The 461373-nt window shown below is 58.5% G+C and carries 418 protein-coding genes, 13 tRNA genes, 3 rRNA genes and 1 riboswitch (2 of these 435 cut by a window edge); of the genes, 170 read left to right on the top strand and 264 right to left on the bottom strand.

What is annotated here, in order from left to right; all coding sequences use genetic code 11:
- From dnaJ (CKALI_RS03510) to CKALI_RS03490, 5 genes are all read right to left on the bottom strand, one after another.
- Positions 1–650, bottom strand: partial view of a molecular chaperone DnaJ gene (gene dnaJ, locus CKALI_RS03510; RefSeq protein WP_156191982.1) — the 5' portion only. The gene continues 466 nt to the left of window position 1, outside the view; only the first 650 of its 1116 coding nucleotides appear in the window; its start codon is at positions 648–650; the stop codon falls past the left edge of the window.
- Positions 651–667: 17 nt separating this feature from the next.
- Complete coding sequence (gene hrcA / locus CKALI_RS03505) at positions 668–1672, bottom strand: heat-inducible transcriptional repressor HrcA (RefSeq protein ID WP_156191981.1); 1005 nt, start codon at positions 1670–1672, stop codon at positions 668–670.
- A 10-nt stretch (positions 1673–1682) separates the two neighbouring features.
- The gene (gene hemW / locus CKALI_RS03500) at positions 1683–2786 is read right to left on the bottom strand and encodes a radical SAM family heme chaperone HemW (RefSeq protein WP_156191980.1); all 1104 of its coding nucleotides are present in this window, start codon (positions 2784–2786) and stop codon (positions 1683–1685) included.
- Positions 2783–3454, bottom strand: a complete 672-nt coding sequence (locus CKALI_RS03495; protein WP_156191979.1) for a hypothetical protein — start codon at positions 3452–3454, stop codon at positions 2783–2785. Before CKALI_RS03495 ends, hemW begins: the two co-directional genes overlap by 4 nt.
- 91 nt (positions 3455–3545) lie before the next feature.
- Positions 3546–5372, bottom strand: a complete 1827-nt coding sequence (locus CKALI_RS03490) for an AMP-dependent synthetase/ligase (protein WP_156193644.1) — start codon at positions 5370–5372, stop codon at positions 3546–3548.
- 95 nt (positions 5373–5467) lie between these two features.
- Here CKALI_RS03490 and malQ point away from each other — a divergent pair, with 95 nt between their 5' ends.
- Positions 5468–7561, top strand: a complete 2094-nt coding sequence (gene malQ, locus CKALI_RS03485; protein WP_156191978.1) for a 4-alpha-glucanotransferase — start codon at positions 5468–5470, stop codon at positions 7559–7561.
- Here the strand turns inward: malQ and CKALI_RS03480 are convergent.
- The 4 genes from CKALI_RS03480 to CKALI_RS03470 all read right to left on the bottom strand — a co-directional run bounded on the left by CKALI_RS03480 (position 7512) and on the right by CKALI_RS03470 (position 12492).
- Positions 7512–8585 carry an HNH endonuclease signature motif containing protein gene (locus CKALI_RS03480; RefSeq protein ID WP_156191977.1) on the bottom strand — a complete coding sequence of 358 codons (1074 nt, stop codon included), beginning with the start codon at positions 8583–8585 and terminating at the stop codon, positions 7512–7514. The genes malQ and CKALI_RS03480 overlap by 50 nt on opposite strands.
- 199 nt (positions 8586–8784) lie before the next feature.
- Positions 8785–8943 carry a hypothetical protein gene (locus CKALI_RS12195; RefSeq protein WP_197079753.1) on the bottom strand — a complete coding sequence of 53 codons (159 nt, stop codon included), beginning with the start codon at positions 8941–8943 and terminating at the stop codon, positions 8785–8787.
- Positions 8944–8955: 12 nt separating this feature from the next.
- Complete coding sequence (locus tag CKALI_RS03475; protein ID WP_197079752.1) at positions 8956–10932, bottom strand: M3 family metallopeptidase; 1977 nt, start codon at positions 10930–10932, stop codon at positions 8956–8958.
- Positions 10933–12492 carry an FMN-binding glutamate synthase family protein gene (locus tag CKALI_RS03470; RefSeq protein ID WP_197079751.1) on the bottom strand — a complete coding sequence of 520 codons (1560 nt, stop codon included), beginning with the start codon at positions 12490–12492 and terminating at the stop codon, positions 10933–10935.
- A gap of 89 nt (positions 12493–12581) precedes the next feature.
- Between CKALI_RS03470 and treS the strand changes: the two genes are divergently transcribed.
- Positions 12582–14333, top strand: coding sequence for a maltose alpha-D-glucosyltransferase (treS, locus tag CKALI_RS03465; protein ID WP_156191976.1), 1752 nt, complete (start codon positions 12582–12584; stop codon positions 14331–14333).
- Between the two features lie 6 nt (positions 14334–14339).
- On the top strand, positions 14340–15479 hold the full coding sequence (locus CKALI_RS03460; RefSeq protein ID WP_156191975.1) for a trehalose synthase: 1140 nt from the start codon (positions 14340–14342) through the stop codon (positions 15477–15479).
- Here the strand turns inward: CKALI_RS03460 and idi are convergent.
- The gene (idi, locus tag CKALI_RS03455) at positions 15476–16030 is read right to left on the bottom strand and encodes an isopentenyl-diphosphate Delta-isomerase (RefSeq protein ID WP_156191974.1); all 555 of its coding nucleotides are present in this window, start codon (positions 16028–16030) and stop codon (positions 15476–15478) included. The genes CKALI_RS03460 and idi overlap by 4 nt on opposite strands.
- Before the next feature lie 62 nt (positions 16031–16092).
- On the opposite strand from idi, the gene CKALI_RS03450 reads away from it, so the two are divergent.
- Both CKALI_RS03450 and crtI read left to right on the top strand, forming a co-directional pair.
- The gene (locus tag CKALI_RS03450; RefSeq protein ID WP_231580522.1) at positions 16093–16959 is read left to right on the top strand and encodes a phytoene/squalene synthase family protein; all 867 of its coding nucleotides are present in this window, start codon (positions 16093–16095) and stop codon (positions 16957–16959) included.
- On the top strand, positions 16959–18440 hold the full coding sequence (crtI, locus tag CKALI_RS03445) for a phytoene desaturase family protein (protein WP_156191973.1): 1482 nt from the start codon (positions 16959–16961) through the stop codon (positions 18438–18440). Before CKALI_RS03450 ends, crtI begins: the two co-directional genes overlap by 1 nt.
- Here crtI and CKALI_RS03440 read toward each other — a convergent pair.
- Positions 18430–18957, bottom strand: a complete 528-nt coding sequence (locus tag CKALI_RS03440; RefSeq protein ID WP_156191972.1) for a hypothetical protein — start codon at positions 18955–18957, stop codon at positions 18430–18432. The genes crtI and CKALI_RS03440 overlap by 11 nt on opposite strands.
- Positions 18958–19043: 86 nt before the next feature.
- Between CKALI_RS03440 and CKALI_RS03435 the strand changes: the two genes are divergently transcribed.
- Together CKALI_RS03435 and brnQ are read left to right on the top strand one after the other, a co-directional pair.
- The gene (locus tag CKALI_RS03435; RefSeq protein WP_156191971.1) at positions 19044–20888 is read left to right on the top strand and encodes an ABC transporter ATP-binding protein; all 1845 of its coding nucleotides are present in this window, start codon (positions 19044–19046) and stop codon (positions 20886–20888) included.
- Positions 20889–21023: 135 nt separating this feature from the next.
- Entirely contained in the window at positions 21024–22409 is a 1386-nt protein-coding gene (gene brnQ / locus CKALI_RS03430) for a branched-chain amino acid transport system II carrier protein (protein ID WP_156191970.1), read from the top strand.
- 40 nt (positions 22410–22449) lie between these two features.
- Here brnQ and CKALI_RS03425 read toward each other — a convergent pair whose 3' ends face one another.
- Positions 22450–24303 (bottom strand): BCCT family transporter, encoded by a 1854-nt coding sequence (locus CKALI_RS03425; protein ID WP_156191969.1) that lies wholly within the window; start codon positions 24301–24303, stop codon positions 22450–22452.
- A 125-nt stretch (positions 24304–24428) separates the two neighbouring features.
- Positions 24429–24959 carry a hypothetical protein gene (locus CKALI_RS03420; RefSeq protein WP_156191968.1) on the bottom strand — a complete coding sequence of 177 codons (531 nt, stop codon included), beginning with the start codon at positions 24957–24959 and terminating at the stop codon, positions 24429–24431.
- 98 nt (positions 24960–25057) lie between these two features.
- On the opposite strand from CKALI_RS03420, the gene CKALI_RS03415 reads away from it, so the two are divergent.
- From CKALI_RS03415 to CKALI_RS03400, 4 genes are read left to right on the top strand one after another with little or no spacing between them, the layout of a single operon-like run.
- Positions 25058–26578, top strand: a complete 1521-nt coding sequence (locus tag CKALI_RS03415) for an ABC transporter substrate-binding protein (RefSeq protein ID WP_156191967.1) — start codon at positions 25058–25060, stop codon at positions 26576–26578.
- Entirely contained in the window at positions 26575–27519 is a 945-nt protein-coding gene (locus CKALI_RS03410) for an ABC transporter permease (protein ID WP_156191966.1), read from the top strand. The genes CKALI_RS03415 and CKALI_RS03410 overlap by 4 nt, the downstream gene beginning before the upstream one ends.
- Positions 27516–28346, top strand: coding sequence for an ABC transporter permease (locus tag CKALI_RS03405; RefSeq protein ID WP_156191965.1), 831 nt, complete (start codon positions 27516–27518; stop codon positions 28344–28346). The genes CKALI_RS03410 and CKALI_RS03405 overlap by 4 nt, the downstream gene beginning before the upstream one ends.
- On the top strand, positions 28343–29935 hold the full coding sequence (locus CKALI_RS03400) for a dipeptide ABC transporter ATP-binding protein (protein WP_156191964.1): 1593 nt from the start codon (positions 28343–28345) through the stop codon (positions 29933–29935). Before CKALI_RS03405 ends, CKALI_RS03400 begins: the two co-directional genes overlap by 4 nt.
- On the opposite strand, the gene CKALI_RS12290 is transcribed toward CKALI_RS03400, so the two are convergent.
- The 3 genes from CKALI_RS12290 to CKALI_RS03390 form a co-directional block, all read right to left on the bottom strand.
- Positions 29912–30037, bottom strand: a complete 126-nt coding sequence (locus tag CKALI_RS12290; RefSeq protein ID WP_269076361.1) for a hypothetical protein — start codon at positions 30035–30037, stop codon at positions 29912–29914. The two genes, CKALI_RS03400 and CKALI_RS12290, sit on opposite strands and share 24 nt — an antisense overlap.
- Positions 30038–30096: 59 nt before the next feature.
- A complete protein-coding gene (locus CKALI_RS03395) occupies positions 30097–31092 on the bottom strand; it encodes a bile acid:sodium symporter family protein (protein WP_156191963.1) in 996 nt (331 codons plus the stop codon).
- Between the two features lie 80 nt (positions 31093–31172).
- Positions 31173–32438 (bottom strand): alpha/beta fold hydrolase, encoded by a 1266-nt coding sequence (locus tag CKALI_RS03390; RefSeq protein ID WP_156191962.1) that lies wholly within the window; start codon positions 32436–32438, stop codon positions 31173–31175.
- Positions 32439–32468: 30 nt separating this feature from the next.
- Between CKALI_RS03390 and CKALI_RS03385 the strand changes: the two genes are divergently transcribed.
- The 3 genes from CKALI_RS03385 to CKALI_RS03375 are packed head-to-tail and all read left to right on the top strand — an operon-like array spanning position 32469 to position 35307.
- Positions 32469–33440 (top strand): YeiH family protein, encoded by a 972-nt coding sequence (locus tag CKALI_RS03385; protein ID WP_156191961.1) that lies wholly within the window; start codon positions 32469–32471, stop codon positions 33438–33440.
- Positions 33441–33460: 20 nt separating this feature from the next.
- Entirely contained in the window at positions 33461–34159 is a 699-nt protein-coding gene (locus CKALI_RS03380; RefSeq protein WP_156191960.1) for a 6-carboxyhexanoate--CoA ligase, read from the top strand.
- The gene (locus CKALI_RS03375) at positions 34156–35307 is read left to right on the top strand and encodes an aminotransferase class I/II-fold pyridoxal phosphate-dependent enzyme (protein ID WP_156191959.1); all 1152 of its coding nucleotides are present in this window, start codon (positions 34156–34158) and stop codon (positions 35305–35307) included. The genes CKALI_RS03380 and CKALI_RS03375 overlap by 4 nt, the downstream gene beginning before the upstream one ends.
- Here CKALI_RS03375 and CKALI_RS03370 read toward each other — a convergent pair.
- A complete protein-coding gene (locus tag CKALI_RS03370) occupies positions 35260–35805 on the bottom strand; it encodes a dihydrofolate reductase family protein (protein ID WP_156191958.1) in 546 nt (181 codons plus the stop codon). The genes CKALI_RS03375 and CKALI_RS03370 overlap by 48 nt on opposite strands.
- 2 nt (positions 35806–35807) lie before the next feature.
- The gene (locus CKALI_RS03365) at positions 35808–37148 is read right to left on the bottom strand and encodes a YeeE/YedE thiosulfate transporter family protein (protein WP_156191957.1); all 1341 of its coding nucleotides are present in this window, start codon (positions 37146–37148) and stop codon (positions 35808–35810) included.
- 179 nt (positions 37149–37327) lie between these two features.
- Here CKALI_RS03365 and CKALI_RS03360 point away from each other — a divergent pair, with 179 nt between their 5' ends.
- Positions 37328–39046, top strand: a complete 1719-nt coding sequence (locus tag CKALI_RS03360) for an FUSC family protein (protein WP_231580521.1) — start codon at positions 37328–37330, stop codon at positions 39044–39046.
- Here CKALI_RS03360 and CKALI_RS03355 read toward each other — a convergent pair.
- From CKALI_RS03355 to CKALI_RS03340, 4 genes are all read right to left on the bottom strand, one after another.
- Positions 39027–39806, bottom strand: a complete 780-nt coding sequence (locus CKALI_RS03355) for an alpha/beta fold hydrolase (RefSeq protein ID WP_197079750.1) — start codon at positions 39804–39806, stop codon at positions 39027–39029. The two genes, CKALI_RS03360 and CKALI_RS03355, sit on opposite strands and share 20 nt — an antisense overlap.
- A 10-nt stretch (positions 39807–39816) precedes the next feature.
- On the bottom strand, positions 39817–41163 hold the full coding sequence (locus CKALI_RS03350; protein WP_156191954.1) for a M20 family metallopeptidase: 1347 nt from the start codon (positions 41161–41163) through the stop codon (positions 39817–39819).
- A gap of 7 nt (positions 41164–41170) precedes the next feature.
- Positions 41171–42769 carry an AbgT family transporter gene (locus CKALI_RS03345; protein ID WP_156191953.1) on the bottom strand — a complete coding sequence of 533 codons (1599 nt, stop codon included), beginning with the start codon at positions 42767–42769 and terminating at the stop codon, positions 41171–41173.
- Positions 42770–42989: 220 nt separating this feature from the next.
- Entirely contained in the window at positions 42990–43343 is a 354-nt protein-coding gene (locus tag CKALI_RS03340; protein ID WP_156191952.1) for a DUF2200 domain-containing protein, read from the bottom strand.
- Between the two features lie 209 nt (positions 43344–43552).
- On the opposite strand from CKALI_RS03340, the gene CKALI_RS03335 reads away from it, so the two are divergent.
- Positions 43553–44800 carry a flavin-containing monooxygenase gene (locus CKALI_RS03335; protein WP_156191951.1) on the top strand — a complete coding sequence of 416 codons (1248 nt, stop codon included), beginning with the start codon at positions 43553–43555 and terminating at the stop codon, positions 44798–44800.
- A 13-nt stretch (positions 44801–44813) separates the two neighbouring features.
- Positions 44814–45515 (top strand): hypothetical protein, encoded by a 702-nt coding sequence (locus CKALI_RS03330; protein ID WP_156191950.1) that lies wholly within the window; start codon positions 44814–44816, stop codon positions 45513–45515.
- Here CKALI_RS03330 and CKALI_RS03325 read toward each other — a convergent pair.
- From CKALI_RS03325 to CKALI_RS03270, 12 genes are all read right to left on the bottom strand, one after another.
- The gene (locus tag CKALI_RS03325; protein WP_156191949.1) at positions 45512–46003 is read right to left on the bottom strand and encodes a hypothetical protein; all 492 of its coding nucleotides are present in this window, start codon (positions 46001–46003) and stop codon (positions 45512–45514) included. The two genes, CKALI_RS03330 and CKALI_RS03325, sit on opposite strands and share 4 nt — an antisense overlap.
- 55 nt (positions 46004–46058) lie before the next feature.
- Positions 46059–46670: an ABC transporter ATP-binding protein gene (locus CKALI_RS03320; protein ID WP_156191948.1), complete on the bottom strand. Its 612-nt coding sequence runs from the start codon at positions 46668–46670 to the stop codon at positions 46059–46061.
- Positions 46663–48033: an ABC transporter permease subunit gene (locus tag CKALI_RS03315; RefSeq protein ID WP_156191947.1), complete on the bottom strand. Its 1371-nt coding sequence runs from the start codon at positions 48031–48033 to the stop codon at positions 46663–46665. Before CKALI_RS03315 ends, CKALI_RS03320 begins: the two co-directional genes overlap by 8 nt.
- Positions 48026–48976 (bottom strand): ABC transporter permease, encoded by a 951-nt coding sequence (locus CKALI_RS03310; RefSeq protein ID WP_156191946.1) that lies wholly within the window; start codon positions 48974–48976, stop codon positions 48026–48028. The genes CKALI_RS03315 and CKALI_RS03310 overlap by 8 nt, the downstream gene beginning before the upstream one ends.
- 32 nt (positions 48977–49008) lie before the next feature.
- On the bottom strand, positions 49009–50574 hold the full coding sequence (locus CKALI_RS03305; protein WP_156191945.1) for an ABC transporter substrate-binding protein: 1566 nt from the start codon (positions 50572–50574) through the stop codon (positions 49009–49011).
- Positions 50575–50684: 110 nt separating this feature from the next.
- Positions 50685–51053: a PH domain-containing protein gene (locus CKALI_RS03300; protein WP_156191944.1), complete on the bottom strand. Its 369-nt coding sequence runs from the start codon at positions 51051–51053 to the stop codon at positions 50685–50687.
- Positions 51054–51085: 32 nt separating this feature from the next.
- Positions 51086–52318, bottom strand: a complete 1233-nt coding sequence (locus CKALI_RS03295; RefSeq protein WP_156191943.1) for a glycosyltransferase — start codon at positions 52316–52318, stop codon at positions 51086–51088.
- A 90-nt stretch (positions 52319–52408) separates the two neighbouring features.
- Positions 52409–54037, bottom strand: coding sequence for a phospho-sugar mutase (locus CKALI_RS03290; RefSeq protein ID WP_156191942.1), 1629 nt, complete (start codon positions 54035–54037; stop codon positions 52409–52411).
- Positions 54034–54681: a deoxyribose-phosphate aldolase gene (deoC, locus tag CKALI_RS03285; protein ID WP_156191941.1), complete on the bottom strand. Its 648-nt coding sequence runs from the start codon at positions 54679–54681 to the stop codon at positions 54034–54036. Before deoC ends, CKALI_RS03290 begins: the two co-directional genes overlap by 4 nt.
- On the bottom strand, positions 54671–56044 hold the full coding sequence (locus tag CKALI_RS03280) for an MFS transporter (RefSeq protein ID WP_156191940.1): 1374 nt from the start codon (positions 56042–56044) through the stop codon (positions 54671–54673). Before CKALI_RS03280 ends, deoC begins: the two co-directional genes overlap by 11 nt.
- Entirely contained in the window at positions 56041–56760 is a 720-nt protein-coding gene (deoD, locus tag CKALI_RS03275) for a purine-nucleoside phosphorylase (RefSeq protein ID WP_156191939.1), read from the bottom strand. The genes CKALI_RS03280 and deoD overlap by 4 nt, the downstream gene beginning before the upstream one ends.
- A 99-nt stretch (positions 56761–56859) precedes the next feature.
- Positions 56860–57795, bottom strand: coding sequence for a sugar-binding transcriptional regulator (locus tag CKALI_RS03270; RefSeq protein ID WP_156191938.1), 936 nt, complete (start codon positions 57793–57795; stop codon positions 56860–56862).
- Between the two features lie 83 nt (positions 57796–57878).
- Here CKALI_RS03270 and CKALI_RS03265 point away from each other — a divergent pair, with 83 nt between their 5' ends.
- Positions 57879–58637: a TetR/AcrR family transcriptional regulator gene (locus CKALI_RS03265; protein WP_156191937.1), complete on the top strand. Its 759-nt coding sequence runs from the start codon at positions 57879–57881 to the stop codon at positions 58635–58637.
- Between the two features lie 44 nt (positions 58638–58681).
- A complete protein-coding gene (locus CKALI_RS03260; RefSeq protein ID WP_156191936.1) occupies positions 58682–59221 on the top strand; it encodes a hypothetical protein in 540 nt (179 codons plus the stop codon).
- Here the strand turns inward: CKALI_RS03260 and CKALI_RS03255 are convergent.
- Positions 59202–60791: a cation:proton antiporter family protein gene (locus CKALI_RS03255; protein WP_156191935.1), complete on the bottom strand. Its 1590-nt coding sequence runs from the start codon at positions 60789–60791 to the stop codon at positions 59202–59204. The genes CKALI_RS03260 and CKALI_RS03255 overlap by 20 nt on opposite strands.
- A gap of 151 nt (positions 60792–60942) precedes the next feature.
- Here CKALI_RS03255 and CKALI_RS03250 point away from each other — a divergent pair, with 151 nt between their 5' ends.
- The 3 genes from CKALI_RS03250 (at position 60943) to CKALI_RS03240 (ending at position 64167) form a co-directional block, all read left to right on the top strand.
- Positions 60943–62253 carry a hypothetical protein gene (locus tag CKALI_RS03250; protein ID WP_156191934.1) on the top strand — a complete coding sequence of 437 codons (1311 nt, stop codon included), beginning with the start codon at positions 60943–60945 and terminating at the stop codon, positions 62251–62253.
- Positions 62254–62425: 172 nt separating this feature from the next.
- Positions 62426–63622: an alpha/beta hydrolase gene (locus CKALI_RS03245; RefSeq protein ID WP_156191933.1), complete on the top strand. Its 1197-nt coding sequence runs from the start codon at positions 62426–62428 to the stop codon at positions 63620–63622.
- Positions 63623–63678: 56 nt separating this feature from the next.
- A riboswitch (SAM riboswitch) is annotated at positions 63679–63801 on the top strand.
- 15 nt (positions 63802–63816) lie between these two features.
- Positions 63817–64167, top strand: coding sequence for a hypothetical protein (locus CKALI_RS03240; RefSeq protein WP_156191932.1), 351 nt, complete (start codon positions 63817–63819; stop codon positions 64165–64167).
- On the opposite strand, the gene CKALI_RS03235 is transcribed toward CKALI_RS03240, so the two are convergent.
- The 4 genes from CKALI_RS03235 to CKALI_RS03220 form a co-directional block, all read right to left on the bottom strand.
- Positions 64164–65714: a helix-turn-helix transcriptional regulator gene (locus CKALI_RS03235; RefSeq protein ID WP_156191931.1), complete on the bottom strand. Its 1551-nt coding sequence runs from the start codon at positions 65712–65714 to the stop codon at positions 64164–64166. The genes CKALI_RS03240 and CKALI_RS03235 overlap by 4 nt on opposite strands.
- 258 nt (positions 65715–65972) lie before the next feature.
- A complete protein-coding gene (locus CKALI_RS03230) occupies positions 65973–67832 on the bottom strand; it encodes a DUF262 domain-containing protein (protein ID WP_156191930.1) in 1860 nt (619 codons plus the stop codon).
- Between the two features lie 318 nt (positions 67833–68150).
- Entirely contained in the window at positions 68151–68618 is a 468-nt protein-coding gene (locus tag CKALI_RS03225) for a hypothetical protein (RefSeq protein WP_156191929.1), read from the bottom strand.
- Positions 68615–70165, bottom strand: coding sequence for a sodium/proline symporter (locus CKALI_RS03220; protein WP_156191928.1), 1551 nt, complete (start codon positions 70163–70165; stop codon positions 68615–68617). Before CKALI_RS03220 ends, CKALI_RS03225 begins: the two co-directional genes overlap by 4 nt.
- Positions 70166–70631: 466 nt before the next feature.
- On the opposite strand from CKALI_RS03220, the gene CKALI_RS03215 reads away from it, so the two are divergent.
- The 3 genes from CKALI_RS03215 (at position 70632) to CKALI_RS03205 (ending at position 74996) form a co-directional block, all read left to right on the top strand.
- Positions 70632–71888: a M20 family metallo-hydrolase gene (locus CKALI_RS03215; RefSeq protein ID WP_156191927.1), complete on the top strand. Its 1257-nt coding sequence runs from the start codon at positions 70632–70634 to the stop codon at positions 71886–71888.
- A 224-nt stretch (positions 71889–72112) separates the two neighbouring features.
- Positions 72113–73603, top strand: a complete 1491-nt coding sequence (locus CKALI_RS03210; RefSeq protein WP_156191926.1) for a sodium:solute symporter family protein — start codon at positions 72113–72115, stop codon at positions 73601–73603.
- Between the two features lie 10 nt (positions 73604–73613).
- Positions 73614–74996 carry an amidase gene (locus CKALI_RS03205; RefSeq protein ID WP_231580547.1) on the top strand — a complete coding sequence of 461 codons (1383 nt, stop codon included), beginning with the start codon at positions 73614–73616 and terminating at the stop codon, positions 74994–74996.
- On the opposite strand, the gene CKALI_RS03200 is transcribed toward CKALI_RS03205, so the two are convergent.
- Positions 74986–76647 carry a PucR family transcriptional regulator gene (locus tag CKALI_RS03200; RefSeq protein WP_197079749.1) on the bottom strand — a complete coding sequence of 554 codons (1662 nt, stop codon included), beginning with the start codon at positions 76645–76647 and terminating at the stop codon, positions 74986–74988. The two genes, CKALI_RS03205 and CKALI_RS03200, sit on opposite strands and share 11 nt — an antisense overlap.
- 137 nt (positions 76648–76784) lie before the next feature.
- On the opposite strand from CKALI_RS03200, the gene CKALI_RS03195 reads away from it, so the two are divergent.
- Both CKALI_RS03195 and CKALI_RS03190 read left to right on the top strand, forming a co-directional pair.
- Positions 76785–78269 (top strand): CoA-acylating methylmalonate-semialdehyde dehydrogenase, encoded by a 1485-nt coding sequence (locus CKALI_RS03195; protein ID WP_156191923.1) that lies wholly within the window; start codon positions 76785–76787, stop codon positions 78267–78269.
- A 9-nt stretch (positions 78270–78278) separates the two neighbouring features.
- Positions 78279–79616: an aspartate aminotransferase family protein gene (locus tag CKALI_RS03190; RefSeq protein ID WP_156191922.1), complete on the top strand. Its 1338-nt coding sequence runs from the start codon at positions 78279–78281 to the stop codon at positions 79614–79616.
- 85 nt (positions 79617–79701) lie between these two features.
- On the opposite strand, the gene CKALI_RS03185 is transcribed toward CKALI_RS03190, so the two are convergent.
- The 5 genes from CKALI_RS03185 to CKALI_RS03165 all read right to left on the bottom strand — a co-directional run bounded on the left by CKALI_RS03185 (position 79702) and on the right by CKALI_RS03165 (position 85428).
- Positions 79702–80616: an ABC transporter ATP-binding protein gene (locus CKALI_RS03185; protein WP_156191921.1), complete on the bottom strand. Its 915-nt coding sequence runs from the start codon at positions 80614–80616 to the stop codon at positions 79702–79704.
- A complete protein-coding gene (locus CKALI_RS03180) occupies positions 80613–82184 on the bottom strand; it encodes an ABC transporter permease (RefSeq protein WP_156193642.1) in 1572 nt (523 codons plus the stop codon). The genes CKALI_RS03185 and CKALI_RS03180 overlap by 4 nt, the downstream gene beginning before the upstream one ends.
- Positions 82185–82198: 14 nt before the next feature.
- Positions 82199–83218 carry an ABC transporter substrate-binding protein gene (locus CKALI_RS03175; protein WP_156191920.1) on the bottom strand — a complete coding sequence of 340 codons (1020 nt, stop codon included), beginning with the start codon at positions 83216–83218 and terminating at the stop codon, positions 82199–82201.
- Positions 83219–83324: 106 nt separating this feature from the next.
- The gene (locus tag CKALI_RS03170) at positions 83325–85100 is read right to left on the bottom strand and encodes a DUF2075 domain-containing protein (protein ID WP_156191919.1); all 1776 of its coding nucleotides are present in this window, start codon (positions 85098–85100) and stop codon (positions 83325–83327) included.
- Between the two features lie 4 nt (positions 85101–85104).
- Positions 85105–85428, bottom strand: a complete 324-nt coding sequence (locus tag CKALI_RS03165) for a nucleotide pyrophosphohydrolase (protein WP_156191918.1) — start codon at positions 85426–85428, stop codon at positions 85105–85107.
- Between the two features lie 86 nt (positions 85429–85514).
- Between CKALI_RS03165 and CKALI_RS03160 the strand changes: the two genes are divergently transcribed.
- Entirely contained in the window at positions 85515–86000 is a 486-nt protein-coding gene (locus CKALI_RS03160; RefSeq protein WP_156191917.1) for a hypothetical protein, read from the top strand.
- A gap of 66 nt (positions 86001–86066) precedes the next feature.
- Here CKALI_RS03160 and CKALI_RS03155 read toward each other — a convergent pair whose 3' ends face one another.
- The 9 genes from CKALI_RS03155 to CKALI_RS03120 form a co-directional block, all read right to left on the bottom strand.
- Positions 86067–86660, bottom strand: a complete 594-nt coding sequence (locus CKALI_RS03155; RefSeq protein WP_156191916.1) for a Type 1 glutamine amidotransferase-like domain-containing protein — start codon at positions 86658–86660, stop codon at positions 86067–86069.
- Positions 86661–86874: 214 nt separating this feature from the next.
- A complete protein-coding gene (locus CKALI_RS12285; protein WP_269076360.1) occupies positions 86875–87000 on the bottom strand; it encodes a hypothetical protein in 126 nt (41 codons plus the stop codon).
- A gap of 93 nt (positions 87001–87093) precedes the next feature.
- Positions 87094–87300 carry a hypothetical protein gene (locus tag CKALI_RS03150; protein WP_156191915.1) on the bottom strand — a complete coding sequence of 69 codons (207 nt, stop codon included), beginning with the start codon at positions 87298–87300 and terminating at the stop codon, positions 87094–87096.
- Positions 87301–87822: 522 nt separating this feature from the next.
- Positions 87823–89586 carry a DUF262 domain-containing protein gene (locus CKALI_RS03145; RefSeq protein WP_156191914.1) on the bottom strand — a complete coding sequence of 588 codons (1764 nt, stop codon included), beginning with the start codon at positions 89584–89586 and terminating at the stop codon, positions 87823–87825.
- Positions 89587–90285: 699 nt separating this feature from the next.
- Entirely contained in the window at positions 90286–92136 is a 1851-nt protein-coding gene (gene lepA, locus CKALI_RS03140) for a translation elongation factor 4 (RefSeq protein WP_407643758.1), read from the bottom strand.
- Between the two features lie 103 nt (positions 92137–92239).
- Complete coding sequence (locus CKALI_RS03135) at positions 92240–93019, bottom strand: ABC transporter ATP-binding protein (protein WP_231580520.1); 780 nt, start codon at positions 93017–93019, stop codon at positions 92240–92242.
- Positions 93007–93939, bottom strand: a complete 933-nt coding sequence (locus CKALI_RS03130) for a FecCD family ABC transporter permease (protein ID WP_156191912.1) — start codon at positions 93937–93939, stop codon at positions 93007–93009. The genes CKALI_RS03135 and CKALI_RS03130 overlap by 13 nt, the downstream gene beginning before the upstream one ends.
- Positions 93936–94853, bottom strand: a complete 918-nt coding sequence (locus CKALI_RS03125) for a FecCD family ABC transporter permease (protein WP_156191911.1) — start codon at positions 94851–94853, stop codon at positions 93936–93938. Before CKALI_RS03125 ends, CKALI_RS03130 begins: the two co-directional genes overlap by 4 nt.
- Complete coding sequence (locus CKALI_RS03120; RefSeq protein ID WP_156191910.1) at positions 94837–95733, bottom strand: ABC transporter substrate-binding protein; 897 nt, start codon at positions 95731–95733, stop codon at positions 94837–94839. The genes CKALI_RS03125 and CKALI_RS03120 overlap by 17 nt, the downstream gene beginning before the upstream one ends.
- Before the next feature lie 89 nt (positions 95734–95822).
- On the opposite strand from CKALI_RS03120, the gene CKALI_RS03115 reads away from it, so the two are divergent.
- From CKALI_RS03115 to rpsT, 3 genes are all read left to right on the top strand, one after another.
- Entirely contained in the window at positions 95823–96596 is a 774-nt protein-coding gene (locus CKALI_RS03115) for a siderophore-interacting protein (protein WP_156191909.1), read from the top strand.
- A gap of 76 nt (positions 96597–96672) precedes the next feature.
- Complete coding sequence (locus CKALI_RS03110; protein ID WP_156191908.1) at positions 96673–97194, top strand: type II toxin-antitoxin system PemK/MazF family toxin; 522 nt, start codon at positions 96673–96675, stop codon at positions 97192–97194.
- A 156-nt stretch (positions 97195–97350) separates the two neighbouring features.
- Positions 97351–97614 (top strand): 30S ribosomal protein S20, encoded by a 264-nt coding sequence (rpsT, locus tag CKALI_RS03105; protein WP_156191907.1) that lies wholly within the window; start codon positions 97351–97353, stop codon positions 97612–97614.
- A gap of 81 nt (positions 97615–97695) precedes the next feature.
- On the opposite strand, the gene CKALI_RS03100 is transcribed toward rpsT, so the two are convergent.
- Positions 97696–99036, bottom strand: coding sequence for an FAD-dependent oxidoreductase (locus CKALI_RS03100; protein ID WP_156191906.1), 1341 nt, complete (start codon positions 99034–99036; stop codon positions 97696–97698).
- A gap of 181 nt (positions 99037–99217) precedes the next feature.
- Here CKALI_RS03100 and CKALI_RS03095 point away from each other — a divergent pair, with 181 nt between their 5' ends.
- From CKALI_RS03095 to CKALI_RS03065, 7 genes are read left to right on the top strand one after another with little or no spacing between them, the layout of a single operon-like run.
- The gene (locus CKALI_RS03095; RefSeq protein ID WP_156191905.1) at positions 99218–100858 is read left to right on the top strand and encodes a nitrite/sulfite reductase; all 1641 of its coding nucleotides are present in this window, start codon (positions 99218–99220) and stop codon (positions 100856–100858) included.
- The gene (locus CKALI_RS03090) at positions 100855–101094 is read left to right on the top strand and encodes a hypothetical protein (protein WP_156191904.1); all 240 of its coding nucleotides are present in this window, start codon (positions 100855–100857) and stop codon (positions 101092–101094) included. The genes CKALI_RS03095 and CKALI_RS03090 overlap by 4 nt, the downstream gene beginning before the upstream one ends.
- Positions 101081–101842, top strand: coding sequence for a phosphoadenylyl-sulfate reductase (locus tag CKALI_RS03085; protein ID WP_156191903.1), 762 nt, complete (start codon positions 101081–101083; stop codon positions 101840–101842). Before CKALI_RS03090 ends, CKALI_RS03085 begins: the two co-directional genes overlap by 14 nt.
- A complete protein-coding gene (gene cysD, locus CKALI_RS03080; protein WP_156191902.1) occupies positions 101839–102729 on the top strand; it encodes a sulfate adenylyltransferase subunit CysD in 891 nt (296 codons plus the stop codon). The genes CKALI_RS03085 and cysD overlap by 4 nt, the downstream gene beginning before the upstream one ends.
- On the top strand, positions 102729–103949 hold the full coding sequence (locus CKALI_RS03075) for a sulfate adenylyltransferase subunit 1 (protein WP_156191901.1): 1221 nt from the start codon (positions 102729–102731) through the stop codon (positions 103947–103949). Before cysD ends, CKALI_RS03075 begins: the two co-directional genes overlap by 1 nt.
- Positions 103946–104494, top strand: a complete 549-nt coding sequence (locus CKALI_RS03070; RefSeq protein ID WP_156191900.1) for a sirohydrochlorin chelatase — start codon at positions 103946–103948, stop codon at positions 104492–104494. The genes CKALI_RS03075 and CKALI_RS03070 overlap by 4 nt, the downstream gene beginning before the upstream one ends.
- 11 nt (positions 104495–104505) lie before the next feature.
- Positions 104506–105387, top strand: coding sequence for a sulfite exporter TauE/SafE family protein (locus CKALI_RS03065; protein WP_156191899.1), 882 nt, complete (start codon positions 104506–104508; stop codon positions 105385–105387).
- Between the two features lie 29 nt (positions 105388–105416).
- Here the strand turns inward: CKALI_RS03065 and CKALI_RS03060 are convergent, their stop codons facing one another.
- The 14 genes from CKALI_RS03060 to obgE form a co-directional block, all read right to left on the bottom strand.
- Positions 105417–106061 carry a LysE family translocator gene (locus tag CKALI_RS03060; protein ID WP_156191898.1) on the bottom strand — a complete coding sequence of 215 codons (645 nt, stop codon included), beginning with the start codon at positions 106059–106061 and terminating at the stop codon, positions 105417–105419.
- A 36-nt stretch (positions 106062–106097) separates the two neighbouring features.
- Entirely contained in the window at positions 106098–107063 is a 966-nt protein-coding gene (holA, locus tag CKALI_RS03055) for a DNA polymerase III subunit delta (protein WP_156191897.1), read from the bottom strand.
- 5 nt (positions 107064–107068) lie between these two features.
- Positions 107069–108640 carry a ComEC/Rec2 family competence protein gene (locus CKALI_RS03050; RefSeq protein ID WP_156191896.1) on the bottom strand — a complete coding sequence of 524 codons (1572 nt, stop codon included), beginning with the start codon at positions 108638–108640 and terminating at the stop codon, positions 107069–107071.
- Positions 108637–109257: a ComEA family DNA-binding protein gene (locus CKALI_RS03045; protein WP_156191895.1), complete on the bottom strand. Its 621-nt coding sequence runs from the start codon at positions 109255–109257 to the stop codon at positions 108637–108639. The genes CKALI_RS03050 and CKALI_RS03045 overlap by 4 nt, the downstream gene beginning before the upstream one ends.
- A 48-nt stretch (positions 109258–109305) precedes the next feature.
- On the bottom strand, positions 109306–110109 hold the full coding sequence (locus tag CKALI_RS03040; RefSeq protein ID WP_156191894.1) for a DegV family protein: 804 nt from the start codon (positions 110107–110109) through the stop codon (positions 109306–109308).
- Position 110110: 1 nt separating this feature from the next.
- Positions 110111–110809 (bottom strand): histidine phosphatase family protein, encoded by a 699-nt coding sequence (locus CKALI_RS03035; protein ID WP_156191893.1) that lies wholly within the window; start codon positions 110807–110809, stop codon positions 110111–110113.
- Positions 110806–111273, bottom strand: a complete 468-nt coding sequence (gene rsfS, locus CKALI_RS03030) for a ribosome silencing factor (protein ID WP_156191892.1) — start codon at positions 111271–111273, stop codon at positions 110806–110808. The genes CKALI_RS03035 and rsfS overlap by 4 nt, the downstream gene beginning before the upstream one ends.
- A gap of 358 nt (positions 111274–111631) precedes the next feature.
- On the bottom strand, positions 111632–112459 hold the full coding sequence (locus CKALI_RS03025; protein ID WP_156191891.1) for a hypothetical protein: 828 nt from the start codon (positions 112457–112459) through the stop codon (positions 111632–111634).
- A gap of 66 nt (positions 112460–112525) precedes the next feature.
- Positions 112526–113149 carry a nicotinate-nucleotide adenylyltransferase gene (nadD, locus tag CKALI_RS03020; RefSeq protein WP_156191890.1) on the bottom strand — a complete coding sequence of 208 codons (624 nt, stop codon included), beginning with the start codon at positions 113147–113149 and terminating at the stop codon, positions 112526–112528.
- A gap of 21 nt (positions 113150–113170) precedes the next feature.
- On the bottom strand, positions 113171–114055 hold the full coding sequence (locus tag CKALI_RS03015; RefSeq protein WP_156191889.1) for a cutinase family protein: 885 nt from the start codon (positions 114053–114055) through the stop codon (positions 113171–113173).
- Positions 114056–114166: 111 nt separating this feature from the next.
- Entirely contained in the window at positions 114167–115408 is a 1242-nt protein-coding gene (locus CKALI_RS03010) for a glutamate-5-semialdehyde dehydrogenase (protein WP_156191888.1), read from the bottom strand.
- 11 nt (positions 115409–115419) lie between these two features.
- Positions 115420–115731 (bottom strand): hypothetical protein, encoded by a 312-nt coding sequence (locus tag CKALI_RS03005; RefSeq protein WP_156191887.1) that lies wholly within the window; start codon positions 115729–115731, stop codon positions 115420–115422.
- Between the two features lie 39 nt (positions 115732–115770).
- Positions 115771–116976, bottom strand: a complete 1206-nt coding sequence (gene proB, locus CKALI_RS03000; RefSeq protein WP_156191886.1) for a glutamate 5-kinase — start codon at positions 116974–116976, stop codon at positions 115771–115773.
- A 61-nt stretch (positions 116977–117037) separates the two neighbouring features.
- The gene (gene obgE / locus CKALI_RS02995) at positions 117038–118549 is read right to left on the bottom strand and encodes a GTPase ObgE (RefSeq protein ID WP_156191885.1); all 1512 of its coding nucleotides are present in this window, start codon (positions 118547–118549) and stop codon (positions 117038–117040) included.
- Positions 118550–118780: 231 nt separating this feature from the next.
- Between obgE and CKALI_RS02990 the strand changes: the two genes are divergently transcribed.
- On the top strand, positions 118781–119698 hold the full coding sequence (locus tag CKALI_RS02990; protein ID WP_156191884.1) for a hypothetical protein: 918 nt from the start codon (positions 118781–118783) through the stop codon (positions 119696–119698).
- A gap of 59 nt (positions 119699–119757) precedes the next feature.
- Here the strand turns inward: CKALI_RS02990 and rpmA are convergent, their stop codons facing one another.
- From rpmA to CKALI_RS02930, 12 genes are all read right to left on the bottom strand, one after another.
- Positions 119758–120024: a 50S ribosomal protein L27 gene (rpmA, locus tag CKALI_RS02985; RefSeq protein WP_156191883.1), complete on the bottom strand. Its 267-nt coding sequence runs from the start codon at positions 120022–120024 to the stop codon at positions 119758–119760.
- A 39-nt stretch (positions 120025–120063) separates the two neighbouring features.
- On the bottom strand, positions 120064–120369 hold the full coding sequence (gene rplU / locus CKALI_RS02980) for a 50S ribosomal protein L21 (RefSeq protein ID WP_047240748.1): 306 nt from the start codon (positions 120367–120369) through the stop codon (positions 120064–120066).
- A gap of 157 nt (positions 120370–120526) precedes the next feature.
- Positions 120527–123163, bottom strand: a complete 2637-nt coding sequence (locus CKALI_RS02975; RefSeq protein ID WP_156191882.1) for a translation initiation factor IF-2 N-terminal domain-containing protein — start codon at positions 123161–123163, stop codon at positions 120527–120529.
- Positions 123164–123753: 590 nt separating this feature from the next.
- Positions 123754–124164 carry a nucleoside-diphosphate kinase gene (gene ndk / locus CKALI_RS02970; RefSeq protein ID WP_156191881.1) on the bottom strand — a complete coding sequence of 137 codons (411 nt, stop codon included), beginning with the start codon at positions 124162–124164 and terminating at the stop codon, positions 123754–123756.
- A gap of 5 nt (positions 124165–124169) precedes the next feature.
- A complete protein-coding gene (locus tag CKALI_RS02965) occupies positions 124170–124490 on the bottom strand; it encodes a hypothetical protein (protein ID WP_156191880.1) in 321 nt (106 codons plus the stop codon).
- Positions 124491–124497: 7 nt separating this feature from the next.
- Complete coding sequence (locus CKALI_RS02960; RefSeq protein ID WP_156191879.1) at positions 124498–124911, bottom strand: DUF4233 domain-containing protein; 414 nt, start codon at positions 124909–124911, stop codon at positions 124498–124500.
- Complete coding sequence (gene folC / locus CKALI_RS02955) at positions 124908–126368, bottom strand: bifunctional tetrahydrofolate synthase/dihydrofolate synthase (RefSeq protein ID WP_156191878.1); 1461 nt, start codon at positions 126366–126368, stop codon at positions 124908–124910. Before folC ends, CKALI_RS02960 begins: the two co-directional genes overlap by 4 nt.
- 5 nt (positions 126369–126373) lie before the next feature.
- Positions 126374–127810, bottom strand: coding sequence for an Hsp70 family protein (locus CKALI_RS02950; RefSeq protein ID WP_156191877.1), 1437 nt, complete (start codon positions 127808–127810; stop codon positions 126374–126376).
- A gap of 11 nt (positions 127811–127821) precedes the next feature.
- The gene (locus CKALI_RS02945; protein ID WP_156191876.1) at positions 127822–130434 is read right to left on the bottom strand and encodes a valine--tRNA ligase; all 2613 of its coding nucleotides are present in this window, start codon (positions 130432–130434) and stop codon (positions 127822–127824) included.
- Positions 130435–130813: 379 nt separating this feature from the next.
- A complete protein-coding gene (locus CKALI_RS02940) occupies positions 130814–131347 on the bottom strand; it encodes a DUF726 domain-containing protein (protein WP_231580546.1) in 534 nt (177 codons plus the stop codon).
- Positions 131344–132453 (bottom strand): MFS transporter, encoded by a 1110-nt coding sequence (locus CKALI_RS02935; RefSeq protein WP_156191874.1) that lies wholly within the window; start codon positions 132451–132453, stop codon positions 131344–131346. Before CKALI_RS02935 ends, CKALI_RS02940 begins: the two co-directional genes overlap by 4 nt.
- Before the next feature lie 147 nt (positions 132454–132600).
- Positions 132601–133575, bottom strand: a complete 975-nt coding sequence (locus CKALI_RS02930; protein ID WP_156191873.1) for a malate dehydrogenase — start codon at positions 133573–133575, stop codon at positions 132601–132603.
- Between the two features lie 281 nt (positions 133576–133856).
- On the opposite strand from CKALI_RS02930, the gene CKALI_RS02925 reads away from it, so the two are divergent.
- The gene (locus CKALI_RS02925; protein ID WP_231580519.1) at positions 133857–134567 is read left to right on the top strand and encodes a TetR/AcrR family transcriptional regulator; all 711 of its coding nucleotides are present in this window, start codon (positions 133857–133859) and stop codon (positions 134565–134567) included.
- On the opposite strand, the gene clpX is transcribed toward CKALI_RS02925, so the two are convergent.
- Positions 134564–135841 (bottom strand): ATP-dependent Clp protease ATP-binding subunit ClpX, encoded by a 1278-nt coding sequence (clpX, locus tag CKALI_RS02920; protein ID WP_156191871.1) that lies wholly within the window; start codon positions 135839–135841, stop codon positions 134564–134566. The genes CKALI_RS02925 and clpX overlap by 4 nt on opposite strands.
- Positions 135842–135950: 109 nt before the next feature.
- Here clpX and pcaD point away from each other — a divergent pair, with 109 nt between their 5' ends.
- On the top strand, positions 135951–136700 hold the full coding sequence (gene pcaD, locus CKALI_RS02915) for a 3-oxoadipate enol-lactonase (RefSeq protein ID WP_156191870.1): 750 nt from the start codon (positions 135951–135953) through the stop codon (positions 136698–136700).
- Here pcaD and CKALI_RS02910 read toward each other — a convergent pair.
- The 3 genes from CKALI_RS02910 to CKALI_RS02900 form a co-directional block, all read right to left on the bottom strand.
- A complete protein-coding gene (locus CKALI_RS02910; protein WP_156191869.1) occupies positions 136697–137131 on the bottom strand; it encodes a hypothetical protein in 435 nt (144 codons plus the stop codon). The two genes, pcaD and CKALI_RS02910, sit on opposite strands and share 4 nt — an antisense overlap.
- A 71-nt stretch (positions 137132–137202) precedes the next feature.
- A complete protein-coding gene (locus CKALI_RS02905; RefSeq protein WP_156191868.1) occupies positions 137203–137817 on the bottom strand; it encodes an ATP-dependent Clp protease proteolytic subunit in 615 nt (204 codons plus the stop codon).
- An 18-nt stretch (positions 137818–137835) separates the two neighbouring features.
- Positions 137836–138417, bottom strand: a complete 582-nt coding sequence (locus CKALI_RS02900) for an ATP-dependent Clp protease proteolytic subunit (RefSeq protein ID WP_156191867.1) — start codon at positions 138415–138417, stop codon at positions 137836–137838.
- Between the two features lie 145 nt (positions 138418–138562).
- On the opposite strand from CKALI_RS02900, the gene CKALI_RS02895 reads away from it, so the two are divergent.
- Positions 138563–139948, top strand: a complete 1386-nt coding sequence (locus tag CKALI_RS02895) for a hypothetical protein (protein ID WP_156191866.1) — start codon at positions 138563–138565, stop codon at positions 139946–139948.
- Between the two features lie 53 nt (positions 139949–140001).
- On the opposite strand, the gene tig is transcribed toward CKALI_RS02895, so the two are convergent.
- From tig to CKALI_RS02880, 3 genes are all read right to left on the bottom strand, one after another.
- On the bottom strand, positions 140002–141351 hold the full coding sequence (gene tig / locus CKALI_RS02890) for a trigger factor (RefSeq protein ID WP_156191865.1): 1350 nt from the start codon (positions 141349–141351) through the stop codon (positions 140002–140004).
- A 143-nt stretch (positions 141352–141494) separates the two neighbouring features.
- Positions 141495–141568: transfer RNA gene (locus CKALI_RS02885), tRNA-Pro, on the bottom strand.
- 278 nt (positions 141569–141846) lie between these two features.
- Positions 141847–141921, bottom strand: a tRNA-Gly gene (locus CKALI_RS02880).
- A gap of 122 nt (positions 141922–142043) precedes the next feature.
- On the opposite strand from CKALI_RS02880, the gene CKALI_RS02875 reads away from it, so the two are divergent.
- A complete protein-coding gene (locus tag CKALI_RS02875; RefSeq protein ID WP_156191864.1) occupies positions 142044–142268 on the top strand; it encodes a helix-turn-helix transcriptional regulator in 225 nt (74 codons plus the stop codon).
- A 73-nt stretch (positions 142269–142341) separates the two neighbouring features.
- Complete coding sequence (locus tag CKALI_RS02870; RefSeq protein ID WP_156191863.1) at positions 142342–143115, top strand: DUF1542 domain-containing protein; 774 nt, start codon at positions 142342–142344, stop codon at positions 143113–143115.
- Positions 143116–143169: 54 nt separating this feature from the next.
- Here CKALI_RS02870 and CKALI_RS02865 read toward each other — a convergent pair whose 3' ends face one another.
- The gene (locus CKALI_RS02865; RefSeq protein ID WP_156191862.1) at positions 143170–143643 is read right to left on the bottom strand and encodes a ribose-5-phosphate isomerase; all 474 of its coding nucleotides are present in this window, start codon (positions 143641–143643) and stop codon (positions 143170–143172) included.
- A gap of 95 nt (positions 143644–143738) precedes the next feature.
- Here CKALI_RS02865 and CKALI_RS02860 point away from each other — a divergent pair, with 95 nt between their 5' ends.
- Both CKALI_RS02860 and CKALI_RS02855 read left to right on the top strand, forming a co-directional pair.
- The gene (locus tag CKALI_RS02860) at positions 143739–144959 is read left to right on the top strand and encodes a TIGR04053 family radical SAM/SPASM domain-containing protein (RefSeq protein WP_156191861.1); all 1221 of its coding nucleotides are present in this window, start codon (positions 143739–143741) and stop codon (positions 144957–144959) included.
- Positions 144960–145002: 43 nt separating this feature from the next.
- On the top strand, positions 145003–145695 hold the full coding sequence (locus tag CKALI_RS02855; protein ID WP_231580518.1) for an HNH endonuclease family protein: 693 nt from the start codon (positions 145003–145005) through the stop codon (positions 145693–145695).
- A gap of 21 nt (positions 145696–145716) precedes the next feature.
- On the opposite strand, the gene CKALI_RS02850 is transcribed toward CKALI_RS02855, so the two are convergent.
- A complete protein-coding gene (locus CKALI_RS02850) occupies positions 145717–146334 on the bottom strand; it encodes a mycothiol-dependent nitroreductase Rv2466c family protein (protein WP_156191859.1) in 618 nt (205 codons plus the stop codon).
- Positions 146335–146392: 58 nt separating this feature from the next.
- Between CKALI_RS02850 and pepN the strand changes: the two genes are divergently transcribed.
- From pepN to CKALI_RS02825, 5 genes are all read left to right on the top strand, one after another.
- The gene (pepN, locus tag CKALI_RS02845) at positions 146393–148969 is read left to right on the top strand and encodes an aminopeptidase N (RefSeq protein WP_156191858.1); all 2577 of its coding nucleotides are present in this window, start codon (positions 146393–146395) and stop codon (positions 148967–148969) included.
- Positions 148970–149050: 81 nt separating this feature from the next.
- A complete protein-coding gene (locus CKALI_RS02840) occupies positions 149051–149686 on the top strand; it encodes a lipoprotein LpqH (RefSeq protein ID WP_197079748.1) in 636 nt (211 codons plus the stop codon).
- A gap of 26 nt (positions 149687–149712) precedes the next feature.
- Entirely contained in the window at positions 149713–150201 is a 489-nt protein-coding gene (locus tag CKALI_RS02835) for a lipoprotein LpqH (RefSeq protein ID WP_156191856.1), read from the top strand.
- Between the two features lie 19 nt (positions 150202–150220).
- Positions 150221–151138 (top strand): mechanosensitive ion channel family protein, encoded by a 918-nt coding sequence (locus CKALI_RS02830; protein ID WP_156191855.1) that lies wholly within the window; start codon positions 150221–150223, stop codon positions 151136–151138.
- Positions 151138–151527, top strand: coding sequence for a globin (locus CKALI_RS02825; protein WP_156191854.1), 390 nt, complete (start codon positions 151138–151140; stop codon positions 151525–151527). The genes CKALI_RS02830 and CKALI_RS02825 overlap by 1 nt, the downstream gene beginning before the upstream one ends.
- Here the strand turns inward: CKALI_RS02825 and CKALI_RS02820 are convergent.
- The 5 genes from CKALI_RS02820 to CKALI_RS02800 form a co-directional block, all read right to left on the bottom strand.
- Positions 151510–152109 carry a hypothetical protein gene (locus tag CKALI_RS02820; RefSeq protein ID WP_156191853.1) on the bottom strand — a complete coding sequence of 200 codons (600 nt, stop codon included), beginning with the start codon at positions 152107–152109 and terminating at the stop codon, positions 151510–151512. The genes CKALI_RS02825 and CKALI_RS02820 overlap by 18 nt on opposite strands.
- Positions 152106–152576, bottom strand: a complete 471-nt coding sequence (locus tag CKALI_RS02815) for an acyl-CoA thioesterase (RefSeq protein ID WP_156193640.1) — start codon at positions 152574–152576, stop codon at positions 152106–152108. Before CKALI_RS02815 ends, CKALI_RS02820 begins: the two co-directional genes overlap by 4 nt.
- A 161-nt stretch (positions 152577–152737) precedes the next feature.
- A complete protein-coding gene (ettA, locus tag CKALI_RS02810) occupies positions 152738–154408 on the bottom strand; it encodes an energy-dependent translational throttle protein EttA (protein ID WP_156191852.1) in 1671 nt (556 codons plus the stop codon).
- Between the two features lie 79 nt (positions 154409–154487).
- Complete coding sequence (locus CKALI_RS02805; protein WP_156191851.1) at positions 154488–155105, bottom strand: single-stranded DNA-binding protein; 618 nt, start codon at positions 155103–155105, stop codon at positions 154488–154490.
- Between the two features lie 31 nt (positions 155106–155136).
- On the bottom strand, positions 155137–157149 hold the full coding sequence (locus CKALI_RS02800) for a cytochrome c oxidase assembly protein (RefSeq protein WP_156191850.1): 2013 nt from the start codon (positions 157147–157149) through the stop codon (positions 155137–155139).
- Positions 157150–157244: 95 nt separating this feature from the next.
- Here CKALI_RS02800 and CKALI_RS02795 point away from each other — a divergent pair.
- A tRNA-Arg gene (locus CKALI_RS02795) sits at positions 157245–157318 on the top strand.
- A 9-nt stretch (positions 157319–157327) separates the two neighbouring features.
- Here CKALI_RS02795 and CKALI_RS02790 read toward each other — a convergent pair.
- Entirely contained in the window at positions 157328–158092 is a 765-nt protein-coding gene (locus CKALI_RS02790) for a DUF6882 domain-containing protein (protein WP_156191849.1), read from the bottom strand.
- A 107-nt stretch (positions 158093–158199) separates the two neighbouring features.
- On the opposite strand from CKALI_RS02790, the gene cmrA reads away from it, so the two are divergent.
- From cmrA to CKALI_RS02770, 4 genes are all read left to right on the top strand, one after another.
- The gene (gene cmrA, locus CKALI_RS02785) at positions 158200–159003 is read left to right on the top strand and encodes a mycolate reductase (RefSeq protein WP_156191848.1); all 804 of its coding nucleotides are present in this window, start codon (positions 158200–158202) and stop codon (positions 159001–159003) included.
- Positions 159003–159635 (top strand): oligoribonuclease, encoded by a 633-nt coding sequence (gene orn, locus CKALI_RS02780; RefSeq protein ID WP_156191847.1) that lies wholly within the window; start codon positions 159003–159005, stop codon positions 159633–159635. Before cmrA ends, orn begins: the two co-directional genes overlap by 1 nt.
- Before the next feature lie 52 nt (positions 159636–159687).
- Positions 159688–159760: transfer RNA gene (locus CKALI_RS02775), tRNA-His, on the top strand.
- Between the two features lie 268 nt (positions 159761–160028).
- Complete coding sequence (locus CKALI_RS02770) at positions 160029–160703, top strand: DUF305 domain-containing protein (RefSeq protein ID WP_156191846.1); 675 nt, start codon at positions 160029–160031, stop codon at positions 160701–160703.
- Positions 160704–160709: 6 nt separating this feature from the next.
- Here CKALI_RS02770 and CKALI_RS02765 read toward each other — a convergent pair whose 3' ends face one another.
- A complete protein-coding gene (locus CKALI_RS02765) occupies positions 160710–161852 on the bottom strand; it encodes a L,D-transpeptidase (RefSeq protein WP_156193639.1) in 1143 nt (380 codons plus the stop codon).
- Between the two features lie 248 nt (positions 161853–162100).
- Here CKALI_RS02765 and CKALI_RS02760 point away from each other — a divergent pair.
- From CKALI_RS02760 to CKALI_RS02750, 3 genes are all read left to right on the top strand, one after another.
- A tRNA-Lys gene (locus tag CKALI_RS02760) sits at positions 162101–162173 on the top strand.
- A gap of 596 nt (positions 162174–162769) precedes the next feature.
- Positions 162770–163456: a DUF4839 domain-containing protein gene (locus CKALI_RS12280; RefSeq protein WP_156191845.1), complete on the top strand. Its 687-nt coding sequence runs from the start codon at positions 162770–162772 to the stop codon at positions 163454–163456.
- 224 nt (positions 163457–163680) lie between these two features.
- Complete coding sequence (locus CKALI_RS02750) at positions 163681–164247, top strand: isochorismatase family protein (protein WP_156191844.1); 567 nt, start codon at positions 163681–163683, stop codon at positions 164245–164247.
- Here the strand turns inward: CKALI_RS02750 and CKALI_RS02745 are convergent, their stop codons facing one another.
- On the bottom strand, positions 164248–164526 hold the full coding sequence (locus CKALI_RS02745) for a DUF3618 domain-containing protein (RefSeq protein WP_156191843.1): 279 nt from the start codon (positions 164524–164526) through the stop codon (positions 164248–164250).
- Positions 164527–164615: 89 nt separating this feature from the next.
- Here CKALI_RS02745 and bcp point away from each other — a divergent pair, with 89 nt between their 5' ends.
- Both bcp and CKALI_RS02735 read left to right on the top strand, forming a co-directional pair.
- Positions 164616–165095, top strand: coding sequence for a thioredoxin-dependent thiol peroxidase (bcp, locus tag CKALI_RS02740; protein WP_156191842.1), 480 nt, complete (start codon positions 164616–164618; stop codon positions 165093–165095).
- Positions 165096–165098: 3 nt separating this feature from the next.
- A complete protein-coding gene (locus CKALI_RS02735) occupies positions 165099–165716 on the top strand; it encodes a TetR/AcrR family transcriptional regulator (RefSeq protein ID WP_156191841.1) in 618 nt (205 codons plus the stop codon).
- Here the strand turns inward: CKALI_RS02735 and acpS are convergent.
- Genes acpS through CKALI_RS02710 form a run of 5 tightly spaced genes read right to left on the bottom strand, consistent with a single transcriptional unit; the run spans position 165713 to position 170308 of the window.
- Complete coding sequence (gene acpS, locus CKALI_RS02730; RefSeq protein WP_156191840.1) at positions 165713–166084, bottom strand: holo-ACP synthase AcpS; 372 nt, start codon at positions 166082–166084, stop codon at positions 165713–165715. The genes CKALI_RS02735 and acpS overlap by 4 nt on opposite strands.
- 11 nt (positions 166085–166095) lie before the next feature.
- Positions 166096–167181, bottom strand: coding sequence for an ABC transporter ATP-binding protein (locus CKALI_RS02725; RefSeq protein WP_156191839.1), 1086 nt, complete (start codon positions 167179–167181; stop codon positions 166096–166098).
- Between the two features lie 12 nt (positions 167182–167193).
- Positions 167194–168513: an ABC transporter substrate-binding protein gene (locus CKALI_RS02720; protein ID WP_156191838.1), complete on the bottom strand. Its 1320-nt coding sequence runs from the start codon at positions 168511–168513 to the stop codon at positions 167194–167196.
- 29 nt (positions 168514–168542) lie between these two features.
- Complete coding sequence (locus CKALI_RS02715; protein WP_156191837.1) at positions 168543–169394, bottom strand: carbohydrate ABC transporter permease; 852 nt, start codon at positions 169392–169394, stop codon at positions 168543–168545.
- Positions 169391–170308, bottom strand: coding sequence for a carbohydrate ABC transporter permease (locus CKALI_RS02710; RefSeq protein WP_407643761.1), 918 nt, complete (start codon positions 170306–170308; stop codon positions 169391–169393). The genes CKALI_RS02715 and CKALI_RS02710 overlap by 4 nt, the downstream gene beginning before the upstream one ends.
- Before the next feature lie 167 nt (positions 170309–170475).
- Between CKALI_RS02710 and CKALI_RS02705 the strand changes: the two genes are divergently transcribed.
- Positions 170476–170877, top strand: a complete 402-nt coding sequence (locus tag CKALI_RS02705) for a hypothetical protein (RefSeq protein WP_156191836.1) — start codon at positions 170476–170478, stop codon at positions 170875–170877.
- The gene (locus CKALI_RS02700) at positions 170874–171167 is read left to right on the top strand and encodes a winged helix-turn-helix domain-containing protein (RefSeq protein WP_156191835.1); all 294 of its coding nucleotides are present in this window, start codon (positions 170874–170876) and stop codon (positions 171165–171167) included. Before CKALI_RS02705 ends, CKALI_RS02700 begins: the two co-directional genes overlap by 4 nt.
- Positions 171168–171198: 31 nt before the next feature.
- On the opposite strand, the gene CKALI_RS02695 is transcribed toward CKALI_RS02700, so the two are convergent.
- Complete coding sequence (locus CKALI_RS02695; protein WP_407643757.1) at positions 171199–172512, bottom strand: YkvI family membrane protein; 1314 nt, start codon at positions 172510–172512, stop codon at positions 171199–171201.
- Positions 172513–172803: 291 nt separating this feature from the next.
- On the opposite strand from CKALI_RS02695, the gene CKALI_RS02690 reads away from it, so the two are divergent.
- Positions 172804–173178 (top strand): hypothetical protein, encoded by a 375-nt coding sequence (locus CKALI_RS02690; RefSeq protein ID WP_156191834.1) that lies wholly within the window; start codon positions 172804–172806, stop codon positions 173176–173178.
- A gap of 75 nt (positions 173179–173253) precedes the next feature.
- Here the strand turns inward: CKALI_RS02690 and CKALI_RS02685 are convergent, their stop codons facing one another.
- Both CKALI_RS02685 and CKALI_RS02680 read right to left on the bottom strand, forming a co-directional pair.
- Complete coding sequence (locus CKALI_RS02685; RefSeq protein ID WP_156191833.1) at positions 173254–182193, bottom strand: type I polyketide synthase; 8940 nt, start codon at positions 182191–182193, stop codon at positions 173254–173256.
- 186 nt (positions 182194–182379) lie between these two features.
- Positions 182380–182568: a hypothetical protein gene (locus CKALI_RS02680; RefSeq protein ID WP_156191832.1), complete on the bottom strand. Its 189-nt coding sequence runs from the start codon at positions 182566–182568 to the stop codon at positions 182380–182382.
- A 95-nt stretch (positions 182569–182663) separates the two neighbouring features.
- Between CKALI_RS02680 and CKALI_RS02675 the strand changes: the two genes are divergently transcribed.
- Positions 182664–183287: an RraA family protein gene (locus CKALI_RS02675; protein ID WP_156191831.1), complete on the top strand. Its 624-nt coding sequence runs from the start codon at positions 182664–182666 to the stop codon at positions 183285–183287.
- Between the two features lie 42 nt (positions 183288–183329).
- On the opposite strand, the gene CKALI_RS02670 is transcribed toward CKALI_RS02675, so the two are convergent.
- Complete coding sequence (locus CKALI_RS02670) at positions 183330–184901, bottom strand: hypothetical protein (protein ID WP_156191830.1); 1572 nt, start codon at positions 184899–184901, stop codon at positions 183330–183332.
- Positions 184898–185761: an ABC transporter ATP-binding protein gene (locus CKALI_RS02665; protein ID WP_156191829.1), complete on the bottom strand. Its 864-nt coding sequence runs from the start codon at positions 185759–185761 to the stop codon at positions 184898–184900. Before CKALI_RS02665 ends, CKALI_RS02670 begins: the two co-directional genes overlap by 4 nt.
- A 79-nt stretch (positions 185762–185840) precedes the next feature.
- Between CKALI_RS02665 and CKALI_RS02660 the strand changes: the two genes are divergently transcribed.
- Positions 185841–186416 (top strand): TetR/AcrR family transcriptional regulator, encoded by a 576-nt coding sequence (locus tag CKALI_RS02660; protein ID WP_156191828.1) that lies wholly within the window; start codon positions 185841–185843, stop codon positions 186414–186416.
- On the opposite strand, the gene CKALI_RS02655 is transcribed toward CKALI_RS02660, so the two are convergent.
- Positions 186408–187055, bottom strand: a complete 648-nt coding sequence (locus CKALI_RS02655; RefSeq protein ID WP_156191827.1) for a response regulator transcription factor — start codon at positions 187053–187055, stop codon at positions 186408–186410. The two genes, CKALI_RS02660 and CKALI_RS02655, sit on opposite strands and share 9 nt — an antisense overlap.
- A complete protein-coding gene (locus CKALI_RS02650; protein ID WP_156191826.1) occupies positions 187052–188008 on the bottom strand; it encodes a sensor histidine kinase in 957 nt (318 codons plus the stop codon). The genes CKALI_RS02655 and CKALI_RS02650 overlap by 4 nt, the downstream gene beginning before the upstream one ends.
- Positions 188009–188136: 128 nt before the next feature.
- Between CKALI_RS02650 and CKALI_RS02645 the strand changes: the two genes are divergently transcribed.
- Positions 188137–189519 carry a serine hydrolase domain-containing protein gene (locus CKALI_RS02645; RefSeq protein ID WP_156191825.1) on the top strand — a complete coding sequence of 461 codons (1383 nt, stop codon included), beginning with the start codon at positions 188137–188139 and terminating at the stop codon, positions 189517–189519.
- A 323-nt stretch (positions 189520–189842) separates the two neighbouring features.
- Here the strand turns inward: CKALI_RS02645 and CKALI_RS02640 are convergent.
- Positions 189843–189924: transfer RNA gene (locus tag CKALI_RS02640), tRNA-Leu, on the bottom strand.
- Between the two features lie 64 nt (positions 189925–189988).
- Here CKALI_RS02640 and CKALI_RS02635 point away from each other — a divergent pair.
- Both CKALI_RS02635 and CKALI_RS02630 read left to right on the top strand, forming a co-directional pair.
- Complete coding sequence (locus tag CKALI_RS02635; RefSeq protein ID WP_197079745.1) at positions 189989–190372, top strand: hypothetical protein; 384 nt, start codon at positions 189989–189991, stop codon at positions 190370–190372.
- Positions 190369–190725, top strand: coding sequence for a DUF3817 domain-containing protein (locus tag CKALI_RS02630; RefSeq protein WP_156191824.1), 357 nt, complete (start codon positions 190369–190371; stop codon positions 190723–190725). The genes CKALI_RS02635 and CKALI_RS02630 overlap by 4 nt, the downstream gene beginning before the upstream one ends.
- 80 nt (positions 190726–190805) lie before the next feature.
- Here CKALI_RS02630 and nagB read toward each other — a convergent pair whose 3' ends face one another.
- The 5 genes from nagB to CKALI_RS02605 are packed head-to-tail and all read right to left on the bottom strand — an operon-like array spanning position 190806 to position 195009.
- Positions 190806–191576 carry a glucosamine-6-phosphate deaminase gene (nagB, locus tag CKALI_RS02625; RefSeq protein ID WP_156191823.1) on the bottom strand — a complete coding sequence of 257 codons (771 nt, stop codon included), beginning with the start codon at positions 191574–191576 and terminating at the stop codon, positions 190806–190808.
- Between the two features lie 2 nt (positions 191577–191578).
- Positions 191579–192715, bottom strand: a complete 1137-nt coding sequence (locus CKALI_RS02620; RefSeq protein ID WP_156191822.1) for an N-acetylglucosamine-6-phosphate deacetylase — start codon at positions 192713–192715, stop codon at positions 191579–191581.
- Positions 192708–193400, bottom strand: coding sequence for a putative N-acetylmannosamine-6-phosphate 2-epimerase (locus CKALI_RS02615; RefSeq protein WP_156191821.1), 693 nt, complete (start codon positions 193398–193400; stop codon positions 192708–192710). Before CKALI_RS02615 ends, CKALI_RS02620 begins: the two co-directional genes overlap by 8 nt.
- Before the next feature lie 3 nt (positions 193401–193403).
- Positions 193404–194309, bottom strand: coding sequence for an ROK family protein (locus tag CKALI_RS02610; protein WP_156191820.1), 906 nt, complete (start codon positions 194307–194309; stop codon positions 193404–193406).
- The gene (locus CKALI_RS02605; protein WP_156191819.1) at positions 194302–195009 is read right to left on the bottom strand and encodes a FadR/GntR family transcriptional regulator; all 708 of its coding nucleotides are present in this window, start codon (positions 195007–195009) and stop codon (positions 194302–194304) included. Before CKALI_RS02605 ends, CKALI_RS02610 begins: the two co-directional genes overlap by 8 nt.
- A gap of 273 nt (positions 195010–195282) precedes the next feature.
- Between CKALI_RS02605 and CKALI_RS02600 the strand changes: the two genes are divergently transcribed.
- The 5 genes from CKALI_RS02600 (at position 195283) to CKALI_RS02580 (ending at position 201774) form a co-directional block, all read left to right on the top strand.
- Positions 195283–196893: an ABC transporter substrate-binding protein gene (locus CKALI_RS02600; RefSeq protein ID WP_156191818.1), complete on the top strand. Its 1611-nt coding sequence runs from the start codon at positions 195283–195285 to the stop codon at positions 196891–196893.
- Between the two features lie 163 nt (positions 196894–197056).
- Positions 197057–198022, top strand: a complete 966-nt coding sequence (locus CKALI_RS02595) for an ABC transporter permease (protein WP_156191817.1) — start codon at positions 197057–197059, stop codon at positions 198020–198022.
- Entirely contained in the window at positions 198022–200034 is a 2013-nt protein-coding gene (locus CKALI_RS02590; protein ID WP_156191816.1) for a dipeptide/oligopeptide/nickel ABC transporter permease/ATP-binding protein, read from the top strand. The genes CKALI_RS02595 and CKALI_RS02590 overlap by 1 nt, the downstream gene beginning before the upstream one ends.
- Before the next feature lie 2 nt (positions 200035–200036).
- The gene (locus CKALI_RS02585) at positions 200037–200834 is read left to right on the top strand and encodes an ABC transporter ATP-binding protein (protein ID WP_156191815.1); all 798 of its coding nucleotides are present in this window, start codon (positions 200037–200039) and stop codon (positions 200832–200834) included.
- Between the two features lie 16 nt (positions 200835–200850).
- Positions 200851–201774: a dihydrodipicolinate synthase family protein gene (locus CKALI_RS02580; protein WP_156191814.1), complete on the top strand. Its 924-nt coding sequence runs from the start codon at positions 200851–200853 to the stop codon at positions 201772–201774.
- Positions 201775–201832: 58 nt separating this feature from the next.
- On the opposite strand, the gene rdgB is transcribed toward CKALI_RS02580, so the two are convergent.
- Genes rdgB through clpS form a run of 8 tightly spaced genes read right to left on the bottom strand, consistent with a single transcriptional unit; the run spans position 201833 to position 207333 of the window.
- Positions 201833–202435, bottom strand: a complete 603-nt coding sequence (gene rdgB, locus CKALI_RS02575) for an RdgB/HAM1 family non-canonical purine NTP pyrophosphatase (RefSeq protein ID WP_156191813.1) — start codon at positions 202433–202435, stop codon at positions 201833–201835.
- Complete coding sequence (rph, locus tag CKALI_RS02570; RefSeq protein ID WP_156191812.1) at positions 202435–203169, bottom strand: ribonuclease PH; 735 nt, start codon at positions 203167–203169, stop codon at positions 202435–202437. The genes rdgB and rph overlap by 1 nt, the downstream gene beginning before the upstream one ends.
- 45 nt (positions 203170–203214) lie before the next feature.
- Positions 203215–203982, bottom strand: coding sequence for an MBL fold metallo-hydrolase (locus CKALI_RS02565; protein WP_156191811.1), 768 nt, complete (start codon positions 203980–203982; stop codon positions 203215–203217).
- Between the two features lie 43 nt (positions 203983–204025).
- On the bottom strand, positions 204026–204832 hold the full coding sequence (gene murI, locus CKALI_RS02560; RefSeq protein WP_156191810.1) for a glutamate racemase: 807 nt from the start codon (positions 204830–204832) through the stop codon (positions 204026–204028).
- 21 nt (positions 204833–204853) lie between these two features.
- Positions 204854–205510 (bottom strand): rhomboid family intramembrane serine protease, encoded by a 657-nt coding sequence (locus CKALI_RS02555; RefSeq protein WP_156191809.1) that lies wholly within the window; start codon positions 205508–205510, stop codon positions 204854–204856.
- A 39-nt stretch (positions 205511–205549) separates the two neighbouring features.
- The gene (locus CKALI_RS02550) at positions 205550–206473 is read right to left on the bottom strand and encodes a P1 family peptidase (protein ID WP_156191808.1); all 924 of its coding nucleotides are present in this window, start codon (positions 206471–206473) and stop codon (positions 205550–205552) included.
- Between the two features lies 1 nt (position 206474).
- Positions 206475–207020, bottom strand: coding sequence for a DUF2017 domain-containing protein (locus tag CKALI_RS02545; RefSeq protein WP_156191807.1), 546 nt, complete (start codon positions 207018–207020; stop codon positions 206475–206477).
- Between the two features lie 4 nt (positions 207021–207024).
- Complete coding sequence (gene clpS, locus CKALI_RS02540) at positions 207025–207333, bottom strand: ATP-dependent Clp protease adapter ClpS (protein WP_197079785.1); 309 nt, start codon at positions 207331–207333, stop codon at positions 207025–207027.
- A gap of 136 nt (positions 207334–207469) precedes the next feature.
- Between clpS and CKALI_RS02535 the strand changes: the two genes are divergently transcribed.
- The 3 genes from CKALI_RS02535 to CKALI_RS02525 all read left to right on the top strand — a co-directional run bounded on the left by CKALI_RS02535 (position 207470) and on the right by CKALI_RS02525 (position 209938).
- Positions 207470–208837 carry a nicotinate phosphoribosyltransferase gene (locus tag CKALI_RS02535; protein WP_269076358.1) on the top strand — a complete coding sequence of 456 codons (1368 nt, stop codon included), beginning with the start codon at positions 207470–207472 and terminating at the stop codon, positions 208835–208837.
- Between the two features lie 147 nt (positions 208838–208984).
- The gene (locus CKALI_RS02530; RefSeq protein ID WP_156191805.1) at positions 208985–209356 is read left to right on the top strand and encodes a hypothetical protein; all 372 of its coding nucleotides are present in this window, start codon (positions 208985–208987) and stop codon (positions 209354–209356) included.
- Between the two features lie 6 nt (positions 209357–209362).
- Positions 209363–209938: an RNA polymerase sigma factor gene (locus CKALI_RS02525; RefSeq protein ID WP_156191804.1), complete on the top strand. Its 576-nt coding sequence runs from the start codon at positions 209363–209365 to the stop codon at positions 209936–209938.
- Between the two features lie 3 nt (positions 209939–209941).
- Here CKALI_RS02525 and CKALI_RS02520 read toward each other — a convergent pair whose 3' ends face one another.
- The 5 genes from CKALI_RS02520 to CKALI_RS02500 form a co-directional block, all read right to left on the bottom strand.
- Complete coding sequence (locus CKALI_RS02520; protein WP_156191803.1) at positions 209942–211798, bottom strand: Hsp70 family protein; 1857 nt, start codon at positions 211796–211798, stop codon at positions 209942–209944.
- A 54-nt stretch (positions 211799–211852) separates the two neighbouring features.
- Positions 211853–212113 (bottom strand): hypothetical protein, encoded by a 261-nt coding sequence (locus tag CKALI_RS02515; protein ID WP_156191802.1) that lies wholly within the window; start codon positions 212111–212113, stop codon positions 211853–211855.
- 8 nt (positions 212114–212121) lie between these two features.
- Positions 212122–214143 (bottom strand): Hsp70 family protein, encoded by a 2022-nt coding sequence (locus tag CKALI_RS02510; protein WP_156191801.1) that lies wholly within the window; start codon positions 214141–214143, stop codon positions 212122–212124.
- A 91-nt stretch (positions 214144–214234) separates the two neighbouring features.
- Positions 214235–215698 (bottom strand): GTPase, encoded by a 1464-nt coding sequence (locus CKALI_RS02505; RefSeq protein WP_156191800.1) that lies wholly within the window; start codon positions 215696–215698, stop codon positions 214235–214237.
- Positions 215699–215701: 3 nt separating this feature from the next.
- Positions 215702–217525, bottom strand: a complete 1824-nt coding sequence (locus tag CKALI_RS02500; RefSeq protein ID WP_231580517.1) for a dynamin family protein — start codon at positions 217523–217525, stop codon at positions 215702–215704.
- Positions 217526–217836: 311 nt separating this feature from the next.
- On the opposite strand from CKALI_RS02500, the gene CKALI_RS02495 reads away from it, so the two are divergent.
- From CKALI_RS02495 to CKALI_RS02485, 3 genes are all read left to right on the top strand, one after another.
- Positions 217837–219354, top strand: coding sequence for a hypothetical protein (locus CKALI_RS02495; RefSeq protein WP_156191799.1), 1518 nt, complete (start codon positions 217837–217839; stop codon positions 219352–219354).
- A 167-nt stretch (positions 219355–219521) separates the two neighbouring features.
- On the top strand, positions 219522–221486 hold the full coding sequence (locus CKALI_RS02490; protein WP_156191798.1) for an ATP-dependent DNA helicase: 1965 nt from the start codon (positions 219522–219524) through the stop codon (positions 221484–221486).
- On the top strand, positions 221483–222874 hold the full coding sequence (locus CKALI_RS02485; protein WP_231580516.1) for a class I adenylate-forming enzyme family protein: 1392 nt from the start codon (positions 221483–221485) through the stop codon (positions 222872–222874). Before CKALI_RS02490 ends, CKALI_RS02485 begins: the two co-directional genes overlap by 4 nt.
- On the opposite strand, the gene CKALI_RS02480 is transcribed toward CKALI_RS02485, so the two are convergent.
- From CKALI_RS02480 to nrdF, 8 genes are all read right to left on the bottom strand, one after another.
- Positions 222809–223633, bottom strand: coding sequence for a hypothetical protein (locus tag CKALI_RS02480; protein WP_156191797.1), 825 nt, complete (start codon positions 223631–223633; stop codon positions 222809–222811). The two genes, CKALI_RS02485 and CKALI_RS02480, sit on opposite strands and share 66 nt — an antisense overlap.
- A 90-nt stretch (positions 223634–223723) precedes the next feature.
- The gene (locus tag CKALI_RS02475; protein ID WP_156191796.1) at positions 223724–224749 is read right to left on the bottom strand and encodes a DUF2189 domain-containing protein; all 1026 of its coding nucleotides are present in this window, start codon (positions 224747–224749) and stop codon (positions 223724–223726) included.
- 190 nt (positions 224750–224939) lie between these two features.
- Positions 224940–225755, bottom strand: coding sequence for a glycerophosphoryl diester phosphodiesterase membrane domain-containing protein (locus CKALI_RS02470; RefSeq protein ID WP_156191795.1), 816 nt, complete (start codon positions 225753–225755; stop codon positions 224940–224942).
- 71 nt (positions 225756–225826) lie between these two features.
- Positions 225827–226582: a YwiC-like family protein gene (locus tag CKALI_RS02465; protein ID WP_156191794.1), complete on the bottom strand. Its 756-nt coding sequence runs from the start codon at positions 226580–226582 to the stop codon at positions 225827–225829.
- 10 nt (positions 226583–226592) lie between these two features.
- Positions 226593–227345, bottom strand: a complete 753-nt coding sequence (locus CKALI_RS02460) for an aminoacyl-tRNA hydrolase (protein WP_156191793.1) — start codon at positions 227343–227345, stop codon at positions 226593–226595.
- The gene (serB, locus tag CKALI_RS02455) at positions 227323–228543 is read right to left on the bottom strand and encodes a phosphoserine phosphatase SerB (protein WP_156191792.1); all 1221 of its coding nucleotides are present in this window, start codon (positions 228541–228543) and stop codon (positions 227323–227325) included. Before serB ends, CKALI_RS02460 begins: the two co-directional genes overlap by 23 nt.
- A 117-nt stretch (positions 228544–228660) precedes the next feature.
- On the bottom strand, positions 228661–230355 hold the full coding sequence (ctaD, locus tag CKALI_RS02450) for an aa3-type cytochrome oxidase subunit I (RefSeq protein ID WP_156191791.1): 1695 nt from the start codon (positions 230353–230355) through the stop codon (positions 228661–228663).
- A 287-nt stretch (positions 230356–230642) separates the two neighbouring features.
- The gene (gene nrdF, locus CKALI_RS02445; protein ID WP_156191790.1) at positions 230643–231653 is read right to left on the bottom strand and encodes a class 1b ribonucleoside-diphosphate reductase subunit beta; all 1011 of its coding nucleotides are present in this window, start codon (positions 231651–231653) and stop codon (positions 230643–230645) included.
- Between the two features lie 695 nt (positions 231654–232348).
- On the opposite strand from nrdF, the gene CKALI_RS02440 reads away from it, so the two are divergent.
- On the top strand, positions 232349–233062 hold the full coding sequence (locus CKALI_RS02440; protein ID WP_156191789.1) for a FadR/GntR family transcriptional regulator: 714 nt from the start codon (positions 232349–232351) through the stop codon (positions 233060–233062).
- A 29-nt stretch (positions 233063–233091) separates the two neighbouring features.
- A complete protein-coding gene (locus tag CKALI_RS02435; RefSeq protein ID WP_156191788.1) occupies positions 233092–233496 on the top strand; it encodes a DUF1801 domain-containing protein in 405 nt (134 codons plus the stop codon).
- A gap of 48 nt (positions 233497–233544) precedes the next feature.
- Here the strand turns inward: CKALI_RS02435 and nrdE are convergent, their stop codons facing one another.
- From nrdE to CKALI_RS02410, 5 genes are all read right to left on the bottom strand, one after another.
- Positions 233545–235668: a class 1b ribonucleoside-diphosphate reductase subunit alpha gene (nrdE, locus tag CKALI_RS02430; protein WP_156193632.1), complete on the bottom strand. Its 2124-nt coding sequence runs from the start codon at positions 235666–235668 to the stop codon at positions 233545–233547.
- Positions 235669–235737: 69 nt separating this feature from the next.
- Complete coding sequence (nrdI, locus tag CKALI_RS02425) at positions 235738–236196, bottom strand: class Ib ribonucleoside-diphosphate reductase assembly flavoprotein NrdI (protein ID WP_156191787.1); 459 nt, start codon at positions 236194–236196, stop codon at positions 235738–235740.
- A gap of 169 nt (positions 236197–236365) precedes the next feature.
- The gene (nrdH, locus tag CKALI_RS02420; protein WP_156191786.1) at positions 236366–236599 is read right to left on the bottom strand and encodes a glutaredoxin-like protein NrdH; all 234 of its coding nucleotides are present in this window, start codon (positions 236597–236599) and stop codon (positions 236366–236368) included.
- 423 nt (positions 236600–237022) lie between these two features.
- Complete coding sequence (ykgO, locus tag CKALI_RS02415; RefSeq protein WP_012732041.1) at positions 237023–237145, bottom strand: type B 50S ribosomal protein L36; 123 nt, start codon at positions 237143–237145, stop codon at positions 237023–237025.
- Positions 237146–237280: 135 nt separating this feature from the next.
- Entirely contained in the window at positions 237281–238648 is a 1368-nt protein-coding gene (locus CKALI_RS02410; RefSeq protein WP_156191785.1) for a sugar porter family MFS transporter, read from the bottom strand.
- Positions 238649–238674: 26 nt separating this feature from the next.
- Between CKALI_RS02410 and nadE the strand changes: the two genes are divergently transcribed.
- Positions 238675–239517, top strand: a complete 843-nt coding sequence (gene nadE / locus CKALI_RS02405; RefSeq protein WP_156191784.1) for an ammonia-dependent NAD(+) synthetase — start codon at positions 238675–238677, stop codon at positions 239515–239517.
- Positions 239505–240122, top strand: a complete 618-nt coding sequence (locus tag CKALI_RS02400; protein ID WP_156191783.1) for a 4'-phosphopantetheinyl transferase family protein — start codon at positions 239505–239507, stop codon at positions 240120–240122. The genes nadE and CKALI_RS02400 overlap by 13 nt, the downstream gene beginning before the upstream one ends.
- Here CKALI_RS02400 and CKALI_RS02395 read toward each other — a convergent pair whose 3' ends face one another.
- The 5 genes from CKALI_RS02395 to CKALI_RS02375 form a co-directional block, all read right to left on the bottom strand.
- Positions 240123–241523 (bottom strand): DUF418 domain-containing protein, encoded by a 1401-nt coding sequence (locus CKALI_RS02395; protein ID WP_156191782.1) that lies wholly within the window; start codon positions 241521–241523, stop codon positions 240123–240125.
- Between the two features lie 48 nt (positions 241524–241571).
- The gene (locus tag CKALI_RS02390) at positions 241572–245597 is read right to left on the bottom strand and encodes a Pls/PosA family non-ribosomal peptide synthetase (RefSeq protein ID WP_156193631.1); all 4026 of its coding nucleotides are present in this window, start codon (positions 245595–245597) and stop codon (positions 241572–241574) included.
- Positions 245598–246170: 573 nt separating this feature from the next.
- Positions 246171–247055, bottom strand: a complete 885-nt coding sequence (locus CKALI_RS02385) for a hypothetical protein (RefSeq protein WP_197079743.1) — start codon at positions 247053–247055, stop codon at positions 246171–246173.
- Between the two features lie 98 nt (positions 247056–247153).
- Positions 247154–247573, bottom strand: a complete 420-nt coding sequence (locus CKALI_RS02380) for a pyridoxamine 5'-phosphate oxidase family protein (RefSeq protein WP_156191780.1) — start codon at positions 247571–247573, stop codon at positions 247154–247156.
- 137 nt (positions 247574–247710) lie between these two features.
- A tRNA-Ala gene (locus CKALI_RS02375) sits at positions 247711–247783 on the bottom strand.
- Between the two features lie 117 nt (positions 247784–247900).
- Between CKALI_RS02375 and moaA the strand changes: the two genes are divergently transcribed.
- Positions 247901–248926: a GTP 3',8-cyclase MoaA gene (gene moaA, locus CKALI_RS02370; RefSeq protein ID WP_231580515.1), complete on the top strand. Its 1026-nt coding sequence runs from the start codon at positions 247901–247903 to the stop codon at positions 248924–248926.
- Positions 248927–248950: 24 nt separating this feature from the next.
- Positions 248951–249196: a MoaD/ThiS family protein gene (locus tag CKALI_RS02365; protein WP_156191778.1), complete on the top strand. Its 246-nt coding sequence runs from the start codon at positions 248951–248953 to the stop codon at positions 249194–249196.
- 3 nt (positions 249197–249199) lie between these two features.
- On the opposite strand, the gene CKALI_RS02360 is transcribed toward CKALI_RS02365, so the two are convergent.
- Positions 249200–249622 carry a molybdenum cofactor biosynthesis protein MoaE gene (locus CKALI_RS02360; protein WP_156191777.1) on the bottom strand — a complete coding sequence of 141 codons (423 nt, stop codon included), beginning with the start codon at positions 249620–249622 and terminating at the stop codon, positions 249200–249202.
- A 33-nt stretch (positions 249623–249655) separates the two neighbouring features.
- Between CKALI_RS02360 and CKALI_RS02355 the strand changes: the two genes are divergently transcribed.
- From CKALI_RS02355 to mobA, 3 genes are read left to right on the top strand one after another with little or no spacing between them, the layout of a single operon-like run.
- Complete coding sequence (locus tag CKALI_RS02355) at positions 249656–250879, top strand: molybdopterin molybdotransferase MoeA (RefSeq protein ID WP_156191776.1); 1224 nt, start codon at positions 249656–249658, stop codon at positions 250877–250879.
- A 12-nt stretch (positions 250880–250891) separates the two neighbouring features.
- Positions 250892–251365, top strand: coding sequence for a cyclic pyranopterin monophosphate synthase MoaC (gene moaC, locus CKALI_RS02350; RefSeq protein ID WP_156191775.1), 474 nt, complete (start codon positions 250892–250894; stop codon positions 251363–251365).
- Positions 251362–251952, top strand: coding sequence for a molybdenum cofactor guanylyltransferase (mobA, locus tag CKALI_RS02345; protein ID WP_156191774.1), 591 nt, complete (start codon positions 251362–251364; stop codon positions 251950–251952). The genes moaC and mobA overlap by 4 nt, the downstream gene beginning before the upstream one ends.
- Here mobA and CKALI_RS02340 read toward each other — a convergent pair.
- On the bottom strand, positions 251917–252417 hold the full coding sequence (locus CKALI_RS02340; protein ID WP_231580514.1) for a MogA/MoaB family molybdenum cofactor biosynthesis protein: 501 nt from the start codon (positions 252415–252417) through the stop codon (positions 251917–251919). The two genes, mobA and CKALI_RS02340, sit on opposite strands and share 36 nt — an antisense overlap.
- A gap of 253 nt (positions 252418–252670) precedes the next feature.
- On the opposite strand from CKALI_RS02340, the gene CKALI_RS02335 reads away from it, so the two are divergent.
- The 7 genes from CKALI_RS02335 to CKALI_RS02305 all read left to right on the top strand — a co-directional run bounded on the left by CKALI_RS02335 (position 252671) and on the right by CKALI_RS02305 (position 263380).
- Positions 252671–254005: a nitrate/nitrite transporter gene (locus tag CKALI_RS02335; protein WP_156191772.1), complete on the top strand. Its 1335-nt coding sequence runs from the start codon at positions 252671–252673 to the stop codon at positions 254003–254005.
- An 18-nt stretch (positions 254006–254023) separates the two neighbouring features.
- On the top strand, positions 254024–257704 hold the full coding sequence (locus CKALI_RS02330; RefSeq protein WP_156191771.1) for a nitrate reductase subunit alpha: 3681 nt from the start codon (positions 254024–254026) through the stop codon (positions 257702–257704).
- Positions 257704–259284, top strand: coding sequence for a nitrate reductase subunit beta (gene narH / locus CKALI_RS02325; RefSeq protein ID WP_156191770.1), 1581 nt, complete (start codon positions 257704–257706; stop codon positions 259282–259284). Before CKALI_RS02330 ends, narH begins: the two co-directional genes overlap by 1 nt.
- Before the next feature lie 2 nt (positions 259285–259286).
- Complete coding sequence (narJ, locus tag CKALI_RS02320) at positions 259287–259973, top strand: nitrate reductase molybdenum cofactor assembly chaperone (protein WP_156191769.1); 687 nt, start codon at positions 259287–259289, stop codon at positions 259971–259973.
- On the top strand, positions 259970–260746 hold the full coding sequence (gene narI, locus CKALI_RS02315; protein ID WP_156191768.1) for a respiratory nitrate reductase subunit gamma: 777 nt from the start codon (positions 259970–259972) through the stop codon (positions 260744–260746). Before narJ ends, narI begins: the two co-directional genes overlap by 4 nt.
- Positions 260747–260891: 145 nt before the next feature.
- Positions 260892–261593 (top strand): molybdate ABC transporter substrate-binding protein, encoded by a 702-nt coding sequence (modA, locus tag CKALI_RS02310; RefSeq protein ID WP_197079742.1) that lies wholly within the window; start codon positions 260892–260894, stop codon positions 261591–261593.
- Positions 261590–263380 carry an ATP-binding cassette domain-containing protein gene (locus CKALI_RS02305; protein WP_156191767.1) on the top strand — a complete coding sequence of 597 codons (1791 nt, stop codon included), beginning with the start codon at positions 261590–261592 and terminating at the stop codon, positions 263378–263380. The genes modA and CKALI_RS02305 overlap by 4 nt, the downstream gene beginning before the upstream one ends.
- A gap of 78 nt (positions 263381–263458) precedes the next feature.
- Here the strand turns inward: CKALI_RS02305 and CKALI_RS02300 are convergent, their stop codons facing one another.
- From CKALI_RS02300 to pgm, 3 genes are read right to left on the bottom strand one after another with little or no spacing between them, the layout of a single operon-like run.
- Positions 263459–264181 carry a DsbA family protein gene (locus CKALI_RS02300; protein ID WP_156191766.1) on the bottom strand — a complete coding sequence of 241 codons (723 nt, stop codon included), beginning with the start codon at positions 264179–264181 and terminating at the stop codon, positions 263459–263461.
- A gap of 34 nt (positions 264182–264215) precedes the next feature.
- The gene (locus CKALI_RS02295) at positions 264216–264680 is read right to left on the bottom strand and encodes a DoxX family protein (RefSeq protein ID WP_156191765.1); all 465 of its coding nucleotides are present in this window, start codon (positions 264678–264680) and stop codon (positions 264216–264218) included.
- Between the two features lie 35 nt (positions 264681–264715).
- Positions 264716–266377 (bottom strand): phosphoglucomutase (alpha-D-glucose-1,6-bisphosphate-dependent), encoded by a 1662-nt coding sequence (gene pgm, locus CKALI_RS02290; RefSeq protein WP_156191764.1) that lies wholly within the window; start codon positions 266375–266377, stop codon positions 264716–264718.
- A gap of 240 nt (positions 266378–266617) precedes the next feature.
- Here pgm and CKALI_RS02285 point away from each other — a divergent pair, with 240 nt between their 5' ends.
- The 3 genes from CKALI_RS02285 to CKALI_RS02275 are packed head-to-tail and all read left to right on the top strand — an operon-like array spanning position 266618 to position 268700.
- Positions 266618–268036: an alanine/glycine:cation symporter family protein gene (locus CKALI_RS02285; RefSeq protein WP_156191763.1), complete on the top strand. Its 1419-nt coding sequence runs from the start codon at positions 266618–266620 to the stop codon at positions 268034–268036.
- An 11-nt stretch (positions 268037–268047) separates the two neighbouring features.
- Positions 268048–268377 (top strand): fluoride efflux transporter family protein, encoded by a 330-nt coding sequence (locus CKALI_RS02280; protein WP_156191762.1) that lies wholly within the window; start codon positions 268048–268050, stop codon positions 268375–268377.
- A complete protein-coding gene (locus CKALI_RS02275; protein ID WP_156191761.1) occupies positions 268374–268700 on the top strand; it encodes a FluC/FEX family fluoride channel in 327 nt (108 codons plus the stop codon). The genes CKALI_RS02280 and CKALI_RS02275 overlap by 4 nt, the downstream gene beginning before the upstream one ends.
- Before the next feature lie 487 nt (positions 268701–269187).
- Here CKALI_RS02275 and rrf read toward each other — a convergent pair.
- From rrf to murA, 4 genes are all read right to left on the bottom strand, one after another.
- Positions 269188–269305: ribosomal RNA gene (rrf, locus tag CKALI_RS02270) — 5S ribosomal RNA — on the bottom strand.
- Positions 269306–269436: 131 nt separating this feature from the next.
- Positions 269437–272511 (bottom strand): 23S ribosomal RNA (locus CKALI_RS02265).
- 371 nt (positions 272512–272882) lie between these two features.
- Positions 272883–274399, bottom strand: a 16S ribosomal RNA gene (locus CKALI_RS02260).
- The 16S, 23S and 5S rRNA genes sit together here, the layout of an rRNA operon.
- Before the next feature lie 447 nt (positions 274400–274846).
- Positions 274847–276103, bottom strand: a complete 1257-nt coding sequence (murA, locus tag CKALI_RS02255) for a UDP-N-acetylglucosamine 1-carboxyvinyltransferase (RefSeq protein ID WP_156191760.1) — start codon at positions 276101–276103, stop codon at positions 274847–274849.
- 63 nt (positions 276104–276166) lie between these two features.
- On the opposite strand from murA, the gene CKALI_RS02250 reads away from it, so the two are divergent.
- Complete coding sequence (locus tag CKALI_RS02250; RefSeq protein WP_156191759.1) at positions 276167–276739, top strand: cob(I)yrinic acid a,c-diamide adenosyltransferase; 573 nt, start codon at positions 276167–276169, stop codon at positions 276737–276739.
- 87 nt (positions 276740–276826) lie between these two features.
- Here CKALI_RS02250 and ramA read toward each other — a convergent pair whose 3' ends face one another.
- Entirely contained in the window at positions 276827–277672 is an 846-nt protein-coding gene (gene ramA / locus CKALI_RS02245) for an acetate metabolism transcriptional regulator RamA (protein WP_197079741.1), read from the bottom strand.
- 467 nt (positions 277673–278139) lie between these two features.
- Here ramA and cysK point away from each other — a divergent pair, with 467 nt between their 5' ends.
- Positions 278140–279075 (top strand): cysteine synthase A, encoded by a 936-nt coding sequence (gene cysK / locus CKALI_RS02240; RefSeq protein ID WP_156191758.1) that lies wholly within the window; start codon positions 278140–278142, stop codon positions 279073–279075.
- A gap of 19 nt (positions 279076–279094) precedes the next feature.
- Complete coding sequence (epsC, locus tag CKALI_RS02235) at positions 279095–279691, top strand: serine O-acetyltransferase EpsC (RefSeq protein ID WP_156191757.1); 597 nt, start codon at positions 279095–279097, stop codon at positions 279689–279691.
- 33 nt (positions 279692–279724) lie between these two features.
- Here the strand turns inward: epsC and CKALI_RS02230 are convergent, their stop codons facing one another.
- The 9 genes from CKALI_RS02230 to CKALI_RS02190 form a co-directional block, all read right to left on the bottom strand.
- Positions 279725–279991, bottom strand: a complete 267-nt coding sequence (locus CKALI_RS02230) for a GNAT family N-acetyltransferase (RefSeq protein WP_156191756.1) — start codon at positions 279989–279991, stop codon at positions 279725–279727.
- Positions 279992–280391: 400 nt separating this feature from the next.
- Positions 280392–280464: transfer RNA gene (locus CKALI_RS02225), tRNA-Phe, on the bottom strand.
- Between the two features lie 24 nt (positions 280465–280488).
- Positions 280489–280562: transfer RNA gene (locus CKALI_RS02220), tRNA-Asp, on the bottom strand.
- A gap of 201 nt (positions 280563–280763) precedes the next feature.
- Positions 280764–280837 (bottom strand) — tRNA-Asp (locus CKALI_RS02215).
- Between the two features lie 49 nt (positions 280838–280886).
- Positions 280887–280959: transfer RNA gene (locus CKALI_RS02210), tRNA-Glu, on the bottom strand.
- A gap of 81 nt (positions 280960–281040) precedes the next feature.
- Positions 281041–281505, bottom strand: coding sequence for an SRPBCC family protein (locus tag CKALI_RS02205; RefSeq protein ID WP_156191755.1), 465 nt, complete (start codon positions 281503–281505; stop codon positions 281041–281043).
- On the bottom strand, positions 281492–281911 hold the full coding sequence (locus CKALI_RS02200) for a VOC family protein (protein WP_156191754.1): 420 nt from the start codon (positions 281909–281911) through the stop codon (positions 281492–281494). The genes CKALI_RS02205 and CKALI_RS02200 overlap by 14 nt, the downstream gene beginning before the upstream one ends.
- A gap of 39 nt (positions 281912–281950) precedes the next feature.
- Positions 281951–282604: a response regulator transcription factor gene (locus CKALI_RS02195; RefSeq protein ID WP_156191753.1), complete on the bottom strand. Its 654-nt coding sequence runs from the start codon at positions 282602–282604 to the stop codon at positions 281951–281953.
- Positions 282589–283776 (bottom strand): sensor histidine kinase, encoded by a 1188-nt coding sequence (locus CKALI_RS02190; protein WP_197079740.1) that lies wholly within the window; start codon positions 283774–283776, stop codon positions 282589–282591. Before CKALI_RS02190 ends, CKALI_RS02195 begins: the two co-directional genes overlap by 16 nt.
- Positions 283777–283992: 216 nt before the next feature.
- Between CKALI_RS02190 and CKALI_RS02185 the strand changes: the two genes are divergently transcribed.
- From CKALI_RS02185 to CKALI_RS02175, 3 genes are read left to right on the top strand one after another with little or no spacing between them, the layout of a single operon-like run.
- Positions 283993–284220, top strand: coding sequence for a hypothetical protein (locus tag CKALI_RS02185; RefSeq protein WP_156191751.1), 228 nt, complete (start codon positions 283993–283995; stop codon positions 284218–284220).
- On the top strand, positions 284217–284966 hold the full coding sequence (locus CKALI_RS02180) for an ABC transporter ATP-binding protein (RefSeq protein ID WP_156191750.1): 750 nt from the start codon (positions 284217–284219) through the stop codon (positions 284964–284966). Before CKALI_RS02185 ends, CKALI_RS02180 begins: the two co-directional genes overlap by 4 nt.
- On the top strand, positions 284954–287416 hold the full coding sequence (locus CKALI_RS02175; RefSeq protein WP_156191749.1) for an FtsX-like permease family protein: 2463 nt from the start codon (positions 284954–284956) through the stop codon (positions 287414–287416). The genes CKALI_RS02180 and CKALI_RS02175 overlap by 13 nt, the downstream gene beginning before the upstream one ends.
- 37 nt (positions 287417–287453) lie before the next feature.
- On the opposite strand, the gene CKALI_RS02170 is transcribed toward CKALI_RS02175, so the two are convergent.
- Positions 287454–287526: transfer RNA gene (locus tag CKALI_RS02170), tRNA-Lys, on the bottom strand.
- Between the two features lie 260 nt (positions 287527–287786).
- On the opposite strand from CKALI_RS02170, the gene CKALI_RS02165 reads away from it, so the two are divergent.
- Genes CKALI_RS02165 through cydC form a run of 4 tightly spaced genes read left to right on the top strand, consistent with a single transcriptional unit; the run spans position 287787 to position 293397 of the window.
- Positions 287787–289292, top strand: coding sequence for a cytochrome ubiquinol oxidase subunit I (locus CKALI_RS02165; protein ID WP_156191748.1), 1506 nt, complete (start codon positions 287787–287789; stop codon positions 289290–289292).
- A gap of 2 nt (positions 289293–289294) precedes the next feature.
- On the top strand, positions 289295–290278 hold the full coding sequence (cydB, locus tag CKALI_RS02160) for a cytochrome d ubiquinol oxidase subunit II (protein ID WP_156191747.1): 984 nt from the start codon (positions 289295–289297) through the stop codon (positions 290276–290278).
- Positions 290279–291838: an ABC transporter ATP-binding protein/permease gene (locus CKALI_RS12325; protein WP_156191746.1), complete on the top strand. Its 1560-nt coding sequence runs from the start codon at positions 290279–290281 to the stop codon at positions 291836–291838. It begins immediately after the preceding gene.
- Positions 291835–293397 (top strand): thiol reductant ABC exporter subunit CydC, encoded by a 1563-nt coding sequence (gene cydC / locus CKALI_RS02150; protein ID WP_156191745.1) that lies wholly within the window; start codon positions 291835–291837, stop codon positions 293395–293397. The genes CKALI_RS12325 and cydC overlap by 4 nt, the downstream gene beginning before the upstream one ends.
- Positions 293398–293465: 68 nt before the next feature.
- On the opposite strand, the gene CKALI_RS02145 is transcribed toward cydC, so the two are convergent.
- Entirely contained in the window at positions 293466–294977 is a 1512-nt protein-coding gene (locus CKALI_RS02145; RefSeq protein ID WP_156191744.1) for an acetyl-CoA hydrolase/transferase family protein, read from the bottom strand.
- Positions 294978–295220: 243 nt separating this feature from the next.
- Between CKALI_RS02145 and dusB the strand changes: the two genes are divergently transcribed.
- Together dusB and phoU are read left to right on the top strand one after the other, a co-directional pair.
- Positions 295221–296366, top strand: a complete 1146-nt coding sequence (dusB, locus tag CKALI_RS02140; RefSeq protein WP_156193628.1) for a tRNA dihydrouridine synthase DusB — start codon at positions 295221–295223, stop codon at positions 296364–296366.
- A gap of 47 nt (positions 296367–296413) precedes the next feature.
- A complete protein-coding gene (gene phoU / locus CKALI_RS02135; RefSeq protein WP_156191743.1) occupies positions 296414–297142 on the top strand; it encodes a phosphate signaling complex protein PhoU in 729 nt (242 codons plus the stop codon).
- Between the two features lie 204 nt (positions 297143–297346).
- Here phoU and pstB read toward each other — a convergent pair whose 3' ends face one another.
- The 5 genes from pstB to mshD all read right to left on the bottom strand — a co-directional run bounded on the left by pstB (position 297347) and on the right by mshD (position 302655).
- The gene (pstB, locus tag CKALI_RS02130; RefSeq protein ID WP_156191742.1) at positions 297347–298123 is read right to left on the bottom strand and encodes a phosphate ABC transporter ATP-binding protein PstB; all 777 of its coding nucleotides are present in this window, start codon (positions 298121–298123) and stop codon (positions 297347–297349) included.
- A 51-nt stretch (positions 298124–298174) separates the two neighbouring features.
- A complete protein-coding gene (pstA, locus tag CKALI_RS02125) occupies positions 298175–299098 on the bottom strand; it encodes a phosphate ABC transporter permease PstA (RefSeq protein WP_156191741.1) in 924 nt (307 codons plus the stop codon).
- A 10-nt stretch (positions 299099–299108) separates the two neighbouring features.
- The gene (pstC, locus tag CKALI_RS02120) at positions 299109–300170 is read right to left on the bottom strand and encodes a phosphate ABC transporter permease subunit PstC (protein ID WP_156191740.1); all 1062 of its coding nucleotides are present in this window, start codon (positions 300168–300170) and stop codon (positions 299109–299111) included.
- Between the two features lie 242 nt (positions 300171–300412).
- The gene (gene pstS, locus CKALI_RS02115) at positions 300413–301516 is read right to left on the bottom strand and encodes a phosphate ABC transporter substrate-binding protein PstS (RefSeq protein ID WP_156191739.1); all 1104 of its coding nucleotides are present in this window, start codon (positions 301514–301516) and stop codon (positions 300413–300415) included.
- A gap of 200 nt (positions 301517–301716) precedes the next feature.
- Positions 301717–302655, bottom strand: coding sequence for a mycothiol synthase (mshD, locus tag CKALI_RS02110; protein WP_156191738.1), 939 nt, complete (start codon positions 302653–302655; stop codon positions 301717–301719).
- A gap of 37 nt (positions 302656–302692) precedes the next feature.
- On the opposite strand from mshD, the gene CKALI_RS02105 reads away from it, so the two are divergent.
- Positions 302693–303451, top strand: a complete 759-nt coding sequence (locus CKALI_RS02105) for an LmeA family phospholipid-binding protein (RefSeq protein ID WP_156191737.1) — start codon at positions 302693–302695, stop codon at positions 303449–303451.
- A gap of 17 nt (positions 303452–303468) precedes the next feature.
- The gene (locus tag CKALI_RS02100) at positions 303469–304092 is read left to right on the top strand and encodes an FABP family protein (protein ID WP_156191736.1); all 624 of its coding nucleotides are present in this window, start codon (positions 303469–303471) and stop codon (positions 304090–304092) included.
- A 2-nt stretch (positions 304093–304094) separates the two neighbouring features.
- On the opposite strand, the gene CKALI_RS02095 is transcribed toward CKALI_RS02100, so the two are convergent.
- Positions 304095–304949: an aminodeoxychorismate lyase gene (locus CKALI_RS02095; protein ID WP_156191735.1), complete on the bottom strand. Its 855-nt coding sequence runs from the start codon at positions 304947–304949 to the stop codon at positions 304095–304097.
- A gap of 31 nt (positions 304950–304980) precedes the next feature.
- Here CKALI_RS02095 and ygfZ point away from each other — a divergent pair, with 31 nt between their 5' ends.
- Together ygfZ and CKALI_RS02085 are read left to right on the top strand one after the other, a co-directional pair.
- On the top strand, positions 304981–306021 hold the full coding sequence (gene ygfZ / locus CKALI_RS02090) for a CAF17-like 4Fe-4S cluster assembly/insertion protein YgfZ (RefSeq protein ID WP_407643756.1): 1041 nt from the start codon (positions 304981–304983) through the stop codon (positions 306019–306021).
- 201 nt (positions 306022–306222) lie between these two features.
- Complete coding sequence (locus tag CKALI_RS02085) at positions 306223–306432, top strand: DUF3073 domain-containing protein (RefSeq protein ID WP_156191733.1); 210 nt, start codon at positions 306223–306225, stop codon at positions 306430–306432.
- Between the two features lie 163 nt (positions 306433–306595).
- Here the strand turns inward: CKALI_RS02085 and purM are convergent, their stop codons facing one another.
- From purM to CKALI_RS02065, 4 genes are all read right to left on the bottom strand, one after another.
- Positions 306596–307666: a phosphoribosylformylglycinamidine cyclo-ligase gene (purM, locus tag CKALI_RS02080; RefSeq protein ID WP_156191732.1), complete on the bottom strand. Its 1071-nt coding sequence runs from the start codon at positions 307664–307666 to the stop codon at positions 306596–306598.
- Positions 307667–307680: 14 nt separating this feature from the next.
- Positions 307681–309171 (bottom strand): amidophosphoribosyltransferase, encoded by a 1491-nt coding sequence (purF, locus tag CKALI_RS02075; protein WP_231580513.1) that lies wholly within the window; start codon positions 309169–309171, stop codon positions 307681–307683.
- 44 nt (positions 309172–309215) lie between these two features.
- Positions 309216–309932, bottom strand: a complete 717-nt coding sequence (locus tag CKALI_RS02070) for a VIT1/CCC1 transporter family protein (RefSeq protein ID WP_156191730.1) — start codon at positions 309930–309932, stop codon at positions 309216–309218.
- Positions 309933–310016: 84 nt separating this feature from the next.
- Complete coding sequence (locus tag CKALI_RS02065; RefSeq protein WP_156191729.1) at positions 310017–310400, bottom strand: sterol carrier family protein; 384 nt, start codon at positions 310398–310400, stop codon at positions 310017–310019.
- Positions 310401–310468: 68 nt separating this feature from the next.
- On the opposite strand from CKALI_RS02065, the gene CKALI_RS02060 reads away from it, so the two are divergent.
- Positions 310469–311455 (top strand): acyl-CoA thioesterase, encoded by a 987-nt coding sequence (locus CKALI_RS02060; protein WP_156191728.1) that lies wholly within the window; start codon positions 310469–310471, stop codon positions 311453–311455.
- On the opposite strand, the gene trhA is transcribed toward CKALI_RS02060, so the two are convergent.
- A complete protein-coding gene (trhA, locus tag CKALI_RS02055) occupies positions 311452–312141 on the bottom strand; it encodes a PAQR family membrane homeostasis protein TrhA (RefSeq protein WP_156191727.1) in 690 nt (229 codons plus the stop codon). The two genes, CKALI_RS02060 and trhA, sit on opposite strands and share 4 nt — an antisense overlap.
- A gap of 362 nt (positions 312142–312503) precedes the next feature.
- Here trhA and CKALI_RS02050 point away from each other — a divergent pair, with 362 nt between their 5' ends.
- Positions 312504–315119 carry an ExeM/NucH family extracellular endonuclease gene (locus CKALI_RS02050; protein WP_231580511.1) on the top strand — a complete coding sequence of 872 codons (2616 nt, stop codon included), beginning with the start codon at positions 312504–312506 and terminating at the stop codon, positions 315117–315119.
- Positions 315120–315203: 84 nt separating this feature from the next.
- Here CKALI_RS02050 and CKALI_RS02045 read toward each other — a convergent pair whose 3' ends face one another.
- The 9 genes from CKALI_RS02045 to purD form a co-directional block, all read right to left on the bottom strand.
- Positions 315204–315692, bottom strand: coding sequence for a glutathione peroxidase (locus tag CKALI_RS02045; protein ID WP_156191726.1), 489 nt, complete (start codon positions 315690–315692; stop codon positions 315204–315206).
- A 10-nt stretch (positions 315693–315702) separates the two neighbouring features.
- A complete protein-coding gene (locus CKALI_RS02040; RefSeq protein ID WP_156191725.1) occupies positions 315703–316380 on the bottom strand; it encodes a DUF2334 domain-containing protein in 678 nt (225 codons plus the stop codon).
- Between the two features lie 84 nt (positions 316381–316464).
- A complete protein-coding gene (locus CKALI_RS02035; protein WP_156191724.1) occupies positions 316465–317916 on the bottom strand; it encodes a cation:dicarboxylate symporter family transporter in 1452 nt (483 codons plus the stop codon).
- 382 nt (positions 317917–318298) lie between these two features.
- The gene (locus CKALI_RS02030; RefSeq protein ID WP_156191723.1) at positions 318299–320395 is read right to left on the bottom strand and encodes a S9 family peptidase; all 2097 of its coding nucleotides are present in this window, start codon (positions 320393–320395) and stop codon (positions 318299–318301) included.
- A 133-nt stretch (positions 320396–320528) separates the two neighbouring features.
- The gene (locus CKALI_RS02025; RefSeq protein ID WP_156191722.1) at positions 320529–321422 is read right to left on the bottom strand and encodes a phosphoribosylaminoimidazolesuccinocarboxamide synthase; all 894 of its coding nucleotides are present in this window, start codon (positions 321420–321422) and stop codon (positions 320529–320531) included.
- A 70-nt stretch (positions 321423–321492) separates the two neighbouring features.
- Positions 321493–322923 (bottom strand): adenylosuccinate lyase, encoded by a 1431-nt coding sequence (purB, locus tag CKALI_RS02020; RefSeq protein ID WP_156191721.1) that lies wholly within the window; start codon positions 322921–322923, stop codon positions 321493–321495.
- Positions 322924–322935: 12 nt separating this feature from the next.
- On the bottom strand, positions 322936–323598 hold the full coding sequence (locus CKALI_RS02015) for a potassium channel family protein (protein WP_156191720.1): 663 nt from the start codon (positions 323596–323598) through the stop codon (positions 322936–322938).
- On the bottom strand, positions 323591–324910 hold the full coding sequence (locus CKALI_RS02010; protein ID WP_156193626.1) for a TrkH family potassium uptake protein: 1320 nt from the start codon (positions 324908–324910) through the stop codon (positions 323591–323593). The genes CKALI_RS02015 and CKALI_RS02010 overlap by 8 nt, the downstream gene beginning before the upstream one ends.
- A gap of 44 nt (positions 324911–324954) precedes the next feature.
- Positions 324955–326214 (bottom strand): phosphoribosylamine--glycine ligase, encoded by a 1260-nt coding sequence (gene purD, locus CKALI_RS02005; protein ID WP_156191719.1) that lies wholly within the window; start codon positions 326212–326214, stop codon positions 324955–324957.
- A 32-nt stretch (positions 326215–326246) separates the two neighbouring features.
- Between purD and CKALI_RS02000 the strand changes: the two genes are divergently transcribed.
- Positions 326247–326654, top strand: coding sequence for an HIT family protein (locus CKALI_RS02000; RefSeq protein ID WP_156191718.1), 408 nt, complete (start codon positions 326247–326249; stop codon positions 326652–326654).
- A 40-nt stretch (positions 326655–326694) separates the two neighbouring features.
- The gene (locus tag CKALI_RS01995) at positions 326695–327237 is read left to right on the top strand and encodes an esterase/lipase family protein (protein WP_197079739.1); all 543 of its coding nucleotides are present in this window, start codon (positions 326695–326697) and stop codon (positions 327235–327237) included.
- Here CKALI_RS01995 and CKALI_RS01990 read toward each other — a convergent pair.
- The 3 genes from CKALI_RS01990 to CKALI_RS01980 form a co-directional block, all read right to left on the bottom strand.
- A complete protein-coding gene (locus tag CKALI_RS01990; RefSeq protein ID WP_156191716.1) occupies positions 327197–328576 on the bottom strand; it encodes a sensor histidine kinase in 1380 nt (459 codons plus the stop codon). The two genes, CKALI_RS01995 and CKALI_RS01990, sit on opposite strands and share 41 nt — an antisense overlap.
- A gap of 16 nt (positions 328577–328592) precedes the next feature.
- Positions 328593–329297, bottom strand: coding sequence for a response regulator transcription factor (locus CKALI_RS01985; protein ID WP_156191715.1), 705 nt, complete (start codon positions 329295–329297; stop codon positions 328593–328595).
- Positions 329298–329403: 106 nt separating this feature from the next.
- Complete coding sequence (locus tag CKALI_RS01980) at positions 329404–330147, bottom strand: MerR family transcriptional regulator (RefSeq protein WP_156191714.1); 744 nt, start codon at positions 330145–330147, stop codon at positions 329404–329406.
- A gap of 88 nt (positions 330148–330235) precedes the next feature.
- On the opposite strand from CKALI_RS01980, the gene CKALI_RS01975 reads away from it, so the two are divergent.
- The gene (locus tag CKALI_RS01975) at positions 330236–331540 is read left to right on the top strand and encodes an MFS transporter (RefSeq protein ID WP_156191713.1); all 1305 of its coding nucleotides are present in this window, start codon (positions 330236–330238) and stop codon (positions 331538–331540) included.
- 140 nt (positions 331541–331680) lie between these two features.
- Here CKALI_RS01975 and CKALI_RS01970 read toward each other — a convergent pair whose 3' ends face one another.
- The 4 genes from CKALI_RS01970 to CKALI_RS01955 form a co-directional block, all read right to left on the bottom strand.
- The gene (locus tag CKALI_RS01970) at positions 331681–332646 is read right to left on the bottom strand and encodes a diaminopimelate dehydrogenase (protein ID WP_156191712.1); all 966 of its coding nucleotides are present in this window, start codon (positions 332644–332646) and stop codon (positions 331681–331683) included.
- A 148-nt stretch (positions 332647–332794) separates the two neighbouring features.
- Positions 332795–334534: a pyruvate dehydrogenase gene (locus CKALI_RS01965; RefSeq protein WP_156191711.1), complete on the bottom strand. Its 1740-nt coding sequence runs from the start codon at positions 334532–334534 to the stop codon at positions 332795–332797.
- Between the two features lie 126 nt (positions 334535–334660).
- Complete coding sequence (locus tag CKALI_RS01960; RefSeq protein ID WP_156191710.1) at positions 334661–335143, bottom strand: GNAT family N-acetyltransferase; 483 nt, start codon at positions 335141–335143, stop codon at positions 334661–334663.
- 1 nt (position 335144) lies between these two features.
- Positions 335145–335217, bottom strand: a tRNA-Thr gene (locus CKALI_RS01955).
- A gap of 110 nt (positions 335218–335327) precedes the next feature.
- Between CKALI_RS01955 and thrE the strand changes: the two genes are divergently transcribed.
- The 5 genes from thrE to otsB are packed head-to-tail and all read left to right on the top strand — an operon-like array spanning position 335328 to position 339794.
- Complete coding sequence (gene thrE / locus CKALI_RS01950) at positions 335328–336752, top strand: threonine/serine exporter ThrE (RefSeq protein ID WP_231580510.1); 1425 nt, start codon at positions 335328–335330, stop codon at positions 336750–336752.
- A gap of 53 nt (positions 336753–336805) precedes the next feature.
- A complete protein-coding gene (locus CKALI_RS01945; RefSeq protein ID WP_156191709.1) occupies positions 336806–337165 on the top strand; it encodes a hypothetical protein in 360 nt (119 codons plus the stop codon).
- Positions 337166–337174: 9 nt separating this feature from the next.
- Positions 337175–338599 (top strand): alpha,alpha-trehalose-phosphate synthase (UDP-forming), encoded by a 1425-nt coding sequence (locus tag CKALI_RS01940; RefSeq protein ID WP_156191708.1) that lies wholly within the window; start codon positions 337175–337177, stop codon positions 338597–338599.
- On the top strand, positions 338596–339015 hold the full coding sequence (locus CKALI_RS01935) for an META domain-containing protein (RefSeq protein ID WP_156191707.1): 420 nt from the start codon (positions 338596–338598) through the stop codon (positions 339013–339015). The genes CKALI_RS01940 and CKALI_RS01935 overlap by 4 nt, the downstream gene beginning before the upstream one ends.
- Before the next feature lie 23 nt (positions 339016–339038).
- On the top strand, positions 339039–339794 hold the full coding sequence (gene otsB, locus CKALI_RS01930) for a trehalose-phosphatase (RefSeq protein ID WP_231580509.1): 756 nt from the start codon (positions 339039–339041) through the stop codon (positions 339792–339794).
- Here otsB and CKALI_RS01925 read toward each other — a convergent pair.
- The gene (locus CKALI_RS01925) at positions 339764–340828 is read right to left on the bottom strand and encodes a LacI family DNA-binding transcriptional regulator (RefSeq protein ID WP_156191706.1); all 1065 of its coding nucleotides are present in this window, start codon (positions 340826–340828) and stop codon (positions 339764–339766) included. The two genes, otsB and CKALI_RS01925, sit on opposite strands and share 31 nt — an antisense overlap.
- A gap of 143 nt (positions 340829–340971) precedes the next feature.
- Here CKALI_RS01925 and CKALI_RS01920 point away from each other — a divergent pair, with 143 nt between their 5' ends.
- The 3 genes from CKALI_RS01920 to CKALI_RS01910 are packed head-to-tail and all read left to right on the top strand — an operon-like array spanning position 340972 to position 343487.
- Positions 340972–341916 (top strand): metal ABC transporter solute-binding protein, Zn/Mn family, encoded by a 945-nt coding sequence (locus CKALI_RS01920; RefSeq protein ID WP_197079738.1) that lies wholly within the window; start codon positions 340972–340974, stop codon positions 341914–341916.
- A gap of 18 nt (positions 341917–341934) precedes the next feature.
- Positions 341935–342636, top strand: a complete 702-nt coding sequence (locus CKALI_RS01915) for a metal ABC transporter ATP-binding protein (RefSeq protein WP_156191704.1) — start codon at positions 341935–341937, stop codon at positions 342634–342636.
- Positions 342637–342638: 2 nt separating this feature from the next.
- The gene (locus tag CKALI_RS01910) at positions 342639–343487 is read left to right on the top strand and encodes a metal ABC transporter permease (RefSeq protein WP_156191703.1); all 849 of its coding nucleotides are present in this window, start codon (positions 342639–342641) and stop codon (positions 343485–343487) included.
- 52 nt (positions 343488–343539) lie between these two features.
- On the opposite strand, the gene rlmB is transcribed toward CKALI_RS01910, so the two are convergent.
- Together rlmB and cysS are read right to left on the bottom strand one after the other, a co-directional pair.
- Positions 343540–344481: a 23S rRNA (guanosine(2251)-2'-O)-methyltransferase RlmB gene (rlmB, locus tag CKALI_RS01905; RefSeq protein ID WP_156191702.1), complete on the bottom strand. Its 942-nt coding sequence runs from the start codon at positions 344479–344481 to the stop codon at positions 343540–343542.
- Between the two features lie 9 nt (positions 344482–344490).
- Entirely contained in the window at positions 344491–345852 is a 1362-nt protein-coding gene (cysS, locus tag CKALI_RS01900) for a cysteine--tRNA ligase (RefSeq protein ID WP_156191701.1), read from the bottom strand.
- 120 nt (positions 345853–345972) lie between these two features.
- On the opposite strand from cysS, the gene CKALI_RS01895 reads away from it, so the two are divergent.
- Complete coding sequence (locus CKALI_RS01895) at positions 345973–346509, top strand: DUF305 domain-containing protein (protein WP_156191700.1); 537 nt, start codon at positions 345973–345975, stop codon at positions 346507–346509.
- Here CKALI_RS01895 and ispF read toward each other — a convergent pair.
- From ispF to CKALI_RS01880, 3 genes are read right to left on the bottom strand one after another with little or no spacing between them, the layout of a single operon-like run.
- Complete coding sequence (gene ispF / locus CKALI_RS01890) at positions 346506–346985, bottom strand: 2-C-methyl-D-erythritol 2,4-cyclodiphosphate synthase (RefSeq protein WP_231580508.1); 480 nt, start codon at positions 346983–346985, stop codon at positions 346506–346508. The genes CKALI_RS01895 and ispF overlap by 4 nt on opposite strands.
- The gene (gene ispD, locus CKALI_RS01885) at positions 346978–347718 is read right to left on the bottom strand and encodes a 2-C-methyl-D-erythritol 4-phosphate cytidylyltransferase (protein ID WP_156191699.1); all 741 of its coding nucleotides are present in this window, start codon (positions 347716–347718) and stop codon (positions 346978–346980) included. The genes ispF and ispD overlap by 8 nt, the downstream gene beginning before the upstream one ends.
- Positions 347705–348283 carry a CarD family transcriptional regulator gene (locus CKALI_RS01880; RefSeq protein ID WP_156191698.1) on the bottom strand — a complete coding sequence of 193 codons (579 nt, stop codon included), beginning with the start codon at positions 348281–348283 and terminating at the stop codon, positions 347705–347707. Before CKALI_RS01880 ends, ispD begins: the two co-directional genes overlap by 14 nt.
- Positions 348284–348510: 227 nt before the next feature.
- Here CKALI_RS01880 and CKALI_RS01875 point away from each other — a divergent pair, with 227 nt between their 5' ends.
- From CKALI_RS01875 to disA, 3 genes are all read left to right on the top strand, one after another.
- Complete coding sequence (locus CKALI_RS01875) at positions 348511–349059, top strand: hypothetical protein (protein WP_156193622.1); 549 nt, start codon at positions 348511–348513, stop codon at positions 349057–349059.
- A 152-nt stretch (positions 349060–349211) separates the two neighbouring features.
- Positions 349212–350570 carry a DNA repair protein RadA gene (gene radA, locus CKALI_RS01870; protein ID WP_156191697.1) on the top strand — a complete coding sequence of 453 codons (1359 nt, stop codon included), beginning with the start codon at positions 349212–349214 and terminating at the stop codon, positions 350568–350570.
- On the top strand, positions 350570–351637 hold the full coding sequence (gene disA, locus CKALI_RS01865) for a DNA integrity scanning diadenylate cyclase DisA (RefSeq protein ID WP_156191696.1): 1068 nt from the start codon (positions 350570–350572) through the stop codon (positions 351635–351637). The genes radA and disA overlap by 1 nt, the downstream gene beginning before the upstream one ends.
- Here the strand turns inward: disA and CKALI_RS01860 are convergent.
- Together CKALI_RS01860 and CKALI_RS01855 are read right to left on the bottom strand one after the other, a co-directional pair.
- Positions 351634–352281: a hypothetical protein gene (locus CKALI_RS01860; protein WP_156191695.1), complete on the bottom strand. Its 648-nt coding sequence runs from the start codon at positions 352279–352281 to the stop codon at positions 351634–351636. The two genes, disA and CKALI_RS01860, sit on opposite strands and share 4 nt — an antisense overlap.
- A gap of 55 nt (positions 352282–352336) precedes the next feature.
- A complete protein-coding gene (locus CKALI_RS01855; protein ID WP_156191694.1) occupies positions 352337–352954 on the bottom strand; it encodes a carbonic anhydrase in 618 nt (205 codons plus the stop codon).
- 55 nt (positions 352955–353009) lie between these two features.
- Here CKALI_RS01855 and CKALI_RS01850 point away from each other — a divergent pair, with 55 nt between their 5' ends.
- Entirely contained in the window at positions 353010–353876 is an 867-nt protein-coding gene (locus CKALI_RS01850) for an HhH-GPD family protein (RefSeq protein WP_156191693.1), read from the top strand.
- On the opposite strand, the gene CKALI_RS01845 is transcribed toward CKALI_RS01850, so the two are convergent.
- The 3 genes from CKALI_RS01845 to CKALI_RS01835 all read right to left on the bottom strand — a co-directional run bounded on the left by CKALI_RS01845 (position 353855) and on the right by CKALI_RS01835 (position 357254).
- The gene (locus CKALI_RS01845) at positions 353855–354025 is read right to left on the bottom strand and encodes a DUF4236 domain-containing protein (RefSeq protein ID WP_156191692.1); all 171 of its coding nucleotides are present in this window, start codon (positions 354023–354025) and stop codon (positions 353855–353857) included. The genes CKALI_RS01850 and CKALI_RS01845 overlap by 22 nt on opposite strands.
- A gap of 93 nt (positions 354026–354118) precedes the next feature.
- Positions 354119–356716: an ATP-dependent Clp protease ATP-binding subunit gene (locus CKALI_RS01840; RefSeq protein ID WP_156191691.1), complete on the bottom strand. Its 2598-nt coding sequence runs from the start codon at positions 356714–356716 to the stop codon at positions 354119–354121.
- A 169-nt stretch (positions 356717–356885) separates the two neighbouring features.
- Positions 356886–357254, bottom strand: coding sequence for a hypothetical protein (locus CKALI_RS01835; protein WP_156191690.1), 369 nt, complete (start codon positions 357252–357254; stop codon positions 356886–356888).
- A 62-nt stretch (positions 357255–357316) separates the two neighbouring features.
- Here CKALI_RS01835 and CKALI_RS01830 point away from each other — a divergent pair, with 62 nt between their 5' ends.
- Positions 357317–357961, top strand: a complete 645-nt coding sequence (locus tag CKALI_RS01830) for a Pr6Pr family membrane protein (protein WP_156191689.1) — start codon at positions 357317–357319, stop codon at positions 357959–357961.
- Between the two features lie 319 nt (positions 357962–358280).
- On the opposite strand, the gene CKALI_RS01825 is transcribed toward CKALI_RS01830, so the two are convergent.
- The gene (locus tag CKALI_RS01825) at positions 358281–359975 is read right to left on the bottom strand and encodes an alkaline phosphatase D family protein (protein ID WP_156191688.1); all 1695 of its coding nucleotides are present in this window, start codon (positions 359973–359975) and stop codon (positions 358281–358283) included.
- A gap of 266 nt (positions 359976–360241) precedes the next feature.
- Between CKALI_RS01825 and CKALI_RS01820 the strand changes: the two genes are divergently transcribed.
- The gene (locus CKALI_RS01820) at positions 360242–361513 is read left to right on the top strand and encodes an FN3 domain-containing metallophosphoesterase family protein (protein ID WP_156191687.1); all 1272 of its coding nucleotides are present in this window, start codon (positions 360242–360244) and stop codon (positions 361511–361513) included.
- A 31-nt stretch (positions 361514–361544) separates the two neighbouring features.
- Here CKALI_RS01820 and CKALI_RS01815 read toward each other — a convergent pair whose 3' ends face one another.
- The 5 genes from CKALI_RS01815 to CKALI_RS01795 form a co-directional block, all read right to left on the bottom strand.
- Positions 361545–362372: a PRD domain-containing protein gene (locus tag CKALI_RS01815; protein ID WP_156191686.1), complete on the bottom strand. Its 828-nt coding sequence runs from the start codon at positions 362370–362372 to the stop codon at positions 361545–361547.
- Between the two features lie 13 nt (positions 362373–362385).
- Entirely contained in the window at positions 362386–364383 is a 1998-nt protein-coding gene (locus CKALI_RS01810; RefSeq protein ID WP_156193621.1) for a glucose PTS transporter subunit IIA, read from the bottom strand.
- Positions 364384–364694: 311 nt separating this feature from the next.
- A complete protein-coding gene (lysS, locus tag CKALI_RS01805; protein ID WP_156191685.1) occupies positions 364695–366266 on the bottom strand; it encodes a lysine--tRNA ligase in 1572 nt (523 codons plus the stop codon).
- A gap of 35 nt (positions 366267–366301) precedes the next feature.
- Positions 366302–367450, bottom strand: a complete 1149-nt coding sequence (locus CKALI_RS01800; RefSeq protein WP_156191684.1) for a globin domain-containing protein — start codon at positions 367448–367450, stop codon at positions 366302–366304.
- A 19-nt stretch (positions 367451–367469) separates the two neighbouring features.
- A complete protein-coding gene (locus CKALI_RS01795) occupies positions 367470–367925 on the bottom strand; it encodes an RrF2 family transcriptional regulator (RefSeq protein WP_156193620.1) in 456 nt (151 codons plus the stop codon).
- A gap of 200 nt (positions 367926–368125) precedes the next feature.
- On the opposite strand from CKALI_RS01795, the gene CKALI_RS01790 reads away from it, so the two are divergent.
- A complete protein-coding gene (locus CKALI_RS01790) occupies positions 368126–370195 on the top strand; it encodes a PhoX family protein (protein ID WP_156191683.1) in 2070 nt (689 codons plus the stop codon).
- 90 nt (positions 370196–370285) lie between these two features.
- Here the strand turns inward: CKALI_RS01790 and CKALI_RS01785 are convergent, their stop codons facing one another.
- The 11 genes from CKALI_RS01785 to dacB form a co-directional block, all read right to left on the bottom strand.
- A complete protein-coding gene (locus CKALI_RS01785) occupies positions 370286–370798 on the bottom strand; it encodes a hypothetical protein (protein WP_156191682.1) in 513 nt (170 codons plus the stop codon).
- A complete protein-coding gene (locus CKALI_RS01780; protein ID WP_156191681.1) occupies positions 370798–371520 on the bottom strand; it encodes a DUF6779 domain-containing protein in 723 nt (240 codons plus the stop codon). Before CKALI_RS01780 ends, CKALI_RS01785 begins: the two co-directional genes overlap by 1 nt.
- Before the next feature lie 33 nt (positions 371521–371553).
- Positions 371554–372018: a DUF3180 domain-containing protein gene (locus tag CKALI_RS01775; RefSeq protein WP_156191680.1), complete on the bottom strand. Its 465-nt coding sequence runs from the start codon at positions 372016–372018 to the stop codon at positions 371554–371556.
- Positions 372018–372497 carry a 2-amino-4-hydroxy-6-hydroxymethyldihydropteridine diphosphokinase gene (folK, locus tag CKALI_RS01770; RefSeq protein WP_156191679.1) on the bottom strand — a complete coding sequence of 160 codons (480 nt, stop codon included), beginning with the start codon at positions 372495–372497 and terminating at the stop codon, positions 372018–372020. The genes CKALI_RS01775 and folK overlap by 1 nt, the downstream gene beginning before the upstream one ends.
- A gap of 5 nt (positions 372498–372502) precedes the next feature.
- Positions 372503–372877, bottom strand: coding sequence for a dihydroneopterin aldolase (folB, locus tag CKALI_RS01765; protein WP_156191678.1), 375 nt, complete (start codon positions 372875–372877; stop codon positions 372503–372505).
- Positions 372878–372879: 2 nt separating this feature from the next.
- Entirely contained in the window at positions 372880–373725 is an 846-nt protein-coding gene (gene folP, locus CKALI_RS01760; protein WP_156193619.1) for a dihydropteroate synthase, read from the bottom strand.
- Positions 373725–374303: a GTP cyclohydrolase I FolE gene (gene folE / locus CKALI_RS01755; protein WP_156191677.1), complete on the bottom strand. Its 579-nt coding sequence runs from the start codon at positions 374301–374303 to the stop codon at positions 373725–373727. Before folE ends, folP begins: the two co-directional genes overlap by 1 nt.
- Entirely contained in the window at positions 374296–376794 is a 2499-nt protein-coding gene (gene ftsH, locus CKALI_RS01750) for an ATP-dependent zinc metalloprotease FtsH (RefSeq protein ID WP_156191676.1), read from the bottom strand. The genes folE and ftsH overlap by 8 nt, the downstream gene beginning before the upstream one ends.
- A 98-nt stretch (positions 376795–376892) precedes the next feature.
- Positions 376893–377477, bottom strand: a complete 585-nt coding sequence (gene hpt, locus CKALI_RS01745; RefSeq protein WP_156191675.1) for a hypoxanthine phosphoribosyltransferase — start codon at positions 377475–377477, stop codon at positions 376893–376895.
- 92 nt (positions 377478–377569) lie between these two features.
- Complete coding sequence (tilS, locus tag CKALI_RS01740) at positions 377570–378469, bottom strand: tRNA lysidine(34) synthetase TilS (RefSeq protein WP_231580507.1); 900 nt, start codon at positions 378467–378469, stop codon at positions 377570–377572.
- Positions 378469–379725 (bottom strand): D-alanyl-D-alanine carboxypeptidase/D-alanyl-D-alanine endopeptidase, encoded by a 1257-nt coding sequence (gene dacB / locus CKALI_RS01735; protein WP_231580506.1) that lies wholly within the window; start codon positions 379723–379725, stop codon positions 378469–378471. The genes tilS and dacB overlap by 1 nt, the downstream gene beginning before the upstream one ends.
- A 55-nt stretch (positions 379726–379780) precedes the next feature.
- Here dacB and CKALI_RS01730 point away from each other — a divergent pair, with 55 nt between their 5' ends.
- A complete protein-coding gene (locus CKALI_RS01730; protein WP_156191674.1) occupies positions 379781–380254 on the top strand; it encodes an inorganic diphosphatase in 474 nt (157 codons plus the stop codon).
- A 201-nt stretch (positions 380255–380455) separates the two neighbouring features.
- The gene (locus tag CKALI_RS01725; protein ID WP_156191673.1) at positions 380456–381673 is read left to right on the top strand and encodes a TsoY family (seleno)protein; all 1218 of its coding nucleotides are present in this window, start codon (positions 380456–380458) and stop codon (positions 381671–381673) included.
- A 141-nt stretch (positions 381674–381814) separates the two neighbouring features.
- On the opposite strand, the gene CKALI_RS01720 is transcribed toward CKALI_RS01725, so the two are convergent.
- Genes CKALI_RS01720 through CKALI_RS01700 form a run of 5 tightly spaced genes read right to left on the bottom strand, consistent with a single transcriptional unit; the run spans position 381815 to position 385291 of the window.
- Positions 381815–383341 (bottom strand): polyamine aminopropyltransferase, encoded by a 1527-nt coding sequence (locus tag CKALI_RS01720; protein ID WP_156191672.1) that lies wholly within the window; start codon positions 383339–383341, stop codon positions 381815–381817.
- A complete protein-coding gene (locus tag CKALI_RS01715; protein WP_156191671.1) occupies positions 383329–383754 on the bottom strand; it encodes a DUF350 domain-containing protein in 426 nt (141 codons plus the stop codon). Before CKALI_RS01715 ends, CKALI_RS01720 begins: the two co-directional genes overlap by 13 nt.
- Before the next feature lie 20 nt (positions 383755–383774).
- Positions 383775–384194: a DUF4247 domain-containing protein gene (locus CKALI_RS01710; protein ID WP_156191670.1), complete on the bottom strand. Its 420-nt coding sequence runs from the start codon at positions 384192–384194 to the stop codon at positions 383775–383777.
- Entirely contained in the window at positions 384191–384670 is a 480-nt protein-coding gene (locus CKALI_RS01705) for a DUF2617 family protein (RefSeq protein WP_156191669.1), read from the bottom strand. The genes CKALI_RS01710 and CKALI_RS01705 overlap by 4 nt, the downstream gene beginning before the upstream one ends.
- A gap of 3 nt (positions 384671–384673) precedes the next feature.
- Positions 384674–385291: a DUF4178 domain-containing protein gene (locus CKALI_RS01700; RefSeq protein ID WP_156191668.1), complete on the bottom strand. Its 618-nt coding sequence runs from the start codon at positions 385289–385291 to the stop codon at positions 384674–384676.
- 110 nt (positions 385292–385401) lie between these two features.
- On the opposite strand from CKALI_RS01700, the gene CKALI_RS01695 reads away from it, so the two are divergent.
- From CKALI_RS01695 to CKALI_RS01685, 3 genes are all read left to right on the top strand, one after another.
- Positions 385402–385689, top strand: a complete 288-nt coding sequence (locus CKALI_RS01695; protein ID WP_156191667.1) for a rhodanese-like domain-containing protein — start codon at positions 385402–385404, stop codon at positions 385687–385689.
- A gap of 93 nt (positions 385690–385782) precedes the next feature.
- The gene (locus tag CKALI_RS01690) at positions 385783–386235 is read left to right on the top strand and encodes a MarR family winged helix-turn-helix transcriptional regulator (RefSeq protein ID WP_156191666.1); all 453 of its coding nucleotides are present in this window, start codon (positions 385783–385785) and stop codon (positions 386233–386235) included.
- Between the two features lie 2 nt (positions 386236–386237).
- Positions 386238–390110 (top strand): Pls/PosA family non-ribosomal peptide synthetase, encoded by a 3873-nt coding sequence (locus tag CKALI_RS01685; protein WP_156191665.1) that lies wholly within the window; start codon positions 386238–386240, stop codon positions 390108–390110.
- A gap of 191 nt (positions 390111–390301) precedes the next feature.
- Here the strand turns inward: CKALI_RS01685 and ppk2 are convergent, their stop codons facing one another.
- The 4 genes from ppk2 to groL form a co-directional block, all read right to left on the bottom strand.
- The gene (ppk2, locus tag CKALI_RS01680; protein ID WP_156191664.1) at positions 390302–391201 is read right to left on the bottom strand and encodes a polyphosphate kinase 2; all 900 of its coding nucleotides are present in this window, start codon (positions 391199–391201) and stop codon (positions 390302–390304) included.
- Positions 391202–391303: 102 nt separating this feature from the next.
- Complete coding sequence (locus tag CKALI_RS01675) at positions 391304–391441, bottom strand: hypothetical protein (RefSeq protein WP_156191663.1); 138 nt, start codon at positions 391439–391441, stop codon at positions 391304–391306.
- Between the two features lie 31 nt (positions 391442–391472).
- Positions 391473–391685 (bottom strand): hypothetical protein, encoded by a 213-nt coding sequence (locus CKALI_RS01670; RefSeq protein ID WP_156191662.1) that lies wholly within the window; start codon positions 391683–391685, stop codon positions 391473–391475.
- A 479-nt stretch (positions 391686–392164) separates the two neighbouring features.
- Positions 392165–393808, bottom strand: coding sequence for a chaperonin GroEL (groL, locus tag CKALI_RS01665; RefSeq protein ID WP_156191661.1), 1644 nt, complete (start codon positions 393806–393808; stop codon positions 392165–392167).
- Positions 393809–394032: 224 nt separating this feature from the next.
- Between groL and CKALI_RS01660 the strand changes: the two genes are divergently transcribed.
- The 8 genes from CKALI_RS01660 (at position 394033) to CKALI_RS01625 (ending at position 402841) form a co-directional block, all read left to right on the top strand.
- The gene (locus CKALI_RS01660; RefSeq protein WP_156191660.1) at positions 394033–395391 is read left to right on the top strand and encodes a dipeptidase; all 1359 of its coding nucleotides are present in this window, start codon (positions 394033–394035) and stop codon (positions 395389–395391) included.
- A 593-nt stretch (positions 395392–395984) separates the two neighbouring features.
- Positions 395985–396512, top strand: coding sequence for an acetyl-CoA acetyltransferase (locus CKALI_RS01655; RefSeq protein ID WP_156191659.1), 528 nt, complete (start codon positions 395985–395987; stop codon positions 396510–396512).
- A 204-nt stretch (positions 396513–396716) separates the two neighbouring features.
- A complete protein-coding gene (locus tag CKALI_RS01650; RefSeq protein ID WP_156191658.1) occupies positions 396717–399605 on the top strand; it encodes a Na+/H+ antiporter subunit A in 2889 nt (962 codons plus the stop codon).
- A 6-nt stretch (positions 399606–399611) separates the two neighbouring features.
- Positions 399612–400100: a Na(+)/H(+) antiporter subunit C gene (locus CKALI_RS01645; protein ID WP_156191657.1), complete on the top strand. Its 489-nt coding sequence runs from the start codon at positions 399612–399614 to the stop codon at positions 400098–400100.
- Positions 400093–401700: a Na+/H+ antiporter subunit D gene (locus CKALI_RS01640; protein WP_156191656.1), complete on the top strand. Its 1608-nt coding sequence runs from the start codon at positions 400093–400095 to the stop codon at positions 401698–401700. Before CKALI_RS01645 ends, CKALI_RS01640 begins: the two co-directional genes overlap by 8 nt.
- Entirely contained in the window at positions 401697–402209 is a 513-nt protein-coding gene (locus CKALI_RS01635; RefSeq protein ID WP_156191655.1) for a Na+/H+ antiporter subunit E, read from the top strand. Before CKALI_RS01640 ends, CKALI_RS01635 begins: the two co-directional genes overlap by 4 nt.
- On the top strand, positions 402210–402485 hold the full coding sequence (locus tag CKALI_RS01630) for a monovalent cation/H+ antiporter complex subunit F (RefSeq protein WP_156191654.1): 276 nt from the start codon (positions 402210–402212) through the stop codon (positions 402483–402485).
- Positions 402482–402841, top strand: a complete 360-nt coding sequence (locus tag CKALI_RS01625) for a monovalent cation/H(+) antiporter subunit G (RefSeq protein WP_156191653.1) — start codon at positions 402482–402484, stop codon at positions 402839–402841. Before CKALI_RS01630 ends, CKALI_RS01625 begins: the two co-directional genes overlap by 4 nt.
- Here CKALI_RS01625 and CKALI_RS01620 read toward each other — a convergent pair.
- From CKALI_RS01620 to CKALI_RS01610, 3 genes are read right to left on the bottom strand one after another with little or no spacing between them, the layout of a single operon-like run.
- Positions 402838–403962, bottom strand: a complete 1125-nt coding sequence (locus tag CKALI_RS01620) for a glutamate--cysteine ligase (RefSeq protein ID WP_156191652.1) — start codon at positions 403960–403962, stop codon at positions 402838–402840. The two genes, CKALI_RS01625 and CKALI_RS01620, sit on opposite strands and share 4 nt — an antisense overlap.
- A gap of 9 nt (positions 403963–403971) precedes the next feature.
- Positions 403972–404559: a LytR C-terminal domain-containing protein gene (locus CKALI_RS01615; RefSeq protein WP_231580505.1), complete on the bottom strand. Its 588-nt coding sequence runs from the start codon at positions 404557–404559 to the stop codon at positions 403972–403974.
- A 26-nt stretch (positions 404560–404585) separates the two neighbouring features.
- Positions 404586–404813, bottom strand: coding sequence for a DUF3263 domain-containing protein (locus tag CKALI_RS01610; RefSeq protein ID WP_156191651.1), 228 nt, complete (start codon positions 404811–404813; stop codon positions 404586–404588).
- Positions 404814–404840: 27 nt separating this feature from the next.
- On the opposite strand from CKALI_RS01610, the gene CKALI_RS01605 reads away from it, so the two are divergent.
- Together CKALI_RS01605 and CKALI_RS01600 are read left to right on the top strand one after the other, a co-directional pair.
- Positions 404841–405470 carry a peptide deformylase gene (locus CKALI_RS01605; protein WP_156191650.1) on the top strand — a complete coding sequence of 210 codons (630 nt, stop codon included), beginning with the start codon at positions 404841–404843 and terminating at the stop codon, positions 405468–405470.
- Complete coding sequence (locus CKALI_RS01600; RefSeq protein WP_156191649.1) at positions 405442–406431, top strand: N-acetylglutamate synthase, CG3035 family; 990 nt, start codon at positions 405442–405444, stop codon at positions 406429–406431. Before CKALI_RS01605 ends, CKALI_RS01600 begins: the two co-directional genes overlap by 29 nt.
- Here the strand turns inward: CKALI_RS01600 and CKALI_RS01595 are convergent.
- Positions 406412–406972 carry an RDD family protein gene (locus CKALI_RS01595; RefSeq protein WP_156191648.1) on the bottom strand — a complete coding sequence of 187 codons (561 nt, stop codon included), beginning with the start codon at positions 406970–406972 and terminating at the stop codon, positions 406412–406414. The genes CKALI_RS01600 and CKALI_RS01595 overlap by 20 nt on opposite strands.
- A gap of 175 nt (positions 406973–407147) precedes the next feature.
- Between CKALI_RS01595 and CKALI_RS01590 the strand changes: the two genes are divergently transcribed.
- From CKALI_RS01590 to CKALI_RS01575, 4 genes are all read left to right on the top strand, one after another.
- On the top strand, positions 407148–408323 hold the full coding sequence (locus CKALI_RS01590) for an HNH endonuclease signature motif containing protein (protein WP_156191647.1): 1176 nt from the start codon (positions 407148–407150) through the stop codon (positions 408321–408323).
- A 10-nt stretch (positions 408324–408333) separates the two neighbouring features.
- Positions 408334–409146, top strand: a complete 813-nt coding sequence (locus CKALI_RS01585) for an exodeoxyribonuclease III (RefSeq protein WP_156191646.1) — start codon at positions 408334–408336, stop codon at positions 409144–409146.
- The gene (gene cls / locus CKALI_RS01580) at positions 409147–410631 is read left to right on the top strand and encodes a cardiolipin synthase (RefSeq protein ID WP_156191645.1); all 1485 of its coding nucleotides are present in this window, start codon (positions 409147–409149) and stop codon (positions 410629–410631) included.
- Positions 410632–410697: 66 nt separating this feature from the next.
- Complete coding sequence (locus CKALI_RS01575) at positions 410698–411942, top strand: Na/Pi symporter (protein ID WP_156191644.1); 1245 nt, start codon at positions 410698–410700, stop codon at positions 411940–411942.
- Here CKALI_RS01575 and CKALI_RS01570 read toward each other — a convergent pair whose 3' ends face one another.
- Genes CKALI_RS01570 through CKALI_RS01560 form a run of 3 tightly spaced genes read right to left on the bottom strand, consistent with a single transcriptional unit; the run spans position 411943 to position 414193 of the window.
- Positions 411943–412710, bottom strand: coding sequence for an ABC transporter permease subunit (locus CKALI_RS01570; RefSeq protein ID WP_156191643.1), 768 nt, complete (start codon positions 412708–412710; stop codon positions 411943–411945).
- A gap of 6 nt (positions 412711–412716) precedes the next feature.
- On the bottom strand, positions 412717–413643 hold the full coding sequence (locus CKALI_RS01565) for an ABC transporter ATP-binding protein (protein WP_156191642.1): 927 nt from the start codon (positions 413641–413643) through the stop codon (positions 412717–412719).
- Positions 413644–413698: 55 nt separating this feature from the next.
- A complete protein-coding gene (locus CKALI_RS01560) occupies positions 413699–414193 on the bottom strand; it encodes an NUDIX domain-containing protein (RefSeq protein ID WP_156191641.1) in 495 nt (164 codons plus the stop codon).
- A 106-nt stretch (positions 414194–414299) separates the two neighbouring features.
- On the opposite strand from CKALI_RS01560, the gene CKALI_RS01555 reads away from it, so the two are divergent.
- From CKALI_RS01555 to CKALI_RS01545, 3 genes are read left to right on the top strand one after another with little or no spacing between them, the layout of a single operon-like run.
- Positions 414300–415769: a hypothetical protein gene (locus tag CKALI_RS01555; RefSeq protein WP_156191640.1), complete on the top strand. Its 1470-nt coding sequence runs from the start codon at positions 414300–414302 to the stop codon at positions 415767–415769.
- Positions 415769–416767, top strand: coding sequence for a glutamate ABC transporter substrate-binding protein (locus CKALI_RS01550; RefSeq protein ID WP_156191639.1), 999 nt, complete (start codon positions 415769–415771; stop codon positions 416765–416767). The genes CKALI_RS01555 and CKALI_RS01550 overlap by 1 nt, the downstream gene beginning before the upstream one ends.
- Positions 416764–419145, top strand: a complete 2382-nt coding sequence (locus CKALI_RS01545; RefSeq protein WP_156191638.1) for a serine/threonine protein kinase — start codon at positions 416764–416766, stop codon at positions 419143–419145. Before CKALI_RS01550 ends, CKALI_RS01545 begins: the two co-directional genes overlap by 4 nt.
- On the opposite strand, the gene CKALI_RS01540 is transcribed toward CKALI_RS01545, so the two are convergent.
- Both CKALI_RS01540 and pta read right to left on the bottom strand, forming a co-directional pair.
- Entirely contained in the window at positions 419142–420335 is a 1194-nt protein-coding gene (locus CKALI_RS01540) for an acetate kinase (RefSeq protein ID WP_156191637.1), read from the bottom strand. The two genes, CKALI_RS01545 and CKALI_RS01540, sit on opposite strands and share 4 nt — an antisense overlap.
- Positions 420336–421685 (bottom strand): phosphate acetyltransferase, encoded by a 1350-nt coding sequence (gene pta / locus CKALI_RS01535; protein ID WP_156191636.1) that lies wholly within the window; start codon positions 421683–421685, stop codon positions 420336–420338.
- Positions 421686–421881: 196 nt separating this feature from the next.
- On the opposite strand from pta, the gene CKALI_RS01530 reads away from it, so the two are divergent.
- From CKALI_RS01530 to CKALI_RS01510, 5 genes are all read left to right on the top strand, one after another.
- Positions 421882–423249 (top strand): FAD-dependent oxidoreductase, encoded by a 1368-nt coding sequence (locus tag CKALI_RS01530; protein WP_156191635.1) that lies wholly within the window; start codon positions 421882–421884, stop codon positions 423247–423249.
- Between the two features lie 194 nt (positions 423250–423443).
- Positions 423444–423911 carry a GNAT family N-acetyltransferase gene (locus CKALI_RS01525; RefSeq protein ID WP_197079736.1) on the top strand — a complete coding sequence of 156 codons (468 nt, stop codon included), beginning with the start codon at positions 423444–423446 and terminating at the stop codon, positions 423909–423911.
- Entirely contained in the window at positions 423912–424322 is a 411-nt protein-coding gene (locus CKALI_RS01520) for a GNAT family N-acetyltransferase (protein WP_156191633.1), read from the top strand.
- A 44-nt stretch (positions 424323–424366) separates the two neighbouring features.
- Positions 424367–426106 (top strand): ribonucleoside triphosphate reductase, encoded by a 1740-nt coding sequence (locus CKALI_RS01515; protein ID WP_156191632.1) that lies wholly within the window; start codon positions 424367–424369, stop codon positions 426104–426106.
- The gene (locus tag CKALI_RS01510) at positions 426081–426710 is read left to right on the top strand and encodes an anaerobic ribonucleoside-triphosphate reductase activating protein (protein WP_156191631.1); all 630 of its coding nucleotides are present in this window, start codon (positions 426081–426083) and stop codon (positions 426708–426710) included. The genes CKALI_RS01515 and CKALI_RS01510 overlap by 26 nt, the downstream gene beginning before the upstream one ends.
- Here the strand turns inward: CKALI_RS01510 and purT are convergent, their stop codons facing one another.
- The 7 genes from purT to CKALI_RS12275 form a co-directional block, all read right to left on the bottom strand.
- Entirely contained in the window at positions 426711–427913 is a 1203-nt protein-coding gene (purT, locus tag CKALI_RS01505) for a formate-dependent phosphoribosylglycinamide formyltransferase (RefSeq protein ID WP_156191630.1), read from the bottom strand.
- Positions 427914–427950: 37 nt separating this feature from the next.
- Positions 427951–428649: a hypothetical protein gene (locus CKALI_RS01500; RefSeq protein ID WP_156191629.1), complete on the bottom strand. Its 699-nt coding sequence runs from the start codon at positions 428647–428649 to the stop codon at positions 427951–427953.
- A 410-nt stretch (positions 428650–429059) separates the two neighbouring features.
- Positions 429060–430346 (bottom strand): adenylosuccinate synthase, encoded by a 1287-nt coding sequence (locus CKALI_RS01495; protein WP_156191628.1) that lies wholly within the window; start codon positions 430344–430346, stop codon positions 429060–429062.
- 92 nt (positions 430347–430438) lie between these two features.
- Positions 430439–431200 carry a hypothetical protein gene (locus CKALI_RS01490; protein ID WP_156191627.1) on the bottom strand — a complete coding sequence of 254 codons (762 nt, stop codon included), beginning with the start codon at positions 431198–431200 and terminating at the stop codon, positions 430439–430441.
- Between the two features lie 32 nt (positions 431201–431232).
- Positions 431233–432351 carry an FUSC family protein gene (locus CKALI_RS01485; protein WP_156193615.1) on the bottom strand — a complete coding sequence of 373 codons (1119 nt, stop codon included), beginning with the start codon at positions 432349–432351 and terminating at the stop codon, positions 431233–431235.
- A 49-nt stretch (positions 432352–432400) separates the two neighbouring features.
- Entirely contained in the window at positions 432401–432871 is a 471-nt protein-coding gene (locus tag CKALI_RS01480) for a hypothetical protein (protein WP_156191626.1), read from the bottom strand.
- Positions 432872–432877: 6 nt separating this feature from the next.
- Positions 432878–433000: a hypothetical protein gene (locus CKALI_RS12275; protein ID WP_269076357.1), complete on the bottom strand. Its 123-nt coding sequence runs from the start codon at positions 432998–433000 to the stop codon at positions 432878–432880.
- Between the two features lie 95 nt (positions 433001–433095).
- On the opposite strand from CKALI_RS12275, the gene CKALI_RS01475 reads away from it, so the two are divergent.
- Together CKALI_RS01475 and CKALI_RS01470 are read left to right on the top strand one after the other, a co-directional pair.
- Positions 433096–433872, top strand: coding sequence for a hypothetical protein (locus tag CKALI_RS01475; protein ID WP_156191625.1), 777 nt, complete (start codon positions 433096–433098; stop codon positions 433870–433872).
- 113 nt (positions 433873–433985) lie between these two features.
- Entirely contained in the window at positions 433986–435131 is a 1146-nt protein-coding gene (locus CKALI_RS01470; RefSeq protein WP_156191624.1) for a hypothetical protein, read from the top strand.
- Positions 435132–435212: 81 nt separating this feature from the next.
- Here the strand turns inward: CKALI_RS01470 and fbaA are convergent, their stop codons facing one another.
- The 10 genes from fbaA to clpB all read right to left on the bottom strand — a co-directional run bounded on the left by fbaA (position 435213) and on the right by clpB (position 451050).
- Positions 435213–436247, bottom strand: a complete 1035-nt coding sequence (gene fbaA / locus CKALI_RS01465) for a class II fructose-bisphosphate aldolase (protein WP_156191623.1) — start codon at positions 436245–436247, stop codon at positions 435213–435215.
- Between the two features lie 154 nt (positions 436248–436401).
- On the bottom strand, positions 436402–442536 hold the full coding sequence (locus tag CKALI_RS01460) for a VaFE repeat-containing surface-anchored protein (protein WP_156191622.1): 6135 nt from the start codon (positions 442534–442536) through the stop codon (positions 436402–436404).
- Between the two features lie 605 nt (positions 442537–443141).
- Positions 443142–444269 (bottom strand): glycoside hydrolase family 76 protein, encoded by a 1128-nt coding sequence (locus CKALI_RS01455; protein ID WP_156191621.1) that lies wholly within the window; start codon positions 444267–444269, stop codon positions 443142–443144.
- An 11-nt stretch (positions 444270–444280) separates the two neighbouring features.
- Positions 444281–444934, bottom strand: a complete 654-nt coding sequence (locus CKALI_RS01450; protein ID WP_156191620.1) for a TrmH family RNA methyltransferase — start codon at positions 444932–444934, stop codon at positions 444281–444283.
- The gene (pyrE, locus tag CKALI_RS01445; RefSeq protein ID WP_156191619.1) at positions 444915–445448 is read right to left on the bottom strand and encodes an orotate phosphoribosyltransferase; all 534 of its coding nucleotides are present in this window, start codon (positions 445446–445448) and stop codon (positions 444915–444917) included. Before pyrE ends, CKALI_RS01450 begins: the two co-directional genes overlap by 20 nt.
- A gap of 10 nt (positions 445449–445458) precedes the next feature.
- Positions 445459–446583 carry a type III secretion system chaperone family protein gene (locus CKALI_RS01440; RefSeq protein ID WP_156191618.1) on the bottom strand — a complete coding sequence of 375 codons (1125 nt, stop codon included), beginning with the start codon at positions 446581–446583 and terminating at the stop codon, positions 445459–445461.
- An 11-nt stretch (positions 446584–446594) separates the two neighbouring features.
- On the bottom strand, positions 446595–447422 hold the full coding sequence (locus tag CKALI_RS01435) for a sulfurtransferase (RefSeq protein WP_156191617.1): 828 nt from the start codon (positions 447420–447422) through the stop codon (positions 446595–446597).
- A 10-nt stretch (positions 447423–447432) separates the two neighbouring features.
- The gene (locus CKALI_RS01430) at positions 447433–447753 is read right to left on the bottom strand and encodes a branched-chain amino acid transporter permease (RefSeq protein WP_231580503.1); all 321 of its coding nucleotides are present in this window, start codon (positions 447751–447753) and stop codon (positions 447433–447435) included.
- A complete protein-coding gene (locus CKALI_RS01425) occupies positions 447746–448384 on the bottom strand; it encodes an AzlC family ABC transporter permease (RefSeq protein ID WP_231580502.1) in 639 nt (212 codons plus the stop codon). The genes CKALI_RS01430 and CKALI_RS01425 overlap by 8 nt, the downstream gene beginning before the upstream one ends.
- A 128-nt stretch (positions 448385–448512) precedes the next feature.
- Positions 448513–451050: an ATP-dependent chaperone ClpB gene (clpB, locus tag CKALI_RS01420; RefSeq protein ID WP_156191614.1), complete on the bottom strand. Its 2538-nt coding sequence runs from the start codon at positions 451048–451050 to the stop codon at positions 448513–448515.
- A gap of 142 nt (positions 451051–451192) precedes the next feature.
- On the opposite strand from clpB, the gene CKALI_RS01415 reads away from it, so the two are divergent.
- Together CKALI_RS01415 and CKALI_RS01410 are read left to right on the top strand one after the other, a co-directional pair.
- Positions 451193–452293, top strand: coding sequence for an NAD(P)-binding domain-containing protein (locus tag CKALI_RS01415; protein ID WP_156191613.1), 1101 nt, complete (start codon positions 451193–451195; stop codon positions 452291–452293).
- A 10-nt stretch (positions 452294–452303) separates the two neighbouring features.
- A complete protein-coding gene (locus CKALI_RS01410) occupies positions 452304–453350 on the top strand; it encodes an LLM class flavin-dependent oxidoreductase (RefSeq protein ID WP_156191612.1) in 1047 nt (348 codons plus the stop codon).
- Here CKALI_RS01410 and CKALI_RS01405 read toward each other — a convergent pair.
- A complete protein-coding gene (locus CKALI_RS01405; protein ID WP_156191611.1) occupies positions 453347–454669 on the bottom strand; it encodes an MFS transporter in 1323 nt (440 codons plus the stop codon). The two genes, CKALI_RS01410 and CKALI_RS01405, sit on opposite strands and share 4 nt — an antisense overlap.
- A gap of 28 nt (positions 454670–454697) precedes the next feature.
- On the opposite strand from CKALI_RS01405, the gene CKALI_RS01400 reads away from it, so the two are divergent.
- The gene (locus tag CKALI_RS01400; protein WP_156191610.1) at positions 454698–455801 is read left to right on the top strand and encodes a monooxygenase; all 1104 of its coding nucleotides are present in this window, start codon (positions 454698–454700) and stop codon (positions 455799–455801) included.
- On the opposite strand, the gene CKALI_RS01395 is transcribed toward CKALI_RS01400, so the two are convergent.
- Positions 455790–456563 carry a carbon-nitrogen hydrolase family protein gene (locus CKALI_RS01395; RefSeq protein WP_156191609.1) on the bottom strand — a complete coding sequence of 258 codons (774 nt, stop codon included), beginning with the start codon at positions 456561–456563 and terminating at the stop codon, positions 455790–455792. The two genes, CKALI_RS01400 and CKALI_RS01395, sit on opposite strands and share 12 nt — an antisense overlap.
- Before the next feature lie 92 nt (positions 456564–456655).
- Here CKALI_RS01395 and CKALI_RS01390 point away from each other — a divergent pair, with 92 nt between their 5' ends.
- Positions 456656–456898 (top strand): hypothetical protein, encoded by a 243-nt coding sequence (locus tag CKALI_RS01390; RefSeq protein ID WP_156191608.1) that lies wholly within the window; start codon positions 456656–456658, stop codon positions 456896–456898.
- Positions 456876–458045, top strand: a complete 1170-nt coding sequence (locus CKALI_RS01385) for an alpha/beta hydrolase (RefSeq protein WP_156191607.1) — start codon at positions 456876–456878, stop codon at positions 458043–458045. The genes CKALI_RS01390 and CKALI_RS01385 overlap by 23 nt, the downstream gene beginning before the upstream one ends.
- Here the strand turns inward: CKALI_RS01385 and adhP are convergent.
- From adhP to dnaJ (CKALI_RS01365), 4 genes are all read right to left on the bottom strand, one after another.
- Positions 458032–459063: an alcohol dehydrogenase AdhP gene (gene adhP, locus CKALI_RS01380; protein ID WP_156191606.1), complete on the bottom strand. Its 1032-nt coding sequence runs from the start codon at positions 459061–459063 to the stop codon at positions 458032–458034. The genes CKALI_RS01385 and adhP overlap by 14 nt on opposite strands.
- Positions 459064–459072: 9 nt before the next feature.
- Positions 459073–460593 carry an acetaldehyde dehydrogenase ExaC gene (gene exaC / locus CKALI_RS01375; protein WP_156191605.1) on the bottom strand — a complete coding sequence of 507 codons (1521 nt, stop codon included), beginning with the start codon at positions 460591–460593 and terminating at the stop codon, positions 459073–459075.
- Positions 460594–460828: 235 nt separating this feature from the next.
- The gene (locus tag CKALI_RS01370) at positions 460829–461224 is read right to left on the bottom strand and encodes a heat shock protein transcriptional repressor HspR (protein WP_156191604.1); all 396 of its coding nucleotides are present in this window, start codon (positions 461222–461224) and stop codon (positions 460829–460831) included.
- Positions 461225–461236: 12 nt separating this feature from the next.
- Positions 461237–461373, bottom strand: partial view of a molecular chaperone DnaJ gene (gene dnaJ / locus CKALI_RS01365; protein ID WP_156191603.1) — the end only. Its footprint extends 1030 nt past the window's final position; 137 of the gene's 1167 nt are visible here — the last part of the coding sequence; the start codon falls outside the window, past its right edge; its stop codon occupies positions 461237–461239.

The raw sequence follows: 461373 nt of genomic DNA, 5'->3' as shown, positions 1-461373 counted from the left end.
GCAATACCCGCAGGGATGTTGACCGTGAGGTCCTTGCGTGCCTTGACGCGACCGTCGCCGGAGCACTTTTCACATGGATCGGTGATAACTTCACCGGTGCCGTGGCACACGTGGCACGGGCGGGTGGTCATGACGTTGCCGAGGAAGGAACGCTGCACTTCCTGGACCGAGCCCTGACCGTGGCAGTAGCCACAGGTGACGGGCTTGTCCTTGGACTTGCTGCCGGTACCGGTACACGAGTCGCACACGATGGCGGTGTCCACCGTGATTTCTTTCTTCGCGCCCAAGTAGGCCTCTTCGAGAGAAATGCGGGTGCGGAGGAGTGCGTCGGCGCCTGGCTGCACGCGGGAACGTGGTCCGCGCTGGCCGCCGCCTCCGAAGAAGGCCTCGAAGATGTCGCCGAAGCCGCCGGCAGGTCCAGCAGAAGTTGGGCCTTCCATAGGGTCGCCGCCCATGTCCACGATCCGGCGCTTCTCCGGGTCGGTCAGGACTTCATTAGCAAGGGAAATCTCGCGGAACTTCTCGGCAGCCTCTTCGGTGTCGTTGACATCCGGGTGGTACTTGCGAGCGAGCCGACGGTAGGCCTTCTTGATTTCCTGGTCAGTTGCCCCTTTTTCGACTCCAAGAATGCCGTAATAGTCGCGCGCCATTCACAAAACCCTTTCCATTAACTCTTAAGCACTCTGCTGACATACTGTGCAACGGCTGACACCTTCGAAATAGTTCCGGTGTAGTCCATATAGGTCGGCCCCACCACACCCAAGGCTCCGAACGTGGCATCCTCGTCACCGTATCCGGTGGACACAATCGACGCGGAGTGCAGCCCGTGATCCTGGTGCTCGGCACCGATACTGACGTTCACTTCGCCTTCTTGCACATGCGATAGCAGTTTCAAAACTACTACCTGTTCCTCTAGCGCTTCCAATACGGAGGTGCTAAGTGGAGAAATCCGCGACAAGTTGGAGGTACCTGCGAGGATCAAGCGATCGGACGGCGCCTCCACTAGGGTCTCGATCAGCACCGTGGCGCAGCGCAGCATCTCATCCTTCAGCTCGCCCGGGGTGTGCTCCACGAGGTCTGCCAGCGCCACGCTCGCATCAGCCATTGTCTTATCCGCCAGCGCGGTGTTGAGCAGGGCACGCAACGTGGAAACGTCCTCAATGGGGCGCATGAGCTCGACATTGCGTTGCTCGACTCGGCCGAGGTCCGTGATCATCACGAGCAGCAACCGCGTAGGAGACAAAGCCACGACCTCGCAGTGTTTCACCTTCGAGGTCTGCAGGCTCGGCAGCTGGATCACCGCAGCTTGGCGCGTCAGCTGCGCCAACAGCTGCACGGAACGTCGCAGCACGTCTTCCAGGTCCACGCCACCTTCCAGGAAGCTCAAAATCGCCTTACGCTCGGGGCTCGACAGCGGCTTGATGTCGTGAATCGAGTCCACGAACATCCGGTAGCCCTTCTCCGTCGGGATGCGCCCGGAGCTGGCGTGTTGTTGCGCAATGAGCCCTTCGGATTCCAAGGCGGCCATGTCGTTACGAATCGTCGCCGACGAGACCTGCAGGCGATGCCGCTCGACGAGGGCCTTAGACCCGACAGGCTCTTGAGATGCGATGTAATCCGCAACGATGGCATTGAGAACTTGTTGCCTTCGTGCTTTCGTTGAGGGAGCCATGCCGACTAGTTTAGCCTTCCTCAACCAGGAGGTCGGCGATGATGCCGTCGGCAAGCAGGCGCCCCTTGTCGGTCACCGCGAGCCGCTCCCCCGCGGTGAGCAGACCCGCGCGCACGTGCTTCTCGACGGCCATCGGCGCGTTCACCCACTCTGCCGGGATCCCCTCCTTGAGCCGGAGTCCCAGCATGACGCGCTCGGTGTGCTTGTCCGCTTCGGTAAGCACTTCGCGTTCCTGGATAGGCAGCTCGCCCTTGCTCAGGAGTTCGTTATAGCGCCGCGGGTGCTTAACGTTGAAGAATCGGGTGCCGCTGATGTGGGAATGCGCCCCGGGGCCAGCGCCCCACCAGTCGCCGTCGCGCCAGTACCCCAGGTTGTGCTGGCATTCGCCGCCAGGCTTTGCCCAGTTGGATACCTCGTACCAGTCGAATCCGTCGAGCATGCCATCGATGATGGCATAGCGGTCGGCGAGCACGTCTTCGTCTGGTGCGGGCAGCTCACCCTTGCGTACTTTGCGAGCCATCGCGGTGCCGTCTTCCACGATGAGCGAGTAGGCAGAGACGTGGTCGACATCCGCCGAGAGAATGGCTTCCACAGTGCGGCGCACGTCATCGTCGGTTTCGGTCGGGGTGCCGTAGATCATGTCGAGGTTCACGTGCTCGAAGCCAGCAGCGCGAGCCTCCCGTGCCGCCGCCACAGCGCGCCCCGGGGTGTGCTTACGCTCCAGGATCTGCAGCACGTGTGGCGCTGCGCTCTGCATGCCTAAGGAAATGCGGGTGAACCCGGCCTCTTTTAGTTCCGCAAAGAACTGTGCGCTCGTGCTTTCGGGATTGGATTCGGTGGTGATTTCCGCATGTGGGCTGAGCTCGAAGTTATCCCGGACTGCTTTGAGCAGGCGTGCGAGTCCCGCACTGCCCAGCATGGACGGGGTGCCGCCACCGACGAAAATGCTGTCCACTGTCCTGCCGTGCTCGGCGGCCAGGGCAAGTTCTACTTCAATGGCGTCCTGGTATGCCTCCGGCCCCATGCCGAGTTCGCCGGGAGTGTAGGTGTTGAAGTCGCAATAACCGCAGCGAGAGGCGCAAAACGGGACATGCAGATAGAGCCCGAAGGTCACGAAGCTCGACCCTTAGCTCGCTTTGCTGCGACTTTGGCGACGATGGCGTCGATACGCGCGCGCTCGAGCAGGAACTTCGGTGGGTTCGACCCCCACATGGTGCGGGTGTACTCCGGGTGCTGCGCAGCGACGGCATCCTGCCATGCCTCGATGGTGGTGTCGACGATGCGCTGGGTGCGAGAGAACACCACGGGCAGGCTGAGGGAATCGAGATCATCAGCGACGACGGCGGTCTGGTTCAGGATCCACTCATTGACCTGCTCAAGCCGGGCGAGGACTGCCTGGCTGCGCGCGTTCATCGCTGTTGTCATATCACGAATGAGCGCCGGAGCTTCCAACGGGAAAGCTGCGATGAGCTCGGACACAGACAATGCTTCCGGTGCCTGGGCATCGGACTCGCGCTTCGCGCGAACACTCACGGTACCGGAGCGCAGCCCCGAAGTGAGGGCCTGGCGCAGGCCGGCGAGTTCGGCAACGACGCGACGAGAGTCATTGCGAGCGTCCTCAACGATTTCCGTGAATTCGGCAAAGCAGTCTTCGACGAGTTCAACGTCCCAATCTGCGATTGCTTCCATGAGATGCTCGATGTATTCGACTACCTCATCGCCGATATCGTAGACTTCCTGGGTCAATTCACGATGGCGCAACTTAGCGTCAACTACGTGCACGTTCTAAGCTCCTTTTGATCATCGTGAATATGTCGAAGCCAACGATAGACACTCTCGCGAGCAAAAACGGTGTGCCCCGCCGAAGATTCGCTTAACGCGTATAAATGTGTGCGATTTCCTTGGCAAATCGCCGGGTGACCACGTTGCGCTTGACCTTCATCGTCGGCGTCAGCTCGTCCGCTTCCTCGCTCAGGTCGCGGTCGAGGATGTAGAACTTCTTGATAGCCTCCGTGTGAGACACGGTGTCATTGGCATGGTTAACCGCGTCCTGAATATCGGCCCGCAGCTGTGGGTTCAAGGCAAGCTCCGTGATCGTGGCCTTTTCCGGCAGGTTGTGCACGAGCTTCCAGCGCCGGAATGCATCCTCGTCCAGAGTGATCAACGCGCCGATGAACGGTTTACCGTCACCCACAACTAGCGCCTGGCTGATCATTGGGTGGGAACGCAGCAAGTCTTCCATTGGGCCAGGAGAGACATTCTTGCCACCGGCGGTGACGATGAGGTCCTTCTTGCGGCCCGAAATGATGAGGTATCCATCTTCGGTAATCTCGCCGAGGTCGCCGGTGTTAAACCAGCCGTCCTGAATGGCATCTGCAGTAGCTTCTGGGTTATTCCAGTACCCCTTGCAGAGCATGTTGCCCTTCAGCAGAATCTCACCGTCGTCGTTAATGCGTGCGGCCATGCCGCCGACCGGGCGGCCAACAGTACCGATGCGCTGCGGCTCGAAGTCTACGGCCGCTGCGGCACTGGTTTCGGTCAGGCCATAGCCTTCGTAGATCGGCACGCCGATACCACGGAAGAAGTGGAGGAGGTCATGGCTAATCGCCGAACCGCCAGAGATGCAGTACTTGACTTCTCCACCCATGGCCTCGCGAATCTTGGAGTACACCAACCTGTCAAACATCTTGTGCTTGAGCCGCAGGGAACGCGAAGGTCCGTCGGCATCCAGGGAACGCGAATACTCCATGGCAACCTTTTCGGCTTCCAAGAAAACCGCTGCGGCCACCGGACTCTTGTCTGCGGCGTTCGCCGCCGCAGCATTGCGAACCTTTTCAAAGACGCGTGGCACGCCGAGCAGCAAATTAGGACGAGAACGCTGCAGTTCCACAGTCAGCGAGCGGAAATCCGACCAGTGGGATTGCGTGGCGCCACCGACGACGCAGGCCAAGTACACCGCACGAGCCAAAACGTGCGCCAACGGCAGGAACGTCAGTACTCGCGTGCCAGGCACCGCGATACCGCCGATTGGGTGGGCCAGCAGCCCGCGCACTTCAGAGACCCAGTTGGCGTGGGTAAGGTAGCAGCCCTTCGGGCGACCGGTGGTGCCAGAGGTGTACACCAGAGAGGCGAGTTCGTCTGCCTTGGCGTTGTTGATCCGGGCGTCCACTTCTTCGTTACTAATGCCGCGGCCTTCGAACTTAAGGGTCGCGATAGCTGAGGCGTTGATTTCCAGCACGCGGCGCAGCTGTGATGGTGAGCCGACTAGTTGTGGGCTGCCATCTGCTTGCAAAACCAGGTGGCTCATTAGTTCAGTGTGTTCGCGCTTTTCCGTGACGGCGAATACTGCACCGGAGTCTTCAATGATCCATTGGACCTGAGACTGGGAAGAGGAACCGTAGATGGGCACCGAGGATGCGCCAGCGGCCCAGATGGCAAAGTCCATCAGCGACCATTCGTATCGCGTTTCCGAGAACAAGATGACACGGTCACCCGCTTGTACCCCATTTGCGATGAGCCCTTTGGCAACTTCATAAACTTCATCGACGAACTCTTTCGCCGTGACGTTGACCCACTCATAGTTCTGCGGGCGGGTAAACATCACGCCATGCGGACGCGCCTTAGCCTGCGCCAATAACAATTTGACGACCGTATCGCTGGGGTCCAATTCGTAGGTGGCGGGGCTTTGGTATTCCTGCATAGTGGTCCTTTTCATGAGGTTTCGTTCATGTTCACGCTACACTTTTCCACTTACTACCGGGCATATGACGCGGTGAGATGGCAAGATGAATTCTTGTGAGCTACTTCGAATCTCTTAAGGAATTGGCGGATCTGCACGGTATCGCCACGAGCTACTGGTCATCCAATGGCGAGTTCATTGAAGTCTCGGAAGACACCTTGCTCAAGACATTGCACGCATTGGACGTCGATGTTGACCCGAATCAGGACAGCATCGGCGCTGCCATCATGGATTTCCACAACGAAGCAGCAACCCGCCCCTTGCCTCCAACGGTGGTCATGACCGCGGGTTCGGACTACATCGTCAACGTCCATGTTCACGATGGCGCACCAGCCCGAGTCACCGTCTACCTCGAAAACGGCACGACCTTTGAGGCGGAGCAGCGCGAAAACTGGACCCCACCGCGCGATGTCGAGGGTGTCATGTGGGGCGAGGCCTCCTTCGCTATTCCGGGCGACACCCCGCTGGGCTGGCATGAAATCACGTTGGTCTCGAACCAAATGAAGGCGACCGCAACGCTCGTCGTCACACCTGCCCGCTTGTCGACGAACACTGGCAAGGTAGCCGGTGTGATGAGCCAGATGTACTCGGTGCGTTCTAAGAGCTCGTGGGGCATGGGCGATTTCAATGACCTTGGAACTACTGCCGAGGTCGTCGCAAAGCATGCTGACGCCGACTTCCTGCTGATTAACCCGCTGCATGCTGCAGAACCATTCCCGCCAGTGGAAGATTCGCCTTACCTGCCGACCACACGCCGGTTCATCAACCCGATTTACATCCGCATTGAGGACATTCCGGAACTTTCCGGTTTGGATAAGGATTTGCTCGAAGATATCCGCGAGATGGCTGTTGAGTTCCAGGAACTCAACACCACCGACACTATGATCGAGCGCAACCCGATCTTCATGGCCAAGCTGCAGGTGCTGCACGAGATTTTCCACGTTGTTCGCTCGCCTGAGCGCCAGAAGGCTTTTGAGGATTACTGCGCCCTGGAAGGCCGTGGACTGGACGATTTCGCCCGCTGGTGCGCTGCCCGCGAACATCGCGAGAAGCCCGAGGAGGCCAATCACAGCGTCACGCCTTCTGTCGAGGAGACCGCGAACTTCTACCGCTGGATGCAGTGGATTTGTGATGAACAACTCGGCAATGCTCAGGCACGCGCCAAGGCTGCCGGCATGAAGATTGGACTGATGGCCGACCTTGCCGTTGGTGTCCACCCTGGTGGCGCCGATGCCGAGAACCTGGCCTCCGTACTTGCCCCGGCAGCCTCCGTTGGTGCGCCTGCCGACGGCTACAACCAGCAGGGCCAGGACTGGTCCCAGCCGCCATGGCACCCAAAGAAGCTGGCCCGCGCGGGTTATAAGCCGTGGCGTGACATGCTCCGCACCGTGCTGCGTCATTCCGGTGGTATCCGCATTGACCACGTGCTCGGCCTGTTCCGCCTGTGGTGGATTCCGCGCATGCAGTCGCCATTGACCGGCACCTACGTGTACTACGATCACGACGCTTTGGTCGGCATCCTCGCCCTGGAAGCCGAGCGTGCCGGCGCCGTAGTTATCGGCGAAGACCTCGGCACCTTTGAGCCTTGGGTGCAGGAAGTCCTGGCTAACCGCGGCATCATGGGCGTGTCCATCCTGTGGTTCGAGAACAATGGCGACACCCCAAAGCCTGCTGCCGAATACCGCGAAATGGCGCTGTCTTCCGTAACCACCCACGACCTGCCACCAACGATGGGTTACATCCAGGGTTCCCACATTGCGCTGCGCGAGCGCCTTGGGGTGCTCACGCGCGATGCTGAGTTAGAAGAAGCAGAAGACGTGGCCTGGCAGAATCGTGTGTTCAGCATGGTGCGCCCAGGCGAGGACTTCGGTGACAAGCGCTTCGATGGGGACTATGTAGAGCTCATGGCGGATATGCACCGCTTCGTGGCATCCACTCCTTCCTTGCTCACCTGTACCTCTTTGGTAGACATGGTCGGCGACATCCGCGCCCAGAACCAGCCGGGCACGACGCGCGACATGTACCCGAACTGGTGCGTTCCGCTGTGCGACTCCGAAGGTACGCCGGTGCTCATCGACGACCTTTCCGAGCATCCAATGTTCAAGAAGATTGCGGAAGCCGGGCGTCGACCCACCACGGAACACCATTAAGAAATTCGACGTGTGCTTTGTCCCAGGTGTCGTCCACCTTTCTATGGTGGTGTCGGCACAGGGGTGCAAGGTTGTCGATACTCGTCTGCCCGCCTTGTGACCACGGAATCACATGGTGGACATCACACCAGGCGATCGGTGCATCACATCCCGGATAGACGCAACACTCATCCCGCGCAAATAGTGCGATGCGTTGGAGAAAATTCGCCGATCTTGCGCCGGTCCCCAGATGTTTGACGGCGCCGTGTTCGTCCACAACTACGATGTAGTCAGTGATTGAGTCGCCACTGAGGTAGCCAACCTCGAAAAGCGTGAGATCAATTCCGACATTCGTGGAGAGCTTGGACTGCCAACTCATTTCATCAGTTTCGGTCACGCGCACGACAAGCGAACAATGCCCGGTGGTGGACTGACGCTTCGCAGAAGCCCATTTGATTACCTCTGCCAGCGCGTCGGCTTGCCGTTGGTCCATGCTGCGCTGATCGCCGTCATGTGCTGTGGAGTTAAAGGCTTCAGCCAAAAGTGCTGCAAAAAGCGCAGCCACAGGACGCGGCAAATAACCATTGAAATAACAACCCCCATCTTCATCCGGGCGCGAGAGCCGGAACCTTCGTTTATGGGCGCCACCGTCATCCCCGGCTCGGGTGGCATTATCTTCGCCCACTAGTTTTCGCACATAGCGCCTGGTAACTTGCGGTGAGGATTTCTTGGCCACTTCTACGCCCTTGGCGTAAATCTCATCTCGCCGACCCGGGTGTGTCAGCTTTTCCAGTGGCGACAGAATCGAATCTTGGTGGGCTACCCCAACGTCTTCATCCCATCGATAAGAAGCACGCCGTTCCAGAATGCGCGCGTAGCTGAGGTCAAGGCCCACGTCTTGTAGCTCGGCTACACTTCGCCCGACCGCAAGCTCAGTTTCGATGCGCGCAACCTTTTCCTTCAAAATTAGCAATTCGCTAAATTTTTCGAATACTCCCGCTGGCCCGAGAAAATAAAGTTCAAGCTGACAAATTAGCTGTTCCATTCCAAACCCCCGCCGTGAACGTTACCCTAATTATATCAACCCAGAATTAGAACACAATAGCTAATAACGCTTCGTTAGCGACGAAAAAAGATCCCCGTCTTGAAGACGGGGAAGAATCTAGAAGTAGCTAACGAGCCAGGCTATAACTACCAGCGCCAGCAACAGATACAGCGCCAGCTTCACACGAGACTGCGGGTATTTATTTTTCATTTTTTCCTTCGAACCATTGGTAGGTCTTCGCCCCAGCAATGTCGATGAGCCGGAGGAAGAAGAACGCGAGGACTCCGCAGAGCACCACAGCGACGGCCACCACTATTGGGGCCTGGATCCAGAGCGGTGCCGAGGTAATGAAGTCCATGATGCGATTAGCTTACACCTTGCTACCGCCAAGCCCACGACGACGCAGCAACGGCGTGATATCGCGTTCGCGGCCCCGCAGCTCGGTGAACGCTGCCGTGTAGTCGCGGGATGCACCTCGGGAGAGCACCAGGTCACGGAACCGCTGCCCCGCCACGCGCAGGTCATCCTGGGTGGAGAACCAGTCGAAGCCGTCGGCATCGAGGACCTCTGCCCACAGATAAGAGTAGTACCCTGCGGAGTAGCCACCACCGAAAATGTGGTTGAAGTAGCTGGTCTGGTAGCGGGCTTTCAGATGTTCCACGTCCAGGCCAGCTGCAACCAACGCAGCCGCCTCGAACGCCTCAATATCAGTGATCTCCGAAACTTCAGCAACGGACAAACTGTGCCACGCCAGATCGATGATCGACGCAGCCAAGTACTCCGCAGTAGCGAATCCCTGACCGAACTGCTTGGCGGCGTCGATGGCGTCGATAAGCTGCTGCGGCAGGTCCGGTGCGTAATTCGCCAAAACTTCAGGGTGGAATGCCCAGTTCTCGTTGATCTGCGAGGGGAATTCGACGTAGTCGCGTGGTACGGAGGTTCCCGAGAAGGATGGGTAGCGGACATCGGAAAGCAGGCCGTGCAGGGCGTGGCCGAACTCGTGGAAGACGGTGGTGAGTTCATCGAGCGTCAGGTAGGCCTCCCCAGACACGGGGCGGGTGATGCCCATAACGTTCACAATCACCGGTTTCGTGCCCAGCAGGTGGCTCTGGTCGACGAAGGAGCTCATCCACGCGCCACCGCGTTTCGACGGCCGTCCAAAGTAATCCGTCAGCAACAAGCCGATCCCGGTGCCGTCTTCCTCCTTAACCTCCCACACATCCACTCCTGGCGCGTACCCTTCCAAGTCTGGGCGCGGTTCCACAGTGATTCCGTACAGCAGGTTGGCGGCGTAGAACACACCATCGCGAACCACGCGGGAGAGCGGGAAGTACTGGCGGAGTTCGTCCTCATTGAGGGAGTAGTCGCGGGCGCGGACCTTGGACTCCCAGTAGGGCCAGTCAGCGCCGGTGATCTCGGTACCAGCAGCCTCGGCGAGCAGCTTGTACTCCCCCATCGCATTCGCCGAAGCCGCAGGAGCAAGACCCGACATCAGGCCCTGAACTGCAGCTACATCGTCGGCAGTCTCTTCCTCGATCACAAACTCGGCGTGGCTCGCGTAGCCCAACAGCGCAGCGCGCTCGGCGCGCAGGCGGGCCATTTCCAGGGCTACCTCTCCATTTAGGCGACCGCGCTGCTGCGAGGCTTCGTACAGTTTCGACCGGGATGCGGGCAGATCTAGAACCGATTGCTCCGACTGCACCGTCGGCAGCTCCAGTGGCACCACATAGCCTTCCCGGCCAATCTCACGCGCGTACGCAGCGGCTGCCTCGATGCGCGCATCGCTGAAGCCTTCCAGCTCAAAGCGCTCGAAAGACACTGCCAGCTCTTTGGTATCTGCGAGGAGGTTGTTGCGGAACTTCTCGGCCAGCGCGGACAATGATGCGTCAATCGAGGTCAGGCGCTGCTTGTCGGAATCAGAGAGCGCTGCACCCCGACGTCGGAAAGCGCGCAGCGTGTGGTCCAGCAAGCGCTGGCTTTCCTCATCCTCGGGGGCCGTCAAGGATTGCAGACGCTGGTACAGCGCTTCGTTCTGGTAGATCGCAGACGAGTGCGCCGACAGTTTTGGCAGGACCTCGGCGGAGATCGCATTGAACTCGTCCGAGGAATCAGTACCGGAAAGGTTGAAGAAGACATTGGCCACACGAGCCAACGCCTGGCCCGACGCCTCAAACGCTTCCATCGTGTTTTCCCAGCTTGAATCTTCCGGGTTCTTCACAATGGCTGCGATTTCCGCATCATGATCATCCAGCGCCGCCAAAAAGGCCGGAACGTAGTGTTCGACCGTTATCGAAGCAAACGGTGGGAGCTGATAGTCGAGCGGTGAGGGGTCGAGCAGCGGGTTCATTTACATTCCATTTCCGGTACGAATCAAGCCAGCGCGGGTCGGCGGAGCGGTGTAAGTCTCCGCAGACGCACGATCAAAGTCACGCTGCCAATCGTAGGGAGCCTCGCCGTTGAGCAATGCACCGGGTGACAACCAGTCGAAAATGTCCTCGTACGGACGCGCCTGGGTTGGGTCAATGCGGCGCACAATGTGGGCCGGGCCGAGGTCACGGAAATCCGTCAAACCCATGGCAGAGAGAATGCGCATCGCAGACTTCAGCGTATTGGCCTGGTAATTCTTCACGCGCTCGGCCTTGTCATCGATGTCCAGACCGCGGTAGAAACGCGGGTTTTGCGTAGCGACGCCCGCAGGACACTCATTCGTGTGGCAGGCCTTTGCCTGGATGCAGCCCACCGCCATCATCATGCCGCGCGCGGAGTTGGTGAAGTCAGCACCGATTGCCAGACGACGGATGATGTCCGCACCACCGACGATCTTGCCGGCTGCGCCGATCGCAATGTGCTGGCGGAGGTTACAACCGACCAAAGCGTTATGCATAATGATCAGGCCTTCGGACAGTGGCGTACCCACGCGGTCCAGGAACTCCAGTGGCGCCGCACCTGTGCCACCTTCGGCACCGTCCACGGTGATGAAGTCCGGCATAATGCCGGTCTCCACCATGGCCTTACACATGCACAGCACCTCGTGTCGGGTACCAACACACAGCTTGAAGCCAATCGGTTTACCACCCGAGAGTTCACGCAGCTGCTGGATGAAGTGCATCATTTCGATCGGGTTGCTAAATGCCGAGTGCGATGCCGGAGACAGGCAGTCCTCGCCCACCGGAATGCCACGGATCTCGGAAAGCTCCTCAGTCACCTTCTCACCGGGCAGCATGCCACCCATACCGGGCTTCGCACCCTGGCTGAGCTTGATCAGGATGGCCTTGACCTGTGGCTTCTTTGCCTTCTCGGCGAACCGCTCCGGGCTGAACGTGCCGTCATCATTGCGACAACCGAAATAGCCGGAGCCGATTTCCCAGACCAGGTCAGCGCCGTATTCGAGGTGGTACGGGGTCAGACCGCCTTCGCCGGTTTCATGAACGAAGCCGCCCATCGCTGCGCCCTTGTTCATCGCCAGAACTGCAGTTTTGGACAAAGACCCGTAGGACATCGAGGAGATATTGAACAGCGGGATGTCAAACGGCTGGGAGCACTGCGGGCCACCGATGCGGACCTTTGGCGCTTCCGTCAGGATTGGGGCAGGATTCGCAGAGTGCAGAATGTGGTCGCGGCCAGGCTTGAGCAAATCCCGCTCGGTGCCAAAGGCCTCTTCTGCGCCAAGATTCTTGGCCTGCTGGTAGACCATCGTGCGGGTTTCGCGGTCGAAAGGTGCACCGTCGGTGTCAGATTCCACGAAGTACTGCTGAACCGGGTCCCGCAAGGATTCAGCGATCCAGCGCGCTCGACCGACAACGGGGAAATTGCGTCGAATAGAGTGCTTGGGCTGGAAAAAGTCGAATACTGCCAACGCCGAAGTGCCAGCAGCTAATGCGATCGCGCCTACTTGAAGTTTCTTCACGAATCATGCTCCCTAAATCTTTTGGATTGTACTCACCATCATAGTGATGTACACGACACCGTTGTTGAGATTTGCCTACGCTGGAAAGTATGACTGAACCGATCTCCACCACCCCACTGATCGACGACCAAGGTTTTGTTGTTGAACCAACTGCCGATAGCTACCGCACCCCGGCACCTGCGCCCGGCGAAGAACCATGGGAGCGCCCGCAACCCGAGTGGTACAAGCAAGCCGTGTTCTACGAGGTGCTGGTGCGCGCTTTCGCCGATGCCAATAACGACGGCGTCGGCGACCTAGCAGGCTTGACGAGCAAGCTGGACTACCTGCAATGGCTTGGTGTTGATTGCCTGTGGATTCCGCCGTTTTATGATTCCCCGTTGAAGGACGGCGGCTACGATATCCGTAACTTCCGCGAGATCTTGCCGGAGTTCGGCACGGTGGATGACTTTGTTGAGCTCATTGACCAAGCTCACCAACGCGGCATCCGTGTCATTACTGACCTCGTAATGAACCACACTTCGGATCAGCACCCGTGGTTCGTAGAGTCACGTCGCGACCCGAACGGCCCCTACGGCGACTTTTATGTCTGGAGCGATACCGACGAGCTCTACCAAGACGCCCGGATCATTTTCATTGACACCGAAGAATCCAACTGGACCTACGATCCGGTGCGCGGACAGTACTACTGGCACCGTTTCTTTAGCCACCAGCCGGACCTTAACTATGACAACCCAGCAGTTCAGGACGCAATGCTCGACGCAATGCGCTTCTGGCTCGACCTTGGTCTAGACGGTTTCCGCCTTGATGCGGTGCCTTACCTGTTTGAACGCGAGGACACGAACGGCGAAAACCTGCCGGAAACCCACGAATTCCTGAAGCTGTGCCGCCAGGTAGTGGAACAGGAATACCCGGGCCGCGTGCTGCTCGCTGAAGCAAACCAGTGGCCACGCGACGTGGTGGAGTACTTCGGCGAACCAGAGCTCGGCGATGAGTGCCACATGGCCTTCCACTTTCCGCTCATGCCGCGCCTATTCATGGCGGTGCGCAAAGAATCTCGTACCCCCATCTCCAATATCATCCGGGACACCCCACCGATTCCGAAGACTGCACAGTGGGGCATCTTCCTGCGTAATCACGACGAGCTCACCCTCGAGATGGTGACCGATGACGAACGCACCTTCATGTACTCGCAGTATGCGAAGGAGCCTCGCATGCGCGCGAACGTCGGCATTCGGCGTCGTCTAGCGACTTTGCTGGAAGGCGACCGCAACCAGCTCGAGCTGTTCCATGCCATGTTGCTGTCTCTCCCGGGTTCACCGGTGCTGTACTACGGCGACGAAATCGGTATGGGCGACAACATCTGGCTGCACGACCGCGACGGCGTGCGCACCCCGATGCAGTGGAGCGATGACCGCAACGGCGGCTTTTCCAAGGCGGACCCGGAGCGCCTGTACTTACCGGCGATCCAGAACGCGCAGTACGGCTACGCAGCGGTGAACGTACAGACCCAGATGAATCAAGAGAATTCGCTCCTCAAGTGGACGCGCTCCTTGATTCACGTGCGCAAGCACTACGAGGCGTTTGGTCTGGGCACCTTTCGCGAGGTGGAGTCCGAGAACAACGCTGTTTTCTGTTATCTGCGCGAATACGACGGCCAGGTTATCTTGTGCGTGAATAACCTTTCTAAGCGCCCGCAAGCCGTTTCACTCGATTTGTCTGAGTTTGTGCGCGTTGTGCCTCGCGAGCTCACCGGCGGCGCAAGCTTCCCAGAGATTGGTGATCGCGAATGGACCGTCACTCTCGCACCGCACGGCTTCTTCTGGTTCGATCTCACCCGTTAGGACACCATGTACGAAAGCATCGCTAACCAGCGGTTCTTCCGCTCCAAGCAAGCTGGAATCACCGAACTGAAACAACTAGCCACCGCCGACGTGGGTAACGCCACCTGGGCGCTTGTCGACGTCGATGGCGACCTCTACCAGCTGATCCTGTCCGGGCAACAGGATGTCTTAGATTCCCCAGAGGTGCTCGCCCACATCCAGGAGTGCTTCGATCGCGAGGAAGCTTTTGGACTGGGCGAGCTCGAAGTTCTGTCGCGACCGGTGATCCCCGCCGAGCCCCAAGTATCGGTGTCGACCGCTGAACAATCCAATTCTTCGTTGATTTTCCGAGGTGAGAAGCCTGCGATCGCGAAGCTGTTTCGCATGCTGGAACCGGGGATCAACCCGGATGTGGAGCTGCTCACGGGACTGGCTGGGCAAAAGTGCTCGTACGTTCCGGCGCTGCGCGCCTACTCCACTGTGGAGTGGGACGGCGAAACCTACGTGACCGCCATGGTCCAAGATTTCGCGGAAGGCTGCGAAGAAGGGTGGGCGCGAGCCACCGCCACCGCTGAGCCGTTTACCGAGGATGCGGCCATGATCGGCGAAGCGCTGCGCCACATCCACCACGATCTGGCGCAAGCCTTCGGCTCGGATGTCGTGCCAGCAGCGCAGGTCATCGATGGTCTCAAACGACGCATGGAATCCCTCATCTGCCAGGCTGAAGTGTTGGAAGAGTTCCGCCCTGCCATCACCGCAGTCTACGAGGAAGCCAGCGCAGGCGAGACAACCATCCAGCGTATTCACGGCGATGCTCACCTGGGACAAATCCTGCGAAGTTCCGACCGCTACTTGTTCATCGATTTCGAGGGCGAACCAGCCCGGCCACTCAGCGAGCGTCGGGGCAAGTTCTCCCCGCTCCAAGACGTGGCTGGTCTGGTGCGCTCCTTCGACTACGCCGCGCACTTCGGTGGCAGGATCGCCGACCCAGAAACGTGGGCGAAAGAATCCACCGACGTCTTTCTCGCAGCATACCGAGCCCAAGACAGCGCCCTGCTCCGCGCTCTCATCCTGGACAAGGCCCTCTATGAAGTGGTGTACGAAGCCAACAATCGCCCCGACTGGCTCCACATCCCGCTGGAGGCAGTCAAGCGCCTAGTGGGCTAACCCAGGAGCGCTGCGCGCAGCTGCTCGTGCGATAGTTGCTCTACCATCCACGGACTGAACGCAAACGGAGCGCTCTGGACTGCCGAAATCAACGCCGCCGGATCTACCCACTCGTAGGAATCCACCTCGCGATCAAACGGAGCCACCTCACTACCCGGCGCGAGTTTCGCCTGGAACACCGGGCAAATTTCCCATTCGACGATGCCGGAGGAATCGGTGGCCCGGTAGGAGAAGTCGGGAAGGACGGGGCGGACGTCGATAAGCGAGCCCGCTGGCAGGCCGAGCTCGGTGGTGGCGCGGCGCTGAATGGCGTCTTCAAAGCTCTCGCCTGGGGCGGGGTGTCCACACATGGAGTTCGTCCAAATGCCCGGCCAGGTGAGCTTGTGGAGTGAGCGCCGGGTGATCAGCAGGTGCCCTTCACTGTTGCGAACGTAGCAAGAAAAGGCCAAGTGAAGTGGGGTGTCGGTCGTGTGCACGGAAGCTTTTGGCGCCGTCCCGGTCGGCGTTCCGTCCTGAGCAACGAGGACAACCAATTCAGGGCTCACAGTCATAGCTATCCACCGTAGCTGGTGACGGCTGGGTTTGTGGCAATCGGCATGAGATTATGGAGGGTATGACACATCGCGCGACTCCACTCGAGAAATTCAACCGGATGGCTGTCCGCTCGGCGAGTACCGTGATCGCTTGCTATTCCACCAGTTTTTCGCTGGCCAGCACGCTGCTCGGCCCTGAAACACGCACCCACATCCGCAATCTGTACGCGGTGGTGCGGATCGCGGATGAAATCGTCGATGGCGTGGCCGCTGAAGCGGGGCTGAGCGGCGAGGACATCGCGGAGGTTTTGAACCGTTTTGAGGCAGACACCTGCACTGCGATAGAAAAGCAGTTCTCGCCGAATCCCGCGCTCCACGCCTTTGCTAAGACAGCACGCACCTGTCGGATTGATCCCGAGCACCTGCGAGCTTTCTTCGCATCGATGCGCGCCGATCTCACCCCTGGTGTGCACACGCCGTCGTCCCGTGAGGAATACGTCTTTGGTTCCGCCGAAGTCATTGGCCTGATGTGCCTGAGCATTTTCACCTTCAAGCAGCCACTAAATGACCGGGCGCAAGGCACGTGCTCGGTCGCGGCGCGGCACCTGGGCAAGGCGTTTCAGCTCATCAATTTCCTGCGCGACTATCACACCGACGATACCGCGCTCGGTCGGCACTACCTTGATCTCACCGAAGCATCCAAGGCGGAGCTCATCGCGGAGATCCGGGAGGATTTGAAGATCGCGCTGCTCGGCATCCCTGTGCTGCCGCTTACCGCCCGCTCTGGCGTTTACGCCTCGTACTTGCTTTTCCAAGACCTCACCGACCGCCTCGAAGCGGCAACGCTTGCCGAGATTCAAGCCGAGCGCGTCCGCGTCCCCGCCGCCCGCAAGTCCTACCTGGCCGCCCGCGCAGTGGCCCTCGCACCTCGAATGAAGGAGAACTGATGCACGCCGTCATCATCGGTGGTGGCATCGCTGGCCTTGCCACCGCGGCATTGCTTGCCGACGCCGGAGCTACCGTCACACTCATCGAAAAGAACTCCCAGCTCGGCGGCCGCGCTGGAAAGCTCGAGGTAGCTGGTTTTACTTTTGACACGGGTCCCAGCTGGTATCTCATGCCGGAGGCCTTCGATCGTTTCTTCGCCAGCCTTGGCACCAGCACTGCGGAGCAGCTTGATCTGGTGGATCTCTCCCCTGCTTACCGGGTTTTCCCCGAAGATCTCCCAGCTTTTGATATCACGACCGGCCAGGTTCCCGAGTTGTTCGAATCCTTCGAACCAGGTGCCGGGGCCAAGACAGTTAAGTACCTGGAAAAGGCATCATTTACGTACCGGGTGGCCGTGGATACATTTTTGTACACCACGTTCAGCTCGCTCGCCCCGTTCTTGACCAAGCCAGTACTAGGTAACATCGCCCTGCTCACCCAGCTTCTGACCCTCAATTTGCACCAGTGGGTCGCACGGGATTTTGCAGATCAGCGGATCCGTCAAGTGCTGGAGTACCCAGCGGTATTCCTCTCCAGCGCGCCGAAGCGCACCCCGGCGATGTATCACTTGTTGTCGCACACGGACCTCGTGGAGGGCGTGCGCTACCCGATGGGTGGCTTCTCCGAACTTATTTCCGCGATCGCTCGACTGGCCCGAGACAAGGGGGCCGAGACTCACACCGACTGCGAGGCGGTCAGCATCACAACCTCGGGTAAGCAGGTCACCGGCGTGCGCGTGCGCGAGGGTGCGCAGCTGCGCCATCTTCCCGCTGATGTCGTCGTTTCCGCGGCAGATCTCGAGCACACTGAATCGCTCTTGCCCTCGGCCCTTCGCACAGTGAAATGGAAGCGCAAAGATCCCGGCATTAGCTGCATCGTCGCGCTGCTCGGTGTGCGGGGAGATTTGCCTGAACTCACCCACCACCAATTGCTCCTCAGCAACGACTGGGATGTTGACTTCGATGCCATCGCATCCGGCGAGCTCGGCTCCTATTCCCGATCCATCTACGTGTGTAAGGCCTCAGCGACCGATCCTGGTTGCGCGCCCGAAGGCCACTCCAATGTGTTCGTGCTCATCCCGGTACCGGCGCGCGAGGACTACGGTTACGGCGGCGATCCCCGCGTCGAGCAGATCATTGATGAGGTCGTTGCGCTTATCGACGACCGCACCGGAACAACCATCGCCGACAACATCGTCGCTCGTCGCAGCATTGGCCCAAGCGACTTCCACGCCGATTTCCACGCCTGGCGCGGCAATGCGATCGGCTTAGCCCACACGTTGCAGCAGTCGGCGTTTCTGCGCGGCAGCAACTCCTCAGCCAAAGTGGACGGATTATTGTTTGCCGGTGCGACCACGGTCCCCGGCGTGGGGTTGCCGATGTGCCTGATCAGCGCGGAGAACGTACTGACTCGGTTAAGGGAGCAAGGCCTTATAGGTTGAGGTAGCCCTTAAAGACGGCATTGCCGATCTTTAGCTCAGCGTTGCTGAGGTTCCACGGCGAGGTGTTGAAGGTGTAAGAGACGATGGTGGTGGCTAGGGCGCCGAGCGGGGCGTCGAGGCCCTGGTCTTCTACTTGCATCAAGTTGACGGGGCCGCCACTTTTGAGTGTGAGCGTTGGTTCGCCCACGGCCGATTGTGGCACGGCAAATTCTTCGTTGAGATTCTTCATTTCGATGAGGAACTGAGCGCCACCGGTAGTGCCTTGCTTCACCGACATGATGCGCCACTGCACCCCTAGGCCTTCGTCTTTCACCGGCTCGGTGGGATCCTTCGCCACGATCGGCTCGACCTGCTTCGGCTGGAATTGAGGCTCCGGGGTCTTGGTCACTTCTACCTTCTCCCCATCGCCGCTCGCAGAGGCTGGCTTACCGTTGATTTTCTCTCCCACTGCGGCACACCCTGAAACAGTGAGCGACAGTGCGACGACGAGCGCGATAGCAGGGGCGTGAAGTTTCATGAATCAACCTAGCGGGTATCAACGGGCAGTTTCCCGGTACTTATGGATATTGTAGCTAGGTCACCATCTACTTTGATTGGAAAGCTGTGCGATCTTTAGCTCGAATTTTGCGAACCACCTCCGCTCTGTGGCCATTTTATGTGGGCGTGATCGTCTCCTCGGTAGTGGTCGCAGCGCTTTCTCTCGTTACTCCATTTGTTCTACGCAGCGCAACGGACACGATCGTCTCCGCAGTCAGCGGTGAGGTCACCGCAGATAGTGTGACCCGGACCATCATCTTCCTTGCGGTTGCCTTGTTCGTCGCCGAGCTTGCCAACACGACGATTCACAACATCGGCGGTTACATCGGCGATGTCATGTCCGCTCGCATGCGACAAATCCTGTCAACGCGCTACTTTGCCAAGCTACTCAGCCTGCCCCAGGGCTATTTCGACAACCAGGTCACCGGCACGATCATTGCTCGCCTCGACCGATCGATCACCTCGATTACGCAGTTCCTGCAGTCGTTCTCGAACAACTTTTTCCCTATGCTCATCACCACAGTTGCGGTGCTGGGAATTACCGGCTGGTACTACTGGCCACTTGCGTTGCTCCTGGCAGTGATCTTCCCGCTGTACATGTGGCTGACCACCCTGACTTCTAAGAAGTGGCAGCGGATTGAGGGCACGAAGAACAAAGATATTGATGCTGCAGGCGGACGCTTCGCAGAGGTGGTGGGCCAGGTCAAGGTGGTCAAGTCCTTCGTTTCGGAGCTGCGCGAGTTGGGCAGCTTTGGACGTCGATACGGCAATACCGTCACCCTCACCCGCGAGCAGTCCCGTTACTGGCACTTCATGGACTTTGCGCGTGGCGGGGCCATGAACTTCATCTTTTTCGGTATTTACCTCTTGCTGTTCTATCGCACCTTGCACGGCTTCTTCTCGCTCGGCGACCTGGTTCTGCTCCTACAGCTGATTAATATGGCCAAGCAGCCAGTGTTCATGATGAGTTTCCTGGTGGATTCGGCGCAGCGCGCGGTGGCCGGTTCCAAGGATTACTTCGAAGTCATGGAGCAGCTGCCGGAACATACCGCGAACCACCAGCTCATTGAGGCTGCCAGCACATCGGATACTCCGGAATTGCATCCGGAGCAGGCGACTCCGCTGCGCCCGGTCCCGGATAAGCCGGTCATCGCTTTCGAGGGCGTGAGCTTCGGATACACCGACGAACAGGTCATTCACGATGTCACCTTCGCCGCGCAGGCGGGCGAGCGCATTGCGCTCGTCGGTGAGTCTGGCGGCGGTAAATCGACCCTGGTCAATTTGCTGCTCGGACTCTATCGGCCGAGCGCCGGCCGAATGCTTGTGTGCGGCCGAGATGTGGACGAGCTGGACAATGCAACGCTCCGATCCTCTGTGGGCGTGGTGTTCCAGGAGGCGGCCTTGTTCTCGGGTACGGTGCGCGAGAACATCGCTTATGGCCGTCCCGGAGCGACGGAAGAAGAGATCATCGCCGCAGCCAAGCGCGCGAATGCCCACGGCTTCATCACCAAGTTCACCGACGGCTATGACACGGTGATCGGCGAGCGTGGCCTGCGTCTGTCCGGTGGACAGAAGCAGCGTGTCGCCGTGGCCCGCGCGATCTTGAAGGACGCCCCGGTGTTGGTACTCGATGAGGCCACCTCGGCCCTGGATACCAAGGCTGAGCAGGCCGTACAGAAGGGTCTGGACGAGCTGATGGTGGGCCGCACCACCATGATCATCGCGCACCGCCTCTCGACCATCGCGACCGTAGACAAGATCATCACGCTTGTCGACGGCCACGTCGACGAAATCGGATCCCCTGCCGAACTCGCGACCACCGGTGGCGTTTATGCGGAGCTTTTGGAACTAACGTCGAACAATTCGGTGGAAAACCGCAGGAAACTCCAAAAGTTCGGTCTCGAATCCTAGATTTTTTCCCATTTAGTGAGACAACGGGTTAGGATTGGGACACCGCATCATTGAACACTTTGCAGATATGGCGCAGCTACCACCCCTTGCTGCAAGATCATCAGCGAAAGAACAGGATTCTTTGAAAGGTTTCTCATGACCACTGCCGACTCTAATGCAGCTCCGTTGAGCTCGAAGTCGCGCACCACTATCGTCATCGCGACCAGCTTGATGCTGTTTTCGATGTTCTTCGGCGCCGGCAACTTGATTTTCCCGCCAATGCTCGGTGTCGAGTCCGGCGACAAGTTCTGGCCAGCCATCATTGGCTTCTGTCTCGCCGGCGTAGCCCTACCCGTTATCGGCGTGGTGGCTATCGCTCTGACGGGTAACAACGTGCAAGACCTGGCTAAGCGAGGCGGCGCGCTGTTCGGAATCCTCTTCCCAGTGCTGGTGTACTTGTCTATTGGCTGCTTCTACGCGCTGCCACGTACCGGCGTCGTGAGCTTCGAAACGGCCATCGTCCCGATCACGGGTGCCGACGGCCTCGCCGCCAACGCCATCTTCTCCATTATCTTCTTCGGTGTCTCTTTGCTGCTCGCCCTTAACCCTGCGGGCCTGGTTGACGCACTCGGCAAAGCACTGACCCCACTGCTGCTCATCCTCCTAGTTCTGCTGGTCGTACTGTCCATGCTGAACCTGAACGGCACCCCAGGCGCTGTGACCGAAGACTACGCTTCCGCTCCGATGGCACATGGCTTGGTCGTTGGCTACCTCACCATGGACTCCCTGGCCGCGCTGGCCTTCGGCATCGTCGTCGTCAACGCGCTGCGCTACAAGGGCTTCCCTGAGGGCAACGTCCTCGTCCGTGGCGTGTCCATGGCTGCCGTCATCGCCGGCGGTCTGCTCGCAGTGATCTACGTCGGCCTGGGTCTGATCGGTCAGGTGATTCCGGAGCCAACGAAGTACGAAAACGGCGCTGCCCTGCTGTCCGACGCTGCGAAGCTCACCATGGGCGAGCCAGGCATGATCGTCTTCGGCGCCATCGTCTTGCTTGCCTGCATCACGACGTCCGTCGGCCTCATCGGCGCAACCTCCGAGTTCTTCAACCACCTCGTGCCATCTATTTCCTACCGCGTATGGGCAGTCATTTTCACCGTCATCGCGACGCTGCTGTCCATTCTGGGTCTGGATGCCGTGCTGGCCATTGCTGGCCCAATCATCGGCTTCCTCTACCCACCAGCAATCGCACTGATCTTCCTGACTCTGGCCGAGCCACTTTTCGGTCGCCGCGTGAACACCGTGTTCAAGCTGGCTCTCCCAGTCGCCATCATCTGGGCCGCACTGATGAGCTTCAACACCCTGGGCTGGGGTTCCGACGTGATCGAACCGATCATCGGCTGGTCCCCAATGCACAAGATTGATCTCGGCTGGGTCGTCCCAGTTCTGATCGCCACCGTCATCGGTGCTGTTATCGACTTCACTCGTCCGAAGGAAGAGATCGTCTTCCGTGAGGACGTCGAGCCTGAGCTCCCTACGCTCTAGTTTGAACCGAAAAACCCTCGCTGCCCAGCGAGGGTTTTTTCTATGTCCAGTTACGTGGTGGAGTGGTTTCGATCACGGTGTGTCCATCACCGACGGCGCTGGGGCCACTATCGTCTGGATCATCGTCAATATCGCCCACCACGCCGAGGTCACCGGCAATAACCACGTCTCCGGCGATGATGATGCGTCCTTCTTCGTCATAGTCGTAGTGGAGCGTAGGCAGCTCGTTGCCTTCCTCGTCATAGCCAGGAGCTGGCAGCGCCTCATGAGCTTCCAGCTTTTCTGGGGTGTCGGTCTTCTCCCACTTGCGGGTGAGAACTCGGCGACGCGCAGCAGCATCATCACCCATTCCCTTAATGAGGGAATACATCATCACGAACTGCATCAAGAAAAACGGCAGTGCGACGATGATCACTACTTCCTGCAATGTGGCGATACCTGTCTCCGGGGAGACGAGCAGCAGTGCAGCCGCTACCGAGCCGATGAGCACGGCCCACAGCACGCGGTACGACGTCGGCGACTGGTTCTCTTCGCCAGTGCACATCATGTCGGTGACCATCGCCGCAGAGTCGATCGAGGTGATGAAGAAGATGATGACGATCAACAAAGCCAACGGGGCGACGATCGACGTCAGCGGGTAGGCCTCCAGGAACTTGAATAGCGCAGCTGGGACGTCGCCTTCCACGACAACAGGGGTTGTCAGGAAGCCAGGATCGGCGAACTCGAGTTCAAGGCCAGCGCGGCCAAAGATAGCAAACCAGATGATGGCGAAGATCGTCGGCAAGGCCAGCACACCGGCAATGAACTCGCGCACCGTGCGGCCACGCGAAATACGCGCCACGAACAGGCCGACGAATGGCGACCAACAAATGGTCCACGCCCAATAGAACACGGTCCACTTGCCCTGCCAACCAGGGTTCTGATCAAAGGAATCCGTCCAGAACATCATTTCCGGAAGCTCTTCGGCGTAAATGCCGAAGGCCTCCACGGAAGCACGCAGCAGCGTCAGCGTCGGCCCCGCGATCAGGACGAATACGAGGAACAGCACTGCCATGCCGATGTTGAGGTTCGACAGAATCTTGATGCCCTTATCCAAGCCAGAGGCCACAGACAAACATGCCGCGATCGTGATCACCAGCAAAATGGACAGCTGTACCCAGCTGATCTCCGGCACACCATACAGCTTGTGCAGACCGGCATTGATCTGGAGTGCGCCGAGGCCAACCGAGACGGCGATGCCGAATACGGTGCCGACGACGGCGAGGGCGTCGATAAGCTTGCCCGGCGTGGAGTAGATGCGCGCGCCGAGCAGTGGCGCGAACACGGAGGATAGGCGCGGCGGCAATTTACGCTTGTAGATGAAGTAGCCGAGGGCGAGGCCTGGCAGCACCATAATCACCCACATGTGAATGCCGAAGTGATAGTAGGTGAAGGCCATCGCCTGGCGGGCCGCCTCCTGCGTTTGAGAATCGACGTTGTTCTGCGGCACGTTGTAATAGTGATTGATCGGCTCGGCCACGCCCCAGAACATCAGGACGGCGCCAGTGCCGCCAGCGAAGAGCATTGCGAACCAAACCGGCAGGGAGTGTTCGGGCTCGTCGTCATCATCGCCGAGCTTGACTCGGCCGAAGCGGGAAACGAACACAGCGATCAGGAACAACAGGGCTAGCGAGACACCACCGATGTACATCCAGCCCAAATTGGTGAGCAAGCTACCGGCGATCGCAGTGAACGCCTCCTGTGCACGCTTTCCAAAAGCGATCGTGGCAACCACGAACACCAGGATGAAACCGGTTGCCGCCAAAAAGATCAGCGGATCTGTCTTGAGCCCCAGAAACGCTCGCTCCCGCGGGTTTTCTGGTGTGGTCTCATTGACCACCTTGATGGAATCCATGAAGAGTCTTCCTATGTGAATTTCGGACTGTATCAAAAATCGAGGTTATTACTCGATCGCTGCACAGTCCGTACTCATCCATAAGAACAACACAAGCCGTGACTCAACGGTTACGCGACAGTTATTTAGACAGAACCTATTTTTTCGACTGTCACCGACGGAAAAACTTGGAGAATTCGGTCCGCTACCTCGTACGTCTGCAAGTTCGGCCATTGAGGAAATTCCACAATATATCCGTCGAGCTTGTGATTCCCGCTCCGCGCGGTGGCAGCTGTGAGTCGCTCCGGGACATGCGCCGGAAACAGCGCCAAATACGACGCGCCATCCTTAGTGAAAACCTGCAGACAATCGAGATCTCGCAGCGCGAAATCAACACCCGTGCGAGGCAAGGTCACCTGCTCCCCCACCTTGAGCACCGTACGCCGCTTGCGTATCAGGTATCCGAGAAAGCTGAACACTGCGACCACGATGCCGCCAGCAGGAGCCGCCACCCCAAGCCCATAAAGCAGGCGAAGGGTTTCATTGGAAGTGGCTTCGAGCGACCGGTACAGGAACCATGTCAGCGGGGCGAGCACCAGGATCAGCAGGCCCAGGGCGCGGGCAGCGGGAGAACGCAGGAGGGCGCCGAAATCTGAAGTCACTCGGATGGGTTCCACGGGTGCCTAGTCTAACTTAAGGCGCAAGTTAGGGATACGGAGGATGCGCCATATAATGTTGCGTGTTAACCAACCCCTTCCTGTGAGATCGGTATAACATGCGCAAGTTACGCACCGTCCTCGCCACAGTCACTCTCAGCGCCGTTTTGGCACTGTGCGGGTGCTCGGCGGGTAGCACCGCCACTCGGGTCGGCAGGATCGCCGATGCGAACGCGGTAGTCGTCGCCACCTTCGGCCCGCCTGCTTCCCTCGACTTCACCCGGACAGCCGGCGCAGCAATCCCCGGCGCGCTCATGAAGAACGTCTACGAGGGCTTGGTGCAGATCGACGAACAAGGCGATGTCCAACCACTACTCGCCACCAGCTGGGAGCGCAGTGCCGACGGCCAGGAGTACGTCTTTCATCTGCGCGAGGGTGTCCACTTCTCCAACGGCGACCTCTTTACCGCCGACACCGCCAAGTTCTCCATCGATCGTGTCAGCTCTGACGCGTGGACCAATGGGCTGAAGTCCCAAATGTCCGTGGTGGAGAGCACTGAAGCAGTGGACCCGCACACTCTGAAAGTGCACCTGAAGCGCCCGAGCAACCAGTGGTTGTGGGCTATGGGCACCTTTGTGGGCGCGATGATGACTCCTGCGGGCGTCGAAAAGCTTGCTGAGGAGCCCATCGGTACCGGCCCTTATGAGCTGGAGCACTGGGCGGTTGGGCAGTCGCTCACTTTTTCTGCTCGTGAAGATTATTGGGGCGAGCGCCCCGCCAATGACACCGCCGCGATCCGCTACTTCTCTGACGCAGTAGGCGCAACCAACGCTTTGCAGTCCGGTGATGTGGATGTGGTCTGGGCCATGCAGAGCCCCGAGCTGTTGGATGTCCTGCGCGCCCGTGGCGACTACCAGGTCCAGGTGGGCACGACGAACGGCGAGGTGTTGCTGTCGATGAACAATCAGCGCGCCCCGTTCAACGATGTGCGAGTGCGCCAGGCCGTAATGCACGCGATTGATCGGCAAGCGGTGATCGATACGGCGTGGGATGGCTACGGCGTGGATACCGGCGGAGTTCCGGTGCCACCAACTGACCCGTGGTTTGAAAAGTCGGAGCAGTATCCGTTCGATCCGGATAAGGCTCGCGAGCTGCTCGCTGAGGCGGGCATCAACGAGGACAACAACGACGTGGTGTTTACCGTGCCATCGCTGCCCTATGCTTCGGCGATTTCTGAGCTGGTGGTGTCCCAATTGAAGGATATCGGTTTGGATGTGACCATCCAGTCGGTGGAATTCCCCGCGGTCTGGCTGTCTCAGGTGCTGAAGGGCAAGGATTACGACATGTCTCTGATCGCCCACGTCGAACCGCGCGATCTGACCACCTTGTTCAGCAAGGGCTATTACTTAGGCTTTGACGATCCGGCCACTGCAGAGCTCTTTGCTCGCGCTGACACAGGTTCCGCCGAAGAGTATCCACAGCTCATGAACCAGGCCGTAGACAACATCATGGCCAACGCCGCAGCCGATACTCTGTTCAACTTCCCGAACATTGTTGTCGCGCGACAGGGCATCACCGGCATAGAACCAGACGTGCGAACTGACGGCATCGCCCTCGCAGGATTGGGGAAGCAACCATGACCTTGAGACTCGCTCGCTTCGCGGTGCGCTACCTCACCACGTTCTTCATCGCTAGCATCATTGTCTTCCTGCTGCTGCGGGTGGTTCCTGGCGATCCTGCCGAGGTTGCGCTCGGTGTGACAGCCACCGCGGAGGCCGTGGCGGCCAAGCGTACCCAGTTGGGACTCGATCAGCCGCTGATCAATCAGTACCTCAGCTGGATGGGCGGGATCTTCCGTGGCGATTTCGGCCGGTCGCTCACCTCCGGTGCAGAGATTTCCCCGTTGGTGTGGGATCGCATGCAGGTCTCGCTCATTCTGGTGCTCACCGCAATGTTGCTTTCCCTCATCATCGCCATCCCGCTCGGCACGTGGGCCGCGCTGCGCGCCCGTTCGTGGGACGGCGTTGTCATTACTGCGGCGTCGCAACTGGGCATCGCCATCCCGTCATTCCTAGCTGCGATTCTCGCGGTATCCATCTTCTCGGTGCGGCTCGGCTGGTTCCCCGCCAATGGGTGGATCCCGCCGGGATATTCCTTCACCGGTTTCCTGTCCCGCCTGATTCTTCCCGCAGGTGCGCTAGCCGCGGTTCAAGGCGCAATCATGACGCGTTACGTGCGCAGCGCCGTGCTGGACATCTTAAAGGACGACTTCCTGCGCACTGCCCGTGCGAAGGGCTTGACCACGCTGCAAGCGCTGCGCCGACACGGGCTCCGCAACGCCGCCCTACCGGTGGCCACTGTCGCGGGCCTGCAGCTGACCTCGCTGGTGGTGGGTGCCGTGGTGATCGAGCGGGTCTTTGCCATCCCGGGGCTGGGCTCCATGCTTCTCGACGCCGTCGTCGGCCGCGATATCACCACAGTCCAAACCATCGTGATGCTGCTCGTGCTGTTTACCCTGCTGGTGAACCTTGCCGTGGACATTGCGCACACGATCATCGATCCGCGAACGAGGGCGCAATGAAACTCAATCTTTCCGGCAAGATCGGCCTGGTCATTGTTTCCTCGGTGGTGCTCGCTGCCTTGGTCTCCTTCTTCTGGACTCCTTACGATCCGATCCACGCCATGCCTGCGGATCGGTTGCAGGGCTCAAGCCTGAAGCACCTGATGGGCACGGATCGCTATGGCCGCGATGTGTTTTCGCAGATGATGGCCGGCTCGCAGATCGCGTTGCTGGTCGGCGTGGTTGCTACGGGTATCGGCGCGGCGATTGGCACCCCGCTCGGCATTATCTCTGGGATGACGCGCGGCTGGGTGGACAGCGTTGTGATGCGCATGTCCGATGTCCTGCTAGCCTTCCCAGCCCTGCTGTTGGCGATCATCACCGGCGCTATTTGGGGTTCGTCTACAGTCACGGCCATGGCCGCCATCGGCGTTGCTTCCATCCCAGCGTTCACCCGCATCACCCGCACGGGCACGATCCAGGTCATGAGCAAAGACTTCATCCTCGCCGCCCGCGACGCGAGCGTGCCGAGCTGGCTCATCGCGTTGCGCCACGTGCTGCCGAATATCGCCGGGATGCTGATCGTGCAGGCCTCCGTTTCGTTTGCCCTCGCCATCCTCGCCGAGGCTGCCCTATCGTTCCTGGGACTAGGCACTCCGCCGCCAGATCCATCATGGGGCAGGCTCTTGCAAAATGCCCAGAGCTCCCTGGCCAGCGCGCCAATGCTTGCGGTGTGGCCGGGCGCAACTATTGCGGTCACCGTGCTGGGCTTTAACTTGTTGGGCGATAGCCTGCGCGACCTCCTCGATCCGAAGTCCCGCCGATCCGTAAAGGTGGAATCCCTATGATCAGCGTGAATAACCTGTGTGTCACCACCGCCTCCGGTGCGCAATTGCTCCACAGTGTGTCCTTCGAAATAGCTGCCGGCGAGCGCGTTGGACTCATCGGCGAGTCCGGTTCCGGAAAATCCCTCACAGCATTGGCCATTATGGGCCTGCTTGACGGCAACCTCACGGCAACGGGCAGCGTCGAGTTCGATGGGCGTGAACTGCTCGGCGCTTCCGAAAAAGAGCTGGCCCGGCTGCGGGGCCACAAGATTTCCATGATCTTCCAGGAGCCGATGACCGCGCTCAATCCCCTGATGACGGTTGGGGCGCAGATCGCCGAGGTCATGACGGTGCACTCGATGGCGTCGAAAAGCGAGGCAAAGGCGGCCACCACTGACCTGCTCGCAGATGTCGGTCTCGCACCGGAGATGGCGCGGCGCTACCCGCACCAGATGTCCGGTGGGCAGCGCCAGCGGGTGCTCATTGCGATGGCGCTGGCGGGCGGCCCGGATCTGCTGCTGTGTGACGAGCCGACCACTGCGCTGGATGTGACGGTGCAGCGTCAGATCGTGGAGCTCATCATTGAGCTGGCCGAAAAACACGGCGCGGCTTTGCTGTTTATCACGCACGACCTCGGGTTGGTGAGCACGGTCAGCGAGCGGGTGTTGGTGATGCGGGATGGGCATATCGTGGAGGACGGCCCCACCGATCTCATGCTTAGCCGTCCGCAGCACGCCTATACCCGCGGGTTGCTGGCGGCCTCGGATCTGGACGCACGCGACGAAAATGGCCACCTGTATACCGTGCGTTCGGCCGCGCAGGAGAGCTACCAGCCGGGCGTTGCCTTAGCGACGCCGCATCGTCCCGAGCCCGGCGAGGAAATCGTGCGCGTCACCGATGTCAGTCGTGTGTACAAGCGCCGCTCACTGTTTGGTTCTTCGGAAACTCTGGCTGCCTCCGAAGTTTCGCTCACGCTGCGCAAGGGGCAGCGGCTGGGGATCGTGGGTGGCTCGGGCTCTGGAAAGTCGACGATTCTGCGGATCATTGCGGGATTGGATAAGCCAACGTCCGGTTCAGTCGAAGTCACGGGTCGGACCCAGATGGTATTTCAGGATCCGTTTTCTTCGTTGGATCCGCGGATGACGATCGCCGATTCGGTGTCCGAGCCGCTGCGTGGTGTGTCTCGGGCGGATCGTCTCGCGCGCGTACGGACAGTGCTGGATGAGGTGGGCATACCGGAATCAGCACTGAGCCGGTATCCGCATGAGTTCTCTGGCGGTCAGCGCCAGCGCATTTCCATCGCCCGGGCCATCACGGTGCGCCCGGATATCTTGCTCGCGGACGAACCGGTCTCCGCCCTGGATGTCTCCGTGCGCGCCATGGTGCTCAACATCCTGGAGGATTTGGTGGGCGCGCACGGAATGTCGCTCATTTTCGTCTCACACGATTTGTCGGTCGTTCGACAGGTGTGTTCCGACGTGGTCGTGATGAATCAGGGACGTGTGATTGAACGTGGCCCAGTCGAGCAGGTCTATGGGAACCCGCAGGAGGAATACACCCGAACGCTGCTGGCGGCTATCCCGCGGCTAGCTTTCGTAGATGGTCGGTAGGAGGAAGTCTGCGTCGAGAAGGTGTTCCTCCTCGACCTCAAAAATGGACGTGAGCCGTTCGAATTCTGCCTGCTGCGCGGCGGGTAATGCGAAAAACTCCATGAAACCTATCTCCTGATGGATACGAGGTGGCGGGCTCTTTCCACCAGGTTAGGCTACTTTTAGACTACAGGTGCTTCGACACGCTCCGCTGCTGCAACGGTCGGGGTCGTAGCGCCCGAACGTCGCATGAAGAAAGCGATGATTGCTCCCATGACGTTGTGGACAACGGTCGCTACAGCGCCCGGGAGAGCTGCTTCCGGCGAGAAGAATTGGCCTGCCATGCCTGTGGCAAGTCCGGAGTTCTGAGTTCCCACTTCGATCGCGGTAGTCCGGCAAGCGGCAACATTTTCCTTGAATAGCTTGGCAGCCAAGTAGCCGAGTGCGTAGCCAAGCAGGTTGTGCAGGAGCACAGCCACAAACAACATCAGGCCTGCAGAAGCAAGCTTTTCAGAGCTCTTGGCCACCGAGGGGCACACCACGGCACCGATTGCGACGATGGACAACCACGGCAGGATCGGGATAACCTTCTCCACCAGTTTTGGTACCAAGAGGTGGATGACCAGGCCGCCGATGACGGGTACGAGCACCGTTTTGACCAGGCCCATGGCCAGCCCACCAGCATTGACGTCGGTGTCTGCGCCCGCGAGCAACAGCATGAGCAGTGGCGTCATGATAGGCGACAGGAGCGTGGAGATAGAGGTCATGGCCACTGACAGCGCCACGTCTCCCTTCGCCAGGTACGCGATGACATTGGACGCGGTACCGCCGGGGACGGAACCGAGCAACAGCAGGCCGATGGCAAGCTCAGGCCCCAAGCCGAGCAGCTTGGCGACGGCCACGGCGCCCAAAGGCATCACTACGAACTGAGCAACCACTCCAATGAAAATTGGGATCGGTCGACGCGCCACCTCCTGAAAGTCAGGAATGGTGAGGGTAAGGCCCATGGAAAACATGATGATCATCAGCATCGTAGTTACATGGGGAGCCAATGGCGTGAACGCACTCGGAAAGAAGAATGCGGCAACGGCGGCGATGAGAATGACCGCGGGGAAAGCCGCGACGGCAAACGCCGCGGATTTGTCTTCTTTCGTGGGCAGGTGGGCGGTCTGGCTCATTACGGGCTCCAAATCTCACTAAGCGGATATTGGGTCCCACTCTATGAAATCTTTTCGGGTGATGCAAGCCACACCCCCACTCAGTGATCGGACACCATGTTGTCGAGCTCCCGCACAATTTTCGCCCCGTCTACGCGCAGCCCATCGTGCTGATATTGATTCGTCACCAGGGTGCGGGCATCGCGATACATGGCTGCGGTGTTCATCGAGTAGGAAAATGGCACGAACACATCGTCCACGTAGACCGCCGCTGCCACGACGGCGGGGACGGCGGACAGCGCCGAAATGTCGTAGAGCGAAGGGAAATCGGTGCGTTCGGCCAGTTCCTGGGCCTGAGTTTTCAAGCCATGTAGGGCCGGGTCCTCGTCAAATTGCCACGGGAAAATGTGCTCGCCGGTGAGATAAAACGGCCCAGTCTCGTTTGGATCTGCGCCCTCTTCAAATCCGGCCATCTCCTCCCGGATCCGGTGGGCAGACCAACGGGTCGCCTCGCCGGGACCTGCATAAATTGCCTCGTGCATAGCCGCATACAAGGGGCCTCCAGCAAAGGAGACCCGCTGCCCCACATCGAGCAAGAAGTCCGAGCGCAGGCGTTTTTCGCCCCACACCGTGTGGAATGGCTCCTCCAACAGATAGCCCAACGTATCGAAGCCACTTCCCCGCCCCAGCTCAATGCCGATGGTGCGGAAGCGCCGGGAACTGAGCCGCTCTCCGGTCAGCAACGTCTCCTCCGATTGGTCCAGGTGATGACAGATCTCCCGAATCCGGGACTCAGCCCACGGAAACTGCTGGTAGAACTGCTCATGACGGCGCCGCAGGGCGGAGTAGGTGGCGCGATAAATGTCGTCGATAGGCGTGCCCACGGCAGGCAGCCCGCCGGTCAGATATGCGCGTTCGATGCGGTCGGGGAACATCGAGCAGTAGGTGGTGATGCAGAAACCGCCAAAGCTCTGGCCGAGCAGCGACCAACGCTCGAGTCCGAGCATTTCCCGGAAGGCTTCCGCATCCCGGCAAATATTGTCAGCACGCAGCTGGGCAAGTTGATCGGCGGACCACCCGGACGAGGCGTCTACGCGGGTCGAGCGGCCGGTACCGCGCTGGTCAAGTAGCAGCAGCCGGTACTTTTCCAGCATCGGCGCCATCCAACCGTCGATACCAGTCGGTCGAGGCGCTGGAAATCCCGGACCGCCCTGGAGGTACACCAGCATAGGCAGGTCGGCGCCACCGTCGGGCTGAATTTCGCGGGCGTACACCGTGATGGTCTCCCCTTCCGGTCGGGAGTAATCCAGGGGAACCTCAAGGGTGTGCTCGATGAAGGTGTGTCCGAAGCGACGGTATGAATTCATATCTCCACCTTATCGGGCACAATACTGAGTATGACTGCAGTGCAGAAGTTCGCGCCGGGGCTCGTCCTCGCGGTGGTGGGGGCGGTGATTGCGTATGTCCTCGATCTGGGGGTCAAGGCGCTCACTGGCGTTTCGACGCTCATCCTGGTCGCCATCATTGTCGGAATGATTCTCGGCAACGCGCGTCCGCTTTCCGACCGCTGGCGCCCGGGACTCACACTCGCTTCCAAGCAGGTTCTGCGTCTCGGCGTAGCTCTACTCGGCTTCTCGATTTCCCTCTCGACGCTCGCCGACCTGGGGCTGGTCTCACTAGCAACTATCGTCGCCATCGTGGTCGGTGGTACTGCGCTGACCTTTGCCCTCACCCGCTGGTCGTCGCTCTCCCGCGAACATGTGTTGATGATCGGCGCCGGGTGCACCATCTGCGGAGCTGCGGCGATCAGCGCGGTGGAAAGCGTGCTTCCCAAACGTAAGGCGGAAGAGTTCGCCTCAGCGATTGCCGTCATCGTCGTGCTCGGCACGGCGATGATCGCCGTTGGCCCGCTGGTAGCTGTGGCGTTTGGGCTCACCCCGGAACAAGCAGGTCTTTTCATCGGCGGTTCCACTCACGAGGTTGGCCAAGTGGTGGCTGCCGGAATGATCTCCGGCGTGGTCGAAATGGCCGTTGCAGTGAAACTGGGCCGGGTACTGCTGCTAGCACCGGTGGTGGCACTGATCGGGATGGGCGGGTCCGCCAAACCCAACGCCAAGACGCTCTTTCCGCTCTTCATCCAAGGTTTTCTACTCGCAGTGTTGCTGCGAACTTTCCTCCCGATTCCCGAGGAGCTGCTGAGCCTGCTCGCTGAACTCAAAACGTGGCTGTTCGCGGCTGCCATGTTTGCGCTCGGCACCACGGTGACCGCGCAGACGCTCGCAAAATCCGGGCTGCGCCCCTTCCTAGTGGGTCTAACGGTCACGGCTGGAGTCATCGGCATAGCAAGCCTGGGCACCCTGCTGATTTGAACACCGTTTAAGATGGGTGCATGAGTCTTTATTCGGTCAAGATGCGGGCCTCGGCCGGTGGCCGACACACTTCCGGCGCGGAGCGCATCGTTACTGTCGCACAGCTCCCGGCTACCACCCAGGCTCTCACCAATCGCGCACTGAGCCACCCCAACGGCGTGCCAGATTTCCTCAACGTCTCGGTCACCGAGATCATCGGTGACATTGTGCAGGTTCCGGCACTGGAGGTCGTGGAAGTAGCGTCGCAAAGCGTGGCAGAAACCCACACCTACCTGCAACAATTCTTCGCCGACCACAAGCTGAACCCCCTCGCGCTGGAGCTGCTATTTTCGGTGACAGGACTGCGAGGAGCCATGCTTATCGACGCCCGCACCGGCGCGAACCTGTCCCCCGACCCGGACCGCGGGGTGCGGGTCAGCGCCATGGATCATGCTGATTCGGCCGCGGCGGAGTCGAAGCAGTACTTTGCGGAAGCGATGGCGCTGGCAGCGAAGGTTGCCGCGCACCCCAATATCCTGGCTGAGCTCTGTATTTCTGACGATCCGGCGTACACCACCGGCTACATCGCCTTCGAGGGCACGTACTACCGGCTGCGCAATTGTAAAGCACCGGGAGAAAAACTCGGCACGCGGGTATTTCTCTACGACGGGCCCGCCGCTGAGGTGGCGGAGACCATCGACTACTTGGAAAACACGCCAGTGCTGGTGATGCCGCGATGAAACTCACTGAACTTGCCCGCACCCGAAACGATGAATGGTCTGCTGCAGGGCTGCTCCGCCAACCGGGAACATTCAGCACAGCGCAGCACCCCGTGGCACGCATTGACGGCCGGGACTTTGTGCTGTTTTCTTCCTCCAACTACTTGAGCCTCGGCACGCACCCGTTAGTGATTGCAGCAGCTCAAGAGGCTCTGGAGACCTTTGGTGCGGGCTCGGGCGGCTCGCGGCTGACCACTGGAACCACCGACCTCCACGTGGCTGCCGAACAGTCTTTTGCGCATTTCGTTGGCAGTGAGGACGCGGTGTTCTTTGCCACCGGCTACCAAGCGAATCTGTCGACGATCGCCACCCTCGGCGGAATGTGCGACTCCTTGACCATCTTCTCCGATTCCCTCAACCACGCCAGCATCATCGATGGCTGCCGCATCTCCCGAGTGCCCCTGGAGGTGTTTCCACACGGGGACACCGTCGCTCTCGAAAGCCTGCTAGAAAGCCGGAAAACAGAGCATGCCCTCGTCATCACCGACGGGCTGTTCTCGATGGACGGCGACATTGCGGCGCTCACCGAGTTACAGGAGGTCTGCGCTCGACACAACGCCTGGCTCATGGTCGACGATGCCCACGCCATCGGCACTCTCGGCGCGCACGGCCGCGGCTCCGCCGAACACCACGGCGCCCCGCTTCCGGACATCCTCATCGGCACCGCCAGCAAAGCCCTCGGTGCGGAGGGCGGCTTTGTGTGCTGCAGCCACGACTTCGCGACGCTGCTGCGCAATCGCGCCCGCTCCTACGTGTTCTCCACCGCGACTCCAGCCAGTGCCCCCGCCGCGATCCTCGCCGCGCTGGGACTTGTCGACGCCCAACTCCCCCGCCTACGCCAGAACATCGCTCACTTGCGCAGCGCCCTCGGGTTGCCCGATTCCCCATCTCCGATCATCCCGATCCTGGTCGGCGACGAAACTGAGGCCGTACGCAGATCGGCCCAGCTCAAAGAGCTGGGCCTGTGGGTTCCGGCGATCCGCTACCCTACTGTGAAACGGGGCGAGGCGATCCTCCGGGTGACCGTGATGGCCGATCACTCGGAGGAGCAGATAGATCTGTTAGTCAGCGCTCTTCAGCGCGTAAGTGGTGAGCAGGTTTCCAACTGAGGACACCTTCGCGTCGAGCAGTTCGAGGCGGGTGGGCTGGTCGATGCCGTCGAAAAGTCGCTTGCCTGGGCCGCCGGAGGCTGGGTGGATGGTCAGGTGCAGCTTGTCGAGGAGCCCGGCGAGCAGGAGCTGACGGATGACAGAGATGCCGAAGACGGTGATGCCGCCGCCCTCCGTGGTCTTGAGTTCGCGGACGAACTCGATGAGTTCGCCCTCGATGAGCTCCGAGTTTTCCCAGCTGAGCGGGGCCTCAAGCGTGGTGGAGGCTACGAACTTGCGCATCGGGTTGATGATCGGCCCGAAGTCATCCGTGACGCCGGGCCAATACTGGGACCATTCGCGGTAGATTTGTGCCCCCATGATGCCGGTGTCGATCCCGGACATCGCGGAGGTCATCATCTCGGCCTCGTCGGGGCCAAAGCAGTCGAATTGGAACAGGTTCGGGCTTTCGACATTGCCGTCGACGGAGCTGAACAGGTGGGCGTTTACGGTGCGCATGCCTACTTTTGTACCGTAATTTGCCAGCCGGCATTGCCTGCACGACGGAACTCGGTGACTTGGTAGCCTTCGTCGGCGGCCCACTGTGGGATGGTTTCGGTGGCCTGCGTGCAGTCGAAATCGATGACTAAGCGGTCACCCGGTTCGAGGTTGGCCATGGCTGCACGGGCATCAACCAGTGGGAATGGGCACACCGCGCCCAGAGTATCGAGTGCGTAGGTCTGCTCTGCGATCTGGCGCAGGCCCTGCTTCGCTTCGGTACGGACCTTGAGGGCGACCGGGGATACTGCGAATGAATGAAAGCTCGTTTCCTCGGCTACCTGCTGTGGCTGGGCAGCAACTTCCTGAGTCGGCTTGAGCCACAGCTTGGCAGCGATGCCCACACCGACTGCGGTGAACAGCAGTGCGACCCAGCCCTGGTAACTGAACAGGCTGGTCTGAACCATGCCGTTGCCCACGGTGCATCCCCCGGCCCACGAGGCGCCAACGCCCATCATTACGCCGCCGATGACTGAGCGCTGCGCTTGAACGGCATCCGGGAGTCGCACGCGGAATTCGCCCGTGGCCTTAGCAGCCAGGTAAGAGCCGAGCAGAATGCCGACGACCAGCAACGTACCCCAGTTGAGGAACTTCAGATTGCCGGTGGCTGCATAGGAAAACACGTCAGCAGTCGGCGTCGTGATGCCCAGACCCGAGTTGCGTCCAGCCGCAGCAGACAGTGGCCACGCAATGACACCAAGGATGCCAATCAGGGCGCCCGCGGTGTAAAGGTGCAGCGGACGCCGCCATACTGGTTCGTTCAGCGTGGCTTTAGGGCCGCGCAGTGCGTCACACTGCAGGAAGAAGTTGACGGCGTATACCGTAAACGCTGCCAGACCCAGGGCAAACCACCAGGAAGAGACACCGAGCGTTTCGGGAATGGTGCGCATGTTTACTGTGCGCTCGCCCAGGAAGTCATTGACAGGCTTCAGAGCACCCCGTTTCATCGCAGCGGCGCTGACGCCATAAAAGATAAGCGCTAGCCATGAGCCAACCAGGCCCTCGCCCGAGCGGTACCAGGTACCAGAGGCGCAACCACCGGCCAGCACGATTCCGAGACCAAAGAGCAGGCTGCCAGCGATGACGGCGAGCGGAGCGAAGTCATCGACCTTTGGTGAGATGACCCCGGCCGTCGTTAAGCCAGCAATACCCACCGCGTGGATCGAGATGACGACGAATAGTGCGACAATGCTACGCCAGGACCTCAGAGTAAAGATGTCTCGCAGCATGCCCGTGACACAGAACCTGCCACGTTGCATCACAGCGCCGAGGACGACGCCCATGAGTAATCCGGTCACGATCATTGAACTTCCTTCCACTAAAACTAAGTTGTCTAACAAACATAGACCCATTAGAACCCTATTGTCTAGTACAGGTAGACATATCTGTCTATTTATTGACATGAGACAACCTCCGAGTCGCAACCAATCTGAGAACAGGGTTAAATGAGGAACGCCGGATTTTCGACTGGGAAGGAATATGTGTGAGCAACAATCAGCCGGATGGGACGGAACAACTTCCACCCGCCCCGAATCCCTGGCAACTGCTCACAGCCTTCAACACCCCCGGTCCGCGCTGGCCCGGCGCGTTACGCGCAGCCCTCGCCATGCTCATCCCAGGTTCCATCGCCTTACTACTCGGCCTGGATCACGAGGTTGTGCTGATCACCGCAGGTTCTTGCACCGTTATTTACGGTGAGGGACATCCGTTCCGCACCCGCATTCGCGTCCTGCTGATAGCGGCGACACTGATCATTTTCGGCACTGGAACCGGCGCGCTGGTCGGCCAAACTGTGTGGGGACACATCAATGCCGGCGATACACACTGGTGGTTGTTACTGACGGTCATCTTCTCCTGCGCCATCGCGGGCGTACTGCTATTCGCTTCAAATGCGCTGCGCCTGCCACCGCCAGGGCCGTTCTTTATTGTGATGGTGAGCTCCGCTTCAACCATGACTCCACGCCTGGGCGTAGAACCATGGGAAGTTTCTATGTGGTCGAGCCTTGGCGCACTGAGCGGTCTACTGATTGGCATGGCGCCAGCCCTATACAACCGCCAAAAGCCGGAGCTGGATGCCGTCAACGTACTGGAAAGTGCGATCGTCGCGCTCAAGGAGCACGGTGGGGTGAGTGTCGGGCGGCGCCACCAGGCAGAGTCCGCTCTGGCCAACGCATGGTTTGCGCTTGCCGACGCCCAAGTAATCCGAGGCGGTCGAATCATCGATCCCTCCCGATCCGAGCTCGTCAATCGCACCCTCGCCGCCCAGCAGGAGTTGGTGAAGGTTTCCCGGGGCCAGCTCACCGGAGCGACCGCGGGCGACAACCCGACCTATGTGGACACCACCCGCCTGACCATCCCGCATACGCGCCCCTCGGTGCGTTTCCGGCTGTACCGTTCGATGTCGTGGCACAGCCACGCTACGGTGACCACCGTCCGGATTCTCACCGCCTCCCTAATCGCATCAGTGGTGGGCATTGCATTGGGCTTCGACCGTCCGGACTGGGCAATCGTGTCCGCCGTCATGATGCTGCAGATGGGCCCGGATGTTGTAGCTGGCACGATTCGCGGCGTGCACCGCCTGATCGGTTCGATCATCGGCATCGGTCTTTTCGCTCTCATTCACTGGCTCGATCCCAACCCCCTCGGCTTGCTGCTCTTCCTGGCAATGACGCAGTTCTTCGCTGAGATCTTTGTGGTTCGCAATTACGCCATCACGGTCATCTTCACCACCCCGCTTGCCCTCCTCATGGGCGGCGCCACCCATGGCGAGCTCGGCCCGGTGGTGGTCTCGCGTATCGCAGAAACCACTATCGCGACCATCTTTGCAGTGCTTGCGTTGTGGTACGTCCTGCGTGGCGCTGATCAAAAGCGCCACAAGGAACTAACCGAGCGTTGCTTCAGCGCAATGGGCAATCTCCTCGGCGCCCTGACCTTTAAAACTCCAGCGCAAGCCTTGGCTTTTCGACGCGACCTGCAACACGAACTCCTCGGCGAACGTGGCACCATCCAGTCCCTCGCAGCTAACCATCGCCCCGTCGCCGCCGAAAGGTGGGACCGCCACTTGAGGATCCAAGTCGCTGGCTACGAACTGCTGGACTACTGCACCCACAGCGCGGACCGACAACTGTCGATGCCTGAAGTTGAAAGCCTGGCGACCCTCGTTCGTGAATGCAACGAGGTTGTTAGTCCAGAAACTCGTTAATCGCAGCGACCACGGCGTCCGGGTTTTCGAAGACAATCCCGTGGCCTCCTGGTAAGAATTCCACGTGCGAGTCCTCGATCAACTGACTCAGTTCGCGCTGATGGTGTGGCGGAACCATGGCGTCTTGCGCGCAGGACAACACGAGGGTCTCCGCGGTGATGGACTGTGCGAGGTCGCGGATATCGATGTCCCGGTTCAATCGCATCTGGGCATCCCCCGCGTCGGTCAGCCGAACACTATTTTTGGTGGTCGCTAGCTGCGCCGGGGTCATCCCAGCCAGAAACTCTGGCCCGAACACGCTGAGCGCAATAAACTCCCGCAATGCCGCTTCATCGCTATCCCGGAGCCGGAACCACAGGTCACTTCGCAACTTTTGGTGCGCATCGGTGCGCGCCCAGCCGCCCAACAGCACCAGCTGTCCGACGGAGTTTGGGTGTTCACCCGCATAGGCGGCTGCCACCACTGCGCCAAGCGAGTACCCGATGATGTGAGGTGTCCGTAGACCCAGCCCACCAATGAGTGCCTCGACTTGGTCGGTAAGACCACTGAGCTGTAGGTCCGTCTCCACCTGCAGATCGAGCCCGATGACCCGCCGATCCCGGGCAAGCTCCGGGAAGATGAGACCGAAGTGGGAGGCCGTGGAACCGAACGTTCCGTGTAGGAGCACAACCACGTCATCGCAGCTGCCCGATGGATCAGAATCGAAATACCGACGCGCGAAAGCAGCATTGAAGAAATCGAGGGCGCGCAGTTTAGGCATGCCCACAAGCTTATTCGCCAAATAGATCCGCGGAACGAACCACTGCACCTCGCGCTTTAAACTCCTGACGCGCTTCCTCGAGCAATTCGGGCTCAGCAAGTGCATCGATAGCAACCTGTCCCAGACCGATCGATGAGTCAAGGATTGCAGTCGCCGCCGCCTCCGACGCTGCTGCCTGCTCCATTCCTGGAGTGTGCAGGGCAACACCTACGGGGGCGATCTTCACCATCGGGTGCATACCTGGCACAACTTGGGACACATTCCCGAAGTCGGTAGATGCGGCCAAAGTATCCGGGATGACTCCGGAGGGCAACGGGGTTCGGCCTCGGCGTGCTTGGGTGCGCTGCCAGCGCCTCACCAGTGTTTCGTTGTTGCGAACGGGCAGCGTCGCAGGGTGCACGTCCCAGTTCTTAGTCACCTTTACACCCGCCATGAGAGCGGCCCCATCAATGATGTCGTCCACGCGTTGCGATAGATCCAACATCGTGTCGGTATGCAACGAGCGAACGTAGATACTCATAGTCGCAGTGTCGGGAATGATCGAAGCCCGCTCCCCGCCCTCGCTGATGATGGCATGCAGACGATCTGAATGTGGCATCTGCTGACGCAACAAACCTAGCCCTTGGTACGCCAGCGTTGCAGCGTCGAGTGCGTTTCTCCCCATAAACGGCTCGGAGGACGCATGCGCAGAAACACCATGGAAAGTGACAGACAGATTACGCCGCCCGACCCAAACGTGGCTTCCGATGTCGTAGGAAAACGGGTGGATCATGATGGCCGCATCTACGCTGTCGAAGACACCGGCGCGGATCAAATACTCCTTGCCGGAGTGACCTTCTTCCGCTGGCGTGCCGATGAAAGCTACTCGACCTGGCAAACCGGATTCTTCGAGCGCCACCGCAGCAGCGAGGAAACCGCCAATACCGCACGCTGCGATGACATTGTGCCCGCAGGCATGACCAATACCTGGCAGCGCATCATATTCGCTGAGGACTGCGATGGTGGGATGCTGCTCAGGGTCAAAATTCTCCGACATCGCCTCCGTGTACAGCGCCGTCTCTACGCCACCGATGCCACGTTGAACGCCGAAATCATGGCGTTCGAGTAGCTTCGCAATTTCTGCTGCCGAACGATGCTCTTCGAAAGCGACTTCTGGATGCGCGTGTAGATCCAGTGACAGGTCGACCAGTTCGTCGTGCACGTCCTCCGCTTGCTGGGCCACTATGGACCACAATCGCTCCTGGTCTGAGTAGTCATCCGCGTGGGTCGGGATCGAAGGGACAGCCGCGATATCCGAAGCTACTTGGTTACTGATGTGGTCAAGGTATGCAGTGGACGGGGTGAGATTACGACACATTACGCACCTACTTCTGCATCATGATGTCGGCACCTGGACCCAGTGGCAGGTCGAGAGCGTACCAACCGAACAAGATCAGAACCCAGGCAATCCAGAAAGGAACCACGAACGGAATCAGTCGAGACATCAGGGTTCCCAGACCCGCCTCCGGCTCATAGCGACGCAATAGGCCGAGCACCACAATCATGTATGGATTCAGCGGGGTCATCACCTGAGTCGCGGAATCTCCAACACGGAAGGCTGCTTGTACAAACGCCGGCTCGTAGCCGAGCAGTGCGAACATCGGCACGAACACCGCAGCCATTAGCGTCCACATTGCGGAACCGGAAATAATAAGCAAGTTGAGACAGGAGGCGAGGACGATGAACGCGAGGATCGCCCCGAAGCCCGTCAAGTGCATCGATTCAAGCAGAGCCGCACCTTTTACTGCCGTGTAAGTGCCGATGCCTGTCCAAGAAAACAGGGCTACGAACTGGCCGAGGATGAACGCAAGCACCAGGAAGTCAACCATATCCTTCATGGCCAGCCCCATCATCTTCACTAAGTCTGGCATTCCCTTAATCGTGCGGAGGACTGCGCCGTACACCACCCCCATCACCATGAAGTAAGCGAAGACAATGAAGACGATTGAATCCAGCAAAGGAGACTTTGGCAGGAAGGAACCGGCGTCGTTACGCCACGGAGACGCAGGAACCAGCACTGAGGCGAGGATCACCACGGACAGCACCACCGCTGCTCCGAGGGATGCCCATAGCGCTTTGAGTTCTTTTGGCGTGAGCTGAGGGGAAAGCTCATTGCCACTTTCGTCACGATCCCCGCGGTCCTGCGCATCGTCTTCACTCACAGCTTCTTCGGTAGGAACGCCGAGGCGCACCATGCGTGGCTCGAGGACCTTATCCGTGATGGCACCAGCCAACACACCCAGGATCAAGGCGGAGAAGAAGTTGAAGTAAAAGTTCGACACCGGGTTCACTTCGGTGGCCGCAGTGCCCGGCAGTGTGGTCATTACAGCGTTGGTAATTCCAGCAAAAAGTGCATCCAGGCTGGTTGGAAAGAAAGAAGTGGAGTAACCCGCGCCTACTGAGGCAAATCCGCCAAGCAGACCGGCCACCGGATGACGCCCAGCCGCCTTGAACACCATAGCAGCCAGTGGAGGCACAACCACCCATGCCGAGTCAGCCATGACAGACGCGGAAACACCTACCACACCTACTGCATAGGGCAGAGTCCATCTTTTTGCGGAGGCAAAGAGCTTACGCACCAACGCGCTAAGCATGCCCGAACGCTCAGCCACGCCCACTGCGAGCAAGATCGGCAGCACGGTAAGCAGCGGAGGAAAACCAATGTAGTTCTGCCCCAGGTTAGTAGTCAGCCAGGTCATGCCTGTAGCGGTAAACAGTCCATTGATCCGCAGCTCGTCTTTGCCTGGCACCAGGACGCTGACACCCATCAAGTGCATGATTGTGGAAGCGACACCGGTGATCAAAAATAGGATGAGGAACAGCGTAAATGGTTCCGGAAGCTTGTTTCCCACTACCTCGATCGTGCCGAGGATTTTATCCCAGCGAGAAGTGGCGGACTTTCTCTGCACAGCCGTGTTCGTCATACTTCTTGCCAGTCCTGTTCCCTAATAGACTTCACATTCCCATATGTGATCCACCACACTATTAAATTTCAGGCGACGATTCCGACAAAAGCACGATTTGAAACCGATTTGAGACCAAGTCCAAAGCGCCAGCCCCAGCAGTTCAGCCCACGATGAACCTCACAAACAGTTGGACCTCAAACCAGGGATCGCCCCTCAACGCAAACCCGGAGCCAGCGGCCTAAATCGAGCGCTTAATACTCTCCATCTTCTTCCCGCGCGCCAGTTCATCCACCACTTTGTCCATGTATCGAATCTTCTGCATCAGTGAATCCTCGATCTCCTCTACCCGATAGCCACAAATAACTCCCGTGATGCGGGACGCGGCTGGGTTGAGGCCGGGGATGGCGTCGAAAAGCTCCTGCAAACTCATCGAACTGGTCGCCGCCGCGTCCAGGCCCGCCTGGTCGTAGCCGGTGAGCCAGCACAGGACTTCATCCAGCTCAGCCTTGGTTTTTCCTTTCCGTTCAACTTTCTTCAGGTAGAGCGGATAGATGTCCGCAAACGGCATGGCGAAGGCTTTTTCATGGTTCATGCGACCCAGCATATCCCGGCCCCAAAAGCAGCCCGGATAGCTTCGCAAACGATATCTTCTCCAGTTTCCGCCCCAGTACAGTTCATGTAAGCTGGCTCACAAATACTGTTTGCAAAATATGCAAACTGGGTAGCGAACTGATAGAAACGGTGAATGCCTGAAAGCGGGTACCCGAAAGGAACACCTCTAAGACCCTTAGAAGGAGCCATATGTCAGTGGAAAAAGTAGACGTCGTCGTTGTTGGTGGCGGACAGTCTGGAATCGCCGCGAGCGAGCACCTCACCGCGAAAAACATCAGCCACGTGGTGTTGGAAAAGAATCGCTTGGCGGAGCAGTGGCGCAGCGGGCGGTGGGATTCATTGGTCACCAATGGCCCAGCATGGCACGACCGTTTTCCACTACAAACTCACGGGGTGGCCGACGACGACTTCGTCCCGAAGGACGGTGTCGCCGATTACCTCGAGACCTACGCCCGCGCGCACGGTGGCGATTTCCGGGAAGGCGTTGAAGTCCTATCCGTCACCCGCAATGCACATCGCCCGGGTTTTTACGTCGCCACCACTGCAGGCGACTTCGAATGTGACTACGTCATCGCTGCCACCGGCGCCTTCCAGGTTCCCGTGATTCCCTCCGTCGTACCGGATGCTTCGGGTATCAACCAGATCCACTCAGACAGCTACCGCAACCCCGCCGACCTGCCCGAGGGTGGCGTGCTGGTGGTCGGTTCCGGCTCATCCGGGGTGCAGATTGCGGACGAGCTTCGCGACGCCGGTCGCAACGTTTACCTAGCTGTCGGAGACCACGACCGCCCGCCACGACGCTACCGAGATCGCGACATCATCTGGTGGATGGGAGCTTTGCATCGCTGGGACGCCCCGGAATTCGAAGAGGGTGGCAAGCCTGTTGCCATGGCCATGTCCGGCGCCAAGGGTGGGCTGACGGTCGATTTCCGCGAATTGTCTCACCGCGGAGTGCACCTGGTGGGTAAGGCCCAGTCTTTCGCCGACGGTGTCATGCACTTTGCGGACGATCTTGCCCGCAACCTGCACGAAGGCGATCGTCGCTACCTGGAGCTGTTGCGCGAGGCCGACCAGTACGCCGCACTGAACAACCTGGATCTCCCCGAGGAGCCAGAGGCACACATCATCGCGGAGGATCCGGAAGCGATCACTAACCCGCCTCGCACCTTGGACTTCGCAGCTGAAGGCGTCACCACCATCATTTGGGCTACGGGCTTCGCACGCAAATACGACTGGCTTCAGGTGGAGGGCGCTGTCTCTCCGGAAGGCAACCCATTGCACCACCGTGGCATCGGCGCAGCGCATGGCATTTACTTCGTCGGACTGCCGTGGCAGAGCCGACGCGCCTCCAGTTTCATCTACGGCTGCTGGCACGACGCCCAGTTCGTGGTGAACTCGATCGCTTCGAAGCAGTTCTACCACTCGTACCGAACATAGGTAGCCTGGTGCCATGATTGAGGAATTCGAGGCGATCGGCCTACACATCCCGGACCAGCACAAGTTAGCTCGGAATATTGCTCGACGCGATGTCCCCGCAGTTCGTACGGCCCCGGGACTCGACACCCTCGGTTGTTTCACCGAATCCAGCGGTGCTCGGGTGCTCGTCGCCGAAAAAGGCGATGCGGTTGAACTGTGGCCGGCGCTGCGTTCGGAGGCGGCTCCCCGGATTGCCAACATCACGCTGGTGACGCCTTTTGTCGCCCTTGTCGACGTATTCGATGACCAACTAGCACTCACCCACCGGTTGGTTGCCGGCGTAGAAGATCCGTTCCGCTTCGAGATCGGAGAAACCGCCGGGGTTAAGGAAGCCCGCTTCTCAGCCATCGCAGTAGATGTCACCAGTTTCTCGTCTGAAGACGGGTACTCCGGCCCGGTGCCATTCGGCGCCTCATTTATCTCTGCGCCCGACCTGTTCGCCTTGGCGGAGGGCAGCGTCGAGCAGCAGGATCTCACCCCATACGTGACCATGGGTGTCACCGCGCCGGAACTTGAAGAACGCACCAACGAATTGAACGGGGCAACCACCTACATTGGCACAGTCTCGGAAAACCTACCAGTCACTTTTGCACTCCCGGCTTCCCTAGAGACGGCCCCGGGTCAGTGGTTGTGGGGCGCGTGGAAACTCATGGTCTCGCTCGGCTCCTGGGACTAGGACAACGTCTCGCCAGTGTTGTCCTCGACCTGATCAAGCAGGTCATTTTCTACGTACAGCGCGTACAGCAGGGTGGCAACGCGCCCACGGACTTCTTCATGCGGGAGATCCCACAGCTCTTGAGCGAACGGCGTTGACAGCCACCGCCCATTGCATCGGTAAATGAGGGCCAGCTCTTCGGCTACCGCGATCATGCCTTCCCGCAGCGCGTGGAGGCGGAGGTGATCGCCCGCCAACGCCTCCGCTTCCTCGGGGCTATAGCCCAGCAACACGCACCGTTCGAATCCTGCCATCGAGATCTCAGAACCGCTAACGAATCCGAATTCGAAGATGACGTACATCAGGAATTCGAGCATATTGTCCGAAAAGGGAAGCTTGCGGATGAACTGCGCCCAATCAGCAGGCAGAAAATTCACTGCCAACTCCCGGTGGATGACGGTGTCTAGGTCGGCGGAGTCGGTGCAATCAATCAAACTAAGCGTGGTCATGTCTGTAAGTTAGCGTCACTACTGGACACGAATCCCGCCACTTCGAACAGGTTCGCTAAAGCGCAACCACCCGGTCAGCTACCGAATCCACTAGAGCATGCTCATGCGAGATGAACAGCACTCCTACCCCACTGTCGGCGATATCCCGCAACACTGCGGCGATCCGCTTCTTCTTCGCCGGATCTAGCGCTGACGTCGGCTCATCACACAGCAAGTAGCGGGGCCGTTGCGCCAGCGCCCGCGCGATACACGCCCGTTGCAATTGCCCGTCGCTCACCTCGTCCGGCTTTCTTCCCAACAGCTCAATCGGGAGCAACGCCCGCTCGGCGCAAGAAACAGCATCCACGTCAGCACCCGCGATCCGCTGCGGCTCTGTAATGATGCGCTCCAGCGACCACCGGGGGTTGCAGGCTGCACGCGGGTCCTGCCCGATGAGCGCGATGTCGGTGCGCCGGTGGCTGCGAGCGTAGGAAAGAGGTTGGCCGTCGATAAGCACGCGTCCCGAATCGGGCCGGATGGCGCCACTGAGCACCCGCGCGAGGGTGGTTTTGCCGACGCCGGAGGGGCCGACGAGGCCTAAAAGCTCCCCCTGCGCGAGCTGCACCGAGACTTCTGAAAGCCGTGCGTGCGGCACGCTGATTGATTCCGCGACGAGCCCCCTAGCCATGTCGCACCTTCTCCAGCACCGTCACTTGGTCTGCGATGGCGGTCGCCGCCGCAACGTCGTGGCTGACGAGGAGGACACCAATCCCGGAATCAGCGAGCTCGCGAAGTGTCGCCAGCAACGCCGAACGCAGCTCAGGATCCAGCGCGCTCGTTGGTTCGTCCGCGATGAGGTAAGCCGGGTTGTTCGCCAGCGCCCCAGCCAGGCCGGCACGCTGCACCATCCCGCCCGAAAGCTGGTGCGGGAACAGCTTTGCGACGCCCGGTTCCAGCCGTACCCGATCCAGCAGCGCTGCAACGTTGTCCTTCCCGCACACTTCAGCCAGTTGCGGCCCAATCCGTCGCACCGGGGTGAACGCTTGGGGCAGAAATCCGACGGCAGCCGGGCGCGATACCCGACCGCTCATCGACGCACCTGCTGGAATGATGCCGAGCAGAGCCTTGGCCAGGGTCGTCTTGCCTGCCCCGGAGTCTCCGATGAGCAAGTGGATGGTGCCAGGCTCGACGCGCAAGGAGACACGGTCGAGCAGTACTTGTTCCCCCACCTTGATGGTGAGATTCTCTGCTTTCAGTGCGCCTGTGCCGGTAGGAATGTGCTCCGGCGGCTCGGCTGCACGCTTTCGTGGGATGAGGCTGACTCCGGCCAAGGTGGTGGCCAGCAGCGCGAGCCCGGGGAACACCAGTGTCCACCAGGCACCCTGGGTGATATCCGCCCGCGCGAGATCAAGTAGGGTGCCCAGCGAGGGGTCATCGGGTTGCATGCCAAGGCCGAGGAAAGACAGCGCCGACTCGTGCCAGATGGCATGCGGAGCGATCATCGCCAGGGCGATAACGATTTGTCCCGCGGCCGCGGGTGCAAGGTGGTGGCGCAGCACCCACCAGTGGCTGGCTCCTGCCCCGTAGGCAGCTTCCACGTAGGCCGAGGTCCGCGCCGCCAGGACGGCCGAGCGCACGACTCGCGCCACGGTGGTCCAGTGCGTTAGAGCAATGGCCAGCACTAATGCCGTCAGCGAACCCTTGAACAACGCCACGATGACCACGGACAGAATCAAGTGTGGGATGGCGCCGACGGCGTCGCTCAGGCGCATGAGGATGCGGTCCATCAGGCCGCCGACAGTGGCAGACACCAGTCCGAGGGCAGCGCCGATGAACGCAGCAATGGCCGCAGAGAACGCGCCCACCAGCAGCGATGCCCGCAGCGACTCGGCGGTGCGGATAAATAGGTCGTAGCCGAAGTGATCGGTGCCGAACACATGCTGAGCGCTCGGTGGTTGTAGCGCGGTGGCGAAGGAGGCTGCGCCGTCGGCGAAGAACAAAGGAACCAATAGCGCATAGCCGATGAGCACCCCGAAGATCCACCTAGACATCGCTCACCCGCGGATCCAGCAAGAGATAGGCGATGTCGGACAACAGTGAACCGAGCATCACCAATACGGTGGTGGCCGCGGTGACAAAGGCCAACAAGGGAAAATCGGTAGCCACGGCCGCTTCCACGGTCGCCTGGGCAAGACCTGGCCAGGAAAATACCGACTCCACAATCACCGCCCCGACCACGAGCTCACCGAGCCGCGCGCCCACCACGGTCACCAGGGGCAGCAACGAAACCGGCAGCACGTGGCGCAACACCACCTGCGATTCGGGCACACCCCGCAAGCGCGCGCTGAGCACCGCCGGAGAACTGGCAGCCTCTCTGGTTGCTTCGACCGTTGCCAACAGTGGCCAGGATGCCAAAGACAGCGCAAGCACCATCCCCGGCGCGACCACGTACGGCCCAACCCCGGCTAGCGTCGGTGCCACACCAGGCGGGGCAGCGCCTCCCAGCGGAATGGCGTGCAGCGCCACTCCGAAGACCGCGATGACGCCAAGCGCGTAGACGAAGGAGGGCGTGGCTGCCAGCAGCACGCCGAATCCATCCATCCCGCGGGCAATTAGTCCACGAGGTTTTCGCGCCGCCCACAGCGCGAGCGCCACCACCGCCACCAGCATCAAAGCGAGCCCGAACCCGGAGAGCAGCGCCGTCCACGGCAACCGTTCCGCGACGACGTCCGCAACCGGTTTGCGATAGATACGGGAATAGCCGAGATCCCCTTGGAACACGGCCGACCACCAGTTCAAAAACTGCTGCCACCACGGCCGATCCAGCCCGAGCGAAACGGCCAGCTCGGCACGTTCGGCTTCGGTGTACTGTCCGTATCGCGCGCCGAGCTGGTACGCCAAGGGATCGAGGGGCGATGCGGCGCTCAGCCCGAAGATGGCAAAGGTCACGCCGAACACGGTTGCGGCAATCGCCAACAGTCGCAGAGCTATCATTCGCCCCAGGCCAGCCAGATTGGGGCGCGATGTCACCGCTTCCACTCCGCGAGGTTCCACCATGGTCCCCACGTCGCGCCATGGATATGCGGCTCGAGCATGAGATCCGGCTTCACCCAGGAATTGGGGCGAGAAAGGTACACGTGATCCACCGTTCCCACCATGATCAGCGATGGGTTAGCGACGTATTTTTCCTGCGCAGCACGCCACAGGCTGTCCCGAGTCGTGACATCGACCTGGCCGCGCGCGCTGTCCACCAGAGCATCGAGTTCCGGCGAACCGTAGTTGCCAGGGTTGTCATAGGGGCTCGTGGTTAAGGTGCGCGTGTGCAGCTGATTGTAGGCAGACATGCTGACGTCGTAAGGCATCTCGCCCCCGCCCAACACGACCGCAATTTCAGTCATCCGCGGAGTGATGTCGTCCCAGGTGCCAGCTTTGGGCTCTACCGAGATGCCGAGTTCTCGCATTTGAGCGGCGAATTGCACGGCCAGATCACGGCGGCCCGAATCCTGCCCCGGGTAGTACAGCTCAAGGGAGAAACGGGTGCCGTCGGCGCCGCGGTGCAGGCCTGCCTCATCGAGCAGCGCGTTTGCCTTGTTGGCGTCGAATTCGAACGTCGCCTCGGGATTGTGCGCCGCCCCATAGAAGTCGGGGATGGGGGTGGCGGCAGCGGATCCGTAGCCGGCGAAGGGGCCGTCGATAAGCGCCTGCCGGTTTGTGCCGATGTTGAGCGCGCAACGCACGCGGGGGTCGCGTAGCTCTTTCGTGGCGGGGAGGGAGATGGCTCGCCAATCTGCGCCCTTTGCGACGTCCACCCGCACCTTCGCATTGTCCAGGTATTTCGTGGCGTGCAACGACGGGATCACCGCGCCGTGAAAGTCACCATTGATGACGCGTTGGGCGCGCGCCGAGTCATCTCCCGTGGCGGTGATGACCAACTCTTTGATCGGTACTTCCCCACCCCAGTACTTCGGGTTCGCGGTAAAGATGGTGTCGTCGCCGCGACGCTCGGAGAACTTGTACGCGCCGGTGCCGACGGGGTCGGCGTTGAGCTCCACCAGGCCTTGCTTTTCTGAAGGGGTGATCGGGTAGGTCAGTCGGTCGGAAAATTCACTCAGTGGGAACGCTAAGCGGAAAACGACGGTGTGCGCGTCTGGTGCCTCGATGCTGGTGATTGCTTCATAAGAACTAGCGACTTCCGAGCCAGCAGAAATATCCTGTGCGGTGCGATAGCTCGCCACCACGTCCGACGAGTCCAGTGCGGTGCCGTCAGTGAACTGAATATCTTTTTTCAGCTGAACGGTCCACTCCGTGGCGTCGGCGTTGTGGGTAGGCAGCTGCGCAGCGAGCGCCGGGGCGAAGTGTGGCAGCCGCCCTTGCTCGCCGGGTTCGGGGCGAAGGAGCCCATCGTAAATCGGGCTGACCCCGGTCTGGCCGTAGCCAGTGGCGGGGTGAAAACCAGAGCCGGGGTGATCATCGGAGAGCACCAGCCTGGTGGGATAGGCATCCTCCGCCGCCAAAGCGCCGGGATCCCCGCACGAGGCGAGTGTCAGACCAACGAGGGCAAGGATGACCAACGAGGCTTTCATATCTTCCATGTGTACCCCAGCTGAACTGCATTTTCAAACACTCAATTGAATATTTGATCATGCATGAATGGGTGACCTGCGCCCCAAGCAAAGCAAAGGCGAGCAGGATCACACGGAGGCTAGCCGTTCAGCACGCAATTAGCGATCAACTGATCCAACGCGCGAACATCCACACCCCGACCAACTTGAATCTTGATGCGTCCAAAACGGGTCCACATCTCGCTCTCGGCGTTGACATCCATCGTCCCCGCCTTCTCGGTCGACCACAGATCAACCGCCTTGAATGGAATCGAGTACGCCTCGGTCTTGCGACCAGTCATGCCCTGCACGTCCCGCAGTATCAGGCGCTTGTTGGTAAACACGGCGGTATCGCGCAGCGTGGCAAAGGCAGCCATCGGCTGCTCCCCTACCGCCATCATGTCTGCGATCTCTTGCGGGATGTCGATCGTACGCTGCAGGGTCAGGTGGGCCAGGTAATGAGGTTCCATGCCTGGAAGATAACCGAAGAAGCTTTGCCTCGCTAGCCTTGTGGTTTGTCCGCGAGGTGCTTATACAGCCCGATCATTTCCTCCGCTTGGGACTGCACTGTCCACTGTCCGGCCAGTTCCCGGGAGCGGGTAGCTGCCCGCTCCCGCCACGCCGGGTTCTCCAGGCTGTCGATCATGCGAAGAATCACCGCTGCGAAGGAGATTGGGCTCGGGTTGGCGAACTCGCCGTTGACTCCCGGCTCAATCACCAGATCAAGTTCGCTGTCGACTGCGACGATGGGAAGCCCCGCCAGCGCCGCTTCGTGGAGCACGAGTGCTTGGGTGTCGGTTTGCGAGGGAAAGGCGAAAAGGTCAGCCATCGCGTAGTAGGAGCCCAGTTCCGCCCGTGGCTTTTCGCCGGGCAGAAGTAGGTTGTGCCGTTCGCGCATGCGGGTGATGCGACGTGCGAGCTTGGGGTTTTGTTCCCAGTTGCCGACGATGAGGAGCTGGGCGTCGGGACGGATTTCGGTGACGAGCTCGAAGGCGTCGAGAAGCAGGACGAAACCCTTTTCGGGGGCGATGCGCCCGGCGTACATGATCAGCGGACCGTCCCCGCATTCGATGGGCTGCTCGCCGACTGGGAGCGGGTCGACGCCATTGGGGAGGCAGCGGACCGTCGCCGTCGGGGCAAGCATGAGGGCGCGATTCACGGTTTTGGGCGATGGCGCGGTAACCAGGTCGGCTTCGGTGAGCATTTTGCGCATGAGGCCGAGCAAGGAGGCGTTTTCGCCGAGTTCGAGACGGGCCTGCCGGATGTCATGGGCTGCGTAGACTTCGGAGTTATTCATGCGCGCAAAGAGGCGGACCACGCCCCTGAGCAGGGGCAACACCGCTGGGTAATGCTCGGCGTAAGCGTCGAAGTCAGTGTGCCACGTGACCAGGAGCGGAATGTCCAGGCGGATGGCTGCCCAGAGCCCAAGCACGCCGATTGGCCCGAAGCCATGCACGTGAATGACATCGGGCCGGTTCTTCGCCAGCTTCTTGATCATCTTCTTAAAACCCCGCCCCGATGCCACCCGGACCGGCATCTTCGGAACGAACACCGACGGCAGCCGGATTTCTTCCCTGCTCGGGTTCTCCTTGTGCGGATTCGGCCCCTTGGACTGGGGCGCAACCACGACCACCTCGTGACCGCGCGCCAGCAAATCTCCTTCGAGCTGCTGCACAGCCACGAGCAGGCCATTACGCGCGGGACCGTAATTGTCAACGAACTGGGCAACCTTCATTGCTTCGAATCTAGTACGCCTTCGGGTTCCCGTCCTGTTGGAGCAGGCGCTTGCCGACGGTCATCGGCCAGTTTTCCTCATTCCCAGGACCTACATCCCCAGCACATCCTTGAGCTCAGCGGCAATGCGATCGAGCCGTGTTCGTGCCTCGGCTCGCGGTACCTCCGCTTCGCCCACTGGCAACACCACTTCCAGGTAGCACTTCAGTTTCGGTTCGGTGCCGGAAGGTCGGACGATCACCCGATCATTTGCTGCGGTGCGGAAGTACAGGCCTTCGGTCACACCGCTTGGGTGCTCCCCCTTGGCCATATCAAGAAACTCAACTACTTCAGAACCTGCCAAAGATGCCGGTGGATGAGCCCTGAGCGCGGCCATTCCCGACGAGATGAGCGATAGGTCGGCCACCCGGAAGGTCAGTGGCGCAGTCATGTACAAGCCATGAACGCGGGCTAGCTCATCAAGCTCGTCCCACAAGGTACGACCGGATGCCTTGAGCGATGCGGCCATGCTGGCCACCAGCACGGAGGCAGTAATGCCGTCCTTGTCGGCAACGAACTCCGGGTCGCAGCAGTAACCGATGGCTTCTTCGTATCCGAAGGCGAGCGCTGGGGTGCGTGCAATCCATTTAAATCCAGTGAGCGTGGCGGAGTGTGCGAGGCCATGAGCAGCAGCAATCTGAGATAGCAGCCGGGAGGACACAATCGAGTTGGCGAAGGAACCCGTCGCGCCACGAGAAGCGATATAAGAGCCGAGCAATGCGCCGAGCTCGTCGCCGGAAAGTTGCTGCCAGCCGCCGTCGATAGGCGCCGCCACCGCGCAGCGGTCGGCATCCGGGTCATAGGCGATGATGATGTCAGCGTTAATCGACGTAGCGTGTGCCTTGGCTAGGTCCAGCGCACCCTTTTCCTCCGGGTTCGGGAAGGAGACGGTGGGAAAGTCTGGGTCGGGTTCGGCCTGCTCGGGGACCATCGACACCGTGAAACCAAGCGAGCTCAATATCGAAGAACCGAGTGCGCCGCCCACGCCGTGCATGGCGGTTAGAGCAACAGTGAGCGATCGATCCGGGCCTGCCAGTTCTGCAGCGCGGGCGTTGTAGTCGGCACGCGGGTCAACCTGTTCAATTCCAGTGGTAGACAGCTCGATTTCATCGGCAAAGGGCGCTTCAGCAAAGCAGGCAGCGATTTCTGCATCTGCCGGAGAGACCAGCTGCACGCCTTCCGCCGCGCCGGTAGCTACCCGGCCACCGAGGTAGACCTTGTAGCCGTTGTCTGCAGGCGGGTTGTGCGATGCGGTGACCATGATGCCGGCGTCGGCACCGTACTTCTTTACCGAAAACGCGGTGAGCGGCGTCGGGTTCTGCGCTGGCAGCACGAGGGCACGACCACCCAGTGCGGAAACGACTCCGGCGGCTGCCTTTTGGAATTCTGCGGAGCCGTGGCGGGCATCGCAGCCGATAACGACCACGGGATCCGCGTCGATCTGTCGGCGCAGCCACGTCACCAATCCCCAGGTCACGCGGGTAATCACAGCAACATTCAGACGGGACTCTCCTGGCCCGACCTCGGCCCGCAAACCAGCGGTGCCAAAGGATAGCGGCCCTTGGAAAAGCGGCTCCAACGCAGCGGTATCGCCAGCTTCCACTAGCCCGAGAACGTACTCCCGGTCGGCAGCACTCGGATCATGCTCTGCCCATTGCCGAGCTACCTCGAGAACAGTCATGAAAGCTCCCCCAAGATCGCTGCCGATGCAGACAGGCCCAACCTGGTGGCACCAGCCTTGATCATCTCCTGCGCTGCTTCGGCAGTGCGGATACCACCAGAAGCCTTGACGCCGAGACGACCGCCGACGGTCTGCGCCATGAGGGACACGGCGTGCACCGATGCCCCACCTGCTGGGTGGAAGCCGGTGGAGGTCTTGACGAAGTCGGCTCCAGACGCTTCGGCGGCGCGACAGGATTCGATGATTTGGTCGTCGTTAAGCGCTGCGGATTCGATGATGACCTTCAGCACCCCGGGGACCGCGGCGCGGACCTCAGCGATCTCGGCCTCCAGCTCAGACCAGCGACCATCCTTGGCCAGGGCGATGTTGATGACCATGTCGATCTCTTCGGCGCCGTCGCGAACCGCTTGAGCAGCTTCGAAAGCCTTTACCGACGGGTGCACAGCGCCGGATGGGAAGCCGACCACGGTGGCTATGTGCAGCCCTTCTGGTACGGATACCGGTAGCTGGGAAGGCGAAATGCAGACAGAATAGGTGCCAAGGCGCGCGGCTTCGGAGACCAGTTCAGCTACATCAGCGGCAGTGGCCTCTGGCTTGAGCAGGGTGTGGTCGATCATGCGGGCAACAGTGGTCTTATCGGACATAGGAGGTCTCCTTGGTGAGCAGGTAGCGGTCGGCGAAGAAGTAGATGATGGCGCCGGCGATGCCGACGAAGGCGAGGAACCACAGGACGGTGGCGTAGAGCTGGCCGTCCGAGGTGGATGCGCCGGACAGGCCCGCGAACCAGGTCACGCCCATGTCCTGCAACTTTGCGGAATAGGCGATGCCCAGCGGGATCGCAATGTTGATGGTCAGGTTGTAGAAGCCAATGGCAATACCGGACTTGGCCGGGGTGATGTTTTGCAGCGCTGTCTTAACCAGCGGGGCGTACATGAGCGCGAAACCGGAGGCGAAGAGGACGATGGCCAGGATCAGAACCCCTACGTGAGACTCGATAAACACGGCAGAAATAATCAGCGCGGAGATGATCATGCCGAGGGCGGTGAAGATGGCGGCGCGGGAGGACAGCACCTTGCCGATCAGACCCGAAAAGATACCCACCAGAACGGCGCAGACATAACCCGGAACCATGAGCAGTGCGGACTTGTCTTGGGACAGGCCGTGCAACGTGGAACCTGCGAACGGCAGGAGGAAAATGAAACCGAGCTGCGTGGAGTAGATGATGAGAACCAGCACCAGTGCCCAGACGTAGCGTCCGTTGCGGAAGAATTCCGGTGCCACGACAGCGCCCCGGTGGGAGGCAACGTGCCAGGCAAACAGTGCCACACCCAACACAGTAGGGATCAGCCACAGCCAGTTGAACGCCTGCATGTACATGGTCAGGCTGGCCGCGAATACGGCGATGAGCAGCAGGCCGAACACATCGAGGTGGCCTTCTACTGCTTCATCTTCCGGCACCATTTTGTGAATTACTGGCGCAGCCAGGAGCAGCACCAGTGGCACGAGGAACATGGCAGTCCAGGAGATATAGGTGGCGATGTAGCCAGAGGTCAGCGCGCCGACCAGCAAGCCCATTTGGAAAGCTGCGGTGGAAAAACCCAAGTAGGTTTTCTGGTCTTTTTCCGACAGATGCTTGGTGACGTAAATAACGTACAGCGTTTCCGCGGCGGCAAGTCCAGCGGTTTGGATGAGTCGACCAGCCAGGACCAAGGCCCACACGCTGGAGCCAAAGAAGCCGATGATGGAACCCACCGTGATCAGGGCGATGCCCGTCAGCATGAGCTTGCGGATGGAAATGGAGTCTGCGAGGGCGGCGTAGAACACGGCGCCGATGCCGATGATCACGCCGGCCAGAGATGCCTGGAGGCTGGCGGTGTTGTCCGAGATGCCCAGGCCCGATGCGATGGGGCCGGTCATCGTCTTAAAGCCGTTGTCAACGATCAGGCAGAAGACGAAGGAGAACAGGAGGACGGGGACAGCCGCCTTGGGGTTGACCTGGGTTTTCATTCGAGGCCTGCCAGTGGAAGAGCGATCTCCATCATGGCGGTGAACGCAGTCTGGCGCTCAGCTGCGGTGGTCTTTTCGCCGGTGATGATGTTGTCGGAGGCGGTGAACAAGCCGAGGGCGTCGATACCGTGGCGGGCAGCGATGGCGTAGAGGGCAGCCGATTCCATTTCGACGCCGAGCACACCCATGCGAGACCAGCGTGCGTTGGCGGTGTCATCGTCGTGGTAGAAGATGTCGGAGGACAAGATGTTGCCCACGTGGTAGCGGGCGCCCTTGGCTTCTGCCTGGTCGATGGCAGCCTTGAGTAGCTTCCACGAAGCTGTCGGGGCCCACGTACCTGGAATGTTGTACTGGTCCATGAAGTTGGAGTCAGTAGAAGCGGCCATCGCGAAGATGATGTCGTACAGGTTCACGTGCTTTTGCAGGGACCCACAAGAACCGATGCGGATGATGCGCTCCACCTCGAAGAACTTCACCAACTCGGAAGCGTAGATGCCGATGGATGGGATGCCCATGCCAGAACCCATGACGGACACTTCGTGCCCTTGATAGGTTCCGGTAAAACCGAGCATGTTGCGGACCTCATTGAACTGGACCACGTTGTCCAGGTAGGTCTCCGCGATGAACTTGGCGCGCAGCGGGTCTCCCGGCATCAGCACGGTCTTAGCGATCGGCGCACCATTGGGATTGATGTGCGGGGTATTGATGGTGGACATTGGATGCCTCCAAATCGATAGGGATCAACTAAGCCCCACCCTACCGCGCCCCAGAACATTTGACAATGACATGTTTTACAAATGTTCAACGAAAGTGGGTTAGCCCACAATCCGCTCCGCCGTGGCGTGATCAATCACCAAATGCGTGGCCATACCCATCTCAAGCGCCACCTTAATAGCAGTCGCCTTTTCCAGCCCGCCGGCCACAAGAACGCGAATCGGCCGGGCGCGGAGGTCCGCCACTGAGATTCCGACGGTTCGGGCGTCGATAAGCGCATCGGCGGTGTTGCCGGACGCATCGTAGAACCGGGAGCACACGTCCCCCACCGCCGAATCCAGCAGCGATTGTGTCTCCGCCCCACTGAGCACCCCGAGGTTGAGCAGCAGGCTTTCCCGATGGACATCGCCCGCCGTGAACACCGCGATGTCGGCGCTCGCCCCGGCGCGCATGATCCCGGCAATGTGACGATCCGCTTCCACCAGCTGCTTCGCCTCCACACTGTCCAAGATCACAGGCAACGGGAGCATGTGCATGTCCGCGTTAAACGCGCGGGCAAACCGGGTGAGAGTCTCCACATCCTTGGTGTTGCGTTCCGAATGCGAGTGCCCGCCCTTGAGCTGAATAACCTGCACCCCACTGAGGTTCCGCGTGCGCAAGTGCTCGGCCACGGAAAACATGGTATTCCCCCAGGAAATACCCACTTTCATATCGTCGCGCACCAGCTCCTCCAGCAACGACGCCCCCGCCGCCCCCAGATCGGCGAGCAATCCCGCCGCATCGCCCGTAACCGGGCGCACCACCCGCGCATCGACCAGACCGAACCTGGCCTTGAGCTTATCGACGACCTCGTCCGCGCCCTCCCTCGGATCATGCAAACTGATCACCACGAAGCCCATGTCGCGCGCATGTTGGAGAAGTTTGGAGACAGTGGGGCGGGAAACACCCAGTTCGGTGGCAACCTCGGCTTGGCTGAGTCCCGACAGATAGTACAGCTTGGCAGCATCGATCGACTGCGCGTCCCGAGAATCCAACATGAGCCCTAGTATAGGCGCGTCACGTACGGCCCCCAGTGCACATAATCCGACCTTTTCTGGGGTTTGCAGATATGGTCATAACTATGGCAAAACAGGCAGAGGATCGGCTGTGCCGGGTGCGGGAGCGCTTGATCAATTCGGCGATCGCCTTAGCTCCGACCCCGAATTTCTCCGAGCTGACGTTGGATGACATTGCCCATGCTTATGGCATTACTTCAGCGGAGGCGAGAAATTGCTTTGCCAATGCTGACGAATTGGTCAATGCCACTCGCGACTATTTGTCTGCCACTTTGCCCCAGAACATCGATTTCCCTACTGCCCCAGATTTTGCGGGTGCAGTCAAGGAATTGGTGATGGACTATGCCAAGTGCGCTCGGTCGAACACGCAGTTTTACCGGGCTATGTACAGCCTGTTACCGGCGGCTCCCATCGCAACCTCGGACAATCCGAACCCGGTGGCGGCCTTAGTCTCCAGAGTTATCGAGCAATTTGCCCCGGACGCTCCAGAATGGCTCCGGATGACCCGCACCTTTGCCATTTTCGCGTGCATGCACGGCTACACCCACCTGTGCACGGTGGGTTCGTTACGCCATCTCAGCACATCAGCCAAAGACTTTTTGGCGGATGCGCTAGGGCAGCATCTAGTTTCGGGGATTCATGATTCCCTGGAAACCTGCCGGTCTCTCAGCGTCGCTCCGTATGAATTTTTCGAACTCGTAGACGCAGTCTCCACTGAGCCCGCCAAGGATCTTCCCCGCGGCACTGATGCCGAGCGCCTCGCCGCATTGTTCCGCAGCTCCGTGGAAGTTATTGCCCACCAAGGCCGTCGGCTTTTACCGTAGAGGTGGCTGCGGCACGATCTGGCATCGAATTACACGATGCCAGGATGATGTTAAATCCCGACATCCCGGAATCAATGCAGCTAGAGCACTACATCGATTCGTGGGCTGTCGAGATCCTGCGCAAGTACCGGGCAACAGTGAGTGACGATGCCCCAAAGCCTCAACGAGCCAAAGCTCATGCTTTTGGCTACGTGGCCTGCGCTTTGTCAGACCCCATGAGCTTTGAAGCGTATATCGAAGTGGCCTCTAGCTCGGTGGTCACGACCTCATTCGAAAATGTCGATAGCTACTTTGAGCAGGGTCAAAGCTTCCAACTCTGGGTGTCAGAGGTACGCGATTGCATAAGAGCAGGCGGCGGCCCACCGTCGCCATGGTTGCTCTTTGAAAACTCCGTCATACTGTGGTGCATGGGACACGGGCTCGCCCACGGCATGTCCAAGGGTCCGCTGCGATTCTTCCCTGAGGATCTGAAACGTGATCTGCTCGGACCAATCATTGATATGTCCTTCAGTAGCCTGTATCGACGCCTAGGTTTGAGCTTCGACGGTTTTGAAGATCGGCCGGTCATAAGACCTCCTGGCTAAGCACAGCCCGCATTGCTTGATCTGCGAGTTCTTCGCCGGCACCGTCGTAGAGGTAGACGGCCACATCGGCGCCATCGTCAAGCAGCTCATGCGTGTGAGCACGAACTTGGCTGGTGCTGGCCACCACGATGGTGGGATTGGTTTCACGGATCGTGCGTAGCACTTGAATCGCATCGAAGTGCGCCGGGATTGCAAGCACGATCAGACGCGGGGTGTACTCGAGTTGGATGCGTTGCCACAGTTCGAAATCGGTGACGTCACCTGAGATTATGTTGTGCCCGGAGCCGCGGAGGCGTTCGATGCGTTCTTCGTCGAAGTCGATGCCGTAGACGCGGAGGCCATACTCGTCGCGGAGGCGGTGGTAAACACCAAGGCCAACACGGCCCATGCCGAATACCAGTGCGTCTGCATTGGCGACGCGCACCGGTCGCTCGTCTGGCGCGAGGCGACTTTCGGGTAGCTCCGAGACCCAGTGCAAGATGAAGTGGAGCAGCTTTTCTTCTTTGTCAGCCACGATGGAACCCACGATGAAACTGCCGGCAACGGCGATCGCCATGATCGATGTCCAGCTCGGCCCCAGCACTCCCCGCTCCACTGCCACCGCGATGACGATGAGTCCGAACTCGGAATAATTGGCCAAGGTCAGACCCGAAAGCACGCTGGTACGCCGGTTCATTCCCACGCGGTGAATGATCACGATGAAGATCGCGGCCTTTGCAATCAACGCGAGGATCAGGATTCCAGCAATGAGGAATCCACCAAAGTTCGGAAGGCCGCCGAGCCCAATTTGCAGGAAGAAACCGACGAGCAGCAGCTCGCGCACGCTTACCAGCGCGCTCGAGAAGCGATCCGCCACCGGGTGCCCTGACAGCAGAATGCCGGCCAGTAGCGAACCTAGAGAGCCGGACAGCCCAGCGAGCTCACAGAAGGAGTACGCACCCACCGCGATACCGATACCCGTGAGCACCAGAAGTTCAGTGCGGAACATGCGATCCGGCATGCGCGTCACCAGTGGTCGCAGCAACAGAACTAGCGGCAGCGCCAACGCCCAAATCTCCGGACGCCTCCCCGACGATGCCACCAGCACCCCGACCGCGATGATGTCCTGCAGCACCAGGACACCAATGGCAATACGCCCCACCGCGGATCCGCTTCGGCTTTGCTCCTCCAGCTGAGACATCACGAAGACGGTGGAAGAAAAAGACGTAGCGATGCCGATGAAGATCAGCGACGTGAGACTAAGTCCCGTCAGCTCCCGTAGCGGCAGCAGACTGGCGATGCCGAAAATAACCGCGAAGATCACGGTGTTCGCCACCGCGTGCCCCGTCGCCGAACCGATGACGCGTGGCCCTGCGATATCGCGGGGGTTGAGCTTGAGACCAATAGTGAACAGCAGCGTGGTCACGCCCAGCTCAGCCATATTGTCCACGAAGGGGATGCTCTCCAGGCCGATGGCGCTGATGGCGAACCCTGCACCCAAAAAGCCGATCAACGGCGGCAGTCGCAGCACGGAGGCAACGAACCCGCCGATGATGGCGAAAAGTAAGGCTGTCAGGTACAGGGAATCCACAGGATAAACATACTCGGTCGGGCTCCGGGTGCGCACGCTTATCGACGCGCATAGGTGGCACGACAACTACACAGCACGGATTGCACGCGCTCAAACCGACAACAAATGATAAGATTCTAGAGATTACCTTATAGGGAAACAAGGTGTGAATATGCGTCGACTTGCTCTGCTATCTCTTGCCGCCGTACTCGCGGGCTGCTCGCCCCAAGAGCCCTTAGTTCCGCCTTCCGAGCCCACAGCCCAGCCCAGCGCCATCACAGAAGCCCCCGCCGCATTGCCGGAAAACAAGTTCAGTACGCTTGCTGACGCATACGGCAAAGTACTCGATAACCCAGGTTCCTTCGAGTTCAACAAGACGGATAGATTTCAGCCCACCGGCACGTTTTCCTATGCACTCGCTGAGGTGACTGGCGACGATTCCCCCGAACTATTGGTGAAAGAAGACGCGAAAGACTACTACGCGCCGGTGACGGTCTTTAGTCAGCCGGAAGGTCAGGCACTGTTCAATACGCGCGAAGTCCTAATCTGGGGCGCAGGATCTGCGGGCGGTGGTCGCGCAGACATCGCCACGTCTGGATCCGGTAACGGCTTGTACCAATACACCGGCCAATCCGTGTCTGACGTATGGGATTCCGAGCACTTCGTGGTAAGCGAAGGCAAGATAGTGCCTGGCAAGGGTAAGTCCAAGGTTCCGTTTTCGTCTCGCTTTGACAGCGAACACCTTCCGGTCACCTGGATCCCCACCACCGATCGCCAACCGCTGGAACAACTGCGTGCCGGTTCCGTAATGCCGCCGCAGCAGCCAGCACCGGGTGCAGCAGCTGCGGCGGTCGTCGAAAAGTGCGGGACTGTGGGCGAAAAGGCAGTTTTCACTGGAACCACTCAAACATCTTGCAAGTTTGCGAAGGCAGTGGCGTTAGCCGCAATGGGCAAGGCAGGTTCGTTCGCCGTGCAAGTGGCCAGCCCAGTCACCGGTCAAAACTATGACATGAGTTGTTCTGAAGTCGGCGGCGACATGGTGTGCACCGGCGGCAACAGTGCAACCGTCATCATTCGCCCCGCCGGTCCTGGCGATGCCCAGGCCAGCGCCTACGAGTATGCGTTTGAAGGAACGGTGGTAGTCAAGGGGCCGAGCGAGGTCGATAACGGCTACGGTGTTCCTAACGGCGAACGATCCGACAGCGAGTACCTCATCCTTGTGCTTGACGCACCTCAGGTGGTGACTGCCCCAAAGGCAGGCAGCACGGCAACGAAATCAATTTCGGCGATTGGGCTCGGCAAGAAAGAATACATATCGAGTTGGCTACCCGACACCTCTGGCCCCTGGCGCCAGTACGTGGGCAAGCGTATCCGCCTGCACGCCAACTCAAACAGTATGTACTTCCAGTCCGACGCATCCTTGCCTATGGGTATGCCACGCATAGGAAGCAAGGACAACTACGAGGTTGAGGTACTCAATTAGACGAACATCGTGGTCTCCAAAATGAAGATCAGCATTGATACTCTTGCCGTTCCATACTCCGGTTTTTATCAACGCTCTTCAATTGTCTGGCCCCAATGGTTAACATTTTCCTCAGCCCACCGATGTTAATATCAGGTAAACACTATGGCCCTAATGATGGAGGACTGCTGGCGTGCGTAAGAAAGTTGTGGGAGTAGCGGTAGTTTCCGCGTTAGCACTTTTGAATTCGGCAACACCGGCATTCGGGCAGTCCTCGTCGAGCTCGGATTTCCAGCCTGGTGGCGTTGTAGGAAGCTCTGCGATCACTGCACTATCCAGCTATCCGCAAGACATTGAGCACGCATTCTACGAGAACCTCTTTTCCTCGCCGATCATTTCCCAGGCCGCGGGAAACGCCATGCTCAGCTCCATTTCCGCGGTGGGATCAGCAGAAAAGACTGACCTCGGAGGCGTGGAAATTCGGCCCACCCCACCGACGGTCGAGGGCATCACTGAGGCTGCGCTGATCAGTAAGACCCCGGAAGAGAAGGCGGAGCGCTGGGTCGTGGCGAGCCCCGCCCTCAAGCGTGAGATTGAAGTCTTGGTGAAGCCGCAGAAGGACGCGTCGACAAGCGCGCCCGTGCTTTACCTGCTGGACGGCGTGAACGCGGATGCCATCGGTGACTTCCTGTACCAGGGCAACCTCTCCCCTATTGATGACAACGTGACCATCGTGATGCCAACTGGCGCGCGCGGATCGCTGTGGGTCGATTGGGAGAAGGAAGATCCCGTGCTGGGGCGGCACATGTGGGAAACGTTCCTAACCAAGGAGCTGCCTGGAGTCATTGAAAATGATGCGTCCGTGAACTTCAACGGCAAGCGCGCCATCGGTGGCATTTCCATGGGAGCAAGTGGCGCGGTGATGATCGCGAATCGCAACCTGGGCATGTACCAGGGAATTCTGGGCATTTCCGGCTGCTATTCCACGATGAGCACCATCGGCCGCCACATCACCTACCTGAACATCCATTCGCGTGGTGGCGAACTAGATAACCTGTGGGGCGCGTTCGGATCGAAGGGCTGGCGCAGCCACGATGTACCTTCTGATCCACGTGGCTTGTCCGGCACCCGGATGTACCTGTCCGCGGGCAGTGGCGTTGTGGATCCCGACCAACGAGATAAGTGGCTGAATCAACCAGCGCCGATGGCATCAAACGTCCTCGAGGCCGGCGTGCGCACCTGCACCCAAGAACTCGATACGGCTTTGACGATTCATGGTGTGACTGGGAATTCCAAGATCGTGTACACCGACTACGGTTCCCACGAGTGGGCCAACTTCAACCAGCACTTCGGCCCGGGCTGGGAGTACATTCGCGGGGCGCTTTACTAAAGATTCTTCAACCCACACCTAGACAGCTTAGTCTAGGTGTGTTAGTTTTTAAACAGGATCACGAAGCCTGGCCCCAAGCCCTATACCTGGCCAGCTGGCAACCGCCGAATCGCTAAGAAGAACGGTGCCCGTAAAGGAAGATCCGCCTCTGCCCAATCCGAGCGGAGGAACTGCGATTTATCTGGAGTCTTTCCATGCACTGCAACATGTTCGCTGCCGGCCATAACGCGTATCTAGGAATGGTGAATGCCAGCCTCAAAAGCGACGACGCGCTGCTTCCGTTCCGCGTGACGCTTATCGACGGCCAATTGTTCCAAGCCACCATCGACGAAGGCGCACCTCTTTGGTTTTGGCTACACCATCCTGAATCAGTTGCCGATCTCTTCGATGGACAGCGAAACTACGACTGGGCCTACGATCCCAGGTACGGCCTGGTCCGGCCCATGCTACGTCGAAAGCGGTTCAAGGTTTTCAACCCGGTCATGGTGCCGGTTGGCAAGATTCGGCGTCTGGCAGAGCTTCGAGCGATAGGTCCGTGTAGTTAGGTAAAGAGTCCGGGTCGTCTCCTCCCCACGAGATTCGGATCGAATTTATCACTTAAGACCCGGCACGCTTGGACTCGGTTAATGAGGAAGGTACGCCAGTCCGCTTTCGCAAGATCCCAAGCGACAAAGTGGCGCTCGGTGTCGAAGCTCGGATTGTCAAAGGGGTAGATGCGTCGCTGAGTACGGTTGAAGTTGGCGTCCTGGTAAACCATCTCCAAGACACGTTGCTCTGCGATCGCCTTGTTCACTGCTTCACGGACCTCTTCTACGCTTTCGGCCCAAGTGCTTTGGGTGAAGAAGTCGGCCGTGAATGGGTCGTCGGGAAGCACGCGCATCACTCTGCCCACGTAGAAGCCACCGGGGAGGAAATCCCGCACTCGGTCGGCAACGTCGCGGGAGACCAGAATTGCGGTGTCCTTCCCATCGATTTCGGTGCAGAGACTGACCACGTTGCTACCCTTGGGCCACACTGATTCCAGTTCGATGCTTTTGATTTGCGCGGCAACGAACCGCTCTTCGCCGTAAGTGGTGGGTTCGATGGGCAGATCGAACTCGACCGCGTCCGGAAGATAGCCGAAGGTGCCTTCGGTGGCAACGAGTAGGCCTCCCCAGAATTCGTCCTCATCGTCCTCGCCATCTTCCCAATATGGGATCAGACCAGGGATTACGCGTAGTTGTTTCGCTGGCACGTTGATGCTCACGGCCTGGTCGCCCGAGAAATTGATGCCAAAAACACCTTGGTCCGGGTCACTTCGGTAGCAACTGAAATCAGGGCCGCCAGGGGCGACGATCAGGTTGTTTTCCATCGCTTCCCAAGCCTCGACGAACGTTGCTGGCTCAAAGCCCACGAGACTTGCCGGGGAGCTTTGGTAATTCAGGGTGGCCACGCCGTTTACGGTCTCTGTCGGTGTTGGCGATGGGAGCGCGAAGTTGCCCGTACGCTCGGCGAAGGACTCATCTTGTTCATTGAAAATGGTGGCCGTGACGACACCGAAGAACGTGCATATATCGCCTACTTCGCCGATGCAGTCATCTTTGGATACGCACACTCGCACTTCAACGTCCTGCGAATCAACCACTCGCAGTTCAAAGAAGCCAAGGTAGTCACATTTCCTGCTGATCTTTCCGGTGAACGTGACGTCGGGGCCACGCTGTTCACCCAAAGAAGTCAGTTCAGTTCCGGGAGTCATGGCAAGCGCAAGGATCGCCATTTCTGCGTCGAAGCAGTCGGAGCTTTCCCGCCACAGTGCTTGACCTGCAGTGTAGGCCCTCAACTTGAGCGGCTGGCGTTGGCTCTTAACAATCGTTAGCCGGTCGGTTGTAACCCCGACATCGAACCGCTCCTCCCCAGCGACGGGACTAGACGCAAGGCCGACTTCAACCTGCCCGTCCCGAAACGTCACCACCGTCCAGTTTTTGCCAATGTGGTACCCCCAATAGGACTCTTCGATCCACTTTTCTGGCTGGGAGTGACGGTAGGCAGCTTCAATCTCTCTTGAGCCTAGGCCCAGCGCTTTGCTCCAGCTTGGAATGTTCAATTTGTTCATACCTGAACGGTAGAACGCGGGGTGGACAGCTGAGGTTGTGGCTAGAACAGGGGTTCGTAATTGACGATTTCAATCATGGTTTGGTTTTCGGTTTTCGAACTATGGAATGCCGAAATCACTTAGCAATGGACTCTTCCAGGCCCAGAGAATTCCTCAATAGAGAAACGAGGGTTCATTTAAAAGACTGAAACAATCAGAAGCTCAAAAGAACATCAAGCTTCTCATCGTCACATTGAAAATAGATTGACCCGTCTCGAATTACATTTCCTCTAGGCGCCCTGTAGCTGGCCGAGGCCATGCTTTGCATACCAATTCAAGAATTCGCTGAGTTCGTTGTCTAATATCGTCAATTGTCCAGGAATCTTGATGACGATCGACAATCTCCTTGTTTAAGGCAAGCAAACTGTATTGGCCGATGAGCGATCGCTTCCCCTGCCCTGGCATTTGACCACCGGGAGAGTTTTCTGCCGTCGCGGCATCTGTCCACGGACGATTAGACAAGGACCCATTGAGCTTTCCGGTAGTCAGGGTGAGATTTCCCAACAGATCCACAACCCTGTCTACATCAGTGTCATCCATCGCCTTAATTGACGGTTCATTCGCCCAGTGCTGATGCCATTTTTGCGGCATGATGTGCTCGATCTGCAGATCCTGAGGCAAACTCACGTTTTCGTGTCGCTCCGATCTCAGCTGTTTTTCTACTCCTTCAAAGATGACGCGCAATCGCGACTGCTTAATTTGGCCATAAACCCGCAAATCTGGAGCATTCCTTAGGAGTTCTTCATCAGTTGGCCAGGACCTCACGTCTGAAGTCTGTTGAGAAAGGTAAGACACGACGGCATCACCCGCTGCATTACCGCTAACAGTGCTTAGCTCTTTCAACAGGGCAATCACCATACGATTAACATCTTTTGTGCTTCCCCTTAATAGCGTACGGCGAATAACCCAGCTTTCAATTGCTTGATACGCAATGACAATTTGAGATTGAGGAACTTTGTAGCTTGGCGAACTCAAGCGCAAAATGATTGGCATGAAGGTAGTCAAATCAAAACTCTCAATTACCAACTGATAAAAGCGCGATTCGAGCGAACTAGATTCTGAATTCACTAACTTTTGATAGAGGATTGCGTCTCCCGTCATTTCGGCTAGCAAGTCCTCTGCACCTTCAATAGTCGACATAGCTTGCTCTGCGTAGTTACGGAAGGCTGAGAATAGGTCGCGTGTAGCAACTTCTGAGCAAGTACGCATCACCAACCAGTAGTTTAAAAATGCATCAATTCTAGGGCGCATAAGGCGACCTTGTCGGATTTCTTCACGCCACCATTCATCTTCAAACAGCATCCAGTAGTTGTCCGCCCATTTTTCAGTGTCTGCTCTTAAAACTTCACCTCTGTAGAAAATATGGTTCTTGACCAGATCTGCCTTGAGCAGTGGCGTACCACGATCGTTCAACGTCTCAAAAATCAGCTGATCGTCATCGCTTCCGTCAAGGTCAATGCTGACAATTATTAAGCGAGTTTCAATGACATCTACTAGCGCTTTTACCTTGGCAGTCACCAGTCCTTCGTCTTCGGAACTAAACAACCAATTTGCAATCTTCTGCTTGAAAAACTGAGCTGCTTGAGAAATCCGGTGGTCCTCAAACTTCGGTTCTTGACCACCTTGAAGCATGTTCTTGAAAGCTTCACGATCTCCCCTCGACGGACTGAGCTTGAACTGCTCATCGGTGCCCTGAAAGCTCCTCCGTTTATTGGTAGTCAACTCTCTGATCGCGTCAGCTTCATCTAAGAACCGATCATCGGCCTCCAAAACCTGGCATGCGGCATTGAGAACCAGCTGGAGTGTCGTGAGGCGCTGTTGTCCGTCGACAACTTCAAATCGGGTGACGTCCCCCGTTCGTGCCGGTTTTGCTTTGAGAACAATGGCCCCTAAGAAATGGCCGACTTCGAGTTCATCTTCTTCGCTTTCGAGAACAATTCCTGCAAGTTGTTCAATGTCGTTCCACAATGGTTCCCATTGGTTCTCTTCATCCCAGACATATGGGCGCTGATAACGCGGAATCTCGAAGTGAACGGTGCCATCAAATAGCGTTCGCGGGAAAAGAGTTTTTGATTTCATACTTCAAGAATAATGACTTTCCCATTATTTAGAAGCACAGATGATGCAAAATGGTTGCTACAAAACCGATGATGAGTTGTTAGCCCCCAGATTGCTTTTTCACCTGCTAGTACAAGGGGTTTCGCATCAACGACCTCAGCAGGAAACCCCGTAGTAGAACCGAATCGAGTTCACTTTCGACGAGCTCCCAGACCGCTTTTGGATTCTAAAGCTCCCACATCACCCCGCCCCCGGAAAACAGATCCGGGGGCGAGGTGTGAAAATGATCAAGCGTTTTCCGTAGTCATCATCCAAGCTCTATGGCCAGGAAGCTACGCACTACGGATGTGACAACGCTCTTACCGCAACCTGACCGGTCAATCCGTCTACCAAGCCTTGCCGTCGCCAATTAGAAACGAGCCAGTTTGGCTTAAGCACGGAGGGTTCGTAACTTTTCACAACCAAGTCAAAGGTCGTCAGCAGCTTTAGCTTGCGCATCACAACTGGGGCGATAATTTGCCTGGCACGATAGACCAGGTCTTCGTTGACCGCTGCACCTGTATCGGTATCGGGCTGATCCCATTGATCACACGTCGTAACATGCTGCGTCACTGGATCTACGAGTACCTGAATAATCCCAATGCTTTCACCATCGTTGGCGCTGGAAAGCGCTCGCCTCTTCACAACTTGGAATGTGATTCCAACATATTCGTGGTGGACGAGCTCCCATTTATCACCCAGCTCTACGCTCTGCCACACGGCTTTCGCTTCATCCAACGACACAGCGGGTTGAATCGTCACAGTCATGATTTCTCCTCCGTGTGCTGTGGGAATTCACGCGCTAATTGCATCGCTTTCGGGTCATCGTTTCGAGCCTTGACGGGAGTTAGGCTAGCAGTTGCCGAGATTGCTTCGAGTACTCGTGGGCTAACAGGATGAGACTTCTGAGTTAGCAACGAACCGACGATCATCGCAGTTGTCGAAGCAATAATTCCGGCGACCATCGGATCAGTAGATAATTGGTCAGCAAGCCCGGAAACATCCCACCCCACTGCGACCGTTGAACCGACGATCATCGATGCCAATGCTCCGACTGCATTCGCTTTCTTCCACCACACCGCGCACACATAGGCTGGCACAAAGGCACTTCCGAGAATGGTCGTCGCAAACAACGCCAGCCCCAGGACGGTAGGTGGCTGCCAAATCGCTAACACGAAGCCTCCGAACGCCAGGAGCAAAACCATGCCACGCGAGATCCACACCATCTGCCGCTCGGTCATGTCTTTAATGACAAAACGTCCAAAGATGTCTTGGGCTGCAATCGTCGAAGCCTGAAGCAGCAGAGCATCGGCGGTAGACATGATTGCTGCCATCACAGCCGCCATAACAATGCCCACGGCGAAGTTGGGCAGCACAAGTTTCGCCACTTCAAAGACTGCTTGCTCAGAATCAGCCAATCCTGGAAGCAGCAGGATCGACATCGTTCCGATGATGTAAGGGGCAGGAATGAACAAAATATTGAACAACATGGAGTACACACCAGCGGCTCGCGCCACAGATGGCTTCTTCATCGCCATGTGCGAAACGACGACGTGCGGCCATCCCAGGTAACCGATTGAAAACACCAAGACAGCACCGAGGATCAGACCCCATTCCCCCCTGTACTGCAGGTCGGCGCCCCACATGGTCAACAGGTTTTGGTTCTGCTCTCCCACCGCAGTATTGCCCTTTGTCAGTCCGCCTACCGCTTGCAATGTCGCAATCAGAATCCAGATCATGCCAATGAGCATCACAATGGCCTGCACAAAGTCTGTGTAGGCCACAGCGAGGTAGCCACCCAAGAAGGTGTACAAGACGATGACGCCAATTGCGATGGCTAACGCGTACTTGAAGTCCAACCCAGTGACGGATGCCAACCCAGATCCGCCGGCAATGAACTGTGACAGGACGTATAGGAAAAGCCCACCCAAGGCAATCGGCGCAGCCACGAGCCGGATCCACTTCGATTCATACCTGTCCTCGAGGTACTCGATTGAGCTTACCGACCCCAGTATCTGGGAGAGTTTACGCATTCGGCGACCGAGCACCGACAAGTTCAAAATGCCTCCACCCAGGTCACCCAGCGCGTACCACATACCGAAGTAGCCTTGGGTATGTCCGAGGGATCCCGCCCCCAAGAACATGTAGCCAGACATTGAAGACGATTGAAGTCGCAACGCGGTAACTGCAGGCCCGAGGGATCGACCACCCAAGAGGTACTCCTCCGTGCCGCCTGATGACTTCTTTACGGTCCACACACCGATAAGAGCCATTGCAACAAAGTAAATCACCAAAAACACAATTGCGATATTCATGATCTCACCTCTTCATCGCCTTTCGCCCAGTCTCTACTGACATACAGAAAACCAAGCGTGTAGACCAGCCAACCAGCCGGAATCACTGTGAGAAAGAAGACTGTTTCACCCGGTAGCCCGAACATCAAACCTCCAAAGAATCGTGATGTGATTCAGTTAACTAAAACACCACTTTGCGACTCTGACCATAATCAAATTGTCCATAGCTGGGGTTTACGGTTGACAGATTGTCCATCTCGACAGCGTCGAAGTGACATTGGGGGGAGTCCAGGAAGCGTAACCAACGCCTAGTCGCTCGTAAACCCCTCGACAAACCGTCTTGCCATCTACAGAGTTCAAGACACATTGACATGGAAAAGCGCTGGCCAAAATGACAGCATCGTCACAAGCGGAAAATTAATGTGAGCCAATTCACTAAAGTCTGCCTGGCTGTTGGAACCGACTCTTCTAGGAAGGATCTCCCGTAATGACGGAAACGACACAAACTAACTTCTTCCGTGATCTTAAAAATTCGTACTCTTTCGGCGCGACTGAAGGAGGTGGAGTTGACCGACAAGCTGGAACTGAAGACCACGCCAGCATTCGACGGTGGTTCATCCAGCGCTGCACTGAAGAAGGAATGCGCATCGATATTGATGCCGTCGGCAATATTTACGCCACGTTTGAATGGGTATCTCCCCATGCAGCTTCCATTTACGTGGGTTCCCACCTCGACAGCCAACCGAGGGGTGGCCGGTTTGACGGCACTTATGGGGTCGTAGCTGGTCTCCATGCCGCAATTGCGCTCAACAGTAAGGTCAGAGCCGGTCAATTGATTCCTCGCTACAACCTGACTGTGACCGATTGGTTCAACGAAGAAGGGGCCCGATTCACGCCTTCCATAATGGGAAGCTCGGTTATGGCAGGGATTTTGCCGTTACAAGATGCTTTGAACTCGACGGATCCCAATGGAGTGTCCGTCCGGGAAGCTTTGGAGGCTACCGGATTTAACGGGACTGCGTCCCCGCCAAAGATCCACGCTTACAGTGAGATCCATATCGAACAAGGACGCAAACTCGACCGAGCTAACACAAAAATCGGTTTGGTTACCGGCAGCTGGTTCACCCAAAAACTTGAGGTACAAATACTGGGAGAACAATCGCATACCGGTGCAACACTGATGGAAGACCGTAGGGACGCACTCCCCGCTGCAGCGGAAGTGATTCTGCTGGCCGAAGAGCTTCCCCGTAAATTCCCTGCCGAGTCAATTGTTACGTCGATCGGAAAGATACACGTCGAGCCGAACTCGCCTATCGTTGTCTCTCGCGAGGTAAACCTCACGATCGATCTACGATCCGCTTCGAAGGAGCAAGTCCTGAAATCGAGAGACTTGTTGCTGCGTAGCTTCGCTGACATCGCGACACGGCGTGGCATTGAGATCATCGCCGCGGACTTTGATGTCCGAGAAACTCAGCTATTCCCTCAGCTAGGCATCGACATCGCCGAATCAACAACAGCAGACCTTCATGTTCCTTCGCTTCGGTTGGAAACAATGGCAGGGCACGACGCGATCGCAATGAATCGCATCGTCCCTGCTCTGTTGCTATTCGTGCCTTCCGAAAACGGTGTGTCCCATTGCGAAAAGGAATTCACGGCGGATGCAGACCTGGAAATCGGTTTGCTCGTTCTTGAAAATACTGTGCAACGGCTCCTCTTGGGAGCCCTCGAAGGAGAAGAAGGCTAAATGCATCTCACACCTCAACACTGGATTCTTGCCTTGCCAACTTTGGCCCTTGTCACTACCCCATTGTTCCCATTCAATAGCGGCCCAAGCAGCCTATTGGGCATTCCGATCATCGTACTATGGGTTGCTTTTTGGGCAGTCTTTACGACGCTCGTCCTCGCTTTCTTATACCGCACGGAACCTGAACTGGGAGATGGCTTATCAACTACGGAAAGGAGCACACCATGATAATCGCGGCAATCATCGGCATCGCCCTTATGGCTGGCCTCGGGCTTCTAGGACGACGGCAATCCATGGATACTCACTCCGGCTGGTCAATTGGAGACCGCGGGATGAGTTCTATTACCACGTTCTTTTTGCAGGCTGGAGCAATTTTCACCAGCTTCACATTTTTGGGGATGTCTGGCCTCACTATCCTGGGCGGTATCTCTGCTACTTACCTCCCTGCATATCTTGTCCTCGGCTACATCGGAATGTTTCTCATCGGTCCAATAGTTTGGAAGTTGGGTAGCGTCTTTGATTACCACACCAATGCGGACATGGTGGGTCATCAATTCAAAAGCAATTTCCTCACGAAGGTAGTTGCGATAATTTCCGTAGTCTTCTTCATGCCAATCGTTCAGGTCCAAATCGTCGGTCTCGGCACTATGGTCTCCTTTGCCACGGGTGATAAATCCGTCGGTATATGGAGCATGATCGGGTCCACTGTTTTGATTCTGTTGTTCGTCGCGTGGGCAGGGTTGAGGGGTGTCTCGATGACGGCATACTTCAAGGACGTGGCGATGGTCGTCGCCCTAGTGGTCATCTTGATCGGCGTCATTGCGCACTACGGCAGCAATGGTGGTATGTCCAGCGCCATTTCCGAGATGGAAAGCCTTTTCATCATCGAGTCTGGTACTAAAACCTATGGCACAGTCTGGTTCATTACGAGTGTCATTGTCAGTGGCATCGGTTTGGGCGCAATGACGTTGCCGGAGAGCTGGCCAGCCGTTCTCGCCGCAGACAGTTCTAAAGCGGTGTCTAAGAACCATGTCATGCTCCCGCTTTACTCATTGTCTACGCTCATCCCAATTCTCATTGGTTTTTACGCTGTCAAGAACCTCAGCATCGAAAAGGGCGAAGAGAACTCCGCGATCCTCTCTATTGCAGCTGAATCTCTTCCTTCTTGGCTCATGGGTTTTGTCCTGATCGCTGGCATTTCCTGTGCCATCGTTCCCGCGGCGCACTGCGTCATCTCCATCGCTACCTTGATCTCGTCGAACCTCGTATCGGACTCCATCACAAGTGACCGGCGGTTGCTCGTCGGCAAGGGCGCATCTGCGGCAATCCTGTTGCTTTCACTCCTCCTCGCTGTTTCCCGCCCTGACCTCATGGCGAACCTATATTTGTTGACTTACGCCGGACTGGTACAGCTCGCCCCAGCAAATATCCTGGCCTGCACCAAAACTGAACGCGTCAACGCCAAAGGAATCATGATGGGAATGTTCACTGGAGTACTCATCGTGTTGGCATTTACGATTACCGGATACACATTATGGGGCATGAACAGCGGAATCGTTGCAATCGTAGTGAATGTGCTGGTCATCTTTGTGGTGTCTGCGATGACAGGCAAAGTGGAGCGACCTCAACTGGTTGAAGCAAAAGTACGGACCCCGATTCGGCCGATTTCGCCGGGTACGCCGGGAACCGCAGTACGAGTTCCAAAACGGTTCTAGGAGATTGAGAATGTCCTACTCACATCTTGATGTTTCTCAATTACTGGATGTTTATCGGTCGGGAGTCGCTAACCCAACTGAAGTCGTCAGTTCGTTGATCGACCGGATTAATCATTTGGATCCCCAGCTCAATGCGATCACGGAGCTGCTGGACGATGCTACTTCCCAAGCCACGGCAGCGACTGAAGCTTGGCAAACCGGCGCCACTGAGGGAAAACCACTGCTTGGTGTCCCTGTCCTTGTCAAAGAAAAACACCGAATTCGCGGCAAAGTAGTTGATCAGGCAGTTCCTGCGACGGGTGTCGAAAGCTCAGAAGATCACCCGATCGTTGCCCGGCTCCGTCAGGCAGGTGCCATAGTTCTTGGCAGGACCACCAATCCAGAATTTTGCGCAGCAACGTTCACTGATTCCATAGCGCATGGGCCGACCAAAAATCCGTGGAATACCACCTGCAGCCCCGGTGGTTCATCCGGCGGTTCCGGCGCTGCCCTCGCGGCTGGGTTCGCTCCCTTAGCTACCGGCTCAGACATTGGTGGTTCTACACGAATTCCCGCAAGCTTGTGCGGAGTAGTGGGATACAAAGCGCCATACGGAGTGGTACCCGGAGATCATCCATCCACAATGGACTGGTATCGGAGTGATTCCGCGATGGCGCGCACCGTCTCAGACACTCTACTCATGCACAACATCATTGCAGGTCAGCATCGCAACGACCCACATAGCCTGCCGCAGCGCCCAATTGTTCCGACGAGGGCAACTGGCAAGAGAATTGGCATTTCATTTGTCCTTGGCGACTACAACGTCTGCGGCGTTCAAATCAATGCCTTGGAAGAACTGCAAAGCCAACTCGAGCAAGACGGATTCCACACCACAGTAGTGAATCCCCATTGGAGTACCGAAGAATTAATCACCACTTCCCTAGCTCACTTTGGACACATACTCGCCCCTACGATGGCGAACGCAATTGAAGAAAGCAACGCAACAGTTTCCGACTATGTTGTTGAGTTCATCTCCGCCGCTATGGAGCACGCACGAAGGATTCCCCTATTCAAAACCTTTGAAATGGAAACCCGGATCCGTCGTGAAATCCTAAACACGATGAACGATGTTGACGTGTTGATTACGCCTACGACGTGTAAGGAGTCCTATCAAGCAGAAGCTATCTCAGATTCTTTCGACCACGACGGAATGTTCTATTGGAAGGACTACCTGACCATAGCATTCAATATCGCGAATCGCCATCCTGTACTGAGTGTCCCCTCGGGTGTCTCGCCGGATGGTTTCCCACTAGGCGTCCAAATCGTTGGACAGCCTTATGACGAGGGATCGGTCTTTGACATAGGAATGCACCTTGAAGGCAACCGCCCGTGGGATCACCCGTTTACTCGATAATCTGCACAACTCGTGTCGCAATGGAGAGAGCGAAGGCTGAATCAGGATCGGAAAGGCTGATCCCCAATTTCTTTTCGATGCTCTCTATTCGGTTGTAGAGCGCAGATCGGGAGATGTGAAGTTGTTCCGCCGCCACTGTCCTGGAAGATGGCTCGGCCAAAACTGCCTTTAACGTGGTGAAGTACTCAGTTCCGTTTTCTCGATCTGCGTCAATGAGTTGTCCGATACGGCTCTGACAGAACTCTTGAACCCTCACGTCGTTTCTCAGCTTCAGCATTAAACCGTCAAGTTGATTCCTCTCGATGCCGAAGACATCAATGCTTTGAGGCCCTTTGCCTGGGATCTTTCTGGACAGCCTCATCTTGGTGATGGCTGCATCGATATTCCACATTTCTCGTGTGAATGAGGCAAGATCCGCGGACGTGACATTGTCTAAGACGACGACAATCTTTCCGGCCACCGACATCGAGAAGGCAAGCCGATCAGCCACCAATTTCCCGAACTCAGCTGGGTTGGTACCGTCGCGACACACGTATACCACCAACCATTCATTCTTCTGGCTAGTAACTTCTGCGACGAGTGGCCGATTTATCGCCGATATTTTCCGAAGTTGCTCCCGAATGACGGGAGTTTCGATCTTCCGTTCAGAGGCCAGTGAAACCCTGCACACCACATAGTTCTCACCTGCCACGGGCAGGCCACGATTTTCAAGCACTTTCTTCGGGTCAGCGTCCTGAGCAAGAAGCGCGTCGAGAATGTTCGCTTCAACCACATCAGACCAGCCATGGGAATCCGTAGAACTCAACCGTTCAACGGTTAGCGCAACCGCAGCTTGACGAAGAATGAAGCGTCCTGTCGCCGGGTTTTGTGTTTTGCCGCAGTAGAGCAAGCGGCCCCAGTGAACTCCTCGCGCCTCAATGTCAATGAAAAACCACACATTCCCGGCGATCTCCCGACTCTTCTCAGGGGTTTGTGTCTGCAGCTGAACCTGCCAATCGTCCAGGAGGCTCTTGTCTTCGAGGCCCAGCGAATAGGAAACAATCCGGTGCATCGGGTCTTCTAGAACGACGGGACATTTGAGGAATTTCGCCGTCTGATCGATGACTTGATTAACGCTCGCCTGCTCCTGGTTGAGGAGCGCAAACTTTCGAGAAACCTCATTCATCGCATTCGACTTTTCAACTGCTCGGTGAAGCAGCTCGTGGTGCACTGCTTCGGTGATTTCGACGAAATGGATCTCATGCTGGGTCGTAATCAGTGGCAATTCGAGTTCGACGCACCGTCTCAAGATTGCGCGCGGTGTTTCAGTCCAGTGCTGGCCAAGCTCTAAAAGCAAGCAAGTTGCGCCCGCCTCCCAGATTGCAGTGACCACCTCATCGAGCGATTCGTTGGTTTCTCCCCAGCCCACTCCAGTAGCGAGCACGAGTTCTCCGCCGCGGAGCAGTTGCGCGGAGCGGAACGATTCCACGATATGGACCCACTTGATCTGTCGCTGGATCAGTCGGGGTTCACCGATAAATCGAGCGCCCGCATCTGCAAGCGTCGGAAGTTTCAGCAGCCAATCGATGCTGAGTCCAACGTTTTCCGTCGGCTTCGGGGACACAGAGGTTGCCGCAAAATTCGACACCGCAATCACCTTCCAATCCCTCATGGACACAATGTCCACCCTGCTGTGACTTAGGCGACATTTTGCCATAGATATTGAGCGTCCGGACTGTGATTATCAAAGTTAATCAGACAGTGCCACTCTGTCCGATCCGCGAAATCTACGTCCCTTTAAGGAGTGCCATGAATTCCCTAGTCCCAAATATCGTTTCGGGCAACAAGGTTGAGCCTCAAGATTCCCTGATTGATGTGTTGAACCCTTCAACTGGCGAAGCATTCGGGCAGTTGTGTCGTGCGGACCGCCAGGCGGTTTCCGATGCGATTTCCGCAGCCGACGATGCGTTTGGCCAGTGGCGCCAGACGTCACTGGCCAAACGCACAGAGGTCATGTTTAACCTGCGACAGATCATTCGCAGTAGGTCTGATGAGCTCGCAGCAGTCATTACACGCGAACACGGCAAGACGCTTGACGACGCCGCAGGTGAGATCGCACGTGGCTTAGAAAATGTGGAGTTCTGTGCTGGCCTGTTGAACCACATGAAGGGCGAATTTCTGGAGCAGGCCGCCACTGGCATCGATGTGAAGCAGATCAAGCAACCAGTAGGTGTCGTTTCGTGTGTGACCCCGTTCAATTTTCCAGCCATGGTGCCCCTGTGGATGATCACTACAGCAATCGCTGCAGGAAATGCAGTAATTCTAAAGCCGAGTGAACACACCCCTTACGCTGCGAACTGGATCGTGGAAGCCTTCCATGAAGCGGGCTTGCCACCTGGAGTATTGAATGTGGTTCATGGTGGTAAAGAAGTCGTGGATCAGCTCATTGAAGATCCTCGTGTGAAGGCGATTTCCTTCGTCGGGTCCACCCCGGTAGCGAAGTCGATTTACGCCAATGCGGCACAGAACGGTAAGCGAGTACAGGCACTCGGCGGCGCTAAGAACCACATGATCGTGATGCCGGATGCTGATCTAGAAGCCGCTGCAGACTGTGCTATTTCTGCTGGTTTTGGATCTGCAGGTGAGCGTTGTATGGCTATCAGTGTCGTGGTAGCAGTGGGCAACATTGCGGACGAGTTGGTGGAGAAGATTGCATCCCGCATCGGGAAGCTGAAGACCGGGGCAGGCGCAGATAGCGCTTCCGATATGGGGCCGGTGATCACCGCAGAGGCGAAGAGCCGTATCACTGGACTCATTCAATCTGCCGATGATGACGGTGCGGCGCTCGTCTGCGATGGCCGACAAGCTGATCTGCCAGATCAGGGCTTCTTCGTTGGACCAACGCTCATCGACAACGTCACTCCGACGATGGAAGTGTACAAACAAGAGATCTTTGGGCCAGTTCTGTGTGTTGTCCGAGTCGATTCCTTTGATGAGGCTGTCGAGTTGATCAACAGCAACCGATTTGCCAACGGCACCGCGGTGTTCACCCGGGATGGGCAGACCGCCCGAGAGTTCGAGTTCCGCATCGAAGTCGGCATGGTTGGCATCAACGTGCCGATCCCAGTCCCGATCGGCGCTTTCTCTTTCGGAGGTTGGAAGGATTCCCTCTTCGGCGACACTCACATGTATGGCCCAGAGTCTTTCAACTTTTACACGCGTCGCAAAGTAGTTACTACCAAGTGGCCAAATGCCAACGAGACGCAAATCAGCCTCGGCTTCCCAACGAATTAGGAGTATCCCGTGTCTACTTTTGAACAAGCAGTACAAGCAGACCGAGCACATGTGTTTCATTCCTGGTCCGCACAGGACCATGTGTCTCCTCTTCCGATCGCCGGTGGATCCGGTGCCCATTTCTGGGATCCCAATGGAAAGAAGTACCTAGATTTTTCCTCTCAGCTGGTCAATCTAAATCTAGGTCACCAGCACCCGCGCCTGATTGAGTCGATCAAGCGCCAAGCAGAAACTGTCGCGACTGTCGCTCCTGCTTTCGCTAACGACACCCGCTCGGAGCTGGCACGGCTCATTTGCGACGCCGCTCCACAAGGGTTCGAGCATGTCTTTTTCACCAACGGTGGCGCGGATGCGAACGAAAATGCTGTGCGAATGGCGAGACTGCACACTGGGCGTCGAAAAGTGCTGTCCGCTTATCGTTCGTATCACGGAGCTACTTCTACTGCGATCAGCTTGACTGGCGACCCCCGCCGTTGGGCGAACGAACCTAGCGACAGTTCTGTCGTCCACTTCATCGGACCGTACCCTTATCGTTCTGCGTTCTACGCCGAGTCCCCGGAACAAGAAACCGAGCGCGCACTTGCCCACCTGCGGGCCACCATTGAGTTGGAGGGGCCGGACACAATCTCTGCAATCATCCTGGAAACGATTGTGGGCACGAACGGTATCCTAATCCCGCCTCCGGGTTTCCTCCCTGGCGTCCGCAAGCTTTGCGACGAATTTGGCATTCTCTACATTGCTGACGAAGTCATGGCTGGTTTCGGAAGAACCGGCAAGATGTTTGCCTTTGAGCACTTCGATGTTGTGCCGGACCTCATCACGTTCGCAAAGGGCGTGAACAGCGGCTATGTTCCACTCGGCGGTGTGGTAATCAGCGACCCGATCTACCAAACCTTCACCAACCGCGTGTTCCCAGGCGGGCTTACCTATTCCGGCCACCCATTGGCGTGCGCCCCTGGCGTAGAAACATTCAAGATTTTCGAAGAAGAACGAGTTTTGGAGCACGTGAACGAACTGGCCGACGCTGTGATTAGGCCACGCCTCGAAGAATTCGCATCAAGGAACCCGCTCGTTGGCGAAGTGAGAGGCTTGGGCTTCTTCTGGGCGATCGAGCTCGTGTCTTCCAAGGAAACCAAAGATCCACTCGTCCCGTTTAACGCTTCAGGACCGGCAGCAAAGCCAATGACAGATTTCACCGTCGCCTGTAAAGAAAAGGGACTGTGGCCGTTCACCCACTTTAACCGTGTTCATATCACTCCTCCTCTGGTCACAACCAAGGAAGAACTGGAACGTGGTTTGGACATCACGTTCGAAGTGTTGGACGACTTGGCATCTAAGTTGTCGTAGGGCGAGGACTTCGGCCGCGGAGGAGCCCATCAATGATGAGGTTCCTCCGCGGTCTTCACACAAAGCGCCCCTCGGAGACCGAACCCTAAAACCCCATCACCCGCTGAAATTCCAACCCGACTTCGTCCCCGATTGACACCCGCTCTGAAGTGAAAGCTCTAAACGTCAGCCCCTCGGAAAGCACGGTTATCGAGTACCCGGTGCGCTCGAAAAGCACGGATTGAACTATGCCCCGACGTGAACCAACAGCAGATAGAACCACATCCGCAGGCATCACTGCTTCCCCAGAGGGAAGTACCGTGGCGTCCCCCATGAACGAAGCTACTAAGGCGGAAGCAGGTCTGGTTAAGATCTCCTGCGGCGATCCGATCTGTTGAACCTCGCCATCGGAAAGCACCACTACCCTATCGGCCAGTGCCAATGCTTCCGAACGGTCGTGGGTGACGTGCACAGTGGTCAGGCCCTGCCGCCGAACCAAAGCCAAGATGTCGCGTCGCAAAGCATCACGCAGCGGCTCGTCCAATGCGGACAGTGCTTCGTCGAGAAGCAGCACGCGCGGGTTGGCCACCACCGCACGGGCCAATGCCACGCGCTGTCGCTGGCCGCCGGACAGGCTCGCCGGCGAGCGCTTTTCGAATCCGTCCAACCCGACCAAGGACAGGGCCTCAGAGACTGCCTCGGCGCTGAATGCTCCGGTGCGACGCAACGGATACGCCACGTTCTCGAACACGTTCATGTGCGGCCACACCGCGTGCTGCTGAAACACCATGCCGAGGCCGCGCTTTTCCGGTGGCACGCCGTCCATCGCAGCACCAGCGATTGATAGCGCCCCGGAGGATGGCGAGATGAAGCCGGCGATGGTGCGCAGGAGCGTCGTTTTGCCGGAACCGGAGGGGCCGACCAGGCAGATGAACTCGCCGGGCGCGACGTCGAGCGAAATATCGGACAGCCCCACCGTGCCATCTGGGAATGTCACGGACACGTCAGTCAATGAGATCAAGAGACCTTCTCCCTCAAAGTTAAGCCCAGGGCAAGCACACCAATGAGCACAAACAGCAACGACAGTGCGCTGGCTTGGTTGTAGTCGCCAGCCATCTGGAGGTTGAACACTTGGACGCCGAGCGTCGTGGTCCCCGGCGCAACCAGCAGAACCGAAATAGTCAGCTCACGCACTGCGGTAACCAGCACCAACACTGCCCCAGAGAGCGCTGCGGGCAGTGCCATCCGGCCGGTGGTGTCCAGCAAAGAACGTAATTGGGAGGCTCCGGAGATCCGGGCAGCCTCCTCCACCGCCAACGGTGTTTGCTGCAATGGAGCGCGCACCGCTTGCAGCACCAGCGCGGTGAACGCGCAGACGTACGCGCCGAGAATTATCCAGCGTGTGTTGTACGTGCCGGTGTATCGGCCCAGGATCAGCCAGCCCACGCCAATGATGAGTCCGGGCAGCGCCGTCGGCAGCAAAATCACCAGGCTCATCGCCGTGTTCGACCAGTGCCTCGTCCGCGTGACCAGAATGCCGGCGAGCCAGCCCAGCACGCCGCACAGCACAGCCGCACCGCAGGCCAGGAGCGCCGAATTGCTAAAGCCTTCGATCACCCGCGGGTTGCCCAGCGCCAGCTCGAAGTTGTCCAAGGAAATCGTTGACCAGGTAAAAGGCACGCCCGGCGCAGGCAGCAGGGATCGGTATCCGAGTCCCACCAGCGGCGCGAGTGTGACCACTAGGCCGAGTAACCAGGCCAGGGCCGTCGTTAAGCCACGTGCTCGCCCGAGTGGGTAGCGCTGGGTTGCGCCGTCCCCAACGCTTGTCGACGCCCACAGCGACACCACATAATCGCAGATCACTGCCGCAATGCCGAGCAACAGCAGTACAACGCCGACCGTGGATACCACCTGGAGCGGGTTAGTCACGGTGCCGGAATCCATGAAGCGGTAGATCATGGTGGCGAGTGTCTCGAAGCGTTCTGGGGAGCCGAGAATCGCGGGGATGCCGAAGTCGGCAAGGTTCGCTACCGCCGTCAGCGTGAAGACACTGAGGATCGCGGAGCGCAGCAGTGGCAGCGTCACGGTGCGCATCGCGGTCCACGTGCTGGCCCCGGAGATGCGGGCGGCGTGTTCCATGTCGCCGGGAATGTGCTTGAGAGCGCTTGCGATCACCATGTACACCACTGGATAGGAGTGCAGGATCATCAGGACCACTACCCCATCGGGCCCGTAGACGTTCCAGATTTCGCGGTCGAACCAGCTGTTCACGCCCTGCCGCGGGCCGAACAGCTGCATCCACGCGATCGCCCCGATGAAGGGCGGCACCAACAGCGGGCTCAGCACCAACAATCGGAGGGCTTTGGCGCCGCGGATGTCGGTGCGTTCCAGCATGAGTGCCGCCAGCGTGCCGACGACCACTGCCCCCACACTCGCTAGGACAGTGGTGTACGCAGAGTTCCACGTGGCCGTGCCGATTCCTTGTTCCAGCAGGACCGGGATTTGATTCCCGCCCATTGCTAGGGAAACCACTAGGCCGAGTGGCGCGAGAAAGAGTCCAATGAGGATGAGCCAGAGGCCCATCCTCATAAGTCGAACGGAAGTCACTTCATTGCGTCCTGGAATGCAGCCGTGGCAGCCTTCTTGTCAGCGGTGATCTTTTCCATGTCCTGCTTCATCAATTTGATGTCCTTCAGGGCTGGGGCGTCCTTCGGGGAACCGGCATCCTCGCGAACCGGCAGGTAGTTCTGCTTCACGGCAAGTTCCTGGCCTTCTTTGGAGATCAGGTATTCGAGGTACTTGGTCGCGGCATCCTGGTTAGCGGAATCCTTGAAGATGCCCGCTGGCTCAGTGATGTACGGTGCGCCCTCAGTTGGGTAAGCCACAGCGATAGGCGAACCCTTCACTGCGAGATCGCGGACCAGGTAGTCCACCACGATGCCAACTGGGCGGGAACCGCTAGCGATCTCCTGGGAAGCCGGACCATTGGACTTTGCGATCATCGGCTTGTTCTCACCAAGCTTCTTGATCCACTCCTCACCCAGAGCAGGATCATTCTTCCAGGCAGCGGCGTTGAACGCAGCGGCACCAGAGACCGCTGGGTCCGGGAGGACCAGCTTGTCCAGGTACTTCGGATCGGTCAGGTCAGCCCACGACTTCGGTGCATCAGTGATGTCCTTGGTGTTGTAGGCGATCACGGTAGGGATGAAACGGGTGCCCACATAGAAGCCGTTGGGATCCTTGGCTTCGCTCTTTACTGACTTGGTGTCCAGCTTCTCAAGCTTGGCGAGGTCGCCTGCCTTCGCATAGGTCTCGAAAGTTGGGGCGTCGGCAGCCCACAGGATGTCGGCTCCAACCTTGCCGGTCTTCTTCTCGGATTCGATGCGCGCATTCAGATCGCCAGTGCCGGCACGGAACACCTCAACCTGGATGTTCGGGTTCTTCGCCATGAATGCCTTGTTGATCTCATCCACCTTGGCCTCTGGCTCGGAGGTGTAGACCGTGATCTTGGCCTTTTCAGTGTTTGCTTTGGTTTCCGTGCTCTTTTCAGCAGCAGGTTCAGCGCAGGCAGTGAGCAAGGCAGCGGAAGCAGTTAGGGCGACGATGGGCTTGATCAAGTTCATTGCGAAGATCTCCGTTTCACATAAGGCTGTTGCAATTGATGCGAATCCTGATCTTTGTATGGGTAGCCTAAGTTCGCAGGCTGAGGGTGAAGGTTGGGGGTAGGGATTAGCGAATCGCTTCCTTCAACCGGCTTTGCAGCTCAGGATCAGTCGCGAAGAGATAGAGTCCGTGAACTCCACGAGTTAACAAGACGTTCAACTGATTCTGGAGGAGTAGCTCCGCAAAAGACTGCTTTGAACCATCAGCCAGTGTGCGCTTATTCCGAACATTTGGATTCTGACTTGAAGCAGGGTCGAAATTCACCTTTCCATCGCGGTATTTCACAGATGGCCCAATGATTACGCCCGCATAGTTCAAATCGAAACCTTGGATAGTAAAGGTCGATCCCACTTCATTGATTGTTTGTGGTTTTTCAGCCCAGCTAGCATCCTTTTCAACCGAACCACGCGGAAATACGAACTTCTGCTGGTTATTCCACGGTAGTACGAAGTCTCCAATTTGAACCATCCAGGGCTCTCCGCTTTCAGGTTTACTGCCACTGGAGAACTTCCAGTCGTACGTGGCCAACAGCCTAGATAAGCCTTGCTCCACACTGGAGGCTTTCTCCGAGATTGCGTTATGGAGGTCGCTCGGATCGTCAAAAACTCGAATCTCATAACCTTCATCGGACGGAATCGGATCAATGGTTCCCTCGTGGACGAATTTCCTGATCCATTCCGTTGTTTCCTCAGATGCCAGCATTCGCATCTGCATCTGCAGTTCAATTCGACTATTTGCACGTTCATGCATCCATGCGAGTTCTTGAGGTTCCCAGATCTGGTTAGCTGCCAATATCTGATCCGGATCAAACACCGCGACAACTACTTTGGCTCTATCAAGAACATCCTTTAGATGATTTTTCCCTCGATATGACTGCTTACCTTGAGTCCATAGCAGATGTGCTTCATCGATAAGAACCACATCGACAGGGTCATTCGGGTCATGATTATTAATGAACGATGTCGGCTTAAAAACTCGCGGAGCTTTCGAGCTTGAAAGGCCTAGTTTCTCAGCTACTTGCTCGTACACCTTGACCTGTTCGTCGTGGTTAACTAACAAATAGGTGTTGAGCTTGGTTCGGCCGAGTTGGGCTTCTACTTCCGGCAAATCTTGGGCTAAATCATAAAATAGGCTGCTTAGCAGCACAGTTTTTCCTGTACCTGCGGCTCCTGAAACCAAGATCAAACGCGGATCTTCAGCCATCTTGAACTGTTCAATTACTGATTCAATGATCTCGTATTTCGCATCAAGCTGTTCCGCGGTCAGCGTGTGGAAAGGCGAAGCTTTGAATAGCGCTGACTCGCGGATGATCTTCTCAGTCGGGAAGAGTTCGCTATCCAGCTTATGAAGCTTGTTCCAAATCTGATGGAATGACTCTTCAAGGTGTTCCTTCGTAAAGTACTCACCTTGTGCGTTGGTACGTGCATTCTCGGCGAACACCGAATTCTCATCCGCTGATTTGACGGCAGCGTTGCTAGGTAAATACTGCATCAGTCTGTTTTCGACGTCCAAAGTAAGTGACTTGTTAAACAGAGAATGCCCAATGATGTAAAGCTCGGTGCCATCTGCTGATTTGAAGGCACGCCAAGCCTCCCTGCGGGAATGGCGTGCGCTGGTATCCCCTTCGAGATGCTGTTTTGTTCTTTGGATGATCGAGTTTGTTTCCCCGACATAAACTCGATATCCGCCATCCTCTCTCATCGAGATCACGTACACGGTCGGATACTCGAGCAAGTATTTGCGGAGATCACCTGTTACTTTCTCAATATCCTTCAAGGCTTCGGCGTCGTAGGAAATCTTTTCGACAAACGCTCTGCGAGCGGGTAGTGGGGTCTTCGCCATCTGTTTAGAGCCTGTCATACTTTGTCGACGTTCCGGTGCTCTTCTCCAACGGATAACGCGACTCATTGAGAGCAACTTTTTCAAGGATGGCTTCAGTTAGGTCGATATTTGTCACCTGCGCGAGCAATATGCAATAGCTAACTACGTCTGCGAGTTCACCTTTGATTTCCTCAAGATCAAACTCATTACTCCATTGGAAGCACTCTAAGAGTTCAGCAGCCTCGATCGCTATAGACTTCGACAAGTTCTCTGGGGTGTGAAATTGTCCCCAGTCCCTTGCCTTCGAGAAACTCAAGAGCGCATCGGTTGCCCGCTGAGCGATTGCCATCTTTAGTCCTTCCTCGCGTTTAAAGGTCATCATAGTTGAAGCTTCATCTGAGATATCTGCCCAACTTAGGGCTAAACTCCACCCTTATGGCAAGCAACCTTCCCAATCAGTGGCTCCAGCAAGCCACCCAAGCGCTCCGCATGTGGGGTCCGCGCGAATGGGCAACAACTGTACTGGCCTCAGTAGGTACCGCAGTTTTGATTGGTCTACCAACGGTCCTTATTCCAAATTCCTGGTTCCACCGCGATGTACCTCCGACCTGGTGGAGCTATCCAGTGTGGATTCTCACTGCGATTGCGTCCGGAATGCTGGTGGCAACCTATCTCAAAGCGCCGGAGACACAGACCAAAGAGGACTCCAGCACGCTGGGATTTCTTGGCACTTTCTTGACATGGTTCGCTGTCGGTTGCCCCGTCTGCAACAAGATCGCCCTAGTATTGCTGGGATACTCGGGGGCTCTCACCTACTTCGCTCCGGTGCAGCCGCTTCTAGGGATTGGGGCGCTGTTGCTTTTGTCCATTGCACTGATCGCGCGTCTAAAGGGACAGATAGCCTGCCCTGTGAAAGTCTGAACCAACTTATCGAAAATGGCCAGCACCGGGCAATCTCAGAACCTGCCGTCGATAAGCCGACCTGTCCTAAATCAGACGAACAGATCCATCCTCAATGACGAGCGCTTGCCCGTCGCGTAGAAGCTGCAATGGATACTGCTCGCCGTATTTGGCAACGATCTCGGCAATGACGGTAATCGGGTAGGAAGCGATTGTTCCGGAAGCGTGTGGAACCACGCAGATGTCCACCAGATTGAGCCCGGTGAAGTCCTTAAGGTCAGGAGCTTTGTCCGGTGAGTCCATAAGCGAGATCGGTTCGATCGAAGGCCCCACAAGGACTGATCCGGCGCTAGTCCCGATGTACGTCAGCCCACTCTTGACCTTTTCTTGGAGGATCTCAAACGCACCCGTGCTTCGCAGAACGTACAGCAGGTCAAAGGTTTCTCCACCTGCTACATAAACTGCGTCAACCTCGGACAAAACCTTGTCGAATTCTTCAAGCGGTGTGCTCGCCACCGGCAGGTCGATCACTTCAAACCCCTGCTCCACAAGGGTATTTCGCTCGGTCATTACCCAAGGCGCATCCCCGTAGCTGCGTGCAGCATCGCCGATGTAGGCCACCTTTCCTGAAACATACTCAGGTAGACGGGAGTGCAGGAAAGAAGTGAGGATGAGTTTCATGATTCCGAGGTTACAGAAAACAATAAACCGGCCCCAGGAATCCCCGGAACCGGACGTCGAACTGCGGCTTCCTGACAAACTAGAATCTCCCAGATATCGCTCACTTACAAAGTGTTCCATCGATCAGGAGTAGTCAAATCTCGCACGACTCACCTCGTGAATCAAGTTTGTATCCAAATTGGTGACGTCCGAAGCCCCCCCTGATGAGTTTTGGCTACCTAGAACGGACTTGCACCAACGGCAACGCGACCACGGTGAACACAACGAGGATTTCAGAAGCCTTGATTGGCTGACGGAAGTTGTTCTGCGAAATACTTGCAGGGTAATCACGCTCGTCCACGCCTAACTCCTCAAACAACCGTGCAAAGCGACTCTCCAGTGTCAAGCTGGTGCACGACCTCAGTGCGCTACAAGAACGAATAAGTATGGAGCCTTAACGGCCGTTAGACACCCAAGACGATGCACCATACTGCGTCGGTGTCCACCCGTAACCGACATTTTGACCCGAGTCGCGCGTCACAACAACGACCACCGCTGGGCACTGATCCTGCGCGCCCGCGACCAGAGCAGCAGTAGCGATGCTAGTCAGCGTACTTGTCGATGCCACCAACACAGCCAACCCTCGTTTCAACATCGTCATAACTCCACGCTCACCTTTGTTGAGGACCTCTAGGGTTGGGCCCCAATAGTTGGGTACCTCCTCAAAAGACTGAGAATATCGCACTTGGTGACACCTTGAAGTACAAATGTTGCCGGTGGGATTCGTAAGTATAAATGTGTCTAGATACCTGAAGCTATTGCACAACAGGCTTATCTTTCAGCAGTTTTGATTATCAGGATTTGCTCGCATGTTCTTGGACCACCCCAAATCCGACCCTGGACAGGTTTTGCAAAAACGATTCCGACAAACGACCAGTTTCTCGAACACAGTCTTTCGATAAAATTCGTGTCGACGATTATTCCTTGAAGCACTCAGAACTTTTGCAGCTACGAACCGCAAAGATTCTTACCGCAATGCTGACCAGATTTAGACTAAGATCTTTGCAATACCTGCAAATCAGGACTTCTGTAGCTTTGAAACCCATTTGACTTATACAGACATTCTTAAGAAAATCTAAAATGATGCATTTAGACAAGGATCACAAATCAAATAAAGACTTTTCTAATTAAATTTCCAAATACTGCGAGAAGCGAGTTCTTTAATTTCCCTTTCCCTTGATCGAGCAGCCCTGTGGTCCCAGACTTTCGCTTCTATTTGCTTGAGGAGTACCGAATCAGCAGGGTTTACAAACCTACACAATTCGTCAGCCTTGTCAACAAAATCCTTAGGCAACGAACTATTGATTCCGGCAGGTAGCAGCATCAGATTACCGATGTTGAATACCCAGCTATTCCGAGGTGTAATTTCAGATCTACCAGCTTGCCCCTCTATATGTTCAATAGAAGGTTGCTGCTTTAGGTCTATCTTAGTTTCTGGCAGAATAGATTCTACGCGAGACAAAATATAGCGGATTTTAGCCGCATCTTTTCGTTTTGTATTTGAATATACTAACCCACTTATTCCAGATTCAAATTGGATATCTGTAGGCAAATACTTCTTCGCTTCCGTCACGAATTGCTCCCTCGCCATCGCCAGTTCGTTTCCGTTCCTCGCGAGATCTACAGCGACTGCAGCACGTCGATACAGCTTTCTTTGTTGCGCGGTAGAAGTTTTCCGAGCTATCGACCATCTAAACTGAAATACCTCAATATCCCTTAAGAACGACTTGACAAGTTTGGCGCTAAATCCATTTCGACCTTCTAGGTAGGCACGAAAAATAGCAAGCAACAGCATGATTGGCTGGCTTGCAGAGGTAACCAGAATTCCATAAAGGGGTTGAGTTATGTCATAGTACTTATCTGCACGCCATTCATTTTGATCTACAATTGACCTCCAAGCTTCTGGACTACCCCCGCTTGCCAGGATCTCACCCAAGATGGATATTATTTTTGCAGATTTTTCTATATCTTCAATTAAGCTAACGGACGTTTCCTCTTTCGAGGATTGAGTTTCGACATAAGTTTGAATAGATCTACGAATATGGTCATTCGCTATAATTTCCAAATTCTGGCTTGAATCTAGCGAATGTGAATTCCAATAGTCGTAGAAGAAGCGTTTTGCATCCATTCCCTCCAACTGAGACTCTTCAATGAAGGAAGAAAAACTGGACCAACGCCGTTCAGACTGTTCGCCAGCATCAATGGGAATGTGTTCAAGTAGCTGATTCTTGACCAGATCTGCGACTGTGAGACTTTGGCCACGGTCATTCAAAGTTTCAAAAATTTTAAAGGCACTCTTTCGATCTTGACCAGAAACATAGACCACTTCCGCACTTAAAAGGGAATCCCGAATCTTGTCAAGCTCAATCAATGAACCGTCCAGACCCGCAGCGTCTAGCCGCTGATCAATTTTGCTCTCAAAAATTTCCAGAGCGGAAGACTCGAGACTTTGCTTTTCTCGCCTCATCCGACCATAATCCCTCTTTTTCCGAAACACTTGATCAATCAAACGTTCTCTGGCATTTGGATCTACATGCTCAATTCTAAAGTGTGGATCTCCGTTTTTATCGTCATATTCGATAAAACTGTTAATTCCAGTAAGTCGGCTTTCGTTGCCGAGCTTTTGATAAGAATTACGCAAAGCACATAATAGAATCAACGAAGTTGTTAACCTCTGCTGTCCGTCAATAACTTCTCGACGACCATTGCCAGGTTCACATACCACCATGCTGCCAAGAAAGTGTCCCTTGACATTCTTCTCTAAATCATTCCAAAATTGAACGACATTTTCTTCATCCCATGCATATTGTCGCTGATAACGCGGAATAGTATGGTGATTTAGGGTTATTATTTCTTCCAGTGATCTCGTATGCGCTTCAAATTGCATAATGTTCCTCTTCTGATTACTACTGGGCCATCAGTTAGCAGCATATCTCAAGTCTTTACTTTTCGGCTTAATATTCAAATATGCATTTACATCATAAGTTCAAACTTCGACGGTCGCGACTTAGCATCTTTGGGTTTGAATGGCATGGACGTCGCTAGGCATGTTTTGTGGGGCTGTCAATCCGTTGATCTCTTGCGGTTGGCCGTCTGACAGCCTGGAAAAGAATGCTGCCATGAGTCGGTACTTGCTAACTACGTCGTTATGAAAGCCGTAGACGGCTGAAATGTTCCCGTTCGGCCGGAAAGGGTATTTCATCGCATTTTCAGGAGATTGATTCCAACCAAGTCAACGAACTATTCGTTTTCCACACGGATGCCGAATGTATGGAACGCTGAATGGCCCAGACCCTGCGTGGCGTCGCCCCCCCCCTGGAGGCCTAGGCATGCGAGCTACGAAATTGAAGTCTTCCGATAAATCTCATCCCTATTAGTAAATTTGGAAAACAAGCAGTCCGTATCAATGTTTGTAAGCCCTTCAGACTTGGCTCAATCAATTCAATTGTGCATCGACTTTCTCAGGCGGTTCACGTCTATCACATTATTGAGATAGATCGTTTTACTCTAAAACTCCGGCCTCAAAGTTAACTAGGTGCTAGTTCCGCTTTTACTGCACTCGTTCTTCTTTGAGCTGGTTAGCAAACTACCCTTCATCCGTACTCAGCGCCGCAACGAACGCTTCCTGTGGCACGGAGACAGAACCGATGTTCTTCATGCGCTTCTTGCCTTCCTTCTGCTTTTCCAGCAGTTTGCGCTTACGGGAGACGTCACCGCCGTAACACTTGGCAAGCACGTCCTTGCGCAGCGCACGGATGTTCTCACGCGCAATGACCTTGGAACCAATTGCAGCCTGCACCGGCACCTCGAACTGCTGGCGCGGGATAAGCTCTTTGAGCTTCACGGTCATCTTGTTGCCGTACCACTGCGCGTTGTCGCGGTGCACGATGGCGGAGAAGGCATCGACAGGCTCGCCCTGCAGCAGAATATCCACCTTGACCAGGTCAGCCTGCTGCTCCCCTGCGTCCTCGTAGTTGAGGGAAGCGTACCCGCGGGTGCGGGACTTGAGCATGTCAAAGAAGTCGAAGATGATTTCGCCGAGCGGCATGGTGTAGCGCAGCTCCACGCGATCCTCGGAAAGGTAGTCCATGCCACCCATTTCGCCACGCTTTTGCTGGCACAGCTCCATCGTGGTGCCCACGAACTCGGCCGGCACGATGACGGTGGTTTTCACGATCGGCTCCCACACCTCGCGGAGCTTGCCACCCGGCCAGTCCGAAGGGTTGTGCACCATCATCTCTTCGCCGTCTTCGGCAACAACACGGTAGGACACGGAAGGAGCCGTGGAGATCAGATCCAGGTCAAACTCGCGCTGCAGGCGGTCGCGGGTGATTTCCATGTGCAGCAGGCCGAGGAAGCCGAGACGGAAACCAAAGCCCAGAGCTACAGAAGTCTCTGGTTCCCAGGTGAGGGCGGCGTCGTTGAGCTGCAGTTTTTCCAGCGCATCGCGCAGGTCCGGGTACTGCGCCTGGGAGATTGGGAACAGGCCCGAGTAGACCATCGGCTTCGGCTCGGCGTAGCCCTGCAGAGCTTCTTCCGCACCGCCGTTAGCCCAGGTCACGGTGTCGCCGACCTTGGACTGGCGCACGTCCTTCACGCCGGTGATCAGGTAACCTACTTCGCCTGGGCCAAGGCCCTTGGTCTTCTTCGGTGTTGGGGAGACAACGCCGATTTCCAGCAGCTCGTGGGTGGCGCCGGTGGACATCATCTTGATCTTCTGGCGTGGCTCGAGCTTGCCGTCGATCATACGAATGTAGGTGACCACGCCGCGGTAGGTGTCGTAGACGGAGTCGAAAATCATGGCGCGCGCAGGAGCGTCTGCGTCGTGCTCGGACTTCGGTGCGGGGATCAGTTCACACACCTTGTCCAGCAGCTCAGGAACGCCAACGCCGGTCTTACCGGAGACGCGCAGCACGTCTTCTGGCTCGCAGCCAACGATGTTGGCGATCTCCAGCGCGTACTTCTCGGGATCAGCGGCTGGGAGGTCGATCTTGTTCAGGACCGGGATGATCTCGAGGTCGTTCTCCATGGCCAAATAGAGATTCGCCAGGGTCTGGGCTTCGATGCCTTGGGCGGCGTCGACAAGCAAAATGGCGCCCTCACAGGCCTCCAGCGCGCGGGAGACTTCGTAGGTGAAGTCGACGTGGCCCGGGGTGTCGATCAGGTGCATGATGATCTGCTCACCGGCGTGCTTACCGGTGGTTGGGCTCCACGGGATGCGGACGTTTTGAGCCTTGATGGTGATGCCACGCTCGCGCTCGATGTCCATGTTGTCCAAGTACTGGTCGCGCATATCGCGCGCCTCAATAACGCCGGACAGGCCGAGGATACGGTCGGCCAGCGTGGACTTGCCATGGTCAATGTGCGCGATGATGCAGAAGTTACGAATCTGCTTCGGATCCGTGAACGTGGTTTCCGCAAAATTCTTAAGACTCAAAGTGGGCCCTTTCCTATATAACGCTAGGAACATTACCAGAGGTGGGGATGCCCCCAAGACAGCCTGGCTGCGGGGCTGTTTTCCTGGCGTTAGACCTTAAAGATCAGCACACTCCCCTAGGCACGATCACCGGAGAATCTGAGGAAGGATCCTCCCAGATCTCCGCCTCCAGACCGTAGACGGCAGCGAGGTTCTTCGACGTCAACACCTCGGCGGGAGTCCCGGACGATACCAGGGCGCCGTCCTTCATCAGCACTAGTCGGTCCGAATAGGCGCCGGCGAGCATGAGGTCATGCAGCACCATGATCACGGTTTTCCCGGCGCGGGCCTGCTCACGAGCCAGGGAAAGCACCGCGATGGCGTGCGCGGGGTCCAAATACGTGGTCGGCTCATCCAGCAAGATCACCGGGGTGTCCTGCGCGAGCACCATCGCGAACCACACGCGCTGGCGCTGGCCGCCGGAAAGATCGGCAACGTACGTCGAGCCCAGCGAGGTCACTCCAGTGACATCCAAAGCCTCTTCGATCGCGTGCTTGTCTGCAGTAGAAAGCCCACCGAACAGCCCGCGGTGCGGATGCCTGCCGCGCTCCACCAGCTCGGACACTGTAATCCCCGGCGGAGCGATCGGCTGCTGCGCCAGCATGCCGACTAATTTCGCGGCCTCCCGGGGCGCCAAAGCGTGCAATTCCGAAGAACCCACCTGCACGGATCCGGAACGTGGGCTCAGCACGCGGGAAAGAGTCTTGAGGAACGTGGACTTGCCACAACCGTTGGGGCCGAGCAGCGTGGTCACGGTGCCGGGCTGAGCCGAGAGCGAAACGCCCCGGACAATGTCCGGCCCCGAGGCATACCCCGCGACGATATCTTGAGCTACGAGCTCCACGACGACCTCCTTGATACAACCAAATACACCAACATCACGCCACCGATCGCCGAGGTCAGCAAACCCACGGGAGCGGACACCGGCAATAGCACAGCCACCACGGCGCACACCAACAACAACGTGGCACCCCAGATGGCAGACAGCAACACCCCGCCACCCATCATGCGGGCCAGCTGCGGCGCGACCAGTGCCACGAAGGCCAGCGGCCCCACCACGGAGACCACCACGGCAACGATGCCGGTCGCAGCGATCACCAGCAGCAGCCGGACACGGGTAACCGGCACGCCGAGGGAAATGGCCGTGGCATCATCGTGGGCGAGGATCGGCAAGGATCGCTGCTGCGAGAGCCCCAACACCAGGAACGGCAACAAGCCAAGCAGCAGTGGCACCACCACCGGCCACCGGGCAAAACTGGTGGACCCGGCCAACCACACCTGCGCCTCGGTGGCGCGCATCAAGTCCGCGCGCAGCAGCAGATAAGACACCGCAGCCTGGGAAAACAGGGCCAGCGCTACGCCGATGAGGATCAGCTGGTGCACCGATCGACGCGCTCCCAACACGAGCAACAACAGCAAACACACGACCGCTCCCACCAGCGCCAACCCGGCGCGCTCCCAGAAGGAGGACACCGGGAATGCCACTACTGCGACGGCGGCGCCGCCGCTGATGCCCAGCATGTCTGGGGAGGCTAAGGGATTGCGGGCAAGCGTAGAGGTCCAGGCACCGGCCGTCGCTAAGCTTGCGCCCACGACGGCGGTGACGATCGCCACCGGCAGGCGCAGATCCCACACCACCTGGACCGCGCGGGCGGAGCCACCACCGGTGAGGGCGGCGAGCACGTCGAGGGGTGCGAGCGGGACGGCGCCGAGGCACAGCAGTGCGAAATAGGCGAGGATGCCAACGAGGCTGACGCGGATCATCGGCGGATCAACCAAATCATCAGGGGCGCGCCGATCACGGCGAGCACGACGGAAAACTCCACTTCACCGGGGTGCATGAGGAGGCGGCCGATGATATCGGCAAGCAGGGCGAGCGTGGCACCTACGAGCATGACGGGCACCAGACGGCGCCGGACAGATGCCCCGGGCACCATGTGCGGAGCTGCGAGCCCCAGGAAAGCAACCGGGCCCACCACTGCCGTGGCGGTACCGGCGGCGATGACCAGAGCCGAGACCACGAGGGACAAGGTCCGCGGCACCGAGATGCCCAACGCAGCTGCGGAATCGGCGCCCATACCTAGGATGTCCAAGTCGCGAGAGACCACAAACGCAATGACGGCAGCAATGAGCAGGCCGATCAGCGCCACCCAGACATGCCCGTAACCGCGCCCGATGGTGGAGCCGACCGACCAGGAGCGCATGTCATTGAACACGTCCTGCGACTGCAGCGCGAGCAGCATTGTCAGCGCCATGAGGGTCGCGTTGACGCCCACGCCCACCAGAATCAGGGTCAGCGGATCGGACACCGTGCGCGCCACCGCCAGGACTAACAGGGTGGCAAGCAATGCCCCTACCAGGGCGAACGCGCCCTGCAGCCACAATGCGGTTACTCCTAATAAGGAGCCCACGGCAACGAGGAAACGCGCGCCAGCGGTAATGCCGACGATGCCAGGGTCGGCAAGCGGGTTGCGGGTCCACGTCTGGGTGAGCAGCCCCGCCAGCGCCAGCGAGGCGCCGACGAACATAGCGACCAGACCGCGGGGCACACGCATGCCAAAGACAATGTGGTGGACGGATGGATCGAGGAGTTCAGGAAGAGGAATGTGGCGCGAGCCCACCGCCAAGGAGACGACGAACAGCGCCAGCAGCCCGAGGAAACTAGCTGAGCTTTTCAAGAGCCCAAGGGATCGACACCGGGTTCGGGGTGCTCATCGCGTTGCCAACGTCCTGAGAGACGAACTTGGTCTTCGGCAGCAGCGCAGCGAAGGCAGGATCGGTCTTCAGCGGCTCGGCAGAACCCTGGTAGTCGAGAACATAAAGGACATCCACCTGCTCAAGGGTACTAAAGTTCTCCGGTGCGACGTCGACGTAGAAGGAGCCCGGATTGCCCTGGATCTCCTTCGGGATGGTCAGGCCCATGGATTCGATGAACTGGCCGCGGCCATCCAGTGAGGTGTAGAGACCCAGCTTGCCGGCGTATGGCATCACGATCGCAGCCTTCTTACCCTGCAGCTCAGGGTGCTTCGCGCGGTAATCCGCAAAAGCCTGCTCGGTGTCCTTGATCAGCTTTTCACCTTCGGCAGACTTGCCCACGGCACCAGCAATCGTGGTCACCTGCTTGTCCCATGGGATCTGCCAGTTTTCAAAACCGGTCGGCTTCAGGGTGACCGGCGCGATCTTCTCCAGGGAAGCCTTCGCCTGGTCATCCACGGCCTGGTTCACCGCGATGATCTGGGACGGGTTCGCGGCGGTCACCTGCTCCAAGATCTGAGAGGTAAAGCCCTGTGCCGTGTTGTAGATCGGGGTGATCTCCTTGCCCTTGGCTAGGTCCTCAGCCCATGGCTCCAAGCCGTTTGCCGCGACAGAACCCTCCGGGGAGAATGGGGCGACTGCAACTGGGGTGACACCCAGAGCCAGCAGGGTGTCGGCGTCGCCGAGACCGAGGGCAGCCACGCGAGTCTCGTTTGCCGGGACGGTATCCACATCAGCGCGGGAGCATCCGGTCAGCAGCAGCGCGGTGAGTGAGGCAACGGCCAAAAATCCACGACGGTTCATAAGTTTTTTCCAATCATTTTAGGCAACCCTAACTTCAATGGGCTAAGGTTAGCCTAACTGAAGTTGACACAGCAAGAAAGGGCCCCGGCATGGCACATTCACTACTGAGCTGCACGGTAGCCTCTGTTGTCGACCCTTGCCCTAACCTGCGCCGCATCACCTTGTACTCCCCTAGCTTCGTCGACTACCAAATCACCGGGCCCGACGAATTCTTCGGCCTAGTAATGCCGCAGCCAGGGCAGCAATTCGTACCCTTCGAGTGCCAGGACGTGAACGTGCGAGCTGCCGTCGCGGCGCTCCCCACTGAGATTCGCCCGAATTTGCGCTGGTACACCGTTCGCCGCGTGGATCCAGCGCGCGGCCTGCTCTCCTTCGACGTCGTACTCCACGCGGCCGGCCCGGGCTCCACCTGGGTCGCCACCGCCCAGCCCGGCGACACCTGCGGCTTCTGGACCGCCCAATCCCTCTGGCAGCCCACCACCGACACCCAGGTCCTGGTCGCCGACGCCACCGGCACACCCGCGCTCTTGTCCATCCTCGACCGCCTGCCGTCCCCGGCGCTCGCGCGCTGCAGCGTCGCAGTCTGCACGCCCTCGCTTCACGACGTCGAACTCCCCGCCCTCACCACGTACGCACCGCGACTCGCCAATTTCGCTGTCACGGAAGCTGCCCCCGGCAACGCGCCACTGGTGATGGAAGAAACACTGTCCTCATGGCCGCTCACAGACACGGCTAAGTTGTGGGCCTCGGGTGAAGACCGCCTCGTCAAAGCCGCTCGGCGCTACGGCATCCACCACCTGGGCATGTCTGCGAAGGACATCACCTTTGTGCCATTTTGGTATGAGGGAAAGCCACGCCCCTGAGCCACGTTTTGCGGTAGTGTAAACAACCATGACCGAGGTTTCACGCGCTGCCCAACTCAGGGATTTTGGTTCTCGAATGAGGACTTTTGCCCAGCGGCGTCGCGAAGCAAAACGCGCTCGGCTTGATGCCGGACTAGCCCGTCTCGGCAGTCGTCTCGGACTCGACGGCAGCTCCTGCGAGGTCGCCAGCGAACGGGTCGAGGCAGTCTGCGATGTGCACCCAACTTCCGAAATGGTCCGCAACATCTACTACGCGCCGGACATGGACGGCCACGCCGAACCGGGCGAAGTGGTCTGGATCCGCCTCGCCACCGAAGAAGGTGAGGAGCCCCGCGACCGCGCCATCCTGGTGGTCGGACACGGCAACGAAACTATCCTCGGCCTCCTGATTTCCCCGAACACCGACCACGAGGACGAAGAAGGCTGGCTCGACATCGGCTCGGGAAGCTGGGACTCCTCCGGCGCGCCGTGCTGGCTGTGCCTGAATAAGCTCATCGAGGTACCAGAGCTGGCCATCCGCCGCGAGGGCGCCATCGTTCCGAGGCGGCGCTTCGAGCGCATCGCCGGAAAGCTGCGCGGCGACTACGGCTGGGGCTAATTTGGTCGGTTACGCACCAAAATGCTAGGGTTTACGCGTTATTCACTTTTCACCAGTGTGAACACACAGGCGGTCAGGACCTTGGGTCCGCTTGCACGCTAGGTATCTAGTGGAAACATCAGTATCAGTTTCCTACATTCAAGAGGTAAATTTCAGATGGCAAACATCAAGTCTCAGATCAAGCGCATCAAGACGAACGAAAAGGCTCGTCAGCGCAACCAGGCAGTCCGCTCCGCAGTCCGCACCGAGATCCGCAAGTTCCGTGCAGCTGTTGAGGCCGGCGACAAGGCAGCAGCCGAGCTTCAGCTCCGCGCAGCTGGCCGCTCCCTGGACAAGGCAGTAACCAAGGGCGTCTTCCACCGCAACAACGCGGCTAACAAGAAGTCTTCCATGGCACAGGCCCTGAACAAGATGGCTTAATAAGCTACGAAATATCGCCCCTGACCTGGACTCTTAGAGTCTGGATCAGGGGCTATTTTTGTTGACCGTGGAAGAGTGCGCCTACCCAATTGAGTGCGCGAGCATCTCCTCCCATTCCACAACCTTCTTGCGTTCACGTCCTTCCTGCGAACCGAGCTCTCGTTCTGCAGCGTCAAGCGCGTGCCAACCGTCCCAGCTGGTGGTCCGGATCCCCTTCCCGCGGAGCATATCAAGGACATCAGCAAAATTGGTTCGCCCCAAAAGTCCAGCCTCGTGATCGGCAAAAAGCATGTCCACCGTTTCCTTCGCGTCGGACTTGGTATTGCCGATGAGCCCGACAGGCCCGCGCTTGATCCAGCCGGTGGCATAGAAGCCCGGGATACTCTCGCCGGATTCAGTCAACACATGGCTGCCGTCGTTGGGAATCACATGATCCGTTTCCGAGAACGGAACGCCCGGGATCCCCACGGAGCGATAGCCGACGGCGCGGTAGACGGCCCCCACCGGCCAATCGGTGAACTTCCCGGTCCCGCGCACTCCCCCGTTCCCGTCCAGCTCTTGGCGTTCGGTGCGCACGCCAACCACATGCCCGTCGTCCGACGACAACACCGAGACGGGCTGCTCAAACAGGTGGATATGCAGGGTGTTTTCGGCTTCTTTGGGCTCGCGAATGGCGTAGTTCTCTAAAATCTGGCAGACCAGATCCACGGACTTTGAAGCCGAGCGAGCTTCGAGGGAAGCCTCGTCGTAGTCAATGTCCTCCGGCGAAACCACCACATTCACGTTCGGGGAATGATCGAGTTCCTTCAGCTCCTGCGGGGTGAACTTGGTTTGAGCTGGCCCGCGTCGACCAAAGACGTGAACTTCGCGGACCTTACTGCCCGAAAGGACGTTGTACACGTTGTCTGGAATCTCGGTAACGCGCAGCTCTTCCCCGGTTTTCGCGAGGATCCGCGCCACGTCGAGTCCCACGTTTCCGACACCGATCACCGCCACCGATTCAGTGGAAAGATCCCAATCCCGAGAGAACAGCGGATTGCCATCGTAGAAGCCGACGAACTCGGCGGCGCCGTAGGACTCCGGAAGGTCGATGCCTGGGATGTCCAGGGGGCGGTCGTCGACGGCACCGGTGGAGAAGACGATGGCGTCGTAAAGCTCCGCTAGTTCAGCAACCGTGATGTCGCGCCCCACGGTGACATTGCCGATCAGGCGAATCTCCGGCTTGTCCAGCACCTTATGGAGCGAGGCGATGATGCCTTTGATGCGCGGATGGTCGGGGGCAACGCCATAGCGGATGAGCCCGAACGGGGCGGGCATGCGCTCAAAAAGGTCAACAATGGCGCCGCCTCGAACAAGGAGATCAGAGGCGTAGATCCCGGCGGGGCCGGCGCCGATGACGGCGATTTTCGGTGGATGAGACAAGACTTTTCCTTTCCAAAATATGAACTGAGCTGTCTACAAGGAAATCAAACTTCCCGCCTTAACGCAAACAACACACCCATTTGCCTGCATTTTCCAGCGGAAACAGAAAAACCTAACCAAACCACTTGCAATAGACTGGACTGTCTGCCATTGTGAATAAATAACAGACAAAGGAGTTCACATGACCCAGGCAAAGCGATCAAACGGCCAATGGTTGATCGACGGCACAGCGCCGCTGAACCATCCCGAAGAAGTCAAACAAGCGGACCCAGGACTTTCCGTCAAGCAGCGCATCATCGATATCTATTCCAAGCAGGGCTACGATTCGATCGACGAGGACGACCTCGCCCCGCGCATGAAATGGGTAGGCATTTACACGCAGCGCCGCCAAGATCTCGGTGGCGAACTCACCGGCCAGCTGAGTGATACCGAGCTTTCCGACAAGTTCTTCATGATGCGCATCCGCTTCGACGGCGGTATCGCCACCCCGGAGCAATTCCGAACCGTGGGAGAAATTAGCCAGGAGTTTGCCCGCTCCACCGCGGACTTCACCGACCGCCAGAACATCCAGCTGCACTGGATCCAAATCGAAAACGTCCCCGAGATCTGGGACCGCTTGGACAGCGTAGGACTATCCACCCTCCTGGGCTGCGGCGACGTTCCCCGCATCATCCTCGGCTCGCCAGTCGCAGGCATCGCTGCTGATGAAATCATCGATGCCACCCCAGCGATTAAGAAGATCCAGGAGGAACTGCTGCCGAACCCGGAGTTCCATAACCTGCCCCGCAAATTCAAGTCCGCGATCAGCGGCAGCCCGCGCCAGGATGTCACCCACGAGATCCAGGACCTCGCGTTCGTCGGCGTCACCCACCCGGAGCACGGTCCCGGTTTCGACGTGTTCGTCGGCGGCGGCCTCTCCACTAACCCGATGATCGCGCAGCGTCTCGGCGTCTGGGTCCCACTCGCCGATGTCCCCGATGTGTGGGCCAGCGTGGTCCGCATCTTCCGCGACTACGGCTACCGTCGGCTGCGCGGTCGCGCGCGCCTAAAGTTCCTGGTAGCGGAGTGGGGCATTGAGAAGTTCCGGTCGGTGCTCGAGGAGTACCTCGGTCATGCGCTTATCGACGGCCCCGCCGCCCCCATCGCCCCGGCCTATCGAGACCACCTCGGTGTGCACCCACAACAAGATGGCAAGTTCTACGTCGGGGTGAAGCCGACGGTCGGCCACACCACGGGCGAACAATTGGTGGCCATCGCCGAGGTCGCTGAACGCCACGGGGTTTCCAGAATCCGCACGACAGTGGACAAGGAGTTGCTGTTCCTGGACGTTACTGACCCGGAGGCGCTCCAACGCGATCTTGACGCCATCGGCTTGTACTCCAATCCCAGCGAGTTCCGCCGCGGCATCGTCTCCTGCACCGGCCTGGAGTTTTGCAAGTTGGCTCATGCCACCACCAAGGCCCGCGCGATCGGGCTGGTCGATGAGTTGGAGGAGCGCATCGGCGACCTCGATGTACCGATCAAGATCTCGCTGAACGGCTGCCCGAATTCCTGCGCCCGTACCCAGGTCGCGGATATCGGATTCAAGGGCCAGACGGTCACCGATGCCGACGGTAACCGCGTCGAAGGTTTCCAAGTCCACCTGGGCGGTGCACTCGGCCTCGACCCCGGTTTTGGTCGAAAGGTGCGCGCCCACAAAGTCCTTGCCACGGAAGTCGGCGACTATGTCTTCCGCCTGGTCAACAACTTCAAGGAACAACGAACCGAAGGCGAACAGTTCCGCGATTGGGTATTGCGCGCAGATGAGGAGGTCTTGCGATGAGCCTGCGCCGAACCCCAAACCCGAATCGCAATCACCCCGTCCACTGCCCGTACTGCGCCGGCACTGCCCTCTTCCCCAACGAGGAAACGGAATTCGCCTGGAAGTGCCACGACTGCCTGCGCATCTTCGAGGCCAAATTCTATGGCCAAGACGATCCTTTCACCCGCCCGTCCCTGGCACCTTCCACGTCAGAGGCCTACCAACTGAGCTTGGAGAAACACCATGTTGTTCTATGAACGCCAGGAATACCGGGACCCCGCTGTGTCCCCGGACGCTGAGCTACCGAGTCCGTTGCCGGAAGCAGACAAAGCTCGCAACCAACAACTAGTAGACAAGTTCCAAAACCAGCTCTACAACGCCACTGCCGAAACAATCCTGGACTGGGCCAACGAGCACACCCCGGAAGCTGCAGTCACGCTGAGCATGGAAAACACCGTGCTCGCGGAGCTCGCCCACCGGCATCTTCCACGGGCCGACCTGCTGTTTCTAGACACCGAGTACCACTTCCCGGAGACGTATGAGGTGGCCGATGGCGTCGATAAGCGCTACCCGGCGCGGCTGGTGCGAGCAACGGCGGTTCTCAACAGAGAAGAGCAGGACAGCACCTACGGCCGGAACCTTTACCTGACGAACCCGGAGGCGTGCTGTCGCATGCGCAAGGTTGAGCCGCTGCAACGGGCACTCGCGAAGTATGGCGCGTGGGTGACCGGCATCCGGCGTATCGACGCGCCGACCCGAGCCACGGCCGAAGCGATTGAGCTGGATAAAGCTGGGCGGCTCAAAATCTCCCCGCTAGTGACCTGGTCGCTGGAGGAGACGCTCGAATACGAAAGACACAACGGTCTGATTAGACACCCCTTGATCGACAAGGGGTACCCCTCCATCGGTTGCGCGACTTGCACCCTGCCCGTCGCCCCGGGCGAAGATCCACGAAGCGGCCGCTGGGCCGGCCAAGCCAAGACAGAATGCGGACTGCACACATGACACTCTCCCCACACCTTAAAGACCTAGAAAACGAATCGATCCACATCCTGCGTGAAGTCGCTGGGCAATTCGACAAAGTTGCGCTGCTGTTCTCTGGCGGCAAAGACTCCGTCGTGGTGTTTGAGCTCGCCCGGCGAGCGTTTGCGCCGGCGGCCGTACCCTTCGAGCTACTGCACGTGGACACCGGCCACAACTTCCCAGAAGTTCTCGAATTCCGCGATGCACTCGTGGAACGCACCGGCGCGCGCCTGCATGTTGCCCACGTCCAAGACTGGATCGACCGCGGCGACCTGGTCGAACGCCCCGACGGCACGCGCAATCCTCTCCAAACCGTGCCATTGGTGGAGACCATCGAAGAGCGCGGTTACGACGCCGTCCTCGGCGGCGCCCGTCGCGATGAGGAACGCGCCCGTGCGAAGGAACGCATCTTTTCCGTGCGTGATTCCTTTGGTGGCTGGGATCCGCGCCGCCAGCGCCCTGAACTGTGGAATCTGTACAACGGCGGCCACCTACCGGGAGAGAATATTCGCGTCTTCCCCATCTCCAACTGGACCGAAGCCGACATTTGGGAGTACATCGGCGCACGTGAGATCGAGTTGCCGCCGATCTACTTCGCACACCAGCGCGAGGTATTCGAGCGCGACGGCATGTGGCTCACCCCAGGTCAATGGGGTGGCCAGGACGCTGACGTGGTGACCAAGCAGGTCCGTTACCGCACCGTCGGCGACATGTCTTGCACCGGTGCCGTGCTCTCCTCCGCGACCACCATCGACGAGGTCATCGAGGAAATCTCGACTTCCCGACTCACTGAGCGTGGTGCCACCCGCGCCGACGACCGAATCTCCGAATCCGCCATGGAAGACCGCAAGAAGGAAGGCTACTTCTGATGACCACCACTACTACCGCGGTTCTCCAGGACCGCGAAACGCTGCGACTATGCACCGCAGGCTCCGTCGATGACGGCAAATCCACCTTCGTCGGTCGCCTCCTGCATGACACCAAGTCTGTCCTCGCCGACCAGTTGGCCTCCGTGGAACGCACGTCCGCCGACCGTGGCTTCGATGGCCTTGATCTTTCCCTCCTGGTGGACGGACTGCGCGCCGAACGGGAACAGGGCATCACCATCGATGTTGCGTACCGCTACTTCGCCACCGATAAGCGCACGTTCATCCTCGCCGACACGCCGGGCCACGTGCAGTACACCCGCAACACCGTCACCGGCGTCTCCACCTCGCAGGTGGTCGTGCTGCTTGTCGACGCCCGAAACGGCATTCTCCCCCAGACCATCAAGCACCTCAAGGTCGCCGCTCTCATGGGCGTTCGGACCGTCATCCTAGCGGTCAACAAGATCGACTTGGTCTCCTTCGACCAGAACGTCTTCGAGGCCATTGCCTCCCAGTTCATCGATCTGGCCGTTGAACTCGGTATCAGCGACCCCAATGTGGTCCCAGTTTCCGCACTGCTCGGTGACAACGTGGTGGAGCCTTCCGACAACACCCCGTGGTACCACGGCCCAACTGTCCTCGAGCTGCTGGAGACAATCCCCGTGGGCGCGGGACGAGCCACCAATTTGGGATTCCGCTTCCCCGTCCAATACGTCATCCGCGAGCACACCAGCGATTATCGGGGCTACGCTGGTCGCATTACGGCGGGACGAGTAAACGTAGGCGACATCGTCTACCTCGGTGGCGGGCTCTCCAGCACCGTCGCCGGAATCGACACCGCGGAGGGACCTGCGTCGTCCGCAGAAACTGGTGATTCCGTCACACTTCTCCTCGCTGATAATATCGATCTCGCACGCGGTGATCTCATCGCTGGAACCGATCGCCCTGCCGAATCCCGCACCTTCGATGTCACACTCGTTGGCCTCCATGAGCAGCCACTGCGCGAAGGCGAGACCATCAAGATCCGCTACGGTTCCGCCCTGGTCCGTGGCCGCATCGCTACCCTGGAAAACCCGCTGGAGCTCAACGACATCTCCGATGCCCGCGTCGAGTTGGCCTCCCCGCTTCCTGTCGAGGCGTATGCCGCTCGGGGAGCCGTGGGCAACCTTTTGGTCGTCGATAAGGCAAGCGGCGATACCCGCGCGGCGGGCTTGGTGCGATGACCGACATCCTCCTCGCCCATGGGTCGCGACACCCGCGCGCGGCCGAGGGCTTGGAGGAACTGCGCGCCGCGGTGACCTTCCGCACCGGCCGCCCTACTCGGGTGGCTTACCTTGACCTGCAGCAACCGCTCCTTGCGGACGTCGCGCGCCCCGGGGATACCGTGGTCCCCCTCCTGTTCACCGATGCCTTCCACACCCGACACGACGTCCCGGCCGCCACCGCGGGCTTGGGTGTCCGGGTCACCGCGCCCCTCGGGCTTGGCGACGACATTGCCGCCGTCCTACGTCCCCGTGTGCAACCAGGAGCAGTTCTGTACGCCGTCGGTTCCTCCATGCCCGGCGCGAATCAGGACGTAGCCCGGCTGGCGGCGCAGTTAGGGACGGACGTGGCGTTTGCGACCTGTTCGCCCCGATATTCTTCCGGATCCGGGCCGGTCATCCCACTTTTTGTCACTTATGGGTTGCTCCTGGACCGCGTACCTGGGGCCCAGCCTTTGGCCGCCGAGCTGGCTCCCGTGGTGGCGCACCGAATTCTTCACCGTTAGGACTACCGCTGATGAACAAGCTCTTGATTGTCGCCGTTGCTGGCGCGCTCGCCCAACTCGTGGACGGCGCCCTCGGTATGGGATTCGGGATTACGGCCACCACCTGCATGATGACCATTGCTGCCCTCGGTCCTGCTCAAGCCTCCGCGATCGTGCACGCCGCGGAACTCGGAACCACTCTCGCCTCTGGGGCTTCGCATTGGAAGTTCGGCAATGTCCAGTGGGGCACGGCTCTCCGCCTAGGCGTTCCCGGAGCGCTTGGCGCCTTTCTCGGCGCTAGCGTCTTGTCACGTATCTCGCTAGCGGCCGCGGCTCCCGTCACCGCCGGGATTTTGACCTTCGTGGGTGCCTTGTTGGTGTGGCGATTTTCCCGGGGCCGAGTGCAGCGGACTATCCGCATGGTCTCCCCACGGTTCTTGGGCACGCTTGGCTTCTTCGCAGGTTTTCTCGATTCCTCTGGTGGCGGTGGCTGGGGTCCACTTACTTCAACCACACTGCTGGGCGCCACGTCCCAAGAGCCACGCAAAATTATTGGAACGGTCAACACCTCTGAGTTCCTGGTCACCGCTGCTGCCAGCATCGGCTTCGCTTTGGGACTGTGGCCGACCATCGTTGCCCATGTCTGGTCGGTACTCGCCCTGCTACTGGGCGGGGTGCTCGCGGCTCCGCTCGGTGCTTACCTGGTCAGTCGGCTCAATCCGTCCTTGCTCGGCGGTTTCGTGGGCACGACCCTGATGACCACCAATGCCCTCAAGGTATTCCCGCATTGGGTAGCGGCCCTCTTGTTTCTGAGTGGCGCTGCGCTGTCAGTCCTTGGCTACCTGCGCGCGCAGGCCACGCTGAAAGCGGCACCAGAGGATGTGCGCCAGAAGTGGCTCAACAGGATGAGCTAGCGGAGAAATGTTGGCGCCTACCTCCGGATCTACACTGCGTGAAGCCCCTCGTAGACCATCCAACCGCCCACGGCGAGGAAGAGGACACCTGCGATGATGTCGATCCACGGACCGGCTGCAACGAGGCGTTTGCGGACCACGGAGGCGGACACGACAAACACCAGCAGTGAGAAGCCGATGAATGTGCACAGCACGAGGGCGACGATGATTTCCAGGGATGTCAGCCACGTGGGGTCCGTAGGCATGAACGGCGCCATGATGGAGGCGAAGAACAGCACGGCCTTGGGATTGGCCAGGTTGGTCATGAGGCCGAGCCGGTAGTTTTTCCCCATGCTGCCGAGGAGCTGATCGGTGGGAATTTCTGCCAAAACAACACGGTTGACGCGTTGCTCCCACCCGGAACGGACCATGGAAAATCCCATGTAGAGCAGCCAGGATCCGCCGAGCAGTTGCACCCAGCCCAGCAAAGCGGGGTTAGTTACAAAGAGCGCAGCTGTACCCAGAACCGTCAGGGTGACCCAGACCAGGATGCCGGTGGCGATTCCGGCCACCGCTGCCAAAGCATGACGGCGCGAGCGAGCCGCCAGCCGCAGCAGCAAGAAGAAGTCAGGGCCGGGCGTATACATCCCGGCGAGGTTCAGGGCAATGATGGTTCCGAGCTGGGCGAGGGTCATGCGCGAGACATTCCAGAAATAGGCACGCCGAACAGTTTAACGACTCGCCAATTCTGACACCTGTCGGACCGCGTTTTCGACGGAAAAGTCGATGTCACCGCCCCGGCCACGCACCTGTGCTTCCAAATCGGCCATGAGGATGACCGCGTCGGAGACTGCGTCCCCATTCCAGCGTCGCGATACCTGCAGGATCGACTTCACCTTGAAGGGCGGCACACCCAGGGTCTTGGCCAGTTCGAACTCGTTCGCGCGGCCACGGATGCCGTAGCTGCGGGCAATCGCCATCACGGAGTTGGACAAAGCCGCGGCGATCAGCACCGGTGGAACGCCGAGTTGCAACGCGCGCCGGGTGGAGGCCACAGCCCGCGCGGTACTTCCGGAGCAGGCCAGATCAGCGATATCGAAACCACTGACTTCTGCCACACCTTCGTGGTAAGCGCGCACAGCCTCGACCGTGACATGTGCGTTCGTGTCGGCGACCAGCTGAGACACAGCCGAGGCGAGTTCGCGCAGGTCGGAGCCGACGCCTTCCAGCAGTGCGTGGACGACGTCGGGTGTGGGGCGCACGCCGAGGTTGCGGAATTCGTTGGTCACAAAGCCCTGGCGATCCCGAGCATTCAGTTTGTTGGCCTCGTGCACGGTGGCCAGCTTCTTCAGCGGTGTCAGCGCAGACTTATTGCGTCCTTTCCCGCTATGCCTGATGATCACGGTGATCCCCGGCGCGACATCCTTGCAAGCATCAACCAGCAGGTCGATCGGTTCTTTGCCCGCCTCCGCGGCATCGGTAAAAATGAGCGCACGAGTGTCGGAGAACAGCGAGGGGCTGAACATGTCCACGAGTTCGTACGGGGTCAGCTGTCCGGCGCGCATGTAGGTGACCTGCAATTGCTCGCCCGCTGGCAGGTCGACGCGCAGCTGCTCGAGCAGCTGCTTGCTGATGCGTTCCGCCAGGAAGTCTTCTTCACCAAGGATGAGGTGCACGGGGCTAGTCACGTGTTTCATGGTAGCTAGAAGTGTCCTCGCTCGGCGCGCTGGGTGCCATCCACGTACACCGTCACCGGCCCATCGCGGTTCGGATAGAGGATGGGGACACCGCCCCGGGTCACATGCGGCCGCTTGCTCGGACGCCCCGGCTTATCGACGACCACCGCCGTCACCCCAGCTGGCGCCTCAAACTCCGGTGGCAGCTCCGACACGTGCAGCACATCCCCGAGCTGCGCGGGCTCCGGACCGCCTGGCCTGGGCACTAGGAAAACCAACCCCAGGAGCAGCCAACGCGCATGTCCGGCGTGGATGAGCCACAGGAGCCAGCCGGCAAGCACGATCGTCCAGGTCACGGGTAAGTCGGGGCTGGGGGTGTCGGCAAGCGTGCGGGCGACGGTGGCGATCCACCAGGCGAAGGGTTCGGCAAGGTGGAGTACGGGTGGCCAAGCCACGCCGATGAGGCCGAGAATCGTGACCGGGGCGACCGCGGGGGCGGCGAGCAGGTTGGCGGGGATGCTGGCCAGGAGGATGTGGCCGCTCATCGCAGCCACCAGTGGCATGGTGACGAGCTCCGCGGCGATCGCGACGGCCAAGGCCCGTTTGAGTATGTCGGGGCCAGGTAGCCGAGCGAGGGCCCGATAAATCAGGGGCGAGAGTGCAACGAGTCCTGCGGTGGCGGCCACGGAGAGCGCGAAGCCGAAGGATGAGGCGAGGTTGGAATCGTAAAGCAGCAGACCGATCACTGCGACGCACAGGCCGTGCGCGGGTTCCACCTGCGCCGACCCCAGCACCGCGAGCAGGCCCACGATTCCCATCACGCTGGCCCGCAGCACCGACGGCTCGAAGCCGACCACCGCGACGAAAACCCCCAGTGTGACGGCGGCGACCGCCACCTGGATGCGAGGCCCTAAGGTACAGGCCTTGGCAAGCAGGACGGCGGCGACCGTGAGGATCGTGATGTTGGATCCAGACACCGCAGTTAAGTGGCTGAGCCCGGTGTCCAGGTACATCTGCTTTTCCACGGTGTCCTGAGCTGAGGTATCGCCGAGCACCATGCCCGGCACCAGTCCTTCCGAAGCTGGCCCGAGGATCTGCGCACACGACTGCCGGAAGTCTTCCTTGACCTGCAATGCCCAGGCGGTAAATCCCTCTGGTGGCCGTAGTGTTTGGATGCTGCGCAGCTGGAGCACCACAGGTGAGACTTCCGGATTGTCATTGGCTGAGGCGGTGGCCGTCACCAAAACTTCGCTGCCCACAGGTGGTGGCGGCTCCGCAGCAAACGCGCGCACCGGCACTCCCCCAACATCTAGTTGCAACGCCCAGCCGCCCGTCCGAGTCTGCGTTGGGGTGGACGCGACACTCGCGTGAATCGAGAACGGAAAGCTCTCAGGGGCTCTGAGCAGCCGCAGCCAAGCGGTTGCCACGCCGGCACCGGCCAGGGAGGTGGCCGTAAGCGACTCCCCAAGAAAACGCACGGCTGCAGCCGCTGCGATTGCGACCAAGACGAGACCGGCCCACGGCTGCCTCGTGATCAACGTGACCAACACCGCCGCCCACGTCAGGAGCGCCGCCGGGACCAAGCGCAGCTCCCTCACAAGGTCACTTCCGGAGCGATCGCCGCGAACTTTGCCGGGCCAATCCCTTTGACCTCCTGCAACTGCTCGATCGCGCTAAAGCCGCCAATCTTGTCCCGATGGGCAATGATCGCCTGCGCCGTCTTCTGCCCCACCCCATCTAGCTGCTCCAAGTCAGCAGCCGTGGCCGAGTTGAGAGAAACTTTGCCACTGGTGGCTCCGGGGCTAACCGGAGCCACGCCTACCTTTGGCACCACGATCTGTTTGCCATCGGCCACCTTCTCCGCCAAGTTCAGCGCGACCATATCGGCCTCCGGGAGTGGCCCAGCCGCCGCCACCGCGTCATGCACTCGAGCATTCGGTGTGAGCGTCACCAGCCCCGGCGCGGACACTTCGCCCACGACGCTGACCACGGCGATACTCGGAGTGGGGACACTCGTTGCCGGAGTGAAGGTGTGGGAGGGGGCTGGGGCGTCGTTAAGCACTGCCCAACCTGCCAAGCCAAGCACGCAGAGCACGGCGACCCACATGCCTTGCTTCGGGTCGATTTTTAGGCGTGGTTCGGGGTATTTGACGGCGAGCAGGTCCTCTTCGCCGGTCGGGCGAGTGAGGTCTTTGAGTCGGGTCGTGAGGTCCATGGCGCTAGAAGATAGCGCGTTTGAGGAAAATCGGTTGCAGCAGAAACGCTACACCTGTGGATGGTCCTCATCTTGTGGATAAACCACCGCGACGGCGAGCGCGCCGGGGCCCACGTGGGTGCCGATCGCGTCATCCAGATCGGTCATTAGATAAGTGGAACCCTCGTCGAGCACCGCCTGCATCGTCCGAAGCAGCCCGTTCGCAGCCTCACGAGCCTCCGTCTGCTGAATCGCCACAAACACAGGCTTTCCGCCCGCGTGCTCAGCAATCATTTCCACCAGCTTGATAAACGCCTTGGTCTGGGTGCGAGTTTTCGCCGCCAGTTCTACCTTGCCCTCGCGCAGCATCATGATCGGACGCGTCGCCAGCGCCGAAGACATCAGCGCAGTCGCAGGCGAAAGCCGACCGGATTTGCGCAGGTCATCGATTCGATGCAGGTACAAGTACAGTTCGGATCGCTCGAGGGTATCGATCGCAGCCTGATAGCAGGTCTCGAGATCCTCCCCCTCCTTCGCGAGTTTCGCCGCAGCCATCGCAGCTGCACCGATCGCCATGCCTGCCGAATTCGTGTCCACCACGTGCACCGTGCCGTCGAATACGCCCGCAGCGGTCACCGCATTGGTCCAGGTCGACGACAATTCCTTCGACAGATGCAGCGCCAACACGCCATCGTCCCCACCGCGCTCCAGCTGCCGAGCGTAGGCAGCCGTCAGTTCCAGAGCCGTGAGTCCAGCGGTGGATGTCGCCCCGCCACGGCTCATCACGTGCAGCGGGAGCACCGTGATTTCCAAATCCTCCGCAAGGTCCTTTGGCAGGCCCGCCGAAGAATCCGTCACAATCCGAACCGGCATGCTAACCCACGCTCATGTTCCAGCCATCCAAGTACCACTGCGCGTCCTTGGTGTTGTCCCGTGTGAATCGAGCCTGTGGGATCACCGGATCCCCCTCCCCGTCCGCATCCGGGCTGCCCTGGAAATACCTCGGACGCGCCGTCAGCTGCGCCCAACACGTGTTCTTCAGCCCCGAGAAAATCGGGTACTGCTCCGGAGCGAGCTCCAGCAACGACGATGTCAGCGCGGCAATCGTTCCGCCATGCGCCACGACCAGCACGGTCGAATCATCCCACTGGTGGTAGTCGGCCATCAGCTCGTCGATAACCGCCCGCGCACGCGCAGCCACCTCCAGCCGCGACTCGCCCTCCGGCGGTGCCCAGCCAGCGTCGTGACGCCACAGTGCCCGCGCACCCGGATGCTGCGAATCGACTTCCGCGTGGCTCATGCCCTGCCACTGCCCAAGGTGCGTCTCTCGCAGGCGCTTATCGACGCCCACCTCAACGCCCACCTTGTTAGCCACGGCCTTCGCAGTTTCATGCGCCCGCATCAGGTCGCTGGACACAATCCGCCCGATCCCGGCCTCGGCGAGGAACTCGGCGGCCTGATCAGCTTGCTTGATGCCGACCTCGGACAGCTCCGTGTCCATTTGCCCCTGCATACGGCGAGTGGCGTTATAGAACGTCTCGCCGTGGCGCATGAGGATAAGGCGGCGGGTCACAGTTCGTCCGCATCTGGTTCTTGCTCAGCGAGCGGAATATCATCGATAGACTGCGCTTCACGCTCGTTGACCTCAGTCTCCCAGGCCTTCGGACGCTGAGGCGTCTCGATGCCCTCGATCTCAATCAATTCGCAATCGCGCCACAGACGATCCAAGCCATAGAACTCGCGCTCCTGAGTCCGGAAGATGTGCACAACAAACTCGCCGTAGTCGAGCAAGGCCCAGCGGCCTTCGCGAGCACCCTCACGACGAATCGGCTCGATACCGTTCTCAGTGAGCTTGTCCTCGATTTCCTCAACGATCGAAGTCACCTGACGCTCATTGCTCGCCGAAGCGATCAGAAACACATCAGTAATGGTGAGGACCTCGGAAACGTCAATAACGGCGATTTCCTCAGCCAACTTGTCATCAGCGGCCAAAGCAGCAATGGTCGCGTAACGAATTGAATCTTGAGAAGCAGTCACGAAAATCCTTCGGTAGTAGTTAGCTACCTAGTTTTCCACGATTAGGGGCATTAAGGCTAGTTGGAGGATTTTGAGGCGGCTGGGTTTTGATGAAATTTTGTTTGGATGGCGTGGGGAGGTGGGTAAACCTCACCGCTGATTTTAGGTTTACCCATTATTAGGCTGTTTGGCAGTCCAAATGGTGGGTAAACCTCGCAGTAGCTGGCAGGTTTACCCACTGAACCCAACGCACTGGGTAAACCTTTCGACGGCCACAAGGTTTACCCACCAATTCGCCCATCCGCACGTCCAAATGATGGGTAAACCTCACCCACCGAATCAGATTTACCCATCACAATCGATCACCTCATGAGCCCGATTACATCTGAGCTTTCCAAACGGCTTTTTGGATTCGCCGCCGGAGCTGCTCGGGGAATGCCAGTTCGGGAGCAGTGACTGTGATTACTTGCCAACCTCGGTCTTCGAGCTTCTTACGGATCGCGAAGTCCTTGTTTCTGCGTTCACGGTTGTAGTGGTCCTCGCCGTCATAGTAAACAGCGACTTTGAGTCCTTTCCACGTCAAATCGATGAATGTGAACGGGATTTCTGAGCGCGGAGTGTCGTAGACAGCCTTCTGTAGTTGCAGGTTAGGAGCTAGATCCCCTGCTATGAGGCGAAGTGAGGTCTCTTGGGGCGAATCGGCCCCACTGACGCTTTGTTTCGCCAGCTTCAACAACGAAGTCTTGGAAAAGCGTTGAGTGGAGGCATCAGCGAGTTGATTCCACGACACTTTACATTTCCGACGCGCTGCATCAATTAATTGAACCGCACGTACTTCCCACGGTTCGAAGCCCTCGATGGGAGGCACCCACCAGGTGATGCGCCCTTGTTTGAGTTGGATCAGGGCATCTATGACGCACACTGCTGGAGAAGCTACGGCGAGTTTTGGGAAAACTGGATCCTTCCCAAACTCGTAAGCAACCTTGGAACGGCACAAGCGAATGATGTCTGACGACACGAATCCAATGGAATTGGGGCTATGCACTATGACCGGAAAGACTTCCGACCAATAGGGGATCCCGTGATAATTCAAGCCAGCAAATCCGCCGATCACCAGCTTGCCAAAAGCCAGGTGTTCGCAGCGGGCGCGCGCCACTGCGTTAACGCTGGAATCAGCTGGCAGATAGGCGCCCGGCCGAACTCTCACAAGTCCTCGAGAGATACGAACGCTTGGAACAGGAACAGAGTCAAAAGTAAATGTCTTCACATTTACTTAGACTGATGAACTGCCCTCAATGGTTGCATAGAGCCCGGTTTTGTTGATGAATTGTACGACTCCGTCGGGAACGAGGTACCAGACCGGGCGGCCAGTGGCAGCGCGGGCGCGGCAGTCTGTCGAGGAGATCGCCATCGCGGGAATCTCGAGCAAAGTCACGCGACCTTTGTGGATGGCGGGATCGATGTCGGAAGTGAGCTCATAGCCAGGCCTGGTAACACCCACAAAGTGAGCAAGTTCAAACATGGCTGGCCAGTCGCGCCAGGTCACGATCTGTGCGAGGGCATCCGCACCAGTAATGAAGTACAGCTCAGCGTCGGGATAGAGCTCACGCAGATCCTGCAGCGTGTCGATGGTGTAGGTCGGCCCCTCGCGTTCAATGTCGACGCGTGAGACTCGGAAGGAAGGATTAGACGCGGTGGCGATGACCGTCATCAGGTAGCGGTCCTCTGCGGAGGACACATTGCGACCAGCCTTTTGCCATGGCTGGCCGGTAGGCACGTAGATGACAAGGTCGAGGTTGTAGCGGGATGCTACCTCTGAACCTGCTACTAAGTGGCCATTGTGGATGGGGTCGAAGGTGCCACCCATGATTCCGATTCGTCGCGGAGCTGCGGTCATGTGTCCACAGCCTACTAGAGGCTAGCCAGCAGAGTGGATAAGTCCCGCGAATTCACGTGCGACGAAGTCACGGTCGCCTGGGAATGGAGTGTTGCCGATAAAGTACTGATTGTGGCCCCATGGGTTTTCGACTTCGCCCTTAGCCACCTTGACCGCGTTGAAGTCACACCAGACATCGCCCTGCACGCAGTATTCGATGCGTCGGTCGTTCGAGCGGATGCGGGAGCCGTTGCCCGGAGTCTTGGCCAGGACGCCGTCGCCGGACAGGCCGCTACCAACGCGGTGTGGGTCGGCAGCGGAGGTGTACGGGGAGCCCATGTACAGGGCACCAGCTAGACGGCCTTCGCCGGCCAGCTTCTTCTCCAGGTCAGTGATCACAGTCGCGCCCTGAGAGAAGCCCACGAGCAGGTACTTGGAGTTGCAGCCGGTGGCTGCGTCATGGGCCCGGACGGTAGCTTCGGCGCCGACGCGACCGACGGTAATGGAGTTGAGGAATGCCTTAGCTCGCGGCATGACTCGGTCAGTGAATTCGCCCAGCGCCTCAGAGACATTGGTCGGCTGGCGGAAGTCCTGCTCTGGGAAGTTGGCTGGGTAGGCACGCTCATCAATACCCACGACCTGAACGTTCGTGAACAAGGAGGTACCGGTGTCGCGCTGGTGAACATTCTCGGCGTAGTTCAGGAAGGTGCGAATGGTGGAGCCTTCCCGGCCGTTGGAGACCCAGTGGGAGGCACCATAGCGGGTTGGTTGCCACTCGTAACCACCATTTTGACCGGAGCCACGGGCTGCGAGCACCACGACAGCTGGGCAGCGATCCTGAGCAACGGCAGTCGGAGCTGCGACGACACTCGCCAACGCAGCCAATGCCACTGTCAACGACTTCGTAATTTTACCCAGCTTCGTCATGTCTCCCCTTATTGTCGGTGCTCAAACGAACCGATTGTTACACACCCTATAACCGAAAGAAACCCAAGGTGAAACGCGTGTGACGAGTGGGAGAAATGGGGCAAAAATGACCTAAGGGCGCACCTGTCCAGTGCCCTGGAGGATCCACTTGGTGGTGGTTAGCTCCGGCAATGCCATCGGCCCGCGAGCGTGCAGCTTTTGCGTAGAGATGCCAATCTCGGCGCCCATGCCGTACTGCTCGCCGTCGGTAAAGGCCGTGGATGCGTTGATCATGACCGCAGCAGCGTCGACGGAGTCGGCAAATCGCTGCGCCGTCACGATGTTGTTGGTGGCAATGGCTTCGGTGTGGCCGGTGGAATAGCGCGCGATGTGTTCGATGGCGCCGTCAATGCCGTCGACAAGCGCGGCGGCGATGTCCATGCTGAGGTACTCGTCGGCGAAGTCCTCCTCGGTCGCCGCAACATCGGCGCCTAGCTTCTCGACGTCCCCATGCACGCGCACCCCTGCCCCCTGCAAGGCTTCGATGATGCGCCGTGGTTCTGGGAGGGCGGAGTCGATGAGGACGGTCTCGGCGGTGTTGCACACGCTCGGGCGACGGGTCTTCGAGTTGAGCAGGATGTTGATGCCGAGATCGATGTCAGCATCGCGGTCGATGTAGACGTGGCAATTGCCAGTGCCTGTTTCGATGGTCGGCACTGTGGCTCCCAAGACAACGGCATTGATCAGGCCCGCGCCGCCACGAGGGATAACGACATCCACCAAGCCGCGGGCGGTGATGAGGTCCTTGACACTGTCGTGCGTGTCGCATGGCAGGAGTTGGACAGCTTCGGCTGGCACGTCATGCTCAACCAGTACGTTTTGTAGGATCCCTACCAGCGCAGCGTTAGAATTCCGGGCGGACTTGGACCCGCGCAGGAGCGCGACATTGCCGGATTTCAGTGCAAGGCCAAACGCGTCGACAGTCACGTTGGGGCGGGCTTCGTACACCATGCCCATGACGCCAAGTGGAACGCGAATCTGCTTCATCTGAATGCCATTTGGCATGGTGGAGCCACGCAGCACCTCGCCCACTGGATCCGTGAGGGAGGCGACCTGGATCAATCCACCGGCGATACCTTCGATGCGAGCCTCGTCCAGCGAAAGACGATCGATGAGTGACTCAGCCATTCCCGCGGCCCGACCGGCTGCAATATCAGCCTGGTTAGCAGCGAGAATGTCGGCGGAGCGCTCGATCAATCGAGTGGCCGCCGCATGGAGAATCTCATTCTTGCGCCCCGAGGTCAGCCGAGCAACCTCCGGGGCAACAGCCTTTGCAGCACGAGCCTTGGCGAGAACTTCTTCGCGTTCAGTCATGCTGCACTAGTTTAGCCGACAGCGTTGCCGATCAGGGTGCCAATTACACCCGCGAGGGCGATCAAGCCAGCGGTGAATGCCACAGCGTAAGGAGCCAACTGTGGCTGGGTGAAGCCCTGCTGCAACTTGTTAACGTCGAGGACAGGGTTAGGGCCGAAAGTAGCAGCAGCAGCGCCCAGGCCAGCCAGTCCGATGGCAACGGAGGAGCCGATCATGGCTGGTTCCTGAGAAGAACCGGACTCCTGAGCAAATGCAGGGGTGGAACCAAGGGTCAGAGAGGTTGCTACTCCAACTGCGACAACGAGCTTAGAAAAAGACTTCACGATGATCCTTTCAATAATTGAATATAGGTCCTCTCTAGTTTAAGCACGGGTGGCGAAGTTTGACAGGTAATCAGCATGAACAACTGGTCGCTTCATGCCTTCTGGCAGCTCGTGCGAGTGCTTTCCGATCATCGGACGAAGGGTTCGGGAGTCGTATGCCACTTCACCTCGACCGATAATCTCCCCTTCCGGCCCGATGATGTCCACGATCTCACCGGAGTGGAAGTCACCCTCGATCTCCGTGATGCCGACTGCCAAGAGTGACGTGCCGCCAGAAGTCACCGCTTGCACTGCACCGGCATCCAGCTTCAACGTACCCGCCGTATCCGCGGCATACAGCACCCAAAACTTCCATGCGCTGAGCGCATTCTCCTTTGGGTGGAAAACCGTGCCCACGTCGGCCCGATCCAAGGCCGGCCCAATGTTGTCCGCACTCGTCAGCAGCACCGGGATGCCACCACGGCTCGCCAACCGAGCTGCAGACAACTTGGTGGCCATGCCGCCCGTTCCTACGCTGCCGCCGCCACCGGCGATCACTCCCTTGAGGTCGTTACCGTCCCTAATTTCGGACATGAATCGAGCGGTAGGGTCGACGGGGTTCTTGTCATAGAGGCCATCGACGTCGCTAAGCAAAATGAGTGCGTCCGCGCTGATCAGGTTGGCGACGATCGCAGCGAGCCGGTCATTATCGCCGAAGCGCACCTCGGAGGTGGCCACGGTGTCATTTTCGTTGATGATCGGCACGCTGCGCAGCTGGCGCAGTCGATCGATCGTGTTTTGGGCATTGCGCGCGCGGTCACGCTGACCGGCATCACTCGCGGTGAGCAACACCTGACCAACGGAGCGACCATAGCGGGCAAAACTTATGCCCCACTGATGTGCCAGATACACCTGCCCCACGGCGGCGGCCGCCTGTTTAGTGGGGAGATCAGCCGGGCGATGCGCGAGGCCCAGCGGGGCCATGCCGGCAGCAATAGCACCGGAGCTCACCACGATGACATCAGTATTGCGGGCCATGCGGGCTTGCAGCGCATCGACGATGCGATCGATCTTTGCCACATCGACCGTGTGATCGGCAGCGGTGAGCGAGCTCGAGCCAATCTTGACGACGATCTTCTTTGCCTGCGCGATCTGCCCGCGGAGCTCAGATTCGTGGCCGAACGCCGGGCCACTTGCTTCGGCGCTCGGGAACTCGACCGGGCGAGCGATAGCATCGGTAAACGGCGCGTGGGGCAATTGTTGCATGAGAGCAAATATAGTCGGTCAGGAAGTGAGGGTACCCCCACACCACCTAATAAAAACCGAACTAGCCCTGCCAACGCTCGCGGTCGGCCTCTTCCCCATCGCCATAATCGAACTCGTCGATGAGGCCACGGCGTGCCTGGGAAGCACGCTTACGCTCGGCAGCAGAAATACGCTCGGAACGCTCCAGGCGAACGTCGGTACCACGGCCTGTCATGAGGGAATCGGCACCTGCCGCCGTCATTGGCTCCCACTCGAAGGTCACGTCACCGATGGTCACCTGCGCACCTTCGACGGCACCTGCCTTGAACAGGGCATCTTCCACGCCGGCGCGTGCCAAGCGGTCTGCGAGGTAGCCGACAGCCTCGTCGTTTTCGAAGTCCGTTTGGCGGATCCAGCGCTCCGGCTTTTCGCCACGCACGATGTAAGCTCCCTCGTATTCAGGGTCCTTCTCCACCACGAAACCGAGCTTGTTCTTCACGGCATCAACTGCTGCCGGGCGAATGATCGTGCGGACCTCAGCCTTAGCCTTCGGGTTTGCCTTGCGGTGCTGCTGTACGATCTCCAAAAGCTTGTACTTGAGCGGGTCCAGCCCCTGGTGCGCGGCGGCGGAAATGATGAAGACCGGCCAGCCGAACTTCTCCTCGATTTCCGCTTTCAGGAACTCGGCCAACTCCATAGCTTCCGGAACGTCGGTCTTATTCAACACGACGATGCGCGGACGATCCTTCAAGTCTCCCAGACCAACGTCGTGGGACAGCGCTGATTCGTAGAGCGCAAGTTCGTTTTCCAGCGCCTCAATGTCGGAGATCGGGTCGCGACCGGGCTCCATCGTGGCGGTATCAATAATGTGCGCGAGTACTGCCGTACGTTCGATATGGCGCAGGAAGTCCAGGCCCAGGCCCTTGCCCTCGGAAGCTCCCGGAATGAGGCCCGGTACATCTGCGATGGTGAAGGATTCGTTGCCTACGTCCACCACGCCCAGGTTCGGAGCCAACGTGGTAAATGGGTAATCGCCGATCTTTGGCTTTGCCGCGGAGATCACGGAGATCAGGGACGACTTACCGGCGGAAGGAAAACCAAGCAAACCAACATCGGCCATGGATTTCAGTTCCAGGACAACGTCATGCTGTTCGCCCTTCTCTCCCAGCAAAGCAAATCCCGGTGCCTTGCGGGAACGGCTAGCCAGCGACGCATTGCCCAAACCACCATGACCGCCCTCAGCCGCGATGTAGCGCATGCCGACAGCAGTAAGGTCGGCCATGACCTCGCCCTTGTCATTTAGCACGACGGTACCTGCGGGCACCTCCAGCACGAGGTCCTCGCCACGCGCACCATTGCGGTGATCGCCAGCACCATTCGTGCCACGCTGGGCCTTGATGTGCGGGCGGTAGTGCAAATCCAACAGCGTGTGTACCTGGGAACTTGCCTCCAACACGATGTCGCCACCGTGTCCGCCGTTGCCGCCATCTGGCCCGCCAAGAGGCTTGAACTTCTCGCGGTGAACAGAGGCACACCCATTACCGCCGTCGCCAGCCTGAAGGTGCAAGACCACGCGGTCAACAAAACGGTTCATGGGGATTCCTCAAATTTCTAGCTAGTCTGTGCTGCTCGCCTGCTTATCGACGCCCACAGCAGTCATACGCCCGAGCCTAGCAGCTTCATAAAGAGCTTAATTGTAGCCGTTGGACCCGCTATTTCGTAATGGCGTTTTACTGAAGACTCGGCCGCTCCCTCTAGCAATGCAATTTTATGTGCAGTAGGTTTCAATTAATAGCTTCGTTCCATTGCTAGCGAAGGGTGCGCCTTGAAGAATTCCAACGTCATCTTTTCTGCTCTAGGCATTGGTTGCGCCGTGACGCTGCTTGGCGGGATATTGCTAGTCGGGGGAATCTTTGTAGGTGGCGTGCATCTGTGGGAATCGCTGTTCTACTCGGAGCCACTCACTGACCAGGAAAATGCGAAAATATCCGAAGTGCAGTCATCATTAGTCGATGTTGCTGGGCACGGAGCGGTCGTTTCCATAACTACAGACAACAAAATGCACAGCTCTCCCGAGCTCAAAGTGCATATTTCCATTGCAGAAAGCGTGACGGCCGCAGAAGCAGAAGCCATCGCTTCCCGTAGCAACGCACTGCTCCTAGAGCAGATTCCTAACGATTGGGAAGTGCGGGACCGGATTTCTTATGCCGCTATGGATGGCCTAAAAGTTGATCTATATCAAACACGGGCTGTCATCCTCCCGGATCAGTTCACACTCGCTGCTGCCGCTCCCGAAGGGACAGATTGGGTCAAGCTCAATGGTCTCGTTCGTGAGGTGGAGTGGCATAGCTTTGCCACCGACTCTTGTAGCGAACCATTTGTCGTCGCAAAGCAAGCGATCTCGACGGTGGCTGAAGAAAAACTCGAATCCACTGTGTCGATCGAAGTCCGCACATGCGAAGGTCGCACCACTGAGGGCGACCATGCGTTCCGTATTATTGCGCGACCAGAAGATGCGGGCCAGCAAATCGATCGGCTGCTCGAGCTACAACCAAAACTCATGGATAGAAAGATAGATTCCATGGCGATCACAGCAGACAGCACCCTGGTGTTACTGGAACAGGGCTTTCGGCAGAAAGAGCCCGGCCGGGCAGAGGACTACCAGGACTTGTGGCCATATGGGCAGGTCGTCATGGCCCAATCCAACATACTGGTCAGTGGCGGAAAGCCGAACGACAAATAGCGGGCAGCAAAAAGCCCGCACCCCAAAGGGAATGCGGGCTTCAATGCCAACGTTAGAGCTTAAGCTTCGACAGCTTCAGCTGGAACGATATTCACCGTGCGACGGTTGCGCTTGGTGGAGAACTGGACTGCGCCAGCCTTCAGTGCGAACAGGGAGTCGTCGCCACCGCGGCCAACGTTCTCGCCTGGGTGGAACTTGGTTCCGCGCTGACGGATGAGGATCTCGCCGGCCTTGACCTGCTGACCACCGAAGCGCTTAACGCCAAGGCGCTTAGCCTCAGAATCACGACCGTTAGAGGTCGAGGATGCACCCTTCTTATGTGCCATTTGGTTTCCCTCCTTCAGGAAAGCTAAAAGCCTGCCGGCTTACTTGATACCCGTTACCTTGACAACGGTCAGTGGCTGACGGTGGCCCTGACGCTTCTTGTAACCAGTCTTGTTCTTGTACTTCAAAATCTTGATCTTCGGGCCCTTGGTGTGCTCGACGATCTCAGCATTAACGCTGACCTTCGAAAGCTTTTCAGCATCGGTGGTTACAGTTGCGCCATCGACGAGCAGAACCGGGGTGAGAGCCACGGACGAACCTGGCTCACCCTCGATCTTCTCGACCTTGACGAGGTCACCTTCGGCAACCTTGTACTGCTTTCCGCCGGTCTTGACGATCGCATACATAGGAGGGCTACCCCTTTATCTAGAACTCGGCTCGGACGCAGGATTGCGCCCGAATGGACAAATGATTTTCTTGGCGTTTACGGCGATTTACCTACCTGTAAACAGCGACTGTCAAAGACTACCCGGTAAACGCCCAAGAATACAAACCGCGTGGTTGCTAGCCTCGGTTACGGCGAACAGCGCGTCGACGACCCTGAGACTGCTGTGGCTGCTGGGATTCAGCTGGCTCTTCCGCCACCTTCTTCACCACGCGACGGCGCGAGCGCTGTGGCCTCTCCGCCTTTTCCTGCTGCTCCGCCTTATCGGCGGCCGGAGTTTCCTCCACCCTAGCAGCAACGCGCTTGACTACTCGGCGACGTCCCCGGCGAGGCGCGCCAGTCTCTGACACAGCCTCAGGCGCAACGTCAGGCTTTGACTCAGGCGCAGGTGCCGACTCTGGCGCTGGCTCCGGTTTTGGTTCTGGCGCGAAGTCTGCCTTACGTGGCGGGAAGTCCGACTTGGAGTTGCCCCGGGTTGCGCGACGACGGCGTGGCGAGTTGTTGAACTCTTCCAGCGCCTGCTCGTAGGAGGCACCTGATGGTTCCTCTGGATCCTGCTCGTCAGCGACCTCTACTGCTGCCGCCGCGATCTTCTCGATCTCGGAGACGGCCGAGTCCTCGTCCGGTTCTACCGAAACGACTGCTGCGGCCAGCTCCTCGATCGATGGCGATTCCTCGTGCTCTTCTTCATGAGCATCCTCGCGGTGCAAGGCCTTGATAGCTGGGTGTTCCTTAGGTTCGCGCTTCTTTTCAGCAGCCTTGGCTGCCTTCTTTCCGTAGATCGGACGGTCCTCGTCCTGATCAATCGGATCGGTGTGCAGGATGATGCCACGCCCCTGGCAGCACTCACACTCGGTAGAGAAAGTCTCGAGCAGACCAGTGCCCAACTTCTTACGGGTGACCTGGACAAGGCCGAGCGATGTCACTTCGGAAACCTGGTGGCGAGTGCGGTCGCGACCCAGCGTTTCGGTAAGACGACGCAAAACTAGGTCCTGGTTCTCCGGTAGCACCATGTCGATGAAGTCAATGACGATCATCCCGCCCATGTCGCGCAGGCGCATCTGGCGAACGATCTCTTCCGCAGCTTCCAAGTTGTTCTTGGTGACGGTCTCTTCGAGGTTGCCACCGGCACCGGTGAACTTGCCGGTGTTGACGTCGATGACGGTCATGGCCTCGGTGCGGTCAATAACGAGGGTGCCACCTGATGGCAGCCACACCTTACGAGCCAGGGCCTTATGCAGCTGCTCATCAATGCGGTAGAACTCAAAGGCGTCGATACCGCCATGGTCGTAGGACTCATACTTTTCGAGTCGTTCCGTGAGGTCTGGTGCCACCGAATTCACATATGCGGATACGGTGTTCCACGGACGGGCGCCGTCGACAACGAGCTTGTCAAAGTCTTCATTGAACAAGTCCCGAACCACCTTGACCAGCATGTCCGGCTCTTCATACATGGTGACAGGCTTGGCGCCACGAGTGGACTTTTCCTTTGCGGTGCGCTCCTGGATCTGTTCCCACAGGGAGTGCAAGCGATGGACGTCAGCGCCAATTTCGCGCTCGTGGACGCCTTCCGCAGCGGTGCGGATGATCGCACCGCCATCGCCTGGGACAACTTCCTTCAGGATTTCCTTGAGACGCTTGCGCTCCGGCTCAGGCAACTTGCGAGAGATACCTGCGCTGCGCCCGCCAGGTACGTACACCAGGAAGCGACCCGCCAGGGAAATTTGCGTCGTGAGGCGAGCGCCCTTATGCCCGACCGGATCCTTCGTGACCTGCACCAGAACCTGGTCGCCTGACTTGAGTGCCTGTTCGATCTTGCGGGAACGTCCACCCAGACCGGCGCTGCGCCAGTCGACTTCACCGGCGTAGAGGACGCCATTGCGTCCCTTTCCGATGTCGATGAACGCGGCCTCCATAGAAGGCAGCACGTTTTGCACGCGACCGAGGTAGATGTTGCCGACCATCGTGGACTGGGTGTCTGAGGTGACAAAGTGCTCGACGAGCATGGAATCTTCCAGCACACCCACCTGGGTCACACGACCGAGACCGTCTTCGCGCTCGCGTTCCCGCACGACCATGACGCGTTCGACGGACTCACGACGAGCCAGGAATTCTGCCTCGGAGACGACATGACGCTTTTTGCGTCCCTCTTCACGCAGCTCAGTGCGACGACGACGCTGCGCCTCCAAGCGCGTGGAACCCTTGATGCCTACTGGCTCCTCGGTGACTTCTTCCTGCACCTCAGGCTGGGCTTCCTCGACCCCACGGCCACGGCCCTTGCCACGACGTCCACGACGCTTCGGCGTGGCAGACTCCTCTTCATCTTCTTCTCGAGGCGTCGCGACTACAGGTTCTGGTGCCTTAAAGATTGGCGGAATGAAAATGTTTTCTGGTGCAGGGGTAATCGCAGGTTCGATGTCCTCGAGCAGCTCTTCCTCGGGGGTTAAGTCGATGACTGCGAGCTCGCGATCTACCTTCTCCTCGATCTGATGAATCTCATTTGCCACGTTCTTTTCCACGCGCTTGCGGATCGCCTCATCAACCTCTTGAGGCTTGTCCTCCGGCCCTGCGAGCGCATCCAGCACCTGCTCTGCCTCGGCCTTGGTCAGCGTCGATTGCGCGACCTTTTTCAAACCGATCTGCTTCAGCTCCTCGATGAGCTCTTTAGAAGTCAGGCCGATTTCCTTGGCCAACAGGTGAACCCGGACCTTCTCACCCAATTGGGTTCTATCAAATTGTGCTGCGCCGTTTGCCACGGTCTACTCCTGTGTTCATTTATGTGTGTGAGTCCCGGGCGCTTTGTCGAGCCGCCGCGCAGGTCACGCACTATTCGTCTTATTAAGCCTAAAACGCCCATCTGTCGCTCAGCGATCCCAACGGTCTGGGAGCGAACAACAGCGTTCGTGCTATCCATTGTGGCACATCGTCAGCCAAGCGTGCATGAACAGCGCGGCTACTAATGGATCCATCTGGGAATTGGTCGCAATAGGCACGTCGTCTCTCATCGTCGCAGCCTTGTCAGCTGAGCTTTTCGACGACCATCCCTGATTCAGGCCCCTAGTCTTCGTCTTCACGGTGGCCGGATTCTTGTGATGCCAACGCTGCGTTGGTGCAGGCGACTATCTATCTCGAAAGCTCAACTCGCTTGCGGTAGCGATCATTCAGAGGGAATAAAAACTTGCGGGTAGCACTATTGCTTGCTGGGACTTTGCCGGAAAAACGAATAGCGATCATTCAAACCGAATAATCGCTACCCCAGCACAGTCTCAGGCACCCAGCCGAGGGCACACCAACAGAAAAAGCCGCCACCACTTTCACAGTGGCGGCGGCTTGAAGACTTAAAGATTTAGAGGTTTGGGAACCAAATGCCAATCTCGCGCTCTGCAGACTCTGGGGAGTCGGAGCCGTGAACGACGTTCTCGCCAACGGTCAGAGCGAAGTCGCCGCGGATGGTGCCAGGGGTTGCCTTGGACACTGGATCAGTGCCACCGGCCAGCTGACGCCAAGCCTCGATAGCGCGTGGGCCCTCGACGATGCCAGCAACCAGTGGAGCGGAGGTGATGAAGGAGACCAGCTCGCCGAAGAATGGCTTGTCAGCATGCTCAGCGTAGTGCTTCTCAGCGGTTTCCTTGTCGGTGGTGCGCAGGTCCATAGCGACGAGCTTCAGGCCCTTGCGCTCGATGCGGGCAATGATTTCGCCAACGTGGCCGTTTGCAACACCGTCTGGCTTAATGAGGATCAAAGTACGTTCAGTCATGCTGGTTAGCTTACCTGCTCAACTAGTTCCACTGCAGTCTTTAGGTCCGCGTAGCGGTACCACAGGCGCACCTGCTTGATGGCCACATAGCCCTTACCCTGCGCTTTCAAGTCGCGAATCGTTGCTACTTGCTCCGGGGTGAGGGTAATTGGATTCTCATTCAACTTGCGTGCGTTCGCACGCTTAATCAGGCCACTGATCAGGCTGGAACCTGCAGCGACGATAAACAGCAATGCCAGCCACATACCCAAGTTCGCAGCCCGGGCGTACACGGCAAGCAAGGCGAAAACAGCAGCGGCGATGAAATCTAGGTTCCGGGACAGCATAAAACTCCTAGGTGTGTTGGGTCGTGAGCAGGCCGCGACGCATGCGCTCGATCAAGTTCTTGCGCAGCACGAGGATATACGCCCAGACTCCCACAAAAACGAGGCCCATGATGCCCATGGAAGGGTGAACGAAGAAACCCACTACTGCGAGCACCTGCAGCGCAAGGTTCACAGGCAAGGCAAAAGGCAACTTCTGCATGAACGCCCACACGAACATTGCCACGCCCACAAAGGTGACAAAGCCCCAGTTCAGCGGAGTCCAATGCTCGCCATTGTCTACCTTCAGGATGACGGTAAGCACCAGCAGCAGCGAGATGGCTTCCATGACCAGGGTGCCGGCCATCACGCCGCGCAGACCTTTGAGTGGATCTTTCGCCGGGGCGTGTCCAGGGCCGAGTGGGCCGTACTCCGGTTGACTCATGCTGGTTCCTTTCCAAACAGGGCACGGGCTTCACCCGCAGTGACAACGGAGCCGGTGACAATGATGCCGGATCCAGGGTATTCATCGGCCATCTCGATGGCGGTATCGACGGCGTCGACAAGGCGCTCAGCCACAAATACCCGCTCCTCGCCGAAGATTTCGCGGGCCATCTCCGCGAGCTCATATGCATCCATGACGCGCGGGGAGGTGTTCTGGGTGATCACGATGTCATTGAGCGCTGGTTCCAGCGCAAGCAGAACGCCACGCGCATCCTTATCCGCCAGGACCGAAACAACGCCGATGATGTGGCTGAAGGAGAAGTCGCGGCCCAAGGCTTCGCCCAGCGCGCGGGCGCCGTGTGGGTTGTGAGCTGCATCGATGAAGACGGTAGGGGTGGCGCGGACTCGTTCGAGTCGGCCGGGAGACTGGACCGTCGCAAAGCCTTCTCGAACCGTGTCCAGATCAAGCTGACGGCCCGCACCGGCACCAAAAAACGCCTCCACAGCGGCGAGCGCCACTGCAGCGTTGCGGGCTTGATGCTCGCCGGACAGCGGGAGGAAGATGTCCTCGTAGACGCCGCCCAAACCCTTCAACGTGAGCTGCTGGCCGCCCACAGCGATCGTGCTCGAGACCGCACCGAACTCGGACCCGGCGCGCGCCACGGATGCGTCGACGGAGACAGCCTTTTCCAGAATGACCTGCATCGCTTCCGGTTCCTGCTCGGCGATAACCACCACGTTGTCCGGCGGGGCAAGCAAATCATCGCTATCCCAGCGGGACTTGATGATGCCGGCCTTCTCCCCCGCGATCTCCGCCAGTGTCTCACCCAGAATTCCGGTGTGGTCCAAGCCAATCGGGGTGATGACGTCCACGTCAGCGTTCAGCACATTCGTCGCGTCCCAGCGACCACCGAGCCCGACCTCAACCACCGCAACATCCACCGGGGCGTCCGCGAAAGCAGCGTAGGCCATGGCCACGAGCACTTCAAACTTGCTCATCCGCACCTCAGAGCGGGCGTCGACCATCTCCACGTAGGGCTTGATCTCTTCCCAGATGCGGACGTAGTCACGCGGATGGATCGGCAGGCCATCAATGGCAATGCGCTCTGTCACCAGTTGCAGGTGCGGACTTGTCGTGCGCCCGGTGCGGCGGTGAAAAGCACGCATGAGCGACTCAATCATGCGGACCGTGGAGGTTTTACCGTTGGTACCCGCTACGTGGATCGCTGGGAAGGACCGCTCCGGGTTGCCGAGCAGGTCCATGAGGAGTGCAATGCGCTCAAGTGTCGGATCAATTTGAGTCTCCGACCAGCGCTGATCCAGCTCTGCTTCGACGCGCGCTAACTCTGCGAGATCCTCCGGGGTGATCTCGCGCGAGGAAGGTTCATTAGTGGGTCCCGCGGCATCAATGGGCAGGGTGAGCCCAGATTCATTCAGGGAAACCTCGTGTTCAGACATGCGGATTAGTGTAGCGCACGCACTTCGACGGCAACGTTAAAGTCTTCTGCCGGGATACCAATGCGAATGGCAGCGATGCCGTTGGAATCCATGCTGATCGTCTCCACCACTTCCGGCCACGGGTAACCATCCGGCCAGCGCTGCACTGGCACCTTGGCCAGCTCTTCTTGGCTTAAGTGACGCAAGTTGGGGTCGAACGGCACTAGCAGCTCGGCCAAGACGCTGAAATCGCCTGGGCTACCGGCGGAAAACTCCACGTAACGGAACCAACCGACATTGTGCGCCGCCCAGTAGCGTCGCTCAGCCGTGTGCTGCTCTTCCAACCCCGGCTCCAGGACGGTGTCCAAGGTGACTTCGGCGCCACCATCACGCTCACGGAACACGCCAATGCCTCGGGAGACTTTGTCGCGCAGGCGGAAGTCGGAATCCGGATCCGAGGCGATCGCCAACCCAACGGCAGTGGAGGCGGTGGGCAATGGGGAGCGATGGACGCGGTGTCCGTAGCGTTCGCGCAGCATGCGCGGAATAAGCGGCAGGGAGCTGGCACCGCCGACCAGGTAAATGCCGGCGATGTCGGTGTCGGTGAGGTTTTCCGAATCACCGATCAATGGCCTTAGTACCTCGTAGGTTTGCTCCACCAGCGGCGTCGCTGCCTCGTAGAATTCCTCCACCGGGATGATGACATCTTCGTCACCGACCTCCAGAATCAGACGGCGGGACTGTGGCTTTAGCTGTTCCTTGGCAAAGCGTGCCTCGTCCACGAGGTCTTGTTCGCGCCCGAGCTGGGCCTGTGCCAGGTCTGCGAGGAGGCGGTCGAAGTCATCGCCACCGAGCTGCGCGATCCCTAAGGTCTTCTCCACCACATGCTCATGCTCTTCAATCCGCATGAGTGTGCAGTCAAAAGTACCGCCACCGAGGTCATAAACCAGCACGGCGCGCCGCTTGGTGTTCAGAGTCCGGGCGTGACGGTGGGTGTATTCGAACGCTGCAGCCGACGGCTCGTTCACCATACCAACTACCGTGGCCCCGGCCTGCGTAAATGCTGCCAAGGTCAGGAGGCGCTGGGCAGAGTGCGAGTTCGCGGGCACACCGAGTACGACTTCGATCTCATCGGTGTCGAACTGCTCGCGTAGTTGCTCTACTACCTCCCGAGCGAACACATCCAGCACCTCACCCAGTGGGCGTTCGGCGTCACCGATACGCACCGGGGTGTGCGTGTTCGTTCCGGGAGCCGAGAGCAGCCGCTTGAAGGAGCGTGCTTTGGCAGGAAGATCCTCGGTTTTCCAACCCGCGACGAGCTGATCTCCGTCCAGGGCGACAACGGTAGGAATGTATTCCTGTGAATCCCCCACCGTATCCATGACGTTAACCACCGGATAGTTCCCGCGATCAACGCATGCGATTACCGTGCGGGTCGTACCGAAGTCAATGCCAAAGCGCATGTTTAAGTACCCTAGCCGAGCTCCTGCAACCGCGCAGTGATGCGCTCGAATTCCTCCCTCGCAAGGGTCTGGCGCGCGCGGATCTTCTCTACAACAGCATCCGGAGCTTTGGCCAGGAACGCCTCATTGCCGAGCTTCTTGGCCGTCGTCTCCAGCTCCTTCTCCGCTACCTTCAGGTCCTTTTCCAAGCGTTTGCGCTCAGCGTCCAGATCCACGGCGTCGGAAGTATCCAACTCGACTTCAACCGTGCCCTGGGACAGGCGCACCTCAATGCTTGCGCTCGGATTAAACTCTGCAGGCTTCTCGACGCGCGCCAGGCTGCGAATCGTCTCCTCAAGCCCAGCCAAATCCCCGAATTCCAGTCGGGCTGGGACCCACTGCGATGGCTTGACGCCCTGATCGGAGCGGAAGCGACGAATCTCGGTAATGAGTTTCTGCGCATCCTCAATACGACGAGCCGCTTCTTCGTCTGCTGGAAGACCGCCATTGGTCATCTCGGAGGTTGGCCAGGACGCGATGACGAGGGACTCGCCGTCGGTAAGCGCCTGCCACAGCACCTCGGTGACGAACGGCATCGCAGGGTGCAGCAGACGCAGCACCACATCCAGCACGCGACCGAGCACGAGCTGGGTGTTGTCGTTCATCTGGGTCTTGGCGATCTCGAGGTACCAGTCGCAGTATTCGTCCCACACGAAGTGGAAGAGTGCTTCGTTGGCCTTGGCGAACTGGTAGCGATCGAGGTAGTCGTCCACCTCGGCGCGAACGGTCTCGAGGCGGTCGAGGATCCACTTGTCGGCATCGGTGAGTTCCTCGCGGGCAGGCAGCTCGCCTACCTTAGCCCCGTTCATCAGCGCAAACTTGGTGGCGTTAAACAGCTTGGTCGCAAAGTTGCGGGAGCTCTGCGCGGCGTCCTCGCCAACTGGCAGGTCGACGCCTGGGTTGGTGCCACGGGCCAGGGTGAAGCGCAGTGCGTCGGCGCCATACTTGTTGACCCAGTCCATCGGGTCAATGCCGTTGCCCAAGGACTTGGACATCTTGCGGCCCTGCTCGTCGCGGACCAGGCCGTGGAGGAAGATGTCGGTGAATGGGATCTTCGGCATGCCTTCGGTTTCGGTGGCGGCGAAGGTGCCGAACATCATCATGCGGGCGACCCAGAAGAACAAAATGTCGTAGGCCGTGACCAGCACGGAGGTTGGGTAGAACTTGTCCAGCTCATCGGATTCGCCAGGCCAGCCCAGGGTGGAGAATGGCCAGAGTGCGGAGGAGAACCAGGTGTCGAGGACGTCTTCGTCTTGGACGTAACCTTCCGGCGCTTCCTCGCCAGGTCCGACGCAAACTACCTCGCCTTCTGGGCCGTACCAGATTGGGATGCGGTGGCCCCACCACAGCTGGCGGGAGATGGTCCAGTCGTGCATGTCATCGACCCAGTCGAAGTAGCGCGGCTCCAAGTTGGTCGGGTGGATCTTGGTGTCACCGTTGCGGACAGCGTCGCCGGACATCTTGGCCAGCTCATCGACCTTAACGAACCACTGCAGAGACAGGCGTGGCTCAATCGGCTCGCCGGAACGCTCGGAGTGACCGACAGAGTGCAGGTACGGGCGTACTTCCTTGACGATTCTGTTTTGTGCGGCCAGGGCTTCGCGGATCTTCACGCGAGCCTCGAAACGATCCATGCCATCGAACTGGGTACCAGTGTCGGCGATGTGGCCGGTGGCATCCATGATGGTCGGCATGTCCAGGTTGTGGCGTTGGCCGAGCGCGTAGTCATTCGGGTCGTGCGCCGGGGTGATTTTCACGGCACCCGTGCCGAACTCTGGATCGACGTAGGTATCGGCGACCACGATCATCTCGCGACCTTCGATGAATGGGTGCGGCAAGGTTTTGCCCACCAAATCCTGGTAGCGCTCGTCATCTGGGTGAACGGCGACGGCGACGTCGCCGAGCATGGTTTCCACACGAGTGGTGGCAACGATGACGTGGTCGCCGTTTGGATCGCCGTAGAGGATCGAGACGAGCTCGCCCTCAACGTCCTTGTACACAACCTCAATGTCCGAGACCGCGGTTTCCAGCACTGGAGACCAGTTGACCAGGCGATTCGCGCGGTAAATCATGCCCTTGTCGTACAACTGCTTGAAGATCGTCTGGACGGCGTTGGACAGACCCTCATCCAGGGTGAAGCGCTCGCGGGACCAGTCAACGCCGGAACCGATAGCGCGCATCTGCTCGGTGATCTTGCCACCGTACTCGCGCTTCCACTCCCAGACCTTCTCAATAAACTCTTCGCGCTCGTAATCCCAGCGCTTCTTTCCCTCGGTCTCGCGGAGCATCGCTTCGACCTTGGTCTGGGTAGCGATACCAGCGTGGTCCATACCCGGAAGCCACAGGACTTCATAGCCCTGCATGCGCTTGCGACGGCACATGGCGTCGATAAGCGTGTTGTTCAGCGCATGGCCCATATGCAGCTGACCGGTGACGTTCGGCGGCGGAAGCATGACAGAGAAAGGCTGCTTATCGCTGCTTGGGTCAGCAGTGAAGTAGCCCTTTTCTACCCAGCCGTTGTAGAGGTCTGCTTCAACGGCTTGTGGGTCCCAGCTTTTTGGTAGTTTATCCGCGCGATTTGTCATGGGGACTATCTTAACGCGCTTGCCGAACTGGGTTTAGGTGCCCCGGACGAACTTGTCGGGCAGGCCAAATTCGTCCGGTTGGTTCTCTCTTATTCCCAGCGACCAGCGTTGCCACATGCGACTTTTCGCTCATCACCGAAAAATTCGTCCGGATATGAACGCACTGCACGCAAAAGCCTAAACCTTTGATCACATTGGTTCGGACCTAAAGTTGAAATAAACACCAAGCCCAGCAGGTTCTTCATAGCCTCGCACACTAGGTCAGGTTGCCACTCCGTTGAAGCCCGTCGGGGCTAACGCGTTGACTGCTCGAATTGCCGAAGCAAAGGTGCATCCCGGTACCCAAAAGGCAACGAGCTCTGCCTACTTTGGATGAGAGTTAAGCTGCCGTCATATCGAGGTCAACGAGGTCATAGTACTTTCCGTGCTTGCGAACAGTTTCAGACACATCATGATCTACGATTTTGTTGCTCTCGGCCTTGAACCCCTCTAGCCCAACTGCCCGATTACCTAGTTGCGCGGCAGTATAGAGATATTTCAACACCGAATCGTTTAGCGAATGGTAGTTGTGAATCTGCCCAATTACAGCTTTTTCCAGCGCGTCCCATTCTTTGCGTTGCCCCGAAGCTGCACCAAACAAATGCATAGTATGGACCACTGGCACCGACTCAGAGGCAAGTGCTTGTGCAGCATTGATCATTACGCGCCCACCTAGACTATGGCCGACCAGAACACATTCTGAAATATCGGACTTCTTGATCAACGTCGCCAATGCCAAACCTGTTTTATTTGCGCGATTGACAGCAACGTGCCAAGGATTCTTTGCCAAATCAGCAACTGTAAGCAATGGGGTTATCGGTCCCGCCACCTTTGCTAGAGCTTTACTGGCTTTTGCTACTGTCTTTAGTACTATTTGCCCCGCAGCTGCACCGCCTGCTTGAAGCCCCAGCGCAACAGCGAGATCACGGCTTCCTTACTTCCCCACTCAATTAGATAAATCGGCGACTGTGGGTAGGCTTTTTCGACAGCTCGGACTGGCGATCGCCAGTCCAAGCTTTTTTCCGTGGTAAAACCGCGAGCAATGAGAACCGGTACCCCGCCATTACCCTCTCTAAGCTTGGTGATTTTGAATGACTTATCTTCACTGATCCAAGCGCTTGCGACCTTCGTTCCGAAAGCAGTACCTAGCATCCCACCAGCTGCGGATACGACGAGTGTGCCACCTGCCATTCCTAAACCACCAGAAGCCAGAGAACCGAACCCTAGCGCAGCCAAGCCTGCATTAGTCGCAACCGCACCTGAATACCCCAAGAATGTGGAACCTACTATTCCACCGATAGCAGGAGCTGCAGCAAATCCAATTCCACTAGCAACTCCTAAGGCTGCGACTCCAGTTGCCACATATTTTGCACCTTTGATCACATTCGGGGACTTGTACTCCATAAGTTTTCCAAAATCCGCCAAATCTGCAATCCGCATGTCTGCCTTTTCAAAGTCCGGAATATCGTGTCGGTGCTCAGCACAGAGAGAGGCGACATTTTCCAGGGAATGAAACTTAGTAGCAAAGTGCTTACAGGCAGGAACGACACAATGTTGAGTCGCGTTTCCACAAGTTTGGCAAATAAAGGTCTTCTTGCCGTCGACAACTCGATGTTGGGCCAACGCAAAACAGTGAGAACAATAGCCCTCTTGAAAATCATCGATGAGTAGGTCAGAAAGCTCAGCAAGATAGGTCGCCGTCCTTCCCAGCTCAGCAGCTTGAGCGAGAAAGGTTTCCTTTTCGGCTTCAGTTTCTGAGTCTTGATACGCCTGATAAGCAACAGCCGCTAGCCAGATACTATTCAAGATCGCTTCATTGGAGGTCAGTACTTCGTCTCCGCTGACATCGGGAGTATCTGCATCAGCCACCTTGCATATGATTGCATACCTACCCATCTTGGAACGCACTTCACATTCAAAGCGCCCCTCTTCGCCCGCTTTGAATACGACAGCTTCGGTTTGGAACTGGTTCTTAGCCATGGTTGTTGCCCTTTACGAAAAATAGATGATCACTAAGTACCATTTTTCATGAACTGGAACACAATGTCTTTTCAGAACGCTTAAGCGGGGGCACTTCCCAAAAGCAAAAGCGCCCCTCCATCAGGAGAGGCGCTTAACAAAAAGGGATTAACCCAGCAGATCCTTCACGGCTTCGCGCTCTTCCTGAAGCTCTGCGACGTTGGCGTCGATAAGCTGGCGCTGGAAGTCAGAGATTTCCAGACCCTCAACGACCTTCCACTCGCCACCTTCAGAGACGGTTGGCAGGCCAACGACGATGCCTTCTGGGATGCCGTATGCGCCGGTGGATGGGATGGCTGCGGAGACCCACTGGTCGGTGCCGTTGATCCAGTCATGCATGTGGTCGATGGCAGCGGATGCAGCAGATGCAGCGGAGGAGCTACCGCGAACCTCGATGATTTCTGCACCACGCTTTGCGACGCGCGGGATGAACTCATCCTTGTACCAAGCAGCATCCACGAGCTCAGATACTGGCTTGCCTTCGCAGGTGGCGTAGGTGATGTCTGGGAACTGGGTAGCGGAGTGGTTGCCCCAGACGACCATCTTCTCGAAGTCGGTAGAGTCCTTGTCCAGCTTGGTGGCCAGCTGGGACAGGGCGCGGTTGTGGTCCAGGCGCATCAGAGCGGAGAAGCGGGATGCTGGTACATCCTTCGCCGCGGACTGAGCGATCAGTGCGTTGGTGTTGGCTGGGTTGCCCACGACGACGACGCGGATGTCGTCAGCAGCGCCCTCATTGATGGCCTTGCCCTGTGGGCCAAAGATCTTGCCGTTCGCAGCGAGCAGATCGGAGCGCTCTTCGCCCTTGCCACGTGGCTTAGCGCCGACGAGGAAGGCGGCAGAAGCACCGTCAAAAGCCTCGTTGGCGTTCGAGGTGATCCGAATGTTCTTGAGCAATGGGAATGCGGAGTCCAGGAGCTCCATAGCGACGCCTTCGGTGGCACGCAGCGCTGGGTCGATCTCCAGGAGGTTGAGCTCGACTGGAACGTCCTTGCCGTACACATCGCCATTAGCGATGCGCCACAGCAGAGAATAAGCAATGTTGCCGGCAGCGCCGGTGACGGTGATCTTCTTAGGAGAGTTCATGTATGTGAAATCCTTTCGGACAAAGTGCGGTGGCGACCCGCGAAGTGTTTACCTCCCCCAAGCGTAGCGAGAAACGACCGGATGCACAGCACGAAATTTTCGTGCGACCAATTACGGGTGCACAGCCAACGACACAAAATTCAGCAGCCACTACCCCACAATTGGGTGGGAATCGTTCATCTACACAGCACCTTTAACGAGCCCGTATCGCATTCGGACTTTTTCAGGCACCATAAGTTCTATATCTGTACGCAATAAAAATGAAGAAAAGGTCTTGTGCTGTGAACGCCTCGGTTCAATCTGAAACTGCTCGTGTGGTCGAAACGGCGATGGTCCAGTTTTCGGAGGTCGGCTTCGACGAAGCCAAGATCGACACCATTGCCCAGGAATCGGGCATGTCCAAACGCATGATTCATTACCACTTCGGCGACAAGAAGGGCCTCTATATGGAGGCCCTCAAGCTTGCTATCGCTCAACTGCGCCCCGAGCCGCAGGATATGGAGCTGGAGTCAACGGTGCCGGTTGAGGGCGTACGGAAGGTCGTTGAGGTCATCTACCGGCGCATCACTTCGCATCCCCATGCAGTGCGACTCATGGTGCTCGAGAATCTGTTTGGTTGGGGCGGTATGAATGACAGCGCTGCACTCGCCGACCAATCCATCGTGTTGTTGCAGATGGACAAGCTGCTGATGATGGGCCAGGATGCCGGCGCTTTCCGCTCCGGCATCTCCGCCATCGACGTCTATTCCATCATCACGTCGATCTGTTTCCACCGCACGGTGTACTCGGCGACCTTCAATAACCTCTATTCCATCAACTTGATGGATGAGGCCAACCTCGACGGCAACCTGAACCTGGTCATTGACACCGTGCTGGCGTTCCTCACCTCAAATCTGGGTTCCAGAGATGAGATGAGCTACCTGAAGCTACGCGCTGACAGCAACGACAAGGGCGCCAGCAGCGCAATTTACGACAACGAACTCGAGTTTTAGGCGGTCTTTTCCTTCTCGGCGGTAGTCACGAGGCGCGGTTCTGACTCGCCACGAGCAGCAGCTTCAGAGATGATGACCTCGGCTAGATCCTCGCGATCCGGAATGTCGTACATGATCGGAACAAGGATCTCTTCCATGATGGAACGCAAACCTCGCGCACCGGTCTTACGCTCCAGCGCCAGATCCGCAATAGCTTCGAGCGACTCGTCCGTGAACGTCAATACAACGCCATCCATCTCGAACAGGCGCTGGTACTGCTTAACCAGGGAATTGCGTGGCTCGGTAAGCACCTTAACCAGGGAATCGCGATCCAGATTAGTCACGGTTGCCACCACCGGAAGGCGACCAATAAACTCCGGGATTAGGCCGAACTTCACCAGATCCTCTGGGCGCACCTCAGAGAAGATGTCGACTTCGTCCCGATCAGCTTTGGAAGTAACCTCCGAGCCGAATCCCAAGCCCTTCTTGCCACGGCGTGCCTCAATAACCTGCTCCAAGCCCGCGAACGCGCCAGCCACGATGAACAGGATGTTGGAAGTGTCCAGCTGGATGAATTCCTGGTTGGGGTGCTTGCGGCCACCCTGTGGCGGCACGGCAGCGACGGTACCTTCCAGAATCTTCAGCAGCGCCTGCTGCACACCTTCACCGGACACATCGCGAGTAATCGACGGGTTCTCCGACTTACGGGAGATCTTGTCTACTTCATCGATGTAGATAATGCCGCGCTGGGCGCGTGCAACATCAAAGTCGGCAGCTTGCAGGAGCTTGAGCAAGATGTTCTCCACGTCTTCACCAACGTAACCCGCCTCGGTCAGCGAGGTGGCATCGGCGATGGCGAATGGAACGTCGAGAAGCTTCGCGAGCGTCTGCGCGAGGTACGTCTTGCCGGATCCGGTTGGGCCAAGCATGAGGATGTTGGACTTGGCCAGCTCGATGTCGTCGTCGCGCTTCTTGCCCAGGTTGCGGGATTCTTCGGCGCGGATGCGCTTGTAATGGTTGTAGACAGCGACGGCGAGGACACGCTTCGCTCGCTCCTGGCCGATGACATACTTGTCCAGGAACGCAGAAATCTCCGTCGGCTTCGGCAGTTTCTGCTCGCCGGACGTTTCGGCAGCGGCAGCACCGAGTTCTTCCTCGATGATCTCGTTGCACAGCTCAATACATTCGTCACAAATGTAGACGCCGCCACCGGCGATGAGCTTCTTTACCTGCTTTTGACTCTTGCCACAGAAGGAGCATTTGAGCAGGTCAGCGCTTTCTTGCATGCGTGCCATAGGTCTGTTCGATCTCGCAATCTAGGGCCGGGTGGAAATGGGAGTTGCCCTACCCTACCGCAATTATTATCACGGGCAAGAATGCCCCGCCGTGGCTAGGCTGGGCTCCATGATCCTCAACTCTGTCTCCTTTGGTTCTGGCTCCGCGACTCCCCTCGTCCTGCTCGGTTCGCTCGGTTCGAGCGCCGAAATGTGGCTCCCCCAGCTCGATTATTTCGCGGCATCCAGGCGCGTTATCGCCCTCGACCACCGCGGCCACGGGGCCTCTACAATCGAAGGGCCCGCGCTTATCGACGACCTCGCCTCCGACGTCCTATCCACGCTAGATTCACTGGGTGTCACGACGTTCGACGTTATCGGCTTGTCTCTCGGTGGCGCCGTTGCCCAGCACCTTGCCCTGAATTCCGGTCGGGTTCGCAAGCTAGTGCTCACCTCTACGGCGGCGGTTTTCGGCACTCCGGAATCGTGGACTGAGAAGGCAGCTATCGCACGTTCGGGAGGCCTGGACGAGCTTTCACACACCGTGATTAGCCGATGGTTCTCCCCTACCTGGATCGCAGCGCATCCAGCATCCTTGGAGCACTGGCGCCGCATGATTTCCGCGACCCCGGCTGAAGGCTATGCGGTTGCGTGTGGCGCGCTATCTTCCTTCGATTCCACGTCATGGCTTTCTTCCATTGAAGTGCCAACCCTCGTCGTGGCTGGCACCGAAGACGGCTCGACCGCACCTGAGGTGGTCCGGTTCTTGGCGGACTCCATTCCGGACGCCGAGTATCACGAGTTCTCCCCGGCCGCGCATTTGCTCAATGTCGAGCGTGCCGAGGATTACAACCGTCTGGTGGAAGAGTTCTTGGCCTAGTACTTAAGTACTCGGACGGTCTTTTCAGCGTCCGGGTTGGTGAATTTTCGCTGCACTTTGACCACGGTCATTAGCGAGTTAGGGTCGAGCTCTTCCTTGTACCCGGCTGCACAAGCTTCTATTTCGGTGTGGTCGAACCACTCGATGGCGGCTTCCGTGCCGTCGGAATAGATCAGGCCGATTCCCGAGGAAAATTCTCGGCTGTAGCTACTGCCGAATTCACTCGGAATGTCGCTGCCTTTGAATCCCCGCTCTTCGGCAAGCTCCGGCGAGCTGTAGGGACAGAATACATAAGCCTTCTCCACCGGATGCTCCGCCACTTGTGCGAGGGTGAAGGAATCGTGGCTGCGGATGGCTTCCGCAAGTGGGGCTGCGTCGTTTCCGCAGGCGACAAGGAACAGACAACTAAGACCTGCCACGATTCGTTTCATGGCTCTCAACCTACCCCCCATAACAGAAAAGCCAGCCGAGAATTTATCTCAGCTGGCTGTTTGACTATCCCTTAGCCGTTCAGCTTGCGGTAGTCGAAGACCTGGTCAATGAGGCCATATTCCACTGCTTCGGCCGCGGTGAGGATCTTGTCGCGGTCAGTGTCGATGCGGATCTGCTCAGCGGTCCTGCCGGTGTGGTGAGCCAAGGTGGTTTCCATGAGGGAACGCATGCGTTCGATCTCACGGGCCTGGATTTCCAGATCAGAAACCTGGCCCTGCACGCCACCGGTGGCAGGCTGGTGGATCAAGATGCGAGCGTTAGGCAATGCGGCACGCTTGCCCGGTGCGCCGGCTGCGAGCAGGACTGCCGCAGCGGAGGCAGCCTGGCCGAGGCAGACAGTAGAGACATCTGGACGGACGTACTGCATCGTGTCATAAATTGCCATCAACGAGGTGAAAGAACCACCTGGGGAGTTGATGTACATGGTGATGTCGCGGTCTGGGTCCATGCCCTCGAGGACGAGGAGCTGCGCCATGATGTCGTTAGCGGTGACATCGTCAACCTGGTTGGCCAGGAAGATGATGCGCTCTTCAAAGAGTTTGTTGTAAGGGTCCGTTGTCTTCGTGCCGTAAGCGGATTGCTCGACGAACTGCGGAAGGACGTAACGGGAAGTAGGCATCTGCATGATGTGTGTGAGTCCTTCCTAGTTGGTGATGTCGCCGTGCTTGGCGTGCTCGATGACGTGGTCGACGAAGCCGTATTCCTTCGCCTGCGCAGCGGTGAACCAGCGGTCACGGTCAGAGTCCTTGGTGATCTGCTCAAAGGTCTGTCCGGTGTGCTCCGCGATCAATTCCGCCATTTCGCGCTTGGTGTGTGCGAACTGCTCAGCCTGAATCGCAATGTCGGAGGCGGTGCCACCAACACCAGCGGAAGGCTGGTGCATCATGATGCGGGCGTGCGGCAGTGCGTATCGCTTGCCCTTGGTGCCTGCGGAGAGCAGGAACTGACCCATGGAAGCCGCCAGGCCCATGCCGTATGTGGCGATATCACACGGCGAGTACTTCATGGTGTCGTAGATCGCCATACCCGCGGTGACGGAGCCACCTGGGGAGTTGATGTACAGGGAGATGTCGCGGTTCGGATCCTCGGCGGACAGCAGCAAGATCTGAGCGCACAGCTTGTTTGCGATGTCATCGTCTACCTGGCTACCCAGGAAAATGATGCGCTCGCGGAGCAGGCGCTCGTAGACGGAGTCGCTCAGATTCATTCCGTTTGGTGAGGTCATAAATTCCCTACTTTCTAATCTTCGTTAGCAACCAATGTAACGCACCGCGCCACGGAAAAATGCCCATGTTCGCTGTCAGCGTTGCGCTCCACGCAACACTGGTAATCATTGAAACAAAACCAGCAAATAAAGCTATTATTAAAGAATGGGCTGGCCCTATCACTCCGAGATCGAAACAAGCGCCTTACGCGAGCGCTTGATCGCTTTGGGCATTGCCAAAGCCGGTACCATTTACGCTCCGGCGCCAACCTTAGCGCACACAATCGATCCTAATTCGGGCCAGTTTGCTACTGCTCGCGCCATCTTCCCGACCGATAAGGAATTTCAGGACGAGTTAGCTCGCCGAGTTTCGGCAGCATTTGAAAATCATTTCGTCGACAAGCGCGTGCTGGAAACCTGCCAGATTCCTTTCTCGGAACGGCTCGTGAGATACAGCAATGCAACTAGATCTTTTGGGCAGGAAGATCCAGCTGCCTTCACTGCTTATTTCACCCTCGCTCGCACCACAAAACTTCCAGAATCATTCGACTCCGAATTAGAGGGAGTCGACCCAGCTTTTCGGGTCATCTTGGACATGGTCCGGTCAGAAATGCGACAGCACCACGGCCCACAAGACGTTTGGCTATGGATATCGGTATCGACAACAATCTACGCAGGTTTCGTCGGCTTGGCTCACCTCAATACGTTCGGCATCGCGAGCAATCTTCTCCCCGCAGGCAAACGCCAGCTTTACATTTCGATGGTCAATCACCTCTACGCTAGCTCCTGGGACGTGCTCAAGACGGGAACAATCTGCTGTCCTGAACCCGAGCCCTTCCGCAATCCCCAGGACTATTTCGTCCCGCCGGCACGCAAACTGCCGCTTAACGACGCCGAACAGACCCGATTTGCCCTATTCCGCAGCGCGATCGAGCTCATCAAAAACGATGGCCCTGAAGCATTGTCGCTATCCTCGGTCGCCGCGCGCATCGGCCTGCACTCTTCAAATTTCCTACCATTCATCGAGATGGAGCGATCGCTCGAGTCTCAGGTGGAAGAGTTCCTCAATTTATACGTTAAATCCATATTCATCGAACAAGCGCGACTTCTCCAACCCGAACTACCGCCATATTTGCATGGCACACTGCCTGGTGTTGCGTACGCCAGTCTCGCAATGATCGACCCGCTCACCTTCCAAGTACTGAGCACGATTGCATCGGGGTCCATCGTTCCCATCGAATTTGACACCGAACTTGGCGATCTAGAAATGGGAGACGCGCTCAAGGCACTCTTCACCATCGTGGAGAAAAATATCGTTCTAGGCGGTGGCCCCACCGACTCGTGGAGCCTGTTTGAAACCACCGTCAGCCTTTGGGCAACCGTCCACGGCCTAGCAATGCTGATGAGCTGTGGCGCGCTCTCCGAACTTGAGGAAAATCTTCGATTCGACCTCATCCGCACCGGCGTCGATGTATCCAGCTCTGGCATGGTGCGACGCTGGGGCCTTCATCTGCCTGGCGTGACAGATCAATTCCACCAAGTTAATCGATGAAATGGCAAAGGCCCGGCGGGATAAATCCCACCGGGCCAAAGCTTTAAGGAAGATTAAGCCTCAGCAGACTCGGTCTCTTCCTCTTCAGCACCGAAGTACTGAGCTGGATCAACGTCGTTGCCGTCTGCATCCTTGACGGAAGTCTTGCAGATTGCAGCTGCGAGAGCCTTGCCACGACGAACGTCGGCAAACAGGTTAGCAATCTGGCCAGACTGGGTCAGCTGCTGGACGAACTGGTTAGGGTCCATGCCGTAGGACTGGGCGGTGAACAGAATGTGGTCAGACAGCTCCTGCTGGGAAACCTCTGGCTGCTCTTCCTCTGCAAGAACGTCAAGGAACAGCTGGGTGCGAACTGCATCTTCAGCGGACGTGCGGGAGTCAGCATCGAACTTCTCGCGAGACGTGCCCTGTGCCTCCAGGAGGGAGTTGAACAGGTTCTCGTCGCCGCCGAACTGGCCGAGCAGCTGCTGAAGCTGGCCCTGCACCTGCTCCTCAACGATGGACTCAGGCAGTGGGAACTCGGACTGTGCCAAAGCTTCCTTCAAAACAGCGTCACGAATAGCGCTAGCCTGCTGACCCTTGGAGTTCTCCTCCACCTGCTTGGCTAGGGACTCGCGCAGCTCAGCAATGGTGTCAAACTCGGAAGCCATCTGAGCGAACTCGTCATCAGCTTCAGGAAGCTCGCGCATCTTGGTAGCGGTGATCTCAACCTTGACCAATGCTTCCTTGCCCTCGTACTCAGGCTGGGTCAGGGTCGTGGTGAACTCGGCTTCTTCGTCCTTCTTCATGCCGATGAGAGCCTTGTCGAGGCCGTCGATAAGCTCGTCGCTACCGATTTCGTAGTTGAGCCCCTCGGTGGTGGCTTCGTCAACTGGCTCGCCGTCCACGGTAGCGGAGAGGTTGATGGTGACGAACTCGCCCTTCTTCAGCTTGTGGTTGTGGTCCTTGAGAGTGCCGAAGCGCTCGCGCAGGTGATCCAACTCGTGGTCGATAGCGTCTTCGCCCGCAGCCAGTGCTGGAACCTCGACGTTGATCTTGGAGAAATCAGGAACGGTGATCTCAGGGCGAACGTCAACGTCAGCAGTGAACTCGACGAGCTCGCCGTCTTCCAACTTGGTGACATCGATGACTGGCTGGCCGATAACCTTCAGCTCATGCTCGTCAACCGCCTGGGAGTAGCGGGAAGGAAGCATGTCGTTGATGACCTGCTCCAGCACGGGGCCGCGACCGATGCGTGCCTCAAGAAGCTGACGTGGAGCCTTGCCCTTGCGGAAGCCCGGGATGGAAACCTGCTGAGACAGCGTCTGGTAGGCCTGGTCGAATTCAGGCTTGAGTTCCTCGAAAGGAATCTGCGCTGTGATCTTGACGCGGGTTTCGCTCAGCTGCTCTACGGAACTCTTCACGAGTAAATCTCCTGGGGTCGGTTAATACGATTGAATTAAGTCAACACTCTACCTGTGGCAATTTCAGCCTAATTCAACGAGGGGGTCTTAACAGTGGCACAAACAAAAATGAGGTACCACATTACTGTGACACCTCATTACTGTCGGGGCGACAGGATTTGAACCTGCGACCCTCTGCTCCCAAAGCAGATGCGCTACCAAGCTGCGCCACGCCCCGTTGCTTGTCCCGCTGTTGTGCGGTACGAGAGAAGACTTTACACAGACTTCGACAGAGAAAGCAAAACGGCAGGTAGTTCTGATATTTTCCGCTTCTATGGGTCGCAGCCACACCTGTGCTTAACGGACGGTGCACCTCGCCGAATTCACAGTACTGAAATTCCACAGCCACTCACGGAACCCCAATCCACTCCTAATGAAAACCACTCAACCAGGTACTACACACCACACCTGAGAACGAAAAATCGCCCTAACCTGAGGTTAAGGCGATAAAAATCTTGGAGGGAGTGACGGGAATCGAACCCGCGTCACCAGCTTGGAAGGCTGGGGTAATAGCCACTATACGACACTCCCGCATGTGGTACGACGCATAACTATAGCGCACGCAGAAACACTTTCCCAAATCTCCATTCTGTTATTGAACTGTGCCAAAGATTAGACCTATATTTCAAATAAGCTCTCTAAAATCAGTCCTTATGCAACCTAAGATTATCGATGCCAATTCCGGACAAGAACTGTGGACAGCAGCCGAGTGCGCTCAGTATTCGAACACTGCTCGCGGTACTTTCACCAGTTACGCCGGTCGCGGACGCGCACCGAAGCCAGTTGCCAAGCTTCATGGGCTCACACTGTGGAGTTCCGAGGACGTACGCGACTGGGCAGCTAAGCGACAGAAATCTCGCACAACCTCCGAGGGTTAACCCCCACGGAACTTTCGGCCCCGATTATCCGTTTCTCCTACATCATCCCCAATAGTTTTAGGAGAGTGTGGGCGTGGGCCTATTAATTGTTGTGCTCGCTGTTGCCGGCGCAGTTGTTGCGGTTTCTTATCTAACTAAGGGTGGCAAAGCCCAAAGCGCAGCCGATTTCGATGATGCTGCCGCAGACGCACGTCGTTGGATCGAACGCCTGGGCAGTCAGGTCTTGTCTATCTCTGGAACCGACGTTGCATCCACCCAAGCGATGGCGGATGCCTCTGAACGGTACAACGCTGCGAGCTCCCAAATCAGCACTGCCCAGACTGTCAAGCAGGCGGGACTCGCCCGAGAATCGGCGTTGGAGGGTTTGCACTTTGTCAATGCAGCTCGCGACATCATGGGACTGCCGGCAGGTCCGGAGCTGCCACCTCTAGAAGGTCAGCGTCAGGCAGGTCAAGTGACTGAAGATCGCACGATCAACTTCGAAGGCCGCCAGATCACCGTATCCCCACAGGCTACGCCACAGGCCAATCACTATCACCCGGGCGGCATGGTTGCTGGCCGCCCTGTTCCCGCAGGTTGGTACTCCGAACCATGGTGGGCATCTGCATTGCGCACCGGCGTGTGGACCGCAGGCTCTGTTTTGCTGTTTTCCTCGCTATTCAATGGCATGTCTGGCATCGGCTACGATGCCTCAGCGTTCGAGAGCGGATATGGCGACGGTTTCCAGGACGGTATGGATGCCGCTGGTTCCCAAGATGTCGGGGACGCCGGCGCGGATACCGGAGGGGACTTTGATTTCGGCGGCGGAGACTTTGGTGGTGGCGACTTCGGTGGATTTGATTTCTAGTCGCACATGAAGAAAGACCCCGAGTATTTCTCGGGGTCTTTTCTCACTCAAAAACTATTCGGTCGGCAGTGCCGGAGCGATTCCGGTCTTTTCGTAGTCAGCAAGGATGTCGATACGACGCTGGTGACGCTCTGCCTGGCTCCACTCCTGATCGAGGAACGCGTCGACAATAGCGAGCGCTTCCTCTTCAGTGTGCATGCGACCACCGAGGCCGATGAGCTGGGCGTTATTGTGCTCGCGGGCGAGGCGTGCAGTCTCTGGGGACCATGCCAGTGCGCAGCGGGCACCCTTGACCTTGTTAGCTGCAATCTGCTCGCCGTTGCCGGAGCCTCCGAGGACGATGCCCAGGGAACCTGGATCGTTCACGGTGCGGGAAGCTGCCTCGATGCAGAATGCTGGGTAATCGTCTTCGGCATCGTAGGTGTGAGCGCCACAGTCAATGACCTCGTGACCGAGGTTCTTGAGGTGCTCGGCAATAACATTCTTCATCTCGAACCCTGCGTGGTCCGCTCCAAGATATACGCGCATATGTCTGATTGTAGTTGTTCGTCACAAAGTTGGACTAATGACTACGAGCGGGGCTAGCGTCGGAGATAACTGCCTGTTTATAGGAGGGTATCGCCTTGTCCCATGCGCCCGTTGTACGAACCGTTCGTCACGACATCAATGCCAAGCCGTTCATCGTGATTTGGGAGGTGACTCGAGCCTGCGCCCTCGTGTGCAAACACTGCCGCGCGGATGCCCAACATGAACCAAACCCGAATCAGCTCACCACGGAGCAGGGCAAGCGGTTGCTGGACAAGCTGGCAAGCTACGACAGGCCAAAACCGTTGGTTGTCTTTACCGGCGGTGACCCTTTCGAGCGCGCCGACCTTGAGGAGCTCACCCGATACGGCACCGAGCTGGGCCTGAATATCTCCCTCTCCCCTTCTGTCACCCCGAAGCTCACCCCAGAGCGAGTGAGGTCCCTGCGCGAAGCCGGTGGCAAAGCTATGTCCATGTCGTTGGACGGCGCCACCCCAGAAACTCACGATGCTTTCCGCGGATTCTCGGGTACTTTCGACCAAACCGTAGCGATGGCCCCGGTCATCAACGAAGCGGGCTACCGACTTCAAATCAATTCAACGCTGACCAAGAAGAACATCCGCGAAGCCCCTGCCCTGCTCAAGAAGGTCATCGAGATGGGCGCAAAGATGTGGTACGTCTTCTTCCTCGTCCCCACCGGCCGCGGCGCAGATCTCAACGCCCTCAGCCCACAGGAGCGAGAAGATGTGCTGCACTGGCTCGCCGACGTCTCCAACCGCATCGCAATCAAGACCACCGAAGCGCCACAATATCGCCGCGTGGTCATCCAAAACGAGCAAGGCGTGCTTTTCGACGGCGGGGACCTCTACCGCGAGCTCACCGAAGAGACTGCTGAATTGCTCGGCGCTGTAGCAGAAAATCCACGTCCACCACGGGCGCCGATGGCGGTCAACTCAGGCTCCGGCTTCGCATTCATTGACCACGTCGGTGATGTCTACCCCAACGGTTTCCTACCGCTGCACTGCGGAAACGTGAAGACTGAGGACTTCCATGACATTTACACCAACTCCCCGGTGTTCAAGAAGCTCCGCGATCCTAATTCATGGCACGGCAAGTGCTCCGTGTGCGAGTTCCACGATGTCTGCGGCGGTTCTAGGTCCACGGCTTACGCCCTCACCGGCGATGTGAGTGCCTCCGATCCGACGTGCGTCTACGTGCCACCTGCATGGAATGGGCCCGCACCAGAGGTACCGACGCGCCCCGTTGAGATTCCCATTACAGTTGCCCGGACCGCGGAAGCGTCAGCCGCACACCACTAGCCCCATCAGTTAACATGAGCTCCTTAACCTTAAGGAGCTCATTGTGCGTCGTTCGTTCGTTACCACCATTGCGTGTATTGCTGCGTTTTCCCTCAGTTCCGTACCTGCCGGTGCCGTCGGTAGTTCTTTCGGCAGCTCGGATTCTGCCCCTGTGGCGTCGCAAAGCGCGGGCACTTTAGCCACGCTCAACAGCCTGCCAGTGAAGGGTCGCGCACCGAAGACGGGCTACGAACGGGCGCAATTCGGACAGGCGTGGACCGATGATGTCAATGTCGAATACGGCCACAACGGCTGCGATACCCGCAACGATATTCTGCAGCGCGACCTGGTCAATGAAACGTTCAAGGACGGTACCCGTAATTGCGTGGTACTGACCGGGTTGCTACACGATCCTTACACCGCCGCCGACATCAACTTCGTCCGTGGCCAAGATACGTCCAGCGCGGTGCAAATCGACCACGTCGTGGCGCTTTCTAACGCGTGGCAGACGGGCGCACAGCAGCTGAGCGAGGAGCAGCGCCGCAACTTCGCGAACGACCCGCTCAACCTGTTGGCAGTCGATGGCCCTGCGAACCAGCAAAAAGGCGACGGTGATGCCGCGACCTGGCTGCCGGCGAACAAGGCCTTTCGCTGCGAATACGTCACTCGGCAGGTGAATGTGAAAGCAAAGTACCAGCTGTGGGTGACCGCGCCCGAAAAGGACGCGATCAGCAACATTTTGGTGAAGTGCCCTTAGGCATCGCTGCCAAATAGTTCCTTAGTTGAACTCTGGATCCTCAGTCCTCGTCCGCTTGATTTCGAAGAAATGTGGGTATTCGGCGAGGGCAAATGCACCGTCAAAGATCTTGCCGGCTTCTTCGCCTCGTGGGATGCGGGTGAGGACCGGGCCGAAGAACGCGGTGTCACCGAGTTTGACCACCGGGGTTCCTACCTCGTCGCCCACGGAATCCATCGCACCAGCGTGGAATTCTCGGAGCGCACCATCCCATTCATCGGTGTTGGCCACGGCCGCCAACGATGCAGGCAGCCCTACCTTTTCCAGAGCAACAGGGATGAGGTCGTCATAGCCACCAAAGCCCTTTCGGCCACCATTGCCCTCGTTATGCACCATTTTTCCGAGGACTGTATACAGCTCGTCGACGGACTCAGGGTGCTCAGTGGCGACGGCAGCGAACACGCGAGCTGGTCCCCAGTTCGCTTCCATCATTTTCATGTAGGTGGGGTCGAGGTCACGGCCGTCGTTAAGCACAGCCAAAGACATCGGTACCCACTCCACGGTGATGTCGCGAACCTTCTCCACCTCCTTGATCCAGCGGGAGGTGATCCAGCAGAACGGGCAGGAGACATCGAACCAGAACTTGACTTGTGCACTCATAATTTTCCGTCCTTTTGATGCGGGTAGATTGGATTTCGATTCTAGAAGAAAGGGAACCATGACTTCTATCAATTTGACCCGCGCAGAGGCCAACCACCGTGCTGAGCTGCTCAAAGTTAGCCATTACGACATCGAACTGGACCTGACAAAGACGGATGACACCTTTGAATCTGTCACTACAGTTTCGTTCGAGGTACGCCAGCCGGGTGACACCTTCATCGACCTGCGCGCAGATCGCGTCAAAGCCACCCTCAACGGCGCGGACTACGCGGCAGATTACTCCCCGGAGACGGGTTTGGCGCTGACCAACCTGCAGCCAGGCGAGTACACGTTGGTCGTGGATGCCACCATCCCGTACTCCCACACCGGCCAGGGCCTGCACCGCTTTGTTGATCCAGCAGATGACCAGCCGTACCTGTACACGCAGTTTGAGACGGCGGATGCGAAACGCATGTTTGCCTGCTTCGACCAGCCGGATCTCAAAGCGACTTATCGGATCAGCGCGCTGACCCCAAAGGAGTGGAAGCTCATCACCAACGCCGCCACCACGGTCACGGCGGAAGGCGAATTCGCTAGGCACACCGCGGAGGTGGATTACCAGCTGTCCACCTATCTTGTTGCTGTGTGCGCCGGCCCATACCACGAGGTCAAAGACACCTGGAAGGGCGAGCTCACTCACCACGCAGAAACCCCTGCCGATCAACCACACGAGCTGGAGATTCCGCTGGGGATCTACTGCCGCGCGTCCATCGCTTCGTCTTTAGATGCGGACCGCTTGTTCACCGAAACCAAGCAGGGTTTTGACTGGTATCACCGCAACTTCGGCTACGCCTATCCATTTGGCAAGTACGACCAGCTCTTCGTCCCAGAGTTCAACATGGGCGCGATGGAAAACGCTGGTTGCGTGACGTTCCGCGACGAATACGTCTTCACCTCTAAGGTGACCCGCTACCGATACGAGCGCCGGGCAGACACGATCCTGCATGAGATGGCGCACATGTGGTTCGGCGACCTCGTCACCATGCAGTGGTGGGATGATCTGTGGCTCAACGAATCATTCGCCACCTGGTCAGCAGCCATTTCCCAGGCCGAGGAAACCGAGTACGACACCGCCTGGGTCACCTTCGCCAACGTGGAAAAGTCCTGGGCCTACCAGCAGGACCAGCTCCCTTCGACGCACCCGGTCTTCGCTGATGCCACTGACATCGAAACTGTCGAGCAGAACTTCGATGGCATCACCTACGCCAAGGGTTCGTCGGTACTCAAGCAGCTGCAGGCATATGTGGGTCGAGAGGCTTTCCTCGCAGGCGTGCGACGCCATTTTGCTCGCCACGCCTTCGGCAACGCCACGTTTAATGACTTGCTCGGCGCCTTCGAGGAAGCTTCTGGCCGCGACCTATCAACCTGGGCCGACCAGTGGCTCAAGACCACCGGCATCAATACCCTCTCCCCTAGTTTCACCGTGCAAGACGGGGTGTACGAAACTTTCGCAGTCAAGCAGGAGGGCGCTCAGCCCGGCGCGGGTGAGCTGCGTACCCACCGCATCGCCGTCGGCCTCTACTCGCTTGTCGACGGCCGCGTGATCCGCACCGATCGCGTCGAACTCGACATCGAGGGCGAATCGACGGACGTGGCTGAGCTCGTCGGCAAGCCTGCAGCTGACCTGGTGCTGGTCAACGATGATGACCTCACCTACTGCCTCATGAGCCTCGACCCTGCGTCACTGGCTTTCGTCACCGAGAACATCGCGCTTATCGACGACCCAATGGCACGCACTCTCTGTTGGTCCGCCGCGTGGGAGATGACCCGCGCCGGACAGATGAAAGCACGTGACTTCCTTTCCCTCGTAGCCGCTGGCGCATCCTCGGAGACGGAAATCGCCGTCCTCGAGCGCATCTTGATGCAGGCAACCACTGCCGTGGCCTCTTACGCAGATCCAACGTGGGCAGCCGAAACAGGTCGCGACCAGCTCGCACACCTGTTGCTCTCTGGACTGAACTCCGCCACGCCGGGTTCGGACTTCCAGCTCGCTTTCGCGCAGGCATTGGCCAAGGTTCGCCCGAACGAAGCGGCGCTGGACTACTTCCAGGGCATCCTGAACGGTCAGGCACCGGCTGGTCTCCTCATTGATGCCGACCTGCGCTGGTGGGCACTGACTGCCCTGATTGCTGCAGGCCAGATCGAGGATCCGGACTCGGCTATCACACAAGAACTGGAGCGAGACAAGTCCGCCTCTGGGCAGAACTCCGCATGGCGCGCCGAAGCAGCTATCAACACTGAAGCGCACAAGAAGAGCATCTTCGACGAGGTCACCGAGGTATCTCGTGGCCTGTCCAATCTCGCATCTCGCCACAAGATTGAGGGCCTGACCTTTGCTGGCGCGGCTGAGAACCTCGCCCAGTTCAACCAGCGCTACTACGAGTTGGCCGACCAGTTCTGGGCTGATGCCACCTCGGAGATAGCACTGGCCACGCTCAATGGTGTTTTCCCAGCGTGGGACATTTCGGAAGCCGGGCTCAAGCGAGCTGACGAGTTCCTGGCTGGCGATCATGCTGCGGGCCTCGTGCGTCTGGTATCCGAAAACCGCGATCGCATCGCTCGAGCTCTGCGAAACCGCGGGGTAGACGCTTCCTAAAACGCGGCGGGAACAATTAAGACTCCTATGAACTCTAAGAGACGAACACCAAAAACTTAGAGTTCATAGGAGATGATTGTTGTGAAGACGTTCTTGAAGGTTGCCACCGTTGCCACGCTGTGCGTTTCTTTGACTGGTTGCGGCATGGCAGATTCCTTTGTTCAAGGTTTCACCGAAGCAGCAAAAGAAGATCTCAGCGTTGCGCAGTCCACACAAGCTGAGGCCGCGCCTGAAACTCCCATAACCAGTTCTTCGTCCACCAGCACGAGTGCCCCAAAAACCACTACGCCGAAGTCCAGCCCTAAGTCGACTCCCGCAACTTCAACAAAGGAGTCAGAGGAAGTTGAGGTCACCAAATCCGCCGGCAAGGGAACGTACTCGGTGAAAGTCGACGGAGAAACTTTCGTTCGCGAGGGCTTCGACGTCATCTGTGCGAAATCAGGCGATGAATACGGAGTAGGTGTCAATTCCAAGGGCATCGAATACTCCGACCGCCCTGGCAGCTTCTTCGGCGCAGTTCTAAAAAATGGCGAGCTCGAAATGCTGGCCATGCAAAAGGGCACCATGCGCGGCAGCAACGAGCTGAGCCCAGACAGCGTGAAAATGACCAAGTCCGGAAACACCTACACGTTCACCGGTGAAGCAGACTTCCAGGATTCCAGGCAAAAGGAAGCGCCGGTGAAAAAGAAGATTGAAGCGACCGTTACCTGTCCCTAAGGGGTCAGCACGATAAGCTGTTCAGCATGACGACGTCCACTTTCACCCGAATCATTGCCACCGGAATAGCCCTCAGCTGCGCTCTTTCCGGCTGCACAAAGCAGGAGGCAACCGGGAATCAGGAAGAGGCAAGCCAAGCAACAGCGTCGGCGATTCCACACAATGCAACCCAACAGCAGGAATCAACCGGATCGGCATATCTGAATGGATATCAAATCCTTCCCGCTGGAACACACGCAGTGTGCTCTACCTTCGGCGAGACGCGAACCGTCATTATCGGCGATATGCCGTCGAAAAATGCAGCAAGCTTCATCATGGACGGTCGCGGCGTTCGGGCGTTGTCTATCGCCGACGCGGAGGATTCTGTGGAGTTCACGGAATACACCGTCCCGGTTCAAGTCACTCACGAAAACGGAATCCTCACGGTTTCCGGTCAAGCCGAAGGAACGCGCATGCTCAGCGGGAAAAGCCAGCTGCTCCCGATGACGTTCGTGGTCTCCGTGGCGTGCCCCTAAAGTGCGCTAGCCTGAACCGGTGACACTTCTAGAAAATTGGTGGAATAATCCCGACACGCAACGATGGTTGGTCGATAGGCCGATTCAAATTGCGCTGATCCTCATCCTCGCGGCAATTGCTAATTGGGCGCTGCGGCACGTCGTCAAGCGTGTCGTCCGGCACATGATTAACACTCCCCCACGCTTGCCTGCACTCGGACCGCTGCGCCCGGGCGAAAAGGGCGAGGTCAGCACACCTGATCCGCGTCGTGAAGCACGCATCCGCACACTCGGATCGGTCATCAACTCGGCGCTGTCGCTGTTTGTTTGGCTGTGGGCCATCGTCGCGATCCTTGATCAGATCGGCGTGAACGTCGCCCCGATTATCGCCTCCGCCGGCGTCGTGGGTGTTGCGTTGGGCTTTGGCGCGCAATCCCTGGTCAAGGACTTTCTCTCGGGCATTTTCATGCTCATCGAGGACCAATACGGCGTCGGCGACACCATCGATGTCGGCGAGCTCTCCGGAACTGTGGAAGACGTCAGCCTCCGGCTTACCACTCTCCGCGATATTGACGGCACGCTCTGGTTTGTCCGCAACGGCGAGATCCTGCGCATCGGCAACTTTAGCCAGGGCTACGCCATCGCCCGCGTCGATGTGCCGATCGCGATGGACAACGACATCAAGGTAGCTAAGGACGCGATTCTTGCGGCTGCTACCGCCGTTGCCAACGACGATGACATCAAGGCCGAGATCCTCGAACCTCCAATCCTTGACGGAGTCAATTCCGTTAAGGTGGACCACATGACCATCCGGGTCCACATGAAGACCAAGCCCGGAAAGCAGTGGTATGTCCAGCGTGAGATGCTGGCTCGCGTCATCCCGTCGCTGAGCAAGGCAGGTATCAAGCCACCCTATGCTTATCGACGCCCATTCAACGATTCCGAAAGCGACAGTTAATGACGTTTTACGACGAGGTCGGCGGAGAAGCCACCTTTAACAAGCTGGTATCTGAGTTTTATCGTCGGATGCGCGAGGATGATCTCATCGGTCCGATGTACCCGGACGATGACTGGGATGGCGCCGAGGATCGCTTGAAGTGGTTCCTTTCCCAATACTGGGGTGGCCCGCAAACTTTCTCCGAGAATCGCGGGCATCCCCGCCTCCGGATGCGCCACGCCCACTTTTCTATTGGCGTGCCAGAGGCGCAGCGCTGGCTGGGGATTATGCAAGAAGCGCTGGACACGATTCCAGAATCGGAACTCGATGACGCACACCGCGCTGCCATGTGGGATCACATGGTGCGGGTGGCCGACATGCTCATTAACCGGCTAGACCAGCAGGGATAGTCCCTGACTTTGGTAGACCGAGCCAAAGGGCGCGTCAATTCGCGTCCACCGGCCGGCTTTAGAAACTCGCAGGTGCCGTGGGATCTCTGGATGCGATCCAATACCCGGGATGAGCCCCAGCGACGTACAAGTGAAGATCGCGCGCATGGTCACGCTCGCCTGCTGGGAGCCGTTGCTGACTTCGAGGACGGTTTGATCCAGCAATGACTTCGGTGGGCCGAGCGGTCCGGAAAACTGCCGGGCGAGGTCGCGGCCTTGGTCGGCGAGCTCGCGCACCACGTCCACTGGAATGATGTCTAGTTCTTGGTACCCGTCCTTGGGTGGCAGCGCACCGGGCCAGGCGGCCAATGCAGCCCTTGCAGATGGCTCGCCTAGCAGGTCGCGGGCGTAGAACACCTCGGGGGCGTCGCTAAGCATGCCCGTGACGCGGCGGGAAGCAAGGACCTCAAACGGGGTGGTGACAAAGACATCGATGGTTTCGCCACTAGTTTGCAGGCGAACAAGAGCGTGCTCATCGAGCGCGACTGCACGAGAGAGCAGGGCGTGCAGTCCCTGCTCGCCGCTAGTGATGGTCAGGCTCATTCCTGATCGTTGCTGCCGACAGCAAGAGCTGCGTCTGGAGCGGACACACTCGCGAGGACCTTGCGCTCGTGCTCGGCAAGGGAACGCGGCTTACCAGTATTCAGGTCAACCGTGATCTGCACGCACTCAACCACACAGGCCAACGCACCGTGGCGATCCTTCAGGTTCTGCACCGTGGTGAAGGAAGTATTGCCAATGCGTACTACCTGGGTCTCCACGATCACTTCCATCGTGTCCGGCATGATTGCGCTCAGGTAATCGATCTTCATGGAACGCACGAACGCGGCCGGCATCGCATGGCCACGCTCCACAAACTCCTCCATCGCGAATACCGCGCGGGCTTCTTGAGCCAGCTCGATGTACGACGCATTGTTGATGTGGCCGAATCGATCGAAATCGCCCCAGCGCACCGGAATCTTCGTAATGTGGATCGGTCCACCGGTCAATCGACTGTGGGTTTCGGCCATCTCAACCTCCGAGAGTTCGACGTGTTTTAACACATCTAGCCTAACTACTTTTGTGCCCCAGTGTCGAAGGTAATAGTTTTTAGGGGGAAACTTTATGGGGTAGCGGCAGACACGCAAAAAGAGGACACCGTAGCGGGTGTCCTCTTTCTATTGTGCGTCGGCTAGCGTGTCAGCTTGCGGTGCGTCACACGCGATGGGCGTGCAGCTTCGGCACCGAGGCGGTCAACCTTGTTCTTTTCGTAGTCTTCGAAGTTTCCTTCGAACCAGAACCACTGACCTTCGGCGACGTTACCTTCCCACGCGAGGATGTGGGTACAGGTGCGGTCCAGGAACCAACGGTCGTGCGAGATGACCACGGCGCAACCTGGGAAGTTCTGCAGTGCATTTTCCAGGGAGGACAGGGTTTCCACGTCCAGGTCGTTTGTCGGCTCGTCCAGGAGGATCAGGTTGCCACCCTGCTTGAGGGTCAGCGCGAGGTTCAGGCGGTTACGCTCACCACCGGAGAGAACCTTGGAAGGCTTTTGCTGATCCGGACCCTTGAAGCCGAAAGCGGACAGGTACGCGCGGGATGGCATTTCGTTCTGGCCAACAATGATGTAGTCCAGGCCGTCGGAAACAACTTCCCACACGGTCTTTTCTGGATCAATGTTCTCGCGGTTCTGGTCAACGTAAGACAGCTTGACAGTCTGCCCGACCTTCACTTCGCCAGCATCTGGCTGCTCGAGACCAACGATGGTCTTGAACAGGGTGGACTTACCCACACCGTTCGGACCAATCACGCCAACAATGCCGTTACGTGGCAGGGTGAATGACAGATCCTTGATCAGCACACGGCCGTCGAATCCCTTTTCCAGGTCCTTGACCTCCACCACCTGGTTACCCAGTCGTGGCGGGGTTGGGATCTGGATTTCTTCAAAATCGAGCTTCTTGAACTGCTCGGCCTCGGCAGCCATTTCCTCGTAGCGGTCCAGACGAGCCTTGTTCTTGGCCTGGCGAGCCTTCGCACCGGAGCGAACCCAAGCGAGTTCTTCCTTCAGGCGCTTCTGCAGCTTCTGGTCCTTCTTGCCGGTGACCTCGAGACGCTCAGCCTTCTTCTCCAGGTAGGTGGAGTAGTTGCCTTCGTATGGGTACAGCTTGCCGCGGTCAACTTCACAGATCCACTGGGCTACGTGATCGAGGAAGTAGCGGTCGTGTGTGACGGCAAGGACGGCGCCCTTGTAGTCAGCAAGGTGCTTCTCCAGCCACAGCACGGACTCGGCATCCAGGTGGTTAGTAGGCTCGTCGAGCAGCAGGAGGTCAGGCTCGGAAAGCAGGAGCTTGGCCAATGCAACACGACGACGTTCACCACCGGAGAGGTTGGTTACCGGCGAGTCGGAAGGTGGGCAGCGCAGAGCCTCCATTGCCTGTTCGATCTTGGAGTCGATCTCCCAAGCATCGGCTGCGTCGAGCTCTTCCTGCAGCTTGCCCATCTCTTCCATGAGCTCATCGGTGTAGTTGGTGGCCATTTCTTCAGCGATGGCCTCGAAGCGCTGCTTCTTCTCGAAGATCTCCCCCAGACCCTCTTCCACGTTCTCGCGGACCGTCTTTTCCTCGTTGAGAGGTGGCTCCTGCAACAGGATGCCGACGGTGGCGCCTGGATCGAGGAATGCTTCGCCGTTGGAAGGCTGGTCAATTCCGGCCATGATCTTCAGGATCGACGACTTACCAGCGCCGTTCGGACCCACGACGCCGATCTTGGCACCTGGGTAGAACGCCATGGTGACGTTATCCAGAATGACCTTGTCTCCGTGTGCTTTACGCACATTCTTCATCGTGTAGATGAACTCGCCCAAGATTGCCCCTTTAGTAGGTAAAACAAAGATTTAGTCACCTAAAGGGTACATGACCGCCCCGAGCTTCGACTCTCACCGGTTAGAAAGGAGGGACTCCGCCCTCCTCCCCTGCCCCTGCAGTCACCAATTCCTTCTCGTGCTCGGCGATAACCTCATCTACTCGCCCCTCGGAAGGAGCTTCAGTGGTTGCCTTATCAGGTGCGTCAGCTTCAGCGTGCTTCTGCTCCAGCTGCTTGAGCGGATCCAGCTCGCTCGCGCGCATCGGGCGCACCACGTATCGGCCAAGATCGACGCCGATATGAGTTGCCTTCAGCACGATTCGCGACTGACTGTTGCCGTCTTGGTCTTTCCACTCGTGGGTGACCAAGTTGCCAGTCACCATTACCGCGACGTTGCGATGCAAAGAGAGTTTGCAGTTGCGGGCCAGGTCACCCCAGCATTCCACGCTGATGAACAGCTGGTCGTAGTTCGTCCAAGTGCCTTGCTCATCGCGAGAAGCGCGCGAAGCTGCCACTCGCATGCGATAGACCGCCTTGTCCTCCCATTCACGGAAGGTGGGATCGTTGATGATGTTACCAGTGATAGTAATACTGTGTTGAGCCAATTCTTCCCCCATAGTTTGATCGAAGATGTATCGGATCGATACGGGGTCAGCATGGCGCAAGACGGCTGTGTGCGTCGAGAAGCGTGCAGCCAAGGCTGTGGATAACTCTAGTTATCCACAGATGCTAGCGATCGAAGGTTGCGCCGTAGTAGTCATCGTGGGGATTCTTACCCTTTTGGAAAGCTCCCAGTTGCGCGTTGTAGAGGTCGAGATCGTCCTTGACTTCCTGCACGTTGGCTTCCTGGACTGCAGTGGTGCGACGGTCATCGACGAACCACTCCCAGATGAGGTACGCCCACACGATGAGCAGCGGGAACTGGCCAGAGCCCCAGGAAATGCCGCCGCCAACCATTTGGTCGTGAAGCAAATCCACGTTCCACGGCAAGCCGAGGTTCGAGTAGAACTCCTCGCCGAGGATGATGGAATTCATCATCAGGTACACACCGAAGAAAAGGTGGAACGGCATAGAGAAGGTCAGCCAGCCGAGCTTGGACATTGGACTGTGTTTGACCGGAGTCTTATCGATGCCGATCAGGTCCCAGTAGTACAGCGAGCCCGACCAGAGGAAGACCACGTTCATGATGACGTGACCGGCGTGCTCATCGATCATGATCTCGTAAAGCGGCGTGATGTAGAGGATGTAGAAGAACACCACGAACTGGATCGTGTTCAAGGCGGGGTTCATCAGGACACGCAACCACGGGTTATCCACCGCTACCTCGAGCCACTCACGCGGTCCCGGGAAATCCGGACTTGGTTTGAGAGCCTTGAGGAACAAGGTGACCGGCCCGCCGAGCACCCAGCCGATCGGCACACCCATGGACAAAATCATGTGGCCGACCATGTGCATGGAGAAGGTGGCTGGCATATTCAAGCCGATACCCGAGCACACCGTGAGTAGCAGAACCAGGCAACCGAGGAGGAACCAGAACGTGTTCACCAGTGGCCATTTCTCGCCATTCTTGTGCACGCGGTACACCGCCCACAGGTAGGCTGCGGCGAAGATGATGGCGGCGGCGCCGAAGAGAATATCGAAGCGCCACATGGTCCATACGTTCCAGATCGTCGGCTCTTGGTACAGCTTGTAGCCGAGCTCGATGTCCATCGTATTGAGGTCCACGTTGCGCGGCGGCGGTGGCGGCGTCCGGCCGAGCGAAATAGCCACGCCAGTGATCGCTCCCATAAACAGCACTTCCACAATCGCGATCCGGGAGAACGCTCCAGGCTTCGTTCCCAATTGCGGGATGGTCAGCTGTCGGTGCACGAAACCGAATAGCCCCAGCACGATCACACCAATCGTCTTCGACAGAATCAGCAGACCATAACCCGTAGTCAACAGGTCAGTCCAGTGCATGCGGATCGAGGTGTTGATCAAACCCGACACCGCCATCACCACCACCGACACCAGCGCCACGTGTGAATACCTGCGGACGGAAACATCCAGGTCCGGGCCTTTTCGACGCCCATGGGCAATGAGAGCCATCAGCCCGCCGACCCACAACATCATGAAAACCAGGTGCCACAGGTAGGAGTTCGTACCGTAGTCGTGATCGCCACCCGTCGCAGAGTGGCCCTCCATACCGAGCGGAATAACGGAGAGCAGCGCTCCCACCAGCCACACCGGCTGCATGATCCAACGGTAGGTAGTCAGCGCACCGATGCCGGTGACGAAAGCGAAAGCTGCCGTGACCTGCCAGGCCAGCGAGGTGGATACGAGCTCCAACGCGCGCGGCCACTCGGCTGGATTAATCGTGTTCAGCAAAGGCGAGCCCGACACGTCCGACAAATACATCGGCACCATGAGCTGCGCAATCACCGCAAACACCAGGCTTGAAATCGCACCAGTCTTTGCAGCTACGGAGCCGTCCGCGCTCAAACTCGTCGTTCGGAGATCATTGGTCTGTGGCTTGATAAAAAACGCCGCCGACATAAACGAACCCACCGCCAGCGCAGCCACCATGAGTCCAGCAGACCTAAGGAAAGGCAAGCCAGCCGTGGTCAGCGGACCCGGATCAGGGATACCGAGCGCAGCGAGCGACTCACCCAAGAAGACCCAGGAGATAACAGCGCCCACTACACCTGCAACGACCGCGAACAGCACATAAAGCAGCTTCGAGTCCCGATACTTACTCGTCATGGCTTCTACCCTATCCCGCTATCAGTGGGGCTCACCTAATTTGCAGGGGTCGGTAGCTGGTGCGGTAAAGTTTCCTACAGTTCTTATACGGACAACCCCCCTTAGCTCAGCGGATCAGAGCAGACGGCTTCTACCCGTAAGGTCGCAGGTTCGAATCCTGCAGGGGGGACATTTTCTTTTACGCTTTACTGTCACCAAGTGGCCCGATGCTCATCTTCACGTACTCAACATGCCCGTGCTCCGTGAGCGTGACATCGACTGAATGCTCAGTTCCATTTGGCTCGGTGAAGGTAGCGACATGTCGGCGCTCCGGGATAAACCGTTCCATGACGCATTTCACGCCCGTGAAGAACTGCGCAACTCCCGATAGTGACCATTGGAAGTCGTCAGCGCTGTCGAGCAGGCGTGGGGCTTTGACGAGGACGTCGTGAAGCATCGGGCGGGGCACCTCCACCGGACCACCGGCCGTGCGGAAATTGGCCAGCGCCCACACAAGCCGGGAACCGGCGGCGTTGAAGCGCGCTTGGTAAAACACGGAACCTAGTCCGAAGATTTCGTAACCGGCAGCGATGATGTCATGACCAACTTGGGCGATGGTTGCCACCTGATCCTGGCCAGACTCATAAGGCACCTCCGGCTGGCTGAAAGTCCGAAGTTGATGGCGATAGCCCGCCACCGCGTCGCCTCGGAAGTAGGTGGCTTCCTCCTCCGACATTGGCTGCCAGCGCCACAACACCGTCGCCGGTTCCACTGCAATCGAGGCCACCGGATAGGTATCGCACTTCAGCCAGCCCTGATCAGATTCAAAAGTGAGGACGCCGCGGTCGAAGGCCCACTCGTACTCGGGACCGGTGATCGACTCGATGAAGTCGCCGAAGATCTCCTGCTGCGCCGTAGCGACGAGGACTGCGTGCTGACCAACTCTACGAATCTCGGGGATCATGCCAGTGAGATTACCGTCCGAAAATTGGTCCCGCAGAGCAGCTTTGGGACGGCCTTTCTCCGCTGCCCGGCTAAACTTGAGCGCACATCGATCTATCAAGGAGAACCATGGCACTTCCCCAGCCCAGTCCCAACGCCCGAGCACTCGTCACCGGCGCGAGCCAAGGCATCGGCATGGCCATGGCCCGCGATCTGGCAGACATGGGCCATAACCTAATCCTCGTGGCGCGTCGCGAAGACGTACTGCAGGCCTTCGCCACAGAGCTGCAAGAAAAGTACGGCATCATTGCCGACATTTACGTATGCGACCTGGCAGAACACCATGCCCGTCGCCTGCTCATCGAACACATGAAGAACCAAGAGATCAATATCCTGATCAATTCCGCCGGCATCGCCTCCTTCGGCGCTTTCATGGAGCAAGACTGGGATTACGAGCTCAACCAGTTCCACCTCAACGCCACCGCCTGCTTCGAGCTCACTCGCGCAGCACTGGATCAGATGCTTCCTCGCAAGTCAGGAGCGATCTGCAATGTTGGCTCCCTCGCCGGCGACATGGTGATCCCGAACAACGCGACCTACATCTTCACCAAGTCAGGCTTGAACAAGTTCACCGAGGCACTGCACTACGAACTGCGCGGGTCCGGTGTCACTTGCACCCTGCTCGCCCCTGGCCCGGTCCGCGAGGCCGTCGTCCCGGATGCGGAGAAGACGATCGTCGACCGCGTGGTCCCTGATGCCGTCTGGACCACCTACGAGTCCTGCTCCCGCGAAACCCTGGAGGCCATGGCCGCAGGCAAGCGTCGCGTTGTGCCAGGCCCGCTGGCCAAGCTCATGGAAGTAGCCACCAACGTTGGCCCGACGCGTTTGGTCGCACCGATCATCGGCGGCTTCTACAAGAAGATGGGTCAGTAATGGAACCAGTAGCTTTGAAGAACGATCGTCTCGTCTGGGTCGACCTCGAAATGACCGGCCTGGATCCTGCTCGCCACGTCATCGTGGAAATCGCAGCCCTCGTCACCGACGCCAACCTGAACATTCTCGGCGACGGCGTTGACCTCGTCATCCATGCCACCGACGATGAGCTGGCAGAAATGGACGATTTTGTGCGGGACATGCACACAAACAACGGGCTTCTCGACGACATCCGCACCTCCACCTTGTCCCTGCAGGATGCCGAGGATGCTGTGTTGGCATTGATCGCCGAACATTGCTCACCTGAGCACCCGGCACCGCTTGCTGGCAACTCGATCGCCACTGACCGGACCTTCATCAAGGCATATATGCCACGCCTGGACGAAGCGCTGCACTACCGCATGGTGGATGTGTCCTCAGTAAAGGAGCTGGCACGTCGCTGGTACCCGCGGGTGTACTTCGGGCAGCCGGACAAGGGAATGGCACACCGCGCCCTGGCAGACATCATTGAGTCCATCCGCGAACTCGACTACTACCGCCGATCAGTGTTCGTTGCCGAGCCGGGGCCAAGCAGTGAAGAAGTCGCCGAATCTGCCCAGGCAGCAACCGAGGCCTACCAGCGGTTTTTGTAAATTACGCGCGTTGCATTAATATGAACTCCGCTGCTTAATTCAGGCAGCGATGGTGGCTGTAGTTCAGCTGGTAGAGCACCAGGTTGTGATCCTGGGTGTCGCGGGTTCGAGTCCCGTCAGCCACCCCTACGGGAAATGCCCCGGACCTTAATCGGTTCGGGGCATTTCTTTTTTTGATTTACCACCCGGTATGAAATCCGATGGCTCTGGCAACATTTCATCCGCCGATGACCGCCGCTCCCCAGGTAATCACAGGTTAAAACTAGGCCGCGCACCTCGGAGCGTCGAAAAGCGTGTGCTTGGCAGTTGCCTACATGTTCCCTGAATCTTGCCGACTATTGGTACCAACAGTTGCCCGTTTTAAGTACATTCGCAGTCAAGACGGGAAGGTAAATGATGAAAAGGACTCTGACCACAGCAACGATCCCCATCCTGATGATCGCGGGATGCTCGACCAGCGGCACCCAGCCCGACCCCGTGAACGGTGCGAAGCCAATCACGGTGGTCACGCCATCGCCGACCACCGCAGGATCCACGGAGGTACAGGCCCCTTCGTCCACGGTTCCAATCCCGGAAACCCCGGACATGCCAGTTCCGGACAGCATGCCGCGGGAGACTGATTACAACAATGCGGACGTTGGCTATGTCGCGGAATCGGTGGTGAGGAGTGAACGCATCATGAAAGCTGCCGAACTCTACCTGGCAAACCCGACCATCTCTGCCGCAGGAAAAGACGTAGCTACGCGCGCGAAATCACAGCATTCAGCCTCCCTCATGGCGCAAAAGGAAATGCTCGCTGCCTGGGGTGTCAGCAATCCCGAAACAATATTCCCGGCAAACCCCCAGAACATCCCCACCGAAGCGGACATTGATCAACTCGGGGCGCTGAACAACGGCGAGCTGGACAAGCGTTTCTTGGAACTGATGCTGGGCAATTTGAAGGGCGCTGCAGAGTCGGCCAAGCAGCACATGGCCGAGGGCTTTAACCCGGAGGTGAAGGCTACTGCTGAGCTGGTCATCAGCGAACTAGAAAAGGAAAAGGCCTCCATTACGGAGGCCATGCCTTAAGCGTTTTTAGTGGGCGTTTCCCTTGCTCCACTCGGACCAAGGAATGTTCCAGTCACCAAGCCCGTCGTAGCCGGACATTGGCCCACCGACAGTGTTCTTGATGGTGACCACATCACCACGTTTGAAGTTCTGCTGGAACCAGGCGGCATTCTCGATAGAGACATTTACGCAGCCGTGTGAAGTGTTCTGGCTACCCTGTGCCCACACCGACCACGGAGCGCCATGGACGAAGATACCCGAGTAACTGAGCTGCGTCGCGTACTTCACCGGTGTCTTATATCCGCCATCTTCCATGGACAGGCCAAATGAGGTGGAATCCATCACCATCTCTGGGTAAGAATCACCCACCATGTAGATGCCACTCGGGGTAGGCCAGCGATCCGAACCCAACGACACCGGCATCGTGTTGACTACGGTTTCCCCGTCGTAAATCGTCATCGTCTTCGTGTTGTCATCGATAACCGCCGAGTACCCACCCTTGATGGTGAAGTGGGTGGAATTGTCCTCGCTGCCGTAGATGCCGCCACCGAGGTCTGCGCCATAAATCTTTGCGTCAACGGTGACCTTGGTGCCCGGATCCCAGAACTGCTCTGGTCGCCAGCGCACTTCATAATCATTGAGCCAGTAGAACGCGCCCTCTACTTTGGGTTCCGTGGTGATGGTAATAGCTTCTTGCGCAGCCTTGCGATCCTGCACTGGCACCGAAAAACGCATGCCAATCGTTTGACCAACACCGACATTCGCGCCTTCAAACGGCGAGAGATTCACAAAAGCCGTTCCAGCCGGGCTCTGCGTGGCGAACTTAGCCGTGGTTTCGCTACCGTTCGAGCCGGTCGCCGTCACCGTGTAGGTGCGGTAGTACCCGAGCACCTCCGTGGTGGACCATGACTTCTTATCCGCCGACATCTCCCCCTTGACGACCTTGCCGTCCTGATTAGTCATCGTGACCTCAGACAGCGTGCCGTCCAGCGCCTTCACTACCACGGGCTCCGCAGGACTGACGCTCTTCGCACCATCTTCCACCGAGACAACTGGGGGCAGCTTCTCGACGGCAACGGTCTCCACCTTCGATTCCTGCAAAACCTGCGGATCGTCAGTCCCCCGGTCGATTGTGCACCCAACCAGTGACAATGCCGTAATCAACGGAATGATTACCACACCGACGGACTTTCTCAATTTTTCCTCCGCAACAACCCACGAGCCTTTTCCAATAGCTTCTTAATCTATCCCTTGATGGCACGAATTCGTTAGCAAACCCCCCACAGATCGATAACGATTAAGCAACCACCGTTTTCAAGGCGGAAAAACTTGCCCTGACCTGCCGATTTTACTTGCACACCCAACAGCTGTTATATTTTTCTTCGTTGCCAACGAGGCCAGGGCTTCTAGACAACAATGCGCCATTAGCTCAATTGGCAGAGCATCTGACTCTTAATCAGAGGGTTGAAGGTTCGATTCCTTCATGGCGCACAAAACAAACACCGTCTGCACAGTACAGACGGTGTTTTTTGCATTGACCCCCAACAGATCACACCCAACAGTGTGCCCCACTAATGCCCCACTTACGAATTCGGGGCGAACGAGTCCAGCACTTCCGTAAAGCCCCCCGCACGCTTCGCCCGCAACGCGTAATGCCTATCGGCCCCTGCGAGTGAACCGTGCCCCGGCTGCTTCGCCTCCGCTTCCACACCCCTAGATGCCCTCCAGGCGTGTCGCGACCGCACTACGCGGAGGGTTTATCGTCACAACCGCTCATAAGTCGATCCTTTTAGAGATTCAAGAAACGCACAACGAGTGTAGATAAGCACATCCTTTGAGACGTCTCACCATTAACTTCCGACTATTACTATTAATCCATGAAAACATCGCATTATTTTCGAAATCTCATGGTAAGTAGTTACGAAGAGTTCAAAATGACTCTCGAAATACAAATTTGCGACTACGAAAACAACAGGCCAGGCCTGCAGACAAATTTCGAGATATGATTCAATTCCAAAACAAATCATCCCTATTGCTAAATTACAAGAACTTAGAACGAGTTTGTTTACCAAACCAAGTGAGGCAAGATGCTCCGAACATTGTATAAGACAGCACTAATTGGGTCTGTTGGGCTACTGGCGAGTTGCGCGCTTCCAGCAATGCCGGATAAGTCTGCGGACCAGACAAGTACCATTACAAGCACACCACTTTCATCACTCGTCTCCACGAGGACCCCGACAAAAACAGCTGAGAATCCCACCCCGACTTCAAGCTCCCCGACATCAACGTCTTCAAACCCATCGCCAACGTCGACGGAAGATCCGACAACACCGGAATCTCTACCTCCAGCATTACCTTCAGCAGAAGATGACACGCATGCAGTACTGAATATTCAGAATTCACCTCGATTCGCTGCCATCATGACCGAACGTGCCGATTGTTCTCCGCTCTTTGAGGAGTTTGCAAGAGACTTTAAAGGGCGTGAAGTAGAGTTTGATGGAGTCATCGCAGCCCTGGCACCTGCAAAGAATTACAAAACGCGCTTCAATATCCTAGTGTCTCAAGGAGACGATGCGAACGTATTCGTTGGTGGCCCTTCTTTTCAATTCCGCGACAAGAACATCGTCTACGATTTGAAGCTGAAAGGCGACAACATTCCAGACCACTTACGCGCAGGAGACAAAGTCCATATCAAGGCTGAAGTCGAGAAATACGAAGACAATAACGGTATTTGTCTATTTCTCCTCACTCCAACTGAGACGAAGTACCGCTAACTCCATAGGAGCCAGCAAACTTCCGGCTGCCGCTCGTATTAGCCCGCAATCACTGAACGAGCGAGCAGCAATTTACAAAAGATCAGAGTTGTCGAGGATAGACTCAAGATTCTTTTCCGCTTTTCCGGGGTTCGATTCCTTCATGGCGCACAATCCAGTCAGGGTAGAAATTTCCACCCTGACTTTTTTCATGCCCGCCCCAAAAATCTTTACACTTGGGAAGCATGACTCAATCACATGAAAGCCATGCCCTCATTGTCGTCGACGTTCAAAACGACTTCTGCCCCGGTGGCAGCCTCGCTACCGTGGAAGGTGGCAACGTCGCTAAGCGAATTGCTGCCATGCTTGCCGGCGCCCACGATTACGATCTCGTCCTGGCGACGAAAGACTGGCACATCGATCCGGGTTCGCATTTCTCTGACAACCCCGACTTTATCGATTCCTGGCCGGTGCACTGTGTCGCCGAGTCCGATGGTGCAGACTTCCACCCTTCCCTAATGGATTTCGCCTTTGACGCGGTCTTCCTGAAGGGCGAATACGAGGCCGCCTATTCCGGTTTCGAAGGCAAGCATGAGGGGCAAAGCCTGGAAGACTACCTCCTGGAGAAGCAGGTCACGTCGATTGATGTCGTGGGAATCGCTACGGATTATTGCGTGCGCGCGACGGCTGCCGATGGCGTCGAAAAGGGCTTTCTCGTGCGCGTTCTGACCGACTACATCGCACCCGTAGCGGAGCAGAGCGGCGAAAAGGCCCTCCAGGAGCTGGAGGGCCTCGGGGTAACGCTGATCTAATTAACCGCGCTCAGCAAGCATGCGCTGGATTTCCTTCAGGTCGCGGCTCTTGCGACGGGAGCGGGATACGGAAAGGCCAATGAGAGCGACCACAACTGCGACAGCTCCACCGATGGCAGCCTGCACCTTTGGGTCCTGAAGCTTCTGGGTTACCGACTGCTGTGCGTCGCTGACCAGCGTCTGTGGTCGGCTACGATCGGCCAGCTGGTCAAGGGTGCTGGCGAGCTGACGGCGGGTGCGCTCGATATCGCGCTGAATGTCATCAATGTTGCGTGCCACGAGTTCTCTCCTTTTAAGGTCCGTTTTCTTTGCTCAACTCTACCGTCTCGAACGCCCTACGCGCAGGACACCCAGGTAAGCTTGAACTCATGACCGACGCTACACGACTCACCCCCGGGGATGCTGCTCCCGCTTTCACATTGACCGACGACGAAGGAAGCACCGTCTCCCTCGCCGATTTCTCCGGTGAGCGCGTCTTGTTGTTCTTCTACCCACGCGCCAACACCCCGGGCTGCACCAAGGAAGCCTGCGATTTCCGCGACTCCCTCGCCCCGCTCAATGAAGTCGGCATCAAGGTCGTCGGTATTTCCCCTGACAAGCCTGCCGCATTGGCCAAGTTTCGCACTGACCACTCATTGAATTTCCCGCTCCTTTCCGACCCCGACCGCGAGGTACTCAAGGCCTACGGTGCGTTCGGCGAGAAGAAGAACTACGGCAAGATCGTGGAAGGCGTCATCCGCTCCACTTTCCTCATCGAGCCTGATGGCACTATCGGCCTCGCCCTTTACAATGTCCGCGCCACCGGCCACGTCGCCCGCGTCCTCCGCGAACTCGGAGTTTCCGCTTAAACCATGTCGGAAATTCTCGTCCCCCGGCGTCGCCCCGCCCAGCAACGTAGCCGCGAAAAGTACGGCCGTATTTTGGCATCCGCGCGGGCAGTGCTTATCGACGCCGGGTTCGAGTCATTCACCTTCGACGAAGTAGCCAAACGGGCCGAAGTCCCCATCGGCACTTTGTACCAGTTCTTTGCCAATAAATATGTTCTCATCTGCGAACTTGATCGCGAAGACACTGCTGCCATTGTCTCTGAGCTCAGGGCCTTTTCCACCCGAGTGCCTGCCCTCCAATGGCCAGACTTCCTTGACGAATTCATCGACCACCTTGCTGGTCTCTGGCGTGAGGATCCCTCCAGGCGCGCCGTTTGGCACGCCGTGCAATCCACCCCAGCTACCCGTGCGACCGCAGCAGCCACCGAAAAGGAAATGCTCTCCATTATCGCGGAAGCAATGGTGCCGCTCGCTCCACATGCACCTTTGGAAATGCGATTGGGGCTCGCGGGAATTTTGATCCACACTGTGACTTCCCTGCTCAACTACGGCATCCGCGAAGACGACTATTCTTTCGAAGCCACCGTTGCTGAGATCAAGCGGATGCTCGTGGCCTACTTGTTCGCCGTCGCCCAAGTTTAAGAGCCAAGTTCGACCAGGCACACGGCAGTGGCGTAGTCGCCGTCGTGGCTGATAGAGATCTCGACTGAAGTGTCAATGAAGTCCTGGCGCAGGCGAACCCGCCCCCACTGATCTTGTTCAACGCAGATCTCATTCCAGATCATTTCAGTCTCAACCGGCGGTTGCCCATACAGCGTCTGGGACCATGCCTTAACAAAGGCTTCCTTGGCCGCCCAGCATCCAGCGAGGTGCTCGACTCGGTTGGGTTTGGTCAAAGCTCGCCGAAGCTCAACCGGGTGGAATACGTCGATGAACCGCGTTCCCGGCCGGTCAAGCTGTTCGCCGAAGCTTGGAATGTGGACGAGGTCGATGCCGACGAAGGTACTCATAGAGCACCAGCTTAGATCCTCCGGCCCGTAGCAACGGAGAACATGTGAACGGTTTCTGGTCGTGGCTCAATGAAGAAGGTGTCGCCGATATTCATGCCACGAGCGTGTGGGGCGTGGACGGCGATGCGAGACATCTCGCCTGAGTGTGCTTCCACGGAATCGGATACTGGGACGCAGTAGCCGTAGGATTCGTGGCCGAGTTCTTCCACGTGCTCTACGCGGACTTCCAGGCCAGAGGTGCCGATGATCCAGTCTTCGGGGCGAACGCCCATGATGATTGCGTCGTCGGAACGAACGTCCTGAGCAGGCGTGAGCTGAGTGGACCAGGTGCCCAGCGACACTCCCGTAGCAGTCAGCGGCAAGGTGAACATGTTCATCGCAGGCGATCCGATGAAACCGGCGACGAAGGCGTTGGCAGGGTGATCGTAGATTTCGCGTGGTGATGCGCATTGCTGCAGGACGCCGTCGTTAAGCACTGCTACCCGGTCGCCCATGGTCATGGCCTCGACCTGATCGTGCGTGACGTACACGGTGGTGGTGCCCAGGCGGCGCTGCAACGCGGAGATTTGGGAGCGGGTGGAGACGCGGAGTTTAGCGTCGAGGTTGGACAGCGGTTCGTCCATGAGGAAGACCTTGGGGTCACGGACGATGGCGCGGCCCATGGCGACGCGCTGGCGCTGGCCACCGGAAAGGTTGGCAGGCTTGCGGTCGAGGAATTCTTCAAGTTGGAGAATTCGGGCGGCCTCGGTGACCTTTTCAGCAATGACCGCCTTGGCCACGCCCGAATTCTGCAGCGCAAAACCCATGTTCTGCGCCACGGTCATGTTTGGGTAAAGCGCGTAGTTTTGGAACACCATGGCAACGTCACGGTCACGCGGGGCCACACCAGTGGCATCCATACCACCGATGTGAATGCTGCCCAGATCAGTCGGCTCCAGGCCTGCGAGCATCCGCAGACTGGTGGATTTACCACAGCCGGATGGGCCGACGAGGCAGATGAACTCGCCATCGGCGATGTCGAGATTCAGAGAATCGACGGCCGGACGATCCGCCTTCGGGTAAATGCGGCTGACATTGTTAAACGTGACAGTTGCCATGGGTTAGTTTTCCTACTTCTTCAGCTGAGGCTTGACCTGAGCATCGTAAATGGACTGGACTTCCTTCTGAAGCTTGTCCATTTCTTCCTTCGGATCCTTGTTGCCGATCAGGATGGACTCGAAAGCGCCACCGATCTTGGTGTCCGCACCTGGGATGAACACGCGAGCGTAATCCTGGGAGCGAGTCTGTGGCAGCTGGTCAACAGCGGTCTTGTAGTTCGGGTTCTCAGCCATGAACTTCTTCTGCTCCGCATCTTCCTGCGCGGTGGTACGCACTGGCATGTAGCCGACGTTGCGGGACCAGTAAGCAGTGTTAGCTGCGTTGGTGATGAAGTCGATGAACTTCGCAGCAGCGATCTGACGCTCCTCGGAGATGCCGGAAGGAATTGCAAGACCTGCGCCACCGGTTGGGCAACCACCGTCGCCCTTAGGGTTAGGCAGTGGAGAAGTACCGAAGTTGACCTTGCCGTTCTTCTTCAGGCCGGAGAGGTCACCGGTGGACATGATGGCAGAAGCAACCAGACCAGCGGAGAAGTCAGCAGAGATTTCCTGGGAGACGGTAGCGTAAGCGTCTGGGCCAACGACGGTGGACTTGAGCCACTCAACGGACTTGACGGTCTCTGGGGTGTTGAACTTCAGATCCCACTTGTCGGAGTACGCGCCACCCATGGTCCACATTGGGCCTTCGAAGGTCCAAGCGAGGTAATCAGTGGCGTTGCCCCAGCCGTGGGCCTTGGTCTTGCCCTCGACAACGGCCATGATCTTCTTGCCCCACTCGTCCATCTCTTCCCATGTCTCAGGGCCGCGCTCTGGCAGGCCAGCCTTAGCCCAGACGTCCTTGTTGTAGTAGAACAGTGGCGTGGAACGAGCGAATGGGAAGGCGTAGTTTGCGCCATTGAGCTCGTAGTCGGCGTAGAGGGAAGGCACGTAAGAAGCGGTGTCGATGTTGGCCTTCTTAGCCAGCTCATTCATCTTGGCGATCTGGCCGTTGATGGCAAAGTTGAACCACCAGACGTCGGAAAGCACGATGATGTCAGGAAGATCGGAACCGGTCAGAGCCGCGTTGAACTTCTGAGCGAGTTCTTCGTAGTTCTTGCCACCGTCGATCAGGTTGATCTTGATGTCAGGGTTCTTCTCGTTGAAACGCTTGATCAGCTCGGTCTCGATGTCCTTGGACTTGCCTGGGTGGTTGGACCACCAGGTGAGCTCAGTGACCTTGCCGCCGTCGGACTTCTTGGAGTCGGTGGAAGTGGACGAGGTACCAGCACAAGCGGCCAGGGTGGCACCAGCGGCGCCAATGCCAGCCAGCGCGAGGAAATTACGACGCTTCATTGTTCTTATCTCCTTGTTAAACGGTCCGGTTAGCCCTTGACGGCGCCGGTGGTGAGCCCCTTGATCATGTATTTCTGCAGACCAAGGAAGATTATGAGGATCGGGATCATCGTGAGGATGGTCGCCGCCATAACGGGACCCCAGTTGGTCATACCGTCGTTGTTTTGCAGCATCGTCAGGCCCACTGGGAGCGGGGCGACAGCTTCGGTGTCAGTGATGATGTACGGCCACAGGTAGGTGTTCCACTCGTTGACCAGGGTAATCACGGTGAACGCCACGAGGGTCGGCATCGAGATAGGGAGCAGCACGCGAGTCAGCAGCTTGATGGGGCCAGCGCCGTCCATCTGGGCGGCCTCGATGAGCTCGTATGGCAGCGACATAAAGTGGTTGCGCATCAAGAAGGTGCCGAATGCCACGCCCGCCAGCGGGATGATCACACCCTGGAAGGTGTTGCGCCAACCCATCGAGTTCACGAGTGCGAAATTCGAAATAATCGTAATTTCGCTCGGCACCATCAACGCCGAGATGACTACAAGAAATACCAGGTTACGGCCCGGGAAGCGCAGGATCGCAAGTGCGTAAGCGCTCAAGGTGCCAAGGACAACCTTGATCACGCACAGTGCAAGCGTAATGATCACCGAGTTCCGCAGGTACTGCCAGTACGGCACTTCGGTCGTCGCAATGCCGTAGTTTCCGTTGGTCCAGTTCGGCGGCAGCCAGGCTACGGGCTGGGTGTAGATGTCGCCGCGCTCCTTGAACGAGGTCATCAGAATCCAGAACAGGGGCAGTCCGACGAAGAGCAAGATGGCGACGATGGCAATGTAACCTGCAACGCGCTTTCCGACGCGCATAGCCGGGGATCCACCATGAATTTCCATCATCGTGCGTTCTCCTTATCCATGTACCGGACCTGAATCAGCGTGATGAGCAGCAGAATCAGGAACAGAATCGTGGCTACTGTGGCGCCGTAGCCGGCACGGAAGTTTCGGAAGGTCTCCTCGTACACCTGGAATACCAGGGTCATCGTGCCGTCGCCCTGAGGGCCACCACGGGTCATGACATTGATGATGTCGAAGACCTGCACCGAGTTGAGCGTGACTGTGATGGAAAGGAAAAATGTGGTCGGACGCAGCTGAGGTAGCGTGACCTTGGTGAAGCGGGTCCACCAGTTCGCGCCGTCGATCGCACTGGCTTCTTCCAGGTCCTTCGACAGACCTTGCATCGCAGCGAGGTAAATGACGAAGGTGTAGCCGAGGTTCTTCCACACGAAGGTAAAGGTGACCATGAACATGGCCCACTTCGGCTCACCGTAGAAGTTAGGCGCATCCTGTCCAATTCTGGCAAGCAGATCCTGGATGAGGCCGTAGTTCGGGTCGAAAATGAACTGGAATGCCACACCAATTGCGGCTCCGGAAATCGCGAATGGGGCGAAAACCACCGAACGCGTGAAGTTGCGACCTTTCAGTTTCTGATCCAGCACCATAGCTAGCGCCAAGCCCAGCACCATCGATCCGAGCACCGCGAAGAAGGTGAAGATCAGGGTGTTGGACATGATGGTTCGAGTGTCCTCGCGCGTGAACCATTCCTTGTAGTTATCCAAGCCGATGAAGGTGGATGTCGGAGAGGAAATGTTCCAGTTGTAGAAGGACAGTCGGATGTTATCGATCAGCGGACGGTAGGTGAAAACCGTCAGCAAGATCAGGTTGGGCGCCAGTAGCAGGGCTGCCAGCCACCACTCTCGGCGCTTGGCTTTTTCTGCTTTCCGGCGCAGATCCTTTACCGATTCAGTCACGATTGTTGATGTTCACACATGTTGATGACGGAGGAATAACGGTTTCATGAACAGAGTCAGGCCAGCCGGTGAACACTTGAACTTGTCAAAGCAAAAGCCCCAGAAAGCACTTGCCAAAGTGGAAAGTTGTTTCTATCATTAGAGAAAAGCCGCTAGATAAGGAGAACATCATGACCACCCCAGAACAGGCTCGACAGCAGCTCGACCAGGCGCGTCAACTAGAAAAGAACGTCACCGGTTTCAATCCAGTATGGGTGACCTATGTGGGGCTATGTACAGCTGGAACGATCTATGCGATGGGTAAATTCTGGGCTCCTGATTCCCTCATCCCCATGATCCTCAGCCTGACGTGGGCAGCAGTGTCGGTCGCAATGATCATAGTGTTTGCAGTCCAAAAGACAGCGCGTCGTGGCTTCAGCCGACGCTGGCTCATCTTCATGGCTCTTTGGGGCATCACTTGGGCCGCTACGGCGATCATTCAGCCAAACCTTGACATCGCGATGACGTTGTCCACCTTGTACCTCAGTTTGGCGTTTGCAGGTCCGGCGTGGGAAGTGGTGGCTAACCGATGAGCGCGCACCCTCGGCTGGACCTCAACCCCGCCTTTTCCAATCCCCTGCGCTTTTCCCTAATGGCGGCGCTCGCCGGCGTAGACAACATGTTGTTTAAGGATCTGCGCGACTACATCGCTACTACGGACTCCACCCTCTCCAAGCATGGTTCCGCCCTGGAGGAATTGGGATACGTGCATATCAAGAAAGGGTTCGTGGGCAAGAAGCCACAAACCAAGCTTTCACTAACCCGCAACGGATTGAAAGCCTGGCAGGATCACCTGAACGCCCTGCGGGAGATTGCAGGATAGGTCTAATGGGCAGTGGAGCCCACATTAACGCCTAGCGCGCGGCCTCTAGGTACTCATCTACGTCATGGTCATCGATATCGAAATCTTCGACATCAAAGTCCACGGCATCGTCCTTATGCAGATCGTCAGCGACCTCTTCAAGGACATTGGTCAGGAGCTCTTCTTCATCGACGACTGATTCCTTCAGTTCCTCACCAATGACAGCGTCCTTAGCCTCGTCATATTCATGATCCGGGCGGAGCTTGAGGCGCAGCAGCGCCTTGATACGCGCGCGACGACGTGCCTCGTCCTTAATATCCTTGAACGAGATCAACCACGCATAGACCAACACAACAACCATGAACATGCCGATGTAACCGATGACCGGATAGACGAAGGCCATCAACGTCTTGAAGCCAAAGAAGGACACCGCGTAACCCGCGAGGCAGCCGACGATAAAGATTGGCAGGTATCGCTCTTCCCTACCGGCAGAAAGACGTTTGCCCAGAGCGTAGAACATTCCGATCGCGGTGTTGAAGATCATGAGAAAAATGATGATCGACATGACGAATCCGAGCACCGGGTGAATGCTACTCAGAATGTAGAGCATCGGAATATCCGACACCATGACCTTGTCCGCATTCATGAGCAGCGCAAAAAATGCCAGCCCCATCAACGCGGTATAAGTAATGCCGCCCCAGAATCCACCCCGACCCGCCTCGTGTGGATCCAGATGGTCACCGCCGATAACCAGACTCATGGAAACGGCCAGAATGAGCGCCAGACCGTTGTAGTTCAACGCTGAGACCAGCCAGTTTGAGACCGGTGAGTCAATTTGGGAGGACAGCTCCATCATCGCTGCCGGGTCGGAGGGCATATTCAGCAACGTGTAGATGCTCACGAATACCACCGCGATAATGATCAACGGGGTGACGGCACCAATGACCGTAGAGACTTTATTGACGTCGAGAAGCCCGCACGCCATAACCAGCACCAACATCAGCGTGGAGCCCGCCCACGTCGGCCAGCCAAATTGCTGCGACATGCTCGAGCCAGCACCGGCGAGCATGACGAAACCGATAGAGAAGAGGGTGATGATGACGGAGATGTCGAGAAGCTTAGAAATAATTGGGTGTGTCACCTGGCGGAAGACGGTGTTGTGCTCGCTAGCGTGAAAGTAGCTGCCGAGCTGTAAGAAAACAGTGCCCGCGAGAGTCATGATGGCGCCTGCGACGATGATTCCCCACACGCCGTGGACGCCGAAGGACGTGAAGTACTGCACCACCTCTTGGCCGGTCGCGAAGCCCGCCCCCACAAGTAGTCCTACGAAGGACATGGCGATGGCGAAGGATCTGGAGGTGGTCACAATATTGCCTTCCTATGCAATTCTCGGTTGACTCCCATTAACCCTAATCAGGTTTCAGGATGAATCCTCGCAGGTCACATGCCTTGAGTCAGTGAATCTGTTATCAATCATTAACCAAAAGACGCGAAGCTCCTCGAAAATTGAAATAACGAAATCCACCTCACTACTACGCCATTTGCTTGAAATGTGAAGCAAAAACACACGTCCGCCACCAATGCGTTTTAGTAACGCAGGTCACTATATTCTGGGCGTGATCTGTAATTGATTTGTTATGCCAGTAACATCGATCGCATGGCTTATCCTCGGCTAATCCACATGAAATGGCTCGCTGTGCCGTGGTTGACAATAGCCTGCAGCCTCGGTGTGATCGCGTCGCAATTCGGTGGGGCCTGGAATCCGTACTGGCATGGTCCCCTCGTCGGCAGCATCATGCTAGCGCTCATCTCTTCGGGGCTCCTCAGCTGGCGCCACATCAATGCCTTCTCCCTCGATGCAGCAGTATTGCTGATCGGCGTTGCAGGGTGCGCCTATTTGTGGAACGCCCTCGGTGATGGCCCCGTTCTTCTCGGCGCGCTATTATTCCTCCCCGCCCTCGCCCTGATCATTGCAGGCTTATCGACGGCCCTGAACCGGCTCCTAGCCTTGGCCGTGTACAAGCATCATTAAGTGGCCGATCAGGCAACCAGAAACAACAAAGCAGGCAGGTGAAAGAATCTCACCTGCCTGCTTTACTGCTAGTGGTTAAGGCTGCATCACGCCGTCGATAAGGCGTGCAGACTCGGACAGCAACATTGCTGCCTCGCGTTCCTTAGCAGCGGCGCCGGTGCCGCCCAGGTTGCGGTCGACTGGCTTCTCGTAGAGTGCGGAGCCGCCGTGCATCGCGCCCAAGATGCGGCGCAGGCCGGCATCTTCACGCGCGGCTGCAGCCTCACGCCAGGACGCAACACGATCACCGAGCGCTGCCTCGAACGCTGCTGGGTGCACGATCGCGATCAGTGCGGAGACGTGACCAAAGCCGAGCGAGGTAACCAGACCGGCCTTGGGAGCCTTCGCGCGCAGATCCAGCTGGGAACGCAGCCAGACCAGCGCGTCGTTCTTAGCCAGCGCCGGATCGACACAGTCGAGAGCGCGGTTCGGAGGAACCACACCGGAGCGAAGGACCTGGGTCAAACCGATCATCTGGAATGCTGCAGCGCCACCCTTGGCGTGACCGGTGAGGGTCTTCTGAGAGATGACGTACAGCGGGTTGCCCTGCGTACGGCCGATCGCGCGAGCGATGCGGGTGTGCAGGTCAGACTCGTTCGGATCGTTGGCCTCGGTGGAGGTGTCGTGCTTGGACACGACCGCGATCTCATCCGGTGTGACACCCACTGCAGCCAGCGCGTGAACCAGGCGAGAATCCGTGCCGCCACGGGCTGCGCCCAGAGCGCCCAGACCAGGAGCCGGGATGGAGGTGTGCGCGCCATCCGCGAAGGACTCTGCGAACGCTACGACGCCCAAGACAGGCAGTCCGAGGTCAGCCGCCACGGAACCGCGAGCCAGCAGGATGGTACCGCCACCAGCGGATTCCACGAAGCCTCCACGGCGACGGTCGTTCGCGCGGGAGAAGAACTTATCGTCAATGCCCTTGGCACGCATGACGCCGGAGTCGGCGGTAGCGGCCATGTCGCCGAAGCCCGTGATGCCTTCCATGGACAGGTCGTCGAGGCCACCGGCGACCACGAAGTCAGCCTTGCCCAAACGGATCTTGTCCATGCCTTCTTCCACGGATACCGCGGCGGTCGCACAAGCGGCTACTGGGTGGATCATCTGACCGTAGCCACCGACGTAGGACTGCATGACGTGGCCAGCCATGACGTTCGGCAGGGCTTCCTGCAGGATGTCGTTCTGGCGTGGCTCGGCGAGCAGACCATCAACGAACAGGGAGCGCAGGGAGGCCATGCCGCCCATGCCGGTGCCCTGGGTGGAGGACACGCGGGTTGGGTGCAGGGAACGCATGATCTCTGCCGGGGTGAAGCCGCTGGACAGGAAGGCGTCCACAGTGCACACCAGGTTCCAGACTGCGACGCGGTCCAAGTTGTCGATCATGTCCGCAGGGATGCCGTAGACCGATGGGTCGAAGCCCTCTGGGATCTGGCCACCGACGAAGCGGGACATCGCCATGCGGCGAGGCACGCGAACTGCGGAACCAGCCTTGCGGGTGACAACCCACTCCCCTGCTTCTTCGTCGAAGTGCGCCGTCGTAGTGTCTGGCTCGGAGTCAACGAAGGTGCGAGCGGCAGCTTCATCGGAGACGTTGAAGTTAAGGTCGCGATCCAGGTAGACAGTGGTGAGCTCTGGCATGAGGTTGTCCACCATGCCGAAGTCATCGTGGTACTGGCGTACGCCGACGCGGGCGAGAACCTCGTCGTGGTAGCGATCGAAGATGTCTTCTTCTGCTACTGGGTCGTCGGAAGCGTCGTACCAGCCTGGCTTTGGATCCTCGTCCCAGTGGATGAGGCCCATGGACCATGCCAGCTCGGTGACGCCGGCGGCGGACAGGGAGCCGGTGAGCTCGGCGTCGAAACGCGTGCGGGCAGAGCCGTATGGGCCAAGCTCGCCGGCGCCGACGATGACAACCATGTCCTCGAGACGCTGCGTGACCTCGAAGGACGGAGCGGTGGCTTCGAAGCGACGGTATGGCGTAGGCAGTGCCTTGATGGTCACAGGCTTTTCGACGTCCTGCTCCGCGGCAGCAGCCTGCGCTGCAGCGCCACGAGCCAGTTCGGCCAAGTTCAGATCAGCCTCGCCAAGTCCGCCGGTGAAGTCCTTCACCACTGGTGTCTGAGCAGCTTCTTCGCGCACGGAAGGCGCGACCTGTGACAAGAGTTCTTCTGCGATCTCGTTGGTGGCGTAGGTGCGCACGCCAGCTGCCTCGACGGCCTCGACCAGTGGGTCGTTGCCGCCCATGAGGCCGGTGCCGCGTACCCAACCGATGAGAGCGTGGACCAGGGAGGTGCGATCGCCCCACACTGGTTCTGCATGCCAACGGGTGACCAGCGCATCAAGGGCAGCCTTGGACTCGCCGTAGGCGCCGTCGCCACCGAAGCGGCCACGGTTCGGTGAACCTGGGATGACCACGTGCAGTCGCTTGCCGATCTCGGTGTCTACACCGATCTCGGACAGGCCAGCGATCAGACGCTCGACGGACCACAGCAGCAGACGCATCTGGTTCTCGGCCTGTGGACCGGCATCTGCGAGGGAGCCGGAAACGCGCGGCGCCGCGAATGGGAAGAGCAGGGTCGGAACCAATGCCGGCTTGAGGACCTTCTTGGCACCGTTCACGGTTGCGGTCTGCTCGTTGCCGATCCACTCGATCACGGCATCGAGATCCGTGTAAGAGGACAGGTTTGCTGGGACGATCCACAGCGCAGCCTGGCCGCGGGCAGCGGAGCGGTAGAGCTTCTTGTAGAACTCCAGGCGGCCATGGTTCAGGCTGGAGGTGGTGACCACCACGGTGGCACCGCCAGCGAGCAGGCCTTCGGTCACGGCTGCTGCGATGGAGTTCGGGGATGCGCCGGTGACGACGGCAACGTCGGAAGCGTACTGCAGGGCATCCGTAGTACGAGCCTGCTGAGCCAGCTCGGTCAGGCCGAAGTACTCAGCCTGCTGAGCTGCAGCTTCGCCAGCACCAGTGATGTCCAGTTCAGAGATCTCACCGAGCGCGAAGCGGGTGATGTCTTCACGAGCCGAAGCCCAACGGTCATCCAGCAGGACGGCCTTGTCAGCATCGAAGCTTGGTGCCACCTGGCGAGGCCAGTCGGAACCGAGTTCGCGGGAGACCAGCTCGAAGAGATCAGCGTTGTCTTCCCGTTCGCTCAGGCCATGAGCTGGGGATTCGGCAAGACCCAGGGTGCTGAGGATCGTGCGAGCCGTCTCGGCCAGCACGCCTTCCCGACCAGTGACAGCCTCAGCGAACTCACCGAGTGCAGCGGAGTCCACTACGCCGCCGCCAGCGCCACCAGCGGAAGGCAGGCCAACGGAGATGCCGCGGCGGGAGGCGACGGCTTGGACTGCGGCGTCGATAAGCGCGTCCAGCTCAGACGCATTGGACGGAGCTGCCGGGGTGAGCGTCGCCAGGTCGCCGCCACGCAGGGATGCACCTTCGCGGGCACCCATGACGATCTCGGCCTGGACATGGTCCGCCCAGCCCTGACCCAGCTGCCAGGTTCCGGTGACGCGCTCGGCGATGTAGCTCGGACGCTTGCCGGTAGGACCGGTGATGCGACGCAGTGCATCTGCAGAAGAATCAGAGAGCACTGGGCCGAAAGCGCTGTAGCCCTTGGCCATGCGGGACACGGTGTTCTTGAGGTCGGACAGCTCGGCATCAGCGGCGCCATCGATGGCACCGAGGCCGAATTCGACGCCGAGGTCCAGCAGGAGCTGGTTACGTCGGGAAGACACGCCCTCGACGAGGGTTTCGATGGAGTCGGTGGCAGCCATCTGATCTGGGCGAACCTTGGTCCAGATGGCAATCAGCATGTCGGTGGCATCGCCAGGGGTGAAGGCAATGTCCTCTGGACGTGGGCCGCCTGCAGGAGCTGCAGCTGGTGCAGGAGCAGCCTCGGTAGCCCGAACGGCCACGTTTTCAGCTGCTGGTGCTGCTGCCTCGGAAGCCGGTGCTTCCTCCACCTCGCGGGTGAAGGCGTCGGTAGCGAAGACGGTAGCGGCGTCGCGCTCGATGTTGAGGACCTCAATGTCCACGTCGGCGTACTGCGGCAGGCGCAGGGTCTGGCCGAGCATATTGGCGATCGTCGGAGCGGAACCGACACCCACCTCGACAAAGCGATCCACCTCAAGGGAGGTCAGCGCCAGGTGCTGGGTTTCGATCCAGCGCACTGGGGAGGCAAACTGCCAGGCCAGGAGCTCGATGAGCAGTGTGCGGGCGAGCTTCTGCTCATCCTTTTCCGCAGCCTCGTAATCAGCCAGGATCTCATCAAGCAGGTGCGAGGAGACGACCTCGGCCATGGATTCGACGAATTCGCGAGACAGCTCGAACGGGCGGGCTACCAGGTTCGGAATGTAGCGGCCGATCAGAATGTCTAGGTCAATCTCGTGCGGAATCAGGGAATCCAGGTGATCGCGGAATGCGCCCACACCGTCGCGCAGGTGCGAGGAGTGGAATGGGACGTCGATGCCCGGGATCTGGATGAAGGCACGCATACCCGGCGCGCGCTTTTCCGCATCCGCGGCGAGCGCAGCGAGCCCCGCACGAGTACCGGCGACGGCGTACTGGACACCGGCGATGTTGTAGTTGACGATTTCGAGGAACTCGCCGGACTCCTTGGCAATGCCCTCCACGTATGGGAAGACATCCTCAGCGGAGAGCTTCATCTTGTTCGGACGCAGTGCAGCGAGGCCGTAGTTGGAGACGCCATTAGCGTCGCGCTCGACCAGACGGTGCATGGTCAGGCCACGGGCGTAGACGATCTCAACAACGGACTCGAGGGAGAGCACGCCAGCGTACGCCGCGAGGGCGTTGTACTCGCCCACGGAGTGACCGGCGAAGTAGGCGCGCTGGTTAAGAGCTGATGCCTCACGCATTTCGGCGACCTGTGCGCAGCCCAAGGTGGCCATGCCGACCTGGGTGAACTGGGTCAGGTAGAGCACGCCGTCTGGGTGCTGGAACTTCTCGCCCTTGACAATGACTTCGGATGGGTTGTTGCGGACGATTTCCAGGATGGAGAAGCCAAGCTTGGTGCGGGTGTGTGCGTCTGCGCGGTCCCAAATCTCGCGGGCAGCCGCGGACGACTGGTACGCAGCCATGCCCATGCCTGGGGACTGGATGCCCTGGCCTGGGAAGGCATAGAACGTGCGAGGTGCGGCGATAACGGCGGTGCCGGTCATGACCAGGTTGCCGTCGACCTTTGCGGTGATCTCGCGAACCTCGCCAAAGCCTGGGCGGTTGTCGACGCCCGAGCGCTCGACGGTGAACTCGATTTCGGAGCCTGGGAGCACTGGTGCGAGCATCGTCGCGGTGTACTCCATGACCTTCTTCGGCTCGGAGCCTTCGAAGCCTGCGGAAGCAATGAGCTCGGCGATAGCGGAGGTCCACATGCCGTGGACGATCACGCCTTCTGGGAGTCCCGCCAGGGCTGCGGCTTCGTTGGAGACGTGAATCGGGTTGCGGTCGCCGGAGACGATCGCAAACGGCTTCATGGAGGTAGGTGCCACGACCTTGGCGTAGGCACGGAAGGAGCGTGGGGTGTCCACCACAGTTGGGAACACCGAGGTGTTGGTGCGGGCGGTCATCTTGCCGTTGCGGCCACGGATGGCGAAGCGCTCAGACAGCTCGGCGGCCAGTAGCTCGCCACGGTCTGGGTAAGTGGCGTACACGCGAGCGCGAACAACGACGACACGACCCATGTCGGTGTCGGAGACCTCATCTGCGGTGGCTTCCACGCGAATCGGCACGGACTGTGCAGGCAGTTCATCTGGCTGTGCCTCGACCAGCTTGATGTGGTGCTCGAGGTGGACCAGGGAGAGCATGCCTTCCACCACGGAGGCGGAATCGGTGCCTGGGATAACCGCGGACTTGACTGCGGAGAAGATGGCAGGCCATGCGAGACCGACGATGACATCCGGTGCGGTGCCCGCTGGGGTCACGGTGCGGTCCAGGTGCGCAGCGGTGACGTTGTTGTAGTCAGCGATGTGGGCCACGGACAACTCGGTGTTCCAGCGTGCGACACCATTGTCAACGGCTGGAAGCTCGCCACCTGCTGCGATGCGGGTGAGTTCACCCATGGCAGCCTCAGCGTCTTCCTGAGTGACGGTTGGGACGCCGACCTCAGGGAGCGTGAAGCGGATCTTCAGATCTGCGGTAGTACCTGGCGCGGTGGAGCCGACGAGTGGGACGGTCAGTTCAGCGTGAGTGTCGTCCAAGTCGCGCAGCGTTGCGCCGGAAGCGGAGTGGGTGGCGCCACCTTCAGTCAGGGTCCAGCCTTCAGGGGAACCAAGTCGAGCGACCATGGATGGGACGTTGCGGCCAGCCCAGTAGGTTCCTTGAGCAGCAAGAACGCGGTCGGTGGCAGTCTTTGCAGCTACCACGGAATCCTCAAGCAGGTCGATTGCGGCTTGGTTAAAGCGGCCAAGCAGCTCGGCAACTGGCTCGTTCGCGCGGGTGATGCCCGCGACCGCTGCCGGTCCTGGGATGACGCAGACCTGGTCGGCGTCGTAACGCGCGTCGTGTGCCTGCCACAGGGAGTCGGAGCGCCACCAGCGGCGCACGTCCTTGTCGATCACTGGCACGAAGTTCACTGGCTTGCCCGGGGTACGGCACAGGCCAAGGAACCACGTGACATCGGCTGGGTGCAGGATGTCGTCGGTTGGGTACAGCTCGGCAAGCTTTGCGACGGCCTCGGCTGGGTTCTCCCCCAGTGCAACCTGTGGTTCGAAGTCGCCGTGGTCCTGGGAGATGAGGCGAGCCTCGGTGCGCTCGATCATCTGCGCAAAGCGGTTCTTCCAGGACACGTCGGTCCATTCGCCCTGGAATGGACCGGAAAGCTCCAAGTAGCGGTTCAGCCACTGGGCGTAGGTCATGTCCTCAAGGTCACCGAAGTACACCTTGCAGGTCTTTGCCATGGCGGCGATGATCTCATCGCGCTTTTCGGCGACTGCCTCTGCGTCACCGGCAACGGAGTCAAGGAGACGGCCACACTTGGCAAAGGAGTTATCGATCTCGTGGATGTCAGCGCCGAGCTGGGAACGACCGGAAGCCATGCCGAAGGCTGCGGCGCCAGCGCCCACCCACTCGTCCTGGCCCTTGGTCTCTACCAGGAGCTGCTTGACGGACTCGGAGGTCTTTGCCTCGAGGGTAGCCATGGCAGCGGTGCCAACCAGGATGCCGTCGACAGGCATCTTTGGCAGGTCGTACTTGGTTGCCCAGTCACCGGTGATGTACTCAGCGGCGCGCTCAGGCGTACCGATGCCGCCACCGACACACAGCACGGTGTTGGCGGTGTCGCGGATCATGCCGTAGGTGGCGATCAGCAGGTCATCGAGCTCTTCCCAAGAGTGGTGGCCACCGGCCTTGCCGCCCTCCACCTGCAGGATGACCGGAACCTCAGGCACGGAGCGAGCGATCTCGAGGATCTGTCGGACCTGCTTGATGGCACCCGGCTTGAAAGCGATCCATGGGAAGCCGTTGCCGCGCAGCTCGTGAATGAGCTCGACAGCTTCATCGTGCTCTGGGATGCCTGCGGTGATGACCACGCCGTCGATCGGTGCGCCGTTGAGTCGGGCCTTCTGCACCAGGCGCTTGCCACCGATCTGCATGCCCCACAGGTAAGGATCCAGGAACATGGAGTTGAACTGAGCGTTGACACCAGGCCCCAGCAGAGAGTCCAGCTTGGCAATGTTGCTTTCCAGGATCTCCGGAGTCACTTGACCGCCACCTGCGAGCTCAGCCCAGTGTCCAGCGTTAGCAGCAGCTGCAACGATCTCCGGATCAACGGTGGTTGGGGTCATGCCAGCGAGCAGCATTGGGCTGCGGCCGGTGAGCTCGGAGAACTTGGTAACCAGCTTGCCGTTTTCCACGCGTGGTGCGAACTGGTCGTAGGACTCTGGGCGGGTTGGGGCGGAACCGGCGTCGAAAAGCGCGGATTGACCGGCGGCGGTGCCGATCTGGACGTTGCCTACGCCACGGCCCGCAGAGACGATGGTGGTCAGTGCGCAGACGCCTTCGCCTGGGCCGACATCGAGGAGCCACTTGGAGCCCTCGTCGACAACGGTGGTGACATCTTCTACCCAGTCTTCTGGGGTGATGAGGATTTCAGTGGCCAGCGCGCGGGCGAGTTCTGCGTCGAGTCCGGCCTGCTCAGCCCACTTCACGGTGAGCTCGACAGCCGGCATCATTGCGGTGTGGTGGAAGGCGATCTGCACGCCCAAGAACACGAACTTCGGTGCGAACGGGGTGCCACCGCGCTTCTTGCCCTCGATGTCGCGAGCGTCCTTGGCAGCAAGCTTTTCCAGCTTCGCTTTCAGCGTCTCGAGTTCCGCCGGTACGCCCACGGCGACGTACCAGTTGCGGGCGTTACGCAGGCCGATCTCAATCCCGGTGCCCTTGACGGCGGCTTCGAGCTGCTCGCGAGTGATGCCCCTAATGGACAGCATCGGCGTTGCTTCGCCGGAAGGTACCAGGCCTGCCTCGCGGGCAGTTTTGCTACCAGCAGCACCGATGAGTTGGGCGATAGCAACAAATTCCGCGGCGCGAGTCAGGTCCTTCATGGCGTGCGCGCCGAGGATTCCCTGGGAGTGTCCGATTGCGGACTGCGCGCGCTCGATGTCGAGGCCCTGAGCCTCGAGGGTGATGAGGGTTGCGAGCTGTGCGGTGATGATGCCTGGCACGCTAATCGACGCCATCGATGCGTCAATCAATGGTGGCTGGTCAGCTTGCGCCCATGCGATCGGCTCGAAACCGAATGGTCGAGCGGCGGCGATCTCGTCCGAAACACCGGCGAGCTTGGCCGCAGCCTCATTGACGATGTCCGTGATTCCCCGGCCTGCGCCTGCGGCGATGGCGGTGCGCAGTCCAGCGAGCCAATCAACGCCCTGTCCTGCAAAGACCAGCGTAAATGGCGTGTTGTCTAGCTCATCGATGAGTCGATTCGCACCGTCAAATCGCAGGATATGCTGCTCAGTCACGTACTTTTCCTCTTTCTGTTGCCAGGGCACACTTCACCCATTTGTTGGGATAACGAAAGCAAATATGCCACAGATCGTGAGGAAACCGTCATGTTTGAGCGGCGTTTAGTTAGCGTGTCAAAACATCCCCCGCTACTTTTCGCTGCTCGGGGGTTATTTTTGAGTCTGAAACTACTTTAAAGCGCCCTACCCCAATCTTGGGGGTGAATCCGATTCAAGCAGTTGAGCCACGACGGCGCGAGCATTTTCCAGGCGATCTTCCTCGCTCAGCACCTGGCCATCAAAGACCTGACACTCGCTTTCGGGCACGACTTCATCGTTTTCCTTGATGCCCCGGTCCGCGATGTAATCGTCGATATGTCGCGAAATACTCATGCTACTCACCCTACCCAGTCACGTTCTGTTCGCTAGATTAGGACCTGCGTCACTATTCCTTAATATTATGACCCCCATCTCCGCAAAGGATCATCATGAGCACACTCCCCAACGTCGGCACCACAGGGCTGGCCAACATCGTCGACAACTCCACAATCATGGACAACGGGATTCGCCCACTTATCGACGGCACTCCCCGCATCACCGGTCGAGCTTTCATTGCCCAATGCGGGCCAGGCGACAACCTGATGATGCACGCAGCGATTTACCGAGCCCAACCTGGCGACATCATCGTCTGCCACTCCGGAGGAACCGATCCTGCCGTAGCCGGAGGCAATGTCTGCGCCGTAGCCCAGCAGCGCGGCATCGCGGGCTTCGTCATCGACGGCAATATCCGCGATGTCGATGAAATCCGTGACATGGGACTCCCCGTGTTCGCGCGCGGGCTATACCCGAAGCCAGGTTCCAAAAAAGCCCTTGTTCCGGCGGAGACTGTCACAGTTGGTGGCGTCGAAGTCCGCACCGGCGACATCGTTGTCGCCGATGAAGACGGCATCGTGGTCGTTGCTGCTGCTGACGCCGAGCAGGTCTTTGCCAAGGCTGCCGAGAAGGAACGCGCCGAGTCTGAGGCAGGCCTTGCCGCGTGGACCGCGGACCACCGCGCAAAAGTGCTCGCAGCACTCGAAGCTGGTGGCGACTTCGAGGGACTGCCGGAATAGGTAGCTGTCGGTGAACCTACAGCGGCGTTACGGATGAGACCTCTATCCGCGTGCAAGGTCCCGGCGTCGAAAAGCGAGCCAGGCCAGGACCAACAAGGCCGCCCCCAACACGCCCAGCGCTAGCTGCGCATCACCATCAGCAGCCGCCACTGGAACCGTACCCACAACATGCACGAAAGAAGTGTTTTGCAACCATTCCGGCATGCGCAGCGCGGTACCCAGGAGGCCCACCAAAACAGTCCATGCAGGCAGGAGCCACGCCACGGCACGCAATCGAGGAGCAACGCCGACCCAAAAGGACCCGATTGCCACCATCGCAAGAACGGGAATGAGCAGGTCAACGCCCGCCCCTACCGCATCCGAAAGCGCTGCTGGGCGGTCCAGGACCAGACGCTGTACTAGCCCAAGTACCGTCACCGCACCGAAGAGCGCCACCCCCGCAACCAGCAGCGATGACGCATTCCACACCAACCACCAGAGTCCCCGCGAGTAGCGTCCGGCATGTAGCAATCCCAACCGAGAAGACAACTCCGAAGTGCCGTGCGAGAGCAACACCGATAGCCCAGCCGCTGTAGCCAACGCAGCAGCCAGCAACACCGCAACAACAGTGGCCATGTGTTCCGGCACCATTCCAAAGGCTGCCGCGAGCGAAGGATTCGACGCAATTGCATCCACAAACTCCTGCGACATCGCACCAATCGCAGCGGCCCACACGACTATTCCAATGAGCCAGCCAGCGCTAGCGCCAACGGTCACGCGCCACAGGAATCCCCACGGTGTGGCCAGCCCTGGCCGGGCGACAGCACGGCCCAGACGCGTCGGAATGACACCAGAGCCAAGATCGCGGCGCGTGCATACTGCGACTCCGGCACCCGCGGAGGCTAGAGCCAGCGCCAAGAAAGAAAGGTAGGGCCAGAGCTCGGGGTCTCCCCAGGGTTTGGCCTCTGCCACCCAGCTCATCGGGTTCACCCAGGTGAGGTCCAGGCCTAGGCCGTCGACAAGCGCGCGGGCAATGAACGCAGCAAAGACCGTGCCGAGGGCAAGGCCGGTGGCGGTGCGATAGCTGCCGGCAAGTTCGCCGAGGAGCAGGCCCATGCCGCTGAATGCCAAGCCGAACAATGCGAGAATCACCACAAAATGCGCAGCACCGACCCACGGAAGATCTTGCGTGACCAACCCACAGAATGCGAGCAGCGCAAACAACTTCCAGGACAGGAGCGCAGACACGAAAGCTGCCAATGGCACCGCGGGGCGTGCTACCGGGCAGGCGGTGATCAGCTCGAGAGCACCGGAAGATTCGAGACGACGTGTGAGCCGAAGCGTTTGAAAGGCGCCGACGATCGGGATGGCCAGCTGCCCCATAAAGCCGAGCTCCACAGCGACGATGCCTCCCACGGTGTCGACATCATAGGAGCGGCCATTGAAGGCAGTCGCAGCTGGCGAGGCGGCCATCGTCGCGGCGTAGATCTCTCGCGCAGCTAGATCTGGATACAGCTCAGAGATGCCAGCGGCAATCAGGGTAACCAGCACTGCCAGCAGGATCGGTGCCCCGAGGAGCATCCCCCAGGAGGTGCGCCATTGCAGACGCAACATGCGTAACCAGCCGGCGGTCATCGGGAGGTCTCCTCGTAGTGGCGCCAGAACAACTCGTCCAAGCTGGCGGGCGTGACGGTGAGATCCGCCGGCTTCTGCTCGGCGAGTCGAGATACGGTAGCGACGACATCCGTCGGCGCAACATCTCGCCGCACCAGACCTTTACCCGGCCACCTCGCTTCAATGCGGACTGTCGCCTGCGCCCGCAACGCATCCAGCGAATCCGAAACGATGTCTTTACCTGCACGGATGATGGTGACTCGGTCGCAGAGTTGTTCCACCTCGGACATGATATGGCTGGAGAGCAGCACGGTGCGCCCTTCCGCTTTCGCCTCCCGAACCGTGTCAATGAAGCGCTGCTCCATGACTGGATCCAGCCCGGAGGTCGGCTCGTCCAGAAGCAGCAACTCAGCCTGCGTTGCCAGCGCCGCCACCAGCGCAACCTTCTGCCGATTTCCCTTGGAGTAGCTACCTGCCTTGCGTCGCGGATCTAGTTCGAAGCGATCGATCAGCTCGGCGCGTCGCCGTGGATCCAGGCTGCCTTGCAAGCCACCGATGAGGTCGATGCATTCGCCTCCGCTTAACGACGGCCACAGTGCCGTATCCCCCGGCACATAGGCAACCCGTTTATGCAGTTCCGCCGCGTCAAGCCAGGGATCACCACCAAATAGCCGCAGGTGTCCTTGGTCGAGCCGGAGCTGACCCAGGATGGCCCGGATGGTGGTGGATTTTCCCGCTCCATTGGGCCCCAGGAATCCGTGGACCTCTCCGGTTTTGACATGCAGGTTTAGGCCATCCAGTGCAGTGACACGGCCGAATTTTTTAGTTATCCCCTCGGCCACAATCGGGGAGTCGGTGTCATTTGATAGTGACTGTCGCATAGCTGCAGTGTAACCCAATGTGACACTGACTGTCATATTTGTGCTTTAATTCATGGAGAACCCCAGCTAAGGAGGCACAATGGCAGGCTTGCGCGAACGCAAAAAGGCAGCAGCAATGCGCAACATTCAAAGCGTGGCAATCGAACTGTTCCGCGAGCACGGCTTTGACAACGTCAAAATCGAAGACATCGCCACTGCTGCCGAAACCTCCCCCTCCAGCATTTACCGCTACTTCGGTACTAAAGAAGGACTTGTCCTCCACGACGAATTCGACGACAGCATCCTGAACACTTTCAGCCAATGCATCCACGATGGACGCACCGTTGCCGAAGCCGCCAGCATCGCCCTCGAAAGAATCGGACACGCGCACTTCGTAACAGAACGCGACAGCACGCTCTTCCGGTTCGAACTATGGATGAACCACCCTGCCATCCAGGCCGCCGCCGCACTCCACCTGCTCAAGATCAGTGACCAGGTAGCACTGCTCCTCCACGAAACCGGCGAATACACCCTCCCCGAAGCCAATTTTGTCGCAGCAGCAACCATCAACGGCTTCATCGCAGCGATCCGCAGTTGGCAAGCCGACGGCGCCACCGGATCCGCGGAGGAGTACGTCATGAATGGCCTTCAGGCCTTGGGCCGGGCGCTAGGGTAGCTGGGCCTGATAACCGATCAAGGCAGCTTGGACCCGGTTTTCCACACCGAGCAGTCCGAAGATTGTTCCAAGATATTGTTTGACTGTTCCTTCGCTTAGGTGCAGCCGATCCGCGATTTCGTGATTGCTCGCTCCAGTTGCTAGTTCAGCCAGCACTTCACGCTGCCTAGCCGTAAGCTCTGCCATCCGATCCCGCGCCTGCTTCTTAGCTTGAATTCTCTGCACTGCCCCACTGCCGATCAGCCAGTTGGCGACGCGTGGCGAAAACACGGCACCTCCCGCAGCCAAACCCCGCACTTGGCGTGCTAAGTCCTCTGGAGAATCGGATTTGAGCAAAAATCCCTGCGCACCTTGAGCAATCGCAGCTTCAATGAGGGATTCCTGCCGGAAGGTCGTGAGCATTGCCACCGGCGCCACTACCCCGATCCTTCGCAGCTCTGCCAGCGTCGCGAGCCCATCCAGTCGAGGCATCCTGATGTCCAGCAAGATCACATCCACACTGCTCGCACGAACTGCTGTAACCAGCTGCGCTCCGTCTGCAGCCTCTATCAAGACCTCAATATCCCCGTAATGTGCCAGCAGCTGCGCAATCCCGGCGCGCACCAAGGCATCATCATCCGCGATGGCAACTCGGATCATTGTTTGATCCCCTTCTGAGCGAGCGGAATGCGGGCTTGAACGACGAACCTACCACCCTCCTCGGCAGCATCACACTGGCCACCCAGCTCAGACACGAGCGCGCGAACTCGCTTCAATCCAGAGCCAGTACCGACCTGTTCTCGATCCAGCACACGATTGCTAATGTTGACAACCAAATCGGTTCCCGCAGCTGAAGTGCCGAGCGAAACAGCCTGGCCCGGCGCGTGCTTCGCCGCATTTGCGACGCCCTCAGCCACCACACGCGCCAACACCGTGCGACCCGTGGAATCGAGCTGATCGATGCCCTCAAGTTCCGCCTGAATCTCAGTTCCTGCGCGCCGAGCGTGTTCGAGAATATTCCCGATGCTGACTTGGGTTGGTGGAATGGACTGCCCGTCGTCGAGAAGCAGCACCAGCCCACCGATTTCATCCAAAAGGTCTGCCAAGTCGGTGCGCAGTGCTTGCAGTTGAGCAGCCTCCTTCGTACCCGGCGCTGCTTCTTGCCACATTGTGCCTAATCGCAAGATCGCATGCCCGAGCCGGTGCCCTATTCGATCATGAATCTCACCCGCCAAGGACATGCGGTCTCGCAGTAGCGCCTCCCGGACCGCAGTACTTTGTTCGGCTGACAAGGCCTCAGCCAATTGCCAACCTCGTTCGAGTTCTAAGCGCTCCAAGTGGCGAGCGTGCAGCCACGTGTGGAATCCGGTTGCAATCGCCACTGCCCCCAAAAACCAAAGCAAAGAATTGATCGCTGCAGCCAGGGAGTTTTCATACGTAAACGCACCGACGCCTGCAGAAACAATCAAGCCAAAAAGCACCCCGGACAGGCCCGGCTTAACACGCAAGACGACCGCGAAAACGACGATTAAGGCCAGCCACCACAGGGAGCCGTAACCGACGGCCAATCCGCAGCAAGCTGCCATCGCAAGCCAGGGAAGTATTGTGCGCATACCAAAATTCTAGAGTTCTCTAGCCCCAGAGAACACTGACTTTAGTTAGTTGCCTTCTTTACTTTGTGTGGTGTTTTCTTACTCGCTAGAGCGGTTAGTTTGAGGCATAACCTACTAGGAGGTACCTCATGCTGGCACGTATTTTTGCACTTCTTCTCGCCGTAGTGCTTTTCCCAATTCCATTAGCCGGAGCCCAAGAAGGGACAAACATACAACGTTACGTGGACCAGATGGTCGCCAGCGGAGTGCCGGGTGCTGCGATTGTCGTGACTCAGGGGGACCGCATCCTTGCCACAGGCAGTGGTGGCGAGCTCGATACAAACTCACGAGTCCCTATCGCCTCCCTTACCAAGGCTTTCACTGCTACTGCTGTTATGAAGCTGGTTGAAGATGGTCGAGTAGATCTGGATGAACGGGCTGCAAAGTACCTCCCCGAATTTCAGTTGGATGACCCACGAGGTGAATTCATCACTGTCCGCCAACTCCTCAACCAGTCTTCAGGGATCACGGATGCCACGCTGGGATTTAACCAGTACCAGGTGGGAAATGTGCGCACCGAAGACGCAGTACGGCAGCTCTCTCGCACGCGGCTAGCCTATGATCCCGGCAGTTCTTGGGACTACTGCAATGCAAACTATTGGGTGCTGCAGCAACTGATTGAAACGATCTCTGGTGAACCGTTGGCTGAGTTTCTAGCTCAAAACGTGCTTGAACCGCTGGGCATGACCGATACCGGATTCGCTAACACCCCGGCGACTTTGCCAGAGCTAGCCCCCACCTATTCTTATGCGTTTGGCCGCCCGATTTCACTTGCCCAGCCCGAGCTGTTTTATGGTGGCGCCGGCGGCATGGTTTCTACTCTCGACGACCTTGGCATCTGGCTTCGTTTTCAGCATGGCTTCATTCCTGGCGTGTTGACTTCGGATTCTTTAGCAGAACTACACCGTCGGCAAAGTCCGTTGCACCAATACAAGGTCGGTTATGCGCTCGGATGGTGGAGCGGAGAGCCCGCCGATGGCGGCATCCCGCGTGTCTCTCACAGTGGCAGCGGACCGGGCGTAAGTACTTATGCCGGACTCTTTCCGGACAACATCGCTATCGGGGCGCTTATCGACGCCACTGGTCCACAAGCAGACCGCGTAGCAGCTGATATTCACGGGTTACTGGTGGGCAACGACCCCACTAACGTACAACTGGCTCCACCAGCTTGGCCCGATGTCTGTGCAGTGCTATTCAGTTTCGTATTCGCGCTGGCCGTGCTGCGGAGTGCCGGTACACCACTGTCAGCATCGCGACTCCGTTTTTGGCTGCTGACTATGTCATTGACAGCGATCACCACTGGATGTTTCTTGGCTCCGCAAACTGTAGCGCTACTGATGAAACGCCAGGCAAGCTGGGGAATGCTGTGGCACTATTCTCCGGTTTTCACGCTCGTCCTCCTCAGTATTGGCACCCTAGCGCTTCTGAGCGTTGCAAGTAGATTGATTCGACGTTTCTCAACCACGGTCTAATCCAGCCACCTGCCCGCCGCGATCGGCTGACCTTCTGCGCGATTCATTCAGGGAGCCAATTGGCATGTGTTCGATTTCGGTTGATTGCTAGTTGTAACTAAACCGACAGGTAACGCAGTTTGCCTGCCATTTACCGCAAGGCAATGAGCGGAATCTTCCAAAGCTTCTGCGTGCCATTGTTTCGCTCATTTCGTGCAACAGTCGTGCAGTATCTCTGTCATTTCGTGGCGTTTGTGTCGCCTATGTCGTGACCCCAATTTTAGCGTTTCCACTGGTAGGCAAAAGAAAACCCCGCTCAGCAGGTGTGCTGAACGGGGAAATAGTGGGCCTGGGGAGACTTGAACTCCCACGTCCTAAGACACTGGAACCTAAATCCAGCGCGTCTGCCAATTCCGCCACAAGCCCGTGGTTTTTCATATAGTACACGCCCAGGCCAGCTCACAAAAAATCATGAGTACACTAGTGCTTTGTGAGTGAAGAAAACCGACCCAAGAAACGCGTGCGGATCTCGCATTTGATTTTCCTCACGCTCGCGGTGGCCGCCACGCTTGGCCTTGCATACTGGCAGTGGACCCGCTTCCGCGCCGGATCTGGCACCTTCCAGAACTTGGGATACGCTATTCAGTGGCCCGCATTTGGAGCATTCATCGTCTACGCCTACCGACGCTACATCCAGCTGGAAAATGAATATGCCGAAACTGGCGTAGCTCCCGTCGAACTGGAAAAGCAGCAACGCCAGGCGCAAGGCGAGGTCACGGAGATCTCGGAAGACTTCCTCCCGGAACGCCCCACCATGGATGTTGAAGAATTCAACGCACACAACGAGCCACGCAGAAGAAGGAAAGAGCAATGACCCAGCCCCAAATCCACCCAGAACGCCAAGCTCGTGTGCGCAAAGCACTGAAGTTCTTCTCCACCGCCGCCTTTGTGACTGGCATTTGGCTGCTCATCTTGGTTGCCGAGATGATTTACAAGTACCTCATCTTGCCGTCACCAAGCGATGCCCCGGGCTGGTTCTTCTACGTGGCCCAAGCACACGGTGTGTTCTACATGATTTATCTGATCACCACCGTGAACCTGGGCATCAATGCACGCTGGGAACCGCTGAAGTGGATCACCACTGCACTCGCGGGCACGATTCCTTTCCTTTCCTTCGTTGCAGAGCATAAGCGTCGCAAGGAAGTAACCGCTCAGTTCCAGCTGTAGCAAAAATGAAGCGACCCGACCCCTCCCCCCCCCGTGACTGCCGCGGGAGAGTTCGGGTCGCACGTTTCTGTGCGGGCGCGCTAGAAGCCTTGTCTAGCTGGTTTGTTAGCCAAAGCGAACCGGTAGTACTCCCGATTCTTTAGCCCAGCAGCCGCAGCCGCATCCAGCACAACGGTGGCATGCGGGTGCAGCTGCAGTACAGAAGCTGGGCACCAAGCCGCTACCGGACCTTCCACCAGCGCAGTCACCGCTTCCTGCTTTCCAGCCCCAGTGGCGATGAGCAACAAATGACCGGCTTCAAGAATCGTCCCCAGCCCCTGGGTAAGCACGTGACGCGGCACTTGGTCTTCGTCGCCGTCGAAAAAGCGCGCGTTGTCCCGGATCGTTTGCGGATGCAGCGTTTTCAATCGAGTTCGCGACGCCAGCGATGACCCTGGCTCATTAAACCCGATATGACCGTCGGAACCGATTCCCAGGAGTTGGAGGTCTATTCCGCCAGCATTCCTGATAGCAGCATCGTAGCTCGCACCCGCTGTCAGTGGATCAGTACTGGTGCCGTCAGGGCTCGCAACCAGTGCATCATCGATATCAACGGCGTCGGTGAATTCACGTCGAATCGTGCGGTAGTAACTTTGCTCGTGTTCGCGGGGCAAGCCCACATATTCATCTAGCAGGAACGCTCGACACTCCGCGAAGCTCAAGCCTTCTTCGCGGTGGCGCCGGATCAATTCCTGATACGTCTTTACCGGGGTGGAGCCAGTGGCCAGCCCGAGGGTTTTGCCCGCGCGTGCATAAGACTCGATGATGTCCGCCGCGATCACTTCGGGACGATCAGTGATAACGATTTCCACGGTTAACCTACTTCTTTTGCTTCCCGGAACACCCGGGTGATCTGCAAGTTTGAGTCGCACAGGATGAAGTTTGCTGGTGAGTTCAGCTCGATAGTCGCACGGTGCGGCCGTCCTACGAGGCGATGCCCGCTGGTGCAGGCCTGAAGGATTTCTGCCAAAGGATGGCCCGCGCGTGCTTGTCGACGAAGCTGATCAATCACTCGCGACGTGCCGCCAGCAATCGCCCCTTCCGAGCCATCGCTAGTGGTCAGTCGAGCAACTCCGTCCGCTACTGTCACGTCGAGCGCACCCAGGGTGTACTGACCATCCGCTTTGCCCGCTGCAGCCATGGCATCGGAGACGAAGGTAACGTGCTCTGCTCCAACGAGGCTGAGCACCATAGCTACTGTCGCGTCGTCGAGATGTACGCCGTCGGCGATGAGTTCTACTGTGGCCTCCCCTGCGGCAGCAGCTTCCAACAGCGCGGCCACGGCGCCGGGGCTGCGATGGTGCAGTGGAGGCATTGCGTTGAAAAGGTGCGTTGCGGTGACGCTGGCGCCTCGTTTGACGGCGTAGGCGATGGTAGCTGCGGTTTCGGCAGCTGCGGCATCAGTGTGCCCCAAGGACACGATGACGTTGTTGTCCGCGCAGATATCGATGAGCTCGTGGACATGAGCCGTCTCTGGGGCGAAGGTAATGGAGCGCAGGTTGCCGCGTGCTGCTTCGATCATGCGTTGGAGCAAGTCTGGGTCGCCGGGGATTATCGCTGCAGGATCCTGGGCACCGCAGCGGCAGGAATTAATGAACGGACCTTCCGCATGGATTCCATCGATGGCTTCGAGATCTACGGCGTCGGCAAGCAATCTCAGCTGTGGCAACAACCGCTCGGCAGGCAGGGAGACCGTGGAGGCAAGCAGCGTCGTTGAGCCGTTGCTGCGGTGATGACGCGCGGCGGCCAAGCAGCCAGGGAGGTCTGAACTCGGGAAGGACTCCCCCGCCGCCCCATGGGTGTGGATGTCTGCCAAGCCCGGAAAGGCGATCAGGTCCGCGGACCCTTCGATGGGCTCCAGCCCCACGATGACACCGTCGGAGATGGTGATGCTGTGCGTGCCCAGGTTGGCCCCTGGCAGCACCACGGTAGCGAGGAACGACTCAGTCATGAGCAGCCACCGCAAATTCATTGGTAATCCAGGCAACATCAGTGATTGCCGTGCCCACGATGATGGCGTCTGCACCCGCTTGCCGGCCGAGCCGGACGTGGCCTGGGCTGTGGAATCGTCCTTCACCGATAAGGAACACTTGGTCACCGAGACGGCTGCGGATCTCCTTAATCAGCTCCAAGTCTGGCCCGTCGGACTTCGCACGGTGCTCCGTGTACCCGGCCAGGGTGGTGGAGATCAGATCGGCACCAGCTTCATGTGCGGCCACGGCTTCCTCTGCCGTTGCGATGTCTGCCATTGCTAGCGCTCCCGCCTCGTGCACGGCGTGGACTTGGTCGGCGAAAGTAGAGCGATCCTGGCGAGGACGAGAAGTGGCATCAATGGCGACCACAGTGGCGCCCGCCTTGGCGACGGCCACTGCCGAGGCCACGGAAGGAGTGATGTACACGCCGGTTTCGCCTTCCTTAGTCAACCCGATCACCGGAAGGCTTACTGCCGCTGCGATCGCCTCGATGTCTGCGAGCCCGCCGTAGCCACCACAACGGATTGCGGTGCTTCCTCCTGCCTCGGCGGCTTTCGCAAGGAACGCCATGGTGCGCGTATCGCGAAGCGGATGCCCATCGGGGGCTTGCACAGACACGATGAGGCTGCCGCGAACGGTATCGAAGAACGTGGTGCTATTCACTAGTTATTCTCCTTTGCACGCCAAGCTGGCCAAGTACCCCGCGCCAACGAGTGGCGCATTGGTGCCCAGCTGGGCAGGCAGAATTGGGATGGTATCTATCGGATGTAGTGCGTGTTGCCGAAAGCCCTGAATCAGTGGCTCTAAGATCGGATCCCCGATGGCACCGACACCGCCGCCAATGATGAGCGCATCGATATCGATTGCCGAGGCAAAGCCAGCGAGCGCCTCACCGAGGGCAGCCATATTGCCGCTGATCACCGTGTGGGCGGTAGCTTCTCCAGCATGGTAGCGCTGCATGATTTCGGGAAGTTGGATGTTGCTGCCGGTCAACTCGTTGTAACTACGCGCCAAGCCCGGCCCAGCGGCAAAGTCCTCCACCGGCGCTGCGTGGCCGTCAGGCAGCCGTCCGAGCAGCGCACGAAGCTCCCCTGCCGTGTGGTGTGGCGAGTCAACGAGTCGTGCGCCTCGGACGAGTGCACCCCCAACCCCGGTGCCCAGACTGACGAACAGCGTATTAGCAACGCCCTGCGCAGCACCAAAGACGGATTCACCGAGTCCCATGATGCGGACATCGTTGTGGACGGCAAGCGGGACATCGAACTCATTTCGGATGGCATCTGCGATGTTTGTGCCGGCCCAGCCCGGCATGGTTGGTCCTGCAGATACCACTCGGCCTGCCACAGGATCGATGACTCCCGGCGCGCCCACGCCGATGGCATCGATCGTGCGCCCCTGCTGGCGTGCAGATTCGACGAGTTCACGGATTACGCCCAACACTGCGCTCATAACGTCATGCGTAGGGGTCGGAGTGCGCCCGACAGCAGTAACGGTGGTCGGGCTAGCGTCGTCGATAAGCCCGTAGGCGATTTTGGTGCCGCCGATGTCTACACAAGCGCAAAGGTTAGACATGGATCTTCTCATCGATCATGCGCTTGAGCGGACCGTAGTGTACTTCGAGGGTTCGGAGCAGCTCTGCTTCGTCCCCGGCTTCGAGTGCCTCGACCATACTGAGGTGGGCATCGACGGTGTCTTTGAGATCACGCTTGCGATCCAACTTAAGCTGTGGCACCGCCTGAGTATGCACCTTCCACAGCGCCATATACAGCTCTTGGATCAATTGATTGGACAACTTACTGTTGAGTTCCTCATGGAACTTGCCGTCCGCTTCAGTGATCGACTTGCCTTGTTCAAAGCACTCCTGCATTTCGGCCACAATCTCACGCAATCGATCCGTGGAATGCTCTTGATACGCGATGATGAGCTTCGAGGCGTTGAATTGATCGAACGCGATACGGGTATCCACCACTTGTTTGAGGTTGCGCAGGGCACTGTCTCGATCAATGGTCAGTCGCAGTGTGAGCCCATCCACCAAGGGGGCGAGCGACATCTGCCCAACATAAGTGCCGTGCCCGTGGCGGATCTCCACTACATCGAGCGAAGCAAGGGTACGCATGGCTTCACGAACTGAGCTTCGGGAAACTTCTAGCAGCTCGCACAGTGCGGCTTCTGAGGGGAGCATATCTCCGGGCTTGAGAGAATTATCACGAATGTAGTTCTCAATCGCCGTGACTGTGGGATTGAGCTTGTGTTTTCCACGCAACTTTGACATTGCTGTTCCTTTTGATCATCGGAAGGGCCGTGTTTATTCGGCGATTCCTGCAGCTTATCGACGGCCTCTGAGAGACGAACTCGCAGGATTGTGCTTTCCCAACCGACTTTAGCAGAAATCCTGTACAACATCAGACGTCTGACGTATGCTGTTCTTAACAGCTGGTGAACAGCAACGAGTTCGCCACAATCCACGACCCCATAACCGCATATCGGCAGAATTCGTTTTCCACCTCCACCCCTGAAGATGGAAAACTCCACGAAAGGAAGAACCATGACCCGCGCATACTCCCGCCGCGATTTCATGAAGATCACCGGAGCCATCAGCGCCGCCGCCGGCCTCTCCGCCACCCTTGCAGCCTGTGGCAGCCCAGCACAGAACGGCGGCAGCGATGCTCCAGCCGCAGACCCAAGCGCCAAGAAGGATGACGGCACCCTCACCGCAGCCATCTCCTACGAGCTCGGCACCAACGGCTACGACCCAATGAACACCACCGCAGCCCTCACCGTGGCCGCCAACTGGCACACCCTCGAAGGTCTGACCGAGATGGATCCAGCCACGGGCAAGGTCTACGCCGCTCTGGCCAAGGAACTGCCAAAGGCCTCCGGAACCACCACTGAGGTCACCCTCCGCGACGGTGCGCAGTTCCATGACGGCAGCCCAGTCACTGCCGACGACGTCGTATTCTCCTTCGAACGTGTCCTGGACAAGGCAAACAAGTCTCTCTACGCATCCTTCATTCCATTCATCGAGAAGGTAACTGCCAAGGATGACAAGACCGTCGAGTTCACCCTCAAGCACGAAACTGGTGTTTTTGCCGACCGCCTAGCCGTGGTCAAGATCGTGCCAAAGAAGGCCGTTGAAGCCGGTGCAGATGCATTCGCCGCTAAACCAATCGGTTCTGGCCCGTACAAGATGACGGATAACGGCGGCACTTCCAAGACCATCCAGTTCGAGCGTTTCGATGCCTACAACGGCCCACGCCCAGCATTGGCTAAGAAGATGACGTGGCAGATCATCCCTGATGCCTCCACCCGCACTAATGCCATCCAGTCCAAGACTGTCCAGGCCATCGACTCAGTGCCGTACCTTTCCGTTGAGCAGCTCAAGGCAGTTTCCACCGTGGAATCAGTCCAAGGTTTCGGCCTGTTGTTCGCAATGTTTAACTGCGCACCAACCAGCAAGTTCAATGACGTAAAGAACCGGCAAGCATTCATGTACGCCCTCGATATGAACAAGATCATCGAGACCGGCATGCTCGGCCAGGCTACCGCCGCCACCAGCTTCCTACATAAGGAACACCCGAACTACAAGGAAGCCAAGAACGTCTACTCCTTCAAGCCGGAAAAGGCACGCGAGCTGTTTGCCGAAACCGGATTGACGGAAATGCGGCTGCTATGCACGGACCACGACTGGGTCAAGAAGTGCACCCCGCTCATCGAGCAGTCCCTCACTGGCGTAGGCATCAAGGTGGAGTTCATCGAGAAGAAGTCCTCGGACGTCTACAACACCATCGATGGCAAGCCAGAAGCATACGATGTTGTCATCGCCCCAGGTGACCCATCAGTCTTCGGCACCGACCCCGACCTACTCATGCGCTGGTGGTACGCAGGAGACACCTGGACCGATAGCCGCATGCACTGGAAGGGCAGCGAAAGCTACACCGAAGTCCAGCAGCTGCTCGACGAGGGACTCAAGTCCACCGACTCCTCTGTCCAAGATCAAAAGTGGGCCGAACTGTTTGACAAGCTCTCGGAGTACATCCCGCTCTACCCATTGTTCCACCGCAAGAGCACCACAGCATGGGACAAGTCCACGTTGATTGATTTCAAGCCGATCTCCCTGACCGGCCTTTCCTTCCTGGATGTCGCTACCACCAAGTAGCCCCTACTCCAGCAGTCAATTTACCGGCCGGCCCGCTAGCGGAGTCTTCCACTACCAAGGCGACCTTTCTGGGCCGGCCGGACCGTGACACACGAACTTTGACGTTGAGCGCTGCCCTTCGTACGAAGCTGGGCGAGAACTCAACCGGAATTAAGGACAGCATATGTCAAACCTCGTCCGCCTCATCGGAAGACGGCTGGTAGCTCTCCCGATCATGATCCTCGGAGTGACTTTCCTAGTCTTCTTCATCATGTCCTTCAGCCCCGCGGACCCGGCGCGCCTAGCCCTGGGTGAATCTGCCTCCTTGGAAGCGCTCGCAGAATACCGCGAAGTCCATGGGCTCAATGACCCATTATTGGTGCGCTATTGGGATTTCTTGATGGGCATGCTGCGCGGTGATCTAGGAACTACTACCGGCAACGCTTCGGTGACCGATGTCGTCGCAAAAGCATTCCCCATCACCTTGCAACTTACTTTCCTCGGCCTCATCATTGCCGCCGTGATCGCCCTGGTCTTGGGCGTAATCGCTGCGCTTTACCGTGATAAGTGGCCGGACCAGATCATCCGAGTCATCTCGATCGCATCGCTGGCAACCCCCTCCTTCTGGCTAGCAATCCTGCTCATCCAGTGGCTTGGCACCATCCCTGGCGGCATGGGAATGTTCCCCGCCCTCATCACTGCTTGGGTTCCGTTTGCGGAGAACCCTTCGGTGTACATGAACAATATGTTCTTGCCGTCGTTCGCACTCGCAGTTCCCGTCGCAGGCTCGCTTACCCGCGTGGTGCGTACCGCGATGGTGGAAGAACTCGACAAGGATTACGTGCGCACCGCGATCGGCTCGGGTATCCCGAAGTCGGAAGTGATTTCTCGCAACGTTTTGCGCAACGCGCTGATCACGCCGATTACCGTTCTTGGTCTGCGCGTGGGTTACCTCATGGGTGGCGCGGTGATCATTGAGATCATCTTCAATATCCAAGCAATGGGCCAGCTCATCCTCGATGGTGTTACCCGCAATGACGTCTACCTCGTCCAGGGTGTCACCCTCACGGTGGCCATCGCATTCATCATCATCAACATCATCGTGGACATGCTGTACGTCCTCGTTAACCCACGCATCAGGAGCATCTAATGCGTAGAAAACTCACTGAACAACTAGAGTCCCAGGCCGGGCAGCGTTTCCAAGGAATCAAGGCTCTGCCTATCGCATCCAAAATCGCACTCGGTTTCCTGACGCTGGTGGCGTTGATGGCGATCTTCGCGCCGCTGCTCTCTAGCTACAGCCCATTAGAGTCCAACGTTCCGGTACAACCACCAAGTGCCCAGCACTGGTTTGGCACTGATGCCATCGGGCGAGACATCTTCTCCCGCGTGGTGTACGGTTCCCGCGCTTCCCTGGTCATCGGCATGTGCGCTACCGTTTCGGCCCTCGCCATCGCCGCAGTACTCGGCTCAATCGCAGCGACCGCTGGCAAAGTGGTATCCGAAGTACTGATGCGCATCTTGGACATCATCATGTCCTTCCCGGGCATTGCGCTGGCTGCCGTGTTCGTTGCCGTATTCGGCAATTCCCTACCTGTCCTAGTCTTTGCCATCGGCTTCCTCTACATTCCGCAGTTGTCCCGCGTGGTGCGCGCCAACGTTCTTTCCGAGTTCGGTGAGGACTACGTCTCCGCAGCAAAGGTGATGGGTGCAAGTATTCCGCACATTCTGTTCAAACACGTCGCGCGCAACACCATCGCACCGATCGCTGTGTTTGCCACGGTGCTGGTTGCCGATGCCATCGTCTTTGAAGCCTCGCTGTCCTTCATCAACGCTGGTGTGAAGCCGCCGCTGCCGTCGTGGGGCAACATCCTCGCCGATGGCAAGCAACTCCTGCTCACCGGCGCATGGTGGCCAACCTTCTTCCCCGGCCTGATGATCCTCATCACGGTGCTGGCGCTGAACATCCTGTCCGAGGGACTGACCGATGCAATGGCGTCGCCACGCATCAAGCGCACCATCCGCGTCACTGACGACGACCCCACCATCAACACCGCGAAGTCGCTGGGCGCAGTTTCCGACGAAGAAGCTCGCGTTGCGCTCGACGTATCCCTCGGCAAGCTGCACGACGCCGAGACCGCCGAGAACCGTCGCCTGGTATATACCCGTGCAGAAGCGCCACTGATCCAGGTCAAGGACCTCTGCATCGCTTTCCCGGAGGCACACGGTGACGTCAACATCGTTGACCACGTCAGCTTCGAAGTTTCCCCCGGTGAAACTATGGGGTTGGTGGGCGAATCCGGCTGCGGCAAGTCACTGATCGCCATGTGCATCATGGGATTGCTGCCACCAACTGCGCGCATCACCGGTGAGATCACCTACGACGGCAAGAACCTTCTAGAGATGACTCCAGAAGAGCGCAACGCGCTCCGCGGGCATGACATGGCCATGATCTACCAGGATGCCCTCAGCTCCCTGAACCCCTCCATGCTGATCCGCACCCAGCTCCAGCAACTGATCCGCCGTGGCGGCAAGCGCACCGCGGAAGAGCTCATGGAACTGGTCGGACTGGATCCGGTCCGTACGCTCAAGTCCTACCCGCACGAGCTTTCGGGCGGTCAGCGGCAACGTGTGCTCATCGCCATGGCGCTGACCCGCAACCCGCGGCTGCTCATCGCCGACGAGCCGACCACCGCATTGGATGTTACCGTCCAGCACCAGGTGGTGGACCTGCTCAACGAACTGCGAGAAAAGCTGGGCTTCTCCATGATCTTTGTCAGCCATGACCTCGCCCTGGTGGCCAAGCTGGCACACAAGATCACTGTGATGTACGCCGGCCAGGTGGTCGAACGCGGTAATACTCGTGAGCTGCTCACCGACCCGCACCACGAGTACACCCGCGGCTTGCTGGGAGCCGTGCTGTCCATCGAGGCTGGTGCTAATCGCCTCTACCAGGTACCGGGAACGGTGCCGAGCCCACGGGACTTCATCGACGGCGATCGCTTCGCACCACGCTCCCGCCGACCAGAGCTGGGCATCGGGCAGAAGCCGAAGCCACGCGCCGTTGCTGGGTCCACCACGCACACATACGCGGCCACGGACGATGCGTATGCGGCTCGTAACGGCACTGGTTCTGTTCGCATCGCTGAGAAGGAGAAGTGATCATGCCGACACCTAAAGTACAACGAATCATCGAGCTCAAAGATGTCAACGTCATCCACAAGACTCGTACCGGCAAACTGTTTCGACCCGACACGGTGCATGCCAACAAGGACGTGAATTTCTGGGTGGATCGCCGGGAAGTCGTCGGCATCGTTGGCGAATCCGGCTGTGGCAAGTCCACGCTGGCTCGCGTCATGGTCGGTCTGCAAAAGCCCACGAGTGGCGCGGTCTTCTTCCACGAGAAGCCCCTCAAGCACTCCAGTCGCGATCGCAAGGAAATCGGCCGCTCCATCTCCATGGTGTTCCAGGATCCAGCCACCGCGCTGAATCCGCGCATGACGGTGAAGGATCAGCTGCTCGATCCGCTACGCGTGCACCACATCGGCGATGAGAAATCCCGGCTCAAGCGAGTTCAGGTCCTGCTTGACCTGGTCGGTCTACCGCAGTCCGCACTCGATGTGCTGCCTCGCCAGATCTCGGGCGGTCAGCGCCAGCGCGTGGCCATCGCCCGCGCCCTCGCGCTCGAACCTGACCTCATCATCGCCGACGAGCCCACCTCTGCCCTCGATGTTTCCGTCCGAGCCCAGGTGCTGAACCTGCTCACCGACCTGAGGTCGGAACTCGGGCTCGGTCTAGTGTTCATCTCTCACGACATCAACACTGTCCGTTACATCGCGGACCGCATGTGCGTAATGCTCAAGGGCGAGATTATTGAGCAACAACCCACGGACGATCTATTCGCCTCCCCGCAGCAGGAGTACACCCGCACTCTGCTCGCAGCAACCCCATCTTTGCTCTAAGGAAGTAACAATCATCATGAACGGAATTGTTTCCGGCATCATCCCTCCGCTACTCACCCCATTGACTGAAACCGGGGAGGTGGACTACGAGTCCCTTGGCAACCTCGTGGAACGACTCGTCGGAGCGGGCGTAGACGGCATCTTCGTACTCGGTTCCTCCGGTGAAGTCGCTTTCCTGACCGATGCCGTGCGCGACCAGGTGATCGCCAAGGTCCTTGAGCTTGTCGACGGCCGTTGCCCAGTCTACGCCGGCGTCATCGACACCCAGACCAACCGCGTCATCGAGCACATCCAACGGGCAGAAAAGCTCGGCGTGCAGGCAGTAGTCGCCACCGCCCCGTTCTATGCCATCACGGGTCCAGCCGAGATCGAAGCACACTTCCGTGCCCTCCGCACGGCCACTACTCTGCCGATCATTGCCTACGACATTCCAGTTTGTGTCCACAGCAAACTTGCACCGGCGCTATTGGTGCAACTCGGCGCCGAAGGAGTTCTTCAGGGAGTAAAGGACTCCTCCGGTGACGACGTCTCCTTCCGACGACTCTGCATGCTCAACAAGGCAGCTGGATCCCCTATGAAGGTGCTCACCGGACACGAAGTAGTTGTCGATGGCTCCTATCTTGCAGGAGGAGACGGCTGCGTCCCAGGGCTCGGCAACGTTGACCCAAGTGGCTATGTTCGCATGTGGCAAGCTTTCCAATCCGGCGACCTACGCCAGATGAAGGAAGAGCAAGATCGGTTGGCACGACTCTTTGAAATCGTCTTCACCCCAGTGGGCAAGGTCGGCCCAGCCGCCGGTGTCGGCGCATTCAAGACTGCTTTGGAACTCATCGGCGTCATCAAGACCAACACCATGAGCGTACCGATGACCCCAATCTCTGATTCCGCATCGCGTGAGGCCATCGAGAAGATCGTGCGGGAGGTGGGCCTCATCGACTAACCAACACGTGCCTTACTCACTGTGCCCTGCGACCCTCTTCCTCGCAGGGCACAGTTTTTTAGGCGAACTGGGAGATTACCGGCACCAACTGGGCCAAGGCCTTGCCACGATGCGAGCGTGCGTCTTTTTCCTCTGGTGATAACTCTGCAGAAGAACGCCCCTCGGCATCATCGGGCAGGAAGAGCGGATCGTAGCCGAAGCCCCCCTCGCCACGACGTTCCCGCAGGAGCATGCCCCGCCATTCGCCGCGGGCAATGTGTTCTTCGCCCGACGGCAGCACGAGGGCGCACACTGACACGAAGGCGCAGCCACGACGCTCATCTGGCACGTGCGCCATCTGACCCAGCAGCAAATCGTTGTTTGCTTCGTCGTCCCCATGTCCGCCAGACCAGCGTGCGGACAGCACGCCCGGCATGCCTGCTAGCTCATCGACGGCCAATCCCGAATCATCAGCCAGCGTCGGCAAACCAGTTGCCTTCATACCGGCCCGCGCCTTGATGAAGGCGTTGTCTTCGAAGGTACGGCCGTCTTCGACGGGTTCGTCGTAGGGGTCGACGTCGGAAAGCAGCAAGATGTTGACCCCGGAAATCCCGGCGCGATCGAGCACCCGCTGCAGCTCCGCGGCCTTCTTCTTGTTGTTTGAGGCAAGCAACAGATCCATTAGAGCGGCAGCTCCAGGGCAGCCTTCTGCGCAGCGATTAGGGAGTGCAAACCCTTTTCCGCGGTGTCCAGGAAGGCGTTCATCTGCGCGCGGGTGAAGGTGCCGTGTTCGGCGGTGCCCTGAATCTCAACGAACTCGCCAGACTCAGTCATCACGACGTTCATGTCGACTTCAGCGCGGGAGTCTTCTTCATACGGAAGGTCGAGGCAGACGTGGCCGTCGATAAGGCCCACAGAGACAGCAGCAACTGGTGGTAGCAGCGGGTTGCCCGGCACCACGCCACGTGCCTTGAGAACCTCGATGGCATCGGCGAGGGCGACGTAAGCGCCGGTGATGGAGGCGGTGCGGGTGCCGCCGTCGGCCTGGAGGACATCACAGTCGATGTTGATGGTGTTTTCGCCAAGCTCGGAAAGGTCAATCGCGGCGCGCAGGGAACGGCCGATCAGGCGAGAGATCTCGTGGGTGCGGCCCTTGACCTTGCCCTTCATGGATTCGCGAGGCATGCGGTCATGCGTTGCCGCTGGCAGCATGGAGTACTCGGCAGTGAGCCAGCCTTCGCCGGAGTCCTTCTTGAAGCGAGGCACGCCCACTTCAACGGAGGCGGTGCACATGACGCGGGTGTTGCCGAACTCGATGAGCACGGAACCCGCCGGATTGCTGGTAAAGCCTCGGGTGATCTTGACGGGACGCATTTCATCGAGGGCGCGACCATCGGCGCGAGTAAAAGAAGTCATGTCCTTTAGGGTACCTGCGCCCGGTCAAAAACCACGTGCCGAGTCTTAGAACTCGAAGACCATCCCGGAATCACCGATCACGATCTCGCCGTCAAAGTTCTCACGGGCTGAACGCAGCGCAGCTTCCGGATCACCCCATGGTGGAATGTGCACCAGTACCAGCTTCTTCGCCCCGGCGCGGGATGCCAGGAGGCCTGCTTCTGCGCCAGACATATGCATGTCAGGAGCTTTGCCCAAAGAGGTGTCTCCCCAGGTGGCCTCGCACAGGAAAATGTCGGCGTCTCGGGCACAGTCGACCAGGGACTCAGTGTAAGCGGAGTCCGCGGAGTAAGCGATGGTCTTGCCGGTAGTAGCTTCGGTCACACGGAGGGCGTACGTTTCCACTGGGTGGATGGTCGGGAACGGCGTGATCTGCACGCGATCCACAATGTGTGGCACGCCTGCCTCCCACGGTGTGAAGGCGAAGGTATCAGAGAGGTCATCTCCCCCATCGCGATGTTCCAGCGTGTTGTTCCCGAGGTGAGAGATTGTGTCAGCCGGTCCAAGCAAAAAATGCCGACCCGAGGAAGGCGCAGTTGGGTGGTAGCGGCGCCACACCGCGAGCGAAGGGACATCCAGGCAGTGGTCAGCGTGCAAGTGGCTGAGCACCAGGTGTTGCTCCGCCGGGTTGTCGTATTCTTGCAGCTTGGCCAAGGCACCAGGGCCGAGGTCCATCAGCACGCCAGGTGCGTTGTCCACCTGGACGAGGTAGCCGGACGCCGGATTGTGCGGCGCCCCGGTACTTCCACTGCAGCCAAGAATGGTCAGCTTCATAAACTAACTTTCTCACGTCCGGGCGATTTTTGCTAAAGCAACATTAGATTTTTTCGTGTGGCGAGACTTCAATGATTCCCGGGCCGAGGAAGCGGTGCGAAAGCAGCGCGAACTTGTCGGGGTTGCCGGTGGACTCAAAACTCCTGATGGCAGGCCCTTCCGACAGCATGTCGGTCTCCGTCAGCACTTTCAGCACATCTTTGGCAGTTTCCTCTGCGCTGGATACCAGGGTGACATTATCGCCCATCGCCAGCTGGATAACTCCAGAGAGCAGCGGGTAGTGCGTGCAACCGAGCACGAGCGTATCGACGCCCGCCGCCTGCAGGGGTTCCAAGTACGCCTCGGCTACCCCGAGGATCTGTCTACCCGAGGTGATGCCGCGTTCCACGAAGTCGACAAAACGTGGGCACGGGGCCGCAACGCACTCGATGTGGGGAGCTGCTGCAAACATGTCCTGGTAAACACCGGAAGTGATGGTGCCTTGCGTGCCGATCACGCCGATTTTGCCGTTGCGAGTCGTGGCTACTGCGCGTCGTACCGCAGGCAAGATGACCTGTACCACCGGGATGTCATAGCGCTCGCGCGCATCGCGCAGGAAGGCGGCCGTGGCAGTGTTGCAGGCGATGACGATCATCTTGCAGCCACGTTCCACCAGCTCGTCGGCAATGCGTGTGGCGTGCTCACGGACCTTCTGAATCGGCTGCGGGCCATAAGGGCCATTGGCGGTGTCGCCGATGTAGATAATGGACTCGTTCGGGAGCTGATCGATAATCGAACGCGCGACCGTCAGACCTCCCACGCCGGAGTCAAAAATGCCAATGGGTGCGTCAGGTCCTGGAAGTGTAGTCATAACGATGTCAATAGTAGCCCGCTACATCAGGCGGTGGCCGAGTCGCTTCTGCTCACGCTTTTGAATCAGAGCAATCGGATCATCCGAGGTGATCACGGCGCCAGCAACCAAGCCGCCGATCGCACCGAACAAGTGCCCCTGCCAACTGATCCCCGGATTGTTCGGGAACACGCCCCAGATATAACCGGCGTAGGTAAACGCCAGCAGGATACCGAGAGCGACCTGTCCAAAGTGCCGGTTGAACATGCCTCGGATGATCAGGTACGCGAGCCAGCCGTACACCAGCCCAGATGCGCCAATGTGGTTGGTACCCAGCCCGCCAGTCAGCCACGTTCCCAGCCCACCGATGATCATTGTGAATAAGGTGACCTCCACTACCACCCGGTTGCCACTTAGTCCGATGAGGAAGATGAACATGGCGCCGGGGATGCTATTGGAAATCAAATGCGCGAAGTTCAAGTGCAGAAACGGCCCCGTGAAAATGCCGAACAAGGAGCTTGGGTCAAGGGGATGTACGCCGAAGGCTTGCAGCATTCCGCCGGTCAAGAAGCTGATGATGTGCACAATCCAGATCACCGCCAGATAGATCAAGGCCCAGTTGAAGCCACGGCGCAAGGCTGAATCACGCCTCGCCAGCGGCGCGGGCGGGTTCGCCGGATTGCCGTAAGGATAGTTCATCTCGCACTCCTGCCCGATTCCTTCAGTACTAACCGAGCCTTATGCTAGTACAAGCTCCTGGTAGCAGCTCAGCCCATAGCCGCTCGTCGCATGCACCACGGCATCCACGATTGCGGCGCACACGACATCGGCCGCCGCGGTAGACAGCTGAATCATCTCCTCGAGCGACACTCCGGAACCGTCCCCGATCGACAGCGCGAACAGGGTGTCACCGTCCAAAGGCGAGTGCGCCGGCCGGATTGCGCGCGCGAGCCCGTCGTGCCCGGTCATAGCCAGGCGCTTGGCCTGCGCTTTGGTCACCGGCGCGTCCGTAGCGATCACACCGATGGTGGTGTTCAGCTTGGTTTCCAATCCCTTGAGAGCAGCAAACCGCGCCTTATCGACGCCCCCGACCGCCGGATCACCCCAGAACCTGCCGGTCTCCTTATCGATCACCGCCCCCACCGGATTCGCCACGACCCCGGCCGCGACCGTGTAATTGCCCACTTTGCGCGACGCCTGACCGAAACCGCCGCGCAGTACGCCTGCTGTAGCGCCACAACCCGCTCCGATGGAACCAGAACCTGACTCAGTTCCTTCCAACGCAGCGACTGTAGCAGCGTAGCCATCGTCCGCGGTCGGCCGGTGCTTCGCATCTCCCACTAGAAGATCGAAGATCACTGCACCTGGGACGATCGGCACTCGAATGTCTCCGACGACGGGAAACCCAATGCCTCGTTCCTCCAGCGCCTTCATCACACCGTCCGCGGTGGCCAAACCGAAGGCTGAACCGCCGGAGAGCACCACAGCGTGGACGCGTTCGACGGTGTTGTGTGGCTCCAGCAGGTCAGTTTCCCGGGTTCCCGGTCCACCGCCCCGCACATCCACGGCACCGATTGCAGACTCCGGGACCACGACTACGCTCACCCCGGTGTCCCCGAGACTTTGGTGACCGAGCAGGATGCCGGGGACGTCGCAAAGCATGCTAGAGCTCCCCCATCATCGCTTCGAGGAGGGACTCCTGGTTGAACGCCAGCCACTGGACCAGCATGTCGCGGCTCTCGGCCTCTTGTTCATTGGGAGGCAGATCCCCGGAGGCCAGGTACAGCCGGATGTCGTTGAGACCGGCGAGCCAAGCGTGGGCCTGCTCTTCCGTGGCGACCACCGCCACACCGCCATCCGGGCCAAGGGCATCCGTGATGACCTGCAGGTTTTCCAGTTTCGCGCGGCAGATGTCGTTTTCATGCAGGGCGCGAAGGAGCGAATTGTCGCCCTCGTACTCTTCGTCGCCTTGCATCTCAAAGTCGGGCAACAATCGCGCGAGCGACGGCTCAGTAGGAGCGTCCTTGTGCCCTGAAGTCATGCCCGTGAGCTCGGCCAATTCATCCTTCGGTGCGGTCTGGCACCGGTTGATGAGGGCTTCGGCAACGGCCGCAGCCATATCGCCGAGCACTTCCCGCTCCATCGGTTCCAAAATGGTCGAGAACTTCGGGCCGCGCATGAGCGACTTTTTCTTCTTCCACGCCTGCATGTGTTTATCCTGCCTGCTGCATCGTGGCCCACAGGCCAGCCTTGTGCAGCTTCTTTACGTCGCCTTCAACCTTGTCGCGCTCGCCTGTGCTCACCACGGCCTTACCCTCTGTATGGACCTGCATCATCAGCTCCGTGGCTTTCTTCCGGCTCATGCCGAGTACCGTTTGGAACACGTAGGTGACATAGCTCATCAAGTTGACCGGATCGTCCCAAACGATGCACATCCAGGGCAGGTTCTCACTGGTCATTACATCAACATTGATGGCCTCGTCCAGCTCCGGCGATGCCATGGGAGCCGAAGGCGTGCTCATCTGTAGGTCGCGGTGGTTCATGGTTCACCAGCTTAGTAGGTCTTGTAGCCGTCGGAGCAGCTGACGCTGCGGTCACCCGAGGCTTCGGGCCGGAGAACCCAACCAGCCCCACCGACAGTCGACTAGACTTGCGAATGTGACCTCTCCAACACCTTCTCGCCACACTCCCGGCACTTCTTCCTCATTGCCGAAGACGCGCTCGACGTCCCTTTTGACGGACAAGTACGAGCTCACCATGCTGCAAGCCGCGCTCGCGGATGGCACGGCGCACCGCCAGTGCACCTTCGAGGTGTTTGCGCGTCGGTTGCCCAACGAGCGTCGCTACGGCGTCGTCGCAGGCACCGCGCGCGTGCTCAACGCCGTTGAAGACTACGTTTTCACTGAGGAGCAGCTTGCAGGCCTCGACTTTCTCAACGAAGAAACCCTCGACTACCTGCGTAACTTCAAGTTCAGCGGGCATATCGACGGCTACCGCGAAGGCGAACTGTACTTCCCTAACTCCCCGATTCTGACCGTCCGTGGCACCTTCGCTGAATGCGTCATCCTGGAGACCGTCATTCTCTCCATCATGAATGCAGACTCCGCGATCGCATCTGCCGCAGCCCGCATGGTCACGGCCGCCGACGGCCGTCCAATCATTGAAATGGGCTCCCGCCGCACCCACGAGTACGCTGCCGTGACGGCCTCTCGCGCCGCCTACCTGGCCGGCTTCGAGGCCACTTCGAACTTGGAGGCTGGGCACCGTTATGGCATTCCGGTCTCCGGCACCGCTGCACACTCCTGGACCTTGGTGCACGTCAACGACGATGGGACGCCGAATGAAGAGGCTGCGTTCCGCAACCAGATTGCTTCGCAGGGCGTGGGCACAATCCTGCTCGTCGACACCTTCGATATCGAAAAAGGCGTGGAGACTGCCATCCGGGTGGCTGGCCCTGAACTCGGTGGTGTGCGCATTGACTCCGGCGATCTGGGCATCCTGACCCGCCGCGTGCGCAAGCAGCTCGACGATCTTGGCGCGCACAACACCAAGATCGTGGTTTCCTCCGACCTGGATGAATTCGCCATCGCTGGCCTGCGCGGCGACCCAGTTGATATCTACGGCGTGGGCACCTCGGTGGTCACCGGCTCCGGCGCGCCGACCGCTTCCATGGTGTACAAGGTGGTCGAGGTCGATGGGCACCCAGTGGCCAAGCGATCTTCCAGCAAGATGTCGGTAGGTGGCGGCAAGCGTGGCTTCCGCGCCTGTCGCAAGTCTGGCACCGCCGTGGAAGAGATTGTCACGCCTTTCGACGCCGACGCCCCGACCATCGGTTCTCTGGGTGTCCGCCCACTGACCGTCCCACTCATGCGCGACGGACACGTAGTGCCCGATTTGCCGACGCTCGATCAGTCGCGCGAGTACCTCGCTGCTCAGCTAGTGTCGTTGCCATGGGAAGGCCTGGCGCTATCTCGCGACGAGCCTGCACTGTCCACCCGATTCGTCGGATTCCAAACCCGCCCTTAAACCCCACCAGAGAACTGAAGAACTTCTTCTTCCTCGGCATGGGAACAAATTCCCCCGATGGCGCATCTCATTGTTAGGTGAGCTGTTGGCAGATGGTTCCACCGAAGTAATTGAAGGCTTCTACATCTGGTGGAATGGAGGTGACACATGAGTAACGATATTGATCTCGCTGCAGAGTTCGCAGACGAGGCTAACTACGAGGACACAGCCGTGCTTCCTCCCCTTGAGCAGCTCTACGGCGAGGATGCACTACCTTCAGACTTTGACCTGGAGGCCATGCTTGCCATCGCTACGGATCCGGAAACTCCAGCTCCAGAGGGCGACCTCGTCCCGGAAACTGAAGACTCCGGCTTCGAAGATGCTGACCCCTTCGCGGAAGGACCTGAAATGGATGATCTCCATGCCGATCTAGGCATGGAACCTGACTTCCACGAAGACCCAACCGAGGATCCATTCATAGCTGACGATCCGGCCATGGATGATGCTGCCGGCATCGAAGAGATCGATCCGGGGGTGTAACAGCACATGTCTGAGATCAATCTGACCGGATTCGACGAGTCGACCAATAATGAGGCAGAAACGCTCGCTCGCGCCAAGGCAGGCGATGAGCGAGCGTTTGCTGCGCTGGTCAAGGAAGCCTCGGGGCGCATGTGGTCCGTCTGCTTGTCCATCACCGGCAACAAGCACGACGCCGAAGATGCCATGCAAAACGCTCTCACCGCGGCGTGGCAAAACCTCCACCGCTTCGACGGCAAGGCCCGTTTCTCAACCTGGGCCTACCGGATCGCTTCCAATGCGGCTCTGCAAATTGTGCGCAAGCGCCGTGAACTTCCCGACGACGAAGCAGGCATGGACGAAGTTGCCCCCGGCTCATCCGTTGATGAGCAGGTCACGGCGTCGATCGTGGTGCGCGAAGCGCTGAGCCAGCTTCCCGACGAGTTCCGCGAAGCCTTGGTCCTGCGTGAATACGGCGGACTGAGCTACCAGGACATCGCTGACCAGCAGGGCATCCCAATCCAGACGGTGAAAAGCCGGATCAACCGCGCCCGAGCAAAACTGCTCGAGGCGCTCCGCGAATCCGGCGTGGGCCAGGACTTCTAAGCGCTACTTCTTCAGGAAGCCGAAGTACTGGCCCCACTGGGCCACTTCGTTATCAGTTGGCTGGGCATACTCGTCGAAGAACACGAGGTACTCGTCCTTTTCGTACCACACTGCGATAGCGGTGTACTTGTTCTGTTCGACAGCCACTACCTCTGGCCGATTGCCTTTGGCCTTCTGAAATTCGCGCTTGGTGCTATCGCTGTTCTTCATAGCTTCGTACACGTCCTTGGCAGTGGCGCCCTGGAACACGTCGAAGTTGTTGGTGTAATAGCCGGTATTGGCTGGCGCTGCCGGCAAATCCTTGACAAAGCGGCAGGAGCGGGATTCCTTATCCTTAGCCCAGTCGAGTGAAGAATAGGACTTGCTTGGGTTGTTGCAGTAGTCGATCTTTTCCAGGAACGCCGCTGGCATGATCTCTGCCGTCTTGGAATCCACACGTGCCAGGTGCTTTTCGTCCATTTGCGGGCTGACCTGGAAAGTTTCCTGGCCACCAAGCATGTTCGGAACGATCATTGCACCTGCGCCGAGCACAACCACAGCGGCGATACCGGCGTACAGCCACTTCTTGAATCCGGACCCCGACTTTGGCGTGGCGGAGTTGAAATTCACCATGCTCGCCTTCTTGGCGCTCGGCTGACCTGAAGTTGGTGAGGCGGTCGCTTCGCGAGGCGGATTCGCATACGGGTTGGCATAAGGATCCGACTGTGGCTTGCTGAACTGCTCAGTCGTGGTGGCAGCTGGGTTGACTGCTGGCTGCGCTGCTGTGGTGGAACCATCCGAACCGGCGCTAAAGCCGTGCATAGTAGCGCGCAACGCACCTCGGGAAACGACGGTCTTCGGATCATCCAGACGTTCGACCATGCCGACTTCCGCGAGGCGGTTTTGCACGTGCGGAATGCGAGAAGAACCACCGGTGAGGTACAGCGGGGTGTCGGAACCATTCACGCCAGCTTGTTCCAGTGCAGCGCGCGTGAGTTCCACTCCGCGAGTGACCGACTCCTCAATAATGTTGTTGAACTCATCACGGGTCAACAGGATGTCTCGCTCGCCCTGCGGCGTGGACACAGTAATTGTCGCCGAGGATGCGTCCGACAGCACTTCCTTAGCCTCACGGACGCTGGACTCCAGCGCATGCATCACCGACACCGGAGCCGTCTTAACGTAATCGGCAAAGTCGGGATCGTCGAATTCCAGCTGCGCGATCACCCAGCGGTACATCAAGTTATCTACCGTACGGCCGCCCAACGAGTTATCGCCCTTAGCCGCCACCACCCGGAAGTTGCCGTCTTGCTGCGCCTGCAGCACCGCAATATCCAGGGTGCCGCCACCAAAGTCGAACACGGCAACGTGCTTGCCGGACGGAATCTCCTGCTGGGCTGCGTAGTGCATCGCGGCCGCGCGCGGTTCGGAGATGGTGCGGATTTGGGCGTCGACAAGCCCCGCCCGGCGTCCAGCAGCCAGCAGCTGGCCCAGGGAGTGCGCGGACCACGCCTCCGGGTGCGTCAGGGTGACGGTGGCTGGAGCGACACCGGAATGCTGCGCCTTGGCCTGCTCAATGGCATTGCGGAGGACGGCGGCGACCAGGTCAAGCTCCTGAACCTCACGACCGCCCAGCTGAACTACGTCATGGTCGATGTAGCGCTTCGGAGAGAGCATCAGGTTAGCCGGGTCTTTGCGACCCTGCATCAGCGCATTTTCGCCCGAGGCAATGCCGTCACCAGCCCAGTAGACCGCAGATGGCAACAGGTTCGAACGGTGTGTGAGCGCGAGCGTCTCGATGGCACCCGAGAGCGGCGAAGTGTGAGCAGCTGAGGTATTGCTGGTGCCGAAGTCGATTGCAAGGTGCCAGGCGTCGGTCATTGTCTCATCCTTTGATTTTTGGTTAAAAACTAAAGTTATCGTCGGTGTGATGCACTACTTGGTGGGGATTGTTCCCCAGGATTGTCCGCCCTGCCCTGGTTCGGGGGTGGCCGCCGGAGACTCGGTAATGATGATTTTTTCCGGTTCTCCACCCGGCCATTGCTCGTGGAGGACGTACGTCCACACACCATAACCCGCGGCAGCCAACCCAGCGAGCACAAACAGAAAGACAAGGCACCCGCCGCTCTTCTTCGACTGCGGAGCTAGTGGCGGGGCAGGAAACTGTGTGTCGTCCTGGTACGGGTTGTACGTCATCGCTTGCCTTACATGAAGCCGAAGAACTTCAGGTACTCGTTTTCCTTACCCCGGAAGTCGGTACCGGTGTGAGAGGTCACCAGGATCTTGTCGTGCGGGTAGTACGCCATCCAATCCGGGGACGAATCCTGCGCGCCTTCCAGACCAATGTTGATCTCAGGCTTGTCCGCGCTGGAATCCTGGATCTTCTCCGCCTTGACCTTGGCGTTCTTCTTCATGTCGTTGTACGCCGTTTCCGCGTCGGCACCAACGAAGATGTACTTGGAGCCGTTGTATGCCAGCTCCTTCTCCTTGTCTCCCAGCGCGGAGTACTCCATCAGGCAGGCGTAGTGCTGCGCCGATGTTCCCTCTACCCAGGAGGTGCCGTATTGTCCGGAACGCTTGTCCAGGCAACTGCGGATCTTATCGGTGAATTCCGCTGGTAGAACTCCAAACGTCGACGGCTCGCGGTTGGAAATGTGGCGCTCGCTCTTGGTCGGATCGGTTTGACCAGGGTCGTTCACCGCCGGTTTCGGCGCAGCAGCCGCAGTGGTCTTCGGAGCGGACGAAGTAGACGGCGCGGTGCTCGTTTCCCCACCGGTTTGCGCCCCGGTTCCAGAGTCCTTGCCGCCCATGAAGTTAACGATCACAGCAGCCGCAATCGCGCCAGCCACAACCACACCCAGCACCGCAAACAGCAAGGTCTTGCCGCTGCCGTTCTTGGTCGCAGCGCTTGTCGACGCCATCGGCTGCCCAGCCATAGGCGCTGCCGCAAACTCGCGGGTGCCGGTGGTCTGCGGAGCATTGTTGTACGGATTGACATCCGCCTGAGGAGCGCCCGCAGCGTATGGATTTGCGCCATACGGGTTTGCCTCGGCTTGTGGAGCTGGTGCTTCTTGGTTCATTGTTTGCGGAGCGCTAGCAGCTGCCCCGAACGGCGATGCTGGCGCGATCGACGGTGTTCCGGCGCTGCCCGCGGTGAAACCACTGAGCGTTGCGCGCAGAGCGCCGCGGGAGACCACGGTTTTCGGGTCATCCAGCGTCATCACGGTGCCGATTTCCCCAAGGCGATTTTGTACGTAAGGGATGCGAGAGGATCCACCGGTCATGTAGATCGGTGTAGTGGCCTCATCGACGCCTGCTTGCTGCAGCGCAGCCTGGGTGAGCTCAACCGCGCGGGACACCGCATCCTGGATGATGCCATTGAACTCATCGCGGGTGATGAGGACGTCGCGCTCCCCCTGTGGCGTGGACACTGAGATGGTGGAGGAAGAAGTGTCGGAGAGTAGCTCTTTAGACTCGCGGATCGCTTCCTCGAGGGAGTGCATGACGGACACCGGAGCGGTGCGCACGTAGTCGGCAAAGTCGGGGTCATCGTGTTCAAGCTGGGCGATCACCCAACGGAACATGAGGTTATCCACGGTGCGTCCACCGAGCGAGTTATCGCCCTTGGCCGAAACCACCTTGAAGTTACCGTCAGCCTGGGACTGCAAGACGGCGATGTCCAGGGTGCCACCACCAAAGTCGAAGACCGCAACGTGGCGGCCTTCCTCGATACGCTGCTGGGAAGCGTAGTGAATGGCCGCTGCGCGTGGTTCGGAAATCGTTCGAATCTGTTCCGGCCGTACTCCGGCCTTTTCTGCAGCGCGCTTGAGTTGGTCCACGGAGTGAACGGACCACGCCTCGGGGTGTGTCAGGGTCACCGTCGCAGGGTCAGTGCCTGCGTGCTGGGTGCGCGCCCGCTCGAGAGCGGCTTTGATGACGGAAGCGACGAGCAAGCGAGTATCAGCATCACTTCCAGCGAGCTGAACTTGGTCGTGATCAATGTAGCGTTTCGGGGAAAGCAGCAGCTTGGAGGCATCGCGACGTCCCCGAAGAAGTGCGGTGTCACCAGCCAAAACCTTATCACCCTCAACATAAACCGCGGAAGGCATCAAATTCGAACGGTGTGTCAGCGCCACGGTCTCGACAGCGCCGCTCAGCGGAGCGGTGTGCGCCGCTGAAGTGTTGCTGGTGCCGAAGTCAATAGCAAAATGCCATTCCTGGCTCATGCGCACCTCTCCTTTTTATTCATTGCTGCACGGTCTAACGAACAGATATTAAACCATTTGCAGACCCCAGGCAGGCTGAACGCTTGAATAATCAGCTCATAGCCTTCAGCGCCGCTTGGTAGGCAACAACCAACCGTTCGCGTGCTTCATCCTCAGCAGCAGACAACAATCCCATGGCCATATTTTGCATCTCACCGAGGCGTCGCTGCAGCTCAGCACGTACTTGATCAGCCGGAGCGGCCGCAGGCAAGTCCACCACTTCCGCCGCGGTACGGGCAGCGATCGCCGAACGCAACGGCCCCAACAAAGTGGAATCCGGAGTGGACGCATAGGTATTGCGGTAGCTGCGGTACAGCATGACAAAGTGCATGCCAGGCTGGGATAGCGTCACCGACTGCACCCAGCGGACATGCTCGCGATTGACATTGCCACCGGCCAACTCGTCGAGTACGTCCAACATCCGCACTGCGCGCTGGAGCACAGCAAAGTAGCTGATCTCGCCGGTGAGGATCTCAGTTAGTCGATTGATGCCGGAGCGCTCCACCATCCATTGCATGAGTCCCACCGCACCGTCACGCGCAGCGATCTCACGTCCCGCGATAATGCCGTATTCACCCACCGTATCGAGCAACATGTCTCGCATCTGAGCTGTGAAACCAGGGACGACCGTGGACGGGTCGGGCAGTTCGATGACGTCGAGAAGCTGCTCTCTCCCCAGCGGTGCGAGGTGAGCCAGGGTGCGCGCGACATCGCCAGTAATCCGCCCCACCAGCGCGGACTCGGCCATGAAACCCGAGAGCGGAAGCACCTGAGACACCGAATTCTTCAACTCGCCGGCGATCGATTGCGCGTGCTCACGGGCATAATCTAGCGGGTCGCGGTGGCCGAATGCTCCCTCGCCGAAGGAGTCGGCACGCGAAAGCAGGCCTATCGACGTCAGCGGTGTCATACCCAGCTGGGATAGGAAGAGCTTTTCGTCTTCTCGCGGAGCAGAGTCAGAGAGGAAGACGAGTGAATCAGCCCACGAGCTGGCGCGCTTGGTGTCCTTTTGGCCATCAACCAACACGCGTCGGGTGCGGGCCTCGTTTTCCACAGTGAGGGTGGCCGTGCCAGGTGTGTCGATGAGCGAAAGACGACGAAGCTGCGCATTGGGCAGGAACTGCTCGATGTGATCGACGTTGTCTAGCGGCATGCCCAGCTCAGTGAGCGGACCATTGCCGAGGGGGATTCGCTCTACCTGGCCATCCACGCCGATTACCTCGGCGCGCGCTGGAGCACCATCAAAGTACATGCTCACGGCCATCGTGCACTCTAGGGTGCCCGTCGCCGCAATGACGTGCTGGGTGAGGGCGTTAACGAGGGTGGATTTTCCGGACTTGAGGCGGCCGACCACTGCGACGCGCGGCGGACGCGAGACCATTTTCCGCAGCTCAGAGGCGTGTTCCGCGAGCTCTGGGCCGCCTTGGGCGAGAGCATCCGCCGCTTGGGTGAGCAGGGTTGTCAGCGCGGCGATGGAAGCATCACGTGACGTATCAACGTTCTGGTTCATGTTCATGTTTTACTTCCCCTTCACCTGCGAAGAAACCACTTGTTTCTGCAGCTCAAGCTCCCTAATCATGGCCCCAACGATCTCGCGATTCTTCTGCAAGCGAGCTACCCGCTGCTTACGCTCGGTCTCAGATTCTTGGGCAATGCGGCGAGCCTCTTCGATCTTGTTCTGAATCTCACGCTGTCTCGTGCGCAGATTCGAGCGGTGCCGAAGCATGATTTCCGTGCGCGCGTTGGTAATGATCTGGTCAATCATGCGCATCGCGGAAGACCGGGTGGTGTTTTGCATCTCGCGAATCCACATGATGAGGTGTTGTTTGCCGTTGCGCATTGCGCGATACGCCAGGTTGACGCCAATCCACACGCCACCAACCACTGGGGCGAGCGGGCCAGCGAGCGCCACAGAACCGATTCCCACCGCACCCAACGCGCCAGTGCCAAGCGCGCCCAGGGCGCCAGCGCCCATCACGCCCATGGTCACGACGGTCGGATCCACCAGGTCTTTGGTCTTCTTATCCACTTCCCTATTCATGATTTCCGCTGGCATCAAGGTAGCCAGAATATTGCCCATGACCTCGCGCGTGGAAAGATCGTCCTGCAACAAGTCGCGGCAACTGCGCTCGACATGCTGCAGGATCGACTGCACCGCATCTTCAAGAATGCGCTTGAGCTCAATCTCGATCTGGCTGGTAAACACCTGCGGCTTGCTACGAAGCACCCGCATGCCATCAGCGTTGACACGGTCGGTCCAGTCGATACGCAGCTGCTCGAGGTTTCGGTCAAGGCTCCCCGAAATCTCATTTCGTGCCAGCGTGATGTCGCGCTGGAACAGTTGCTCCCATTCGCTCGTGTCATCACGGAACTGCTCCAGTCGCCCGCGCTCTTCCTCGAGCTTTACGACGGCATCGGAAGACGCAGAGTGCAGCTCGATATCCTCCTCGATGCCCTTCTTAATGTCCATCATAGAAATGCGCATCGTGTCCACCGCGGTGCGCAGGCCAAGGCCCGAAGAAGAAGAAAGCTCCCACCGGATTTGTTTACGCAGGTCGGCCATGCCGGAACGTGCGTCGATAAGCGCGCGGCGCTCTGGATCCGCCTGCGCCATTGCATCCAGGGCGCGCAGACTCGAGACTCCGATGACCGGGATCTCAAGCCCGAGGTGCTGGGAGATAAGGCGGCGGTTGTCGTCGACGATCGAGCGCCAACGACGAATGTTCTTGTCCGTCTTTGTCACGGCAACGATGACGGATCCCACTGTTTCGCGAGCTCGACGCAAGATTTCCATCTCCGGAGCAGTGATGGGTGTGGAGGCATCACAGACCATGAGCAGCACACCGGCTTGGCGCGCTTCGGTTAGTGCTGCTGTAATTGCATGCTCATCCAAACCACCAACACCCGGGGTATCGATGATGGTGATGAGGCCGAGTTCGTCGAAGCCCACCCGAATCTCCGCTGCGCTAGGCAGCAAAAGCGCCGCCTCCTCAGAAGAATCAGCCTTATCGATCTGCTGCACCGCCTGATGAGTCACCCACTTCGGCAGATCCGTGAGCACAATCGGATCCTTGTGATCGCCGCGTACCAACACACAATTCGGATCCTCATCCCATTGCGGGTCAGCGGTAACTCGGATCGGCGCGGAGGTACACATAAGCACGTCTACGGGGAGCAAGTCCCGCTGCCCGACCAAGGCATTCACCAGTGAAGACTTGCCACGCTTAATCTCACCGACCACCACCACGGTTCCCGTGCGAAAATTGGCATCCATAAGGGCTAAAGCATGCTCAGTTTCTCCGGTACGCCCGTACTTGCGAGCAATTTCCGCTGCTCTAGCCACGGACTCGCGGGGCCCTCGTTGGGTTGGTCTATTCAACGGTGCAGTCACTAATCGTTCACTTTCGCTACGTATCAAATGTGGTATCACCTCGCGGAGCTACCCCCGTTTAGGCGGTCTCCCCATTGTGTCCGGAATGTCGCACGACCGCATGTTATCCGGGAAACTTCACGGTAATTCCTAGCTGAATTTTACCCCCGAGGAACATATCCGGCGGTCGGCGCATTCCATAACCGACAGGACAACAGAGAGGTCCTGAACGATACTATCCCCAACACGATGACCAAGATCATCTTCACTGAAAGGTAAACCCAATGTCTGACTACAAGAACAACGCTTCCGAGAACACCACCAACACCGTTCCAGGTGTATTCGAGACCGTCGACGCTGCTGGCAACAAGATTCAGGCTGACATCATCGGTGCACAGGACATGGACCTCGATGGCAAGACCGACACCTACCAGATCGACCTGGACGGCGACGGCAAGGTAGACGGCACCGTTACCGACGCTAACGAAGACGGCCAGGCAGATCGCATGGACCTGGACCTGGACAAGGACACCATCACCGACACCGTAGTGGTTGACTCCGACAAGGACGGCTCTTTCGACCGCGTCTCCGTAGACTCCAACAACGACGGCCTGATCGACACTCACGTCCAGGACATCGATGACAACGGTCGCGTCAACAAGGTCGAGATCGACACCGACGCCGACGGCGTCTCCGACATGAAGGTCAGCGACTTCAACGAAGACGGCAAGGTCGACGCAGTAGCTTACGACACTGACGGCGACGGCAAGATGGACGTTACCCACTACGACCACGATGAAGACGGAAAGGTCGACAGCACCAACGGCCAGGGCGAAGTCTCTGCAACCCAGCAGGCACTCGGCGATCAGGCCTTCCAGAAGGGAATTCCTTCCAACCACGCAGAGCCAACCACCCCAGCACCAACCGCTGGTGCTGACGACACCGCTGGCTCCGCAGCCGGCGCCGCAGCGGGCGCAGCTGGTGCAGCGGCAGCAGCTCCAGAGGCTTCTGCTTCCGAGTCCCGCGCCGAGTCCGCTCCTGAGGCTCCAGCTGCAGCTGGTGGCTCCCGCGACCCACAGGACCTGGACAAGGACGGCGACACCGACGTGGTCTTCATCGACACCGATGGCGACGGCGACGATGACATGCGCGTCTACGACCGCGATGGCGACGGCAAGATCGACAACGTCCACACTGACAGCTCCGCCGGTGGCGCGCACATCTCCGACACCAACGCCGACGGCATCGCTGACTACTCCAACGGCGGCACCATGACCGCATCTCAGGAAGCGATGGGCGACCTGCTTGGCGACGACATCAACGCTGTCGCAGGTGGCGCCGCCGGCGCCGCAGCTGCAGCCCCTGCACCAGAGGCACCTGCAGCCCCAGCTCCAGCTGCACCTTCCACCGAGAACGCCCCTGCAGCTGCAACTTCTCCAAACGGTGTCGAGGTTGACCTCGACGGCGACGGCTACACCGACGGCTTCGTCCAGGACACCAACGCTGACGGCAAGGCTGACATCGTCGAACTGGACACCGATGGCGACAACCTGACCGACACTGTCTGGGTTGACTCCAACTACGACGGCCGCGTCGACGAGCAGCACACCGACACCGATGGCGACGGCCTGACCGACACCGTCCTGGTTGACGAGGACTACGACGGCTACGCCGACGTCCGAGGCTTCGACAACAACGACGACCTGGTCTACGACACCTACGAGAACGTCACCTCTGACCTGGCCCCAACCATCGACATCGACATGAACAACTCTGCCGATGACGCGACTGACCTCGCATAATCGCTAACTCCTCACAGACCGGTCGCCCTCGCTGAATACAGCGGGGGCGACTTTGTTATATCTGAAATTTCCTCCGCCAGTCCCGGCCCACCGACTCTGCATGGGCTCCCCCACTGCAACGGCTAGAGTTATCTTCAGATATCTCACCTGCCGACAAGAAAGCCACAATGTCAGAGTCAGAAGTACCCTCCACTACTGAGTTGCTCGCTTCAGCTGTCGCAGCTCTCGGCGGCGCGCGCCGTCCCGGCCAGGAAGCCATGGCCAATGCCGTGACAAAGGCGATGGAATCGGAGCGACATCTGGCGGTTCAGGCTGGCACGGGTACCGGAAAGTCGCTGGCCTATTTGGTTCCTGCGATTAGGCATGCACAGGAAACCGGCACGACGATAATTGTCTCGACCGCAACCATCGCATTGCAGCGTCAGCTGGTAGAACGGGATCTCCCTCGGCTCGCCGATGCCTTGGAACCGCTGCTGAAGAAGCGCCCTACTTTCGCCATCCAGAAGGGTCGCCAAAACTACTTGTGTCTGAACAAGGTGGCGCAGTCCCAGCAGGATGGCGATGAGGCGCTCCTTGATGAGGCCGATGTGTCGTGGCTGGGCAAGCACGTCGCTCGACTGCATGACTGGGCAAATGAGACGGAGACGGGTGATCGCGATCATCTAGAGCCGGGCGTACCGGATTTGGCGTGGCGTCAACTGAGTGTCTCTGCCCGCGAGTGTTTGGGGGCTGCGCGATGCCCCCACGGCGAGGAGTGCTTCGCTGAGCTGGCTCGTAAGGCGACGAAAGACGTGGACATTATCGTGACCAACCACGCGTTGCTCGCAATCGACGCCCTGGCAGATATCAACATCTTGCCCGAGCACGACGTGGTAATCATCGATGAGGCTCATGAGCTCGACGGCCGGATCACGGCCGTAGCCAGCAACGAGATCTCCGTGACCTCCCTCAACCTCACGGCCAAGCGCGCCGGAAAGCTAGGTGCCGAAGGACGCGAGGACAAGGTCACCGAACTTGCCAAAGAGCTTGACGACGTCTTCGTCGGCGCCCCGGAAGGCCGCTGGAAGGCGATGCCGGAAACCGCGCAGCACACCTTGATCGCGCTCAAAGATGCGTTGTGGTCCCTGCGGGAAACTATTTCACGAGCGCCAGAGGGCGAATCCGCCAATCAGCCGGAACGTTACGCAGAGCGACAATCCTTGGCGAACCATCTGACAGACCTGCACGACGCCATCGTCCGCATCTTGGAGGTCTTCGCGCAGTCGGATCCGGCGAAGCATACCGACGTGGTGTGGCTGTCGAAAGAGGATCGCCGGGGCAACATTTTGAGGGTGGCGCCGCTGTCGGTGGCGGGGCTGTTACATACCCGACTGTTTGAGCAAAACACCGTGGTGCTGGCCTCGGCCACTCTCACCATCGGTGGCAACTTCGAAGCAATGGCGGCAAGTTGGGGCTTGCCAAAAGGCACGTGGGACAGTTTGGACGCGGGCACCCCCTTTGATCCAGCAAAGTCAGGAATTTTGTACACGGCCCGGCATCTGCCGGATCCAGGCCGAGATGGGGTCTCGCCGGAGACGATGGATGAGATTTACGATCTCATCATGGCTGCCGGCGGTCGCACCTTGGGGCTGTTTTCTTCCCGGCGCGCAGCCGAGCAGGTGACTGAGGCGATGCGCAAGCGGCTGCCCTTTGATGTGCTGTGCCAGGGCGAGGATTCCACCGGCGCGCTGGTGGAGAGGTTCGCTGCAGACGAGAATTCGTGTTTGTTCGGCACCCTCACCCTGTGGCAGGGCGTCGATGTTCCCGGCCGCTCTTGCTCGCTGGTCATCATCGACCGCGTTCCTTTCCCGCGTCCTGACGACCCGCTGCTGCAGGCCCGGAAAGAGGCGGCCGATGCCGAGGGACGCAACGGTTTTATGGAAGTGGCTGCCACCCACGCAGCGCTGCTCATGGCGCAGGGGGCCGGACGTTTGCTGCGTCATGTCACCGATCGCGGCGTGGTGGCGGTCCTGGACAACCGCTTGGTAACCAAACGCTATGGCTCATTCCTGCGGAAGTCCATGCCGGCTTTCTGGGAGACAACCAACTCGGACACTGCGAAGGCGGCCCTCAAGAGGCTGGTCGCTCAGTGAGCGGATCCCTGTATCAGGCCGTGTTCGGCCACGATCTCCCCGAAACCACAGCCATGGTCACCGGCGATGCTTCCGTCACCTACCCGGAGCTTGCCGAGCTGATCGACGATGCAGCGGCCCATCTATCCGCACAAGGTATCGGCGAGCGCCACGTGGTGGGCGTGCAACTTCCGAATGGGATTGACTTCGCAACGCTCCTACACGCGACCGCCAAAATTGGCGCTATCGTTGCTCCCCTGCCTATGCACCTGTCGCACCAGGACCGCTCCCAGCTGCTGCGCGCCGTGGACGCGCGGTTGCTCGTCACCGCCGCCGAGGCCCCGCAGCTGATCAAGCCCCGCGGACAGCTTGATTCCCCAACGCCACACATTGATCCTGAGCAGTTGGCTTGCCTACCGTTTTCCTCCGGTACCACGGGTACACCGAAAGCAGTGATGCTCTCCCACCGGGCCCTAGCAGCCAATATCGCCCAGTTTGCCCAGGTACTTCCGCTGCAATCCGGGGAGACCTGCCTGTCCGTGCTGCCGTTCAGCCACATTTACGGGCTCACTGCCCTGCTTAACGTGCCGCTGGCCAAGCGGGCTCGCGTGATTGCCCAGGATTTTGCGCGCGACAGTTTCCTCAAAGCTCACCCAAAGCACCAGGTAAATCTCACGTTCATCGCTCCCCCACTGGCACGCCTCCTCGCCGATGCCCCTCACCTCACCCCGGAGGATTTCCGCAGCTTACACACCATCGTTTCCGGAGCCGCTCCCCTCGACCCTCGAGTCGCTGCCCGCGTCCAGAATCGGCTCGGAGCTAGAGTGATGCAGGGGTTCGGGCTCACCGAAACCGCCCCGGTCACCCACTTAGCGTGGCAGCGGGGAACCGCGCTGGATTCGATTGGGCATCCGCTGCCGGGGACGTCGATAAGCGTGCGCAACCCTGACACCCTAGAGCCGGCGGAGCAGGGCGAGATGTGGGTGAGCGGCCCGCAGGTGATGTCCGGGTACCTCGGCGATCCGGATGCGACCGCGCGCACGCTTATCGACGGCTGGGTCCGCACCGGCGATATCGTCCGCCGGAAACACGATGGGTCCTATGTCGTGGTGGACCGGTTGAAAGACCTGATCAAGTACCACGGTTTTCAGGTGTCGCCAGTGAAATTGGAGCAGCTGATTGCAACGATGCCGGGCGTGACAGACGTCGCGGTGGCGCGTGGCTTTGATTCCTTGGGGGATGAACGACCGGAGGCATTTGTCGTCGGCGCGGTCAGCGCGAATGAAGTGATGACTTTTGTTGCGGATCGGGTGGCAGGTTTTGAGAAGATCCGGGCGGTGCACCTAGTAGACCGGATACCCCGCTCCGCCGCCGGCAAAATTCTGCGGCGGGAGCTCACGAGAACGTAGCTCCTGATACTTGGACACCATCGCGAAGGACAAATAGGGTGCGGTGACCAGGCTGGAAAGATTCATCGTGAAGTTCTCGAGCAAGCGCACCAGAAAGATGACACCGATGGTTGCCCACGCCCCTCCTGGATAACGCGTGGTGAGTTTGGCGGAGCGAATGATCGCATGCATCGGTCCGACCTCAGTTGCGGCAGCGGTGGCAAACATAGTGAGATAGCCAACCACGGGACACCACACCAAGATGAACAAACAAATGGCCAACAAGCCAGGAGTGAGTTCCTCGCCTCCGCCCGTCGCCTGCTGACGGGCCATAGCCGCAACAAAGATGCCAATCGGGAAGAAAACGAGTGTCTTGGAAAGCACATACGCCAGCAGGGGGCTGCCTGCTCCTCGGAGGCTGAAATACGAACGGTAGGTGGGCCTGCGACCTGAGTAGAAATCCACCGCACGGGCATGAGAGACCGCAACGAACAGTGCCATGATCGACAGGAATACTGCCGCAAAAGCAGGAACGACCACCAACCCCACCCGATTGAGATCGTCTTGCGGAAGCTGAGCTACTTTGTCGAAGTAATACAGGCAGGCCACATAACTCGCTGCCAGCAGTGCAAACAGCACAGCCCAGGATAGGGTCGCCCCCACCACTGTTCCCATATGCTGCGACACCGCATCAATTGCCCGCTGAAACGGGCGCGGTTGCTGAGGAACAGGAGCAGGGTGCGGAACTACACCTGGAGTGTGTGGGTAAGGGTTGGTCATGCGGGGTTGCCTTTCATCGTGGCCTCGCCTCAAAACGCTCTGTCACTTCTTCGATGCAGCCCGCACCCCAATTTGTTCCCTACCTGTGGGTTAGGCGCGGGTCTGCACTGCACCGTTGGTGGCGGTCAAATAAGCATGCGCAGTAGCCAGAATGATCACAGGGCCAGCCACCAGGAGACCAACACCGAGTGCCAACGTGCCGACCATGGAAGCCACCCACACCAGGAGCATGAGCAGCAGGGTCGGAACGAAGTTGGAGGTAGTTACCGTGAAAGAGTTTTTGAAAGCGTCAACGAAGCCCGTTCCTGGTACAGCGGCCGCGACGGTGGCAAACACAAAAAGGAAAGCGATAATGATACCGCCGACCCAAACAATGCTGCCGAGCTGAACTGCCACGCCCAAGGCCAATGCAACACCAAAAATCAAGCCGATCTGGCGGAAACTGAACAAGTCACCAATCTCTGGGTTCTTGCCACCGACCGCTGCCACTGCATTGCGAATCATGATTGACTGCAGCAGCGTCAAAACAATCGACATGATCAGGGCGACAAAGATGAACGTCATCAATGCGGCAATCGGAGGCCCCTCAGAAGAAGAGTAAGTCGTGCCGTAGGTGCTGGAATATGTACTGTCGTACGTTTTGGAGTTTTCGACGCTCCACGTGATCAGTGGGATGAAAGCGATGGCGAAGAGAACCAGGCCGATCAGTCCGTAGACGAGGCTAGCAATTACCCAAGGTGCAGGCTTTTCCTTGAAGATCTTCCAGCCCTGACGGAAGGATTCCATGGCGTCAAAGGAGCCTGGCTGCGCAGCAGCACCCTGGTATTGGTTGTAGCCCTGTTGAGGGTAACCCTGCTGGGCATAGCCCTGCTGGCCGTATGGGTCCTGAGGCTGCTGGCCATAGCCTGGCTGACCATAAGTGCCTTGCTGGTTTTGCTGACCATAGCCTGGCTGACCATAAGCGCCCTGGCCGTAGCCTGGCTGCGTTCCCCCCTGGGCAGCCTGACCATATGGGCTATTGCCACTTGTATTTTCAGGCGTCTGAGGATCCGGATTAGCGGAGCCGTATGGATTTTGATTCGGGTTTTCACCCGAAGCGCCGAATGGATTCGTCACGCTCATAAACCCTTTCAATAAATTTCACTTCAATTGCGGAAACCGCAATCACGCTGACTAGCACAGAGTATCCGAGGAACCACACTCGCGAAACTCGAATAAGTACCTTTTATAACCCCACTCATATTGTTTATCTATCATCAACAAAAGGCGGGCACCTACATGCCCGCCTTTTCACATCAGAGTTTTGTTACATCGCACGCTCTTGAACCGGCCGCCCCGTCGCAGTCATGTAGGCATGAGCCGCCGCCAAGTAGCACAACGGCTGGGTGAGCAGCACGCCGAACACTACGGACCCACCGATACCGTTCACTACTGCCATGAGCAGGAACAGCAACAATGCTTGCCCGACGTTATCCTTAGCCACCTGATAAGAAGACTTCAGCGCGTCACCGATACTCATGTCCTCGAAGACAATCGCTGGCATCGCAAACATCAAGAAGAACGACACCACGAACACACCGATGATGAGCGCCAGAAGGCCAACCAATTCAAGCAGCCCAACGACTATCGACAGCAAGAAGAGGATGCCGACCCGCCGGAAGGTGAACATGTCTTTAATCTCCGGGCGTTTTCCACCGACCGCATAGACAGCTTCGCGGTAGCAAACGTACGACCACAGCATCATGGACACCATTGCGACCGCAAAGGTAACAATGAATACCACCAACGATGCCCATGGAAAGTTACCCGTAAGTTCATCCGTTACCGGATCCGTGCTCAAGGCTAAGGTGGTAATGAATTGGATGTATCCGAACAGGTACAGCACGAAGAAGATGCCGATGTAAATTAGTCCGGGCACGAGCCATGCGGCTGGCTTTTCCTTGAAAATGCGCCAAGCCTGTTCGAAGGAGCGCATGCAGTCGAACTGACCAGGAAGCAGCGGTGGCTGCGTGGCATAGCCTTGCGCATATCCACCGGCTGGGACTGAGTAATTTTGCTGGTACCCCGCCTCAAACGAACCTGAATCCTCTGGATGCGGGACCGAACCATATGGGTTCGTCATTGCCCTCAACACCTTTCTTACTCGACTTCTGCTTCGATTTATAAACCATCTCTATTCTATCTGCGTAGAAACTAAATTACAGCTGTCAGGACAACAAGGATGGTCGAGACCATTTCAGTCATTCCGACGAATTTCGGGGTCCAAGGTATAGCTCGACGACGCGCCCACCAGGGCATTAACCACGCGCGGAAAGCTAACAAGGCAAATACCAGCGCTGCCGACAAATGTCCCCACCCGGCAAAGTTCATCGATAAGACAGCAGCCGCGAAAAGCACGTGCACAGCAATCGACACCCAACCGAATTGAATGTTCTTCCGCTCGCGAATCAACGACTTAACGTAGAACACAGTGCCACAAAAATACAGTCCCACCAGCAGCGTTGCCACCCAGATCCGAAGCCCCAGCTCCGCACCGACGACGAAACTGGCAAGAGGAATCATCGCCACTGAGGCGAGCACTGTGGACAATCCAGAGAGCAGGGAACGGGGACGGCGTCGATAAGCTTCGTAGATTGCCACTGACATCAATGGGCCAAACACAGCCGCCCACCACACCACCTGGGGCACGACGGCGATAATCGCGACGGCTGCGAGCGCGCAAACCACACCATACGTGGCGAGCGCCGAAATGTACTCACGCTTGCGCGGACCTCGGGCGCGGAGCCACCAACTGAGCGCAAAGAAGGCGAAGTAGCCCGCGTACCACGCGATACCGAGAGGAATATGAATCCAGTGCAGCCCAGCAAGCCAGGCGCCCAGTAACAGCGGCACGGTAACCATGACCCACGCACCGTGCTGATCCGGGACCCAACCACGATTCTTAGCCATATCCCTGACTCTAGAAGCCGTTCGTCTCGGCAACAACTGTCACGGAACCTGGGGCGACTTCCGTGTAGCCCGCGTCCCGCACCGGTACAGCGTCTTTCCGCGCAGCAACGCGGGAAAACTCGTTTCGCGTCAGGTAGCGAACTTGAAGCGGGAAGCCCGCCTCTGCCCACCGCCGAGTCCACGCCAGCGGCATATGGGCTGCGAGCAGCATCGACGCGTGCCCCACCTGGGCAGCAGCCTTGCCGACGGTCATCCCCAAGCTGGCATCGACAGCAATCATCGGAGTCCCCGCCAGCATCCCGCCCGGCTCATCGATCGGCAACTCGGTCCCGCCAATCTGCAGCTTCGCAAGCAAAGGCTCTGTATCTCGCACAGGGCTCGGGACGAAAGCCCGCGCCCGGGCGCTCCCCTGTGCAATGGTCACGCCTGGCAGGACCTGCACGCGCTCCCACGCAGAATTGCGTGCCCGACGAGCAATCTTTCGGATCCGAGCCCCATACCACGAGCTCAGCGCCTCAGCGAAGGCAGAATCTTCGCCAGCGCGTGGATCCAAACAGACGGCAACGACCGCGCGTGCTGCTGCCTCCAGCAGCTCCGTGTGCGACGGAGGGTTCTGCTTTGGAATCTCGAGCACGATGGGCATCGCCTGGACCGTGCTTGGATCGTCGGGGTTCTCCCCTTCTCTATCTGGTTCAAGGACGGTGCGCAGCCGCGCATAGGCGAGCTCGAAGACGTCGTCCCTACCGAAGTGCGCGTTCGACATCGATCTTGTTCAGTCCCAGCATGTAGAGCACTTCGTCCATGAACGGCGAGTTCACTGAGGTATCAGCGACATCGCGCAATGCGGGCTTCGCGTTGAACGCGATGCCCAGACCAGCTGCCGAAATCATGTCAATATCGTTGGCACCGTCACCCACAGCAACCGTGTGGCGCATTTCCAAGCCAGAATCTGCTGCAAACTCGCCCAGGAACTCGGCCTTAGCCCGCCTATCGACGACCTTGCCAATCACCCGACCGGTTAGCTTGCCGTCCACAATTTCCAAAGTGTTCGCGCGCACGTAGTCTAGTTCCAACTCCTCGGCGAGGCCCTCCAGCACCTGGATGAAACCACCGGAAACAACTGCAGTTTTGAAACCCATCTTCTGCAGGGCTTTCAGCGTGGTACGTACGCCAGGCGTGAGCTGGAGATCCTTGGCTACCGCATGGATGACGGACTCATCAAGCCCAGCAAGCGTCGCGACACGTTCGCGCAGCGACTGCTCGAAGTCGAGCTCGCCACGCATTGCCCGCTCGGTCACTGCAGCGACCTCTTCCTCGCGACCGGCATAGGCTGCCAGCATCTCGATCACCTCTTGGGTAATCAAGGTGGAATCGCAGTCGAAGCAAATGAGGCGCTTAGCTCGACGTTCAACACCTGCACGATCGATCGCGATGTCGATACCAATCTCATGTGACAACTCTGCGAGCGCGCGACGCAATGGCACACCGCCACCAGGGTTCGGGTTCGCCACTGACACATCCAACTCGATGGCCGTGATGGGATAATCTGTCAACCCGCGGTACGCCTCGATGTTTGCGCCATAGTTGGCCAGTGTCTGGCCTACTCGGTGCACATGTTCCGCAGTAATTGCCGAGCCAAGCAGCGCAAGTACATGGGTGGAATGCGGACGCGGCTCTGGGACTTCCTTCAGCTCCTCGACGCGCACTTGCAGCCCCAGGATCTGCAGGGTGTTCTTCAAACCTTCAGTCACGGTGTCGATCCGGTCCGGGTTGATGCCGACAAAGGCAGCTAGCGAAAGATGTCCTCGAAAAACGGACTGTTCAATATCGACTAGTTGAACGCCGTGGGCCGCCAACACTCGGAACACTGCCGCTGAAACGCCGGACTTGTCTTGACCAGTAACTTTGATCAAAACTGGGGTGAGCCCTGCGGTCAGTGCGTTGAAAGGTTCTGTTGTCATGTGACCTATTCTCTCATGCGGGTTTGCGTAGACAAATGAATCACCCCCAGCAACCGCTTGGCTGCTGAGGGTGATTGGTGAGGGTGTGAAGTCTAGGAGACCATCAACGCCCGATGCTTAATGGCGACCGGAGTGTGCCTCGGCACGCATGCGCTCGACCATGTGTGGGTAGTGCAGCTCGAACGCAGGGCGCTCGGAGCGGATGCGAGGCATGGAGGTGAAGTTGTGGCGAGGAGGAGGGCAAGAGGTTGCCCACTCGAGGGAGTTACCGTAACCCCAAGGGTCATCGACAGTAACGATCTCACCGTAGCGCCAAGACTTGAAGACGTTCCAGATGAATGGAATGACGGACAGGCCCAGGATGAATGCCGAAACCGTGGAGATCTGGTTCAGCAGGGTGAAGCCGTCGGAGTCGAGGTAGTCGGCGTAACGACGTGGCAGACCCATGTTGCCCAGCCAGTGCTGAACCAGGAAGGTGCCGTGGAAACCGAAGAAGGTGAGCCAGAAGTGGACCTTGCCCAGCTTCTCGTCCAGCATACGACCGGTCATCTTTGGGAACCAGAAGTAAACACCAGCGCAGGATGCGAACACGATGGTACCGAAGAGGGTGTAGTGGAAGTGAGCAACCACGAAGTAGGTGTCAGAGATGTGGAAGTCCAGTGGAGGGGATGCCAGCATGATGCCGGTCAGACCACCGAAGAGGAAGGTCACGAGGAAGCCCATGGACCAGATCATTGGGGTTTCCCAAGAAATGTGGCCCTTCCACATGGTGCCGACCCAGTTGAAGAACTTCACGCCGGTAGGCACGGAGATCAGGAAGGTCATGAAGGAGAAGAATGGGAGCAGAATTGCACCAGTGACGAACATGTGGTGTGCCCACACTGCCATGGACAGAGCGGCGATCGACAGGGTTGCGAAGATCAGACCGACATAGCCGAACATTGGCTTGCGGGAGAACACTGGGACGACCTCAGAGATGATGCCGAAGAATGGCAGTGCAAGGACGTAGACCTCAGGGTGACCGAAGAACCAGAACAGGTGCTGCCACATGATGGAGCCACCGTTGCCTGGATCGTAAAGGTGTCCACCGAGCTTGCGGTCGAACAGCACGCCCAGAGCGGCTGCAGTGAGGACTGGGAAGATCAGCAGTGCCAGGATCGAGGTGACGAAGATGTTCCAGGTGAAGATGGACATACGGAACATGGTCATGCCTGGAGCACGGAGACACAGGATCGTGGTGATCATGTTGACGGCGGAAAGAATGGTACCGACACCGCCGGCACCGACACCGACGATCCACATGTCAGAGCCAATGCCTGGGGAGTGGATTGCGTCAGACAGTGGGGAGTACATGGTCCAGCCGAAGTCTGCTGCGCCGCCTGGGGTCAGGAAGCCGGACAGCATAGCCACGCCACCAATGGTGGTGAGCCAGAAGCCGAAAGCGTTCAGACGTGGGAAAGCAACGTCTGGAGCGCCGATCTGCAGTGGCAGAACGTAGTTAGCAAAGCCCCACACGACTGGCGTTCCGTACAGCAGCAGCATGACGGTGCCGTGCATGGTGAAAAGCTGGTTGAACTGCTCGTTGGACAAGAACTGCAATCCCGGGGAGAACAGTTCGGCACGAATCAGCAAAGCCATCAGGCCACCGAGGAAGAAGAAGCTGAAAGACATGATGATGTACATGATGCCCAGCTGCTTGTGGTCGGTGGTGGTCAGCATCTTCCAGGCAAAAGAACCCTTGCGGGCATTGCCGGTTGGTGCAGGCCTGGCGGGTGCGACCGAATGGTCGACCTTAGGCGCTACAGCGGTCATTAGTTCCTCCTGACTAAGCGAAAGATCCTGCCCTCACAGAATCCCTCATGATTATGTCCCAAACTGGCGCTTGAGGCACAACGAACTTACCCGGTCCTTACCAGACCGGTTACCCGGCCAAGTCTAGCGCTCTCATCCCAAATGGGGAACTCCTAACAAAAACCGGGGGTATACCTTGGGATACTCTCCCCTACCTACGAAAAGCGCGAACCATAGTTAGACAACCTATTAATTGTTTTGACATGTGAATGGCGCCGAGACAATCGGCGCCATTCACATGTCAAAGACTAAAAGTCCCAGTCGTCGTCAGTGGTGACTTCAGCCTTGCCGATTACATAAGAGGAACCAGATCCCGAGAAGAAGTCATGATTCTCGTCCGCATTAGGAGAAAGCGCAGAGAGGATCGCTGGCGATACCTTGGTATCGTCTGCCGGGAAGAGCCCCTCATAACCTAGGTTATTAAGCGCCTTATTGGCGTTGTAGCGTAGGAACTTTTTCGCATCCTCAGTCCATCCAAGCTCGTCATAGAGATCCTCAGTGTACTGAATCTCGTTGTCATAGAGCTCGAAGACAAGGTCGAAGGTATGCTCCTTCAACTCATCACGGCGGGCTTGGGTCACTTTTTCCAGGCCTCGCTGGTACTTGTAACCAATATAATAGCCGTGCACCGCTTCATCACGAATGATCAGGCGAATCATGTCCGCCGTGTTTGTCAGCTTTCCATGGGACGACCAGTACATAGGAAGGTAGAAGCCAGAGTAGAACAGGAAGGATTCCAGCAACGTGGAAGCAATCTTGCGCTTGAGCGGGTCCTCGCCATCATAGAAGTCGAGGATGATCTTGGCCTTGTTTTGCAAGTACTCGTTTTCTTCTGACCAGCGGAAAGCATCGTTGATTTCCGCGGTAGAGGCCAAGGTCATGAAGATGTTGGAATAGCTTTTTGCGTGAACCGACTCCATGAAAGCGATGTTGGTCAACACCGCCTCCTCATGCGGCGTAACCGCATCAGGGATAAGAGAAACGGCGCCCACCGTGCCTTGAATCGTATCGAGCAGAGTCAAACCAGTGAACACTCGCATGGTTGCTAGGCGTTCCTGATCATTGAACATTTCCCAGTTTTTAATGTCGTTAGACACTGGGACCTTTTCTGGGAGCCAGAAATTACCAGTAAGCCGGTCCCAGACCTCCTGGTCCTTTTCATCTGGCACTTCATTCCAGTTGATAGCGGCGATTGGACCAGATAGCACTCGGTTTTCGTTGTCGTGCCGATGTGATGGAGCGTGGGACTCAAGCGTCATCTTTTCCAAGACCCTTTCCAGTTGTTGCTGTTTTCCACCACCATACCGGTCTCCCCCACCCTCAGGCACCCTAGCCTTCACCTACAAACCGAGCCGATGAAACCCCGAAGGCACAGGGACGCCACCCAGCCACCAATAGCATTCTATCTACATCAATCGGCGGAGCATTACATTTTTATTCATACAAAGCGGCGCCCCCCTCGCCAAAGTTATCCAATGAAACTTCCAGCCAAATCTCATCTAAATAGCATCTTTTCCCTACATGATTAGTGTGATTAATAGGTAAAGTTTCGGCATATCTCCTAGACGATCTACATTCTTCAAAGTTAAACAATCCTCAGTGAACACCCCCACTCACATGCATTTCTCAGCTTATCCATATCGAAACCGTTCTATACCACATGGTAAAAGGCTTTTAATTCAAAAAGGCCACTAGCTATCATCGGGTCAATGTATTAGATTTTGTAATATTGCAATCGAGTGATGTTGATGGCCCAACTATGGCACCCACCCTAGTGATTGAAAGGTACGAGCAAACTATGCGGTTTGTTCAAGGATCTTCAAACGCTAGCGGCAATGTCCGAATAGGGACTAGGGATTGTCGAAGGGCAACCACCAGCGCTCGCAATACATTGTCCGCCACAGCGCCCACAGCTCTGTACGTCATTTTTGATGAACCAAAAGGAATGTAATTCATGTCATCCACGCCTCTCCGCTCGCACGCACCGTTGCTGGAGATTGTGCTTGATCAAATCGGTTCGGATATCGTCAGCGGCAAGATTCAGCCGGGTGAGAAGTTCACCTTGCAAACGCTGTGCGAGTCCTTCTCCATCTCGCGCACAGTTGCTCGCGAAACCATGCGTGCACTCGAGCACCTCGGCATGGTGTCCTCTTCTCGTCGCGTGGGCATTACCGTCCTCCCTACTGAGAAGTGGTCCGTATTCAGTGGCCCAATCATCCGCTGGCGTTTGCGCGTTGCCACCCAGCGCGACGAGCAGCTCAATTCTCTTACCGCTCTGCGTGAAGCCGTAGCTCCGCGTGCTGCTCGCATTGCAGCCATCGCAGCCAGCCAGCGGGAAGGTCAACGACTCCGTGATCTGGCCAGTACCATGCGTGAGCTTGGCGAGCAGGGCAAGGGCGATACCGAGGATTTCTTGGAAGCCAACATCGAATATCACTCGTTGCTGCTGTCCGGCTCTGATAATGAGATGTTCACGGCGCTGATTCCGTCCATCACCGCAGTGATCCAGGCGCGACACGATATCAATGGCTTCGAAGCTTCCCCATCTGGCCAGCTCCTCGCTTGCTACAACGATCTTGCCGACGCGCTCTTCGACCGCGACGACGCTAAGGCAGAGCAGCTGTGCAAGGAACTGATTGAACTCGAAGGTTCGTCCACCGTCGCCTAAACCGGCTCGCACCCTGGCATACTTGCACCATGCAGACTGTGCCGACGAACACCGCCCCAGAGGAGGTATTCGCCGATCTTCCCGATTCGAAGCGGGAGGACGCCGAATACCTCCTTTCGCTTATGCAAGAGATCTCAGGGGAACCGCCCGTGGTGTGGGGCCGGAAGATCATCGGATTTGGCTCCTACGACTACACCTATGCTTCCGGGCATTCTGGCACGGCCGCGCGCATTGGGTTCGCCGCGGCGCCCCGTCAGTTCTCGCTCTATCTCACGTGCGATGCTGAGCAGTTCACTTCATTCCTGGAACGGTTAGGCCCACACAAAACGGGCAAGGGGTGTATTTACGTCACCCGTCTTGCCCGTATCGATGTGGCCGTCTTAAAGGAAATGATCCAATTCGCTTGGGCGCAGCCTGACCCCCACGAAAGCTAGCCGGTGGGCGTCGTTAAGCACGCTGCTTTTCGACGCCCCTCCCCTTGCTTACAGCATGCAGCTGACGCATCCTTCGACCTCAGTACCCTCAAGGGCGGTCTGACGCAGGCGGATGTAGTAGATCGTCTTGATGCCCTTGCGCCACGCGTAGATCTGGGCGCGGTTGATGTCGCGCGTCGTGGCGGTGTCCTTGAAGAACAGCGTCAAGGACAGCCCCTGATCGACATACTTCGTGGCAACGGCGTAGGTATCGATAATCTTCTCGAAGCCGATTTCGTAGGCGTCTTCGAAGTATTCCAGGTTGTCGTTCGTCATGAACGGTGCTGGGTAGTAGACGCGACCGATCTTGCCTTCCTTGCGGATCTCGATGCGGGAGGCGATCGGGTGAATCGAGGACGTCGAGTGGTTGATATAGGAAATCGAACCGGTTGGTGGCACGGCCTGCAGGTTACGGTTGAACAGGCCATCCTGCATCACTGCAGCCTTCAGCGCAGCCCACTCTTCAGCGTTCGGGATGTGCACGGAAGAGTTCGCAAACAGCTCCTTGACGCGATTGGTCTTCGGCTGGAAGTCAGCTGGATCGAAGCGATCGAAATAGGCACCGGAGGCGTATTCCGAGGTCTCAAACCCAGCGAACTTTGCGCCACGCTCCTTGGCAATCTTGTTAGAGGCCTTCAGTGCTTCATACAGCACCGCGGCGAAGTACGCATTGGTGAAGTCGAGGCCTTCCTCGGAGCCGTAATGGATGCGCTCGCGGCCCAGGAAACCGTGCAGGTTCATCTGGCCAAGGCCGATAGCGTGCGCGGCCTCGTTGCCCTTCCGGATGGAAGGAACAGAGTCAATCGAGGTCTGCTCAGACACAGCGGTCAAGCCACGAATCGCAGTCTCAATAGTCTTAGAGAAATCTGGGGAATCCATGCTCAGAGCGATGTTCAACGAGCCCAGGTTGCAGGAGATGTCCTCGCCGATTTCCTTGTAGGAAAGATCGTCGTTGTAAGTAGATGGAGTGGACACCTGGAGAATTTCGGAACACAGGTTGGAGTGCGTAATGCGACCAGCGATAGGGTTCGCTTCATTCACCGTGTCCTCGAACATGATGTACGGGTAGCCTGACTCAAACTGGATCTCTGCCAGGGTCTGGAAGAAGGTACGGGCATTGATCTTCGTCTTGTGAATGCGACCGTCCTCGACCATGTCGTGGTAGTTCTCGGAGATCGGCACATCGGCGAATGGCTTACCGTAGACGCGTTCAACGTCATACGGCGAGAACAGGTACATATCGTCGTTCTTCTTAGCCAGCTCGAACGTGATGTCTGGAATAACGACGCCCAAAGACAAAGTCTTGATGCGGATCTTCTCATCTGCATTCTCACGCTTGGTGTCCAGGAACTTCATGATGTCCGGGTGGTGAGCGTGCAAGTACACGGCGCCTGCGCCCTGTCGGGCACCCAACTGGTTAGCGTAAGAGAAGGAATCTTCCAGCAGCTTCATCACTGGGATCACACCGGAGGACTGGTTCTGGATCTTCTTAATCGGAGCGCCAGCTTCACGCAGGTTGGACAGCAGCAGCGCTACGCCGCCGCCACGCTTGGACAGTTGCAGCGCCGAGTTGATGGCGCGGCCAATGGACTCCATGTTGTCTTCGATACGCAGCAGGAAGCAGGATACTGGCTCGCCGCGCTGTGCCTTACCGGAGTTTAGGAAGGTTGGGGTGGCAGGCTGGAAGCGGCCGGAGATGATCTCGTCCACGAGGTGCTCGGCCATCTGCTTGTCGCCGGCAGCCAGGGTGAGAGCCACCATGCACACGCGGTCTTCAAAGCGCTCAAGGTAGCGCTTACCATCGAAGGTCTTGAGCGTGTAAGAGGTGTAGTACTTGTACGCACCGAGGAAGGTGGTGAAGCGGAACTTAGCAGCGTAAGCACGCTTAAAAAGTGACTTAATGAACTCGAAGTCGTAACTGTCCAGCACTGCCTTCTCGTAATAGTTGTTCTCCAGCAGGTAGTCGAGCTTTTCTTGCAGGTTGTGGAAGAACACCGTGTTCTGGTTGACGTGTTGCAGGAAGAACTGGCGAGCCGCGGCGCGATCCTTATCGAACTGGATTTTGCCGTCATTGTCATAAAGATTCAGCAGCGCGTTGAGCGCGTGATAGTCGAGCTGATCAGCTGCGGCCATTGGATCCTTGATGGACTCGTTTGTAGTGGTCACGAATGCTTTCCTCTAAGTGGTAAATGGGGTTGTGTTCTAGACTACGTGGCTTGCGGTGAGAGCGTCGGGCGCTTGCGATAGCCCCAGCTGCTCCGCGTTTTCCTGGAGTCCGCCTAGCACGATGCGGACGTCTTCTTCGTTGCCCATGAGCTCGAATCTGTAGACATAGGGGACGTTACATTTCTTTGCAATCACGTCACCTGCTCGCCCGAAATCACTGCCAAAATTGGAATTGCCACCAGCAATGACGGCTCGGATGAGTCCTCGATTGTGTTCATTGTTCAAAAAGCGAATGACCTGCACCGGCACCGGGCGCGAGTTCTCGCCGGTGATGGACACCCCACCGCCATATGTTGGGCTGATCAGAACGTAGGGCTCATCGACGATCAGCGGTTCATCAGCCTTGTGGAGTGGGATCCGCTTGCTTGGCAGGCCAAGCTTTTCGACGAACCGCTGAGTGTTCCCTGTGGCAGAAGAAAAATAGACGATGAGCATGCTCTCTCACTTGCATACGTGGGCGGTGTGGGGCGACACAGGAAGCTTCACATAACAAAGGCCGCCCGTTCGGTGTCGTCTCGATTGGGCGGCGATGAGGTGGTCCCTGCGGAATCTTCACGGCGCTGGTGCGCCGTGTCTCTATGGATCGACAGGGACTGGAGTTTAACTAAGCGACTTCAGCAGCGAGGCTGCGGATGCGCTCCGGACGGAATCCGGACCAGTGCTCGCCATTGGCTTCTACCACTGGAGCTTGCAGGTAGCCGAGAGCCATGACGTAGTCACGAGCTTCGTCGTCCAGGCTGATGTCAACGAGGTTGTATTCCAGACCTGCGCGGTCGAGTGCCTTCTTGGTAGCGGTGCACTGTACACATGCTGGCTTGCTGTAAACGGTAATTGCCATGTTCATCGATCCTTAGAGATTTTCGCCCCGAGATTTAAGCCGTGGGCGGAGCAGATTCCTGTTAAAAAGTCTTGCGCCGAGGCGAACCAGCTCGTTGCCGTGTTCTTTTCGGTGACAAGAAAAGACACTATACGTTGTGGTGAAAAAGCGCAAAGGATACTACATATAGTAGTTACATCGTGAGTATTCGCAGGACAACCCGAGACGGCAACACTACATGTTGCGCCGAGGCGCGAAACAAATTACATCGATGTACCTCTCCCTAACTACACCGATGACATTTCCCCAGCTCGCCCCATTTTCCCGTTATGAAATTGTTACACTGGCTCGCGGACTTCCCCAACAGCACCACCAGCAACAGCAGGCAATAAAAAAAGTCGCCCACACCATAAAACTGGTGCAGGCGACAAAAGCCGTGAGGGATTAGCCCTGACGAGCCTTGAAGCGTGGGTCTTTCTTGTTGATGACGAAGACCTTGCCGTGACGACGCACAACCTGGGCGCCCGGCTTGTTCTTCAGCGACCGAAGGGATTTACGTACCTTCATCGGGCGCTCCTTTCTGTATTGCGCGAATGAGACAGTCAGACACAGGGAATTGCATCGACCTAAGCAGCTGGCAATAGGCCAGCCATGACACGAAGCACTATGTTAACCTAAACGTCCTCAAACTCCAAAACTCAACTACTCCCCCGCGTATCGACGCTCCATATCTCCAGAAATCTCTTCCAGCTGCAGCCCTGTCGTCTCAGGCACCGCCCGGCGAATGAACACCAAAGCCACAGCGCCCAACACGGCGAAGATCAAGAAGGACACCGGACCGCCTACGGCATCGACCAACGGAAGGAAGCCCTGAGCCACGACCCAGTTGGCCACCCACAACCCCATTCCTGCAATTCCCATGCCCAGACCGCGCACCTGACTCGGCACCAACTCACTGAGCAGCAACCAGGTGGTCAGCGACACCGCTGCCTGCTGGAACGCGATGAATAAGGCCATCAAAACGAGTACCAACCAGGACGCGCGCACGTCGGTCTCGGCAAAGCGATACGCGATAGCCAGCAGGATCAGCGAGGTTGAAGTCCCAGCCAGACCCATGCTCAGCAACCGTCGACGCCCAATCCGATCAACCAGCATCATGCCCACCCAGCACGCAATCACGCTCACTGTTCCAATAATTATCGAGGTATAAACCGCGTTCTCCGTGGAAATGCCCACCAAGTTCATCATCTTCGGCGCAAAGTACACGATCGCATTCACGCCCGTGATCTGCTGGGTAATGCCTACCAGCACAGCGATCAGGACCGCGCGGCGGATCCAGGGGCGTCGCAAAGCCTGCCGTTCCTGCGCGCGAACCTCGCGGGAACTGCGACGGTCCCCGCTTGTCGACGCCACCAACTCCGCATCCAGTCCGACCCTGCGGGCCACCTGCAGCGCCTCCTCTTGCTTTCCCTTGCGCATGAGCCACACGGGCGAATCCGTCATGAAGAACATACCGACGGCAAGCACGAGACCCGGCACAGCGGCCAGCCCCAGCATGAGCCGCCAGTTGCCGGTGTGGGCCAGCGCGGAGTTCGTGAGGAAAGCGAGCAGCTGACCCACCACGATCATCAAGGTATTAAGCGACACCAGGCCACCACGAACCGCGGGTGGAGCCATCTCGGAAATATACATCGGCACCACGATCGACACGAGGCCGACAGCGGCGCCGAGTGCGGTCCGTGCGGCGCCCAAAGCCAGCGCTGATCCGGCCATGGCACAAGCTAGCGACCCCACCACAAAGATCACTCCGCCACCGATGAGTGTGGCTTTGCGTCCCAGGGCGTCGGCGACCCTACCTCCGAGCAGCGCTCCCAGCGCCGCACCGACCAACAGCATGGAGGTGACCGCACCTTCGGCCACGGGGCTGAGGTGGAAATCGTTACCTATATATAGGAGCGCACCAGACATCACGCCGGTGTCGTAGCCGAACAGCACGCCACCCAAGGCAGCGACCGCCGCCACCAGGCGGGCATGCGCCGGAACTTTCGTCTTTTGATTCACCTCATCCACACTGCCACTTCACTATGCTTGGTGTCATGTCACAACCTCACGGCACACTTCGTTCTCAGATCGTCGCAGCGCTGGAAACCAAGCCTGCTATCGACCCCGCACAAGAAGTACAGCAGCGCGTGACCTTCCTTGCGGATTACCTTCGCGCCACCGGACTCAAAGGCTATGTCCTCGGGATTTCCGGCGGACAGGATTCCACTCTGGCCGGGCGTCTGGCACAGTTGGCCGTCGAAAAGCTGCGCGCAGATGGCTACACCGCCGAGTTCTGGGCAATGCGGCTCCCCCATGGTGTCCAAGCTGATGCCAGCGATGCCGACGTCGCACTGGATTTCATCGCTGCAGACCACGAGGTGACCGTGAATATTAAGGCAGCGACTGCTGCCATCGAGCAAGAAGTCGCGGCCGCCCTCGGCCAGGAGAAACTAGGCGATTTCAATCGTGGCAACGTCAAGGCCCGCGAACGGATGATCGCGCAGTACGCCCTCGCCGGCGAGCGTGGCCTGCTGGTCATTGGCAGCGACCACGCTTCTGAAAACGTCACCGGATTCTTTACCAAGTTTGGTGACGGCGGTGCCGACATCCTGCCGCTGTTCGGGCTGTCCAAGCGCCAAGGCGCGCAGCTGCTGCAGTACTTGGGCGCGCCGGATAGTACGTGGCGGAAGGTGCCGACCGCGGATTTGGAAGACAACAAGCCGATGCAGCCCGATGAGGCGGCGTTGGGAGTGACGTACGCCGACATTGACGCTTATGTCGAAGGCGAAGCTCCCGTACCTGCAGAGGCTACGCAGCGCATCGAGCATTTGTGGCGCATCGGTCGACACAAGCGCACCACCCCAGTCACCCCGCAGGATACTTGGTGGCAGAACTAACGGATTTCTGGGAATCTTTTCGCGTCAAGTTCAAGGGTGCGCCCGAGCATGTGCAGACCTACGTCATCTACTTTGAGGACCTAGATTCCAGCCTCGACACCGCGAATTTGGACTACCACAAGGCGCGTGGGTTATCTCGGTCCATCACCATTCGGATCTTGGCCGGAATTCTCGGTCGAGATCCGAATGGGCTGACTTTGCCGGGAGTTCCGCCGTACGACGTCGGCGGTTGCCGATTCTCGCTGAGCCGCACAACGCAAGCAATGGCTTTGATCGTCAGCACTGAGGGCCATCGCGTGGGCGCGGACATCGAACAGATTCAAACCCTGGAACAGGCCGAACAGCTGATCAAGGTGTTTCACCCGGCCGACCAGGCACGCCTGGTGTCTGCGCGCCTACGCCGGCCAAAGGTCAGGGCGATTACTCAAGCGTGGACACACAAAGAGGCCCTACTCAAGGGCCTCGAAGTGGGACTCGTGCGCGACCCCGCCTTGGACGAGGTCGGCCCGGTCAAGCGACCACTGACTCCGAAGGGCTGGTCATTGGTGCGCATTCGGCTACCGAAGAAGCGCGGACACGTTGCTTCGGTAGCCTGGGAAAACTAGCTAGACCTTATTGAGCTCCGGAGCGAACTGTGGCGGATTGTAGTCCTTACGCGCAGCAGCTGGATCAGCGTCCTTGCCCCGCACGAAGTAATTCGCCACATTCTTGGAGATCACACTCACTGGCTTTTCCAGTGGTCCCTGGCTGAAGAAGTGCTTCCAGATTGCAGCGAATAGCACCGCAACGATGAGCTGAAAGACCAGCGCTTGCTCTCGATTCAATGGAACAATGTCCTGAGCAAACAGTGGCTCGAGCGCCACACAGTGTGCCACGTAAAGCGTCAAGGTCATGGTGCCCATCACGGCCAATGGCTGGAACAGTTTCGCGGCCTTGGCTGCCAGCAGCGACAGCCCGCCTGCCGCGACGAGCGTGAATCCGGCACCGTAAGCCTCTGACAGTGGCGTGTTCAAGTGCGGGCCATTCACTGCCAGCCACAGTGGGTGGTCCGTAGGCAGGGTGCCCATACCGCCACCGTAGACGCTGTAGTTGAGCAGCATTTCTTCTATGTCTGCGGTATTAGTTGCTTCCGCGAGAATGTCATGGGTGGGCAGCCACCAGACGAGCAGATCAGAGAGGATCGCGGATCCTGCGATCAGTAGCGCGCCGGCGCCGAGAATGCCCCACTGTACGGATTTCTCGACCAGTTTCATGCGGCCCAGCGCCATGCCCAGGCAGATGTAGCTCATCCAGATCAGGGCCGGGTAAGTACCGGTCAGCAGCAGCGTAACAAAAGCTAGCCCTGGGTTTTCGGCGAAGTCAAGGAAGCTCGGGTTAGATAAGTAGGCGGCGCCCATGTATTTCAGCGCGAGGAACATCACCACGGGACCGAGCGTGGCAAAAGCGATCGCACACATGATGAGGTGCCTAATACGCAGTGTGGTGAATGGAATGGCAAAGAGAAACAGCAGGCCGTAGTACGGCAGGATGTCCTCTGGCGCGGGATCTGTCATCGTGTTGATGGCGGCACCCAGGGTGAACAACACTAATGCTCGCACCGCAATGGAGACGCGAGAGCGCCTCCCTTTAATGCCAGCGTGTGGTCGGCGGCCGCCGGTCATGAACGCCAGGCTGATTCCGGCGAGCATCGCAAATAGTGGTGCGGACTTTCCGGAGAACATCAGCCACGCCCAGGTGGCATTGCCGTCTGGGTGCGAACTCGGCATGGTGTGCACGGCGATCATACCGATGACCGCAAAACCGCGGGCGACGTCGATGCCGATTACACGCTTCTTGTTCTGGGCCGCCAGCTGCGGCTTTTCTTCGGCAACTTCGACCAGCGTGGTCGGAGTGGCGGTGGAGTGCTCTTTGCCCTGAGCGTCCTCGGCCACACCGGTCCAGATTTCCCGCGGTGGGCGGGGCCCTGGTGCCGGGCGTTCGTGGGTGGTTGGGTTGTTATTAGTCATAAGTTGTCCTTCGCTGTGAGTTCGGATTCTCGTAAGCAGTCGTGCTGCCTATCGATCGGCCGTTTCCCAGCGAGCTCCTTCCGCGGTCAGGTTCAGTACAGATACTGAGTCGTTGGATGGTGCATTAAGTTTCGGATCGCTGATCATTTCCGCGAAGGCCAGACTGTTATCGGCCTCCGTCACCTCAGCGATGTGGCGGACAGGGTTGCCGGACCAAATCGAATCACCCGGCAGGGTCTCTTGGCGCATCACCAGGGAGCCCGGGAACACGGTGGTGCGCTCGCCGACGGTAGCGCCAGGAAGCACGAAACTATTCGGGCCGAGGGTCGATCCGGCCTTGAAAGTGACGCGTTCCATGGACATCACTCGGTCATGGAACAGGTGCGTCTGCAGCACAGTTCCGCGGTTGATGCTGACGCCATCTTCCAGGGTGATCAGGTCAAACTCTGGCAGCCACCACGTTTCGCAGAACACGTTCTTGCCGACCTTCACGCCCATCATGCGTGCCCATGCATTGAAAAATGGGCTGCCCAGGCTCATGCGAATGAAGCTCGGGATTGCGAGGGATTCGCAAAAGACGTCGAAAAGCTCGCCGCGCCAGACAAAGTCGCAAAACAGCGGCTTATCGACGGCCTTGAATCGGCCGATCAAGACCCACTTCAGTGCTACTGGGAACAAGGTAGCGAATGCACCGGCCAACAGCACTACGGGGTAAGCAGCAAGGCCAGCTGCGATCAAGCCATCGACTCCCATGCCGAATTCGATGTACACCCAGGTAAGAACCCAGACGATCGCGAGATCGATGTAGCCAGCGATAATGGCTGGAATCAGTCGGCACAGCTCGACGAGGACGCGTCCGATTTGTAGGTGCAGTGGTGGCGCGTATGTTGCTGCGTCGTCAGCCTCGACCTTGGCGCGTGGAATCGGCTCGCTGGTGCGACCGAGCCAGCTGGTGCCGATAGCAGGCCTTGGCGGAAGTGAAGAGAGTACCGCCACGAGGGAGTCCGCTGGCAAGTCCCGGTCTGGCCCGATGATGGCTGAGTTGCCAACGAAGCTCTTTTCACCGATCACCGAGCTACCGACGTGGACCCAGCCATTCTTGTGCCGGGTGGATGACACTAGCGAGTGGTCGGCCATAAAACTGCCGTCCTTGAATACCGTCAAGTGTGGAATGGTCTCCACTGTGGAAATCTCCACGTTCTTGCCCACCTTTGCGCCGAGCAGACGCATGAAAGTTGGGGTGAAGAAGGACGCATAAATGAAGTAAGTGGAAATTAGCGTGCGTTGTAGAGCAGCGTGGATGATCCACAGCGCCAAGCCGGTCGAGCTCTTCTCTGCGAAGTACCCCGGTCGGACAAACACGGATGCCACACGCACCGTCAAAATGATGAGGGTGAGCCAGGTTGCGATGGTAAGCAGGATGAAAACCGGCAACCACAGTGCGAAGTGCGGGAACACCTCGTCATACCACTGGTTGGAGATGACAGGGGCCGTGACCAACAGCGTTCCTGGAAGCAACGCCAACACCGGCATGATGGTCAGCCAGCCCAGGGCGAGCTGATAGCTCAAGAAGTTCCGCAGCGGGGACCAGGTTTCTACTGTGTCAATACGCTCCGGGATAGCGTTCGGCCACGTTTGATCGGCCGTGCCCTCACGGACGATCGGAGAACCACCCCATGTCTCGTTCGCGGGAATGGTGCCGGAAATACGGGAGCCAGAGATAATTTCGCTACCTGCTCGAACGTGAGCATTTGGCATAGCGATGCAGCGCTCGCCGATACGTGCACCATCATCAACATGGACAGAACCGAGGATAAACTTGTCGCCGTCCACCCAGTAGCCGTTCATGTCAGCTTCGCTCTCGATGCTCACGTGGTTACCGAAGCGAGCGAGACCGGTGACGCTTGGCGCGTGACTGAGCAGACACTCCTCCCCTACCTTGGTACCAAGGGCTCGGTGAAGAGTTACGGCCATTGGAGTGCCGTAGACCTTGTCAAACTTCAGGTGTTCGAGAATTCGCTGAGCAGCCCACACTCGCATATGAACGGCGCCGCCACGCAAGTATTCTCCGGGTTGGAGCCCCCGATTCAGCGCGCGGATGAGTCCCGCAGCAATGAGCGTACGGCCAGGAACAGAGAACAACACGAACCAGCCGACGATCACTGGCAGCAACGGAACCTGTGGTACCCAGCCAGCGTCAAAGATTGTGTACAACACAGCAACCACGGCAAGGATGCCCACGATGTAACGAGCGGCGTTGTAACCATAGAGTCCGGCAATGGTCAGACCCTGGATAACCCCAGCAGTCTTCGGAATCGGCTTTGGCTCAGGTCGCTTCTCCCCTGCGGATCCAAGCGACTGGGTGTATTCGTACATATCTTGCAGCGTCGCATTGGCATACAGCGCGCCGATGTCTGCGCCGGGGTAATCGTCGCGCAAGGCGGTTACCAGACGAGCGATGGCCACGGAGCCACCACCGAGATCAAAGAAGTTGGATTCAGGGTTCAGCGGAGTTGGCCCCAGTTGGTCGAGCCAGAGGTCTGCCAGCCACTGCATTTCTTCTGGTACGTCTTCTTTTTCGTCACCGGTTGACGGCAACGGCCATGGCAGGAGTTTGCGGTCCACCTTGCCGGAGGTCTTCATCGGCAGCTGGTCCATGACGCACAAGCTCGGAACGACGCCACCAGGCAAGCGTTGTGCAAGGAGAGGCCGAATGACGTCAAGGTCAATGGTTTCGCCTTCCTCGGGCGCAAGGTAACCCACCAACACCGGCGTGCCGGCCTTCGTCTTGTGCACTGCAGCAGCACCAGTACGAACACCTGGCATGGCGGTGAGATGGCCATCTACTTCGCCGAGTTCGAGGCGCTTTCCGCCGATCTTGATCTGGTCGTCGATACGCCCTGCAAAGACCAGGCCCTTCTGCTCCGCTTTGACGAGGTCGCCCGAACGGTACGCGCGCTCCCAACCCATCGATGGCAGGGGCGCGTACTTCTCGGCGTCCTTTGCTGGATCCAAGTATCGGCCGAGACCGACACCACCAATGATCAGCTCGCCGGTCTCCCCCCACTTCACTGGGTTTCCCTCAGTGCCTACGACGACGAGCTGCCACCCCTCAATCGGGCGACCAATTCGAACTGGAGGCTCCGTAGTAAGCAGCTCCGCGGTGGCGATAACGGTCGCTTCAGTAGGCCCGTAGGTGTTCCAGACCTCACGGCCGGGCAGTTCGTACTTCTCGATGAGCTCAATCGGGCAAGCTTCGCCACCGAAAATCAACAGGCGCACCTTGTCCAGGGCCTCGACCGGCCACAGGGATGCAAGCGTGGGAACGGTAGAGACCGCAGTGATGTTCTCATTGATGATCCAACGTCCGAGGTCTTCGCCGGAACGTACGATGTCACGTGGTGCCGCGACCAATGTGGCGCCAGAGCGCCAGGCTAGCCACATCTCTTCACAGGACGCATCGAAGGCGACAGACAAGCCCGCCATGACTCGATCCCCTGGGTGCAGGTGGTCTTTAGAGAGATAGAAATCCGCTTCGACATCGACTAAGGCGGCGGCGCTGCGATGGGTAATGGCCACGCCCTTGGGTTTACCGGTGGAACCGGAAGTGAAAATGATCCACGCGTCGTGGTCCAGGGTCGGTCGATCCGGTGCCTGGTTAGTGCCATTTTCGTGAAGTTTAGTGATCGCGAGGTTAGCGCCGTATACGGCGACGACATTCGCTTCCTCCCAGACAGTTTTTGCACGCTCATCTGGATCATCCCAGTCAACCGGGACGTAGGCGGCACCAGCACAGATGGTAGCCAGGATCGCAACATAGAGATCTGTAGTTCCAGATGGAACACGAATACCAATACGGTCACCAAGCCCGATACCAGCGTCGGCGAGAATCTGGCGCTGCTTTTCAATCTCTTGATGCAGCTCAGCGTAGGTTAGTACCCCATTTGATCCTTCGATAGCCACAGCATCGGGGTATCGGCCCATGGTCAATTCGACAATGTCTACCAGAGTCCGCTCCGCTGGTACTTTTCCAACACCATAGATTGCAAGTTCAGGATGATCCATTCCCTGCATCCGTTGTGCTTCTTCTTCACGCGACAGAACAGGCGCGCTATCATTCTGCATTTTCGGTGTCCCTTCAACTCAGCCCATTCAGCTGAGTAATTAATACCTTTAGCAACAAATCACTATTGCAAGCTTAAGAGTATTCTTATTATCCAATAATCCGATAAGTCACATCAAGCATGCACGTAACCACATTTCGAGCAGTGGAAAAACTACAACATCATTGAACAATTTCATAATCCAACCAATTATTTACGCAGCTAGAAAAGCTACGATCTTGGTGTGAACATTCTTCTTGTCCCACTCCTTCAGCCATTCGTTACATAGGGAGTTGCCATTCCTTTATGCAGCACACTCGATTGCCAAGGAAACCTTACCCAGCTTTGCTTACAAATTGCTATGCAAACAACAACAGTTTTATTAGGTTAATTTCACATTAACAAGACATCACGGACTGATTACTGCAGTTTTGCAGCAAAACCCAATATGAGCAGCAAAAACGCCCCTTGGTTCAGTAAACCAAGGGGCGATAAAGCAATGTTAAAGGTTAACGCAATTGGGAAAACCTATCATTAAGCGGGGTTAACCTAGGCTGATAGCTTCTCCCGAAAGTCGCTGATCCAGAATCTTGATCTGAGGAACTGACACATGGTCGTAACCCGCTGGATAGGCTTCTTGAACGCGCGCAAAACCAATGCTCCGATAGAATTCGGCACCCGCCCGCGCATTGCCCAGGGCGTTAAAGGTGCCGTCTCGACCGTCGTCGTTAAGCCCCACTACCCACGCCAATTCCAGGTTCTCTCGCTGAGCAGCACTTGGCTGAACTGCAACTTCATGTGGGGCACCGCCACCACCAACCATGGTGGCACTCTGACCGATCCACTCCGAATTACGAGGCAAAATGCCATACGTAATCATCTCAGCACCGCCGGAATAACCCATCCACACACTGTCTTGAGCGCTAAGACCAAAGCGTGGGTAAATCTCTTGCTGCAACAATGCCCCGAGCCATTCGCGATTACGTGGAATATCCTCCCACCACGTAACACTCCCCACCGTGTCAGGACTCTTTGGCACAACATTAATAGCGTTGTGTCGATTGGCTTGGTCGGCAAGGCAGGCAGTCAAACCATCCGCTACGTCATACTCTCGCGCACCATCACCATGGAGCCGCACTACGACGCGAACCGGTCGAGAGAAGTCAATGCCCTCAGCAAACACATGGTAGTTTCCGCGAACCCCGTTAGAAGTGAAATTCTTCCCGAGCTCTACTCCGTTGGCACCAAATGGCGAGGCCACGGAAGCGGCTCCCTTCTCCCACCACGAACACTGCACATCAGGTTCCTGCTTCGGAGTCGGGAGCATGTTGACCTCTGGTCTATCTGAACTCCCCGATGAACCGCCATAACAGGCCTGCGGGAACGCCAAAGCCGCGACCGCCACTGCGGCTACGACTGTCCCCCTCATGACATCTTTAGCTGCTACAAGCTTGAATTGAACCACGATCCCCGATGGTATCGCGAACGCCTAATAACCGCCTGTGCAAAACCCTAAGTTTTTGCCTATTAATAGCGCTCTGGCTCTTCGCCGAGATCGAACTCACGACCAGACACCTCGCGGGCAGTGATCTTGACGAAGTTGTACTTTAAGGTTGGGATCCATGGCTTAAGTCCCAGGGAATCCGCGTACTGAATGTCGCTGTTGGAGGTCAAGAGGTTAGCCTCACCACGCACGACTACCGACCAAGCATGACCATCGGTTACCTCATCAGCCTCAAAAAGCACCTCATTGTTCAAGGCAACCGTGAACAACTTGGATCCCTCAGCCGAGCGGAAGTAGATATCTTCCCCATCGACGACGAAGTTCACTGGGAAAATATCGAACTCTTCGGTGCGGTGTACAACCAGACGGCCCAGCTGGACGGTAGCCATCTTTTCCAAAGCAGCAGCGCGGTCAAGAACGTGGATGGGAGAATTGTCAGTCATACTTTCATTCTTCCACTAAAGCGAGCACTGCGACTTGAAGATTACAAAGTGGGGGTATTGAAGCCTGCATCACACTAGACTTCAGCAGAAAAACAAAAGAAACCCCAGTTCGCGTAGAACTGAGGTTTCCCTTCAAGTGGAGCTAAGGGGATTCGAACCCCTGACCCCCACACTGCCAGTGTGATGCGCTACCAGCTGCGCCATAGCCCCTTGAAGCTGTCCTTGACAGTACACTGAAGGCTTTTGCCATTACAAATCGGCAGGTCACCATGCATATTCGCCTGACAGATTCACAATAGCCCAGCAGGAACACGTAGGATGTACCGCATGCAACAACAGCAGATCCGACTCACTGACTCTTACGGACGCGTCGCACGTGACCTTAGAGTATCGGTCACGGATCGATGCAATCTGCGGTGTACTTACTGCATGCCGGAAGAAGGCATGCAGTGGATAGCGGACTCCCGCATCCTCACTTTGTCGGAGCTCGAGCGATTGGTGCGCATCGGCGTCGAAAAGCTTGGCATTCGCTCGGTGCGGTTTACAGGCGGTGAGCCATTGCTTCGGCCCGGATTGGCCGACCTCATTGGGCAGACGGCGAAGATGACGTGTGACAACGGGGAGCACCCGGATATCGCGTTGACCACCAATGGGTTGGGCCTGGAAAAGCATATCGGAAAGCTACGGGATGCTGGCCTGAAGCGCATCAATATCTCCGTGGATTCGCTAGATCCGGAGCGCTTTGCCAAGCTCACCCGCAGGGATCGGCTCGCTGATGTCTTGAAGGGCATCGAAGCTGCAAAAGCGGCTGGATTGCGGCCGATCAAAATCAACACCGTTGTGATGCCTAATACCAATGAAGCCGACATCTTGCCCTTGCTGGATTTCTGCCTCAATCAGGGCTTTCAGCTGCGCTTCATTGAGGAAATGCCACTCGGCCCACCACAGGTGTGGAACCGGGACATCATGGTTAAGGCCGAGGACATCAAAGCCACGATCGAGGAAAAATACCAGCTCAGCCTGGCAACTGGCCAGCGCGCCTCTTCCCCGGCAAAGGTGTGGGATGTCGTCCAAGACGGCGCGATTATCGGTCAAGTTGGCATTATTGCTTCGGTAACGAAGCCGTTTTGCGGGGATTGTGATCGCACCCGACTCACCGCTGACGGCCAGATCCGTAATTGCCTCTTCGCCCGGCGGGAATTCAACCTGCGCGACCTCATGCGCGGCGGTGCCAGTGACGAAGAGTTGGCGCTAGCCTGGGCTGGGGAAATGGGACGGAAGCTGCCGGGTCATGGCATCGACTCCCCTTCGTTCCTGCAACCCCAGCGAGGCATGTCCGCCATCGGCGGCTAATTCCACTGAAAGGTCCGCATTCACATGGATATTAAGGTCAAGTTTTTCGCTGCTGCTGCGGCGGCCGCTGGCACGCAGGAAACCCTGGTGCAGGCACCCGAAGGCGCATCAGTAGCCGACGTCATCGCGCTGGCCACTGCGGGAAATGAGCAGCTGGGTAAGCTGGCAGCGTTCTGCGCCGTTCTCGGGCCAGATGGTTTCATTCGCGACCGCTCCGTCCCAGCCACGATGCCCCAGCTCGAGCTGCTGCCTCCGTTTGCCGGCGGATAAGATCTACGGCAGGTTCGACCACTCCTGCTCACCATCGCTGAACTGCTGCAGCTTCCACACTGGGAGCTGCTTTTTTACTTCCTCGACTAGGTCGCGCACTGCGTCAAATGCTTCGGCGCGGTGTTCTGCGGAGACGGCAGCAGCGAGGGCGATATCGCCGATGTGCAAGCTCCCAATCCGGTGGGAGACAAAGACGCCATGGATTTGCGCTCGTTCGGAGATTTCCACTGCCAGTTTTTCAAGGATTTGTTCTGCGATGGGGTGTGCGGAATAGTCGAGATAGTCAACGTCGCGTCCGCCGTCATGATTGCGCACGACGCCGATAAAAGTGGCGGTTGCGCCGGCGCGCGGGTGTCCTACCGCTTCAACCATTTGGCCCAGGTCAACAGGGTCCTCCCCTACGCTGAACTGTACAATCGCATTCATTAGTGCATCCTCGCTGAACTGAAGGGGACGGATTTGATTTCTGTCGAAGAGTATACGAAAAGCCTGACGGCTGATGTTGTCGCGCTCGAGATGGAGGTCGTTCCGCTCGTGAAGGCTTGCGGACGGGTGCTCGCTGCTCCGCTCGTCGCTAAGCTCGCGGTGCCCCCTTTCGCGAATTCGGCGATGGACGGTTTCGCCCTCCACCTTTCCGAGGAAGAACTCAGCGGCTGTGAGGGCCGCAGCTTCCCCGTGGTAGCCGACATTCCCGCTGGCAGTGCCCCTGCCCCGCTCCCCGAGGGCAAGGCCGCACGGATCATGACTGGTGCGCCGATTCCTGAAGGGGCAACGTGCGTGATTCCGGTGGAGGACACCGACTCCGATCCAGGACCTCGCCCATGCCCGGAGCAGGTGACTGTACAGCGCGCCCCACGCTGGCTGGCACACATCCGACCAGCTGGCGAGGACATCACCGCCGGCGAAGTCGGAATCGAGGCAGGCACTGTGCTGACTCCAGCGGCGGTGGCGACGGCGGTCTCCATCGGTTACGCCGAGGTGCAGGCTTATCGACGCCCCCGGGTCGCCATCGTCTCCACCGGCTCCGAACTCACTGCCCCGGGACAGCCACTGGGCCCTGGCCAGATTCCAGATTCCAATTCCTTACTTCTGGCTGGGTTGCTCCCCACTTGGGGCGCTGAGGTGTCTGGAATCTTCCGCGCCACGGATACACCGGATTCCTTCCAGTCGGTGCTATTGGAAGCCGCGGCGGTGTCCGATGTCGTGGTCACCACGGGTGGCGTGTCTGCCGGCGCCTACGATCCGGTGAAGGAACTGGCAGCCTCCGGACAGGCTGAGTTGCAGTTTGCGAAGGTGAACCAGCAGCCGGGCAAACCACAGGGCTTCGGCCGGATCGGTTCGACAAAGCTTGTGGCGCTTCCAGGAAACCCCGTGAGCGTGTTCGTTTCCGCGACAATCCATCTGCGCGCCGTACTGGCAAAGCTCCAAGGCATTGACAACGCTCAGCTGCCGATGGTGCAAGTTCCGGTCTCTCATGCCATCACATTTGGCGGCGGTCGGCGCCGGTACGTGCCGGTTCGGATCGGCGACTCCGCGGAGTTTGTACACGCACGAGGTCTCGGTTCGCACCTAGTGGCAAGCTTGCACCGAGCTAATGCGCTGCTCGTCCTGCCCGAAACCGGGATCGACCTACAACCCGGAGAGCTGTGCCCGGCGCTAGTTCTTCCCACCCCACTGAGTTAGAAGAGGATTGCAATGAAGTTCACCCACCTAAACAGCGACGGCCGCGCCTACATGGTCGATGTCACCGAAAAGACTCCCACCATCCGCACTGCCACCGCGAAGGGCGAAGTCACCTGCTCGCCGGAGGTTTTGGAGGCTCTGAAGAGCGGCACCGTGCCTAAGGGTGATGTCGCAGCCGTGGCGCGCATCGCAGGTATCGCCGCCGCGAAGAAGACCCCTGAGCTGCTGCCACTGGCGCACATCATTGGCGTTCATGGTTGCGCAGTGGAGGTCGAGTTCGGTGACAGCGCCGTAGAAATCGAAGCTACGGTGCGCACCGCGGACCGCACTGGCGTGGAGATGGAGGCGCTGACCGCTGTGACCGTCGCCGCCCTCGCAGTGGTGGACATGGTCAAGGGTGTCGATCGCAGCGCGAAGATCGAGAATTGCCGGATCACTGCCAAGTCCGGCGGACGCTCCGGGGATTGGGTGCGCGACGGCGAATGAGCCTCGACCTGATCATCTTGGGCGGAGGCGAGGCTCGGCGCATGGGGGGCGTCGATAAGCTCGCTGCCTCACTGCATGGTCGGCGCCTGATCGACTGGTTGCTTGCCGACGCCGCCGCTCTCCCTGCTCGCCCCATCGTGGTAGCGCGCCCGAGCCTCGAACTTGCCGACGCCATCGACCGCACCCTCGAAGACCCGCCGTTCGGCGGCCCCGTCGCAGGCATCGCGGCGGCCCTGCCACTCACGTCCGCGCCCGTGGTGGCCGTCGTGGGCGGAGACGCTCCGCTCGCAGCACGGGTATTACCGCAGTTGGTGGCGGCGCTGGATGCCTCGTGCGATGGCGTGCTCGCTCGCACCCCGGACGGTCGAGATCAGCTGCTCCTCGGGGCATTTCACCGGGAGAGTCTCTTGGGCGCGGTCACGGCGCTGGATACGCCACGAGACAAGTCCGTTCGGGCTCTGTACCGGAGCCTGAACCTAAAATCCGTCGCAGTCCCGGAGTGGACGATGGACGCCGATTCCCCTGCTGATCTGGAGAAGCTGGCGGGGTTGTCAGGCCCCGTGGTCGGATCCGACGAGCTGCGATAACACGTGCTCGATGAGGGGGCCGACCACGGCGATGGAGTCTTTCACTCCCCCTGTTGAGCCAGGGGCGTTAACGATCAAAGCGCCCTCGCTACCGCGCCCGCTGATGCCGACCAGCGCGCGCGACAGGCCCGCTAGCGGGGTCTTCTGCAGGCCATAGGCGCGGATTTGCTCCGCGATCCCAGGCAGCTCAGTCTCAAGAAAAGGTTTGGTTGCTTCCGGTGTGTGGTCACGAGGAGTTACGCCCGTGCCACCCGTGGTGAAAATGAAACGTGCGCCATCATCGAGCGCCGCACGGATCGCTGCCTGGATGTTGGGGATGTCATCGGTCACCACGATTGGGGGTGGGCAGGATACGTTAAATTCTGCCAGGCGTTCAACGGCGAGCGGGCCGGACTTATCTTCACGAATTCCTTGTGCGCATCGATCTGAAATTGTGATCACGACACCATTAATTCCATTTTCCACTGACAATCCTCCGACCTTTAGTTTATTTTAATTCAATCGACAAAGTTGGATTTCAGCTGGGTTTCTCAACCACTAAATAAGTGACCGATCAACAAACTTTTAAGCCACACTTTTGTTTCATAATTTGACCGTCTTTACCGTTTTCTATTTTACACTTTCTATATTCACCTTTAACGCTATACTGGCATTTGCACTACATACCCACTCCGAGGTGCAGGCCCAAAGCACTTTGGAGCCACTGAAAGGTGACTAAATGTCGACCCTTGATACCTCTGGACGTGTGATTAAAGGCTGGGATACTTCCGTCGAGGAAGGTTGGGATAAATCAATTTCCTGGCGCACTCTCGCCATTTCAACTTTCTCCCTCACCCTCGGTTTTTGCGTGTGGTTTTTGGTTTCTGCCATCGCACCGAAACTGAATGAAATTGGATTCCAGCTTTCCGCTTCGCAGCTTTATTGGCTCGCTGCAATTCCAGGCCTCTCAGGCGGCTGCATCCGCCTGATCTACATGTTCATGCCACCGCTCATCGGCACCAGAAAGATGGTCGGCTTCACCTCCCTCCTCTTCCTCATCCCGATGGCGGGCTGGGGCTTCGCCGTAACCAACCCTGACACCCCGTACTGGTGGCTGCTCGTTCTAGCAGCGATGACAGGTATCGGCGGCGGTTGTTTCTCCGGCTACATGCCATCGACGGGTTACTTCTTCCCTAAACGCATGTCGGGCACCGCTCTCGGCTTGCAGGCTGGCATCGGTAACTTTGGCGTTTCGCTGATTCAGCTCATGGCACCATGGCTAATGGGATTCACTCTGCTGGGCATCGGGTTCGTGGCGCCTCAGCGCACCCAGGGCGACACCGACATTTGGGTCCACAACGTGGCCTTCTTCTTCATCCCTTGGGCAATCCTGGCCTCGATCCTGGCCTTCGTCTTCCTCAAGGACGTGCCAGTGACCGCAAACTTCAAGCAGCAGCTGGACATCTTCGGCAACAAGAACACCTGGATCCTGACGATCATCTACATCATGACCTTCGGTGCTTTCTCCGGCTTCTCCGCCCAGTACGCACTGCTGGTGAACAAGACTTTTGGCGCGGCTTCCGAGTTCGCCCACACCTACAACCCTGCTGACCTGCCAAAGGGAGCAACCTTCGCCTTCCTCGCACCGCTGATCGGTTCCTCCGTTCGCGCCGCTTGGGGCCCACTCTGCGATAAGTTTGGCGGCGCCATCTGGACCTTCATCTGTGGTGTGGGAATGACGATTTCCACCATTGTGGCTGGTTACTTCCTCAAGCCATCCAGCCCAGATGATTTCTGGTGGTACCTCGGCGCCATGCTGGTGATGTTCTTCTTCGGCGGCCTCGGCAACGCCGGCACCTTCAAGCAGATGCCAATGATCCTCCCTCCTCGTCAGGCTGGCGGCGTCATCGGCTGGACCGCAGCTATTGCATCCTTCGGCCCATTCTTCGTCGGTATCGCTTTGTCCAGCATGGATGCCCAACTCTTCTACTACTGCTGCGCAGGCTTCTTCGCCTTCGCAACTGCCCTGACCTGGATTTACTACGCCCGCCCGAACGCACCATTCCCAGGCTAAATCAAGGAGTAACAAGAAATGTCTGACAACAATCCCCTGTTTAACCTGGGCGGATTCCTCCGCAAGGGACAGGTGAGTGACGACTCCCGCCAAATCTTCCTGCAAGGTGGCCGGGAGGCTGACAAGTTCTACCGCCAACGCTGGTCCCACGACAAGGTCGTGCGCTCCACCCACGGCGTAAACTGCACCGGTTCCTGCTCCTGGAAGGTCTACGTCAAGGACGGCGTGATCACTTGGGAAACCCAGGAAACCGACTACCCTACCGTCGGCCCGCACATGCCGGAGTACGAACCACGTGGCTGCCCCCGCGGTGCTGCCTTCTCCTGGTACACCTACTCCCCGACCCGCATCCGCTACCCATACGTGCGCGGCATCCTGCTCGACTACTACCGCGAGGCAAAGAAGCGCCTCGGCGATCCTGTCCTCGCATGGCGCGATGTGGTGGAGGATCCGGAGAAGTCCAAGGCCTACAAGCAGGCCCGCGGCAAGGGCGGCTTGGTGCGCTGCAGCTGGGACGAGGCCATGGAAATGGTCGCCGCCGCACACGTGTACACCGTGAAGCAGTGGGGGCCGGACCGCATCGCGGGCTTCACCGTGATCCCAGCGATGTCCATGATTTCCTACGGCGCCGGTTCCCGCTTCTACGAGCTCATCGGCTCCTCGATGCTCTCCTTCTACGATTGGTACGCCGACCTGCCGATGGCCTCCCCTCAGGTCTTCGGCGACCAAACTGACGTGCCCGAATCGGCCGACTGGTTCAACTCCGACTACCTGATCATGTGGGGCTCGAACATCCCGTTGACCCGTACCCCGGATGCCCACTTCATGACGGAGGCCCGCTACCACGGCCAGAAGGTCGTCGCTGTCTCGCCTGACTATGCGGACAACACCAAGTTCGCCGACGAATGGCTGCGCATCCACCCAGGTACCGACGGCGCTCTCGCGCTGGCCATGGGGCACGTAATCCTCAAGGAATTCCACGTCGAGCAGCAGACCCCTCGCTTCATGGAGTACATGAAGCGCTTCACTGACTCCCCATTCTTGATCAAGCTCGATCAGGTGGACGGCCAGTGGGTGCCAGGCAAGTTCCTCACCGCTGCCGAAGTTGGCAGCGACCTGCAGGCATCCGAAAACGCCGAGTTCCGACCACTCGTCATGGAGGCCGACGGCTCCATCAAGGATCCTGGCGGCACCCTCGCGGACCGCTACGGCGAGCAGGGCGTCGGCAAGTGGAACCTCAACCTCGACGGAGTGGATCCAGTCATGTCCGTCTACGGCATGCAGGACGAAAACGTCGAGATCGCTTTGCCGCGCTTCGATCTCCCCGCAGATAAGAACAACCCGGGTCCGGTGGGCGCGGGCGTCGTCAAGCGCGGCGTGCCTTGTCGACGCGTCGGCGAGCACCTGGTCACCACCGTCTTCGACGTGCTGCTTGCCCGCTACGCCGTGGCCCGCGAGGGACTGCCTGGCGAATGGCCGGCGGACTACACCGATGTTTCCACCCCGGGGACCCCGGGCTGGCAGGAAGAGCACACCGGCGTTCCTGCGAATGCAGCAATCCGCATCGGCCGCGAATTCGCGCAAAATGCGATCGATACCGAGGGCCGCTCCATGATCGTCATGGGCGCCGGAACGAACCACTTCTACCACTCCGACACGATCTACCGCACCTTCCTCGCCCTCACCACCATGACCGGCTGCCAGGGCGTCAATGGTGGCGGCTGGGCCCACTACGTCGGACAGGAAAAGGTGCGCCCTATCACCGGCTGGCAGCAGTTCGCTTTCGCCCTTGACTGGGTACGCCCACCACGCCACATGATCTCCACCGGTTTTTGGTACCTCACCACCGAACAGTGGCGTTACGACGGCACTGAAGCCAACCGCATCAGCTCCCCCCTCTCCCAAGGCTCCTTCGACGGTAAAACCACCGCCGACACCCTGGTGGAAGCCTCCCGGCGCGGTTGGATGCCGTCCTACCCGGCCTTCAACCGCAACCCGCTGCTGATCGCCGAGGAAGCTAAAGCAGAGGGCAAGGACATCAAAGAATACGTTGTCGAGCAGATCGAAAGTGGCGAACTGAAATTCGCTGTAGAAGACCCTTCCGCACCGGAGAACTTCCCACGCGTCATCGCCAACTGGCGCACCAACCTCCTGGGATCTTCCGCCAAAGGCGCCGAGTATTTCTACCGTCACATGCTCGGCTGTGACAACTCGGTGCAGGGCGAAGAAGTTCCAGCGGAACGCCGTCCGAAGGAGATGGTCTGGCGCGAAGAAGCCGCTGTGGGCAAGGTGGACCTGATGTTTACTGCGGACTTCCGCAACACTTCCACCACGTTGCACTCGGATATTATCTTCCCAGCGGCAACGTGGTACGAGAAGAACGACATTTCCTCCACCGATATGCACCCTTACGTGCATGCCTTCAACGCCGCCATCAACCCACCATGGGAAGCACGCAGCGACTTCCAAATGTTCCAGAGCTTGGCCGAGCGCTTCAGCCAACTGGCCAAGACTCACCTGGGCACCCAAACGGATGTCATCACTGCACCACTGAACCATGACACCCCAGAGGCCATGTCCACCCCACAAGGCAGCGTTACTCCGTGGGAAGAAACCCCGAAGATTCCGGGCGTGACCATGCCAAAGATCATTCCATTCGAGCGTGACTACGCCACGGTGATCGACAAGTTTAATTCCATCGGCCCGCTCCCAGAAAAGGTCGGCCTTATGACCAAGGGGGTGAAGTTCGATCCGACGCGAGAGATCGCCGAGCTCAAAGAGATTAACGGTGTTGATAAGGCCGGACGTGTGCTCATCAACACCGACGTCAAAGCAGTGGAAATGGTGCTGCGCCTGTCAGGTACCACGAATGGCCGCCTTGCCACGGAGGGGTTCAAGGACGTCGAAAAGCGCACCGGCACCAAACTGGCGGACCTGTCTGAGGAAGAAGCTGGAAAGCGGGTCACCTTCGTCGATGTCTCCTCCCGCCCGACTCCAGTGATCACCTCGCCGGAATGGTCGGGCAGCGAGCATGGCGGACGCCGCTACAACGCCTTCGTCATCAATATCGAGCGCTCCAAGCCATTCCACACCCTGACTGGTAGACAGCACTACTACCTGGATCACGACTGGATGCGCGACATCGGAGAGGCATTGCCGGTTTTCCGACCACCGCTTGACCTCCATCACCTGTACGGCGAGTCAGCGATTGGTGCCACCAGCACTAACCACAACGGTATCGCAGAAGTCGCGGTGCGCTACCTCACACCACACAACAAGTGGGCGATCCACTCGCAGTACTTCGACAACCTGCACATGCTGGCGCTGTCCCGTGGCGGCCAAACCGTTTGGATGTCCCCAGCTGACGCAGCGAAGATCGGGGTGAAGGACAACGACTGGGTGGAAGGCTACAACCGAAACGGCGTCATCGCCGCCCGCGCCGTGGTCTCGCACCGCATGCCGGAAGGCACTGTCTACATGCACCATGCGCAGGAACGGACCGTTGGCGTTCCAGTGGCGGAAACCACGGGCAAACGCGGCGGAATCCACAACGCCCTCACCCGCATCCTGATCAAGCCATCTCATTTGATTGGTGGCTACGCCCAGCACGCATACGCGTTTAACTACACCGGCCCTACCGGCAACCAGCGCGACGAAGTAACGATTCTGCGTCGCCGCTCCCAGGAGGTTGAATACTGATGAAGGTCATGGCACAAATCTCCATGGTCATGAACCTAGACAAGTGCATCGGCTGCCACACCTGCTCGGTCACCTGCAAACAGGCCTGGACCAACCGTGGTGGCACCGAGTACGTCTGGTTTAACAACGTCGAAACCCGCCCGGGTGTCGGCTACCCGAAGCAGTGGGAAGACCAGGACAAATACAAGGGCGGCTGGGTCCGCACATCATCCGGAAAACTCAAGCCACGCTCCGGCGGCCGTCTGAAGAAGTTGGCTACCATCTTCGCCAACCCGGATATGCCGGATTTGGATGACTACTACGAGCCGTGGTCATACGAGTACGACAAGCTACTATCCACCCCGGCGGGAGCCAAACACGTACCAACAGCCCGCCCGGTCTCACAGCTGTCCGGCAAGCCGATGGACACCATCAAGTGGTCATCCAACTGGGACGATGATCTCGGCGGTTCGCTGGAAACAATGCATGAGGATCCCGTCCTGCAGAAGATGAACGAGCAGGTCAAGACGGACATCGAAAACGCATTCATGTTCTACCTGCCTCGCATTTGCGAACACTGCCTGAACCCAACCTGCGTTTCTTCGTGCCCGTCGGGTGCCATGTATAAACGCGTGGAGGACGGCATCGTGCTTGTGGACCAGGACGCGTGCCGTGGCTGGCGCATGTGTGTCTCTGGATGCCCGTACAAGAAGGTCTACTTCAACCATGCTTCAGGCAAGGCCGAGAAGTGCACCTTGTGCTACCCACGCCTCGAAGTGGGTGAACCGACGATCTGTTCGGAGACCTGTGTGGGTCGGCTGCGCTACCTCGGCGTGATTTTCTACGACGCTGACCGCGTGGGCGAGGCTGCAGCTACCAAAAACGAGCAGGATCTCTACGAAGCCCAATGCGACATCATGCTGGATCCACACGACCCAGCTGTCATTGAGGGGGCCCGGCGCGAGGGTATCCCGGAGTCCTGGATCGAAGCCGCGCAGCAGTCCCCAGTGTGGAAACTGATTGCAGAGTACAAGCTGGCGCTGCCGCTGCACCCGGAATACCGCACCCTTCCGATGGTCTGGTACATCCCACCACTATCCCCAGTGGTCGATGCGGTCACCGCGTCTGGCAATGACGGCGAAAATCACCGCATCCTCTACACCGCTATTTCCACCATGCGCATTCCACTCGAATACATGGCTTCACTCTTTACCGCTGGCGACACAGCTGTCGTTGAAAAGGTGCTGCGTCGCCTTGCCGCGATGCGCACCCACATGCGCGAGATCCGCACAGGTCGTGAGCCATCGCCGGAGATCGCCGAGGCTGTCGGCCTGACTGGTGAGCAGTTGAAAGAAATGTACAAGCTGCTGGCTATCGCGAAGTACGACGACCGCTACGTGATCCCGACCGCCCACACCGAGACCCCTGCGGGCATCGCGGCGATGGGTTGCGCCGTTGAGGACTACGTGGGCAATGGCGCGGACTTCGCAGCGCAGTTCCATGGTGTTGCACCAGAGGAAGTGGCGGCTGGATCCGGCACTGTCCCGCTTGCTAGCTGGGCGCCAGGCTCTCGCCCCGACTCGATGTTCCCAAGGAATTAGCCATGGTTGTCAACTTCTTAGGTAATAAGCGCACGTCGCTTGTCGACGCCCCTCCCGCCGTCAACGTGAACGAGCAGCAGAGCCGCATCTTGTGGATGAGTTGCGCGGTGTTGTTGGATTATCCGGACGATGATTTTTTCACCCGGCTGGATGCTGTTGAGGAGAATGTGTCGGTTCTTCCCGCGGAAGTGGCTGAGTCGCTGAGGACTTTCGTCGACTTCACTCGATCGCATACGCTTCGTGAATTGCAGACGCATTACGTAGACACCTTCGATCAGCGGCGCAGGTGCAGCCTTTATCTGTCCTATTACGCAACGGGCGATACACGTCAGCGTGGCGCGGCATTGATTAGCTTCAAGGAAATGCTTGCTGCCTGCGGTTTCGAGCAGTCGCGAGACGAACTCCCAGATCACCTGTGTGTGGTTTTGGAGGCGGCTGCGCAGGAGAACGAGTCAATCGCAGCCCAGGTGCTGGCTACCCACCGCGATGGGATTGAGGTCTTGCGCACGGCATTGCATGCTCGGAAGAGCCCATATGCGCACCTCATCGATGCTCTGACCGCTACGCTACCCGAGCTCGATGAGACGACTCGCGAACGCTATCTGTCCCTAGTTACCGCTGGCCCACCTACGGAAATGGTCGGCCAATCTCTTCCCTTTCCCACGAGTGAACCGGAGGCTCGATCATGAGTGCATTTGAAACTTTCCTGTGGGTCGTCTTTCCTTGGATTTCTGTCGCCGTGTTGGTGGTTGGCAGCATTTGGCGATTCCGCAATGACCAGTACAGTTGGACATCGCGTAGCTCCCAGTTCTTGGGTAACAAACTGATCCGCTACGCTTCCCCGCTGTTCCACTACGGCATCTTGTTTGTAGCGGTGGGCCACTTTATCGGCCTGATAATCCCGAAAGCGTGGACTCGTGCAGTGGGTCTTAGCGATCACTTGTACCACTGGGTGGCCACCATTCCGGGCACAATTGCGGCGATTGCAACGATCCTGGGACTCATCGGCCTATTGTGGCGTCGTCGCACAGATAAGTCTGTGTTCCGCGCGACAACAATCTCCGACAAAATCATGTATGTGATGCTCGCGGTGCCTATCGTTCTCGGAACGATTGCAACAGTGCAGCACCAGGTGCTCGGCGGCTCGCACGGTTATGACTACCGCGAAACCATTTCACCTTGGCTTCGCGGTGTGTTTAGCTTCAATGCTGATCCAGCTCTCATGACGGATGTGCCGATGGCATTTAAGCTGCACATTGTGGCCGGCTTCTTGTTGTTCATGGTGTGGCCGTTCACTCGGCTGGTACATGCGATGACGCCTCCACTGCAGTACACCACCCGCCCATATGTGGTGTACCGCTCCCGAACCCCACGTACCAGTACTTTGCCTAGTAACAAGGGTTGGACGCCTGTGTCCACGAACACCCGGTCAGACGGTCAGATTCCTGGCGAAGGTGCATAACGTGTCCTGGTAATGCACGCAAAGCTGTCTCCTGGATCTTCTGGGAGACAGCTCTCTTCGCTCAGCGGTGTCCCACGTAGCGGATTGGCACTCCAGCGTCAGCGCTTTCCGGGGTACTGTTGAGCGGTGGAAAGGTGGAATACCGTTGAGAAAATTGCTGGTCATCATCTCGCTCGCGTGCATCGCTGCTGCGTGCACTCCGCAACCAAAGCACAACACGCTCACGGTGTTCGCCGCAGCCAGTCTGCACAGTAGCTTCCGGATCCTGGAAGAGGACGTGGAGCGTCAGAATCCGGGCCTTGACATCATTCTTTCCTCCGATGGCTCACAGAACCTCGTGGATCAAGTCATCGCCGGTGCGCCTGCCGATGTTTTGGCCACTGCCGACACTAAGTCCATGGCGCGGGCGCAGGATAAAATGCAGCTCAATGCCACTGAATTCGCCTCGAATTCCTTGGTCTTGGTCACCCCTCCGGACAATCCGCATGGGATCAATGAGGTGAGTGAAAAGCTGAACCAGGTCAAGACCGTCGTGTGCGCGCCAGAGGTGCCCTGCGGCGCCGCAACGGCCGAGCTGTTCAAGCAATTCCCATGGCAGCTCAAGCCCGTGAGCGAGGAACAAAAGGTCACGGACGTGGTGGGCAAGGTCCGCAGCGGTCAGGCAGATGCCGGTGTCGTGTACCGCACGGATGCCCAGGGACTGCACGCGGTCGAGATTCCCGGCGCGCAGCAGCACCCGAACCGGTACATGATCGCAACCCTTACCGGCGATAATCCCTTCACTGATTACGTTCTCAGCCCCGAAGGCCAGGCTCGCCTCGCCGAGCTCGGATTCGGTGCCCCATGACCCCACCACGCTGGGTCTATCTCCCCGCCCTTGTAGCGCTCGCCGTCCTGGGCATCCCGCTGCTGGCCTTGCTTGCCGACGTCAATTGGCCCGCCCTCCCCGCGCTCATCACCTCTGCGGAGGGCTCGGCGGCCTTGGCACTGTCCTTGCGCAGCTCCTTGCTGGCCACAGCAATTATCGTGGTGTTAGGCATTCCGCTGGCATTGGCCCTCGTCTCCTTGAAGAAGTGGGCAGCGCCACTGCGCGCAATCGTGATCGTCCCCATGACTATGCCGCCTGTGGTTGGTGGCCTGGCCTTACTCGCCGCCTTTGGCCGTCGCAGCCCCCTCGGCATGTGGGTCCCTGCTCTCGGAGACTTCTTCGCGTTCTCCACGTCCGCGGTTGTCCTGGCCCAGGTCTTTGTGGGATTACCCTTCCTCGTCCTCAGCGCCGAATCCGCGCTAAAGAGCCTGGATGTGCGCTACCTGGAAGCGGCTCGCGGGCTCGGGGCGGGGCGCACAAAAATTCTCTTCCGTGTTGTCTTACCGCTCATCGCACCGGCCGTTTTTTCCGGCACCGCGTTGGCGCTCGCCCGCGCGCTCGGGGAATTCGGAGCAACGTTGACGTTTGCTGGCTCCTTGCCCGGTGTGACCCGCACGATGCCCCTCGCAATTTACTTGCAGCGCGAGGAGAACCCCGATCTCGCTCTCGCTCTCGCAGCCATTTTGTTGGGACTGGCTGTCGCTCTCGTGGCGGTAGCGGGGGCCACGCCACGGCTTATTCGCCGCTTCCGTCTGCCCCTGCGCCTACCAACTCGACGGGCTGCTGCGCCGGTGTCTGGGGACAAGGTGGCGTCGCAAAGCTTTGATCTGGCGGGGCGCACGATCCCTGTGCGCGGCTGGACTGCGGTGATTGGCCCGAACGGGGCGGGCAAAACCACCTTGTTGCGTGCGCTGGCCGGGCTAGGTTCGCCCGCGCAGCTGCGACGCGCAGTGCTGCTCACCCAGTATCCAGCGCTGTTTCCGCACCTCAGCGTCCTGGAAAATGTGCGCTTTGCGTGCGGGGATAACTCGCGCGCCCGGCAAGAACTCGAAGCGGTTCATGCCGCTGATCTCGCCGACCGCTACCCTGCCGACATTTCCGGTGGCCAGGCGGCTCGGGTGGCGCTGGCTCGTGCGCTCGCCGCCTCGCCCGAGGTGCTGCTGCTCGACGAGCCCCTAGCCGCCGTCGACCCCGCCGCAGCTGGCATGCTTCGCGACGTCCTTCGCCGCAGACTCACTGACATACCCGTCATCATGGTGACACACGACGCCGTGGACGTAGCGACGCTGGCCGACCAAGTACTGGTCATCGAATCGGGGCAGGTCAGTGCTTTCGGCTCCCCCGTTGACATCCTGGCGCAACCAGCCACTGAGTATTTGGCTGAGTTCGCGGGGCTCAGCGCACTCACGGGTGTGGTGTCTGCGGTGGCCGATGTCGTCACGGTTGAAAGCGCTATCGGGGCGATTTCTGGCATCGCCTCCCAGCCCATGCAGGTGGGGAGGCTCGCAACGGCACTGTTTTCGCCGCGTTCGGTGGTGCTGGGCTCAGGGCACAGCTCGGCGCGAACTTCGCTGACCAGTACTGTTCGCTCGACCAGCCATCATGGTTCTTACGTTCGCATCGCACTCGCAGCCGGGGAACAAACCATGTTTGCTGACATCACCCCAACGTCGGCATCGGAGCTGCGCCTGCTGCCAGGAGATACCGTGGCGGTGCAGATCAAAGCTCTGCAAGTGACCGTGGTGCCCTGGCAGCTGGGTGGATAATCTTCCTCGGTGGATGCCGCTGGAACACAAAACCCTCCAACGAAAGCTCTCGTCGGAGGGTGTGATTCTTAAAGCAGGCTACTTCTTGGCTTCGGCAACCCAGTTCTGCAGGTCGTCGATGTCCTTGCCGTCCTTGATGATGCGAGGCGAGGAGACCTTGCCGGTTTCCGTCTTGAGCTTGTCCTCATTGGCCTTGAACATCGCTACTGCGGCAGCGTGATCGGCTGGAGACTCAGCGATCTTCTTTGCGGTTTCTTCGGAGGCACCTACCTGACGAGCTGCATCAGCAAAGTCCTGCATGTTCCACTTAGCGTAGATGTCTGCCTGCTTCTTCATCAGCATGTCGCGGAAGTTCCAGTAGAGGTTCGCGTCACCCTGCTGGGCTGCGATCATCAGAGCGTCACCGGCGCGGGTGGAGTGTCCGTCGGTCTTGCCACCGTCTAGGAAGTGGAGGGTGCGGACATTCACCACCAGTTCGCCTGCGTCGATAGCCTTCAGCATGTCAGCGTCGGTAGCGATGGCTAGGTCGGCGCAGTGAGGGCAAGAGAAGTCCTCGTACAAATCCACCTGAGGAGTTGAATCAGTAGCCTTGTTGGACTTCAGCTGGTAGGCATTGTCCTTAATCGCCATGTCGAACGTGACATCGGTTTTCTCGATTCCCTCGGTGACCTTATCAATCTTCGAGCCCTGGTTGCTCATAAAGATGTAGCCGACGATCACCGCCGCGATTAGCAGCACTGCCAACAATGCCCACAGAAAACCATTGCTCTTTTCGTTGGGGCTCTTAATTTTGGTACTCACGTGTGTTACACCTTTGCTTCAATCGTTTCATCAGTTAGGGGTGAAGTGCGAACCTTCGGTATGGGAATACTACCGCCCATACGGCCATCGCTAAGAATACGACATCGCGAACGATCACCAGCCCCAGGGAGCTGGGTTCACCGTCTCCGGCAGAGAAACACCCGCAGTCAATTTCCAGGCCACGCACCGCCGCAGAGGACACCCCCACGATGAACCCCACCATGATCAGTGCCGAAACCGCGGCCGCCGGGGCAATGAACAAGCCCACCAGAAGGAAGATACCCAATAGGATCTCCACCGGAGGTAGCGCTACTGCAATGAGCGAAACCAGTTCAGGTGGAAACAATTCATAGGCTTCGATCGACTGCCGAAAGCCCATGGGATCCACAATCTTCTGGTACCCGGAAACCAACCACACCAGTGCCAACCCAAATCGAGACACGATGCCGAGTAGCTGCCCTAGAGGCGACTCTACCCACGCACTCAATTTAGTTGACATGTTTACATTCTTTCACGAAGGGCTCTGACAATTGCCTAGGAGTTGCCGAGGACTTCGGAGACCAACGCCTGAGCTTCCTGCTGAACCTGAGCCAGGTGCTCAGCGCCCTTGAAGGATTCTGCGTAAATCTTGTACTTGTCCTCGGTGCCGGATGGGCGTGCTGCGAACCAGGCGTTCTCCGTGGTGACCTTAAGCCCGCCGATGGCAGCGCCATTGCCTGGAGCTTCCGTCATCTTGGCAACGATCGGCTCGCCTGCAAGCTCAGTCGCGGTGACTTGCTCCGGGCTGAGCTTCTTCAGCACTGCCTTTTGCTCACGATTGGCCTCAGCATCGGTACGAGCGTAGGCAGGTGCGCCGTACTGCTCGGCGAGCTCAGCGTAGCGCTGGGATGGGGTCTTGCCGGTCACAGCTAGGATTTCTGCAGCGAGCAAGTCCAGGATGATGCCGTCCTTGTCGGTAGACCAGACTGTGCCGTCGTGACGCAGGAAGGACGCGCCGGCGGATTCTTCGCCGCCGAAGCCCACGGAGCCGTCGATAAGGCCCGGCACAAACCACTTGAAACCAACTGGGACCTCGACAAGGTCGCGACCCAGAGCTGCAACAACGCGGTCGATCATGGAAGAAGACACCAAGGTCTTACCCACAGCAGTGTTCTCGCCCCAGCCTGGGCGGTGCGCGAAGAGGTAGTCAATGGCCACCGCGAGGTAGTGGTTCGGGTTCATCAGGCCAGCATCTGGGGTGACAATGCCGTGGCGATCGGAGTCAGCATCGTTGCCGGTAGCGATGTCGAACTTGTCGCGATTCTGGATCAGGGATGCCATCGCGTTCGGCGAAGAGCAGTCCATGCGGATCTTGCCATCAGTATCCAGGGTCATGAAACGCCAGGTAGCATCCACGAGCGGGTTCACGACGGTGAGATCGAGGCCATGCTTTTGGGCAATGTGGCCCCAGTAATCGACAGCAGCGCCGCCCATTGGGTCAGCACCGATGCGGATGCCGGCCTTCTTGATGGCCTCGATGTCGATGACATTAGGCAGGTCATCAACGTAGGAGTCGAGGTAATTGTACGGAGTTGTCCGCTCGTCCAGCACGCCATCAACGCGGGTGAGCTCAATACCCTCGAGCTCTGCCTCTAGCAGCTCGTTAGCGCGCTTGGCGATCCAATCCGTGGCATCCGTGTCAGCAGGGCCGCCATGAGGTGGGTTGTACTTGAAGCCACCGTCGCGAGGCGGGTTGTGGGAAGGAGTAATGACGATGCCATCGGCGCGCTGCGGATCATTGCCGAGCACGCCGCCCTCGAGCTTGGCGTTGTGGGAAAGGATGGCATGAGAAACCGCAGGGGTTGGGGTGTAGCGGCCACGGTCGTCGACAAGCACTTCGATGTCCGTGGTGAGCAAGACCTCCAGCGCGGACATCATCGCAGGCTCGGACAGCGCGTGCGTGTCACGTCCGATGAACAGCGGGCCTTCAATGCCTTGCGACGCCCGGTACTCGACAATCGCCTGAGTGATAGCCAGAATGTGGTTCTCGTTGAACGCGCAGTCAAAAGAACTGCCGCGGTGGCCCGACGTGCCGAACGCCACCTGCTGCTCCGGAACGGTTACGTCTGGTTCCAGGGTGTAGTACGCGGTGACTAGGGCCGCGATGTCGATGAGATCTTCAGACTTGGCTGGTTGTCCTGCACGCTCGTGTGCCATGCTTTGCTCCTTCACGCGATGAATAACATGGGTACCTCCTCCATCTTTCCTGTTTCTGCCCCCGCATGCAGGGCGTACCTGCCCCATTGAGGTGTACCGGTGCTGCGGAAAAGCATGAAATTTGCATTAACTCGCTTAAATAGTTTTCATTTCTCCACCTGACAAGGCAGAATGTTAGCCACATCACCTTCGAATATTCATGTGGGTGCACGCCATACACCATTACGCGCGGAGAAATTCATGTCTGACTTCACCACCCTGCTGGGTGACATTGACTCTTTTGTATGGGGACCATTCTTCTTGATCCCCCTCCTGCTCGGCACCGGTCTCATCCTGACCATCCGGCTCCGAGGCCTGCAATTTCGCACCCTCTTCACAGCGCTACGGCACGGACTGATTGACCGCAACGATCAAAGCGGCGAAGGCGATATCACTAACTACCAGGCCCTCACCACTGCGCTGGCCGCTACCGTCGGCGTGGGCAACATCGTGGGTGTTGCCACGGCGATCTCCGTCGGTGGCCCAGGCTCGCTGTTTTGGATGTGGGTGACCGGCCTGGTCGGCATGGCGTCGAAATACTCCGAGGCCTTCCTTGGCGTGCGCTTCCGCACCACCGACTCTGCTGGCGAGCAATCTGGTGGCCCTCAGTACTACTTAGAGCGTGGCATCAAGGGCCCGCTCGGTAAGATCCTGGGCCTGTCCTTCACCGTGTTTGCCATCATTGCCAGCTTCGGTATCGGCAACCTGACGCAGGCAAATGCCGTGGCCACGGGGCTTCACGACGCCTTTGGCATCCAGCCACACATCTCCGGCGTCATCATGTTCATCGCCTTGGGCGCGGTGCTTTTGGGTGGCATTCAATCGATCGGCAAGGTCACTGCTGCCTTCGTTCCGCTGATGATCTTGCTCTACATCGTGGGTGCGATAGTCGTCCTGGTGATTAATGCCGAGAACATTCCGGGGGCGTTCCAGCTCATCTTCACCGATGCCTTCACCGGCACTGCAGCTGCCGGCGGCTTCCTCGGCTCTGGCCTCATCCTTGCGCTGCAAATGGGTGTGGCTCGTGGCATCTTCTCCAATGAATCCGGCATGGGTTCTGCATCTATCGCTGCCGCTGCGGCCAAGACGTCCCACCCGGTACGCCAGGGCTTGGTCTCTATGACCCAGACCTTCATTGACACCCTGGTAGTGGTCACCTTCACCGGTTTGGTCATTATTTCGACCGGTACTTGGGACCAGGGCAAGGAGCACGCGGGAACGTTAACCTCGGACGCGTTTGCTGCCGGCTTACCTGGCCACTACGGCGGAATGATCGTATCCATCTCACTAGTATTCTTCGCCTTTTCCACCATCATTGGCTGGTCCTACTACGGCGAACGCTGCATGGAGCGACTCGTGGGCCGTCATGGCGCATTGCCGTACCGCATGGTCTTCACCATCGTCGTGTTCTTCGGTGCCACCACTGAGCTGGAAACCGTCTGGACTCTCGCGGACCTGGCCAACGGACTCATGGCCCTGCCAAACCTCATCGGCCTGATCCTGCTTTCGGGCTTGGTAGCGAAGGAAACCCTCGCATACCTCAAGTTTGACCCGAAGCTGCGCGCCTCCCATGAAGACGTTGCCCGCCACTTGCAAGAACAAGGAACTGACTGGAAGTAGAATTCCATCCTGTGAAGGATTACCTGCTTGTGGGCTGCGGCGCCGCTATTGGCGCTGTGGCCCGCTATGCTTTGGTCACCCTTGACCCAGCAGGACTATGGACCACCGTCTGTATTAACGTATTGGGCTGCTTTCTGATGGGTTGGCGCAGGCCCACCGCATTCTGGGGCACGGGTGTGTTGGGCGGGTTCACCACATTCAGCGCTTACGAACTAGCTGTCATGACTCTCCCACTGGCTACCGCAGCGTCTGTCGCCATGGCAACCGTTGTGGGATGTCTGTGCGCCTGGGTGCTTGGCGACACCCTCCAGCGACCAACCAGCGCCAAAGAGGCAGCATGAGCATTCTTGCGGTCGCCCTAGGCGGATTTCTCGGTGGCGCAGGCCGACTTTTTCTCTCCCGCCGCCTGCCAGCGTTCTGGGGCACCTGGACAGCTAACATGATTGCTTGTCTCATCTTGGGAGCCACCACTTCCCTACTCCATTCGCCTCTCGGCTTGGCGCTCGTGGCAACCGGTGGTGCGGGAGCATTATCCACCTGGTCGACCTTGGTGCGGGAGCTGGGGCAGCTGGCGCAAGACGGGCGTCGAAAAGCTGCAGGCATATACCTTGTGGCATCGGTGGTAGGTGGCGCTACTTGTGTTGTCGTCGGCCTGTCCTTGTAACTAGCTGCTCGATGTCTCTCGGACAAAGCAAAACCTAAACCGGGAAAATAACACCGGTGATGGATACGATCATCGCCCCGAGATCAGCGCAGTGTTTTAAAAGTATAAACGCCACTCTTACCAGCAGTAGCTAGCACCAAACCCTTAGCAACTGTGCGGTCTTACCCCTTTCACTAACTTCTAACGCAGCTACCGAGATCTATGCACCTGAACGAAACTGCGGATTATCATCATTACTGATGTACTAATATGCAGTACGCCTGCTCGGCACTACGAACAACAGTGGAGCTCCGCGCCTTATCAGGGGCTTTTGGATTGAAGTTACGAGCATAGATAGCTCGTCATGACATGAGGACAATGTCGGATTTGAAGCACCCAAGGCACCAACAACCTACGTCGATGGACATCTGACGCAGTGCACGCATGCAAAAGCAGCCGTTCAAGACCACTTCTAGTCTTGAACGGCTGCTTTCATTGTTAAGTTTTTGGTCGGCGGTGTCCTACTCTCCCACACCCTCCCAGGTGCAGTACCATCGGCGCAGTAAGGCTTAGCTTCCGGGTTCGGAATGGGACCGGGCGTTTCCCTCACGCTAATAACCACCGACACAACTGTGACAATCGGCCACACACACATGTGGTGTGGGTGTTGTGTCAGATACTGCATAGTGGACGCGATTTATTCATTTGTTTTTGCTTGCGGCAAGATGTTTTGTTTGCTGTTGCGTGCCCTGTTGTAGGGGTTTTGTTAGTTGGTGTATTAGTACCAGTTACCTCCACACATTGCTGTGCTTCCAGATCTGGCCTATCAACCCCATGGTCTATGGGGAACCTCAAAAGAAACCTTATCTTGAAACAGGCTTCCCGCTTAGATGCTTTCAGCGGTTATCCCTTCCGTACGTAGCCAACCAGCCATGCACCTGGCGGTACAACTGGCACACCAGAGGTACGTCCGTCCCGGTCCTCTCGTACTAGGGACAGCTTTTCTCAAGTTTCCACGCGCGCGGCGGATAGAGACCGAACTGTCTCACGACGTTCTAAACCCAGCTCGCGTGCCGCTTTAATGGGCGAACAGCCCAACCCTTGGGACCTACTCCAGCCCCAGGATGCGACGAGCCGACATCGAGGTGCCAAACCATCCCGTCGATATGGACTCTTGGGGAAGATCAGCCTGTTATCCCCGGGGTACCTTTTATCCGTTGAGCGACACCGCATCCACAAGCCAGTGCCGGATCACTAGTCCCGACTTTCGTCCCTGCTCGACCTGTCAGTCTCACAGTCAAGCTCCCTTGTGCACTTACACTCACCACCTGATTGCCAACCAGGCTGAGGGAACCTTTGGGCGCCTCCGTTACTCTTTAGGAGGCAACCGCCCCAGTTAAACTACCCACCAGGCACTGTCCCTAACCCAGATCATGGGCCGAGGTTGAGGTATCTACTACGATCAGAGTGGTATTTCAACAACGACTCAACAACACCTAGCGATGCTGCATCACAGTCTCCCACCTATCCTACACAAACCGCACCAAACACCAATACCAAGCTATAGTGAAGGTCCCGGGGTCTTTTCGTCCTGCCGCGCGAAACGAGCATCTTTACTCGTACTGCAATTTCACCGGGCCTGTGGTTGAGACAGCAGGGAAGTCGTTACGCCATTCGTGCAGGTCGGAACTTACCCGACAAGGAATTTCGCTACCTTAGGATGGTTATAGTTACCACCGCCGTTTACTGGGGCTTAAATTCTCCGCTTCGGACTTTACGTCCTAACAGGTCCTCTTAACCTTCCAGCACCGGGCAGGCGTCAGTCCGTATACATCGACTTATCGTCTTCGCACGGACCTGTGTTTTTAATAAACAGTCGCTTCCCTCTATTCTCTGCGACCACAACCAGCTCACGTTGTAAAAACGATCACCGCTTGTGGTCCCCCTTCTCCCGAAGTTACGGGGGCATTTTGCCGAGTTCCTTAACCACAGTTCACCCGAACGCCTTAGTATTCTCTACCTGACTACCTGTGTCGGTTTGGGGTACGGGCCGAATATGCACATCGCTAGAGGCTTTTCTCGACAGTACAGGATCACCAACATCCCCTTTTAAAGGGTACGCATCACGCCTCACCCTACATGCGGTCCCGGATTTACCTAGGCCGCGGGCTACACGCTTACACCACAATCCAATAAGTGGCTCGGCTACCTCACTGCGTCACCCCATCACTTAGCTACTACCAGATCAGGCCCCACGCATCCACACCACACAGACAACAAAGTTGCCCACGAGGCGTTTCAGGGTGGTTAGTATCACTGATTCACCATGGTCGCGCACACTCGGGTACGGGAATATCAACCCGTTATCCATCGACTACGCCTGTCGGCCTCGCCTTAGGCCCCGACTCACCCTGGGAAGACGAGCTTGACCCAGGAACCCTTAGTCATCCGGCGGATGAGATTCTCACTCATCAATTCGTTACTCATGCCTGCATTCTCACTCGCGTACACTCCACACCAGGTTACCCGGATGCTTCAACGCAGTACACGACGCTCCCCTACCCATAAAATAATTTATGCCGCGGTTTCGGTGGTGTGCTTGAGCCCCACTACATTGTCGGCGCAGAACCACTCGACCAGTGAGCTATTACGCACTCTTTCAAGGATGGCTGCTTCTAAGCCAACCTCCTGGCTGTCTAAGCGATCCCACATCCTTTTCCACTTAGCACACTCTTAGGGACCTTAACCGGCGATCTGGGCTGTTTCCCTCTCGACTACGAAGCTTATCCCCCGCAGTCTCACTGCTGCACTAACTTTGGCCGGCATTCGGAGTTTGGCTGACGTCGCTAAGATTGTAGTCCCGCTAAACCAACCAGTAGCTCTACCTCCGGCAAGCACCATGCAACGCTGCACCTAAATGCATTTCGGGGAGAACCAGCTATCACGGAGTTTGATTGGCCTTTCACCCCTACCCACAACTCATCCCCTCAGTTTTCAACCTAAGTGGGTTCGCGCCTCCACAACCTCTTACAGCTGCTTCACACTGGCCATGGGTAGATCACCCCGCTTCGGGTCCAAGACATGCCACTAAACACACTAGTTAGTATTCGCTTTCGCTACGACTACCCCACAACGGGTTAACCTCGCGACATGCCGCTGACTCGCAGGCTCATTCTTCAAAAGGCACGCCATCACCGAACAAGTCGGCTCTGACGGATTGTAGGCACACGGTTTCAGGTACTATTTCACTCCCCTCCCGGGGTACTTTTCACCATTCCCTCACGGTACTAATCCGCTATCGGTCACACTGAGTATTCAGGCTTACCGGGTGGTCCCGGCAGATTCACAGCAGATTCCACGAGCCCGCTGCTACTCGGGAAACAAACACGCATGGCTTGCACATTTTCAGGTACCGGGCTCTCACCGTCTACGGCAGGCGATTCCACACCACTTCCCCTAACACACAAACACACACGACCAACACGGCAGTATTGGAACAGCTTGCTCCCACAACCCCACACACGCAACCCCTGCCGGGTATCACACGCATGCAGTTTAGCCAAACATCCGCTTTCGCTCGCCGCTACTAACGGAATCACAATTGTTTTCTTCTCCTACGGGTACTGAGATGTTTCACTTCCCCGCGTAACCCCCACACCCACTATGAATTCATGGGCAGGTAACTAGGCATAACCCTAGCTGGGTTTCCCCATTCGGACACCCTCGGATCAACGCTCTATTGGCAACTCCCCGAGGCTTATCGCAGCCTTACACGTCCTTCATCGGCTCAGTATGCCAAGGCATCCACCGTGCGCCCTTAAGTAACAAAAACACCATACAAAAGGCAAACACAAACAAAATATATGCCACAAAAAACAAAGAAACACAATAAAAATTGCATCGCGTCCACTATACAGTTCTCACACAACACACCCCCCACAACCAGCAACCACACCATCCCACAAAGAAACAGTCACGCAACCAGAAAGCAAGGAGCCCATTGAAACAACACAACAGTGTCATTCCAGACACCCAACAGCATGCCAAGCACAAAAACATATTTAAGTCATATTTCCGGTCGTGATGACCACCACCATATAAGCGGCTAGTTAGTCTCCACCCGATTCATAAACCAACAGCCACACACTCGGTGACTGAGTTGGTGTACACGGCTCACAACTGTGAGCCAAAAAAGCTCCTTAGAAAGGAGGTGATCCAGCCGCACCTTCCGGTACGGCTACCTTGTTACGACTTCGTCCCAATCACCGATCCCACCTTCGACAGCTCCCCCCTAAAAGGTTGGGCCACTGGCTTCGGGTGTTACCGACTTTCATGACGTGACGGGCGGTGTGTACAAGGCCCGGGAACGTATTCACCGCAGCGTTGCTGATCTGCGATTACTAGCGACTCCGACTTCATGGGGTCGAGTTGCAGACCCCAATCCGAACTGAGGCCGGCTTTCAGCGATTAGCTTCACCTCACAGTGTCGCAAACGCGTTGTACCGACCATTGTAGCATGTGTGAAGCCCTGGACATAAGGGGCATGATGATTTGACGTCATCCCCACCTTCCTCCGAGTTAACCCCGGCAGTCTCTCATGAGTCCCCACCATAACGTGCTGGCAACATAAGACAAGGGTTGCGCTCGTTGCGGGACTTAACCCAACATCTCACGACACGAGCTGACGACAACCATGCACCACCTGTACACCAGCCACAAGGGAAACTACATCTCTGCAGCGATCTGGTGTATGTCAAGCCCAGGTAAGGTTCTTCGCGTTGCATCGAATTAATCCACATGCTCCGCCGCTTGTGCGGGCCCCCGTCAATTCCTTTGAGTTTTAGCCTTGCGGCCGTACTCCCCAGGCGGGGCGCTTAATGCGTTAGCTACGGCACAGAAGTCGTGGAAGACCCCTACACCTAGCGCCCACCGTTTACAGCATGGACTACCAGGGTATCTAATCCTGTTCGCTACCCATGCTTTCGCTCCTCAGCGTCAGTTACTGCCCAGAGACCTGCCTTCGCCATTGGTGTTCCTCCTGATATCTGCGCATTTCACCGCTACACCAGGAATTCCAGTCTCCCCTACAGCACTCAAGTTATGCCCGTATCGCCTGCAGCTCCGAAGTTAAGCCCCGGTATTTCACAGACGACGCGACAAACCACCTACGAGCTCTTTACGCCCAGTAATTCCGGACAACGCTCGCACCCTACGTATTACCGCGGCTGCTGGCACGTAGTTAGCCGGTGCTTCTTATACAGGTACCGTCACGTTAGCTTCGTCCCTGTCGAAAGAGGTTTACAACCCGAAGGCCGTCATCCCCCACGCGGCGTCGCTGCATCAGGCTTGCGCCCATTGTGCAATATTCCCCACTGCTGCCTCCCGTAGGAGTCTGGGCCGTGTCTCAGTCCCAATGTGGCCGATCGACCTCTCAGTCCGGCTACCCGTCGACGCCTTGGTAGGCCATTACCCCACCAACAAGCTGATAGGCCGCAGGCTCATCCCACACCGCAAAAGCTTTCCACCACAAACACTAAATCATGGTGGGTATCCGGTATTAGACCCAGTTTCCCAGGCTTATCCCAAAGTGCAGGGCAGATCACCCACGTGTTACTCACCCGTTCGCCACTCGAGTACCCCGAAGGGCCTTTCCGTTCGACTTGCATGTGTTAAGCACGCCGCCAGCGTTCGTCCTGAGCCAGGATCAAACTCTCCATAAAAGATCAAAATAATCAGAACTATGAAAAGCCCAACTACCTAGCAAAAAAACAAACAACCAGCAAAAACAAACAACAAAACGCTGCTCGTCTCTATCTAGATTGTCCAAAAAAATGCGGTCCCAGAAGTTATCCGACGAGGAAGGCCCCCTGAAACCAAAATTGAGTATTAATGCTTACACAGACCCCTCACGGGCCTGCCGGCACCAACACACAACCAAAAACAACTTAAAAAATAAGTACTTGGCACACTATTGAGTTCTCAAACAACACACGCACAACCAACCCCCAGCCCCAAAAGACTGAAAGAAAAAGAAGGCTTGTAATACCAGCGACTCGTTTTCCTACCGCCACACACTCAACAAAGCGGGGCGTTGTCGGTCACGCTGACCCACATAAAGTTACACACCCCCAACCCACAACACAAACCCGCAGGTCAGGGGGTCAATATTAGGCAGTAACGCGTTCTATATTTGCGCCAATTGCATTGAGGAATTCCACGAACTGCGGGTAACCACGGTCGATGTGGAATACGTCGTGAACTTCAGTGACACCATCTGCACAAAGCGCTGCAAGCACGAGGCCTGCGCCCGCACGAATGTCGGAACTCCATACTGAAGTGGACGACAGTTCTTCGATGCCGCGAATCACCACGTGGTGACCATCGACAGTTGCATCGGCGCCGAGACGCTGCATTTCGTCGACAAAGCGAAAACGTGATTCGAAGACGTTCTCTGTAATAACGGAAACGCCATCCGATACTGAGGCAAGACCGATAGCCATAGGCTGCAGGTCCGTCGGAAAGCCTGGGAAGGGCAATGTCTGGTAGTCCACTGCAACTGGTCGACCGTTCATTCGCACCCGGAATCCAGTCTCGTAAGTTTCCACGTCGGCTCCGGCAAGCCGCAGTTTCTGCAGTGGCAGGTGGAGGTGAACGGGAGCAATTCCGCCGACGGTAATGTCTCCGCCAGTCATAGCAGCAGCATATGCCCAAGTGCCCGCGACGATGCGGTCTCCGACAACCTCATGCGTCGTCGGGTGCAGCTTATCTACGCCGATAATGCGGATGGTCGAAGTGCCTGCGCCCTCGATCTTGGCTCCCATCTCGACGAGCATCGAGCATAGATCCACAATTTCTGGTTCGCGCGCGGCATTGTCGAGGATGGTTTCGCCGTCGGCAAGCACTGCCGCGGTGAGGATATTTTCGGTCGCTCCCACCGAAGGGAAATCTAGCGCGATGTGTGCTCCGGTGAGCTTGTCTGCAGTGGCGACAACGGCGCCATGCTTGATCGCGGTTTTCGCGCCGAGTTTTTCCAAGCCACTCTGGTGCATGTCGAGGGGACGGGAGCCAATGGCATCGCCACCGGGCAGCGCGACCACTGCTCGCCCGCAGCGTGAGGTAAGCGGGCCGAGGACGCATACCGACGCCCGGAACTGACGCACAGCGTCGAAGTCGGCATCGCTCTTGATTTCTTCCGGGGTGTAAATGGTGACAACGTCACGGTCGATGGTAACGGTGCAACCGAGGCCTTCGAGCACATCCTTCATCAGGGGGACATCGAGAATCTCCGGGCAGTTAGTGAGGGTTGTGGTTCCCTCGGCGAGCAAAGCCGCTGCCATGAGCTTCAATACGCTGTTTTTTGCGCCGACAACTTTGACGGCTCCGCTCAGCCGCGCACCACCTGTAACCAAGAATTTTTCCTTCACAAGCCCCAAGTGTAAACACAAATCCTCGGCATGTCTTAGGCCGAGTGGGCTAGCGTGAAAGGCATGGCTGTTCACTTAACCAAGATTTACACCCGCACCGGCGACGAAGGCACGACCGGGCTGTCCAATTTCGAACGCGTATCCAAAAACGACCAGCGGCTCCACGCCTATGCTGACACCGAAGAAGCCAATGCGGCGCTCGGCCAGGTGCTGGCTCTCGGCGAACCCCGCGAAGATATCGCCAAGACGCTAACCCGCATTCAGAACGAGCTTTTCGACGCCGGCGCTGACCTCGCCACTCCCATTGAGGAAAACCCCAAGTACCCTCCGCTACGCATCGAACAGTCGTATATCGATCGCCTCGAGCAGGAATGCGATGCTTACAACGAGGAACTCGCCCCGCTGGACTCCTTTATCCTTCCTGGCGGAAACCCAACCGCGGCACTTATTCACACTGCCCGCACTATCACTCGTCGCGCTGAGCGTCAGGCCTGGGCAGCTTATGAGCAGTTCCCGGATACTACGTCCAAGCTGCCAGCTCAGTACTTGAATCGTCTGAGCGACTTGCTGTTCATTATCGGCCGAATTGAAAACGCCGGAAATGACGTGAAGTGGGTGCCAGGCGGCTCCCGCTAGACATTTCCTAGAAAAATCCCCCGTGAGATTGTCAGAATCTAGCAGAACATGACATTCTCGCGGGGGATTTTTGCGTGACATCACCCTTTAAGGCAACGCTCCGATGCGGCGAGCCGCATTGACCGCCTCGTAGCGAGTGTGCGCGCCGAGCTTGCGCATCACGGAGCGCAGGTAGCTCTTCACCGTTTCGGCACCGATGCCCATTTCTTCAGCAGCCTCAACGTTGGTGTGCCCCAGCGCGACACAGGCCAAAACATCGAGCTCGCGGGCGGACAACTTGGTGGTTTGCTTCATCCGAACCGGTGTGACCATCTGGTCACACAGCTCTTCGATTTCCTTGCGCAGCGAATCATCGCCGACGCGGTTGGCCAGCATGCGCAGCTTGGAGTGGGTAGAGCGGATCTGCTCCCACTCTGCGCCGTTCATCACCCGGCCAGACTTGACGGCACCGGCTCGCGGACCATCGGCGCGTCGAAAAGCAGCATTGATCGCAAGATCCTGCTCGAGCGCGCGGGCGGTCATGGTGACCTCTTCAATGACCTTGTCGCCGAGACGCAGCGATGAATGAACGCCCACGTAGAGCACACCCACGACTTCGCGGTGGACAATAACTGGCACTGCAACAATAGAGTGCAGGCCCTCATCCTGGATGGCCTTGTCGTACTCGTGTGAAATGACGGTGGCGCGCGTGTAGTCCGAAACGCCTACCGGGCGCTTAGTCGCCAGCACTCGACCACCGACACCGGAGCCAGCATCAATAATGATGTTCTGGAGCGCTGGGGTCCGCAGACCAACCCAAGCACTGATCTGTAGTTTGTTTTCGCCAAACACGGTGGCGTACATCGTGACTGGAATTCCAGTCGCGGTTTTCAGGGAAGTCAGGGCGGCGCGGATCGCGTCGTCATCATCCTTAACGGATTGAGTCTCCACCATTGGATCTCCTCACACATTTCCACCCGAGCAGGTACACCCGCCGGTGTGCATTTCGCACAGTACCGTGGAGTATAACCACAAGTCGGGGGTATTCCAAAGCCAGGATTATTCAGCAATTAGTAACGCGTTTGCATAGTATGCAGAAAATGGCAATTCCGTTTACCCCCAACTAGCACCGTCCCAGATACCGGGAAATAGGCACCCACCTGGGAACTTAAGCATAGATATTGCCCCCTAAGTCCATGCTTTCTATTCATTTATACCGGAGTGTCCATACCCTCCCCCAGATTGCAAGCTTTAAGAACAGGGCATATGTCACAATTTTCACCCCAAAAACTAGCGAATCGTTCAACAAGAATTGCCAGCCTAGACTACTTAGTCTAGTATATATAAACTGACTGGACTAGTCTTTCTAGATGTGGAGGCGTACACTTCCTCTCATACAAATATTCAACCGAGAGGACATCATGTCGAACATCTACCGCAACGTCACCGAAACCATTGGCCACACCCCGTTAGTGCGACTCAATCGCCTGGTCGAGGGTCTCGAGGCAGAAGTTTTGGTCAAGCTCGAGTTCTTCAACCCAGCCAACAGCGTCAAGGACCGCATCGGTCGCGCCATTGTCGACGCCGCCGAAGCGTCCGGCGAGCTCAAGCCAGGCGGCACCATCGTTGAAGCGACTTCGGGCAATACCGGCATCGCCTTGGCTCTCGTCGGCGCAGCTCGCGGATACCGCGTCGTGCTCACCATGCCGGAGACAATGTCGGCGGAACGTCGAGTCCTGCTCCGCGCCTATGGTGCTGAGATTGTGTTGACCCCAGGCGCCGCTGGCATGCAGGGGGCCGTCGATAAGGCAAATGAAGTCGTGGCTTCTCGCCCGGGCTCCATCTTGGCCCGCCAGTTCGCCAACCCAGCGAACCCGAAGATCCACCAGGAGACCACGGCGGTGGAGATTTGGGAAGACACCGATGGCAAGGTGGATGCTTTTGTGGCGGGCATCGGCACCGGCGGCACTGTAACCGGTGTCGGCAGCGTATTGAAGAGCCACAACCCAGACATCACCGTTGTCGGAGTCGAGCCTGCCGATTCCCCACTGCTGACCACCGGCAAGGCTGGCCCACACAAGATCCAGGGCCTCGGCGCGAACTTCATCCCGGACGTGCTCGACCGAAAGATCCTGGACGAAGTTCTTACCGTCACCAATGAAGACGCCGTAGCAACCTCCCGCGCCATGGGCACCCAGGAAGGCATCCTGGGCGGCATCTCCGCTGGTGCCAACGTCAAGGCTGCCCTCGAATTGGCGGCACGCCCTGAATTCAAGGGGAAGACCATCGTGACTCTCGCGCCTGACTTTGGCGAGCGCTACGTTTCGACCATTCTCTTTGAGGACATCCGCGACTAAGTTGCTATTATCGGCGAGTATGTACCAGCTAGTACGCATGATCCGTGAGGATCTCCAGAATGCTCGCGAGCACGATCCCGCCGCTCGTGGCGACGTGGAAAACGCCATCGTCTACTCAGGTCTTCACGCCATTTGGTCTCACCGCATCGCACATGCGATGTGGGTCCGTGGTCTCCGAGGGCCTGCCCGTATTCTGGCCCAGGCCACCCGCTTCTTTACGGGCATCGAGATCCACCCTGGCGCCACCATCGGGCGTCGCTTCTTCATCGACCACGGCATGGGCATCGTCATCGGCGAGACCGCCGAAATCGGCGAAGGTGTCATGCTGTACCACGGGGTCACCCTGGGTGGCCAGGTGCTGACCCAAACGAAGCGGCACCCCACGCTTTGCGACGGCGTTACTGTCGGCGCTGGCGCCAAAGTGCTCGGGCCTATCACCATTGGTAAGGGCAGCGCGATCGGCGCGAACGCCGTCGTCACCAAGGATGTCCCAGCGGGCCATATTGCCGTTGGTATCCCTGCCAAGAACCGACCACGCAACCCGGATGAGTGCATCAAACTCGTCGACCCAGATGCCTACGTCACTGGCGGATTCCCCGCCAACTACAGCATCTAGTTCAAACCCCGCCTGCGCGGGGTTTTTCTGTTATTACAGCGCGTATTCAGGGTTCTTTGCGATGAAGTGCTCTACGGCACTGCAGGTGGCCGTATAGGCAATCCCCTGCGCCTTTGTGTCATCCAAGGCACCCTTGATAAGCGGCTTGGACAGCCCCTTACCCTGGAAGCGGTCTTCGATCACCGTGTGGTCAAAGTCCCGCGTCTCCCCGGCGAGGGAGTACTCGGCGTAGCCGGCGATCTCACCGTCAACATCCAGTACGTAGCGTTGGCGATCCTTTTCGTGGCGAATTTCAGTCATAACCCCAGCATGCCGGAAAGTGAGCCAGGACACAAGGGTTGGTTTTGGAGGCAGGGGACGGCATACCGATCCGTTTACTCGCGGATTCGTCATGGGTAAACCTTGGTCTGGGCTAGTAGGTTTACCCACTGTTTTGACGCTTCACGTGGCCGATTCCTGGGTAAACCTGTTCTGTCCGCCAAGGTTTACCCACCGCTCCGGCAAATTCGCTCCATGTACTGTGTAAACCTGCAAACCCGGATCAGATTTACCCACCAATCCGGCACCACACACCACCGATTCCTGGGTAAACCTATTTGGTCCGGCAAGGTTTACCCACCGCACTACGACCCCCAGATTCTGTACGAGGGGCGATAGACAAAACAAGCCCCTTACCGCTAGGTAAGGGGCTTGCATGTTGTGGCCAGAGCCAGGATCGAACTGGCGACCCCACACTTTTCAGGCGTGTGCTCTACCGACTGAGCTATCTGGCCAAAGACTGTCGCTAAACAGTCTAGCGACCCTGACGGGACTTGAACCCGCGACCTCCGCCGTGACAGGGCGGCGCGCTAACCAACTGCGCCACAGGGCCGTGCGTGAAGAAGTAACTCCTTCGCACGAGGTAAGACTTTACACAGATAGGTCAATAGGAAACAAATCTGCACGTCACGGGCCCAATGAACCAGCTTTCATCCCTGTAGTTTCTGCGGCCTGCGAGATATCCAGATCACACTACAAACACGAAAAAGACCGAGCCACAAAAGTGAACTCGGTCTTCGTTGAATCAGAATTGCGACCCTGACGGGACTTGAACCCGCGACCTCCGCCGTGACAGGGCGGCGCGCTAACCAACTGCGCCACAGGGCCAAATACACCTGGTGTATTTGATTAAAAAGGGCCGCCGAAGCGGTCCTTGTACTCCCAACGGGATTCGAACCCGTGTCGCCGCCGTGAAAGGGCGGTGTCCTAGGCCCCTAGACGATGGGAGCGAGCCTGACAAGGTTTCCCTTGCGACAGACGTTTAATATACGTGAATTTCTTCATAGGACAAAATCTGCCCCTGACCAGCCCTAATACTGAGACGTAAAGTACTCGCTCATCTCCGGAAAGTAGCCCTGCTCAAAGTCAATGTCAGTCACAGACCTGCCGAGAACCGCAGCTTCAAGCCGATCCATGTAGAACTCCCAACCGGGACCAATCGAGGCGGCTTCCTCTGCCGAGGCGACCTCATGGAACAGCGAGATGGAGCCATCCCCCACTTCCAAAGACAGCACCCACATACCCGTGTCAAGGGTCAAAATGCGAGGTGCTTCGCACTGAACAATGGTAGCGGTCATCGGCGGACCGGCTTCTTCGGCCGTCATGGTGATCGCCACCGATTCATCGGATACTCGCTCGAAAGGACCAAACCATTGCGAAGTGCAGGACGATTCAGTCACCCACTGCCACAACTCAGCTGCGGTGCCTGGCAGGTTCCGACGGTATTCCCAGCGGTGGCCGTCGTGAAGCGTTGCGGTTGGCTTAGGCAGAGACATTGATGGGCCATGCCATTCCGAACTTGTCAGTGACGTGGCCGTAAGTGTCACCCCACATTTGCTTCTCAAATGGCATGTTCACCTGGCCGCCTTCAGACAGCTTCTCAAAGTAGGAGCGGCCCTCTTCAACGTCGTCGCCCCAGAGGGACAGGGAAAGGTGGTTGCCGATCTCATATGGGTCCTGCCCCATGAATCCCTCGACATAGTCGGAGCAGGCGAGCTCGATGGTGCCACCGGTCAGGTGACCGTGGGCAAGCAGCTCAGCCATGTCGGCAGGCAGCGACGGATCGCCCATCTGACCGAAGGTCATCACGTTCAGCTCACCGCCGAAGATGGACTGGTAGAACTCCATGGCTTCGCGGGCGTTGCCGGCGAAAGCGTAGTAAGGGACATTTTTGATAGTCATGGCCATAATTGTCCCAGCTGTCAAAGATACTCGCCCGATTTAGCTTATTGAATCTGTCTGCAGATATTGCAAAACTGCCATTACCCTGCGATCCGACTCATGATCTGGGGGCAAATCCAGTTTGGAGAAAATGTTCCGAATGTGCTTATGCACAGCCCCCTCCGTCACAAACATGCGCGCTGCAATCGCCGAGTTTCCTAATCCCTCTGCCATCAAGGACAACACTTCACGCTCCCGCTCGCTGAGCGAGGCCATCGGTGCAGCTGCCCGTTCTCGTGCAAACAGCTGCGCCACCACCTCCGGATCGATGACGGTCTCCCCTGCCACCAAGCGTTCCAAACAGCTGAGGAACTGTTCCACTCGTCCCACTCTTTCTTTCAGCAAATACCCAATCCCGCGTGAGCCTTGCGCGAGCAACTGTGTGGCAAAGCTCTGTTCCACCCATGCGGAAAGCACCAATATTGGCAGATTTGGGTACATCTCCCGGACTTCAACAGCTGCTCGAATGCCTTCATCGGTGAAGGTAGGGGGCATACGAACATCGAGAATTGCTAGGTCAGGAACTTTCGCCCGTGCAGAAGCGAGGAATTCGGCGACTCCGGAAGCGGTAACTACTTCGTATCCTTCATCTTCCAATAGGGCTGCCAGCCCGGCGCGCAACAGCGCATCGTCTTCAGCTATGAGGATTCGCATGGCAACTCCACGTGTATTCGAGTGGGCCCTCCCACTGGGCTCGTAACTGTGATGTGGCCATCCTGGGCGGACACGCGACGCTGAATCCCCATCAGTCCACTGCCGAGAGTGTGGTTGGCCCCACCGACACCATCGTCTTCAATGTCGATCCGGAGGCTGTCCTGCCCAAACTGCATTCTCACCTGGGCTGCCGTTGCTCCGCTGTGCTTGGATATGTTGGTGACTGCCTCCGCGATTACATGATATGCGGTGTCTTCCACAGCAGGAGATAGCTGGGCTGTGCCAGCAATCTGCACAGTGCAGGGCACGGCGCAGCCAGCTGCGAGGGAATGCACTGCTCCTGCGAGGTCATGGGAATCCAGGGCGGGTGGATGAATACTGCGTACAACGGCGCGCAGCTCGTTGAGAGCAGCTTCTACGGCAGTTTGTGCCTCATCGAGCGCGCCTTCAGCCCGAGCGGGATTTTTGTGCAACAGCCGGCGGGCAGAGCCGATTTTGATGGTGCTGGCGACGAGTCTGCTTTGTGCGCCGTCGTGAAGCGCGCGTTCTATGCGCCGCAGCTCATCATTGTGCGCCTGCCACGCACCGCTACGGGTCTGCTGTAGAACCGTGATGCGCCGAATCAACTGCGACGGATCCTGTGGCCACAGGATCCGTTCAGCGATGACCTGGTGAAATCGATTCAAACTCGGGATAATTGCCATCGCAATTGCACCCCACCCCAAACCCAACAGCCCAACCGCAAGGGCCCGCAGCCAGCTGTCGGCCCTCATGCCAATGGAGGAATAGGCATAGTCCGTTGGTACTGCCCACCACCACAGGGGAAAGCTGACATCGCGTAGCGCCAACACAGGCAAGAGCAGGGCCAATACTCCGATGGGGAGACCGACGGTCGCCTGCCACAGTGCCCAGTGCACTTCTTTGCGGGTCTGGGGATCCCGCCACAACAACTCCAAACAGGCTAAAGCACCGCGCGGAATTTCCCTTTTCGGTAGCAATGGCGCTGGCAACGCTTGGGCCGCAAGCCCCTTGACCAGGCTTGTGGCAGGACGGATCAGCAGCAGGCCCACGCCGATGGGAATCAGTGCGTGTGCAAGCAGCAATAACAACACCACGCCGATCGACATAAACGATACGATCAGCCCGCCGGCCAAGCTCTCAAAAGCACGCACGAAGTGTTGCACCGTAAGGGCGCTGCCTCGCCTCATGACGAGCCCGTTTTACTGGCATCCACAGCTCTAACTGTACTGAGCTTGTGCGCGCAAAGCCGAGGTTATCCCCAAAAGTACAGCCTGCTATACCCCAAGTCTCCAGTTGAAGGGATTTCCCTCTCACCAGCACCTTTCTAGCGTTAGAGGTAGCTTCCCACCTACTATCAAGGAGACATCATGGCTGACTATCAGCTCTCAAATCTACCCGAGGAAACCCCTGCCAAGTCCACATCCTCAATGTCCATGACGGCAATTGTGCTGTGGATCCTGGTCGCTCTCTCAGCGGTTGCTAACGCTTTCTTCCAGGCCACCGGTCACATCATCCTGGGAGTCATAATGGGCCTGCTCACTGCAACGTGCATCGTGCTCTTGGTGCGCGACTACCTGAAGAATCGCAACCGATGAACATCCCGGCACCTCTACTGCAGGTTCGGGAGATCTCCCGAACCTTCGGCTCCGGAACAAACGCCGTGCACGCACTGCGCAAGGTATCGGTGGGTATTGCACATGCGAGTTTCGTGGCCGTCATGGGCCCCTCCGGATCCGGCAAGTCCACCTTCCTCAACTGCGTTGCGGGACTCGATCAACCCAACTCTGGGGAAATCATCTTGGCCGGGCAGAACATCGCAGCTCTGAGTGCTGGCAAGCGCAGCAGATTGCGTCGCGAGCGCTTTGGCTTCGTATTTCAGTCCTACAATCTGTTGCCTGCCTTGACAGTGCAAGACAACATCACCCTCCCGCTGAGAATGTCGGGATTGAGCGTCGATAAAGCGTGGGCTGCCAATGTTATCGACCGGGTGCAGATCGACGCGCTATTGAACAAACGTCCAGCACAGTTGTCCGGCGGGCAACAACAGCGCGTCGCAATCGCACGCGCCTTGGTTTCCAAACCTGACATCGTGTTCGCCGATGAACCCACCGGCGCCCTCGACGCGCGTACTGCTTCTGAAGTCTTGGATTTGCTTCAGCACTTGGTACGCAACCTGAATCAGACCGTAGTAATGGTCACTCACGATCCCCTCGCTGCGGCACGGGCCGACCGCGTCTTGTTCTTGGCAGACGGCATGCTGGTGGATGAGATGATGCGCTCGACGGCCACTGACATCGCACTGCGAATGACCGCTTTGGGGGCGCGCTCATGTGGCAGCTAGCTTTAGCCAATATCCGCCAGAATTGGTTTCGCTTACTGGGCGTGTGGTTCACCTTGGTGGTGGCCGCAGTACTCATTGGCACAGCTTTGTTAATGCTCGTCAGCGGGCTAATCCAGCCAAAGTCGTCCACTCTGCTCACTCGGGCAGATGCCATTATCGCCGGTCCAAGCACCCTTCGTCCCGAAGGTGGCGACTTCAGTTCTGTGGTTCGGCTTGCAGAACAACAGCTGGTCACCGGCGAAACAATACGCGCTGCCAAGGCACATGCCACGGTACAAGAAATCCGCACGCTGGACCGGACGCTAAGCACCGATCGGGGCACGGCAACAGTCCAAGTCACCGACTGGCCGTCCAGCGTATTCGGAGATTTTCCGGCAGGCGCAGGTGTCTCGGTCACGGCCCCGTTAGCCAAGGACTTGGGAATCTCCGTAGGGTCGCCGATTCAGCTCAGCAGCGGCGGCAGCTCGACTACATTACGAGTCGATTCGGTGCTCGGCGACGAGTCCTCGGCCCCCTGGGTGATAGTCCCTGATCACACCTTCACTGAGCTTGGCGCCCACCCCACTAGGGTAACTGCGTTAGCAATATCTGAAACATCTGTTACAGACTTCGCCGCGCTTGACGACGCTATCGAAGCCTCACAGCCTGAGCTTCGCCGCTACTCGCCAAAAGAGTTCGGAACATGGGAGCGGCGAGAGGCCACAGCTGGCCAGCAAATATTGCTTGCGATCGCGACGAGTTTCGGCGGCTTTGCAGTGTTGATCAGCGTGTTCGTGGTGGGCGTGTTGCTTTCGCTGAGTGTGGCTGCACGACGTCGAGAATTCGCGGTCTGCCGTGCGATCGGAGCAAGTCCGGCCATGCTCATGAAACTCGTCTCCGTCGAAGGACTGATACCGGGTGTCAGCGCGGCTGTTGTCGGCGTATGGCCGGCATTCACGGTGTCTCGCTGGGCGCTGGCCAGCGCAGTGAGCCACGGGGTGTTGCCTGCTGGGACCCAGCTCGCCAACGGAATTGTGCCACTTGCACCTGCAGTACTGGGAACCATCGTGCTCGTAGGATGCGCTGCGGTAGGCGGTTCCCTCATGTCGGTGTTGGGGGTGGCGTTTGCTGACCCTGCGGAGGCATTGCGGGAAGCGCGGGCAACTTCTCAAAAGCCGGGGGCGTGGCGCGTTGCTACCGGCTCGGTACTGTTCCTCATCGGTGCTTGCAGCGCCACCCTACCGCTGTTTTTGCACACCGAGGTGGGTGCCGCCGGGGCAGGTAGCGCTGCACTACTCATGTGCCTCGGCTGTGCCATCTGGCTGCCACTCGGGGTAATCCCACTGGCCAGGGTCGTATTCCGTCCCCTTCGCCAGCAACGGGTTGCCTGGTTGACGGAACAGAATCTGTTGGCGGCGCCAAGCCGACTAGCTGGTGTCATCTCTCCAATTGTCATGGCGATCGGCTTTGGAGTGACCATGCTGTGCAATCAAACGATTCTTTCGGAGGCTAAGGACACCCAACTGACTGAAACAGTCATCGCTCCAGCTTCGGTGTCGGCCGCAGCAGCCGGTGGCCTGTCTGAGTCCGCGATACAGGATTTGAGGGCACTTCCTGGGGTCAGTGACATTGTCACGGCGCGCAGCACAGTGCTGTATCACGCACTACGCATTATCGACGACGCTGATTTCACAACACTTCCCGCAGTTGGTGTCACGGGCCCGCTAACTGCCGCACTTGATGTGGGCGTTTCTTCCGGCAGCCTGAGCGAATTCCACGGCCCAGTCATCGCGCTCGATGAGAGTGTGGCCGCTGCATTGCGCCTCAACGTTGGAGAGGAGGCGCAGTTCTACCGTGGCGATGGCACCCCAGTAACGTTACGGGTGGTGGCCACCTACTCTCGTGGGTTGGGCATTGGACAGGCGCTTATCCCACTGGATGTGCTGCATACCTTCGATGCCTCCCCGAACCAGGCCATCTTGGTGGGCGATAGCCCCGACTTTCCAGGATCACTAGTGGAGTTTGCTCGCCTTCATCCGGGAGTTGTCCTGACAACGCAACCGGCGTCGGAAAGCGGCGCTTCCTGGGTCAATCTCGCCGGGCTGGCCGCCATCATCTTGTTTCTCGTGATCGGTGTGGCCAATTCGATGATCCTGGCCACGCGGACCCGGCGGAGCGAGTTCTCACTGTTACAACTACTAGGAATTCCTCGATCCACCATCGTTGCAACCCTATGCGCGGAGGTCATCTTCACCGCATTCCTTGCGCTGATACTTGGGTTCCTGATCGCAGCTCTTCCCATTGGAGCTATGTCTTGGGGATTTCTGGGACAGCCCTATCCACTGATTCCCACGCCGGTGATTCTGACTGGCATTGTCGCAGTACTTGGCCTTGTTACGGCAGCAGTGCTGATCCCGGCATTGGGAATTCTGCGTCTGCCAGCGATCTCAGTCGCCGGAGTACACGATTAACAAAAACCCCGCTTACCTGCGTAAACGGGGTTATTTGTGGGCCCTGCGGGGCTCGAACCCGCGACCTGCGGATTAAAAGTCCGTAGCTCTACCAACTGAGCTAAAGGCCCAACTGACAACCCATTTTTTGGGATTGCTAGAAACTCACTTTAGACGCTTGAAAATAGTTAAACAAAACCGGGTCGCTCTCCTCGCTTGAGTAGGCCCCCACGAATGAACACCCCACCCTCGCCGAAGTTTCACCCCCATCTAATTGCCAGCCCCGAAATGGGTGACATCCCATGTGATGGGAACCTCCTTAGTGGCACCCCCGACTAATCAAGAGCAAGCTATGCATTAAGAACATTATTCTCTCCTGGAGGTGTCGCGTATGGACATTGTTGATGTCTCGCGCTGGCAATTCGGTATCACAACCGTTTACCACTTTATTTTCGTTCCGTTAACTATTGGCCTCGCCCCACTCGTGGCGGCGATGCAGACAGCATGGCACGTCACCGGCAAAGATCACTGGTACCGTGCCACAAAATTTTTCGGCACCCTGTTCTTAGTCAACTTCGCCATGGGTGTGGTTACCGGCATCGTGCAGGAGTTCCAGTTCGGTATGAACTGGAGTGAATACTCACGCTTTGTGGGCGACGTCTTCGGCGCCCCACTGGCCCTAGAAGGCTTAGCGGCATTCTTTATCGAATCCACATTCTTAGGTCTGTGGATTTTTGGTTGGGGCAGACTGCCCCGCTGGGCCCACCTGGCCTCGATCTGGCTCGTCGCCCTCGCCGTTAACCTGTCTGCGTACTTCATTATTGTCGCAAACTCTTTCATGCAACACCCGGTGGGAGCGGTATTCAACCCAGAGACCGGCCGTGCAGAACTCGTCAGTATCGGCGCGCTTCTTACCAACCCAACGGCGCTCATGGCGTGGCCGCACACCGTAGCTGGTTCGCTCCTTGTGGCGGGCACTTTCGTGGCTGGTGTCTCCGCATGGTGGCTGGTTCGAGATAGCCGAAATGAGGAATCCCCCACTGCCCGAGTCCTGTGGCGCCCTATCATGCGTCTAGGACTATGGGTAACCGGTATTTCTTCGGTCTTGCTTGCGATCACCGGCGACTTCCAGGCCAAGCTGATGTTCCAACAGCAACCCATGAAGATGGCTTCCGCGGAATCGCTGTGCGAAAGCCAACTTGACCCGCACTTCTCAGTGCTCACCGTAGGTACACACAACAACTGCGAATCGGTAGCACACCTCATTGAGGTGCCATGGGTGCTCAGCTTCCTCTCCGAAGGAAAGTTCAGTGGTGTCACACTGCAGGGCGTTAACCAGCTGCAAGACAAGTATGAGGCTCTCTACGGGCCAGGAAACTACACGCCGAACCTGTTTGTTACGTATTGGTCGTTCCGCATGATGATCGGCCTCATGGTCGGCTCGCTGCTGTTGTGTGTGGTGGGGTTCTGGCTGTCTCGTAAGGGTCGAATCCCGACAGAGAAGTGGTTCGGAAAGTTCGCACTGTGGATGATCCCATTCCCATTCTTTGCTAACTCCGCTGGTTGGGTGTTTACCGAGATGGGCCGCCAGCCGTGGATCGTGCACCCGAACCCGGCGTTCGGGCCCGGAAGCCCGAACGGCGAGGACCAGATCCATTTGATCGTCGACTTCGGTGTATCCAATCACGCGACCTGGGTTGTCTGGGTATCCCTCATCGGTTTCACCCTGGTATACGGCGCACTCGCCGTCGTGTGGTTCTGGCTCATGCGCAAGAAAGTGCTGGAAGGACCGCTGCCGATTGGTGCCAGCGATCACGTCGAGGATGTACTTGGGCCGCCTGCCCCACCAATTGAGCCACTTCATTTTGGTGCGGTCCCAGCTGAAGGAGTGAAATAGCAATGGATCTGCAAACTGTCTGGTTCGTCCTGGTAGCGGTCCTCTTTGCAGGATATTTCGTCCTGGAAGGCTTCGACTTCGGTGTTGGCATGATTCTGCCATGGCTGAAGAAGGAAGAACGCACTGCAGCGATTAAGACCATCGGCCCAGTCTGGGACGGCAACGAAGTCTGGCTTATCACCGCCGGTGGAGCGCTCTTCGCAGCGTTCCCTGAATGGTATGCCACCTTGTTCTCTGGCTTCTACCTCCCCCTCTTCCTAATCCTGTTCGGTCTCATCGTGCGCGGTATCGGCTTGGAATGGCGCAGCAAGGTGGAAACCCAAAATTGGCGCGACTGGTGCGACCGAGGCATTGTTGTCGGCTCCTGGCTCGCCGCCCTGTTGTGGGGCGTAGCGTTCGGCAACATCGTTAAGGGCGTAGCCATCGACGGTAACCGCCAGATTGAATCCGGGTTCGACGGCTTCATCGGCCTACTGAACCCCTTCGGTCTGCTGGGCGGCGCGACCTTCGTGCTTGCCTTCCTCATCCATGGCCTGCTGTTCCTGGGTCTGAAGTCCGGCGAACCGCTGCGCACGCGCGCTCATGACATCGCGAAGAAACTGATCGTGCCCGCCATTGTTGTCGCCGGTGGATTCCTGGTCTGGACTCAGCTCGCCCATGGTCGGGCCCTGACGTGGCTACCACTAGGAATCCTGGTGCTGTGTGCCCTCGCTGCTGCCTTCGCTCTGTTCAAGGGGCGCGATGGCTGGGCCTTCGCCGCCTGGGCTGTCGTGATCCTGATGTGTGCAGCTCAGCTGTTCGGCACCCTCTTCCCGAATCTGATGCCAACCACGCTTGCCGACGGCGTCTCACTGGACATCTACAACTCATCCTCCAGTCCTTACACGCTCAAGGTCATGACCTGGGCTGCCGGTTTCCTCACCCCGTTGGTATTGCTCTATCAGGGTTGGACCTACTGGGTGTTCCGCAAGCGAGTCTCTGTCTAGATGGCTTCTCCTCTCAACCAGCGTCTCCTCGCGGCAGCTCCTGCGGCGAGGAGACACCTCGTTTTAACAGGTATCGCGCAAGCTGCCGATACCGTGTTGACCGTGGCACGCGCCGCGCTTATTGGCACTGCAGCAGCCGTGCTCATCGAGCAAGACGTTATCCGATGGGAGCTCGTCTACGCGTTAGCCGGTGTTGTACTGGCGCAAGCTGGAGTGGCGTTTGTGGCGCGGCGATGGGCGTCGAAAAGCACGGGCGAGGCGGTAGATGAGCTGCGGCTCGCCGCGCTGAAAGCCCTGGAGCGTCGCGATCCTCGCCAGGTGGAGGAGGATTCCGCGATGTGGCGCACCACGCTCACCTCCGGACTGGAGGGGGTGCGGCCGTACCTCACCGAGTACGTGCCCGCGCTTATCGCTACTTGCTTAGCGACGCCCATCGCCCTAGCTACCCTGCTGTACTACGACGCTCCCTCTGCCATTCTTGCAGCTGCCACAATCCCGCTGATCCCGCTGTTCATGGTGCTAATCGGCGTGCTGACTCGCACGCACACTCAGCGCAGACTGGAGGTAACCAGCACCTTGTCGGATCAGCTGTCAGACCTCATGCTGGGAGCTCCTACGCTGCGCGCGCTTGGTGTGACGAAGGCTCCCGTCTCGCAACTTCGCAAAACGGGTGAGACGCATGAAACCGCGACGATGTCGGTGCTGCGCCTGGCGTTCCTGTCCTCCTTTGCCTTGGAATTCCTCGCCACCTTGTCGGTCGCGTTGGTCGCGGTGTGGATCGGTCTGCGACTGGTGGAGGGTGATATGACGCTGCTTTCCGGGCTGGTCGCCCTCATCATCGTTCCCGAGGTGTACGCTCCGCTGCGAAAAGTAGGCGCGAGTTTCCATGCCTCGGTGGACGGCATGACGGCAGCCGAGCAAGTCTTCGATCTCATCGACTCCCCCGGCACCCTGGACGGCTCCTACGTCAGCAGTGGTTCTGCTGAGATCCGCGTCCAGGACCTCAGCGTGCGTGGTCGGGATGGGGTGACACCAACGGGGCTCTCCTTCACTGCCATCCCCGGACGAATCACCGTATTGCACGGACCAAACGGCTCGGGAAAATCCACTGCACTTTTGGCCGTTCTCGGCCTACTTCCCGATTCTGCAGTCAGCGGCCACATCGAGGCGCCCTCGCTTTCAGACATTGCCTACCTTCCGGCGCATCCCGCCCTCGTCGGCGGAACTGTGGGCGACAATCTGGTGCTGCTGGGGGCGCTACCCACAGCGACGACGCACTCCTCTGCCGAAGTCGGGCTCGATATACCTCTAACCCAAGCCGTCCACTCCGGTGGCGCTGGTATTTCGGCGGGTCAAGCGCAACGCCTGGCGCTCGCCAGAGTCCTTGCGCTTGATGCCCCTTGCCTGCTGTTGGATGAACCCACCGCTCACCTGAGCCCTGAACTGGTCATTCGCTTAACCGAACTACTGCAACGTGAAGCTCAGCGCGGCCGCGTCCTTCTCATCAGCAGCCACGATCCCCGCATCCTCGCCATCGCAGACCAGGTGGTGCAGCTATGAATGATCTCCGCTTCCTGTTGCAGCTAGCCGGCGTGCGCCGCCGGGACCTCATATTGTCCATTCTGGCCGGCAGCGTCACGCTCATCTCAGCTCTGTCGCTGACTGTGCTGTCCGGCTGGCTGATCACTCGGGCCTGGCAAATGCCTCCGATTCTCGACCTCGGAGTCGCTATCACGGCAGTTCGGGGCCTTGGCATCAGCCGAGCCGTGTTCCGCTATCTCGACCGCCTTGTCAGCCACCGGGTAGCTCTAGGTGCCACCACCCGACTGCGTCCCGCACTCTTTCAAGCCGTGTCCACCGACCCCACTGGCCGCGCCCACACGCTCTCCCGCGGCGAGACCCTCACCCGACTCGGATCCGATGTGGACCGCGTAGCCGATTTCATCGTCCGCAGCGTGATTCCTGCAGGTGTCGCTCTCACGCTGTCTGTCCTCGCAGTACTGGGCGCCTTCCTGCTCCACCCCTTCGCTGCACTGATGCTGGCAGCGGGCTTTTGTGTCACAGGACTCGCCGTCCCTTGGCTCGTGCTACGGGCCCACCGCAGCGCCCAAGCCGTCGCCACCGCCGATAGCTTTGTCACCGCCCTCGATGATCAACTGCTCCATCGCAGCGAGTTCGCGGTTGCCGGACTCAGTTCTGCGCGTATCGACGCCACCATCTCCGCCTCCCGACGCAGCAGCAACGCCCTCGTGAAGGCTGAACGGCCACTTGCGTGGGCCTCCCTGGTAGAGCAGCTTGGGGTGGGTTTTTCCGTGGCCTGCATTCTCGCGGTCGGCCTGCTTTTCTACCCGGGTGAACCCACCTGGCTCGGCATGTTGATTTTGCTGCCCCTAGCTGCATTCGAGGCACACGGACCATTGGCAACCGCCGCCATTCACGCAGCTGACGCCCGTGACGCTGCCCGCAGACTACGCGAACTCACTGCGCCCGATACTGCGACCGGCACCCTCATTCCCCCAACGATGGAAATTGAGGCAGCGGAGCTCGAACTAACCCGCGGCGAAAAGATCTGGAACCTGACAGTTCCTTTCGGCAGCAGGCACCTCATCACCGGAGCAAGTGGCATCGGCAAGACGAGCCTACTACTAACGCTGGCAGGGCTCATTCCGTCCCGTTCCGGGCAATGCACCATCGGTGGCATTCCAGTCGAGCAAATCAACCCGTCGTGGCTGCGGGAACACGTCCACGCCCACCCCGAAGACGAATGGATTTTCGCCACCACTATCAGGGAAAACCTGCTGGTAGCGGCGCCGATGGCGTCGGAAAGCCTCATGCGGGAAGTTCTAGATGCCGTTGGGCTAGGCGCATTCGAGTTGGATCAGCTGTTGCCGGCCGGCGCAGACTCGCTTTCCAGCGGGCAGCGACGCCGCCTACTGCTCGCCAGAGCGCTGTGCTCCGACGCGGAGGTCCTATTGCTGGACGAGCCGACCGAGCACACGAGCCACGAGGACGCGCAGCGCTTCCTGAACATGCTGCTTGAGCAGCCACTTCCGGGCGCGCGAGCGGAGCGCACCGTGATAGTAGTGACCCACGAGCCTGAGGCTGCGAAGCCCCGCTAATTAGCCAATACAGAAAGCAAAACGCCGGCTCTGGAAAACCAGACCCGGCGTTAGTTGCGTTACAAGACTTACTTCATGGAGCCAGTCTCGAGGAAACGCTGGTGGAAGGAGAACGCAGTTGCCAGGTCGTGTGGCGTCTGCATGATGTTCTTTTCCTTGGCGATGTTCAGAGCACGGTCGTAGTACTCCTCCAGCAGTGGGCGGTAGTCAGGGTGAGCAAGTGCGATGATCTTGGAAACGCGCTCACGTGGAGCCAGGCCACGCAGGTCAGCGTAGCCGTACTCGGAGATGATGACCTTGACATCCTGCTCGGTGTGGTCAATGTGGGAAGCGAAAGGAACGAATGCGGAAATTGCGCCGCCCTTGGCCACGGATGGGGTGATGAAGGAAGAGATGAAGCCGTTACGGGTGAAGTCTGCGGAACCGCCGACACCGTTCATGATGCGGGAGCCGGAGACGTTGGTGGAGTTCACGTTGCCGTAGATGTCAGCTTCGATCAGACCGTTGGTGCAGATCAGACCGAGGCGACGAACGACCTCAGGGTGGTTGGAGATCTGCTGTGGACGCAGGATGATGGTCTCGCGGTACTTAGCAGCATCGCGGTTCATGTTCTCTGCGTACTCAGGAGACAGGGAGAAGGAGGTTGCGGAAGCAACGGTCATCTTGCCGGCGTCGATCAGGTCGACCATGCCGTCCTGGATAACCTCGGTGTAGGCCTTGATGTTCTCGAACTTGGAGTCGAGCAGGCCAGCCATCACAGCGTTAGGGACGTTACCGACGCCGGACTGCATGGTGTAGGAGTCGTAGGTCAGGCGGCCAGCAGCAACTTCGCCCTCGAGGAAGTCGAGGAAGTGACCGGCGATGGCCTGGGAAACTTCGTCGATCGGGGAGAATGGAGCGTTGCGGTCTGGGGCGTCAGTCTCTACAACAGCAACAACCTTGGACAGGTCGATGTCGATGTAGGTGGTACCGATGCGCTGGCCAGCGTCGGTGATCGGGATTGGCTGGCGGTTTGGCAGCTTGTTGATGCGGTAAATATCCGCCATGCCCTCGAGTTCTTCGGACTGCCAGGAGTTGACCTCGATGATGATCTTCTCAGCGTTGTCCAGGTACTCAACGTTGTTACCAACGGAGGAGGAAGGCACGATGTGGCCTTCCTCGGTGATGCGGACAGCTTCGACGATGGCAACATTCATCTGACCAAAGAAGCCCTGCTCAACGTACAGGCCGGACTCGGAGAGGTGGTAGTCAGCGTAGAGGGTGATGCCTTCGTTGATCTTCTTACGCAGGATCGGGTCAGACTGGTAAGGAGTACGGAAGCGAATTGCATCGGCTTCAGCAAGAACGCCGTCGCAGTCAGGCGCGGTGGAAGCACCGGTGAACAGGTCGATCATGTACTCGTCGCCCTTGGCGTGAGCAGCCTTTGCGCGCTCTGCGATCGCGGTAGGCAGGGCCTTAGGGTAGCCCGCGCCGGTGAAGCCGGACACGCCGACCTTGTCGCCGTGGTTGACGAACTGTGCTGCTTCTTCAGCAGTCATTACCTTGCCGCGAAGCTGAGCATTCGCAATACGATCAGACATTCATTCCTCCTGTTTGTGCAGTGCTGCCGCGTGACCCATGTCGCACGCGCCTGTGACTATGGATACACAATGTACACCATAGATACGAATTCCACACTAATGCAGTTTTGCCTTTGCCACCCCCAAAGATCAGCAATTTCACGCCCCTCATCGGCCATAATGCACCCATTCTTGGGTGAAATGACCAAAACCGCTTTCAGACGCGAGTTTGATGTGTCCCCCGAAAAGCTGGACAATGAATCCGTGTCTTTGCAGATCGGTTCCATCACCCTCAATTCCCCCGTCATCCTCGCCCCAATGGCCGGGGTGACGAACATGCCGTTCCGTGTGCTCTGCCGTGAACAAGAGCTGGAGAAGATGGGCTCGGTGTCCGGTCTCTACGTCTGTGAAATGGTCACTGCCCGCGCGCTCGTGGAACGCAACGAAAAAACCATGCACATGACCACCTTTGCACCGACGGAACAACCACGTTCCCTGCAGCTCTATACAACAGATCCGGAATACACTTACAAAGCAGCGAAAATGATCGTGGAGGAAAACCTCGCCGATCACATCGACATGAACTTCGGCTGCCCTGTACCGAAGGTCACCCGTCGCGGTGGCGGATCTGCCCTCCCCTATAAACGACGCCTTTTCGGCAACATCGTCGCGGCGGCAGTGAAAGCCACCGAAGGGACAGACATCCCAGTCACGGTCAAGATGCGCATTGGCATCGACGACCAACACCACACGCACCTCGACGCAGGCCGCATTGCCGTCGAGGAAGGCGCTGCTGCCGTCGCGCTGCACGCCCGAACTGCAGCGCAGCGGTACTCCGGTACCGCAGACTACAATGAGATCCGCCGACTCAAGGAGCATCTCGCTCACACCGGCATCCCGGTACTCGGCAACGGAGATATATTCGCTGCCTCGGATGCCAAACGCATGATGGATGAAACCGGCTGCGACGGCGTCGTCATTGGTCGCGGTTGTTTGGGACGACCGTGGTTGTTCGCGGAGCTGGCTGCCGAACTTCAGGGCGTCGAGAAGCCTGCCCCGCCCACCTTGGGGGAAGTTACGCGCATCATGTACCGTCACGCCGAACTCCTCGCCGAGCACATGGGTGAGGAACACGGCCTGCGCGACATGCGCAAACATATGGGCTGGTACATGCGTGGTTTCCCTGTCGGTGGCGAGATCCGCGCTGATCTAGCCCGCATCACCTCGCTCACTTCCCTCAAGGAGTCCCTCGCCCCATTTGCAGACTCGCAAGCGCTTGCCGACGACCAGGACGGGCCGCGTGGTCGCCAAGGATCACCGGGCAAGGTAGTACTCCCAGAGCACTGGCTTGACGACCCAGAAGATGACACCGTTCCCGAGGGCGCCGAGATCATGCACTCAGGCGGATAGTCCCCCTTCCCAGGACAAGCCAACCTATAACACCTATGCTGTTTGTTATGCGTACCGCTTTTAGGGATAGTTTGAATGCCTTCGCCGACGATCTGATCGTCTTGTGCGACACGGTACGAATCACCGTGCAAAAATCCCTGACGGCACTGCTCGAATCCGATCTCCAGGATGCCGAAGAGGCCCTGTCCATGACGGAAGAGCTGGAGGAAATCCAGCAGCGCTGTGAGCAGCGCGCCGTTGAGCTCCTGGCAACTGAAGGACCATTGGCGCGCGATCTACGCCAAGTGGTGTCCTCGATTTACATTGTGGATGACCTCGCCCGCATGGGTTCGCTGGCACAACACATTGCAAAGTCGGCCCGTCGCCGTCACCCTTCCTGTGCAGTTCCCGAGCCACTGCTGCCCTACTTTGCCGAGATGGCACGCCTGAATATTGAGATGGTGGACAAGGTTCGCCACCTGTTAACCAACCCGAATGCCGACGTCGCCATGGTCCTGGTAACTGATGACGATCTCATTGATGACCTCCACGACCACCTCATGATGATGCTGACCCGACGCGAATGGCCACACGGCACTGTCGCAGCAGTAGATGTCGCCCTACTCGCCCGCTTCCTCGAACGCTTCGCTGACCACAGCGTGAACGTTGCCGCCCGCATCGTGTACCTGGCAACGGGCCTCACCCCGACCGAATACCAGGAGCGTCGCCACCAGGAACGCGAGGAAGCCGACTGGGCTAAGCGCTTTGCCGAGCTCGAAGCACGCTTTAGCAACTAGGAATTATTGCCTTCGGGTTCTACTCAGCGGATGTCGAGCGCGCGTACATACTTGTTTCCCGAAAACCAGTGAAGGCCGTTACCAGGATTTTCCTGGTAACGGCCTTCACTGGTTGCGCTCTAAGGATTTCGCGCAATTGCCCGGGTGCCTACTGACAGCGCCACACTGGGCATGCTCCCGGGCAAGCTTAGAGTCGGGAACTGCTTATCCGAAGCGACCGGAGATGTAATCTTCGGTTTCCTTCTGATCTGGGTTCTCGAAGATCTTGGCGGTTGGGCCAACCTCGACCAGACGACCAGGCTTGCCGGTTGCCTCCAGGGAGTAGAACGCGGTCTGGTCAGACACACGGGCTGCCTGCTGCATGTTGTGGGTCACGATCACAATGGTGAAGTCTTCCTTCAGCTCGTGAATCAGGTCCTCAACAGCGAGGGTGGAGATTGGGTCCAGTGCGGAACAAGGCTCGTCCATGAGGAGAACTTCTGGCTCAACAGCGATCGCACGTGCGATGCACAGACGCTGCTGCTGACCACCGGAAAGGCCGCCGCCTGGCTTGTCCAGACGATCCTTAACCTCTTCCCACAGGTTTGCGCCACGCAGGGAACGCTCGGCAACCTCGCGGAGCTTCTTCTTGTTCTTCTCACCGGACAGCTTCAGGCCAGCAACGGTGTTCTCTTCGATGGACATCGTTGGGAATGGGTTTGGCTTCTGGAACACCATGCCGATGGTATTACGCACGGATACTGGGTCAACCTTGGAACCGTAAATGTTCTCGCCGTCGAGAAGAATCTCGCCGGTAACGGTGGCACCTGGGGTGACTTCATGCATGCGGTTCAGGGTACGCAGCACGGTGGACTTACCACAGCCGGATGGGCCGATGAAAGCGGTGACGGACTTTGGTGGCACGTGCAGGTTGACGTCCTGCACCGCGTGGAAATCTCCGTAGTAGATGTTGACGTTCTTCAGATCGAGGCTCTTAGCCATCGGTGTCTCCTTGAAAGTGTGGATGTTTTCGAAAGCGGGTGGTGAAGGAAGTTACTGCTTGATCGAGAACTTCGCGGAAATGATACGTGCACCGATGTTGAGCACGGCGATGATGAATACCAGGGTGAAAGCAGCACCCCACATCTTGTCCATGACTGCAGGAGTAGAGCCGGCCTTGTACATATCCAGCATCATCAGTGGCAAAGAGGACTGCGGGGCAGACATTGGGTTCCAGTTGATCGCCTGGGTGGAACCCACGAGGATCAGCACTGGAGCAGACTCGCCCATCACGCGGGCAACAGCCAGCATGACGCCGGTGACGATACCGGACAGGGCGGTTGGGAGAACGATCTTCGCGATGGTCTTCCACTTTGGCACGCCGAGGGCGTAGGAAGCTTCACGCAGATCCTGTGGAACAACGCGCAGCATTTCTTCGGTGTTACGGACGATAACTGGCACCATGAGCAGCACCAGGGCCAAAGCCACGGCGATACCGGAACGTTCGAAGCCGAAGAGGACGATCCACACCGAGTAGATAAACAGTGCGGAGACGATGGAAGGAACACCAGTCAGGATGTCGACCATGAAGGTGGTGATGCGACCGAGGCGGTTATTGTCGGCGTACTCCACCAGGTAGATAGCGGTGAAGATACCGATTGGGATGGAGAGGATCGAGGTGATACCAGCCTGCACGAACGTGCCGATGATGGCGTGGGAAGCACCGCCGCCTGGAAGCGTGTAAAGCAGGCCCTTCTGGGACTTGGTCCACCAGTCAGCGCCCAGCACTGGAGGAAGGCCCTTGGAGATAACTTCGTACAGCACCCAAACCAGCGGAATGAAGGCCAGGAACATTGCGAAGTAAATGACGCCGCGTGCGATGGCATCGACAGTCTTGCGCTGGGAAGAAATGTGAGTGAAGGCAGAGGTCTTATTCAGTGGAGCATCTGCGTTCTTGGTGTCTACTGCGTGTGACATGTCAATCGACCTACTTCTTGTTGTTGACGACGGCACGTGCTGCTGCGTTCACGAGGAACGTCAGGAGGAACAGGACCAGACCTGCAGCAATGTAGGCGCCGGCCTTCATGTCGTCGTTGAATTCTGGGGCAGCGTTTGCAATCACCGTTGCGAAGGTGGTGCCACCGTCGAACAGAGAAGCACGGAATGCGGACGATGGAGAAACAACCAAGTACAGTGCCATGGTCTCACCAAGTGCACGACCCAGACCCAGCATGGAACCGGAGATGTAGCCGGAAAGACCGAATGGGAGCACGGTGAGCTTGACAACTTCCCAGCGGGTTGCGCCAAGTGCGAGTGCAGACTCGATGTGGCCCTTTGGCGTCTGGACGAAGACCTCACGTGCAGTAGCGGCGATGATCGGCAAGATCATCACTGCCAGAACAATGCCACCGGTCAGCATGTTGCGGGAGGTAGCAAAGGACGGAGAGTTCGTGTAGTGCGTGAACAGGAAGAAGCCGTTGCCCCAGCTGTTGATCCACTCGAAGAAGCCGGACAGTGTTGGGCCGAGAACCTTGGCGCCCCACAGACCGTAAACGATCGAAGGAACTGCAGCGAGAAGGTCGATGAGGAAGCCGAGTGGCTTGACCAGAGACTTCGGGCAGTAGTTAGAGAGGAAGATCGCTATGCCCAGTGCAACTGGCATAGCGATGATCAACGCGACGATGGAAATCGTGAAGGTCACGGCGAGCAGGTTCGGGATACCGAAGTACATCGCGCTGGTATCAGCGGTGTTCCAGTCGCCGGAGTAAGTGAAGAAGCCGCCGAGCCCCTCAGCATTGTTCATGAGGGATGGAACGGCGCGCCACAGCAGGAAGGCACCGACCGCGGCGATAATGACGGAGATGGTGGCAGCGGAAGCAGTAGAGAGGAACTCGAAGATTCGGTCGCCTGGACGCTTCACAGTGCTGGAAGTGGTTACGACGGGTACTGGATTCTTGGGTACAGAGGCACCGTGGGTGGTAGCGATGACATCGTCAGCGCGCTCCTCCCCGATGAGGTCTGCGCCGTGGCCAGCGATTTTTTCAGCCATGCGGGAACAATTCCTTAGAGCTTGGGGTGTGAAATGGGCTCGGTCGGGCAGGTATTGGTGAGTGTGGCGTAAGTCTTTGGGCAACCGCAGTCGCTTCGTTCACCAACATCGATCCTGCTCAACCAAATTGCCCCCGTTGGGTAGTGGCACTCAACGAGGGCAATTGGGATGCGCTTATCGCACATTTAAGCGGGCGGGAACTGCAGCCCCCGGGGCCATGCCCCCACCCGAATTCAAGTGAATTACTTGATGGCGTCGACAGCGGTCTCGAGCTTCTTCTTGAACTCGCCGTCAACTGGGATGTAACCGAGAGCTTCGAGGTCGGAGCCCTGGTTAGCCAGTGCAACCTTCAGGAAGTCCTTGACGCGACCGGAGGTCTCAGCGTCGTAGCCAGCGGAGCAGACGATCTCGTAGGTGGTGAGCACGAGTGGGTATGCGCCAGCTTCCTTCATCTCGAAGAGCTTGGTGGAGTCAACAACCATGTTGTTGCCCTCGCCCTTGTACTGAAGCTTTGCCAGTGCCTTGTTGACGGAATCCTTGTTCAGCTCAACAGCACCCTGACCGAAGTCCATCTTTGCAACGCCCAAGCCAGCGTCCTTAGCGAAGCCAGCCTCAACGTAGGTGATAGCACCTTCGGTTGCGGAAACCTCGCCGACAACACCGGTGGAGCCGTTAGCGCCAGCGCCAACTGCAGCTGGGAAGGACTTGCCGGAACCTTCCCAAACGCCGTTGGAGGTAGCCTTCAGGAACTTCTGGAAGTTATCGGTGGTGCCGGACTCCTCAGAGCGGTAGACAACCTTGATGTCGGTGTCAGGAAGCTTTGCATCCTTGTTGATAGCAGCGATCTCTGGAGCGTTCCACTTGGTGATTTCGCCCTTGAAGATCTTTGCGGTGAGTTCTGGGGTCAGAACGATGTTGTCAGCACCCTTAACGTTGTATGCAACTGCAACTGGGCCGATGACCATTGGCAGGTGCCATGCTTCGTTGCCACCACAACGCTGCTTAGCAGCCTCGATCTGGTCATCCTTCAGAGCGGAGTCAGAGCCACCGAAGGCAACCTGGCCAGCGATGAACTGCTTCTGGCCGGAGCCGGAGCCGGATGGGGTGTAGGAGAAGTTAGCGCCGGAGACAGCCTCAGCGTACTTAACGCCGAAGAGGTCAACAGCCTTCTGCTGAGAAGAAGCGCCCTCAGCAACGAGGTTGCCGGTGGTACCGGACAGGCCTTCGATCTTGGTGCCGGCATCGCCGGACGTGGTCTCGTTGCTCTCGGAGCAAGCGGTGAGGGCGATGGAGCCAGCGGCTACAGCGCCCAGGACAGCGACGGTGCGCTTGAAGTTGCGGATCACGGGGAATTCCTCCGGTGCATTGATTATGGGTTTCTTCAGGCAACGAAATTGAGACCTTTAAGACACAACACGTTGCTTCGTTATGCAACCTATGAGGTGGAAGTTTCCAAAAGGAACCCACAAGGTAAACATTGGGTGAATTTAGGTTTCAAATCTTTACCAAAGTCGAACCGATAGACCTTTGTAACCCGGAGTTTTCTTTAATCTTTATGGCTAAACCTATAAAGAACATGCCGTTCGGTCACAGCAAAACCCAATTTTTCATACACCGAAACGGCAGGAACGTTATCCGCCTCTACATACAGAATTACCTGGTCGCAGCCACTATCCTGCAGGTGAGCCACTCCAGTAACAGTGAGGAACCCGCCCAACCCTCGACCCCGAGCGGCATCCGCCAATCCAACCACGTAAACTTCACCAACATTTTCCCCAGTATTAACCAAATGTGACCTTGCACACTTTGTCCAGTGGAATCCCATCAAAGTCATTGTTTTCTCAACAATTGGCTTTTCGGACACATCAATGGGGGTACCCCACAACAGAAAGACTCCCTCCGGATCAAACCAAACAGCTTCTTGAGCACGCGCCCACCTCGTCAAGTCCCAACCGCCTTGCTCGGGATGCCAAGAAAATGCCTCATTATTTACCCGGAGAAATTCCTCATCAACCCACGATCCCCACCGCTCGCGAGATTGCGCCAAGGTTAAGATTTCATAGCCCGCTGGAACTGGGAGTGACTCAATTCTCTCTTGCAGGCTCATCACTAGAAGTTCCCGGACCTTATCGGCATCCGGCAAGTCAGCAACCGGGCTGGGACCGTGCGCCCACACGTCAACGGGGCGCTGCTGCACCGAACCAACCAGCGCCTGCGCTTCTCGACGCCCCTCCCCCCGAACTACCACTTCCGCCACCGGCACATCAGGGGCCTCATCTATGGCAATCGCTCCGATCAATTCGCCGTCGACGTGAGCTACCAAGTGCTGATGCCGGAGCCGAGGATCGTCAAGGCCAAGCACGAACTGTTCAGATAGCGGCGAAATGCCGGTATGTGCGGTGACTTCGTTGATAAGGTCGGCAACCTGTGATCGGAGATCAGTGTCGTCGATAAGCGAGGCGTGGGTGATGGAAATGTCCTTCATAGCAACCGAGGCTAGTTGATCCGGTAAGAATAGAGGGGTGAAACTATCCATTCGCTGGGCGGTTGCTGCCTGTGTTGTCGTGGTGTTGGTCGCTGGCTGGCTGGTTGACAATGCCATCGCGATACGCGCTGAACAACGGATCGCGAAGGATGCCCAGTACCATTCGCGTCTTAGCGTCGCGCCCCGTATCTTTTTGGGCGGGTTTCCCTACGTTGCCAATGTGTGGCGCGAAACCACCCCAGTGATGAGCGCTGAAATGTTGGACGTGGATGTGCCGGGATTCGGCATGATTAACGCGCGCACTGAAGTCAAAGACCTAAAACTTAGTCGTCAGGAAATCCTGAGCGGGAAGATCAACTCGGCACCAGCCAAACTCGTGACCCGCATCGTGCGACTCGACGGCGTCGCTATGGGCGAGCAGCTCGGCATCACTGACCTGGATATGTCCAATCCGTACGACATCTCGCCTTCGGGCGGACCATCCTCAGAGGTCCAACTCACAGGAACCCCGGAAGGGTTCGAGGAACCAGTCACTGTCGTCGCAAAGCTGCGGCTATCCGGCCTGACCATCACGATGACCCCTGACCGCTACGTATCCGGCCCTGCGGACAAAGAACAGCAGGCGTTGGCCGCCTTCACTTGGTCTATCGACAGTCGCACTTTGCCTATTCCAGCGCAGACCAACCGCGTTTATTGCAGCGGTGGCTCTATTTACTTTGAGGCTGAGCAACGCAACACCACGATCGACGCGACGAATCTTTCTCCGATCTCCAAGTTGGAGCCCGCACTGAACTAACCGCTAGGCTGGTCGATATGAACGAAAACTCACTGAGTGGATCCGACGCCGTCAACCTAGCCGCTGAGCAGGCAAGGCACACCGCAGACCGGAATATCCCGGGCCTCGGTGAACTACCGATTCCAGATGACACCGCCAACTTGCGCCAGGGACCAAATCTGCACGATGGCCTCCTCGCATTGCTGCCGCTGATTGGTGTGTGGCGTGGCGAGGGCCAGACGGATACCGCCGTGGACGGCCAGTACAACTTCGGCCAGGAGATCACGTTTGCCCACGACGGCGAGAACTACATCGCCTACAACTCGAAAATGTGGAAACTCGATGATGAAGGCAATTCCACTGGCCTGGATATGCGCGAGACGGGCTTCATCCGCATTGATTTAAAGGATGACATCGAATTCATTCTTTGCCACTCCACCGGTGTGGTCGAAATCCTCTACGGCAACCCGCTCAACGAGCGTGCCTGGGAACTCGAGTCAGCTTCCACCATGGTTACCGCCAGCGGCCCGTCCGCGCTGGGCCCCGGCAAGCGCCTGTACGGTCTGCTTCCAACGAACGAACTTGGCTGGGTCGACGAGCGCATGGTTGCTGGCGAGCTCCGCCCGCGGATGTCTGCGCAGCTCAAGCGTGTAATCGGCTAGTTCTAGCCTTCTGAGAGCAATTTCCGGATCGCTTTCAGATCCCCACTTGGCTTCAGCACGTGCTGGTCGAGCTGCGTGACCAGCACTGGCCCTCTGGTGGAGGAAACGAGCCACACTTGATCAGCCTTGAGCAGATCTCCAAGGTACATGGGTTTTTCCTTGCAGCTCAAGCCCGCCTTTTCTGCCGCAGTAAATAGTCGCGCCTGGGTGGTTCCGGGCAAGACTGGCCCGCCCGGCTGCGGTGTGCGCACCTTGTTTCCGCGCAGGGTGATGATGGTCGAAGTTGCGCCTTCCAGCACTTGCTCGCCGTCGGTGAAAATAACATCGTCGTAGCCTTTTTCGCGAGCGTAACGTAGCGCCGCCATGTTCTCTGCGTACGCGAGTGTCTTGGCGCCGCTGATGCTCCACGGTGGTGTTTCGGTGAGCTGGTACCCACGCGGCCCGGTGAGCACTTTGACGCCTTCAGCCCGCTGTCGCAGGATGTCTTTTCCGATTGGCTTTACCACTAGCCAGGTACTGGGAATATGAGGGCGGCTCGCCCGGCCACGCGACATTGTCCAAGTGCATGCAGCTTCACCCTCCCCATATTTTTCTGCCCACTGGACTGCTGCTTCCTTAGTGGCTGCCGCCCAATGCTCGCGGATGGGGGCATCTAGCCCGAGGAGCGTGGCCGAGCGTACGAAGCGATCCAGGTGCCGCTCAAGGTTGACTGGTTTGCCATCCACGATCTTGATTGACTCAAAAACGCCATCGCCACGAGTAACGGCGGCATCATCCCAAAACAGCATCGGCAGCGCAGGGCTGTGTTCGCGGGTTGAGCCACCAAAGGGCTCCAGGATGTAAATCAGAGGACTCATGCCTCCCAGGCTACGCGCTACTATCGGCTTTGTGACTTCTACTGTTTCTCCCCTGCTGTCTCGTCCAGGCGCGACGGGCCTGGTTGAGGATTCCCCGATCGATCACGCTGGCGTCGCCTGGCACTACGGTGCACCTTTGGTTGAGCAAGGTCAGCTTCCCGCCGTCGTTGACCGTTCTCACCGCGCTGTGATTGCTGTCTCCGGTCCAGATGCCGCCACCTTCCTCAACAATCTGCTGTCGCAGAAACTTGACGACGCCCCAGACGGGTTCTCCGCCTCCGCCCTCGATCTTGACAGCCAAGGACGCATCCTCCACCACGCTGACGTTGCCCTCCGCGACGGCACGTTCTACCTCGATGTCCCCGCCTCCCAATCCGCCTCGCTGCTTTCCTACCTACAGAAGATGGTGTTCTGGTCCGAGGTGACCATCACAGACACCGATCTCGCCATTCTCACCTTGCTCGGCGACCTCCCCCTCCCCGACTGCGTTTTCGCCCGCCACGTGGCCTGGTCCGGCCCGCGCCGCGTCGACATTGCGGTGTCGCGCTCGCTTATCGACGCCACCGTCACCGATCTCCAATCCCACGGCGCTGCTCTCATGGGCCTCATGGGCTTTACTGCTGAGCGAGTCAAGGCTTTGGAACCGGAGCTGGGTGCTGATTTGGATGACAAGTCCATCCCCCACGAAGCACCTACCCTCATTGAGCGCGCCGTCCACCTGGAGAAGGGTTGCTACCGTGGCCAGGAGACGGTCTCCCGCGTCCACAACCTCGGCCGCTCCCCACGTGTCTTGGTTCTTCTGCACCTCGACGGCTCCGCCCCAGCGCTGCCATCACCTGGCGACCCTATTGTCGCTGGCAGCCGGACGGTGGGCCGATTGGGCACTGTCGTCCACGACCACGAGCTCGGCCCTATCGCTCTCGGCCTGGTGAAACGCTCAGCACTCGGCTCGGAATTGATGTCGGGAGAAACCGCCTTGGCCGTGGATCTAAGTAGCGTGCCGGATGACTCTGCTGAGCGGCCGGGCCGCGCCGCGATCAACCGGTTGCGAGGAATGGGGGTAGCAGACTGATTGGGGTGTTTTACAAGGTAGAAACGTCGCAAGTTTCGCGGATTGCTCGATTTGTCTCACGACATTTCCGACGGTCATAACCCCGTTTGAGCATTTTTCGTCACTACCCGCTATTGTGTCTTACAGGAATACACACATATAGATATCAAGCCCTGGGGCGACGACCTTCGTTCGTCCCGTTTACTCCAAGGGGGTCAGGCCATGGGTCGCGGCCGTGCCAAGGCAAAGCAAGCCAAGGTTGCTCGTGAGCTTAAGTACAACACGCCAGAGATGGATCTCGATCAGCTCCAGCGTGAACTCGCCGGGAAGTCTCAACGAGATGGCGGTGCAGCAAGTTCTGAAAGCAACGAGGATCCGTACTCCGAGTGGGTAGATGACTGGGACGACACTCCTGAAGCAGGTCGCCGCTAGCACCTGCACACCTCACCAGCATGCAGCGAGGTAAGAGCTCGAATCGAAGCTCTTACCTCGCTTTGGTGTACCCAGACATACGAAAACCGGATCTGGTGACACACACTGCCCAACGTCGCGTTCTACGACAGTGGCATGTCACCAGATCCGGCATTCTTCGCACTTAAGCGTCTGGGTGGGAATCCTTGAGCACTGCGCGCTCGGTCTCGCCTTCGCCTGCGGAGCGGACGGTACCGAGCTCCCAAGCGTCGATGTGGCGTGCGGTGAGCATGGCCAGGGCGCGATCGCGATCCTGAGCTGCCACGACGGCAACCATGCCGACACCCATGTTGAAGGTCTTTTCCATCTCTTCCTGTGGCACGGTGCCGAGCTTTTCGATAGTGCGGAAGATTGGACCCGGGGTCCACGTCGCGCGGGACATCTCTGCCACCATGCCCTCTGGGATCACGCGGACCATGTTGCCAGCCAGCCCGCCACCGGTGACGTGGCAGAAAGTGTGGACTTCGCACTCTGCGGCCAGTGCAAGGCAATCCTTGGCATAAATACGGGTTGGCTCCAGCAGTTCCTCGCCGAGGGTGCGGCCAAGTTCCTCCATGTGAGCATCCAATGGCAGTCCTGCCTTTTCCAGCAGGACGTGGCGAGCCAGAGAATAACCATTGGAGTGCAGACCGGAGGACTTCATGGCGATCAACACGTCGCCGGCGCGAACACGGTCTGGGCCGAGCAGCTCTTCAGCCTCCACGACGCCCACAGCGGTTGCGGACACGTCGTAGTGGGATGGTTCCATAACACCAGGGTGCTCTGCGGTCTCGCCACCGAGCAGGGCGCAGCCAGCTTGGACACAGCCCTCAGCGATACCGGCAACGATTTGTGCGACATGTTCAGGGACAACCTTGCCAATGGCGATGTAGTCCTGCAGGAAGAGTGGCTCCGCGCCACAAACAACGAGGTCATCCACGCACATAGCAACAAGGTCGATGCCGATGGTGTCGTGCTTATCCATTGCCTGCGCCACTGCAAGCTTTGTGCCCACACCGTCAGAACCGGCAGCTAGGAGGGGCTCCTTGTACTTGCCCAGGGCAAACAAACCAGCGAAGCCACCGAGATTTCCCCGTACCTCGGGGCGCGTAGCGCGCTTTGCCAATGGCGCGAACAGTTCAACCGCGCGATCGCCGGCTTCGATGTCCACACCAGCGGCAGCGTACGACGTAATTTGTTCGTTATTTTCAGTCATTGGTGGTTTCCTTGTTAGTTGTTTTCCTGCATGGAGCGGACGAGGTCGGCGTTGGCGTTGCCTTCCGGCAATCCCAGCGGGTACTTGCCGTTGAAGCAGGCACAGCACAGGTTGTCGGCTTGTTCGCCGGTAGCGGCAACCATGCCTTCTACAGAAACGTAGCCGAGCGAATCTGCGCCGAGCGCGACGCGAACGGATTCAACCATCGCTACTTCGTTATGCCCATCAACGTTGTTAGCGATCAGCTCACCAGGTGAGGCGAAGTCAATGCCATAGAAGCAAGGCCACTTCACCGGGGGTGATGCGATACGCACATGCACCTCGGCGGCACCTGCTTCACGCAGCATTCGGATCAAGGCGCGCTGAGTGTTGCCGCGAACGATGGAGTCGTCCACGACCACGAGTTTCTTGCCGGCGATTTCTTCCTTGAGCGGGTTCAGCTTCAAACGGATTCCCAGCTGGCGGATGGTCTGCGTTGGCTGAATGAAGGTACGGCCTACGTACGCGTTCTTGACCAAACCGAGTCCGAACGGGATACCCGAAGCCTGGGCGTAGCCCACAGCAGCTGGAGTGCCGGAATCTGGCGTCGGCATAACCATATCGGCTTCTGCTGGCCATTCGCGAGCGAGAGTTCGACCGATTTCGACGCGGCTGGCATGGACGGAGCGACCGGAAATGACGGAGTCTGGACGGGCAAGGTACACATGCTCGAAAACGCAGAGCTTCCGGCCGACTTCGGCGAAGCGAACGGTGTGAATGCCCGAGGCGTCGATACGCAGCAGCTCACCAGGCTCAACATCGCGCACAAAGGACGCACCAACGATATCGAGGGCGCAGGTTTCAGAAGCAACTACCCAACCGCTATCAAGGCGACCGATGGACAGCGGGCGCACGCCGTGCGGATCCCGCGCTGCGTAGAGGCTGTTTCCGTCCATGAAGGTCAGGCAGAAGGCACCCTTGATACGGGGCAACAGCTCCTTAGCGGAGTCGAAAATTGTCTTGCCGTCGCGGGCATTGTGAGCCAACAGCGCAGTCATAATGTCGGAGTCGGATGGGCGGCACGCGGGGTCGACCAGGCCCAGTTCGGTTGCTTCTTCGAGCAGTTCGACGTAGTTGACCAGGTTGCCGTTGTGCCCCAACGCAACGTCGATGTCATCAGGAGTCACCCGGAACATTGGCTGGGAGTTCTCCCAGGACACGCCTCCCGCCGTCGAGTAGCGGGTGTGTCCAACGGCCAGATCACCCTTCAGCGCACCAAGGGACTGCTCATCGAACACCTGGGAGACGAGCCCGAGATCCTTGAAAACAACGATCGAATCGCCGTCACCCACTGCGATACCAGCAGCTTCCTGGCCTCGGTGCTGCAGTGCGTACAGGCCGTAATAGGTGAGCTTTGCGACGTCCTCGCCGGGAGCCCACACACCGAAAACGCCACACTCTTCACGAGGGGCGTTTTCACCGTGGTCATCGAGATCCGGGCGGGAAAAGTTTCCGTTGTCTACCACGGTGTTCATCGTAGCTTGTTAGAGACCCAACTACCACATTCCGGCTAAGCCACCGACACGCCAAAAACCCAGCCGATGCCGTAGGTAACCACGAGAGCCAATGCGCCACCAATAACCAGGCGCGTCACCGATCGAGACTTGCTGGAATCGGAGAACTTGGCAGAGAAACCACCGGTAATGCTCAGAGCGATGAGGGTGCCGAGGAGGATGACCCAAATGCGTACATCCACCGGGGCGAAAACGGCGCACAGGAATGGAATCATCGCCCCCACGACGAAAGCTACCGCACTGGAACCAGCTGCTACCCACGGATTAGTGAATTCCTCTGCATCCAACCCGAGCTCCATGTCCAAGTGGGCGGCCAATGCATCATGACTCTCCATCTCAGTGGCTGCTTTCTCGGCGGTGGTAACTGACATACCCTTGCTTTGGAGGATGCCGACCAGTTCCTCATGCTCGTGCTCTGGGAAAGTTTCCAGCTCCCATTTTTCTTTGGCGACCAGCTGTTTTTCGGTGTCACGCTGGGCAGAAACTGAAACATACTCGCCCAGCGCCATGGAGACCGCGCCAGATGCAACGGCAGCCATGCCTGCGGTCATGAGTTCCCTCGATCCGGCACCTGCTGCGGCAACACCCATCAACAGACCTGCAACGGAGACAATGCCGTCGTTGGCACCGAGGACTCCCGCACGCAGCCAGTTCAGCTTGGAGTTGACGCCCGTTGCATGTGGTTCAAAGAAGTCGCTGGAGTGATCAGACATTGTTGCCCCTTGTGCTTAGTATCAAAAAGATCTAATTCAAAGTCTAAGCAACATAAACGCAGGTCACAACCAAACTTAGCCTACTCACACTAAGGGCAGCCAATGCTCAATGTCGCGAGCCCGGGTGCCCGAAGCCTCGGCTACACCAGTCGATAGTGCCAGCTCAAGTGACATTTTCCCTATGACAAGCTGGAGCCACGTGAGCGGATCCATTTCCACCACATTCGGTGGAGTCCCCCTCGTGTGTTGTGGCCCCTCGATGCACTGCACTGCCACGAACGGTGGAACTCGCACTTCGACGGCATGGCCCGGCGCGATGTGTTCCAAGGTGCGCGCGGTGAGGCGAACGGCGTCGGCAAGCATGCCCCTAGTCGGGCGTTGCGTGACATCCGGATTTTCGACCCATTCCCGCACGGCGGCAACAGCTGCGCGGGTCGCTTCTGGATCTGGCTTGTTGTGCCTAGGCATGATCCTCCCGTCGGTTATAGTGTGACTACCGCTACATTTCTGCTATTTTATCGACTGAAAGTTAAACAATGCCTGATCGTACCCCTGCCATCACACTTCGCTTCCTAGCCGCCCCAACGGATGTCCTTATGGCAGGTAACCATGGTGTCAACGGCGGACGAGTGTTGGAGTGGATCGATAAGGCTGCTTATGCCTGCGCCACAGGTTGGTCGGGAACCTATTGCGTGACTGCCTACGTCGGCCACATTCACTTTTTCCGCCCGATTCCCTCGGGCCACATGGTGGAGGTTCGCTCTCGGATCTCGATGACTGGCCGCTCCTCGATGCACATCGTGAACGAGGTGTATTCGGCAGATCCACGAGATGGGCAATTTACTCGCGCCTGCGACTGCTTGGTGATCTTCGTAGCAAAAGACACCGCCACTGGCACCACCGTCCCAGTTCCACCCTACGAGCCGACAACTGAAGAAGAGACTCGGATGCACCAGGCAGCGCTGTCCCGCATTGAGCTACGCCAGGCGATTGAATCGGAGATGAACAAGCAGACTTACGATGGCCCATCCGACGCGCCGAGATTGATCACTCGCTTCCTGGCCAAGCCGACTGACGTTAACTGGGGCGGCAAAGTGCACGGCGGCACGGCTATGGAATGGATCGACGAAGCAGGAGCTGCTTGCACCATGGAGTGGTCCGGCGAGCACACTGTGGCCGTCTACGCTGGTGGCATTCGCTTCTATCGCCCGATCCAAATTGGTGACCTCATCGAGGTCGATGCCCGCCTGATCCGTACCGATTCGCGTGGCATGCAAACGTCCATCCACGTCCGTTCCGGCGCACCACGCGGCGGTCGCGACAACCTACAGACTGCCATCCACGCCACCGTTTCCTATGTCGCCGTAGACATCGACGGCAACCCCCTCCCTGCCCGTCAATTCACCCCTCAGACCGAAGAAGACCAGCGCCTGTGGGAGCACGCTGCGACCCTCCGCGAGCTGCGCTCGCAGTACTCGCCACAGCCCTTGGTGGCTCAGCGGGCAGTCAACCACACTACTTAGGCAACTACCAGGCACACTGCAATAAAGTGCAGTGCTGCCGCGATTACTGTCGCGGTGTGAAAGTGTTCGTGAAAGCCCATTATTTTCGCGGAACGACCTGGCCACTTGAACCCGTAAACAATGGCGCCGAGTGTGTACACAATGCCACCGGCGAACAAGAGCCAGACCACTGTCGATCCTCCGGCTCGCCAAACCTGCGGAACCAATGGAACGATGAGCCAACCGATGAGTAGGTAAACAACGACATCCAGCCACCGTGGATGGTTGATCCACACTAGGTTGAGAATTACTCCAGCTATAGCGCCTGACCAGGCGATAAGGAGCATGGTGGTGGCGGTCTTTGCATCAAAAAGAATGGCACAGAGCGGAGTGTAGGTCGCTGCAATAAAGACAGCAATGGTGGCATGATCGGCGCGACGCCACCATTGCACTGTTGTCGCAGAGCGCCAGGGCCCCAGATGATAAGACGCAGAGACCCCAAAAAGAGTCACGATGCCCAGGACGTAGATCGTCACGGCGACTGCCTGCTGCCAGGTCAACGTCATCCAGGCAACTGTCGACAATATGGTTCCTGCTAGCACCGCGATGATGGCAGAAACGAAGTGCAGCCAGCCACGAAGAATAGGTCTACTACCCCGATTGAGCCGGTAGGTCACCTTGACAACATGTTCGGTTTGCACTGGCATTCCTTCCGTACTCACTCCTGCGATGCAATAGATTCCCCAGCGTACACGCCGAAATAGCGACACCCCTACCCGAGTGCTGGATTGGTTTGCAAGCGTCAACCGGCGCTGCTAAGTCCATTTCCAGCTCGCCCATGCTGGAGCTATCCGGAGGAACAACTGCAGCAAATCTGCAGGTAATAAAGGGAATTGAAATCATCCCAACAGGAAAGATAACGCAGGAATGCGAGAAGTCTAATAGTGGGTGAATTCTTGCCAAGGAATAGGTAAAGGCCCAGCGATGGTCACAAACTCATAACACCACCTTGTTAAGTCTTTGTTATACGTAGATGGCCGATACCTTTCGAATGGAGCTAGGAAGTCCCGTGATTATTCGCCGTCATACCACCGCACTCGTTGCGGCTGCTGCCACCATTGCCAGCCTCACCACCCCAGTCTTGGCTACCCCTGCTGGTGACAACGTTGTCATCAGCGAGGCCTACGGCGGCGGCGGTAACACCGGCGCCCCGTACTCCAATGACTTCGTGGAGCTCTACAACCCAACGAACGCCCCTATTGACCTCACTGGTTTCCAGCTCGAGTACTACTCTGCCTCCGGAAACCTGGGCAATACCACCGAGCTGAGTGGCACGATCCCGGCACTGGGCTACTTCCTGGTTCAGATGAGCGCCGGTAGCAACGCCGCTCAGGCCCTGCCATCCCCTGATCTCGAGGGCACGGCCTCGATGGGTGGCAAGGCAGGCACCGTAAAGCTCACCAAGGGTGGTGCTGCCATTGATGTACTCGGCTGGGGCACCGCGACCATCGTAGAAGGCACCGCTGCTGGTGCCACCGATAACACCACCTCCGCCCAGCGCACCGCCCCTGCTACTGACACGGACAACAACGCCGCAGACTTCACTATTGCAGCCCCTACCCCAAAGGGTTCGGGCCAGGCAACGACCGAACCAACCCCGACCCCAACGCCGGAACCGTCACCAGGCAACGTGACCATCGCCGAGATCCAGGGCACCGGCGACACCTCCACCATGGTTGATCAGACGGTAACGACCAAGGGCTTCGTCACAGCTGCATACCCAGAAGGTGGCTTTAACGGTTTCTACCTGCAAACCGGAGGAACTGGCGTCGCAAAGCAGGCAGGCGAAGCTTCGGACGGCATCTTTGCTTACCAAGGTCGCGACACGGTAGTACCAGCCGTAGGCGCTTGCGTGGAGGTCTCGGGCCTGGTGGCAGAATTTGGCGACGCAGGCAAGTCGCTGACCCAGCTCAAGAACGTCACTGTCGCAGAAGCCACCGACTGTGGCGAGGCTATCAAACCGGTCGAAATTGACACCATGCCAGCCGACCCAGCACTGCGCGAGGCCTACGAAGGCATGTTGGTCCTGCCAAAGGGCGCATACACCGTCACCAACAACTACAACCTCAACACCTTTGGCAGCGTCGACCTTGCCGCCGGCGCAGAGGCATACAAGCAGGCTACCGACCTGTTCGAGCCGTCTACTGACCCAAATTCTGAAGTACAGCGTGAGATGGCTCGCCAGGCAGCCGAGGTAGTCGCGCTCGACGACGGCCGCAGCGCCAACTACATGAAAACCGACAAGGAAACCCCGCTGCCGTACATCTCGCAGGCAGGCACCATCAAGTCCCTGCGCACCGGCGACGGTGTTACCTTCCAGCACCCAGTAGTGTTCGACCAGCGCTACGGCGCCTGGGGCTACCAGCCAACCGCGCCAGTCACCGGCGCAACCGCCGCGGCAGAACTCCCGATCACCTGGACCGATTCCCGCGCGTCCGTGCTGGACGTTCCTGACACCGTTCAGGGCGACTTCTCCATCGCTTCCTTCAACGTGTTGAACTACTTCACCTCCCTCGGCGAGGACGAGGCAGGCTGCCAGTTCTACACCGACAAGGACGGCAACCCAATCAGCACCAATTACTGCAACGTCCGTGGCGCTTACTCCACCGCTGCTTTTAAGGATCAGCAGGCAAAGATCGTGGCGGCGATCAACAAGCTGAACGTTTCTGTACTCGGCCTCGAGGAGATTGAGAACACCGCGACCGTCACCGGCGATCCTTCCCGACGCGACGAAGCACTGGCTACCCTCGTCTTCGAGCTCAACGCAGCTGGCGGCAACTGGGAGTTCGTCAAGTCCCCAGCCAAGCTGCCGGGCAGCGAGGACTTCATCCGCACCGCGTTCATCTACGACAAGGACAAGGTCAAGCCTGTCGGTGACTCCATCATCTTCGATGCTGCCGAATTCACCGGTGTTGCCCGCCAGCCACTAGCCCAGGAATTCGCCTCGGTCGCCGACGATTCCCAGACTTTCGTAGCGATCGTTAACCACTTCAAGTCCAAGGGCTCTGTCGCTCACGGCGACGCGGACATGGGCGATGGCCAGGGCGCAAACGCTAACCTGCGCGTCGAGCAGTCCAAGGCCGTCTTGCGCGAACTTGCTGCCCAGACAAAGTGGGCTGACAAGCCAGTCTTCATCATGGGTGACCTGAACTCCTACGCCAAGGAAACCGCGGTCACCACCCTGGTCGACGGCGGCTTCACGCTTATCGACGGCGGATCTGAGTCCTACCAGTTCGGCGGCCGCCTCGGTTCCCTGGACCACGTCCTGGCCAATGAAGCAGCTAATGCCCTGATCAAGGACGCCAAGGTCTGGGACATCAATGCCGACGAATCCGTCGCTTTTGAATACTCCCGCCGCAACTACAACGCCGTGGACTTCTACGCTCCAGACGTTTTCCGTTCCTCCGACCACGACCCAATCAAGGTCGGCTTCAGCTTCGGTGCACCATCCAAGCCGGAAGAGCCAGGCAAGGATTCCGGTTCTAGCTCCAGTTCCACCGGTTCCAGCTCCAGCATCCTGGCTCTGATTCTTGGCGCAGTCGGCATCTTCGGCGGCCTCGAATACGTTCTGCGTACCTACTTCCCTGTTCAGTACGCTCAGCTGAAGCAGCAGCTGTTCCGCTAGTCTGAGGGCGCGGATTTTGATAGAGGAGACTGACGAATTCCTCGGTTTTCGTCAGTCTCCTCTACTTTTTCCAGCATGTGCGGTTTAGATCGGTAGATTTTCCTCAATCAGGTCAACGATCTCGTCATCCTCTGGGTCCGTCTTAGGACGGAAACGACCGATGACCTCGCCGGAAGGCGCGATGAGGAATTTCTCAAAGTTCCACTGCACGTCCCCAGCTTCGCCGGACGCATCGGGAGTCTTCTTCAGTTCCGCGAACAGTGGGTGCGTATCTTCGCCGTTCACGTCGGCCTTTGCCAGCATGGGGAAGCTCACCCCGTAGTTGCGCGAGCAGAACGTAGCGATGTCCTCGGCTGTACCCGGCTCTTGCGCGCCGAATTGGTTGCACGGCATACCGATGACGAAGAACCCGCGCATCGCGTAATCATCGAAAAGGCGCTGCAAGCCTTCGTATTGGCCGGTCAGGCCACATTCACTGGCGGTGTTGACCACCAGAATGAGGTGGCCCGCCCAGTCCTGGAGGGTGGTGGAACGGCCGTCGAGAAGCGTGACAGGAGTATCAAAAATGCTCATGCCCGCCAGGCTAGCGGAAATCGCGGTAATCGCGCGGGGTAACCCCGGTGGCCAGCGCCTTATCGACGGCCTCCTCAAAGTCACGCAACGTCTTTTTGTCCGACAAGTTGCGCGCCGACACGGAAAGACGCACGATTCGTCCCTGCGCAGCGCCTCGCGTGGCTGCGCGGATGATGTTTCGGCGCCACCACTTGGCAGCGCCGTAGCCCTCGCCGAAGGACAAGTTTCGGGTTTGGAAAAAGTCGCCAGTGGCCAGGTTGTGGATGCCACGCGTCGATGAGACCAGAGTGAAGCCGAACTCTGGCAGGACCGCGAGGGTTCCTTCTGAGAGTCGCCAACGTGGTGGAGCGAACAGATCGGTATCAAAGCCGATTTTGTGCATCTGGCGGGTCGCGCCCTTCAGACGAAGGCGCGCCTCATGGGATGCCAGATTCGCAAACTCAGCGCGCCGACCCTGAACAGCTTGGTCGAAGCCATTAAGAATGATGGCGCGGTCGCCGCTTTGCTGGTCGAGGAGCCACTGTTTTGTGTCGGGATCCTTGGCTAGGTGCCAATTGCCGTCGATATGCGGCGCAATGAGCAAAGACACCGGAACTTTGCGCGAGTCGAGGTGCTTAATAAGTTTTTCGGTATCGGCACGAGTCGCATCGAAAATACTCGAGATCGAAACCAACAAAGTGCCGTGCATGCGGGCTATTATCGCACGGCTGGTGATGCTCCGCCACAGCAAAAATCCCCCGACAAAAATGTCGAGGGATTCAAAGCGATGGAGCTAGTGCTTGTAAGCGTCTAGGTCCACCTGCGGGGTTGGCTGCAGGGTCATGTTTGGAGAGTTTTCGACCTCTGGATTACGCAGGTCGACTTCAACGTCAGCTTCCGACTCAACATAAGGAATCTTGCCATCGAGTACGTCCTTGACGCGCTGCTTGTCGATGGTCTTGGTCCAGGTACCGACGATCAGGGTGGCGACGGAGTTACCAGCGAAGTTGGTCAATGCACGGGCTTCGGACATCAATCGGTCAATGCCGACGATGATGCCAACGCCGTCGAGAAGCTCTGGGCGGTGTGCGTGCAGACCACCGGCGAGGGTGGCAAGACCAGCACCGGAAACGCCGGCTGCACCCTTGGATGCGATGATCATGAAGACCAAGAGGCCGATCTGTTCGTTGAGGGAGAGCGGCATGTTCATGGCATCGGCGATGAAGATGGAAGCCATTGTCAGGTAGATCGCAGTACCGTCCAAGTTGAACGAGTAGCCGGTTGGTACCACGATGCCGACGGTGGACTTGCTCACGCCGATGTGTTCCATCTTGCGCATGAGGTTAGGCAGCGCGGATTCGGAGGATGAGGTAGCCACAATCAGCAGGAACTCGCGGCCGAGGTACTTGCACAGCTTGAAGATGTTGAAGCCAGCAAAGATCTTCAGCACCAGGCCAAGCACAACGAAGATGAACAGCACACAGGTGATGTAGAAGGCAACCATGAGCAGCGCCATCTGCTTGACTGCCTCGATACCCGAGCCGCCGACAACGCCAGCGATAGCGCCGAACGCGCCGATTGGGGCGAGCCACAGGACCATGGTCAGGATCTTGAAGACGACCTTCTGCAGGTGCGCGATGAAGCCCAGGATAGGCTCACCAGCGCGACCGAGGTTCTGCACCGCGAAGCCGAACAGCAGTGCCACGAACAGGGTCTGCAGCACGGAGCCAGCGGTCAGGGAAGAAAACAGCGTGTCCGGAATGATGGACTTGATGAATTCAGTGGTACCGCCCGCGTGTTCTGCCTTCTCGGCATACTTCTGGCCAGCATTCTTGGTTGCCTCGATGTTCAGACCAGTACCTGGATCGATGAGGTTACCCACAACCAGGCCGATTGCCAGTGCGAAGGTGGACATCGTGATGAAGTAAGCGAGCGCGATACCACCGGCCTTGCCCACGGACGCAGCAGCACGGACGGAGCCAATGCCCAGGACAATGGTGCAGAAGATGATCGGGGAAATCATCATCTTGATCAGGGCGACGAACAGCTCGCCAAGGACCTTGAATCCCTTGGCCTGTTCTGGTGCAAGCAGACCGAAGGCGATACCGCCTACGATTGCGATGATCACCATGATGTAGAGCCAGTGAGTGCGGTCTTTGCGTGGCTTTTTAGGCTCTGCAATGCGCGGTGACGCAGCGACGGCCGCGCCTGCGGCGCCCTGCGGCGTGGTGTCTGGGTGGGACATGTGTAGTTTCGCTCTTTCTGAGGAAAGCCTGTCCCGAGGTCATCAGGACAGACCATGTAATTGATTGTTCGCACACTGGTCGACGCACTACCTGTGAACGCGGGTAAAGCGCTCGCGAAATGTATCGCGGGGCACATCGATCCTTGGGGGAACTGTAGTGGTCACACCCCAACCGAATCAATGCACGAAAAAGCGAAATTTCACTCCCCCAAAAGTGAAGCGAACTGATCCAAAAAGTCACACACTCAGACGCCGCCTGTTTCCGCAGGACACAGGCCCAAGCACAATTGAATAGGCCTCCATCACTCAATGTTCAACAAAATTGTGATAGTTGTCACTGTGTAGGAATAATACTCAGCAATTCCCCCGCCCAGCTGGCGAACTAAGCCTCCAAACCGGACACTTGATTAACCAACCAAGCGAGCTCGAATGCTGCTTGACGCCAGCTTTCATACCGGCCAGATACCCCACCGTGGCCTGCCGCCATTTCCGTCTTCAACAAAAACTCACCCCCGGTTGCCACATCGCGCAGCTTTGCTATCCACTTCGCAGGTTCCACGTACAGCACGCGGGTGTCATTAATCGAAGTCACAGCCATGATGTTGGGGTAGTTCTGCGCCCGCACGTTTTCATAAGGCGCGTACTCGGCCATGTATTCGTACACGTCCTTGTTATGCAGCGGGTCGCCCCACTCGCCCCATTCCAATACCGTCAGCGGCAACTCGGGCATCAGAATAGACGTCAACGGATCCACGAATGGCACCTTGGCAGAAATCGCTGCGAAACGATCTGGAGCCATATTGGCCACAGCTCCCATGAGCAGGCCACCGGCAGAGCCGCCTTCGGCACCCATCATCTCTGGAGCGGTGACGCCATCGGCGATGAGCGCATCGGCTACATCGATGAAGTCGGTAAAGGTGTTCTTCTTCTTGAGCATCTTGCCGTCGTCGTACCAGCGTCGTCCCATCTCGCCGCCGCCACGAACGTGCGCGTAGGCGAAGATAATGCCACGGTCGTAGGCAGAAATCATCATGTTGGAAAAGGATGGATCCAATGAATGCTCATAGGAGCCATACCCGTAGAGGATCAACGGATTCGGCCGCGAGAGATCCAGGTCCGCGCGGTGCACCAGCGAGACGGGGATTTTCTCCCCATCGCGAGCGGTGACCCAGCGCCGGGTTGCCACGTAGTCGCTCGCTTCGTAGCCACCTTGCACCTCCTGCTGCTTAAGCAGAGTGCGCTCTCCCGTGGCCACGTTAAGCAGGCTCAGGCTCGCCGGCTGCGTATAGCTCACGTAGGAGTACCGGAACACCGGTGTGTCCCACTCCGGGTTTCCGCCCCCGCCCACCGAGTACAGCTCTTCGTCGAAGGACATTTCCACGAACGAGGTGTAGCCCGGATCCAGTTTCATCAGCGCGATGCGACCGATCGCTTCCCGGCGGTACCCCAACACTAGGTGACCAGCGAACGGGTCGATCCCTTCCAAACGCACGTCGGAGCGGTGTGGGACCAACACATTGAGGTCCGCCAATTGGAATGGGCCCGCCGAACATTCGCCGATCTCAAAGTTCGGGCCGGTAGCGTTATGTATCACCAGCCAACGATCCTCGCCAGCAATTACGGCGTGATCAATGCCGTATTCCACGCCCTCTTCTCGTGGCAGTTGACACTGGAATTCGCCAGTCGGGTCAGCCATGTCTAGGAACCACAACTCAGAGGTATCCTTCGAGCTGGTTTCAATGATCAGGTATTTTTCCGAGCGCGTCGCCCCGGAACCCACCCAGAAACGCTCATCAGGCTCATGGAAGACGCGAACATCGTCGGCTACGTCGGTGCCAACCTTGTGGCGCCAGACAGAATCCGGGCGCCAAGCGTCGTCCACCCGGTGATAGAACAGGTAATCATCGCCCGCCCAGGTTACTCCCGCCCCGATGCTCTCAATCACGTCATCAAGCAGCTCGCCGGAGCGCAGATCCTTGATGCGCAGCGTGTACCGCTCATCGCCTTGGGTGTCCACGGAAAACGCCAAGAAATTGCCAGACAGTGCGACCGAGGAGGCGCCAAGAGCAAAGAATTCGTGTCCCTCGGCGAGCTCGTTGGCGTCGAAAAGCACCTGCTCACCCGGCGCAGGTTCCTCCGTAATCGTCGGCGGGAGCCACGCATCTTGCCCTTCGATGACCGGCATGCGGCAGCTTCGCCCGTAACTCTTGCCTTCTTCGGTGCGTCCGTAGTACCAAAAATTGCCCTGGCGCACGGGGACTGACATGTCGGTTTCCTTGATGCGCCCCTTCAGCTCTTGGAACAGGTTCTCTTCCAGGGTCTTCAGGTGCGTCGTCTGCTCCGCGGTGTACGCGTTCTCCGCTTCGAGGTAAGCGACGGTGTCCGGGGCGTCTTTTTCCCGCAACCACTCGTAATCATCCACGAAAGTGATGCCGTGGTGGGTGCGAGGCATGGGACGTTTGTCAGCTATTGGGTGCATGTGTCAGATGATACAGATCACCGTAGGTTCACCGTCGGAAGGAGTTCCCGAAATTCCAGCTCAGGTCGAACATTAAAAAGGCCCCGACCCGGATGCAGGCATCCGATCGAGGCTCATTGTGTCTAACGGGCTGTTAAACGCAGCAACCGATCCACTCAGAAAATTTCTTGCCGGAGATCTTCTCGTAGGCTTCGATGTAGCGCTCACGGGTCGCTTCCACGACGGAGCCAGGAAGTGGTGGTGGCGGAGTTTGGGAAGACTTGTTCCAGCCGGACTTCGGTCCGGTCAGCCAGTTGCGCACGTACTGCTTGTCAAAGGATGGCTGCACGCGACCTTCGACGTATTCGTCGGCTGGCCAGTAGCGGGAGGAATCCGGAGTCAAAACCTCATCAGCGAGCACGAGGTTGCCCTCGACATCCAGGCCGAACTCGAACTTGGTGTCAGCGAGGATGATGCCCTTTTCCAGCGCCATTTCTGCTGCCTGCTGGTAGATCCGCAAGGTGGCATCCCGCAGTTCTTCCGCGCGAGCTTGGCCGAGCTTTTCGACGACCGCTTCAAAACTCACGTTCTCATCGTGATCACCCAGGTCGGCCTTCGTGGCTGGGGTGAAGATCGGTTCTGGGAGCTTGGAGGATTCGCGCAGGCCTTCTGGCAGCTCAATGCCACAGACGGTGCCGTTGTCCTGGTACTCGGCAAGGCCGGAACCAGTCAGGTAACCACGAGCGACGCATTCGAATGGGAGCATGTCGAGCTTTTTACACACCAGCGCGCGACCCAAGACCTCTTCAGGGATGCGAGGGTCGTCGACGGGGCCAGCGAGGTGGTTGGGAAAATCAATGGTGTCGAAGAAGTGCACCGACATAGCGGTGAGGACTCGGCCCTTGTCCGGGATTTCGGTGTCAAGGATGTAGTCGAATGCCGAAATCCGGTCGGAGACAACCATGAGGAGAGTGTCTTCGTCGACTTCGTAGATTTCGCGTACTTTACCTGCGGACAGGTGATTGTACGAAGAAAGTTCAGGACGCATAGTTGGGTAGTGTAGCCCTGCCCCTGCCGGAATGCCATGTCGAGGTCCGGCAAGGGCGACGCTTGTTCCGCTAGAGGATCTCGCCTGGGGTGTAGGCAGCAGCCTCTGGGTAACGGTTGGCTACGTCGGTGATACGGGCCAGCACTCGTCCGACCTGGGACTCCGCTGCACCAATGAAGGCGTGGCGATCCGCGAGGGCTTCACGCAGGTCAGCCTCAGTGAGGGTCATGCGTGGATCAGCCGCCAGGCGCTCGATGAGGTCCTGGGAACCACCGTTTTCGCGCATGTTCAGGGCCACTGCGACGGCATTTTCCTTGATCACTTCGTGCGCAGTTTCGCGACCCATCCCGGAACGAACTGCGGCCATGAGGATGCGGGTGGTGGCCAAGAATGGAAGGTAGCGCTCGAGCTCACGATCGATCATGGCTGGGAAGGCGCCGAACTCGTCCAGGACAGTGAGGAACGTCTCAAACATCCCGTCGAGGGCGAAGAAAGCGTCTGGGAGCGCAACACGACGAACCACGGAGCAGAACACATCGCCTTCGTTCCACTGCTGGCCAGACAGGTCCGCCACCATGGTTAGGTAGCCGCGCAGGATAACCTGCATGCCACCGACGCGCTCACAGGAGCGGGCGTTCATCTTGTGTGGCATTGCCGACGACCCAACCTGGCCCTCCTTGAAGCCTTCGGTCACGGTCTCATTGCCTGCCATCAGGCGGATGGTGTGAGCCAGGGAAGACGGGCCTGCGCCCAGCTGCACCAGGGTGGAGACGGCATCGAAGTCAAGGGAACGTGGGTAGACCTGTCCGACGGAGTCAAAGACGCGGTGGAAGCCGAGGTGATCGGCGATGCGGGTCTCCAGGGAAGCCAGCTTGGTCTCGTTGCCACCCATGAGGTCGAGCATGTCCTGGGCAGTGCCCATTGGCCCCTTGATGCCACGCAGCGGGTAGCGAGCAATCAAAGATTCAGTGCGCTCGATGGCCACCAGCATCTCGTCGGCTGCGGAAGCGAAGCGCTTGCCCAGGGTGGTGGCCTGCGCCGCCACATTGTGGGACCGGCCGGCCATTACCATCGACTGGTACATGCCAGCCCGCTCCCCGATTCGGGTGAGAACAGCCACTGCCTTGCCCAGCACAATCTCAAGTGAGCGATGAATCTGCAGTTGCTCCACGTTTTCCGTGAGATCGCGAGAGGTCATGCCCTTGTGAATGTGCTCGTAACCCGCGAGCGCGTTGAATTCCTCAATGCGGGCCTTCACGTCGTGACGGGTGACCTTCTCCCGGGCAGCAATAGATGCAAGATCGACCTGCTCCTTGACAGCCTCATAGGCACCGATGGCCTCGGCGGGGATCTCCACGCCGAGGTCTTTCTGCGCCTTCATTACAGCGATCCAGAGCTCGCGCTCCATCACGATCTTGGTTTCGGCGCTCCACAGATTCGACAGCTCAGCGGAAGCGTATCGGTTGGACAGGACGTTTGCGATTTTCTTTTTCTCAGCCACGTTTCTAGCCTACTAGGACACCTCGGAAAACTCGTCCAACGCCTTGGCAGTACCGGCGGCAATGACGAGGTCGCCAGACCTCAAGAGGTAGGAAGGGTCGGGCGTCGCAAAGCGCCCTTCGGCTTGGCGCACTGCAACGATCACGATCCCACGCGGCATGTCGCAGACCTTGCGCCCGATCAAGCTGAGCGGTGGTGCCAGCTTGGCCAAGGCAAATTCGGGGTCGAACTCCACATAGTCCTGAAGGTGCCCAGCGATCAAGTGAGCGACGCGGCGACCAGTGTCGCGCTCCGGTCGGACCACGTGATGAACGCCGATCTGGGTGAGGATCTTCGCGTGCTGATCATTGTCAGCCTTCGCCCAGACGTTCTTCACACCCAAATCCAACACCGCCGAGGCAGAGAGCAGGGACGCGCCCATGTTCGAGCCGATGCCGATCACCACGCGGTCAGCATCGTCCACGCCTAGTTGTTTCAGCGCCTCTGAGTCGGTGGTTTCCGCGACCACAGCATGCGTGATCACAGAAGCAGCCTTGGTCACAGTAGCTTCGTCCACATCGATGCCGAGAACCTCAACCCCGGCGCGCACGAGCTCCTCCCCTAACGCCAAACCAAAGCGACCGAGGCCAATGATGACAACGGGCGGGGTGGTTCGGGAGGAAAATAGCTTAACCAATGAACGGCCTTTCTACTGGGAACTTGTACAGACGCTTGCTCTGCCGCGCGGCCAACGCCGCGACCAAAGTGATTGGGCCGACGCGACCCGCATACATCAGGCAGACGAGCCAAAGCTGAGCGAAGTCGGGAAGCTGCGGGGTGATACCGGTGGTAAGCCCCACGGTGGCGAAAGCGCTGATGCACTCGAACACGATTTGGTGCGCGGCGAACTGCGGCATCAGTACTTGGAGGGTAAGGATCGAAATGAGCAAAATTAGTGAAGTGGCCATGAGTACCGCCATGGCTTGGCGGACGATTCGGTTCGGAATACGACGCCCGGCCACGAGAACTTCGGTGTCGCCTCGGATCTCAGAGATCAGCACCGCCACCAGCACTGCGATAGTGGTCACCTTGACACCACCGGCCGTACCACCCGAGCCACCACCGATGACCATGAGGACGTCAGTCATCATCAGTGTGGAATCGTGGAGGTTGGACAGGTCGATGGAATTGAATCCCGCTGTGCGGGAGGAAACCGAATGGAAGAAAGCGGCCATCAGAGCCGGCCCCGCTTCCAGGTGTGCGAGGGCCCCATTCCACTCGAACACCGCGGTCCCGAGGGTACCAACCACCAGCAGAACGCCGGTGCCCCAGAACGTGAACCGCATGGTCAAAGAGATGGGAAGGGTTGTCCTCGTACGCAGGCGGTGACGCAGTTCCAGCAACACCGGGAAACCCAGGCCGCCGATGATGATGCCGAAGGCGATCGGCAGGATGATCCCGGCATCTTTGACGTAAGGGACGAGGTTGGTGCTCGCAAGACCAAAGCCAGCGTTATTGAACGCTGAGACAGCGTGGAACGTGCCCTCCCACACACTGGCTCCAGGCCCCATCCCATAACCAAAGTAGAAGCGCAGGGTGAGTACAACAGCGATGATGAGCTCAAATGAGATGGAAAACCCGAGCGTGCCGAGGATGACCGTCTTCACCTCGCCCAGGTCACGGCCACGCATTTCTGCAGCGGCGTTGAGCCTGCCTCGCACGCCCATCCGGCCCATCAATAGGTAGCTGGCCACGGTGGCCAGCGTCATTATGCCCAAACCGCCGATCTGAATCAGCAAAATAATCACTGCTTGGCCGAAATGCGACCAGTACGTAGCGGTATCCACCACGTTGAGACCCGTCAGGCACACCGCCGATGTCGCGGTAAACAACGCCGTCATAAATTCCGGGCTCTGCGGGCCGCTGCGAGAAATCGGCAGCAGCAGCAATGCCGTGCCAAAGAGGATGAGCAGCAGGAAACTGACTGCGACCAGCTGCGCTGGGCTCATCCCCTTAGAGGATTCGTGGCGTTTCACGAACCTAATCGTACGCGCTAGATGGAAATTCGCCCTTCCACAGCTGGCAGCGCGATATCAGAGCGGTAGTGAGCGCCGTCGAGGGCAATATCCTTGATTACAGCGTAGGCGGAGTCACGGGCGTCGGCAAGCGTTGCCCCAGTGCCGATTACGTTGAGGACGCGGCCGCCCGCAGAGATGAGTTTGCCCTCTTTCAGTGCGGTGCCAGCGTGCAGTACCTGGGCGGACTCGGCGCCGGTGATCTCGTCGCCGGTGCGTGGACTTTCTGGGTAGCCGCTGGCGGCGAGCACGACGGTGAGCGCGTAGCCGTCTTCCCACTCAAGTGGTGGCTGCTCGGCGAGGGTGCCGGTGGCCACTGAATTTAACAGCACGCCGAGTGGAGTTTTGAGCAGCGCGAGAACCGCCTGGGTCTCCGGGTCACCGAAGCGACAGTTGAATTCGACCACGGCGATGCCATCCTTGCCCCACGCCAGACCTGCGTACAACAGGCCGGAGTATGGGGTGCCGCGACGCACCATTTCCTTGGCCACTGGCACGCAGACCTCGTCGACGATGCGCTGCACGCCGTCTTCCGGCAGCCATGGCAGCGGGGTGTAGGCACCCATGCCACCGGTGTTCGGGCCCTCGTCATTGTCGCGGACACGCTTGTGGTCTTGTGCTGGGAGCAGTGGCACAACGGTTTCGCCGTCGACAAGGCAGAACAGGGAAACCTCGGGGCCATCGAGGTAGGACTCGAGCAGTACCGGGTTGCCAAGCTCATGAACAGCGACAACATGCTCGCGGGCTGCCGCGCGATCCTCAGACACGACCACGCCCTTACCGCCGGCCAGACCGTCATCTTTGACCACCCAGATGGGTCCAAAGCGGTCGAGAGCTGCGTCGATTTCCTCTTCAGAAGCTCCCGGCGCGACAATCTCCGCGTGGGCGGTCTTCACACCAGCTGCGGACATAACATCCTTGGCAAAGGCCTTTGATCCCTCGATCTGGGCGGCTTCCTTGGAAGGTCCGAAGACGTTGATGTCCGCCTCGCGTAGGGCGTCGGCTACACCGGCCACCAGCGGTATCTCAGGGCCAACCACCACGAGGTCCGCGCCAAGAGAGGTGGCAAGCTGGGTCATTTCGGCGGGCGAATCGACTTTGCCTTCGTGCAATGTCGCCAGCGCGGACATCCCCGCATTACCGGGAACAACGTGGAGTTCAGTAACAGCAGGGTCCTTGGACAGTCCAAGCAGGAGGGCGTGCTCTCGGGCGCCCGAGCCGATTACAAGAATGCGCATGGCTTCATCCTAGTTCAGCTAGGGTGGGTGCCATGAGTAGCGTATTCACCAAAATCATTAACGGCGAGCTGCCTGGGCGTTTTGTGTACCGCGATGACAAGGTAGTCGCCTTCCTAACCATTGAACCGCTGGCTTACGGCCACACCCTTGTGGTGCCAGTGGAAGAAGTGGATAAGTGGACTGATCTCTCCCCTGAGCTGTGGGGCCATCTGAACTTGGTCGCACAGAAGGTGGGACAGGCCATCATCGAGGCGTTTGGTTCCCAGCGTGCGGGCTACATCATCGCTGGCTTTGATGTCCCGCATACCCACATCCATGTCTTTCCTACCAATGCCATGGGCGACTATGACTTCCGTAAGGCGATGGCCATGGATGCCACTGATCCGAAGTTGATGGATGATGCTGCCGAGAAGATCAAGGCTGCTCTGGCTTCCGCGTAGGGGCCGCCTCCCCGTACCGATCGAATCTGACGGGGTACCTGTGGTCGTCCTCCACGGCACGTTGGGCTCGCCCGGCAATTTCGAGCGCCTCGCCCAAGAGTTGGCCGCGCGCGGCCGCCGCGTCGTCGGCTTCGAATATGGAGACCGCGGCACCGGGGACCTAGAGGCGAGCACCGCTGAGGTTACGGAGTTTTTGGGGCAGTTTGAGCTTGTCGACGTCATCGCCCACTCCCTCGGTGGACTCATGGCATTACGCGCTTCCCATCATCACGGCGGGGGCAAGATTCGCATCCTCATTGGCCTGGGCGCCTCGTGGCGTGGCTTGCCTGAGCGCTGGTATAAAAACTTGCTGGGAAATATCGCAGGCCCGGCTTTCGCCCAGCTCATGCAGCGTTTTGAGGCATCAGTTCCAGAAGGAACAACGGTCATTTCGATTATTTCCGATGCCGACACGGTGGTGCCCCGCTCATCGAGCACACTCGGCGAAGTGATTGAGGTGCATGGTGTCCACCATGCACATATCCCCAATCAGACTGACGTGATTATTTCCGCATTGGAACGAGCCGTGGCAGGCACACGCTAAAAGCGGTGCCTTTGCCCAGTTCTGATTCAACCGTGACAGTGCCGTTGTGTGCGGTCACAATCGACTTGACAATCGCCAAGCCCAGCCCGGATCCGCCCGTGGCGCGGGAACGTGAAGCATCAGAGCGGTAGAAACGCTCAAAGACGTGCTCAGTGTCTTCGGGGCTCATCCCAATGCCGTTGTCCTTGACGTTGATACAGATATGCTCAGGCGTTTCGGAAACCTCGATTTCCACTGCCGCCTCTGGCCCGCCGTGAATGAGGGCGTTGTTTACGAGGTTTGCGACTACTCGATGAATCTTTTGCGGATCCGCGCTAACAAGTGGCACATCCTCAGTCCGGTTGAAAACAACGATTTTTCGGTTGGGGTGAGCAACGCGCAGCGAGGAGGCAACCCCGACGGCAAGGTCGAAGGCGTCAACCTCTTTGAAATCAGTGGGGCTTTCTTCCGCACGAGTGAGGGAAAGCAGGTCTTCCACCAGATAGCTCATGCGCCCTGCTTCGTCAGAAATCTTGGTCAGTACTTTGTCGGCATCCGGCATCGCTCCAGAGCGATAGAGCTCGGTGTAGCCACGCAGCGAGGTGAGCGGCGTGCGCAATTCATGCGACGCGTCCCCTACGAAGCGGCGCATCTTCTTTTCCTGCGCATGCGCTTCCTCCACGGATTTTTGCAGCTGGCCGAGCATGGCATTCAGCGCAACGGACAGCTGACCCACCTCGGTCTTGGTAGAGAGGGTCGGCACGCGCCTATCTAGGTCACCGCCGGCGATAGCGACGGCAGTTTGTTTCACATCGCGCAGTGGCCTGAGCGACGACTGCACCACGAAGTACGCGATCAGAGCGAGCACCACCAGCACCAGCACACCGATGGTCACCTGAGTGACGATGAGCTGCTCAATCATGCGATCCTCGCGCCCCAAATTCAGCGCCACCACAGTGGAGACACCGTCCTGGTAGCGGGCGACAACACGCCACCGGACGCCACCGCTTTCCGGGTTGGCCTGGCCGACGGTGACCGGATCCGAATCCAGTTGCACGTTGCTCAGATCCGGGGCGCTTTCGGAGTCGTTAACAATGATCCTCGAGCCATCCGAATACATCTTTTGCACATAGAAATCGCTCGGCGGCCGGGCACTGGAAGGGTCTGGGCGCAAGAAATCATTGCGCGTGGCCCAGCCCTGCGACGCCTTGAGCAGATCCTGATCGACGCGAGTAATGGTGAAGTCCCGCATGATGGAACTCACCACTACTGCGCTCGCCCCCAGGCCGCAGCCTGAGATGATCACCACGATGAGCACCAGCCAGGTGCGCAGTGGGATGTTTTGGGAAAGGTGGGTCATTGAACCTGCTGGAGGACTACTGGCGTGGCTTGCGCAAGACGTAGCCCACGCCGCGCACGGTCTGAATCAGCGGGGTTTCGCCGGTGTCGATCTTGCGGCGCAAGTAGGAGATGTAGGATTCCACCACATTGCCGTCGCCACCGAAATCGTAGTGCCAAACGTTGTCCAGAATCTTTGCCTTGCTGAGCACGACTTCGGCATTGAGCATCAGGTAACGCAGCAGGTTGAATTCTGTCGGGGAGAGCTCGACAATCTCGCCGGCCTTGGTCACCTCATGAGTATCGTCATTGAGGACGAGGTCAGCATAGGTGAGGACCGAGCTGGACTTTTCGCCGTCAGAGACTACGGCGCCGCGTCGCAAGATCACGCGGAGACGAGTGATGACCTCTTCCAGGGAAAAAGGCTTGGTTACGTAATCGTCGGCACCGATGGTCAGGCCATGGATACGATTTTCCACCGCATCCTTCGCGGTCAGGTACAGCACTGGCCCATCGAATCCCTCGGAGCGCAGCTTGGACAACAGCTCGAAACCGTCGAATCCGGGGAGCATGACATCGAGAATGAAGGCCTCTGGCTGGAATTCTCGCGCCACCCGCAACGCCTCAGTGCCGGAGGAGGCAGAGGCAACGTCAAAGCCCTGGAACTTTAGGCTCACAGTCAACAGCTCGACGATGTTCGGCTCGTCATCTACGACGAGTACCTTCACACTTGGGTCACTCATGGTTTCTTCTTTCGTCGAAGACATTTGGACTATTCCAGTTAAGGCTACTGCCCTACCGCCAGTCTGAACGTTAACTGTACGCCCACTGTGAGACCCGAGATCGTGATTAGCGCCACTGAATATTGGCCAAATCCACTCCTTCCAGTGCTGCCTGCGCCTCCACCAAAGCCAACAGATACTCCTGCCGACCGGCATAAGCCTCATGGAAGCGCTCGTCTGCCACATACATCCGAGCAAGGCACACTTGCTTCTCTCGGGAGCAGTCATACCACTGTTCAATCTGGGCGCGGTGACGGTTCACCAGTTCTACTGCCTCGGCGGTGCCAGGTTGGATGTCTCGCTCAGCGGCGTCGATAAGCGCGGCGGCAAAATCAGCCATCTCACGCTTCACAGCCGCCATATCGACGCCACTGCCTCGCTCCTGCGCTTGTTTCCACTCCGGGGTTTCTCCCCATCTTGCTTCGGCTTCTTCCGCATATTCTTGCCACTTCGTGCCCATGTTCTCGAGCTTTTCAGCCATGGTGAGGTTCCTTTCCAACATCGTGGTGACAGCGTCATTCATCTGACGCAGGCGAGCGAGCTGCTGTTGCAGATGCGCTTGTTGGCGACGCAGCCGCTCCACCTTCGACGCACCCTCGTGGACGATCGCAGCGATGTCCTTCAGCGGCATGCCAGTTTCGCGGTAGACCAGGATTTCCAACGCCACTTCGAGATCATCCTCGGTGTAGAGCCGGTAATCACCCCAGGTGCGAAAGCTAGGTTTCAGCAACCCTATGTCATCCCAATGGCGCAACGTGCGGGCGGAAATTCCCAGGAGCTCCGCCGCTCTGCCAACAGTTAATTCGCTCACGAGACCTACCTTCCACCTTCACGCTACGGCAAAGTCAAGTAGTTCCTTTGGTGAGCGCGTTTGCCCCGGTCAGATTAGAGTTCTCGGCATGCAAACTGCTTCAAGTAGACGCCCGGTGCTGTCATGGGCATCGTGGGACTGGGGTTCCGCAGCATTCAACGCTGTGCTCGTGACTTTCGTGTTTTCGGTGTACCTGACCAGCTCCGTTGGCAAACACGTTGATAACCCGACGGGTAAGTTCAGCTTCGCGATGGCCGTAGCCGGCGTCGCCATCGCCATCTTCGCCCCCGTTCAAGGACGCCTCACCGACGTCCGCGGGACGCGTCGCCGCAGCGTCCGTTTCTGGACTATCGTCACGTTCTTCCTCATGGCTAGCCTGTACTTCGTTCGCAACGACGCCGAATGGTACTTCTGGCTGGGCACCGCCATCATGGCTGTCGCATCCGTGACCTTCCAATTCGCCGAAGTCCCCTACTTCGCCATGCTCCGCCAAGTTTCCACGCCCGCTACCGTCGGTCGCGTCTCCGGTTTCGGCTGGGCCGCCGGCTACTTCGGAGGCATCTTCCTGCTGCTCGCCTGCTACGTCGGTTTCATCGCGGGCGAAGGCGGTGTGCTGGGCTTATCGACGGCCGAAGGCTTCAACATCCGCCTGGTAGCGCTCTTTGCAGCAGTCTGGTTTCTATTGTTCGGATTACCCGTCATGTTCCGGGTTCCCGAAATCTCTCCCGACCCAACAGCCTCTCGCGTGGGCTTTTTTGCCTCCTATCGGCAGTTGTTCGGGGAGATCAAGGAACTGTGGCACACTGACCGAAACTCCGTATGGTTCCTCATCGCCGCCGCGATCTTCCGCGACGGTCTGGCTGGAGTCTTCGCTTACGGCGCGATCCTGGCTGTGTCGGTCTATGGGATTAGTTCCTCCGACGTGCTTCTATTCGGTGTGGCAGCCAATGTGGTCAGTGCCCTTGGCGCTCTAGTTGCTGGCTTCCTTGACGATGCGCTCGGCCCGAAGCCGGTGATCATGTTCTCCCTGATCTGCATGATCACTGACGCTGTGATCTTGTATTTCGTTTCCGGCCCGACCATGTTCTGGATTTTCGGCCTCATCCTGTGTCTCTTCGTGGGGCCGGCACAATCGGCAGCCCGAACTTTCCTCTCGCGTGTTTCTCCCGAAGGCCGCGAAGGCCAAATGTTCGGACTGTACGCCACCACCGGCCGCGCAGTGAGCTGGATGGCTCCCACGGCATTTGGTCTCTTTGTCTCCCTACTGGGTGCCGATCGTGCGGGCATCATCGGCATCGGTCTCATCTTGGCGATTGGATGCGCGATGCTGGCGTTTGTAAAGGCACCAGGCGGGGCACGAACTGTACTGGGTAAACCTGGACAGCTTGGGTAGATTTACCCACCAATCTGACACCCCAACGCACCAAAAGATGGGTAAACCTCTGTCACTAAAACAGGTTTACCCACCACATTCTGCCGAGCACAAAGAAGGGCCACTCCCCAACTGGGAGCGGCCCTTTCAGCGTCAATGAACTACACGTCGCGCGCGATGAGCTCGTCCAAGCCCAGTGGGTGGATGAGGTATGGAGCGACCTCGAGAACCGTGAACGCTCCGGTGGCTCCGGACTGAGCCAAGCGGTGCGCAGCACGACCGTAGGCCACCATGACACCTGCGGTGAAGTCTGGGTTCTTATCCAGCTTCAGGGTGTACTCGATCAGGTGGTTGGTGTCGCCGATCTTGCCTGCGGTAACGACATGTCCACCGTGTGGCATGCCGGTGTGCTCTGCATCAAATTCTGCCTCGGAGATGAAGTTGACCTCGACCTCGTAGCCGACAAAGTAATCCGGCATGGTGCGGATGGTGTTCTCGATATCCTCCAACGAGGCGCCTTCTTCGGCAACGATCCAGCATTGACGCAGGTGAGCGTTTTTGCCGGTGATGTCCTGGCCTTCGCCATTGCGAGCCTTGTCCAGAGCTTCTGGCGCTGGGATGGTGTACTGGACTGCCTTGGCAACGCCCTCGATGCGGCGCAGCGCGTCGGAGTGTCCCTGGGACAAGCCCGGTCCCCAGAAGGTGTGCTGATCGAACTCAGGCACTACCGCAGAAGCGTAGGTGCGGTTGAGGGAGAACATGCCTGGATCCCAGCCGGTGGAGATGATGGCAACGTGGCCAGATTCCTTGGCAGCGGCATCCATTTCAGCGCGGTGGCGTGGGACTTCGTTGTGATTGTCGTAGGTATCGACGGTGTTGTACAGCTTCGCCAGGCCAGCTGCCTGCTCAGGGATGTCTGTGGCAGAGCCGAGGCACATGTAGAGGACGTCGATCTCGTCGACGTACTTTTCTGCGTCGGCAACCGGAAGCACTCGGGCATCAGTGTCGAGGGTGTCGCGGCGAGAAAACACGCCCACGAGGTCGATGTCAGGCTGAGCTGCGATGACCTTCTCAGCGCTCTTGCCCAGATTTCCGTAACCAATGATTGCGGCACGAATGTTGCTCATGTGTGTTCCTTTCCACGTACAAGCATGTGTTTTAGGATTTTCATCCTACCGGCCACGCTGCAGAACGGGCCGTTTTATTCATGGACTGACGAATAAATTGAAGGATTACTTAATATGGTTAACTCTTATTTACCTCGTGTTTGAAAACTCACGGCCTCGGAACGTTTCGCAAGTTTGCTGCAGCAAGATCAAGCATTCGACCTACACCACCTTCGTAGACGGTTCGGCTCGCAGCCTTGGAGAAGCCAAGAATCTGCTCGAAGGTGATGTTCGGCGGAATGGACAGCGCGTTGGGATCAGTTACGACGTCGATAAGCGCTGGCCCCTCGTGACGCAACGCCTTTTCCAGTACTGACGGCAGCTTTCGCAGATCCTCTACGCGGAAGGACGCGATCCCCATTGCTTCGGCGATCGCCGCATAATTCACCCCGGAGTGGTCGGTTTCGAACTCCGGATAGCCCTGCACAAGCATTTCCAACTTCACCATGCCGAGCGAGGAATTATTGAAAACCACGGTTTTCACGGGGAGTTGGTGAAGCTTCACAGTCAGCAACTCGCCGAGGAGCATTCCCAGGCCTCCATCGCCGGACATCGAAATCACCTGTCGACCACGATCCGCAGCCTGCGCGCCGATCGCATGCGGTAGGGCGTTGGCCATCGTGCCGTGCCGGAAGGAACCGATGAGCTCACGTCGCCCAGAAAAATTGTTAACGTAGCGAGCTGCCCACACGTTGCACATGCCGGTGTCCACGGTGAATACGGCATCCTCGTCTGCTAGCTCGTCAAGGTGGTCCGCTACCAGTTCCGGGTGAATCGGTGAGTGCTTTTGATTCTTGGAGGTGTAGGTCTCCACCACGGTCTCGAGCTTGCGGTGGTGCTCGCGGAGCATGGAATCCAAGAATTTGCGAGACTTCTTCTCATTCACATGCGGCAAAATGTTGTCGATCGTCGCAGCAACGTCGGCCACTACTGGGTACTTCACAGTGGTACGTCGTCCGATGGCCGCGCCGTCGATATCCACCTGCGCCACATTCTTCTTCGGCAAAAACTCTGAGTAGGGAAAGTCAGTACCAAGCAGGATCAACAAGTCCGCGTCGTTAGTGGCATCGTGACACGCTCCATAGCCCAGCAGTCCGGACATACCCACGTCAAACGGGTTGTCGTGCTGGATGTACATTTTGCCGCCCAGCGCGTGCCCAACGGGAGCCTTAATCTTCTCGGCCAACGCGAGCACTTGCTCACGGGCATCCTTGCATCCTGCACCGCAAAATAGCGCGACGGTCTCCGCATCATTAATTGCTTCCACCAAAGCTGCGGCCTGTGCGGGATGCGGATAGCTGATGGGCTTATCGACGGCCACAGTAGACGCCAAAAACGTGTCGTCTTCCGCTTCCTGCATGGAAATGTTTCCCGGCAGCACCAGTACCGACACCCCACGCCCGGCCATGGTCGATTGCACGGCATGGTGCAAAATCCGTGCCCCTTGTCCGGGCGCGTTCACCATCTCGCAATAGCCAGAGCACTCGGCGAAGATCTGCTCAGGATGGGTTTCCTGAAAGAACTTCGAGCCAATTTGCGGGCCAGGAATGTGGCTGGCCAGGGCGAGGACCTTGGCACCGTTTCGGTGCGAATCGTAAAGTCCCTGGATCAGGTGGGTGTTGCCCGGCCCACAGGAGGCCGCACAAACAGCGAGCTTGCCCGTCATTAGCGACTCTGCGCCGGCAGCAAAGGCCGCGGCCTCCTCGTTTCGGACGTGCACCCACTCGATTGATGAAGAACGGACGGCATCCGAAATCGGGTTCAGGCTGTCTCCAACTAGCCCGTAAATCCGCTCCACACCGTACTTTTCCAGCGCTTCAACAATTTGCTCGGCGAAGGTCTTTGCCATGGGTTCCACTTCTCCTAACAGACATTGGTTGTGCTTCCCAGTGTGGTGGCAATCACGACCACCTGCCAGGTGAAGAACCTCCGTGAGTAAGGAAAAGTGACCTCTAACTGCACTGACAGGCGACTGTCACAAATCGGTCAAGCGCTTCATCCATACAGAAAGGTCGAGCTCCCTGCCCCACTTCTCGCCGACTCCCGGCATGATCCCAATTGGCTCGAAACCACATTTTCGATGCAAAGCAATGGAAGCCTCGTTGCCGGCTTCAATGGAAGCCACCATGCGCCGATAGCCATCGCTGCGAGCGACGTCGATAAGCGTGCTCATGAGCGCGAACCCGACGCCCTTACCTGCGGCCTCCGGCCCGATATACACGGAATCTTCGACTGTGAACCGATAGGCGGGGCTTGTCTTCCACGGACCGAATCCGGCAAAGCCCAGCACTACGCCATCTTCTTCGGCAACGAACGCAGCGTGCGTGCGGATCCAGTTGAGTCGGTTGGAGACGGAAACAGGCTCCGGAAGCCACGACGCTATACCGGTTTCAATCGCATGATTGAAGATCCTTGCTATAGCGGCTGCGTCAGATTCCAGAGCCTGTCTGATGTGCATGAGCTGGAGACGAGACTTGAACTCGCAACCTACGCATTACAAGTGCGTTGCGCTACCGATTGCGCCACTCCAGCACGTGCCAATGGCACGAGAAGTCATGCTACCTGAAAGCACTATTCCAAACCAAGATTGGCTTTGCCCTTTAGAATGTCGACAGATCCGTTTTAAGGGAAAGGGACTTTTCGTGCTGGAATTCTTCCGGGGGCGCGGGCACATCGCAACGATTGATGCCGCGAAGGCAGCACCACCTCCTTCCCCACTTGCTCCCATTGATCTCACCGACCCTGGCCAGGTGGCTGGCGTGATGCACATTGCTGCGCGCATCGGCGACATCCTTCTCATGTCCGGCACGGGCAACAATGACACGAAGGCGCAGATCCATGCTGTGACCTCGGCATATGGCCTGCACTACGCGCACGTAGACATCACGATGAACACCATCACCTTGTTCACTCACATGGGCACCTACAAAACCCCGGTGAGCGTGTTTCGTGTGGTTAATCGGTTGGGCACTAACTTTGGCCAGCTCGCAGAAGTTGACCGCCTCATCCGTTCCATTCAATCGGGCGCTACCAGTCCGGACATGGCGGAAAAGATCCTCGATGAGATCATCTCCACCACCCCGAGCGCCCGCCAGCTCCGCTTCACCTTGGGATGGGCATTCATGGCCGCAGCCGTTGCAGTGCTGCTGGGCGGTGGTTTATTGGTCGCGGCGATTTCCTCCGTCACCGCCGCAGTCATCATGCTGGGTAGCGAGCTTCTCGACGCCCAAGGCCTCCCACCCTTCTTCCAGAACATTTACGGCGGGTTCGTCGGCACCGTCCCCGCGGCGGTGGCTTATTTGCTGGCTGTCCGGCAAGGCTTCGAGCTAGCTCCGTCGCAGATTATTGCGTCGGGAATTGTGGTGATGCTGGCAGGCCTGACTCTGGTGCAGGCCCTGCAGGATGGCATCACTGGTGCACCGGTCACGGCCAGTGCTCGCTTCTTCGAGACAATGCTCATGACCGGCGGTATCGTCGCCGGCGTGGCCATCGGCATCCAGGTCTCGGATGCACTCGGTATTAATCTGCCTCCGATTCAAACGACTCCCGCCCCGAATTTCTCCTCGAGCACGGTGAAGGTGCTTTCGGGCGCGATCGCATCGGCAGCGTTCGCGGTTGCTTGTTTTGTGGAGTGGCGTTCGATGTGGATTGCCGGTTTAACCGCTGCTGCCGGCTCCTCTGTGTACTACTTCGTGCTGATACCCCATGGCGTGGGCCCAGTCGTGGGGATTGGCATTTCGGCGACGATTATCGGCCTGGCCGGTGGTTTGCTTGCCCGCCGTTTCTTAATCCCACCGCTAATCGTGTCCGTTTCCGGCATCACCCCGTTGCTGCCAGGCCTGTCGGTGTACCGCGGCATGTACGCAATTCTGAATGAGCAATTGCTCATCGGTTTCACCAACATGGCCCTGGCACTAGCTATTGCTACCTCCCTGGGGGCCGGTGTAGTGCTTGGCGAATGGATCGCGCGCAAGCTGCGCAGGCCACCGCGCTTTAACCCATACCGCGCGTTCCGTACCCGACGCCGCTTCTTCCACAAGCCACCCGCGCCACTGTCGCAGCAGTAGGCGTAGGATAGAATGCCTACGTGTCCAGATAGATTTCGACTTCAGGAGGATCCTTGCCACCCAAGGTGACTGACACCCGCTCCGCTGCTGCCGAGTACATGGTTGCCCTCGAGGAGGAAACCGCGCTGGCTGCTCGCCGCATCGTTGCTACGTACTCCACCGACTTCCTGGACGCGGTGACGCTGGCATGCATGCTGGGCGTAGAGCCTGAGGGCCTCATCCACCGCAAGGTAGCTGCTGATTTTGAAGCAGAAGGCCCGAAGAAGGCGACTAAGCGAACTCGCAAGAAGGCTGCTTCCAAGACGGCTACTACCGCGAAGAAAACTACCAAGAAGGTTGCCAAGAAGGCCACCAAGACTGCGGCAAAGAAGGCCACTAAAAAGGCCACGAAGAAGACCACCAAGAAGGCGTAGTCTGGCCCCATGGGTGGAAATAGCTTCGTTGTCGTTGCCAATCGATTGCCAGTGGACCTGGACAAAGACGGTAATTGGCAACCAAGCCCGGGCGGGCTCGTAACAGCTCTCAGCCCGGTGCTGATGCAACACCAGGGCTGTTGGGTCGGTTGGCCGGGGATGCCAGACAGCGACCTCGAGCCGTTCCGTACCGAGGACGGCATTTTGCTCCACCCCGTTTCACTCAGCCAGTCCGACTACGAGCTGTTCTACGAGGGTTTTTCCAACGCCACTTTGTGGCCCCTGTACCACGATCTCATCGTGCCACCCGAGTTTCACCGTCATTGGTGGGAGGCATACCGCGAGGTCAACCTGAAGTTTGCCGAGGCGGTCAGCAACGTCTCGGATCAAGGCGCCACAGTATGGGTACAGGACTACCAGCTCCAGCTGGTTCCCGGTATCTTGCGCCAGATTCGCCCTGATCTAAAGATTGGCTTTTTTCTCCACATTCCTTTCCCCGGTGCCGAGCTGTACCGGCAGTTGCCATGGCGCGAAGAGATCATGCGCGGCCTGTTGGGGGCGGACGTTATCGGCTTCCACAGCGTGGATAACGCAAAGAACTTCCTTGCGCTGTCGGAACAAATCGCTGGCGCCGCAGGCTCACACATCGGTCAGCCTGATGAGCTAGAGACGTCGGGAACGCCGTCGATACGCGAAATTACGGCATGGGTGACAGCCCCGGACGGTCGCAGCGTCGGTGTGGCCGCGTTCCCTATCTCCATTGATTCACAGGCAGTGGCAAAGCTCGCGGAACGCCCCACCGATCTGAAGGCACGACTGGGCAACAAAACTCTCATTCTCGGCGTGGATCGCCTCGACTACACCAAGGGCATCCTCCAGCGCCTGCTCGCTTTCGAGGAGCTTTTGGCCAGTGGTGCGATCAGCCCACAGGACGTGGTGTTTGTACAGATCGCAACGCCTTCGCGCGAACGCATCGACCATTACCGCAAGACGCGCTCCGAGGTGGAGGCAGCAGTCGGCCGGATCAATGGCCTGTACGGCGAAGTAGGCGCCCCGGTGGTGCACTACATCCACCGCAGCGTGTCCAAGGATATTTTGATGGGCTACTACGCGGCCGCCGATGTCATGCTGGTCACCCCGTTCAAGGACGGCATGAACCTCGTAGCCAAGGAGTACGTGGCCTGCCACCAAGATTCTGGCGCGCTGGTCCTCAGCGAGTTCGCCGGCGCTGCCGTGGAACTGACCGAGGCTTACCTCACCAACCCACATGACCTCGAATCGATCAAGCGCCAACTGCACGCGGCGATCACGGATGTGGAAAGTGATTCCGAGGATGCCCGCCAGCGGATGCAGTTGCTGCACGCCCAGGTGATGGAACACGACGTGAACTTGTGGGCCACCAGCTTCCTCAACTCGCTGGAGAAGCACCGATGAAGAAACTCCTAGCAGTGCTCGTGTGCGGGGTAGCGCTCACTGCCTGTTCGAATGAAATCCCGATGTCCAACACGTGGCAGGTGACCAACGTGTACACCAGCCCGGACGTGCCTTCCCAGGTACCTGTGCCTGCCTATTTAGTCTTCGGGGACTCCACAGTGACCGGGTCCACCGGCTGCTCCGAAATCCAAGGCCGGGTGAGTTTTACCCCGGATGCAGCCCAGCCAACCCACGCTTCTTTCCGCGATATGAACTTCCGAGATGCCTCCTGCGAAGGTTCGCAACGCTTCTTCCACGATCAGATGGTGGCGCTGCTGGGTGGCGAGCTCGAGGTGAAAAAGGAAAAGGACGAGATGCTGCTCACCAAGACTGACGGGCTCGATCGCCCGGGAATTCGCCTGGTGGCCGCTAACTAGTCCAGCAGACTAGGTTAGTAGCTATGACCTACGCATCCGCAGCTGACATCACCTCTGCCCTATCCCGCGTCGCCGCCGTACAAACCCTGCTGGTGGTCTCGGATTTTGACGGAACCCTCGCCGGTTTTTCCACGGAGGCACTGAACGTCCCCGTGAATCGAGAGTCGATCAATGCGCTCATGGAGCTAGGCACCGTGGCGGGCACGCATTCCGCGATCCTCTCCGGCCGTCACCTAGCCGGGTTGCAGCAGGTCGCCGGTGAAGTTGGCGGGATCCAGCTCGTTGGTAGCCACGGCGCCGAGGGGATCGAACTTACCGATTCGCAGGCAGCTCTACTCGATTCTCTCACTGCCGAGCTCGATGCGCTTATCGACGGCATCGACGGCGCCTTCATCGAGCACAAGCCCGTCCACCGCGTCCTGCACTACCGCAAGGTTTCCCCGGAACTCCATGACGATCTGGTAGCTCGCGCCCGCTCCTTGGAAGCGGAGGGCGTGCATGTGACCCACGGCAAGTGCATTGAAGAGTTTTCCGTAGTGGATGTGACTAAGGGAACGTGGATTTCGCAGGCCCGCGATCGGTACAACGCAGATGCAGTGGTGTTCCTCGGCGATGACTTCACCGATGAAAATGGCATGCGAGCTCTTGGCCCCAACGATCTCGGTGTGCGCGTCGGCGAAGGAGAAACCCTTGCTCATCTGCGTGTTCCAGACCTCGAGGCCGTGGAAGCGCTCTTAAAGGAACTACTTCAGATGCGTCGGACGGTGCTGCCGGCGTAGAAGCTGGTTGGCAGGACGGTATTCGGCAGGTCGATGGAGGTGTCGGCCAGGTTGGCGTCGATAAGCGCCCCCAGCATGCGTCCCGCCGCGGCGCCCTTGTCGTGGTTTGGCTGGATCACTGTGGTTAGTTCTCGGTACAGCGCGGTGGAGATGCCGTCGAACCCCGTGACGGAGATGTCCGGGCGGTAGTCGAGGACAGCGAGCGCCATCGAGTCGGTGGTACACAGGACGGCGGTGAGCTCCGGGTGGGCGGTGAGCAACTCCCGAGCGGCATCGAGGTTGTTGGCCCGGTCATTGATGTGGCGCTCGACGATCGGCACATGGCGCGGGTCAATCCCACCGGCCGCCAGCACGGCCAGCGCTCCTTCCACCCTGGCCTTTTGCACATGCAGGCTTGCCGACGCCAACCGCTCCGGAGACACCGGGCCGTCATTGCGTTCGCGCCCCAATCGAATACAGAGGATGCCGATGTGGCGGTGTCCGGCATCAAGCAAGGCCTGCGCAGCTGGTGCGATCGCGTGATAGTCGTCAATTCCGACCCAGGGCAGGTCGGTAGTGGTGGGCTGATCCACCACCACTACCGGCACCCGGCGCGCAACCGCCGCCGTCAAATAGGGGTCTCCTTCTGCCACGGAATACACCACGAATCCGTCCACTGCGGACTGCCCGACCAAGGCCTGCGGGTTTACGTCCTCGCCTGGACCTGCGGGAATTAGGGTGAGCGCGGTGTGCGAGCCGTATGATGCGGCAGCCATGCCAGCAAGGAAGTCAACTGACGCGAGATCTTCAAAGGCATAGGTGAGGTCGTCTGTGAACAGCACGCCGACCGTACCTACCCTGCGAGTGCGCAGCGAGCGGGCAGCTGGATCTGGTCCGGGGTAGCCGAGTCGCTCGGCGGTGGCGAGAATGCGCTCGCGTAGTACGGGCGACAGCTGGTCGGGGCGATTGTAAGCGTTGGATACCGTCGTGCGGGATACACCGAGTTCTGCTGCCAGCGAAGCTAACGTGCCACGGCTGGTTGACCTTTTCCCCATGCCGAAACTGTATCACCTATTTGTTTTCATTAACCGGACCCGGTCCGCGGAGCTACATTCACGTGACCAGCACAAATGATCTTTGGTGTGCTGACACCATTTTCAATTTGACAATCGTGTTCAATAAGGGTTTTATGTACATCATGAGTTACTTCACTTCTTCACTTCGCCGCCTTTCCCCCGTCCTGGCAGCACTCGGGCTAAGCGCCAGCTTGGTTGCCTGCGCCCCTACCAACGGCGACGATGAAGACAAGATCAACATCCTCACTTCCACTCAAGTGTGGGCAGACGTCGTTGATGCAATCACTGATGACTCCCAGGTGAAGATCGAGACGATAGTGAAGGGAACCGACGCTGATCCGCACTCCTTCGAACCCACCGCAATGGACATGGCCAAGGCCGGTGAAGCCGATATCGTGGTGGTTGGCGGCGGCGGCTATGACTCCTGGCTGTACTCCCGGGTCGATGAAAAGAAGGTCGTGCACGCACTTTCGCTCAGCGAACACGACCACGCCACGCACGAGGACGACGATCATGCGGGCCACGACCATGGCCCGGTAGCTGAAGATGCCGAGACCAACGAACATGTCTGGTACAACACCTCCGCCCTCTCCCAGGTCGCTGAGGACACCGCCAAGGCGATCACAGCCATCAATCCCGAGGTAAAGGTCGATCCGGGCGCCGTCCAGTCAACCATCGACGCTCTGGACAAGCGCATCCACGCCCTTCCCGCAGCCAAGATCGCCCAGACCCACCCAATCGCGGACCACATCCTCCTCCACACCCAGATGGCCGACATCACCCCGGCTGGCTACCGCGCCACCACGCTCAGCGAGTCCGAGCCAACCGCCGCCGACGTTAACGCCTTCCTCGAACTCATCAAGTCTGGTGACGTTCAGCTACTCATTGACACTCCGCAATCATCCACCCCGTATTCCACGCGCATCCGCGAGGCGGCAGAAGCGAAGCAGATCCCCGTCATTGAAGTTGCTGAAACCCCGGCCGCAGGCACAAACTTCTTCGACTTCTTCAACAGCACGGTCGAAGGCTTTGAAAAGGCCTCCGAGCGCGTCGGGCACGCACGATAATTGCGATATCCTCAAAACGTGCTTCTGAAATTTACCGATGCCGCGGTCGACCCGCTGTGGGCCGACCTCAACCTTGATGTCGAGCCCGGCGAGTTTATCGCCGTCCTAGGCCCCAACGGCGCCGGGAAATCAACCCTGCTCCACACCATCCTCGGCACCCGCAAGCTCAGCAGCGGCACAGTCACAGCGACTTCAGACATCGGTTTCATCCCTCAGCAACGCATGTTCCCGCTGGACCTGCCCATGCGGGCAAAAGATCTCGTGAGTTTGTCACTGGCACACGGCGTGTTGTCTGGGCGACGGGCGTCGCAAAGCGAGGTGCTGGCGCGGCTGCGCGAGGTAGACGCGGAGCACTTGGCCGACCTGCGCGTCGGCAAGCTCTCCGGCGGGCAACAACAGCTCGTGCGCCAGGCGCAGGCCTTCGCCCGCGACCCAAAACTGCTGCTTTGCGACGAGCCACTGCTCTCCCTCGACCCCGGCGTGCAACAACGCACGGTTGCGCGTCTCGACGCCCGTCGCCGCGACCACGGCACCGCCATCCTGTTCGTGACCCACGGCATCAATCCGATCTTGAACGTGGTGAACCGAGTGTTGTACATCGCCCCTTATGGCCACACACTCGGCGAAGTAGGAGACGTCATGCGCTCCGAGGTCCTCTCCGAGCTTTATCGCACGCGCGTGGATGTCATTAATGTCGACGGCCGATTGATTGTGGTGTAAACATGCTCGAACAAACCCTGTATCTGTTGAACGTCGACTTCGTCCAAACCGCATTGGTAGCCTCGGCGCTGCTTGGCATCGTCTCCGGCATCATGGCTCCACTGATCGTGCTGCGCCAAATGTCATTCTCCGTACACGGCACCTCCGAGCTGGCTCTGATGGGCGCCGCGGCTGCCCTACTCTTCGGACTGAACGTGGGAGTTGGCGCCGTGGTCGGCTCGATCATCGCGGCTATCGTGCTGGCCTTACTCGGGATGAGTCAGCAAGACAGCGCAGTTGGGGTGGTGATGAGCTTTGGCATGGGCCTATCCGTGCTCTTCATCCACCTGTATCCTGGAAAGTCCTCCACCGCATTCGCACTGCTCACAGGGCAGATCGTCGGCGTTTCTCACAGCTCGTTGTGGCTGCTCGCGCTCATCGTTACGATTGTCGTCCTCACAGTGACGCTGCTTTGGCGACCGCTCCTGTTCGCCTCCGCAGACCCAGTCATCGCTGCGTCTGCGGGAATCAAGGTGCGCTGGATGTCGATTCTTTTCGCAGTCCTCGTTGGACTCACTGCCGCGCAATCCGTGCAAATCGTCGGCGCGCTACTGGTCATGGCGCTGCTGATCACGCCGGGTGCTGCCGCTGTTCAGATCACCTCGAGCCCCGTCGGAGCCGTACTGTGGTCTGTGCTGTTCGCCGAGGTGGCAGCCGTCGGCGGCCTCATCCTCTCACTAGCACCAGGCCTGCCGGTGAGCGTCTTCGTTACCTCGATCTCGTTCTTGATCTACCTCGTCTGCCGATTCATTGGCTGGCGCCGAGACAAGAACGTGCATATCCAGGAAGTCGACCACTGCTGCGGGGAGTAATGGTCGGGAAACAAAAATGGCCCCGTATGGGACCATTTCTCACCGCTAATAGCTAGTTCGAAGTCCTGCGCTGACGCGCAAACTCGCTGAGCACTACACCTGCAGCGACGGAGGCATTGAGGGATTCGACCCACTTTTCCGTCGGGATGGACATGATGGTGTCACAGGTTTCGCCGACGAGACGAGAGATGCCCTTGCCTTCCGAGCCGACAACGATGACCACTGGATCAGTGCCATCGTAGGTATCCAGGGTGTGGTCGCCACCGGCGTCGAGGCCGACGACTTGGTATCCGGCCTGCTGGAGGCGCTTGAGGGTGCGAACCAGGTTCACTTCACGGGCCACCGGAAGGCGGGCAGCGGTGCCGGCCGAGGTGCGCCACGTAACAGCGGTGACTGAGGCGGAGCGGCGCTCCGGAATGATGACGCCATGGCCACCGAAGGCAGCTACGGATCGAATGACCGCGCCCAGGTTTCGTGGGTCGGTGATGTTGTCGAGCATGACGATCATGCCTGGTTCGCCAGACTCATTCACGCGATCAATGAGGTCATCCACGGTGGCGTACTTGTACGGCTCCACCACCAGGCCAATGCCCTGGTGCATCATGTTGCCGGTCAGGCGATCCATCTCATGCTTGGCCTTCTCGATCACCGGGATCGCGCGGTTATGCGCCAAGTAGACGGCCTCAGACAGACGATCGTCCTTGGCGGTGCCTTCCGCAATGTACAGCGCGGTGGCTGGCACCTTGGCATGGAGGCACTCGACCACTGGGTTACGGCCGACGACGAACTCGTCCTGCTCCTTTTCGTGGCGACCCTGCGCGCGACGCTCGGCGAGCTTCTTAGCCCGGAACTTCGCGTGGTACTCGCGGTCCTCGGCCTTAGGCGTTGGCCCCTTGCCTTGCAGGGAACGTCGAACCTGTCCGCCCGAGCCCTTGGTCGCGCCCTTTTTGTTGGTCTTGCGGACGGCGCCGCGTCGCTGATCGTTTCCAGCCATGTTGTTTCCTTAAGATAGCGACCACTGTGGGCCGTCGGGAGTGTCGGTGACGTCGATGCCTGCTTCGATAAGGCGGTCGCGCACCTGGTCAGCGGTTGCCCAATCCTTGTCGGCGCGCGCCTTCGCCCGTCGTTCGAGCTCAGCTTCCACCAGAACAGAGAGCGCATGCTCGCCGCCGCTTGCACCGCTTGTCGACGCCCATTGCTCCGACTGCGGATCGACACCAAGAATCGCCATCATTGCACGAACTTGGCCCGCAAGCCTAATCTGCTCTTCTTTGTTGGTCGTGGAATTGCCGGCACGGACAGTGTTGTGGATCTCTGCGAGTGCCCGTGGCACCGAGATGTCGTCGTTCATTGCTGCTTCGAATGCTGGGGTCCAGGAAGTTTTTTCGACCTGCCCCACGCGTTCGAGGAAGGACTCGATACGTCGGTATCCTGCGGCTGCCTCCTGCAGGGCGGCCTCGGAGTACTCGAGCATGCTGCGGTAGTGGGCGGAACCGAGGTAGTAGCGGAGCTCAACAGGACGAACGATCTCGAGGATGTTCGGCACGGACAGCACATTGCCCAGGGACTTGGACATCTTTTCCCCGGACATGGTCACCCAGCCATTGTGCATCCAGTAATTGGCGAAACCGTCGCCGGCAGCATGCGCCTGTGCAATCTCGTTTTCATGGTGCGGGAACTGCAGGTCAAGCCCGCCGCAGTGAATGTCGAACGTGTCGCCAAGGTACTTGGTAGCCATGGCGGTGCATTCGATGTGCCAGCCTGGACGACCACGCCCCCATGGGGTGGGCCAGCTGGGTTCGCCCGGCTTCGCGGCCTTCCACATGGCAAAGTCGCGAGGATCCTTTTTGCCAGTTCCGTCTGTGTCGCCTTGGTCCATTTCATCGAGTTTCTGGCCGGAAAGCTGACCGTAACCGGGAATGGTAGCCGGGGTCGCATAGACGTTGCCGTCAGAGGCGTAGCCGTGGCCGTTGTCGATGATGCGCTGCATGTATTCGACCATTTCGGTCACATGGCCAGTGGCACGTGGCTCGATACTCGGTGGACGTACACCTAGCTGGTCGTAAGCCCACTGGAAGTGGCGCTCGTGAGTGGCCGCCCACTCCCACCACGGGCGACCGTGTTCCTCGGCCTTGCGAAGGATTTTATCGTCGATATCCGTCACATTGCGCACAAAAGATACGTCCAGGCCTTGAGCTTCCAACCAGTTACGCAGGATGTCGAAAGCTACGCCAGAGCGAACGTGACCAATATGCGGAATAGATTGCACAGTGGCACCACACAGGTAGACAGACGCATGTCCTTCCTTAACAGGGACAAAGTCGCGGAGGCTACGGGTGTTGGTGTCAAAGATGCGTAAAGTCACGAGCTTCAGTCTAGCGGGTGACGTATTTCTAACAGGGGAAAGCGTGACAAAGAAGAATTGAGGTCACAACCTCAATGAATTCCCAGTGAGTATTCAGAGTCAATAGCTAACCTAAACAACGTGAAAAAAGCTTTGATAGGTGCCTTTAGCGTGCTGGGGCTCTTGGTTACGTCGTGTTCCAATGCGCAAACCAACAGCGCGGAGTTCGGCAATGTTACCGATGTACATTTCATCGCCATGATGACCCCGCACCACCAGCAAGCCGTGGATCTGAGCGGGATAATCCTGGAAAAGCAGAGCATCTCGCCGGAAACAAAAGATCTGGCAGAGCGCATCAAAGTGGGACAGCAGGAAGAAATCGACTACATGAAGGGCCTGGCCACCAAGTGGGGCGAGGAAGACACGATGCAGCTTCATGCCCAGCACATTGCCAACGGCATGATCGTCCCTTCTGAGCTGGAACAACTGCGTTCTCTCGAAGGTCCCGACGCTGAACAGTCATTCCTAGAACTCATGCACAGCCACCACGAGGGTGCGATCCTCATGACTCAGGACGAAGTACAAAACGGCCATTACCAGCCGCTTCGCGAGGCAGCCCAGAAGATGATCGAAGTTCAGACCGCAGAAATGCAGGAAATGGAAAACTTAATGGACTAGGCTCGCCACACGACGGCCGTCGCCAAGGCAGCGCGCCCCTCACCGCGACCAGTAAATCCCATGTGATCGGTGGTAGTGGCAGAGACCGTTACCGGCGCTCCCAGCAACTCGGACATGACCTTTTCGGCCTCTGCGCGGCGCGGTCCCATCTTGGGAGTCTGGCCGATCAGCTGAGTCGCAACATTTCCAACTACGAAGCCTTCTCGTTCTAGCAGCTCGCGAACCTCACGGATCAACTGCGCGCCAGAGACCCCGTCGTACTCGGGACGGCCGACTCCCACGAAGGACCCCAAGTCCCCCAACCCGGAGGCAGAGAGCAAGGCGTCCACCACGACATGCGCCACCACATCTCCATCAGAATGTCCCTCGCAACCGTCTTGGCCGTCGAAAAGCAGGCAAGCGATCCAGCAGGGCTTACCGGCCTGAATCTGGTGGGCATCACTGGCAATTCCAACGCGGGGGATCAAGTTACTCACTGGGCACCTCAAAGATTGTGGGTTCGGCATCATCGGTGATGACTTGGGCCAGGATCATATCCATTGGCGTTGTCACCTTAAAGGCCATCGGATCGCCCTGTACGGTGACAACTTCCTTGCCAGCCCATTCCATCAAGCTCGCGTCATCGGTAGGGACAAAATCAAAGTCTCCGGCGAAATACTCCGCGTTAACGGCTTTCAGCGCAGCCGAATCAAAGCCCTGAGGGGTCTGGACGGCGCGTAGGCGCGCACGGTCGGGCGTATCGACGACCACAGCCCCCGACACCTGTTTGATAGTGTCTGCTACCGGCACGACCGGGATCACAGCATCGCTGCCCGAGAGCACTTCGCGGGCAACGCGGGCGATCATGCCCGGAGGCGTAAGTGCCCTGGCGGCATCGTGGATGAGGACGACGCGGTCGTCGTGAAGCGCCTGCAGGCCTTGCCAAATGCTGTCCGCGCGCTCCCCGCCGCCATGAACAAGGCGGATCGGGATTTCAGCATCGAACAGGCCACGCTTAGTGAGCAACTCGCGGGCGTACGCCTCCATATCGGGGCTCACGAGGACGATGATGTCATCGACAACCGCTGAGTTGATCATCGCTTGGATGCTACGTTCCAACAGTGTCTTACCCCGAAGGGTGACGAACGCCTTGGGGACCGGAGCCCCCAGGCGCGTACCTTTTCCTGCCGCGGCGATCAGGGCCGTGACTGGACGGCTAGTCTTCGTCATCGAAGTTGAGGTCATCAAGATCGATGTCCTCGTCCCCGATCGCAGGCTTTTCTAGTTCCGGCTCGCTCGATCGGTGACGCTCAATAGCCTCGTCCATTTGCGCGAGGATGCCATCTGCTTTTTCCTCGTCCATAGTCTCAGCCAGCGCGAGCTCGCCGACCAGCACCTGACGAGCCTTGACCAGCATGCGCTTCTCGCCAGCAGACAACCCACGGTCCTGGTCACGACGCCACAGGTCGCGCACAACTTCGGCAACCTTATTCACATCGCCGGAAGCCAGGCGCTCTTGGTTTGCCTTGTACCGGCGGGACCAGTTGCCTGCTTCTTCCACGTCAGTTTCACGAAGAACAGAAAATACTTTCTGCAGTCCTTCTTCGCCTACTACATCGCGGACGCCCACGAGCTCAGCGTTCTTGGCAGGAACACGTACCACCAGATCAGACTGGCGGATCTGCAGCACCAGGTATTCCATCATCTGGCCGCCGAGTTCGCGCTGCTCGATCGCCTCAATCTGAGCTGCGCCGTGATGCGGATAGACGACAGTATCCCCGACCTTGAATTCCATACCCACTCCTGTAAGGACTGATTGTGACAATGGCAGTCATTCTACCACGCCGTCGGCCTGCGACTTTGTCGACCTCCCTACCACCATTGAGGTGTGATTTTGCCAAAAACTAGCAGGTGACTGCCCAATGAGTGTGTGTTCTCCTACCCGTGGGGTTAAACTGGCTATTCGACAAATATCTTTCCCAAAAGCCTCAGATGGCCTCAGATGGAGGACGTATCCAAGTGATGATCTTCAAGACTGCCCGCCGCTCCGCCCTCATTGCCGTAGCTGGCGTAGCCGTCGCTGCACTTTCCGCTTGCAGCGCTGGTCAGATCTCCCAGACCTCAGACCAGGTTGCCGCCGTTGACGGCGCAAGCGCTAACACCGCCGATAAGAGCATCGCTGTTCGTGACGTCACCGTCATCGTCGACGAAGATCAGACCGCTGCTTTGAAGTTCACCGCTGTCAACACCGACACCACCATGAAGGATCACACCCTCAAGTCCGTGAAGGTGGACGGCAAGGAAATTCAGCTTTCCGAGAAGCCAAAGATCGAGCGCAACTGCTCCGTCGTTGCCGACTCCAAGGACAACATCGAGCTGCTGAAGAAGAACGACAACGTCTGCATCATCTACATCGACACCGAGCTGCCTAACGACGGCTTCGCAGTCGGCGGCCAGAAGCCAGTCACCTTCGAGTTTGACTCCGGCAAGATTGAGATGAACGCAACCATCGCCGCCAACCACAACGAGGATGTCGCTGGCAACCGCGTTGAGGCCCCTAAGGCTCACTAAGCGTTTGATTAAGCAGGCCATCGGTATCTTCGGATGCTGGTGGCCTGCTTTTTAGATTGAGCGTGCTGGATTTGGTAATGCAAACGATTGTTTTCTGGCGATTTCTTTAGTCTCCATTACCAAATCCAGCACGCCTATCTACGATCAAGAACATGGCTAAAAAAGAACGCAGCATCCACACCTGCAGTGAGTGCGGTTACTCCAGTCCGAAATGGCTCGGACGATGTCCGGAATGCGGTTCGTGGGGCACGCTCGAGTTGGGTCAGACCCAACCGGCCACATCCACTGTCACATCGCTGACTCCGCGCTCCCCTGCCGTGCCGATCACACAGGTCAGCGCGACCACGAGCGCCGCCGTGACCACTGGCATTGGCGAATTGGATCGGGTGCTCGGCCAGGGCATTATCCCGGGTTCTGTGGTGTTGCTTGCCGGTGAGCCTGGCGTGGGCAAGTCCACCCTCCTGTTGGAGGTCGCAGCGGGCTGGGCTCGCCAGGGACGCACGGCGCTGTATGTGACTGCGGAAGAGTCCGCTGGCCAGGTACGCCTACGTGCGGAGCGCACCGGAGCGGTGATCGATACCCTGTATCTCGCGGCGGAGTCGAATCTAGACGTGGTGTTCGGCCATGTGGAACAGCTGAACCCCTCGCTGCTGATTGTGGACTCCGTGCAGACGATGAGCGCTTCTGGGGTCGAGGGGGTATCGGGTGGCGTCGCACAGTCCAGGGCAGTGACAGCTGCGCTCACCACGCTTGCGAAAACCAGAGGGCTTCCGGTGCTTCTGGTTGGCCACGTGACTAAGGACGGCAATGTTGCGGGACCTCGCGTGCTGGAGCACCTGGTGGATGTGGTCTTGAACTTTGAGGGCGATCGGCACACTTCCCTACGCATGCTGCGCGGCATCAAGAACCGTTTCGGTGCCACGGATGAAGTGGGCTGCTTTGAGCAGCAGTCGGATGGCATCCATGAGGTTCCTGACCCTTCAGGATTGTTCCTTTCACACCGCGAAGACACCCCGGACGGCACCGCGGTGATGGTGTCGATGGACGGCGTTCGCCCAATCCTGGCTGAAGTTCAGGCCCTGATGGTGAAGACGACTGCCAAGAATCCTCGTCGAGCTGTCACCGGCTTGGATTCCACCCGGGTACCGATGGTGCTCGCAGTGCTCATGGCACGAGCGGGCCACGATACGTCGGATCGCGATGCCTATGTGGCCACCGTCGGTGGCATGAAGATCTTTGAGCCTGCCTCCGACCTGGCGGTGGCTCTGGCTACTGCCAGTGCGATCAAAGGTATTCCACTGCCTCCCCAAACGGTGGTGATCGGTGAAGTTGGCCTGGCTGGTGAGATTCGCCGCGTGCCGAATCTCAGGCGTAGGCTGCAAGAAGCCGCGCGCCTCGGATACACCCGTGCGATTGTCCCCGATGGTGAGCGTGTCGAAATTCCTGGTATGAAAGTCACATACATCAAAGACATTGCGAGTGCCCTCGCTGAAGTGAAATTAGGTTCCTGATGACTGAGCTTGCCGCGACGCCGCCGTCCACCCTCCGCGCCACCCTGGAGCGCCTCGCCCCGGGCACTGGGCTTCGCGACGGCCTCGAACGCATTCTCCGTGGCCGCACCGGCGCCCTCATTGTCCTTGGTTACGATGACCGCGTGGAGGCCATCTCTGACGGTGGTTTCGAAATTGACGTGCCCTTCGCCCCTACGCGCCTACGCGAGCTGTGCAAGATGGACGGTGCAGTGGTGCTCTCTACTGATGGTTCCCGCATCCGTCGTGCGAACGTCCAACTTATGCCGGACCCGATGTTCCCAACGGAAGAATCTGGCACCCGCCACCGCTCCGCAGAGCGCACGGCTCTGCAAACCGGCTACCCGGTGATCTCTGTGAGCCAATCGATGAACATCATCACCGTGTATGTGGACAAAAAGCGCCATATCCTCGAAGGATCCTCGGACATTCTCTCGCGCGCGAACCAGGCTATCGCCACGATGGAGCGTTACCGTACGCGCCTTGACCAGGTCAATGAGCGCCTGTTTATGGCGGAGCTGCACAACTACGCTTCCCTCACAGATGTCATCACCGTGATCCAGCGTCTAGAGATGCTGCGTCGCGCCGCGGAGACCATCGATCGCGATGTGATTGAGCTCGGTACCGACGGCAAGCAGCTGGGTGTTCAGCTGGAGGAGCTATTTGGCGATAACGACAAGGATCGTGAGTTCATTTTCCGCGACTACTTAGTCGCAGCCGAGCTCCCGTCGGATGAAGACGTCAAGCAGGCTCTCGGCGAACTGGAGGCACTGAGTGACATTGACATTGTGAAGTCCTCCCACATTGCCCGCATCCTCGGTTTCCCTACCGCAGAAGAGGCGCTCCACCAATGGATCGTGCCGCGTGGCTACCGAATCCTGGGCCGCGTCCCACGCGTACAGCCGTTCCTCATGGACAAGTTGATTCTCGCTTTCGGCGACTCCAACAAGCTGCTCGAGGCGAGTGTCGAAGACATTGCGGCCGTCGAAAACGTGGGCGCGCTGTGGGCCCGCCACATCCGCGACGGACTGATCCGCCTGAAGGCCTAGCCCAAGTTAAACGTGAAGGCCTCGGAGTTGTTTTTGCCCACGAGGGTGTGCAGGAAGTAGCTTCCGGCTGCCACCGGCTGGCGATTGTTGCACTCACCCGGGGCAGAGGTGGTGCGGGACCAGACAGCTTCGTAGTGGCGCTCCTGGCCTGCTGGGAAAGTGCGCTCGGAGGTGTCCTCGCTCGGGTTACAGTCGGTGTCAGCCCAGATCGGCTTGTTGGAAGCGAGATCGTAAACTTCGAAGCGCAGGCCGTCCTTGCGCAGGTCGATCTTGCAATCGGCCTGCGTTGGGTTCTTCACCGTCAGATAGAACTTCGGGCGCTCCTCAGGGCCATAATTTGGCTTGTCTGCAGATGCCGTGATTACCAGGTCTTCCAGTGCGCAGGATGTCTTTGCCTGCGCTGTTGGAGTTGGCGTTGGTGTTGCAGAGGCTGAGGCCGTGGCAGTTGGTGACGGCGTTGCCGGAGCAGTAGTGGAAGCGGTGGACGTCGTGAAGGCATTAGGCGCAGGTGCCGGGGCTGGCTCTTCCTTCTTGCCACCCAGGCTCACCATCAGCCACACGCACAGCGCAACAACAACCAGCAACAACAGGATCGCCGCGACGCGACGCCGTAGGTAGATTATCTCTGGGTGCCTCTGGGTCATACAGCCAGCTTAAAGGGCTAGCCGTCCGAAAACAGCTAGCCCTTGGGGGTGTGTCTTAAACGCCAAACTCGACGATCGACTCGACGGCGCCAGTTCCGAGGCGGTAACGAGCGCCAACCACGCCGAGAGCTCCCTCATCGAGTCGCTGCTTGATCACTGGGCAGCGGTCGAGAATCATGTCCACGGTCTCGCGAACGTGCTCAATTTCGAAGTCGTCGGTGGTGTCCAATCCCTTGCGCTTGGCGTTCAGAATCGATGGAGCAACCTTCTCGATCAGCACACGCTGAAAACCTGGAGGAACTTCGCCACCTTCCAGCGCCGCCTTGGTGGCCTTTACCGCGCCACACGACTCGTGCCCCATGATGATCAGGTTCTGCACGCCCAGGCCATCCACGGCGAACTCTAGGGAGGCAAAGGTACCCATGTCTAGAACCTCGCCAGCGGTGCGGATGACAAAAATATCGCCCGCACCCTGGTCGAAGATGTGCTCCACCGGCGCTCGGGAATCAGAGCAGGCCAGCACTGCGGCCATCGGTTTCTGACCTGCGACCAGCTCTTCACGACGCCCAGCATCCAAATTCTGGTGCAGCATCGCAAATTCCTGATAGCGCTTGTTCCCCTCTTTGAGGGCGTTCCAAATATTCTTCGGGTTTACATCTTTGACATCACGCATACCTCCTATTTTCCTCTTTTGAGGAAATTTTCAAAACCCCATACAGTGACCAGTTATGCTCCACACCCGACTTCGTGACTGGTACCACGCCAACGGCCGAACCATCATTTGGCGCAACCCACACACCTCTGCCTGGGGAATTCTGCTGTCAGAGGTCATGAGCCAACAAACCCCAGTAGCCCGGGTGGAGCCCATCTGGAAAGAATGGATCGAACGCTGGCCTACCCCCACAGACTTCGCCAATGCCACCCCCGATCAGGTACTCCGCGCATGGGATCGCCTCGGCTATCCGCGCCGCGCCCTCCGACTCCTTGACTGCGCCCGCGCGATTGTTGCCGAACATGGCGGCGAAGTACCTGTGGACGTCGACAAGCTCCTTGCCCTGCCCGGCATCGGCGACTACACCGCCCGCGCCGTTGCCGCCTTCGCATTCGGGCAGCGGGTCCCCGTCGTGGACACCAACGTGCGGCGCGTATATCGCAGGCTTATCGACGGCAAATTCCTCCCTGGCCCAGCCCGCAAACGCGAACTCGCTGAAGTGGAAGCGCTGTTGCCGGAGGTCGGCGCTGCCGAATTCTCAGTGGCATTAATGGAATTGGGAGCCTTGGTGTGTACGACGCGACCCCAGTGCGACATCTGCCCCGTGCGCGATCTGTGCGCATGGCAGCAGACAGGATGTCCTGCGCCGACGGACGAGGAATTGGCGAGCGCGAAGCGTCGCGTGCAGAAGTTCGAGGGGACGGACCGCCAAGTGCGCGGCAAGATCATGGCTGTGTTGCGGGCAGCCACGGCGCCGGTTCCCTTGTCAGAGATTGACGTGGTGTGGCCCGACGCGGCGCAGCGCTCCCGGGCCTTGTTTTCGCTGCTCGACGACGGGCTCGCCGAGCAAGACGAGGAAGGTTACTTCCACCTACCGCGGTAGGTCATACCGCCCGGCAAGTTGACCCAGACGCCACCACGGCTGTTGATGGTCACGGGACCGACCTTAGTGGATGCCGACGCGCCAGACTTGGACACGTTGATCCAGCTGTTCTTGCCGACCTTCTTCTTTTCACGGAACAAAATACCCATGAGTTAAGAGTCTAGTCGGAATGCTGAAAAAGGTGATGCAGACTATAGAAATCTGAAGAAATCTACAGTCTGCATTATCAAATTTCGCAGCTCTTACTCTACGTCGGAGACAGCCTCCACAGCTTCAGGAGACATCTCGGAGAAGGTGCCTTCCGGCAGCGGCTTTGGCTTCGCAGAGAAGACGAACTTGGCGTCTTCGCCCTTGGATTCGCCGTCCCAGCCTGCCACGTCCACCATGACGATTTCGCCGGCACCGAACTCGCCGTAGAGAATCTTCTCGGAGAGGACGTCTTCGATCTCGCGCTGGATCGTACGACGCAGCGGACGGGCACCGAGTACTGGGTCGAAGCCACGCTTGGCCAGCAAGTTCTTGGCCGTAGTGGTGATTTCGATGCCCATGTCCTTGGCTGCCAGAGCCTTTTCAACGCGGCCGATGAGCAGGTCGACCATTTGGACGATCTGTTCCTGGTTCAGCTGGTGGAAGACCACGATCTCGTCGATACGGTTGAGGAACTCTGGGCGGAAGTGCTTCTTCAGCTCGTCGTGAACCTTGTTCTTCATCCGGTCGTACTGGCCTTCAGCATCCGCTTCGCCGGAGCCGGAAAAGCCCATGCCCACTGCCTTGGAGATGTCGCTGGTTCCCAGGTTGGAGGTGAAGATGAGCACCGTGTTTTTGAAGTCGACCATGCGGCCCTGGCCGTCGGTCAGACGACCATCTTCGAGAACCTGAAGCAGGGTGTTGTAGATCTCCTTGTGGGCCTTTTCGATTTCGTCGAAAAGCACCACAGAGAACGGCTTGCGGCGGACCTTTTCGGTGAGCTGGCCGCCCTCTTCGTAGCCGACGTATCCCGGAGGAGCACCGAACAGACGCGACGCGGTGAAGCGGTCGTGGAATTCGGACATGTCGATCTGGATGAGGGCATCTTCCTCGCCGAAGAGGAACTCGGCGAGGGCCTTGGACAGCTCAGTCTTACCCACACCGGACGGGCCGGCGAAGATGAAGGAACCGGATGGTCGCTTTGGATCCTTGAGACCTGCACGGGTGCGGCGAATGGCACGGGAAACTGCCTTGACGGCTTCTTCCTGGCCGATGATGCGCTTGTGCAGCTCGTCCTCCATGTGCAGCAAGCGAGAGGACTCTTCCTCCGTCAGCTTGAACACTGGGATGCCGGTCCAAGAACCGAGGACCTCGGCGATTTGTTCCTCGCCTACCTCAGCGATTTCCTCGAGGTCACCGGAACGCCACTGCTTTTCCTTCTCGGAGCGCTCTTCACCCAGCTTGCGTTCCTTGTCGCGCAGGCCAGCAGCCTTCTCGAAGTCCTGTGCGTCGATCGCGGCTTCCTTCTCGCGACGGACGTCGGCGATGCGCTCGTCGATCTCGCGCAGGCCTTCAGGGGCGGTCATGCGCTTGATGCGCATGCGGGCGCCGGCCTCGTCGATGAGGTCAACAGCTTTGTCTGGCAAGAATCGGTCGTTGATGTAGCGGGAAGACAGGTTGGCAGCGGCAGCCAGTGCGCCATCGGTGATGGATACGCGGTGGTGCGCTTCGTAGCGATCGCGCAGCCCCTTCAGGATCTCGATGGTGAGCTCAACAGATGGCTCGGGGACCTGAACTGGCTGGAAACGACGCTCCAGAGCGGCGTCCTTCTCGATGTGCTTGCGGTACTCGTCGAGAGTGGTAGCACCGATGGTCTGCAGTTCACCGCGGGCGAGCTTTGGCTTCAGCAGCGAGGCTGCGTCAATGGCTCCTTCGGCGGCACCTGCGCCGACCAGGGTGTGGATCTCATCGATGAACAAGATGATGTCGCCGCGCTGGTTGATCTCCTTGAGAACCTTCTTCAGGCGCTCTTCGAAGTCACCGCGGTAGCGGGAGCCCGCGACCAGGGAACCAAGGTCTAGCGAGTACAGCTGCTTGTCCTTCAACGTCTCTGGCACCTTGCCGTTGACGATGTCCAACGCCAGGCCTTCGACGACAGCAGTCTTACCAACGCCAGGCTCACCGATCAGCACTGGGTTGTTCTTGGTGCGACGAGACAGCACCTGCATGATGCGCTCGATTTCCTTATCGCGGCCCACCACTGGGTCCAGCTTGCCCTCGCGGGCAGCCTGAGTCAGATTGCGACCGAACTGGTCGAGCACTAGAGAGTTGGAGCGCTCACCAACACCGCCCTGGTTGCCACCCCGGCCACCAGGAGCTGCGCCAGCACCGGCAAGGTTTGCGCCACCCTGGTCATCAGGAGCGTTGCCTTCACCTTCGTAACCGGAAAGGAGCTGAATGACCTGCTGGCGTACGCGTGGCAAATCAGCGCCGAGCTTAACCAGCACCTGGGCGGCGACGCCTTCGCCTTCACGGATCAGGCCGAGCAGCAGGAATTCGGTACCGATGTACTTGTGGCCCATTTGCAGACCTTCACGCAAGGACAGCTCAAGAACCTTTTTTGCGCGTGGGGTAAACGGGATATGACCGGTCGGTGGCGTGGTGCCGTGACCGATAATTTCCTCAACCTCGCGACGCACGTCCTCGAGGTTGATCCCCATGGACTCCAAAGCCTTCGCGGCTACGCCTTCACCTTCCGAGATCAGACCGAGCAGGATGTGCTCGGTACCGATGTAGTTGTGATTAAGCATGCGAGCTTCGTCCTGGGCCAGAACGATGACGCGCCGAGCGCGGTCAGTGAACCTCTCGAACATGACTCTCCTAGTTTTCGTTGTCTAATTGCACCTACTCTAACGCGCACGGCGGACGATAATTTCCACTTTCACGCTCGCAGCATGCTTTTCGACGCCAAAACCTGCGCCTACCAGCACAAAGGGCGCTGTACGCCTTTAGCGAACAACGCCTTTTTAGAGCTAAAAATGCTTACATGTACCAAGCGGGCATTGGATTCAAAGAAGGATTGGTGGCCAAGCAAGCCCAGGTAGCCACCATCTGAACCGGCTGAATTTCGGCGCTGCCGGAGCTGTTGGCTACGCATTGTGCGAGTGGTTCCATCCCGGCAGGCGTATTTCCTGCAGCCAGGCCGTCGGGGATCACAAATCCCAGGAACGAGGCTTGCATGATGCGCATTGTGATGTTGTCCTGTAAGCGCTGCAATGGCGACTTCGCTGCTTCACGGGCAATCTCGGACGGGTGCCGAAAGTCCATGCCTGGAGAGTAAGGGTTAGCCTGTGCGACCGGAGCGCCAATGATTGATACCGCCACCAATGCGGAAATGAGAACCTTTTTCATGTTCTCGATTTTAATGAGGTTCACTCAGCCCGCAACCGTTTTTGACGACTAATGTACGTGGAATGAGGAATCTAGTACGTGCAACTGGTGTTATCGCCGGAGTGCTCGGCGGCTTCGCCGTGGCTCTAACCGGCTTCGCCACCATCACCACGCCCTTCGAGGACTGGCCCGCCTTCACCACGAGGCGCCAGCGCCTACTCGCGTCGTATAGCTACTTCACGTTGTGGTCGAACATGTTGGGCGCCGTCGTAGGCGCTCAGTACGCTCTTGGCCGCCGCCCTGCGCGATGGGCGGTGGCGCGTATCGACGCCGTAGTCATGCTGATCATCACCGGAATCATCTACAACACGATCCTGGCCAAGGAAACCACCCCAACCGGCCTCTACGCCATTACTAACCCCATCACTCATGGCGTCATGCCAGTGATTGTCCCGCTCATGTGGCTGATCGATAGGTTCATCGCCGACGAAGGCGACGTTAACGCCAAGAACGCCTTCTATTCGCTAGCTCTGCCAATGCTGTGGTCGGGCTGGACCTTCTATCGAGGTGCATCCACCCAGGGCTACTACCCATATAGCTTCCTCAACGTGACAACTCTTGGTGGCCGGATGGTCGCCCGCAACATGGCTGGGGTCACCGCGAGCTTTGTAGCCCTCGTGGGTGTCCTAGGTACAGCCGAAAAGATGATCATGCGTCGTGCGAACTAGCACGATCTGAGCATGGCGAAACTCTAATTGCAGCCGAGTGCTTGTGTGATTTCCCGAGGTTGGTTTCCCTGATTGCAAGTTGAACCAATTGAAAGCAACCAGTAATAGAGTGAAGCGGGCATGTAGTCTCCGTGATATCTATCAGGTCACTCAGCACGTCACATGCAAAACTCTATGCTGAGCCAGCCGCAATTCATGGCCAGTTACCTAGTCAAAATGTAAAAAGGAGCAGTTCAGTCCAAAAAGTGTGGCCGATCCTCGTTCACCTAGATACTGATTACGGCCTCTGACTGGATACGACGCACCATGTGCCACTAGTTCAGCGGACAAAACCTTCGCCCGGTCGCCAAGCCTTCGTAAGCGCAACTGAAACCCCTGATTCTGCGAGTTCTACGTTGTTCACGCGCACAAAGTCCACAGCAACTTCATCACGGCGCAAGTGCGCGATGCTGTATCCGTGGGCATCGAAGTCCAGGTGTTTGACCCACCTATTGGCGTCGCGAAGCATGCCCTCCACCAGCAACGAGGTGCTGTTATTCGGGGCGTGCTCGATCTTGGTCTTGTCGGTCAGTAGATCATCAATGTTTGCTGAAGAGATGGACGTGCAGACCATCTCCACGGCCACTTCCCTACCGCCGTGATGGATACTGTTTGCCCATTCGGAATGGATGTCGCCGGTAATAAAGAGTGTGTTGGCATTTTTGGCAGCCACGAGTTCGAGCAGGCGATCTCGTTCGGCAGCGTAGCCATCCCATTGGTCGGAGTTGATGGCAAAGCCGGTGGTCTGCTGACGAGCAAAGCGCAACGCCTCGGTCGCCTCCCAACTGTGTGCGATCGTTAGGAGCTTGAGCGGAGCGATCATCACTGAGGTGCCCAGTACATTCCACGCGGCCGTCGACTGCTCGATCTGCGCAGCCACCCAGTTGAACTGCTCACCGCCCAGCATCGTCCGGTCCGGGTTGCCGAAATTGGCAACGGAAGTTTCCGAGTCGCGGTAAGTCCGCAGATCAAGCATGGTGAGCTGCATGAGGTCGCCAAACTGCAGCGTGCGATAGATGTGCCCCTGCTGCGAAGGCGAGGTCGCTCGCACCGGCATCCACTCAAAGTACGCCTGCAACGCTGCTTCTCGACGCCCCGCCCACGACCCCTCTGCGCCAGGAGTATGGTTTTCCGCGCCTTCCCGCCACGCGTTATTCGCCGTCTCATGGTCATCCCACATCGCGATCCACGGCAGCGCTGCGTGCGCGTTCTGCAGATAGAGATCCGTGCGGTAGTGGCCGTAGCGCTGGCGGTAGTCCGAGAGATTCAAGATCTCCCACTTCGGGCTGGTCGGGCGAACAACGCCATGCTTGCCCACATAGCCGCCGGTGCCATATTCATAGATGTAATCGCCGAGAAATACAGTGAAATCGAGCTCGCCGGCCAATGCGCGGGTAGCCATGTCTTGATATGCCTCAAAGTAGCCGGCCTCCCAGTTGGCGCAGGATGCGAAGGCAAAGTTCAACTGCTTCACGTTCTCTCCTGCGACAGGAGCTGTTTTGGTCCGGCCCACCGGCGAGGTTCGACCGGCATACGCGCCGTCAAGCACAGTGAAACGGAAATAGTAAACGGAGTTTGCCTTAAGACCGGTGGCATCAACGTGGACAGTGTGGTCCCGTTCTGCGCTGGTCACCGTGGTGCCCTGTTGTGCAACATGGCGGAAAGAGGGATCAGCCGCGACCTCCCATTTCACTTCCACTCTTTCACCGATCCCCGTTCCGGGCAGAGCATCCGCCTGCGGGGTAACACGGGTCCACAGAATGACCGAGTTCGGCAACGGATCACCCGAGGCCACGCCATGTAGGAATGGCAGCTCAGGCTGGTTACCTGGGACAGTTTGCATCCCAGGGTTCCACGAGGAGCTACCCATCGGACTTGCCTCGGCTATTTGGGCGCCGAGCCCAGTGGTTGCGGTGAGCGCTGCGGCGGCTTTGAAGAAGCCACGACGGGAAACGGCAGGAAAAGTGTCAGTCATGGTGTCATGGTCAAACGGCCTCAGAGGACCTACCAGCCCAAAGGCTAATAGTTAACCAACAATTCTTAGTAACCACTAATACTTCATTTCGAGTTAACCGCCCGTTCTCCGGCCGGTCGATAGGCTGGAATCGTCTGAACATCAGCGTCCGCTCCCTCATCGCAGCACTCAGCTGTATCGCAGCTACAGCAACCCTCTCGCCCGCTCAAGCTTAGAGCACTCTGCCACCAGAGTTCGCAGATAGCTCCAAGATCCCGGGCATTACCATGCCACCTCAGGTCTTCCGCGCCATCCTCGGCGTGGGCGCCACTCAGTCCGAAGCAACGGTGTCTTGGCGCACCATGACGCTGGGGCCGAGCTATGTGCAGTTGAGCGAAGTCGGCTCGGACAACACCATCGTGTTTGAAGGTATCAAGCAGAACGCAAACACACTGCTCTACCGGTCAATGGAAACTAACCTCACGGGACTAAGGCCCGGCGCCACCTACAACTACCGCATCGGCTCCCCCGACCACGGCTGGACCGATATCTCCCAGTTCACCACCAGCGATGGTGACGGCACCTGGGACTTCCTTGCGCTTGCCGACCCGCAGATCGGCGTCAACCTCAAGAACGCAGAGCAAGGTCATACTTGGCGGACCTCAATTTCTGCTGCCACTAACGCAAACCCGAACGCTGAAATGATCATCAGCTTGGGTGACCAAGTGGACGGTTGGGGCGCCCCGCAACCGCAGTACAACGAGTTCTTCTCGCCGAACCAGCTGCGCTCCTACCCCACCGCCGTCATCCCGGGCAACCACGAAACTTACCTCGCGGGCATGCGCCACTTTGACGAGCACTTTAGTCTCCCGAACGAAAGCAACCGGGACTACTTCTATATCCGCAACAATGTGCTGTTCATCGGCCTGGATTCGAACCAAAACCGGCCCGAGGATGTGGCGCGCCATCAGGCGTTTGTGCGAGATGTCGTCGCAAAGCACGGCGCAGACGTGGACTGGACCATCGCCACGTACCACCACGTCCCATTCTCGCAGGGCTCACACACCAACGACGCCGATGTGGTGGCGCTGCGCGAGGGCTGGACTCCTGTGTTGTCCGAGGTAGGCGTGGACGTGGTGCTCAGCGGGCACGATCACATCTACACCCGATCGCATCTGATGAAGGGCACCTCCGCGGTTCCGCAGGAGGGCAATCGTCTCCAGCACACGGACGGCCAGACGCTGTACATCACCACTACGACTGCGGGCGGCGGCAAGTACTACGATTTCCACGACGTCAATGGTCAAGCGCACCCCGGCGCGAACCCCGACAGCATCGACCCTGCGCTGCAGCAGCCGTGGACTGCATTCTGGAGCCAGGACTACACCCCGGGATTACTTGGCTGTTTCCGTGAGCCCACGGGAGCTCACCCTCCGGACTGTAGACGTAGCAACGGGCAAGCTTATCGACGCCGTCACCCTCGCCAAGTAAGGCAGAAGGCGGGAGCCTCCCTATTCGAATTTTCCCCCGTGCGAATGTCAGAATCAGACAGAAATTGACATTCTCACGGGGGAAATTTGGGTGGGCGAGCTAGTCCCGCCGAAGCCTGGCCACATGAAGCGCCAGATAGGAGATCTCATCCTCGGTGAGTGGCTCGCCAAGTCGAAGTTCCACCAATTCTGCCAGCCGCAGCGCGCAGGTGACCGCCTCCGGATAGGACTTGTTCACTGCATCGCTGACTGCGGTTGGTTCGCCGGTGAGCTGTTTGTGCTGCGCAATGCGCACGAAGAGGTAGCGCAGGTGTGTGATGAAACGAGCGACGCTGATTTCGTCCATCTGCTTCTCATCACCTTCCGCAATGACGCTGATCATTTGCTCGATCAGCCCGGTCATCTTGTATGTGTAGGACAGGTCTCCGCTGGTAAAGCTGGCGTTGACCAGGTGGAGGGTGAAAGCTACGGCCTCCTCAAGTGAGATTGGCACGCTGATGCGCTCGTTGATCGCTTCCACCAGTCGGTGCGCCTGCTGGTATTCCTCGGCGTAGAGCTGCTGAACTTCAGCCCGCAGCGGCACCTCGAGAATCTGCCCGTCGTGCGCACGCCGGATGGCGCCCCCGACGTGATCTGCCAAAGCAATCACGAGCGTGAGCTTGTCTCGGTTGTCCTGCGACATCCCCGCATCAGCCATGGAGTCGATGATGAGCTTGATGTGTTCAGCAGGGATAAAGGAGAGCATTTCTGCCAGGTGATCCGGGTCCCGTCCGTCTGCCGGATAAAACACCTTGGCAATACGCGTGGCATCGACTTCGTCACCTTGTTTGACCTGGAAACCGATGCCACGACCAGTTACAACAACTTCGCCGCCCTCGCCGGTCGAGGCGAGGACGACGTTGTTGTTGAAGATTCGTAATACCTGCATAGGTAGCAGTGTATTAGCCTTCCACGGTGACGACTTCGTCACCTGCAGTGACTGCACCTGCGGCGGCGGGGACGACGCCACCGAACTTCTTGGTGTTGGTTACAGTCATGATGACGGTGTCGTCGTAGCCAGCGGTCTTGACTGCATCGAAGTCGACGTTAGCCAGTGGCTGGCCGACGCTCACGCGGTCGCCCTTGTGAACGAGCTGCTCGAAGCCTTCGCCCTTCATTTTCACGGTGTCGACACCGATGTGGACGAGTACCTCGACGCCGCTGTCGGTCTTAAGGCCATAGGCATGGCCGGTCTTCATGGCGGTGATGACGGTGCCTTCGACTGGGGAAACGACGGTGGCTTCAGCAGGCTTGATGCCGATGCCGTCGCCAAGCGCGCCGGAGGCGAACACTGCGTCGGACAGGTCCTTCATGGCCACGAGCTGGCCGGTGACTGGGGCGGCGAGGGTGCCGACCTTGGTGAGAGTTGCAACGCCACCAGCAACAGCTGCAGGCTTTGCGACGTCCATGACCTCATCTTCAGCGGACAGGCGAGCCTTGGCTTCTGCCTTTTCTTCTGGGGTGCGGTAGTCGGTGATCACGATCAGGCCGAATGCTACAAAGAAGGCGACTGCGATAGAAATAACATAGGTGAGCCAAGGGCTGAATACTGAAGTCGTCAAAAGTGAGGTAAAGACGAATGCGTCGGTCTTCACGCCGTTAGAGGAGGCACCAAGGATGGCGATGGTCAAGCCACCTGCGAAACAACCGACGAGCATGCGTGGGTAGATCCTCTTGAAGCGGAGGTGAATACCGTACAGGGAAGGCTCGGAGATACCGCCGAGGAGGCCAGCAGCAAGAGCGGAGCCTGCGGTCTGGCGCATTTCGGTATCCTTGTCGCGGATGGACAGGAAGAGCACAGCGGCGGTGGCGCCGAAGCAGGCGAAGTTCCATGCGCCCATTGGACCCTGAATGAAGTCGTAGCCGAGGGTCTGGATGTTGACCAGCATCAGGGCGTTGAGTGGCCAGTGCAGGCCGAGCGGGACCAGGAATGGGTAGAGCATTGGGATCAAAATGGCGAAGACGAATGGAGCGTTGTCGTTCATCCAAGACAGGCCGATGCCGATTTCGTTACCGAGCCAGACACCGAATGGGCCGATGAGGAACGCGGTGAGCGGAATCATCACGACGAGGGTGAGGAATGGGACGAATACCATGTGTACTGCGGAAGGAATGATCTTCTGGAAGAACTTGTACGCAGCGGCAGCCACAGCGGCCATGATCAGTGGGACGAAGACGTTTCCGCCGTAGCCCTGTAGCAGCATTGGCAGTCCGAAGATAGTGGCCTTACAGGTGTCGGTGCCTAGGGCTTCGTTGGTGGTACACACGGTCGCCACGTTCTCGGAGAGCGACAGGAACTCAGGAGTGAGGAGGGCAAACATGATGGAGCCCGGAACCCAAGGGTCAATGCGCAGCTTTTTACCGGCATTGTAGGCAACCATCACTGGGAGGAAGTAGAACACAGAGCGCCACATGGCGTCTACGAAGATCCAACTGATGCCCTTATCCTCTGCGCGGAAGTCAACGATCCTAAACGCATCAAGAATTGCGGTGAATGCAATGATGAGGGAGGCACCGAGCAGCACGCCGAGGATCGGGCGGAAGGAATCGGACAGGTACTCGAAGAAGGCGTCCAGCCACGGCATCTTGCCCTTGGCCTTCGCACGCTGTTCTGCCTTGACATCGTCGTTGGACTTGACTGCGCCGCCCTTCATTTCTGGGAGAGCATTCATGTCGTCGTACACGGTGGCGACGTCGCCACCGATAACGACCTGGTAGTGGTTGCCACCTTGTGGAACCGCACCCATGACCTTGGGGATGGAATCCAGTGCTTTCTTGTCAGCCTTCGAAGCATCGTTGAGCTCGAAGCGCAGACGAGTGGCACAGTGGGAAAACGACGCGATGTTATCGGCGCCGCCGATGCCGTCGAGAATTGCCTTGGCAGTATCTTGCCTGGTCATACTCACGGGTCATCACTCCTTCATTAAGTGAAGTCGGGCTGCTGTCGCGAAGCTTTGTCGAGGACACTGGAGGAAACAAAAAAGACCTGAGACATCAGGCGCCGAACGAACATAGTTCGGTACCTCATGTCTCAGGTCTTGCCTCACAAAGCTTTATGAGTAACAACCCTGATTGGTTGGTATGCACCCAAGTCTAGCCCTGTGACCGCTTAAGTCAAAACCCCGTTGGAGTGAAAAGGGCCACATAGAAAAGCCCCACAAACGGATCCCAATGCCCATTTTCGTCCGTTTGCGAGGCTTTGTTCTGAAACCTAAGCTTCTGGCTTCACCATTGGGAAGAGCACCGTTTCACGAATGCCCAGGCCGGTCAGGGCCATGAGCAGACGATCGATGCCCATGCCATTGCCGGACGTCGGTGGCATGCCTTGTTCCATAGCAGCGAGGAAGTCTTCATCAAGGACCATAGCTTCGTCATCTCCGCCGGCGGCCAGGCGGGCCTGATCTTCGAAGCGTTCGCGCTGGATAACCGGGTCAACGAGCTCGGAGTAGCCGGTGGCGAGCTCGAAGCCGCGAACATAGAGGTCCCACTTTTCGGTCACTCCTGGCTTCGTGCGGTGCTGGCGGGTCAGCGGAGAGGTTTCGACCGGGAAGTCACGAACGAAGATTGGGCCGTGGAGCTGGTCTTCACACAGCACTTCCCAGATTTCCTCGACGAGCTTGCCATGTCCCCAGCCACCCTTGGCTGGAACAGCCAGACCGACGACTGCAGCAATGGCCTTAAGTTCCTCAACGGTGGAATCGATCGTAACCTCTGGCTGGCCAGGGAACTTGCGGGCGAGCGCCTCATTGAGAGACGGGTACATCTCAATCTGCTTCCAGTCGCCACCGAAGTCGTACTTCGTGCCATCCGCGAGAGTGACTTCCAGCGTTCCGAAAACTTCCATTGCCACGGACTGGATGAGGCGCTTGATCAGGTCAGCGCCGTCGTCATAAGTGCCCCAGGCTTGGTAGGTCTCGAGCATGGCAAACTCTGGGGAGTGTGAGGAGTCGACGCCTTCATTACGGAAGTTGCGGTTGACTTCAAAGACGCGCTCGATGCCGCCGACGACGCAGCGCTTGAGGTAGAGCTCAGGAGCAATACGCAGGTAGAGATCGATATCCAGGGCGTTGGAGTGAGTCTCAAATGGACGCGCTGCAGCGCCGCCGTGCAGGGTCTGCAGCATAGGGGTTTCTACCTCGAGGAAACCTTCGGATTCCAGGAAGTGGCGCAGCGCGCGCATGACCTTGATCCGGGTCATAGCGTTATCGCGGGCAGCCTCGCGCATGATGAGGTCGGTGTAGCGGTGACGCACGCGGGAGTCTTCCGACATATCCGCGAAGGCAACCGGGAGCGGGCGCAGCGACTTAGCTGCCATCGCCCACGAGGTAGCCATGACGGAAAGCTCACCACGCTTGGAGGCGATGACGCGACCACGCACTGAGACAAAGTCACCGAGGTCCACGTCGGACTTCCACGCAGCAAGGCGCTCCTCCCCTACTTCAGCCAGGGAGAGCATGGCTTGGATGCGGGTGCCGTCGCCCTCCTGGAGGGAGGCGAAGCAGAGCTTGCCGGTGTTGCGGACGAAGATGACGCGACCGGCGATGGCAACCTCGTCTTGAGTTTCCTCGCCGACTTCCAAGTTCACCGCGCCCTCAACAGGCTCGACACCCTCCGTGAGGACGTTGTACTTGGCGCGCACATCCTTGATGGCGTGTGTGCGATCAACAACGACCGGGTAGGCGTCAGTACCTTCTTCGAGCAGCCGCGCGCGCTTCTCGCGGCGGATACGCAGCTGCTCTGGGAGATCTTCAGTAGGGGCTGGGGTGTTCTTAGCGTCAGTCACGGCTTCCAAGCGTAGTCCATCGCAAGGTAAAGAAACTAGCTGACCAGCCAATCGTTAGGAGAAAACAGCTCATAGCGAACTGCGGCGGGCTGCTCATCCAGCGCTGCGATCTGATCGCGGACATTTTGCAGGAAGCCGGTGCCACCACACAGGTAAACATCCGCCCCGGAAGGAATGAGGCCATCGATCGACAGACGCTGCCCCTCAGATCGGAAAAACTCGTGGTGATTCTTTGCCAACTCCAAGGTCTGGGCGCGCTGGGCGTAGGTATCCATGGATTCGTCGGCATGCAGCACGACGACCTCACGCTCGGAGTCCTGCAACGCAGCCAGCATGCCGACCATCGGGGTGGAGCCGATGCCCTGGGAAATCAGCACGACTGGGTTCTCGCCTTCGTGCAGCACCAAGTCACCAGCAGGCAAAGTAATGTCCACCTCATCCCCCACGGACACAGCATCGTGCAGGAAGGACGAGACTTCGCCATCGCGCTCAATAGCTACGACCCAGCGGCCCTGCTCTGCGGAGACAAGAGAATACTGGCGCAGCTGACGGGCGCCGTCTGGCAGGACGACGCCGATCGAGGTGTACTGTCCTGGCACTGCAGGGGTGAGCGCGGGAGCTTCGAAGGTAAAGAGGGAGACGGCGTCGTTAAGCGCCTGCTTGTTGGTGAGCCGGGCACGACGGAAGACATCGCCAACCTCAACGTCGGCGGAATCGTATAGGTCTTTTTCAAACTTGATCAACACATCAGCCATCAGCCAATAGACGGTGTCCCAAGCCTCGGCAACTTCGGGAGTCACGGCGTCACCGAGGACCTCCACGATCGCCGCGAAGAGATTGTCGTGCACGATCTGGTACTGATCTGGGGTGATACCCAGCGAAACGTGCTTGTGCCCGATGCGGGATAGCATCTCAACCGGGTCTGGGGCGTTCGGATCCACCAGCATCTGAGCGAAGACTGCGATGGAAGCAGCCAGCGCCTTCTGCTGCTCACCCTGCTTCTGGTTTCCGCGGTTGAAGGTGTCACGGAGCAGCTCCGGATGGGCAGTGAACATCTTGTTATAGAAGATCGGGGTGATCTCGTTGATGTGCGCTCCTACGATCGGGAGCGTGGCCTTGATGGTGGCCTCATGTTCTGGGCTGAGGTGAACGGCTTTGGTCTCTGGGGTGTGGCTGACATGCATAGGATGGAACGCTCCTGCGTTATGTGGTTATGGGCATACCAAGAGCAACGAGGGTTTTGGTTTCGTTGTCCCTGAGCAAATCTGCGACCGTTAGGTCGTCCATGGAAGCAAAGAAAGCCTCCTTGGCAGCAGCAAGACGATGGCGCAGCAGACAGTCACGGGAAGCGAATGGGCATTCCGCGCAGTTAATGACCTCCCCAGGACCTTCAAGGAGGCGAAGGATCTGACCGACGGTCATGGTGTAGGCAGCCTCGTCGAGGTACACCCCGCCGACCCTGCCGCGCACGCTGCGGGCGATGCCAAGTTCTGCAAGCTTTGCGACGACCCTGGCCACGTGAGCTTCAGACCCGTTGATATCCGCTGCGAGGTTCGCAACGGTGCTTCGCCGCCCTGGCTCGACTGCGAGGTTTTTGGTGTACTCCCCGAGCCGAAGGACTAGGCGAAGTCCCAGATCTGAAAAGCGCGTCAAGTGCATGTCATCCACCTTACCAATAAACATGAGTTTTGTTTACATGATTTAAAAACCGTTCCACCGTCAGCCTATCCCGACCCCAAGCATTCTTAACAAGAAGTTCACCTCCATTTCACCCACATTCCGCTTGGCTGCAACACTGCTTACCTAAGGTCAGACGCGCACTCACCCTGCTCAGACATTGACGAAAATGGAGGCCCCAAGTGGGACTTAAGGGACTGAACCTGTTTACTTCTAGCCGCACCAAGCAGACTTGTACTTACAAGTGCGGCAACGCATGCTTCGGCGCATGTGCCAACGAATCCGACAACGAGTACTTCGGCGACATCTCCCGCCGTTCCGCTTTGAAGGCCGGCGCTGTAACCGTTCTAGCCGTCGGTGGCGCATCCGCACTCGCTGCTTGCTCCCCTTCCGATCAGAAGGACTCCGGTTCCACCGGCTCTTCCTCCTCTTCCTCCGCTAAGAACGCACCTGCAAAGTCCCTCGAGGGTATGCAGTTCAAGTCTGTTCAGCCAAACACCGAGACTGATGTCAAGGTTGCCGAAGGTTACGAGCACAGCGTCCTGATCGCTTGGGGCGACCCAGTAATCGAGGGTGCTCCTGAATTTGACATCGACAACCAGACTCCAGAGGCTGCTGAGAAGCAGTTCGGCTTCAACTGTGACTTCGCTGGTCTTCTCGATCACCCAGAAGACAAGAAGCGCATGGTCTACGTGTGCTCCCACGAGTACACCACCGAGCCAAACATGTTCAAGGGCTACGACGCTGAGAACCCAACCGAGGATCAGTTCAAGATCGGCCTGGCAGCTCACGGCCACACCATCCTTGAGGTCTCCAAGGTCGACGGCTCCGGCGAGCTCAAGCGCGAGTTTGGCAAGCTGAACCGCCGTATCACCGCCACCACCCCATTCACTGTGGCCGGCCCAGCTGCTGGCTCCGACCTCCTCAAGACCGAGAAGGACCCAGAAGGCAAGACCGTCCTGGGCACCCTGAACAACTGCTCTGGTGGCATCACCCCTTGGGGCACCATGCTTTCCGGCGAAGAGAACTTCGACCAGTACTTCGGCAACGCTGACAAGCTCGCCGACGAGGACGCAAAGAAGAAGCTCAAGCGCTTCGGCATCAAGGGCGAGGCAACCGAGCGTAAGTGGGAGCGTTTCGACGACCGCTTCGACGTCTCCAAGACCCCTAACGAGCCAAACCGCTTCGGCTGGCTCGTTGAGATTGATCCAACGGATCCAACCTCCACCCCGATCAAGCACACCGCTGTGGGCCGCTACAAGCACGAAGCCGGCAACATCCACATCACCAAGGACGGCACCGTCGTTTGCTACTCCGGTGACGATGAGCGCAACGATTACCTGTACAAGTTCGTCTCCACGCGCAAGTTCAAGGAAGGCGACATGGAGAACAACCTCAAGATTCTTGATGAGGGCACTCTCTACGTTGCTAAGTTCGAGGGTAACTCCCCTAAGGACGAAATCGACGGCTCCGGCAACCTGCCAAAGGACGGTGCTTTCGACGGCAAGGGCGAATGGATCAAGCTCCTGACCGCCAAGGAAGACGGCTCCGCTGAGTCCCACGTTGACGGCATGAAGGCAGACGAGGTCGCAGTATGGACCCGTATCGCAGCCGACAAGAAGGGCGCCACCAAGATGGACCGCCCAGAGGACGTTGAGGTCTCCCATAAGACCGGCCTGGTCTACGTGGCACTGACCAACAACAAGTACCGCGGCGCTGTCGAAGATGGCAAGAACTACCCAGGCGTTGAGGAAGTTGCTCCAGTCAAGGAGAACAAGAACGGCCTCGTCCTGGAGATGGACGACGATCACGCTGGCGAGAAGTTCACCTGGAACCTGCTCCTGGTCTGTGGCGATCCAAAGGAGGCTTACACCTACTTCGGCGGCTTCGACAAGACCAAGGTCTCCCCAATTTCTTGCCCAGATAACATTGCCTTCGACACCCACGGCAACCTGTGGATCTCCACCGACGGCAACGCTCTCAAGACCAACGACGGCCTTTACGCATGTGCCGTTGACGGTGACAACCGCGGTGAGCTCAAGTGCTTCCTCACCGTTCCTAAGGGCGCAGAGACCTGTGGCCCAATCGTCACCGATGAGCGCGTCCTGGTCAACGTTCAGCACCCGGGCGAAGGCGATGATGCTTCCGCTGACAAGCCTGCAATGCACTGGCCAGACGGCGGCAACGCTGTCCCACGTCCAGCAGTCGTTGTTGTATGGCCTAAGAAGGGCAAGGTTGGCGTAGAAGCCTAACCCCCTCTAATAACCAAAAGGCAGCCCTTCGGGGCTGCCTTTTCGCATTGGTAGGCAAGTTTCGGGCCGTCGATAAGCCACAGGAGGCCGCTACCAGCCCCCGAGCTGACGAATCACCACATCCTTGGCGGCTTCGCTGCGCACGGTGTTCAGCGCCCGCCGTTTGAGCGCGTTGGCCTGCTTTGCCAACTCCAATGCTTCCGCGAGAGCAATGCGCTCGTTTTCAGGTATCCGCCACATGTTCCCGCCCATTTCAGCCACCAGCGCAGCAGCAACGGCATCGCTAATCTCATCAACCGTAGACACGACAAATTCACGGCCCACGCTATGCATGGCAATCGCCAGAGAGGGTAAGTCTGTGAGCACTTCCGGGCCGACTTCCAGTGCGGTGTGCACCACGATGTGCTTTGGCCCAACAACGGGCTGCAGTCGCGCCACAACTTCGGGAAGAACATCCGCGGGCACCGCGAGCACGATCAAATCGAAATCACCAAGCGCAGACCACGTCTGATCAAATTCCAGATGGTGGCCAGCGTCGTCCAAAAACTCGCACAGATCGTCAGGCTGACCCACGACAACCACGCTCATGCGCGGCGGTCGCATTAGGACTTCTTTTTCAGCTGGGCAAGCAGCTCAGCCACGGAGATAGAATCCTGTTTTTCATCGCGACGACGTCGACCGTGCGACCCATCTTCCTGCGGCTCTTCCGCAGCAGGAGTGACTACAGGCTCCTCTTCCTTGACTTCCTCCGGCTCAACGGTCGGGGCATCCAGCTTCACGGCCGCAAAAGAACCAGTATCAAAGCGTTTTGCGCCGGACTCCGGCACAATCTCAGCCTCGGCGAACGGATGCTCGACCTCTTGCTCGGCTTTTTGCTCGTTCGCTGCCTTTTCCGTCGCGGTTTCTAGCTCACGGATACGGGAGGCCTCAGCGGTGAGGGTGGTAGGGACGTAAGAGAAGTCGCGGCCTGAGAGCTCTTCCAAATGCTGGCGCAATTCGCTGAGCTGCTGGCGGATTTCACGAAGCATTTCGGTATCTTGGGCCGAGGCCTCAATGGCTTTCTCGCTGGCAAGTTCAGCCTGCTCAGCGCGCAGCTGCGATTCCAAGGACTTCATCTTTTCCTCGGAACGCTCACGCTCTTCGGTGGCCAAGCGACGGTACTTTGCCACGAGGAAAAGCCCGATAAAAGCTGCCCACAATGCAGCAAGAACGGCAATTTTCATCGCCGCTGCGCTACTGGAAAAGAGCATCACGATGCTAGCCACCACCGCTAAGACCACCAACACAATCAGCATTACCTGGGACTTGTCAGTGTTCTCAGTCATCGCCTCATCACTCATGGTTTAATAATCTACCTGCTATGCAGGCTCAGCGTCAGTAGGTGGTGGTGTCTCGCAGTGTCGTTCGAGATAAATCCCGGCTGCGCACAGTGCAATGCCACCTAAAGCGGACGCGATAACTCCCGGTGTGTCCTCCGCAGCAGCCGCAAGCTGCGCCGCCCGGGGCACTACATAGCTGGCCATTCCCACATACGCTCCGCCAACGACCGCACCGGTCCACGCCGATGCTTTGGCTATCACCAGGTACTGGGCTGCCTGCAGGGGGCTGAGCTGCGAGCGGTCCATGCCGATTGCCCCGCGCTCTTTACGATCCCGCATGCGCCAAGCCAGCACCATGCACAGCAACGCCATCAGCCACAAGGTCACAGACGCACTGAGCGATGTCGCTGGCATGTCCCCGTAGAAACCCCAGGTCAGTATCGCAGCTGCGCAGGCGACAAAGACCCCGGTCATCACGAGGAGCGCAATGCTGGTGTGCTTCATCAGAATTCAGATACCTTCCTCACTTCGGAGGTGTCCATGCCCTCCAGCAGAGCACGGACAGGCTCGCCCCGCAACTCCGCTTCCGGGTCCGCTTCCAGCCACGGCGCAAGCACAAACGCCCTCTCCTGCGCCCACGGGTGGGGCAGGGTAAGCACTGGGTCTGCGGAGATGACTTCGACGTCGTCGATAAGGCACTGCACGATGTCGATGTCGAGGGTGCGCGGCCCCCAGCGCACTTCGCGACGCCGATCGGCCGCGTTTTCCACTTCCTGCGCCGCAGCGAGCAGCTGCATCGGGGTCCGGTCGGTGTCGATGATGAGGATGGCGTTGAGGAAGTCGTTCTGGGAGACAGGTCCCCACGGTGGGGTCGAGTAGATGCTGGAGGCGGCCACGAGCTCGGGGGCGAAGTAGTCGTAGGCGCTCCGGAGCAGCGCGTCTCGGTCGTCCATGTTGGAGCCGATGGAAAGTACTGCTCGCATATTCCTTACCTCCTGGTGGGGCGGGATCGACGGGCGACTACAGCGACATCAGCGAAGGTGAGTGGGATCGGGGCGGACGGCTTGTGGATCGTAATCTCCACAGCGTGCAGCAGTTCGAAGCGGGACATCACGGTGTCGGCAATCTCGGCTGCGACGGTCTCGATGAGGTCGCGCGGCTCGCCGGTGACGATCCCGTAGATCAGCTCGGCAAGCTCGGCGTAGTTGAGAGTAAGTGTGAGATCGTCCGACTTGGCCGCTGGCGCGCAATCGAGCCAGCACGTCGCATCGATGTAGAAGTGCTGGCCGGTGGCCTTTTCTTCCGGCAAGACCCCGTGGTAGCCAAAGCACTCCAAGCCCTTGAGTTCAATCCGATCGGCCATTGCTACTTCCCCGCGTTCCAGCGTGCGGCCACGTCGACGGCGTCACGAGACACCCCGACCTCGTGCACGCGCACACACCAAGCACCCATTTGTGCGGCGATCGCGGTGACGGCGGCCGTTGCCGGATCAGCTTCGACTGGCGAGGCTAGGTCCAAGCCACGGTCATTGCGAATCTGGGCCAGGAATCGCTTCCGGGAAGCCCCGACGAGCACCGGATATGGTCCTGCTACGAACTCAGGCAACGCTTTGAGCAGCGCCCAGTTATCGGCTGCGGACTTGGCAAAGCCAAGCCCCGGGTCCAGGGTAATCTGGTCTTCCTTCACCCCGTTGGCGAGGGCGTTGTCCACTAGTACGTCGAACACGCGGTGCACGTCAGCCACCACGTCGCCAGTGACGTGCGCTTGACCAGCAGCGTCTCCAAACTGCACGGTCTTCCAGTGCATCAGGCACACGGGCAGGTCTGTGTCAGCCATGACCCGGTACATGTCGGGATCGGCAAGGCCGCCAGAGACGTCGTTAAGCAGGCTCACCCCGGCCTCGGCAGCCGCGGCTGCGACTGTGGAACGCATGGTGTCCACGGAGGTGCGGATCCCATCCTGGGTCAGCGCCGCAATGACCGGCACGACGCGATCTCGCTCAATCTCAGGGGCGACACGGGTGGCACCAGGGCGGGTCGATTCGCCACCGATGTCGATGATGTCCGCGCCTGCTGCAACCAGCTCATGCGCGTGCCCAATGGCCTTATCGACGTCCACGTACCGCCCGCCGTCAGAAAAGGAATCTTCCGTGACGTTGACGATGCCCATCACGGCGCAGCGTCCCGGAATCGTGAGGTCAGCGACGCGCATCACGCACCCCGAATCAGGCTCAGCGCTTCTGCGCGCGAGGCAGCGTTCTTCTGGAAGCCGCCACGCACGGCGGAGGTTGTGGTGGTGGCACCTGGCTTACGGATGCCACGCATAGCCATGCACAAGTGCTCGCACTCGATCACGACGATCACAGCGTGGGCATCAAGCTTGTCCATCAGCGCATCCGCGATCTGTGAGGTCAAGCGCTCCTGTACCTGTGGGCGCTTGGCATAAAGATCAGCCAGGCGCGCCAACTTGGACAGACCCGTCACTTTGCCTGATGGTCCCGGAATGTAGCCAATGTGGGCCACCCCGAAGAACGGCACCAGGTGGTGCTCGCAGGTGGAGTAAATCGGAATGTCGCGCACGAGAACGAGCTCGCGGTGATCCTCGGAAAACGTCTTGGCGAGCACGTCAGTGGGATCCACATGCAGCCCTGCAAAGACCTCAGCGTAGGCACGTGCAACACGGGCGGGGGTCTCCTGGAGGCCTTCGCGATCCGGGTCCTCTCCAACAGCAATGAGGAGTTCGCGGACCGCGGCCTCAGCGCGGGCCTGGTCAAAAGTTGGATTAGTCATCCTTGCGCTCCTCAGACTCCGACTTCTCCGGGTGGTCCGGCTGCTCGTTATCAGGCAGGCGGAAGCCGAATTCCTCGGTCGGGGCCTCGCTCGGCTGTGGACGAACGGGGGTCGATGGAGCATCAGCTGCGTAGTTCTGCATGCCAGGGTGCTCGCCAGTTGTCGAGAATGGCGAGGCAGAGTTCGCAGGCGACTCTGGATTCTCGGCCCGCGTCGGCAGCTCAGTCTGATCAGGACCGCCAACCGGGCGTGCTGGAGCCTGAGGTGCTTCAGGTTGTGCTGGCTGCTCCGGTTGTGACGGTTGGGCATACGGGTTATTTGCCGAATCGCGAGGCGGCCAACCTGGTGCCGACCAGTCGGCTGGTGGCGGGGTGCCACCGTAAGTCGGGGCAGGCCCCTCTGGAGCAGCATGACGGCCAGCATCACCGGCTGGAATCGGCGCTACGGGAGGCATCGGAGGAATTGGCAGCTTGCCCTGTTCTTCCAGCTCCTTCTGGCGCTTCGCGCGGGCAGCGCGGGAGGCTTCCAGAATGGAGAACCGCTTTGGCGGTTCTTCGCCACGCTCGATCGCGATCTCGACAGGGGTCTTGACTGGCTCGAGGCCGACCTGTCTTGGGAAGTTCGCGGTCTCGCCTGGGAAAACCTCCAGGGCATCGCGTGGCTCCAGGCCTTCGAAAATGACCTCTAGGTCCGGACGACGCAGGGTTTCCTTCTCCAGGAGTTTTTCTGCCAAGGAGTCCAGGTAGTGACGGTTCTCGCGCAGAATGTCGTAGGCAACCTGGTGGGCCTTGTTCACCAGGTAGCGGGTCTGCTCATCGATGGTGGACTGGACAGATTCGGACGGGTCAAAGACTCCGCCGCCGCCACGACCAGAGAACGGATCGCCCTGTTCCTCGCCGTACTTCACGGTGCCGATCTCTGGGCTCATGCCATATTCGGTGATCATCGCACGGGCGATGCGGGTCGCCTGCTCGATGTCATTGGAAGCGCCCGTGGTTGGGGCACCAAAGACGAGCTCCTCAGCGGAGCGACCACCCATGGCGAAGACTATGCGGGCAAACAGCTCGTCGCGGGTGTACATGCCCTTGTCGTCTTCCTGTGCGGTCATAGCAAAACCACCGGTCTTACCGCGAGCCAGGATCGTTACCTTGTAAATGGACTCAATATTCTTCATGCCCCAGGCAGCCAGCGTGTGGCCACCTTCGTGGTAGGCCGTGACCTTCTTTTCGTGCTCGGAGATCACCTTGGAAGAACGGCGTGGACCGCCGATGACGCGGTCGGTCGCTTCTTCGAGTGCGTCCGCCGTGATCACATTGCCACCAACTCGTGCGGTAAGCAGCGCAGCTTCATTCAAGACGTTGGCAAGGTCAGCGCCGGACATACCTGCGGTGCGCTTTGCCAGTGCCGTGATGTCCACGTCCTTGGCAAATGGCTTGCCCTTGGCATGTACCTGCAGGATAGCCTCGCGACCCTTGAAGTCTGGGTTGGTAACCGGAATCTGGCGGTCGAAACGACCCGGTCGCAGCAGCGCTGGATCCAGGATGTCCGGGCGGTTGGTAGCCGCCATGAGGATGACGCCCTCGCGGTCGCCGAAGCCGTCCATCTCCACCAGAAGCTGGTTCAGGGTCTGTTCGCGTTCGTCGTGTCCGCCGCCCATGCCGGCGCCACGCTGGCGGCCGACGGCGTCGATCTCGTCAACAAAGATGATGCACGGGCTGTTTTCCTTGGCCTGCTTGAACAGGTCGCGCACGCGGGATGCACCGACACCAACGAACATCTCAACGAAGTCAGAGCCGGAGATGGAGTAGAAAGGCACTCCTGCTTCACCTGCGACAGCTCGCGCCAGCAGGGTCTTACCGGTACCCGGAGGGCCGTACAGCAGAACGCCGCGCGGAATCTTTGCGCCAAGCGCCTCATAGCGGGATGGATCTTGCAGGAAGTCCTTGATTTCCTGCAACTCGTCCACAGCCTCATCCGCACCCGCAACATCTGCGAAAGTGTTGGTTGGCATGTCTTTGGTCAGTTCCTTGGCACGGGAACCACCGAAGCCAAACATGCCCATGCCGCCGCCCTGCATGCGGGTCATGACGAACATGATCAGGCCGAAGAACAGCAGCATTGGCAGCAGGAGCTGCACCATCGAGCCGAGGAAGGTGTCTCGGGTGACCTTGGTGTTGTACTTTTCCGCTTCAGACTGGGCGACTTTGTCAAAGATCGTCGGAGCCGTGCGTGCCGGGTAATCGGTGATCACCTTGGAAACGCCCTCGCGTTCCTCCACCTTGATTGGTTCTTTGAGCTCGAGGCGGACGCGCTGCTCACGGTCGTCGATACGCGCTTCCTTGACGTTCTTGTTGTCCAGCTGCTGCAGAGCAATGCTCGTGTCAACCTTCTGGAATCCTCGGGAATCGCTGGTCAGCAACGTCATGCTGAACATCGCAATGAGGATGATCGCGGCGATAGCGCCGTAGCGAAGAATCTTTTTGTTGTCCATCGATTACCGGCGGACCCTTTCGTCTAGAAATAGCAAAGCTCTGAACAAGAAACGACGACCACGGGGAATAAGTTCCCGTGGTCGTCCCGAAAGCACAGCTAGTTGGTGTACACGCGTGGGTGCAGCGTGCCGACAAACGGCAGGTCGCGGTAGCGCTCCGCGTAATCGAGGCCGTATCCGATCACGAACTCATTCGGGATCTCAAAACCGACATCGAACAAATCAACCTTTGCCTTTACAGCTTCTGGCTTGCGCAGCAAGGACACAACCTCCAGCGACTTCGGGTTGCGGTTCTGCAGGTTCTTGATCAGCCACGACAGGGTCAGACCGGAGTCGATGATGTCCTCAACGATGACTACGTTGCGGTCCTCGATATCGCGGTCCAAGTCCTTCAGAATGCGCACCACGCCGGAAGAGCTGGTGGAATTGCCATAGGACGACACCGCCATGAACTCCATCTGCGATGGGATAGACAGCGCACGGGCAAAGTCGGTGAGGAACAGTGCGGCGCCCTTGAGGACGCACACCAGGATCAGGTCGTCCTCCGAATCCTTGTAGGTTTCGGAGACCTTGTCGGCCAGCTCCTGGATGCGGGCATGCAGCGTAGCCTCATCGATCAACACCGCCTCAACATCTTCTCCGTAGCGGTTGGCCGGAACATTGAAGTCCTTCTTATCGTGCATATCCCTAGGTGCCCCTTGGTGTCCAGAAGTGTGAGCGAACAGTAGTTAACTGCCAGCTTGCCACTTTTTCGCCTTGAGCACCAAGAAACCTGTTAATCCACTCGGAGCTCACTACCGTGGCGCCGGATCGAGCGACCGCCACCGATCGCTACCGGCCCCTGGCCGTGCCACTGCGTCACCAACTGTTCGACCGCCACCACCGTGGCGTATTTGATGGGGCAGTCGGCGTCACGAATGAGCCCAGCTATGGAGGCGTGCCGGACAGCCGGGTGCATGCTTGCCAGCTCTGCAATGGAAGTTGTTGCTCGCGCTGCCTGCTGCACGAAGTCATGTTGGAGGGCCACCCGGTAGGCGGCTTGGGCCACGCCGGGGACGGCGGGGCCGCCGTTGATGGCGTCGAGAAGCGGCATGACCTGCTTTCTTACGGCCACGCGCCGGAAAGCCTCGCTGTCGTTGTGCGGGTCCTCCCACGGGGTCACGCCGAGTTCGGCGCAGGTGGCACGGGTGGTCGCGCGCCGGACGGAGAGCAGCGGTCGAACGATGTCCGCCTCCCCATACTTCGAGTGCGGCAGCATTCCCGCAGGATTACCCCGCAGCGCGCCGAGGAGATAGGTTTCGGCCTGGTCATCCATGGTGTGCCCGGTCCACACGGGCCGACCACATGCGATCAGAGCCTCGTAACGGGCGGCGCGCGCGGCCGCTTCCATACTGCCTTCTTGTGAGACGGTCACGGGGATCACCGTGGCGTCGGCGCCCCACGCCCGTGCCTGCATCGCCGCCTGCTTTGCGACGCCCACAGACCCCGCTTGCAGCTGGTGGTCCACCACCACCGCATGCACGGCTTGCCCCTCAACGAGCGCTGCTGCTACTAGCGCCAGGGAATCGGCACCGCCAGACAGGCCAATGGTGACGGGTTCCGGGGATACAAAAGGCCTAACCGCTACCCTGAGCTGCAGGAACGCTGGGCTGCGGTGTGGGTAGTCGACTGGCATTAGCGCAGTCCGGAGACGAGTTCGTCGAGCGCGGCACGCGCGGCCAAAATATCGGATTCGTTGGAGAGCAACGCGAAGGTATAACTGTTTCCATCTCGCGCCGTGACGATGCCTGCCAGCGCAGATACGCCCGTGAGGGTGCCGGTCTTAGCGCGCACCCAGCCCTGACCTGCGGTGTCATGGTAGCGGTTTTCCAGGGTGCCATTCGCCGCGGCGATGGGCAGGGTGTCAAGCAGCGGGCGAAGTTTCGCATCGGTGACCGCGCGGTGGAGGAGGTCCTGCAGCAGGCGCGGGGTGTTGTAGTTGGTTTCGGTCAGGCCGGAGTTGTCCTTCAGCTCTAGCCCGGTGAGGTCAAAGCCGGCCTCTTTCAGCGCGTCTTGGGTCGCCTGCACCGCAGCAGCCACCGAGTTCCCGGTGCCGCGTTTCAGCGCCACTTCCCTACCCACCGCCTCGGCCATGACATTGTCAGAATTTTCCATCATGGTTTCCAGGCGCTGCCAGAGCGGGTCGGACTGGACACTGGCCACGACTTCCGCATTCGCTGGCGCTTGGCCTTTCCCGGAGGTGGCGCCAAGACGACTGGCTAGAGCTTTTGCGACATCTTCGGCCGGGGTCGTGGACCGCGTCAGGTCACCGCTGTGCCCACCGATGCGCCCGCCATAGAGCATCGCGGGCTCCATCGGCGCGATATAACCGGCAGCAATATTCTCCCTGCCCCAGCCATTGACGAAGGTCTCCGAAGACCACAGCGACGTGTCGATCAACACCGTGTCAGCAGCGCCGATCTGCTGCGCCAGCTCATCGAGCTGCTCATCCGTCATCATCACATCACCCGCCGCACGGATGACCACTGTGCCGGCGTCCGCACGCACCACCTGCGTCTCGATGCGATCATTCAGGTCCAGAGTGAGCAGCGCTGCCGCGGCGGTGAGAATCTTGGTGGTCGAGGCCGGTTTCGCTGGCACCTCAGTGCCACGTTCCCACACCACGTTTCCCTGCGCATCAGTCACGATGCCGCTGAGCTTGCCGAGTCGCGGATCGCTAGCCTTCTGCTCAATCTGCGCCCGCAGCTTGTCGACGTCCGTCGCCGCCCCACCGGCTGCCGGAAGCGTCCGCGTTGCCGGGCTCAGGGTGAGGGGTGGCGCGATCTGTCGTGATTGGAAGGAATCGGTATTCGAGACAGCGGCCGTCGCTAAGCTTGCTACTCCTGCGCCAACGAGGACGACTGCGCTGATCCACCCAACCTTTTTGAACACCCCACTAGGTTACTATGAGTGGTGTAAATACCTACGTAGCCATGAAGGAGTGCGCATGAGCATTGAAGTAACCATCGAGATCCCAAAGGGTTCCCGCAACAAGTACGAAGTTGACCATGAGACCGGAAAGGTCTACCTCGACCGCTACCTGTTCACTCCGATGGCCTACCCTGCCGACTACGGCTTCATCGACCACACCCTTGGTGAGGACGGCGATCCACTCGACGCGCTGGTAATCCTCCCTGAGCCTGTGTTCCCAGGTGTCATCGTTAAGGCTCGCCCACTCGGCGTGTTCAAGATGACCGATGAGGCTGGCGGCGACGACAAGCTCCTCTGCGTTGTTGACGACGTCCGCTGGGACCACCTCCAGGACATCTCCGACATCTCCGACTTCCAGAAGGACGAGATCGAGCACTTCTTCACCCGCTACAAGGACCTGGAGCCAAACAAGGAAGTTACCGGCTCTGGCTGGGGCGACAAGGCTGAGGCAGAGAAGATCCTCGCTGAGGCAATCGCTCGCTTCAAGTAAATCTTTCTTCAAATAGGCCCCGTGGGATTCCTCCTGCGGGGCTTCCTTGTGTTTTCTGGGGGTAGCAATTTTCACTTTCACATTCATCTAAGCATTGCATTTTCAATAACGTTCCCCCCACCTCCACTTTCCGGGAAGAATGCCCGATCATTTCAACTTATATCTAATTGAATGTCCGCACTTGAGACTAGAAAGTTGACAATGATCAAGAATCTTGGCGAGAAGTACTCGCCCCTCTATTTCCTCGCCTCCCTAGGTTTCGGTGGCATGGGTGTCGCCTTCTTCATGATCTTCATGCACCTGACCCCACACCCGAAGCACCCAATCCCTATCCTGGAAACGATCCAAGACACCTGGGCAACATCCGGTCCGATCCTCAAGACGGCCATCGTCATCGGCTACGTGGGCATGATGGCCTTCATCCTCATGCACCTGCTACTGCTGGCCTGGAACCTGCGAGAATACGCGCTGTTCAAAAAGACCCCGGCGTACCAAAAGCTCCTGAACTCCAACGCCGAAATCACGTTGATGGCGATCCCGCTGACCCTCGCAATGACGGTCAACGGCCTGTTCATGGCATTCGCCACCACCATCCCGAACCTGTGGGATGTCGTGGAGTACCTCTTCCCGTGGGCACTGGTCGCCTACGCGCTCACCGGAGCACTCGCACTGAAGTACCTGGCAGCCTACGTCAAGCGCATCCTCACCGCTGGCTTCGACTTCGAGGGTAACGGCGGCCTCAACCAGTTGCTTTCAGCTTTCGCCTTCGCCATGGTCTCCGTTGGCTTCGCCGCTCCTGCCGCGATGTCTGACAACAAGCTGACCGTACTGTTTGGTTTTGCAGGCGCACTGTTCTTCGGCGTGATCTCCGCAATGCTGCTCGCCGTCTTCCTCCCAATGGGTGCAATGAGCATGTTCCGCTACAAGCTGACCCTGCAGAACTCCGCCACCCTGTGGCTGATGGTTCCGATCATGACGCTGTGGTCCATCACTTTCCTGCGTCTGCGCCACGGCACGTTCACGCTTGCCGACGCCGGTGCGGAAGCCCTCGGCAAGCCAGTCGCAGCGCACGCCCCTAGTTCCATCGGTGTCATGGTCATCCTGGGCCTGGCCGTCTCGATGCAGCTCACTTTCCTCATGGGCGGTCACGCCGTGATGAAGAAGAATGGCTTCTACAAGTCGTTTGTGTTCTCCCAGGAAAACCGCACCCCGGCACCTTTCACCCTGATCTGCCCAGGCGTGGCGCTCACGGTGCTCGGCTACTTCTTCCTGCACATCGGCCTGGTAAAGAATGGCCTGATCGAAAGTGGCACGCCGCTGTACATCCTCGCTATGACGATCATCGTCGTGGCACAGTTGACCACAATTGGATTGATGGCAACCCTCGTCAAGAACCAGTTGTTCCCTAAGAACGCCTAGCGTAGGCCTTAGCTCAAAACCGGCTACCTGAAACCGGCTATTGGGAGTAGAACTTGCCCTACCAGTACCCAAAGTGCTGAACTAGCAACTTCTCTACTCCCAATAGCCGGTTTTACATAGCTGAAATCGCGCGGAAAACTACTACTCCCCCGCCTGCCGGTACCCACGCCGCAAATCTTCCACGATGAACGGCCTATCCAAAGTGGATGGCTCCAGATCGCGGGGCCCATTATCCAGGCCGAAGACAGCGGAAGCCGCCAGCACCTCTGGGGTGAGGTAACGCAAGCCCGAGACGTCCGGCATGTCGAGAGTTGACGCGCAGGAAACGAATCCCCAGTCACCAAAGGTAGGCACGTGCGTGTGGTACGGAATGGCGTTCGAGCAGCCGGCAGCTAGGACCGTCGATCGCACCCGCCAGAACACATCAGGTGTGGTGTAGGCGCTCGAGGCCTGCACCACCATCCGACCACCAGGATTCAGCACGCCGAGCGTCAGAGCGTAGAACTCCTCGGAGTAGAGGCGGGCCAGGGTGGGGTTATCGGGATCGGGAAGGTCGATGATGATCGCATCGTAGCTGGCGCCGGTGCCACCGGCGCGGAGCCAGGTGAAGGCATCATCGTTGATGACGGTGACGCGCGGGTCCATGAGGGCGCCACCGTTGTCGTCGATAAGCACGGTGTTGGCCACCTCGACCACCGCTGGGTCGAGCTCAACTTGAGTCACGGTAGCCCCGAATCGCAGAAGCTCGCGGGCAGCCAGACCATCACCACCTCCAATGACCAGCACGTTTTTAGTGTCAGGGGTCAAGGCTGGGTAGACGAGGGATTCGGTGTAGCGGTACTCATCACGGCTGGAATATTGCAGGCCGCCATTGAGGTACAGGCGACGATCCTTCCCTCGGCGGGTGATCACGATGTCCTGATAATCCGACTGATGCGCATAAATCACCGGATCGCGGTAGAGCGCTGCGCGGGCCGTCGCCACAATCCCGTCGCTGCGTACGAGCAGCACCACGAGCAACACCAGAGCCACCACCAACGCGCACACGGCGCTCCACAGTTGGCGGGCTGGCAACGACGATCGCAGCAACACCACGGCGATAAACAGCGCAGCAACCAGGTTGATCATGCCCGCAGCGAGTGTGCCGCGCATCATGCCTAACGACGGCAATAGGACGAAAGGCCACAACAAGCCGCCAATCAAAGCGCCCAAGTAGTCCGCGAAGTTGAGGGTGGCCAGGAGTGAGCCGACGGAACGGGCGTCGGCAAGCTTGCCTTGTTGGATCAAAGTCATGAGCAGGGGCAGCTCCATACCCACCAGCGCGCCGATGAGGAACGTGGCGATCACCAACACCACCACTGACTGCCCGAGAGTGGCGAAGACGATATACAGCACCAGGGCAGACACGCCACCGATGAGGCCGAGGACGCTTTCTACGATGAGAAAGGAAAGTCCTGGCCAGCGCAGCAATGGCTTCGCGCACAACGCGCCCACGCCCAGTGCCGCGACATACCCGGCCACAATCAGTGAGGTTTCTACTACCCCGCCACCATTGAGGCTGGTGGAGAGGGTGAGGAGGGCCAGTTCGTAGATCAGGCCCGAGGCAGCGCACACCCCGACTGAAATCAGCAGGAAGAAGCGCCACCAGCGAGAGCCTAGGTCAAACATGCAGCGTTCACGGCAGCAATAACAACCAACAGCACGCCCGCAGCAATCGCTCCGGAGCGCAGCTTGTGATCAAGGACCAGGTCACGGAAGCGCCCAGGAATGAGCATCTCCAAGACGACGAGCGCGATGGACTGCAGCGCTACGCCGAGCAGTCCGATGACCACTACCTCGGTCACGCCCTCGATGAGGGATTCCGGGGAGCCGAGAACCGCGGTGACCACAATGATGCCGAGGCCGATCTGCTGAGCGATGGCCACGATGGCCGCATTCGGCAAGTGATCGACAAATACGGCGCGATACAACTTGCCAGGGGTCAGCAGGTCGAGGACGCCGAAGCCGATGAGGAGCACAAAGAGCGAAAGTACGAAGTAGACGACCGTGTCACGGACATCGATCAGCAATTCAGGTGCCATGAGAATTCCTTGGTTAAGAGTTATTTGACGCCAGTACCAGAGCCGCCCGAGCCCGAGGACCCGCCGGAGGACCCCGATGGGGAACCCGGGCTAAAACCTGGACCGAGCCAAATGAGCCCGCCGCCATTCACACGATCGAGGTTTTCCACGGTGATCCGGCAGCCGGTTGGCCCTTCCTTGGACACCGAGACCAAGCGCTTGCGGTACTTCAGGTACTCGGTGCCCGTCTTAGGATCAAACTGGCGGGCTTGGGGCTTGTCCTTCGCAGCAATCTCATTAGCCACCTTTTGTGGGTCGCCTTGGCACTCGTACTGGCCATAGCGCGCATTGGAGTAAGTACCCGACTTAGGAGTTGGACCAATGACTAGCGCGCCAATGAGACTGAAAACGGAAAGGAACACGAAGAAGCCTCCCAGGATGCGGCGGCTGTGGGGATTCATATCTGGTACCTACTTGTTGTGCTGACGATGATCTGCTCCTCGGGATACAGGTGAATGGTCTCCCACTCCCAGGTGCCCTCCTTGAAACTGCCCCGGACTGCGGTGATGTGGAACTCTCCCTCCCCCGGAAAGTTGGCGCACAGCCAATCTTTGCCCGCTACGAGTTTCAGGATGCGGGTAGCTTGGTCCTCGAAGTCCGGATACCGCTGCGTCGAGGTCTGCAGCGAGTAACTGCCCCGCTCCTGGGACATCAAGCTGCCACGCTCGCCTGCGAAACAGGAGATTTCCTCCCGAAACGTGCCTCCGGGAAAGCGCACCGTGGCCACGTGTGAGGCCCCGATGATGCCCAGCTGGAGTTCGGTTTCCGAGTCTGTATATGTGCGTTCGACGAGGATCTCGGGAAGTGGGCCGTTGAAAGCTACGCCGAGGTCGCGTGCACTGACGTCGGCGGTAGGGCAATCGAGGCTCACCAGCATGGCTTACACCTTAGGCGCTGGGTAAACAGTCAGCTCGCCCGGCTGGATGGTCTGTCCCGTGGAGACTTCCCAGGATTCGTTGTTGGCCCAACCTTCGAAACCGAGCAGCTTGGTGCCGGTGGAGTCAGCAAGGTCGACGTAGCGCATCTCGCCACGCTCGGGGAGGCCGGTAGTGCCGATCGACTGGTAGAACGCGTGACCACGCTCGGCTTCCAGATAGGTGATGCCTTCGAACTCAACCCGACTGTCCGGGCTAATGCCGGCGCCTTTGCGGGTGTTCCACCACGTGAGGCTTAGCTGGCCTTCATCGACTTCCACGCCGAACCATTCCGAGCCGTCACCACCGTCTAGCAGGTGCTCCCACCACAGATAAGGACCTTCTTTCAGCGCGAGAGTGCCACGAACGACATAGTCCTTACCACCTCGGGAAATGATGGCACCTGGGGCGATACGATCCGGACCAAACTCGTCCGCACCGACGACATCCTTAAGTGGATCCTGGTGGAAGCGCTGCGGCTCCTCCAGGCCATCCTCGGCCTTCTTCGCCGAACTAAAGAAGTAAATCGCTGCTCCTGCTGCGATGACAGCCAACACGATAAAGAATATGAATCCAGAGCTCATGGACTCTGACTCTATTAGAGAGCGCACTCACGCGCATAGGTCTAGCGGACAACTTAGACAAATCTTTACAATCGGAAAGTACACGCCTCCCCGACTGAAAGGCACCACACATGCGCTCTGTCACCGTCAATGAAGTTCCAGAAGCAGCCCAGCTCATCGACGTCCGCGAAGTAGACGAGTTCGAGGCGGTTCACGCTGCTAATGCTGTCAATATGCCGATGTCGAATTTCATGTCTTTCATCGATTCCATCGACAAGGATCGTGAGGTCTACTTGATCTGCAAGAGTGGCGTTCGCTCTGCTCAAGTCGGCCAGTATCTAGACAACGCGGGCTTCGACCCGATCAACGTTGAGGGCGGCACCGATGCGTGGGTAGCTACCGGCCTGCCCACCATCTAAACCTATCCAGCTAGAACCTTAAGTTCACCGCCACCAATAGTTGTGAACGACCAATGATTTAACCTTTTCATCCTTGGGGACTATCATGTAGGCATGACTACACCTACCGAGATCCCAGCAACGCTCCTGGAGTCGCCATCATTCCAGTTGGAGCGCCTTCGCCGTCGCACGCGCGATGAAGTTGAGTCCGCCCTGAACAGCCGGGGCACGTCCTTGCGCGAGTACTGGGTGCTGACCTGCCTGATCGAGGCATCGGCATCCAGCCAGGCATCCCTGGGCGAGCTGCTCGCCATCGACGCCTCCGACATGGTTCGTCTTATCGACGCCCTCGAGTCCCACAACTGGGCGAAGCGCGAGCGTGACCCCAAGGATCGTCGCCGCCAGATCGTGGGCGCCACCAAGAAGGGCAAGACGGCTCACGCCGAACTGACGGTGCTCGTTTCTGAGGCCGAAGGCCGAGTACTCAACGATTCGACGGAAAAGCAGCTCAAACACCTGCGCAAACTCGCCACTTCGGTGCTGGTTTCTGAGGAGGATCCACAATAGCTGTGATTCCTTCTCACTACCTCCGCGGCCACGAGGCGCCAGCGCCTCGCACCCTGTACGAGCTACTCAAAGACACTGCCACGAAGTACCCCGAGGCAGCGGCCATTGATGACGGCACGATTCTCACCTACTCCGACCTCATGGAGGAAGTGGACAACCTAGCTGCGCATCTGCACGCTAACGGAATTCGCCGCGGCGATCGCATCGGCATTCGGATGTCCTCGGGTTCGAAAAACCTGTATTTGGCCATCCTCGGCACGATCGCAGCCGGCGCCGCCTACGTCCCAGTTGACGCTGACGATCCCGATGAGCGCGCCGAAACTGTCTTCGGCGAGGCCGATGTCAATGCTGTGTTCACCGACGCGGGCCTCGTAATCATGCGGCTCAGCGACGGCGGGGACACCAATCCCCCAGCCCTGACGGATGACGCCTGGATCATTTTCACCTCGGGTTCGACTGGCAAGCCAAAGGGCGTGGCCGTATCCAATCGCAGTGCCGCAGCCTTCGTTGACGCAGAGGCGCAAATGTTCCTGCAGGGCGCCCCACTGGGCCCAGATGATCGCGTCCTGGCTGGCCTGTCAGTCGCATTCGATGCCTCCTGCGAAGAAATGTGGCTCGCTTGGGGCCACGGCGCCTGCCTCGTGCCTGCGCCGCGTTCCTTGGTCCGCTCCGGCATGGACCTTGGCCCTTGGCTCATTCGACGCGATATTACCGTTGTCTCCACGGTGCCAACCCTGGCCGGAATGTGGCCAGCAGAAGCCCTGGATCACGTCCGCTTGCTCATCTTCGGCGGCGAAGCATGCCCGCCTGAGCTGGTAGAAAAGCTCGCTACGACTGAACGCGAAGTATGGAACACCTACGGCCCGACCGAAGCGACCGTCGTCGCTTGTGCCACGACCATGGAACCAGGCAAACCAGTCAGTATCGGCTTGCCACTTGCTGGTTGGGATCTGGTGGTCGTCGATAAGCAAGAGCAACCCGTCGCTATCGGCGAGGTGGGCGAACTCGTCATTGGTGGAGTCGGCCTGGCGCGATACTTGGATCCGGAAAAGGATGCGGAAAAATACGCGCCGATGCCGAGCGTTGGTTGGGAGCGGGCTTATCGCTCTGGCGACCACGTTCGCCTGGAAGAGGACGGCCTGTACTTCGTAGGTCGTGTCGATGATCAGGTGAAGATCGGTGGCCGTCGCATCGAGCTCGGCGAGGTTGAAGCCGGGGTGGCTTCGTTGCCGAACGTGCGTCAATCGGCCGTAGCCGTGCAGACCACCGGTGCTGGCGACAAGGTGCTGGTCGGTTACGTGTCTTTGGAGGATCCGGCGCTCGCCTTCGACCAGGCTGTGGCGCACGGCGAGCTGGCCAACATCATGCCGGCCGCACTCGTGCCACGCATTCACGTGATGGACGATTTGCCGGTGCGCACCTCCGGCAAGGTGGACAAGAAGGCACTGCCGTGGCCGCTGCCGGGCACCGCCGTGGAGGCCGATGGCCTGACGTCCACGGAAAATTGGCTCGCCCAGCTATGGGTGGACACCCTCGGTGTCTCTGTTGATTCCAAGGAAGCGGACTTCTTCGAGCTTGGCGGAACTTCGCTAGCCGCCGCGACTCTCGTTGGGGCGATTCGTGACCGGGTGCCAACTGTTTCGGTACGCGACCTGTATGACCACCCACGCCTGGAACTGCTGGCAGAGAAGGTCGACACGATTGCCGCCGAAACTGGAGTGTCGCTGACTGTCGACGCGCCAGAGGACACGGAATCTGATGTGAAACCAGTGGGTGTCGGGACGCGACTGGCACAGGCACTTATCCAGATCCCCGCCATGACCTTGTTCGCGGCGCAGTGGGTCACCGGCCTTGCAGTGCTGAACTGGGTGCTGGGGCTCGCTGGGGCTGAGTGGGCACTGACGTTACCGTCGTGGCTGCTCATCGTGATGGTACTGGCCTTCTTTACTCCACTCGGTCGCTTGCCAATCGGCGCACTGTTGATCCGCCTGATCGTGGGCCGGATCAAGCCAGGCACGTACCCACGTGGTGGCGCCACCCACCTACGCATTTGGGCTGCGGAACGCGTTGCTGATACCTCCGGTGCAACGAGCATTTCTGGCGCGACGTGGATCCTCACGTACGCCAGGTTGCTGGGCGCGAAAATTGGTAAACACGTTGACTTGCACACCCTGCCGCCAGTCACCGGCCTGCTCGCTCTCGGCGACCATGCCTCCGTGGAACCCGAAGTTGACCTCACCGGCTACTGGGTAGAAGGCGACAAGGTACACGTGGGTGCCATCGAGATCGGCGCGAACGCGCGCATCGGTGCGCGCTCTACGCTTATGCCGGGCGCGATGATCGGCGAAGATGCGCACGTCGAAGCTGGTTCCTGCGTGACCGGCAACAAGCCGGTGAAGGCCCGTGCTCGCTGGTCAGGTTCCCCTGCCGCAAAGGTCGGCCGCTCGAAGCACCGCTTCCCCGATGAGCACCCTCCGCGACGCAGCTACTGGGTTATGTTCTACGGCATCACCTCGCTGCTGATGAGCCTCATTCCGCTGGTGGCGCTGTCTACTGCGGCGCTAATCGTGGTCTTGCCAAGCATTCTGCGCCCGCTTTCCGAACTACAGGCGCTCGGCTGGGCCCTCGCGCTAACACCGCTCGCCGCTCTCGCCGGCATGCTGACCTACATGGTGCTGGTGTGGCTGATCGTCCGCCTGGTCGGCATCGGGATCAAGCCCGGCGTGTTCCCGGTGCGCAGCCTCATGGGCTGGCGACTCTGGGTCACCGAGCGTGTGCTTGACGACGCCCGTAACCACCTCTTCGTCCTGTATGCATCGCAGCTCACCCCAGTCTGGTTCCGCTCTTTGGGCGCCAAGATTGGCAAGAACGCGGAGATTTCGACTGCCGTGATGATTCCTAAGTTGACCGAGATCAAGGAAGGTTCCTTCCTCGCCGATGACACCCTCCTGGGCGGTTATGAGCTCGGTGGCGGCTGGATGCTGACGGAGCACGCGCGCATTGGTAAGCGCTCTTTCCTGGGTAACTCCGGTATTGCTGGCCCGGGCCGCAAGCTCGGCAAGAACTCGCTGGTGGCAGTGCTGTCTTCGACTCCTAAGAAGGCGCGGGCCGGTTCCAACTGGTGGGGCTCTCCTCCGGAGCGTCTGCGTCGCGTAGCTGTAACTGCGGATTCCGGCGAGGATCTGACCTACAACCCTGGCTTCCGTGTGAAGGCTGCGCGTGGCTTCGTAGAGACGCTGCGCCTGCTGGCACCGATCACCTCTGCGCTGATTTTCGTTTCCGTGTTGACGGGCTTGCAGGTGCTGTGGCGAACCTTTGGTTTCTGGGCAGCCTGGGGTCTTGGCGGCCTGGTGCTGATGGCTGGTGGACTGGTCGCACTGCTAGTGACCGTCCTGGTGAAGTGGGCGTGCGTCGGTGGGATTCGCACCGCTGATCACCCGCTTTGGTCGCGCTTTGTGTGGCTCAATGAGCTCCAGGATTCCTTCGTTGAAGGCGTCGCCGCCCCGTGGTACCTGAACCACAACTTGGGCACTGGCTCGCTCAACAACGCACTTCGCCTGTTGGGCGCACGCATTGGTCGTGGCGCATGGATCGAGTCTTACTGGTTCCCAGAAGCTGACCTCTGCCGAATTGGCCGTGGCGCTACCGTCGGACGCGGCTGCGTGGTCCAGACGCACCTGTTCCAGGACCGTGTCATGAGCCTGGACACTGTCACGCTTGCTGAAGGTGCCACCCTCGGCCCGCAGTCTGTCGCGCTTCCTGCATCTGAGCTGCGTATCGACGCCTCCGTCGGCCCAGCCTCCCTGGTCATGCGCGGCGACAAGGTTCCCGCCAACTCCAGGTGGCAAGGTAATCCGATCGAGCCTGTGGCTTAGTTTTACTTTTATCCCCGTTTCCGCTTGTCTGATAGGCAAGTAGAAACGGGGACTTTACGCAGTACGCCTCAGCGAAGCTGCGGCAATGTGGGGCACGATTCACAGCCAGGTAATCCCGCAGCTTCCAGTGCTGTAATTGACCCAAGCAAAATGCGCTACCTCGAAACCGAGGTAGCGCATCTTCTTATTTCCTAGTCGCCGATCTGATCGCGACCACGCAGGACAATCAGTGGATCTGGCTCGCCGACAAGCTCATGGTCCTTGCCGGTGTATTCGAACTTGGAGAGCACGTAGCGCATGGCGTTGATACGGGCGCGCTTCTTGTCATTGGACTTGATGGTGATCCATGGGGATTCATCGGTGTCCGTGTAGCGGAACTGCTCTTCCTTGGCGCGGGTGTAGTCATCCCACTTATCAAGGGAAGCAAGGTCCATCGGAGAGAGCTTCCACTGGCGAACTGGGTCAACCTGGCGGATGGCGAAGCGGGTGCGCTGCTCTTTCTGAGTTACGGAGAACCAGAACTTTGTCAGAGAAATACCGGAGCCCATGATCATGTTTTCGAGCATCGGAACTTCGCGGAGGAACTCCGCATGCTGCGACTCGGTGCAGAATCCCATCACACGCTCAACGCCGGAGCGGTTGTACCAAGAGCGGTCGAAAAAGACGATCTCGCCGGCGCAAGGGAAGTGCTGGATGTAGCGCTGGAAGTACCAAGAAGTGGACTCGCGTGGTGAAGGCTTCTCCAGAGCAACTGTGCGGGCACCACGAGGGTTCAGGTGCTCGTTGAAGCGCTTAATCGTACCACCCTTACCTGCGGCGTCACGGCCTTCGAACAAGATTATGTGGCGCTGACCCGTATCCTTGGTCCAGTTCTGCCACTTTAGAAGCTCAATCTGAAGCTTGCGCTTGGTGTGCTCGTACTCTTCGCGAGAGATGCGCTCCTCGTAAGGGTAGTTCTCACGCCACGTATCGATTTCCTCCCCTTGCGGGGTCAACAGGACGGGATCGTCCTCGTCAGAGTCATCGACGACATAGCCCTCGGTTGCCGCCAAATCGACGATGTGGAATTCCTGCTCTTGTGCTTCAGCCATGATTCAATCTTACCTTGATTCAGATATTCGGCATTGCAATGTGGGCATGAATAAGCCCCCGCCAAAAGGCGAGGGCTTAATTCCTGATTAAGTCTTAAAGACTTACTTTGGCATCAGGCCGATCAGCTTGGAAACAGCGGAAGCAACCTTGCCCATTGGCTCGAGCCACTCAGCAACAGCAGCAATTGGGCCAGAAAGAACGATCAGGTCAGAAGAAAGAGCGGCAAAGAAATCGTACATTTTTACTCCTTAGAAGTTTTTGGGACTGAAATTAGTTGTTGATCTCAGTGGAGGTGAAGGAATCCTCGGAAGAGAGGAACTCGAAGGTGGAGGAGGTCATGTCGAAAAAGCCGGTCCAGGTGTCACCATCGAGCAGCATGAGAGCGTTAGCAGCTGCGTCGCCGATGTTAGCGAAGAACTTGACAGAGTTCTCTACGAGGGTGCCGAAGTCAGCGAGCTGAGTCTTGAGTACAGAAAGATCCATGAGATAAATCTCCTTGAGAGGCACCAGCTTGATGCTGGTGAAAAGTTTCCAGTTACTGACGCCCCTCAGGACGTCATGAACTAATTTAAGCACATATTTGGTGATGGTCAACCGCAAAGCCCCAATTGAATTGTGAACTTTGCACTAATTGCAAAGAGTAGATTAACTAAGGCTTCAAATTGACAACAACCTATTAACCAGGGGTTTTGCCAGTAGAGGTGTGAAGTAAGTCGCAAAGTCACTATCGTTCAGGAAAAGATTTTGAAAAAACCTCTCTCCTGACGTAACACCCTTTCGAACACTTTCGATTAAGCGCAAACACGCCCGAAATAAAGAGAGTTCTTTTACCAAACTACCCCCACAAAGGGTTATTTTAATCCTAAATTTAACCCCAATACACTTTATGTTCACTTTAGGGATAAAAGAAAATCCCGCCCCAGCACGAAACTGGAAACGGGATACTTCTATATTAAGGGCGCTTAGAAGCCGCCCATGCCACCCATAGCATCAGCGTCAGGCATAGCCGCGCCTGCTGGCTGAGGCTTTTCGGCTACGACGGCCTCGGTGGTCAGGAACAGTGCAGCGATGGACGCAGCGTTCTGCAGGGCAGAACGAGTCACCTTGACTGGGTCATTGATGCCCGCAGCCATGAGGTCAACGTATTCGCCGGTTGCAGCGTTCAGGCCCTGGCCAACTGGCAGGCCAGCAACCTTGTCAGCGACAACACCTGGCTCCAGGCCAGCGTTCTCAGCGATCTGCTTCAGTGGAGAAGACAGTGCAGAGCGGACGATCTTAACGCCGGTGGCTTCGTCGCCGGTGAAGCCCAGGTCGTCGTCAAGCACGTGCGAAGCCTGCAGCAACGCAACGCCACCGCCGGCAACGATGCCCTCTTCCACAGCAGCCTTAGCGTTGCGGACAGCATCCTCAATGCGGTGCTTGCGCTCCTTGAGCTCAACCTCGGTAGCAGCGCCAACCTTGATCACTGCAACGCCGCCAGCCAGCTTGGCCAGGCGCTCCTGCAGCTTCTCACGGTCGTAGTCAGAGTCGGAGTTCTCGATCTCAGCGCGGATCTGGTTCACGCGGCCTTCGATCATGGAGGCCTGGCCAGCACCCTCAACGATGGTGGTCTCATCCTTGGTGATGACTACCTTGCGGGCGGTGCCCAGCAGCTCGATGTCAGCGGTCTCCAGGGAGAGGCCGACCTCTTCGGAGATAACCTGGCCACCGGTGAGGATAGCCATGTCCTGCAGCATTGCCTTGCGACGATCGCCGAAGCCTGGAGCCTTCACAGCAACAGACTTGAAAGTGCCACGGATCTTGTTCACAACCAGAGTGGAGAGAGCTTCGCCCTCAACGTCTTCGGCGATGATCAGCAGTGGCTTGCCGGTCTGCATAACCTTCTCCAGCAGTGGGAGCAGGTCCTTGATGTTGGAGATCTTGGCGGAAACCAGGAGGATGTAAGGGTCCTCGAGGACAGCTTCCTGACGCTCCATATCGGTAGCGAAGTAACCAGAGATGTAGCCCTTGTCAAAGCGCATACCCTCGGTAATGTCGAGCTCAACGCCGAAAGTGTTGGACTCCTCAACGGTAATGACGGATTCCTTGTTCAGCTTGCCGCCACCAACTGCGTACATTGCCTTAGCGATCTGAGCGCCGATAGCTGGATCAGCTGCGGAGATGCCAGCGGTAGCTGCGATCTCTTCCTCGGTCTCGATTTCCTTGGCAGTAGCCAGGAGCTGCTCGGTAACCTTTGCTACAGCCTGCTCGATGCCGCGCTTGATACCCATTGGGTTAGAGCCAGCAGCAACGTTGCGCAGACCCTCGCGAACGAGCGCCTGAGCCAGAACGGTAGCGGTGGTGGTGCCGTCGCCAGCGACGTCGTCAGTCTTCTTGGCAACTTCCTTAACCAGCTCAGCGCCGATCTTCTCGTAAGGCTCCTCGAGCTCAATCTCACGAGCGATGGACACACCATCGTTGGTGATGGTCGGAGCGCCCCAAGACTTCTCCAGGACAACATTGCGACCCTTTGGGCCGAGGGTGACCTTAACGGCATCTGCCAGGGTGTTCAGACCCTTTTCGAGGCCACGGCGTGCTTCTTCATCAAAAGCGATGATCTTAGCCATGTAAGTATGTACTCCTTGATTGTTGAGGACGACACTCACGTCTGTTCAGCGGGCGCCCGCGACGGCACGGTCGGTGAGTGTATTGCCAACCTCACCCGCTAAGTTTCCTGGCACTTAAGCAATGCAAGTGCTAGTACCGTTTTTAGCAGTCAATAGAGGCGAGTGCAAGATAGTTCGCTGTCAGCACCTGTGGCGTCGAAAAGCCCGCGTCTACACTGGACTGCATGACTTTCGCTAATACCGACGCCGTCCGGGCCCACATCACGGGCCAGCGCGACCGCATCTTCCAAGACCTCGCCGAACTGACCTCATTTAACTCCGTCCACTCCACGCCTGAGCTCGAAGATCAGCTCATGGGCGCCGCCGATTGGGTTGAGCAGGCGCTTACCGACGCCGGACTCGATGTCACTAGCCACGATGGCATCGACGGAGCCCGGATCTTCATCGCCACCAAGGCCCCGGAGCCCGGCCAGCCGACCGTACTCCTCTATTCCCACTACGATGTTGTCCCTGCCGGCGACCTCTCCAAGTGGACCAATGACCCGTTCACCCTTACCGAGCGCGATGGCCGTTGGTACGCCCGTGGCGCAGCCGACTGCAAGGGCAACCTGGTCATGCACCTCGCCGTGCTCCGCGCACTGAAAGAGCTCGGCAACACCAATTTGGGACTGCGTGTCGTCATTGAAGGATCCGAGGAGATGGGCGGCGAAGGCCTCGACCACCTCATCGACACCCGCCCCGAGCTCTTCGCCGCCGACGTCATCTTCATCGCCGACACCGGCAACGTCTCCGTTGGCACCCCAACCCTCACCACCAGCCTCCGTGGCGGCGGCCAAATGCAGGTCACCCTGGACACCCTGAACGCTCCGGTCCACTCCGGCAGCTTCGGCGGAGCCGCTCCGGACGCCGTCTTTGCGATGGTGCGCCTACTCGACACGCTTCGCGACGACAATGGCCTTATCTCTATCGACGGCCTCGACTGCTCCCAGACCTGGCCTGGCCTGGCCTACCCAGAAGAAGACTTCCGCTCCGACGCGGGCATTCTGGACGGCGTATCCGTCATGGGCTCCGGGGTAGCCGGAGTGGCCGACCAAGTATGGGCACGCCCGGCAGTGTCCATTACTGGTTGGACTTCCACCCCAGTAGCTGAAGCCGTCAATGCCGTTCCCGCTACCTGCTCCGTCAACTTGCAGTTCCGCGTACCACCAGGACAATCCTCGGCTCAGGTTGCAGAGGCCCTGGAAGCCCACCTGCGGGCGCATGTGCCATGGGGCGCACACATCAGCATTTCCACATCCGGTTTGAACGACCCCTTCAGCACCGACACCGCCAGCCAAGCCGTCGAGTTCTTCTCCCAGTGCATGGCCTCCGCTTACGGAAAGGACGTTGTCACCGTGGGCGCCGGCGGATCCATTCCGCTGTGTGAAAAGCTCCAGAGCATCATGCCTTCCGCCGCGATCACGTTGTTCGGAGTGGAGGAGCCATCCTGCCTCATCCACTCCCCTGACGAGTCCGTCGCTCCAGAGGAAATTCGAGATGTCGCGATCGCAGAGGCGTTGTTCTTGTTGAACTACGCTAAGTAGTTTTTTGCTGATTGGCTGAAGGAATCTGAATTGGTTCCTCCAGGGGGATGGGTAAACCTTGCTGGGCGGGGTAGGTTTACCCACTATTTGGTTACTCGAAGCGTCGAATCGCGGGGTAAATCTAGCCGAGCGAAGCAGGTTTACACACCGGACGGTTTCCCAGCCGGTCGGTTCGGCCACACCTCGCCGCTAAATGCACATGCTTCATGGCCGGCTCGGCGAAATGACAGCACGTGCCAAAACAGGGCGTTATCCTCCTCGCCGGAAGATATTGTCACCCACATCTGCCAGCTCAAATTCATGACCAGCAGGGATAAACTTTGGTTAATCACGACAAAATTTACTAATCCCGACCAATGAAACGACATTTCCCATTACCCCCATCACCTACCCCACAATTGACCAACCGTGTGACCCGCGTTACTGTGACCAACATGACTATTGCAAACCTAAACCTCCGAGTGGCCAAGGCTACGTACCCCAGCGAAGGACAGACTGACTGACCCCCTTCGCATGGGGAAGTAGTCGTTAGAACACCAGCACCTGGGTCGGTCCGAAAAGAATTCACCCGAAACAAGAAGGACCACACGAAAATGTTCACTAAAACGACCACCTCCCCACGCACAGGTTTTCAACGTCATACCAACGAGCTGGCAGCTGACCCTTTCCAAGCACGATTCGGCCACAACCTGCCTAGCGATCTTCGTGAAGAAGCTCGCGGAATGTCCTGGCGGACGTTCACCGAGACCTACGCACCTACCAGTGCCATCCGAATTCACAACATGTTTTCCGAGCCACTTCATGGCCACAAGTTCAACTACTTCACGAACATCACCACCATGCGTGGCGGACGCCGTATTACTCTCGGTCGCGACATTGAAGCGACCGGCGCAATCTCTGCGTGCACCAACATCCTGGGCGACCTCGGTTACCCAATTGAAATCATGAAGTTCCACCAAATGGATATTTTTGAAGCGACCGTCACCTTCATCCAGGCAACGCATCGCGGAACCACCGTTTGGGCAATGGGATTCGGCCCTGACCGGGACAATTCCGGAGCCGCAGCAATGAGCTCTGCAGCTCACCGCCTCCACGGACACAAGATCTCCACCACTAACTAAAGCAAAAACCCGGTGACGCACAGGTCACATTTTGGGTACACTCGGTTGCATTGCCGCGCCTAGCAACACCAGCTTGAAGACGCCGGCAATGCAACTTTTTGTTTGCCCACCACAAGGATTGCCCGGTGGGGCGACAAGTGAATTGTGAGTTGGCGTCGATAAGCGGCCTGAACCTGCCTGCCTCCCGAGCCGAAAACTCCCCTGGTGATAACACTTTTCTTCAGCCTTGTCCTAATGTCCGTCCTGGCCCCGCTCCTCATTAGAGCCCTGGGCCCAAAAGCCTTTGGGCTGCTGGCCATTGTCCCCGCTGCGGGTTTCGGCTGGATCGCATTCCTCTTTGCACGGGGCGATATTCATCGCGAATACCATCGCGAGTGGATGTCCAGCGCACATCTCAATATTGACCTGATCCTCGATCCCCTCGCGGGCATCTTCAGCTTGATCATCCTGGGGATGGGCGCCCTCGTATTGCTGTACTGCTGGGGCTATTTCGGCGGCGCATCTAAGACGACTCCAAAGCGATTGCAGGCTTTCGGCGGGCAGATGGCAGCCTTCGCGATGGCCATGTTCGGCCTGGTGATCTCGGACAACTTCCTACTGATGTTCGTATTCTGGGAAATCACCAGCGTGCTCAGCTTCCTGCTGGTGGGTTACTACTCGGAACGAGCCTCGTCCCGCCGCAGCGCCGGCCAGGCTTTGCTGGTCACTACCTTGGGTGGCCTCGCCATGCTCGTGGGCATCATCTTGCTTGGTGTCGGCGCGGGCACGTGGCAGCTGTCGGAGATCTCGCGCCACGACAGCTTCAACCACACCCCCTACGCCATCACCGCAGTCGTGTTGATCCTGGCGGGCGCGCTGTCCAAGTCCGCGATCGCCCCCATGCACTTTTGGCTGCCCGGCGCGATGGCCGCCCCCACCCCGGTGAGCGCGTACCTGCACTCGGCAGCGATGGTGAAAGCTGGCATTTACCTGGTGGCGCGCGTGTCCCCGGCATTCGCGACGGTCCCAACGTGGCACCTCGCGGTCATCCCCCTCGGCGTTTTCACCATGCTGATGGCGGGCTGGATGGCGCTGCGGCAAAAGGATCTGAAACTGATCCTGGCCTATGGCACGGTCTCGCAGCTCGGCTTCATTATCACGCTGGTCGGCATCGGTTCGCGAGAGGCGCTGATGGCAGGCTTGGCCCTGACATTCAGCCATGCACTGTTCAAAGCGGCCCTATTCATGGTCGTTGGCGCGATCGACCACGCGACTGGCACTCGCGATGTGCGTAAACTCTCCGGGCTCGCACGCAAACAGCCAGGCTTGGCGCTCATCGCAGTGCTCTCGGCAGCATCAATGGCGGGTATCCCACCGCTGCTCGGATTCGTAGCTAAAGAAGCCGCGATCACCACAGTTTTCACTGAGGAACTGCTCGTGGGCATGCCGGGCAAGATGACACTTACCGGCATCGTCTTAGGTTCCATCCTCACCATGGCCTACGCGCTTTACTTCGTGTGGTCGGCCTTCGCCACCAAACCTGGCATGGGTTGTTCGGCTGAAGTGCGTGGCATGCACCGGGTGGGCACGTGGCTGTGGCTGCCGCCCGCTATTCTCACCGCGTGCAGCGTCCTGATTGGTTTGTTCCCGCAGCTTATCGACGCCCCCATCACCGCCCACCTCACCGAGGCCTTCCCACACGAAGCTGCCGATAGCCACCTGAGCTTGTGGCACGGCTTCACTATCCCGTTGGCGATCTCCGGCGTGATCATCGTGGTAGGCGCCGTGCTGCACTGGCAGCGCAGCCTGGTAGCGAAGCTGCACTTCGAGCAACCTGCCCTCGGCGACGCGAACCTGGCTTATGACTGGGTACTGGAATGGCTACGCAAGATCTCCTTGCGGATCACCGCGACCACGCAGCGCGGTTCCCTGCCAATCAACGAAGCAATTATCCTGCTGACGCTGGTACTGCTGCCGTTGTTGTCATTGATCACTGGTGAACGGTCGTTCGTACGGATGGAAATGTGGGATTCCCCGATCCAGGGCTTCATTGCGGTCCTGGTGATCATCGCAGCGATCACCGCTACCGTGATGGATAATCGCATTTCGGCGCTGATCATGGTGGGCATGACGGGCTACGGTATCTCCGTCATCTTCGCATTGCATGGTGCCCCGGACCTCGCACTGACCCAGTTGCTGGTGGAGACGATCTCAATGATGATCTTCATGCTGGTGCTTCGTAAATTCCCGCCGAGCACCGAGCGTGCGAACAGCAGCACCCTCGTCCGCGGGCGCGCTTGGCTGTCCGTGGCTGTGGGCGTAGCGGTGATGGTTGTCGCTGTCTTTGCTATGAACGCCCGCGACAACGGTCCGGTTTCCGTCTACATCCCGGATCTGGCCAAAAACATCGGTCACGGCGCCAACGCGGTGAATGTGCTGCTGGTGGACATCCGTGCCTGGGATACTTTCGGCGAGATTTCGGTGCTGGTGGTGGTCGCTACGGGTGTGGCATCGCTGGTCTACCGCACGCGTGATTTTTCCCGCGATTCCCGACGCCCGACTCTCCTCGCCGAGGGCGGTCGCTGGCTGGCCACCTCGGATACGGAACGGGCCCGCAACCGCTCCCTCATGATCGACGTGGCCACCCGCGTGCTCTTCCCTTCGATGCTGGCACTGAGTGCCTACTTCTTCTTCGCCGGCCACAACGGTCCTGGCGGCGGCTTCGCCGGTGGCCTGGTCGCCTCGCTGGCCTTCACGCTGCGTTATCTGGCTGGTGGCCGCCGAGAGCTGGATGAGGCGCTTCCCGTCGATCCCTCTACTCTGCTGGGCATCGGCTTGCTCTTATCTTCGATCACCGCGATCGTTCCCATGCTTTTCGGACTGGCTCCTCTGACCAGCCAGTTCTGGGAATTCCATCCACCGCTCATCGAGCACATGGCGATCGTCAGCCCCCTGGTATTCGATGCTGGGGTATACCTGATCGTCATCGGACTTATCCTCCACGTACTGCAAAGCCTCGGCGCGCAGCTCGACCGGGACGAGGAAGCCCGCAAGGAACGCGCCCGAGAACGCGCCCGAGTTCTCGCCCAACGATTCGAACGGAAGGAAGTATAAGTCGCCATGGTTGCCAATTTCTCCCTTCTGCTCGCCGCGGCTGTCCTCATCGCCTGCGGAGTGTTCCTACTGCTTGAACGCGCGATTACCAAGATGCTCCTCGGCTTGCTCCTCATGGGCAACGGAGCCAACCTGCTCATGCTCACCGCTGGTGGCGGCGCGGGCGCCCCACCCATCAAAGGTCGCGATACCTCGCTCACTGCTGTGGACGCCGACCCGCTAGCCCAGGCGATGATCCTTACCGCCATTGTCATCTCGATGGCCATGACTGCGTTCATCCTGGCCCTCGCGTATCGCCAGTACCAGTACCGAACCGCAGATATTTTGCAGGACGATACGGAAGATACGGTCGTCGCAAAGCGCCCTGCTACTGCCTCGGCCGCCCCGGACCACGACCGTTCCGACGACCCCGACACCGGCCGCCCGACCTTGATCGGCGATGCCTTCGGCCCGAACTCCTTTGAGAAGCCAGTGCAGGAGGACCGCGATGCTTAGTTCCCTGCTGCCACTGCCGGTGATCATTCCGGCGGTCGCCACCGCGCTCGTCCTCGTGGTGAAGCGGTCCCACAACGCGCAGCGCTTCGTCGCGCTCGGCGCACTATTTTCCCTGATCGTGCTGGGCGTAACCTTGGTCGTGCTCGTAGACCAAACCGGAATCCACACGCTGCGCGTCGGTGGCTGGGACTCGCCGGTGGGTATCACGCTGGTGGCCGACCGTCTGGCCGCGATCATGCTCGCCGTTTCCTCCCTCGTACTGTTTTGTGTGATGTGGTACGCGATTGGGCAGGGGCTTCGCGACGGCACCGAAGACGAACCCGTCGCAGTCTTCATTCCCGCGTACCTGCTGCTCACGATGGGGGTGAACCTGGCATTCTTGGCTGGCGACCTCTTCAACTTGTACGTCGGCTTCGAAGTGCTGTTGGTGTCCTCCTACGTCCTGCTCACGCTGGGCGCGTCCCCTTCGCGCGTGCGCGCGGGTGTGTCCTACGTGATGGTGTCCATGCTCAGCTCGCTGATCTTCCTGCTGGCCTTGGGCTTGATCTACGCCTCCGTGGGCACGATGAACATGGCTCATATTTCGGTGCGCATGGAAACCGTGCCTTCGGGTACTAGGACCGCGATTTTCGCCGTGCTGCTCATCGCCTTTTGTATCAAGGCTGCGGTGTTCCCCCTGTATTCCTGGCTGCCAGACTCCTACCCGACCGCCCCGGCGCTGGTCACAGCGGTGTTTGCCGGACTGCTCACCAAGGTCGGCGTGTATGCGATCATCCGGGCCCGCACCGTGCTTTTCGTCGATGGCAGACTCGACTACGTCCTGATGTGGGCCGGGCTCTTCACCATGGTGTTCGGCATTCTTGGCGCGATGGCGCAGAACGACATCAAGCGTCTCTTGTCCTTCACCCTGGTGAGCCACATCGGCTACATGATCATGGGCATCACCTTCGCCTCGGAGCACGGACTAGCGGGAGCGATCTTCTACGCCGTGCACCACATTCTCGTGCAGACCGCACTGTTTCTCGTGGTCGGCCTCATCGAACGTCAAGCAGGATCTTCCTCGCTGCGTTCCCTGGGATCGCTGGCCTACACGGCACCGTTGCTCGCCGTCCTGTACCTGATTCCGGCCCTCAACCTGGGCGGTATCCCACCGTTCTCCGGCTTCCTCGGCAAGGTCATCCTGATTGAAGCCGCCGCAGAGCGCGGAGGTTTCATGGCCTGGCTGCTGGTCGGCGGCGCGGTGATCACTTCGCTGCTCACCCTCTACACGATGGTTTTGGTGTGGTCGAAGGCGTTTTGGCGTGACCGCGCGGACGCCCCAGACGGACACTTGGCCACTGCCCGCCCCACCCCGCTGTCAGATATGCAGGACATGGTCTCTCTGGAAGAACGAGCAGACGTCGGCCGGATGCCGGTGGGCATGGTGGCCCCGACCTCCGCTTTGGTAATTGCTTCGCTGCTGGTCACTGTCCTGGCCGGCCCACTCACTGGGGTGGCAACCCGTGCGGCCGATGCCTCCCTGGACGTGTCGGTGTACCGATCTGCAGTGCTTGGCGATGCCGGTGCGCAGCCGGGGCGCACGCCAAAGGTGGTGCCATGATCAGCGGATTTCGTAGGCGCTTCCGTCCGTTCACGGTCGCCTGGATCACCTTGATGTGGTGCCTGATGTACGGCGAGTTTTCCTGGGCCAATGTCATCGGTGGCTTATTAGTCGGAGTAGCCATCGTGCTGCTGTTTCCCCTGCCAGCATTGCCTATTGCCGCCCTTGGTGTGCGGTGGGGAGCGTTAGTTGGGCTTGGTTGGTTCTTTGTTAAAGATCTGGTCGATTCCTCCATTCGCGTGAGCATTCTGGCGCTGCGCCCTTCGTCGCAACCGCCGTCGGCAATCATCAAGGTTCCGATGCGTGTCCAGGAAGACTTCGTCTTCTCCCTGGCGGTGTCCTTGCTGAATCTCACGCCGGGTGGCTCCGTGATGGAGCTCGACATTTCCGGTCGCATGCTCACGATGCACATTCTGAATGCCCGATCCACCGGTGAACTTCAACGCAGCATCGACGGTATTGCAGAACTCGAAAAGCGCCTCATTCGTGTCTTTGAGAAAGGAAACTAGATGGATCCGGCACTCTACAACGCATTTTTAACAGCTGCGGCTGTTGGATTCGCTCTCGCCTTCCTGATCAACGGCTACCGTCTGCTCGCCGGTCCTAACTCCGTCGACCGACTCCTCAGCCTTGATGCCACGGTTGCCATGATCCAATGCGTCCTTGCACTGTATATCTGCTGGACACTGGATACCACCGTCTCCAACGCGATGATGGTGGTCGCGCTCCTCGGCTTCATTTCTTCCGTCGCCGTGACCCGCTACCGAAAGAAGGACACCAAATGAGCCTGTTTTTGGACATCGCTTCGCTGGTCTGCATCTTTCTCGGCACAGGCCTGGTGTTGGCTACGGCGGTGGGAATGGCCAGGTTCCGGGATACGCTCTCGCGCCTGCACTCGGTCACCAAACCCCAAACCTTGGGTCTGATTCTCACCGTAATCGGGGCGCTCCTGCGTCTCCTCGGCTCAGGCCCACTGACTCCCGGCAATAAAGGCGACATGGGAGTGCTGATCCTGGTGATCCTCTTTGCGCTGCTTACCGCACCGGTGGTCGCACAGCGCATCGGACGCATCGCCCGGCGCGAGGGTCTCTTCGACCCCGACTTTTTGATTCGAGATGATACGCAGGGCTCGGCCAACTAAGGGCGAAGCGTCTCCAACTCATCGCACGCCAGGTCAACGACAGCTTTCCAGTCATCAGTTTCTTCAAAGCGTTCCCGCTGGCGCTGGTAGGCAGCCTTGCCGTCCATAATCTCGCGGACGAGTTCCAACTCGGCAGCGCAGCCAAGCTGCTCGGCAAAGGGGCGGAGTACATCCAGAAGCAGCTCAAGATCTTCGGTGACCGGCACCTCGTCAGTATCGCGACTGGTAATGATGATCGCATCCATGCCATAACGGGCAGCACGCCACTTGTTTTCCGTGTTGTGCCACTGTTGCAGGCTCGGCAGGGATTCACCAGCTTCAAAAAGGCTGTCGTAATAGACGATCAGGCAGTGCGTGAGCGCAACGATTGCGGCGAGTTCGCGCAGGTTAGTAGGCGCGTCTGAGAATCGGACCTCAATGGTGCCCCATTTTTCGGCTGGACGAATGTCCAAGTGCATGGAGCCATCGTGGTCGATTACGCCGGACTTCTTCTGGTCAGCGATGAAAGACGAATACTCTTCCCAGTTCTTAAAGTCGTAAGGAATCCCAGCTGTGGGAAGTTGCTGGTAGAGCATGGTTCGGTTGGAGGCATAGCCGGTATCCTTGCCATCCCAGCCCGGGGAGCTCGCAGACAGGGCGAGCAAATGAGGGTACTTGGTCATCATTGCGTTGATGACGGGCCACACCCGGTCAGCGGTATCGATGCCGACATGGATGTGCACACCCCAGATCAGCATCTGCTGCCCCCAGTACTTGGTGCGTTCCAGAATCTCGTTGTAGTGAGACTTATCCGAAATGATCTGGTCAGAGGAGGACGCGAAGGGGTGGGAGCCGCTCGCCCACGCGCGGGCGCCACGAACTGCCGCAGCCTTTTCGACGGCCTCAAGCCCGGCGCTCAGCTGACCGATGGCCTCCCCCACGGTGGCGCAGACGCCCGTGACCAGCTCGACCGTGTTGGCGAGGAATTCCTTTTCCACGCGAACTGGGAGCTCTTGCTCAGCGAGGTCTGCGATGACCTGTTCTGCCAGCGGCACCAGGTCGCGGGTTTCTGGGTCAATGAGCGCGATTTCCCATTCCACGCCAAGAGTGTGGTTTTGGGTTTGTGCGAACGCGTCTGTCATGCCCCGATTCTAGCGGTTCAGATCCTCAGCGATCACGAGAATGACACCAGCAGGCTTATCTTTCAGCGCATCAATACGTGGCTGGGCAGTAATTTTCAGCTGATCAGCGATCTTGCGAGCCGCGGCTTCCTCATCAGCATTGCCGGGGGTGAAGAAGGCGACGGACTTCGGCAATACCTCATCAGGGAAGTTACCGCTCTCCACGTCTGCGAATCCCTTTGACTTCAGATCCTCTGCCACTCGGTTGGCCAGGCCTTGGACGGTGGAGTTGTTGAGAGCGAAGACCTTAGGGGTCGCACCGGAGGTGGCGGCAGGTGCTGCTGGCTGGGACGGAGCTGCGGAAGCGGTAGCTGCCGGAGAATTTGCGGCGCTCGTAGCAGGCGTAGCTGGTGCGGCCGGCGCTGCCGACGCATTAGCGGCTGGCTTGTTAGCCGAAGTCTCGGCAACAGTGACCTCTTCCTGGGCGGTGTTGGTGCCGGAATTGGTCATGGAATATACGCCCCACGCGAGGAGAAGCACGGCGACGGCGATGATGATCATGGCGATGCCACGAAGTGGGAGTCCGGACGGCTGTGGAGGGGTTACTTTAGTAGACACGAGTCACAGCTTACCCTCCAGTCACATTAATAGCGGAGATTGGCACGCTGGTGTCGAATGCGTTCCAGCCGGTGGACCAACACGGGGAACTCGGCGACGGCGGCTGGGTCGTCGATAAGCGCGTTGAGACGGTGGAAGTAGCGTACGGGCGTGATCCCCAGCTCCGCGCGAATAGCTTCCTCTTTGGCGCCCACATTGCGCGGGGCACGTGATTCAAACTCCAGGAGGGTGCGGTCGGCTTCGCTCAAAGGCATGAGAACAAGGGTATATGCTCGTAAGTTATGACCGTTCGTCCCATCGTCATTCACGGCGACCCAGTCCTTCACAACCCCACCGAGCCGGTGACTGAAACCCCTGCCGAGCTCGCTGAACTTATCGCAGACATGTACGAGACCATGGACCGCGCGCACGGCGTCGGCCTGGCCGCGAACCAGATTGGCGTGGGCAAGCGCCTGTTCGTCTACAACTGCCCGGACGTAGAGGGGCCATCCGGTTCCTTAAAAACGGAGGAGGAGATCGCAGCGCAAGGCGGCGAATACCGACGAGGCTGCGTGATCAACCCGGTACTGGAAACTTCCGAGATCCCCGAGTCCATGCCGATAGACGACGGCACCGAGGACGAGGGCTGCCTTTCCGTGCCTGGCGAGTCCTTCCCCACTGGTCGCGCGGACTGGGCGCGCGTCACTGGTACCGATGAAAACGGATCACCGATCACTGTCGAAGGCTACGGCTTCTTCGCGCGTTGCCTACAGCACGAAGTAGGCCACCTCGACGGCTTTGTGTACACCGACGTGCTGATTGGCCGCTGGAAGCGCATGGCCAAGAAAACAATCAAAGCCAATGGTTGGACGTCTGCAGGTCAGACGTGGACTCCGGGCGTAGATGAGGACCCGTTTGGCTACGACTCCTAAAGTTGGCGACCGGGTTATCGTCCGTCGCCGACTTCCGAACACCCCAGGTCACCTCTCCGATGTGATTGGTCACGTCGTTTCGCTGTCCCCGCTGGTGGTGCGCCCACAATCTGTCGGCGGATTAGTCTCGACCGCAGCTGGTGTCGAGATCCCCCGGGATCTCGTGCAGGTAATCAAGGTGCTGCCACCTCGTCGGGTGCGCAATTCCGACATCCGCGCGATCGAGTACGCCACCGCGGCCGCTTTCCCCGGCATTGAGCACACATGGGTGGACGGCTGGCTGCTGCGCGCTGGCGACGGCATCACTGAGCGCTCTAATTCTGCGGTGCCGCTGGGCCCGTCTGCAGGCATGTCTCCGGTACCTCTACCTGCGATTCTCGAGTTCTACCAGCGTCACGGATTGCCACCGCGCGTGCTCATTCCTGACCGGATTGCCCCAGCTACCCAGCGCCTGGCCCAGGCCGCAGGGTGGGAATTGGGCCCGGACATCGTCGTCATGTCCCGATCACTTTCTTCCGCAGTCCCGCTCCGCGATGACCTCCGCTTCGAGGTCCTCGATCAGCCCGACGATGCCTGGCTTGCGCTGTACCACTTCCGTGGCCAACCGCTCCCGCCTACCGCCCTGGAGCTGCTGCGCACCCAGATCGACGGCCTGATGTGCTTCGGCCGGATCCTCACCGCCGATGGTGCCACTGTCGCCATCACTCGCGGAACGTTGACAGATTCACCCGACGGGCGTCGCTTCCTCGGCTATTCCGCCGTGGAGGTAGCACCTGCCTATCGACGCCAAGGGCTAGGCACAGCACTCGGCCAATGCATGCTCAACTGGGGATTCAACCATGGAGCAGACAATGCCTATCTCCAAGTGCTGGCCTCGAATGAGGCGGGGATTGGGTTGTACGAGAAGCTTGGGTTCCTCGAGCACCACCGGCATCGCTACGCTACGGTAACTGCTTCCTAACCACACGGGTGCGAGCGAAGCGATCGTGTGGCGCTACTCCGAAGGCATCAGCCTTGGCGGCACCGGCGTACCACAGCCCCACGCCGATCGCGGCTACGGGACCCGCGATGGGAATCATCGGCAGGAGGAGCCACAGGTTGCGACGTGCGGTTTGCCCCACGTCGACCGGGGTGTCGGCTGGGCCGACCACGCGCAGCCCCATGACGCGCTTACCGATGGAACCTCCGGCCGCATCAAAGGTAACCTGCCAGAGGTAAAACAGCACCGGCCAGGCAAAAGCGGCAGCCAAGGTCCACGGCTGTGAAAATGCGATAGCTAAGCCGATCACTACGGTGACGAACATACTGGTGAAGATAGCGGCATCGATCGCGAGGGCGCTGACCCGGCCAGCCACGGGAGCGTTGTCCACGGAGCGCGGACCGATATTTCGCCCAGGCAGGAAGGCGTTGTATTTCTCCAGCTCTCCGTAGGACACTGGAATCGACATAGCATCGCGCACCTCGCGGGCGAGGCGATCACGCACCGGCTTGGCGTTCAACACGCGCTCCTTTACTCCATCATTATGGGTCTCACTAGGGATAACGGCTGAGAGGTGAGATTGGTTCCTTGTCTTCTTTTTAATTCTAGTTTTTTTGTTCTGCTAGCCCTCCTTTTTCCAGGCAGAACACTTTTAAATTAGCCCTTGTGTTCTATTTTTCGTTTGCTATAATGGAGGCATGAACATCGGGGGATTTTCACTCACATCGACACTCAGCCAAGTCCGGGAACTGTTACAGTTCGCCGTCGACTTCGGCGAGGATTTCGATGCTTTCCCCGAGCTTTTGGAAATCAAAGAGCTGATCGCACGGCTCGAAACCGATATGGCTACTGGTAAGGAAAAATACGAACTCGAGCGCGCCGGCGCTTCTGCAAGCCAGGCCCTCCGTATTCACCGTCGCTCCACAAATACATGGAACAAGGAAGTCCCGGCAGAACACCAAGACCTCATTTTGTCCGCACTGGAAAAGCCCTCACCTGCATCCACCGAACGTGAGAACATTTACCAGGAGGCAGCAGCTACCGCACTCGCTTCCACCCCAAAGGCCACCCACACTTACGCTAAACAACTCGTACGTGAAGAAAATAAGCGCCTGGCACGGGATCCTCATCACGCCTTCGCTCAGCGGCGCTTCCAACTCCGTGACCAAGACGAACACGGCGGTTGCTCCTTCTCCGGCTATGCCCCGGCTGCCCACGCCGCTCTTCTAAAAGCCCCCATGGACGATGCCTGGCGCTGCGAAAAGGCCGAAGAAGACGAAGCGAAGGATGACAACCGCACCATTGCCCAGCGCCACGCCGACAACTTCTTCCAAGTGCTCCGCTGGGCCTCCGGCACCCGCCAAGACACCACCGGCCACTGCTCCCTCGTCATAGGCGTGAAAGAGACCGACGAATTCAACTGGCGCGCCTCCTTCGGCAGCAACGTCGGCATCGACCTCACCCTGTATGACCTCTCTCTGCTCGATGGACACCGAATCATCGATTACATCGTGGTCCACGACCAAGATGGAGCAGTAAAATCCCTAGTCACTTGTTCAAGATCTGCCACCTTCAATCAGCGACTTGCCATGTTCTCCCGCGACGGATGCTGCGCTTACCCCGGTTGCGACGAGCCACTCAGTCGTTGCGAAGCGCACCATGTACTCCCCTGGGCACGAGGCGGCCCCACCGCTATCGATAACCTTGCCCCATTGTGTCGAAAACACCACTGTTGGAACGATGACAGCTACCTCGAAGCACACATCAGGATGTCGCTTTCGGGCATACCTATGCATGTCGACAAATACGGCAACTACACACGCAACAACAGCGCTCGGGCACGAAACTCCAACGGTCGGCACGTAGCCAGGTAGGTTATTTGGTATGCGCATCGCCACGTGGAACGTCAACTCAGTGCGGACTCGCATTAACCGAGTCACCGACCTCCTCACACGACACGACATCGATGTCCTCACCCTGCAAGAAACCAAGACCACCGACAAGAACTTTCCCTACGCCGCCGTCGAAGCTGCTGGCTACGAAGTCGCGCACCTAGGACTCAGTCAGTGGAACGGCGTAGCCATCGCCTCCCGCATCGGCTTGGAAGACATCACAACACAATTCCCGGACCAACCCGGATTCCACAAAGACCCACTCCAGCCACAAGACATCGAGGCCCGCGCCATTGGTGCCACATGTGGTGGCGTACGCGTGTGGAGCCTCTATGTACCCAACGGCCGCGAGATCGCCGACCCACACTATGACTACAAACTTCGCTGGCTCGATGCCCTAGCCAAGGCAGTAGAAGACGACCTACGCCGCACCCCGGAGCGGCAACTCGTCCTCACCGGCGACTTCAACATCGCTCCCCGCGACGAAGACGTATGGGACATGGCTTTCTTCGAAGGAAAGACCCACGTCACCGAACCAGAACGAGTCGCCTTCGAGGCGCTCCTCGACGCCGGACTCCAAGAAGTCACCCGATCCTTCACCGAAGGCCAATTCACCTACTGGGACTACCAGCAGATGCGGTTCCAGCGCGGGCAGGGCATGCGGATTGACTTCCAATTGGCGTCGAAAAGCGTGCGGGCGGTGCATGCCTTTGTTGATACCGAGGAGCGCTCAACCAAGGGAGCATCCGACCACGCCCCCGTCATCGTGGATTATGAGACAGCCAGGATAGACGACGTTCGCTAAATGCTTGACTACTTCAATGACCCCACATGGCAGACCATCGGCCTCGTGCTCGACTACGCCATCAAGATCCTCGCCATTGGCATCGTGCCGGAAGGACGCAAGCCGGCCGCATCCAGCGCGTGGCTGCTGGCCATTCTGCTGATCCCAATCGTCGGTTTGCCCCTGTTCTTGCTCATGGGCAGCCCGTACATCAATCGGCGTCGTCACCGCATCCAGCAAGAAGCCGACGCCATGATTCGCGACGTGCAGGTAAGAATCCCCGACGTACCACCACACGTACCGCTGAGCCCGGAATTGGAATCCATCATCCGTCTCAACCGCCGGCTCACACGTCTCCCTGCTGTGACCGGCGCCAACTGCGGCGTGTACTCGGATTATGCGGAAGCCATTGAAGCTATGACCCGCGCCGTGGACGAGGCGAAAGAGACCGTTCACGCACAGATCTACATCATCGCCTGGGACGAAACCACCGAGCCTTTCTTCCGCGCACTCGAACGCGCCGTCCAACGTGGCGTCAAAGTCCGCCTGCTTTTCGACCATGTCGGTTCGTGGAAATACCCCGGCTACTGGAAACTCGGCCGTCGCCTGAACTCCATCGGCATCGACTGGCACCTGACCCTGCCACTGCAACCGTGGAAGTGGCGCTTCCGCCGCCCGGACCTGCGCAATCACCGCAAGATGCTGCTTATCGACGGCCATCGCGGCTTCATCGGTTCCCAAAACATGATCGACTCTTCGTATCTGATGCGCCGCAACCGCAGGCTCGGCCTGCACTGGATGGACCTCATGGTCGAGCTCACCGGCCCGGTGGTGTCCTCGATGGAGATGGTGTTTGCGGTGGACTGGTATTCGGAAAGTGGCGAGGCGCTAGCGCTGCCGGAGACAGGCTCGGGTCCTTTCCCCCCAGCGGGGAAGACGGAGATCAACGTGCTGCAGCTGGTTCCTTCTGGACCCGGCTACACCACGGAGCCAAACCTGCGGCTATTTAACTCGATCGTTCACCATGCCAAACAGCGGCTCGTACTGTGCAGCCCTTACTTCATCCCGGATGACACCTTGCTGGATGCAGTCACCACCGCGTGCTATCGAGGCGTTCGCGTGGAGCTGTACGTCAATGAACGGGGCGATCAGTTCATCGTCAGCCATGCTCAGTCCAGTTACTACGCCGCATTGTTAGAAGCGGGTGTCCACATCTACCGATATCCTGCGCCGGCCATTCTCCACGCTAAGTACGTGATTGCCGATCCAGACACCCCAAATGCTGTGGGCGTGCTCGGCTCATCCAATCTGGATATGCGCAGTTTTGGCCTGAATTACGAGATTTCCCTGCTCGTGGCCCACGGCAACTTGATCGATGAGTTGTCTGAATTGACCGACAAGTACCAGGCAGCCTCGACCGAGCTCACTATCGAGGAATGGTCCAAACGATCATTGCTCAAGCGTTACGTGGACAACGTGATGCGACTGACCTCTGCGTTGCAATAGCCCCAGACAGTCAGGGTAACGTGGAGGTAAACAAGAAATGACAGCTGAGTACTGGGAGGGTGAGTGATGGCCATTTCCGTAGGTTCTGACCTGGCCAAACTACATTTTCCCGGAACGATTCACTACGTCAATCCGCGACACCCCATGCCGGATGAAGACACTATTCTCATTTCGGAATTCGGGCGCGCGGTACGTTGGGGCGGCATCGCCCTGTGTATCTACATTCTCATCGTCGGAATCAACCTCATCACCACCGGCGTTCATTCGCTGGGCCACCCCTTGGTGTCGAGCTTTATCAGCTACGCCACCAACCCCATTCTTGCGGTTCTCCTGGGCATCTTCCTCACCTTCGCCGTACAATCTTCCACGGCCGTTACTACCATCACCGTCGCAACCGTCGGTGCTGGAATCGTGCCAATTGAAATCGCCACCATGGTGATCATGGGTGCGAACGTGGGAACCTGTTTTACCGCTCTTCTTGTCGCCGCGGGCTTCTACCGAAATACCTGCAACCTGCACCGAGCACTCGCCGCGGCTATGACCCACTGGTGGTTCAACGTGCTCTCGCTGTTGATCCTCTTCCCTCTAGAAGTCACATTTCGTCCGCTGACCAGGATGTCCAGTTGGCTAGCCACGCGCCTAACTGGTGAGTCTAATTCTCGCGTCACCCTCACCGACTTCACTGAGCAATTCGTCCATCCGGTGGTACGCATGATTGGCGTCGACGGCTGGCTCGGACATGTGTCATCGGCCTACACCGCAGCGGCCTTGACAATTGTTTTGGGGGCCATTGCGATCATCGCGACCATCAGGTGGATCAGCACTTTGATGACCGATATCACCGCAGCCAGTTCACACCTCGTGCTGGAGCACTCAGTAGAGCGTCGCGACGCCGTCATGTCAGGGAAATCTCTCCTCGCCGGACTCGGGCTCACCATGATGTCTCAGTCCTCTTCCGCAACCATCTGCTCCACACTTCCCTTCGCAGGAACAGGAAACCTCTCGCTGCGTAAAGTGCTGGGGATCGTGTTGGGAGCCAACCTGGGCACCACGCTTACCGCGGTGCTCACCGCGCTAGCTGTACCCGGCGACTACGGCACACTGGCTTTGCAAGCCGCCCTCATCCACGTGCTTTTCAACCTAGGCGGAGTTCTCGTAGTACTCAGCGTGCGCCCAGTAGGAAGGCTCATTTTCTGGCTTTCCGAGCAGGCTGCCGGCATAGGAACCCGTTGGCCGCTGACCGCGTTTGCCGTGATGACGGCCAGCTACACGATCATTCCACTGGGCATCATTGCGTTGGCCACCTGGTAGTTAAGCGTCGCGACGCACCAGCAGTACCAACCCAATGATGTAGAACACGAGCGCCCAAGCTCCGAAGTAGGCCAGAGAGCCCCATTCATTCCATGGCACCTCTTCGATCGGCTCGCCGTAGTAGAACGCGCTGAGGTTCTTGAATGGTGCGTAAGGCACGATCTTTTCGCCGACCTTGTAAATCATCGGCAGCACCATCACCTCGAGGGCCATGTACCAGCCGAGGATGATAACGATCGCTGCCACGGCGCTCCGCAGAATCCAGGCCAGCCCCTGGGCGAAAAGGACGAACATCATGGCATACACAGCGGATTTCCACAGGTAGCCCTGCACCTCACTATTGCCCAACCCCAGGTCCGCGCCCATTTCCTTGCCCAAGATCAGCTGCGCCATCGGGAAGCCGATCAGCTGTACCAGGAAGGCCAGGAGCCCACCAACCAACATCATGAGTACCAGTTTGGCTAGTGCCAGCACCACTCTGTTCGGGGTCGCCTGGAAGGTCATGGTGATGAACTTGTGGGTGTACTCGCTGGTCACCACAATCACGGACATGATGGCGATGATCATCGCACCCGGCATGTTGATGCCCGGCGCGACGGACTGTGGCGGCACAGGGATCCCTTGAGTTTCTTCGGAGAACTTGGCCATCATGAAAAACATGAAGGCATTAAAACCCAGGGTCATGAGGAGGAAGAAGATCAGATTGCCCCAGAACGCGCGGGTGGTGCGCAGCTTGGTGAACTCCGATTTCAGAACATTGAGAAACATGGTGAGTTAAGCCCCCGGGACGTCGGTACGGTACTGGACGGTGTCGCCGGTCATGGCGATAAAGGCGTCTTCAAGCGATGCCTTGCGCTCGGAGAGCTGGTGCAGCAGGATGCCGGTGGAGAAGGCGAGAGAGCCGATGTAGTCGGTGGTCTGGTTGTCAATGACCAGCACGGTGCGCCCCTCTGGATCGGTCTCCTGACGGAAATCGATTTGTTCCTCGCGCAGCACTTGCTCAAACTCGGGCAGATTTTCGGTTCGCACGAGGACGCTGGCCTGGGATGAGTTCTTTACGAAGTCATAGGTCGTGGTCTCGGCGATGAGTCGGCCACGACCAATCACAACCAGGTCATCGGCGGTCAGCGCCATCTCGGACAACATGTGGGAACTCACCAGCACACTGCGGCCTTCGGCGGCCAGGGACTTCAAGAAACTGCGCACCCAGCGAATACCCTCCGGATCCAGCCCGTTCACTGGCTCGTCGAGCAGCAGCACGCCGGGGTCACCAAGCAGTGCGGTGGCAAGACCGAGACGCTGGCCCATGCCTAGCGAGAAGCCACCGGCACGCTTGCCGGCAACTTCGCTCAGGCCAACCAGCCCGAGTACTTCGTCGACGCGAGTTTTCGGAATGCCATTGGACTCAGCGATCCACTGCAAGTGAGCCCGGGCGGATCGATTAGGGTGCGTGGCTTTGGCGTCGAGAAGTGCGCCTACTTCACGCAGCGGGTTCTTCATGTCGGCATAGCGCACCCCGTTAATCACAGCCGTGCCCGCGGTGGGTCGGTCGAGCCCGAGGATCATGCGCATGGTGGTGGATTTTCCGGCGCCATTCGGACCAAGGAAACCGGTGACCACGCCCGGTTTTACGGTGAATGACAAATCTTCTACGGCATGCACTCTGCCGAAGTGTTTAGTCAGTCCAGCTACTTCAATCATGCGTACCAGTGTGTCATACCGAGGTATTACCGCTACTTGCGAACGAAAATTGTGATCAATTGGAGATACCCAGAATCTCGTGAATGACCGGCAATGCTTCCACCAGAGCAGGCAGCAGATCCAGGGTGTGTAGCTCACCGAGTGGGACCCACCGCAGTTCTAGGGATTCCTCGTCAGGGACTACGTCGAGCTGCGCGGGCGCCTTTGCGACGACCGTCGTGTACGTCCAATTCCCCGACAGCTCAGCTCGTGCTGGGTCAGCTGGAAAAGGGCCAGCAGTGACAGCAGTACCGAGGACCTGGACTGGAACAGTACTTATCCCGGTCTCCTCCACGGCTTCACGCAGCGCGGCATCCACAGCGGTCTCATGGGAATCGCGGGCGCCACCAGGAATTCCCCACTTGCCGCCACTGGCAGTCCAGTAGGCGCGGTGTTGCATGAGGACTGTCGTTGAGTCTTCCGCGAGCAGGAACAGACCCGCCGCGCCGTATTTCCCCCAGCGCTTCGTCCCACCTGGGCCCGCAGACCAGCCATCACCATCGCCATACATACTTACTAGCTTAGCGATGAAACATTTGTGACCGGGATTACGATATCTAGGGGTAGACCGGCCAAACCCTATCTCGGGCAACCACAGAAAGAACTATCCTGCAATTATGACCGAAGTGCAGCGAGGAACCTCCCCGGTGACCGTCGTTCTCTCCGACGCTCCCGGCCGCCGCGCACACCCAGCCAGCGGGTCGGATCTGTGGCTGGAGGATCACCAAAACCAAGAGGATTCCCCTTCGCTTTCGCGACGTGTGCGCGATTCGTTTGTCATGCCAGCACAGTGGGTGCGGAAGGTCCAAAGCTTCAGTTCCACCACCATCGGCATGATGACGTTAATTACTGTTGGGCTGACCATCGCGATCCTGGCCGCGGGCATTTCCATGTCGCAATCCACCGATCGCAGGCAAGCAGCACTCAGTTCCCTCAGCGCCACCACGGAGCCGATGTCCGCAGACGCACAGGACCTGTTCACCTCACTTTCGCTGGCGGACACGGTGGCAGCAACGGGGTTTGTGCAAGCAGGAGTAGAACCGCCGACGACTCGAGAACGCTACCTGCGCGCCATTCAACGAGCTTCCGCGGCAGCTACCAAGACCTCGGCTGGCCTCGGCTCAGCCCCCTCGCAGGAACTGGAGCTCATCACACAGATTCAGACGCAGCTTCCGGTGTACACCGGCCTGGTGGAAACCGCCCGGACAAACAACCGCGCCGGAAATTCGGTGGGTGTGGCCTACATGTCCGAGGCCTCCTCCCTCATGCGCTTGACCATTCTCCCGGCTGCCCGCGAGCTGCTCAATATTTCCAACGAACGGCTCAACGAGGAACAACGCAGTCTGGCAAAGCCACAGTGGATCCCGATCACTGGCCTCGCCGCATCGGTGATCTTGTTGCTCCTGGCCCAGCGGTGGCTGGCCACCAAGACCCGGCGCCGACTGAACAAGGGTTTCCTCACCGCAACCGGATTCATGCTGGTGGCGCTACTCTGGGTTATTTCCGCTAATGCGTTTACCTGGTATTCGGGATCCAAAGGCTACGAGGAGGCCTCCGCTCCGCTCGGGGTGCTGACCGATGCCCGGGTACTTGCCCAACAGGCACGCACCGAAGAAACCATGGCGTTGGTGCGTCGCGAAACGTCGAACCAATCTATCGAAGACTTTGACAAGGTCATGCGCAAGGTGCACACCGAACTTGACCTTTACAAGTCCTCGGCCCTCCTCGAACGAGGCGAAAATGCAGCGGAGACCGAAAAAATTGAGGCCGCCCTCGGCGAGTGGGAAGGCATGCACAGCAAGCTGCGCAGGCATTTGGACCAGGGAGAGTACAACGAGGCCATCAACCTGTCATTTCAGGCTAAAGACGGCACCGCGACGGCGTCCGGCACCACGGCCGAGCACTTCAACACCGTAGACACCGGCCTGGCTAAACTGATGTCCGATGCCCGCCAGTCTCTGAAGTCATACCTGGACAGTGGCCTGATGGCCACGCGCTGGGTGTCGACGCTCGTTTTGATCCTTTCGATCGCCTCAGTGGCCGCCATCTGGCTCGGCATTCGTCCGCGACTGCAGGAGTACCTCTAATGAAAAAACTCCTATCCTTGTGCACCGCGTGCTGCCTGGCCACCGCTTCGGTAGCAGGTTGCGCCGATCCCGATGGAATCCCAGATATCCCAACACCAGCGCCCGGCGCGACGTATCAGCCGGTCATTCCTGCCGGCGCTCAGTTCGAGGCCGCGGGCTCTGTCACAGCGCGCCCACCACAGTTCGAGAACCTGCTCGGTAGTTTACGTCCGGACGATAAGAAGCCCGAGGAGCGAGTCCCGGGCATCGTCACCCGCGGTCGCATCATTGTGGGCGTGGATCAATCTCACCACCTGCTCAGTTTCCGCGACCCGGTATCGGGCGAGCTGCGTGGATTCGAAGTGGACTTGGCCAAACAGATTGCGCAAGACATCTTCGGTTCCCCAGACCGGGTGGATTTTAGATTCGTCGACAGCGCCGACACAGTCAAGGCACTGGAATCCGGCCAAGTAGACATCATGCTTCGCTCACTGTCCATCACCCGGGCAGCGCAGGACCAGGTATTTTTCTCCATTCCTTATCTGTCCACTGGTACCCGAATGTTGGTTCTGGAATCGTCGGGTCTGAACTCCATCGAGGACCTCAGCGGGCGCACGGCCTGCGCACTCCAGGATTCAACAGCTGGGCAGCTGACCCGCCAGCACAACCCGCGGGCCAACATCATGAACACGAAAACCTGGTCGGATTGCCTGGTGATGCTCCAACAGGGCAACGTGGACGCGATCGTCGCACATGACACGATTTTGGCCGGTATGGCCGCCCAGGACCCATACCTGCGGATCGTGGGAAGATCCCTCAGCCTAGAAAACTACGGCGTCGCCATTGCAACGCCGGGAACCCGCCATGACACCACGGGTCTGATCCGCCAGGTCAACTCCACGATCGAGCGCATCGTCGCCGACGGCACCTGGTGGGAAATGTACAACCGCTGGCTCGCGGTCTACCAGTTCATCAAGGGCCCACCGCCGATCATCTACCGCCCGGAGGGAGAGCAATGAACGACAACGACCCGCGCACCGAAGCCGTGGAATACCACCCCTTCGCCGACGACACCGAAGGCGAAATGCGGGTGCTTATCGACGACCTCGAAGAGATCAGGGATTCCGTCACCCATACGTCGGCTGTCCCCTTCGACCCCTTCGCCGATGATGACGAAGACGATGACGTCGAGCTCGACACTGAAGCGGTGCTGCGCGTAGCTGGTATCAAGACAGGGCCGGCGGCGGAGGATGTAAATCAGAAGAGTCGTCGAGAAGCACTGTCGACTTTTCGCCAGCGTCGTGGCACCACTCGTGCCGGCCGTGTGGTGGCTGACGGCATGGTGCAGCTGCCGTTCGTTGCGCTGACGAACCCGCAGGACGCGGTCATTGAGCCGGACCCGCGGGTAAAGCCACCGACGCTACGACCGGGCGACATTGTGGCTGGCCAGTACGAGGTGCTGGGTGTCATCGCGCACGGCGGTATGGGATGGATTTACCTGGCCAATGACCGCAATGTGTCCGGGCGGTGGGTCGTGCTCAAGGGCATGATTCCGGGTGGCAATCCGCGCGACCATGGCACGGCGGAGGCCGAACGCGAGTTCCTGGCGGATATTACGCACCCGGAGATCGTGAAGATTTATAACTTCATTGATGATCCGCGCGTGCCCGGCGGCTTCATCGTGATGGAGTACGTGGGTGGCCCGTCGCTGCTGGATCGTCGCCGCGACCAGCCCGGGGACGTGCTCCCTGTCGACATCGCGCTCGCCTACATCCTGGAGATTCTGCCGGCGCTAGAGTACCTGCACTCGCGCGGTGTGGTGTACAACGACTTAAAACCAGACAACATCATCGTGACCGAAGACCAGGTCAAACTCATCGACCTCGGCGCGGTCTCCGGCATCGGCGCCTTCGGCTACATCTATGGCACGAAGGGCTACCAGGCTCCGGAGGTGTCCACGTCCGGGCCGTCTGTGGCCTCCGATATTTACACCGTCGGACGCACCCTCGCGACGCTGGTATGCAAGCTCCCAACCACCGACGGCGTGCTGGAGATGGGGCTACCCTCCCCCTTTGACGAGCCGCTCTTCCGCAAGCACCTCTCCCTCTACCGCTTGCTACTCCGTGCCACGCACGAGGACCCGGTGCAGCGCTTCCGCGACATCCACGAGCTACGCACGCAGCTCTATGGCGTGCTCCGCGAGATTCTCGCCGTCCGCGACGGAAAGCAATTCCCCGCGCAGCACTCGCTTTTCTCGCCACAGAGAACCACGTTCGGCACCAAGCACCTGGTGTTTCGCACGGACCAGCTTATCGACGGCATCGACCGCCAAGCCCGCATCACCCCACCCGAAATCGTGGCGGCCCTGCCTACCCCTCTCATTGATCGCACCGACCTCGGCGCCCCGATGCTTTCCGGCACTTCCTACGCCGAACCATCCGAAGCTCTCGAAACGCTGCGCCAAGCGATGAAAAATCCTGATTACGAGGGCTCGGTGGAAATTCCGCTGGGCGTGGTCCGGGCTTTGCTCGACCTAGGCTTTATCGCCGAAGCTCGCAAGTGGTTGTCTTCCCTGTCCTTCCATCTGGACGGCGATTGGCGCTATCAGTGGCACAGCGGAATCACCTCGCTGCTGCTGGATGACTACCCCACCGCCCAGATTCACTTCAACAAAGTCCTCACTATCCTGCCTGGTGAGGCCGCCCCGAAGCTGGCACTCGCGGCCGTCGATGAGCTCTTATTGCAGCAGGAGGGAATGGAATCGACTGCTTTGCTGGCCTCTGGGGTTGCCAAGGCCACCGCTGAGCTTGGTTCCTCGATGGCTGACTTAGATGTTTCCTTCCTCGCCAGCCTCGAAAACACCTGGTCACACATCACGTCCGACCCGATGGCGCTCAGGTTCCATTCGTTACGCCTCTACCGACTGGTGTGGGCGACCAACCCCACCACGGTGTCCTCCGCCTTTGGTATGTCTCGCCAGCTCATGGCTGAAAATCACCTGGAGCTCGCGGTCGCGGCTCTCGACCGCGTCCCCCAAAACTCTCGCCACCACCGCATGGCAAAACTCACAACCATTTTGCTGCTCATCACCACCGATGTCAGCGAATCCCGGATTAGGCGCGCGGCCCGACGCCTCGAAGAAATCCCCACGAACGAGCCCCGACTCCTTCAAATCCGAGTCGCAATTCTGGGCGCGGCCCTCACGTGGCTGCGCGCCCATGAACTCGACCATGCTGCCAGCCCCAACGATCTCTTCGACTATCCGTTCACTCAGCGAGGCCTGCGAACCGGGCTGTCAGATACGCTGCGGCTACTCGCCCGTTCCGCACCGTTCGCCCGGCATCGCTACTCGCTGGTCGATATGGCCAACCAAGTGCGACCGACCACCTGGTTTTAGTGCGCTAGCGCTACCGCGTACTTAGCGATGGCCAACTCTTCGTTGGTCGGCACGACGCAGATCTTCACCTTGGACTCCGGAGTGGAGATGATGCGCGGGCCGGTGTTCGGTAGCGCGTTGCGCTCCGGATCGAGGATGATGCCATATTCTTCGAGGTCGGCGAGGGCATCGGCGCGCACATTAGCGTCGTTTTCACCGACACCTGCGGTGAAGGTGATGGCATCGACTCGTCCGAGGGCGATCATGTAGGAACCGATGTACTTGCGCAGATTGTGGATGTAGACGTTGTAGGCGAGCCATGCGTCGGAGTTTTCCTGTTGGATCATGGCGCGCAGTTCGCGGAAGTCATTGACACCGGAAATGCCCTTGACTCCGGACTTCTTATTCAGCAGGTCGTCTACTTCGTCGACGCTCATACCGCTACGCAGCAGGTGGAAGACAATACCAGGGTCAATATCCCCGGAGCGGGTGCCCATCACGATGCCGGCCAGCGGGGTCATACCCATAGACGTGTCAATCGCGTGCCCGTTATGCACTGCAGAAATAGACGCGCCGTTACCCAGGTGGCAGACGATCTGGTGGGTGTGTTCCGGGTCGCGGCCGATGAGAGCCGGAACTTGCTGGGAGACGTATTCGTGACTAGTGCCGTGGAAGCCATAGCGACGAATACCTTGCTGACCAGCAACAGAGGCGTTGATTGCGTACAGCGCGGCTGCCGGTGGGAGGGAATGGAAGAAGCCGGTGTCGAAGACCGCGACATGCGGGATCGAAGGCAGCAGTTCGCGGGCGACCTCAATACCAACGATGTTGGCCGGGTTGTGCAATGGGGCGAGCGGGATGAGGTCGCGCACCATCTCCAGGATTTCATCAGTAATGACGGCTGGCTGGGAGAACAACAGTCCGCCGTGGACCACACGGTGACCAACAGCGGTGATGTCCAGGTTTGACGGGCCGATGCCATGCTCGTCCAGCATGACGAACACCCGGTTCAGTCCCACGCCGTGGTCTGGGATCGGCAGTTCTTCCACCCATTTTTCGCCGGCGTGCTTGATGGTGATGCGCCCCATGGGCTCGCCAACCTGCTCGACGAGGCCAGCAGCAAATGGCTCGGCGGTTGCTTCGGCTTCAGGGTCTAAGATTTGGAACTTCAGGGAAGATGACCCGGAGTTCAATACCAGTGCTAGCGCCATTTATTCGCCTCCCGCTTGAATCGCAGTGATCGCCACGGTGTTGATGATGTCTTCCACGGTGGCACCGCGAGATAGGTCATTGACCGGTTTGTTCAGGCCCTGCAGGATCGGGCCAACAGCCAGCGCGTGTCCGGTGCGCTGCGCGGTCTTGTAACCGATGTTGCCTGCTTCCAGGTCTGGGAAAATGAACACGTTTGCCTTGCCAGCGACGTCGGAATCTGGCATTTTCTTGGCCGCGACACCCGGGTCGACCGCAGCATCGAACTGTAGCGGGCCGTCGATAAGCAGTGCTGGGTCGAGCTCGCGAGCCTTGTCGACGGCCGCAGCCGCGCGATCCACATCAGGCCCAGTGCCGGAGGTACCGGTCGAGTAAGACAGCATCGCCACGCGTGGCTCGATGCCGAACTGGGCGGCAGTGCGAGCGGAGACGACCGCAATCTCGCCGAGCTGCTCGGCCGTTGGGTTCGGGTTGACGGCGCAGTCACCAAAGGCCCAGAGTCGACCACGCATCACCATGAGGAAGATAGAGGACACGACGGATGCGTCTGGAATCGTCTTGATGATCTGGAAAGACGGCTTGATCGTGTGAGCGGTGGTGTGCGCTGCGCCGGAGACCATGCCGTCGGCGATGCCCTTGTGCACCATCATCGTGCCGAAGTAAGAGATGTCGCGCATCGTTTCGCGAGCCTGCTCCTCGGTGACGCCTTTGTGCTTGCGCAGCTCAAAGAAGTCCTGGGTGAACTCCTCGGCGAGCGGGGAGGTCAGGTGATCGATGATCTCCGCCTTGGACAGGTCTAGACCCAATTGCGCTGCGCGCGCGTTCACGGTGGCTGGGTCGCCCAAGATGGTGAGGCGGACGGTGTTATCGACAAGTAGGTAGTGCGCAGCCTCGAGGATGCGGTCATCGTCTCCCTCGGGGAGCACGATGTGTGAGTTGGCCTGACGGGCACGGCTGAGCAGCCAATCAGCGAAAACCTCGGCGCTCATAACCGGCTCGACCGCCAGGTCGAGGTTCGGCACCGGCTCATTCTCGTTGAAGGTACCGAGCACGGTAGCGCCCAATTCCTGGGCGTGCAGGACGGACAGATCGGCGCGTGGGGTGCGCTCATCAGCGAGAATGAGCATGCCGACGCCCAGCGCTGCAGCAGCCTTGGCATCGTAGTCGATGGATCCCGTGCCGACAAGCAAGACCGGACCATCCGCCAGTGGCCGCGCCGCGAGGATCTCGGCGAGATCAGCAACGCCGTCGGCAAGCGGGCGAACCTTGAGGCCATGGGCGGTTGCCAGGGCGTCCAGGTCATAGCCGTCGAGGGTGCGACCGACCGAGGTAATCAAGACTGATGCAGCCATGATTCATCCTTTCTGCAAATCTTGCTACGAGGAACCCTTTATGAGTGTGATTCAGTACCGGATCTTACAGAAACTGTGGCGTTTCGACACTAGAATTGGCAGACTTGTCAAGATTTCCTGGTCTATCTTGTACAGAGCTAGAATGTATGTACTTACCCCTTATTCCCCTTCTTTCTTAAGGACTTGTGCGTAACTTATGTCTCGACCACTTCGCGTAGCCGTGATCGGTGCTGGCCCAGCTGGCATCTATGCCTCAGACATTTTGATGAAGTCTGGACAGGAAGTAAGCATCGACCTCTACGAGCGCATGCCAGCGCCTTTCGGCCTCATCCGCTACGGTGTCGCTCCTGACCACCCGCGCATCAAGGGCATCGTGAATTCCCTGCACCGTGTGCTGGACCGCGACGAGCTGCGCCTGCTGGGCAACATTGAGATCGGCAAGGACGTCTCCATCGACGAGCTCCGCCAGTTCTATGACGCCATCATCTTCTCCACCGGCGCCACGCAGGACCGTGACCTCGAGATTCCTGGCGTCGACCTCGACGGTTCCTTCGGAGCCGCTGATTTCGTAGGTTTCTACGACGGCAACCCTAACTTCAAGCGCACCTGGGATCTGTCAGCCCAGTCCGTCGCCGTAATCGGTGTCGGCAACGTCGGCCTCGACGTCGCCCGCATTCTGGCCAAGACCGCAGACGAACTCCACGTCACCGAAATCCCGGACAACGTGTACTCCACCCTGAAGTCGAATGCTGCAACGGAAGTCCACATCTTCGGCCGTCGCGGGCCAGCACAGGCCAAGTTCACCCCGCTGGAACTCAAGGAGCTGGACCACTCCCCCAATATTGAGGTCATCGTGGATCCAGAGGACATTGACTACGATGAGGCTTCTATCGAAGCGCGTCGTGAAGCCAAGTCCGTCGACCTTGTCTGCCAGACCCTCGAGGGCTACGCCATGCGTGAACCAAAGGGCGCGCCACACAAGCTCTTCATTCACTTCTTCGAGTCCCCAGTGGAGATCCTCGGTGAAGACGGCCGCGTGGTTGGCCTCAAGACTGAGCGCATGGAGCTCGACGGCAACGGTGGCGTCCGAGGCACCGGCAACTTCACCGAATGGTCAGTGCAGTCCGTCTACCGCGCAGTCGGCTACAAGTCCGACGAAATGCCCGAGGTGCCTTTCGATGCCGCCAAGAACGTCATCCGCAACGACGGCGGCCACGTTATCAACCACGATGGTTCCATCGTTCCTGGTCTCTACGCCACCGGTTGGGTCAAGCGCGGGCCGGTCGGCCTGATTGGCAATACCAAGTCGGATGCTAAGGAAACCACCGACATGCTCCTCGCGGATTATGCTGCTGGCACGTTGACAGCACCATCTTCCCCAGCCCCAGAAGCTGTGACCGAGTTCCTCGATTCCCGCGGCATTGCGTTCACCACCTGGAACGGCTGGTACCAGCTCGATGCTGCCGAAAAGGCGCTGGGCGAGGTCGAAGGCCGCGAGCGTAAGAAGATCGTGGAATGGGACGAGATGGTCAAGCACTCCCGCGGAGACCTTTCGGCAGACTAGTTTTTAGGTGCCACTGTCCGCCCGGAAATTTCCCCCGTCAGCGTGTCAATTTTTCAAAGTTTTTGACAATCTGGCGGGGGATTTTCCACGTCTCACCCCCACACCCCGCCAGAACTACACATCCACGCAAATTTATAGGCACAAAAACTCACATCTTCAACCATGGAAAAGCCGAGCTAATTACACTTGGGCGCATGAGTCATTTCGTCGAGGTAAAGCAACTCAAGGACATGTCCGCGCTCGAGCTTCATGAGGTATACAAGCTACGCGTCGGCATTTTCGTGAACGAACAAAACACCGCTTACGAGGAAGTTGATGAGATCGACGCGCTGGAAACAACCCGTCATATCTTGATCTGGAACTCCCCCGAAAAGAAAGAGATCCTCGGCAACATCCGCGTCTATGAAGACGAAGTGGAAGGCAAAGACGTCATGCGCCTGGGCCGGGTCTGCGTCACCGAGGCCGAGCGAGGCACTGGCCTGTCCAAAGAGATGATGCAGTACACCATCAACTGGGCCGACGAAACCTACCCCGACAAGGACCTCGTCCTCGATGCCCGCACCCCGCTCGTAGGCTGGTACGAAAAGTTCGGGTTCCGCCAGATCGCCCCGGAGTACCCATTTGCGGACATCACCCTCACCCCAATGATGAAGCTGCACTAGATGCTGGTTGGGAAGCTCGACGAGCTGACACCACGTCAGGTCTACCAGCTGCTCAAGCTGCGCGTGGATGTGTTCGTGGTGGAACAACAGTGCCCCTACGAGGAAATCGATGAGATCGACGCCACGGCCACCCACATTCTCGCTCTAGAGGAGGGCGCGGTAGTCGGGTGCGCCCGCGTGTACGACGGGCATGTCGGCAGGTTGTGCGTCGATAAGCGCCACCGTGGCACCGGACTCGCGCAAGAGATCATGACCCGGGCGCTTGAGCTTTGCGACGGCCCCGTCGAGATCACCGCCCAAGCGCCGCTGGCTTCCTACTATGAACAATTCGGGTTTGCGCAGGTCGGCGAGGAATTCGACTGGGATGGGATCCCGCACGTGCCGATGCGGCTGGAAAAGTTCCCGGGATAATTATCACGATTACATTCTTGTAATTTAGTCCTATGGTGGGGGTTATGAGTGTCATTGACCCAACCCGTACCATTACTGAATACCTTTCCCGCGAGGACTGGCGCGTCAATGCCAACGCCAACCAGGACTATTCGCTCGGCGGGATGATCCTCAATTCCAGTGGCAAGATGATCGCCAATTATTGGCTCGATAACGTCTTCAGCCCTGAGGCTGCCACCGCGCACCGCGAGGGCGATATCCATATCCACGACCTGGATATGTTGAGCGGCTACTGCGCTGGCTGGTCGCTGCGTCAGCTGCTGGCGGAGGGTTTCGGCGGAGTACCCGGCTCGATTTCTTCGAATCCACCGCGGCATCTGTCGAGCGCGCTCGGGCAAATGGTGAACTTCCTCGGCACCCTGCAAAACGAATGGGCGGGCGCCCAGGCGTTTTCCTCTTTCGATACCTACTTGGCACCGTATGTTCGGGTAGATAATCTGAGCTATGAGCAGGTCTTCCAGTGCATCCAGGAGTTCGTCTTCAATTTGAACGTCCCGAGCCGCTGGGGCACCCAGACTCCGTTCACGAATGTGACGCTGGATTGGACGTGCCCGGAGGATCTCAAAGATGAGTACCCGATGGTTGGCGATGCCCCATACGGTGAGCTCCAACCCGAGATGGACCTGATCAACCGTGCGTTTATCGAAGTCCTCAGCGAGGGCGATGCCGACGGCCGGCCCTTCACCTTCCCGATCCCGACCTACAACATCACTAAGGACTTCGATTGGGACTCGGAGAACTCGCAAGCCCTCTTCACCATGACCGCCAAGTACGGTCTCCCTTACTTCCAGAACTTCATCAACTCTGACCTCGATCCCGGCGATATCCGTTCCATGTGCTGCCGCCTCCAGCTCGACCTTCGCGAACTCCTCAAGCGGGGCAACGGCCTCTTCGGCTCCGCGGAACAGACCGGTTCGATCGGCGTCGTCACCCTGAACTGCGCTCGACTGGGATACCTGTGCGACACCGAGGAAGAGCTCTTCGCCGAGGTCACGCGTTTGGTGGGGATGGGCGTCGATACGCTCGAGCGGCGGCGCACTACCGTCGCTGACCTGCTCGAACAAGGTCTGTACCCCTACACGCGGCGCTGGCTGCCGACCTTGGACAACCACTTCTCCACCATCGGTGTCAACGGCGTGAACGAAATGCTGCGCAATTTCAGCGGCGAGGACATCACTCAGAACCAGGATTTGGCCATCCGGTTGCTGCAACACATCAACGCGCTGCTGGTGGAAGCACAGGAGTCCACCGGGCACCTCTACAATCTGGAGGCAACCCCAGCGGAAGGCACCACCTACCGCTTCGCTCGACTGGACAAGCAGCGCTTCCCCGACATCATCCAGGCCGGAACTGACGAGGAGCCTTACTACACCAACTCCACCCAGCTGCCTGTCTCGCACACCCCGGACCCGTTCCACGCGCTGGAGCTGCAGGATGCCTTGCAAACCGAGTACACCGGTGGCACGGTGTTGCACCTGTACATGGGCGCGTATCTATCTTCTGGCCAGGAATGCGCGAAGCTGGTGCGTCGCGCCTTGTCGACGTTCCGGTTGCCGTATCTCACCGTCACCCCGACCTACTCGATTTGCCCGACGCACGGCTATCTCGCCGGCGAGGTGCCCGTCTGCTCTTGTGGCGAGAACACGGAAGTGTGGACCCGCGTCATGGGCTATTTCCGTCCCGTTTCCAGCTTCAATACGGGCAAAAAGGGCGAGTTCCATGAGCGCGTCTACTTCGCCTCCTGACCTGCCGATCGCCGGCGTCATCCCCTTTTCCGCCACCGACTGGCCCGGCCAGCTCACCATCACGGTGTTCACCCAAGGGTGCCCGCTGCGATGCCCGTATTGCCACAACCCCACATTGCAGGCGGTGGGACCGGGGCTTGCGTGGGATAGTTCTCTCCTTGAACGTCGCCGCGGGCTTATCGACGCCATCGTCATCTCAGGCGGCGAACCCACCATGCACTCTTCGCTGGGTGCCTTCATTGCCTGGGTGCATTCATTGGGGTTCCCCGTGGGGCTGCACACCAGCGGATATCGGCCATCGGCCATCGCGGCGTTGTTGGCAGCGCCGTCGACCACTCCCGACTGGGTCGGACTCGATGTGAAGGGTTTCCCGGAAGATTGCGAGGCCCTATTCGGGATGTCACCACGAGCAGCCCGCGGTTGCTGGTCGTCACTGGAATTGCTCAGCGACGCTGGAGTTCCGCTGCAGGTCAGGACGACCGTGTGGCCAGCGTTTACTGACCACCTGCCCGCTTTGAAAGCCAAGGTGGGATCCTACGGCCACCAGTTGGTAGTCCAACAAGCGCGGGGTGTGGACGCCGAAGGTCACTTCCGAGCCAGCTAGTTACTCCACGACGCTCACAGCAGCGGATGCAGCAGCAGCTCGCTCGCGCGCGACCTCAGTGGACTCGCCGGTAGCCACTGCCACGCCCATGCGGCGCTTCGCGCCGGCAACTGGCTTGCCGAACAGTCGCAGGTCAGCTTCCGGAACAGCCATGGCGGACGCTACACCTTCATAGGACACCGGACCTTCTGATGCGCCGTAGATGACGGCCGAAGCGCCTGGGGAAACCAACGTGACGTCGATAGGCAAGCCGAGGATGGCGCGGGCATGCAGTTCGAACTCCGAGAAGCGCTGGGAGGCGAGGGTGACTAGGCCGGTGTCGTGCGGGCGTGGGGAGACTTCAGAGAAGTAGACATCGTCGCCAGCAACGAACAGTTCGACGCCAAAGACACCTCGGCCGCCGAGTGCCCCCGTGATGCGAGCCGCGACGGAGCGAGCGTTTTCCAGTGCCGTCGCAGACATAGCCATTGGCTGCCACGATTCAACATAGTCACCGTCCACCTGGCGGTGCCCGATCGGTTCGCAGAACCAGGTCGCATCCTTACCGGTTGCTGGGTCGATGGAGCGAATGGTGAGGAGGGTGATTTCGTAGTCGAAGTCCACAAAGGACTCGATGATCACGCGGCCGGAGTCCACGCGGGCACCGGACATCGCATAATCCCAGGCCCCCTGCACATCCTCTGCAGAGCGCACAACAGACTGTCCCTTGCCGGAAGAGCTCATGACTGGCTTGACCACACATGGGTAGCCGATGCGTTCCACTGATGCCGTGAATTCTTCCAGGGTGGATGCAAACTCATAGCCAGAGGTTGGCAGTCCGAGCTCTTCGGCGGCGAGGCGACGGATGCCCTCGCGGTTCATGGTGAGCTGGGTGGCGCGAGCTGTCGGGATCACCGTGGTGCCAGCTTCTTCCAGAGTGGCGAGGGCATCGGTGGCGATAGCTTCGATCTCTGGGACGATGAAGTGTGGCTGGATCTGTGAGGCCAGCTCGCGCACGGCATCTGCGGAGGTCATGTCAATGACGTACGCGCGGTGCGCTACCTGGTGAGCAGGGGCGTTTTCGTAGCGATCCACTGCATGAACCTCTACGCCGAGGCGCTGCAGCGCAATAGTTACCTCTTTGCCAAGTTCGCCAGAACCAAGCAGCATGACGCGGGTGGCGTTGGGGGCGAGCGGAGTACCGATTCGGTCAGGTGTGTACATGCCTTTCAGTATACTTCCGCAGGTCACGCCCCAAGCTTTATTCAGCCATCACCGGCTTCAGTTCGGGCTTTTGCTTAGCGACGGTCGCCGACAGCACGCCCCAGGCCAGCAGGAATGAGATGGCCTTGTCTACCGGCCCAACGAGAAACACGTCGGTGAGAATACCCGTGAAGGGCGAGTCGCCGAGGAAAACATCGCCAAGCATTGTCACATTGAGCGGAGCGGCCAGAATTGAGGACGGCATACCAATCAGGAATCCGGATACCGCTGCCGCCAGCGGGGTCCGGAAGCTGCCCATTTGCGCGAGGATTCCAGCTGCCATGCCAACAAAGGCTTGGATCGAGGCGAAGTCCAACGCAATCGGATTAAACAGCGCTGTGAGGAGCGCGGAGGCAAGACCTGTTACAGCCCCGGCGTGAGGGCTCAACCAGACCCCGACCACGATAGTGCCCACGGTGTCCAAGAAGATTGGCAAATCCAGAGAGACCACAAGCGCGTTAATAATAAGGTTGAGGGCGATTCCGGGGAGAATCGGCCATAGTTCGGCCCATCTGAAGCTGTAGCGCACGCGCAGCACCAGAAGGGTCAAAGCGATGACTGTGAGCCCCAGACTCGTCCAAATCGTACTGGTATCTACTGGCCAGTTGTTTGGAAGACTGTGGACCGGGCACAGCCAGCTCGCAAGAATGGCAAGCACTGCCAGCACTGTGAGCGCGGCGGGTCTCCATTCCTGCACGACGGTCCTTTGGTCGGGGCTGAGCATGCTTGCTATTCAACCACGCTACCTGTGAATCTGCCAAGTTGTTTGTACGGTTACATGCAGGAACCCTTGATTAACCTAAGGTTATGCCAAGTATTCGCTTCTCCCGGCACACCAATCAACTCACTACTGGGATGACCACAGCGACAATTAAGCACACCAATGCTTTATCTAGGGGATCGCTGGTCGAACCCTCGTGCGCCACGAGCGAGAAGATCACATCAGCTTTTCCTATCCCATATCCCGACAAAGGCATTGTGCCCGAAGCTCGAAGAAAATGAAACGAAAAGCAATCTTTATCGGTCGAGAAGGGGGCGATAGCGTCGTTGCTCGAAAACGGAGTTGCCCCACGTTGGTGGGGCAACTCCGTTAGACATCAGCTTCGATTAAGCCATCACATCATGGCGAACAATGGTCTGGTCACGACCAGGGCCAACACCGATGTAGGAGATCTGACAACCAGACAGCTCTTCCAAACGGAGCACGTAGTCCTGAGCCTTCTGTGGCAGATCTTCAAAGGTAGTGCAGCCGGTGATGTCTTCATCCCAGGCTGGCATGGTCTCAAAAATTGGCTGGGCGTGGTGGAAGTCGGACTGTGTCATCGGCATTTCGTCGAAGCGCTTGCCGTCCACGTCGTAGGCCACGCAGATTGGGATCTCACCGATGCCCGTGAGCACATCCAGCTTGGTCAAGAACAGATCCGTGAAGCCGTTGACGCGGGAAGCGTAGCGGGCGATCACGGAGTCGTACCAGCCACAACGACGCTTACGGCCGGTGTTCACGCCAACCTCGCCGCCGGTGGTCTGTAGGTACTCGCCCCACTTATCAAACAGCTCGGTTGGGAACGGGCCCGCACCGACGCGGGTGGTGTAGGCCTTAATAATGCCCAGGGAGTGCGTGATGCGGGTTGGTCCAACACCGGAGCCAACGCAGGCACCGCCAGCGGTTGGGTTGGACGAGGTAACGAATGGGTAGGTGCCGTGGTCGACGTCCAGCATCGTTGCCTGGCCGCCCTCCATGAGCACGTGCTTGCCCTCGTCGAGTGCCTTGTTCAGCTCCAACTCGGCCTCGATAACCATCGGACGCAGGCGATCAGCGTAGGACAGGAAGTACTGGACCATCTCTTCCGCAACGATTGCCTTGCGGTTGTACATCTTCACCAGCATCTGGTTCTTTACATCCAGCGCGGATTCAATCTTCTGGCGCAGGATGGACTCGTCGAAGATGTCTTGCACGCGGATGCCCACGCGGGCCACCTTGTCGGCGTAAGTTGGGCCGATGCCACGGCCGGTGGTGCCAATGGCACGCTTGCCCAGGAAGCGTTCCTGCACCCGGTCAAGGACCTGGTGGTACGGCGCAACAACGTGGGCATTTGCGGAAATGCGGAGACGGGAGGCGTCGCAGCCGCGAGCGATAAGGCCGTCCATTTCGTCGAAAAGCGCCTCGAGGTTGATCACCACGCCGTTACCCAAGACTGGAACGGCGTTTTCGCTGAGCACACCTGCAGGTAGGAGCTTGAGTTCATACTTCTCGCCGCCCACAACCACGGTGTGGCCAGCGTTGTTTCCGCCATTCGGCTTCACCACGTAGTCAACGAGGCCGCCAAGAATGTCAGTGGCTTTGCCCTTGCCTTCGTCGCCCCACTGGGCGCCGACGATCACGATTGCAGCCATGTTTACGTCACTTCCGATCAACTCGAGTAGCACCCCATGAAGCGGGCACAAAAGACGTTAACCAATTCTACATGGAGGAGGTGTCTGTATTCCTAACTTGGTTCCCTCACTACTGCACCCGACACCTCCGAGACACCCCAAAACTTCTTAGCCAACCAAGGCGCCACGAAAAACACAATGGCGAAGACGATCACCTTATCCACCGGATCCGACAACAGCGCCCAGGCAGAGAACGGCACTTGAAAATAGGTATCAACCGCGACTAAAGAAGTAAAAATATCAAAACTCTGACGCGGCTTCGAACTATTGGACAGCACGTACATCAGCGGCGAACTCACAATCGACACAGTGAGACCTGCGACCAGTCCGCTGACCACCATGGTCAGCCAATTACTGAAACCGTCAAGTCGAGCCACCAAACCAGCAATCCAAGCGGTCACGATGGACGCGGCTGCAAACGGAATGCCAACCGGGGCAACGAAGATCCACAACGAACACGACACCGTCGCACAAAACACACCTGCGGTAGGTCCGAGCAATGCCCCCACCAACACCGATCCCAAAGTGTCGAGATATAACGGCAGGTGGAGGCGGTAGACTGCCTCGCCGATCCCCTGGTCCAACGCCACACCAGCCAGCAGCAACAGTGCCGAGCGCTTATCCAAGGTAGGGATCACCACAATCCCCAACAGGATCATTGCGCCGACCAACGTCGCGACAATGATCCAATTGACATTGGTGCCCACAAACGACATCAACGAATCACTCAGTGGCATCAGCACCGGCAATGCCCATTGCACAAGCAGAAGCAGGGCCGCTAGGACGAACAGCGGCCCCCGCAATTTTTGATTCACGCTCCCAGCTTAAAACGTCCAGCTGAAAAGTACTAGCTTTCCCACGTCTCCGGCGGGATACCCGGATTAGCTACCGTCGGGATCAGCGCAGCGACTGCCGAGTGTCGCGACAGTCCACAGACCTGCAGCAAGTCCACAATCAGCGACCGAGTTTGCCCCATCACCATCAGTCCCGAAAACACTTCAGGAGACACCGCTTTTGGATCTGCCTGAGCTGCGAGCTTTCGTAGTCGCACCACCAAATCAGGAATGTGCGGCGACAGCGCAGCGTCTGGTTGGTGGTAGTACACCTCGGACAGCTCGTGAGAGATGTCGGCCAGCTCGAACAGCATGATGATTTGCTGCTGGGAAACTGTGGAATGGTCGTCGAGAAGAACGCCCGCGCGCCGCACCAGCACTCGCGTGGTGCGCATTGCATTATCGACGGGCCGAAGTACCCGCAAAATCGACCTCAGCTCGCGGCGACGACGCCACATGAGCGGCGACGTGGCGATCACTTCCTTGCCCGTGTTCGCGGCGGCGATCATCGTGTTGATGGCAGCCTGAGAACCACGGGCGCGCTCGAGAGCATCGGAGACCTGGTGAATGTCGTCATCGGTGAGCGCTTCCGCTACTTCCTCCAGCACCTCCGAAATAATCGCCAAGATCCTCGCAATTTCTCGACGCCCGTCCTTGAGCGGTGACTTAGGCACCAACCCCATGACCGCGATGCCGATTACGCCACCGATCAACGCATCCAGCGCGCGGTCAATGCCGCCAGAGGTACCAGGCGGAAAGATTGTCGCGATGAGCACCGACGCAAACGCGGCCTGGTTCGCAGCCAACACGCCACGATCGATGAACATCACCGCCGTCACCGACAAAATCACGCCGACCGCGATCTGCCAAACACCTGTGCCGACAAATGTAATGAGAACGTCGCCGAGCACCACCCCAACCGCCACGCCGAGTACCAGCTCAACGGACTTACGGACCCGATCGCCACCCTGAGTAGAAAGCACAATAATGGTGGCCATCGGAGCGAAGAAAGGTAACGCGTGCTTAAACAGATGCAGCGCCGTCCAATAGGACAGTCCAGCAGCGAAGCCCAACTGTAGGATGTACGGCCACGACACAGCCACTCGCTGCGCCCCCTCGCGCAGTCGTCCCACTGTTAGAGCAGTTGCGGTGGACGTGCGTGTTTGTTTCACACCTTGCAGTCTAGTGTTGCATCGGATCCAGCGAGAGGGACGAGAGAGATTTGAGAACCGAAGTGCGCTGGAGCAGCCTGATCACACCGACAACAATCCAGAAAACTACGAGTTTGTTTAGGAGATCACTAGGGGTGCCATCGCTGACAGGAGGTCCGAATAGCGACCCGAGCAAATTCTCAAGCACGGTATAGTTCACCCCTTCATTCGCAGATGTGATGTTGCCCGCGAAGTACAACGCGATCGGCGTAGAAATTATCGTCGCGACGATGCCAGTAAACAGCGCGCTGAGCACAATCGCAAGCGGCAACAACGCTGGCCGCCACCGATAGAGCAACAGCGCAGTCATACCGGCCACAAATGCGCCATAGCGACTGCCAAGGAGCACTGCCGCCGGCACGCAGCCAATAGTGTCCAGGTAAAGCGGAATTGGAGTCAGGAACATGGCCACAGCGGCGAGCAGCATCACTGCCCCGAGCAAGCCGAATTATTGTACTTCGGCTGCAGACTGAAATTGCCCACCCCATTGGATCTTGGGACGCGCGATGGACAGATACACCCAATTACCGACGATCAGGATTCCTGCCAACACCGCTGCGATACTACGCATTACGTAACCGAAATTCATGATCGCCCCCTCGGTTGCTCCGTCAGCAAATTTTGTGGATACCTAAACAAATGTAGCTGTTGGTAGATTAAATAACCATGCAACTTGTCTCCCTGGGCTGTGGTGCCAGCAGCTTTCCAGCCGACCTTGACCTGCCCGAAATCCCTTCACAGCGCGACTTGCGCTTCCTCGAAGGGATCGCTCGGGCTGCTCTGCCCGAAGATCCCACCCCGTCTCTCGAGGAAATCCAACGCCAGCCCGATGTCAAGCCGTTGGGTGCCCCGCAGCCTGCGCCACAGCGCCCGCTTCGCGACGTCCGATTGGTAGTCATCGGTTCGGACGCTGCCTTATCCGCGGTAATCACTCGCTTGATGCGCCAGGATGATATGTGGATCCAGATAGCTTACGTTCCCACTTCTCCATCAGCTGTAGCCCAGAACCTAGGGCTGGAAAAGGACGCTTTCCACATTGCCCACAACGGGTCGCTGACCCCAATGCCACTCATTCGCGACGATGCGGGTATCGCAGTGGCTGGTTCCGCAAAGATCACCGAGTGGGACGGTGGCGAGATCACCGGCGAGATCATCGTGGATGACCACGTGCTGTTGCACAGCGAGCAGCAAGTGGCCAATTTCGGCGCACGACTTGTACCACTGCGCGATGCTCCGGGAATCGCAGCAGTGAAGAAGGTCAACACCAAGTCTGGATTCTTACGCAAGGAATATGACCCACGCACCCTCACCACAGGGCGCGCACTGCAAGTGGGCGGCCAGAACCTGCGTATCACTATCGATGGAGTGAGTCGAAAGCGTCCAGTTGAGCGGGCGACCTTCTACCGCCATCTCCGGGACGTTCAGTTTGTATTGCCCACCTAATAGATATTCCGATATTGTTTAATGAAGTCACTATAAGTCTCTAGACAAAGAATTGATAGCTCATGGTGAATGAGTCGAAACGCCCCCTGGGGCTAGCTTGGGGAATTGCCTTTTTGAGCTTGATTTATGCTGAGCTCAATACCCCGCCTACCCAAAACTCATTCACAAACTTCCTCGATGCGATGACCGAAGACGGCCCCGCCGCCTGTTTTGGTTTTCTCACGGGTGCCACCGTGATGTATTACCTGCATCACGCCCGCGACGAAGAGGAAGCATCGCGCGCACGCTATCGCATCGTGATGCTCGCAGCTTTCTGCTTAGCCTCGGGCATGATCTTGAACAGCATCCAGGTGGCTATCGTTCCTATCACGGTCACCATTGGAATCGTCGCACTCATTGCGTTGCCACTTTCCCAGTTGAACAATTTGGCATTGTTGCTGGCCTTGCTTGCTTCCACACTTCTGTCCGCACTCATCCACACAGTTTTCATCATGGAATTCCCGGCAGGTGGCCCGTACCCGATCGTTGCTTGGGCGGCTTACGGAATCTGTGGCATCCTCATTTACCGCGTCCTGATGGGCCGCCGGGTGTATGTCTATATCTTGTTCTGGACGGGCGTCCTCGTCGGAATGCTAGGCATTCTTACGGTCCTACCCAACTACCTCCCGGAGCTGTTCGGCATTAGCTCTGATATGGGCACCTACTATCGAGTAAACCCACAAACTACTTCCATTCGTTACCTGTCCTCCACCGCACATTCCGGTGGCCTGATCAACGTAGTCGGCAATTTCGCGGCGGGCACTTATTTGCTGTCAGCGTGTTTTATACTCCAACGCTTCCGATTCCTAGAGCCGATTGTCTCCGCTGGTCGCTTGACCCTGAGTATCTATCCATTCTACGTACTGATTTCTGCGATCTTCATGGCTGGTTTCCCTGGGTTCTCCACCGAACTCAACTCCGCTCTTTCATCACCTTCGGTCTCCGTGAAGCAAGAGGAACTCGATTGGGAGACGTTCTCAACATGGGTGGACGATTCCGATTCCTGGGACGACCTGCACATCCATTCACAGCACTTCTACGGCAACGACGGAACTTCCCTCATAGACAAGCAAAAGACTGAGAACATCGAACGATCAGCTTTCCAATGGTCCTACCCGTTTTCAGCGCTAGCTTTCTTGATCATTTCCACCCTGTGGCTCCGTCGTTTCCCCGACGGCTTGGTCGAAATGCTCCTGTTCCGGCGGCGTAAAGCAAGTTAGCCTTTTCTGGGCTTCTCGACGCCCCTGCCATAGCAAAACGCCCCCTCCAACCGGAGAGGGCGTCTTAAACCGAACTGACTACTACTTGGTTACGGAAGTACCCACGGAGTGCAGGTCCTGGCAAGCCTCGATGACGCGCTCGGACATGGACTGCTCGGCCTTCTTCATGTAGGAGCGTGGGTCGTAGACCTTCTTGTTGCCAACTTCGCCGTCGATCTTCAGGACGCCGTCGTAGTTGGAGAACATGTGGGCCACAACTGGGCGAGTGAAAGCGTACTGGGTGTCGGTGTCAACGTTCATCTTGATGACGCCGTAGCGCAGTGCCTCTTCGATCTTTTCCTTCTCGGAGCCGGAGCCACCGTGGAAGACGAAGTCGAATGGGAAGGCGTCGTCGCCAAGGCCCAGCTTCTTGCGAGCGACCTGCTGGCCCTCGAGCAGAACCTCTGGGCGCAGCTTCACGTTGCCTGGCTTGTACACGCCGTGCACGTTGCCGAAGGTAGCAGCGAGCAGGTAACGGCCCTTCTCGCCGGTGCCGATGGCATCGATGGTCTTCTCGAAGTCTTCAGCGGAGGTGTACAGGTTGGAGCCAGCCTTGGCCTCCACGCCGTCTTCCTCGCCACCAACGACACCGATCTCAACTTCGAGGATGATGTTGGCGGCCTTAGCCTTTGCCAGCAGCTCCTGGGCGATCTCAAGGTTCTCGTCGATGTGGATGGCAGAGCCGTCCCACATGTGGGACTGGAACAGTGGCAGTTCGCCGCGGTCGACACGCTCCTGAGAGATGGCGATCAGTGGGCGGACGTACTCGTCGAGGACTTCCTTCTGGCAGTGGTCGGTGTGCAGCGCGACGTTGATGCCGTAGTTCTTGGCAGCCTCGTGAGCGAACGCAGCAAGAGCGACAGCGCCGGCGACCTTGTTCTTCACAGCCAGGCCGGAACCGAATTCAGCGCCACCGGTGGAGAACTGGATGATGCCGTCGGACTCTGCTTCTGCAAAACCCTTCAGTGCAGCGTTGATGGTTTCGGAGGAGGTGCAGTTGATCGCTGGGTAGGCGAAGCCACCCTTCTTGGCGCGATCAAGCATCTCGTTGTAGACCTCGGGAGTTGCAATAGGCATAGTCTGGGACCTTCCATTCGGGGAATATTTACCTGCCATCAATTATGCCCGTGTTTTCGTTTGCATGCTTTTCGACGGCCATAGGAAAAGGCCCGACCCCCTGCTATTGAGGGGATCGGGCCTTAGTTTTCTAGCTCCAGCTACTAACTATCGCTTAGTTTTCCTTGCGGCGTCGGATCAGAGCTGCACCGAGCAGCATCATCAGCGCGGCGATACCAGCAAGGCCAGCAACATTTGCACCGGTGTTAGCCAGCAGGCCCTTAGGGATACCCTTGGCCTTAGGAGCAGGCTGGTTAGCCACCCCGAGCACCTGGTCTTGACGCTGTGGCTGCTCAGGAGCCGGGTTAGAAATTCCCTGGACCTGGTCCTGACGTGCGCCAGACTCGGAAGAACCGGAGATGATACCGCCACCTACCAGTGGGATCAGCGGGATCAGCGCGAGCCATGGGAACTCAGAAGGCTTACCCACACCCACAGTCTGAGACTGATCATTGAGGTCTTCGTGTTTTGCCACGACTACTACCGTGACGGAGTTGCCGTTTTCGTCAACGATGGTTTCGGTGACGCGACCTGGGAACGTACCCTGACCGGTTTCAACAGCTTGGTTGAGCTTTTCAAAGACAACCAGTTCCTTACCCTGGTACTTCTTCGCCGTCTCAGCATTCAAGACGAACTCGATCACAACACTGCCGTCAGCAGCCTGTGCGGTGAAGTTATTCACTGCAGTTACAGGCAGACCAGATACAGCATCCATGACTGTGGTGCCAGTGGACTTGTCCATCAGCGTGCCGGCCAAGATGTACTGACCACCAGCGACAAGACCTTCGTACTGAACAGTGTCCTTGATGGTGCCACCGTTTTCAGAGATCGCCTTGTCCGTATCCTTGGCATCAGTTGCAGTGGTTCGGATCTTCTCCGCCACGTTCACCGTTTGAGCACCATCGTTAATATCGGTGTGCTCAGCGATTACAGGGGTCTTCTCAGCACCAGAGGTGGTGCCAGTGGTGCCCTCGTTAGTGCCGTTGGAACCAGGGGTTGGCTGGCCACTGCCATCGATCACTGCGTTGTGCAGGTACTCGAAGACCACCAGGGTCTTACCAGCGAAGCCAGCAGGAACAGTGAAGTCAAGTTCAACAGTGCCATTAGCAGCAGCTGCCTTAAACGTCTTCCACGCGGTGATACCAGTGCCAGCACCGGTAGCCTTGTCCATCAACTCACCGGTCACGGTGTACCAGTTGCCAGCAACAAGGCCGGTGTAAGTCACCGTATCGGTCACGACAGACCCGCCCATAGCGAGTGATTTGTCGCCATCAGCCTTGTCGGTCGCAGAGGTGGTGACACCTGGATTCATCGTGGTGGAGTGTGCCTTGTCCTCATTCGAGGTGACCTTATCCCCAGGATTATGGGAGTTGCCATTCTCATCCTTGAATGGGACCTCGTTACCATTGCCATCAACCGGAGTACCCGTTGCCTTAGCAACGTCACCATGGAAGGAACCAGCCTTCGGAGCATTCACCGTAGCGGTGAAGAACTTCGTCTCGCCGACCTTGATGTCCTGTGCAGCAGGAGTGATATTCATAACCGGCTGGGAATCAAACTCAGCACCCAGGATCAGCTCATCAGCAACAGAAACACTCTTCATATCCAGCGCACCAGTGTTCGTCACAGCGAACGTGATCACCAGATCCTGGCCAGCCTTAGCAATGTAAGCGGCCTTAGTGTTCTCAGCATCAATCACGCCAGCAGAACCAGCGCCACCAGCCTGAGGAACCTCAACACCCTTGAACTCCTGGTCACCGATGTACTTCTTCAAAGCAATCTTCGCCACCTGCTCAGAAGGAGCTGGCGTGGTAGAAACTGCCGGGGTGGTGGTAACAATTGGGGTCGTGGTGACTACAGGAGTAGTCGTCACTGCAGGAGTAGTCGTCTCGACAGGAGTCGTGGTCACAACAGGAGTGGTGGTGACCACGGGGGTCGTAATCTCAGGAGTAGCGGTCGCTACCGGAGTCGTAGTTGAAGGCATATCGGTGACGGTAAGCTCGTTACCAGCAGCAACAGCCTGTCCATCCACAGAGGTGACCGTAATTGTACCGTCAGCATTCACCGTGAAGGTGATATCGGTGACCTTCTCGTAGCCTGCAGGAGCTGCATCTTCGACGAAGGTGTAATCACCGGCCGAGAGATCCATGTTGTGTGGCTCCGAAGTAGATGTAAAGGTCTCTACAACATTGTCCGCAGCATCCTTGATCGTGATAGTGGCGCCTGGAAGTTCATTGCCAGCGATGTCAACCTTGGAAATCACTACAGGATGGTCACCAGGGACCACAGGAGTGGTAGTAGCGGCAGTCGTGGTCACAACAGGAGTGGTAGTAGCGGCAGTCGTGGTCTCGACTGGAGTGGTCGTCACAACAGGAGTCGTGGTGACAACAGGAGTTGTCGTCTCGACAGGAGTCGTGGTAGGAGCAGGGGTTTCCTTGGACACGGTCACAGTCTGAGCCGCATCCGTTGGATCCTTGTGCTCTGCAACAGGGGTAACATCCGCAGGCTTCTCAGAGCCGTTAAAAGTGTTGACCAGAGAGACAGCCTCGAAAGCTACCAGAGTCTGACCAGCCCAAGAAGCATCAACCGTAAAGTCCACAGTCACAGTGCCATCAGCAGAGGTAGGAATAAACGTCTTCCACGCAGATGCAGCAACAGTTGCAGGATCGGAGGCAACAACCAGGTCGCCCTCAACCAAGTACACCTTGCCTGGGGTCAGACCAGTGTAAGAGATAACGTCAGTTACCGTCTTGGGCTGCTCAGTAGTGAAGTTAACGTCCTTATCACCATCAGCCTTATCGGTAGCAGTCGTACCGATCTTGACCTCAACAACCGGAGTGGTCGTCACAACTGGAGTGGTCGTCTCGACAGGAGTCGTGGTGACAACTGGAGTGGTCGTCTCGACAGGAGTCGTGGTGACAACTGGAGTGGTCGTCTCGACAGGAGTCGTGGTAGGAGCAGGGGTTTCCTTGGACACGGTCACAGTCTGAGCCGCATCCGTTGGATCCTTGTGCTCTGCAACAGGGGTAACATCCGCAGGCTTCTCAGAGCCGTTAGAAGTGTTGACCAGAGAGACAGCCTCGAAAGCTACCAGAGTCTGACCAGCCCAAGAAGCATCAACCGTAAAGTCCACAGTCACAGTGCCATCAGCAGAGGTAGGAATAAACGTCTTCCACGCAGATGCAGCAACAGTTGCAGGATCGGAGGCAACAACCAGGTCGCCCTCAACCAAGTACACCTTGCCTGGGGTCAGACCAGTGTAAGAGATAACGTCAGTTACCGTCTTGGGCTGCTCAGTAGTGAAGTTAACGTCCTTATCACCATCAGCCTTATCGGTAGCAGTCGTACCAATCTTGACCTCAACAACCGGAGTGGTCGTCACAACCGGAGTGGTCGTCACAACAGGAGTGGTCGTCACAACAGGAGTGGTCGTCACAACAGGAGTGGTCGTCTCGACAGGAGTCGTGGTCACAACCGGAGTCGTGGTCACAACAGGAGTGGTCGTCTCGACAGGAGTGGTCGTCTCGACAGGAGTCGTGGTCACAACAGGAGTCGTGGTCACAACAGGAGTCGTGGTCACAACAGGAGTCGTGGTCTCGACTGGAGTCGTGGTGACAACTGGAGTGGTGACAGTCGCCTTGTCGGTGACCGTCATCGTGTTACCGGATGCAACAACCACACCATCAATCGTGGTCGTGGTGATCGTGCCATCAGCATTCACAGTGAACGTAATATCAGTGACCTTGTCAAAACCTGCAGGAGCAGCGTTTTCCACAAAGGTGTACTCGCCAGCAGGCAGAGTGAACTCATGAGCCGCGGTACCAGAGGTCCACTTCTCAATCTCAACACCAGCAGCATCCTTGATCACAATCTCAGCACCAGCAAGCTCGGCACCAGCGATATCAACCTTAGAAATCTTCACCGCATGCTCGATCGCCTTGTCGGTGACCGTCATCGTGTTACCGGATGCAACAACCACACCATCAATCGTGGTCGTGGTGATCGTGCCATCAGCATTCACAGTGAACGTAATATCAGTGACCTTGTCAAAACCTGCAGGAGCAGCGTTTTCCACAAAGGTGTACTCGCCAGCAGGCAGAGTGAACTCATGAGCCGCGGTACCAGAGGTCCACTTCTCAATCTCAACACCAGCAGCATCCTTGATCACAATCTCAGCACCAGCAAGCTCGGCACCAGCGATATCAACCTTAGAAATCTTCACCGCATGCTCGATCGCCTTGTCGGTGACCGTCATCGTGTTACCGGATGCAACAACCACACCATCAATCGTGGTCGTGGTGATCGTGCCATCAGCATTCACAGTGAACGTAATATCAGTGACCTTGTCAAAACCTGCAGGAGCAGCGTTTTCCACAAAGGTGTACTCGCCAGCAGGCAGAGTGAACTCATGAGCCGTGGTACCAGAGGTCCACTTCTCAATCTCAACACCAGCAGCATCCTTGATCACAATCTCAGCACCAGCAAGCTCGGCACCAGCGATATCAACCTTAGAAATCTTCACCGCATGCTCGATCGCCTTGTCGGTGACCGTCATCGTGTTACCGGATGCAACAACCACACCATCAATCGTGGTCGTGGTGATCGTGCCATCAGCATTCACAGTGAACGTAATATCAGTGACCTTGTCAAAACCTGCAGGAGCAGCGTTTTCCACAAAGGTGTACTCGCCAGCAGGCAGAGTGAACTCATGAGCCGCGGTACCAGAGGTCCACTTCTCAATCTCAACACCAGCAGCATCCTTGATCACAATCTCAGCACCAGCAAGCTCGGCACCAGCGATATCAACCTTAGAAATCTTCACCGCATGCTCAGTGGGGGTTTCTACTGTGACGGTCTGAGCTGCATCGTTGATGTCCCTGTGCTCAGCAACAACAGCGCCAGTGGCATCGTAAGCGGTCTCAAACGCAACCAAAGTTTTACCAGCGTTACCTGCAGGAACGGTGAAAGACAGCTCGACCGTACCATTCACAGCGGTGGCAGTGAACGTCTTTTCTGCGGTGACGCCGGTGCTCGCGCCAGTAGCCTTGTCCATCAGCTCGCCCTTGATTGTGTAAGTCTTGCCTACCTCAAGGTTGGAATATGTCACAGTGTCAACAACAACGCCACCATTGGCAGAAATAATCTTGTCACCATCAATCTGATCGATCGCAGAAGTAGCAATCGACGGCTGGGGTGCAGTCCAAGTTACGGACGCCGTGGCAGATATTTCTGCAGAACGATCGTGGGTAAGAATCGTAGTTTGCGAATGAGACCAACCGGAGCCCACATTTACAATCGCGCCTGAAATAGCAGTGCCAGAAACTACTGCCTTCAAGGTAGCTGTACCTGATTCTGTGGCAAGGGCAGGATCAACAATCTTAAGGTACAACTCTTGACCGGATACCACGTTGTGAATATCAACTGGATTGCCAGACGCATCTACAACCTGAAATCCCTTTGCCGGCTCAACAGAGAATTTGCCGGAAGAGTCGAAGACGATTGGGCCAACAAGTTCGCCACTCTTGGTTGCGGTAACAGCTGTGTTCTGAGAGATACTACCTGAGAAATTCGAGCTCTCTGGACGACCGACATTTGCAGCTGAAAGCAAGTAGTCATAGAGCTTATACTGACCTGCTTGCAGTGCAGCCACTTGCTCCGCATCCTGAAAAGGATCGAATCTGAGGCCGTTGTATTGGAAGTCCGTACCTTCAGTTAGCTCCCAAATCGCAGCCTGAGTCTGAGAAATGGCAGAGGCCTCATTTAGTTCACCTGGCTGCAATCCCAAATGCTGCCGCAACTCTTCTAGGCTCACTGCAGGGTAAGAATTGGCAACGATCCAGTTGACCCTTTCCCGGACTACCTGGTCGCTCTTGAAATTGTTATTTCCCGAAAAGGAATCCCAACGCCCAATCGTGCCTGTGACAGTCGGGGCAATTCCGACGCGCAACTCAATGCAGTACGTCTGCCCGATCAAGACGCCATTAGCATCCTCGATCACAAACAGCTCCGGATAAGAATCCAGGAGCCTTTTAGAATCGTCAATCGGATAACCGGAAGTACCCGAGTTGACAGAAACCGTATCGCCAATTGCGACAGCCTCTGCCTTCTGATTGGTGGCGACCATAACACCACCGACCGCGATAACCAAAGCCATCAATAGGGCTAAAGCCCTACCCCACCAGGATCCAATCCTTGTGTCAGCGAAGCCGGCGAGTGTCCCACCGCTTCGCACTGAACGATTACCAGTCATTTAATTTTTCGACCTTTCAAGGCTCGTCCCGCCCCAACACGGGACGCAGACTTAAGTTTCTCTTAGACATTCACCGCTACCCTTGGGTAGATACATGAACCTAAGAGAACATAGTATGACCTACTCTCAGGTTTGTCTATTCTAATCTTAGTGTTTTTTAAGTGGATTGTCGGAATAAAAGTAGGTGTTTGGTCACCAATTTTCCTATATATGTCGCCAATGTTTCCGTGACCTGCAACTTCACCCGCCTATTGGGAAGTGGTTTGGTTATTTATTAGATAATCTTTCTGAACCGTACTGATAAAGCACGTAAAAGATATTAAGGACACACACTGTTTCGGCCGACTATTTGAATCAAACTCTCAGCAATACCGGCCGCGGCCCTGTTTTAGGCAATGATTCCCCTGCCACTAACTGCAACTTGTAAAGAATGGATGCGGCAAAGCTACCTAAAAACGCTCCCCCACCAGCCCTTTAGTAATACCTTTCCAAGGTGATGTTCCATGCCGTTACAAGCTCAGGAAACGCTCAGGCAATGACCTTTACACTCAGGAACCCTGCCGATCGCCGATGCCTCTCAGTGCATCATTGTGCAGAGCACCGAACTACAGATCCGCAGCCGCTACCCTTGCGGCAGCTTCCAATAGCATCCATCCGGAAAGTTGCACGGACAGATCACGCTCAGGAACGGTAGAGCCCAGGACTGCTCCCCTAATTGTGCCGACAGAAGTCGATAGCGATGGCACGCGCGCATCCTCGGTCCAGTTGGAGGCGAAAACCGGGAGCCCATCGATTTCGACGCGTCGGTTCCACAGGGAGGTCGCTGAAGCCGTGACGATACGTGCGGCCTTGCGTCTGGTGTTGTCAGAAAGTGAAGAGTCGCCAGGCAAACGGGTAGCTACATCCGCGAGGTAGCGCGCGAGAATGCCCTTAAATAGGCCGCCGTCTCCGCCATCGGTGTGGGTATTGAGAATTCCTTCTGGGGAGGCGAGATGGCGTTCAACGGCGTCGACAAGCTCGCGCGCACGAGAAATATACGTATAGGCCTCGTCGCTGTTCTCAGACAGCAAATGATCGGCGATTTCTAGGCAGGCACCCATCATGACGCCCTGGCAGTACGGATGGATGACAGGTACCAGCTCCGGGCCGTGCATGCGCATGCGCATACCGTCCATGACCAGGCCGTCTTGGTTGATGAGGTGGTCGAAAACCCAGTCGGTGAGCTCGCGCGCCTTATCGACGCGCCCTGCCCGCGCCATCATGATCGCCGCCGGCCCATTCGTAGGAACGTTGTAGAAAGTTTCATTGGTACGCCATGGGAGGACACCAGTGAGGGTGTCGATGCCGTCGTAAATGTTGCGTTCGAGCGCACGCAGTCCCTTGTGCTTGGATGACGATAGCCACCGTCCCACTGCCAGTGCCAGCCAGGATTTGTCGTCGTAGTAACGATTGACAGTCCAGCCGCGGAGATTGCGGATCCGGATCCCACGCATCGTTTCCTTGATGCGGCGCTTGCGCTTCTTGGTGGAGCGACGCTTGGTCGCGTCGATTTGGCAGTCGAGGTAATGCGCCTGCCACCAATAGTGCCAGTGGAAGAACAGCTCGTCCTTAGTAGTGGACGGCCATCCGACAACGGCGAGGTTAGTACCGGGGATCCCCCAGACCCGTCGAGCGTGACGGTCCGTTATGGCAGCTTCTGCCAGATCAGCCCTGTGGGACCACTTTTCCTGCACGAATTTTCTCCTCACCATGCGTGGCTAAGATCAGCGTGTTGCCTAATCCAGGCATGCATCGCGATTCCAGCCGCAACGCCCGCATTAATTGACCTGGTCGAACCGAATTGTGCGATTGAGCACGTCATTAAAGCACCGTCGCGTGCCGCTTGGGTCACGCCTGGACCTTCTTGACCAAAGAGTAACAAGCATTCCCGCGGAAGGTCGGCTGTTTCCAGCGGAACGCTCCCAGGGGTGTTATCGATGGCCACGATTTTGAGCCCTTGCGCCACCGCCCACTCCAATAGATCTGCGACCGTTTCGTGGTGCATGAGGTGCTGGTAGCGGTCAGTGACCATCGCTCCGCGGCGGTTCCAGCGCTTCTTCCCTACGATATGCACGGTGTCCACGGCAAACGCATTAGCCGTGCGTACGACGGTTCCGATGTTCGCATCGTGCTCAAAGTTCTCGATCGCGATGTGTAGCGGATGACGGCGCTGATCAATGTCAGCCACGATCGCTTCACGAGTCCAATAGCGATAGGCATCTACCACATTGCGCTTGTCGCCGTTTTCGAGCAGTTCAGGGTCATACTTTGAGTCAGTTGGGCGCTCGCCCTCCCACGGGCCAACACCCACCCGCGCTTCAAACCACTCGGTAGGGCCTTTATTCGAGTCCAAGGTCATCCAGGCCCAGCAGGTAGCGGTACTCCAGTCCCTCCGCAGCGATCACGTCGCCGGCACCAGTGTTGCGATCCACGACGGTGGCCACACCCACGACCTCAGCGCCAGCTTCGCGCAGCGCGGCAACAGCAGTGAGCGGCGAGTTGCCCGTGGTCGTGGTGTCTTCAACCACGAGCACTTTCTGGCCCTCCACATTGAAACCTTCAATGCGACGCTGCATACCGTGCTTCTTGGCTTCCTTGCGCACCACAAAAGCGTGAATCTCGCGGCCGTCGGCATGCATCACGGAGGTGGCGACTGGGTCGGCCCCCAGTGTCAGACCACCGACAGCGGCGTAATCCCAGTCCGCGGTGAGTTCGCGCAGAAGCTCGCCGATCAAACGGGATGCTTTCGCGTGCAGGGTCGCGCGGCGCAGATCAACGTAGTAATCAGCTTCCTTGCCGGAAGACAAAGTGACCTTGCCATGCACAATGGCTAGCTCCTTCACGAGCTCCGCCAGCTGCTGCTTCTTATCCAATGTGTGCTCCTTAGAAAATAGTTGGCTTATCTGCGCGGCGTACGACCCGCGTCCCGTCGCTTTCCGGCAACTGCGCCGGCCCATCTGCGATCGCCCCGACTTCATCGACCCCCACCGGGCGCGCCTCGACGACTCCCAACGCTGCATGCCGAGCCCGCGTCGGCATCTCAACCGGCTCCTCCGCGCGCGGCACCTTCACGACCTCCGGCTCCGCAGGCTTATCGACGACCACTGGCTCCCCTACCGGCCGAGTCTTCATCACAATGTCCAAGTTTCGCACCGCACGAGGTGGCAGGACTCGAGACGCATCCGCGATCAGCGCCAAGGGTTGAATCATCCGCTCCCAGTCTTCGGAGGTGGAGTTCTTGTGTGTTTGAGCCAGCACCCAGTCCGCTTCGGCCCACACTGCAGTAACTGCTTCCGGCATCGCAGCGAGCGCTGCGATCACGCGCTCGTCCACCACGCGTTCAGCCGCGCCAAAGTCATTGGAGAGGATAGCGAACCCGGACACCTGCGTCACTGGGAGGAGATCATCGGAGTCGTCGTCAAGCAATTCGCCCACGCGGCGCGCGTCGACGACCACATCGCTGGCAGCGCTGCGACGCATCGCCATCACGGGGATGGCGTCGAGATCAACGAGGTACATCTCATAATCCATGCCCAAGACATCAACGACGCCAGCTACCACTTCGCGTGGGGCAGCACCGGTTGCGGCGGCGCCACGGGACCATTCGTCAGTGAGGTACACGTCCGTCTTGCTGAAGCTAAAGCCCCGGTCAGCGGCCCAATGCTTGCGCTCACGACGCTGACCGCCTGGCAGTTTCACCGCGGAACGCTTCGGCTCAGCCTTCGGGGGAAGTTCCGGTTGAGGTGCCGGTTCGGGTTCTGGTTCCGGCTGTGGTTTGGGTTCCGGCACAGGCTCCGGCTGTGGTTTAGGTTCTGGCTCGGGCTCTGGCTCGGGATCCACCGGTAGCGGCTCCAGCTCCTCAACTACTTCGAGCTGAAGTTCTTCCGTTACCGGCGTCGCCTCAGGCTGCTGTGGGGACTGCGGTTGAGTCGGCTTTTGCGATCGCGAAAGCCACAGGAGCACGCCGGCGACGACGAATAGGATGAGAGCTGCAAGAATTAACCACACGTGGAATGAGTTTAGTCGACGCGCACGACCGGGTTGCTACCGTCCGCTGCCCACTGCGACCAACCACCGACGAACAGCGAGGCGCCGGGCAGATCAGCGTGGTGCATCGCGGCAATCATTTGGGCGGAGTGGAGGCCGGATCCGGAGTAGACGATAACGTTGTCGCCGGATTCGATACCCACCGCAGCCAGCATCCTGCGAATCTCAACAGGATCCTTGAAGGTCAGATCGTCGTTCAGCATGTCGCCACTTGGCACGTTCACAGCGCCTGGGATGTGTCCAGCCTTGAGATCCAGGGACTCTTTCTGGCCGGAGAAGCGCGAGCGCTCGCGGCAGTCAAGCAAAATACCTTGGTGGCTCTTCACATCGTCCAAACTCGAGGTCGGCATCTGACCAAGATTCGGCCGAATCGTGCTGGTCGGAGGGAAATTGCCGGGCCCGCCAACCACCATTTCTCCAGCATCAACCCAGGCCTTGAGACCGCCGTCGAGAATGCGCACATCCTCAATACCAGCCCACTTGAAGATCCACCACGCACGCGCTGCCATCAGGCCCTTGTGGTGGTCGTAAACCACCACTGGGCTTTCAGCATTGAGGCCCATGCGTCGGAACCAGCCCCCCAACTGCTCGGCATCTGGAAGTGGGTTACGACCTGCAAGGCTGGAAGGAATACCGGCGAGCGCTAGTGCGGCATCGCAAAACATGGAATTAGGAATATGTTCCATATGGAATCGTTCGAGGCTTGCGCCTTCTCCGGGCTCCCATACAGATGCAACGATGGATGTCTTCATGGAGGATCGCACACGCTGGATAAGTTCAGCTGGGGTGATGGTGATCATGACCCTCAGTCTAGGCAAGTGCTGTCGTAAGCGCGACGCAGACAGCTGTGCCAGCCAGGATCGAGAGCACCGCGTTTCGACGCCAAAGGTGTACTCCCACTGTGACAATCAGACCCAACAGGTAGCCAACCTTGTTGCTGGTAGGCCCCCAATTCACCCCATGCAGGCAATAGGCCAAAAGGATCAGCATCGCGCCCTGTGGCATCCATCGCCCGAAGTTTTCCAGGAGTGGCGAACCGTACAGCCTGGTTTTAATGAGAAACGGGATAGCGCGTAACAGGAAAGTGACAGCTATCGCAGTCCCCACGGCAGCAAAGAAGTAGCTATCCACGGCGATGCCTCACAATAAGAGCGCCCGAGAAAAGCAGCATGGCCACCAGCATCATGTTCTGATGCCCGGCCAGCATGCCAATCCCCGCCGCTCCTGCAGCCAGCAGGGCACCAACCTTGTCTTTGGTCAACTGCCAGGAGTCAAGGCTGAGCACCGCAAACAGGGCGATGAGGACGAAATCCAGGCCCTGTGCTCCTTTCAAGAACTGCGCCCCGCCCAGCGCTCCTGCCAACGACCCCAAGGCCCAGCTCGCATGCAACCCGATGTGAACCCACCACATGGTTTTCGGGTCCTTTTCATTGGCGTTCAGCGCAAACGCCTCATCCACCATGCAAAACACGACGTAGAGCTTCTTAAGCTTGCCTTGGAAGAGCTCGAGCGGATAAGTGAGCCCATAGAACAGGTGGCGGAAGTTCACCAGGAACGTAGTGATCGCGATGGTCGTGAGCGGGGTGTTCGTGGCGATCAAGCCAATCAGGATAAATTCCATCGACCCCGCGAGCACTGTGGCAGAAATAAAGAAGGCAGCCCACCACGGGAACCCTAAATTAGAAGCCAGCACGCCAAATCCCAGGCCGAGCACGAAAAGCCCAAACCACACGACTCCGGCCTTGGCAAACGCTTCTTTCACCCCAGGTATCTTAGTGCGTTGGCTCTCCACTGAGTTGTCTGGGGTGCCACCTGAAAAATCCCCCGTGAGAATGTCAAGATTCTATGAAAAATGACATTCTCACGGGGGAAATTTCCAAAAGCAGCAACTTAAGCGCTGAGCTCCAACCCTTCGCCGCCGTCGGCCACATTCACATGGACGGTATCGCCATCCACGATGGAACCGGCCAGCAGCTTCTTCGCCAACTGGTCGCCGATGGCCTGCTGGATCAGGCGACGCAGTGGTCGTGCGCCGTAGGCAGGGTCGTAGCCGCGCTCGCCGAGCCAAGCCTTTGCTTCGTCCGACACCGACAGGGTCAGGCGACGGGCAGCTAGTCGAGCTGCCAGGAAACCAACCTGAATGTCCACGATGGAAGTCAGCTGTTCCTGGGACAGCGCGTCGAAGACAACCACGTCATCAAGACGGTTGATGAATTCCGGCTTGAAAGCCATCTTCACGGCATCCATCATCTGCTCCCGGGTGCCACCGGCACCGAGGTTGGAGGTCAGGATCAGGATGGTGTTGCGGAAGTCCACGGTCCTACCCTGGCCGTCGGTCAGGCGACCTTCGTCCAGGACCTGCAGCAAGATATCGAAGACATCCGGGTGAGCCTTTTCAACTTCGTCGAAAAGCACCACCGTGTACGGACGGCGTCGCACAGCCTCGGTGAGCTGGCCACCCTGGTCGTATCCGACGTATCCCGGAGGCGCACCGACGAGACGGGAGACGGCGTGCTTCTCGCCGTACTCGGACATGTCGATGCGAACCATGGCGCGTTCATCGTCGAAGAGGAACTCGGCCAGCGCTTTCGCCAGCTCCGTCTTACCCACGCCCGTTGGGCCCAGGAAGAGGAAGGAGCCGGTTGGGCGGTTCGGGTCGGCAACGCCGGCACGAGCACGACGAACGGCATCCGATACGGCGGTTACAGCTTCAAGCTGCCCAACCACGCGCTTGCCCAGCTCGCCTTCCATGTTCAGCAGCTTCTCGGTCTCGCCCTGCATCATCTTGCCCGCAGGAATGCCAGTCCACGCGGAGACAACCTCGGCGATCGTGTCCGGGGTGACCTCCTCAGTGATCATGTCGGTCTGGACCGGGGTTTCCGCGATCTGCTTCTCCAGTTCCGGGATTCGCCCGTAGCGCAGCTCAGCAACGCGGCCGTAGTTGCCTTCGCGCTCCGCGATCTCGGATTCCTGGCGCAACGCCTCGAGTTCTTCCTTTGCAGAGCGGAGCTTATCGACGGCCCCCTTCTCATTCTGCCAACGTGCGCGCAGCTCACCGAGCTTTTCCTTCTCGTCTGCCAGCTCCTGGCGGAGCTTGTCCAGGCGGATCTTCGATGCCTCGTCAGACTCCTTCTGGAGGGCCATTTCCTCGATCTCCAGGCGGCGCACGATGCGCTCCAAGGCATCAATTTCCTGCGGGGAGGAGTCGATTTCCATGCGCAGGCGGGAGGCTGCTTCGTCGACAAGGTCGATGGCCTTATCCGGCAGGAAGCGAGAGGTGATGTAGCGGTCCGAGAGCGTCGCCGCAGCGACCAGTGCGGAGTCCTGGATGCGGACGCCGTGGTGGACTTCGTAGCGCTCCTTCAAGCCACGGAGGATGCCGATGGCATCTTCCACGGACGGCTCGCCTACGTAAACCTGCTGGAAACGGCGCTCCAGTGCAGCATCCTTTTCGATGTACTTGCGGTATTCCTCCAAAGTGGTGGCACCGACCAGGCGCAGCTCACCGCGGGCGAGCAGCGGCTTGATCATGTTGCCCGCATCCATAGCGGACTCGCCGGAAGCGCCGGCACCGACGATGGTGTGCAGCTCGTCAATAAAGGTAATGATCTGGCCTTCGGCAGCCTTGATCTCATCGAGGACAGCCTTGAGTCGCTCCTCAAACTCGCCACGGTACTTTGCACCGGCAACCATCGAGCCAAGGTCTAGGGAGAGCAGGGACTTGCCCTGCAACGACTCCGGTACGTCGCCCGCAACGATGCGTCGGGCGAGTCCCTCCACGATCGCGGTTTTACCTACACCGGGCTCACCGATCAAAACTGGATTGTTCTTCGTGCGTCGGCTCAGGACCTGGATGACGCGACGGATTTCCTCGTCGCGGCCGATAACTGGGTCAATCTTGCCTTCGCGAGCAAGCTTGGTCAGGTCAGTGGAGTACTTCTCCAGCGCCTGGAATTGACCCTCAGGATCCTGGGAGGTGACCTTCTGGGAACCGCGTACGGCGGTAAAGGCATTCTTGATCACGTCATAAGTAGCGCCACGGCTCTTCAGGATCTTGGCGGCGTCAGAGTCGCCACGCACGATGGCGGCAAGCAACACTTCGGTGGAGACGTACTCGTCGCCCAGCTCACCGGCCAATTCCTGCGCAGCGGTCAGCGCGTTCAGCGCCTCACGGTTGAACTGCGGGTTAGCTAGGCTATCGCCGGACGCGGATGGGTAGCCATCGACAACCCGCTTCGCTTCCTGCAAAACTGCGGACGGATCCACACCTGCTGCTTGTAGGACTGGAGCGGCAATGCCATCAGCCTGTTCCAGGATGGCCACCAGTAGGTGCGCTGGACGAATATCGGGGTTTCCCTTGGACGAAGCGAGCTGCAAAGCGGCCTGCAACGCCTCGGACGTTTTGGTAGTTGGATTGAATGAACTCATAGTTGATTTCCTCTCTTTCTACTTCTTCTAACGCCCCAGGGGTTGAGTCTGTTCCACTCAACCCTACTATTCACAGTGAATTATGTCACAACGAAACTTTATAGCCCTAGACTCAACCTGGCAACTGCGATATGATGTTGACATGTCACATTTTCAGGTGGTTGTTATCGGCGCCGGACAAGCAGGTCTGTCCACTGGCCAACAACTGACCCATCTCGGCCTGACGCCTGGCACGGACTTCCTCATTCTCGATGCTAACGACGGTCCCGGCGGGGCTTGGCGCCATCGCTGGGATTCCCTCACGCTCGGCGCGGCGCATGGCATCGCCGACCTGCCTGGACTCCCCGCCCCTGGTGGCGACGACGCTACCCCAGCGTCCACGGTCGTCGCTGATTATTACGGTTCTTACGAGGAGCAGTTTCAGCTGGCAGTGCGCCGCCCCGCAAACGTGACGAAGGTCGAGCAGGACCGTATCTTCACAATCACCCTCGATTCAGGCGACACCCTCACCGCAGACATCATCATCTCAGCGACCGGCACCTGGGACTCCCCGTACATCCCCTATTTCCCCGGCATCGACAGTTTTCAAGGCCAGCAACTCCACACCAAGGACTACACACGCGCCGAAGATTTCGCCGGAAAACGCACACTTGTCGTCGGTGGCGGACTCTCCGCAGTGCAATTCCTTCTCGAGTTAGAGCACGTCACAGAAACCCTGTGGGCCACGCGTAGGCCGCCGGACTTTGGCGTCGAGAAGCAATCTGCGCGCTGGGGCCTCGACGTAGAGCGGCGGGTGCGCGAGCGCATTGCCAGCGGCGAGCCACCAGCGTCAGTCGTCGCCAGCACAGGCATCCCGGCGCGCCCGGACTACAGCGCTGGTGTCGACCGCGGCGTGCTAGTTTCGCGCGGCATGTTTAACCGCGTGCTTCACGACGCCGTAGTCTTCGGCGAACCCGTCGCCCAAGCGAAATACGGTTGGGATCCCCTCCCCGCCGGAACAATTGAATCGGTCGACGTCATCTTTTGGAACACCGGATTTCGTCATTCGCTCGCACACCTGGCACCGCTCAAGCTGCGCAATGGCAAGGGTGGGATCGACATGCTCGATGAGGTCCGCGTCGCACGCAATCCGCGAGTGCTACTCGCTGGCTACGGATCTACGGCCTCCACTGTGGGAGCCACTCGCGCGGGCCGCCGCGCAGCACGTGCGGCCGTGGAATTACTGCAAAATACAACGAATTAAAGGACTAGAGATGAAATCATTCGGCTTTTTGAGCTTTGGCCACTACGCCATGGGACCTGCCCAGCAAGGTCCTTCCGCTGCTGACATGGCACGAATTCACCTGGACGTGGCGCAGGCTGCTGATGAGATGGGTGTGAACAACGCATCCTTCCGCGTGCACCACTTTGTTCCCCAAGCTGCCGCACCGATGCCACTGCTGGGTGCGATTGCTGGTTCAACCAAGCGCATTGATATCGGAACCGGCGTGATCGATATGCGCTACGAGAATCCGCTGTACCTAGCGGAGGAAGTCGCAGCACTCGACCAGATTGCGGGCGGGCGCCTCGCGTTGGGCCTGTCCCGTGGCGCTCCGGAAGCAGCTGACAAGGGTTGGGAGGCATTCGGGTATCATTCGGAACGGGAAGACGGCTCTGACCTGGCCCGAAAGAACTTTGAACGCTTCTTGGCAGCCATTGACGGCGCGCCGTTGGCGCGCGCTGCGCAGCTAGACAAGCAGTATCCGAATATGTACCAGCCCGGCACTGGGCTACCGATCTTCCCGCATTCCCCGGGTCTGCGAAAGCGCATCTACTGGGGTTCCGGTACACATCGCTCGGCCGAACAGGCGGCCCGCGATGGGGTGAACTTGATGTCCTCCACCCTGGTGTCAGAAACCACCTCCGAGACACTCGGTGAGATTCAAGCAGATCAGATCGCTCGCTACCGGGCAGCGTGGACGGAAGCTGGTCATGACTGGTCACCAAAGGTGTCTATTTCTCGGTCGATCTTCCCGCTCGTGAGTGCCGAGGACCACCGACTCTTTGGTTTGCAGGGTGGAGGTCACGACCAGGTTGGTGTCATCCCCCAGGCCGGAGCATCCACCTTTGGCCGTTCCTACGCAGCGGAACCCGATGCCCTCATCGAGCAGCTACAACAGGATCCAGCCATCGCCGCCGCGGATACCCTGCTGCTGACGTTGCCGACCACCATGGGAGCGGACATCAGCATTCGGATCCTGGAGAACTTTGCCGAGCATGTCGGCCCAGCGCTCGGCTGGGAGCCCACGCCCGAGCGCTAGCTGAGGGATTCGCCCTTTAACTCTGGCAGTGCCAGCGCAGCGAGGGCTGCGATGGCAAAGGCCACCGCGAAGCAGGTAAACAGTCCCAGGCCGCCCACTGCGGCCAGCACTGGCGGGACAAATAATGGCGCGATAATAGAGGCGATGCGACCAAAGCCGGCGGCAGCGCCGGTGCCACGACCGCGAATATTGGTCGGGTATAGCTCAGGGCCAATGGCATAGAGCGCACCCCATGCGCCAAGGTTGAAGAAGGACAGCAGGCAGCCGGCCGTGATGATCTGCCATTCGGCCGTCGAAAAGCCATAGAGACCGGCGGCGACAGCCGAACCGACCAAGAAAGTGGCCAGGGTGCTGCGGCGACCCCACCTTTCAATGAGATATGCGGCCACTGCGTATCCCGGGAGCTGCGCCAATGTGATGATGAGCGTGAAAGTGAACGACTTCACCAGGGTGAACCCTTGCGCGTGCAGCAGCGACGGAATCCAAATGAACGCGCCGTAGTAAGCGAAGTTCACACAGAACCAAATGGCCCAGAGCGCGATCGTGCGGCGGCGCACCGACGACGACCAAATCGAGGTGGCCTGCACGGTAGTTTTGCCCCGGCGCGCTGGCGCAACATCCAGCCACTTAGGGGACTGCTCAAAGGAGCGCACCACTGTTTCCGCTTCTTCGTGACGGCCACGCGACTCCAGGAACCGCACAGACTCCGGCATCCCGATGCGTACCACCAGGGAATAAGCCGCCGGAATGCATCCCAAGGCCAGGGCCCAGCGCCAACCATTATGGGAACCGGCAACCACGAACGTGCCGATCACAGCAGCGAGAATCCACCCGATCGCCCAGAAGGCCTCAAGCAGCACAACGGCGCGCCCACGAATCGCACGCGGTGAGAACTCCGAGATCAGTGTGGAGGCCACCGGCAACTCGGCGCCCAAGCCGAGGCCGACGAAAAAGCGTAGCGCCATCAATGCGGCCAGTGTTCCCACCAGGGCTGACGCGCCCGTGGCCACACCATAAATCATCAGCGTGAGGGCAAAAATCTGTCGGCGGCCGAACTTATCGGCGAGCAATCCACCAAACGTCGCGCCCAATGCCATGCCGACGAACCCGATCGAGCCCAACCAGGATACTTCCGTCTTGGAGAGATTCCACTGCACTGCCAGCGCGGCCATGATGAAGGAAATGAGGCCGACATCCATCGCGTCGAGGGCCCAGCCGATGCCAGACACGCCCAGCAGCCGGGCATGCTTGCGGGTGACCGGCAGTTCATCCAGCCGCTGCGTTCGGGTAGCGGCCTCCGTGGCGCTGTAGTTGTCCATGTCATGATACTAACGGCACAATAGACATATGCCCGGCTCTGTTTCATCCGTCCTGCTCGCCCATGCCCCCGAATTTCGGGAGCGCGTGCTCACTGAGCTGTACTTGAAGCAACCCGAAACCCGGCTCTTGTTCCCCGCGCGCGCTGAGGATGCCCATAAGCACCTCGTTTTCGCACTGACGTACTTGCTGGACAGCAAGCCAGATGAGGACCTAGTGGCCAACCTCGCCCGCGAGCACCGCGCCTTCGGGCTCACCACGGAGCTGGCCCACGCGGGCTTCGACATCATCAGCCGCACGATCCACCAATTCTGCAGTGAACTCCCGCACCAACAGGTTTACGAGGCCGACCAGCACCTTGCTTGGATCCGCGACACCATGATCGCTGCCCTCGAGGCACACATTGCGCAGCAGCCCGAACTTAGTTACGGCACCGTAGTTGACGTCCAACGTCGCGCCCGGAGGATCACCGTCATCCGCCTCGAATGCCCCGTACCGCCCCGCTATCTGCCTGGCCAGTACTTTTCCGTCTCCTCGCCCCTCATTCGCGGCCAATGGCAACACCTCGCGCCAGCCATCCCAGCCAATGACGGCGGATTCATCGAATTTCATCTCTCCGACGCACCCGAACTCGCAGGTCTAGCGGTTTCCCAGCCGGGCGATCAGTGGTATTTCGGGCCACCGCACGGCAGCCTCAGCATCAGCGGAGAAAACGACATCCTCATGGTCGCCCAAGGCACCGGGCTGGCACCGCTAAAGGCGATGGTGCTGGAAATGCTTGCCACCGGCAACTCGGTCCGCACGCATGTGTACTTCGGCGCCGAATATCCGGGAGAGCTCTATGACTTGGCGGGGCTATGGAGCGTCGCGGCGACGGCGCCCTGGCTGGCGGTGACCCCGGTCGTCGAAAAGCCTGCGGACGAGTGGTGGGTCGCCGGCACCGAACACTCGCGCCCGCCCCGAGGATTGCACTTGCAGCAGGTCGGCACCCTTGCGGATGTCGTGACATCGTGGGGTTCCTGGGGCGACCGAGATGTGCTGATCGCCGGGGAACCCGAATGGGCCTTCGCGATGCGCAAACGCATGCGCACGGCCGGGACCCCGCGCAAGAATATCCAGGTCCTAGCCCTGTAGCACCGGCAATGCAGCACGGGCCTTATCGACGACGCTGACATCAATCTCGTAGTACAACGTCTCCTCCCCATAGCCCGCTTCCACTAGGCGCTGCCCGGTTGGCGAGATGACGGCCGAGTGGCCGATGCCGGTGGGGTCGCCGTCTTTCGGGTCGGATGGTTGCGCCTGACCGACTGCTACCACAAAGCTCGTTGAGTCTAAGGCACGAGCGTTGCCGAGCAGTTGCCACTGGCGCAGCTTGTCCTCTCCGTTCGCCCAGCTGGCGGGGACGATGATCACCTTGGCCCCCTGCCTCGCCAGGGCTTTGAACTGCTCCGGGAAACGGATGTCGTAGCAAGTAGCGAAGCCAAGCTCACCCCACGTCACCAATTCAGTGCCCGGCGCGACCGTGTCGGATTCGCGGTAGCCGAAGGCGTCGTAGGTGTGGAGCTTGTCGTAGCGTTTGATCTCTCGCCCGTCAGTGATGAGCAAGGTGTTGTGTACTCGGTTGATCTTGCCCTGCTTATCGGCCGGGGTGAACATGCCGAGAACGATGGTGGTGTTGCAACTTGCTGCTGTTTCTTTCACCGCTGCTGCAAACGGACCATCGATGGGCTCGGCTGCTTCATCGAGCCTGCCGGTCTGAAATGCCTTCATGGCTGCTTCTGGGAAAACAACCAGTTTAGCGCCGTTTTCGGCGGCTTCCTTTGCCTTGTCTTTGATACGGGCCAAGTTTTCCACTTTATCGCCAGTGGTCAGGATTTGGACGAGTGCAACCTTCATGGCACCGAGCATATGTGGATAACCCAGAGTTATCCACAGGATTGCTTTCTAGACAGTTCCACTTTTTCAGCTTTTACTGCATGATCTGCGCCATGAAACTCGTCTCGTTCCTCGATCCAGTGCCCGGGTTCACTGTCCGCTTCCCTACCCTTGACTCACCCTCCGCCACCGCGTCTGTGCTGGCTACGGCTACCGCAAAGTGGCGAGAGGACACCATGCTCGCCACCGCGAACCTGCGCGCCAGCCGGTCGCTTGCCACGTCAGTGATCGCATCGCTTCACGACGCCGATACCACGCTCGCCGGAGTCCTCCATGCTTCCACTGACCTCCGCTGAACTTGAAGAGGTCGCGGCTGAGCTCGACGCAGTGGCTGCGCGGCAGACTTCCACTATTGCCTCGGTCGGAGAGGGTTGGTCGGCCTTCTTTGCCCGTGGAAATGAGGCAGACTTCCTCGCTGCAGCTGCAAGCTCAGACTTCGACCTGTTGGCTGCGCGTTCCGAGGCGATAGCAGAAATGACCGCTGTCGCCGGGGTTCTTGGCAGCACAGCACGCTCGCTTCGCTCGATAGAAGTCGACCTCTCGCGGGTTCTACCGACAGCGGATGCAGCCACGCAGAAATCACCTGAAATGGCGGCGTTTTTGACTGAAATTGGTGCGATTGGGCACGCCATAGATGATGCCTGCGCCCTAGAAATTGCGTTTATTTGCACTGGTCAAGAACCCACCTCGCGGTCGCTGTCCGACTACTCAGGGGCGGACCTGCAGACGATTCACGAGATCGTTCTGGCTGAAGCCCCACCTGAAGTTCGTGAACTAGCAGCGCAGTTCCCCGATGCCCGGCTGCTGCCGGCTAGTGACGGTGTCGTCCTGGCTTTTGGGGAAATTGAAACCGCGCCGAGCGTCACCACGGTGATCCCCGGGGTCGGTTCCGCCGATCCCGCTGGCTGGCCTGGCTACGCGCGTCGCACGCAAGACATTGCCGCCAGCACGAAAGGAGCCTCGGTGTTGTGGATTGACTATCGCGCGCCAGCGAACCTGCTGGCAGCAACGGCCACATACCCAGCTGCCACCGGCGGTGGGCGGCTGCAGGATTTCCAAGCTGAGCTGCGTAGGCGCAGCGCTCGGCGGGGGAACGATCCACACTTGACTGTGCTCGGGCATTCCTACGGCACGGTGGTGGCCGGGCATGCTGCGGCTGCGGGGCTCAATGTCGATGCGCTGGTGCTTGCCGGCAGTCCCGGCATCGGCGTGAAGCACGCCGACGACCTAGACCTGCGGGGCGAGAATCCGCGCGTGATCGCAGTGACTTCCCCCGCCGACCCCATTAGCCTCACAGTGGGAACTGTGGGAGGCGTGCATGGCCCCGATCCCGCGGACCCAGCATTCGGGGCCGAGGTGTGGCCTGCCACCGGCGGGCACTCATCGTATTGGAACGACCCAGAGTTTCACCGCCGGTTGCAGGGCCTGACTAGCCGTAGTTGATGGCCATTCGACCGTCGATCTTGCCAGCGCGCATGTCCTCAAACACGTTGTTGACATCGCCAAGCTTGCACTCTGTCACGTGCGGCTTGATCAGACCGCGAGCGTAGAAATCAAGCGCTTCTTTAAGATCCTGACGGGTGCCCACCAGGGATCCACGAATGGTCAGAGCCTTGAATACGATCTCAAAGATCGGTGCTGGGAAGTCTCCGGGCGGAAGACCATTGAAGACAATGGTGCCACCCTTGCGCGCCATGCCTATTGCCTGACCAAACGCTTGAGGATGAACTGCAGTAACCAGAATGCCGTGAGCTCCACCCTTGGTGTACTCGTTGACAGCTGCCACCGGATCAGTGTCTACGGCGTTCACGGTGAACTCCGCTCCCAGTTCCTTCGCCAGTGCGAGCTTCTCTTTTGAAATGTCCACCGCAATGACGCGCAAACCTAAAGCCGTTGCGTACTGTACCGCGATGTGACCAAGTCCGCCGATACCGGAAATGACCATGAATTGTCCCGGGCGTGTGTCGGAAACTTTTAGCCCCTTGTACACGGTCACACCGGCGCACAGGATTGGCGCAACTTCCACCGGGTCCGCACCGTCTGGGATGCGGGCGCAGTACCGAGTGTCGACGAGCATGTACTCACCGAAGGAACCGTCGACCGTGTAGCCACCGTATTCGGCTGCATTGCATAGGGTTTCCCAGCCAGTAATGCAGTGCTCACAGGTACCGCAAGCAGACCAAAGCCAAACATTGCCCACTATATCGCCGACCGCAACATCGTGGTCACCAGGACCCAGCGCCACCACTTCTCCCACGCCCTCGTGTCCGGGGACAAATGGCGGTTCCGGTTTGACTGGCCAGTCGCCTTCGGCAGCATGGAGGTCCGTGTGACATACGCCGCTGGCATGCAGCTTGACTAGAGCCTGGTGTATTCCAGGCTGAGGGAGTTCCAGATCCTTCAATTCCACCGAAGGACCGAACTGTTCTACTACTGCTGCGTTGAACTTCTCAGTGCTCATCTTTTCTCCTTAGAACAGGCCGGTTGGCGTCTCGTCGTATGAGACGAGCATGCACTTGACCTGCTGGTAGTGGCTCATCATCATGAGGTGGTTTTCGCGGCCAATGCCCGACTGCTTGTAGCCGCCGAAGGCTGCATGCGCTGGGTAAGAGTGGTAGTTGTTCACCCACACGCGACCGGCTTGAATGGCTCGACCAGCGCGGTAGGCAGTGTTGCCGTTGCGGCTCCAGACGCCTGCGCCGAGGCCATAGATGGTGTCATTGGCGATAGCGATAGCTTCGTCAAAGTCCTTGAAAGTGGTAACGGCCAGGACCGGTCCGAAGATTTCTTCGCGGAAGCAGGCCATGTCATTGGTGCCCTTGAAGATGGTCGGCTCAATGTAGTAGCCGCCTTCCAGCCCGTCGATCTTGTTCACGCTGCCACCAGTCAGCGTCTCCGCGCCTTCGGCTGGACCGGACTTGAGGTAGCCGGAAATCTTGTCCATCTGCTCCTGAGATGCTTGGGCACCCATCTGGACGTCGGTGTCGAGCGGGTTACCAAACTTGAGGGATTCGACCTTCTTCACGGCGCGCTTGAGGAACTCCTCAGCAATATCCTCGTGGATCAGGGCACGGGATGGGCAGGTGCACACTTCGCCCTGGTTGAGGGCGAACATGGCAAGGCCTTCGACGCACTTGTCCAGGAAGTCATCGTCCTTGTCCATGATGTCTGGGAAGAAGATCGACGGGGACTTGCCACCCAGCTCCAGCGTGACGGGGATGATGCGATCGGACACGGCCGAGTGAATGATCTTGCCTACCTCGGTGGATCCGGTGAAGGCGATCTTCGCGATCCGTTCGCTCGCGGTCAGTGCAGCACCCGCTTCGGCGCCCAGCCCGTTCACCACGTTGAGCACGCCTGCCGGGATGATGTCTTGAATGAGCTCAATCAGGTACAGGATGGAGGCCGGAGTTTGCTCGGCTGGCTTCATCACGATGCAGTTGCCACCTGCCAGCGCTGGCGCGATTTTCCAGGCCGCCATGAGGATCGGGAAGTTCCAGGGGATGATCTGGCCGACCACACCGATTGGCTCGTGGAAATGGTACGCGACGGTATTGTCGTCGATTTGCGACATCCGCCCTTCCTGCGTGCGGGCCACGGAAGCAAAGTAGCGGAAGTGATCAGCAGCGAGCGGGATGTCGGCGGCCAGCGTTTCGCGTACGGCCTTGCCGTTGTCCCAAGTTTCGGCCACTGCGAGCTTTTCCAAGTTCGCTTCCATACGATCCGCAATCGCATTGAGGACACGAGCACGCTCGGCTGGACTGGTCTTGCCCCAGGCATCTTTCGCTGCGTGCGCTGCATCGAGCGCCTTTTCGACGTCCTCGGCACCCGAACGAGGGACTTCACAGAACACTTCACCGTTTACTGGCGAAAGGTTCTCCATGTACTTGCCACCCGCCGGGGCAACCCATTGTCCGCCAATGAAGTTTTCGTAGCGCTTCTTGAATTCAACGATCGAGCCTTCTGCTCCAGGATTCGCGTACACCGTCATTGTTATCTCCTAGCTGTCTGAGTGGTTTAGCTCACACTAGCGGGGTGAAAATGTGTCTGCAATCACATTGAATATTTTGCAAGCTTGTCTGATTAACAGAGCTGGCTGGGGAGGTTTTGCCAAGTTTGTGAAGGTTTTGAATGTGCCTTATATCGAAGCGGAACAAATGGCGGGCAACAAACAGTCCCCGTTTGAACACTCGTAAGTGCTCGAACGGGGACTAACAAGCGGAAGGCTACTTCCGCCTGCCACGCCTCGGTTCCCACATCACTACTGCCGTGGAACGCGGTACATGGACTAGCTCGCCGGAGCCACGTCCTTGGGAACGTTGAGCTGCCGCCAGCTCGGACTTCAGCTCACCAACTTCCGTCTTGAGCTTTTCGTTCTCCCTGGTCAGTTCGATGATTGATTTGATTCCGGCCAGGTTGACGCCTTCTTCTTGGGAGAGCCGCTGGATTTCGCGTAGCAGCTCGACATCTCGCCGCGAATAGCGACGCCCGCCGCCTCGGGTTCGCATCGGAATCACAAGTCCGAGGCGGTCATAGGTCCGCAGCGTTTGTGCGTGCATGCCTGCGAGCTCCGCGGCAACCGAAATCACGAAGACCTCGTTTTCTTGCCCTCGGGTGCTCATGACACTGTCCTCCTATTCCAGTCCTGACCACTTGGCACGGGGGTCATATCCCGCATCCTTGGCCGACTGAACGTAGGTGCGGAGCGCGGAGGTTTCCGCTGCCCCCATGTTCTTTGGTATGTCTACTTCCAGTTTCACCAGCAAGTCCC

The sequence above is a fragment of the Corynebacterium kalinowskii genome (assembly GCF_009734385.1).
Classification (GTDB): domain Bacteria; phylum Actinomycetota; class Actinomycetes; order Mycobacteriales; family Mycobacteriaceae; genus Corynebacterium; species Corynebacterium kalinowskii.
This window is presented reverse-complemented; position numbering and strand designations above follow the sequence as displayed.

What these genes read in the sequence shown, in the direction of transcription:
- hrcA (WP_156191981.1), bottom strand. Translation starts at nt 1,672, where the DNA reads ATGGCTCCCTCAACGAAAGCACGAAGGCAACAAGTTCTCAATGCCATC.
- CKALI_RS03490 (WP_156193644.1), bottom strand. Translation starts at nt 5,372, where the DNA reads ATGCAGGAATACCAAAGCCCCGCCACCTACGAATTGGACCCCAGCGAT.
- CKALI_RS03480 (WP_156191977.1), bottom strand. Translation starts at nt 8,585, where the DNA reads ATGGAACAGCTAATTTGTCAGCTTGAACTTTATTTTCTCGGGCCAGCG.
- CKALI_RS12195 (WP_197079753.1), bottom strand. Translation starts at nt 8,943, where the DNA reads ATGGACTTCATTACCTCGGCACCGCTCTGGATCCAGGCCCCAATAGTG.
- CKALI_RS03475 (WP_197079752.1), bottom strand. Translation starts at nt 10,932, where the DNA reads ATGAACCCGCTGCTCGACCCCTCACCGCTCGACTATCAGCTCCCACCG.
- treS (WP_156191976.1), top strand. Translation starts at nt 12,582, where the DNA reads ATGACTGAACCGATCTCCACCACCCCACTGATCGACGACCAAGGTTTT.
- CKALI_RS03460 (WP_156191975.1), top strand. Translation starts at nt 14,340, where the DNA reads ATGTACGAAAGCATCGCTAACCAGCGGTTCTTCCGCTCCAAGCAAGCT.
- idi (WP_156191974.1), bottom strand. Translation starts at nt 16,030, where the DNA reads ATGACTGTGAGCCCTGAATTGGTTGTCCTCGTTGCTCAGGACGGAACG.
- CKALI_RS03450 (WP_231580522.1), top strand. Translation starts at nt 16,093, where the DNA reads ATGACACATCGCGCGACTCCACTCGAGAAATTCAACCGGATGGCTGTC.
- crtI (WP_156191973.1), top strand. Translation starts at nt 16,959, where the DNA reads ATGCACGCCGTCATCATCGGTGGTGGCATCGCTGGCCTTGCCACCGCG.
- CKALI_RS03440 (WP_156191972.1), bottom strand. Translation starts at nt 18,957, where the DNA reads ATGAAACTTCACGCCCCTGCTATCGCGCTCGTCGTCGCACTGTCGCTC.
- brnQ (WP_156191970.1), top strand. Translation starts at nt 21,024, where the DNA reads ATGACCACTGCCGACTCTAATGCAGCTCCGTTGAGCTCGAAGTCGCGC.
- CKALI_RS03425 (WP_156191969.1), bottom strand. Translation starts at nt 24,303, where the DNA reads ATGGATTCCATCAAGGTGGTCAATGAGACCACACCAGAAAACCCGCGG.
- CKALI_RS03415 (WP_156191967.1), top strand. Translation starts at nt 25,058, where the DNA reads ATGCGCAAGTTACGCACCGTCCTCGCCACAGTCACTCTCAGCGCCGTT.
- CKALI_RS03410 (WP_156191966.1), top strand. Translation starts at nt 26,575, where the DNA reads ATGACCTTGAGACTCGCTCGCTTCGCGGTGCGCTACCTCACCACGTTC.
- CKALI_RS03405 (WP_156191965.1), top strand. Translation starts at nt 27,516, where the DNA reads ATGAAACTCAATCTTTCCGGCAAGATCGGCCTGGTCATTGTTTCCTCG.
- CKALI_RS03400 (WP_156191964.1), top strand. Translation starts at nt 28,343, where the DNA reads ATGATCAGCGTGAATAACCTGTGTGTCACCACCGCCTCCGGTGCGCAA.
- CKALI_RS12290 (WP_269076361.1), bottom strand. Translation starts at nt 30,037, where the DNA reads ATGGAGTTTTTCGCATTACCCGCCGCGCAGCAGGCAGAATTCGAACGG.
- CKALI_RS03395 (WP_156191963.1), bottom strand. Translation starts at nt 31,092, where the DNA reads ATGAGCCAGACCGCCCACCTGCCCACGAAAGAAGACAAATCCGCGGCG.
- CKALI_RS03390 (WP_156191962.1), bottom strand. Translation starts at nt 32,438, where the DNA reads ATGAATTCATACCGTCGCTTCGGACACACCTTCATCGAGCACACCCTT.
- CKALI_RS03385 (WP_156191961.1), top strand. Translation starts at nt 32,469, where the DNA reads ATGACTGCAGTGCAGAAGTTCGCGCCGGGGCTCGTCCTCGCGGTGGTG.
- CKALI_RS03380 (WP_156191960.1), top strand. Translation starts at nt 33,461, where the DNA reads ATGAGTCTTTATTCGGTCAAGATGCGGGCCTCGGCCGGTGGCCGACAC.
- CKALI_RS03375 (WP_156191959.1), top strand. Translation starts at nt 34,156, where the DNA reads ATGAAACTCACTGAACTTGCCCGCACCCGAAACGATGAATGGTCTGCT.
- CKALI_RS03370 (WP_156191958.1), bottom strand. Translation starts at nt 35,805, where the DNA reads ATGCGCACCGTAAACGCCCACCTGTTCAGCTCCGTCGACGGCAATGTC.
- CKALI_RS03365 (WP_156191957.1), bottom strand. Translation starts at nt 37,148, where the DNA reads ATGATCGTGACCGGATTACTCATGGGCGTCGTCCTCGGCGCTGTGATG.
- CKALI_RS03355 (WP_197079750.1), bottom strand. Translation starts at nt 39,806, where the DNA reads ATGCCTAAACTGCGCGCCCTCGATTTCTTCAATGCTGCTTTCGCGCGT.
- CKALI_RS03350 (WP_156191954.1), bottom strand. Translation starts at nt 41,163, where the DNA reads ATGTGTCGTAATCTCACCCCGTCCACTGCATACCTTGACCACATCAGT.
- CKALI_RS03345 (WP_156191953.1), bottom strand. Translation starts at nt 42,769, where the DNA reads ATGACGAACACGGCTGTGCAGAGAAAGTCCGCCACTTCTCGCTGGGAT.
- CKALI_RS03340 (WP_156191952.1), bottom strand. Translation starts at nt 43,343, where the DNA reads ATGAACCATGAAAAAGCCTTCGCCATGCCGTTTGCGGACATCTATCCG.
- CKALI_RS03335 (WP_156191951.1), top strand. Translation starts at nt 43,553, where the DNA reads ATGTCAGTGGAAAAAGTAGACGTCGTCGTTGTTGGTGGCGGACAGTCT.
- CKALI_RS03330 (WP_156191950.1), top strand. Translation starts at nt 44,814, where the DNA reads ATGATTGAGGAATTCGAGGCGATCGGCCTACACATCCCGGACCAGCAC.
- CKALI_RS03325 (WP_156191949.1), bottom strand. Translation starts at nt 46,003, where the DNA reads ATGACCACGCTTAGTTTGATTGATTGCACCGACTCCGCCGACCTAGAC.
- CKALI_RS03320 (WP_156191948.1), bottom strand. Translation starts at nt 46,670, where the DNA reads ATGGCTAGGGGGCTCGTCGCGGAATCAATCAGCGTGCCGCACGCACGG.
- CKALI_RS03315 (WP_156191947.1), bottom strand. Translation starts at nt 48,033, where the DNA reads ATGTCTAGGTGGATCTTCGGGGTGCTCATCGGCTATGCGCTATTGGTT.
- CKALI_RS03310 (WP_156191946.1), bottom strand. Translation starts at nt 48,976, where the DNA reads ATGATAGCTCTGCGACTGTTGGCGATTGCCGCAACCGTGTTCGGCGTG.
- CKALI_RS03305 (WP_156191945.1), bottom strand. Translation starts at nt 50,574, where the DNA reads ATGGAAGATATGAAAGCCTCGTTGGTCATCCTTGCCCTCGTTGGTCTG.
- CKALI_RS03300 (WP_156191944.1), bottom strand. Translation starts at nt 51,053, where the DNA reads ATGGAACCTCATTACCTGGCCCACCTGACCCTGCAGCGTACGATCGAC.
- CKALI_RS03295 (WP_156191943.1), bottom strand. Translation starts at nt 52,318, where the DNA reads ATGAAGGTTGCCCAGTTCGTTGACAATTACGGTCCCGCGCGTAATGGC.
- CKALI_RS03290 (WP_156191942.1), bottom strand. Translation starts at nt 54,037, where the DNA reads ATGACTGTTCTCGAGGTAGCTCGGCAATGGGCAGAGCATGATCCGAGT.
- deoC (WP_156191941.1), bottom strand. Translation starts at nt 54,681, where the DNA reads ATGTCCGATAAGACCACTGTTGCCCGCATGATCGACCACACCCTGCTC.
- CKALI_RS03280 (WP_156191940.1), bottom strand. Translation starts at nt 56,044, where the DNA reads ATGAAAACCCAGGTCAACCCCAAGGCGGCTGTCCCCGTCCTCCTGTTC.
- deoD (WP_156191939.1), bottom strand. Translation starts at nt 56,760, where the DNA reads ATGTCCACCATCAATACCCCGCACATCAATCCCAATGGTGCGCCGATC.
- CKALI_RS03270 (WP_156191938.1), bottom strand. Translation starts at nt 57,795, where the DNA reads ATGTTGGATTCTCGGGACGCGCAGTCGATCGATGCTGCCAAGCTGTAC.
- CKALI_RS03265 (WP_156191937.1), top strand. Translation starts at nt 57,879, where the DNA reads ATGGCAAAACAGGCAGAGGATCGGCTGTGCCGGGTGCGGGAGCGCTTG.
- CKALI_RS03260 (WP_156191936.1), top strand. Translation starts at nt 58,682, where the DNA reads ATGATGTTAAATCCCGACATCCCGGAATCAATGCAGCTAGAGCACTAC.
- CKALI_RS03250 (WP_156191934.1), top strand. Translation starts at nt 60,943, where the DNA reads ATGCGTCGACTTGCTCTGCTATCTCTTGCCGCCGTACTCGCGGGCTGC.
- CKALI_RS03240 (WP_156191932.1), top strand. Translation starts at nt 63,817, where the DNA reads ATGCACTGCAACATGTTCGCTGCCGGCCATAACGCGTATCTAGGAATG.
- CKALI_RS03235 (WP_156191931.1), bottom strand. Translation starts at nt 65,714, where the DNA reads ATGAACAAATTGAACATTCCAAGCTGGAGCAAAGCGCTGGGCCTAGGC.
- CKALI_RS03230 (WP_156191930.1), bottom strand. Translation starts at nt 67,832, where the DNA reads ATGAAATCAAAAACTCTTTTCCCGCGAACGCTATTTGATGGCACCGTT.
- CKALI_RS03225 (WP_156191929.1), bottom strand. Translation starts at nt 68,618, where the DNA reads ATGACTGTGACGATTCAACCCGCTGTGTCGTTGGATGAAGCGAAAGCC.
- CKALI_RS03220 (WP_156191928.1), bottom strand. Translation starts at nt 70,165, where the DNA reads ATGAATATCGCAATTGTGTTTTTGGTGATTTACTTTGTTGCAATGGCT.
- CKALI_RS03215 (WP_156191927.1), top strand. Translation starts at nt 70,632, where the DNA reads ATGACGGAAACGACACAAACTAACTTCTTCCGTGATCTTAAAAATTCG.
- CKALI_RS03210 (WP_156191926.1), top strand. Translation starts at nt 72,113, where the DNA reads ATGATAATCGCGGCAATCATCGGCATCGCCCTTATGGCTGGCCTCGGG.
- CKALI_RS03205 (WP_231580547.1), top strand. Translation starts at nt 73,614, where the DNA reads ATGTCCTACTCACATCTTGATGTTTCTCAATTACTGGATGTTTATCGG.
- CKALI_RS03200 (WP_197079749.1), bottom strand. Translation starts at nt 76,647, where the DNA reads ATGAGGGATTGGAAGGTGATTGCGGTGTCGAATTTTGCGGCAACCTCT.
- CKALI_RS03195 (WP_156191923.1), top strand. Translation starts at nt 76,785, where the DNA reads ATGAATTCCCTAGTCCCAAATATCGTTTCGGGCAACAAGGTTGAGCCT.
- CKALI_RS03180 (WP_156193642.1), bottom strand. Translation starts at nt 82,184, where the DNA reads ATGAGGATGGGCCTCTGGCTCATCCTCATTGGACTCTTTCTCGCGCCA.
- CKALI_RS03175 (WP_156191920.1), bottom strand. Translation starts at nt 83,218, where the DNA reads ATGAACTTGATCAAGCCCATCGTCGCCCTAACTGCTTCCGCTGCCTTG.
- CKALI_RS03170 (WP_156191919.1), bottom strand. Translation starts at nt 85,100, where the DNA reads ATGGCGAAGACCCCACTACCCGCTCGCAGAGCGTTTGTCGAAAAGATT.
- CKALI_RS03165 (WP_156191918.1), bottom strand. Translation starts at nt 85,428, where the DNA reads ATGGCAATCGCTCAGCGGGCAACCGATGCGCTCTTGAGTTTCTCGAAG.
- CKALI_RS03160 (WP_156191917.1), top strand. Translation starts at nt 85,515, where the DNA reads ATGGCAAGCAACCTTCCCAATCAGTGGCTCCAGCAAGCCACCCAAGCG.
- CKALI_RS03155 (WP_156191916.1), bottom strand. Translation starts at nt 86,660, where the DNA reads ATGAAACTCATCCTCACTTCTTTCCTGCACTCCCGTCTACCTGAGTAT.
- CKALI_RS03150 (WP_156191915.1), bottom strand. Translation starts at nt 87,300, where the DNA reads ATGACGATGTTGAAACGAGGGTTGGCTGTGTTGGTGGCATCGACAAGT.
- CKALI_RS03145 (WP_156191914.1), bottom strand. Translation starts at nt 89,586, where the DNA reads ATGCAATTTGAAGCGCATACGAGATCACTGGAAGAAATAATAACCCTA.
- CKALI_RS03130 (WP_156191912.1), bottom strand. Translation starts at nt 93,939, where the DNA reads ATGATCCGCGTCAGCCTCGTTGGCATCCTCGCCTATTTCGCACTGCTG.
- CKALI_RS03120 (WP_156191910.1), bottom strand. Translation starts at nt 95,733, where the DNA reads ATGAACCGTCGTGGATTTTTGGCCGTTGCCTCACTCACCGCGCTGCTG.
- CKALI_RS03115 (WP_156191909.1), top strand. Translation starts at nt 95,823, where the DNA reads ATGGCACATTCACTACTGAGCTGCACGGTAGCCTCTGTTGTCGACCCT.
- CKALI_RS03110 (WP_156191908.1), top strand. Translation starts at nt 96,673, where the DNA reads ATGAGGACTTTTGCCCAGCGGCGTCGCGAAGCAAAACGCGCTCGGCTT.
- rpsT (WP_156191907.1), top strand. Translation starts at nt 97,351, where the DNA reads ATGGCAAACATCAAGTCTCAGATCAAGCGCATCAAGACGAACGAAAAG.
- CKALI_RS03095 (WP_156191905.1), top strand. Translation starts at nt 99,218, where the DNA reads ATGACCCAGGCAAAGCGATCAAACGGCCAATGGTTGATCGACGGCACA.
- CKALI_RS03090 (WP_156191904.1), top strand. Translation starts at nt 100,855, where the DNA reads ATGAGCCTGCGCCGAACCCCAAACCCGAATCGCAATCACCCCGTCCAC.
- CKALI_RS03085 (WP_156191903.1), top strand. Translation starts at nt 101,081, where the DNA reads ATGTTGTTCTATGAACGCCAGGAATACCGGGACCCCGCTGTGTCCCCG.
- cysD (WP_156191902.1), top strand. Translation starts at nt 101,839, where the DNA reads ATGACACTCTCCCCACACCTTAAAGACCTAGAAAACGAATCGATCCAC.
- CKALI_RS03075 (WP_156191901.1), top strand. Translation starts at nt 102,729, where the DNA reads ATGACCACCACTACTACCGCGGTTCTCCAGGACCGCGAAACGCTGCGA.
- CKALI_RS03070 (WP_156191900.1), top strand. Translation starts at nt 103,946, where the DNA reads ATGACCGACATCCTCCTCGCCCATGGGTCGCGACACCCGCGCGCGGCC.
- CKALI_RS03065 (WP_156191899.1), top strand. Translation starts at nt 104,506, where the DNA reads ATGAACAAGCTCTTGATTGTCGCCGTTGCTGGCGCGCTCGCCCAACTC.
- CKALI_RS03060 (WP_156191898.1), bottom strand. Translation starts at nt 106,061, where the DNA reads ATGACCCTCGCCCAGCTCGGAACCATCATTGCCCTGAACCTCGCCGGG.
- holA (WP_156191897.1), bottom strand. Translation starts at nt 107,063, where the DNA reads ATGAAACACGTGACTAGCCCCGTGCACCTCATCCTTGGTGAAGAAGAC.
- CKALI_RS03045 (WP_156191895.1), bottom strand. Translation starts at nt 109,257, where the DNA reads ATGGACCTCACGACCCGACTCAAAGACCTCACTCGCCCGACCGGCGAA.
- CKALI_RS03040 (WP_156191894.1), bottom strand. Translation starts at nt 110,109, where the DNA reads ATGCCGGTTCGGATTGTGACGGATTCTTCGGCGGGCCTGCCAAAGGAC.
- nadD (WP_156191890.1), bottom strand. Translation starts at nt 113,149, where the DNA reads ATGACCGCAGCTCCGCGACGAATCGGAATCATGGGTGGCACCTTCGAC.
- CKALI_RS03015 (WP_156191889.1), bottom strand. Translation starts at nt 114,055, where the DNA reads ATGACGAAGCTGGGTAAAATTACGAAGTCGTTGACAGTGGCATTGGCT.
- CKALI_RS03010 (WP_156191888.1), bottom strand. Translation starts at nt 115,408, where the DNA reads ATGACTGAACGCGAAGAAGTTCTCGCCAAGGCTCGTGCTGCAAAGGCT.
- proB (WP_156191886.1), bottom strand. Translation starts at nt 116,976, where the DNA reads ATGCAACAATTGCCCCACGCGCCGTTTACCGATGCTATCGCTCGCCCG.
- obgE (WP_156191885.1), bottom strand. Translation starts at nt 118,549, where the DNA reads ATGAACCGTTTTGTTGACCGCGTGGTCTTGCACCTTCAGGCTGGCGAC.
- rpmA (WP_156191883.1), bottom strand. Translation starts at nt 120,024, where the DNA reads ATGGCACATAAGAAGGGTGCATCCTCGACCTCTAACGGTCGTGATTCT.
- rplU (WP_047240748.1), bottom strand. Translation starts at nt 120,369, where the DNA reads ATGTATGCGATCGTCAAGACCGGCGGAAAGCAGTACAAGGTTGCCGAA.
- ndk (WP_156191881.1), bottom strand. Translation starts at nt 124,164, where the DNA reads ATGACTGAACGTACTTTGATCCTCATTAAGCCAGACGGTGTTGCAAAC.
- CKALI_RS02965 (WP_156191880.1), bottom strand. Translation starts at nt 124,490, where the DNA reads ATGCTGTCCCGGAACCTAGATTTCATCGCCGCTGCTGTTTTCGCCTTG.
- CKALI_RS02960 (WP_156191879.1), bottom strand. Translation starts at nt 124,911, where the DNA reads ATGAGTCAACCGGAGTACGGCCCACTCGGCCCTGGACACGCCCCGGCG.
- folC (WP_156191878.1), bottom strand. Translation starts at nt 126,368, where the DNA reads ATGTCTGAACACGAGGTTTCCCTGAATGAATCTGGGCTCACCCTGCCC.
- CKALI_RS02950 (WP_156191877.1), bottom strand. Translation starts at nt 127,810, where the DNA reads ATGCGCTTTGGCATTGACTTCGGTACGACCCGCACGGTAATCGCATGC.
- CKALI_RS02945 (WP_156191876.1), bottom strand. Translation starts at nt 130,434, where the DNA reads ATGACAAATCGCGCGGATAAACTACCAAAAAGCTGGGACCCACAAGCC.
- CKALI_RS02935 (WP_156191874.1), bottom strand. Translation starts at nt 132,453, where the DNA reads ATGGCTAAGAACCAGTTCCAAACCGAAGCTGTCGTATTCAAAGCGGGC.
- CKALI_RS02930 (WP_156191873.1), bottom strand. Translation starts at nt 133,575, where the DNA reads ATGAACTCTCCTAAGAAGATCACCGTCACCGGCGCTGCCGGCAACATT.
- clpX (WP_156191871.1), bottom strand. Translation starts at nt 135,841, where the DNA reads ATGGCACGCATGCAAGAAAGCGCTGACCTGCTCAAATGCTCCTTCTGT.
- pcaD (WP_156191870.1), top strand. Translation starts at nt 135,951, where the DNA reads ATGATCCTCAACTCTGTCTCCTTTGGTTCTGGCTCCGCGACTCCCCTC.
- CKALI_RS02910 (WP_156191869.1), bottom strand. Translation starts at nt 137,131, where the DNA reads ATGAAACGAATCGTGGCAGGTCTTAGTTGTCTGTTCCTTGTCGCCTGC.
- CKALI_RS02905 (WP_156191868.1), bottom strand. Translation starts at nt 137,817, where the DNA reads ATGCAGATGCCTACTTCCCGTTACGTCCTTCCGCAGTTCGTCGAGCAA.
- CKALI_RS02900 (WP_156191867.1), bottom strand. Translation starts at nt 138,417, where the DNA reads ATGACCTCACCAAACGGAATGAATCTGAGCGACTCCGTCTACGAGCGC.
- CKALI_RS02895 (WP_156191866.1), top strand. Translation starts at nt 138,563, where the DNA reads ATGGGCTGGCCCTATCACTCCGAGATCGAAACAAGCGCCTTACGCGAG.
- CKALI_RS02875 (WP_156191864.1), top strand. Translation starts at nt 142,044, where the DNA reads ATGCAACCTAAGATTATCGATGCCAATTCCGGACAAGAACTGTGGACA.
- CKALI_RS02865 (WP_156191862.1), bottom strand. Translation starts at nt 143,643, where the DNA reads ATGCGCGTATATCTTGGAGCGGACCACGCAGGGTTCGAGATGAAGAAT.
- CKALI_RS02850 (WP_156191859.1), bottom strand. Translation starts at nt 146,334, where the DNA reads ATGAGTGCACAAGTCAAGTTCTGGTTCGATGTCTCCTGCCCGTTCTGC.
- pepN (WP_156191858.1), top strand. Translation starts at nt 146,393, where the DNA reads ATGACTTCTATCAATTTGACCCGCGCAGAGGCCAACCACCGTGCTGAG.
- CKALI_RS02835 (WP_156191856.1), top strand. Translation starts at nt 149,713, where the DNA reads ATGACGACGTCCACTTTCACCCGAATCATTGCCACCGGAATAGCCCTC.
- CKALI_RS02825 (WP_156191854.1), top strand. Translation starts at nt 151,138, where the DNA reads ATGACGTTTTACGACGAGGTCGGCGGAGAAGCCACCTTTAACAAGCTG.
- CKALI_RS02820 (WP_156191853.1), bottom strand. Translation starts at nt 152,109, where the DNA reads ATGAGCCTGACCATCACTAGCGGCGAGCAGGGACTGCACGCCCTGCTC.
- CKALI_RS02815 (WP_156193640.1), bottom strand. Translation starts at nt 152,576, where the DNA reads ATGGCCGAAACCCACAGTCGATTGACCGGTGGACCGATCCACATTACG.
- CKALI_RS02800 (WP_156191850.1), bottom strand. Translation starts at nt 157,149, where the DNA reads ATGACGAGTAAGTATCGGGACTCGAAGCTGCTTTATGTGCTGTTCGCG.
- CKALI_RS02790 (WP_156191849.1), bottom strand. Translation starts at nt 158,092, where the DNA reads ATGATCCCCGAGATTCGTAGAGTTGGTCAGCACGCAGTCCTCGTCGCT.
- cmrA (WP_156191848.1), top strand. Translation starts at nt 158,200, where the DNA reads ATGGCACTTCCCCAGCCCAGTCCCAACGCCCGAGCACTCGTCACCGGC.
- orn (WP_156191847.1), top strand. Translation starts at nt 159,003, where the DNA reads ATGGAACCAGTAGCTTTGAAGAACGATCGTCTCGTCTGGGTCGACCTC.
- CKALI_RS02770 (WP_156191846.1), top strand. Translation starts at nt 160,029, where the DNA reads ATGATGAAAAGGACTCTGACCACAGCAACGATCCCCATCCTGATGATC.
- CKALI_RS12280 (WP_156191845.1), top strand. Translation starts at nt 162,770, where the DNA reads ATGCTCCGAACATTGTATAAGACAGCACTAATTGGGTCTGTTGGGCTA.
- CKALI_RS02750 (WP_156191844.1), top strand. Translation starts at nt 163,681, where the DNA reads ATGACTCAATCACATGAAAGCCATGCCCTCATTGTCGTCGACGTTCAA.
- bcp (WP_156191842.1), top strand. Translation starts at nt 164,616, where the DNA reads ATGACCGACGCTACACGACTCACCCCCGGGGATGCTGCTCCCGCTTTC.
- CKALI_RS02735 (WP_156191841.1), top strand. Translation starts at nt 165,099, where the DNA reads ATGTCGGAAATTCTCGTCCCCCGGCGTCGCCCCGCCCAGCAACGTAGC.
- acpS (WP_156191840.1), bottom strand. Translation starts at nt 166,084, where the DNA reads ATGAGTACCTTCGTCGGCATCGACCTCGTCCACATTCCAAGCTTCGGC.
- CKALI_RS02725 (WP_156191839.1), bottom strand. Translation starts at nt 167,181, where the DNA reads ATGGCAACTGTCACGTTTAACAATGTCAGCCGCATTTACCCGAAGGCG.
- CKALI_RS02720 (WP_156191838.1), bottom strand. Translation starts at nt 168,513, where the DNA reads ATGAAGCGTCGTAATTTCCTCGCGCTGGCTGGCATTGGCGCCGCTGGT.
- CKALI_RS02715 (WP_156191837.1), bottom strand. Translation starts at nt 169,394, where the DNA reads ATGATGGAAATTCATGGTGGATCCCCGGCTATGCGCGTCGGAAAGCGC.
- CKALI_RS02705 (WP_156191836.1), top strand. Translation starts at nt 170,476, where the DNA reads ATGACCACCCCAGAACAGGCTCGACAGCAGCTCGACCAGGCGCGTCAA.
- CKALI_RS02700 (WP_156191835.1), top strand. Translation starts at nt 170,874, where the DNA reads ATGAGCGCGCACCCTCGGCTGGACCTCAACCCCGCCTTTTCCAATCCC.
- CKALI_RS02690 (WP_156191834.1), top strand. Translation starts at nt 172,804, where the DNA reads ATGGCTTATCCTCGGCTAATCCACATGAAATGGCTCGCTGTGCCGTGG.
- CKALI_RS02680 (WP_156191832.1), bottom strand. Translation starts at nt 182,568, where the DNA reads ATGAGTATTTCGCGACATATCGACGATTACATCGCGGACCGGGGCATC.
- CKALI_RS02675 (WP_156191831.1), top strand. Translation starts at nt 182,664, where the DNA reads ATGAGCACACTCCCCAACGTCGGCACCACAGGGCTGGCCAACATCGTC.
- CKALI_RS02670 (WP_156191830.1), bottom strand. Translation starts at nt 184,901, where the DNA reads ATGACCGCCGGCTGGTTACGCATGTTGCGTCTGCAATGGCGCACCTCC.
- CKALI_RS02665 (WP_156191829.1), bottom strand. Translation starts at nt 185,761, where the DNA reads ATGCGACAGTCACTATCAAATGACACCGACTCCCCGATTGTGGCCGAG.
- CKALI_RS02660 (WP_156191828.1), top strand. Translation starts at nt 185,841, where the DNA reads ATGGCAGGCTTGCGCGAACGCAAAAAGGCAGCAGCAATGCGCAACATT.
- CKALI_RS02655 (WP_156191827.1), bottom strand. Translation starts at nt 187,055, where the DNA reads ATGATCCGAGTTGCCATCGCGGATGATGATGCCTTGGTGCGCGCCGGG.
- CKALI_RS02650 (WP_156191826.1), bottom strand. Translation starts at nt 188,008, where the DNA reads ATGCGCACAATACTTCCCTGGCTTGCGATGGCAGCTTGCTGCGGATTG.
- CKALI_RS02645 (WP_156191825.1), top strand. Translation starts at nt 188,137, where the DNA reads ATGCTGGCACGTATTTTTGCACTTCTTCTCGCCGTAGTGCTTTTCCCA.
- CKALI_RS02630 (WP_156191824.1), top strand. Translation starts at nt 190,369, where the DNA reads ATGACCCAGCCCCAAATCCACCCAGAACGCCAAGCTCGTGTGCGCAAA.
- CKALI_RS02620 (WP_156191822.1), bottom strand. Translation starts at nt 192,715, where the DNA reads ATGACTGAGTCGTTCCTCGCTACCGTGGTGCTGCCAGGGGCCAACCTG.
- CKALI_RS02610 (WP_156191820.1), bottom strand. Translation starts at nt 194,309, where the DNA reads ATGTCTAACCTTTGCGCTTGTGTAGACATCGGCGGCACCAAAATCGCC.
- CKALI_RS02605 (WP_156191819.1), bottom strand. Translation starts at nt 195,009, where the DNA reads ATGTCAAAGTTGCGTGGAAAACACAAGCTCAATCCCACAGTCACGGCG.
- CKALI_RS02600 (WP_156191818.1), top strand. Translation starts at nt 195,283, where the DNA reads ATGACCCGCGCATACTCCCGCCGCGATTTCATGAAGATCACCGGAGCC.
- CKALI_RS02595 (WP_156191817.1), top strand. Translation starts at nt 197,057, where the DNA reads ATGTCAAACCTCGTCCGCCTCATCGGAAGACGGCTGGTAGCTCTCCCG.
- CKALI_RS02590 (WP_156191816.1), top strand. Translation starts at nt 198,022, where the DNA reads ATGCGTAGAAAACTCACTGAACAACTAGAGTCCCAGGCCGGGCAGCGT.
- CKALI_RS02585 (WP_156191815.1), top strand. Translation starts at nt 200,037, where the DNA reads ATGCCGACACCTAAAGTACAACGAATCATCGAGCTCAAAGATGTCAAC.
- CKALI_RS02580 (WP_156191814.1), top strand. Translation starts at nt 200,851, where the DNA reads ATGAACGGAATTGTTTCCGGCATCATCCCTCCGCTACTCACCCCATTG.
- rdgB (WP_156191813.1), bottom strand. Translation starts at nt 202,435, where the DNA reads ATGGATCTGTTGCTTGCCTCAAACAACAAGAAGAAGGCCGCGGAGCTG.
- rph (WP_156191812.1), bottom strand. Translation starts at nt 203,169, where the DNA reads ATGACTTCTTTTACTCGCGCCGATGGTCGCGCCCTCGATGAAATGCGT.
- CKALI_RS02565 (WP_156191811.1), bottom strand. Translation starts at nt 203,982, where the DNA reads ATGAAGCTGACCATTCTTGGCTGCAGTGGAAGTACCGGGGCGCCGCAC.
- murI (WP_156191810.1), bottom strand. Translation starts at nt 204,832, where the DNA reads ATGACTACACTTCCAGGACCTGACGCACCCATTGGCATTTTTGACTCC.
- CKALI_RS02555 (WP_156191809.1), bottom strand. Translation starts at nt 205,510, where the DNA reads ATGAACTATCCTTACGGCAATCCGGCGAACCCGCCCGCGCCGCTGGCG.
- CKALI_RS02550 (WP_156191808.1), bottom strand. Translation starts at nt 206,473, where the DNA reads ATGCTTTGCGACGTCCCCGGCATCCTGCTCGGTCACCAAAGTCTCGGG.
- CKALI_RS02545 (WP_156191807.1), bottom strand. Translation starts at nt 207,020, where the DNA reads ATGCAGGCGTGGAAGAAGAAAAAGTCGCTCATGCGCGGCCCGAAGTTC.
- clpS (WP_197079785.1), bottom strand. Translation starts at nt 207,333, where the DNA reads ATGAGCACGCCTTCGGCTCCCATGGCATCGCCGGAGCTGGACGAGGCC.
- CKALI_RS02530 (WP_156191805.1), top strand. Translation starts at nt 208,985, where the DNA reads ATGAGTAACGATATTGATCTCGCTGCAGAGTTCGCAGACGAGGCTAAC.
- CKALI_RS02525 (WP_156191804.1), top strand. Translation starts at nt 209,363, where the DNA reads ATGTCTGAGATCAATCTGACCGGATTCGACGAGTCGACCAATAATGAG.
- CKALI_RS02520 (WP_156191803.1), bottom strand. Translation starts at nt 211,798, where the DNA reads ATGACCGACGCCTGGCACCTTGCAATCGACTTCGGCACCAGCAATACC.
- CKALI_RS02515 (WP_156191802.1), bottom strand. Translation starts at nt 212,113, where the DNA reads ATGACGTACAACCCGTACCAGGACGACACACAGTTTCCTGCCCCGCCA.
- CKALI_RS02510 (WP_156191801.1), bottom strand. Translation starts at nt 214,143, where the DNA reads ATGAGCCAGGAATGGCATTTTGCTATTGACTTCGGCACCAGCAACACT.
- CKALI_RS02505 (WP_156191800.1), bottom strand. Translation starts at nt 215,698, where the DNA reads ATGAACATGAACCAGAACGTTGATACGTCACGTGATGCTTCCATCGCC.
- CKALI_RS02495 (WP_156191799.1), top strand. Translation starts at nt 217,837, where the DNA reads ATGTCTGACTACAAGAACAACGCTTCCGAGAACACCACCAACACCGTT.
- CKALI_RS02490 (WP_156191798.1), top strand. Translation starts at nt 219,522, where the DNA reads ATGTCAGAGTCAGAAGTACCCTCCACTACTGAGTTGCTCGCTTCAGCT.
- CKALI_RS02480 (WP_156191797.1), bottom strand. Translation starts at nt 223,633, where the DNA reads ATGACCAACCCTTACCCACACACTCCAGGTGTAGTTCCGCACCCTGCT.
- CKALI_RS02470 (WP_156191795.1), bottom strand. Translation starts at nt 225,755, where the DNA reads ATGACGAACCCATATGGTTCGGTCCCGCATCCAGAGGATTCAGGTTCG.
- CKALI_RS02465 (WP_156191794.1), bottom strand. Translation starts at nt 226,582, where the DNA reads ATGGCTAAGAATCGTGGTTGGGTCCCGGATCAGCACGGTGCGTGGGTC.
- CKALI_RS02460 (WP_156191793.1), bottom strand. Translation starts at nt 227,345, where the DNA reads ATGTCGAACGCGCACTTCGGTAGGGACGACGTCTTCGAGCTCGCCTAT.
- serB (WP_156191792.1), bottom strand. Translation starts at nt 228,543, where the DNA reads ATGACAACAGAACCTTTCAACGCACTGACCGCAGGGCTCACCCCAGTT.
- ctaD (WP_156191791.1), bottom strand. Translation starts at nt 230,355, where the DNA reads ATGACCGCTGTAGCGCCTAAGGTCGACCATTCGGTCGCACCCGCCAGG.
- nrdF (WP_156191790.1), bottom strand. Translation starts at nt 231,653, where the DNA reads ATGACGCTTGAGTCCCACGCTCCATCACATCGGCACGACAACGAAAAC.
- CKALI_RS02440 (WP_156191789.1), top strand. Translation starts at nt 232,349, where the DNA reads ATGTCATCCACGCCTCTCCGCTCGCACGCACCGTTGCTGGAGATTGTG.
- CKALI_RS02435 (WP_156191788.1), top strand. Translation starts at nt 233,092, where the DNA reads ATGCAGACTGTGCCGACGAACACCGCCCCAGAGGAGGTATTCGCCGAT.
- nrdE (WP_156193632.1), bottom strand. Translation starts at nt 235,668, where the DNA reads ATGGCCGCAGCTGATCAGCTCGACTATCACGCGCTCAACGCGCTGCTG.
- nrdI (WP_156191787.1), bottom strand. Translation starts at nt 236,196, where the DNA reads ATGCTCATCGTCTATTTTTCTTCTGCCACAGGGAACACTCAGCGGTTC.
- nrdH (WP_156191786.1), bottom strand. Translation starts at nt 236,599, where the DNA reads ATGGCAATTACCGTTTACAGCAAGCCAGCATGTGTACAGTGCACCGCT.
- ykgO (WP_012732041.1), bottom strand. Translation starts at nt 237,145, where the DNA reads ATGAAGGTACGTAAATCCCTTCGGTCGCTGAAGAACAAGCCGGGCGCC.
- nadE (WP_156191784.1), top strand. Translation starts at nt 238,675, where the DNA reads ATGTCACAACCTCACGGCACACTTCGTTCTCAGATCGTCGCAGCGCTG.
- CKALI_RS02395 (WP_156191782.1), bottom strand. Translation starts at nt 241,523, where the DNA reads ATGACTAATAACAACCCAACCACCCACGAACGCCCGGCACCAGGGCCC.
- CKALI_RS02390 (WP_156193631.1), bottom strand. Translation starts at nt 245,597, where the DNA reads ATGCAGGGAATGGATCATCCTGAACTTGCAATCTATGGTGTTGGAAAA.
- CKALI_RS02385 (WP_197079743.1), bottom strand. Translation starts at nt 247,055, where the DNA reads ATGAGGGGGACAGTCGTAGCCGCAGTGGCGGTCGCGGCTTTGGCGTTC.
- CKALI_RS02380 (WP_156191780.1), bottom strand. Translation starts at nt 247,573, where the DNA reads ATGACTGACAATTCTCCCATCCACGTTCTTGACCGCGCTGCTGCTTTG.
- moaA (WP_231580515.1), top strand. Translation starts at nt 247,901, where the DNA reads ATGCAACAACAGCAGATCCGACTCACTGACTCTTACGGACGCGTCGCA.
- CKALI_RS02365 (WP_156191778.1), top strand. Translation starts at nt 248,951, where the DNA reads ATGGATATTAAGGTCAAGTTTTTCGCTGCTGCTGCGGCGGCCGCTGGC.
- CKALI_RS02360 (WP_156191777.1), bottom strand. Translation starts at nt 249,622, where the DNA reads ATGAATGCGATTGTACAGTTCAGCGTAGGGGAGGACCCTGTTGACCTG.
- moaC (WP_156191775.1), top strand. Translation starts at nt 250,892, where the DNA reads ATGAAGTTCACCCACCTAAACAGCGACGGCCGCGCCTACATGGTCGAT.
- mobA (WP_156191774.1), top strand. Translation starts at nt 251,362, where the DNA reads ATGAGCCTCGACCTGATCATCTTGGGCGGAGGCGAGGCTCGGCGCATG.
- CKALI_RS02335 (WP_156191772.1), top strand. Translation starts at nt 252,671, where the DNA reads ATGTCGACCCTTGATACCTCTGGACGTGTGATTAAAGGCTGGGATACT.
- CKALI_RS02330 (WP_156191771.1), top strand. Translation starts at nt 254,024, where the DNA reads ATGTCTGACAACAATCCCCTGTTTAACCTGGGCGGATTCCTCCGCAAG.
- narH (WP_156191770.1), top strand. Translation starts at nt 257,704, where the DNA reads ATGAAGGTCATGGCACAAATCTCCATGGTCATGAACCTAGACAAGTGC.
- narJ (WP_156191769.1), top strand. Translation starts at nt 259,287, where the DNA reads ATGGTTGTCAACTTCTTAGGTAATAAGCGCACGTCGCTTGTCGACGCC.
- narI (WP_156191768.1), top strand. Translation starts at nt 259,970, where the DNA reads ATGAGTGCATTTGAAACTTTCCTGTGGGTCGTCTTTCCTTGGATTTCT.
- CKALI_RS02305 (WP_156191767.1), top strand. Translation starts at nt 261,590, where the DNA reads ATGACCCCACCACGCTGGGTCTATCTCCCCGCCCTTGTAGCGCTCGCC.
- CKALI_RS02295 (WP_156191765.1), bottom strand. Translation starts at nt 264,680, where the DNA reads ATGTCAACTAAATTGAGTGCGTGGGTAGAGTCGCCTCTAGGGCAGCTA.
- pgm (WP_156191764.1), bottom strand. Translation starts at nt 266,377, where the DNA reads ATGGCACACGAGCGTGCAGGACAACCAGCCAAGTCTGAAGATCTCATC.
- CKALI_RS02285 (WP_156191763.1), top strand. Translation starts at nt 266,618, where the DNA reads ATGTCTGACTTCACCACCCTGCTGGGTGACATTGACTCTTTTGTATGG.
- CKALI_RS02275 (WP_156191761.1), top strand. Translation starts at nt 268,374, where the DNA reads ATGAGCATTCTTGCGGTCGCCCTAGGCGGATTTCTCGGTGGCGCAGGC.
- CKALI_RS02250 (WP_156191759.1), top strand. Translation starts at nt 276,167, where the DNA reads ATGGCTGTTCACTTAACCAAGATTTACACCCGCACCGGCGACGAAGGC.
- ramA (WP_197079741.1), bottom strand. Translation starts at nt 277,672, where the DNA reads ATGGTGGAGACTCAATCCGTTAAGGATGATGACGACGCGATCCGCGCC.
- cysK (WP_156191758.1), top strand. Translation starts at nt 278,140, where the DNA reads ATGTCGAACATCTACCGCAACGTCACCGAAACCATTGGCCACACCCCG.
- epsC (WP_156191757.1), top strand. Translation starts at nt 279,095, where the DNA reads ATGTACCAGCTAGTACGCATGATCCGTGAGGATCTCCAGAATGCTCGC.
- CKALI_RS02230 (WP_156191756.1), bottom strand. Translation starts at nt 279,991, where the DNA reads ATGACTGAAATTCGCCACGAAAAGGATCGCCAACGCTACGTACTGGAT.
- CKALI_RS02205 (WP_156191755.1), bottom strand. Translation starts at nt 281,505, where the DNA reads ATGTCTCTGCCTAAGCCAACCGCAACGCTTCACGACGGCCACCGCTGG.
- CKALI_RS02200 (WP_156191754.1), bottom strand. Translation starts at nt 281,911, where the DNA reads ATGACTATCAAAAATGTCCCTTACTACGCTTTCGCCGGCAACGCCCGC.
- CKALI_RS02195 (WP_156191753.1), bottom strand. Translation starts at nt 282,604, where the DNA reads ATGCGAATCCTCATAGCTGAAGACGATGCGCTGTTGCGCGCCGGGCTG.
- CKALI_RS02185 (WP_156191751.1), top strand. Translation starts at nt 283,993, where the DNA reads ATGGCTGACTATCAGCTCTCAAATCTACCCGAGGAAACCCCTGCCAAG.
- CKALI_RS02180 (WP_156191750.1), top strand. Translation starts at nt 284,217, where the DNA reads ATGAACATCCCGGCACCTCTACTGCAGGTTCGGGAGATCTCCCGAACC.
- CKALI_RS02175 (WP_156191749.1), top strand. Translation starts at nt 284,954, where the DNA reads ATGTGGCAGCTAGCTTTAGCCAATATCCGCCAGAATTGGTTTCGCTTA.
- CKALI_RS02165 (WP_156191748.1), top strand. Translation starts at nt 287,787, where the DNA reads ATGGACATTGTTGATGTCTCGCGCTGGCAATTCGGTATCACAACCGTT.
- cydB (WP_156191747.1), top strand. Translation starts at nt 289,295, where the DNA reads ATGGATCTGCAAACTGTCTGGTTCGTCCTGGTAGCGGTCCTCTTTGCA.
- CKALI_RS12325 (WP_156191746.1), top strand. Translation starts at nt 290,279, where the DNA reads ATGGCTTCTCCTCTCAACCAGCGTCTCCTCGCGGCAGCTCCTGCGGCG.
- cydC (WP_156191745.1), top strand. Translation starts at nt 291,835, where the DNA reads ATGAATGATCTCCGCTTCCTGTTGCAGCTAGCCGGCGTGCGCCGCCGG.
- CKALI_RS02145 (WP_156191744.1), bottom strand. Translation starts at nt 294,977, where the DNA reads ATGTCTGATCGTATTGCGAATGCTCAGCTTCGCGGCAAGGTAATGACT.
- phoU (WP_156191743.1), top strand. Translation starts at nt 296,414, where the DNA reads ATGCGTACCGCTTTTAGGGATAGTTTGAATGCCTTCGCCGACGATCTG.
- pstB (WP_156191742.1), bottom strand. Translation starts at nt 298,123, where the DNA reads ATGGCTAAGAGCCTCGATCTGAAGAACGTCAACATCTACTACGGAGAT.
- pstA (WP_156191741.1), bottom strand. Translation starts at nt 299,098, where the DNA reads ATGTCACACGCAGTAGACACCAAGAACGCAGATGCTCCACTGAATAAG.
- pstC (WP_156191740.1), bottom strand. Translation starts at nt 300,170, where the DNA reads ATGGCTGAAAAAATCGCTGGCCACGGCGCAGACCTCATCGGGGAGGAG.
- mshD (WP_156191738.1), bottom strand. Translation starts at nt 302,655, where the DNA reads ATGAAGGACATTTCCATCACCCACGCCTCGCTTATCGACGACACTGAT.
- CKALI_RS02100 (WP_156191736.1), top strand. Translation starts at nt 303,469, where the DNA reads ATGAACGAAAACTCACTGAGTGGATCCGACGCCGTCAACCTAGCCGCT.
- CKALI_RS02095 (WP_156191735.1), bottom strand. Translation starts at nt 304,949, where the DNA reads ATGAGTCCTCTGATTTACATCCTGGAGCCCTTTGGTGGCTCAACCCGC.
- CKALI_RS02085 (WP_156191733.1), top strand. Translation starts at nt 306,223, where the DNA reads ATGGGTCGCGGCCGTGCCAAGGCAAAGCAAGCCAAGGTTGCTCGTGAG.
- purM (WP_156191732.1), bottom strand. Translation starts at nt 307,666, where the DNA reads ATGACTGAAAATAACGAACAAATTACGTCGTACGCTGCCGCTGGTGTG.
- CKALI_RS02070 (WP_156191730.1), bottom strand. Translation starts at nt 309,932, where the DNA reads ATGTCTGATCACTCCAGCGACTTCTTTGAACCACATGCAACGGGCGTC.
- CKALI_RS02065 (WP_156191729.1), bottom strand. Translation starts at nt 310,400, where the DNA reads ATGCCTAGGCACAACAAGCCAGATCCAGAAGCGACCCGCGCAGCTGTT.
- CKALI_RS02060 (WP_156191728.1), top strand. Translation starts at nt 310,469, where the DNA reads ATGCCTGATCGTACCCCTGCCATCACACTTCGCTTCCTAGCCGCCCCA.
- trhA (WP_156191727.1), bottom strand. Translation starts at nt 312,141, where the DNA reads ATGCCAGTGCAAACCGAACATGTTGTCAAGGTGACCTACCGGCTCAAT.
- CKALI_RS02045 (WP_156191726.1), bottom strand. Translation starts at nt 315,692, where the DNA reads ATGAGCATTTTTGATACTCCTGTCACGCTTCTCGACGGCCGTTCCACC.
- CKALI_RS02040 (WP_156191725.1), bottom strand. Translation starts at nt 316,380, where the DNA reads ATGCACGGCACTTTGTTGGTTTCGATCTCGAGTATTTTCGATGCGACT.
- CKALI_RS02035 (WP_156191724.1), bottom strand. Translation starts at nt 317,916, where the DNA reads ATGTCCCACCCAGACACCACGCCGCAGGGCGCCGCAGGCGCGGCCGTC.
- CKALI_RS02030 (WP_156191723.1), bottom strand. Translation starts at nt 320,395, where the DNA reads ATGCACCCAATAGCTGACAAACGTCCCATGCCTCGCACCCACCACGGC.
- CKALI_RS02025 (WP_156191722.1), bottom strand. Translation starts at nt 321,422, where the DNA reads ATGCGTCCTGAACTTTCTTCGTACAATCACCTGTCCGCAGGTAAAGTA.
- CKALI_RS02010 (WP_156193626.1), bottom strand. Translation starts at nt 324,910, where the DNA reads ATGAGCCCAGCGCAGCTGGTCGCAGTCAGTTTCCTGCTGCTCATCCTC.
- purD (WP_156191719.1), bottom strand. Translation starts at nt 326,214, where the DNA reads ATGCGCATTCTTGTAATCGGCTCGGGCGCCCGAGAGCACGCCCTCCTG.
- CKALI_RS02000 (WP_156191718.1), top strand. Translation starts at nt 326,247, where the DNA reads ATGAGTAGCGTATTCACCAAAATCATTAACGGCGAGCTGCCTGGGCGT.
- CKALI_RS01990 (WP_156191716.1), bottom strand. Translation starts at nt 328,576, where the DNA reads ATGACCCACCTTTCCCAAAACATCCCACTGCGCACCTGGCTGGTGCTC.
- CKALI_RS01985 (WP_156191715.1), bottom strand. Translation starts at nt 329,297, where the DNA reads ATGAGTGACCCAAGTGTGAAGGTACTCGTCGTAGATGACGAGCCGAAC.
- CKALI_RS01975 (WP_156191713.1), top strand. Translation starts at nt 330,236, where the DNA reads ATGCAAACTGCTTCAAGTAGACGCCCGGTGCTGTCATGGGCATCGTGG.
- CKALI_RS01970 (WP_156191712.1), bottom strand. Translation starts at nt 332,646, where the DNA reads ATGAGCAACATTCGTGCCGCAATCATTGGTTACGGAAATCTGGGCAAG.
- CKALI_RS01965 (WP_156191711.1), bottom strand. Translation starts at nt 334,534, where the DNA reads ATGGCAAAGACCTTCGCCGAGCAAATTGTTGAAGCGCTGGAAAAGTAC.
- CKALI_RS01960 (WP_156191710.1), bottom strand. Translation starts at nt 335,143, where the DNA reads ATGCACATCAGACAGGCTCTGGAATCTGACGCAGCCGCTATAGCAAGG.
- CKALI_RS01940 (WP_156191708.1), top strand. Translation starts at nt 337,175, where the DNA reads ATGGGTGGAAATAGCTTCGTTGTCGTTGCCAATCGATTGCCAGTGGAC.
- CKALI_RS01935 (WP_156191707.1), top strand. Translation starts at nt 338,596, where the DNA reads ATGAAGAAACTCCTAGCAGTGCTCGTGTGCGGGGTAGCGCTCACTGCC.
- otsB (WP_231580509.1), top strand. Translation starts at nt 339,039, where the DNA reads ATGACCTACGCATCCGCAGCTGACATCACCTCTGCCCTATCCCGCGTC.
- CKALI_RS01925 (WP_156191706.1), bottom strand. Translation starts at nt 340,828, where the DNA reads ATGGGGAAAAGGTCAACCAGCCGTGGCACGTTAGCTTCGCTGGCAGCA.
- CKALI_RS01920 (WP_197079738.1), top strand. Translation starts at nt 340,972, where the DNA reads ATGAGTTACTTCACTTCTTCACTTCGCCGCCTTTCCCCCGTCCTGGCA.
- CKALI_RS01910 (WP_156191703.1), top strand. Translation starts at nt 342,639, where the DNA reads ATGCTCGAACAAACCCTGTATCTGTTGAACGTCGACTTCGTCCAAACC.
- rlmB (WP_156191702.1), bottom strand. Translation starts at nt 344,481, where the DNA reads ATGGCTGGAAACGATCAGCGACGCGGCGCCGTCCGCAAGACCAACAAA.
- ispD (WP_156191699.1), bottom strand. Translation starts at nt 347,718, where the DNA reads ATGACGAAGACTAGCCGTCCAGTCACGGCCCTGATCGCCGCGGCAGGA.
- CKALI_RS01880 (WP_156191698.1), bottom strand. Translation starts at nt 348,283, where the DNA reads ATGGAATTCAAGGTCGGGGATACTGTCGTCTATCCGCATCACGGCGCA.
- CKALI_RS01875 (WP_156193622.1), top strand. Translation starts at nt 348,511, where the DNA reads ATGATCTTCAAGACTGCCCGCCGCTCCGCCCTCATTGCCGTAGCTGGC.
- radA (WP_156191697.1), top strand. Translation starts at nt 349,212, where the DNA reads ATGGCTAAAAAAGAACGCAGCATCCACACCTGCAGTGAGTGCGGTTAC.
- disA (WP_156191696.1), top strand. Translation starts at nt 350,570, where the DNA reads ATGACTGAGCTTGCCGCGACGCCGCCGTCCACCCTCCGCGCCACCCTG.
- CKALI_RS01860 (WP_156191695.1), bottom strand. Translation starts at nt 352,281, where the DNA reads ATGACCCAGAGGCACCCAGAGATAATCTACCTACGGCGTCGCGTCGCG.
- CKALI_RS01855 (WP_156191694.1), bottom strand. Translation starts at nt 352,954, where the DNA reads ATGCGTGATGTCAAAGATGTAAACCCGAAGAATATTTGGAACGCCCTC.
- CKALI_RS01850 (WP_156191693.1), top strand. Translation starts at nt 353,010, where the DNA reads ATGCTCCACACCCGACTTCGTGACTGGTACCACGCCAACGGCCGAACC.
- CKALI_RS01845 (WP_156191692.1), bottom strand. Translation starts at nt 354,025, where the DNA reads ATGGGTATTTTGTTCCGTGAAAAGAAGAAGGTCGGCAAGAACAGCTGG.
- CKALI_RS01840 (WP_156191691.1), bottom strand. Translation starts at nt 356,716, where the DNA reads ATGTTCGAGAGGTTCACTGACCGCGCTCGGCGCGTCATCGTTCTGGCC.
- CKALI_RS01835 (WP_156191690.1), bottom strand. Translation starts at nt 357,254, where the DNA reads ATGAAAAAGGTTCTCATTTCCGCATTGGTGGCGGTATCAATCATTGGC.
- CKALI_RS01830 (WP_156191689.1), top strand. Translation starts at nt 357,317, where the DNA reads ATGAGGAATCTAGTACGTGCAACTGGTGTTATCGCCGGAGTGCTCGGC.
- CKALI_RS01825 (WP_156191688.1), bottom strand. Translation starts at nt 359,975, where the DNA reads ATGACTGACACTTTTCCTGCCGTTTCCCGTCGTGGCTTCTTCAAAGCC.
- CKALI_RS01820 (WP_156191687.1), top strand. Translation starts at nt 360,242, where the DNA reads ATGCCACCTCAGGTCTTCCGCGCCATCCTCGGCGTGGGCGCCACTCAG.
- CKALI_RS01815 (WP_156191686.1), bottom strand. Translation starts at nt 362,372, where the DNA reads ATGCAGGTATTACGAATCTTCAACAACAACGTCGTCCTCGCCTCGACC.
- CKALI_RS01810 (WP_156193621.1), bottom strand. Translation starts at nt 364,383, where the DNA reads ATGACCAGGCAAGATACTGCCAAGGCAATTCTCGACGGCATCGGCGGC.
- CKALI_RS01800 (WP_156191684.1), bottom strand. Translation starts at nt 367,450, where the DNA reads ATGCATGTCAGCCACACCCCAGAGACCAAAGCCGTTCACCTCAGCCCA.
- CKALI_RS01795 (WP_156193620.1), bottom strand. Translation starts at nt 367,925, where the DNA reads ATGCACTTGACGCGCTTTTCAGATCTGGGACTTCGCCTAGTCCTTCGG.
- CKALI_RS01785 (WP_156191682.1), bottom strand. Translation starts at nt 370,798, where the DNA reads ATGCGACCGCCGCGCATGAGCGTGGTTGTCGTGGGTCAGCCTGACGAT.
- CKALI_RS01780 (WP_156191681.1), bottom strand. Translation starts at nt 371,520, where the DNA reads ATGACTGAGAACACTGACAAGTCCCAGGTAATGCTGATTGTGTTGGTG.
- CKALI_RS01775 (WP_156191680.1), bottom strand. Translation starts at nt 372,018, where the DNA reads ATGAAGCACACCAGCATTGCGCTCCTCGTGATGACCGGGGTCTTTGTC.
- folK (WP_156191679.1), bottom strand. Translation starts at nt 372,497, where the DNA reads ATGCGAGCAGTACTTTCCATCGGCTCCAACATGGACGACCGAGACGCG.
- folB (WP_156191678.1), bottom strand. Translation starts at nt 372,877, where the DNA reads ATGGCCGATCGGATTGAACTCAAGGGCTTGGAGTGCTTTGGCTACCAC.
- folP (WP_156193619.1), bottom strand. Translation starts at nt 373,725, where the DNA reads ATGCGCGTCGCTGACCTCACGATTCCGGGACGCTGCGCCGTGATGGGC.
- folE (WP_156191677.1), bottom strand. Translation starts at nt 374,303, where the DNA reads ATGACTAATCCAACTTTTGACCAGGCCCGCGCTGAGGCCGCGGTCCGC.
- ftsH (WP_156191676.1), bottom strand. Translation starts at nt 376,794, where the DNA reads ATGGACAACAAAAAGATTCTTCGCTACGGCGCTATCGCCGCGATCATC.
- hpt (WP_156191675.1), bottom strand. Translation starts at nt 377,477, where the DNA reads ATGCACGATAAGAAGGACTTCAATGTTCCGGCCAACCGCTACGGAGAA.
- tilS (WP_231580507.1), bottom strand. Translation starts at nt 378,469, where the DNA reads ATGCCAGTCGACTACCCACACCGCAGCCCAGCGTTCCTGCAGCTCAGG.
- CKALI_RS01730 (WP_156191674.1), top strand. Translation starts at nt 379,781, where the DNA reads ATGAGCATTGAAGTAACCATCGAGATCCCAAAGGGTTCCCGCAACAAG.
- CKALI_RS01725 (WP_156191673.1), top strand. Translation starts at nt 380,456, where the DNA reads ATGATCAAGAATCTTGGCGAGAAGTACTCGCCCCTCTATTTCCTCGCC.
- CKALI_RS01720 (WP_156191672.1), bottom strand. Translation starts at nt 383,341, where the DNA reads ATGTTTGACCTAGGCTCTCGCTGGTGGCGCTTCTTCCTGCTGATTTCA.
- CKALI_RS01715 (WP_156191671.1), bottom strand. Translation starts at nt 383,754, where the DNA reads ATGGCACCTGAATTGCTGATCGATGTCCGTGACACGGTCGTCTACTTC.
- CKALI_RS01710 (WP_156191670.1), bottom strand. Translation starts at nt 384,194, where the DNA reads ATGAATCCCCACAGCCGCCGCATCCTGGGAGGCTTCTTCGTGTTCCTT.
- CKALI_RS01705 (WP_156191669.1), bottom strand. Translation starts at nt 384,670, where the DNA reads ATGCTGGTGAGCCTCGATTGCCCTACCGCCGACGTCAGTGCACGCGAC.
- CKALI_RS01700 (WP_156191668.1), bottom strand. Translation starts at nt 385,291, where the DNA reads ATGAGCTCTGGATTCATATTCTTTATCGTGTTGGCTGTCATCGCAGCA.
- CKALI_RS01695 (WP_156191667.1), top strand. Translation starts at nt 385,402, where the DNA reads ATGCGCTCTGTCACCGTCAATGAAGTTCCAGAAGCAGCCCAGCTCATC.
- CKALI_RS01690 (WP_156191666.1), top strand. Translation starts at nt 385,783, where the DNA reads ATGACTACACCTACCGAGATCCCAGCAACGCTCCTGGAGTCGCCATCA.
- ppk2 (WP_156191664.1), bottom strand. Translation starts at nt 391,201, where the DNA reads ATGGCTGAAGCACAAGAGCAGGAATTCCACATCGTCGATTTGGCGGCA.
- CKALI_RS01675 (WP_156191663.1), bottom strand. Translation starts at nt 391,441, where the DNA reads ATGTACGATTTCTTTGCCGCTCTTTCTTCTGACCTGATCGTTCTTTCT.
- CKALI_RS01670 (WP_156191662.1), bottom strand. Translation starts at nt 391,685, where the DNA reads ATGGATCTTTCTGTACTCAAGACTCAGCTCGCTGACTTCGGCACCCTC.
- groL (WP_156191661.1), bottom strand. Translation starts at nt 393,808, where the DNA reads ATGGCTAAGATCATCGCTTTTGATGAAGAAGCACGCCGTGGCCTCGAA.
- CKALI_RS01660 (WP_156191660.1), top strand. Translation starts at nt 394,033, where the DNA reads ATGACTTTCGCTAATACCGACGCCGTCCGGGCCCACATCACGGGCCAG.
- CKALI_RS01655 (WP_156191659.1), top strand. Translation starts at nt 395,985, where the DNA reads ATGTTCACTAAAACGACCACCTCCCCACGCACAGGTTTTCAACGTCAT.
- CKALI_RS01645 (WP_156191657.1), top strand. Translation starts at nt 399,612, where the DNA reads ATGGTTGCCAATTTCTCCCTTCTGCTCGCCGCGGCTGTCCTCATCGCC.
- CKALI_RS01640 (WP_156191656.1), top strand. Translation starts at nt 400,093, where the DNA reads ATGCTTAGTTCCCTGCTGCCACTGCCGGTGATCATTCCGGCGGTCGCC.
- CKALI_RS01635 (WP_156191655.1), top strand. Translation starts at nt 401,697, where the DNA reads ATGATCAGCGGATTTCGTAGGCGCTTCCGTCCGTTCACGGTCGCCTGG.
- CKALI_RS01630 (WP_156191654.1), top strand. Translation starts at nt 402,210, where the DNA reads ATGGATCCGGCACTCTACAACGCATTTTTAACAGCTGCGGCTGTTGGA.
- CKALI_RS01625 (WP_156191653.1), top strand. Translation starts at nt 402,482, where the DNA reads ATGAGCCTGTTTTTGGACATCGCTTCGCTGGTCTGCATCTTTCTCGGC.
- CKALI_RS01620 (WP_156191652.1), bottom strand. Translation starts at nt 403,962, where the DNA reads ATGACAGACGCGTTCGCACAAACCCAAAACCACACTCTTGGCGTGGAA.
- CKALI_RS01610 (WP_156191651.1), bottom strand. Translation starts at nt 404,813, where the DNA reads ATGCCTTTGAGCGAAGCCGACCGCACCCTCCTGGAGTTTGAATCACGT.
- CKALI_RS01605 (WP_156191650.1), top strand. Translation starts at nt 404,841, where the DNA reads ATGACCGTTCGTCCCATCGTCATTCACGGCGACCCAGTCCTTCACAAC.
- CKALI_RS01600 (WP_156191649.1), top strand. Translation starts at nt 405,442, where the DNA reads ATGAGGACCCGTTTGGCTACGACTCCTAAAGTTGGCGACCGGGTTATC.
- CKALI_RS01590 (WP_156191647.1), top strand. Translation starts at nt 407,148, where the DNA reads ATGAACATCGGGGGATTTTCACTCACATCGACACTCAGCCAAGTCCGG.
- CKALI_RS01585 (WP_156191646.1), top strand. Translation starts at nt 408,334, where the DNA reads ATGCGCATCGCCACGTGGAACGTCAACTCAGTGCGGACTCGCATTAAC.
- cls (WP_156191645.1), top strand. Translation starts at nt 409,147, where the DNA reads ATGCTTGACTACTTCAATGACCCCACATGGCAGACCATCGGCCTCGTG.
- CKALI_RS01575 (WP_156191644.1), top strand. Translation starts at nt 410,698, where the DNA reads ATGGCCATTTCCGTAGGTTCTGACCTGGCCAAACTACATTTTCCCGGA.
- CKALI_RS01570 (WP_156191643.1), bottom strand. Translation starts at nt 412,710, where the DNA reads ATGTTTCTCAATGTTCTGAAATCGGAGTTCACCAAGCTGCGCACCACC.
- CKALI_RS01565 (WP_156191642.1), bottom strand. Translation starts at nt 413,643, where the DNA reads ATGATTGAAGTAGCTGGACTGACTAAACACTTCGGCAGAGTGCATGCC.
- CKALI_RS01560 (WP_156191641.1), bottom strand. Translation starts at nt 414,193, where the DNA reads ATGTATGGCGATGGTGATGGCTGGTCTGCGGGCCCAGGTGGGACGAAG.
- CKALI_RS01555 (WP_156191640.1), top strand. Translation starts at nt 414,300, where the DNA reads ATGACCGAAGTGCAGCGAGGAACCTCCCCGGTGACCGTCGTTCTCTCC.
- CKALI_RS01550 (WP_156191639.1), top strand. Translation starts at nt 415,769, where the DNA reads ATGAAAAAACTCCTATCCTTGTGCACCGCGTGCTGCCTGGCCACCGCT.
- CKALI_RS01545 (WP_156191638.1), top strand. Translation starts at nt 416,764, where the DNA reads ATGAACGACAACGACCCGCGCACCGAAGCCGTGGAATACCACCCCTTC.
- CKALI_RS01540 (WP_156191637.1), bottom strand. Translation starts at nt 420,335, where the DNA reads ATGGCGCTAGCACTGGTATTGAACTCCGGGTCATCTTCCCTGAAGTTC.
- pta (WP_156191636.1), bottom strand. Translation starts at nt 421,685, where the DNA reads ATGGCTGCATCAGTCTTGATTACCTCGGTCGGTCGCACCCTCGACGGC.
- CKALI_RS01530 (WP_156191635.1), top strand. Translation starts at nt 421,882, where the DNA reads ATGTCTCGACCACTTCGCGTAGCCGTGATCGGTGCTGGCCCAGCTGGC.
- CKALI_RS01525 (WP_197079736.1), top strand. Translation starts at nt 423,444, where the DNA reads ATGAGTCATTTCGTCGAGGTAAAGCAACTCAAGGACATGTCCGCGCTC.
- CKALI_RS01520 (WP_156191633.1), top strand. Translation starts at nt 423,912, where the DNA reads ATGCTGGTTGGGAAGCTCGACGAGCTGACACCACGTCAGGTCTACCAG.
- CKALI_RS01515 (WP_156191632.1), top strand. Translation starts at nt 424,367, where the DNA reads ATGAGTGTCATTGACCCAACCCGTACCATTACTGAATACCTTTCCCGC.
- CKALI_RS01510 (WP_156191631.1), top strand. Translation starts at nt 426,081, where the DNA reads ATGAGCGCGTCTACTTCGCCTCCTGACCTGCCGATCGCCGGCGTCATC.
- purT (WP_156191630.1), bottom strand. Translation starts at nt 427,913, where the DNA reads ATGTACACACCTGACCGAATCGGTACTCCGCTCGCCCCCAACGCCACC.
- CKALI_RS01495 (WP_156191628.1), bottom strand. Translation starts at nt 430,346, where the DNA reads ATGGCTGCAATCGTGATCGTCGGCGCCCAGTGGGGCGACGAAGGCAAG.
- CKALI_RS12275 (WP_269076357.1), bottom strand. Translation starts at nt 433,000, where the DNA reads ATGCGTAGTATCGCAGCGGTGTTGGCAGGAATCCTGATCGTCGGTAAT.
- CKALI_RS01475 (WP_156191625.1), top strand. Translation starts at nt 433,096, where the DNA reads ATGCAACTTGTCTCCCTGGGCTGTGGTGCCAGCAGCTTTCCAGCCGAC.
- fbaA (WP_156191623.1), bottom strand. Translation starts at nt 436,247, where the DNA reads ATGCCTATTGCAACTCCCGAGGTCTACAACGAGATGCTTGATCGCGCC.
- CKALI_RS01460 (WP_156191622.1), bottom strand. Translation starts at nt 442,536, where the DNA reads ATGACTGGTAATCGTTCAGTGCGAAGCGGTGGGACACTCGCCGGCTTC.
- CKALI_RS01450 (WP_156191620.1), bottom strand. Translation starts at nt 444,934, where the DNA reads ATGACCTTGGACTCGAATAAAGGCCCTACCGAGTGGTTTGAAGCGCGG.
- CKALI_RS01435 (WP_156191617.1), bottom strand. Translation starts at nt 447,422, where the DNA reads ATGATCACCATCACCCCAGCTGAACTTATCCAGCGTGTGCGATCCTCC.
- clpB (WP_156191614.1), bottom strand. Translation starts at nt 451,050, where the DNA reads ATGAGTTCATTCAATCCAACTACCAAAACGTCCGAGGCGTTGCAGGCC.
- CKALI_RS01415 (WP_156191613.1), top strand. Translation starts at nt 451,193, where the DNA reads ATGTCACATTTTCAGGTGGTTGTTATCGGCGCCGGACAAGCAGGTCTG.
- CKALI_RS01410 (WP_156191612.1), top strand. Translation starts at nt 452,304, where the DNA reads ATGAAATCATTCGGCTTTTTGAGCTTTGGCCACTACGCCATGGGACCT.
- CKALI_RS01405 (WP_156191611.1), bottom strand. Translation starts at nt 454,669, where the DNA reads ATGGACAACTACAGCGCCACGGAGGCCGCTACCCGAACGCAGCGGCTG.
- CKALI_RS01400 (WP_156191610.1), top strand. Translation starts at nt 454,698, where the DNA reads ATGCCCGGCTCTGTTTCATCCGTCCTGCTCGCCCATGCCCCCGAATTT.
- CKALI_RS01395 (WP_156191609.1), bottom strand. Translation starts at nt 456,563, where the DNA reads ATGAAGGTTGCACTCGTCCAAATCCTGACCACTGGCGATAAAGTGGAA.
- CKALI_RS01390 (WP_156191608.1), top strand. Translation starts at nt 456,656, where the DNA reads ATGAAACTCGTCTCGTTCCTCGATCCAGTGCCCGGGTTCACTGTCCGC.
- CKALI_RS01385 (WP_156191607.1), top strand. Translation starts at nt 456,876, where the DNA reads ATGCTTCCACTGACCTCCGCTGAACTTGAAGAGGTCGCGGCTGAGCTC.
- adhP (WP_156191606.1), bottom strand. Translation starts at nt 459,063, where the DNA reads ATGAGCACTGAGAAGTTCAACGCAGCAGTAGTAGAACAGTTCGGTCCT.
- exaC (WP_156191605.1), bottom strand. Translation starts at nt 460,593, where the DNA reads ATGACGGTGTACGCGAATCCTGGAGCAGAAGGCTCGATCGTTGAATTC.
- CKALI_RS01370 (WP_156191604.1), bottom strand. Translation starts at nt 461,224, where the DNA reads ATGAGCACCCGAGGGCAAGAAAACGAGGTCTTCGTGATTTCGGTTGCC.